This is a genomic window from Lysinibacillus sp. FW12, assembly GCF_050817245.1.
GTDB lineage: Bacteria > Bacillota > Bacilli > Bacillales_A > Planococcaceae > Lysinibacillus > Lysinibacillus irui.
Genome location: NZ_CP139094.1, coordinates 920,687 through 1,382,059, shown reverse-complemented (window position 1 = coordinate 1,382,059; position 461,373 = coordinate 920,687). Strand labels below are relative to the sequence as shown.

The window sequence follows — 461,373 nt, the reverse complement described above, 5'->3', positions numbered from 1 at the left end:
TTATATGCTCTGGTTTCTCATAGAAACGCCCAACAAATGTTAAAAATTCTTCTTCAGCATCTTGATAGATCGGGAAAATGGAGACATCACGTTCTATTAATTTACCTTGTCGGACAAAAAATACTTGTACACACATCCATCCTTTTTCAACAGCATAGCCAAATACATCACGGTTTGTTGTATCACTTGATACAATTTTTTGTTTTTGCATAACTGTATCAATGTGTGCAATTTGGTCTCGAAACTCCTTCGCACGTTCAAATTCCAAATTTTCAGCAGCTGCAAGCATTTTAGTTTCCAGCTCCTTTTTAACTGCCTCAACACCACCATTTAAAAACTTTGTCATATCCTCAATCATTTCTTGATAAGTTTGACCATCAATTTCCTTTACACAGGGAGCCAAGCATTGACCCATATGATAGTACAAACAAACTTTTGAAGGTAATTGTACACATTTGCGTAGCGGATATAATCGATCTAATAGCTTTTTCGTTTCACTTGCCGCATATGCATTAGGATAGGGACCAAAATATTTAGCCTTATCCTTTTTAACCTTTCGTGTTGTAATAAGACGCGGATGTTTTTCGTTGGTAATTTTTAAATATGGATATGTCTTATCATCCGTTAGCATGACATTGTATTTTGGATCATGTAATTTAATGAGATTCAGCTCTAAAATAAGTGCTTCAATATTGGATGATGTCACGATATACTCAAAATCTTCTATTTCACTTACAAGTCTTTGTGTTTTCCCCTCATGTGTACCTGTAAAGTAAGAACGCACACGATTTTTCAGTACTTTCGCTTTACCGACATAAATAATTGTCCCCTGTCGATCTTTCATCAAATAGCAGCCAGGCTGATCGGGTAAAATATCCAGTTTACGCTTAATTAAATCGTTCATTACCTACCTGCCCCCTAAGTAAAATTTCCTCTCCATATTATATAACGAAAAAAAGCCGAACACATCAATTGATGGCTCGGCTTTTATAAACTTCATTTATTACGCATGTTTTGCGATAAATGCTTCTAAAGCTTCTTTAGGTTGGAAGCCTACAGTTTTGTCAACTAATTCTCCATCTTTAAATAATAGTAAAGATGGGATAGACATAATTTGATACTCAGCTGCAGTACCTTGGTTATTGTCTACGTCAACTTTTACAATTTTAGCTGCACTACCAGCAGCGTCCATTTCTTCAAGAACTGGCCCAATCATTTTACAAGGTCCACACCAAGCAGCCCAAAAGTCTACTAGTACTAACCCTTCTTTAATATCGTTTTGGAACGTAGCATCCGTTGCATGTACAATTGCCATTTGAAATCCTCCTTAAGCTTACTATGATTGTAGTATAGCATGGATAAATTCACTTGAGCGAACAATCTGCCTACAATGTATTTTTTATGAAAAACGATGTCGAAAAACGTAAGATTGACTATTCATTTTCTTGATAACGGCCTTTCAATACATAGGATAATGTAATAAAGAGATAAATGCCTAACGTAATGCCTGTGATGATGATGGAAGTTATGAAAATAATCCCAATTAAAATGGCACTTAACGCAATTATAGCGATCCATGTTGTATAAGGGAACCATTTCACTTCATAGGCACTTGTATTTTCCGCTTGTTTTTTTCGTGATTTCAAATGGGCAATCGCAATAATTAACCAAATGAATAACACCGTATAACCAAGAGATCCCATTAAGAAATCAAAGGTCTTGCTCCCAGCATATAGAGATAAGATTACACCTAAATACATGGCCACTGTACACATTAAAATAGCATATACTGGCACTTTACGTTTAGATAAATAGCCAAAGATTTTAGGTACACGCCCGTCTACAGCTTGGGTATACAGCACACGAGATGAACCATAGAGTCCTGAATTCATGGAGGAAATAATGGCAAGTAAAACGACAGCGTTCATAATATGATCTGCACCAGGAATGCCGATCATTTTAAATACCATTACAAATGGACTTTCAGGTACCCCGTTTACATTATTCCAAGGTATTAAGCTGACAATAATAAAGAAAGGTAGCAGATAGAACGTAACAATACGTACTAGTGTACTGCGAACAGCTTTTGGTACAACTTTTTCTGGATTTTTCGTTTCTGCTAATGTAATCCCAATGATTTCGGTTCCCCCATAAGAATAAATAACCACCAACATGGCAGCAATTAAACCCATTGAACCATTAGGGAAAAACCCTCCGTGCTCCGTTAAATTAGAAAAACCTACAGCTGTATGATGTCCAAACGAAACTAGTAATAAGATAAGTCCCGCAATAATGAACACAATAATAACCGTTATTTTAATTAAGGCTAGCCAGTATTCGGTTTCAGCAAATATTTTTACGGACAATAAATTAATGGCTGTCACTAAAACTGAAACTGACAAGGCAAGTATCCAGATGGGGTATTCTGGCAACCAATATTGAATAAAAATTGCCGCAACGACAGACTCCGCTGCAATATTTAAAACCCACATTTTCCAATAGATCCAATCGAGGAAATAAGCTGGGTATTTTCCTAACACCGATTGAACTAAATCTCTAAACGTTCTGGCTTCTTTATTTCGAACGGCCATTTCTGCGAGGCCTTGCATAACAAATAATAAAATGATGCCCCCTAATAAATACGCAATGAGCACTGACGGCCCTGCCATATCGATAGCAGCACTACTACCTTTGAATAACCCTGCCCCAATTGCCCCACCTAGAGCCATCATTGTGATGTGACGTGAGGTCATTGTTCTTGTTAATTGTTGACTGTTTTTTTCCACTTTCTTACCTCCTAAAAATCAAAAAAGCATATCGTCTCTTCTTTCATAAAAGAAGAGACGATATGCCATTTAGCAAACCGCGGTACCACTCTAATTGGTTCTTTATAGAACCCAGCTTAAAACCTTGTAACGAAGGTTAATCGTCAAACAAATAGAATAATCAGATAATTCTATCTATCTTACCACTCCTAGGCAAGTTCAAAGCCTTATTGGACTGCGTTGCACCATCCCGCAGCTCTCTTCACCGAATAATGAGCTTTTACTACTCCTAATCTTTGCGTTTCAAATCATTAATGTATCAACCACTATAATAGCTATCGTTAATTATGTCAATATTTTATTTTGCAATAATTTTCAAACACTAATTATTTCTTTCGCCCATTATAAAAAGCAGGAAGGATCTTCCCTCCCTGCTTAACACTTTATGCGTTCACTTTTAATGCTTTAAATTCTTCAATTAGAAGCGGAATAACTTCAAACAAATCACCAACGATACCGTAATCCGCTACTTTGAAAATATTTGCTTCTGGATCTTTATTGATGGCAACAATTACTTTAGAATTTGACATTCCTGCTAAATGTTGAATGGCACCAGAAATACCCGCCGCAATATAAAGGTCAGGTGTAACTACCTTCCCTGTTTGACCGATTTGAAGTGAATAGTCACAGTACTCAGCGTCACATGCACCACGTGATGCTCCAACTGCACCGCCTAGTAAATCTGCTAGCTCTTTTAATGGCTCGAAACCTTCTTCAGACTTCACACCACGACCACCTGCAACAACAACTTTCGCTTCTGAAAGATCTACACCTTCTGAAGATTTACGAACTACTTCTTTAATTATTGTGCGTAGGTTTGTAATATCTACAGTGATAGCAGAAACATCGCCTGTTTTTCCTTCGACTTTTTCTAATGGTGTAATATTATTTGGACGAATGGAAGCTAAAACAACGCCCTCTTTAACTTTCACTTTTTCAAAAGCCTTACCAGAGTAAATTGGTCGGATGAATAGAACATCATCACCGGCACCCTCAATAGAAGTGACATCGGATACTAGACCTGCTTGTAATTTACTAGCGATTTTTGGAGATAAATCTTTACCATTTGCTGTATGCCCGAAGACAATGCCAGCTGGTTTTTCTTGCTCAATAACAGCTAATAATGCCTGACTATAACCATCAGATGTATATTGCTTTAAATGTGGGTGTTCCACTGTTACCACACGGTCAGCACCATATTCAAATAATGGACCTGTTAAACCTGCTACAGCATCCCCTAAAAGTACTCCAACAACCTCGCCACCATCTGCGATTTGTTTTGCAGCTGCAATTGCTTCAAAAGAAACATTACGTAAGCTTCCTTCACGAACTTCACTTAACACTAATACTTTTTTTGACATAGAATATTCCCTCCGTTACCCTTTAAGATTCGATTAACATCATCAAATAATTAAACAACTTTTGCTTCTGTGTGAAGTAGATTTACCAGTTCTTTTACTTGTGCAGAAAGGTCACCTTCAAGAACGCGGCCAGCTGCCTTTTGAGCTGGTAAGAAGATGTCTACTGTTTCAATCTTCACTTCTACATCATCTTCATCGATATCTAAATCATCTAACTCAAGTTCTGCAAGCGGTTTCTTTTTCGCTTTCATAATACCTGGTAATGATGGATAACGTGGCTCATTTAAACCTTGCTGAGCTGTTACTAATAATGGTAAAGAAGTTTCAATGACTTCTGAATCTCCTTCGATATCACGAACAATTTTCGCAGATGTTCCGTCAATTTCTAGTTTTGTAATCGTCGTTACATAATTAATATCCAGTAAATCTGCAACGCGTGGACCAACTTGACCAGAACCACCATCAATTGCAACATTTCCAGTTAAAATTAAATCCGCATCTTTATCTTTTAAGTATTCAGCTAAGAGATAAGCAGCAGCATTTTGGTCTAATTCATCTAAATCATCTTCAGTATTAATTAATACGGCTTCGTCAGCTCCCATAGCAAGCGCTGTACGTAATTGCTTCTCTGCATCTTCGCCACCAATAGTGACAACTGTTACTTTGCCACCAGCAGCATCACGCACTTGAATTGCCTCTTCAATGGCATATTCATCATAAGGGTTGATAATGAATTCCGCGCCATCCTCTTGGATTTTGCCACCCGACACAACGATTTTTTCTTCTGTATCAAACGTACGTTTAATTAATGCAAAAATATTCATATATCCATACCTCCTGGAACGTTTTTATAATTCTAAGTAAACTTATAAATATTATATATTTTCAGTTTCGATAACGCCGATAACATCTTTGTGCTATCGACATTTGGAAAATTATTTACCAGTAAACACAGGCTCACGCTTTTCAATGAATGCTTGAATTCCTTCTTTTGCATCCTCTGTCACGAATACTGTTCCAAAGGATTTCGCTTCTGCTTCAATGCCTTCATAGAACGATGCATGCTTTGCAAATTGCAATGTTTGAATAGCTGCCTTTAAAGCTATTGGGCTTTTCTTAGCAATATTCTTAGCAATCTTTAACGTTTCATCTAGTAGCGTTTCGTCTGAGAATGCACGGTTTGCTAAGCCCCATTGAACAGCTTCTGTACCTGAAATTGGCTCGCTTGTAAACATCATCTCCGCGGCCTTTGCTACCCCCACATAGCGTGGCAAGCGTTGAGTACCGCCAAATCCAGGAATAAGACCTAATTGTAATTCAGGTAAACCTAGCTTTGCAGATTCAGTGACGAATCGCATATGACAGCTCATTGCTAACTCAAGTCCGCCACCTAATGCTGCACCATGGATGGCCGCAATCACAGGCTTAGAGAATGATTCAACACGCTCAAATACTTGCTGTCCATTGCTAGCTAACTTCGTAAATTCTTCCCCAGATTCTACCCCAGTAAATTCTTTAATGTCTGCTCCCGCAGAGAAGAAACGGCCTTCACCATGAAGTACAAGGACTCTTACAGCATCATCGTGTTCTAAAGCATCTAGAACAGCGTTAACTTCTGCAATAATACCGCGAGATAAAGCGTTTGCTGGTGGACGTGCAATTGTAATCATTGCTACCCCATCTTCTACTTTCCAACTTAGAAATTCCATTTCTCCACATCCTTTTAAGCTTTAATGCCGTTCAGGATTAATGCCTGAACCTTTGGAACCTGTTCCATTAAATCATATCGATAGTCATTCATAACCCACGACGTAATAGTTTCATCAATTGTTCCAAAAACCATTTGTCGTGCCAAGCGTACATCCATCGTTTGATTGAACTCACCTGAAAGCATACCTTCGATTAAAATCTGATCGAGTAAGTGTAAATACTCACGTAGTACCGAATTAATTTTTAATCGTAAGTCTTTGTTAGATTGGCGTAGCTCTAATTGTGTGACGGTTGCTAGGTATCGATCTGTCGCTAGAACATTAAAATGATTTTCAATCATTCGTGAAAGTTTGTCTTTTGACGTACTTCCATTTTCTATTATATCTTGTAATGACTCTACAAAAACAGCCATTTTTTCATTAAAGACAGAAATTAATATATCTTCTTTATTTTTAAAATATAAATAGATTGTTCCATCGGCCACCCCTGCCTGTTTGGCGATTTTCGATACTTGCGCTTGGTGATACCCATTTTCCGCAATAACGATGACAGCTGCATCAATAATTTGCTTATATTTCGGCTTATCTCGTTTCACTTTTATATCACCACCTAAAAAACATGCGCACGTCTACATGATCCATATGACGTGTGAACCTAAAAAAATACGAAAATATGAATGGTCATTCATTCATATTTTCATATTATATTTTACAGCATTGCTTGTCAATACTTTCACACGTATTTATTTCGCTTCTTTATTCGCTAATTTTGTTTTTTCTTCTTCTACCAAAGTGCGACGCAAAATTTTCCCTACGGCTGTTTTTGGTAGCTCATCTCTAAATTCATAATAACGCGGAACCTTAAATGCCGCTAGATGTTGACGGCAATATTTATTTAATTCGTCCTCTGAAATCGAATATCCTTCTTTTAATACAATATAAGCTTTAACTGTTTCTCCTCGATATGGGTCAGGTATGCCAGCGACTACACATTCTTGAATTTCTTCGCGTTCGTACAACACTTCTTCCACTTCACGCGGGTAAATATTAAAGCCACCTGCTATAATCATATCTTTTTTACGGTCTACTACATAGAAAAAGCCCTGTTCATCCATATATCCAAGATCACCTGTTAAAAACCAGCCATCTACAAATGTTGCTGCAGTATCCTCTGGGCGGTTCCAGTAACCCTTCATCACTTGTGGTCCTTTAACAGCGATTTCACCTACTTCACCAACTGGTAGCACCTCTGTATCGCCTGTACGTAAGATGACAGCGTCTGTATTTGGCCAAGGTAAACCAATTGAACCAATTACTCGCTTCCCCCAAATTGGCGTAGCATGTGTTACAGGTGACGTTTCTGTTAAACCATAGCCCTCTACCAGTTTGCCACCAGTTACAGCTTCAAACTTCTCTTGCACCTCAATAGGCAATGAAGCAGAACCACTTAAGCATGCTTTAATAGACGATAAATCATAATTTGCAATGTCTGGATGATTGAGTAAACCAATGTATAAGGTTGGGGCACCAGGGAACAGCGTTGGTTTTTGTTTATCGATTGTTTTTAATGCTGTTTCTGCATCAAATTTTGGTAGGAGCACCATTTTATTTTGAGTAAATACCGATAACAGCATAACAGTCGTCATCCCATAGACGTGGAAGAATGGTAGAATGCCCATAATGGTTTCTTCCCCATGCACACATTTATACATCCATGCATCACACATTGTCGTATTGGCAATTAAATTTTTATGTGTTAGCATGACTCCTTTTGGAAAACCTGTTGTTCCACCTGTATATTGAAGCAGTGCTAGATCTTCTTCAAAATTAAATGAAATATTCTCAATCACCTTAATTGGTGCAGAGCGCATTATTTCTGAAAACAAGTGATTTTGCCCACTATGCTCAACCTTGACACTAAATCCATACTGCCTTTTTTGAATAAAAGGATAAACTAAATTTTTTGGAAACGGTAAATAATCTTTAATAGCTGTCACAATAACATTTTCGAGAGCCGTCTCCTTCATAATTTTCATCACGCGTGGATATAAAATATCCATGACTAAAATAACCTTTGCCCCAGAATCAGCCATTTGATATTGAAGCTCACGTTCAGTATAAAGTGGATTTGTTTGAACGACAACAGCACCTGCATACATGGCACCATAGTAAGCGATTACACTTTGTGGCGAATTAGGAAGCATAATAGCCACTCGATCACCTTTTTCCACACCAAGTGCTTGTAAATAGTTTGCAAATCTTAAAGCAGACTCATATAGCTCAGTGTACGTCAAATCCTTCCCCATAAAATGAATCGCAATTTTAGATGGATTCTTTTTATAGGCACGTGTCAAAAACTCTTGCACTGGAATTTCCTCAAACGTTAAAGACGATGGTACTTCTTCAGGATAATTTGCTAGCCATGGTTTTGCTGTCATACGTCCTCTCCCCTTTGTCCCAAACTTTGTCAATTCTTATATTTATTATAATGAAAAAGAAATACAGTTTCAAACAGAAAATAGAAAATAAATGCATTTTCGATTAATTATTATGCAATTTACAACATTAATATGACTGATATTTATTGGTGTTTGTACGGATACACCTTATGAATACTCATTCATTCTTCATTATTTCTGCTAAATAGCTACTCGCATATTCCTATATTATAAAAATAATCTTTTTCAATGTTCCGTTAGATGATTGAGAGAAAATTAATAGTTTTTAGTAGAAATTTATGTAGATTCATTCACAAAAAAACGCACCCTCCTAAGAGAATGCGTTGTTCTTTATACAGTCATCATATAGTAGACGCCCACTGCCAAAAATGCGATACAGACAATGATTAGTACCTTCGCTAATTTTTCCATGTCATGACACTCCTATGCAATACTTGCCCCAATAACAAACGATAGACCGACAGAAATGGTAAAGGAAATAAAACCTACTGAGCGATTATCATTGGCAATCTCTTGATCAACATTAAAACGAGGTGTCATAAATTCAAATAAGAAATACGCTACAATCAATAGTGTAAAGCCAAAAAGACCCCAGCCAATCATTTCACTCAATGTGCTATGGCGTGCAATGGAAAAGCGAAAGATATTGCAAATGCCAAGTATTTTACCACCAGTTGCAAGTGCCACAGCGACATTACCCTTTTTAATTTCTTCCCAATTCTTATATTTCGTAACGACTTCGAACAATGCCATCGAGACGACTAAACATAATACTACAACACTAAAATATCCTGCCGTTTCGATAATTGGATATCGCCAAAAGCCAGAATTCAGCATTTTTCTCCGTCCCCTTTTTAGCTTATTTCAATTCTACAACTGTGACGCCTAAGCCCCCCTCGCCGGCTTCACCAAAACGGAAGGATTTCACGCGTTTATGCTTTTTCAAATAGCTTTGAATACCTTGACGTAAAGCTCCTGTACCAACTCCATGAATAATAGAGACTCGACCATAATTAGCAAGCAACGCATCATCAATATACTTTTCCGTTCTCAAAATCGCGTCCTCATAGCGTTCACCACGTAAATCCAATTCTAATTTAACATGGCTATTTCGATTTTTCACACCAGCTGTTCGTAAAACAGGCTCTTTTTCAGGTTTAATATACTCCAAATCACTATCCGAGATTTTCATTTTTAAAATCCCCATTTGGACAACCCATTCGGTATCCGACACTTTTTCTAACAATGTACCTCGTTGTCCATAGCTTAACACCTTTACCTCGTCCCCGACAACTAAGTTTTGTGCACGGGCTTTAACTTGTGCAGCCTTTTTCAGCACTTTATTGTTATCAAGCGGTGTTGCTTCCTCCAAGCGTTTGCGGGCTTCAATCAATTCATGTTCCTTGACAACTTGGTCAGCATTTTTGCGCATTTCTCTCAGCTCAGCAATAATTGATTCTGCCTCTTTTTTCGCTTCATCAACAATTTTACGAGCTTTTTCCTTCGCTTTCTTATCTAGCGCCTCTTTACGCTCCTCATAGGCTTGTAATTTATCTTGAAGCTCTTTACGTAAAGTTTCAGATTCTACCAGCAATGCATGGGAACGCTCTGCATCATCTTCTGATTGGCGACGTGTTTCTTCTAATGAGGCAATCATCGATTCAACCTCATGTCGATCTGTCCCTGTAAAGCTCTTAGCTCGATCTATTATTGATTCTGGAAGACCAAGGCGACTGGATATTTCAAATGCATTAGAACGTCCAGGTACACCAATAAGTAGTCGATAGGTTGGGCTCAATGTTTCAATATCAAACTCTACACTAGCATTGGCAACACCTGGTCGATTATAGCCATATGCTTTTAGCTCTGGATAGTGGGTTGTTGCCATCACACGAGCTCCTCGTCCATGCACTTCATCTAAAATAGAGATAGCTAATGCTGCACCTTCCTGGGGATCAGTACCTGCTCCTAGCTCATCAAAAAGAACAAGTGATTCATGATCAAATTTCTTTAAAATATCTACAATATTGACCATATGAGAAGAGAACGTGGAAAGTGATTGCTCAATCGATTGCTCATCACCTATATCAGCAAACAGTTGCTTAAATACTGCAAGCTCCGACCCATCCAATGCTGGCACTGGTAATCCAGCCTGCGCCATTAATGTGCATAAGCCCACCGTTTTTAACGTCACCGTTTTACCGCCCGTATTAGGACCTGTAATAACAATGGCTGTAATCTCTTTGCCAAATTCGATATCATTTGGTACAGCCACATCGATTGGTAAAAGTGGATGGCGTGCACGCACTAATCGAATATAGCCATCCTGATTCATTTTAGGCATTGTACATTTATTGGCTTGTCCATATTTACCTTTTGCTAAAATGACATCGATATCACCTAAAACTTTCACTAGGTTAAATAAATCTGATGCTACTTCTTGTACCATTGCACTTAATGCTAGTAATATTCGCTCAATCTCTACCTGTTCCTTCATTTTTAAACGATGTATTTCATTATTCGCTTGTACGACAGAGTCAGGCTCAATAAATAATGTTTGACCGGAAGAAGATTGATCATGCACAATACCACCATAATGATGACGATATTCTTGTTTCACCGGAATAACAAAGCGATCATTACGAATGGTAACAAGTGTATCAGAAAGCATTTTCGCTGCATTACTTCCACGGATTAAACTTTCCAGCTTTGAACGGACTTTTCCTTCTTCAGCACGTAAAGATTGACGAATGGAGCGCAATGTTTGACTAGCTGAATCTACAACAGCCCCATTGTCATCAATACAATTGTTGATTTCATGCTGCAATCCTGTTAAGACAGGCATGGCTTCCTTCTTAGCGATGAAATGTGGAATCTCAATCACTTCATCAGCCTCTATATCTTCAATAAAATTACGTAAAATTCGACTTGCTCGAATCGTACTGGATATTTCCATTAGTTCTATTGCTGCAAGCATGCCTCCTATTTGTGCACGTCTTGCAGATGGGCGAACATCAAAAATCCCTCCCATTGGTACATTGCCCTTAACTCGTAAAATAGATAAACCTTCATCCATTTCTTCTAGTAATTGTACTACTTTATCAAAATCAGTTTGCGGCACAAGCTCCTCAATCGCAGATTTACCAATTGAAGAAGTACAGTATGAAGCCACTTGCTGACGTACTTTATCGTATTCTAGTGTTTTCAATGCGCGTTCTGCAATCACTGAGAACACCTCCTCAGTCTATTTATTTCGTCGTATGAACGCTTCAAACTGGTCACGCGTCCATGTATTCACAATCATATCTTTCGGTAGCCATGCTCTATTGGCATAGCGAACACCAATATCCATAAAACGTAAATGCGCAATATCATGGGCATCTGTATTAATGGCTATAGGAACACCTGCTGCTAAAGCCATTTCTAAATGTTCTACACATAAATCCAGACGGTACGGATTTGCATTTAACTCTAAAATTTTACCATATTCTTTCGCCCAAGCAATTAACTGTTTCATATCAGGATTATAACCATCACGATCTGCAATAATTCGACCAGTTGGGTGGGCAATCATATGGACATACGGATTTTGCATCGCTGTCAATAAACGTGCCATGATTTTATCCTGAGATTGAGTAAAACTAGAATGAATAGAGGCAATAACAAAATCCAGCTCTTTTAACACTTCATCATCGAAATCAAGGGATCCATCTGGCAATATATCCATCTCTGTCCCCTTAAACAAGTGAAAATCAGGATGGCACTCATTAAATGCCTCAATTTCGATACGTTGCTTCTCTAAGCGCTCTGGTGTTAAACCATTTGCTACTCTTAGAAATTGAGAATGATCTGTAATGACGCTATATTGATAGCCCCGTGCTCGTAGTGCCTCTCCCATTTCTGCCACAGAGTATGCACCATCAGACCATGTCGTATGCATGTGCAAGTCTGCTTGAATATCCTCTAGTCGAACTAATTGAGGAATCGTGTTGGGTTGATCAAATTCACCTTTTCCTGTACGAAGGCTCGGTGGAATCCAAGGTAGATCAAAATGGGCAAAAAATGCCTCTTCATCTTGAAACGTCAAGATAGTACCATCTTGCTGTTCAACCCCATATTCACTAATTTTTTCACCACGTGCTTTTGCAAGTTGGCGCATTCGCACATTATGATCCTTTGAACCTGTAAAATGATGCAGGGCAGTTGCATATTCATGATCCTTTACTAACCGGAAATCAACACTAACTGGCTCATCTAAATCTAAAATTACTGAAATTTTAGTATCGCCCGCTGCTACGACTTCCTGAATGGCCAATCCATTTAATAAATTGTCACGTACAGCCTCAACCGCTTCTGTCACAACAATAAAATCAATATCTTTACTTGTTTCTAGTGCTCGACGGAAGCTTCCAGCAACTGAAAAACGTTCCACTTCCTTCATACTACCTAGAAGCGCCTCAATTTGTAAAACCACAGGCTCAAGCTGCCATATTGGTAAGCGTTCAGAACGATTAGCAAAGTTGGCAAGTTCCTTTAAAATTTTCTCCTCGGTTTTTACAGCAAAGCCCGCTAATTCACGAACTTTTCCTTCTTCACACGCCTTTTTTAAGCTCTCTGCTGAATCAATACCAAGTTCTTGATGTAGTTTCGCAATCTTTTTGCCCCCTAAGCCAGGCAATTTTAACAATGGCAGTAACCCTTTTGGGACAATTTCTTCTAACTCTTTTAATAAACTTGATTCACCTGTTGCCATCAAGTCCTCAATAACAGCAGCCGTCCCCTTACCAATACCTTTAAGTTTTGTTACATCGTCCATTTCACTTAACGAACGCTCGTCCCCTTCAAGTGCTGCAGCTGCTTTTCGAAAGGCAGATACCTTGAATGGATTCTCTCCTTGTAATTCCATATATAAAGCAATTTTTTCGAGTGTACGAATAATTGTTTTTTTATTCATTGGTAATTCCTCCTATCGTAAAAACACTTCTCTCAAATCAGAGAGAAGTGCATAGTTTACTATTGCATATAAATATACCACCAGTTTTGGAACATCTTTGTAATAATCGGAGTATGCTCCAACATAAGACCACTTAACAATGATTTCGACATTAAATTTTGAATAACCTCAATCGGTAATAAGGCGCACACGTATAGCAAAATAAACATAATTAAATAGTTTTCAATCATGCCAAGTAACGCACCAAGCCAACGATTGACTGTATTGAGCACAGGTAAGTACGCAATAAAATCAAATATCGATGCCACAATTTGCAACGTAATTTTCACTGCAAAGAAAATAACAGCAAAGGCGATTACACGATAAAAGGTACGGTCTAAATCTAGGCTATCAATGACGACACTAAGGCTACCTGTATCAGTAACGCCTGGATATGGAACCCAAAATACAAATTTTTGTGCTAATGGCTTATAATAAATATACGCAACAATCAGTGCTACTACGAAACTGACAATGTGCATCATTTGTACAATGAAACCTCTTTTTGCACCGACGCCAATTCCAGCTAACAGTACCACTAATATGATTAAATCTAACATTCTCTTCAACCCTTTAATTTTTTCAATTCTTCTTCTAACTGCTCCATTCGTTCTTTTAATAGTAAATAATCATGTACTGTATTTACTGCTGTCAGAACAGCAAGTTTTGTGCTATCAAGTGAGGGATTATGTACGTTCATTTCGCGCATACGGTCATCAACAATCGAAGCAACAAGTCGCATATGGCCAATGGATTCAGAGCCGACCATTTTATACGTATGACCATATATTTCCACAGAAATTTTATTCTTTTCTTGTTTTTCCATAGTCGCACCCTCCTATAAATTGAATGCTCACGCGATTTTTTCGGTTTGCGAGCACCATCACACAAAAAAGCTATTTATTATCATACCATGAAAGGTATAAAATTGTGAACAATGAGGACAGAAAGGAACGATTAAATGTCAAATATTGTGTTATCCATTTCAACAAATATTCAAAAAGAGGTAATGGCTTACTATGCAACCTATTTTATTGAACGAAAAGCCCCAGGTGTTATTTTTGCTGCAAAACTACCAGATGCCACTATTACTATGTATAAATCTGGTAAATTAATGTTTCAAGGAGGAGGTGCTGAACGTGAGGCGGCTCGTTGGGGAACAGTTGAAAAAACAGCTACTCAACATTCCTCGTCTATTGGGGCAAAGGGGGATATTCTACCAGACAAATTCGCGACAATGTCTGTCTTAGGCTCTGATGAAACAGGCACAGGTGATTATTTTGGTCCCATCACCGTAGCGGCCGTTTATGTACCTACATCCAAAATCGAACTTATCAACGAGCTTGGCGTAAAAGATTCAAAAATGCTAACGGATGATTATATGCGAAAAATCGCACCCGATTTACGTGCAGCCTGTGTCCATAGCGTTCTTGTATTACGAAACGAAAAATATAACAGTCTACAAGCAAAAGGCTATTCACAAGGGAAAATGAAAGCTATGATGCACAACAAGGCTCTACAAAATACACTCACAAAGATGGCACCCGAAAAACCAGAATTTATTTTAATTGACCAGTTTGCTGAACGCGGAGTTTATTACAATTACCTAAAAAATGAACGTGAACTGGTACAAGAAAATGTCCTCTTTTCTACAAAAGCGGAGCAACTACATGTAGCTGTAGCCACAGCATCTATTCTAGCCCGCGCTGCATTTTTAAAGGAAATGGATCGCTTGAGTGAAATAGCCGGTCTCCCATTAATGAAAGGAGCCTCCAGCAAAGTAGATGTGCAAGCAGCACGAATCTGGCGTAATCAAGGCGAGGATTTCCTACGCTCCATCACAAAATGGCATTTTGCCAATACAGAAAAAGCACGGAAAATGGTGTAACGGAAACATTTAATGCCTACAACTGTGGAGTACTTTTATAGATGGCTTGCGGGGAATTATAGGGTTATGTAAATGTTGATTTCTATTCCGGGAAAATGCTTTTCGTCATTTTAAACATGCTACTGGCTTAGGGTATTTTTTTGAGGGTTTCCTACCTGATTGGAGCGCTTTGGGACCCTCTTTGAGAGATTTTTTACATGGTTGGAGCGCTTTTGGCTCCTTTTTGAGCGGCTATTTTCTTGGTTGGAGCGCTTTGACCTCCTTTTTGAGCGGTTTCTACCTGGTTCGAGCGCTTTAGTCACTCCTTTGAGCGGTTTTTTACCTGATTGGAGCGCTTCGGCCTCCTTTTCGAGCGGCTTTCTGCCTGATTGGAGCGCTTTGGGACCCTCTTTGAGCGTTTTTTTACAAACTGGAGCGCTTTTGGCCCCTTTTTGAGCATTTTTGCCTGGTTCGAGCGCTTCCAACCCCTTGGAGCGACCTGATTGGAGCGCTTTTGGCCCTTCCTTAATCAATCTTCTACCATAAAGGAGCATTTTCGTCCCCTTAAAGAACCCCCTCAAGCACTAATTAAAGCAATTAATCATAGAAGAATTTGATATTCCCTTCGTTTCGATGCACTTTCTTTCCGATAGCAACTAGTCATTAACATCCTTTTTATTGTATGACGATTGTTTAATCGTAAAAAATGCTGTGCTTGACTGTTAGTAATGCCTTTATTTATTAGCATCCCATAATCTTGTAGAGCACATTTATGGGCTTTTTTATTGCTATAAAGGCAACTTGAGCAAATCCATTTCATCTTTAACCATTGCATCTGTCCAATCTGACATTCTGGACAGATCACCCCTGTTTGAATGGCGTCTATCTCTATGCCATAGTAACGACAAAGCGGGAACAATTCATATGGCTTATGGTGCTGCACAAGTAATGCACTAATAGACTGAGAATCTATGGTTTTTGTCTTCAAAGAACGCTGTTGTAAATAACCTGTTACCTCCCTAGCCATCAACACTGGAAATAAACTATCCTCATATTCGATACGAGCATTGTTAAAAGGAAAAACAATGATACCATGGACAGGTACTTCAATTTGATTTTGATTGAAAAATTCTTTTAAATTGTACATATATTCCTCAAGCTGTACTTCAGGATGGTGAAATACACGCCGTTCTCCTGTCTCAAGAGTACGAATCATTTGACCGGGACGATTTTTTAATTCCACTTCTCCTTTAATATTTTTACTTTCAATAATGATTACCTCATATTTGGTTATCACTACAATATCTAGTTGCATCGGAAACGGCCGTTGAAGAGAAATATTATGTAAAACGTGAATACCCCTTACAAAAGATAATTTCTCCAGTTGTTTCATAATAAATTTTTCTCCATGCTCCCCTGCCTCAGCCTGTAGTAACTCTCTTGTTATTTGATCATATAGGGGATGCTTTGATGTAAGTCTTCGAGCTAAAGCCCGTAGACCTAATGTCATTTTTGCTTCTTCATATGGTTTGATAAACATAACATCACGCCCTTTTTTACACGACTATAGCAAGGAAAAATGGTCACGCCTAGACAATTTGATAAACTATTTATTTGATCAACTCTGGGGCTCCAAATTTGATTTTTTATGAATTTATGTGAATATCCAACTGTTTCTATAGTATGTTTTTAAAACTTGATCATCTTTTACTTACTTTCAATCATGTTGTTCCATCTTGCTCCTCGCCTTGGAGCGGTTTCATTCTCTTTTGGATCACCTTCACTTCAATTTGGAGCGGTTTCTTCCTCTTTTGGATCACCTTCTCTACAATTTGGAGCGGTTTCTTCCTCTTTTGGATCACCTTCACTTCAATTTGGAGCGGTTGCTTCTCCTTTTGGATCACTTTCTCCTCGCCTTGGAGCGGTTTCTTCCTCTTTTGGATCACCTTCACTTCAATTTGGAGCGGTTGCTTCTCCTTTTGGATCACTTTCTCCTCGCCTTGGAGCGGTTTCATCCTCTTTTGGATCACCTTCACTTCAATTTGGAGCGGTTGCTTCTCCTTTTGGATCACTTTCTCCTCGAATTGGAGCGGTTTCTTCCTCTTTTGGATCACCTTCACTTCAATTTGGAGCGGTTACTTCTCCTTTTGGATCACCTTCCATCCCTTGAGCGAATCATTGCCTTCGACAGTATTAATGTAAATCGAGACTTTTACAAAGACGTGTTTAAACCATTCTTCAAACAAAAAAGACTGCCTCGAAAGACAGTCTTTTGATAATAATTTTAGCGTACTTCTGTGCCTGGAATCGTCGCAATAGCTATTAACACTTTGTTATGTGCAGCTACTACTTCTTCGTCTGTTAAAGTATGTTCTGGATCGAAGTATGTGAGTGAGAAGGCAACAGATTTTTTACCTGGCTCCATTTTCTCTCCTTCGTAAACGTCAAATACGCGGATGTCTTTTAGTAATTTCACGCCTGCTGCATCAATAGCATTGATTACTTCACCTGCTGTTGTGTCACGGTCCATAATAAGAGCGATATCACGTGACATAGCTGGGAAACGAGGCACTGGTGTGTAAGCAAGTGGTGCTTCTTGTGTCGTTGCATGTAATAGAGCAACTAAGTTCATTTCCATGACATATGTGTCTTTTACACCCCATGCTTTTTGTTCTGCTGGGTGAAGTCCTCCAATAATGCCCACTTGTTCGCCATCTAATAAAATGCTAGCTGTACGTCCTGGGTGTAATCCATCTACTTGTGCCTTCACAAATGAAATGCGATTTTCTAAGCCTAGTTTTCCGATTACGCCCTCTACAATACCTTTCAGTACAAAGAAATCTACCGCTTTTTTCTCGCCTTGCCAAGCATGGTCTAACCATTTACCAGTTAGTACGGCTGCCACATGCTCTTCCTCATACGGTTGCCCCTCATTTGATTGACCAAGAAACACTGAACCAATTTCATATAAGGCCACACCTTCAGCTTGACGCGCTACATTGTACGCAGCCGCTTCAATTAAGTGCGGAATAAGACTTTGACGTAAGGTAGAACGCTCCTCACTCATTGGCATTAGTAAACGAGTTACTGGCTCGGCTTTCAAGGCAAAGCGTTGTGATAATGCATCAGATGTTAATGAATATGTTACAGCTTGATAAAGCCCTGCACCCTCCATGAAATGACGCACAACACGACGATTTGCTTGGTAAGATGTTAGATTGCCCACTTGTGTTGCACCCTCTGGTAACGTCATAGGGATTTCATCATACCCATAAAGACGGGCAATCTCTTCTACGATATCTTCTTCAATTTTAATGTCTTGGCGACGTGTTGGAGCATCAATAATTAATAAACCATTTGCTGCCTCTACACCAAATTTTAGACGCTCTAAAATTGAAAGCATATCTTCTAAAGAGATCTTCATTCCTAAACGCTCATTAATAAAATCTGGGGAAACAACAACTCGTGCTGGTGCTTTTTCTAATTCATCTACTACACATGTACCCTCTAATACTTCACCACCTGCTAATTCAGCTAGTAAAGCGGCAGCACGTTCAGCAGCAGGTAAAACACGGTTCGGGTCTACCCCTTTTTCAAAACGTGCAGATGCATCTGAACGTAGGCCAAGGTGACGAGACGTTTGGCGCACTGTTAAACCATCGAAATAAGCTGATTCAATGACTACAGTCGTTGTAGAATCCGTTACCTCTGAATTGGCACCACCCATTACACCCGCAATTGCGACAGGCTCTTTACCGTTCGTAATGACTAAATCTGAAGCTTTTAATGTGCGTTCTTGATCATCTAATGTTGTAATTTTTTCACCTTCTGTTGCTTTACGAACGACGATTTCGCCAGTTGCAAGGCTATCATAGTCAAAAGCATGCAGAGGTTGACCATATTCCATTAGTACATAGTTTGTTACATCTACGACATTATTGTGTGGGCGTACACCCGCAGCCATTAAGCGATTTTGTAGCCACATTGGTGATTCACCGATTTTTACGTTTTTCACTACTTTTGCTACATACATTGGGTTCGCTTGTAAATCTTCCACACGAAGCTTCAGGAAATCCTGTGCTTTTTCACTAGCTACTTGATACGCAATTTCTGGATATTTAATTTCCTCTGAAAGAATTGCGCCTACCTCATAAGCTACACCTAGCATAGAAAGAGCGTCTGAGCGATTCGGTGTTAGGCCTAACTCTAGTACTGTATCACGTAAGCCTAAAATTGCCAGTGCATCTGAACCTACTTCTGCATCCGCTGGCAGTACGTAGATCCCTTCTGAATAAGCCTTAGGGACAAGCTTCCCTTCGATCCCAAGCTCTTGTAATGAACAAATCATACCATTTGATTCATGGCCACGAAGTTTAGCTTTTTTAATTTTAATGCCACCTGGTAAATGTGCACCCGGGCGAGCAACAATTACTTTTTGACCAGCATCTACATTCGGAGCCCCGCAAATAATTTGTTGTGGCTCTTCTTCTCCTACATCTACTTGGCAAATATTTAATTTATCTGCTTCTGGATGTTTTTCTTTTGATACAACATAACCTACCACAATTTTATCCATAGCATTAGCTCGATCGATTACTGCGTCTACTTCGATACCAGAGCGTGTAATTTTTTCAGCTAATAGCTCAGGTGCCAAGTCCTGTGTACTAACATAATCTTTTAACCATTCTAATGATACTAACATGTTTTATCCCCCTTACGCTTCTGTTCGCTCGAATTGTGATAAGAAACGAGTGTCGCTTGTATAGAAATGACGAATATCATCGACACCATATTTCAACATCGCAATACGTTCGGCACCAATACCAAATGCAAAACCAGAAACTTTTTTCGGATCATAGCCAGCCATTTCTAAGACATTTGGATGAACCATACCTGCACCTAGAATCTCGATCCAGCCTGTGCTTTTACATACGTTACAACCTGCTCCACCACATTTGAAACAAGAAATATCCATTTCTACTGAAGGCTCAGTGAACGGGAAGAAGCTCGGACGAAGTCGAATTTCTCGGTCTGCACCGAACATTTTTTTCGCTAATGTATCGAGTGTTCCTTTTAGATCACTCATACGAATATTTTCGCCAATGACTAAACCTTCAATTTGCATAAATTGATGGGAGTGTGTTGCATCATCATTATCCCGACGAAACACTTTACCAGGACAAATGATACGAATAGCTTCTCCTTTTTTAGCTTCCATTGTACGAGCTTGTACTGGGGAAGTATGTGTACGAAGTAATATTTCCTCGGAAATATAGAACGAATCTTGCATATCACGAGCAGGATGTCCTTTTGGTAAATTCAGTGCCTCAAAGTTATAGTAGTCCTTTTCTACTTCTGGACCCTCAGCAATTTCATAACCCATTCCGATAAATAAATCTTCAATTTCTTCAACGACACGTGTCAAAGGATGACGATTGCCAACTTTGATTTCACGACCAGGTAAAGTAACATCAATCGACTCACTTGCCAATTTTTCAGCAATAGCCGCTTCTTCAAGTACAGCAACTTTTGACTCCAATACTGCTGTCACATTTTCACGAACATTGTTCACTAAAGCGCCCATTTTTGGTCGCTCTTCAGCTGATAATTTCCCCATCCCTTTTAATAAATCAGTGATCGGTCCTTTTTTTCCTAGATATGCAACACGCACTTCATTCAATTCTTTTAAATTTGCAGCTGTTTCAATTTTTGCAAGTGCTTCTTGCTCTAATTGTTTTAATTGCTCTTCCATGATAAAACCTCCTTAGAAAATACATGCCTGTTTTTTAACATAAAAAAACTCGCCCCTAAAAAGGGACGAGGACATATTCGCGGTACCACCCTAGTTATTGCAAGGTCAACTATCCTTACAATCACTTCATTGACATAACGACTTGATAAAGCCGGCATACCTTTACAGCATCAAGCTGGTCCCGGTTGCTGCTCGCGGGCTGAATTCAAAACTGCATTGGTACGGCGTTGGCTCTCAATCTCTGGCCTTACGCTCCCTGTCGTCCATTCACAATCTTTACTACTTCCCGGTCAAAGCATTTACTATTTAAACTTAATTTTAGCTTAGATTATACATGAATAAACTGTAGCAAATCAAGAGACAACCGCCTGAATCTCGCAATTATCTTTAAATTACTTCACAAAACCATATAAAACGATTCCCGTTGCTACTGCCACATTTAAAGATTCAGCCTGTCCAAAAATAGGAATAATCATATTTTGATCAGTCTTCGCCAGCAGTTGTGGCTGAATGCCGCTTCCTTCATTCCCCATAATAATCGCAAATGAACCCGTATGCTTGATATCACTATATGGTACTGCATCCTCATCCAATGCAGTTCCAAATACAGGTACACTTTGCTCCTGTAGCAAATCGATCCATTCAGCCAATTCTCCACGTACTACTGGGATATGGAAATGAGAGCCTTGTGCGGCACGTAGTGTTTTAGGATTGTAAATATCGGCACAACCCTTCCCTAAAACAACGGCATCTAATCCTGCCGCATCTGCTGTACGGAGCATTGTACCGATATTACCAGGATCTTGGACAGCATCTATTAATAAGACTTTGCGCCAAGTTGCCATCACTTCATCCTCTAATACCGGCTGTTTGCACACAGCAAAAACACCTTGTGATGTTTCAGTTTCAGCAAATTCCTTCGCTACCACTGCCGTTACCTCTACAATAGCGACATCATCAATCGGCCATAACATCGGTAAATCAATACCTTCACGTACAATAATTTGCAATACTTGCTCTTTATTTTTTAATGCTTCTTCAACAAGATGAAAGCCCTCTACTATGAATTCACCTGATCGTTCACGTTCTTTTCTAGTTGTCGCTAGCTTCTTCCAATATTTCACTAACGCATTTTGCGTAGATTCGATTCTTTTCATCGCTACTTCTTACCGCCTTTTTCCTATATAGTGACCATTATTATACCTTAGAAAATGGCTAATTTCATAGCCATGTGAAAAAACTGTTATTTTTCCAATCATCAAAAGACGCGCTTAGGCAACTGATAAGAAATAAACATGCTATACTTATACATATTTGAAAGTATTTGTTTAATTAAGGACGGGAGAATATAAATGAAACAAACAATCCATGTAGTCGGTGCAATTATCGAAAATGAGCAACAAGAAATTTTCTGTGCTTTAAGAAATCCAACGATGGTACTTGCAAACTATTGGGAGTTCCCTGGTGGGAAAATAGAACAAGGCGAAACTCCTAAACAAGCACTTTATCGCGAAATCCTTGAGGAATTTAACTGTATGATTCGAGTAGGTGAACAAGTAGCCGAAACCTTTCATGAATACGATCAATTTTTCGTTCACTTAGAAACTTATAAAGCTTCTATCATACAAGGCGTACCAGAAATACTTGAACATGCTGAAGCAAGATGGGTAGCTCGTAATCAGTTGCTTGACCTGCCATTTGCACCAGCAGATCTTCCATCTATCGAAAAATTATTAGCTGAAAAGTAAAACTCATTCCTTTATTTCATGAAAATGAGTGACTTGATTGGTCCATAATGTTTTGACCATATAATGCTTCGTTTGCTTTTTTCAATGTCACTTCTGTGATTCTTCGTTTCAATGCCTAAACCAAAGATAATACACTCTGTTCAATATAGCTATCTCGTTCGCTGGTAAAATCATAACTAATTCTTCACCACCGTAGCGAGCGACGATATCTTCTACAAAAGCTTGGTCTATTAACAGCTGCGCAAATTAAGAGTTATAACATCACATGGTTTGATCACAGACAAATCCATGTACAAAAATAATGGATTGATCCTCTTAACCGATTTTTTTCATCTTATTACGAACAACTATTTCTATTCTAATGACTAATCATGCAATCAAAAAGAGCAGCAATGCCTCTGCACCCTGCTCTACTAAATGTCTATAACCATTTTCTAATAGGTGGAATACTCTGTGGAAATTGAAATACATTTAACGGATCATATTTTGTTTTCACTTCTCGAAGCCTTCTAAAATTACGACCATAATAGGCTGTTGGCCAGTCCGGAATCAATAGATCTGGAAAATTAACATAATCACCAGCTGTATAAGGTGATAAAGCTCGCCGTAAGTTTTCTACCCATTTGATATTTGGTTCTTCTTCATTTGGATTTTCCCAGGAAGTATTATATTCTTGAGCAATTAATGCATCTCGATAGTAATATGCCGTGCGATTTGGTGCAATTTCACTGATTGCACCTCCTAAAGCTTGTTGCCAAATCGTTGTATTTAGATTGGGAGCATTGACTAAATAATCTTTCATTGTTTGAATCGCCTTATATGGAAAGGGTCTTTTAATAAATGATCCTGACCGTTTTCGAAGTGCTGGGAGATTGCCACTTGGTACATCAAAAAATTCTACTGCTTGGATATAAGGCACTTCCTTTATCCATATGCTTGTTGGCGAACCTGTTTTTCTTAGGGGGCGAAGTAATTTCTTTAATTCAGCTGCCGTTCCAATAAACTCCCCTTGTGCGACAATTTCTCCAATTTCCCTTGTCTTTAACTCAATTTGAGAGGTTAGACGTTTATCGGTATAGGGAGCCCATTTCTGCCATGCATCAAAAGCTACTTCAAAATCATCCCATCCCCAGGTAATAGAGAAGAGTGATACATCATGGATAGCATGTAACTTAAATGTCAATGCGGTTACAATGCCAAAGTTTCCACCCCCGCCACCACAACTTGCCCAAAAGAGCTCATTATTTTTTTGCTTATTTGCTTTGATTACCCGAACCCCCTCCTGTCCATCAGCGACCACCAATTCTATTTCTATGAGACTATCACAAGTTAAACCAAATGGACGTGATAGCATCCCAATTCCCCCGCCAAGGGATAAGCCGACCACCCCCACACTGCTTTCTGTGCCACCAGGAATGGTTACACCGTGCTCCCATAATGCACGATATACCTTACCCATATTGGCTCCAGCATCGATTTTAGCTGTCATTTCTGACCGATCAATTGATATAGAATTCATGTCGCTTACGTCAATGACAAGACCTTTATTTAATAATGAAAAATTTTCATAGCTATGCCGTCCACTTCTAATTCGAAAAGGCTCATTGTTTTCTCTAGCCCACTTCAATGCATTGACCACGTCTTTCGTTTCTTGACAAAACACAATGACACTCGGATATTTAGGGTTATTTAGATTATTGTTCGTCCTCGCTTTTTCATAATCAGAATCTTCAGGAGTAACGATTCTACCCGTGAGCTTTACCTTTTTCAACATCAAACCCCTTTCTCACAATGATACTTATCCTATGCAACTAATTTAGAAAGAATTTGCTTTTATACTAGACTCAACCTAACATTCTCTTTTTCATAATTGAAACATATGATGCACTAATATCATCGTGTTGGAGGTGTTCTATGCTTATTCATGTAGTGAGTGCTGGTGAAACACTGTGGCAAATTGCTAATCGTTATACTGTACCTGTTCAAACGCTCAGTCAATTAAATGCATTGACTACACCCGATCAATTAGCTATCGGACAATCACTGGTTATTCCTTCTCCTTATATAATTTATACCGTTCGAAGTGGAGATACGTTATGGTCAATCGCACATCAATTTAGCGTTCCTGTACAATCCATCGTGACAGCAAATCATCTAACAAATCCTGATAGGATAACACCTGGAACAAAATTATTGATTCCACCAATTATTCATAGCGTGCAGCCAGGAGAAACATTATGGCAAATAGCTCAGCGATACGGAACAACGATTCAAGCCATTGCGGCGGAAAATAATATTACTAATCCTAATATGCTATACATTGGTACTCATTTAATTATTCCAAGGAAGTTACCACTGATTGAAGTCAACGCTTATTCCTACCAACCTTCAGAAGAAGCAATTGACTCCATTAATGCAATTGGTCATTTACTAACTTATTTTAGTCCCTTTGCTTATATGATGAAGGAAGATGGTACGTTACAACCAATAAATGATGAAAAAATGATTATGGCTGCAAAAGCTAACAACATCATCCCTATGTTAACGCTCACTAATTTTACTTCTACAGAAGAGGGCTCAAATTTAGCACATGTCGTCTTATCCAATGCAGATCTGCAAAAAAAGGTGATGAATAATGTTTTACAAGTGATGCAAAATAAAGGTTATAAAGTCTTGAATATTGACTTTGAAAATGTTTTGCCAGCAGATCGTGAAAATTATAATGCATTCATTCAACTAGCAGCTGATACACTTCATCCAAAGGGTTATCTTGTGTCCACGGCTCTCGCACCCAAAACGAGTGCTACACAGGCTGGAACGTTATATGAAGCTCAGGATTACGAGGCACACGGTAGAATAGCAGATTTCGTAGTATTAATGACATATGAATGGGGATACCGCTTTGGCCCTCCTCAAGCCATTTCTCCTATTAATGAAATGCGAAGAGTGGTGGAATATGCTTTAACGGAAATGCCTGCTGATAAAATTTTATTGGGCTTTGAACTGTATGCAAGAGACTGGCTTTTACCACATGTCAAAGGGCAAGAAGCCGAAACATTCAGTCCACAGGAAGCATTGGATAGGGCCATCAAGTATGGGGCAACGATTCAATTTGATCCGATAGCACAATCTCCTTTTTATCGATATGTTGATGAGCAAGGAAGAAATCATGAGGTATGGTTTGAAGATGCAAGGAGTGCACAGGCTAAATTTGACATGGTTAAACAATATAATCTTCGTGGTATCAGTTATTGGGCATTAGGATTCCCATTCCCTCAAAATTGGGCTTTGTTGGATAATAATTTTTCCATCAAAAAATCTTAGTTCTACTTATTGTTCTCATAAAACAAAAATTGATGCGACTTTTCCACATGTGAATTAGCGTTTTACTCATTTTAATTACGGGATAAAAAATTCAGTTCAAAGCCATATTAAAAGATATCAACATGAAAGGAGCAACTCACATGGGAAGAGATAATAAACAAGGTCAAAGTAATAATAAAGGTTCATTACCTCAAACACCAAAAAACCAAAAGATAGCACCAAACAAGGTTAGTGAGGAATTTTCTCAAGAGTTCATGGAGCTGATTAACTCAGTTGCGCAAAATAAAAATAAGAAGAAAAAATAAGGGGGGCTTCCGTTGGATTATCAGCGTGCACAAGAAATTGTCGCCTCACCGCTAGAATATGAAGTGAGCTATAATGGCGTTTCCATCTGGATCGATAAACTCCATGACGATGAGAGAACAGCGACAGTTCACCTCCGCCGTTCATTAGAAGAGCGATCAGAAGTGGATATATCAGAATTAAAGGAAGAATATCTTGTTCACTAAAGATCAAAAACCTGCTTATTATTGGAAATAAGCAGGTCCTTTTTTATTTTAAATCATATAGTCCTCATTATATTGTAGCGGTGTTAAAACGTTTTCCACATGACGGTGTAGCTCGCTAAAGGTTTCTGAAATTTGCTGTGGAGAGATTGGCTTACTAAATAAGTAGCCTTGGATATAATCACAGCCACCTTCTATTAGAAAAGATAGTTGCTCCACTTCTTCAATGCCCTCCGCAACAACCTTCAAGCGTAAATGTTTAGCCATTGAAATAATCATGGATACAAGCGCTTCATCATTCGGATTATTTGGAACATTTCTTACAAAGGTGCGGTCGATTTTTAGACAATCAATTGGAAAATCCTTCAAATACGATAAGGATGAATAGCCTGTTCCAAAATCATCGACGGCAATTTGAATGCCAAGTGCCTTTAACTCATGTAAAAGCTGTGTCATTTGATCGATATTCATCGTCATACTTTCAGTAATTTCTAATTGAAGAAATTTAGGTTCTAAATTTGTACGTTGCAATATATGTTCTACCATTTCTACTAAATCTTGCTGGAACAATTGTCCAAGGGATAAATTCACTGCTACTTTCATCTGTGGTAGCCCTTGTCTCTCCCATGTTTTCGCTTGCATACAAGCAGTTTCTAAAATCCATTTACCTAATGGAATAATTAGGCCACATTCCTCAGCAATCGGAATAAATACATCAGGTGGAATAAAGCCACGAGTTGGATGACGCCAGCGAACTAATGCTTCAACAGATTCAACGGTCCCGGTTTTTAAATTAACCTGTGGTTGATAATCTAAATAAAATTCCTGATTTTCTAATGCATTATGTAAGTCCTGCTCTAACAGAATTCGATCTGCGATGCCCTTTGACATATACGGTTTATAAAAAAGAAACCTTTGAGGTATTTGTTTAGCCTCACGCATTGCTAGCTGTGCATGCATCAGTAGCTCTTCGCTAGTCCATTGATCCTCATAAAGAGCAATCCCCATATTTAGATTGCCATTTAACGAAAATAATTGTACCTGCAATGGATCTTTCATGGCACTTTTGAGATTTAAGCAAAATTGTAATAATTCTTCAATTGTTTTTACATGGTTAATATAAATAACAAATTGTCCCTCTTGTAATTTAGTAGCAAAATAATGGGGAGGTACAATTGTTTGTATACGCTTGGCGACAAGCTTCATCATTTTATTAGAATTGCTTATCCCTATCGATGAACGAATAGCTGCAAAACGGTCAATTTCTATGGCTATGATTGCTTTTTGCGTTTTATTATTATCGTGTAATTTGTCTTTTAATGTTTTTAGTAATAAATGTTCATTTGGCAACAGTGTAATATCATCATGATAAGCTTGAAACCGAAGTTCTTGTTGGGATTGTTCAAGATCCTTTTTTATTTTTAACAGTTGTTGAAACGGCTTTTCAACAGATGTATAAAAAATGGCTTTTAAGAAAAAGTAAAAAGCCAAAAATAGATAGATCAATGCAGAGAAATCCCAAATAGCATTTTGATCTTGACTAATTATAAAAAAGGCATCGCTAATTATTAAGGAGATAGCTGCACTAATTAGCAACATGGATTGCTTCGGTATTTTTTTTATGTACCTACTAATAATAACAATAGTTAAAATTTGAAAAATAATGGCCAATAAGTGTACGATATTATCGATAAGATCCAGCAACTGACCTGTCATGATGTCGGCCGTCATATACACCAGAAAAATACTTCCTATTACGAAAAGCAATGAACTTGCATATGAAAACTTTCGATAGTTGAGGGTCATTTGTTTTCGAGGATGTAAAATAAGAAATAAAAACCCAACTGAAAGGAACAAACGCAAGATTATATGTAAGGATTGATTTTGACTTGAAAACAAGCCTGCTAATTCTAGTAATGAAACGACAAAAAACATATTACCTATGTATAAAGTTTGATTTGATAATAAATGTGAAAATACTAAATAGGATTGGATGGCAATCGCCATTGTAAATGCAATAATTAATACTCGTATCACTAATTCTAAATTACTGTAGATGTCTCCTTGAAAAACATCGTATAGCTGATGACTGAAGCTTAATAATGGTATGACAAGTATTAGTGGCAATACTATAAACCAAACCTCTTTTTTCTCTACCCGATTAAACCATTTCTCCAATACAAACCCTCCATACCACTCTATAAACATTCACTAGGAAAATTTATCTATCTATATTGAATAATAAATTTAGACTTGTATATTTCTTTGACTTCTTACAAATCATAACACTTTTATCGGAATTTGTATGCACTTTAACAAAGTATGCTAATATTCATTTTATTTCAATATTAGCATACTTTTGATATTTTAGTGCTTTACTCTACTTGAAAAATTGGTTCTCTTAGCCTTTGAATGACTCTCATTCGTCTTTTTTTACTGACAGCGTTAGATAAACCTAGGATGTCAGCAATCTCTCGATCATTATAACCAGCTACATAATAAAGAAGGATTATATGTCTTTCTCCCTGCTCTAATTGGGTAAAAATACATTCAAGGTAGTCGGAACTTTTTTGACTCTCCCCTCTCTCGCGTTCACTAAGCATATAATGGAGTGTTTCATCCTCAACAACTGTTATTCGCTCTAAATAATTTTTTTCCTTAGATAATTCATTTAAAATCTCTCCTTTTATCGAAGAATATATATAAGCTGAAAATTGTCCTTTTGCTGGTTGTGCTTTTAGCCATGCTTTCCATACAGCAATAGAAGCAATTTGACGATAATAATCAAAATCCTTATAAATTTGAAGCTTAGTTATTATCGATGTAATCATTGGTTGCACAGCTTCTAATACTTCTTCGAACGTCTGAGTAGACGACAGTTTTTTGCTCTCAATGGTCATTTTCTTCTTTCCAATCGACTATGCACAGTCCTAATTCCTAGGTAATCCTATCTTAGTGCTGCTGATGATAGAAGGCGAATGGTCTTTTTCATCATTTCATAACTTAGAATGGCTCAAATTCTTTACATATTTATACATAATTACAGTATGTTATTGTAAAAATCTTATATTTTCTGTGGGATTTCATACATATTTAAACGAAGGTTGGACAAATTACTACTAAGGAGGCGAAATAGATGAATTTTCAAATAAGAGATGCCATTACAGCGAATGTCCATGGTCAATCTGCAGCTGAATTTAAAGATATTGTCGAAGATGCAATTAGCCGTGGAGAAGAGCATTTACTCCCAGGACTTGGGGTGTTTTTTGAAAAATGGTGGAAACAATCAAGTACATCTGAACAAGATGCATTCGTTCAAAAACTAGAAAAAGCATTTGCTAACTGATTTTTTATGAAGAGTGCATTCCAATTCCAATAAATGCATGATAAAGTTTTAGTTATCAGAAAATTTGGAGGGATTGGAATGACTATTGCTGTAGAATTAATTGTCAATCAACTCAAACAGGTCTTAGTAGAAGATCAAGTGTCAACCAACGAAACGGTACGACAGCTACATGGGAAGGATGAATCTCATCATGCGATGAGCCTACCTGATATCGTTGTTTTTCCCCGCTCCACAGCAGATGTCAGTGCCATCCTAAAAATTGCGCATGCACAATTTGTTCCTGTTGTACCATTCGGTGTTGGCTCTAGCTTGGAAGGCAATGCCATTCCCATTTCACATGGTATTTCTATTGATTTCTCTGAAATGAATGCTATTTTAGAAGTTCGACCAGATGACCTTCTTGTAAAAGTACAGCCTGGTGTCACACGCTCCCAATTAAATAAGGAGTTAAAAAAACATGGTCTTCAATTCACAGTAGATCCAGGTGCAGATGCCACACTGGGTGGTATGGCAGCAACTAATGCTAGTGGCACTACTGCTGTGCGCTACGGTGTCATGCGTGACCAAGTTCGTGATTTAGAAGTTGTACTTGCAGATGGCTCTGTTATCCATACTGGCAATTTGGCGGCAAAGTCCTCTTCTGGTTATCATCTAAACGGTTTATTTGTCGGCTCAGAAGGGACACTTGGCTGCTTTACTGAGTTAACTTTGAAAGTCTATGGTATACCGGAATTTGTAACTGCAGGGCGTGCGGTTTTTGACACAGTAGGAGATGCTGTCAGTGCCGTCACTGCTTTATTGCAGGCAGGTATTGCAATTGGACGAGTGGAATTGGTCGATGAAGCCTCTATTACACAAGCCAACATCTATAATGATACTTCCTTCAACGAAAAACCAACTTTATTTTTAGAATTTCACGGTAATGAAGCAGGTATGCATGCAGATATAGCATTTGCCACTGAAATTTTTGAGGACTTTCATTGTCTATCCGTTGAATTTGAACAAGATACTGCTGCTCGTAATAAACTTTGGGAGGCCCGTCATTCGTTAGCGTATGCGTATATTCATGCATACCCCGGGAAGAAGCTTATGTCAACGGATGTCTGTGTACCGATCTCTATGCTTGCAGAAACCATTTTATATGCACGTGAACAGCTTGATCATGTTGGACTTGCCGGTGGGATTGTAGGCCATGTAGGTGACGGTAATTTCCATGCTCTCTTAATGTTAAACCCAAATGACAAAGAGGAGCAGGCAAAAGCAGACCGCTTCAATGAACAGATCGTTCAATATGCTTTACTTCGAGGCGGTACATGCACAGGTGAACATGGCGTTGGCATTGGCAAAATGAAATATCAAGCCACTGAGCATGGTACCTCTTTAGCAGTCATGAAGAGTATAAAAGCAGCACTCGATCCACATAACATTATGAATCCAGGAAAGATTTTCAACCTATAACTAGCAATAACCCGCTGATTGTCGAATCATCAGCGGGTTGATTGTTTATTCATAGCAAAACGTCAATCTGATCTTTGTTCACAAGTAAAAAAGTAACCTAGCGTCTCCCAGGTTACTTTACTATGTAGCGATGTAGCCATCCATCTTGACAACAAACATCGCGCGCGGTATACATCCCTCTGTCTGCCTACCACAGTATGTTATTCACATGGATACCCTCTGTTGCCCAAGTGAACTCTCTTTATCGTACTTCTCAAACTCATAGGAATGTCCAAATTCTAAGCTAAAATCGATGCTAGCACTGCTTTTTGTGCATGTAATCTATTTTCAGCTTGTTCAAAAATATAAGAATTAGGCCCGTCAATAACAGAAGTCGCAACCTCTTCTTCACGATGTGCTGGTAAACAATGCAAGAACATATAATTCGATTTTGCATAGGCAACTAGTTCATCATTAATTTGATAGCCTGCAAAATCTTGTAATCGTTTTGCCGCCTCTTCCTCTTGACCCATTGATGTCCAAACATCCGCATAGACCACATCTGCATTTAATACAGCTTCTACAGGGTCATTTGTGATCATAATTGTACTGCCATTAGCCGCTGCAATTGCCTGTGCTTTTGCGATTACTTCTGCATCACATTCATAACCAACTGGCGTTGCCACTGCGACGTTCATCCCTACATGTGCTGAAGCAACAACAAGTGAGTGCGCTACATTGTTGCCATCTCCCACATAGGCAATTTTAAGCCCTTTTAAAATTCCTTTATTCTCTGCAATCGTTTCTAAATCCGCTAATGCTTGACAAGGGTGATAAATATCCGTTAATCCATTGATAACTGGAATGGCAGCATGCTCCGCCAACTCTTTGACCATTGCGTGAGAGTTTGCACGAATCATAATACCATCTAAATAACCTGATAATACATGGGCTGTATCATAAATTGATTCCCCACGACCAATCTGTAAATCGCGAGCATGCATAAACATACTTTTTCCACCTAATTGATTCATGCCAACTTCAAATGAAATACGTGTACGAGTTGAATGTTTTTCAAAAATCATGCCAAGTGTTTTACCTTCTAATAATCTTGGGCATTTCCCTTCTTTTGTAATCATTTTAAGCTGTGTCGCTAATTCAATAAGTTCTTGAACCTCTTGACTAGTATAGTCTAGCAAAGTTAGTAAATCCTTTCCTTTTAAACTAGACACTAACTTTAACTGGACTTCTTCGAGTAATTTCATAGCATTCGCTCCTTATATCGTTGCTGTTGAAATTAGTATAACATGCATAAATATAAAATCAACTGAATTTTTATAATTTATTTTAGTAATTATTCATTCGTCTTCAAATGTGACAAAAATTCGTACTTTTGAATAATTATGCATACAACATAAAAAAGATAGCTAGTTTAAACTAGCTACCCTTCATCTGCTTATTAGTCAAATGTAATTTTATTCACTGCTTCACGGTCTAATTTTTTAATGACTTCTACCATTAATTTAACAGCATTATCATAATCATCACGATGTAGGATACCTGCATGTGAATGGATGTAGCGTGTCGCAATACCGATGGATAGTGCTGGTACACCATTTGCTGTTACATGGATGGAGCCAGCATCTGTACCACCGCCAGCCATCGCTTCAAATTGATATGGAATATTGTGCTCATCTGCTACATCTAATACAAACTCACGTAAGCCACGGTGTGAAACCATTGATGCATCATACACAACGATTTGTGGGCCAGCACCCATTTTACTAGTTGATTCTTTTGCTGTAACTCCTGGAGTATCTCCCGCTACACCTACATCAACTGCAAAGCCAATATCTGGTTGAATTTTATGTGTTGCCGTTTTAGCACCACGAAGCCCAACTTCTTCTTGCACATTTCCTACAGAATAAAGAATATTTGGGTGCTTTTCATTTTGTAACGCTTTCATTACATCAATAGCAATAGCACAACCGATACGATTATCCCAAGCTTTTGCTAATAGATACTTGTCATTCTTCATGACGTTAAATTCAAAGTATGGTGTTACCATATCGCCAGGACGTACGCCCCATTCAAGTACTTCATCCTTAGAAGCAGCACCTACATCAATAAACATATCTTTAATGTCTACCACTTTATTACGCACATCTGCAGGTAAAATATGTGGTGGCTTTGAACCAATAACCCCAATCACTTCGTCACCTTTACGTGTAGTAATTGTTACACGCTGTGCAAGCATAACCTGGCTCCACCAGCCGCCTACTGTTTGGAATTTAATAAAGCCTTTGTCATCGATTTGCGTAACCATGAAACCTACTTCATCTAAATGTCCTGCTACGACAATTTTTGGACCGTTTTCATCGCCCACTTTTTTAGCAATTACACTACCTAAGTTATCTGTTTCTACAGTGTCTGCATATGGTGCAATGTATTTTTTCATGACCTCACGAGGTGCACGTTCATTACCTGCAATACCATTCGCATCTGTTAAATCTTTAAACATTTGTAATGTTGGATCTAGTTGTGTCATCCTTTGGCCTCCTACTTCTTGTATCTTCTTTATTATACTTCGTTTACCGAAATATTCCTAGCTTAATCGTCTGAAAATTGGTGTATTTCTTAATTTTAATAGCCTGAGCGCTGACGATTATAATTTTCTTGATTTTTTTCAATATAAGCACCAACAACATCCTCAAATGTAAATCCAAGATTATACGCTAGTAATCCATAGCATTGCCAAATGGTTAAATAGTGATCCTGAGTAGGTTGTTGAATAAATGTTAAAATAGCACTTTGTGTCTGTAAAAAAGTTTCCGTTAAATTTCTTTGCTCTTCAATTACTGGCCACTTTTCAATGGATGTATAGCCCTTTAATAAGCCAAGGGATAAGATAAAATGGATAGAATCAACATATTCCTCTAAAATGACTTCACGTGCTGATGGTCCTTTAGTACTCCAAAATTTAAAGCAGCGCGTTTCATTGGCAAGCTCAGCAAGCTCTACCATTAATGCCAAGCCCTTTTCTTGAAATACATCTTGTTGAATATTTTGTGTTTGCTCGATAAAATCATCAAGCTCTTTTTGCATAGTAAACAATTGTTGTAAATTCATTTTTTTCTCCTAAATTTCTAAAAAATATTTAAGTAAAAGTGAAACTATTTGACCTCTCTAATCGTATAGGAAAGAATAACCTTTCTTCAAGGGGGAAATTTAAACATGTTGCCGTTACTAATTCGACTTGCTGTAATAGCGCTTATTATCTATGTATTTTATAAAGCGATTCGTTATATAACCGATCCTAAACGCAAACTTGATGAAGCCTATGAAAAAGGCCAATATTATTTTTATGATGACGTTAAAAATGTCCGCAAAAATTTCTTTATTTCTTATAAGGGTGCTCTTTTTGAAGGTGAAAAATACCTGGGTACGACAGAAGATGCCTTCGAGGTTGTCACTATCTTCGTTGGTGCTCGAGATGCCGCAACGTTGCAAGGCTTCACCAAGAGCGACTTTGAATATTTACAGCAAGAAATTTTATTGAACTATCCAAGTGCTAAAATTAATTGGAAGCAGCCCATTGAACAGCTTATGCGGAACACATCCTCTTCATGAGGATGTGTTTTTCTTATTTTCGTTTAAACCCACAATTGTACAACAATAAATAGTTGAATGGCTGCTAGTAGTGGAAACCCAAATGCAAAACTATTGTGGCGTGTTTTGTGGCGGAATAAATACATACCAAGTACACCACCAACTGCCCCTCCTACAATAGCTAATGTAAACAAAGTGCGCTCTGCAATTCGCCATTCATGCTTTTTCGCACGAGATTTGTCCATACCCATTAAAATGAGCAGCACAATTGATAGTATACCCATATAAGCTAATAATGCTTGTCCCATTCTCTACTCCTTATCAAAAAACGTTATACTACTAATCTAACATAAAAAAGACTGATGGAAAAATCCATCAGTCTTTTTGGCACCTGTCGCTACGCTTTCGGTGCAGAAATAATAATTGACATTGTCAACTATTATTTAGCTACTGCTTTTTTTGCAGCGTCTGCTAATTGAGTGAATGCTGCAGCATCAGTTACAGCAAGGTCAGCTAACATTTTACGGTTAACTTCGATACCTGCAACTTTTAAACCGTGCATTAAACGGCTGTAAGAAAGACCATTCATGCGAGCAGCTGCGTTGATACGAGTGATCCATAATTTACGGAAATCACGTTTTTTCTGACGACGGTCACGGTATGCATATTGACCTGACTTCATTACTGCTTGGTTAGCAACTTTGTATAATGTATGTTTTGAACCATAGTAACCTTTAGCTAATTTTAATACTTTTTTACGACGTTTGCGCGTCACTGTTCCGCCTTTTACGCGTGGCATATGAATTACCTCCTGCTTTTCATTAAAAAATGAATGTTAGTATTTTTTTGTAGTCAATTATTTCATGTAAACAAGTAAAGATTTGATGCGTTTGAAGTCACCAGATGAAACGATGTTTGCTTTACGTAGGTGACGTTTTTGTTTCGTAGATTTGTTTGCGAATAAGTGACTTCCATAAGCACGGTCGTATTTTAATTTACCTGAACCCGTTTTTTTGAAACGTTTCGCAGCTCCACGGTGAGTTTTCATTTTTGGCATGTCGAATTCCTCCTAAACTGTTCGTCTAATATTATTTCTCGTTCTTTGGTTGAAGAACTAAGAACATGCTTCGGCCTTCCATCTTCGGTTTTTGTTCTACCGTTGATACTTCAGCACAAGCTTCAGCAAAACGATCTAACACACGTTGACCAATCTCTTTGTGTGTAATCGCACGACCTTTGAAACGTAGGCTACATTTTACTTTATCGCCTTTTTCAAGGAATTTAATCGCATTACGTAACTTCGTTTGGAAATCATGCTCATCGATAGTTGGGCTCAGACGAACCTCTTTCATTACGATGACCTTTTGATTTTTACGAATTTCACGGTCTTTCTTTTGCTGTTCAAACTTAAATTTACCATAGTCCATGATACGAGCGACTGGCGGCTTGGCTTGAGGGGCCACAAGGACAAGATCCAAGTTTACACGAGCGGCGATTTCTAGCGCTTCATTACGTGTCTTTACACCAAGCTGGTCACCATTGTGATCGATTAATCGAAGTTCACGTGCGCGAATGCCTTCGTTTACATACATGTCTTTGCTAATAGTAATCCACCTCCAAGTAGTTGTCGCGAATACATGGTTTGGGCAAAGCCTTGCCCGGTTGAACGGTACATCCTCTTGTCATGTCCATAAAAAAAGGACGGACATTTTTGAAGATGTCCGCCCGCTATATGTGCATGCGCAAGTTTACGCAAAACAATTCAACGTGTCATACCTGTTCACAGCCTTTAAAGCGTTGTATCAGGTGAGAAGCGGGCAGCCTCTACTTCAACCACAAACTTTGTATTCATTAACCTTAATTATATTAGCATGTATATGATAAGTTGTCAAATGTTTAATTTCTTATCTCTACCATATTGACCTAGAATGAAATATTTTATACAAAAGTAAGATTTATTTTATACAGAAACCCTCACTTATGCAAGCGAGGGTTTCTTGTAAATGCTTATTTAGTAATTTCAGCTTTAATCGTTGCTAGGAAATCTTCAAAGCTAATTGTTTCAGAATCTTTTGAGCCATAACGACGTACATTCACGCCATTTGCCTCAACCTCTTTATCCCCAATGACAAGCATATACGGAATTTTCTTCATTTGCGCTTCACGGATTTTATAGCCTAATTTCTCTTCACGGTCATCCATTTCTACACGTAAACCAGCTGCAGTTAATTGTTCTTCAATTTGTTTTGCATAGTCGAAGTGAGCTTCATTTGATACTGGAATGACTTCCACTTGTACTGGTGCTAACCATGTTGGGAATGCGCCTTTGTACTCTTCAATTAAGAAGGCAACAAAACGTTCCATTGTTGATACTACACCACGGTGAATAACGACTGGACGATGTGGTTTACCATCTTCTCCAACATAAGTTAGGTCAAATCGTTCAGGTAATAAGAAGTCTAATTGAACTGTTGATAAAGTTTCTTCTTTACCAATCGCTGTTTTTACTTGTACGTCAAGTTTTGGTCCATAGAAAGCAGCCTCACCTTCAGCTTCGAAGTAATCTAAGCCAAGCTCATCCATCGCTTCTTTTAACATGCTTTGTGCCTTTTCCCACATTGCATCATCATCAAAGTATTTTTCAGTATCCGCTGGGTCGCGATACGATAGACGGAATGAGTAATCATTTAAATCAAAATCTTTATAAACTTCTAAAATTAATTGTACAACTTTTTGGAACTCCGCCTTAATTTGGTCTGGACGAACAAAAATATGAGCATCGTTTAAAGTCATCCCACGTACACGTTGTAGGCCTGAAACTGCTCCTGACATTTCATAACGGTGCATTGTACCAAGCTCTGCAATACGTAATGGTAGGTTACGATAAGAATGCATGCTGTTTTTGTAAACCATCATATGGTGAGGACAGTTCATCGGACGCATAATTAATGTCTCGTTATCCATTTCCATTGGTGGGAAAATAGAATCTTGATAATGATCCCAGTGACCAGAAGTTTGATAAAGCTCTTTCGAACCTAATACTGGTGTATAAACATGCTTATACCCAAGTGATAATTCTTTATCCACGATATAGCGCTCAATAACACGACGAATTGTTGCACCATTTGGTAACCAAAGTGGTAAACCTTGCCCTACCTTTTGAGAAGTTGTGAACAGGTCTAATTCTTTCCCGATTTTACGGTGATCACGTTCTTTTGCTTCCTCTAACATTTGTAGGTGATGTTTTAATTCTTCTTTTTTGAAGAACGCTGTACCATAAATACGTTGAAGCATTTTATTATCAGAGTTTCCTCTCCAATAAGCACCCGCTAAAGATAAAAGCTTGAATTCACGAAGCTTACCTGTTGATGGTACGTGAATACCACGGCAAAGGTCGAAAAATTCTCCTTGATAATAAATAGACACTTGCTCATCAGCAGGAATAGCTTCTAGTAATTCTAATTTATATTCATCGCCAATTTCTTCATAGATTGCTTGAGCTTCCGCACGACTTACATTTTTGCGTTCTACTTCTAGGTTTTCAGCAATAATTTTTTTCATTTCTTTTTCAATTGCAGGTAGATCTTCAGCAGTAATTGGTGTTGGTGAGTCAATATCATAGTAGAAACCACCTTCAATAACTGGACCAATACCAAGCTTCACATCTGGGAATAGACGTTTGATAGCTTGCGCTGTTAAGTGAGCTGTTGAATGTCTTAAAATCTCAAGAGCTTCCTCATCATCCTGTGTAATGATTGCAATTGTTGCATCCTCTTCAATTGGTGTTTTTAAATCCACTAACACACCGTTAATTTTACCCGCATAAGCCTTTTTACGTAAGCCTGGGCTAATTGATAATGCTACGTCATCAGTTGATGTGCCTTTTGCAAATTCCTTTACAGCGCCATCTGGAAAAGTTAATTTAATCATTTCTGACATATTCTTTGCACTCCTTTAGTTGTGTTAAATTCATAATGATTGATGAGTGAATCCGGCAATCGTTCGAGTATTTCAGCTTAGCTAGAAATTAGGGCACCCTATTTGAGCAGGTCTCAAGTCTTTTGGAGCGGATTTCTCCTCCCTTGGAGCGGTGTGAACTACTTTTGGAGCGGTTCTCCCCCTTCTTGGAGCGGTTGCAACTCCTTTGCGAGCTGTGTGACCACTTTTTTGAGCGGTTCTCTCCTCTCTTGGACGAGGTCACCATCCTTGCGAGCGGAGTCTTCAACTTTTCGAACAGCTTCCTTCTCATTCTAGGGTATTCTTCATATGTGCTAGAAAACAAAAAAGCTCCGTCCCTACGAAAGGGACGAAGCGTATGCTCGTGGTTCCACCCTTCTTCCTTCCGACTTATCTAAAGTCAGACGAAGCTCAAGGCTAGCTAACGGGCTAGGGACCGGCGAAAGATTATCCCTTTCGCTGCTCAGTAGGTAGTAAATAATGTGCCGACACTAGGAAGTTTACAGCCGATGACTTCCCTCTCTATAAGCTGATACACAAAATTCATGTCCTCATCAATGCATGTTGATATTAAGTATATGAGTCAGTATACGCTCGATTGTCGAAAAATGCAACTACCAATGTTACATACGACGATTTTTACCTCGCATTTCAATCGGTATAGTCAAGGCTTTAATACGCTCCATAATTCGTCCTGCTTTTACAACTTCAATATCACCCTTTTGTGACTGTGCTAAATGGTGCTCCAATTCATCATAATTAAAATTAGACGTGATAAACGTTGGTAATTGCTCTGCCATACGATAGTGGAAAATGGTTCCTAAAATTTCATCTCGCGTCCACGCCGTCATAGTTTCTGCACCTAAATCATCCAACATTAGGACAGGAGCTTTTTTAATATAATCTATTTTCTCGTTTAATGTATTATCGCCTATAGCATTTTTCATTTCTCGTAAAAACTCTGGGACAAACACAACAACAGAGCGAATTTTAATCGATGCTAGCTCATTAGCTAAAGCACCAAGCACAAAAGATTTCCCAACACCAAATTTACCAAATAAGTAAAACCCTTTGGAGGGTAGTTGACCTGACTCTTTTGTCATTTTTACAAATTGAGCCGCTTTTTGTGCAATCGCGACGCGAGATTCATCATCAATACTTAGATCTTGAATGGTCGCTTGGAGCACATCTTTTGGCATGTGCATGCTTGCAATCATATTCGCAACATCTCGGCGTTCTTCTTCTCGTACCTTTTGCTCACAACGAACATAGTCCATTTCAATAGAATTCCTGACGATTCTTAATGTCGGGAGGAAGCCTTTTAAATAGTTGGTACAGTGTTCGGTATTATCGCAACCACAGCATTCTGTAGATTGACTAATAAATTCATGAAGCTTTGGTAAATTTCGTTCAATATTCTCGTAGTTTAATTCATCTGCATGTTGAGCTAGAAATTCCTGTACTTGTGGATGTTCTAAAATTTCACGTCGCATAGCTTCATAGCGTTCTTGAAACGACGGTACATTTATTGCTCGTTTTAATGGTCCATTTATAGGTTCGATTGTTGCTCACCTTCTTTGCTATTCACTTTTTCCTAGCATTTCCAATATTTTCTGACGTTCTTTTTCAAAGTCTATCGTGCTAGAAGCATCTTCCTCTTGTTTTTCATTACGTTTATAAAACCATTCGGGGACTTTTTCTTCACGCTGATTTCTTGAACGTCCTTTGACCTGTTGACTCGTTTTATTTGCAGTTTGTGGCTTGTTTTTCCAAGCAGTATATTTATCATGCTCTTGGCGTGCAAGCTCCATTGCTTCCTTTGCCGTTTGGACATTTTTACGTACCCAGTGATCAGCAATCGTTTCCACATATTTTTTAGGTAGTTTCATATCTGTCGTTAGCATAACGTATTCTAATAATGCATTGACTACCCCAATTGGCATGCCGTGCTGAACGATTAAATTTTCTGCAAGTTGAACAGACGTTTGTAATGGTTCTTTACCATTATTAATATCACGTAATACTTGAACAGGAGCTGTTGTCTCTAAATAATGTTGGAGCTCCTGATCCTTCGTTTTTTGCCCCACTTCTGCTACTGGTAGAGGTTCGTTTACTCTTGCTAGTTTTGGCGGTTCCTTTGAAACTGTTAATTTATAAAAATCGGCAGCAGCCTTGCGTAAACGTTCTTGGGAAATTCCTAAATCATCGTCCAAAGCAAGAATGACCACTTTTTGCATATCAAGGGCTGTTAAATGATATAAAAATGCCAGTTTCGCTATCGCTTCACGTACTTCTAATGTCAACAAATTGGAAGGTACCAATTGCTCTGACAAACCTGCTTGCAACAAATCAAAATCAAATTGCTCCAAATAAAAAGGATATACTTTTTGCTGTTTATCCTTTTGACTCGTATCCACTTGTAAATCGGATGGGATATTAGAATGAACAGGCTTAAAGACATCAATAAAGGCGCGAGACACATCCTTAAATTCTTTGTCCTTTACAGGTGACATAAAGCGCTGACGTAAGTTTCGATAGGCCTGCTCGCCGATTTTACTAAACAGAAACATCGACAACAACGGATCTTTCATAAAACTATCTGCATCAAGTGGGCGCTGTAGCTCATATAAAAAACTACGCTCACCCGCATTTTCTTTTTTCCATGTGCGTAGCAAACCGATTGCCTCCAGTGCAATACGGGCCTCAAACACTTTACCAATGGGCAAACCGAGCACATTCATTAAATAATAATGGGTCATTTGCTGTTTTGGCATTTGTTCAGCTTCAGCCCATAACGTTAAATAAAGGCTAATTGGCTCCGAGCCGGTTAATGGTTGATAAAACAATGTAACTAATTGACGCTCCTGTGTAGAAAATGCATGAGGTAGACGAATGTCGAAAGGATCGCCAGGCTGCAATTCCTTATATAAATGAATCAACGTCATTCATCCTCTCTGTTTTCTATGATTTTTTCTCCGTTTGACGTTGAATAATATCTTTAATTTCCTCAATAAAAACATTAATATCCTTAAACTGACGGTAAACCGAGGCAAATCGCACATAGGCTACCTCATCAATTTTAGCTAAGCGATCCATTACCATTTCACCGACGTCTTCTGAGCGTACTTCTGAATTGCCTATACGACGAAGATCTTTTTCAATAGATAGGACAAGTTCCTCCAGTACATCAAGCGCTACTGGGCGTTTCTCACAAGCACGAATAAGTCCACGAAGTACCTTCTCACGGCTAAACTCCTCTCGTGAACCTTCCTTTTTAACTACGACTAATGGTGTCTCTTCAATTTTTTCAAACGTTGTAAAACGGAAGCCACACGACTCACATTCACGACGTCTACGAATTTCTTTATTATCATCTACTGGCCTCGAATCCACAACACGCGTTCCGTTAAATTGGCAAGATGGACATCTCATATAATTACTCTCCTGATTTACAACAATTTAATATTTCTATTATAACAAATTTCCTACATGTAAGAAAAGTGCATTCATGTTTGTGAGCACATGATAAACCTAAAGCACCTAAAGTATAAGAAAATTATTCAAATTTAAGAGGTCTAGAAGGATTGCCATTGTAGCACAAATAACATAACACTTAACCATTTTCGGTATTCCTCTGCATAAAAAAAGCACATTGAAATCACTTAGATTTCAATGTGCTCACGATGAAATTTTTATGCGTTTACTGTTTCTAAAGCATTCGCTACTTTTTTCACAAGATCTACTACACGTGCAGAGTAGCCCCATTCATTGTCATACCATGCAAGTACTTTTACTTTACGGCTGCCTAATACCATTGTAGAAAGTCCATCAACCGTTGATGAGTAAGTAGTTGTGTTGTAATCAGAAGATACTAATGGTTCAACAGAGAAGTTCAAAATGCCCTTCATCGGACCTTCTGTTGCAGCTTTTACGAATGCAGCATTGACAGCATCAACTGTGACATCCGTATTTAAATCTACTACAAGATCTACTAAAGAAACGTTTGGTGTAGGAACACGCAATGCCATACCATGAATCTTACCTTCTAATTCAGGTAAAACTAATTTTAATGCTTTTGCAGCACCTGTAGATGTTGGAATAATGGATTGTGCGCATCCACGTGCACGACGTAAGTCTTTATGTGGATTGTCTAGGTTCTTTTGGTCATTTGTATAAGCATGAACTGTTGTCATTAAGCCATTCTCAATTCCAAATGTGTCATTCAATACTTTCGCTACTGGAGCTAAGCAGTTCGTTGTACAAGAAGCATTTGAAATAACATCATGTTTAGCAATATCAAGTTTGTCATCATTTACACCTAAAACAATTGTTACGTCCTCGTTTTTACCAGGTGCTGTTAAGATAACCTTTTTAGCGCCCGCTTCTAAGTGCATTGCTGCTTTGTCACGTTCATTAAATTTACCAGTAGCTTCAATAACGATATCTACACCCATTTTTGCCCAAGGTAATTTTAATGGATCACGTTCGCTAATAATTTGAACACGTTTACCGTTTACAACTAAAGCATCGCCTGCTGGTTCTACCGTACCTTCAAATGTTCCGTGATTTGTGTCATACTTAATCAAATGTGCTAACGTTTCAGCTGGGTAGCTCGCGTTAATTGCAACGATATTTAAATCCTGTTGTACGATCGCTTGGCGGAAAACCATACGTCCGATACGTCCGAAACCATTAATAGCAATTGATACTGTCATTTATAATATCCTCCTGTGAGTACATACTCAGATTAATTAATTATATACTTTATGGTGATTAGTATAACACAATTTTAAAAAAGATGAACATTATATATTCACAATATAAAAGTTCTTATTTTCTGAAAAATTAATCCTTATTATGTCGTTTCCCCATTAAAAAATGCGCAGCAAACATATTTTGCTACGCATCTTAATGAAACCATTAAATAACATTCCAATAACTGAGGATTTTCCTTAATTGTTCCTCTGTATTTTCTATATTCTCATTATTATAAATAACCGCATCTGCGCCTTTTTCTTTGACAGACATTGGTAGCTGTGAATGCATACGTGCTAAAGCATCTTCTTTTGATAAATTATTACGTTCCATTAAGCGTCGAAGCTGAACTTCTTCACTGACCGATACGACAATGATACGCTCCACAAAATGCTGAAGCTTACTCTCAAATAACAATGGTATATCCATCACAACATGCTGATACCCTGCCTCTAAATAAGCATCACGTTGACGTAGCATTTCTTTTCGGATGGCTGGATGCATAATATCATTTAAAATTTTGCGTTTGGCAGGCTCATGGAAAATAATATCCCCCAGCCTTGTTCGATTTAAATTGCCATCCTCAAGCAAAATAGCTTGTCCGAAGCTTTCAGCAATTAAAGCTAATGTCTCTGTTCCTGGTTCTACGACATCTCGTGCTACAATATCTGCATCAACAATCGGTAACCCTAGTTCGGTCATCATTTTTGCTACTGTACTTTTGCCGCTTGCAATACTTCCTGTTAGTCCGATAATCATCGTTAAATCCCCTTTAATGTTGACAATTTGGGCAATAAACAGAGGTACGTCCACCAATTGTCATTTGACTCGTTGCTGTTTCACATACTGGACATATCTTTTTCCCATACATTTTCAGCCGATTCTGCATACTCCCGGCTTCCCCATTAATGTTTCGATAATCAGAAATAGTTGAACCACCCGCTTCAATACTTTGGCATAGGACAGCAACAATTTCCTCAAATAAAGCTCTTTTACGTTTGTCACTAATGCGATTCATTTTCCGTGCAGGATGAACTTTCTGGGCAAACAATGCTTCAGTAGCATAAATATTGCCACAGCCCGAGATGACTTGCCCATCCATAATAACCTCTTTCACAGCTTTATTTTCATATTTTGGTAATTTAGATTGTGCTATAAAAAATTCACAAGCATGCTCATCGAATGGCTCTGGTGCCATCTTTGTTAGCGGCACATAATCTTCAATCTTTGCCAAAAATCGAAGTTCACCAAAGCGACGAATATCCGAATAAATTAAGTATCCCCCATCTGCCATTTTAAATGTTGCATGGATATGCTTTTGGAATTTTTCCTCATTGATTTCTTCTGGTTCATTCACAACAAACCATGCACCTGTCATGCCTAAATGACTGACAAGCACATATGGCACATCATCCTTCATCAAATGAAAGAATATATATTTCGCTCGTCGTTCAATTTTAGTTATTGTCATGTGCGACAAAGACAATTCAAATGCATCCGGCTCTGCTTGTTTAACGATGCATTGCTTACCCTCACTAAAAGAGAAACGTACCCTTTCAGATAGCTGTACTTGTTGAATTGTCCGTCCTTCAATTTTTGGCTTCAATGCCTGGACGACACCTTCCACCTCTGGTAATTCAGGCATTTGAATCCCTCCTTATTTTGCTTCGTACCATGTAGAGCCATGGTTGAAGTCTACTTTGAGCGGTACGGAAAGCCCAATGGCATTTTCCATTACCTCTGGTACAATTTTTTCTAGCAAAGCAATCTCCTCTTTTGGAGCTTCAAAAATTAATTCATCATGCACTTGTAGAAGTAGTTTTGCCTGCATCTTTTCTTTTTTCAAGCGAGCATCCATATCAATCATTGCTTTTTTAATAATATCAGCGGCACTACCTTGGATCGGTGTATTCATTGCCGTTCTCTCCGCAAAGCTTCTTAAATTAAAATTCGAGCTTGTAATGTCTGGTAAATAGCGACGTCTATTTAAAATGGTTGTGACATACCCATTAAATTTTGCATCTTGTACAATATCATCCATATATTGTTTAACCCCTGGGAAACTTGCGAAATATTTTTCAATAAATATCGCGGCTTCCTTACGCGTTATATCCAAGTTTTGTGATAGTCCATAATCACTGATGCCATAAACAATCCCAAAGTTAACAGCCTTCGCAGCACGCCTCATATTACTATCCACTTCATCCTCTGCTACATGGAATACATCCATAGCAGTTCGCGTATGAACATCCATGCCTTCGCGGAAAGCCTCTACAAGGTTTTTATCTTCTGACATATGTGCCAGCACGCGCAATTCAATTTGCGAATAATCGGCAGAAAATAAAATCCAATCCTCTTTTGAAGGGACAAATGCTTGACGGATTTTGCGTCCTTCTTCCAAACGGATAGGTATATTTTGTAAATTAGGATCTGTAGAACTTAGACGTCCTGTCGCAGTTAAAGCTTGCTGGAAGCGTGTATGCACCTTGCTATCCGATTCATGAATTTCCTTTAGTAAACCTTCGATATACGTGGATTGTAATTTACCAAGCTGTCGATACAATAGGATATGTTCGATGATCGCATGCTCCGACTGTAATTTTTCCAATACATCAGCCGCTGTAGAATAGCCTGTTTTGGTCTTTTTAATCACAGGTAGACCAAGCTTCTCAAATAAAATAACCCCTAATTGTTTAGGTGAATTAATATTAAACTTTTCTCCAGCCTCTGCATATATTTCTTGCTCAATCACTATTAGTTTGTCATTCAGCTCGTGCCCCATTTTTTCTAACGTAGCACGGTTAACTGTAATCCCTTCACTTTCCATCTCGCCCAAAATTCTTGCCAATGGTAATTCTAAGTTTTTATAAAGATCAAATTGTTCATTCTCTTTTAATAACGTTTCTAGCTTCGGCTGTAATGACCACACAGCAAAAGCTTTACGACAAACATGCTGAGCAAGTTGATCAATGTTTGGAATCGCACGCTTAGCTCCTTTGCCATAAACCGTCTCATTTGCTTGGACATCATAGTAGCCTAACTCCCTTGCTAGTGTGGCAACATCATCTCCACTTAGCCCAGGATTATTAATATATGAGGCTAAAAGCAAATCAAAGTCAACGCCTGCTAATTGAATACCTGCTCGCTTTAATGCCGCTTGAGCTGCCTTAGAATCAGACATATATTTTATTTTTGTTGCATCTTCTAACCAGCGACGAAGTTCATCTGATTTTGCTGCAATATCAAACGGGATATATTGTGTCTTAGTACCATCTGATAAAGCGATTCCTAATTGCTGACATGTATGATAATGCTCATTCTCAAGCTCAACATGTACAGCCATCACATCTTTTAAGTCTTCTGGTTTTACTTCTTGCACTAACTCATATTCAAATGGTGCTTGTTCTTCTTCTTGGACTGTAAAATCACTTTTTTCAATGAGTGATTTAAAGCCAAGCTCACGCCAAACACTCATTAATTCTTCTTCGTTTGGCCCGTTATAAACAAGATCAGCAAGTGAAATGGTAATTGGAGCATCTGTATAAATCGTTGCCAGCTTCTTACTCATGATGGCCTGCTCTTCATTAGCTACCAACTTTTCCTTCATTTTGGAGGCCTTCAACGTATCCATTGCCTCATAAAGTGCCTCAACGGAGCCATGCTCTTTTAATAATTTTACTGCTGTTTTTTCACCGACACCTGGTACTCCAGGAATATTATCTGAAGAATCTCCCATTAAGCCTTTCATATCAATAATTTGTAGTGGCGTTAAACCGTACTTTTCTTCAATAAAGGCTGGTGTATTTTTCTCAATTTCCGTAATGCCCTTTTTTGTAATATAGACCGTTACTTGCTCTGTCGCTAACTGAGTTAAATCACGGTCTCCCGATACAATAATCACATCCATATCCTGTGATGATGCCTCTTTAGCGAGCGTTCCTATAATATCATCCGCTTCATATAATTCTTGTTCATATTGCTTAATTCCATAGGCATCAATTAGCTTGCGTAAATAAGGGAATTGCTCTGATAATTCTGGTGGGGTTTTTTGTCGCCCACCTTTATATTCCGTAAACGTTTCATGGCGGAATGTTGTTTTTCCAGCATCAAAAGCGACTAATATTTTTGTTGGCTGTTCTTCCTCTAATATTCGTTGTAGCATTGTTGTAAAGCCGTACACAGCATTGGTATGAATGCCACTATCATTCGTTAACAATGGCAACGCAAAAAACGCGCGATACGCTAAACTATTACCGTCCAATAATAGTAATTTTTCTTTAGTCATGTTTTTATCCTCCTGCGTTGTCTTCTACTTAATTGTAAAACGAAAACGTATGTTTGAAAATGCTTCTCCTTTCTACTTTATCGGGAAAACAACCATTTTGCCAACAATAACAGCATATTTCAAATAAAAAAGCCGATGACAACGGAGGGCCTTATCCTAATGATCGCTTTTGATGCACTATCCAATTTTGCAGCTTTTTGCGATTAGTCAAGTTGCAAACATAAAAAAACTTCCATTCAAAGAATAAACTCCTTTAAATGAAAGTGATTAATTTATGCTTTTATTTTGACTGGACGATAAAAAATTTCCTCATAAATAACCGTTAAGATAAACGCATTCATAAACGCAAATACTAAAAACAAAGGCATTCCACCTAATTGTGGCTGTGTTAACTCTTGTCCAAATACCATAACAGTACTAATTTGAGTTAAAAAGAATATAAAGCCAATCCCCACTTGCCAAATTGGACGCTGAACTTTACGTTTCTCATACCAAAACAGTTTTTTAAAGAGATTTCTTACATCCTCTGCAATGACGATACTAACTAAAAAGATACTTACAAAAAATACGGGTATATGATAAACAGTTCTTGTCATCCATGAAAATTCTGATAGGCGGAAGAACAATGTCAATAACGATGCTATACTACAAGCAATTCCTAAATTTTGGAGCCATGTGCTAATTCTTAATTTCAAAGCTATTACCCCCAACTATTCTTTTTAAACATTATCATTCTATCAAATTATAGTTGGGAGGGGAATAAAAAATTATATATTTCTATTATTTTCATAAAATAACATTTCAAATTAAGTGATAATTATAATTTTCATAAAAAAGTCGTCTCGATAACAAACGAGACGACTTGATGTTATTTTATATAACCAGATAATATTTTTGCATATGGTGATGAGGCAGGTAAAATGATAACTGTATCCTCTCCCACTGTTTTCTTATAGGATTCCAGTGTGCGGTATAAAGAATAGAATTCAGGATCTTGGGAGAATGATTTATTGTAAATTTTTGCGGCTTCTGCCTCACCCTCTGCTTGAATTAAAGCAGCTTCTTTACTTGCTTTAGCAAGCATTTCTTGTACTTGTTGATCCGTTTGGGCCTCAATACGACGTTTCTGTGCATCTCCCTCTGACAAGTACTTTTGGGCAATTGATTCACGATCTGAAATCATATTCGTAAAAACAGATTGCTCATTTTCAGTAGGTAAATCAATGCGACGAATACGTACATCTACTACTTCAATACCATAGTTATCGTTGGAAAGAAGTTCATTAACACGTTGAGTTACTTGATCGTTTATGCTACCTCTCGAAGAATCTTCATCGTTTATAATTTCAGTGTAGTTAATTCGGCCAAGTTCAGAGCGAATTACAGAATATATAAACTCTTCCATACGAGATTCAACTTTTTCAATTGTACCTGCATTTGAAATTAATAACTTAGGATCCGTAATACGCCATACCGCATAATTGTCGATAATAATCCGCTTCTTATCCTTTGTATTAATCTCTTCCTCTGAAATCTCATATGTCATTTGGTTTTTTGGTAGCTTTGTGACACTTTGGATAAAAGGTATTTTCATATTTAAACCTGGTTCACGTTCAAACTTTACAACCTCTCCAAATTGTCGAACAACAGCATATTCTGATTCTTTCACAATATAAATATTAGATAGTAGAATAATTACAAGAGCAAACACTGCAGTTAAAGTTATAGCTAGGGAGATATATTTCTTTGGATTCATAGGGCCCTTTTTTGACATTTTCACTACATTGTCCCCTGAATCACCATCTGATGGAGCAGCTTTTTTACTTTTACCTGATAAAAAATTGAGGAATTTGTCAAGGTCCTTATTTTTTTGGTCCATTAATTACCGCTCCCCTCTTTTTTCTCTGTTTGTGCCTGCTGAGGCTGTAATGGCTGAAGTGGTAAATACTTCATTGTACTACCATCATCATTCATAATATAAATTTGTGCTTTCGGTAGAACATTTTCAAGCGTCTCTATAATTAATCGCTCTCGTGTAATTTGCTGATTGCCCTTATATTGCTCATACATTTTATTAAAGACTGCTACATCCCCTTGCGCTTGCTCGATACGAGCTGTTTTAGTTCCTTTTGCTTTCGACATAATAGCATCTCGTTCACCTTCAGCTTCACTAATGCGTTGGTTTTCATATTTTTCAGCTTCATTTATTTTTGTATTTTTCATTTCCCGTGCATCTGTTACAGCAGTAAATGCTGCACGGACATCTTTATTTGGTAATTCTACATCTTGCAATTTTACACCTAAAACACTTATCCCAATATCGTATTTTTCAATAAGTGAAACTAATAATTGACGAGTATTTGCTTCGATGTCAGCTTTACCTTCTGTTAACGCTGCATCGATAGAAGAACTTCCGATAATCGAACGAATGGCACTCGATGTCGCGCTATGTAATATTCTTTCTGGATCTTGTGAATTAAATAAAAACTTATTAGGCTCTGTAATTTTCCATTGAACAACAAGGTCTGTTAATACAATATTTTCATCCCCTGTAATCATTTTCGTTTCGGCATCGTATGCCTCTAATTCACCTGATTTATTTTGCTTATAACCGAACTGTAAACTAAATGTTTCTTTCGACAAAATTTCAACAGATTGGACTGGCCATGGCAATTTAAAATGGAGACCTGGATTAGTTATTGTATCATCAGCACGACCAAATGTAATGACAACGGCTTGTTCTGATTCATCCACAGTGTACCATGATGTAAAAACTGAAATAAGAGCTATAACTCCAACTATTCCAAGTCCAACCATCATTAGTGTCCTTTTCACACTCATGTCTGTTCCTCCCTTTTATTTATTACTACTGTTTACGGAAGACATTTAAAAAAAGTTTCAAAATATTTTCATATAATTTACGGAGGGGGTCTCCCTTACCAGAGCTCTCAATTTAAAATAAAAAATCCTGTCACCTTTTAAGGCAACAGGATGTTAATCACTAGATGTTCAAAAACTGGGAAAATGGTTGTAGATAAGACAATGCTAATTAATGCGGCAACGATCATTGCTAGACTGGCAAATGTTCCTTCTAGCTCTCCAAATTCAAATGCTTTAGATGTTCCAGTGCCATGGGCTCCCATTCCAAGCAGTAAGCCTTTAGAAGAGGGGCGATGAAAACGACATATTTTAATGAGGATAGGTGCTAATAAGCTCCCTAAAATACCCGTTGTCATAACGAAAACAGCTGTTAGAGTTGGAGAACCACCAATCATATTTGAAATGTCCATTGCAATCGGTGTCGTAACAGAACGAGGCACTAAACTATGCACTAATTCATCATTTAACCCTACCATTATAGCCATGATAAAGGAGGATACAATAGCAACCGCAGAACCAACGGCAATACTAATAAAAATTTCAAATGCATGTTTTTTCAATAAATTAACATTTTTATATATCGGGATTGCAAACGCTACGGTTGCAGGTCCTAATAAATTGGTTAAAACAGTGGCTCCTGTATTATAGGATTTATAAGGTATACCTGTCAGTAATAAAATACAAATAATCACTAAAGGTGTAATCAATATAGGTGATAGCCATTCCTTTTTATTTTTTTTATAGATCATTTTACTAATATAAAAAACAGTAATAGTCCCTAGTAAGCTGACAATAGTAATGAATAGATTCATATTGTATTACCCTTCTTTCGTTGCTCTAGCCATTGTGCCGTATAGCCTGTTACAAACATCACAACAATTGCACTTACAACAATAACTAGCACAACCTTCATTCCTTGCATACCGAATAAGGCTTGATAATCAATAACTCCGATAGCAGATGGAATAAAGAATAATAATAGTTCACTTAGTAATACCGCTGCGCCTAATTCAATCCATTCAAGCTTGATTATATGAAACTGTAAAAGTAAAAATAATAGAACAAGTCCTATTATGCTTCCTGGAATCGGCAAATGAAGTAGGCGTGCAATAGTATTTCCTATAAATAATAGGATATAAAGATAGCCGATCTGCACGATACTTTTGACGATTTTCATGATCATCCTTCTCTCATTTTTTTCTCTGCCTTCACAGTCAGAAAAACACGATTCAAATGAAAAGAAGACTGATTCACTGACTGTAAAAGCTATTGTTTAACAACATAATCGGCGTAAGATTCATGTTAAACTTTTATGCTACTATACTTTACACCTATTTACCTTCCCTGTAAAACAGAAAAAGAACCTAGCGTCTAAATTTAGACAGTAGATTCTTCCTGTGGGGAATAAAAGCAGTTATTAAAAACCTTTAACAGATTTTTTATGGTTATCGTCTTAACAATTATATAGGGGGTTTCTACTAACAAGTATAGTACCCAAATATGAATGGAACATGTTATTCATGTTAAGGAATTGTTAATTTTTCGGAATCATGACAATCATTTTCGTTCCTATTCCGACTTCACTTTCCACTTGAATACGACCATGATGAGCCTCTACAAGATGCTTTACAATCGCTAGCCCTAAGCCTGTACCACCTGAATTTCGACTTCTTGCACGGTCCACACGATAAAACCGCTCAAAAACGCGGGCGATTTCATGCTTTTCAATGCCAATTCCTTGGTCCTCTATTTCTATAATGCCATATGTTTCATTTTCCTTTAAACGGATGGAAACGGTTGTGTTTTCAGGAGAATATGTAATAGCATTAGTAATTAAATTCGTCACAATTTGAATAATACGATTGGCATCTCCCATCACTTGGACATCCCTTTCAATGTCCACTTGGAAACTCATATTTTTCTCATCTAAGCGTGGTGCTGTCAACTCTGCTCCACGGATTAAAACATCCTGTAAGCCCATTGGCATAATATTGACAGTAAAGCCATGTTGCTCAATCTTCGAAAGCTCTAATAAATCTTGAATGAGCATTTGAAGTCGATTACTTTCTTTATAAATGATCTCTAGGAAGGAGATCAGCATTTTTTCATCTTTATAGGCTCCATCCAGTAATGTTTCAGAAAAGCCCTTAATTGAAGTAATAGGTGTACGTAATTCATGCGAGACATTAGCAACAAAGTCTTTACGAATTTGCTCTAATCGAACAAGTTCCGTAATATCATGCATTACAATTACAACACCAAGCCATCTTCCATGGTCGCCAATGACAGGAGCCCCGTATACTTCTTTATTGTAAAGCTCCTGTTGTATTTCCATTTTAATTTGTTGTCGATAAGGCATTTCAGTTAAAAATACATGATCAATAAATTGCTCCAATGATTTCGGTAAGCCAATTGTACGAAAAACTTTGCCCTGTACTTCATCAAGCTGCATACCAAAGCGCTCTAGAAATACCCGATTGACTATAGAAATATTCCCCTCTCGCCCGATCATCATGAGAGAGCTTCCCATATTTTCAATTAAGGTTTTCAATCTTTCTTCTTCCACTTCTCGTATTGTCGTAATATCCTGCAGATTACGTGCCAAAATGTTTATAGAATGGCTAAGTGGTATCATACGTTCATGTTCATTTTCTTGAGCACGTGCACGATAATTCCCTTTTGCAAGCTCTAGTGCCGTCTCTGTGACGTTATCAATCGGTGCAGTGAAATTACGAATCATATAGCGACTTATAATGGCAATTAAAATCAAAGTGATCGTAAAAAGAATAGCCAGTACTATATAGAGTCGGGTACGCACATACGTTAGCACAGATTCCTCTTGACCTTTGCTCTGTACGGCATACAATGCTTCTTGATCTTCCTTGGATAATTTAATCTTGCGCTCATCTATTACTTGATCCATGGACGCTTGTATTTGTGCGTTTGTTTGTTCATGGTATTGCTTGATATAAACAGGAAAAAGCTGACCTATAACAATCATTAGGACAGCTAGTATCGTTCCAAGTAAAAGCATGAATGTCAAGAATAAGCGTTTGCTCATTGATTTCATGTCGTTTTCGGCTCCTCAAATTTATAGCCTAGACCCCTGATTGTTTTAATGAACATCGGCTTACGGCTATTTTCCTCGATTTTATCGCGAAGGTGGCTAATGTGTACATCCACTATTCGAGTATCGCCAGCAAAATCGTATTTCCATACAGCACTTAACAGCTGATCACGCGTTAGTACACGATTTTTATTTTCAAGTAAGTATATGAGTAGCTCAAATTCTTTCGGCGTAAATTCCAGTGCCTCGTCTTGCAAAAAGACTTCAAAACGCTCCGGAAACACACGTAATTGACCAAACTCATACATTTTCTCTTGTGGTTCATCCTTATCATCAGCCACAACGTTTTGTGTGAAACGTCTTAATACAGCCTTGACACGCGCCAATACTTCACGGGGACTAAAAGGCTTGGTCATATAATCATCTGCTCCTAGCTCAAGACCAAGAACTTTATCAAATTCGTCATCTTTAGCAGTTAACATAATAATAGGCGTATTCATACGTTGCTGTCTGATTTGCTTACATACCTCCATACCATCTAGCTTTGGAAGCATCAAATCTAAAAGAATTAAATTTGGCTGTAAGTCGATCGCTTTTTCAAGTCCTTCTTGACCATCAGCAGCCGTTTCGACAGCATAACCTGCCTGTTCTAAATTATATTTCAATAATGTTGCAATCGAAAATTCATCTTCAATAACTAAAATCGTTTTTGTCATGTATAATGCCTCCGTTAGTGATTTGAAACCCCCATTTCAAATCTCAAGACGTCTATAATGCAAGTGGTGGAGTCACTAGCAACATACCTTCAATCACAAGCTGCTTTTGCTCATTATAGGAGTGTACAGACACAGTAATTGTATTGTCGTATTTATTGACTGCCGTTACCTCTAATAGCGTATCAAACAATTCATAATGATAGAGAGGTCCTAAATATTTTAAATGTTGCTCAATAATTCGTGCACCCGGTCCAGGAATATACTTTGACACAGCTGATGTAATAATTCCATTTAACATAATTGTCGGCACAATTGGCTTCTGAAAAGGTGTCATTGCCGCGTAGTCATGTTGAATATAAAGCGGGTTACTATCGTTTGTAAGCCCTAAATACAGCAATAAATCCCTATCTTCAATTTTTTCAGTTATATGGATTTTCTCGCCAACTGTTATTTCATCGATTGAAAGACCAAGTTTACCATTTTTTTGAAGCAAAGATACGCCAACCCCTTTTCTATCATATTACATTCATAGTATCAATTTTATGCCAAAAGTACAATGAAAAGCAGAAGAACAATAGCCTAAACAATATTTGAATATAAAAAAACGAGCAGGAATCATTCCTACTCGTTTTCTATTTTTCGAGTGTATTGAACACACTCGCAAGAAATCTGGACACCTTATGACGAGTCATTATCAAATTACACTAAAATTTTCATCACTTGACGGACGGCATCTGCCGATTGGTCTAAAGCCGCCTTTTCTTTGTCTGTTAACTGAAGCTCAAAGATTTTTTCAATGCCATTGGCCCCTAATAATGTGGGAACACCTAAATATAAATCATGATAGCCATACTCGCCTTCTAAATAAGCAATGGAAGGAAGAATACGTTTCTGATCTTTTATAATTGCTTCTGCCATTTCGATCAGAGCCGCAGCTGGTGCATAATACGCTGAGCCGTTCCCAAGCAGGTTGACAATTTCAGCTCCACCGTTGCGCGTACGGTCAACAATCTCTTCTAAACGTTCTGCAGAGATTAACGTTTCTAATGGAATCCCACCTGCAAATGAATAACGAGTTAACGGTACCATTGTGTCACCATGCCCACCTAATACAAAGCCTGTAATGTCCTTTACGGAGATATTAAGTTCTTCCGCCACAAATGCACAGAAACGAGCCGTATCAAGAACACCCGATTGACCGATAACACGGTTTTTAGGGAAGCCTGTTTCTTTATATACTGTATACGTCATGGCATCAACTGGATTTGTCAGTACAAGAATTGTGGCATTTGGTGAATGCGTTGCAATCTCTTTTGAAACAGTTTTCATGACACCTTGATTGATTTGGACTAAATCATCACGACTCATGCCTGGTTTACGTGCAACACCAGCAGTAATGATGACTACATCAGAATTAGCCGTATCTGCATAATTAGATGTACCTTGTACAAAAGAATCAAAACCTTGTATTGGCGCTGCTTCCCACATATCTAAGGCCTTCCCCTTAGTTGGGTTTTCAGCTTGTGGAATATCCACTAAAACAACATCACCAAGTTCTTTCTGAGCTGCTAAAAATGCTGCAGTAGCGCCTGTAAAGCCGCCACCAATTACTGAGATTTTTTTACGTTTCAGAGACATTTGAATACGCTCCTTTAAAATTAGGTTATATATTTTAAAAGAGGGAGGAGATATACATCTCACTCCCTCGATTAAACAAGTTTATCGTAAATATTAAATTTAATTTACTTTCACCCTAATTATATCGGCAGAATAAAACATCCGCTTTAGCGATAATTCCTATTGTAGAATAGAAAATTATAGGTTTTTGATTAACTCATTCGCGAATTCTGAACATTTCACTTCTGTTGCTCCGTCCATTAAACGTGCGAAGTCATAAGTTACAACTTTAGAAGAAATTGTTTGCTCAACAGATTTAGTGATCATGTCAGCAGCTTCTTGCCATCCTAAGTGTTCAAGCATTAATACACCAGAAAGTAATACTGAAGATGGGTTTACTTTATCTAAGCCAGCATATTTTGGTGCTGTACCGTGAGTAGCTTCGAAGATCGCATGTCCAGTTACATAGTTAATGTTCGCACCTGGAGCGATACCAATACCACCAACTTGTGCAGCTAGTGCATCAGAAATATAGTCACCATTTAAGTTCATTGTAGCAACTACATCGAACTCAGTTGGACGAGTTAAGATTTGTTGTAAGAAGATATCAGCGATAGAATCTTTAACTAGGATTTTACCTGCTGCAAGTGCATCAGCTTGAGCTTTGTTTGCTGCTTCTTCACCTTGTTCAGCTTTAATTGCATCGTATTGGTTCCAAGTGAAAGTTTGATCAGCAAATTCTTTTTCTGCTAATTCATAACCCCATTTTTTGAATCCACCTTCAGTGAATTTCATGATGTTACCTTTATGAACTAAAGTAACAGATGGGCGTTTGTGTTTAATTGCATATTCGATAGCAGAACGTACTAAACGCTCAGTACCTTCTTTAGATACAGGTTTTACACCGATACCAGAAGTTTCTGGGAAGCGGATTTTGTTTACACCAAATTCAGTTTGTAGGAAGTTGATGATTTTTTGAGCTTGTTCTGAACCAGATTCGAATTCAATACCAGCATAGATGTCTTCTGTGTTTTCACGGAAGATAACCATATCAACGTCTTCTGGGCGTTTAACTGGAGAAGGCACTCCATCAAAGTGACGTACTGGACGTAAGCATACATATAGGTCAAGTTGTTGACGTAATGCTACGTTAAGAGAGCGGATACCACCACCGATTGGCGTAGTAAGAGGACCTTTGATTGCAATTAAGTATTCGTTAATTTTGTCTAAAGTTTCTTGTGGTAACCATTCACCAGTTTGGTTAAATGCTTTTTCACCAGCTAAAACTTCTAACCATTCGATTTTCTTTTCACCGTTATAAGCTTTTTCTACTGCTGCGTCGATTACGCGTGATGCTGCTGCCCAGATATCTGGACCAATTCCATCACCTTCGATGAAAGGAATTACTGGATTATTTGGTACATTAAGTACGCCATTTTCAACTACAATTTTGTTTGACATTCTGTTGCCTCCTAAATTCATAATCATAGGACTGTGTTAGTGATAACACAGTCCCAAACATTCTAGCATATTTTCCAAATTAGCGCTCGCTGATTGGAACATATTTTTGCATGCCTGGTCCAACATACTCAGCACGTGGACGGATTAGGCGGTTATTTGCATATTGCTCAAGGATGTGTGCCACCCAACCTGAAGTACGTGATACTGCGAAAATTGGTGTGAACAGGTCATGATCAATACCTAAAGAATCATACACTGACGCAGAGAAGAAATCTACGTTAGCAGGTAATTTCTTTTGTTCCACGATCATGTCATGGATTTTAACTGACATTTCATAAAGCTCTGGTTTACCAGTTAGTTCAGTTAATTTTTGAGACATTACACGTAAATGTGGTGCACGAGGGTCGCCTTTGCGATAAACGCGGTGACCGAAGCCCATGATTTTTTCTTTGTTGTCTAATTTATTTTGAATATAAGATTCAACATTTTCAAGTGAGCCGATTTCAGATAACATCTTCATAACTTGCTCATTTGCTCCACCATGAAGTGGTCCTTTTAATGCGCCGATTGCCGCAGTTACACCAGAATAAACATCTGATAATGTAGCTACACATACACGTGCTGTAAATGTAGATGCATTTAACTCATGGTCAGCATGTAATACTAATGCTTTATCAAATGCTTCAATTTCAACTGCTGCTGGCTCTTCACCTTTAAGCATGTATAAGAAGTTTGCAGCATATCCTAGTTCAGGTTTTGGTGCAACTGGCTCTAAGCCTTTACGAACACGTGCAAATGCAGTTACTACTGTAGCAATTTTAGCTTGAAGACGAATTGCTTTGCGGTAGTTTGCTTCTGGATCCATAACATCCGCTTCTTCATCGAATACACCAAGTAGAGATACTGCAGTACGTAGTGCAGCCATTGGATGTACAGTTGAAAGTGGGTATGTTTTGAATTGATCGATAATCGCTTGCGGAATTGACATGTTGTCTGCCAATTGTTGTTTTAATTCAGCTAGCTCGTCCTCTTTTGGTAAACGAGTATGCCATAACAAGTAAATTACCTCTTCGAATGACGCATTTTCTGCTAAATCATCAATGTTGTAACCAACATATGTAAGTGTGTCATCGATAATTGAACTGATTTTAGATTCCGCTGCTACGATACCTTCTAAACCTTTAGTTGCTGACATAAATTATCGCTCCCTCATATTTATATTTTGTTGCAAATGCGTTTTTTATCTTGCATTTGCGGATTTTGCTCATATGAACCATTAAGTAAATCGCTTACATTGCTATTATAATCATTTTTGACAGCTTTGTGAATGAAAATCCTCCAAATAAAGAAAAAGACGTCCGAACGACTATATATTTGTCCTAAAGAGGTTGTTTTGTATATTTTGACATTAATTTATCATTTAGTTTGGGGTGAATATGTAAAAATGAGGAATTTAAAGTATTTTTCATACGAAAGAACTACAAGTATTTTGCTTTTTATTTTTTATTTAGTGATACTTTGGTTTGTGTTACCTGTTTCTCTTGCTATTTTTTTATCATTTTCGACGTATCCTATTATAAAATTTCTGCATAAATATTGTAAGGTTGCCTATTGGATGGCAGCAATTATTGTGGAAGTATTAATATTAACTTGTATTTTTCTACTTGTCGTCATATCCATCAACAGTATTATTGTAATATTTCCTGAAATTAGAGAAACATTACTTAATTTCCCGCTTTTTAGTGAATATGAATCCATGTTTGTACAAGTTTTAAAGGAAAAATCACTGTCGATTTTTGATTCGATCATCGTCTACACAGCAGATCTTTTCCAATTATTGATGAAGCACGTCATTGAGGTATTTATCTTTTTAGTTGCTTATTATTTCGCTTTACTAGAAACACGTAAATCACGGTACTGGTTTTTCCGATATGTGCCCAAAAAATATCGTCAAGAATGGCAATCTCACTTCGCAAAAATGATGCAACTTTTTCATTACTTCTTATTTGTGGAGTTTCAATTATTCACAATTACTTTATTTATTCTTTGTGCTGGATTTATGATCCTTCAGTTTGAACAAGCCATCATTAAAGCTTTCATTGTAGCATTTGCAGATGTACTACCATTTTTCGGAATTGGTGTTTTCCTTGTACCAATGAGTATTTATTTTTATTTCAACGGCAATACATTTTTATGTGTAGCCATTTTACTATTATATTTATTTGTACAATTAACAAGGCAGCTAGCCGATTCAATGCTTTGGTCCAATACACTTCAACTACGTACGTTCCATACATTTTTCATCAGTGCTGCCTCTATTCTATTGTTTGGCTTTTATGGAATATTGCTTAGTCCTATCTTTTTATTCTTAGCCGTAAAGCTAAAGGAAAACTCTATCTTTGAACGATAATAAATTGACCTTTTTTCATTTTTTTACGCATCCAGTAATAGACAATTGGTTGGAACATTTTTCGTGAAAAAGGCATGAGAAGTAGTAATCCAACAAGATCTGTTAAAAACCCTGGTAGCGCTAAGAACAAACCACCACCAAATGTTAATAGTGTATCAACCAAAGCAGCTCCTGGTGCCTCTCCTCTGGCCATTGTATTTTTTACATTTTGAATAGAATTCATACCTTTATTTTTCATTACATATATTCCAATAACGCTTGTTGCAACAATCAGCATCAATGTACTAAATACACCAATATTTTGTCCAATGACTATTAATAACGCCAATTCGGCTAATGCGTAGACAACGACACCAAGAAAAATTTTTCGCATATTTTTCCCCTCTCTACTTGAAAAAGCAATACCTTTTATACGTTATTATAGCCCAATTAGTTTCATAAAAAAATGAATGCCCTCACTCAAATAGAAAACCTGCCGTAGTTAGTAAGAGAAAAATAGAAGTTTACGGTATAGAGTAAAAATAGAGAGTGTACAACCCTTAGAAAAAGCTCTAGTACAACAAATCGCACTAGAGCTTTTTGTTAACTGTTAAAGAACACTTGCATGTCCTTTGTAAATAACACCTGTTTCAGCGTCCATTGTAATTTCTTGGCCATGACGAATTAATGTTGTAGCTTCTTTAACGCCAACTATTACTGGAATACCAAGGCTTAGTCCAACCACTGCTGCGTGACTAGTTAGACCACCTTCTTCAGTAATCAAACCAATGCAATTCTCTAATGCAGGCATCATATCACGATCTGAACCAACTGTTACGAGAATGCATCCTTCCGTATCGTAGGCAAGTGCCTCAGCGGCATTTTTAGCAACAACCGTTTTACCTACGACAGATGCTTTTCCGATCCCTTGACCTCGAGCGAGTAAATCTCCAATAATGTGTACCTTCATTAAGTTAGTTGTACCCGCTTCACCTACTGGCACACCTGCTGTAATGACAACAGCGTCACCATGTGTAACGAAACCATGCTTCAAGCTTTCATCAACAGCTAGTTCTAAGATTTCATCTGTTGTTGACACTCGTTGACAAACAATTGGGTATACGCCCCATACTAATGTTAATGTATTGGCTGTATTTGTAGAGCCTGTTACGGCAACAATTTGCACACCTGGTCGATATTTTGCGATCATTCTTGCTGTATTACCACTTTCAGTTGGTGCTAATACGGCTTTCACACCTAAATTGATAGATGTATAAGCTACCGCTTGTGAAATAGCCTCTGTCATATTAGCCTCTTTTTCACGACTACGTGTTGATACAATAGAGCGATAATCTAATGAATTTTCTGTACGCTGAGCGATTTTATTCATCGTTTGTACAGATTCTACTGGATAAAGACCCGCAGCAGTTTCACCAGATAACATGATAGCATCTGTTCCATCAATAATTGCGTTCGCTACGTCACTTGCTTCTGCACGTGTTGGACGTGGGTTACGCTGCATTGAATCTAACATTTGTGTTGCGGTAATAACAGGTTTCCCTACTTGGTTACATTTCAAGATTAATTTCTTTTGTACAAGTGGTACTTCTTCCGCTGGAATTTCTACACCAAGATCTCCACGCGCAACCATTAATCCATCAGACACTAGGATAATTTCGTCGATATTATCGACACCCTCTTGGTTTTCAATTTTAGGGATAATTTGAATATGACTACCACCGTTTTGTTCAAGCAATTCACGAATCTCTAGAACATCCTTTGCACGACGAACAAATGAAGCTGCAATAAAATCAACGCCTTGCTCTATACCAAACAAAATATCTTGCGCGTCTTTTTCTGTTATACCTGGTAGCTGTACAGAAACACCTGGAACGTTAACACCTTTTTTATTTTTTAGAACCCCAGCATTCTCAACAATCGTATGAATTAATCCTTTTTCCATATCTGTTGCTAATACACGTAATTGAATAAGACCATCATCAAGTAAAATAATTGAATTTTGTTCAACATCTTCAATTAAGCGCTCATACGTGACAGAAAAGCTTGTCTCAGTACCTTCTACTTCAGTCATTGAAATATCAATCACTTGACCTGCTGTTAAATGAAGCTCTCCATTTTTCATATTATGTGTACGAATTTCAGGACCTTTAGTATCAAGTAAAATCCCTACTGGTTTATTTAACTTTTGTGCTACTTCACGAATTAACTGAATACGTCCCGCATGTTCCTCATGTGATCCGTGTGAAAAATTCAAGCGGGCTACATTCATACCTGCTTCGATTAATTTTTCTAAAGTTTCTGGTGACTCACTTGCAGGTCCAATTGTACATACGATTTTTGTTTTTCTCATTTTTGCCCACTCCGTTTTATAACAAATTATATTGATAGTTCTTTCATTAGTGTATAAAGGCTTACATCTGCCTCATGATTCTTTTCGAAAGCCTCTGGCATATCATAGTCAATAACTTGATGATTGCGAATGCCTACTGCTCGGCCAGCCTTACCTTCCATTAGTAACTCAACTGCATGTGCTCCAAATTGACTTGCCAAGACGCGATCTCGAGCTGTAGGTGAACCACCACGCTGAATGTGACCTAATACTGAAACGCGTGTTTCCTTTCCAGTTTTTTCTTTCAACAGCTTTGCTAGCTCACTTCCAGACATAACACCTTCTGCAACAATAATAATACTGTGCTTTTTACCACGTGCTGCTCCACGATCTAAGCGTGCTACAATCTCATCTAAATTATAATCTTCTTCAGGAATTAACACTGTTTCAGCGCCAGCAGCAAGACCTGCCCATAAGGCAATATCACCTGCATCACGGCCCATGACTTCTACAATGAAGGAATTTTCATGAGATGTAGCTGTGTCACGGATTTTATCAATGGATTCAACAACCGTATTGAGAGCCGTATCAAAGCCAATTGTATATTCCGTTCCTGGAATATCATTATCGATTGTCCCTGGCACACCCACAACAGGGAAGCCCTTTTTCACTAAATCCATAGCACCTCGATAAGACCCATCACCACCAATGACAACAAGTCCTTCAATACCAGCAGCTCGTAAATTTTCAATGCCCCGTTGCTGGACAGCATCTTCTTTAAATTCTGGGCATCTTGCAGAATTTAAATGTGTACCACCTCGCTGGATAATACCACCAACTGCACCTAAATCAAGGTCTTCCATATTCCCTTTTACTAAGCCTTCATAACCATGCTTAATTCCGACAACATCAACTCCATGAAATGCTGCCTTACGAACAACCGCGCGAATAGCTGCGTTCATTCCAGGCGCATCTCCACCACTTGTTAATACAGCAATTTTTTTCATTGTCGAACCTCCTGCAGTTACTATTATTATTCACATTAACATGAAAAAACAAACTATGTAAGGGTTCTGGGGATACAAAAACATAACTTTTACATAAAAAATGAAAAGAATGCGCTTTCACACACTCTTTCCATTCCAAAACATCCTAAATCTAACATTTTTTCAAGAAGTCTGGCGTTTATTTTGCGCTGCTATCTTCTTTCATCTTTATAGCTTTTTAATATGTTGAGATACAAATTCTGTCTCTTTACGAGCAAATTTATGCCCTTCGTTTTTTTATACACAATCAGATAAAACATTCATTTGTTCATCATAAACAAGATTACGCTTCTGTATATTGTCCAATTTTTTTAAATTTTTCATAGCGATCTTCAATTAATTGTTCTCCATTTAGAGAATTTAATGCATGAAGAGTCTCACTAATGCATTCTTTAATAGCGAGAGCCTGTTTTGCTACATTGCGATGTGCTCCACCAATAATTTCAGGAATAATACCATCAATTACACCAAGCTCTTTTAAATCAGGCGCTGTAATACGCATTGCTTCAGCTGCCTGCTTAGCAAGACTACCATCACGCCATAAAATAGATGCTGCACCTTCAGGAGAAATAACCGAATATGTTGAATTCTCTAGCATAAAGACACGATTTGCTACACCTAATGCTAGAGCACCACCACTTCCACCTTCACCAATAACGATACTAATAACCGGTACTGTTAAGCCTGCCATTTCAACAAGGTTTCTAGCAATCGCTTCACTTTGTCCTCTTTCTTCTGCAGCTTTACCAGGGTAAGCACCCTTTGTATCAATAAAACAAATAATTGGCCGTTTAAATTTTTCGGCTTGCTTCATCAAACGTAAAGCTTTTCGGTAGCCCTCTGGATGAGGCATACCAAAATTACGACGGATATTTTCCTTAGTAGATTTACCACGCTGATGTCCTATAATAGTTACAGGCTGCCCTTCAAAAGTGGCAATTCCACCAAGAATCGCAGCATCATCACCAAACGTACGGTCACCATGTAATTCAATAAAGTTTTCGCACATTGCTTCAATGTATTGTAACGTTGTAGGTCGCTCTGGATGTCTTGCAACTTGCACACGATCCCAAGGCTTCATATTTGCATAAATTGATTGCTCAAGCTGCGATAAGCGCGTTTCCAGCTTTTCAATTTCACCTGACATATCTACATCTGCTTCTGCAGCAATTGTTTTTAGTTCATCAATTTTCTCTCGTAATTGTACGACTGGTTCTTCAAATGCTAAATTTTTAGACATGTTGCACGCCGCCTTTCGTATGCATTTTTACAAGTAAGGAAACTTGTTTGCGTAAATCTTTGCGATGGAAGATTGCATCAAGCTGACCATGCTCTAATAAAAATTCTGCAGTTTGGAAATCGCTTGGCAGTTTTTCTCTTACAGTTTCTTCAATAACCCGACGTCCTGCAAAACCAATTAATGCTTGTGGCTCTGCAATATTTATATCACCAACGGAAGCAAAGCTTGCAGAAACTCCACCAGTTGTTGGATGCGTTAAAATAGAAATGAATAATAAACCTTGATCACTATGGCGTTTTAAGGCTACGCTCGTTTTCGCCATTTGCATTAATGATAGTACACCCTCTTGCATACGTGCCCCGCCACTAGCAGTAAAGATAATAAACGGCACACCTAGTTCTGTTGCTTTTTCCACAGCGCGTGTAATTTTTTCACCTACAACTGATCCCATTGAACCCATACGGAAATGTGAATCCATTATCGCTACGACAATTTCTTCTCCATCTAACGTACCGACTCCTGTTAGGACAGCCTCATTCAAGCCAGTTTTCTCTTGATCGGCAGAAATTTTTTCTACATACGCTGGGAAATTAAGGGGATTACTTGTTTGTAAATGATCATCCATAGATTCGAATGAACCTTCGTCTAAGAAATAGTCCACACGTTCTTGAGCAGTCATTTTGAAATGGTGACTACATTTTGTACATACTTTATGATTTTTTTCTAATTCCTTTGTTAGTTGAATGTGACGACATTCAGGACATTTCGTCATTAATCCTTCTGGAAATGAATTTTCTTGTCCGTCCTCTTTCTTTTTTCGATTACCACTAAATAAGCTGCGTATTGCCATGTTTGACTCCCCCTTTGTTGTTGTCTAAATGCTTTGTACAGTATTCATCCACTGCTCATAAGCTTTTAATGCTTCTTTTTCATAACCAAGCTGCATCGATTTCAACATTGTTTGAATGATTAATTTTTCATCTTCTGTTGAGTTTCGATCTAATCGGTCGCCATCATATGCTGCTAATTGAAACCAGATTTTTAATGAAAGACGATTACCTGACGTAATTAATAATTCTCTTAAAATATCTCGACAATTAACAGTTCCTTCAATTTCTAGTTTCACAAAAAAACTATCCCACACAGGTAGTGTGCGAAGAATCTCTGTACAACTTATTACGCGAATTGCTTCCATTTCATGAATTTGTCGCGTTAATTCGACATCCTTTTTGGATTTTTCATCTTCTAGTATAAACATCGACAGTATCTCTACTAACTGATGCTTATGTGTAGACGCAAGAAATGTTCCACCACCATGTCTCGTTTCTATTAGCCCCAGCAATTCTAAGCTTCGCAAAGCCTCTCTCACAGAGGATCGCCCGACACCTAGACGCTCTGATAGAACGCGCTCGGATGGTAACTTTTCACCTGCTTGTATTTTTTCCATTTTAATGAGTTGACGTAGTTGTTGGACGATTTCTAAAAACACTTTTTTTTGTTCGGTTTTTTGATCCATACGACTAACTCCCCTTATCAAAAAGTGGTCTGACCACTTTTAACGTTGTTTCTAGCTTACAAAATAACTGTTCAAAAGTAAAGAAAAAACTGCATAAAATTGAATGCAGTTTCTAATTTTTTGTTTTATTTCATACCTTTTTTGTCGTTTGCGCATGTTTTACTTTGATTTGCGGCTTACCAAAGCGTCTCTCGATTACACCTTCAACCCATAACATTTCGTCTTCCAATAAAAATTCCTGAACAACTTGAAAAACTTGCGGGAATAAGGTAATCGAAACAGTACCATATTCGTCCTGTAGATGAACAAAAGCCATTTGCTCACCTTTTTTTGTGCGGATTTTTTTCACTTCTTCAATTATACCAATGATTTTTACTAAAGTTCCATCACGCATCTGCTTCAGCTCTCGGCAAGTACAGGTAATATCATTCCAAAAATGCCTTTCTTGTGCTACAGGATGTGTTGAAATGTAAAAGCCTAAGCTTTCCTTCTCATGCATTAATTTTTCCTTTTGAGGCATTTCATCTGCCTGCATATATTTTGGTTTACCAAAGTTAAACGCCATTGCCGTTGCCATGTCGATATCTTCAGTCGGCCTTAACAGTTCAGCATGTTTTAAGGCGGCATCTATGGTATTGACTAGAATAGCACGGTCTTTGTCGAGGTAATCTAGCGCACCAGCAAAAATGAGTGATTCCATGACTTTCGGTTTAAAATGCTGTGCACTTAAGGCAACAGCTAAATCAAAAAGATTATTCAACGCCTCTGGATTTGATTGACGTAAAGCAGTCACTTTTTCTATCAAAGTATGCGGTACTCCCTTAATTCCTGATAAGCTATAGCGAATACCTTCATTTTCTACAGTAAAATATTTAGTACTGTTTTTTAATGAGGGTGGATAAAAAAGGATACCTTTATCTTTTGCCTCAAGGACAAAATGTTGAATCTTCTCTATATTTCCTGTTGCATTTGATAATAACGCTGCATAAAAGCTTAAAGGAAAATGAGCTTTTAAATAGGCCATTTGATAAGAAATTATACTATAGGCCACAGCATGACTTTTAGGGAACCCATAATCCGCAAAGCGAACAATGAGTTCGTATACTTCTTCTGCTACATGTTGATCAAATCCTTGCTTTAATGCGCCATTAACAAATGAAGCACGTTGCTCCTCTAAAACTTGACGATTTTTTTTACTTACTGCACGGCGTAGCAAATCTGCTTGTCCCATTGTAAAGCCCGCCAGAACAGATGCAATTTTTATAATTTGTTCTTGATAAACAATAACGCCAAATGTCTCTTGTAAGATAGGCTCTAATACAGGGTGGGGCATAACAACCATTTCTTTCCCAGCTTTTCGTCTAGCATAGACTGGGATAAAATCCATCGGACCTGGACGATAAAGTGCGTTTACCGCGACAATATCTGAAAAGCTCGAAGGTTGAATATCCCGTAAAGCTTGTTTCATTCCATCTGATTCTAATTGAAAGATACCTGATGTATCTCCACGTTGTAAAAGTTGAAACGTTGTTTCATCATGCATAGGGATGCGTTCAAATTCTATCCAAGGTCCTCCCGCTTTATAGATTGACCAACGTATTTGCTCTAAAATCGTAAGATTGCGCAAGCCTAAAAAGTCCATTTTAATGAGACCACACGCTTCAATATCCCCCATCGGCCATTGTGTACTATATATACCATCATGTCCTTCTTCAATAGGTACAGTGTTTACTAACGGAGATGGAGCGATGACAATACCCGCTGCATGTGTGGAGGAATTTCTCGGCAGTCCTTCTAATTTAAGTGCTACATCCAACCACTGCTGATGCTTTTCATTCTCCGCTAACCAGACTTGAAAGTCTTGTGATTCTGCCACAGCCCTTTGTAAAGTAATACCTGGCTTATTAGGAATCATTTTCGAGATTTTTTCTAACGTCTCGGCCTCAAAGCTAAAAACCCTCGCCACATCTCTAGCTACTGCTTTTGCAGACAATGTCCCAAATGTAATAATTTGCGCAACATTCGCTTTGCCATATTTTTGTGCAACATACTGAATAACCTGGTGCCTTTTACTATCGACAAAATCGATATCAATATCAGGTAAAGAGATTCTTTCAGGATTTAAAAATCGTTCAAATAATAAACCATAGGCTAGTGGATCTACTTGTGTTATGAATAGGCTATAGGCCACAAGCGAACCCGCGGAGGAACCACGACCAGGTCCAGTCAAAATACGATTTTCTTTCGCATAACGCATAAAGTCTGCAACAACTAAAAAATAGTCAGCAAAGCCCATTGAACAAATAACTTCCAGTTCATGTTGTAACCTTTCCTGATAGGCAGTCGGAATTGCCATTTGATTCAAGCGTTTTTCCAATCCTGAAAATGCTTCACTAACCAAGAAACTTTCAGCTGTTTCACCTACAGGCAAAGGATATTTAGGCATTTGCACAGGCATTTCAGGGATACTAGCTGTGCAACTAGCAAGCATGTTTACGCTAGACTCCAACCACTCTGGTCGATCAGCAAACCAATTTTGCCATTCATATGCCGTAGGAGCAAAATAGCCTTGTAAGTCAGCCGTTAACAATGTACCACCCAGTTTTTCTCCCGTATCAATCGCTCTAGCCACCTCATAAGCAAAGTGATCTTCTGGACGTAAAAAATAACAACTTTGAGTGGCAACAAGTGGAATTGTCTGTTCCTCGCACCAAACAACTATATCTCCTTCATTAGGTGCTTTTACCCCTCCAGGTCGTGCAATTCCCATATAAAAATGATGGTTAAATAGCTGGACAAAAGCAGTAATTATTGCCTGCCAGTCCGTTAAGTCCACAAAATCACTTGTAGAAAGCATGGCGATACATCCTGCTGCATATCCCTCAAGCCACTTCCATGGCAATACTTCATCATGTCTAATTGAAATAGCACTACTAATCTTTAAAAGATGCTGATAGCCTTCTTGAGTCTGTGCATACAGTACAACGGGTATACGATGATCCTGCCACTGTACGATAACCGAAAGCCCTATGACCGCATGGATATTTGCTTGCTGCAACGCTTTACAAAAAGGCAAAAGCCCGTACAACTTCGTATTTACGATTGCACAGGCCTGTGTTTTTTGCTCTTGTAAAAAAGGAATCAATTGTTCAAGCCGAATTGTGCTTTTCAATAAATCCGCGCTCGTATGCATCTTTGTATATACATGTGTCAAATGAATCCCTTCCTTTTCTCTCTTAATGATATGCTTTACAAATTTCTTGTAATCTTGAAATAACGGCGTCTGCCTCCTCCCATGAATAAGCAGTAGCTCCAGAGGCTAGCGGATGCCCACCCCCGTTAAATTCCTTCGCTAATGTATTAATAATTGGACCCTTTGAACGTAGTCGTACTCGAATTTGATCTTCTTCTTCAATGAACACTACCCATGAGCATATTCCTTTTACACTGCCCAGACAGCCTACTAGTAAAGAAGCCTCTGATGGAACTGTCTCATACTGTGCTAGCAAATCCTTTGACAGCTTCACATAGGCAGCTCCATGCTCATCCATTACAAAATTTTGATAAATATAGCCTTGTAAATTAAGTAGCTTCTGATCCATTTCATACATGCCATCAAAAATTTCATTTCGATTAAAATCATATGTAATCAAATCTGCAGCAACTTTAAATGTTTTAGAGGTTGTACTTGGGAATTGAAATCTGCCTGTATCCCCTACAATACCTGCAAATAGTAATCGTGCTGCGGCATCTGATAATTTCCAGTCTGCAACTACCTTACCTTCTTCATACAATTCATAAATCATTTCACTGCAAGAGCTTGCTGTTGTGTCAACCCATAAAAGATCACCATAAGCATCATCATTTGGATGATGATCAATTTTAATTACCATTTTCCCTTTGGTATAGCGCTGGTCGTCGACGCGCTCTGTATTGGCAGTGTCTGTCACGATGACTAAGGCATTTTCATAAACATCATCTGCTATTTGATCAGGCTGTGCCATAAATGATAAAGAAGCATCATGGTCTCCTACAGCATAAACCTTTTTCTCAGGATAATTTGCTAAAATAATCTCTTTTAATCCTTGTTGTGAGCCGTAAGCATCCGGATCTGGACGTACATGACGATGAATTATGATTGTTTCATTGGCCTTAATTGTGTCGATGATTTGTCTTTTCACCATAAATTCCTCCAAAATGATAGTAAGAACCGTTAGCATTTTTCCAAAATAATCGTTACAATAATGTCTAGTTATGCTAGGAGGTTTACTATGCTCAATTTAATATTTGTGTTCACGATAATCATATCATTTGTCTTCTATTTTTATTTTAAAACAAAACAGTTTCGTTCTCCATTACCGATTGCCAAGAATTGGTACAAGAGTAAAGCGAATATAGGCTTTGGTTCCTTCCTAGTGTTTTTTGGATTAAATCAAGCCTATCTATTCCCTACCTTGTATACATTTATTATTGTAGCAATTCTAGTCGTGCTCGGCATCTTTGTCATTTTAGAAAATACAAAAAAAGCACGCCATTATGGGCAATTTGTTGAAGAGGAATTTCGTATAAATCAATAATTATGTAACAAAGGGATGACCAAGCAATTGCTCTAGGCCATCCCTTTTTAATCGTTAACGTTCCAATAATTGGAACATCATCATTGCCTTACCGACAAGCATTTGTTGATTATACACTTCAAAATCCATTTTCACAAACTTACGACTCATATCTAATATTCGAGGCTTAACTGTAAGTGTACTTTCCATCTGTACGGGTTTAATGAAGTAAATCGTCATATTCTCGGCCACCGCATCTCCACGTTTGCGACGTTTTAATGCAAAAGAACCTACCTCAGCTAATAACGTTGTAAAAGCACCATATGAGATTGCTCCGTATTGATTGGTCATTTGTGGCGTGACTTTAAATTCGACAATAAGTTCTTCATCACCTAATACCTTCATTTCATTTTTCACTAAATCATCAATTGTTTCACCATGCTGCGGCTGTCTTTGTGCTAGTTGTAGTGCCTTTAGTACATCCTGACGACTAATGACACCTTGCAGAATATTATCATCATCCACAATAGGTAAGAGGTCAATCCCCTCCCAAATCATCCTATGCCCTGCAGAAGCAACACTCATTTTCATGGAGCCAGCAATCGGATTTTTCGTCATAACTTTTTCAATAAGCTCGTTTTCTTCACGTCCAATGACGTCTTTTACAGTAATCATCCCGACAAGTTTATTTTGATGAGTGACAACTGGAAATGCACCGTGTGTTGTACGTTCATTCAGCTTCTGGAAATGATGAATTGTTTCATCATTCTTTAACGCAGCCGTGTCAGTCATTGGTACATAAATGTCTTCGATAAACAAAATATCTTTTTTGATTAATTGGTCATAGATTGCTCGGTTAATCATCGTTGCAACTGTAAAGGTATCGTAACTTGTTGAAATAATTGGTAAATCTAATGAGTCTGCAAGCATCTTATTATCTTCTGTTGTATCAAAACCGCCAGTGATTAAAACCGCTGCACCTGCTCGTAGTGCATTTTCATGTGCTTTAATACGGTTCCCTACAATCAATAAGCTACCTGCATCTGTATAGCGCATCATGTCCTCTAGCTGCATTGCACCAATGACAAATTTCGTTAGCGTTTTATGTAGACCTGATTTTCCACCTAAAACTTGGCCATCGATAATATTGACAATTTCTGCAAAAGTCAAACGCTCAATATTTTCTTTCTTTTTTTCTCAATACGAATTGTTCCAACACGTTCTATCGAACTTACTAAGCGGCGATTTTCCGCTTCTTTTATGGCGCGGTAAGCAGTCCCTTCGCTCACTTGCATTTCCTTCGCAATTTGACGTACTGAAATTTTATCGCCCACGGGTAGTGATTCGATGTATTGTAAAATTTTCTCATGTTTTGTAGACAAAATATCACCTATTTCCTAAGCTTCAATTCTGCTCTTAGTGTACCATATTTTTTATAAAAATATTTAATATAAAGTGAGAAAAAGTTTAATATTGCCCATCATTTCAACTACCGTCGTGGTGTCAATTTATTAGTACAGCAACCTCAAGGATTAGAAACAGTTTACTTTTTCACCCGCTTTTAAAATCTGAACCTCAGAATTTTGCACTAAATCTGCAAAAATTTGTGGATCTTGCTCGATTGGTGGGAATGTATTGTAATGAATCGGTACAACTATTTTCGGCTTCAAGAATGAAACTGCACAAGCTGCATCCTCTGGTCCCATTGTAAAATTATCTCCAATTGGTAAGAAGGCAATATCGATTGGATGTCGTTCACCGATTAACTTCATATCTCCAAATAGGGCCGTATCGCCTGCATGATAGATTGTTAATCCTTCAATAAATAATAAAATCCCCGCTGGCATGCCCATATAAATAATTTCATTATTATCTGTTACATAAGATGATCCATGAAAGGCTTGTGTAAACTTCACTTTACCAAAGTCAAATTCTTTAGCACCCCCGATATGCATTGGGTGTACTTTAACACCTTGCCAAGATAGCCAATTCGCTAATTCATTTGGAGCAATGACTAACGCATCTTTTTTCTTCGCTAGTTCCACCGTGTCACCAACATGATCATTATGTCCATGTGTCAGTAAAATAATATCTGGTGTTTCCTCAGCAACGTTTAAATCTGTTTGTCCATTGCCATTAATGAAAGGGTCAATTAAAATTGTTTTCCCATTTGTTTGAATTTTGACAACTGAATGTCCATGATAACTGATTTCCATTTTTAAAATCCTCCCAGAATTATAAATTACAGTCCATCATTTTAATTCGCTACTCATGCGTATTTTCCCTTTTTTTGATATGCTTGTATAGAGAATAATCGTAGACTTCTCTAATAGACTTATACCCTGTTAGAGCACCATTATTCAGTACTAAGAAAGGCATCGACATTTTTTGTCGAAACCTTTTAACGTATCATTTCCCATGTAATAAAAGGAGGACATATTTATGTCAAAGGTTGAAGAAATCCAAAGTTATTTGCAGCAAAATCACATTGATGCAGCATTCGTAACAACACCTGACAATGTTTTTTACGTATCAGGCTTTAAAAGTAATCCACATGAAAGATTACTAGGGGTTATGATTTTTAAAAATGCTGAGCCTTTTCTAATTTGTCCACAAATGGAGATTCCAGATGCGAAGGCTGCAGGTTGGAATTACGAGGTTATTGGTCATCAAGATACAGAAAATTCGATGGACGTTCTTGCCCAAGCTATCACATCACGTCAAGTTAACCCAACTACGTTTGCCATTGAAAAAGCGCAACTAATCGTGGAACGTTTAGAAGCTTTACAACAATCATTCCCTCAAGCTAATTTTGTGCGCCTTGATGAAAAGATTAATGCCATGCGTGTAATCAAGGATGAAAGTGAATTAGAAAAATTACGTAAGGCTGCAGAATTAGCTGATTATGCAATTGAAGTTGGTTGCAAGGAAATCGCTGAAGGCAAAACAGAAATGGAAATTCTAACTGCGATTGAAAGTGCTATTCAAGATAAAGGGTGCAAAATGTCCTTTGAAACAATGGTATTAAGCGGTCCAAAAACTGCATCTCCACACGGGAAACCAGGAGCACGTAAAATTGAAAAAGGTGATATGGTACTATTTGACCTTGGGGTAATTTACGATGGCTATTGCTCAGATATTACGCGCACAGTTGCCTTCGGTGAACCTACTGAAGCACAAAAAGAAATTTATAATACTGTTTTAGCTGCCAACCAAAATGCAGTGGCAGCCGTCAAGCCTGGTATTCGTGCTATGGACTTAGATAAAATTGCTCGTGATACAATTACTGAAGCAGGTTATGGTGAATATTTCACACATCGCCTTGGGCATGGTCTCGGCATTTCTGTACACGAATTCCCATCCGTTACAGGCGCTAATGAAATGACAATGGAAGAGGGCATGGTCTTTACAATTGAGCCTGGCATTTATAAATCAGATGTAACAGGCGTACGTATCGAGGATGACGTTGTCGTAACAAAAGATGGCGTGGAGGTACTAACAAAGTTTCCGAAAGATTTAATCATTCTATAAGGAATACAAAAAAGGAAGCAACCTGTGTGCTTCCTTTTTCAATGATTTATTGAATTAATTCATCTACATTTACAAATGGCAGTCCTTGTGAATCTGCTACTGCTTTATACACAAGTTGTCCATCTAATGTATTGACACCTTTTTTAAGTGCCTCATTATCGAGACAAGCCTGCTTATAGCCTTTATTGGCAATTTGAAGTGCGTATGGAATAGTATTATTCGTTAAGGCAATAGTTGATGTACGAGGTACTGCACCTGGCATATTGGCTACTGCATAGTGTACTACACCATGTTTTACATATGTTGGATCATCATGCGTTGTCACACGATCAGATGTTGCAAAAATACCACCTTGATCAATCGCGATATCTACCACTACTGAACCAGCTTGCATTGACTGAATCATTTCTTCAGATACAAGCTTAGGTGCTTTTGCTCCTGGAATTAAAACTGCACCAATGACTAAATCTGAATTTTTCACTGATTCTGCAATATTATAAGGATTTGAGATTAGTGTTTGAACCTCGCGACCAAACAAATCTTCTAATTGGCGTAGGCGTTCTGGGCTTAAATCAATAACTGTCACATCTGCCCCCATACCAACAGCGATTTTTGCAGCATTTGTTCCTGCGATACCCCCACCAATTACTGTCACTTTACCGCGTTGTACACCTGATACGCCTCCAAGTAAAATACCTTTACCAGCATGGTTTCTTTCCAAGAACTGCGCACCGATTTGCGTAGCCATTTTACCAGCTACTTCACTCATTGGTGTTAACAAAGGTAATGAGCCATTTGCTAATTGCACAGTTTCATAGGCAATCCCTACAACCTTTTTATTTAAAAGTGCCTGAGTTAATTCAACCTCTGGCGCTAAGTGTAAATACGTGAATAAAATTTGACCTTCATAAAAATAATCATACTCTGAAGCAACAGGTTCTTTCACCTTCATGATCATTTCTTGTGACCATGCTTCTTTAGCTGTTTGAACGATATGAGCACCAGCTGCAATGTAATCAGCATCCGTAAAGCTTGATCCTAAACCTGCTCCTGTTTCAATGTACACCTCATGACCTGCATGTGTTAAAGTAACAACTCCCGCAGGTGTCATTGCTACACGATTTTCATTGTTTTTAATTTCCTTTGGAATACCAATCTTCATTGTTTCCTATCCCCTTCCATAACTTAAGAAATAAGCATCATATATGTAACTATGAATTGATGCACCCCTTGCAATTCCATATTACCAAACAAATGCAAAAAAAGCTTTAACTAAAGCAAATACAAATAAAATTTATAACATTTCCAAAATACAAAATATTTAAACGATGAATTGGTTGAAAAACATTATATTTAGATAGCAAATTAATGAAACGAAAGGAACGTTAAAGAAGGCTATAGCTAATGCAAATTTAACTAGCAAAAAGACGTTTACACGCTGTAAATAGTGGGAATTAAGTAAGTAAATTTATTTGACATTTCTTCATGAAATGCCTTCACTTTTTCATAATTTTATTCCGGAAAGTATTTCCTTTAGAAAATCATTTGGTATAATCAACATATACAAATCAGGGAGGTTTTTCAAATGGCTAATCATTATAAAAGCATTGTTGTTGCAGTAGACGGTTCAAAAGAAGCTGAATACGCATTTCGTAAATCAATTGATGTTGCAAAACGAAACGAAGGTGCTGTATTAAATCTAGTAAATGTAATCGACACTCGTTCATTCGCTGCTATTGAGGCATATGATCGTTCTATTGCGGAACGTGCTCAAGCATTTTCTGAAGAACTATTAAATGGTTACAAAAAGCAAGCTGAAGATGAAGGCTTAACAAATGTGAATCTTATCATTGAGTATGGCTCACCAAAAAATATCATTACAAAAGAACTTTCTAAAATTGTAGATGCAGATTTAATTATTTGTGGTGCAACTGGTTTAAATGCCGTTGAACGTTTCTTAATTGGCTCTGTATCTGAAGCCATTGTACGTTCAGCTAAATGTGACGTACTTGTTATCCGTACACCAGAAAACTAATTCGCAATACATAAAAAGGTATCCTTCTAAAGGATACCTTTTTACTTCTATTGGAATCGTCAGGCTTACTTGCCCTCTTTCCACATTTTCACTTTTTCAAAGAATAATGCCAGAGCCTGTTTATTCTGCATATTTGGTACTTTTGCTAGTAGGACTTCTTTTGGCGCTTTTAATTCTTTCGCTTGCTTTTGTAAAATCACAATGCTTTTTTCTAATGTTTTATTGGCAAACATAGAGTCAGGTAATTGAATGATCGCCTGAATCCAAGCATGCTTTTGAATATATTTGTGTAGTTGCTTAGACTGTTCCGAATCGAAAAGATGAGAGGGCGCAAGGAAAAATAAATAGCCACCATCTTTTGTATAATTCATCGATTGTTCAATAAATAAATGGTGTGCATAACTCATTCCCTCAGACGGACATAGTTCATAGTTGAGTGCCACTTCTTCATTTGGATAATAGCCTACAGGTAAATCACAAACAACTGCATCAACTGGGTTTACCAATAAATCCTCTAAGGCATCTTGACGGTATAAAGAAATAGGCTGCTCTGTTAAGTCAGCAGTGGCCGCAGCAAGGCGAATAAGTAGTTCGTCCACTTCAACACCAGTCGCTTCCACTTTGCCATCTAATAGATTCATGACCGTCAGTAGTAAATTACCTGTACCTACTGCTGGATCCATGATTGAAATCTTTTCATTTTCAAGACGCTCTACAAAAATTTGTTCCACAAAATAGCCAACGAGTAAACCTAATGTATCTGGTGTCATTTGATGATTTGGCTGCGAACCTTTACGCATTCCTTTTAAAATGGCGATTTGAATAGCTTTACGAATATCCTCTTTTGTCGCACCCTGTTGTGAAAAATCAACTTCACCATCGAGCCATGCTTCTAGACCATCTAGTAACCCCTCTAACAGTGTTATATTGTGTTCTTTTTCGATTTTTTCGGCATGCTCATTAAGCAAACCAAATAATTTCTCGATATTTTCCATAGATAACTTCCTTTCACACAGAAAAGAGCCGTGACAAAACACGTCACAGCCCATTTGTCTAGTATTATCTTAGCCTAAAAGCAGCTCATTATGCTAGTGCTTTAACAGCTGCAACGGCCGCTTCATAGTTTGGATGATCTGTAGCTTCAGGTACATACTCAACATATGTCACTTTATTATTTGCATCCACAACGAAAACTGCACGTGTCAGAAGACGTAATTCTTGAATGTACACGCCATATGCTTCACCAAATGAAAGGTCGCGGTGATCAGAAACAGTTTGAACTGCATCAATACCTGCTGCCCCACACCAACGCTTCTGAGCAAATGGAAGATCTACGGATACTGTATAAATGACTACATTATCGCCTAAATTAGCTGCTTCTTCATTGAAACGGCGTGTTTGCGCATCACATACACCAGTATCTAATGATGGTACAACACTAAATAAACGAATTTTTCCTTCTGAATCTTTTAATGTTACAGGTGATAGGTCATTCGCTAATACTGTAAAATCAGGAGCTTGATCGCCCACCTTTACTTCATTTCCTACTAGTGTTACAGGACCATTTTTAAATGTTACTTGTGCCATATAAACGCCTCCTAATCATCATATGTACATAATATTACTAAATGAAGGGAATTAATTGCAACTAAGTTAGCTTACTTTATTAGAATGTGCTATTTAATAGGAAAGACTGCCTCACTATTATTTCGAGACAGCCTCTTGCTTACTATTCATTTTTTTCTTCTAGCTTGGCTAGTTCAGGTTTTTCCTCTTGCACTTGATTTTCTATCATCTCTTCTTGATTCAAAGAAGCTATAGGTACGACATCCTTTTCAATAAAGACTTTTTCGTGTACCACGGTTGTATCTGCAAAATAATCATGTAAACCCTGGTTTTCTGGTAGAATGACGACCAAAATATAAAGTGGCATAAAAACATTATTAATAATGCGGCCAATCCAATCACGGAATAACACATCTGACCATGTTAGCTTATCATGTTTTAATGAAATAACACGTAATCCAAAAACCATTTTCCCTAATGTTTGCCCAAAGAACTTTGTCATTAGCACAAAATAGCTATAATAGAGAATTGCCGTGATGAGAGAAATCGGCGCATACCAAACGGTGTCTGATAAGGACCAATCCATTAGATAAAAGATAGGATTGAAGAGTATTCCACCTACAGCAGATATTATGAAACCATCTAATAAAAATGCCCAAAATCGAATCCAAAAGCCAGCGGTTTTTAACGCATAGTTTGTAGGCTTTGCCGATTTTTCTGAGGTGTTGATAAGAAAGCCATTTTCCATAGAGGGTGAGCCCTGCATAACAATTTCATTGTTTGTCATTGTACTTCCCCCTTAGTATTCCCCATATAAATACATCATTTTAGGCGCACTGTAGTCCGTCATAATTTTCATTAGCATCTTTTCTTCCGCAGAGGGACCAAATATGGAGCCTATTTTCATACCAACATACGATTGCCAGCCTCCCATATCATATGCATACTCAAATAATGCAGCATCTTCAAGGCCATAATCTGCTCTTAACGCTGCGATAGCTGCTTCTTCATCCCCAATTTCATCAATTAAGCCTGCCTCAAGCGCTTTTGTACCACCAAGAATACGACCATCTGCCACTTTCTTCACGTCTGCTTCAGACATATTACGACCTTGCTCTACTATGTCCACAAATTCTTCATATGTTTCATTAATCATATCTTGCATCATGGCACGTTCCTCTGCTGTCACTTCACGCATTGGACTTAGCATATCCTTATGTTCACCTGATTTAAACGTTTCAAATTTCACACCAACTTTTTCAGCTAATGCTTGGTAGTTAATAGATTGCATAATAACACCAATCGATCCTGTAATTGTATCACGATGCGCAAATATTTTATCTGCAGGTGCTGAAATATAATATCCACCTGATGCAGCCATAGAATCCATAGATACATAAATCGGAATTTGACGTTCTTCTTTAATTTTTAAGAGCTTTTTATAAATATCTGCTGATTCTTTGACGCCACCACCTGGTGAATTGACACTTAAAACAATGCCTTGTACTGAATCATCATACAAAATATTATCCAATTGCTCTAGGAAAAATTGATGATCATAGGCAACTGGTTGCCATAATGTACTTGAGCCGATATCTTGAATTGTTCCATCTACCTTTAAATAAGCGATCCGCTTATCAAAATTATCTCCTTCAATTACATTTTCATATACATCTAAATTATTTCCTGCCATTAAACTATCAAAATTACCTAGGAAATCTGCTTTAAATAGAGCAAAAATGGTGTTAATCCCCAATGAAAATAATAAAAGAACACCTGCGACTACTAAAGCAACCCACCTTTTAACATTCATGTCTTTCCGCCTCCTTAACACGTAATACGAATGACTAGCTTTTTTGTTTCATTTTTTTGCAATTATATGCAAAAAGATTTATACTATTTATTTCCTCATAATACCTTACCTAAAAAAACAAAAAAAATCAAAGTCCATTGCCATTCTTGAACTTTGATTTTCGACATTATTTCCTAGGAAATGATAATTAGTGTAGTTGTTTTGCTTCTTGCTGTCTTAATTCAACACGTCGAATTTTCCCCGAGGATGTTTTCGGTAGCTCTTCCACAAATTCAATAGCACGCGGATATTTATAAGGTGCTGTCAATAGTTTCACATGATCTTGAAGAGTTCGAATAAGTGCTTCATCACCATTTTCAGCATTTCGAAGTACAACAAAAGCTTTAACAATATTTCCCCGAACTTTATCTGGGCTCGCAATAACAGCCGCTTCCTTTACAGTTGGGTGCTTCATCAAAGCATCTTCTACCTCAAATGGCCCAATTGTGTAGCCAGAGGATATAATGACATCATCTCCACGACCCTCAAACCAAAAGTAACCATCTTGATCTTTATAAGCACGATCACCTGTAATATACCACTCTCCACGGAATTGTAAATTTGTTCGTTCCGGGTCATTTAAATATTTTTTAAACAGTGCGGGAGTGGTGCGATGAACAGCAATATCGCCAACTTCTCCAACAGCAACAGGGTTACCGAAATCGTCTATAATTTCAACCTTATTGCCAGGAGTTGGTTTTCCCATAGAACCAATTCTAGCTTCCATTCCAACCATTGTGCCAACAAGTAATGTGTTTTCCGTCTGACCGTAGCCATCTCGGACTTGCAAATCGAAAGTCTTCGAAAATACGTTAATGACCTCGCTATTCAAAGGCTCTCCTGCTGATACAGCTTGACGAAGTGCCGTTAAATCGAATTCATGTAAATGTTCTAGTGCTGCCATAAAACGATATTCTGTAGGTGTGCAACATAAAACATTTATTTTAAATTTTTCGAGTAACCTTAGATAGGTAGATGCATCAAATTTCCCCTTATATACAAATGCAGTAGCACCACTCCCTAATGTTGCTAGAAACGGACTCCAAATCCATTTTTGCCAACCTGGTGCTGCTGTCGCCCAAACAATATCATCTTCTTGCACACCTAACCAGTGTGGTGCTGTTGTTCGTAAATGTGCATAGCCCCAGCTATGAGTATGTACAGCTGCTTTTGGGTTTCCTGTTGTACCACTTGTATAAGCTAAGAATGCAGTATCTGTACTTTTTGTTGGAGAAGAACTTATGTAAGTTGTAGGTTGAATGCGCATTTTTTCTAAAAGTGGTTGCCAAGGTTCATGGGCCTTCCCTATAACAAATTGTTGCATTCCTTGTAAATTGTTCACCTGATCAAATTGATCAATATAAGGCTCGTAAGCAACAATTCCTTTAGCATTCGCATGCTTGATGCGATATTCAATGTCTTTAGTTCTTAGCATTTCTGAGCTCGGAATAATAGTTAATCCAGCTTTCAATGCTGCAATATATACAATATATGCTTCCACTGAACGAGGTACCATCACTAAAATCACATCACCTTTTGATAAACCTTGCATCGTGAATACGTGTGCAGCTTGATTTGCCCTTTCAAGTAAATATGCATATGTAATAAATTGTACATCCTTATTTTCCTCGTAAATAATTAATGCATTTTTTGTTGTATCTTGAGCATATTTTTCAATTTCATCTGTTATGTTATACCATTCTGGTGCAACTAAATCTTGTCTCTTCATGGCAAATGCCCCCTTTTGCTATGACACATTATAAAACTCTTTTTTCAGCATTTTCAATGGTTTGCGCTTAATTTTGGAAAAGTCATGACAACTATCATACTCTGCTATATGGCATCGGTCACATTTTGTCGATAGGTAAACTTGCTATTGAATACAATTGAAAAGTATGGTACATTTTGGTCAACTAAAAGCAAGATTGCAGGGGGACTCGTCAAGAGTTGAGAAGGTAAAACCTGACCCTTTGAACCTGTTAGTTAATACTGACGTAGGGAGCAATAAACATCTATTGATGAAAGGCTCTTTTTCGTGCATTTTTACACAAAAAGAGCCTTTTTTGCATGCTTACGTCCATCCATAAAGGAGGACTACGATGATATTTCAAACAATCCGTCAACAGCAACCACTGATTCATTGTATTACAAATTATGTGGTAGCAAATTTCCAAGCAAATGGTTTATTAGCAATAGGCGCTTCCCCGGTTATGGCCGATGATAGCCGTGAGGTAGAGGAAATGGTAGCACTCGCTCAAGCCTTGTTAATTAACATCGGTACACTCAATGATCGAACTAAAGAATCAATGTTGTTAGCAGGCAAAATGGCCAATAAACTTGGAATTCCAGTCATTTTAGATCCTGTCGGTGCTGGTGCCACTACTTATCGAAAAGAAACGGTACGATACTTGCTTGAGGAAGTACATTTTTCGGTCATTCGTTGTAATGTTGGGGAACTAGCAGCAATAGCCAATGTTGACTGGCAACAAAAAGGTGTCGATAGTGGGAATGGCTCCATTGCTTTAGAAGAAGAGGCGATTTTATTAGCCCAACATTATCAATGCATTGTTATCATAACAGGAGAACGAGATTTTATAACAGATGGTGTGGATAGCCAATGGATAAATGGCGGGAATATGCAAATGACCGAGGTAACAGGGACAGGCTGTTTACTTAGTGCTATTTGCGGTGCCGCCTATATTGCAGGCCATAATCCATACCGACAATTAGCGGACACATTAACTTACTATAAAAAAGCTGCGGTACTGGCGTCAGCGTTTACATCAGATATTGGTGATTTCCAAATAGCTTTACTAAATGCTCTTTATCGCCTATCGAAGGATGGTGAAGCTTCATGCATATTGTAACGACGATTGCAGGCTCAGATAGTGGTGGCGGTGCAGGCATACAGGCTGATTTAAAAACATTTCAGGAATTAGGGGTGTTTGGTACTTCAGTAATTACAGCTTTGACAGCACAAAATACAATGGGTGTGTCAGGAGTTTTCCCTATTGATCACTCCTTTGTTGAAAAACAATTTCAAGTTTTAATCGAAGATTTTTCAATTGCTGCAATTAAAACAGGGATGCTTTATTCCTCTGATATTATTAAAGCTATCGCACATATGATTCATAATCAAAACATCCCACTAATTGTTGATCCAGTAATGATTGCAAAGGGTGGAGAAAGCTTATTACTGCAAGAAGCTATTGAAGCAATGCGCTCTTCTCTACTACCACTTGCTACGATCGTTACCCCCAATATCCCTGAAGCAGAGGCTCTGACAGGGAGAAAAATACATGATGTTTCAGATATACGTGAAGTAGCTCAAGGTTTTTTTCAATTAGGTGTACATTGCGTCATTCTTAAAGGTGGCCATTTAGCAGATCCAAATTTTGCTATTGATTATGTATTTTTTCAAAACGGTAAATCTTTTTCTATGCAAACTCCACGTATCCAAACGTCCAATACCCATGGCACAGGTTGCACATTTTCAGCAGCAATCACTGCTTTTCTTGGTCAAGGTTTTGCGATGGATAAGGCAATTATCGAAGCTAAAAAATTTATTCAATTATCAATTTTACATGATTTATCTATTGGTCATGGTTGTGGACCAACAAATCATTTTGCTTATCAACTGCATAAGGATTCCTGTGAGGTGTTGATTTATGAAACGTGAGGATTTACAACTTTATTTTATTATGGGCACAAGCAATGTTAGTCATCAGAATCCCCTTCATGTACTAGAGAGAGCGTTGCAAGCTGGAATTACCATGTTTCAATTTCGAGAAAAAGGTTCCCATGCATTAACTGGATTTGCCTATGAACAATTTGCACGTCAATGTCAAAAACTATGTCAACAATATAACGTTCCTTTTATTGTCAATGATGATGTCGAACTTGCATTACGACTTGGTGCGGACGGTGTTCATATCGGACAAGATGATTTACATGTTAGCATAGCACGTAAAAAAATTGGTAATATGATTCTTGGTGTTTCTGTGCATTCCCAGGACGAACTAGAAACAGCCATTATCCATCAAGCAGATTATGTAGGTATTGGTCCGATTTTTGCAACAACTTCAAAACGGGATGCACAATCACCATGTGGTACAAATTTTTTGCAGCAAGCTCACAATTTCTATCCTGAATTACCAATTGTAGCGATTGGTGGAATTAACCCTACCAATGCATACGCCGTATTTCAAGCTGGGGCAGATGGTATTGCTGTTATTTCAGCTATCTGTGAAAGTATAGATATTAAGCATACAGTAAATACGTTAAGGTCTGTGACACGCATAAATGGTTGATTTTTAAACAAACTAAAACCAGTGCCTTTTTACGGTCACTGGTTTTAAGTTTATAAATGCTTAGTCAGCATTTATTGGTTGTTGTTTGGCATACCTTTTAATTGAGATTCTGCCATTTGTACAAGACGTTTAGTGATTTCACCACCAACGGAACCGTTGGCACGAGCTGAAGCTTCAGCTCCTAATTGAACACCAAATTCTTGTGCAATTTCGTATTTCATTTGATCAAGTGCTTGTTGTGCACCAGGCACTGCAAGCTGGTTTGAACTGCGGTTGTTGTTTGAAGCCATGTCTCTCACCTCCTTGTGAATATAGAATGTGCGATATTAGATTTTTAATACAAAAATTTTAGAGGTAAATTGTACCTCTAATGGCATAGATAAAATAACATAAAAAAGCCGTCTCAAAATTGACTTTGAAACGGCTGTAGATACCTTATAATAGATCTGCAAACTTATCTTGTTGCTGTTCTTCTTTTTTAGGGAAAATGTAGACCTCTCGATTTTTTACTGCTCGCTCGATGAGTTCATCAAAATCAGAGAAGCTTTCATAATGCTCTACCTTTTCAAGCTTTGGCTTTGTTTTTGGGCTGGCAGGTGTAAATATTGTACAGCAGTCTTCAAATGGCTGAATAGATGTTTCATATGTGCCAATTTTTTCTGCAATATCGATAATTTCTAATTTATCTGTTGAAATCAATGGTCGTAAAATAGGCGTATTCGTTACAGCATTGATAGCCGTCAAGCTTTCTAGCGTTTGACTTGCTACTTGTCCCAGACTTTCCCCTGTCACAATTGCAAGAGCTCCTATCTCTTCACGTACTTGATCAGCCACCTTTAACATCATACGACGTGTTGTTGTCATCGAAACATTAGAAGGTACTTTTTCTTTAATAAGTACTTGAATTTCAGTAAAAGGAATGACATGTAATCGAATACTAGCACCAAATTTCGTTAGTTCGTTTGCAAGTACCTTTACTTTCTCTAATGAGTTTTGACTTGTATATGGTGGACTAAAGAAGTGAATTGCTTCTAAACGTACGCCACGCTTCATCATTAAATAACCTGCGACAGGACTATCAATTCCACCAGATAGCATTAATAACGATTTTCCATTCGATCCTACAGGCATCCCACCCGCACCTTGAATGACCTGCGCCATCATATACGTTGCATCATGACGTACTTCTACGCGCAGCTCAATATCAGGCTGCTTTACTTTGACAGATAAATTTTGAAATTGTGGTAAAACATAGCCACCAATTTCACGTTGGATAGCATGCGATTCTAAAGGAAATGATTTATCAGTTCGTTTCACTTCTACCTTAAAAGTATGTTGCTCATCTTTAAATGTCTCCATTATTGTAATAGCAAGCTGCTTCATACTTTCCATATCTTTTTCACATGCAGCAACAGGGCTGAATGATTGAATACCAAAAATTTTAGGTAATCCAGTAATTAGCGTCTGCATTTGTTCTTCACTTTCAATAGCAATAAACATACGGTCACGTTCTGTACGAATATGAAGGTGTCCTAAATCCGCGAAAGCATGACGAATGTTCTCACGCAATCTACGGATAAAATCCATTTTATTACGACCTTTTGTTGAAAGCTCGCCATATCTAATTAGTATTTCTTTCCAAATCATTACATTATTTCTCCTTTAAGTTCCATTATTACTTCTGCTAATACTTGTTTCAATTGTTCTATATCTTCAACTGTGTTATGTGCTCCAAAACTAATACGAATGACACCCTTTTTATAATGCTCATCCAGGTGTAGAGCTTCTACCACATGACTTGTTTTCGTTTGCTTAGATGAACAAGCACTTGAGGTTGACACAATGATGCCACGTTTTTGCATGGCATTAATAATGACTTCCCCTTTTAAATCACGAACACTAAAAGATAAAATATGTGCAGCTCCCTGTGGAGTCGATAAAATATGCACCGCTTCGCCGTATCCTTCTAGCTGAGCACGAATTTCATTCTGCCATTGTCGGTATTTAGTAGCTCGATCTTTCATCGTCTCAACAGCTAATCGAGCCGCTTTTGCTAAAGCGACTGCTTGCGGAACAGCTACAGTTCCACTACGCAATCCAAATTCCTGACCTCCGCCAAGGGCATATGGCTGCCATTTTAATTTTTTACGGAACGCTAATACACCTGAGCCTTTAAAGCCGTGAATTTTATGTCCAGAGATGGAAATACAGTCTGGTCCTTCTTCTCCTTTGAAGGAAACCGCTAATTTTCCAAAGCTTTGAACTGCATCCACATGAAGGAATGCCCGACTCATTTCATGAATTATTTTAGCTGCTTCATAAATAGGTTGGACAGCACCCATTTCATTATTTACATGCATGATGCTAACTAGTATAGTATCTTTGCGAATTTTAGTACGTAGATCATCTAATGAAATGACACCATCTTGATTAACGTGAAGGTATTCAACATCATAACCCTCTTTTTCGAGTTGTTTAACTGTTTCCAAGACAGATGGATGTTCGATTTCAGTCGTTAAAATATGCTTTCCTATATGCGTATTACTATGTGCTATTCCAAAAATAGCTGCATTATTTGACTCTGTACCACCTGAAGTAAATAGCACATTTTTTGCCTCTGTTTGCAAAATATCTGCTACTTGCTCCCGCGCACGCATTAATAAATCATTTGATTCAACTCCCATGGCATGGATAGATGCTGGGTTGGCATAATACTGCTCATTCACAGTCATAAATGCCTGCATAACCTCTTTTAAAGGTTTTGTTGTAGCACTATTATCTAAATAAATTGTATTAACCATAATTTTTCACACACTTTCAAAACGTTGATTTAACGGTATTTATCATAACGCAATCTTTGGCGATTGACTACTAACTTTAACGATTCTTCCATTTTTAATTGGTACTTCACTCTTTTTTCAACATCGTGACAAAAGCTATGGGTGTGCAAAATTCCATATCTTTGACAAAACCGAATTTTTCATAAAGATGGATTGCTCGCTTATTAAATTCGGCAACAGTTAAACGAAGTGGGTGATGATGTTCTTGTTGGATGGTACTTAAAATAAACGCAAAAAATGCTGTACCATATCCTTGACCGGTTAGATTAGGATTCAAACCGATCCCTATATCTATACAATCTTCTATATATGCTTTAAACTCATGTCCTTTTGGAACTTGTGCCGCGGTACCAATACAATAGAAACCGATTATTTCCTCTAGCTCATTCACAATAGCATAGTACGGATTTTCAAGCATTTCTTGTAAGGATTCCTCAGTTAAGTCATTATTATAAAAATTGTATGGGGATTCATAATGCCAGTTTAAAATTTCAATTGCATACTTTTCATTCATTTCTTGTATTAACATTTTCAACCGTACCACACCTTTTCTCTATACTAAAAAGAAAGCTAGAAAGCTGTCTAAAAAGTAATCGCTATACTTTTTAGACAGCTCAAATGTTGAATTATTTTGACATAGTCTCTTCTGCTACCAATTCTTGAATACGTTTTAAAGCTCCTGGCTCCATTTCTTCCACAGCTGTTCCTGCATCTTCTAATGCTTTCGCATAACGGAATTGATGAAACGCCTCTTCCGCTTCTTTTAATCGCATATTTAATTTTGGATTTGTTGCACGATGTCGATTACCGTACTGAATGATGCGCTCAATTAGCATGACATTTTCTATTAATTCATGTGCCTTTACTTTAACTTCCTCTACACAAAGAGTTGCTGCGTTTAAATTATTATGAACTGTACCCATATTCAGTGGTACTTCTTGTAGGCTTTGCATGACAACATAGATGTGCTCTGCTGCCTCATCAAGACGTGCATCCATCTCCTCAGGAATTCCTGGGATATTAGCCTTGTTTAATAAACGATCTGTATCTTGTAAGATTTTCTTTAAGTTCTCAACTTGAGCACGGGCTTTATTTTCATCAATTCGAAGTTTCTTCATTGTATTCGATAGATGTTCTTGTTCCTCGTGAATTCGTTCAAGCTCTTCACTAATTTCGATTAATTCTTCCTGCAAACTTGAATAGGCCGATTTTTCCTCTCTCACACGCATAGCTAATAAATCGTAGCGACGTTGTAGTGCTTCTAATTGCTTTAATGCCGCTTTCGGAATTTCAGCATCTTTTTCGTTTAAATGATAGCTTTGCTGTACATATGTCGCTTCATCACTAACTAACTTTGTTGAAGAGATAACATTGGTGATTGAACTTAATAAACGATCGCAATTTTGATCAACATAATTTTTAGCAATAACCTCTTTTTCAAGTAAATCATAAAAGTGATCGATTTCTTCATTTATTTCTGTCACACGAGGTTTTACCACTGTTAGATTAAGATCCGCTAAATCATTTTTTAATGTATCAAACTCTTTTTCATACTTATTTAATGCATCTGTTAATTCTAGATGTTGTAGATAGTAGGATTGTTCTTCCATTTCACGTTGACCATTACGTAATTCTTGAACCGCTCCTGGAAGCTTAACTTGTAATTCAGTCAAAATGGTTGGAACATCATTAATAAATTCGAATGTTTGCTGTGATTCTTGATTTAAACTAATAACAATTTCTCGCGCTTGCAAGTAATTCCCTTCATTTGTCAGCACATCAAATTCTTCAAACTTTTCAACAAAAGCCTCAAGCTTTTTCTCAAGTGCAGGTAACGCTACACCAAATGAGTGTTGATGAGCAAGCAATGTCTTTCTTGCAGAGCGATAGTATTCCTTTAATTGTTCAATTTCAATTCGATTTTTTTCTTCGCTGCCAATTAATTCATTCAATTCTTCTAAAATATTATTTTTATCTTGGTCGCATTTTTCAATGTAATCCTCAATTTCACGTTCTATTAACGTCGCCTTTTTAAAGCGCAGTCGATTTATTTGATCCTCAGCATCAAATAGAAGTGAATCAATTTTAGTCATATGTACATCGATGACCTCATCCCACGTATTGCGCCATCGTTCAAACATTTCTTCCGTTTCACCGTTCATGTTTAAAGATTTTACTTTTGAAATTTCTTCATTTATAGGATTATGTTGAATTTGTAATTTTTCATTTTCAAGTTTTGCAATAATTGCAACGTGTTTTCTTCGCATCATAAACCCTACTATGGCTAAAATTAATAGTAGGATAATCGGAATGATGATATACTCCATCGTAAGCCTCCTATTCTACAATAAACGAATTGGCTAGTTGTATTTATTATATACTATGTTTTCGCCTTTTGTACTAAAATTTAAGTGTTTTTCAGAAAACTGTATTTTCGCTATTGTGAAATATATAAATAGCGTATCTATAGAGCTAAAGGAGTGGTAAATTATGAAACGTGATGGGCATATACATAGTCCTTTTTGTCCACATGGCAGTTCGGACACTTTCGTGCAATATATTGAAAAAGCAATTTCTCACCGATTCACAGATATAACATTTACAGAACACGCCCCATTACCCAACAATTTTGTCGATCCTACTCCGCAAAAAGATAGTGGGATGAAGCCAAATGATCTCATGCCATACATTGAGGAATTGCAGAGACTACAAAAACAATATGCACAAGATATTCGCATCCGAATTGGGCTAGAAGTTGATTATATCCCTGGCTTTGAACAAGAAACTCGTGAGTTCCTTAATACATATGGACATTTTTTAGATGATGCCATTTTATCAGTCCACTTTTTAAAATGGCAAGATTCCTTTGTATGTATCGACTTTTCTCCGGAATGCTTTATGGATTTTTCAAAAAAAGTTGGCTCTGTTGAACGGGTTTATGATTTATATTATGATACTGTCTTACAATCGATTATGGCTGACCTTGGCCCATTCAAGCCAAAACGGATTGGACATCCATCACTTATTCATAAATTCCAGCTGGCACATAACGAAAATATCGATGATGCTCCAAGAATCAAAGAAGTATTAGACAGCATGAAGTGTGAAGGCTATGAACTAGATGTAAATAGTGCAGGTTTAAGTAAACAATATTGTCAGGAACCTTATCCACCATTTGCCTTTATCAACTATAGTCAAGCTATTGGACTACCCTATGTATTTGGTTCGGATGCACATTGCGCCGAAGATTTACATCAACATCATAATGTTATATTACCAATATAAATAAATTTTAAACGAGGTGCTTATATGTTTACACAAATTAATTATGAAGGATCAATTACTGACCAATATCTTACATTATCAAAACAATTGGATGCACTACTAACTGGTGAAACTAATCAGATAGCCAATTTAAGTAATGCCTCTGCACTTTTAAATCAGTTTTTAACAAACATTAACTGGGTTGGCTTTTATGTGTTACAGGAAAATGAGCTTGTGCTTGGGCCATTCCAAGGTCTTCCTGCCTGTGTTAGAATTCCGATTGGTCGTGGGGTTTGTGGAACGGCTGTAGCAACAAGAGAAACAATCGTTGTTAAAGATGTCCATGATTTTCCTGGCCATATTGCCTGTGATGCGGCCTCACAATCAGAAATTGTAATACCACTGATCAAGCAAGGCGAAGTCATTGGTGTTCTTGATATTGATAGTCCTATCGTGAATCGTTTTTCAGCGGAAGACCGCGATGGCTTAGAGCAATTTGTCCAAACCCTACTTCTTCATCTATAAATATCAAAAATTACCCTGAAATGTTTTAAATTGTCATTTCAGGGTAAACTTTATTATAACCATTTACATTTTACTTTATCAACTTTATAGATTTGTTTGATAAGAACCATCATGAATGCAAAAGCGATTTTTTCCACTATTTTTCGCTTCATACAAGGCAGTATCAGCATGTAAGAAAACAGATTGGAATGCTGGTCGGTCTCGTTCATCCCATGTTATGAGACCCGCAGAAATAGTTACTTGAGGATCTGTGGCACTGGGGATGATCTCCACAATAGTTGATGCCAATTCTAAAGCTTCCTTCTCGTTAATATTAGGTACATAAACGGACATTTCTTCTCCGCCCCACCTTGCACAAATACCACGACTACCAATAGTTTCTCTCAATTGGACTGCAATCTGCACAAGAATTTTATCCCCCACCTGGTGACCATACGTATCATTGATGCGCTTGAAATTATCAATATCAATTAACAAAAACATACCTGACTGATCGTATTCAAGCGATTTTTCTACAAATTGATCAAGGTAACTTCTAGCATAAAGTTTCGTGAGGTGATCCAAATCGACCATTTCCTGAAGCTGTGTGCGTAAAATAGAGTTCGCAATGGCTAAAGATGAGTGGTGAATTAACGATTGCATTAATTTAAAACTGTCGAATGAAAAGAAATATGGCTCTTTATGTAAGACAATACTAAAACCATTAATCTTTTCTTCCATTAAAATAGGAATCGCCATAATTGATCGATACTCAATTTGACGAGGAGTTAAACGGCTGAAATCGGCTATAAACAACGGGTCATTCGTTTGAGTAAAATGTTTTTCAACATGTTTGATATACGTTCTACCCTCTTCCGAACTAAACAACGAGGTACTCGCACCTGTTACCTCAAATGTATCATTTTTTTTAAAAGCGAAACAAACTTCCATTGGTTGAAAAGATTTTAGTAATTGCTTTTGTAGGAATAATAACATTTCATGAATGTCAATCCTCATATTTAAACGATGTGAAGTTTCATTGATGAGTTGTAAGTCACTTACGAGGCGATGCGATTGATGATATAATTTTGCATTTTCAAGTGCATTCCCTGACGCCTGCGCGAGCATCCGTACAAAATCCTTTTCAGTCGTTGAAAATAGATACGTAGTGGGGGCACTTACTTGCAAAATACCATAGATGGCTTGCCTGCCTTTTATAGGTGCATTAAGCAATCGACAATTTAAATCACTCGCTAGCTCTGTCGTCAACTCTCCTGATACAAATGCTTCGATTGTAGCAGGCCTTTCTGATAAATAATCAAAAAGCTTAATATCGATAGTCGTGTGTCGGTCTTGATCATTCGATAAAATAAGCTCAACATTAAAATCCGGAAAATTATCCCTTATATTTTTTAAAACGTTTTCTAAAATTAAATCAATATCCATTGTTGAATGAAATAAATCAGTCATGTTATATAGTTTTCTATATTGATCTTCGTTTATTTTTACATCAAAATTATCTCTTATCATTTGAAGAACCTTTGAAAGTATTTCAATACATTCTTCACCGTATTCCGAGGTCATGAAGTCTGTCCAAGTCTCTGTCGCCTCGACAAGTAATACACCAATGGGATGTTTGCCCTCTACTTGAAAAAGCACCATATCTGTCATCTTTGAATAGGCCTGCCGTGCTTTTAATATATAAGGAATTTCCACTACTTTTTGTTGGTAAAAACTAGCTTCGATCATCAGCCATGACACAGCATTTAGCTTTGTTTCAATTGTTAATGAAGCCATCTCCTCAATAGGGATTAAAGAATTACCCTCAAAACTGAGAAAAGCAGCATTATCAATTTTCAAGTGCTTCTTTAGACACTGTTTTAATGAATAAAAATACCCATTATAACTAGTTTGTTCTTCATTCGAACTCACCCAAAAGCTCAAAACATCAGATTTTATATATTTTAGCATTTGTAAATGGTCTGTCATGAAATCACCTTTTCTATATAACGTCCAAATCAATTACTATTAACTTATAATATATTATACATAATTTGTGTCATTTTGACTATGTAATTCTCCCTTACTTTTACAATTTACATTACACAGCGCATCATTAACTATTTCCATTTCATTTAAAATCGTTAGTGAGGAATTTCCTACTATATTTTTTTGTTAGTAAAATTTTAAATGTTAATAATTGACGTCCTTGTCCTAAACAGTTACAATGGAGGTTGTGTAAAATAAACGCAGCAGTGGTATAAGCTTATGACTGTATTTTATTCCTCTATTTTCTTATGTACGACTACTTAGATTCTCAACAGTTGAAAATTAGATGGTGTATTGCGTAACCTAACGGCTGCATAGGCGAAAATACATGAAAATAAAATGCGCATAAGAATGGGTACTACTGGTTTTTGTTTTACAACAAAAAAACCAAATTTAAAGGAGGAGACAACAATATGTCTCGTTATACAGGTCCATCTTGGAAATTATCACGTCGTCTTGGTATCTCACTAAGCGGTACAGGTAAAGAAATCGAAAAACGCCCTTACGCACCAGGTCAACACGGTCCAAACCAACGTAAAAAATTATCAGAATACGGTTTACAACTTCAAGAGAAGCAAAAACTTCGTCATATGTATGGTATGAACGAACGTCAATTCCGTACTCTATTTGACCGCGCTGGTAAAATGAAAGGTGTTCACGGTGAAAACTTCATGATCCTTCTTGAAACTCGCCTTGACAACTTAGTTTACCGTTTAGGTTTAGCTCGTACTCGTCGTGGAGCTCGTCAATTAGTTAACCACGGTCACATCTTAGTAGATGGCAAACGCGTTGATATCCCATCATACAGCGTAAAACCAGGTCAAACGATTTCTCTTCGTGAAAAATCTCAAAACCTTGCTGTTGTTACAGAAGCAATCGAAGTAAACAACTTCGTACCTGACTACGTAACATTTGATGCTGACAAAAAAGAAGGTACATTCACTCGCCTTCCAGAGCGCTCTGAATTATCAGCTGAAATCAACGAAGCATTCATCGTAGAGTACTACTCTCGTTAATCTTTTTGATTTGTCAATCAACGATTTTATAAACCCCCGAAACGATTTGTTTCAGGGGTTTTTTCGTTATTTAATTAAAAGTTGTTTGTACACGACTGATAAACCAGCACTATTGTATTTTTCAGCTACCCATTCACCTTACTTTTGCACATTACTTCGCCTCAAAAAATCCATAACCCTTTTTATTGATCCATAATAGTTATAAAAGTTGATTGAGAAGTTCTTCTCATTAGTTGTTTTTTTCGTTTTATTCTCAGAAGCAGTCCAACTATTAGATAAAGGAATGTTGTTATGATCCCTGCTGTTGGGGAAACAAGAAATTTCTTCCCTTGCGCAACTTGGATATATCCTTAAAAATGAGTGGATTGACAAGTGCATCTTCTGTCGTATGCATAAGAACGATTGGCCAAATACTTTTCGTTAGTAGATAAATCTCTGTGTACATAACTGTCCAGAAAATCATCGTGACAATCCCTACTATCGCAAATAACCACCTGTTAACCGGAAGTACACTGATTATGAAGTGTCTCCCTTAGGTTGCCCTGGAATAAATCTGTCTACCAAAACACCCAGCCAACCACATACAAGCACGATTGCTATAAAAATAATTATGTTTTTTTAGCCCTCACTTACAATGGACCTTCTTTATGATGAAGAATTGAAAGTGTATGGGCCAAGGTGTTTGGATGCAGAGCAAGATGTTAGGCTATTCCTTGGAAAGAATACCAACATGTTAAAGCTAGTGCACCTAAATGACATATACTTAACCTCACCCATTCATCGAAAATGTTTTCACTGAAATATTATTCAGCAAAATTTCAATTAACTCTGTTAAAAACAATTATATTTTCACTATATAGCTGTATAAGCTTAAACAAATATTATTTTTCTCCAATTTGTAGTATCACCACAAAACGTGACAGCTTTATGTACTTTAAAATAGTATTACACCTTTCCAAAATAACATTTTCACTACCATTATAATAAAAACAAATATCAGTTATTTACTATTCTAACAACTCCTAAAATAGAACCGTTTTCCAAAAAATATATTTTATTTTTATAGTAAAATATTTATGAACCATATCAATTTCAATATTCTTATACAAAACACATCCAACATACTCTATAAACCAGTTAACTTTTTTGTAAAATAATAACATGAATAAAATTAACAATTTTAATAAAAATACGAGTTGAACTTTTACAAAAAATAGAATACGATGAATTCCGAAAGGTGGTACACCATCATTCAAGCAATAATAATTTTTAAAAAGGGGTTGGAAATATGTCAGACGTTCTAAAGCAATTTGTTATGCCGAAAACAAACTTATTTGGACCTGGAGCAATTCAAGAAGTTGGTAAACGCTTAAATGATTTAGAAGTGAAAAAGACATTAATCGTAACAGATGAGGGCTTGCACAAATTAGGTCTCTCTGAACAAATTGCAAATATCATTACAGCTGCTGGAATTGATGTAGCAATTTTCCCTAAAGCAGAACCAAATCCAACAGATCAAAACATTGAAGAGGGCGTTGCAGTGTATCATGCAGAAAGCTGTGATTCAATCGTTTCTCTTGGAGGAGGTAGCGCTCACGATGCAGCAAAAGGTATCGGACTTATTGCTTCGAATGGTGGACGCATTCACGATTATGAAGGCGTTGATCAATCACAAAATCCACTTGTGCCATTAATTGCGATTAATACAACTGCTGGTACTGCTAGTGAAATGACTCGTTTCACTATTATTACGGATACAGCAAGAAAAGTAAAAATGGCCATTGTTGATAAACATGTGACACCGTTACTTTCCATTAATGATCCTGAATTAATGATTGGTTTACCTCCTGCACTAACAGCAGCTACTGGGGTTGATGCACTAACACATGCTATTGAATCATTTGTTTCGACAAATGCAACCCCAATTACGGATGCTTGTGCAGAAAAGGTACTTCAACTTATCCCTGAATACCTTCCTCGTGCCTATGCAAATGGTGGCGACTTAGAAGCACGTGAGCAAATGGTTTATGCTCAATTTTTAGCTGGTATGGCCTTCAATAACGCTTCACTTGGGTATGTCCATGCAATTGCTCATCAGTTAGGCGGTTACTACAATCTACCTCATGGTGTATGTAATGCTATTTTATTGCCACATGTTTGCCGCTTCAATGTAACTGCACGTACTGAGCGATTTGCTCGTATTGCTGAGTTATTAGGTGAAAACGTGGATGGTTTAAGTAAACGTGATGCTGCTGAAAAAGCAATTACAGCCATCGAAAAACTATCAAAAGATTTAAATATTCCTAGCGGCTTCCGTGAATTAGGGGCAAAAGATGAAGATATTGAAATCTTGGCTAAAAATGCAATGTTAGATGTTTGTGCTGAGACAAATCCTCGTAAAGCAACATTAGAGGATATTAAACAAATCATCACAAATGCAATGGGGCCTGTAGCGAAAAAAGAGGAGTCCCTCGAAGCAATCGCACTTTCTTAATGAGGGAATCAAGGTGGAGAAACATTGTTTTCTCCACCTTTTTTTATGACTTTGGCATACATGATATTGTCTACACTAAAAACTCTCGTTATACTTTTCTTAAAAAGAATAGGAGACCGTTATGCGATTAATTTCAATTTGTCCTAGCAATACAGAGCTCGTCGCCTATTTAGGACTGACTGACCAGCTTGTTGGAGTGGATGATTTCTCCGATTGGCCATCAACTGTAAAAGATTTACCACAACTTGGCCCAGATTTATCAATTCATATGGACGCTTTAGAGGCATTAGCACCCGATCTTGTCCTTGCTTCCTTAAGTGTGCCTGGTATGGAAAAAAATATCGAGGAATTACAAAAAAGAAATATCCCTCATATTGTTTTTAATGCCAACTCATTAGAGGAAATCGCACAGGATCTACTGACCCTTGGGAGAGCCTGTGATGTAGAAAAACGCGCCAAAGTAATCATGGATGAATACTTACAGTCGATTAAAGAGATGCGCTCTATTGCACAAACGATTGCCAAGAAACCTAGCGTCTATTGGGAATGGTGGCCTAACCCTATTTTTACACCTGGAAAAATAAATTGGCTAACAGAAATTAGTGCAATTGCTGGAGGAGTCAATCTATTCCAAGATGTAGAGTTAGCCAGTGTTCAAACAAATTGGGCTGATATCATTAAGCGAAATCCCGACTACATTATGATGGCTTGGGTAGGTGTAGCTTTTGAACGGATACAACCAGCCATTTTATTAAAACGTCCACATGCCCAAGAGCTACATGCCATTCAAATGGAACGTCTTCATGTGATGGAAGAATGGCTTTATTGTCGCCCATCTCCTCGTCTTATTGAAGGAGCTATAAAGCTTGCTAAAATGCTACACCCTCAAGAATATGAGCATATAGAACATCCAAGTTTTTTATAGGAAGAAAAAACAACATCCCCTCTATTTACGGGTATGTTGTTTTAGACAATAAAATTATACGAATTTCACCATATGATATTTTTTCTTACCACGACGGACAATACTGAATGCATCCTCTAGACGATCCTTCGCCTCAAAAACGTACTCTAAATCAGTCACTTTTTCACCATTCACACTAATCGCACCATTCGATACGTCCTCACGTGCTTGACGTTTTGAAGATGAAATACCTGCCTCTACAAGAAGGTCCACAATATTTTTGTCCTCTTTCGCCATTTCAATAGAAGGAACATCTTTAAAAGCATCCTTCATTTCATCGGCCGATAGTGCTTTTAAATCTCCTGAGAATAAAGCTGCCGTAATACGGATGGCTTGTTCCAATGCCTCTTGACCATGAATTAAACGAGTCATTTCTTCGGCAAGTGCTTTTTGTGCCTTACGTAAATGTGGCTCTTCCTCTACTGAAACTGCTAAAGCTTCAATTTCTTCACGAGATAGGAATGTAAAGATTTTTAAGTATTTGATTACATCTGCATCCGCAGCATTGATCCAAAATTGGTAGAATTCATAAGGAGATGTTTTCTTGGCATCTAACCATACAGCACCACCTGCTGTTTTACCAAATTTTGTACCATCTGCTTTTGTTACTAAAGGAATCGTAATACCGAAGGCTTTTGTTTCTTCCTCATGTGTTTTACGAATAACCTCTAAACCTGTAGTAATATTCCCCCACTGGTCAGATCCACCTACTTGGATTCGGCAATTGTAGTGATTGTATAAATGGTTATAATCAATACCTTGAATTAACGTATACGCAAATTCTGTGAAAGAAATTCCTGTGTCAAGACGAGAAGCAATTGTATCTTTCGCTAACATGTAGTTCACGTTAATTAATTTTCCGTAATCACGTAAAAATTCAATTGTGTTGATATTGCCAATCCAATCACGATTGTTCACAAGCTGTGCACCATTGCCATCTTCCGCAAAATCAAAAATACGTTCTAATTGGCTTCTGATCCCTTGGACATTTTGATCGATTTGCTCAACTGTTTGTAATTGACGCTCTTCTGAACGGCCAGATGGGTCACCAATCATTCCTGTCGCACCACCAACAAGTAAAATTGGACGGTGACCAGCCTTTTGGAAGCGACGAAGTGTTAAAAGTGGCACAATATGGCCAATATGCATAGAGTCAGCAGTTGGATCTACACCACAATATAAAGATACAGATTGTTCATCTAACAGTTTTGCCATGCCTTCAGCATCTGTTTGTTGGTATAGTAAACCACGCCATTCTAAATCTTGTAATAATTCATTTGTCATGTTGATTCCTCCTAAAATGGTTGAAATTCATTACGTGCATGGACATTATTCGATAAAAAAAGTCCCTACACGCAAACAATTGCATGCAGGGACGTTAAGTTGCAAACTAACGCGGTACCACCCGGCTTGAAGATGTCATCCACCTTCCACTTCATTCAATCGCCTTTATCGCAGGCGCGCACGTCTAAGCTCCAAGTACGTAATTCGTCTCTACATTATGACCAGTTTTCACCAACCACTGGCTCTCTAAACAGGGAATATAAACACTACTGCAAACTCTTCCTCACTAGAAAACTATAAATATAATTCTATACGAATCTTTTTCATTGTCAATAACTATGTTCGCTCTAAAACAATATGTGCTATAATAAACAAGATTTTAGGAGGTCGATACATTGAAAGATTGGATTGAAAAAATCAATGCAAAGATCGATGAATTACTAGAACAAAAATGGATGAAGAAATTACGTATTTCAGGTAGTGTTACCTGGAACTTATTTTTACTATTTTTAGTCTTTGCATTGCTTGGCACTGTATTTGTCGGTTCAGTAGGAGCTGGTTATTTTGCTTCTCTTGTAAAAGAAGAGCCATTGCGCTCTAAAGAAGAATTACGAAATCAGATTTTTAGCTATGAAGAAACCAGTGAAATTTATTTTGCAAACGATATTTATATCGGGAAATTACGAACAGATTTAGATCGACGTGAAACCTCACTCAGCAATGTTGCCCCAGATGTAATTAACGCTGTTCTCGCAACAGAGGATGAGTATTTCCGTGAACATAACGGCATCGTACCAAAAGCTGTTATTCGTGGGTTATTACAGGATGTCACAAACTCTGCAACACAAACTGGTGGATCTACCCTTACTCAACAACTTATAAAAAACCAAGTATTAACAAATGAAGTATCCTATGAACGTAAAGCAAAAGAAATTTTACTTGCTATGCGCTTAGAACATTTTATGACGAAGGAAGAAATATTAGAGGCTTATTTAAATATTATTCCGTATGGTCGTAACTCTTCAGGACGAAATATCGCAGGTGTTGAAACAGCTGCTGAAGGAATTTTTGGAGTAAAAGCGAAAGAATTGTCACTTCCACAAGCTGCGTACATAGCTGGTATTCCACAGGCCCCATTTGCCTATACACCATTTACGAATACTGGGGAGCTAAAAAGTGAGGAAGCTTTAAAACCAGGTATTGATCGTATGAAAACAGTACTATATCGTATGAAAGAAGCTGGTTATATTGACGATGCACAGTACAAAGAAGCGTTAGACTATGATATCGCTGCAGATTTCCGCGGACCTGAAATGCGTGCCGAGGATCGATATCCATGGCTAACATATGAACTTGAAGCTCGTGCAAAAGAAATTATTGCTGAAAAACTAGCAAAAGAAGATGGGGTTGACCCAGAACGATTAAAGACAGAGAAAAAAATAAAGGATAAATATATGATTTTAGCCGATCGAGATGTTCGTTCGAAGGGATACCGTATTTATTCAACGATTAATAAAGATATGTATGATTCGATGCAAAAAGCAGCGAAGGACTTCCAGTACTATGGCCATACGTACACAGGTAAAGGGAAAGATCCTGTAACGGGTGAAGAAATTGATGTTGAGATGCCCGTTCAAGTTGGAAGTATTTTAATAGAAAACTCAACAGGTCGTATTTTAAGCTTTGTCGGTGGTCGAGATTTTAAAACAACTCAGCTAAACCACGCAACACAAGCTTATCGTTCTAACGGTTCAACGATGAAACCATTACTTGTTTATGGTCCAGCCATAGAATATGGGGTTATCGGTGCAGGTAGCCCATTAGTTGACGTGAAATTCTCTATAGGTAAATGGAGCCCAAGCAACTATATTACGAGTGATGAGCGAGGACTTATTCCTGCACGTGAGGCTTTAGCAGACTCTCAAAACATATCAGCGCTACGTTTATATAATGATATTATTAATAGACGCCCCGCTGAACTGTTAGTAAAAATGGGATTCACAAAATTACACCCAGATGACTTCACTAACCTAGCAACTGGTATTGGTGCTTTAAGTGAAGGGACTACTGTAGAAGAAAATACAAATGCTTTTGCAACTTTTGCAAATGGTGGTCAATTCGTTGACGCCTATATGATTGATCGAATCGAAGATCAAGAAGGAAATATTATTTACCAGCATGAAGTGGAACCAGTACAAGTATTTAGTCCAGAAACGTCTTATATCGTGACAGATATGATGCGTGATGTCCTAACTAAAGGAACTGGTACGATGGCACGTAATACATTAAAATTTTCTTCTGATTTCGCTGCAAAAACAGGGACATCTCAAGATTATAAAGATGTTTGGTTAGTTGGTTATAACCCAAATGTTTCTCTAGGTGTTTGGATGGGATACGATCAACCTCGTCCACTTAATGTATTTAATAACACGTATTTACAACCAAGTGTTCGTGTGAATAAACTATGGGGAACTTTAATGAATGCCGTTTATGATGCGGATCCTCAGTTAATTGATCCTCCTACAAGCTTTAAGGCACCTAAAAATGTTGTCACTGCTTCATTCTGTGGTATTTCAGGTATGGCTCCTTCTACGGCTTGTGCGAATGCGGGTCTTGTGCGTTCTGATTTATTTAATGCGAAAGTATTTTTACCATCACAACCAGATGATAGCTTAGCCTCTTCAAGTGTTGTGACGATTAAAGGAAAAACCTATAATGCTCTACCAAATACACCAGCAGAATTTGTTAAATCAGGTGGTGCAGGCATTAATCAAGCCTTTATTAAACGAATGTTAGGTAGACTTGGCGGAAACCCTGCTAGTCTTTTACCAAAAAATTCAACATTATCAAATTCATCGGTATCAGCAGTTGATTTCCCAGCGGATGGTAGTCCTCCAGCAGCGGTATCAGCTTCAGTAAATGGTTCTACTTTATCTTGGTCAGGGTCATCAAACGATGTTGTCGGTTATCGTATCTATAACGTTACGAACGGTGGTAACACACTTGTAACATCTGTGTTAGAGTCAACGCAAAGTATTACTGTTGCTAGTGGACAAGCTTATGTGGTGGTCGCTGTAGATATTACAGGATTAACATCACCACAATCTAATGTTGTTTCTACTGGAGGTAGTGAGGATAAACCTGACCCAGAGGAAAACAACGATCAAGAGCAAATACCACCAACAACGCCACCTACTAATGGCAATGGCTCCAACAACGGTAATGGGTCGGGTAATAACGGAAACGGTTCAAATAACGGCAATGGCTCCGGGAACAATGGTAATGGATCAACTAATGGCGATGGTTCTGACAACAATGGTAACGGCTCAAATAGCGGCAATGGTTCTGGTGGCGATGGTGGCTCAGGTCATCCTGGAGATGGCACAAACGGAGGAGACAGTGGCAATACGACTCCTACCGAAACATCAAAACGATAATCAAGTCGGCGTCTTGTTATTATGAGACAGGATTTTTGATAGCGTTCAGCTATTTCAACATAAACAGACTTATTACACTTCATTTTTGATTTGTAGTAAGTCTGTTTTTTTGTCATTATAAAGAGGACTACTATTTTAAAGGGGTGGAAGAAAATGAATATATTAGTTTTAGGCGGGACACGCTTTTTTGGTAAAAAGCTAGTGGAACTTTGTATTGAAAATGGTCATGATGTAACGATTTTAACACGCGGTCAAAGTGGTAATCCCTTTGGTCCCAATGTTAAGCAGTTAGTAGCAAATCGAAATGATCAGGAAGCTTTAGCACAAGTCTTATCTGATAAAAAGTGGGATATTGTCTATGATAATATTTGCTATTCTCCTAATGAAGCACAAGTAATTTGCGATTTATTGAAGGGAAAAACCCAAAAGCTCGTCTTTACATCTACTCTTTCAACCTATGAAATAGATGGCAAGATGAAGAAGGAAGAAGACTTCGATCCATATCATTATCAAATTCGCATGGGACACAAAGAGGAATTTTCTTATGGGGAAGGAAAACGACAAGCAGAGGCTGTTCTATTTAAAGAGGCTTCGTTCCCTGTTGTTGCCGTCCGCTTTCCAATTGTTATGGGTGAACATGATTATACGCGCCGTCTACATTTTCATATCGAACGTATTTTACAGAATCAACCGATCACATTACCGAACATTGATGCTAAGATGAGTTATATTACTGATGAGGAAGCCGCTGCATTTTTATATTTTGCTGGCGTTACCCCTATTGAAGGTCCGTACAATGCGACAGCATCTGGTACTATATCGCTCAAAGATTTAATAACGCTTATTGAAGAAGTGAGTGGTAAACATGCAAAAATATCGCTTGTTGGCGGTGATGAAACATCACGATCACCATATGGGGTACCTGCCGATTGGTATATGTCGAATGCAAAAGCAGAGACAGCAGGATTTACATTTAGCCAGCTTGAAGATTGGCTACCAAAACTGGTGATAACATTAGTAAAACAGCTCCAATAAACAATACAAAGAATCTGCTGTCATCTAGCAGATTCTTTGTCATTAGATTAATGTAAAATGGTCTTTAAAATAGCAACTGCTTTGTCAATCTCTTCCTTCGATACAGTTAATGGTGGTAGGAGACGAATGACATTCGGTCCCGCTCCGACTAACAAAAGCCCCTTCTCCTCTGCTGCTGCAATATAGGACGCTACCTCTATGTCACCACAACCAATTCCTAACAGTAGGCCCTGTCCTTGAATTGTATAGCTAGAAGGTAAATGAGCTTTTAGTTGTGCCACAAAATAGGCTGATGCTTCCTGTACCTGCTGAAGAAATACTGGCTCGAAAACATGATCTAAAACAGCCTGTGCTACATTCATTGCAAGAGGGTTTCCACCAAATGTTGTACCATGTGTTCCAGGACTAAATGTAGCATAAAACTCGGTAGTCCCTAACATGGCACCTACAGGGAAACCGCCTCCTAACCCTTTTGCCAATGTCATAATATGTGGCTTTAATATAGTTTGTTCATAGGCATAGCGAGTCCCTGTTCGCCCAATACCAGTTTGTACTTCATCAACAATTAGAAGTATTCCTTTGTCAGCGCAGGCTTTTGCAATAGCTGCAGCGAATTCTGCTGATACACAATTGACACCGCCTTCTCCTTGAATCATCTCTAGCATAATAGCAGCCACCGAATCATCAATGGCAGCTTCAAGTGCAGCCACATCATTGAATGGCAAAATCGTAAATTTTTCTACAAGTGGTCCAAAGCCATTATGTATTTTGCCTTGACCTGTTGCAGACATTGCTCCAAAGGTACGACCATGGAAGGATTTTTCGAACGTAACAATATGATGTTTTCCTGTATGTTTCCGTGCTAATTTGATGGCCGCTTCATTTGCCTCTGCCCCACTATTACAGAAAAAAGCATGAGCGAAGTGGGTATTGGCGATTAATTTTTGCGCTACCTTCTCCTGTCCAGGTATTTCAAAAAGGTTCGATATATGCCATAGCTTTTCACTTTGCTCTTGTAATGCCTGCACAATGGCCGGATGGGCATGACCAAGACTTGCTACAGCAATGCCACTTGTAAAATCTAAATATTGTTTGCCTGCAGAATCTTCAACAACGGTCCCCTGTCCTTTGACAATTTGTGCACGACGTTTACCGTAGTTCCCGAATAAAGCACTCATGTTATCATCTCCACTATCATTTGAAATAGTCTTCTTTTAACAACTATACTTCTGGTAATATTTTATTAGAACACTAGGAAGATTGAATTTTAATTGAAGCGACAATCGTTGTACCGATTAATGCTTCATCCACTATTTGTACAGATGGTATACCAGCGTGTAAACAGTCGATAGCTCCTTGTACTTTTGGAATCATCCCACCATATATATGGCCTTGTTCTATCCATTGGTCGATGAGAGAAGGTGTAGCGATTGTTTGATATTCATGATGAATACGAATACCACTCACATCCGTTACTAATAATAAACTATCTGCTCCTACTGCTAACGCTATGTCACTTGCTACTGTATCGCCATTAATATTAAGAGCCTGGCCTGAATCAGTAGCTCCTACACAAGCAATAACAGGCACAATTCCTATATCCAGAAAAGTTTCAAGTAAGGCTGCATTAACCGTTTTGATTGCTCCAACATAGCCATAAACATCTTGATCTAAAAAATCAGCGACCATTATCTGACCATCAAAGCCGTTTAATCCAACAGCTGCGATACCTGCATTTGTTAATTCATGAACTAAGGCTGGATTTACCTGACCTATTAGAGTTGATTGTACAACCTTCATTGCAGCCTCATTTGTGACGCGTATTCCATTTAATGAATGCGATGATATGCCTTGAGCAGTAAGTTCTCGGTTAATGGCTGGACCACCACCATGGGTAATAATAAGCTCTACTCCGCTTTCTCGAAGTTTTTTAAAGTTGTCAAAGAAAGCTTCATTTAACCCCTCCAGCGTACTGCCTCCAAGCTTGATCACCATACGTTTACGAGCGGTACGATGCATTGATTTGGACGTAGTCATACGTTAAGTCACATCCCCAAGCATGCCCCTTGCCGTCACCAACCCCAAGGGACACATAGATTTTTACTTCATGCATTTTTAATATTTGAATTAGCTCGTCTTCAGAAAAAGGAATAGGCTCTCCATTTTCAACCATTGTTGCACCACCGATTTGAATAGTAATTTTATCTGGGTCAACCGTTGCCCCACTATAACCAACCGCAGCAATAATACGTCCCCAGTTAGCATCACAGCCAAAGACAGCAGTTTTCACAAGTGGTGAACCGACAACAGTTTTAGCAATTTTACGTGCCTCCTCATCTGAAATGGCCCCAACAACTTCCACTTCAATAAGCTTCGTAGCTCCCTCTCCATCTTTTGCAATCATTTTTGCCAAATCTTCAGCTACTGTTTTCAATGTGTAATAGAAGTTTTGCCAATCTGGATGCTCTGGTGATAGAGGATTATTTTCTGCTAAGCCATTAGCTAATACAACCACTGTGTCGTTGGTTGATGTATCCCCATCAACTGTAATGGCGTTAAATGTTAAATTAGTAATAGTTGATAAAGCTGCTTGTAATACTTCAGATTCAATATTGGCATCTGTTGTAATAAAACCTAGCATTGTTGCCATATTTGGTTCAATCATACCTGAACCCTTTGCAACACCAGCAATAATGACCTCCTTACCATCTACAATGGTGCTATAGCACGTATTTTTCATAACAGTATCTGTCGTCAAAATAGCCTGAGCAAAGTCAATGGCACTTTCTAAATTGTCCTTTGGCTCTAATTGTTGGATGCCGTTAGCTACAGGCTCCAGTTTCAGCATTTCACCAATAACACCTGTAGAGCAAACTCCTACCAAGTTCGATGAAATCCCTAATTTTTCTGCAGCTAGCGCTTGCATCGTTTGAGCATCCTTTATACCTTGTTTTCCAGTACAAGCATTTGCGTTACCAGAATTAACAATCATCGCTTGCATTTTCTTCGTTGTATAAACAACTTCCTTTGTCACTTTTAATGGTGCTGCTTGAACAGCATTTGTGGTAAAAACACCTGCTACACTTGCTGGTACTTCACTTACTAACAGCGCTAAATCCTTTTTCTTATGCTTCAAACCACAGTGTAGTCCCGCCGCTTTAAAGCCTTTTGGTGAAACAATATTTTTACTGGATAATTTTTTCATTACAGTCGTTGAAGTAGTAACTGTCATCCTTCATTCCTCCTTAGAAATTAAGATTCTTCCTTGCTATTAAATAAAGAACGGTACGACATCTAATCCTGTCGTTTGCTGTAAATCAAATTGTACATTCATATTTTGGATTGCTTGCCCTGCTGCTCCTTTGACAAGATTATCGATGACACTGACGATGGTTGCCCGATTTGTACGAGCATCTACATTTACTAAAATATCGCAATAGTTCGATCCCTTTACGCGATTTGTTCCTAAACTATTAGCATCCGTCACAATTCGTACAAATGGATGTTTTTCATAGGCTGTCTTTAAACAAGCAATTAGCTGGGCCTCCGTAATACCAGGCATAACAGAAGCATAGGATGTTGCCAAAATTCCTCGTGTCATTGGAATTAAATGTGTATTAAAAGTAATGGTCGTATCGACATGAGCAAACATGGAAAGTGCCTGTTCTATTTCGGGTATATGCTGATGTGTATTAACTTTGTAAATAGAAAGGTTCTCATTCGCCTCACTGAAATGGGTCGTTTGTGACGGCTTATTACCGGCTCCTGAAATTCCACTCTTAGCATCAATGACTAAAAAGCTTGGATCAATTAATCGCTCTTTGATGAGTGGCAGTAAAGATAGTAATACGGCTGTAGGGTAACAACCCGGATTAGCAATAAGTGTTGCTTGCCGTATACGTTCTGTATTCCATTCGGTTAAACCATATACACTTTGCTGAACACTATTAGCTGGCGCAGCCTTTTTGCCATACCATGCTTCATAACTTGCTAAATCTTTTAATCTGAAATCGCCAGACAAATCTATTAATTTTGGTCCTTTGCCAACCAAAGGCGGTAAAAGCTCACTTGTCACGCCTGAGGGTGTACTAGTAAAGACAACATCAAATTTTTCTAACGCGTCATAAGCTATTTTTTTTAACGGTGTATCGACTATCGTAACAAGATGACCAAATTTTGAAGAAAAAAGAACTCCCTCTTCCGAAGAAGTAAATAATTCAATTCGATCAACAGCTGGATGATTATGTAAAAACCGAATAAGCTCTAACCCACCATATCCAGTTGCTCCCACAATACCTACTTTCAATGCACTCACCTCTGAAATAAGTTAAAAATAGTATACGATTGCATAAATATTAAGTCAACTGAATTTTTATTTATTTAGATGTTTTTTTCTTCTTAGGATATTTCAATTTTCTAAAGCTTTTGTAGCATTGTCAATTCATAAAAAAGAAGGCAAGAATCCTTTCGTCCATTAAATGAATTCTTGCCTTCCTTTTATGCAAATACTGTATAAATATCAATTATTGTCTTAGGACACCTCATTAGTCTTCCATTGTCGATAAGTCACCAGTTGGCAAATTTAACTCCCACGCTTTTAACACACGACGCATAATTTTCCCACTACGTGTTTTAGGCAATTTATCCTTAAATTCGATTTCTCGTGGGGCTGCATGAGCCGACAAACCTTTCTTCACAAATTCACGAATATCTTCAATCATTGCAGTAGAAGGCTCTACTCCTTCTCGTAAGGATACAAAGGCCTTAATGATTTCTCCACGTACTGGATCAGGTTTCCCGATCACACCTGCTTCGATGATATCTGGATGCTCAAGTAGTTTGCTTTCTACTTCAAATGGCCCAACACGCTCTCCAGCAGTCATGATAACATCATCCACTCGACCTTGGAACCAGAAGTAACCATCATCATCCATAAATGCAGAATCTCCAGATACATACCATTCTCCTTTTAAGAAATAAGATTCATAGCGTTCTGGATTACCCCAAATTTGGCGCATCATGGCTGGCCATCCCCGTCGAATAGCTAGATTTCCCATTGTAAAAGGTGGTACTTCATTGCCAGCGTCATCGACAATCGTTGCATGAATACCAGGAAGAGGTTTTCCCATTGAACCTGGCTTAATATCCATCGAAGGATAGTTGCAAATCATATGAGCTCCTGTCTCTGTCATCCACCATGTGTCATGTATACGATGTCCTAATTCCTCCATTCCCCAACGAATAACTTCAGGATTCAATGGTTCCCCAACTGATAATACATGGCGTAAAGAAGTAAGATCATACCTTTCAAGCAAGCCACTACCTGCACCCATCAGCATACGAAATGCAGTTGGTGCACTATACCATACTGTTACACTATAATCCTCAATGGCTTGATACCATGCCTGTGGAGAAAATCTTCCACCTACAATTAGCATCGTGACACCGTTTAACCAAGGACCAAAAATACCATAGGCTGTCCCTGTCACCCATCCAGGATCAGCTGTACACCAATAAATATCATCTTCACGTAAATCTAGTACCCATTGTGTTGATTGAAATTGTTGAATCATAGCATTATGGACATGCAATACACCCTTTGGTGCGCCAGTTGAGCCAGAGGTATAGTGAAGAATCATCCCATCTTCTCTGTCAACCCATACGATATCAAAAATGGCCGAAGCTTCTTTTAAATGTTTATTAAAGTCAAGAATTTGAGCTGATTCCTCTATTTCCTCACCGACTAAAAAGACATGCTCCAATTTAGGTAATTTGTCTAAAGGTACACGTTCAAGTAATGCTGGTGTAGTGACTAATACTTTCGCCTCACTATCTGCTAGCCGATCATATACAGCACCTTCCATAAAAGCTTCAAACAAAGGGCCTACAATAACACCCATTTTCAGCGCACCTAATATTGAAAAGTAAAGCTCAGGTGAACGTGGCATAAAAATAAATAAGCGATCACCTTTTTGCAAATTAGTAGCTGTTTTAAAAACATTTGCTGCCTTGTTTGTTAACCTTTTCATTTCATTAAAAGAATATGCTTCTTTTCGTTTACCATCATTAAAATAAAGCGCTACCTTATTTTTACGATGTGTTTCTGTATGGCGATCTATAGCCTCATACGCCATATTTACTAATCCTGTTTCGAACCAGTTAAATGCTTTTTCGGTGTTAGCCCAGTTGTGTGATTTTGCCACTTCCTCATAATTCATTAAATAATGCTGACCAGGTAAAGCCCTTAACTTCTCCTTCATTTTCATCCCCATGAAAACTACCCCTTTCTTTGCTTTTGCTTTTGACTATATTTCCAACAATCCCCCTGTTGAAATATAAAAAATTATGACAAAAGCAAAATGAATATGCAGCTATTGTTATATAACAGATTAACGTCATAATAATGATAAAATCCCTAATCACACTACTTTTATCTGTTAAATAACAGAAGCAATATAATTCTATTTTACACGAATTTCAATAGATTGTCTTAATATTTTCACTTTTCCAAAAATACAGGTATATTTTGCAAAAATAAGCGTTTTTCCGCAAGAAATCAGCTATAATGGAATTATTAAACTCAGGTGGTGTAATTATGGAACATAAAAAAACTTTTTTTTCTGTCACAAAGGAAACAAAGCATGGTACGGTGTATGTGGAAGGACCTGTACCTCCAGAAAAATTAGCTACATATTCATTCCATGAAGGCTTGGTTGCCTTCAGACCTCCAAAACAGCAGCAACAAGCCATCATAGAGATTGCAGGACTTCCAGAGGGCCGAATTATTATTATTCGAAACGAAGATATTATCGTAGGCTATGTTACCTATCTTTATCCTGATCCACTTGAACGATGGGCAGAAGATCGAATTGAAGACATGATTGAATTAGGCGCCATTGAAGTCATTCCAGACTATCGGGGTACTGGTGCAGGGAAGGCTTTGCTAGCCGTTTCATTTATGGGAGATGAAATGGAAGACTATCTTGTGATTACTACCGAGTATTATTGGCATTGGGACTTAAAAGGAACTGGTTTAAATGTTTGGGACTACCGCAAAATGATGGAGAAAATGATGAGCTCTGTCGGCTTCGAATATTTTGCCACGGATGATCCCGAAATTACATCACATCCAGCCAATTGCCTTATGGCACGTGAAGGGAAACGAGTGCCTCCTGAGACAATGGAAAGATTTGATAGGCTTCGTTTTAAAAATCGTTTCATGTATTAAAACCAACACAAAGGGGATGCGTATATGATCGTAGAAGAGATTATGAATGATGAGCCTTACACATTAGCTCCTACCAATACTGTACAAGAAGCATTAAAGCTAATGCGTGAAAAAAAAGTTCGTCATTTACCAGTTGTAGATGAGGAACGTCACGTATTAGGTGTGATTACGGAACGAGATATTAAAGAAGTCTTGCCATCATCTTTACAGGATGAGCCTAACTCTCCTGTTTTTAAGGCAAAAGTAGAGGACATTATGGTGAAGGACCCACTTATTGGTCATCCACTAGATTTTGTCGAAGAGGTTGCCCTTACATTTTATGAATCCAAAATAGGTTGTTTACCTATTGTTACTGGGGGAAAATTAGTAGGGATTGTGACGACAACCGATTTACTCTATACATATATAGAGCTAACTGGTGCTACGGAGCCCGGCTCAAAAATTGAGATTCGGGTATCCGATACACCAGGGGTTTTATTTGAAATTACAAAGATATTTCATCGACACCATGCCAATGTCCAAAGCGTCTTAGTTTATCCTGACTCTGAAAATACACAAAATAAAATTTTAAGTGTCCGAGTAAAAACACTGAATCCTTTAGCTATGATTGAAGAACTTCGTAAAGAAGGCTTTGATGTACTTTGGCCTAATTTACCAGGTGTTTCATTATAATGAAAAAGGCTGTATTCGTTTACTCGCCCGAACAACTCGGATATAAATTTTCAGATACCCACCCTTTTAATCATAAACGTTTGACGCTAACAATGGATTTATTAAAAAATATACATGCTCTCGATGATCTAGATATTGTACCTGCTCGTGTTGCAACAGATGAAGAGTTATTGCTAGCACATGATCCAAAATATATAGACATTGTAAAAAAAGCAGGACATGGTGAATTATCGGAAGCTCAATGTGAAAGCTATGGTATCGGCACGGAAGATACACCCATTTTTGAAAATATGCATGAAGCCAGTGCGCAGCTCGTTGGTGGAACGTTAACAGCAGTTGATTATGTAATGGAAGGGAAAGCTGGCCATGCCCTCAACCTTGGTGGAGGTTTACATCATGGCTTTCGTGGTCGAGCTTCCGGATTTTGTATTTACAACGATAGCACGGTAGCAATTCGCTATTTGCAGGAAAAGTATAATGCACGTGTACTTTATGTAGACACAGATGCTCATCATGGAGATGGTGTTCAATGGAGTTTTTATGAGGATCCCAATGTTTGTACTTTGTCTATTCACGAAACGGGTCGATACCTTTTCCCTGGAACAGGAAACATCACCGAGCGTGGCAATGGTCAGGGTTACGGGACCTCGTTTAATTTTCCCATGGATGCTTTTACAGAGGATGAAAGTTTCTTAGATATATATGAACAATCGATGCGAGAGATCTTTGAATTTTTTAAGCCTGATGTTGTCTTAACCCAAAATGGTGCTGATGCCCATTACTTTGATCCCTTAACCCATTTACATGGAACGATGAATATTTATCGTGAAATCCCAAAGCTTGCTCATCAATTAGCACATGAATATTGTGATGGAAAATGGATTGCTGTTGGTGGCGGTGGCTATGATATTTGGAGAGTAGTACCTCGAGCTTGGTCGATGCTATGGTTGGAAATGACTGACCAAAAATGTCCAACGGGGCCGCTCCCACAAGCATGGCTTGATCGCTGGCAGCCTGAAGCACCCGTACCTTTTATTCCAACGTGGGAGGACCCAATTCCTTTATATGAGCCCATCCCTCGAAAAGCTGAAATAGAAGAAAAGAATGCTCAAATGTTAGCCAAGGCGCTACATATTATTCGAAATGAAAAACGAGATTAACATTATTGCCTCACGATAAGCGTGAGGCTTTTTTATCTTAGTTCATTAGTTTTGTTTAATGCGTAGTTTCGACATTTTCATTGTTCTTTCTATCATAAAAAAACACGCAAACCTTGTAGGATTTACGTGTTCTCATTCTATTTGCTTTTGACAGATTGACGATGCTCAATACGATGCGGTAAAATGACTGCCTCATCCTCGACAGTCTCCTTGCTCATCAATTTAGTAAGCAAACGCATGGCAACAGCTCCAATATCGTAAAGTGGCAGCGCGACACTTGTTAACTGTGGACGAACCATTCGAGCTAGTTTCGAGTTCTCAAAACTAATCACTTCTATATCTTCTGGAACAATTTTACCAGCATCTTGCGCGCCATGAATTAAGCCGATTGCTAGCTCATCACTGCCTGCAAAATAAGCAGTTGGCGGATGTTCGAGTCCAGATAGGATGTCCCAAGCTTCTAAGCCCATGTCATAACTAGACTCTTCTGCGGCAATTAATGCCTCATCTATTGGTAAGCCAGCATCCTCTAATGCTTTCTTATAAGCTGCTAGCTTGAATTTTCCGTTAATTGTATAAGAGAGTGGTCCTGTCACGAAACCAATACGTGTATGTCCATTTTGAATAAGTAGAGAAATCGCTTCATATGCAGCTTGGAAGTAGTCAATATTCACCGTTGCGATTGTTTGTGATTCATCCACTGACCCTGCTAAAACAATTGGTACTGGAGAATGATCCATCGTTTGTTGCATTTTCTCTGTGACCTCATCACTCATCATCACAATACCATCTACCTGTTTCCCAAGCATAGTATCCAGAAGCTGTAGCTCTTTATCTTCATGTTGATCCGAGTTGGCTAAAATAATATTATATCGATACATCGTGGCAATATCCTCTACACCACGAGCCAGCTCGGCGTAAACATTGTTTGCAATATCTGGGATAATCACGCCAACTGTTGTTGTTTTCTTACTTGCTAGTCCTCGTGCTACTGCATTCGGACGGTATTCTAATCGTTCAATTACTTCTAATACTTTTTTTCGTGTTGCCGGTTTTACGTTTTGATTGCCATTGACTACACGAGAGACCGTTGCCATAGAAACATTTGCTTCTCTTGCAACATCATAAATTGTAACAGTCATCGTACGTGCCTCCCTTTTTCCTATTATAGCCTTATCATACGATAATTTTCATATTATTTTCAAGAAGAACTACGTAAAAACCAAGTACTAATAGTCCTATTCTAGACATTAATTTGTCACGATATAACAAACACCGCCTGCTAAAATAAGCAAGCGGTGTTCACCGTTAACAATTAAGCATGGATTTCATGATTTTTCATGAATTTTTGAAGTGTTTCATAGAATGCGTCAAATGTTGGAATGTCCATTTGTTGCTGTGAATCAGACAATGCAACAGATGGATCTGGATGCACTTCTGCCATAACACCATCAGCGCCAATCGCGATAGCTGCTTTTGCACATGGTAATAATAAATCACGACGACCTGTTGAGTGTGTAACATCTACGAATACTGGTAAATGCGTTTCTTGTTTTAAGATTGGCACGGCTGAAATATCTAGTGTATTACGCGTTGCTTTTTCATAAGTACGAATACCACGTTCACAAAGAATAATGTTTTCATTTCCTTTTGACATGATGTACTCCGCTGCATGTATAAATTCATCAATTGTGGCAGCTAAGCCTCGTTTTAATAGGACAGGCTTATTTGTCGCCCCTGCTGCTTTTAATAATTCAAAGTTTTGCATATTACGTGCACCGATTTGGATAACATCGATATAATCTAGTGCTTCCTCTAAATGACCTGGTGTTACTATTTCTGTAATAACACCTAAACCAAATTCCTCAGATACACGTTTTAAAATTTTAAGTCCTTCTAATCCAAGTCCTTGGAAGTCATATGGAGAAGTACGTGGTTTATAAGCACCACCACGAATTAACTTTTCTCCTTTTGCTTTAATAGAAGCTGCAACAGCTGCTACTTGCTCATATGACTCAACTGCACAAGGACCAAATACGAAAGATGGTTTCCCTTGTCCAATTAATTCACCATTGATATTAATAACTGTATCTTCTGATTTCTTTTTACGAGATACAAGTAGCTCTTTCTTCTTATCAGCTTCTAATTGTTTTAAAGCTGTTTTAAAGATTTGCTTAAATATATAGTCAACCGTCATTTGGTTTAACGGACCTTGATTGTGTTCTTTAATAAGATCAAGCATGTGTCTTTCACGTAATGGATCATAGCGATTCACACCTTGCTTTTCTTTAATTTTACCGATTTCATCAACTACAGCTGCACGTTCGTTAATTAGACGAAGAATTTCTAAGTTTAATCCGTCAATTTGACTTCGTAAGCTTTCTAAATCTTTTTGGCTCATGCTTTCTTGCTCCTCTCCTCATGACAGACACTTCCAGAACTCTGAAATGTATGTTACATTTTTAGATAATAGCATTATTATAATCAATGTTGTTCAGAATGTCACGCATTTTTAATTTAGCGCTTCAACTCGCTAAATTATTTTTCAAGTATGACGCGAAAGGAAGCGATTACATTGAGTTCTAAATTATTTGCACTTGATATTGGTACACGCTCAGTGGTCGGGATCATCCTACAAGAAGAAAATGACCATTTTCATGTGGAAGATATTTTAGTGAAAGAGCATAAAGAACGTGCCATGGTAGATGGTCAAATACATAATGTCATGTATGTGGCAGATTTAATTAATGAAATAAAAAGCGAACTTCAAGAGAAACACGGTCCACTCACAAAGGTAAGTGTTGCTGCAGCAGGTCGATCTTTAAAAACTGAGCAAGCTAGCGTGACCATCAATATACGTAATCGGCCTATTTTTACTGAAGAAGATATTAGTCGCCTAGAACTTCAGGCTGTCCAACAAGCGCAGCAACAACTTTTGCAACAGAAAGAGGATGCAAAAATTAGCCACTATTATTGTGTAGGCTATTCTGTTCTTTATTATCGTTTGGATGGCGAGGAAATAGGAAGCCTACTTGATCAACAAGGTGATGAGGCGCAAATTGAAGTGATTGCCACTTTCTTACCTCGGGTTGTAGTGGAGTCACTTATTGCAGCTCTTAAACGGGCTAATTTAGAGATGGAAGCATTAACACTAGAACCTATTGCTGCCATTAATGTGCTCATACCGCCAACGATGAGACGCTTAAACGTAGCACTTGTTGATATAGGGGCTGGAACATCTGATATAGCAATTACAGATAAAAGTACAGTTGTCGCCTATGGTATGGTCCCAACAGCTGGCGATGAAATAACAGAAGCTTTAAGCGACCATTACTTACTAGACTTTCCTATTGCCGAACAGGCTAAACGCCAGCTCCAAACAGCGGACGAGATATTGATTCAAGATATTCTAGGCTTTGATCAATCTTATCCAAAGGAAGAGGTATTATTAGCTATTGAACCAGCAGTGAAGCAGCTAGCTAAGTCCATCGGCGAAGAAATTTTACGCCTTAATAACCGTGTTGCTCCAAAAGCTGTAATGTTAGTTGGTGGTGGTAGCTTAACACCGAACCTAACAACTGAACTTGGCCATGTACTTGACCTACCAGCAAATCGAATAGCTGTTCGAGGTATTGATGCCATCCAAAACCTAACTAAGGAAGAACATATTAAAGCCTCACCAGAGTTAGTTACACCAATAGGGATTGCAATTGCTGCTAAAAAAATGCCTATTCAATACATGAGCCTAACCGTCAATAATCAAGTAGTTCGTCTTTTTGAATTAAAGGAAATGACTGTGGCAGATGCTTTTTTAGCAGCGAATATTCGTGCAAAACAATTGTACGGAAAGCCAGGTCATGGGTTATCTGTTAGCGTCAATGGACAGGACATTTTCATTCCAGGTGGTCATGGTCAACCAGCAGAAATACTTGTGAACGGACAACAGGCATCTACAAAAACATTGATTAAAACAGGCGATGCCATTCAACTAATCGAAGGGAAAGATGGGCTTCCAGCTACTGCAACAGTGAGGGAGCTTATTGATGATGCAGCGATAAAGACAATTACTATCCAAAATACTAAGTATGTGATTGAGCCCAAAATGACCCTCAATAATTCACCTGCATCACTTGATACTCAATTAAACGATCGTGATATAGTGTCTTTTGACATAGCTGAGACTATTGAAGATGTATTTAAAATCACAAATAATCAAGATTTTTTAAAGCAATTTGAATCCTACACAATTCAAGTTAACGGTCAGCCTTTATATTTACCGGAATTCTCCTCACAGCTTATGATTAATGGCAAATTAGCTAAATTGAGCTATGCTGTTCAAGATGGTGATATAATAAGCTTTCAACAACCAGCTTTACCAACTGTTCAACGTATAGCAGACCAAATGAATCTTTTGCTAGAGGATAAAATTATTATTCATTTCCAACAGGAAGTGTTAGAGCTTACTAAAACAGTACATGAAGCACTAGTCAATCAAAATATCGTATCGCCACTGTCTACCGTGCCGAATGGAGCTACTATTGTTTTTAAAGAAAAGGATCGTAGTCATTGGATTTATCAAGATGTCTTCCGCTTCTCCAATTGGCAGCTACCAAATACCTTTAAGGGAAATTTCACGATTTTACGAAATGGTCAACCAGCGAGCTTTGATACAGAAATATTCGGTGGCGATCAATTAGAAATTTTATTAGAAGCCTCACCCATCACATAAAAAAGGGATACGTTACACTATTATATGTAACGTATCCCTTTTAACTATGCATTATGCACGTACTTCTTCATTTTTATCTTCATTTTGTTCGTTTGTTTCTTTCGCTTGTGTTTCCTGACCAGGAATAAAATCCTCTAATGGTTCTTCACCTTCAAAGGAAACCGTACCATCATCAAACACAGTAGGTGCTTTTGCCGTTTTTAGTGTTTTTACTTTCTCCACTAATTGTGTAGATTGTTCTTGAAGTTGTTTAGAAAGTTGAACCGTTTTATCTTTTGCAGTTGTCGAGAAGTCTGCACTCTTATCTTTTAACTGAACAGCTTGTACAGCAACATCACTACGTAAATCTTTTCCTGATTTTGGAGCTAACAGTAGACCTGCTGCTGCCCCTACAATACCTCCAACTAATGCGCCAATCACAAAATCTTTCATGTTTACACGCTCCTCTTCATAAATCGAGTCTTGTGGATGATAAAGCTGTGGCAATGAACTTTCAAGCTGTTGTTCCTTTACTTCGTTAAAATTTGGCTTTTGAGTTGTCATGCACAATTCCTCCCCATCATATTGTCAAATTTGTCTAGACTGGTTGTCCATCTACTTTCACAGATGCATCTACAACTTATGTCTAAGACTTTATTTTTATTCAGTCAGAATGGAATACTCACTGAATAATTATCATTTTTTACGACCCCATTTTCTTTTTGGCTTTTCTTCTATTTGAACCGTTTCAAATGCATAGGCATCTTCAGAAACCGTTTCTTGCTCAATGATTTTGCGTTTTTTCCATTTATCTGCAATTCCCATCGCAACATTACTCCATTGAACAACTTGTGCAATTTTTTCTTCATTTTGTTCTACACTTTTAGAAACAGAAGAAGTGATTTGCTGTACAGAATTATTTAAACCATTAACGGAATCACCAATACCTTTAACAGCTTGTACAACTGAATTTAATTGTTCCGATTTATGTTGAATATCCTCTGCTAAGCTATTTGTTTTCGTTAATAAGGACGTTGTTTCACGTGTGATACCTTCCATTTGTCCTTCAATTCCTGATAGTGTTCCTGCTAAGCTGTTTAAAATAGCCTTAAGCGAAAATAATGTCATGCCCACGCTTATACATAAAATTAAAAATCCGATTGCTGCAATAATAGCTGCAATATACAAAATCACTTCCATAAGTTAACCTCCTGCTAGTAAATTGTCTTTACTATTACTTTCCCTATCTTCGACAAAAAAAACGGAATTCCTGCTCAAATTTGAGAAAAAACAGCTTAACCCCTACGGACTAAGCTGTTTCATTGTTTTTAAGCACGTTTTCAAAAGCATCTTGGAACTTGTGAACATCACCAGCGCCCATAAATAAAAATACTGCGCCTTTATGTTTTGTTAATATATCAATTCCCTCAGTGGTAATCACTGCACTGCCTTCGATAAGTGACGCTAAATCATGAATAGAGAGAGCACCTTGCGTTTCTCTCGCAGAGCCAAATATATCACATAAATAGGCTGTATCTGCAAGGCTCAAACTATCCGCAAAATCTTGTAAAAAAGCTTGTGTACGTGTAAATGTATGTGGTTGGAAAATTGCAACTAGCTCACGATCTGGGAACTTTTGTCGTGCTGATTGAATTGTAGCACGAATTTCCGTAGGATGGTGTGCATAATCGTCTATTAGAACATTATCCCCTATATCCGTTTCAGTAAAACGTCTCTTTACACCTTTATAAGTGTGTAAGCGCTCCTGGATTATATCAGGTGAGATGCCTTCATATTCACATAGCGTAATCACCGCTAGTGTATTTAAAACAGCATGATCTCCAAATAATGGGATAAAGAAAGTGCTATAAAATTCATTACGTACAAAAACATCAAATTTTGTACCTTCAGTTGTTTTTTCAACATTACGAGCTTCGAAATCATTTTCTGCACCGAATCCATAATAAACGACTGGCACTTTTGCTTGAATACGCTGAAGCTGTTCATCGTCACCACATGCTATGATCGCTTTTTTCACTTGTAAAGCTAATGATTGAAATGCAGAATAAACATCTTCTATATTAGCGAAGTAGTCTGGATGATCGAAGTCGATATTAGTCATCACAGCATAATCAGGATTATATGCTAAGAAGTGACGACGGTATTCACATGCTTCCATAACAAAAAAATCAGCATTTTTTTGACCTGCACCAGTACCATCACCAATTAAATAAGATGTTGGCTTATAACCACCTACTACATGTGCCATTAAACCAGTTGTAGATGTTTTACCATGTGCACCAGTGATAGCAATCGAAATGTAGTTACCAATATATTCACCTAAAAATTTATGGTAACGGATGATTTCTACACCGATTTCTCTGGCACGCACTAATTCAGGATGATCGTCAGGAAAAGCATTACCTGCAATCACTGTCATGCCTTCTTTAATATTATCAGCATTAAATGTAAAAATTGGAATATTACGTTCACGTAACGGCTGCTCCGTGAAGAAATATTTATCGACATCTGAGCCCTGTACTTGTTCACCAGCATCAAATAAGATTTGTGCAAGCGAACTCATGCCAGAACCTTTAATGCCTGTGAAATGAAAAACTGTCATTAATTAAACCCCCCGGGAATTTCAATATCCCATCTATCATCTATTAGGTGTATCGTATTATTTTACGAATGGTTAGGTATTAATACCTTCACAAGTGTTAAAAAATACGTACTATTCAACACATCTTGTCTATTATAGCACTTTTTATGCATAAGGATAGATGTGTAACTTTTCTAAAAAAACTAATTTCGACGTAAATTAGATAATCTAGACGAAAACAATGCAATTCTTATTCAAACATAGTAATTAAATCTTCTTCAGTAATGTAACTTTCACGTGGCTTACTGCCTCTAGCCTCCGACACAAAGCCATGTGATTCTAACATATCAATTAAACGAGCCGCACGATTATAGCCAATATGATACTTTCGTTGAATCAATGAGGTTGATGCGCCACCTTGCTCGTAGACAAAACGACAAACATCTTCAAACAGATCATCCTGTTCTGCGGACACCTCAGTTTTCTTTAATAACTCCTCTTGATCGAAAATGTAATCAGGCTCTCCTTGCTCACGAACATGCTCAATAATCGCTTCAATTTCATCATCTGTGACAAATGTGCCCTGTAACCGCACTGGCGCAGACATACCATTACCTAAATATAGCATATCGCCTCGCCCAAGTAATCTTTCTGCTCCCTGCCCATCCAAAATTGTACGAGAATCAATTTGTGAGGAAACGGCAAAGGCAATACGTGTTGGAATATTAGATTTAATTAACCCTGTAATAACATCAACAGAAGGTCTTTGCGTTGCAACAATTAAATGAATACCACATGCACGTGCCTTTTGAGCAATTCTACAAATAGCCTCCTCTACATCAGCTGGAGACATCATCATTAAATCAGCTAACTCATCAATAACAATTAAAATATATGGAAGCTTTAGGCTATGCTCGTTATTTTTATCAGCTATTGCATTGTAACGTGTAATATCACGTGCACCTGCATGAGCAAATAGCTGATAACGACGCTCCATCTCCTCCACTGCCCATTTTAGCGCAGCGGTCGCTGCCTTCACATCAGTAATGACAGGGCTAACTAAATGTGGAATATGATTAAATGGTGCCAGCTCTACCATTTTCGGATCAATTAGCATAAGCTTTAACTCATGTGGTGCAGCTTTATATAATAAACTAACCAAAATGGAATTAATACAAACGGATTTACCAGAACCTGTTGCACCAGCAATTAAGCCATGAGGCATTTTACGTAAATCTAGTGTGACTGGCTTTCCTGTTAAATCTAGACCTAACGCTGCTTCTAACGGTGAATCGGATTCAACGAAGGATGGACTATTGGTTACCTCTGATAATCGAACGGCTCGAGATACACGGTTTGGAATCTCAATACCAATCGAACTTTTTCCAGGGATTGGTGCTTGAATACGAATATCTTTTGCTGCTAAGGCTAGCTTTAAATCATCTGCTAAGTTGCGGATTTTACTAACCTTTGTACCATGGCTCACCGTTATTTCAAATTGAGTAACAGCTGGACCCTGCATAATCGATTCTATTTGCGCTGAAACTTGGAAATATGAAAGTGCCTCAACCAATGTATCCCCCTGCTGCTCCATCCAATCCGTATCCTGTGTTTTTTCCTCTGGCGGCTCTAAATATTCATCCGTAGGCTTTTGATAAACGTGAACAGGCTTTGCAGGTTTTTCAGTTTCTTGTACTACTTCCACTTCAACCATTTGTGCTTCTGGTGTTTCTTCCACTGCTTCTACTTCTAATTCATGTGCTTCTGGTGCTTCTTCTACTTCTAATACTAGAGCTTTTTCCTGCTTATCAACAGATTCTACTTGAGGATACTCTACAGTTTCTGAAATTACCTCAGTATCGGTAGTAGACTCTGTTTCTGGTTCAAGCTCAGAAGTTGCAGAAATTTCATCCATAGCGGCTTTTTCAATAGCAGTGCTATCTTGCGTTAATCCGCTTACCATTGTCGTGACAGGAGCCATTGTAATGACAGCTACGTTGTCTTCAGAACGGTATTGAGGAGTACCTTGCGTTTCGCTCTTTGCATATGAGTGAGATGGCACATCGTCTTGCATTGACCTATTCTCTGTCATGAGCTGATTAACATCCTCTTCGAATTGCTTTTCAAATGTATGATGCTTCTCGATGGCTACAACGCTGTCTGAGGATGGTGCCTCTTTCTCTTCAAGCTCCACATCCACTTGCTCATTTTCCACTACTTTCTGAATACTTTCGTCAGTAATGGGTTTTACCATTTTCAATTGCTGCTGGATTCTCCATTTTTCTTTATCCGTTTTTAACATGAGTACATTAAAAGGAATACGGCTTTTTTCTTCCTTTGTCTCAATAGATTGGTTATCAACAAGCAATTGTTCATCCTGCGAAGGCTGTACAACCGTTACCTCTCCTATATGGATTGTAGAATTTTCGATTTGAACTTGTTCAACAATCATTTCTTTGACATGAATTTCAGATTGGTCTGCCGATAGTTGTTGAACGGCTTGATCTTGCACATCTGTCTCTCTCACTTGATCTTCAAAAGACATGGCAAAAGATGATGTTTGAGGCACAGTTGCATTGGGTGATATACTTTCCTGCTCAGTGTTGGCCTCATCCACTACTTCATCGTCAAAACTTATTTGCTCAATTGCAGTAGGTAACTCCTTATGGTCAAACATTTCACGCTGCTCCGCTACAACGGTTTGATTTGTGTTAGCCGGCTCTTTTTCTTCTAGTATATTTTCATTAGCCTCATTTGTTGTCGTTTCTTTTAAAGCCTTCGTAACAGCTGGCATTTCGTCTACAGCTTTCGCCTCTTGCTTCTCGTAGTCTTCTTTTCTTTTATCTAATAATTCTTCTTTAATTGGACTTGGTTTTGCAAATCCATAGACTGGTGAAGGCACATCTGTTGGCACAAAGCGTTTACGGTTCTCAGGCAAACTACTCTCTACTATTTTTTGTTCTTTCCACTGATTGTTTTCTTTCAGTGGTGTTACTGGAGCGGGTTTAACATTCACTGCCTCTTGCTGAGCATCTCGAAATACTAAGCCTGCCCTTGATCGTTTCTCCTGTTCTACAGGCTGACTTTTCATCGTTGTTTTTCTGCCCGTACGTTTTGAGCGATTAGCTAATAAATCTCGAATCCCAGAGACCTCTACATCGTAAACACGGGAATCAACTATATGATTGTTTAAATGCTTAGGCAACGATAAATCTCCAATTTCTCTATCATCCTCGTAATCAAACATTTCTTTTTGTGGCGTGTAGGATATTTCTCTCTCATTATCGTCAATCAATGGGAAACGGAAAGTCTTTTGCTTCGCCATCTGTTCTTCGTGATGGGTATGTAATTGTTCTTGCTCTTCTCCGTAATCCTCATAATATTCATATTCGTATTCTTCGTCTTCTTTATTTATAAATTTACTAATTTGTTTTTTAAACCAGTTCACTTCGTTTCACTCATTTCTCTTACACTTCATTTATAGCATTGTCTAGTTTCTTACAATCAATAGCTCAATGTCTACATCAAAAAGCATACCATAAAAATGGTCTTGAAACTTGCATTTAGAGGCTCATTCTCAACAAAAAAATCGTTATGCTACTAGCATATTAGTAACATAACGATTTAGGGCATTTCACCTTGATGGAAGGAATAATATCACGATAAGACTTTTAAATTTTAGGTAATTCTTTTTGACATCAAGGGATTTTTATTTAGTTGGTGCTTCAAAAGCACTACCAACAATAGCATCCTCAGGTAATACTAAAATTCCTTTTTCAGAAGGAGCGTTAGGAATAGCTAATTCACGCGCTGAACATAGCATGCCATAAGACTCCACACCACGTAAATTACCTTCTTTAATAAGCATACCTGAAGGCATTACTGCGCCAATTTTCGCAACAACTACCTTTTGACCAGCTTCTACATTAGGAGCTCCACAAACAATTTGTAATGTCTCTTCTCCTACATTCACAGTACAGATACTTAATTTATCAGCATTAGGATGCTTGTCTTTTGTTTCCACATAACCAACAACAAATTTTGGAGAAAAATCAACATCCAGGTTGATATCAGCGCCATTTTTTTCGATTGCTGCTTCTAGTTGCTCTACTAATTCAGGTGTCACTTCCACTAAGCCTTTGGCGTCTGTTTGGACGTAGTGGCTTGCATTAAATAAGTTAAACGCTTTAATTTCACCTGTTTGCGCTTCTTTTAAAATAGCTATATCTCCAGCGCGCTCTACTACTGTTTTCACAATAGATTCCGTTGCCAGTTGAACTAGTAAGACATCTCCTACATGTTCTTTGTTGTAAAATACATTCATTGTTATTCTTGCTCCTTTTTCACTCTGTTTTTTGCTAAAATAAAGATTGGTTCTAGTTCCCCATCTTCATAAATAAAAGATAATGACGTGATCGGTACTGTACCGACAGCAAAGAAATGCATGGTCATCTGTGCTAATACATCATACCCTGTTTCATTGCGAATATCACCTATAATTAACACATCTTGGTGTGGCACTGACAATGTCATATCGCCTTCCACCTGTGCACGCATTTCTTTTAAAAAACTCTCATTTAAAATGCGGCTTGCATCATAGCCATCATTCACATTGATAAAGTAGAAAATATTACCTGCTACCTCATCTTTTTTATACGTAGTTGGTAATTGTTTCACTGAGAAACGTGCCATTTCCCGAATTTGCTCCACAGTTAATTGTAATGCTTCCAGCATGGATTCATCAATAAAACGGTAGGTTTTTCCTAAATCAAGCGCATAAAAAATGCGTGTTTCAGCTGTATGCTCTGTTGTAATAAATGCATGGCCTTCTTTTGAAGCTTGAGGATAAGAAGTGGCACGAATAACGGGATAAATATGTGTAGTCGTTTGAAAGCCCTGTTCTTTTTCTTGCTCCATTGCATTAAAAGTTTGCTCAATTGTATATACAACTTCCTTAATCGCCGCTTCTTGTTTATCGTTATATTTTGCTAAAATCCCAGGTAAAGAAAGCTCCATCCCTTTGTCAATCGTCTTATGATTCAATCGTAATTTATCGTACTTTTTATCAAAATGAAATTCATATTTTTCTTCATTTAATTGTTCTTTTAACAGCTCTACCAGTTGTTCTGACTTCAATTGCTTCATCCTTTTCACATCCTATGTTCAAAATGAAACGGCTCACATGTTTGTGAACCGTCTGTTCAATCTAATTTATTTACTTCATCTTAACTGAATGAACAATTTTCGTCATCTCACGCAAATTATTTTCAATATGTTTCGCTTGAGAAATCGTTGTCATCTTCACGCCACCACTACTAACGATGAGCTCCATTTCATTTTCATCATCGGTTTTTAGGACTGCTGTAAAGCCAAAACGACCGTCCTTATCATAAGTCGACTCTTCAATAATTTTGTCAGTTTCATTTTCTTTTAAAAGATTGTAATAAAGTTTACTATCTTGTGCTTCACGATTATTTATAAAAAGAATATAGCTTTCTTTTCCTTTTGAAATCACAATATTATACTCATCTGAACTGTCTTCAACTTTAAAGTTTGAGGGTAAATATAATTTAATATCTCCAATTTTCTCCGTATGTTCTTCTGGCTCTTCGGCAAAAACCGTCTCCGTTATTTGAAGCCCATTAGCAATTTGCTCATCGATCGACTGATTGCAACCAGCAAGCACCAGAAGTAAAAGCATCAGGCCAATAGTTCTTAGCCATTTAACCGACATGTCTCTCTTCCTTTCACTACGAACTTTTTTCTATTTTAAAAAAATTATTTAGAAGATGCAACCTTACAACACGCTGTTCACTAATCCCAATTAACTATTTTTGTGAAAATGTGAATAAATATTGTCCAACCAAAAGTGATACAATATGCTCAAACATCATTTGTCTACTCACTAAACCTTGCGTAAAAATACCTACAGCTCCCGCACCCTGTCGAATATCTCGACGTTTTGTATATTGCTCCATTATGGGTCCTAGTTCTCCCCCAGCTTTTATTTCCTGGGCAATTTCTTTTGGTAATATAATTTGTGCACCTGCGGCTGTGAAAACTGTCCCATCTGCAACTGCTAATGCTCCCCAGTTACAAACATACATATCATCGGCGATTTCCGTTACGCCACCTTCTAAGCCAAAAGCTAATTGCGCGCCTGATGTTACCATGGCATTTTTAGCACGATTCATTGCACCTAATCTCGTTTCTTCATTACTTATCGGTTGTTCTGATACTTCGGAAGCAGCTTTTACATATGTAAAAATGGCATCCTCAAAATATTTTCGAGCAATCACTTCAACTGCTTCAGTTTTCGCTTTATTAGTTGTTCCAATGGCTATATTCATGTAATCCCCACTTTCTTTCCATAGAAAAAGATGCCCTAAAAGGCATCTTTCTAACTTCTTATACATTAGCGCGAATTGTCTCTAATGTCGAACGATCTGCTTTTTTCACTAATTCAACAATTAATGCTTTTGCAGCTGCGTAGTCATCAATATGAATAATAGACGCTGATGTATGAATATAACGTGAACAAACTCCTATAACTGCACTTGGAATACCATCATTTGCTGTATGCACTCTACCTGCGTCTGTTCCTCCCTGTGATACGAAATACTGGTAAGGAATATGGTTAGATTCAGCCGTATCTAAAATAAATTCACGCATACCACGATGTGTGACCATCGTGCGGTCTAAAATACGAAGTAATGTACCTTTGCCAAGTTGTCCAAATTGATTTTTCTCTCCAGACATATCATTAGCTGGAGAAGCATCTAAAGCGAAGAATAAATCTGGTTTAATCATATTTGCTGATACTTGAGCACCACGTAATCCAACTTCCTCCATGACGTTTGCGCCTGAATATAGATGCGATCCTAGTTTTTCATTTTGTACTTCTTTCATTAATTCAATCGCTAGACCACAGCCGTAGCGATTATCCCAAGCTTTAGCCATAATTTTTTTCGGATTCGCCATTGGTGTAAATGGACAAATTGGAATGATGGATTGTCCTGGACGAACACCCATATTCATTGCATCTTCCTTGTTGTCAGCACCAACATCGATTAGCATATTTTTTATATCCATTGGCTTAGCACGTTCTGCATCTGTTAAAAGATGTGGTGGTATGGAAGACACAACACCAGGAATTGCACCATTCTTCGTAAATACTTCTACACGTTGTGCAAGCATAACCTGATTCCACCAGCCACCTAGTGTTTGGAAACGAATCATGCCATTATCTGTAATAGAAGTAACCATAAATGCTACTTCATCCATATGTCCAGCAACCAATATTTTTGGTGCGTCTGCAACATCACTGTGCTTGACACCAAAGATGCCCCCTAAATTGTCTTGAACGATTTCATCCGAGTACTTTTCTAACTCAGTGCGCATGAACTTACGTACAGCATGTTCATTACCCGGAGCGCCTGGTAACTCTGTTAAAGTTTTAAATAATTGTAATGTTTCCTCATTCATGATGACTCTCTCTCCCCACGAAGTAGAATATTCTTCCTTGCCTATTGTATCACATTTATTTCCGAATTCGAAATATTGATACATTTCCTAAAACAGCTAATGTGTGAACGTGCATTCACTCTATAGGCTATGCTAAAATAAGCTTATAGAAAAAGGAGGAAAGATGTATGAAATTACGTGATTTTTTAATTGGTGTTGCAACTGGCTTAGCTGCCGCAGTCATTATTAAAGAAGCTAGTGAAAAAGTTTCTCCGTTCGTACCTGCAGGACAAGTACTTGAAAACATAAAAAGAGAATTTAAAAAGGATGCGCCGATTGACGGTTCTTGGATTTTTATGAAAACAGAAGATTTCACAAACGGTATTATGACAATCCCAGTATACCGCGGAGGAATCTCTCGTATGCATGAAGGCGAAATGCAAACTTTCGAATTTGCTGCTGATGCACGCTCAGGTGTTGTAGTGGAATTAACTGAAGTTTAAACTTAATCCTTTGCACAATATAAGAAGCCATCTCATTGAATTGAGATGGCTTCCTTATTTTACTCGGATAAACCTTTATTATTAAAGTATTTTTTATACTTACGATAATAATTTAAGTTATTAAGCGTTAATTTCACCCAACGCTTTGTATTCATGTCCTTATTAAAGTAAAGGGAATTTGTATACTTGCCTTCACTAATTAGCTTCTTCGCTTCAAGTTTAAGCTTTTCGTTTGAAGCATATTTAAACAGCACACCCTTAGGAATAATCATCCACAAATGTTTGTCCTGCACATATGTGACATCTTGCTCGATATTTAACATATGATCATCGGCAACATACTTCATTAAATTATGACCACTTGCTGTTACATAGTAGCTAGAGCGACCATTTCGTAAATTAATTTCAAATAGTTTATATTGCTTGTCTCGGATATCATATTTCATATCGAAATTCGCAAAGCCCGTATAGCCTATATCTTCTAAGAAGAAACGTACTTGATCCATTAATTCTTTATCGTAGGTAGTTACAATGGCAGCATAGCTTCCGATACCTTCAGGAGAATGTTCTTCTAGAATAGGATTTCCTAAACACATTAGCTTGACTTTCCCGTCTTTCCCTACATAGGCATTTAACACACGCATATAAGAGTCATCACCAGGTATAAATTCCTGAATAATCATTGTATCCTGGTAAGTTGAGCTATAAATAGCTTTTAATATAGCCGTTTTTTCCGCTTCATCATACGCGACAAATACTTTTTTCTTACCCGGGAATTTACAAGCCCAATATTCCACAGAGTTTGATGCCTTTAAAATAATGGGATAAGAAAATGGTGGTGTAAAGTTTTCATAATTGTCAGCTGTTACTGTCGTAGTCCCCGGATACTTAAAATCATATCGATCACACATCTTATAGAAATTTTCTTTTAACAAAATTTCATCCATCAATGATTCATCGATGTAAGGAACTGTAAAATGTTCTTGCAATACTGGCTTATTTTTAATAATAAGCTTGGCATAATCGTCTCCACACGCTAAAAGTAATAGTTTTTTATCAGCATATTTTTTTGCGACTTCTGCAAGTGCAGGAGCAAAAACTTCCTGTTCATTTAAACGGTCTATTTCTTGAAATTGTAGAATATGACTATCTTGTGTGGCAGTTAAATGAGAACGTCCTAAAACAAGTGGTTTAATACCATATGCTTCATAAAACGAACGTGCCATACCATATGCATTCATATCTGATCCTAGTAAAACTGGTAAAAATGGTTGTTCAGTTGCCATGTTTATTTCAACTCTCTTTTGTATTTTTGTATCGTGTTAAGTGTATCATATTTTCTATCGTGGTCACGAACAAAAAAGCGAGGCATTGACATTTTATATGTCAAATACCTCTACTTTCCTTACTCTATTAAAATGTAATAACAGCTTGTCTACTACGCTCTAACTTATCCACTATTTCTTTGCCTGTTTCATCCCATTTAATCATACGGTAGTAAGCATCATGATAGAAAATAAAGCCATAATTATTTGCAAGCGCTTCTTTCATAAGTCGCTCTTTTGCAAATACACTTGTCATTGGATAATCGTCATAGGCTAAAACCCATAGAGGATTTTGGTGAGCATGTGTTGGCATAATATCAGCCATATGCAATAATACCTCGCCGTTTTGTGTTAGCTTAATAACGGCATGTCCCTCACTATGACCACCTGTATGAATCATTTCAATCCCAGGTGTTACTTCTAATGAACCTTCATAGGTTTCAACCAAGTGCTGTACTGGCTCCCAATTTTCTTTCCAATACGTATTTTTAGAGCGAATATTCGGGTTTCGCATTTCATCCCACTCAATTTTCGTCACAAAAATTTTGGCATTCGGAAAAGTTGGGACAAGGACATCTCCTTCCCACTGCGTTAAACCACCCGCATGATCAAAATGTAAATGGGTCATTAACACTACATCAATATCAGCGGTCGTTAACCCTAGCTCCTGCAAGCTATCCGCTAACGAGGATTCTTCTGTCACCCCGAAATTTCGCAACTGTTTTTCATTTAATTTTTTAAAGCCAACTCCTGTATCAATCAGGTAGTTTTTACCTTCATACTGGATGAGAATAGGCTCTGTTGGTAATTCAATTTGGTTTTTTTCATTGACTGGATATTTGCGAGACCAAAGTGGCTTTGGTACAACACCAAACATCGCACCACCATCAAGGCACGTAACACCCCCGTTAAGCCATGATAATGACATATTGTGAAACTGTAACTGATCCATCCATACTCCCCCTACAATTTAGTAATAAATTGCGATTCTAATCGATAAATCGGCTGCCCTTTCGCAGAAAACTTCTCTTCATATTCAGTCATCACGTTATCCTCTGGCATATTAGCATGTAAGTCGAGAGATACATACTTTAATAACATACCATATTCGGACATACTGATTAATGAATACTCGAACAGACCACGGTTATCCGTTTTAAAATGGATTTCCCCATTATCCACCAAAATCGACTCATATAATTTCAAAAAATCCCCATGCGTTAAACGTCTTTTAGCATGACGTGTTTTTGGCCAAGGATCTGAGAAATTCAGGTATACGCGTGATACATCGTTTTTATCAAAAAATTTATTTAAATCTGCGCCATTTACTTTTAGTAAGCGTAAATTCGCTGGAGATTTTGCCTCTAGCACTTTCTCTAATGCACAAACAATCACACTATCATAAAGCTCGATGCCAATATAGTTGATATTTGGATTTTGCAAAGCCATTCCTGTTACAAATTGACCTTTTCCAGAACCCACCTCGATATGGATTGGATTGTCGTTTCCGAAAACAGCTTGCCAGTTTCCTTTAAAGTCTTCAGGATTTGGAATAATCACCTCTGGATGATTTGTTATCATTTCCTCCGCCCAAGGCTTATTTCTTAATCTCAATGTTGTTCCTCATTTCTTTCTTATGAAATTATTGATTTTTTTATAGTATAACGTATTCCCCTATAATTCGCATGAAATTATTGTACGATGATATTTTAGCAATCTTTGTCAATCACCTGCCATGCATTTTGTTGCACAGTACAGCGAATAGTAGTTTCCTCGTTAACAACTCCAATATAATTGCCGTCCGTGTGACAATCAACCTGATCATCTCCAACGATAATATCAAAGTGTTGACCTTGTAAAAAAGTAATTTCCTTAAATTTTGTATGCTTTTCGAAAAACACAGTGACAAAAACAAGTAATAATTTAATACGTGAAATCCCATGGACAATTGTAATATCTACTAGGCCATCATCTGCTCTCGCAGCAGGGGTTATTTTCATACCTCCGCCAAAGTAAGGCTGATTACTCATTGCCACAAACCATGCCTGCTGGAATTGCCATTCCTGCTCATCTGCACGTACTATTACATCAAAACGATGAAAGCGGAATAATCCTCTTATAACAGCAACAGCATAAGAAAGTTTACCAAGTCCTATTTTATTGAGGAATAGCTTAAGTCGAGATGTATTGATTAATTTTGTAACATGAGCATCAAAGCCTATGCCTGCATTATTAACGAAGATTTCTTTTTGCTTATTTCCTAGGTGAATTATCCCTACATCCTTTATCGTACTTGCCTTTGCAGACTTAACATAATGCTCAATTTGGCTAGAATTATGAAAGACAGGGAAAAAACGTGCAAAATCATTGCCAGAACCAGCACGAACAACACCTATTATTATGTTTTTATTATGTACAACACCACTTACCACTTCATGGATTGTGCCATCACCACCTACTATGACAAGTAGCATAGGATCTCGCTGTTGCTGTGCCCATTTTTTGGCTATTTCTTGTCCATGTCCTTCGTACTCTGTAAAAGCCACTTGGTAGGTGATGGTTAGTTGCTGTTGAAGCCGTAGCCATACCTTTCTCCCTTTGCCATTTCCCGCGGACTCGTTGACAATAATTAAAATCTGCATACATCAATCCTCTGATGCTTGAGGTGCTTGCTGCCAAATATCTCGATTAAAGGAGGTCGTTTGGACAGTATTTAGAATCGTTTGTGCAGCTCTTATTTGCATATGTTTCATAGGTGATGAAACTTTTCTTAATTGTTCAATCCATTCCCCGTAATTTCGACGATCTACAAAGCGAACGCCAAATGGTGAACCAGGATAATCAAAATAACCATTACGAGTTAAAACAACCTTACGGATAGGCATATCAATATTATCTTGCTTAAATAACTGTGATAGTACTGACTCCATTCGTCCTAAATTAATGGTTGGATTTAGAACTTTAGAATCTTTCGTCCCTACTTTTTTGATCCAGAAGCGGTCACTGCCACCAACATAAACAGCTTGATTTTCAGCTTCTAACACCGTAATACAAATACATTCTGTTGGCGACATAAGTACTACATCTAGCTCAATAGGAGCTTTTCTTATTTGTAGAATCGGATAATAAAACAACAAGTAGTTATCTGGTAAAGTTTGCAATAACGTACGTAGTAAAGAGTCACGCATGAAACGAGGATCTACATATGATTTTTCACGTAATGTAGAGCTCGCCCATTTCATTTGAAAATGGAAAAACTGGTCAATAAACATTCGTTTCAGTTCATGAACAGATTGTGGTGCATACACAATTTTAGGTTCAAAAATGAGCGTCGTTTCTTCTTCTGGAATGGCATCTTCATCACTGACAAGCTCATCTGATATTTCTATCTGTTCAACATCTTCTGTTGTATCTTTTGGACGACCAGCAAAGATTTTTTTAAAGAGGGAAAATCTTTCCTTTTCCTCAAAAGCCTCCGTTTCAGCCTCATTGTCAATATGTTGCCACTCGCTAATATCCTCTCCCAATTCCCACTGACGCTTAATGCGCTCCCATTGGCTTTTCTTTAAGCGCACAAATTGTGTTGGATATCTCGCTAAATCAATTTGATAGCGTGAAATATAATCTTGTATCTTCACTAATTGTGCCATGTAAATGTCACTCCATTCTTACTCACCATATCTTTAGTTCTTTTCTACCTTGATTCAGAATTGTTTCTATTATTTTAAGGGGTATTTGTTTTCTATTTTTCAAACGCCCACTAAATCAAGGTTGTCGGTAATTCCCCACGATGCAGGTATAATAGCTTTCGATTACTTTTAATTGAAAAGAAGCAATTGTATACATTACATCGACACATGTTCTACGAAATTCAAACGGAAAATTATTCTTTACTATCCTTTTTATTTTACATGACGATACCCAACATTACATCCATAAAAAAAGAACTATCCTTATCGATAGTTCTCTTAAACGTTTTATTTTATTATTTATTTACAGAAATCGGTAATTTCGCCTCAAATGCTTGCTGTAGTTGACGAGTCCACTCACCTGGAACTCCCGCACCAATCTGGTTGCCATCAACATCAATAACAGGTGTAACTTCAGAAGATACGGAGGATACAATGATTTCATCCATAGTTAATAAATCTGCCTTTGTCATCGGTTCTTCAATAACAGGTATATTAATTTCCTCTGCACATTTTAAAATCACTTGGCGTGTAATTCCATTTAAAATAAAGTTATTTGCTGGATGTGTATAAAGCTTACCATCTTTAATACCATAAACATTGGCTGATGAGCATTCTGTGACAATATCACCACGGTGTAAAATCGCTTCATAGCAGCCCTTTTCAGCAGCCTCTTGTTTCGCTAATACTGCCCCTAGTAAGTTAAGAGATTTGATATCGCAACGTAACCAACGAATATCCTCTACAAAAGTGGCCTTTACCCCTTTTTCAAAGTTTTCATATGCACGCTCACCCGCTTTAACATTTCCAGTTAAAACAGCTGGAACACTTGCATCTGGGAACACATGATTACGTGAGTTTGCACCACGAGTGATCTGGAAATATACATGTCCTGTATCTAGATTATTTTTTTCAATTAGCTCATGTAGTAATTTGTGTAAAACGTCTTTTGTATAAGGAATAACAAGACGAATTTTTTCGGCGCTCGCATAGAAACGATCAATATGTTCTTGTGCTGTAAACATGTTTCCGTTATAAACTTTAATTACTTCATAAATTCCATCACCGAACTGATAGCCTCTGTCTTCTGGCGATACTGCAATCGATCCTTCTTCAACAATTTGATCATTCCATAATGAATATGCCATATTTCATTCATCCTTTTCGTCTTTGAGTTATTTTTTTCCTGCAAGTTCAACAATCGCTTCAGCATATATTGCCGCTGCTTTAACAAGGTTTTCAACCACAACAAACTCATCCGCACGATGCGCTACATCTGGCTCTCCTGGGAATAACATCCCGAATGCTACTCCTTTTTTCATCACACGTGCATATGTCCCACCACCTGTTGATAATAGAGGTGTTTCTGTATCACCTGTTTGACGTCTATAAATAGAAGCCAATGTTTGAATAAATGGATCATCTTCGCTAACATAATGTGGCTTTGAGTCGTCCTGAATATCTAGAGAAAACCCTTTTTCAACAGTTAAGCGTTGTGCAGTTGTTATTTTTTCATCAAATGGATAAGACACAGAATAGCGCATACTGATTACTAAACTGCCACCTTTATTGACATCATAGCTTACGATTCCTGGATTTAATGTTGTCTGACCCGACATTGCATCCTCAAATTGTAAATCAAGCTGATGCCCATAATGATCCTGATAAAAAACATCTGCGATAAAGTCGACAAATTGTTTACTTGCTTCTGTCGTCAATTCTTGCTGTAAAAATGTTGCAAGATAAACAGCTGCATTGACACCTTTTTCTGGCTCCATTGCATGTGCTGCTTTACCTTTGATAGTTATTATATAGCGAGAGTCCTCCATTAATAAAGAGCCTTCTAGCTGATTTTTGCTTAAAAATGTTTGAAAATTCTGTTCGAGTCGTGCTGAGACGTGCTGAAGTGTAGCTTTAGCAAAATCAGGTACCATATTTGGGCGCTTTCCAGCATTAAATAGTAGTAGCTGTTCTTTCATTGCATCACCCATTTTATTTTGAGAGAACACAAGCTCAGCAATGCCTTTTTCAGCATTAATGAGCGGGAAATCCGCATCTGGTGCAAAACCAATTGTCGGCATTTCTTCCTTTTTGAAATAGTGGTCGACACAGCGGAATCCTGTTTCTTCATCCGTACCAATAATCATTCGTACTCTTTTTTCTAAAGGAATACCTGCATCTTTCACAAGTTTCATGGCCATCCATGCCGCAATAGTAGGGCCTTTATCGTCAATCGCACCACGAGCATATAATTTACCATCTGCTACTGTGCCACTGAATGGAGGGTATGTCCAATCGGCTTCATCTCCGATCGGGACAACATCCACATGACATAATATACCTAATAGTTCCTCTCCTGTACCCATTTCAATATGTCCAGCATAATTATCAACATTTTTCGTTTGCAAACCTTCATTCTGACCTTTTGCTAGTAACCATTCAAGCGCTTGAAGTGGACCATCTCCAAAAGGTACTTCAGTAGTTATTGTATTCTCGTCGAGAATACTATTAATTCGCACAAGCTCCTGTAAATCTTGTATTAATTCATCTTGCCTTTCTTTTGCAGCCTGTAACCAATCCATACCATGTTCCTCCTTCAACGTATTAACATTATTCTACACCTTACAACATATATGACAATCAGCTTTCTGACAACTATTTTCAGTAACTTCTACTTACACTACCACATATAGCATGTTTTTCACGTATTCCCACAAAATACAGTATAAATTTTATGTTTAAAATGTAAATTTCTCTTGCATTCACTAGAAAATTAAGTAGTTTTTCTATATAATAAAGTTATCAGAATTATTGTTCTGAATATAAAATTAGAAAAGGGGATGTCTAAGGCAGCTACTTATTAGCCTAAGTGCACTCCGCACATATTGTCGTCCGCTAGTCTTTGCCAAGAGAATTAAGATGAAGGAGTGGTTCATTTAATGAAACCAACTACTGATCGAATGCTTAATCGTATTAAAGACGTGTACATGTTTATTTTAGACAAAGGAACCGTGTCTACACAGGATTTAGTCGAAGAGTTTAGTATCACTCCTCGCACCGTTCAAAGAGATTTGAACGTGTTAGCCTTTAACGATTTGGTGATGAGTCCAAGTCGAGGCAAATGGACAACGACGAAGAAAAAAGTAAAATTGACGTCTTAGTTTTACGTTTTGTACGTAAAGCATTTGTTTGGAAAAGAATGGCCTTTCGTCGGGGTCATTCTTTTTTGTCTTTAAAAGGTTAATAGATTTTTGTGAGTTGTTGAAGAGTGGAATTATTGGTTAAAGAATCTTATTTTCAATCCATTCGATTAGTTGTTTGAATTAGACACTTCACTTTATTATCTTTATAAAATGTTACCCACGTTCTTCATCAAAAGTATTTTGACTATTTACAGTTGCTTAACAATCCGTTAAACTCGAAACATTCTAAATGTTGAGAGGAGGATTTTAAATGAAATTTTCTACGTTGTTTCATCCATTAGTTTGGATTATTTTAGGTGGAACAATCTTCACTCGTATTGCAAGCTTTATGGCAATGCCCTTTTTAGCTATTTATCTACATAATGAAATTGAAGCCTCCCCTTTACAAATCGGGTTAACGATTGGTATTGCCCCGCTTATTTCCACTGTTGGTGGTTTTTTTGGTGGTTATTTAACAGACCGCTTCGGTAGAAAAAGTGTTATTCTCCTAACAATCGTCGTTTGGAGTCTTGTATTCTTTGGCTTCGCAACCGTTCATGCTGTTTGGCTTTTTGTACTATTCAATGCTTTGAATGGTCTTTGCCGTTCATTTTTTGAACCATCCACACAAGCATTAATGATTGATTTTACACCTGCTGATAAACGAAAAAGACTATTTTCATTACGTTACACAGCCATTAATATTGCCGCTGTCATTGGACCAATAATCGGTGTATACATTTCACAGCTCTCCAGTCCAAGCATCCCTTTTATGCTGACAGGTATTATGTATATTATTTACGCTGTATTTTTATTTTTCGTGTTAAATCGTTATCAAATGCAGCAACCAAAAGCTGTCGCTCAAACAAAAATTCTAAGTACATTCACAATCCTTTTAACAAATCGTGTCCTACTTAGCTTTATTTTTGGTGCGATCTTAATCAATATTGGATACTCCCAATTTGATTCTACATTACCGCAAATTATTGAACTAAAAATAGACGATGGTGCGAAGCTTTATTCTCTATTAATCTCACTCAATGCGGCAGTCGTCTTATTATTACAATTACCGATTAGTATTGTGTCAGAGCGTTTTTCATCATCCTCAACATTGTTAGTGGGAATCCTGTTCTTTGCACTTGGACTCTTTTTGTTCGGTTTCTCCAATAACTATACGCTTTATATTATCGCTATGATTATTTTTACCATTGGTGAAATATTTGCCTTCCCAACGATGAATGTCATGATTGATGAAATTGCGCCTGATACCCAAAAAGCTACTTATCTTGGCGCAGCACAATTTAAAAATTTAGGAGGCTTCATTGGTCCAATCATAGGTGGTTGGCTATTAACTCATTATATGAATGCTATGTTTGCTGTCATCGCCATTCTTGTATTATGTAGCTGTATCTTTTACAGATCAAAAACAACAACCCATTAACCTTTCGGTATAGCGACATTTGCTGAATTAAAACAAACGCTCCATTTCTTAAAAATAACCAATCTGGCTATCAATGAGAATGGAGCGTTTTTTTAAATTTTATAATGGTTGTCCGCAGCGACTTCTTGATAACTAGAATATTGATCTTTACCAGCATTTTTAGATTGATAGAGCGCCTTATCTGCCCTTTCAAATAAGCTCATTTCTGTATCTTCAGCAAAATAAAGGGAACCCCCCATACTCACAGATAAGACAGACCATTTTTCACTTGTCCGTCCCTCATATTGAACGGTTCTTATTTGAGTCAAAATACTCTCTGCAATTTGCTGCATATGTTGTTCTGTTGTATCGTACAAGACAATGGCAAATTCATCTCCACCGAATCTCACAACAAAACCGTTGTTTTTCACTACACGCTTTAAAATCAAGGCTGTTTCAATCAGGATATGATCCCCTTCTACATGCCCATATTGATCATTCACTTGCTTAAAATTATCTAAATCGATTAACAATAAACCTGGCACATTCATTTTTCTTTTTCTTAATAAATTGTCAATCTTCCGTATATAAGTAGCACGATTATAAACACCTGTTAACGGATCAAAGGTCGCCAAGTGGATTGTTTTAGATAAAATTTTATTAATAACTAATAACATAATAAAGGAAGTTAGTAAAGCAATGGTTAGTAAAATCCAAAATTGTTGTGTATTTTTTTGGAGTGCTTCAATTTTAGTAAAATTGACAAATTTTACATAAACCACTCTTTTTGAGGACTCTCCTCTCACTGTCTCTGCTTCATAAGGCAAAAAAAGATGTGTTTCTATATAACTATGATCTAAGGTTTGATATTCAACTGGCTCCATTTTTTTCTTGGCTAGCTCAAAATATTTTTGAAATTGTTCGGAATGATCTTGCACGTTGTTCCGCTTTGTTCTTGAATTATCAAAGAAAACTCCACCAGCGTTAATAGTTTGCACTTCTACTAAATCTTTATATTTAGCAATTAAGTAATCGGCGGTTTTCTCAAAATTAAAGGTTTGAAAGACCGGATCATTCAATAAATCGATACCTAGCTCCAGCAAATATTTTTTATCATGTGTTGCTAAATAGCCAAATTTTCGGTATTCCCCTGTCGTCGTTGAAATATCAATTCCATCTGAATAAAACTCACCGCTAGCGCGTCGCTCATCCAATAAAGCAGAGAAACGTTGACAGCAACGCGAAAAATCCAAGCCAATATCTTTTGCAAATGTCGAGTAAGTGACTTTGTTGGATTGATCTACTATGTAAATATCCATCCCATGTTTATTTTTCATTTCTTGTAAATCCCAAGTAGCAATATTAGGGTTTTCACGGTAATAATTTTTTAAATTTCTAAGTTCCTGCTCCATTTTCTCCGACATATTTTTATCAAAATAGAAATGAGCATTATCAATTGTTTGCATATCTGTCAGAATATGATTTTCAATTAACACTTTATTCATGGCTACTTGCTTTTCTATATCCGCCACTAGTATTTGTCTGTTTACATATGAAATGACAGCTACGAGTATAACTGCAAAAGCTATTAAAGATAGTAATAATTTAATACGCAGGTTCTTCATTTTTTTGTCCTCTACTTATTTACACTATCATATTTTGGAAACATTTAGAGAAATGATAAGTTCCATGACTATATCACCATAACTCATTTCATATTATACAGTTACTGTTCTTATACTGTATATAAAAATCCCCGATGCTATATTAGCATCGAGGAATTGGTTAATGATTGTTTTGTAAGCTCTCAAGCTCTTCTGATGTCAACTCGCGATATTCACCTAACGCTAGGTTATCATCTAATTTTAGATTCCCCATGGATAAACGCTTTAAGTACGTTACTCGTTTACCTACCGTCTCGAACATTCGCTTTACTTGATGAAATTTGCCTTCCTGTATCGTTAGCTCAATTTCTGATTGCTGCGCAGATTTTAAGATTACAAGCTTTCCTGGCTTTGTTATATAGCCATCATCTAATTCCACTCCATGAGCAAACTTCTCTGCATCCTCTTCCGTCACTACGCCATCAATCTGTGCGTAATAAACTTTTGGTACGTGTTTTTTCGGAGACAATAAGTTATGAGCTAAGATACCATCATTTGTTAATAACAGCAAACCCTCCGTATCTTTATCTAAACGGCCTACTGGGAATGGCTGAAAATGCTGGTGTAATGGTTCTAATAAATCAATAACTGTTTCATCTCTTAAATCTTCTGTGGCAGAAATAACACCAGGTGGTTTATTCATCATAAAATAGACAAACTCTGTGTACACGACGCGTTCTCCAAACACCGACACATTCTGCTGTTCAGGGTCTACGTGTAATGCTGCATCTTTCACATAAGCACCATCCACTGTGACAGCTTTTTGCTTTAATAGCTGCTTCACTTCCTTACGTGAACCGTACCCCATATTTGCTAGTAATTTATCTAAACGCATTGTACCACTCCTATTTTATACCCAGTTTACTCGTAATACGAGTCAATCGTTCACCCAATAGCTTTTGTGCTAAACCTAAACGGAGTGATAAAAAGCCATAGACAGCTGCACCGACTCCGGCACAAACAATAGAAAATAGTAATGCTGAGAATTTACTATCAACTGGCCCCATTAATAATTCCAATAATTTATGCACAATCAATACGCTAATGGCCATTGCCATTGTTAATAAAGCAATTAACATAACACGACGAACAACCATTTCTGATCGATAATTTAATGTTTTTCGTAACACAAGGATATTGATAATAATTGATACGCTATAACCAATAGCCGTTGCTACAATAGCACCATCTGCCTCCAGCCAGCGGATTAATGGGATATTTAATGCAAGCTTGACGAAAATCCCTGATAATAAGCTGAAAACAATCCACTTTTGAAAATCGATCCCTTGTAACAAGGCAGCAGTTACTTGGAATAAAGCAAATAAAATGGCAACCGGTGCATAATGAGCTAAAATGGTTGCACCCATTTCACTTTCCGAATAAAGCATAAAGTAAATTTCATTTGCTAATAGAGAAATCCCTACCACTGCTGGCAATGTAATAAAAATTAAAATTTGATAGGTTTTATCCATTGCATGACGTAGTGATAAATACTCGCCCTGAGTGTAATACTTAGTAATGGTCGGGACAAGCGCCATGGAAAACCCTGTTGCTAGCATAACGGGAATGATTACAACCTTATGTGTCATAAAGTTGATCATTGATAAATACGTATCAGTCACCTCAGCTAAACCAATCGATGTCATCGCTCCATTAAACGTGAGCATGTCGACTAATTGGAATAAAGGATTGGCTACCCCAACAAACACCATTGGTATGGAGTAGGTAATGACCTCTTTGTAAATATTAGACATAGGCAGCTGTGTGGACGTTACACTTTGACTACGTAGTAGATTGAATTCTGGCTGATACTTTTTCCAGTAATAATACAAAACACCTAATCCACCAATTGCTCCAATAAAGGCAGCAAATACAGCAAAGGAAATCGCTGTCTCTGGTTTACCTTTGAACACAATGACTACTAGGAAGGAACCACCCAGTAACACAACAATTCGCACAATTTGTTCTACTAATTGAGAAACTGCAGTAGGCTCCATTTTGTCATAGCCTTGGAAAAAGCCACGCCATAGACTCATAAATGGGACTACAATTAAAGCAAAGCTGACCCAACGTATGACTGAAGCAATTTGTTCGACTGTAAAGACCTGTTCCTCACTCTTAATGACCAGCCCTGCTATTGGCGTTGCAAGAAGAAAGAGTGCAATAAATGCCGCGAAGCCTGTCACCATCATAATGAGGATGCCTGATTTCATTAGCTTGCGACCTGATTGATAATCTCCCATTGCATTATACTTGGAAACGAACTTAGAAACCGCGATTGGCGCACCTGAAATGGCTATTGCCAACATGATAGAATAAGGGATATATGCATATTGATAAAGTGCGATGTTCTTCTCACCCACAATTGCATAAAACGGAAAAATATAAATTAATCCGAGGACCTTCGATAAAAACATCCCCATTGTTAATATCGCAGTACCTTTCATTAAATTGGACATCATACCCATCCATTCATTGTAAAATCAATATTAATATCGTAACACTTTAAAGGCTCTTATAAAACATTTTCCTTACTCATACACGACATGCAAACGCTGTCACCTTGTAAATGATTTAAGTAAACCAATTGTAATCTTACCACATTTATAGGAAATGAGACGCATAAAAACACCAAAAAGTTCATTCATAAAGAAACTTGATGAAAAAAGGCCTTAAAATAATCGGTGAGGATGTAGAAAATCCCCACCGATTTGAATATTTCTTTATACCATGTCCACGAAGAACTTTTTGTACCATACTAGGAATACATAAGCTGTCCAAATATAGCGACCACGATTTGCTTTTCCTTCATAGTGCTCATCTAAATAGCCTACTAATTGTTTTGTATCAAAGAATTCATTCGCAAAGTCAGTTGTAAACATTTCTTTTACCATGTTGTAATACTTTTCTTCACGTAACCAGTGACGAATTGGCACTGGGAATCCAAGTTTTGGACGTTTTGCCCATTCTTCTGGTAACTCTTGATGTGCAGCTTGACGTAACACATACTTTGTATCAATATCATTGACACGGTATCTAGATGGAATATCTTTCGCTAATTCCATAACTTCCTTATCTAAAAATGGTACACGTAATTCGATCGAATGTGCCATACTCATTTTATCTGCCTTTAATAAAATGTCACCTGGCATCCAAAGGTTTAGATCTAGGTACTGCATTTTTGTCACATCGTCATCACCAGGGACTTCATCATAAATACGTTTTGTAATCGATTTGACAGATGGGGCATTTTTATAAGCAGGCTTTAGAACATTGATGGCATCTACTTCATCCCAAACTACTGCTTCCCCAATAAAACGTTCTTCTACTGTTTGGGCACCTTTAATAAGGAAGTTCGTATATTGATTTTTCGGTAAAGCTTCTGCCATTCCGCGTAATGTTTTACGAAGACCTAATGGTAGTTTTTCGTATTTTTGCATTCTTCCTGAATTTTGATACCAAGCATAGCCACCAAAAATTTCATCAGCACCTTCACCTGATAGGACAACTGTTACATCTTTTGAAGCAAGCTCCGAAAGGAAGTAAAGTGGTACTGAAGATGGATTAGATTGTGGCTCGTCCATATGCCATTGAATTTTAGGAAGTGCTTCAAAGCACTCATCTGCCGTAATGTATCTACGTTCATTTTGAATATTTAACGTATCTGATAAATCTTTTGCAAGGTTTGTTTCATTGAACATATCTTCATAGTCAGCAAATCCAACTGAGAAGGATTTATCTGGGCGTAATAAAGACGTTATATAACTAGAGTCAATACCACCTGATAGGAATGAACCAACCTTTACATCACTAATTTTATGAGCCTCTACAGACTCTTTCACAGTGGAACGAATATCTTCAATATATTTTTCTATCGGTGCTTCTTTTGCATGGAATTTTTTATCCCAATATTGAACGATTTGCTTTTGACCATTTTGAATCAGCATATAGTGTGCTGGTGGTAATTTAAAGACACCTTTAAAGAATGTTTCATCCATAGATGAATACTGGAATGTTAAATACGGGCGTAATGCCTGTTTATTTAATTCTTTTATAAAAGAAGGATGTGGTAAAAACGATTTAATTTCAGAACCGAAAATAAATGTACCATCTGTTGTATGCTCAGAGTAGTACAATGGTTTAATACCAAAGCCATCACGAGCGATAAATTGTAAATCATTCTTTTTATCCCAAATACAGAAGGCAAACATCCCACGTAATTTTTTCACAAAATCTACGCCATATTCTACATAACCATAAATAATAACTTCACTATCTGATTGTGTTTTAAAAGTATGACCTTTTTCAATTAAATCTGCACGCAGCTCTTGGAAGTTAAAAATCTCTCCATTAAATACAAGCACGATATTGCCGTCTTCACTATATAATGGTTGATTCGCTACGTCTGATAAGTCAATAATACTTAATCGACGGAAACCTAACGTTACTTTATCGTCACTATGAATACCGCCGCTATCCGGTCCGCGGTGAATAATTGTATTCATCATATTTTCTATTGTTTGATGATGATCAATCACATTTGTTCCATTAATATACCCTATAAATCCGCACATTCTATTTTTCACCTCATAATTTAGTGCATAACCTTTACCATAATAGCACGAAAAGACATTCATTTCATGCTGACAATGCTAATAAAGGAAAACTTTCATCGTTATAATTGAATAACAAAGATTATTGTGTTTCATTCTACTATAAATAGTGTTCATCATGAAAGATGAGATAAAGAATTATAAAACACTTTTCTATTATTTTCAATGTCAAACAAGCCCCCTCTCTATATAGACTTCATGTATAATAGGAAAGATTCCTAAATTGAACAGAAAGTGAGTTTCTAACTATGTATGATGTAATCGTGATCGGTGGTGGCCCATCTGGTTTAATGGCGGCAATTGCTGCTGGAGAGCGTAAAAAGAAAGTTTTATTGTTAGAAAAAGGAGCGAAACTTGGCAAAAAATTAGCCATTTCTGGCGGTGGACGCTGTAATGTTACAAATCGTTTGCCTGTCGAAGAAATCGTAAAGCATATACCTGGTAATGGTCGTTTTCTCTATAGCCCGTTTACCGTTTATAATAATGAAGATATTATTACATTTTTTGAAGGGCTTGGTGTGGCACTGAAGGAAGAGGATCATGGCAGAATGTTCCCTGTGTCAAATCGTGCACAAGATGTTGTCGATGCGTTGATTAGGCAGCTTCAACATCTCCATGTCGAGGTTCGTTTACACACAGCCGTTAGTAAGCTTGTTATGGATGAGGAAAAAATTCTTGGTGTACGTCTTGCTGATGGCTCAGAAGTTCGTAGCCAAGCAGTCGTTGTGGCTGTTGGTGGTAAGGCTGTCCCACAAACAGGTTCAACAGGAGACGGCTATCCATGGGCAGAACGGGCTGGCCATACAATTACAACATTATTTCCAACTGAAGTCCCCGTTATTTCAAAAGAGGATTTTATACAAGCGCGTGAGCTTCAGGGGCTAGCATTACGTGATGTGGCTGTATCTGTGTTAAACAAAAAGGGTAAGGTGCTCGTTACACATCAAATGGATATGCTCTTCACCCATTTTGGCTTAAGTGGTCCTGCTGTTTTACGCTGTAGTCAATTTGTTGTCAAAGAATTAATGAAAACAGGCTATGAGCCAGTGACCATGCGTATACAAACACTAGTTGATTATAATGAGGAAACATGTTTGCAATATTTAAATAGGCTAATCAAGGAAGATCCAAAAAAGGCAGTGAAAAATGTTTGGAAGGGCATTGCCCCTGAACGTTGGCTATTATTTTTATGTGAACGAGCAAATATCGATGTCCAATTGACAGGTGCCGAATTATCCCAAGATAAAATCCGTCAGCTAGCACGTTTACTAGTGAACTTCACATTGACAGTGAACGGCACACAGTCACTTGATAAAGCCTTTGTTACAGGCGGTGGTGTCTCCGTAAAAGAAATCGAGCCGAAAACAATGGCTTCTAAGAAAAAAGAAGGATTGTTCTTCTGTGGGGAAATTCTTGATATTCATGGCTATACAGGAGGCTATAATATCACCTCCGCCCTCGTAACAGGACGTATTGCAGGAATGAATGCGGCTTTATAATAGAAGAAAAAGCGTGTCCGAGAAAAATGGACACGCCTTTTTTAGCTTTCACTAGACATATAAACTTCTTCAAACGGCTGGATAATAACAAAGCCCTCACCTGAAAACGCCATCTGGATAGATTCACCACTACCACGACCGATAAAGGTACGGAAGCTGATATCCGTTTTAAATTCAGGTGTTAGACTGCCTGACCAAGCAACAGTAGCATGTGGATCAGTATAGACAGTTTCACCTGGTTTCACTAATAACGTCAATGGTTCAAAATGTGTTGTAATCGCTACTTTTCCTGTACCTTGTAATGTTACATTAAATAAACCGCCTGACATGATGCCAGCCATTTTACGCATTAAACGGATATCCCAGTTGATGCTAGGTTCAAAGGCCAGTAAATCATTCCCATTTACACAAATACTGTCGTTTTTCAAATCAAAGACCGTTACTTTCTTTCCTTGGTCCGCTAAGTATAATCTGCCCTTTCCGCTAGCTTTCATTAATTGCGTTCCTTCACCTGTTAACGCCTTTTTAAACATCTTGCCAAGCCCATGCTCTAAAACACGCTCACGTTCAAATTTAATGTCTCCAGTATAGGAGATCATGGCGCCCATTTTCGACCATACTTCTCCGTTTAAATTAACCTCTAATACACGTTCCGTTTCCAATTCGAAATAATCATTTTCATTGTCATCCTGTTGTGTTTTATTAATAAATTCATCTAAAGAAAATTTCCCCATAATGAATCCCTCCCTAATTACCTTATATACGTTTTTCTTTGAGAAAAGATTCAAATTTTAACTGTTTGTTCCTTATCCCGTGTTTCGTTACAAATTTTCTCTTTTAATAACGAAATCACGTTATTTCCAGTAATGTTATTGACATCCTTTGTGGACTGTTATACATTAAACGAAGAAATAACGATTGTTATATAACACTCACTGCAAAAAAATACTATATAAGTGCCATGTGCGAAATGACACCTATATAGTAGTTCAAATTATTGTGTTGCAGAGACGTCTCCAACATCTTGTGCTGCTTTTAAAGCTGTTCGTTTACGTACATCTGCACGTAGTGTTATTGAAATAATTAACGAAGCAGCAATTAATCCAGCGAATACATAGAATACTGGAATATAGCTTCCATAAGCGTTTTTAATTGTACTTACTAACAACGGTCCAAAAATACCACCCAATGACCAAGTTGTTAATAAATAGCCATGGATAACACCTAATTGTTTTGTACCAAATAAATCACTTGCAAACGCAGGTAAATTTGAGAATCCACCACCGTAGCAACTAACCACTAAGAAGATAAGTGCTTGGAAAATTATCACGTTCGTTGTATGTGGTAAAACGATAAATGTAATTAATTGCGCTATAAAGAAAATAACGAATACGTTTGAACGACCGATATAATCCGATACAGCAGCCCAAATTAAACGGCCACCACCATTAAATAACCCCATGATTCCTACCATTGCTGCAGCACCTGCAACAGATAAACCGACAATTTCCTGTGCCATAGGCGAAGCTACAGATATCATCATAATTCCCGCTGTTACATTGACTAAGTGCATTGACCATAACATCCAGAAATGCTTTGTTTTGACAGCTTCACGTGCTGACATAACTGCTAAATCTTTTTTAACAACTTCTTTGCCATTATCGGCAGCTGCCTTCATATTAGCTGGCATATAACCAGGCTTAGGCGGCGCTATATATGAAGCCCCTAAAATCATTAACGTGAAATAACTTGCCCCTAAAATAAAGTATGTTGTAGAAATACCGACTGCCTCCATTAAGTTGGCTGCAACCGGTGCTGTAATTAGTGCCCCAGAACCAAATCCAAGTACGGCCATACCTGTTGCAAGGCCACGGCGATCTGGGAACCATTTTACAAGTGTTGATACAGGTGCAATGTAACCAATCCCCATACCTAATCCACTAAGTACACCATAAGTTAACCAATACATCACAACAGAATCCATTGAAATCGCTACACCAGCACCAGCTTGTCCTGCTCCAAATAAGACAGCTGCTACCATTGCCGATTTACGTGGCCCCATTTTTTCTACTAAGCTACCAAATAATGCTGCTGAAAAACCAGCAAGCCCCATCATAATAGTAAAGGCAACCGTTACCTTTGTTTCACTCCATCCCATTTCCGTGACAATCGGTAGCTTGTATACACTGTATGCATAGGCTCCACCGATGGAAAGGTGAATAGCGATTGCAGATAATGCAATTAACCATCTATTTTTATTCATAAATTCTCATTTCTCCCCTCTTTTGCTACCTGTGAAAATTCTATGAACGTCCATGTAAAACAATTTACCACTTAGAATTATTCAAATGCAAGTGGTTTTTTGAAAAAATATTATTTCTCCAAAAAGTATTTTGTTTTTTCATTATCGTTCTCCTGCATACAAACCTTACAGTCTCTAAGTAGAACGAGGATTATTCTACAAAAAATACGACACCATTTAGCTATTATTACTTTTCTACTCTATTATCAGAATAACCATAAATTATATTAAAATAATAAATTTTGTGTATATTATCACATTCACTAAGTGTATACGTCTTCTATCTCTAGTCATATTCTATTAACAAACATTTATATTCTTCTGCATATTAAATTAATATAATGTAGAAATTTTCAAAATAAAACAGAATTTTTTGGCCAAAACAAACGAAATTTACGCGCTTAAAAAAAGGATAGAAAATTCAAAAGGAGCTTGTTTTTTACTTAAACTTACAAAAATTATCTTTATAAACAATACATTGGATGTATATTTCGCAAAATATTATAAATACCTCCTTCATTTTATTATTCAAATATATATTTTCCTTACTGTAAATCTAATACTTCCCTCTACTAACTAGCATAAATTGCTTGTATTGACCTTAAATATTCTGTAATAAGACCAATTTTAAAATCATATTGTTTTTGTGCAAAAGTAAAAAAGCAGCTAAAAAGAAAACCAATATACTAGAAATCATTTCAGCATACTGGTTGGTAAAACACTCTATTCATTTGTTCTTCTTTTTAAAAACTGCAATATTTTTATTTCCTTATAGTAAATACATAATATAATTCCAATTAATATTAATAAGGATCCATACAGTTGAATGCTAGTGGGAAATTGTTTTAAGAATACAGCACTTAATAACATAGCTATCGCTGGTTCAAAATTCAATAAAAGTGAAGCATTCGTTGACCCTATCTCCTTCATTTTTTGATTCCACATTAAATTACTAATCCCATGAATAACAATCGCCGATAAAATTAACAGCAACCAATATGGAGTTGCAACATGCCAATTAGTCTGCGGTAAAATGGTAAAGGAAAAGGGTACAAGCACCAGTAGTCCAATTAAATTTGTATAAAAGGTAATCAACTGTGCAGAGATTTTTAGACTAAGGTGGTTCACAATAATTAGAAACAAGGCAAAGCTTAGCATTGTAATTAAACTTAGCACCTCACCCTTACCGATTGAAATCGAGATAAGTGCTCCTTTTGTAATTATGAGACCAACCCCTACAAAAGAAATGATTGCACCTAGCCAAAAAATGCCGTTCCGCGATTCATGATAAATCATTTTATTTAGTAATGATGTGACAATCGGTGCACAGGCTAAGATTAAAGCCGCGGTGATAGGAGAGGTGTGCTGAAGACTGGCATAAAAGCTATAGTGATTAATGGAGACACCTAGTATGCCTGCAATGACCAATAATACTAGATCATTGCGTGTAAATGCTGTTCGGTTAATTGTTTTCCAACTAATACATCCTAAAAACAGAACAATGACAATCAATCTAAAAATGGCGACTGTTATAGGAGCCCAATGGTCAATTAAAATAGAGCCAATTATAAAGTTACTGGCCCAAAAAAATACACAGCTAAATAAAATCATATAGATGGTGAGTTGTTTCATATCTAAATTGCACCTGCATTTAAAGAGACTTCTACATAAGTTATGGTAAAACTATTAAAAATCTACTTTCCTTTCTATTATTCACGTATCTATTACAACATAAGTATAGCAAACTAGAAAACTTCTAGTTTGCTATGTTAACTAAATAAGGGGGATTTAGTTGTTTGTACTAGTTGATAAATTTTCCTTTCGACATAACCACTCGATTAGATGGTTTGCGTGCAATAACTTCAGCACTTGATACTGCGTCAAAGAATACAAAACTTGCTTCGTCCTTCACATTCGGCCAAACCTTCTGGCCATTTGCATCCAATGGTGTCACACCATTTGTAATATATTTTAACGTTTGTCGAATAGAGCGTTCATCCAGTTTACGAGAAATATCTGCAAACGTCGTCGCTTTTTCTAAAATATCTCCTGAGCCATACGGACTCCAAGAATCATAAAATCCATCACAGCCAAAGTGGACATCAACTCCGTGCTCTGTCAGAAAATCAATCGGTGGGATTAAGCGTCTTAAATCGAATGGCACGGTTGACATAATTTTCACTTGTTGTTGTGCTAATCGTTCAGCAATTTTGTGCTGCTCCAGTAAAGATACATCACCAAGTGAAAAGGCATGACTAATCGCCGTTCTACCTTGATATTTTGCATCTTCAACGATATCGATCCATTTATCGATTGTATAATAGCCAACATGACCACCGTCATGAAGGTGAATATCAACATCTACATTAAATTCCTGTGCGATATCCATCACTTCATATAACGAAGGTTCTATTGAATTATCAATCCCTGCTGGATCAAGACCACCAATCATTGTCGCCCCATTACGTAAGGCTTCACGCAATAGTTTAGGGACATCATCTCTTAATAAGCCGTGCTGTGGAAAGGCAATAACTTCTGATGTCACAACATCTTTATAATCCTCCAATGCCGCTAGTACGCCCTCTAAATTTTTCAAGCCAATGTACGGATCGATATTAACATGTGTACGAATATGATTGGCGCCATTTTGAACGATTTTTTCAATCATTGCAGCCGCGCGTTGTTTACCTGTTGTAGCAAGAATGGATAACTCTTGTGCTTCACGCTCAAGTCGTTCCTTTAAATTCTTAACTGGTACACATGCTTTCCAAGGTAAAGATAAGTATGTTTTATCTAAGTGATTGTGCATCTCCTTAAAGGCAGGTAATAAAAGCTTCCCTTTCATATCTGTTACTTCATTTGGAGAATCGACTGCCTGCGTTGCTGGTATAATTTGCGAAATAAACCCATCTGTAATTTCAAGATTAAAAAGCTCCACTTTCGTACCAACTGTATCATTTTCTTTTATATATTCTCCTGTTTCAAGTAGAACATTTATAAGCCAATGCTTCATCTAAATTCTCCTTTCAACTCTCCTACATCCTGTAAGTGAATTATTTTGCCTTGTGAAATAACAGTAGTAATTGGGCATCTTCTCGCAATAACATGAGCAGTGCTAACACCATCTACTAACAACATATTAGCTTTATCACCAACTTGTGGCCAAACGCGCTCTCCAGCGTCATTCAATGGTGTAATCCCATCAGAAGCGTACTTCCATGCACGACTTAATGAATATTCATCTATAAAACGGAATCTCTCCGCCATTACATTTAATTTCATAATCGTATTGCCTGTACCGTATGGTGACCAATGATCCGTTAAACTATCATGTCCTACAGAAACCTTTACTCCATTGTTATAAAGATAAGGAATTGGTATGGTCGAACGATTCAAGTCTGTTGGGACAGTAGTTGTGACGTCTATTTGTACAGCAGCCATTGCTTGAACTAAATTTTCTAATCGTGACTGTTCTAAATCGGCAAGTGCCATCGCATGGCTAATTGTTACTTGACCTTCTTTTTTCGCCTGTTTCGTTAGTTCTATCAATTTATAAAATTCAAATTCACCTAATGTATTAGCTGTATGAATATGAATATCGATTCCTGCATGATAGTCTTGGGCAATACCCATCGTAGTTTGTAGGGATTTTTCAATATTACGGTCTACAATAGATGGATCAACACCCCCAACAAGCGTTGCGCCCATTGCCATTGCTTCACGGATCAGTCCTTCCACATTGGAGCGTAGTAAGCCGTGCTGTGGAAAGGCCACAATATCATAGGTAATTTGATCTTGATATTTTTCTAAAACCTGTTTTGTAATTTCGATATGCTTAGTTCCTATTTGTGGGTCAACATTACAATGTGAACGAATATAGGTATGTCCTTGTGAAATGAGCCACTTCACCATTTCCTCTGCTCGATAAGCAGCTGTTGGTAACTGCTTTGGTAACAGCGTTCTTTCTTCTTCAATACGAGTTAATATCCCTTTAGTAATGGGCCTTGGCGCCTGCCATTCTCCACCGAAGTACGTTTTATCGATATGAATATGCATTTCTCTGAATGAAGGAACTAGCAGTTGCTTTTGAGCATCCACTATTTCTACATCTCCAGCAACCACTATATTCTTATCAACTTGTTGAACATGCCCATCTTCGATTAGGACATCATAAATACCTGTACGAGTTGCAACAATGTGTTCATTTTCGCGCTCATATGCTTCTTCTAATCTCACATTTTTCAGCAATAGTTTACTCATAGTTTCCTCCCAATTGGTATTTTCCGTCTATTACCAAATTTGATTACTCTACAATTTCAACGCCACTGATCATCGTGTAGTTAGATGCGTCTAACCAGAAACCTTTTACAGCATTACTATAGACTGCTAAGTGCTCATAGTTACGAACTGGAATATACACCGCTTCATCTAACTCCATTTGCATTGCTTTTTTGTAGATTTCATTACGTGCCTCTTGATTTGATTCAGAACGTCCTTGTTCAATTAACTTGTCTACTTCTGGGTTTGAATAGTAGAAATGGTTTCCTGGTGCTCCCATAGAAGCTGTGTGGAATAGATTATATTGGTTATAATCAGCATCCCCAGTAGCATTACCCCAACCACTAATAAATAACTGATGCTGCTCTTTCGTGATTTCTGAAATAAATGCACCGTATTCCATTACTTGAATTTCAACGTCTAATCCAATACCTTTTAATTGGGATTGAATAACTTCAGCCATATTGATTCGCTCTTTACGATCACTTGTCAGCAATTTAACTTTTGTTCCCTCTTGAACACCAGCTTCTTTTAATAATTCTTTTGCTTTTACTACATCATAGTCATACGGCTTCGTTTCACTAGAATAACCAATGATTTTTGGACTCATTGCTGAATTCGCAAGTGTCCCAACATTATCGTAAATACCACTAATAATTGCTTCACGGTCAACTGCATAGCTAATAGCTTGACGAACTTTTACATCCGATAATAATGTGTCTTTCACATTGAAACCGATAAATTCTACAGCAAGACCTTCTGCACGGAATAGATTCATAGTTGATGAATTTTCAATACGGTCAATTTCTGTAACAGGAACTTGTTCTGCGATATGAGCTTCTCCACTTTCAATCATTGCTAAACGAGTAGAATCCTCTGGCACAACTTTAAATGTTACTTTATCTACTTTCGGTACAGTACCCCAGTAATCTTTATTTGTGTTTAATGTAATTTCTTGACCAGATTTCCAAGATTCAAATACAAATGGGCCTGTCCCTACCGGATGTGTTGCTAATTCGTCAGCCGCTTCCGCAATCGCTTTCGGACTCATCATACTACCTTCTTGGCTTGCTAAAATAGATAAAAGCGGTGCATATGGTTCTTTTAATTTCAATGTAACAACATACGTATCCTCTACTACTACTTCATTAATCATTGATAATTTATCACGCTGTGGTGAACCAGTTGCAGGATCTAAGATACGGTCGAAAGTAGCTTTTACAGCCTCTGCATTAAAATCTGCACCATCATGGAATTTAATGCCCTCATTCAATGTAAACGTCCAAGTGACATCGTCTTTTTGCTCCCACTCTTTTGCTAGTAATGGAACAATTTTACGATCTCTATCAAAAGCAACTAGCGTTTCATATACTTTGCCATGAATAATATTCGCTGAAGGAATATCTGTAATAAAATGAGGATCTAAGCTTGTAGCATCCGCTGCTCTTAATACAACTAATTCTCCTCCTACACTTTTCGATCCCTCTTTGGAATCTTCCGCACTATTATTATTAGCTGTAGAGCATGCTTGCAAAACAAGTACAGTAATAAGTGCCATGAATAAAAACAACTTCATTTTCTTCATAAACATTTCCTCCTTGTGTGATTTGTTACTTACATTTCGAATTATAAAGAAATAAAATTCACTTGTTTTTTAAAATTTTTACGTGTTTTTTAAATTTTCTGACTAATACTCCATAAAATATTTACATTCTTTACGCTTTTCACTAAATTGAAATCAAATCAAATAGAAAAGGAGTATTCGATATGGATAAAGTAACTACTATTGATCATTCTGTTTTAGTGAATGCACGCAAGGCAACTAGAAAAAAAAATCTTGTTTCTTTCCTAAACAAAATCAAAAAAAATAAAGCAGCTGTCGCTGGAGGCATCATCATTCTTCTTTATATATTGATGTTTCTCATCGGACCCATTCTAGCCCCTTATGATCCATACGATGTACAGTTAGGTCAAAAATTACAAGGACCAAGTTTAGACCACCTTATGGGAACTGACGATAAAGGTCGAGATATTTTAAGTCGAATTTTATATGGATCACGTTTATCCATCGGTGTTGGTATTTCAGCCGTTTTATTTGGCGGAACAATTGGAACATTTTTAGGGCTTATCGCTGGCTATTATGGTAAATGGGTTGATTCCATTATTAGTCGAATTTTAGATATTATGCTTGCCTTCCCAGGTATCCTACTTGCCTTAGCCATTGTCAGTGCATTAGGTGCAAGTCTTATTAACGTAACAATTGCTGTAGGATTTTTCTCCATTCCAATGTTTGCACGAATCGTACGTGGATCGACAATGGAAGTTAAAAAGTTGGAATATATCGATGCTGTGAAAACACTCGGAGCAAATGATATGACAATATTAATCAAGCATATTTTCCCGAATATTTTGTCACCAATTATTGTACAAGCATCTATGCGTTTAGCGACGGCGATTCTATCTGCAGCTGGTCTGTCCTTCTTAGGGCTGGGTGCACAGCCACCATCTCCTGAATGGGGTGCCATGCTTTCAAATGGTCGTGATTTCTTGTTTACCGCTCCTTATATGGCGCTATTCCCAGGTATTATGATTTCCATACTTGTATTAGGATTTAACCTATTTGGAGATGGTTTACGCGATGCGCTAGACCCAAGAATGAAAAATTAAAGGAGAGAAGATACATGACTTTATTTATCTTAAAACGTCTAGCTCAAATTATTCCCGTGACGCTTGGTGTTACACTTGTTGTTTTTCTTATTATGCAAATGATACCAGGTGACCCGGCTATTATTTTAGCAGGAGAAGGTGCTTCACAAGAAACTGTTGAAGAATTACGTGAAAATTTAGGGCTCAATAAACCATTAGCTGTTCAATACACTGATTACATTAAAAATCTTTTACAAGGAGATATGGGTCATTCATTAAAAAATAAACAACCAGTATTTGAGGAAATTACCGCCCGTTTACCGATTACAATCGAGCTAGCCTTTTACAGTATATTAATTACCATTATTTTAGGACTTATCGCTGGCATCATCTCAGCAATTCGTCCCTATTCTTTTATGGATGCTGGCCTTATGATTGTGGCCTTATTAGGGATCTCGCTACCAAGTTTCTGGCTAGGTATTTTATTAATGTATGTTTTCTCGGTACAGCTACATTGGCTTCCTGTTGCAGGCTGGGAAAGTGCTAAACATATTATTCTTCCTGCAGTCACTCTTGGTGCTGGTGGTGCAGCTATCGTTGCGCGTATGACTCGTTCTAGTATGTTAGACGTCGTGAATCAAGACTATATTCGAACGGCAAAAGCAAAAGGCTTAAAGGGTTACGTCATTATCCTAAAGCATGCCTTACGTAATGCTTTAATCCCAGTAATTACAGTAGTAGGTTTACAATTTGGTAGTTTACTTGGTGGAACTGTATTAGTAGAATCTGTTTTCGCTGTCAATGGATTAGGACGCATGATTGTTGATGCTATTCGTACACGTGACATACCTGTCGTTCAAGGTGGCGTTCTTGTTGCCTCATTAATATTTGTTTTTATTAATCTTTTCGTGGATATTTTATACCGATTCTTCAATAAACGAATGGATTTAAACTAGGGAGGGAAAAACAGATGAAACAAGAAACAGTGTTGGAAGTGAAAAATTTACAAACGTATTTTTATTCAAGTGAAGGGGTTGCCAAAGCTGTTGATGGCGTATCCTTTACACTGCAAAAAGGAGAAACACTCGGTATTGTTGGTGAATCTGGTTGTGGAAAATCCATGACTTCCCTGTCATTACTACGTTTAGTACCCTCACCACCTGGAAAAATCATCAATGGTGAGATTCTATTAAATAATACGGACATCTTAAAATTATCAGATGAAGAGTTACGCAAAATTCGAGGCAATAAAATATCAATGATTTTTCAAGAGCCTATGACGAGCTTAAACCCTGTTTTATCAGTAGGTGAGCAAATAGCTGAATCGATTCGATTGCACCAAGGCTTATCTCGTAAAGAAGCATGGCAAAAGGCTGTCGATATGATTCGTCTAGTAGGAATTCCTGCACCTGAAAAAAGAGCGAAGCAGGAGCCTTATCAATTAAGTGGTGGCATGCGACAACGTATTATGATTGCGATGGCCTTAGCCTGTACACCAGATGTGTTAATTGCAGACGAACCAACAACGGCACTAGATGTAACGATTCAAGCTCAAATTATTGATATTATTCAAAACCTACAAAAACAATTAGGAATGAGTATTATCTTCATTACGCATGACCTCGGAGTTGTAGCAGAAGTTTGTGATAAAATAGCGGTTATGTATGCGGGACAGGTTGTAGAAGAAGGCACAACTGAAAGCCTTTTTGAAAAACCATTACACCCTTATACGAATGGACTTATTCAATCCTTACCGAAGCTATATGAAGATCAAGAAGAACTTTCTACTATTCATGGAACTGTTCCAAGTCCATACAATTACCCAATTGGCTGTCGTTATGCAGAACGCTGCCCATTTGCTACAGATTTATGTCGTGACAAACAACCTGAACTTCTTACAGTCGAGCAAGGGAAAAAAGTTAGATGCTGGATGTACAGCAATGAATGGCAAGGAGAAACACTTATGAAGGAGATGACAGTATGACAACGGCACATCAAACACAACCACTATTACAAGTAAATGATTTAAAACAGCATTTTTTCTTAAAAAAAGAAAAGCTCTTCGGCCCACAACAGGTTGTTAAAGCTGTTGATGGTGTTTCCTTCGATATTATGCCTGGTGAAACACTCAGCATTGTAGGAGAATCTGGCTGTGGAAAATCAACGACTGGCCGTTCTATTTTAAGATTGGATGAGCCTACTTCAGGGGAAGTATTGTTATTCGGTAAAAACTTAGTGAATATGAGTAAAAAAGAGCTACGAGCTGCACGGAAAGACATACAAATTATTTTCCAGGATCCATATGCTTCTCTTAACCCACGAAGAACGATTCGAAAAATGTTAACGGAAGCTATGTCTATTCAAAAAATAGTACCACCTGAAAAGCAGGAAGCACGTATGTTGGAATTAATGTCCCTTGTAGGGTTACGTCCAGAATATTTAGAGCGTTATCCACATGAATTTTCAGGTGGTCAGCGCCAGCGTATTGGTATCGCGAGAGCCCTTGCTGTTAATCCTAAAATTATTATTTGTGATGAATCTGTTTCTGCCTTAGATGTTTCCATTCAAGCACAAATATTAAATTTACTGAAGCAGCTACAAAGAGATTTAGATTTAACATTTCTATTTATCTCACATGATTTAAGTGTTGTTCGCCATATTTCAGACCGTATTATGGTTATGTATCTTGGGAAGGTCGTGGAAATTGCTGATAAGCAGTCACTGTTCTCACAACCACATCATCCTTATACAAAAGCACTGTTTTCATCTATTCCAGTGATTGATAAGCAACATCGCAAGGAGCGTATTATTTTAAAAGGAGACCTACCGTCACCTCTTAACCCACCTACTGGCTGTAGCTTTCACACACGTTGTCCATTCGCAACAGATAAATGCAAAGCAGAAGTTCCAGCATTACGAGAAATCACGGCAACACATAAGGTAGCTTGCCATTTTGCAGAAAATTTAGTTTAATGTACTTTACACAAATAAAATAATTGGAGAGGTCATTATGTTACAACTAGAAACCTTCAACATATATATTCTCCTATGTGTAATTGCTCCAATTATTGGAGCTTTTCTGCTTACTTTTATATTTATTTTCGAAAAACAAATCGATAGCCTTGAGGAGGAAAAAAGAAATTTAGAGCTTAAGCAGGATTTACAAAGAGCGAATATTCTCCAGTTAAATCAGCAAATACAGCCGCATTTCTTTTTTAACGCATTAAATTCATTACTAAGCCTAGCCCGCATCAATCGAAAGGAGGATTTGGTTGCGGGCATTGAGGCCTTAGCAACGTTTTTTAAATTTAAATACAATAATCATGAGGTTTTAATTGCATTAAAAAACGAGGTACAATTTGTCGATAGTTATTTAAATATCCAACAGTTACGCTTTGGACATCGTTTGACGATTCATAAGCATGTGGATGATGAGGCCCTAACTGTCCCGATACCTCCATTTATTCTGCAGACCATTATTGAAAATGCATATAAACATAGCTTTGAAAAACATATAGGACCTGCGGAATTATCTATTACGATAAAAAAAATGGATAACATATTATTAATAGAAATTAAAAATACACAACCACTTGAAAAGATAGAACATACTACTGTGCTAGTAGAGGACGAATTGCAGCAAGGTTACGGTCTTGAAAATATTAGAAAACGACTTGAGCTTATTTATGGACTCGAAAATATTTTATTCTCGATCCAAAATAATGAACAGTTTTATACTGTGACAATCCATGTTCCCGCTTAGGCTTTCTATCAATTTGAATGTGAAAGGAGAATGACACCTTGAATATATTAATCGCAGATGATGAGCCGCTAGAATTAGAGCAAATGATTTATTTATTAAAACCTCATTTTCCTAATTGGACATTCCATACTGCTCAGGATGCCTCACAAGCTCTGCAATTAGCTAAAAAGCATCGTATGACCATCGCCTTTTTAGATATTCAAATGCCTGGGAAAGATGGAATCACTTTAAGTAAGGAACTAAAGGAGCTTTATGAAGTTGATATCATTATGGTAACTGCTTATCAGACCTTTGAATATGCCCAACAAGCATTGCGTATCGGGGTAAAGGATTATCTTACAAAACCAGTTATTGCTAGCGAATTAAATGCTATCGTGGAGAAATATAAAGTGTGGAGCTCTAACCATGATGCAATCCAAAGCGCACTTTCCTATATTCATGAAAACTATTATGAAAAACTGAGTTTAAATATAATTGCAGAAAAGATTCATTTGAACCCTAGCTATTTAAGCCGTAAATTTTTGGAGGAGCAGTCCGTCGGAATTAATGAGTATATAAACAATTATCGACTAGAAATGGCTGTGAAGAAAATAAATGATAATCTGGATGCAAGTATGTCTACAATTGCAGAGAGCTGTGGTTTTAATAGCCAACACTATTTTAGTGTCGCCTTTAAGAAAAAATATAACCAATCACCACGACAATATAAATCATCTAAAATAAGTAAAGGTAATTGATTGTATGCTAAAGAAAATTCCATTGCTCGTACCATTTGCAAGTTTAAGCACTGCGGCAGGTGTTATCATTCTTTTAGCTAGATGGATTCATGGGAACTTATTATTGTCCTCACCCTCAGCCCTTATTTCTTTTGGCTTTATGGCAGGTATTTGTTATACATTAGCAACGGCTATTTCGTTTATTGTACTCGGCTCATTGTTAAATAAGAGTGATTACACGCAACATCAACATACACAAAGTTTTTTACTTTTTACGATACAGCAAAAATTAAGTGGCATGAATTTAAAAGTGATACGGCTATTTTATCTTCTGACAGGCATTGAACTATGGCTAATTCAATTAATAAGCATCAGTGTATTATCTGAAATTATGTTAAATATCCCTGTGCCTATTACACTTTTTTTATTTTTAATTATCATGTTACTTCTTGATCGGATCATGTCAGTGAAAAGTATACTATGGCTCGAAATTTTATTTATTATTGCTCTTTTTTCTTTACTTATTTTTATTCCCATTTATTACTTCGTACAAAATGGCGCAAGTACTGTATATGAAGGAATTCGCTTATACCACCCGTATTTATTTTATTTTAAAAATAGTGAGATCCTACTCTTTTTTGTTATAATTCAACTAGCTGTTTTAGGACAAGTTCTCTTTGATAAATCGACTTGGTATTTAATTGCATTTATTAAGCCAAAAAAAGTGCGTCGTAGTCTACTTTCATCAGGTGTGATCTTAGCGTTATTAACACTGTCATTCACAGCCATCTTAATGATTGCTTTATATGGTGGCTCCTTTGGCCAGTTTCAAGTTCTGATTTTCACATTTTTATATGAAGTACAACCAGGCTTTCTAACTTTTGCCTTCCTTGTTATTGTTCTATTAGCTGTTGTAACGACCTTACTAGTAGACATGCGGGCAACGAAACGATTTTTTGTGAAGAAAAGACCTTACTACTTTTATTTGATTTGTCTAATGGTTATTATATTAATTTTTTTCTTATCTATTGATTTAACTATTTTAGGTGTTATCTATTCTTTCGCCTTCTTACACATTTCAATGCTACCGTTTATGTTAATTCTGTTATTTACTAATCGTAGCATTCATCAACATAGCTGGCTGGTTCTACTGCTTTCCATGATTATCGGATTAGGTGTAGGTCTAAACTTTAACATGCTATATGGATTAGCTGCTAGCTTTATGATTTCGTGTATCTATCAATTAATGCTACAAACTGAAACTAAAGAAAAAAAGCCTGAACACTAGATTTTTTCGGGTTCAGGCTTTTGTCTTCAATTAGCTGATATAAAAAATAAATAGGCTAAGTAATAGGAGACTGACAATAGCTAAACTGATAGAAAGATAATGTCTTTTTTCCTCTCGACCGTAGCAGTAGTCTATAAAAATGGAACTAAAAAGAATAACAGTTAAGTATCCTCCAATGATGACGGTATATAAAATCCACCCTTTTACCATAAATAAAATGAGCATGACGATATTCAAAGCTTTAAGAGTCCATACAGCACGTCGATGGCCTCTAGAAACATACCCCTTTGGAATGTTGAACCTTTTCCTCATTATTTTTTCGACAAGCATATGAATAGCTAGTAGAAGGACTAGAAAAACAACATAACCTTTCATTCCAAATTTAGCTTGATCTTTGAGAGTGAGGTTTTCATAAGCCTTTGTCAGTTCTCTATTATTAACTTTATAAAATGATTTATGGTCATGATCTTCTATTAGAATACTTTCCTCACCTATGAACATCTTCAACTTAATGATCTGGTCATTTTCAAACTGTGCCCAAACATCCTGTATGGTACGAAATAAAAATTGGTTCTCTTCATATTTCTGTGTTACTGTGGCCTGCTGTAATAGCTGCTGTAATAATTCCTTTTCGGGAATTTGTTTATATACTTTTTGGCCAATCGTCCACCCAGGTCTTCCCGCTAGAAAGGTCTCCTCATCTGAATTTGAAATCATCGTATATTTTTTTACTGTTTCTTGCTGTGCCATGGTAACAATTGAAGCTTGACGAGTTTGCTCCATCTGTCCTAATGGCCCCATCTCTACTAACAAAAGTAGTATGAGTATCGCACCTATAAAAATCAGTGGATATGACCAGCGTTTTGTTACCTTTTTTTCTTGCTGTACTCGCTGTAGAATATCCTGCTGTAATGATTGCGTAAATCGTGGTGCTTCGCCAAGTTCTTGATCCAACTTCTCTTTAAAAGTTGTCATCTACTAACACCTCCCACTCACTTTTCTCTAATCTTTCCTGTAACATTTTTCTTGCTCGGTGCAATCTAGTTTTAATCGTATTTTCTGTACATGCAAGAATATCTGCCATTTCCCTGATCTTTAATTCCTGATAATAATAAAGGATAGCTACCTCTCGATAAGTAATTGGTAACTCAAATAAAGCACACTTTAATGTTGATCGCTCATCCTTAACTACTAATTCCTTTTCCGGAGTACGTTTACTTGCACCCATATGTATTTTTTCCATCAATAGATGTCGTTTATTTTTCCAACTTCGTAGATAATCATGACTTTTATGTACGGTAATTTTGACTAAATACGTCTTTAGGGAGGATCTTTGTTCAAAACGATTCTGCTGACGATAATACGCGAAAAATACATCCTGAACAATTTCTTCAGCAATCGACCAGTCCTTTACATATAGATAAGCCACTCGTAAGCAATATTCACCGTGCTCTTCCATAATGGCTGCTAAATGCTCACTCACCCAAACACCTCCTATACACATTCACCCTATAGTCGTAATCCATTGCTTATTGGTTTCAAAAAAAGAAAATAACCGCTACGTTTTTACGATGGACATAATTTTTCAAAAACTCCACACAATAAAAAAGCATTGTAACAAGCATTTTTTTCATCGTTGATTTTAATGATTTTATTTGGAATATGTCGGTTATACACTGTATTTATCGTATTCGTATGCCAAGAAGCATACTTTTTTTCTTTTTTCTATTGAATAACTAGCAAAAAAACTGTTATAGTGAGATTGTTTGTCTGACGTCTGACTAATTAGATCTTAAGCTGTTCTTTTGAAATTGGAACATCATGGCAAAAAATATTATATATAAATATGGAGGAAATGATGAGGTACTTAATATCCTTGTGTGGATTGTTACTTGTTTTTGCATTAGCTTTTTTAATGAGTAAAAACAAAAAAGAAATAAAATATAAATATATAGTTATTATGTTAATCATCCAATTTTTATTGGCAGCTTTACTACTCAATACAACAGTTGGTTATGTTCTAATCAAAGGAATCACAAAAGTATTTGATCATTTATTATCATATGCCAATGCAGGTATATCATTTGTTTTTGGTGGTTTAGCAAATGAAGGAGAATCACCATTCTTTTTAACAGTATTATTACCGATTATCTTTATTTCAGTCTTGATCGGGATTTTACAACACTTTAGAATACTTCCCTTATTTATGAAATGGATAGGATTATTTTTAAGCAAAGTCAGTGGTATGGGAAAATTAGAGTCCTATAATGCCGTTGCTTCTGCTATGGTAGGACAATCCGAAGTATTCATAACGGTCAAAAAACAATTAGATAAGATTGCCCCTCATCGTATGTATACTTTATGTGCATCAGCTATGTCTACCGTTTCGATGTCAGTTGTTGGAGCCTACATGACAATGATTGAGCCTAAATATGTTGTAACGGCCATAGTCCTGAATCTATTTGGGGGCTTCATCATTGTTTCCATCATTAATCCTTATACTGTAGATGAAAAGGAAGATATCTTAACGATTGAAGATGAGCATAAGCAAGCCTTCTTCCAAATGATTGGAGAATATATTATGGATGGCTTTAAAGTAGCCATCATTGTTGGTGCCATGCTTATTGGTTTCGTAGCTTTAATGGATTTAATCAATTCACTATTTGATATGATTATCGGCATCTCTTTCCAAGAAATATTAGGCTATATCTTTGCACCAATCGCCTTCTTAATGGGGATCCCATGGAAAGATGCTGTTTCTGCTGGCGGCATTATGGCAACTAAATTAGTAACGAATGAATTCGTTGCCATGATCAATCTTGGTGACGTCTCAGCGTCCATGAGTGAACGTACACTGGGCATTATTTCTGTATTCCTTGTATCCTTTGCCAACTTTTCATCCATTGGTATTATTTCCGGGGCAGTGAAAGGGTTGAACGAAAGACAAGGTAATGTTGTTGCACGATTTGGCTTAAAGTTGTTGTACGGCGCTACACTTGTAAGTATCCTAACAGCTATTATTGTTGGATTGATTATTTAAACTGAATATGGGACTATTTTTGAACTGCACTCGACTCGGTTAGTTGGGTGCAGTTTTTCTGTATTGTATCTTCGTAATCGCTATGGGTTGCACATCAAAACAACGACATTTGCAAGATGTAGACAAGAAAGGATGAAAAGAAAGTTAGGTGCTAAGAATGACTGAATATGACCGCTTTTTCCAATTAAAAGGCGTTCATGCCCAACACTTATCAAATTAAAAAAGAACACTCATTTGTTTTAACTCTTAAACAGATGAGTGTTCTTTCAGTTTTTCATCGTTCTGAATAATAGACTGATTCAAGTAATTCTGCTCTTGAATGGGATCTATCCATTCCTTCACTTCAAAAAATTTAACGATGTTATTTAATGATAAAGCGCAGAATACAATAGCACTAAAAAACTAAGTAGAGTGAAACTAAATAGAATTATTAGAGGTAATTTCTCTTTACGTTCTTTGATTCGATTCATTCTAAGAAATAGTACAATACAAAGGGCAAGTGAAATACCAAAAAGAATAATAGGAACTATAGATAACAAAACTATTCTCCTTTTCTAATAATTAACATTGAGAACCTATCCAGAAAGGATCTGGATTTACTGTACCTGTCCATTTAAAAAATACAAAAGTGTTAAAAGAATTCCGTTAATCGTTATAAATGAGAAGGATGGACCGAACCTGAAGGATTTTTTAGTATTTCGTTATACTAATTTAAAAAGGACAAAACATATTAGTCATATTAAATATGTTTTGTCCTTTGATTTATTTTTTTATTTAGGTATTGATAACTATGTTTTAGTAATGCACATTTTAATTTATGTCTCTTTATTTAACGACAATATTGACAAGTTTGCCTGGAATAACGATGACTTTTACTAAGCTCTTTCCTGCCATATATTCTTGTACTTTTTCATCAGCCAATGCCACTTTTTCGATGTCCTCTTTTGAAGCATCTTTTGCTACGACGATTTTAGCACGTACTTTACCCGCAACTTGCACTGCTACTTCTACTTCATCATCCACAAGCTTAGCTTCATCATACGTTGGCCATTGCGCATAAGAAATTGTTCCTTCATTACCTAATAGCTGCCATAATTCTTCAGCAATATGTGGAGCGATTGGTGCTAGCATTTTAACAAAACCTTCCGCATAGGCTGTTGGGATCACATCAACTTTATAGCAATCGTTGATAAATACCATCATTTGTGAAATAGCTGTATTAAAGCGGATGCCTTCATAATCCTCTGTCACTTTTTTCACTGTTTGGTGATAAGCTTTTTCAAGTGTTTGATCGTTAGATACTTGAATTTTAGCAGAGATTGTTCCATCCTCTTCATTGACAAATAGACGCCAGATACGGTCTAAGAAGCGTCGTGCGCCGTCTAAGCCATTTGTAGACCATGCAACAGAAGCCTCAAGTGGTCCCATAAACATTTCATATAAACGTAATGTATCTGCCCCATGCGAATCGATGATTTCATCTGGGTTTACAACATTCCCTTTAGATTTAGACATTTTTTCATTACCTTCACCAAGAATCATACCTTGGTTAAATAATTTTTGGAACGGCTCTTTCGTATGAACAACACCTAAATCATATAACACTTTATGCCAGAAGCGAGCGTATAGTAAATGTAGTACAGCATGCTCAGCCCCACCAATATAAATATCAACTGGTAACCAGCGTTTTAGTAATTCTGGATCAGCAATCGCTTCTGTATTTGTAGGATCGATATAGCGTAAGAAGTACCAGCTAGAGCCTGCCCACTGTGGCATTGTATTTGTTTCACGACGGCCTTTTTTGCCTGTCTCTGGATCTACAACATTCACCCATTCTGCAATATTTGCCAATGGTGATTCACCAGTACCCGATGGACGGATATTATCTGTTTTCGGAAGCATTAATGGTAGTTCCTCTTCTGGAACAGGTGTGATCGTGCCATCTTCCCAATGAATCATTGGAATCGGTTCACCCCAGTAACGTTGACGAGAGAATAACCAGTCACGTAGACGATAAGAGATTTTCTTCTCCCCTACGCCTTTTTGCTCTAACCATTCGATTGCTTTCGCGATGCCATCTACTTTGTTTAAACCATTTAGGAAGTCCGAGTTAATATGTGGACCATCACCAGTAAATGCTTCTTTGCTGATGTCTCCGCCTTCAAGGACAGGAACAATGTCTAAGCCGAACGCTGTTGCAAATTCATAGTCTCGTTCATCATGGGCTGGAACCGCCATAATAGCACCTGTACCGTAAGACACTAGTACATAATCAGCAATCCAAATCGGAACTTTTTTACCGTTAATCGGATTCACTGCATAGGCTCCTGTAAATACACCTGTTTTCTCTTTCGCTAAATCTGTACGCTCAAGGTCAGATTTCATTTTGACCTTTTCTAAATAATCCTCGACAGCTTGGCGTTGTTCAGCAGTAGTAATCTGTTCTACTAATTTATGTTCAGGTGCAAGCACACAGTATGTAGCACCAAATAATGTATCAGGACGTGTTGTAAATACCGTGAAGTTTTGATCTGTACCATCAATATCAAATGTTACTTCTGCCCCTTCTGAACGACCAATCCAGTTACGTTGCATATCTTTAATAGACTCTGGCCAATCTACTTCCTCTAAGTCATCAATTAAACGGTCTGCATATGCCGTAATTTTTAGCATCCATTGTTTCATTGGTCGACGTTCTACTGGATGCCCTCCACGTTCTGATTTCCCATCAATTACCTCTTCATTCGCCAATACAGTACCAAGTGCTGGACACCAGTTCACAGCCACTTCATCGACATAAGCTAAACCTTTTTTATAAAGTTGGATAAAAATCCATTGTGTCCATTTATAATAGTTAGGGTCCGTTGTGTTAATTTCGCGATCCCAATCATAGCTAAAGCCTAGCTCTTGGATTTGACGCTTGAATGTCGCAATATTTTTTGCGGTAAACTCAGCTGGATCATTACCAGTATCAAGTGCATATTGCTCAGCTGGTAAACCAAATGCATCCCAGCCCATTGGGTGTAATACATTGTAGCCTTGCATACGTTTAAAGCGTGAAAGGATATCTGTAGCTGTATATCCTTCTGGATGGCCTACATGAAGTCCAGCACCAGATGGATATGGGAACATATCTAGGGCATAAAATTTAGGCTTCGCTGTTTCATTTTCAGTTTTAAATGTTTTATTATCAGCCCAATATTGCTGCCACTTTTTTTCAATTTGTTGATGATTAAAACTCATTCTTTTTCCTCCTTCGATGGATCATGTTGCTCTTCATCAGAATTGACAAAATATTTAAAAAATAAAAAAACTCGCCCCATTCTTAAAGAAGGGACGAGAGAATTTGTACTCCCGCGGTACCACCCAGATTAGTGATTACACTCGGCTCAAGCTTCCTTAACGCGGAAGAAACGACACACGATATTTCACGCGGGCAGACTCAGAAGGCGAGTTCAACTTGCTTTCTTACTAGCTTTCACCAACCGCTAGCTCTCTAAAAAGAACCACAAATCTACTATTCCTCATCACAGTCTTTACATGATATTGCATTTATTCTAATGGAAAGTATTGAAAAGCACAAGCCTTTGTTTACAGGTTACCCATTACTGAACAATTAATTCCTTTTTTTCCTTAGTTTTAGATAAATCCTTACATTCATGAAAAGCAAAATGCTGACATCCAATGCATTGATTTACATCCAAATAGCTAATAGCTTTTGTAATTGCTTCTCCTGTGTGCTGATAAAAATGTTGCGCGCCTATTTTATCGTAGATTCCATTGTGCTGCAGGGCTACCTTTAAATCACCTTGCACACCAGTTAACAAAATAGTACCACCTTGCGCTATAAAGTTATCCATGATATTGCTAAAATATGCTTCACCAGTTGAATCCATAAAGGGCACTTTCCCCATTCGTAAAATCAAAACTTTTGATTTCTGATGTAACGCGCTTTCAATCGTTTGTTCAAACATTTGTGCTGCACCAAAAAACAGTGGACCTTCAATTGTATACATGCTAATTTGCGGACAATCATGCTGCTTGTGAACGACATGTGCCTGCACCTTCTCCCCTTTGAGGGAATGATCGGGTAATACTTTTGTGACAACAAGCTTTTCACTCATCCGTTTCGCAAATAAAAGCACAGCCAAGACTAGCCCTACTTCGACTGCTAATGTAAGACTAGTAAAGACAGTTAATAAAAAGGTAATCAATAATACAAGTGAATCTCCAGATTTTAACTTCACAATATGCGAAAAATGGTGTCGTTCACTCATATTCCAAGCTACTACCATTAACACAGGAGCCATACTTGCTAACGGTATGTGTGACGCATATGGAGCTAATAACAATAATGTGACTAAGACAAACACACCATGGATGATACCTGACATAGGAGAAACTGCGCCTGTTTTAATATTGGTCGCTGTACGTGCAATCGCACCCGTGGCAGGTATACCTCCAAACAATGGCGTCACGATATTGGCAATCCCTTGCCCAATAAGTTCCCGGTTGCTGTTATGCTTACTATTTGTCATCCCGTCTGCAACGACAGCAGATAGCAGAGATTCTATGCCTCCTAGCATTGCAATGACAAACGCTGGACCAATAAGCTGTTGTAAGCGTTCCAACGTAATAGGAGGAAAAGCAAAATGAGGTAATGAATTAGGAATTTGACCATAGGCTGTTGCAATAGTGGCAACTTGTCCTGAAAAGAAGAACGTTGCCACAAGAGTTGAAACAACAATTCCAACTAATGCACCAGGAACTTTTGGAAAAAGTTTTGGTGTGATGATAATCGTTAGTAAACAAAGGATTGCCGTAAAGATACTATAAACATTCGTCGTACCTAGCTGCTTAACGATTTCTTGTATATTGTCCATAAAATATTCATGTCTTTCCATATTGGTTAGCCCTAAAAAATTGGCAATTTGACCTGTAAAAATAAGAACAGCTATACCTGCAGTAAAACCAACTGTTACAGGGCGAGGAATAAACTTAATTAAAGACCCCAGCTTAAAAATACCCATTAAGCAAAGCAGAACCCCTGCCATTAAACCGGCAAGTAATAAATCTTCATAGCCATAAGTAAGGACAATTCCTAATAATACCGGCACAAACGCTCCGGTGGGCCCACCAATTTGATATTTAGATCCACCAAAAAGCGAAATAAGGATACCAGCAATACAAGCGGTATAAATACCATACTCAGGTTTCACACCAGATGCAATGGCAAAGGACATGGCGAGTGGAATGGCGACAATCCCAACAATAATTCCAGACATTACATCCTTCTTTACATGATGAACTGAATACCCTTCAAAGCGTCCTGTAAACAGTGACTTCATAGATAAATCTTCCCTTCAAAATAATAAGCAAAGCATAATTTTTAAACATCATTGATTTACTTATTGTCTTCGTCACCTTCATTGCTCGTCATTTCTTCTAATCTTGAAATGGTATTAACTAAATGGTTATTAAAAATATCCTTTGCCACTCCGAGTAATTCACCAATCATTGGATCACTTAAAGAATAGTAAACTTTTTTACCTTCTTTCACCCCATAAACAATATTTTTAGCACGTAAAACACTTAATTGCTGTGAAACTGCCGAGCCCTCTTTTTCTAAACAATCTTGAATCTCGTTGACACTTTTCTGACCATCTACAAGGAGTTCAAGTATTCTAATACGTAACGGATGTGCTAATGCTTTAAAAAAATCCGCCTTAAACTGTTGTAAGCCCTCTTCCATAAAAAAACCTCCATATCACTACATATTCAAATATTTGAATATATATAATTGTAAGCCTGTTGACAATATTTTTCAATATCTCCTATAAAAAAGAGCAAAACCTAGTGTTATACACACTCGATTTTGCTCTCTTTTTATTTTGTTAGATTATTAATCTACAACTATATTGTTCTTTTTTAAAGGATAATCGTAAGTTAAACATGGGATAATAGCCAACAGCACAATGACCACTAAGGTTAACACTAGAGGGATCATCCCAAACTGATCCACCATTATCCCGCCGAATAATGGCCCAATCATCCGTCCCCCAGTCGCAGCACTATTAATTATGCCCTGATAAAACCCTTGTCGTCCTTTTGGTGCAAGTTGATTCGCAATGGTTGGCAATGCGGGGGTATAAAACATTTCGCCAAATGTTAAAACAAGCATCGCTGCACCGAACATTTTAAAATCACTTGCAAAGGCAATAATTCCAAAAGAAATGGCAATAAGCGTTACACCAAACACTAACTGACGTTTTAAATGATGCTCCCACCGTTTTACAAGAGGCGCAATAAGAGGTTGCCCCAAAACAATAAGTAGACCATTTATTGTCCAAAGTAAGCTGTATTGTTTTAACCCCAAGCCTAAATCTTGGGTATAAGACGAAATCGTTGCACTCCATTGAGAATATGCTAGCCAACATAAAACGGAGGACGCACTAATAATTAACAAAGCATAGAATGGTGCCTTGTTAACAATTCGTTTACTTTCACTAACGACACTCTTCGGTGCAATACTCCCTACCTCTAAACGCTTAAATGTAAATAGCGCAATGAAAAAGAATAAAATATACATCCCTAAATTTACTTTAAAAACATAGTCAAATTGATAATCTGCCACTATACCTGCAAGTGCAGGTCCTACAGCAACTCCAACATTCTGTGCCAAATAGATGGCATTAAAGGCTTTTCGTCCGCCCTCTGGCCATGCAGCACCAGCTAATGCAAACATACTTGGAAAAACGATGCCCCCACTAAAGCCGAGTATTGTTAAAAACCACACATAATGTGGCCAACCGTGCCAAATCGTTAAACCAATTAGTGAAGCAATCGTTAACAGAATGCCAAACATTATAGCCTTATAGCCACCAATTCTATCAAATAAGTAACCTCCTAGTAGGTTACCAAGTACCCCAGCAGCAGAATTGAGCATTAAGACAAAGCCAGCCATCGCAAGCGTTTTTCCTAAATAATCATGCATATAAATGGCATTTAAAGGCCATAAAAAAGAGTTGCCTGTTGTGTTAACAAGCATTCCAATTATTAAAAACCAAACACGTTTTGGCATATGATGACCTCCATTATTTCGCTTCTCTAAATAGCTAGTTTATGCTGAAACACTTAAAAGTACAAGGAAAATAATTTTACCCTTTTTACAAGTCTTCCACAATATTTTACTTAGGAATGATATTCCATCTTCTCTTTTTCGTTACAATTTAAAACTTCTATGTATGATTAAGCCCTTCTCCCATGACGGAACGAAAAGCACATGATAAAATAAAGAGTTAGAGGAGTGAAATAAATGACAGAAATGAATTTTCCTTTTCCTTCTGAGGGGAAAAGATACTATACATGGAATCGCTATTTACGTGATCAATTTGGTCATAAAGTGTTTAAAGTAGCGTTAGACGCAGGCTTTGATTGCCCCAATCGTGACGGCACAGTAGCCTTTGGTGGCTGTACATTTTGCAGTGCTGCTGGCTCTGGCGATTTTGCAGGCAATAAGGTCGATCCAATCGATGTCCAATTCGCCGAAATTCGAGATAAAATGCATCAAAAATGGAAAGACGGCAAATACATGGCCTACTTCCAAGCCTATACTAATACACATGCCCCATTGCCAGTTTTAAAGGAAAAGTTTGAAGCTGCTTTAGCGCAAGAAGGTGTAGTTGGTTTGTCCATTGCTACACGTCCGGACTGTTTACCAGATGATGTCGTAGAATACTTAGCTGAATTAAATGAGCGTACGTATTTATGGATTGAGCTTGGCCTTCAAACTGTTCATGAAAAAACTGCCAATCTTATTAACCGCGCCCATGATTATGCAACCTATGTAGAAGGTGTTGAAAAATTGCGCAAACATGGGATACGTGTTTGCTCACATATTATTAACGGCCTGCCTTTAGAGGACTATGACATGATGATGGAAACCGCACGAGAAGTGGCAAAGCTAGATGTCCAAGGTATTAAAATCCACTTACTTCACCTATTAAAAGGAACACCTATGGTAAAGCAATACGAAAAAGGGATGCTAGAATTTTTAGATCAGGATGTTTACACAAAGCTAGTAGCTGATCAATTAGAAATTTTACCACCTGACATGGTTATTCATCGCATTACAGGCGATGGACCGATTGATTTAATGATTGGGCCAATGTGGAGTGTCAATAAATGGGAAGTGTTGAATGGTATTGATGCCGAGCTTGAACGTCGTGGCAGTTGGCAAGGGAAGTTTTATAAGGCTGAGGTTACAAAATGAAATTACAACGTGTTTTACAGTATGCCCAGTGGCTATTAAAGGATAGTATAGCAGTGGGAGATACGGTGGTTGATGCGACGGCAGGAAATGGCCATGATACCCTCTTTTTAGCACAGCTAGTCGGAGATAAAGGACAAGTATATGCCTTTGATGTTCAAAAGGAGGCAGTGGATGCTACACTCCATCGTCTATTAGATCACGGTTTAGAGCACCGCGCTCTTGTATTAAACAAAGGACATGAGGAAGTATCAAACTTTGTACACAAGCCAGTAGCGGCAGCCATCTTTAATCTTGGCTATTTACCTGGTAGCAACCATGATATTATTACCCAACCAACTACTACAATACAGGCTATCGAGGATTTGCTAAAGCTTTTGAAAATTGGAGGGTTAATTGTCCTAGTCATTTATCATGGTCATCCTGGTGGAAAGGAAGAGCGAGATAGTGTTATTGACTATGTCAGTAAGCTTCCACAAAAATATGTACATGTCTTAAAATATGAATTCCTCAATCAGCAGAATGATCCACCATTTGTTATTGCGTTAGAGAAAATAAAAGAATATCCTATTTAATACGATCAGGTACAAGAAAAAAGGCGATTAATTAGTTTAATAGAAACTAGTTAATCGCCTTCCTCTTTAACTATTTATTTTTTCGTTTTTCATTATAGTCAATCCAGAAATCTGCACCTTTAATTCCTAGTTTACGAGGATCAAAGACAGGGTCTTTTCCTTCTTTTTTCTGTTTCTCATAATCTTTTAATGCAACAATTGCTGGCTTCATAATAATTAAAATGGCAAGTACGTTAATCCAAACCATGAGACCAAGGCCCACATCTCCCATTGCCCATGCTAGACCAGAAGTACGAACTGTACCATAGAATGCTGCAATTAAAATAGCAATTTTTGCTATCCAAATAAATACCTTTTCTGTGTTACCTCTAAATAAATAAGCGACATTTGTTTCAGCAATGTAGTAGTAAGCCATAATTGTTGTAAAGGCAAAGAAGAATAACGCAATAGCTACAAATGGAGCACCAAAGCCTGGTAATGATGAATCAACCGCATATTGTGTATACGCAGCACCCGCTTCAATACTTTTTGCAAATGTCATTTGTTCATCGCCAGCTAATCCACCATTATTAAATTCCCCAATATGGATAAATGGATCTGTTCCTTCCGCTGCCTTTTCATCTTGTACATTGTACATCCCTGTAAATAAAATCATAAATGCCGTAGCAGAACAAATTAATAAAGTATCAATGTACACAGAAGCTGCTTGAACAATCCCTTGCTTAGCTGGATGCGATACTTCGGCTGCTGCTGCAGGGTGAGCCCCTGTTCCTTGGCCAGCTTCATTGGAGTAAATTCCACGTTTAACACCCCAAGCAATGGCAGAACCAATAATACCTCCAAAAATCTCTTGAGCACCAAAGGCACTTGAGAAAATTAATGCAAATACTGAAGGTACTTCAGAGATATTCATAACAATAATGATAATAGCCATAATGATGTATGCTAATGCCATAAACGGTACAATGATTTGAGCTGCATTTGCAATGGATTTAACGCCCCCGATAATAATTGCGCCTAATAAAACGACAATAATAAGACCTGTGATCCAAGTATCCAAACCGAAAGCGTTTTCAACAGCACCTGCAATAGCATTTGACTGTACACCAGGCATTAAGATTAACATCGCAATCAAAGCAGCCACTGCAAAAATAACTGCAAACCATTTTTGGCCCATTCCTTTTTCTATGTAAAAGGCCGGTCCACCACGATATTCAGTATCTTTCTCTTCTTTATAGATTTGAGCTAATGTTGACTCTACATACGCGGTTGCCGCACCAATGAAAGCAATTGCCCACATCCAAAAGACAGCACCGGGTCCTCCCATTCCAATCGCTGTCGCAGTACCGGCAATATTACCTGTACCTACACGTCCTGATAGTGCTATCGACATGGCTTGGAAAGACGAAATTCCTTTATCCGATTTTTCCCCTTTAAACATTAAAACAAACATATCTTTAATATGCCTTACTTGTAGGAACCTTGTAATGATTGAGAAAAACAACCCAATCAATAAGATACCATAAATAAACCATGGTCCCCATAATATCCCATTTAACTTCTCCACAATTACATCCATTTTACCCCTCCAATTTAAAATACCTTACTTTAAGTCATTATAGTATTACACTTTTCTGAAAATTACAATATTATTTTTAAGTAACAATATTTAAGTAAGTAACCTAGTAAATGGAAGGGTATAAACCTATTTAATTATATAACCAATTCTTCTTAGCGCATTATTAATAAAATCTCGAATATACATAAAAATCTCTTCACGCTCTACTTCATGAAATAAATTATGATAACAATTTTCCCATTCTTTGAACTGAAACTCTGTGAATTCTTGTTGATGAAGCCAATTACGAGTTTGTCGAGTTTCAGTAATCTTATCTTTCTCAGCAGTCATGATGAGCATCGGCATATTCGGGAATTCACCTTTAGGTAGCAGCACTAAATTTTTCATCATTTGCTGCAGCTCCCGATACCATTTCACTGACACGACAGACATGAATGGTATATCATCTTTCATCTCTTCTCTACCTTCAACACTTCGCGTTAATTTTTCTAAATTAATATCGTGTGTCATTTTAACATTAGCTGTTAAAGCACTTAAACTCGTTAAAGCATTCGATAATTTACCTGGTAATAGCTTTAATTGCAACCAAGGTGATGTCAAAATAATGCCAGCACATTCATATTGCTTCTTTTGCATTGTATGGAGAATTAATGTTGCTCCAAGACCATGACCTATTAAAAAGGTTGGTAAATTATATGAAAAAGCATTTTCAATTAGATTTCTTGTATACTTATTGTACAATTTGAAGTCCTCATCATGGACACGAGCAAACCTTGCATTAATACCATGATTAGGTAAATCCCCCATGACTATGTGGAAGCCTTCCATTCTTAATTTCTCTATAAGCCATGCATACCAACGGTGATTTTCATAAGCACCATGAAGAATAGCAATCACAGCCTTTGCTTGTCCATCAGCTTCCCATTTCCACATTCACATAGTCCTCCTAAAAAATAATTACACTTTGATTATATCGAAATAAATGCCACATTTTAATTTTATATTTCCATAAAGTTGCGTATTTGATACGATAATACTACATTATAGAAAGAAAAGAGGCGATTTTCATGATTTATCCATTCAAAGATAAAACGCCAAAGATCGATCCGTCTGTTTTCATTGCTGATTATGCAACCGTTACGGGCGATGTAACAATTGGTGCTGAAACAACAATTTGGTTTAATACAGTCATTCGTGGGGATGTCTCACCAACAATTATTGGTAAACGTGTTAGCATCCAAGATCTTTGTTGCTTACATCAAAGCCCAAAATATCCACTTATTATTGAAGATGAGGTTACAGTCGGACACCAAGTCACTTTACATAGTTGTACAATTCGCAAAAATGCTTTAATTGGTATGGGCTCCATTATATTAGACGGTGCAGAAATTGGAGAGGGTGCATTTATTGGAGCAGGAAGCCTCGTACCTCCAGGTAAGGTCATTCCTCCGAATAGTTTAGCATTAGGTCGCCCAGCCAAAGTTGTCCGTGAATTAAATGCTGAAGACAAAGAGGATATGGAACGTATCGTACGTGAATACGTAGAAAAAGGTCAATATTATAAATCCCTTCAGAAGTAACCAATCATACACAAAAATTCAATACTAACGAAAAAAATCCCTCGCGTGGCCGTGACCATTTCTTGTTCACGAGCCAGTGCGAGGTTTTTTTGAAAAAATAAAAGGGGCAACATTGCCCCCTTGCATATTAGTACACTAGAATAACGTTCTAACGACTTCATTACTTTAGTTCAATAGTTTACAGATGTGCTTTTTCTCGAAGTGCATCAGCTTTATCGATTTGTTCCCATGGCACATTTAAGTCAGTGCGGCCAAAATGACCATATGCTGCAGTTTGTTTATAGATCGGACGGCGTAGATCCAGCATTTTAATTATACCTGCTGGGCGTAGATCAAATAGTTCACGAACCCATTCTACGATTTCACTTTCTTTCACTCTGCCTGTACCAAATGTATCGACAGCAATGGAAACAGGTTGTGCAACACCAATCGCATAGGCAAGTTGTACCTCAGCGCGGTCTGCTAATCCAGCTGCTACAATATTTTTCGCTACATAACGTGCTGCATAAGCTGCTGAACGGTCTACCTTTGTCGCATCCTTACCTGAGAATGCTCCACCACCATGACGCGCGTAACCACCGTATGTATCAACAATGATTTTACGTCCTGTTAACCCAGCATCTCCTTTTGGTCCACCGATTACAAAACGGCCAGTTGGGTTGATGAAATATTTCGTGTTAGCATCTAATAATTCACTTGGCACAACAGGTCCAATAACAAATTCTTTTAAATCTGCTTGAATTTGATCCAGTGTTGCCTCTTCATCATGCTGTGTTGAAATAACAATAGTATCCACACGTACTGGTACATTATTGTCATCATACTCAATCGTTACTTGAGTTTTACCATCAGGACGTAAATATGCTAATTCTCCTGATTTACGTACTTCTGTTAAACGACGTGCTAATTTGTGTGCTAAACTAATTGGTAGTGGCATTAACTCTGGTGTTTCATTACATGCGTAACCAAACATTAGACCTTGGTCACCAGCACCAATAGCTTCAATATCAGCATCTGTCATTGAGCCTTCACGCGCTTCTAATGCTTGGTCAACACCTTGTGCAATATCCGGTGATTGTTCACCAATAGCCACAAGCACGGCTAAGTTTTCAGCATCAAAGCCATATTTACCGCGTGTATAGCCTATTTCGGCTACAGTATCACGAACGATACCTTTAATATCTACATAAGTAGAAGTTGTAATTTCTCCTGCTACTAATACTAATCCTGTTGTTACAGTAGTTTCACACGCTACACGTGCATTTGGATCTTCTGCTAAAATAGCATCTAAAATGGCATCCGAGATTTGGTCACAAATTTTATCTGGATGTCCTTCTGTTACACTCTCTGATGTAAACAGTCGACGGTTTGTCATTTGGTTTTCCTCCTATTACTTTTACGAAAAGTAGTTGTGTATGAATACGGTACTCATTACCCATGTCAAGTCCGCTCCTAAGGATTGAACTCTCAAGCCGTTACTGCTGCTTTTAACACGAGGATTTCGAAAGATCCGTCATTATAATAAGGAAAGAACTACATATACTTACCTTTACATTCATTTTAAACAATAAAAAAATCCTTTACTCACGTTACTTTACATGAGGAAAGGAATAATGACTTCGTAACCTTTCACTCTTATCGTTCAAGGGATGTTCCCTTGCATCAGGTTGGCACCAACGCATGTCGTGAAATGATTCATGCAGGTTGCCGGGTTTCACAGGGCCTGACCCTCCACCAGCTCGGGATAAGAGTATCCGTTCAATTGTATGTTACTGAAAAGGTCGAACGTTGTCAAATATTTTCTGATGTATTACTGTATAGAAAGGAAGGAACTGATTAAACAAAAACTTTTCATACTTGGATGATGATGTAAATAGAAGCAAATTAATCCCTACAACATACCTAGCATCTTGTGGTAACATATGTGTGGCTCAATTTTTATGCCTAATTACAGTAGGATTGATTGGATTCTACTCGAAAAACATTATTTTTTGTCAGTTTATTGAAAAGTGATAAAAACTCTAAAATAATTTCTTAATTAGTATAGATTATTTAAGCAATTGTGTTATACTATTTTTGAAATTAAGAAAAAATCCCTCTAAATCAAGGGAATACTATAAAAAAGGATGGTATTTAATCGATGAATTCAGTAGAAATTGCAAACGAACTGAAGGAATTATTAAACGGCGGTAACATTAATGTTCAACTTTCAGTACCACAATTAGCAGAAAAAGCTACATCTCGTGGTGAAGCAATGTTAACAGTAGATGGCGCAGTTCGTGCAGAAACTGGCAAATACACTGGTCGTTCACCTAAAGATAAATATACGGTAGAAGAAGAAAGCACAAAAGATCAAATTGACTGGGGTAAAGTCAACCAACCTATTTCTTCTGAAGTGTTCGATAACCTATATGTAAAAGTAATAAAATATTTAAAAGAACGTGACGAGTTATTCGTATTCAAAGGCTTTGCAGGTGCTGACAAAGATTCTCAATTAAGCATTCAAGTGATTAATGAATACGCTTGGCACAATCTTTTTGCTCATCAATTATTTATCCGTCCAACTAAAGAAGAATTAGCTTCTCATGTTGCAGACTTCACAGTTATCTCTGCTCCTAACTTTAAAGCAGATCCTGCAGTTGATGGTACATCTTCTGAAACATTCATCATTGTATCACTTGAAAAGAAAATTATTTTAATTGGTGGTACTGAGTATGCTGGTGAAATGAAAAAATCTATTTTCGGTATCATGAACTACTTATTACCACAACAAGGAATCCTTTCAATGCACTGTTCAGCAAACGTTGGTGAAGCTGGCGATGTGGCATTATTCTTCGGTCTATCTGGTACTGGTAAAACGACTTTATCTGCTGACCCAGATCGTAAGCTTATCGGTGACGATGAACATGGCTGGTCTGATAATGGAGTGTTCAACATTGAGGGTGGTTGCTATGCAAAAACAATCAACCTTTCTGCTGAAAAAGAACCAGAAATCTACAATGCAATCCGCTTCGGTTCTGTTTTAGAAAACGTAGCTGTTGACCCAGAAACTCGTATTTGTGATTATGATGATGGTTCATTAACAGAAAACACACGTGTTGCTTATCCAATCCAATACATCGAAAATATTGTTGATCCATCTGTTGCAGGTCATCCAAAAACTATCATCTTCTTAACAGCTGATGCGTTTGGCGTATTACCTCCAATCAGTAAATTAACAAAAGAGCAAGCAATGTACCACTTCCTAAGCGGTTTCACTTCTAAACTTGCTGGAACTGAACGTGGTGTAACAGAACCAGAACCAGTATTCTCTACTTGCTTCGGTTCTCCATTCCTTCCACTTCCTGCAACAGTGTATGCAGAAATGTTAGGTCAAAAGATTGACGAGCACGGCGCACAAGTATTCCTAGTAAACACTGGTTGGACTGGTGGCGAATATGGTACAGGTAGCCGTATGAAGCTTTCTTACACACGCACAATGGTACGTGCAGCAATCGATGGCAAATTAACAAATGTAGAAACAACACAAGATGCTGTCTTTGGTTTACACATTCCAACAGCAGTTGAAGGTGTACCTTCTGAAGTGTTAAACCCTCGTGAAGCTTGGGCAGATAAAGCTGCTTATGATGAAAAAGCGGCTGAACTTGCAGGTCTATTCAATGAAAACTTTAAGAAATTCACAAACGTTTCTGAAGCTATCATTACACTTGGTGGCCCATTAAAATAAACTATATACAGAACAAAGGGAACGATTTCACTCGTTCTCTTTTTCTTTTTTCTTAATGATAATATAGGGAGTTACGTATGATTATTTTTAAGTTAACTACAATTGCATGATTACTAGTGTTAACTTGGAAAAAGGCATAACCTGATAAAAGTAATTTTGGTCAATTTCAGTTTTATTGACTCCTTTTTTCATTTCATACCTGTTATAGAATATCTGTACCTGAATAAAGGTAGAAAAAATCGATATTTAAAGTTTTTTAGCAAAATAAAACAATAAATAGAGTTTGAGCCCATCCTCTCTATAAATTAGATAGGATGGGCTTATTGTTTGTTCCTGTTAAAAAGAAGGACAAAGAAAAATACCTTTGCAGTATGATTGATTGGTGTGGAGCCTGCGTCACTCCTAGGGGATTAGCGTCACAGATAAGACCCTGGAGCGAACGAAGTGAGTGAAGCGGCTTATCGGACGCCCCCTGGAAAGGACGCCGGCGGAACGGAAATCAACCCCTCGCCTTGCCACTTTGAACAAGAAGCCTTCTTGTTCTCTCAAATTACATACTTCAATTTTCTTTGTTTCAATTATTGTTGTTTCATCCATTGGCAAAGAGCGCGGACGGTTTCTCGATTTTTAGCAGGTGGGTATTGATGGGCATAGTTAGGGTCATACCATGTTTCGTATGTTTTATTAGCCTCGTCTAAGAAAAAGGCCAATTGTCTAGCATGTTCGATATCAACATTTTCATCCCGATAGCCATGGATAATTAATACTGGAGCTGTTATTTGCTCAACTTCGAAAAGCGGTGTTCGTGCATCATAAGCTTCAGGTACACGATTCGGTGTTCCTCCAATCACCCGTTTCATCATTCTTCGCATATCTGTTCGCTCCCAATAAGTAGCTGTTGCATCAGAAACACCTGCCCATGTGACGACAGAGGTGATATCCTTTCTTAAAATAGCTGTCCAAAGAGCCATAATTCCCCCACGGGAAAAACCAAAAACATGTATATTATCATTGCAAAATTGTTTGAGAACATCTACAGCATAGACTGCATCGTAACGGTCTGCACCTGCAAATTCGTCACGACCTTCTCCACCACGATTTCCACGATAGTATGGAGCAAACACAATAAAGCCCTGAGCTGCAAATTGAGCAATACGTGATGGTCTTACCATTCCAATGCTTTGCATGCCCCCTCTTAAATATAAAAAGCCATCATATGTACCTTCTGCCTTTGGCTCTGCTAATAATCCTTTTATACGTAAACCCTGTGATAAATAAGTTATTTCAGTTAACCGTATGGCTGGATTTGGTGAAGGATAGGCTCGCTTTTCTACAATTTCACCATTGTTTGTCACGATGTTTCAACTCCTCCAGCATTTTTCTCATGCCCTCATCCTTCATATGAAAGCTTAAGTTAGGATGATGGATGAATTCTTCATCTGTTAACCAAAGCATGCCCGATGTTTCTAGATCAAATTCAATATGCTCTTGACCTGCAAATTGTGCAGTAAAAACTGTTTTACAAAATTTCACTTCATCGTGAACCGCATATTCTGCGAACCATTGCAGATTTTTCACATGGACACCCGTCTCCTCAAAAACTTCCCGAATAGCTGCCTCCTCTAAGGTTTCGCCCTCCTCTAATTTGCCCCCTGGCACCTCTACACCACGTCGTTTATGGATGGTACATAGCCATTTATTTTCATGCTTTAAAAAAACAAGGACATGCTTGGGCTCTACTTCAAATTCCCCTCTTGAAAAACTTAAATCGACTTGTAGGCCATGTAAATCTGTAAATGTTAGCATAGTTTCACCCTCACGTTCTTTCTTGATGAAAACAGAAGCAACACTCACTCATTGCTCCTATTTTATGGACAGAATCTCTCGTTGATTCCTTTTTATAATGGACACTAGATGTTAATTATTATCATCCTCTAGCTTATCTATGTTAACTATAGTGTAATCCAACAAAGACAAGCAACTCTAAATTACAGCAAGCAAAAAAGCGTGCTTCATACGAAGACACGCTTTCGCTTAGATTACTTGCTTCCCATCAAAATAAACAACAGGACTTTTTACAACACAATCAATATGAACATCTGCCGCATTTGCCCCACCAAATGGCACATTACTGCCAAATGCAATATGGATTGTTCCATACACCTTTTCATCCTCTAATACATTACCACATAGGATTGCACTTTTATTGGCTCCGATGCCAAACTCTGCGATTACTCTACCATTACCTTCGCCCAGTAGTTGCAGTAATTGTGGACCATCTGGGCCAATTGCCTCTTCTAAACGTCCATTCTTGATTTTTAATAATAATGGCTCCTTTAGAACACCAATATTAGCAATTGAACCATCCACTAAAATTTCGCCATTTGCAGATGTTTCGATTGGGGCAATATAGGATTCTCCTGAAGGGATATTCCCGTGCTCCCCTGCTTGACGAATGATACCTGTAGAGGGAATTCCTACACGTTTTTCTACACTGAAGGTCAACTCATGTCCACCTTTAACAATTCGAATATCGTTTGCCGCATCGAGTAGTTGGACATATTTTCCCACCAACTCTTCTATTTCCTGTGCATTTGCATGAAGTGCACCTTGCTCAAGCATCTCCAATGTAACACCTGGCATTGTCGCTACGCGTCCACCATGCTCACAGGCATTTTTACGTGCCGCTGTATGAGTTAAGGAATGTGAGGTAATACAAAGCGTAACATCAGCATTAGCCATAAGTGTCGATACTGCAATGATTGGCTCCTGACCAGATTTTTCTAGTAACGGCATGACCATAAACATTGTCTTAGCTGTAATCGTCAGCCCAGCTTCATAAAAAATTTTCGCAATGTCTTGCTTGTGAATATCCGTCAAAATCAATAATGTTTCTGATGATTGAACATTTAAATTACCTTTTAAGATAGTAAGTGCAATGTCATGTAAATGTTGCATAATAGGACTCCTTAATTAAAATTCAAATGATATCTCCGAATAATTCCTTCTATTTCATTTCTGGCCTCTGTTAAAGGGCCTAACACCTCTGGAACACGTTCCTCGGTAAAACGATAGATGGGTCCCGAAACAGTAATCGAGGCGACAACCTGTTCTTCACTATTGAATATTGGCATAGCGAGCGCCAAGACGTCGACAGAGTATTCACTATTACTTAGTGCATAACCACATGCACGTATTTTTTCAAGCTCTGCCCGTATTTCATTGGCATCTGTCATTGTATTATTTGTATAGGCTTTTAAGGGTTCGTCAATAACCTTTGCAATTTGCTCTTCATTTAGGAATGCAAGCATAGAGCGATAGGAGGCCCCTACGTAAAGCGGCGACCTACTCCCTCTTGAAACAGTAAATTTCACCTTATTTACAGGTTCTGCTTTTAGTAATGTTAACGCTTCCAGTCCATTCAAAACTGTAAAAATAGCAGTTTCACCAGTGACATCCTTTAATTGATCAAGAACTGGCATACATAGCTGATCTATGTTTAATGAATCATACATATTCATACCAATTTCCCATAATGCAATACCAAGTGAGTATTTTTTAGTTACGGGATCTTTCGTAATAAAGCCATTATTTTCAAAGGTTTCAAGAATGCGATATAAATTTGTATGATTCATATTCATCGCCATTGCTAACTCTCTTCCGCCCCATGTGGGCTTTTCCTTTGTAAACATTTTTAAAACTGCAATTGATAAATTTAACGTCTTTAGCATATCTCTCATCCTTCTGATCTATTTATCTGTACAAACGGCTGCAAATCTTTCGCTTAAGGGGGAATAATTGAAAGATTTAGCAGCCGTCAGCACCTGATATCACTTTATCAAAAGTAAGAGAGTAGCTAATCTCTTACTTTTGATATAGGAAATCAACAGCAGCAGTAATATATACTTTTGCACAGCGTACGATATCCTCAACACGCACTTTTTCATTATAACCATGAATACTTGGCAAATACGCTGGACCATATTGTAATACAGGAATGTCATATTGTCTGAAATGTCGAGCATCACTGCTTGCCCATTGCATCACACCATATGCCTCTTGACCTGTAACAAATGAAATATTGTCCACAATCGATTGACACACAGGATTTTCAGCTGGCGTATAATTCGCTACGCTTTTGAAGCCAAAACGTTGAATCGAATAATCGATAGCTAAACTATCTAGTTTATTCTTCAAAATTTCTGTTACTTGTTCTTGTGTAATACCAAAAGGTAAGCGACAATCAACCTGTACCTTACAATAATCTGGGATAACGTTGGACTTCGTACCTCCCTCAATTGTACCAATATTTACAGTAATTTTCTCTAAAACATCTTGATATTTCAATCGATCTTTCTCCACCTCACGCATGTATTTCTTTGATACTTCGATAAGTGGCTGTACTTCTTCAGGAATGGAAATGTCCATATCCCATAATGTACGAATCTCTTGAATAGCTCGAATGGCATCGACAATAGCATTTCGTCCAGCTAAAGGAGATAGACTTCCATGTCCTGGTTCCCCACGTACTTCTAATTCAAACCAGTAAGAGCCCTTTTGTCCGATTGTAGGATTCAACGGTGAAGACGGCTCTGCAATTAAACAGCCATCTCCTTTTACTAAACTTCGTTCTAACAACCAAGGAACACCATATTCTCCACCCGTTTCTTCATCTGGTACGATCGCCAACGTTAATTTGCCTGGTAATTCAATATCCATTTTCTTCAGTAGCTTTGTCGCAAAAATAATACCCGCTAAACCAGCTTTCATATCACTTGCACCACGACCAAGCATCCAGCCATCCTTTACCTCTCCTGAGAATGGATCGAAATCCCACTTCGATAAATCGCCCACAGGTACAACATCTGTATGACCACAATAAACAAGTTCTTTTCCTTCACCATTACCAATAGAGGCAACCAAGTTAAACATTTTATCTGCAGCTTCATATTTTTGGTACGTAATGCCCACTTCATGTAAATAATTTTCGATAAAGGCTGTTATTTCAGTCGTATCTCCTGGAGGGTTGACACTGGGAATTTGAATAAGTTTTGAACAAAATTCAATTAATTCATCTTGATGATTTTCGACTGCATCGAGTAATTGCATTTTCAGTGCTTGTAAATCATTCATGTGTGTGCACCTCATTTCCTTTCGTTTGTAAGTGACTCATACTACCATATAAATTTTTCATATGGGTAAATTGTTCTTCATCATAGAAGGAGCACTTCTTAGCACCGTATGTTTTTGCTACTTCCAAGACAAATCGCACAACACTTTCAACATCTGTAACATGTGTTGCACCTGTCGCACAGCCTGCCACGACAGATTCTGTAGTAATCGCCACACCAACAACAGGGCTGGATGTTGCAACAGCTGGTTGTAAAATACTATTAATATGATATAGACCATTTCCATAAGGTGTAATATCTTGCATCGTAATCGGCAGTACAACTGGTGAAATTCCTGCTGATTGCGTATAAGCATGTAAAAGATCATCACTAATTTTCAATATGTAACCTTCTTTGACTGTTGGTGTAATAGCAAACCCTTTATGGTTACACACTTGATTGCCTTTTGTTGTATCAATCGAGAGAATCGCATCCATCGTATCTTCTACTTCATTTTCGTTCATGACACTAATATCCACCGGTGAGTTCATAAATGGCACCGGCTCATGTGGTAAGGTTGGTGCTGTTGGACAAATATGCGTCGAGAAAATAACATCTCCTTCTAACTGATCACCCTTAAGGGCCATATCAATGGCTTTAGCTGCTCCTGCCATACATGCTAGAGCGCCATCTCCATCCGATACAAAGCCTGTCATTTCAGGGCGTGCTCCAATACCCCCTAAACGACCAATAATTCCTAATGTAGGTGCATTCCCACCTGAGGATTTACCATTCTTTCCTTTCACTAGAACGCGAACAAAATCTGTTGAGCCACTTTCACCTTGAATCGTTTTTACTTTGACATCTGCTTTTGAATCAATATCGTGTAAATACTCTTTAATTGTTTCTCCATTTACATTGATACTATCCATTACCTCGTATAATTCAATAACATGCTTCAATGACATAATTAGTCCGCTCCTTTTTCTATTAACTAAATTTTATTTATATCGATGATACTTCTTGCTGTATTGACTTGAATAAATGACATGATACTTGATGTGTCGCTGTCACTGTATCAAGTGTAGGTTGGACCTTTGCACATTTTTCTGTAGCAAAGCGACAACGCTTATGGAATGCACAGCCACTCGGAGGATTTACCGGACTCGGAACATCACCCGATAAAATAATCCGTTCCTTTGAATCGAAAGGATTTTCCTTAGGAATGGCTGATAACAGGGCTTGTGTATATGGATGTTGAGGGCTTTCATAAATTTCCTTGTATGTGCCAATTTCCACAATTTTACCTAAATACATAACTGCAATGCGATCACACATATAATTCACGACATTTAGATCATGTGAGATAAATATATAGGTTAAGCCGAAATCTCTCTGTAAATCTTTTAATAGATTGATAACCTGTGCTTGGACGGAAACATCTAACGCTGAAACAGGTTCATCACATACAACAATATCTGGATTGAGTGCAAGGGCACGAGCAATATTAATGCGTTGTCTTTGACCACCCGAAAATTCATGTGGATGACGTTTTGCATGGTATGCACTTAATCCCACTGTTTCAAGTAATTCAATGACACGCTTTTTGCGTGATGCTTCATCACCCATACCATGGATGACTAAAGGCTCTGCAATGAGATATTCAATTGTTTTACGAGGATCCAGTGATGCATAAGGATTTTGGAAAACCATTTGTATCGATTTTCGGGCAGAACGGATATCCTTTGTATTTAAACTAGCTAAATCTGTTCCCTTAAACTCCACGACTCCCTCCGTTGGTGAAATCAGCTGGTTGATTAAACGGGCAACCGTTGATTTACCACAACCCGACTCGCCAACAATCCCAAGTGTCTCTCCTTTATATAACTCAAAACTTACGCCATCTACTGCTTTCACAAATTGAGTCGATTTTTTAAAAGGAATTGAACTTTTAATTGGAAAGTGCTTTTTTAAATTACTTACCTTTAAAACAAGTTCATTGTGCTGTTGCATTAAAAATTCCCTCCTTCCTTGCGACAATTTGTTCTTTTGATTGTAAATGACAAGCCACAAAATGATTATCCTGCACTTCCACTAAGTCAGGAACAGTACTACGGCAAAGATCTGTTGCTAAAGGACACCGTGCTGAGAAATGGCAGCCGCTATGTGGCATAGTTAAATCTGGCGGACTACCAGGAATGGCTGGTAATCTTTGTTGACCTTGTGTGCCCATTGTAATTTGAGATTCTAATAATCCCCAAGTATAAGGATGTAACGGTTTTTCATAGAGTTGTCTTGTCGTTGTAGATTCCACAGTACGTCCTGCATACATGACATTTACTTTGTCACAAAGCTCCCAAACGACACCTAAATCATGCGTAATCATAATGATGGCTGTATCATGTTCTTGCTGTAATTTCTTCATCAAATCAAGAATTTGAGCCTGCACGGTTACATCTAGTGCAGTTGTTGGTTCATCGGCAATGAGTAGCTTTGGATTACAAGCAAGTGCAATAGCAATCATGACACGTTGACGCATTCCACCTGAAAATTCATGTGGATACATTTTCAAACGCTTTTCAGGTTCAGGAATGCCTACCATTTTCAACATATCTACAGCTTTGAAAGCAGCATCCTTTTTCGATATATTTTCATGTGCTTGGATGACCTCTATAATTTGATTGCCCACGGTTAGTACAGGATTCAAGCTTGTAATTGGATCTTGGAAAATCATCGACATTTCATTGCCCCGTACATTACGCATTTCTTTCTCAGAAATAGCCATTAAATCACGGCCATTGAATTGAATTTTTCCATTCGTTATCTTTCCTGGCGGAGATGGAATTAAACGCATAAGAGCAGTAGCAGTCACACTCTTTCCTGACCCTGACTCTCCCACAATACCTAATGTTTCCTTCTTATTTAATTGTAAATTAACTCCATTGACAGCTTTCATCGTAGAGCCGCTACTTTTAAATTCTACTGTTAAATTTTCTACATCTAGTAAACGTTCAGTCATGACTCCACCCCCTTCCATTAGACTTTCATTTTCGGATCTAATGCATCGCGCAATCCATCACCTAAAAGGTTAATACCAAGAACTGTTAGTAAAATACAAATACCTGAAAATGTTGCCATTTGGGGGTTTAATACTAAAAAGTCTTTACCATCCTTTAAAATACTGCCCCAGGAAGCGGTTGGTGGTTGAACCCCTAAACCTAAAAAGCTAAGGGCTGCCTCTGAAATAATAGCGCCTGCTGTACTCATCGTTCCGTAAACAATTAATGGTGCTAAACAATTCGGTAGTATATGACTAAAAATTACCCGTCTATGTGTAGCGCCTAAAGAATGAGTGACTTCGATAAATTCTTCCTCTTTAACGCTTAATACTTGGCCACGAACAAGCCTTGCGAACCCTGGGATATTAGCAATACCAATGGCAACAATAACATTGACAAGCCCTTGTCCTAATACCGTCATTAACGTAATCGCTAGTAAAATGAATGGAAATGCGAAAAGACCATCCATTGTGCGCATGATAATAGAATCAATACGACCACCAAAATATCCTGCAACTAAGCCTAATAACGTGCCAAACACAGCGCCAAATAACACTGCTGCAATGCCAACAATCATTGAAATTCGAGTACCATAAACTAACCGACTAAACAAATCACGACCATAGTTATCTGTTCCTAGTAAATGTCCTTCGGTATTCATAGGTAAAAATGATTTACCAACAAGCATTTCATTCGGTGGATGGGTAGCAATCAGAGGTGCAAAAATAGCAATAATGCCCATCAACGTTACAATAATTAAGCCAATTGATGCTAATTTATTTTTTAGCAACTTCCGCAACAATGTATTTCTTTTTCTCGTTTCATTGACGATTGCTTGAGTCATTATTATTTTTTCCCCCATCCGATTCTAAGTTGACCTTAGGATTTACAACTTTATAAAGCACATCGACGATTAAGTTTATAAGCACAAAGATAAACGCAATGAAAATGACAGTTCCTTGTACGACTACAAAATCACGTTTATCAATAGCGTCTACAATCAACCGCCCCATACCAGGCCAACTAAAAATAGTTTCTGTTAAAACCGCCCCACCAAGTAAATTTGAAATTTGCATACCTAGTACCGTTAAAATAGGTGTTAGCGCATTTTTAAATGCATGTTTCCCAATCACTAAATATTCTTTGATCCCTTTAGATCGAGCTGTTTTAATATAATCTTGTGAAATAACCTCTAGCATACTAGAACGTGTAATCCGTGCGAAGGTCGCCATTGGAATTGTTGCTAAAGCAAATGCTGGCAAGATTAAATGCTTCACATATGTCCAAAGACCATCACTGATATTCCCCATCCCAGTCGCAGGGAACCAACCAAGATTGACACTGAAAAATAAGACAAGCATAATCCCCAACCAAAAAATTGGCATAGATACACCTACTAATGACACAAGCATGACAATATAATCAATGATTGTATTTTGCTTTCTAGCCGCTAGGATGCCTGCTGGTATTCCGATGATGACGGCTATTAACAAAGCTGCTAATGCAAGTATGACTGTGTTAGGAAATCTTTCGATAATAAGCCCGATGACAGACTCACTATAAGAATAGGAATATCCTAAATTTAACTGCGCCAAGTCTCCTACATATGAAATAAATTGTGAAGGCATTGATTTATTTAAACCTAGCTCTTCTCTTAAATTTTCTACATCTTCCACACTGGCTTGTGGCCCAAGCATAACTGCAGCTGGATCGCCTGGAATCATTCGCGTAATAATAAAGACGATAATCCCTACTACTAGCAGTGTTGGAATAAGGTTCACTAACCTTTTTAAAATAAATGAGCCCATCTTATGCAAGACCTCCTTTTCATTATTAGAATCAGTGGTTCATATTGTGAATAACCAAATACTACACTACATAATAATTGTTTGTAAATATATTTTTTTCTGAATCTTTTTAATTTTGTATTTACTTTCTATTTACAAGTGTGCTAATTTTATTGTCGAACCTACCATTTTTGAATCAACGGTTCATATTGTGAAACATAAATTAAGGAGGCTAGCGTATATGAAGAAAATCAACGTAAAAAAATCTTTACTACTACTCTTTTTAACTTTAGTAATTGGTGTTTTAGCAGCTTGTGGTGGGAATACAGAGAAAAGTAATTCAGCAGATGAAAAGGATGGAGAAGTCACTGCAGGTGGCACATTAAATATTGGCCTTTCAGCCAATGCCAAAACATTTGACCCTATCAAATATACGGGGGTTTATGAATCGCAAGTTATGCGTCAAATGGGTGATACTTTAGTTGTTTATAACAAAGATTTATCTGATATCATTCCATCTTTAGCAACAGAATGGAAAGTTTCTGATGATATGTTAGTTTATACGTTCAAATTACGCGAAGGTGTGAAATTCCAAAAAGGTCAATACCAAGATGGACGTGACATGACAGCGGAAGACGTTAAATATTCATTAGAGCGCTCTGCCAAAGAATCCGCTATGAATCGTTTAAGTGGTGTGACGGAAGTTAAAGTGTTATCAGATTATGAAGTAGAAATTCACTTAGCGACACCGAATGCTGCACTCCTTGCTATGCTAACGGATGCAGGAAATATCGTTATTCCAAAAGAAGAGGTCGAAGGATGGGGCGATAACTTCTCTGAACACTTCATTGGTACTGGTCCATTCCAATTAAAAGAATGGAAAAAAGATCAAGAGGTAAAACTAGTTCGTCACGAAAATTATTGGGGTGATAAGCCGAATATCGATAACTTAACAATGAAGTTTATCTCAGATCAAAACATGATGACGAATGCATTACGTTCTGGTGATATTGATATTGCCATGGATGTTAAAGGCCAAAATCGTGAAATCATCAAGCAAGATAGCAATCTTGAACTTTTAACGAATCCTGGTCTATCTATTGTTTATCTTGATCTTAACAATAAGGTAGGTCCTACTGCTGACAAACGTGTTCGTGAAGCTATTTATATGGCAACGAATGTTGAGGAAATTATTTCTGGGGTTAACCAATGGGGTGGTGGAGATGTTTCTTACTTACCATTACCACCTGGTTCATGGGGGTATGATCAATCGTTAATTGATTTAGTACCAAAATATAATCCTGAAGAAGCTAAAAAATTATTAGCAGAGGCTGGCTATCCTGATGGCTTCAAAACAGAGATTTTTGTGTCAGAAGCACGTGTTCCTTACGCTACAATTTTCCAAAGTCAATTAAAGAAAAACCTAAACATTGATGTAGAAATTAAAGTGCTTGAATGGGGTACTTACAGTGATACTGTAGCAAAAGGAAATGCCCCAATGAACATTGGGGGCTGGACTTGGTATCCAGATCCTTATTTCTTCCTTTATCAGTTATATCACACAAATCAAATTGGAGCTTTAGGTAATGGTAAAGGCTATAGTAATCCAGAAGTAGATAAATTATTAGAACGCGCAGTATCAGAAACAGTTGTTCAAGAAGAAAGAGCAAAATTATACCAAGAAGCGTTAAAACTAATATTAGCAGATGTACCACGTATCGAATTAGAAGCCACTCAAACTGTTGCAGGTGTGAGTAAAAAAGTACAGGGCTTTGAGGTCTCTGCCGATAATTCCGTACAAATTGTGCATCCAAACGGTACGAACGTATCAATCGCAAAATAATTAAACTAGAAAAGTGGAGATCTTGTCTCCGCTTTTCTCTTCATAAGGAGAGATCTGATCGAATGACTCGATATATAAATGGACTTGTTTTTAACTCTGAGACTCGTAGCTTTGATAAACAGTCGTTTCAAGTACAGGGGCAATACTTCGAACAATCTTCTCGTACAACTGAAACAGAAATAGATTTAGATGGTTATTATATTACACCTGGCTTTATCGACAGTTGTTCACAAATTGGTTTAGCTGAAATAGGGATTCGCTGGGAGGGCGATGATAGTTATGAATTTGATTCCCATCTTCAATATTCTGTAGTTGATGGCATTTATCCATTTGATGCAGCATTCCAAAAGGCAGTCTCTCATGGAGTAACAGCATCGCACATTGTTCCCTCCCCTAAAAGCTTAATTGGTGCGAAAACAGCCATCATCCATCATACACATACAACGGTCGATGAAATGGTCCTGATAAAGGATGTTGCTTATTCCTTCTCCATCGGCCATCAGGCAAAAAGTACATTTTTTGCTGAAAAGAAAAAGCCATTAACTCGTATGGGAATTGCCAAAATAGTAAGGGAAACATTGCAACAAATTCAGCAGCAAGAGCCACGGATTAAAAAAATTGTTATTCGGGCCCATAAAGCAGTAGATATTGAATTTGTTGGACGACTTCAACAAGAATTTGGCACTATTTTCGATTTTCATATTATTCATGGTACTGAAGTTCCTTTACTTAAGGGGGAATCCTTTAATACGGTCATTGCGGGACCAACATTTCGCTATATTGAGCATAATGAGATGATGGCACTATCGCCAAAACTTTACCGCCATCTGTCCAATCAACATATTCCATTTGTTTTTTGTACGGATCACCCTGTTAGTAGTACATCCCACCTAACTTTAGAAGGTTGCCTAGCCGTAAGAGAAGGAATGACACGCCAGGATGTTCTGTATGCATTAACAACAGGGGCTGCTAATTTTCTAGGTATAGCCCATAAAACAGGCGCTATTTGTGATGGACTTCTAGCTGATTTTGTCATATGGGATAAGCATCCATTAAATTTAGACGCCCAAGTTGTCGCTACTTATATTAAAGGGACAAAAGTTTATGCACGGGAAGAAGGGTTGACAGAATGATTATTTATCACCATGCAAAAATTTTCACAGTCGATGAACAAAATAATATTTTTGAACAGTTATGGATTGAGGATGGGCGAATTGTTTATGTTGGTCCAGCGAAGGATACTCCTCCCGATGCTGAATTAATTGATCTACAAGGAGCATATGTCACTCCTGGATTAATTGACATTCATGCTCATGTCGGAACATGGGCAGAAGTAACCGAAGATATTAATGATGCCAATGAATATAGTGAGCCCTTTACACCACTTATGCATGCTTTAGATAGTGTAGATATTCGGCACTTTTCTTTTCAGCATGCGCTGGAAGGTGGCGTGACAACTGTGCAAACTGGGCCAGGCAGTGCTAATGTTATCGGAGGCATTTGGAGCATCCTTAAAACAGCAGGACCTACCCTCGCCTCCCGTGTTCTTATAGAGCGAAGTGGATTAAAAGGAGCATTAGGTGAAAATCCTAAAAATGTCTTTGGCAATCAATATAAAAGAAAGCCTATGACGCGAATGGCTATTGCCCAGCTTTTACGAGATGGTTTCCAACGTGCGAGTCGCTTGAATGAACAAGAACAAACGGATCAAATCAACCACAACACAGAGTTACGCCCATTTATTGAGGTGCTACAGGGTGACATGCCCCTTCGCATTCACTGCCACCGTGCAGATGACATTATGACAGCTATACGAATCGCCAAAGAATTTAATGTAAAGCTTCACTTAGAACATTGTACAGAAGGTCATCTTATTGTCGATGCAGTTAAGAAGAGTGGCTTTCATGCAACACTTGGTCCCTATATGCTAACGCCATCTAAATATGAAACACGCCATTCTACACCAGCAATTGCAGCTATTTTTAAAGAGCATAATATACCTTTTGCCATTATGACGGATCATCCGTTTGTACCGATTCAGTATTTAAAATATTGTGCAACAGAAGCCATTCGCTATGGTTTAGATGAAGAAACAGCCATTAAAAGTATTACGATAAATGCTGCTAAGCTTGTACAGCTTGATCACCGAATCGGTAGTCTGGAGGCAGGCAAGGATGCTGATTTTGTTGTTTGGTCACACCCTATTTTTGAAACAGAAGCAAAGGTTTTACAAACTTATGTAAATGGAAAAAAATATTACGAAGCGGAGTGAGCACGTTGAAACATTCAAACATTGCCGTTGTCACAATTGGTCAAGCCCCTCGCAAAGATATGGCTAAAGATATTCAGCAATTAAGAGAATCCGGTCTCCATGTTCAAGAATACGGTGTACTTGATTCACTCTCTTCCGATGAAATTGCTAGGCTATCACCAGCTATTAAAGACACAGATGTTTTAGTGACACTTCTAGCAAATGGTGAGCAAGTAAAGTTAAGTAAACAAAAGCTTATGCCCTATATTCAGCAATGCATTAGTAAGCTACACGAATTCACTTGGGTATTACTTATGTGTACTGGAGACTTTACGAATAAGCTTTCTTCTAACAATCTATTACTTCCTGATCGTATGATGACAAATTTAGTAAAAGGGTTACATACAGAATTAACACTTGGCTTAATAGGTCCTGAGCCTGAACAACAACATACTGTTGCTGACAAATGGCAAAAAGCACAGTTCAATGTAATGTTTTCAGCAAGCTCCCCCTACCACTTCAATGCTCGACATCTATTAGCAAAAGCACGACTATTAGAAGATAAGGGAGCCGATTTGCTTATTCTTGATTGTATGGGCTATTCTTCAACAATGAAAAATACTATTAAAGATCAACTTTCTATACCTATCATTGTGCCGAGAGAAGCGGTTTTTACCATATTAAAAGCCATTAGTTAAGATTGAAAGAGGTCACTGTCCATTCAGTGACCTTTTCCTTTTTATTTAAACACGCTTATTGAAATAAGGAAGCTGTTCCACGAAAGCCTTTGTATCATCATCCCCATATTCATGAACGAGTGCATAAATTTTCATTAATCGCTTATCTATTTCATCATTTTCTCTATCTAAGTGATACTGTATATACGGTAGCTGGGCACGCCATGCATTTGAAATTTCTAACAGCTGCATTTGCTGAAAGATTCTTTCAAAAACATCTAATGCTTGACGATCTACGTTCAGTTCAAAGTTCCACGGCCCTGCATATGGATTTGTATAATACGTTCGATTGGCAAGTGAAAAATATACGCGCTGACGATCCATCTCACGATTCACTCCTTTTTCCATAGTATGGAGAGAAAGGAGTCGTTTTATTCGCTTGAATGTCAAACTTCCTTCACAATTAAAAAGGCCCTATAATTTATAATAGGTATGATGAACAAAGAACGGAGTGAATACTATGAGTTTAACTACGCTCTTAATAATTGCAGTTATTATTGTTATTGTTATTACAATTGCGACGATTATTAGTGTCAACCGTGCTTATGCCTTTAAACATACAATCGATGAAAGGCCGAAGCAAAATCATCAAGAAGAGCCATAAACATAGCCTTTTTAATAATATAAACTTGGAGTGAAAGCAATGGGTGTACCTTTACCAATTATCATTATGATTGCCATGATGATGCTAATGTTTGGTCTTTCTGTCATTATTATTATGAAGAAAAAAAATAATATTTTTACGCAAACAATTGATCCAAAGCCTGAACAAATGACGTCTCAGCAAAAGGATGAACAACGATGAAATACCCCTTTATTTGGCTCATTCAGTTTTATCGAAAATTCATTTCACCGATGACGCCCCCTACTTGTCGTTTCCATCCTACATGCTCTTCTTATGGACTAGAAGCTTTTCAAAAGCATGGGGCAATAAAGGGCTTTATCTTAACTATTACCCGCGTATCCAAATGCCATCCGTTCCACCCTGGTGGCTTTGATCCTGTACCTGAAAAATGGCCTTCGAAAAAGAAATAACTTTCGAGGGGCATTTTTTTCTTGTACTTTTTTAAGGAGTAGGTTATTATAAGAACTGTTCTAAAAAACAAATCGTAATCATTACTATTTAAGAAAGGGATTTTCTTATATGAAAAAACTATATTTAGTATTGCTCGTTGCCGTTCTTGCTGTATTTACTGCAGCATGCGGAGACAAATCGACGACTTCCCAAAAGACTGAGGAAAAGGATACGTTAACAGTCTATACAACTGTCTATCCTTTAAGCTATTTTGCTCAACGTATTGGAGGCGATTATGTTGACGTCTCTTCTATTTATCCAGCCGGTGCAAACGAACATACATTTGAGCCTACACAAAAAGATATGATGAACTTAGCAGATGCCGATATCTTTTTCTATATTGGCTTAGGACTAGAGGGCTTTGTGGAAAATGCTAAAAAAACATTAGCAAATGAAGATGTCACAATGGTGGCAACTGCTGATAATGTTTCAGATGAAAAGTTAGCTGTAAGCACAGGCCATGTTCATGCCGAAGAAGAACATGAAGCAGACGTACACGACGACCATGATCACGCAGCTACAGAGGAGGAGCACGATCATGATGGACACGGACATGACGAGCATGAGCATGGTGACATCGATCCACATGTTTGGCTATCTCCTACAATTAGTCAAGATTTAGCACTTGCTATTAAAAATACACTAGTTGAAAAAATGCCTGCTCAGGAATCGACTTTTAATAAAAATTACGAAGCATTAGTAAAAGAGCTACAAGATTTAGATAATAATTTTAAAGCGATGACAAACAAAGCACAAAACAAAACATTCTTTGTATCACATGCTGCATTTGGCTATATTGCAGGTCAATATGGCTTAACACAGGTGCCGATTGCCGGCTTAAATTCACAAAATGAGCCATCGCAAAAAGAATTAACAAAGATTGTAGATAAAGCAAATGAATTGCATATACACTATATTTTATTTGAACAAAACGTATCTTCTAAATTAGCAGAGGTTATTCAAAAAGAAGTTGGCGCAGAATCTCTTGTACTGCATAATTTAAGCGTGCTAACAGCTGATGATGAAAAAAATAATGAAACGTATTTCACATTGATGCAAAAAAATATTCAAACATTAGAAAAAGCTTTGAACGATCAATAAATGAGTAAGGAGGTGCCCCGAAAATAGATGGGACACCTCCTTTATTATGACGTATTTTTCTTGTGGCATACGTTTTTCAGTACGATAGATAGACGTTAGCTTACTTGTTGATTTTAGCATCGTTTTACGTTTTGCTTTTGAATGATTTACTACACTCTCTACTACTACCTTTGGCCATTCATTAAAATCGTGCAGAACAACAGGGTTTTCCTCTGTTTGTTTTTGTGTCACAAGCATTGTAGGCTGTAATTGTGTTACTGCTTGCCTATTCTCTGCAATTATTGAAATCCCTGCATTTTGATTAAAGCTTTGTTGTAAAGGCATTGTCAAACTCTGTCTTTTCGTTTCTTTTTGTATATCTGTATATTTTTCACTAGTTGCTGCCGGGAAACGGGCGTAGTCCCAAGTATGGTCTTGTGATAATTGGCGATCCGACACTAAAAAATATTGATAGCGTACTTCACCCTTACGATCTGGCAATGGATCATCCCACGTCACATCAATATGATACCACTCATGATCAAGCTTCACTAGCACCCAAGCATGAAGCTGTTCACCCACTTTGCCTGGTACATATTGCACTTCAAACCCTAACATCTCCAGCATTCGATATAACACTAACGCATACGCCTGACAAACTCCCTTATTTTCTGTAAGCAAAGTGTAGGGCGAATATTGACTTCCTTCTGTTTCCTTAGAATATTCTGCTGTTAAAACAATAAAATCATGTGCAGCCTGTAATTTTTCTATGTCACTTAATCCATGCATAGGTGCAGTAATGGTTGATAAAGTTTGCTCAACAAAAGCTGCCTCTGTTTGTGAAATATGGTAGGTAAATGCAAATTCGATGACAATATTATTGTTATAACCATCGTATTTCCATTTAAAACTAGAAATATTAGTATAAATATAAGAGTTTTGAATCGCAGTTTTCGTAATTTCTGTTAGTTCATCTTTTATCTCGGATATGTCACCAGTATAGCGTATTGAGAATTCTGTAGAGAGCTGCATAACTTCTTTATTAATGAGAGATTGTAGAGTTTCAATTGAATGAGCAGTTGCTACATTATCTTCTTGATAGTTTGCAAATACTTGCACATGACTCATTTGTAGAACAAATAATATAATGACAACATTATATATATATTTCCTCATATGAGTCATTCTCCTTTACTAAATAGTTTATGCCTCTCTTTTTTTATTATGTTAATGAATGTTTAATTTCATGCTAAAAGTTTAAATGTTTTGCATGATGGATTAGCCGTTTCCAATTTTAAAAACAAAATAAAAAAGAAGCCTCCATACGAAGACTTCTTTTCATCTATTTTTATTGTAATAATTTCCTTCTCAGCAATTTATCCGCTCCATTTCGCGGTAGACTGTCTGTAAATATAATTTCTTTAGGCATCTTATATTTAGCAAGTTTTTGTAAGCAAAAGGCCTGTAGTTGCTCAACAGACACTGGCTCATTTAACACAAGGAACGCAATGGGAACCTGCCCCCATTGCTCATCATCTACCCCACATACACCCGCTTCTTTGACCGCAGGATGTGTTAGTAGTACATTTTCTATTTCTGCTGGATAAATATTCTCGCCCCCAGAAATAATTAAATCTGCCCTACGATCAATCACATACAAGTATCCATCTTCATCTAAACAACCGATATCTCCCGTATGAAGCCAGCCATCAATCGTGGCATTTTTATGTGCAAAACGGCCAATATAGCCAGGTGTGACATGAGGACCTCGAATACAAATTTCCCCCTCACCTTTATCATTAGGATCTGCAATTTTTATTTGATTAAAAAATAAAGGCTTGCCAGCAGAACCGATTTTTTGCATGGCGTCTTCACTCGCCAAAGTAGCCGTTTGTGAAGATGTCTCTGTCATCCCATAGGTTTGCGCAACGGCTAAATTTAGAGAATGTGCTCTCGCTAAATAATCGACAGGCACCGGCCCTCCTCCAGCTAACATTAGCTTAAAATGAGGTGAAGCTTTCACATTGCGCTGCTCTAACGTATGTAGGATTCGTTCCAACGTCACCGCGACAACCGACATATGGGTTACTTCTCCGTCTATAATGTTTTGTGATATCGCTTCTGCATCAAATTGATCATATAAATAGACCTGATTACCATATAAAAGTGAACGTACTAATATGGAAAACCCACTAATATGAAATAAAGGAACTGCACAAAGCCAAACATCTTGAGGCTGCAGTCCAATATTTAATACAGAGGCTGTTGCACTTGCCTGATGGTTCCCAACTGTTTGGCGAACTCCCTTTGGAAAGCCCGTTGTACCTGATGTATACATAATAGTAGTTGTTTGATCTAATGGCCATTCCTTTTCAATAGTTAACTCGCCTTCCCCCCCATTTTCAATCGATGAAAATAAGTAATGGGCTGTTTCAGGAGGCAACTTCTCTATATCTTCATCTGCGATTAACACTGTCACTGCCTCTGAATCTTCTAGTTGATAGGCCAGCTCTTCCGGCGATAGTCTACGATTAAGCATCACCATTTCACATTGTAAATGCATGCAGGCATACATCATCATGACCAGTTCAGGCTTACTTGGTCCCATAATTGCAATTCGATCACCCTGCTGAATACCGATCCCTACTAGTTGACGAGCACGTTTTATAGATAATTCATTTAATTCCTGAAAAGTCCAGCTTTGATTTTTATAAGCTAATGCCTTTCGTAACGGTGTTAAATATGCTCGCTGTAAAATCCAATTTGGATACATCTTCGTCACTCCAATCCCCTACATCTTAACGCTTAATCATCTATTTTGTCTATTTGCATGTCTGTTATTTTAGGGATGCTACTCGCTACTTTTATTGTAATGTCCTGCTCCTCTATCCTTCACTTTCCTAGTTCTATCCATCACTTTACGGGCTGTATCCACTACTTTATTAATTCTATCCGCTTCTTCTATCGTAACCCCTTGCTTCCAGGCATAGAAAAAGCTCGTATCTCTAAAGATACGAGCCTTAAACCCTTTAGAATCAAGGGAATCTTGGGAATTGACCGAAATCTGGTTGACGTTTTTCTTTGAAAGCGTCGCGACCTTCTTTTGCTTCATCTGTTGTGTAGTAAAGAAGTGTAGCGTCTCCAGCCATTTGTTGAAGACCTGCTAAGCCGTCTGTATCTGCATTCATCGCTGCTTTTAAGAAGCGTAGTGCAGTTGGTGACATTTGTAGCATTTCTTCACACCATTGAACTGTTTCATCTTCTAATTGCTCATAAGGAACAACTGTATTGACTAAGCCCATATCAAGTGCTTGTTGTGCATCGTATTGACGGCAAAGGTACCAAATTTCACGTGCCTTTTTATGTCCAATAATACGAGCAAGATAGCCTGAGCCATAACCAGCATCGAATGAACCTACTTTTGGTCCAGTTTGTCCAAAGCGAGCATTGTCAGCAGCAATTGTTAAGTCACAGACAACATGTAAAACGTGACCTCCACCAATTGCATAGCCTGCTACCATCGCTACTACAGGTTTTGGAATTACACGGATTAAACGTTGTAAATCAAGAACGTTTAGACGTGGAATTTCATCTTCTCCTACATAGCCACCATGACCGCGAACTTTTTGGTCTCCGCCAGAGCAGAAAGCATGTTCACCTTCACCTGTTAAAATAATTACACCGATATTTTTGTCATCGCGTGCTCGTGAAAATGCGTCAATCATTTCCATAACCGTTTTAGGACGGAATGCGTTACGCACTTCTGGACGGTTAATCGTAATTTTTGCGATTCCGTTATAGAACTCATACTTTATGTCTTCATAAGTATGTAATGTAGTCCATTGACGTGTCATTGAATAGCCTCCTATATCATTAAATTCGTCTCGTTACTAGCGAGGCGCTAACGTAATATTAGATTACGTTAAATACTCCTCTACTATTGTAGCAAACTCAGCGGGATTTTCCACATGAATTGCATGTCCAGCGTCATTTACCGTCATATGGCTAACAGTATTTAATAGCGCTTTCATTTCTAGTGCAATTTCACAGAATTTCCCATCCATTGAACCGGTAATTAGCAATACAGGGACTGCTAACTGCGCCAATCTATCCCAATTTGAAGGTTGAGCTCCTGTACCAATACCTCTCAAGCTGCCCGCTAGTCCCTCTTTCTTCTGTGAAAGTCTTTCTGCTCGAATGACCTGTCTTACACTTTGAGGTAGACGATGCTGTGTACTAAAAAGCGGTATGTTCTCCCATGCATTCACAAACGATTCCAAACCATTTGTTAGAATTTTTTGTGCCAGTGCTTCATCTAGCTCACAACGCTCCTTACGCTCTTCTTCTGTACGTAAGCCTGGAGAGGCGCTTTCTAAAATAAGCTGATGAATACGATCTGGATAAGCCAGGGCATATGATAGAGCAATTCTACCACCCATTGAGTATCCTAACAGTGTAAAGTTCTCTAGATGAAGCTGGCAAAATATTTCTTCTAAATCTTGTAATTGTTCCTCCATGGAGAAACGTTGACAGTGCTGTGGAATAGCCGTTTGTCCATGTCCAATTAAATCAATGGCAATGACGCGTACATTGGGTAGGGCCTGTGCTAGATTGTGCCATGTAGCCGTGCTTCCCGTAAATCCATGTAATGCAACGAGTGTATGGATCCCATTTTGATTCCATATCTCAATATGCGTTTCAAGACCACGAATCATTAAATTTGTCATGCTTTTAACTCCGTATTAATACGTTTCCATAGCTCACGATGGGCAGTGACATTCTCTGTTCGATCAGTAAATATTTCAATCAAACGTAAAGGACGTTTTTTGCTTGTAGAAAATTTCTCGGAAAGCTCGGCAATCGTTTCTACACGGATATAATCCATATCATACATATTGGCAATATCACGGAATTCAAGGGCAGTTGGTGTGCCAAATAAGTCCTCATAATGAGCTTCCACTGTTGACTGTGGTAAATAAGAAAAAATACCGCCACCATCATTATTCATGACAAGGATCGTTAAGTTACATTGCTGATATCTTGAAGCAATGAGACCATTGATATCATGTAAAAAGGCTAAATCACCAATTAGTAAGAAGGTTTCTCGGCCATTTCCTTGACTGAAGCCCATTGCCGTTGACACTACGCCATCAATCCCATTTGTACCACGATTTGCAAAAATACGCAGATCCTTCGGTGTAGCTAGTAAAAATGTATCGATATCACGCACTGGCATACTGCTGCTAACGAAAATATCACTACCATCAGGAATCATTTTCAGTAAACGACTGACCATGGCTCCCTCATCTTTTTCTACTTCTGAATATTGCTCGATATGCATAGAAGCAAGCTGATTCGCTTTTTGCCATTCAGCTAGGTAAGTCTCCTCAATAGCAGTTTTCGTAATAGCTAGTTGAGTCAGCCACTGATCGATATTGGCATGAATAAAATGCGTGGAAACGCCCGTAGCATCTCTAAACATTGGGTCTTCATCAATAATCACATAGGCATTTGGCTGTGATTTTGTGATGAATTGCATGATAAACTTCGAGACAGGCTGTGCCCCTAAGCGTATAACTGTATCTGGTTGCACCAGTGCTTTGAAGTCATCACTTTTCATAATGGCATCGTAGGTAGTCACAATATATGGTAAGCAATCCTCTGGTACGGATGCCCGCATATTCGATAAACTCTCAACAATTACTGGCCACTTTAGCTGACGCACAAACTCCCAAACGATGGCTAAATCCGTGCCAAGAGCTAGCTCACCTATAATAACAAAGCCTCTCTTCGTCGATTGTAAAATAGAGGAGAGCTCCTGTTGATCGGCAGTTGTTGGGATTAGCTGTCCCATACTGCTGTGCTTGAACGTCGCTGTTGGTAGTTCATTTCGAAAATCAATTAATAAAGGCTCTCGGAAAGGTACATTGATATGTACTGGACCAAAAGGCGCACTCGTTGCAATAGCTACAGCACGGGCAAGATGACGCTCAATAAAAGGTAATGTTGGATCAGCACCATCTGCTAACGGAAAATCAACACTCCATTTTACATGGGAACCATATAAATTAGGCTGATTGATGGCCTGTGGTGCGCCGACCTCTCGTAATTCATGAGGACGGTCAGCTGTTATGACAATCAGTGGAACACGTGCATAGCTTGCCTCCACAATTGCAGGAAAATAGTTTGCTGCAGCTGTACCTGATGTACATAATAGAACAACAGGCTTAGCTGTGGCCTTCGCTAGACCTAACGCAAAGAATGCAGCCGAGCGCTCATCTACTTGACGATACATTTTTACTTGATTTGTAGATGCAACAGCATAGGCAAGTGGTGTTGAACGTGATCCTGGACTGACTACCACATTTTCAACACCCGCTTGTACTAGCGATGCGACCATTTGATAAACATAATCTGTTAATATTTTCCGTTCACTCATGTAATTGTCCCCCTAGCGCGCGAAGCATTGGACGGAATTTTACTAATGTTTCTTCATATTCAGATTGTGGTTCTGAATCTGCTACAATCCCTCCGCCTGCATATAAATAAGCTTTATCGCCTAGTAATGCAGCCGAGCGGATCGCGACTGCAAATTCGCCATTACCCTCTGCGTCTAACCAACCAATTGGTGCTGCATACAAACCACGATTCATAGGCTCATATTTACGGATGGCTGCCAACGCTTCTTTACGTGGTACTCCCCCTAAAGCGGGTGTGGGATGTAAAGATTTTGTAAGCTGTAAGATTGTAGCATCCTCATTTAACTGACCTTCTACAGGTGTATATAGATGTTGGATGTCTCGTATTTTTAATAGGCGAGGTTTGTCAGGTACCGTCATGTTCACACAATTTTTGCGGAATGTGTCCGCAATCATATCCACAACATATTGATGTTCTCCACCGTTTTTTGGGTCATTTAGTAAACTTTGTCCATACGCTTCATCTTCTTCTGCTGTTTTTCCTCGTTTAATTGAGCCAGCAACACAAGACGAAAACGCACGGCCTTCTTCTACCTTAACAAGGCGTTCAGGCGAGGCTCCAAAAAATAATAGATCCTTATGCTCTAAACCAAATAGATAGCTTTCTGGCTGCTCATGAATTATTTGAGAAAGCACTTGAGGTGCAGATACAGATTCTTTAAATTGCAAGGCAAGTGAGCGAGCAATAACCACCTTATCTGCCTTCTTCTGCTTAATTAATGCTGTCACTTGGTCGATTGAGGCTAAATAGGGCTCCTTATATGGCTCAAAATAACTTGTAATTTCAGGTTTTGTATACGTTTTCACTTCTTTAACCTGCGCTGCGTGAATTAAATGATCTCGCTCTTTCCTTAGAGCTTCTAGCTTACTCTCCGCCTGCTGATCTTGTGTTAAAAGATGAATACTTACGTAAGCTTTATCATCACGGATTACAAGTTGAAACGTTGCTAGTGCAAAATAAGCCTCTGGGAAATCCGTCCATTCCCCATCGACATTATTTTGTGGATCAAATGTAAAACCACCAAATAAAATGGGCTGTAGCTCGCTTTGTCCCTTTTGACAGTTTTTCGTTAAGTTCTTCCACTCCGCTTCTACAGCATCAAAACGCTCATTTTTTGCATTGTTTTGAATGGTATGGGCATGTCCCAGCCCTACTAATGTCATTGTTTTTTCTCTATTTTGCCAATAAAATCGTTCACCTTTATAACGCTCCTCACCTGCCGCATAAAATGCAAGTGGAGATAAGCGACTTACTTCAATTGTTTCCATATAAAAATGAAGGCTTTGGCCCAAATAGTCCACTTCTACTTCTGTGGCTTGGTACCACTTCTGTTGCATGAAAATTACCTCCGTTGTTGCAATGTACATAATTAAAATGATGAATCAAACACATCATTTTTTGGTTGGCAACAGTGTCATTCTTACTGTTGCTAATACCCTATTTTTATTTTCAGTTCATAAATGCATGTTCTATTGTATCACTTTTTTTCATTTAACAGTATGTAATAAGCTGTGAACCTACCCATTTTCTCAATCTTCGTTTAAAATAGAAAGAGTCGACAACATTTGAAGGAGAGAAAGACCTTATGACCAAAGTCATTGAAGCTGATAGGGGTTTTAAAGTTTGGTGGCATTTAACGCGTCCACATACTTTAACCGCTTCATTCGTTCCAGTATTCCTAGGAACAGCAATTGCTCTAGCAATTGAACAAGAAACAATTGATTTTGGACTATTTTTTGCTATGCTCATTGCAAGTATGCTTATCCAAGCAGCAACGAATATGTTCAATGAATATTACGATTACAAATTAGGATTAGATAACGAGCATTCTGTTGGGATTGGCGGAACCATCGTCCGTCATGGAGTACAGCCAAAAACAATTATGATGATTGCACTAAGCTTTTATGCTATTGCCATGCTTCTTGGCATTTACATATGTGCCTCAACATCTTGGTGGTTAGCAGCTGTAGGCCTTGTTTGTATGCTTATTGGTTTCTTATATACAGGAGGACCATACCCAATAGCCTATTCCCCATTTGGAGAGATTGTCTCTGGAGCAGTAATGGGCATGGGAATTGTGTTAATTGCCTTCTATATTCAAACGCTTACAGTGACACTCGATGCTGTGTTGCTGTCTGTACCAAGTATGATTTTAGTCGGAGCCATTATGTTATCCAATAATATCCGTGATATTGTGGGTGATACAGAAGGTGGAAGAAAAACTTTAGCTATTTTAGTAGGACGTGATAATGCCATTTCTGTGTTATCTGGCTTTTTTATCGTCTCGTATTTATGGGTCATTGCCCTTGTAGCAGTTGATGGCATTACTTTTTGGGCATTAATTATCTTCCTGAGCATTCCGAAACCATTACGTGCCATTCAAATTTTCCGAGACAAAAAAGAAGCCAAAGAAGTGATGCCTGCGATGAAATATACAGCGCAAACCAATACTTTCTTCGGCTTCCTATTAGGAATCGGTTTATTAATTCATTATTTCTTTTATTAAAAGATGCGGCAGCCTTAACGGGTTGCTGCTTTTTTTACATAACGTCTGAAATTTTGACTTGCAATACCATGCACTTCCTCGTCTGAAAAACGTGCTCGTAATGCCTCTAATAAATTTTGCGCTTCTCCTGCATGTGCTAAGCCATTGACAGTCCGATCAATACCATCAAAATCTGAGCCTAGCCCTATATGCTCTACACCAACTAGCTTTGCTAAATGCTCCACATGATCGACTAGATGATCTAGTGTTGCATCTCGATTAATGAAGAGTGGAAAATAAACAACATGGATATGTCCCCCATGTTCTACAAGTGCCTTTGCCTGTGCATCTGTTAAATTACGTGGGTGGTCACAGAGTGCACGAGCATTACTATGACTTGCAATAATATGCTTCGCTAATGGCAACACATCCCAAAAGCTTTGTTCATTTAAATGGGAGACATCAATAATAATATCCCGTTTATTTAGTAATTGTATGACCTCTTTACCAAATGGCTTCAAACCAAGACTTGCATCCTGCTCAGCTCCATGTGCAACAGCATTCTCTTCATTCCATGTTAAGCCGACTAATTTTACGCCCGCATCGAGTACTGCTGTCAGCTTTGCTAGATCTTCTCCAATTGCACTACAGCCCTCTAAACTTAATATAGCTCCTATTTCATGTGGAGCTAAATGGTCTAACTGTGCCCAATCTGCAATATGCACCATGCCCTCTGTTTGTAATACATGGGTATGAAATACTTCGATTTGACGCATGACCTCAAGAAATTGAAGATTTTGTGGAATTTGCGGGTCTATAAAAATGGCGAACACTTGAGCCTCTACTTGCCCTAATTGCAATCTTTTTTGATTGGCATGTAAACGCACATCCTCAGCAAAATTTGCCGATTCAAGAGTAGTTAACTTTAAAAGCGCATCACAATGTAAATCAATAATCTTCATATCCTCACCTCTACAGTTATTATACTGCTTCCATGAGGAAAAACAGACTAAATTTTATCCTGTGGCGTATCGGAAGAGCCAAATTCCTCAAGCTCAATAAAATCATCTGACTTTGGCGTTGAAGAAAGAATATCTTCTTCCACTGGTCGTAAATTGTCTTCTTTCTTTTCCGCATGCTCCACACAGGTCAGAGCTTGCGGCATTGCCTCTAAACGACCAATTGGAAGCTCTTTACCACATACCGCACATTTGCCGTATGTGCCGTCAGCCATTGCTTGAAGGGCTTCTTTTATTTCCTCTGCATTATCACCGCGATGTTCATCAATAGCCATTTCTGTAAGTTGATCCGTTAAATCACTAGCATTATCAGCTGGATGATTATCATAATTCGATAGCTCTGTCGCTTGTGGTCGCTCCGATTCCTTTATTCGTTGTTCTATTGTTTGTAATTCTTGCTCTAGTTGTCTTTTAAATTTTTGCATAACTTGTTGATCCATAAAAATCCCCTCCTCATGCCTTCATATTTTCCTCATTTACGATTTCTAAAACATGTCAGCAATAAGGATGCTTTTATTTCCTCGTATAAGCTATAATCGCATCATGTAAAAATTGTGCTGCTCCCGTCGCACTTCGCTCATCATAGTAAGCAGTAAAACGTTCATCCGAGATATACATTTGAGCTAGCCCAGCATGTGCCTCTGTTGAATATTCCTTCCACGTAAAGCTCAGCCAGCGTTTATGCAACTCAGCTACTTCCATCGCCAAGTCACTTGTAGCATCACCAAGCTCCATTGCTTCTGCTAAACGCTCAAACATTTGCTGCTCTAACTGCTGCATTGCTTGATATTGTTGTTCTGTCATATTCATCAGCTTAGCATTCGAAGCATCCACTGTTTCATCTCCATATTTGGCGCGAATTTCTTGGCCATATTGCTTTTCATTATCCTCGATTAACTTTTCTTTAAAACCTTTAAATTTTTCTTCATTTGACATTGGTCGTTCCTCCTCAATGGATTGTATTGTTTTTTCTACTGTCTGCAAGATGGTTTCAAGCTGCTCCTTGCGTTGAAGCAAAGCAGCTCTATGTGTTTTTAGCGCCTCGGCATGTTGAAAGTTAGGCGCCTGAATAATGGCCTGAATCGTTGCTAGCTTCATATCCAATGCACGATAAAATAAAATCTGCTGTAGCATATCAATTTCATATTGGCCATAAAATCGATAGCCTGCCTCATTGGTTCTAGCTGGCTTCAGCAGCCCAATTTCATCATAATAGCGTAATGTTCTCGTACTAACTCCCGACATTTGGGCTAGCTCTTGAATTGTATATTCCATGTTGTCACCTCCCACTAATGCTACTGTAAACTTTGACGCAACGTTAAGGTCAATAGCAAAATGAAAATAAATTTTCTAAACCATATTCATCCTTTCAGTTCATATAATTCCATAAATACCTATAAAGCAATTTTTACTTGCCGATATGAATAGTAAATATTTCACAGGAGCGTGATAGGATGAAGTGTCCAAATTGTCAGCATGAGAATCTTTCAGACAGCAAATTTTGCTCTGATTGTGGCAGTAAACTTATGAATTCATCATTATTAAAACAAGGTATCCCAACATGGGCAATTATCGTATTATCGGTCTGCTTTCTTGCCATCGGTGGACTAGGCTATGCATATTGGGACTTTTTCACTGATAAAAAGAATCAAACTACTACTTACTCAGAAGTAAATGATAAGCAACAGGTAAATACACAGCAAGTTTCCTCTGAAGAACTCACAAAAAAACAAGAAGCTCATGCACAGCAGGTTGATCGTGTCACCCTAATAAAGGAAATTCAACAAAAGGTATTCACGGTCCTCAGTAACAATAGTCAAGGTTCTGGCTTCCTGTATAAAAAGGGTGGTTATGTTATTACAAATGCACATGTTGTTCAAGGAGAAGTGGATGTCACGCTTCGTAATGCCAATGGTCAAGAATCACCAGGAACGGTTATCGGTATATCAGACCGCTACGACATTGCTTTAATTCATGCACCTAGCTATCAAGACACACAACCGTTGGGAATTGAAACAACCGAATCACCTATTGGCTTAGAGGTTATTGCATTTGGTAGTCCACAAGGCTTTGAAAATTCAGCATCTATTGGCTATATAACAGGCAATAAACGGGACATGAAGCTTGAAAACTTTATTTATAAGCAAATTTATCAGGTAGATGCACAAATTGATAAGGGGAGTAGCGGTGGCCCATTGGTTGATGTCAATACAGGCAATGTCATAGGGATTAATTCTCTACTTTACACAACTGAAACAAGTACTAACTTTGCTTTCTCCATCCCTCTTTACGTTATGCTTGACCAATTTGAAGGATGGGTTGCTAAACCACTTTCTGCAAATGAGGTTCGTGCTGTTGCGAATGTTTATGAAAATAGTCAACAATCCACTATTGAAACAAAATCCACTAACGAAACAGATGCTTTGCTAGCAGGGCAATTCGTGCAAGCATTCCGTCTCTATTACGAGATGGCACTGAATGAAGGTGATTTTTATTGGATTATTGATATGCTTGCACCTGACAGTTCAGCTTATCAAGAACTAGAGAAATATATTAATGAAATTGCCTATCAAGGACATTACTTCTATTTTACTAATAATGAAGTGCTAGATGTACAATATTCAAATGGTCAATATTTCGTGGATATGAATGAAACATTTGATTTTTATGATGCACAAGGGAATTACCAATTCTATGATCGCTATAAAACCTATACAGTTATAACAGATGATTACGGTGCTTTTAAAATTTCTCACATTACCATTCACTAATAATTTCTTTGTCATTCGAAAACAAGGAAAAAAACAATCAATCGGAATGCTTTTAAAGTGTCTCAAAGGTTAGACACTTTTTCTTGCACTTACTACCTCAAATTTTCCCTTCATGATCAACTTCTTCGTCTATCATTTTTTATAAGAAATAAAAAAACTATACATTCATCTAATGCCGATGAATGTATAGTTTAATGATTAATTATTTAACAAAAATTTCTTCCACTTGATCTAGCATAATGTTGGCTGCTAAAATGCCTCCAGCAGTATTCCAAATAACATCATCTACTTTATGTGCATTGCCTTTTTGAACAGCCGTTAGGTTTTTCCAAAGTGGATCTTGTGTCCACTCCTGTTCAGTTGATAATGCTGAATCATCACCTGTTGGCATGTACGTGAAGTAGAAAATAACATCCCCATCCATTTGAGGAATTGCTTCTTTTCCTACTTCAATCGCTAAGTTACCTAATTTTGCATTATCTTTAAATAAATCTGCTTGTGCTGGCACACGTTTAAATCCTAAAGCATCAAAAATAACGCCTGAGAATGAATCTGTGTAATAGATACGAGATTTATCTGCCATAAAGCGTACAAATGAAACTTCTTGGTTTGTTTGTTCTCCAAGCTTTTCTTTCAGCGCTAGTAACTTATCTTCGTAGGCTTTTAGCACCTCTTGTCCCTTTGTTTCTTGATTTACTGCTTTTGCGTATAATTTAAAGTTCTCTTTCCAATCACCACGTAATGTGTCTGAAAACACAGTTGGCGCAATTTTGCTAAGCTTCGCATAATCTTTTTCTTGTCGTAATTTATTACCGATGATTAAATCTGGCTTTAAAGAAGCGATTTTTTCGATATTAATTTCATGTTCGATACCGACAACTTCCACACCGTCCATTTGATCCTTAATGTGATCATACCATGGATCGCCTGTCCAAGATTGTACTGCACCTACTGGTTTAATTCCTAGTGCTAATAATGCTTCTGTTCCTTCATTTGTTAAAACAACGATACGCTTTGGTGTATCTTTTACTTCAGTTGTACCCATTGCATGTTCGACACTGTATGCATTGCTTTCTTTTGATTTCTCATCTTTGGTAGTATCTTTAGAATCGCCACATGCTGCTAGCACAAAAATAGCCATAACAGCTAGCAAAACTAATAGTTTTTGAAATGCTTTTTGCACCTTTTCTTCCTCCATTGTATATGATAAAATGTTTAGGCATATTAGACGAGAATGAAAATCACTTTCATCTAAGATCGATATTAATCGTATTGTATGTATCTATTAATGTCAATCATTAATTTAGTAATTTTTTAGAAAAGAGTATAGTTCAATATGATATTAAAAAATAATTATTCCAAGATAATGGCTTTACTAGTAGGGGTTGTTCTCTTACTTCTTTGTATGGGGATTAGTATTGTTTACGGTTATGCGAATACTTCTATTCAAACGACCTATGAATCTTTTATACAATTTAACAATTCAAATGAGCATATTATTATTCAAAATGTTCGTATTCCAAGAGCACTTATAGCCAGCTGTGTTGGTGCTTCGTTAGCTATTACAGGCGTGCTTATGCAAACCTTAACAAAAAATCCATTAGCCTCTCCAGGAATCTTGGGTATCAATGCAGGTGCAGGCTTTGCTGTTGTCTTTGCCATGATTTTTTTCCATATTTCCAGCCTGCAATCTTTTGCATGGATCGCATTTCTAGGTGCAGCAATCGCTGCTTTATCCGTTTATTCGATTAGTTTTTCAGGTAGGGATGCTGTTACTCCCGTGAAAATCACTTTAGCAGGGGCTGCCATTAGTGCACTTTTTGCTTCATTTACACAAGGTTTACTCGCTACTAATGAAGCTGAACTCGATCAAGTATTGTTTTGGTTAGCTGGCTCTGTACAGGGTAGAAAACTTGAAATTCTACTTTCTGTTCTTCCTTATTTAGTAATCGGATGGATAGCAGCACTCATTATTTCTTCCAAAATGAATATTCTTGCTCTTGGAGATGATGTAGCAAGAGGATTAGGATTACGATTAGGGCTGATGAAAATCTTAGTAGGACTTATCGTTATTTTTTTAGCAGGTGGCGCTGTTGCGATTGCTGGTCCCATTGGTTTTATTGGCATTGTCGTTCCCCATTTTGCGCGAAAGTTTGTCGGCACTGATCATCGATGGCTTATTCCTATGGCTGCGTTACTTGGAGGGATTCTTTTATTGCTGGCTGATGTTGCGGCTCGTTATATTATTATGCCCCAAGAAGTTCCAGTAGGAGTTATGACGGCTATGATTGGCACACCATTCTTTATTTACCTTGCGCGAAAAGGTGGAAAAAATAAATGAAACATGTAAAAACAATTCGTTTACTTCAACAAAAATTTTCTTTTTTATTAGATGTACAAGCTGCAAAAAAATTAATGGTGATTAGTCTACTAGCAGTTGCTGTTTTCTTTTTTAGTGCATCATTTGGTGATTCTTTCATCAATCCATTAAAGGTTTTACAAGCTTTTCTTGGTTACGGGTCAGATTTTGATCAGCTAATCATTATTGATTTCCGAATGCCTCGGATTTTCATTGCTGCCTTTGCTGGAATGGCGTTAGCCGTAGCAGGTGCCATTTTACAAGGAATCGTAAAAAATCCACTTGCCTCACCTGATATTATCGGGATATCAGCTGGTGGTGGTGCAGCAGTTGTTGGATTCTTAGCTATTTTCAGTGATTCTAATCACTCTTTAACAGTTAGTATAGAATGGTTACCATTAGCAGGCTTTATAGGAGCTACTGTTGTCGGATGTATTGTCTATCTATTTGCTTGGAAAGATGGTGTCACACCAAATCGTCTTGTCTTAATCGGTATTAGCGTGTCAGCTTTTATGCAAGCTATTACTACCATGTTAATGATTATCGGGCCAATTTATCAAGCGAGTGAAGCGAATAAATGGATTACGGGTAGTGTCAAAAGTGCAGATTGGGATCAAGTACAAATCGTTGTACCATTGATCATCGTTCTACTACTTATTACATTCTTTATTACACGACAGTTAAATGTTCAAGAACTAGGTGATGATACAGCGTCAAGCCTTGGGCAATCTGTTCAAAAAACACGCCTTTACTTAATCCTATTATGTTCCAGTCTAGTAGCGAGTGCTATAGCATTTGCTGGCGCCATTGGGTTTGTAGGATTAATGGCACCTCATATTGCACGACGCATTGTTGGTTCATCATTCGGTGTACTTATTCCAGCATCTGCAGCAATCGGAGCATTGCTTGTGATGATAGCAGATATTATTGGTCGTACTGCTTTTAGCCCGTTAGAAGTACCCGCTGGTGTCTTTACCGCTGCCATTGGTGCTCCCTATTTTATCTATTTACTATTTAGAAATCCTAATAAATAAAGGAGTCTATACTACATGACTGAATCGTTATTAACCAAATCCCTTACATTAAGTTATGGTGATTCCAATATTATCGAAGATCTCAATTTATCTATCCCTTTGAATGAAATTACTGTATTAATTGGAGCGAATGGCTGTGGTAAATCCACACTCCTACGCTCCATCGCTCGATTATTAAAACCTAAAAAAGGTTCCGTTCTATTAGATGGAGAGGATATTTTTAAATTATCAACAAAGCAGGTGGCTAGAAATCTTTCGATTCTTCCCCAATCCCCTGTTGCACCAGAAGGCCTAACTGTCCTACAGCTTGTGAAGCAAGGTCGCTATCCTTACCAAAGCTGGCGTCAACAGTGGACGGAAAAGGATGAAGAAATCGTATTAAATGCCTTAAGAGCAACAGGCACAGAGCATTTACAAGATAGACCAGTGGATGAGCTATCAGGAGGACAACGTCAACGTGCTTGGATTGCTATGACGCTTGCTCAAGATACGGATATTATTCTTTTGGACGAGCCTACGACATACTTAGATTTAACTCATCAGATAGAAGTTTTAGATTTATTGTACGAGTTAAACCAACAGCAAAAGCGAACGATTATTATGGTATTACATGATATTAATCTCGCATGTCGCTATGCCGATCATATTATTACTGTCCGTGATCGTGGTGTCTATCGTCAAGGTAAACCAGAAGAAATTATGACAACTGATTTAGTTAGTCATGTGTTTGACCTTGATTGCCAAATGACGACAGATCCAATATTTGGTACACCTCTATGCATTCCATATGGAAAAGGACGTAGAATTTCATAGCTTCTTAGTAAAATTAAAAGCCTACACAGATTAAACTATCCTGTGTAGGCTTTAATTTATGGTAGCTATATTATAAATCTATGACTAAAATTAAAAAGTGCAGTAGATGAAATTCATCTACTGCACTTAGTATGACCCGTACGGGATTCGAACCCGTGTTACCGCCGTGAAAGGGCGGTGTCTTAACCACTTGACCAACGGGCCAATGGCGGAGAAGGAGGGATTTGAACCCTCGCGCCGGTTACCCGACCTACACCCTTAGCAGGGGCGCCTCTTCAGCCTCTTGAGTACTTCCCCAAATAAAAAATGGCTCCGAAGGCAGGACTCGAACCTGCGACAACCTGATTAACAGTCAGGTGCTACTACCAACTGAGCTACTTCGGAATAATGGTGGGCCTAAATGGACTCGAACCATCGACCTCACGCTTATCAGGCGTGCGCTCTAACCAGCTGAGCTATAGGCCCTTGGAGCGGGTGATGGGAATCGAACCCACGACATCAGCTTGGAAGGCTGAGGTTTTACCATTAAACTACACCCGCATAAATGGTGGGTCAGGACGGAATCGAACCGCCGACACTTAGAGCTTCAATCTAATGCTCTACCAACTGAGCTACTGACCCATTTCGTCCATGCTAAGCTTGCTCACTCTTTTGCTTCTCATGTTTTTCATTATAATAATGGCGGTCCCGACCGGGATCGAACCGGCGATCTCCTGCGTGACAGGCAGGCATGTTAACCGCTACACCACGGGACCTTTTGGTTGCGGGGGCCGGATTTGAACCAACGACCTTCGGGTTATGAGCCCGACGAGCTACCACTGCTCCACCCCGCGATAATGATATTCTGTTTCGAGTTTTTAAAGCACCATTTATAAAAATTTAAAACTGGAGGAGGTAGAGGGATTCGAACCCCCGCGCGGTGTTACCCGCCTGTCGGTTTTCAAGACCGATCCCTTCAGCCAGACTTGGGTATACCTCCGTTACACTATATAAATGGTGGACCTTGCAGGACTCGAACCTGCGACCGGACGGTTATGAGCCGTCTGCTCTAACCAACTGAGCTAAAGGTCCTTTAAGATGGCGGCAGAGGGGATCGAACCCCCGACCTTACGGGTATGAACCGTACGCTCTAGCCAGCTGAGCTACGCCGCCAGGATCTTTATACTGGTTATTTACTATGGTGGAGCCTAGCGGGATCGAACCGCTGACCTCCTGCGTGCAAGGCAGGCGCTCTCCCAGCTGAGCTAAGGCCCCATAATTTTAGGAAATGGTCGGGAAGACAGGATTCGAACCTGCGACCCCTTGGTCCCAAACCAAGTGCTCTACCAAGCTGAGCTACTTCCCGTTCGTTCTTTTGGCGCGCCCGACAGGAGTCGAACCCATAACCTTCTGATCCGTAGTCAGACGCTCTATCCAATTGAGCTACGGGCGCATAATAAATGGTGCCGAGGACCGGAATCGAACCGGTACGGTAGTCACCTACCGCAGGATTTTAAGTCCTGTGCGTCTGCCAGTTCCGCCACCCCGGCACATTTGGAGCGGAAGACGAGGTTCGAACTCGCGACCCCCACCTTGGCAAGGTGGTGTTCTACCACTGAACTACTTCCGCATGTGCATAAGTTTTTTTATCTGGCAATGAAAATAATGGTGCGGGTGAAGGGAGTCGAACCCCCACGCCTTGCGGCGCTAGATCCTAAGTCTAGTGCGTCTGCCAATTCCGCCACACCCGCTTATTATTATTTCAAAATGGTGAGCCATGAAGGACTCGAACCTTCGACCCTCTGATTAAAAGTCAGATGCTCTACCAACTGAGCTAATGGCTCGAAAAAATGGTGCCGGCTATAGGAATCGAACCCACGACCTACTGATTACAAGTCAGTTGCTCTACCTGCTGAGCTAAACCGGCATATGGTGGAGGATGACGGGCTCGAACCGCCGACCCCCTGCTTGTAAGGCAGGTGCTCTCCCAGCTGAGCTAATCCTCCTGGGTATTATGCCTAGCGACGTCCTACTCTCACAGGGGGAAGCCCCCAACTACCATCGGCGCTAAAGAGCTTAACTTCCGTGTTCGGTATGGGAACGGGTGTGACCTCTTTGCCATCATCACTAGACTATTTTATGTATCTTGTTTTGAAGTTGTTTACCTGTCCTTCAAGACAAGAATTATTGTATAACGTTTTTTAACATTGTGCAATACTTTTTTATAAAAAAAAGAAATTATTACTTTTTAAAGATATTTTTGTTAAGTAAGAGAAAATATTGCCCTGCAAAATATTATATCAATTGTTGTTTCAAAAGAAAACAATTATTTTTCTTGATATGTTTTATAGCCTAAAATCTATAATAAAACAAGTGAAGGCCTTATGATTTCCCTCACTTGTTATCTAATGAAATGGTTGAAAGCTCTATTGTTAATCTTGTAATTTCTTCAATTGTTGTCGAAGGGCCAAAAGAGATTCTAAAAAATTGACGTGCTGCTTCCAAAGAAAAACCCATCGATAAAATAGCCTTCGTTCCAGATTCACTATGAATATCACATGCGCTACCTGTAGAGATACAGATTCCCGACTCGTTCAGCTTTAAAAGAACATATTGGCCCTCTAATCTATCCATCATTACACCACAAATATTAGGTAATTGCTGCTTACATTCTATTAGCTTGCATGATTCAGGCAGTTTACTTTTTAAAACTCCTCTTAACATCACATAATGTTGTAATTCATATTGATAGTTTTCAATTGCAGCTGCAAAGGCCACAATTGCAGGCGTATCTAATGTACCTCCTCTTAAACCTCTCTCATGTGTCACACCTGGTGTTAATGCTTGCACGCGGATGGAGGGATTTAGATAAACCGCACCACACCCCTTTGGCCCACCTATTTTATGAGCCGAAATTGTAATAGCATCTATTCCTTTTGGTATAGCTAATTTTCCAAATGACTGAACACAATCAATATGACAGTAAACACCTGATTCTCCTGCCAGCTCTATTATTTTCTTCAGAGGCTGAATGGAGCCAATCTCTGAATTAACATGTTGAATGGTAATCAAAGCCGTGTCTAATCGTATTGTTTTTTGAAGTTCCTGCAAATCAATACAACCATCCTTCTTTAACGGCAATTTTGTCACTTCATACCCCATTTTCTCAAGTGTATTCAAAGCTGCGTGCACTGACGTATGCTCAGCTTGAGATGAAATAATATGCTTCCCTTTTTTAGAGGCTAGTGCTAATGACAAGATGGCCATAATATTTCCTTCTGTTCCGCTCCCAGTGAAAATAATACCATCGCTAGTTACGCCTAGAGCTTGCGCTACAACTTCTCTTGACTGTTGCACGAAATAATGCGCTTGTCCTCCTAGATCATGAAGACTTGAACTGTTTCCATAATAACGCTGCGCTACCCCTATATAGGCATCAAGAGCTTCCTTCATCATAGGTGACGTTGCAGCATAATCCATATAAATCATCATCTTCTTCCTCTCTAATTCATCGGGTCTTGTTTTCTTTTTTATTTTATGTAAAGATAGGTGTCAAGACAATTGTAAAGAAGGTATAACTATGGATGTAAAGACAGACGTCCTTATCATCGGCAGTGGTATTGCGGCACTTCAGGCTGCTTTACTACTCGAAGAACATTTTCAAATACAAATTGTTACAAAATCTTCTGTTTATATGAGTAGCTCTTATCGTGCACAAGGTGGTATAGCAGCCGTTACAAGCAAAGAAGATCATATCAAACATCATATTGCTGATACATTGAAAGCTGGAGAATATCATCATGAAAAAAGAAATGTGGAAACACTTATAGAAGACGGCACTAAAATTATGCAGAACTATTTAAAAACTGGTCTCCCAATTGATCGTCACCTCGATGGAAAACCTGTTCTAGGACTAGAGGGGGCACATAGTCATCATCGTATTTTACATGCAGGTGGAGATCGAACTGGTCAAATTTTCATAGATTATTTGCTTCATAAACTTTCACCCAAAACAAAGGTCAATTGTTATGAAATGGCTTATGAGCTTTTACTGAATACAGATGGTGATTGTATAGGTGTACTCACTAAAGGCGAAAAAGGGATTAAACGCTATTTGGCTCATCATGTTATTTTAGCCACAGGAGGTGCAGGTGCACTTTATTCAAGCACATCCAATTATTCAAACAATACAGGAGATGGTATTGCTTTAGCATTTCGTGCAGGCGCTGCGATCAGTGATATGGAATTTATGCAGTTTCATCCAAGTTTACTATGGTGTGAAAATAAGGCAAAAGGTTTAATCTCCGAAGCTGTACGAGGAGCAGGCGGTACCTTTGTAGATGCACAGTGTAAACCTATTATGAAAGGCTTACATCCACAAGGTGACTTAGCCCCTAGGCATATTACGGCACACGCACTATTTACTAAACGTGCTGCTGGGGAGGAAACGTTTATTGATATTGCCACCATCCAAAACTTTGATGCAAAATTCCCAGCAATTGCTCAGCTCTGCTATGACAATCAAGTTCATTTGCAAGATGGTTTAATCCCTGTGGCTCCAGGTAGTCATTTTTTAATGGGTGGTGTTATTGCTGATGACAACGGTAGAACTACTATCCCAAACTTATATGCAGTTGGTGAAGTGGCTTGTACAGGTGTCCATGGAGCGAACCGTTTAGCAAGTAATTCTCTATTGGAGGGCATTACATTTGGTCAAAAAATGGCGTATTTCATTATTCAACAAGGTTGTCATCAAAAAAATTTTTTACTTGACCAACCTCAATATGCTGATAAAAAACCACCTTTATTTAGCAAACAGCAATTACAGCAACGTATGATGCAGTTTGTAGGCATCGTTAGAAATATCGATGATTTACAGTACTTTGTTCAGCAACTCCCCTCTCTACAATCTCTTCTTCACACTAATCTAGAGGGTATGGAGCAAGCAGAATTGGAACTATTTATGATGCATGTTGTCGCAACACTGATGACACATGCGGCCATTATAAGAACTGAAACACGTGGTGCCCACATACGTACAGATAAATCCGAAATGGATGCACAATGGGCAAGCCGGTGGATTATTTTTTCGCAAGGACAATTGAAAGTGAGGAACTCATTGTATGAATATCATCAAACTCGAGGAAATGCTCAAACAGTTTTTTAATGAAGATTTAGGTGATGGGGATTTATCGAGTGAATTTATTTTTTCAGCCGAACAACAGGGATCTTTTTCGTTTTATGCTAAAGAAAAAGGAATTTTTTGCGGAGCTCTCATTATTGAGCATGGCTTTCTTCTACTAGATCGTTCTATGGAAATTTATCTTCATAAAAAGGATGGAGAGACAGTAGATGCAGGCGATATACTAGCCGTGATAAAAGGTCCCTTACAAAAATTGTTAATAGGCGAACGTGTCATCTTAAATCTTATTCAACGTATGTCTGCCATTGCAACAGCTACTCACCAAGCAGTCCAAGAAACGATAGGTACGCATGCGAAAATATGTGATACTCGTAAAACAATGCCTGGCATGCGTATGCTTGATAAATATGCAGTGAGAGTCGGTGGTGCTTTTAATCATCGAAATGGACTGTATGATGCCATCATGTTAAAAGATAATCATCTTGCCTTTGCAGGTAGTATAACAAAAGCTGTTCAGACCGCTAGAGAGAAAGTCGGTCATACCGTGAAAATTGAAGTAGAAATTGAAACAAAGGAACAGCTAGATGAAGCCATCATTGCTGGAGTAGATATCATTATGTTTGATAACCGCAGTCCAGAAGAAATTCGAGATTGGCTTCCTTCTGTCCCCCCTACTATTGCAACAGAAGCTTCAGGGGGTATCACACTGGATAATTTAAAGGCTTATGCACAGTCAGGTGTTCAGTGGATTTCACTTGGTTCATTAACCCATTCTGTCAAAGCTTTTGATATTAGTGCACTTGTTCAAATGAAAGGAGCTCATTCCCTTGTCCATCACTAGTTTATTACAACAGACGACACTACTTCCTGAGCATTATCGGACATTATCCGTAGAGGAAATGGAATCTCGTATTTTAGCAATAAAGAAAAAATTAGGCTCTAAACTTTTTATCCCAGGACACCATTATCAAAAAGATGAGGTTATTCAATTTGCTGATGCAACTGGTGATTCTCTACAACTAGCTCAATTATCTGCCGCTAATAAGGAGGCTGAACATATCGTATTTTGTGGTGTACATTTTATGGCAGAAACGGCAGACATGCTGACAATGAAACAGCAACATGTCTATTTACCAGATATGCGTGCAGGCTGTTCGATGGCTGATATGGCGAATATTTATCAAACAGAACAAGCATGGCCAATCCTTCAACAGCTCTTTGGCGATACGATTATTCCTCTAACTTATGTCAATTCAACCGCGGCCATTAAAGCCTTTACGGGACGACATGGTGGTGCCTGTGTTACATCATCGAATGCAAGGGAGCTTGTACAATGGGCATTTACACAAAAACAGCGTATTTTCTTTTTACCCGATCAACATTTAGGGAGAAATACCGCCTATGATTTAGGTATTCCCCTTGAAAATATGGCCGTTTGGAATCCTCATAAAAATATGCTCGAAACTAAGGAATCACTTGAAAACATCCAGGTTATTCTGTGGAAGGGTCATTGTTCTGTGCATGAGGGGTTTACAGTTCAACATACGGAAGTCATTCGCAAAGAACATCCCACAATGAGGATTATTGTTCATCCAGAATGTAGTCGTGAAGTTGTTGCAGCAGCTGATGATGCCGGCTCGACAAAATACATTATTGATACAATCAATCGAGCACCAAGCGGATCTGCATGGGCCATTGGAACAGAAATGAACCTTGTCAATCGTATCATTAAGCAACATCCAGATAAACATATTATTTCGCTAAATGAAAATTTTTGTCCTTGTCTAACTATGAACCGAATAGACCTTCCACATTTACTATGGAGTCTTGAAAGTATTGAACAGGGGCAACCTCATAACCGTATACAAGTAGATGAACATACTACCGCTGAAGCACTTAGCTCACTTGAAAGAATGCTTGTACGGGGGTAACAAGAAGAATTTTAAAAGCAGACATGTTGTTGTATCAATATTTCTGCTTTTTTTGTAAAGTTAAGGAGTTATGAAAAACGTCGTTCATTTTTTGATATGACTTATACTTTTTTGATTAAGGATGTTGGGAAATAAATGAAATCCATTTACTTGTAGAAATTGACATGGATTTATTTTCTATGATACTGTCGATTTGGAGGTGATAATCAATGGCTTTTCAATCGAAAAATATATTTATCAATTTACCAGTAAAAGATCTTAACAAATCAATCAACTTTTTTAAAGACTTAGGTTTTGAATTTAATCAACAATTTAGTGATGAAACAACAGCTTCAATGATTATTAGCGAAAATATCTTTGCATTAATAATGGTAGAAGAACGATTCAAAGGATTTACAAAGAAGGAGATTGCAGATACAGCTACTTCTGCAGAGGCGATATTATGTCTTTCCGCTGAAAACCGAGAACAAGTAGATCAATTAGTAAATAAAGCACTAGCCTCTGGTGGTAAACCTTACAGTGAACCACAAGATCACGGATTTATGTACGGCTGGGGATTCCAAGATGTAGATGGGCATATTTGGGAAGTAGTATATATGGATGAAAGCGCACTAAATAATGAGTAATTATATATCTATCTAAATATAAAAAAAACAGTAGCTGCAAATGCAGTTACTGTTTTTTAGTATGACCCGTACGGGATTCGAACCCGTGTTACCGCCGTGAAAGGGCGGTGTCTTAACCACTTGACCAACGGGCCAATGGCGGAGAAGGAGGGATTTGAACCCTCGCGCCGGTTACCCGACCTACACCCTTAGCAGGGGCGCCTCTTCAGCCTCTTGAGTACTTCCCCAAATAAAAAATGGCTCCGAAGGCAGGACTCGAACCTGCGACAACCTGATTAACAGTCAGGTGCTACTACCAACTGAGCTACTTCGGAATAATGGTGGGCCTAAATGGACTCGAACCATCGACCTCACGCTTATCAGGCGTGCGCTCTAACCAGCTGAGCTATAGGCCCTTGGAGCGGGTGATGGGAATCGAACCCACGACATCAGCTTGGAAGGCTGAGGTTTTACCATTAAACTACACCCGCATAAATGGTGGGTCAGGACGGAATCGAACCGCCGACACTTAGAGCTTCAATCTAATGCTCTACCAACTGAGCTACTGACCCATTTCGTCCATGCTAAGCTTGCTCACTCTTTTGCTTCTCATGTTTTTCATTATAATAATGGCGGTCCCGACCGGGATCGAACCGGCGATCTCCTGCGTGACAGGCAGGCATGTTAACCGCTACACCACGGGACCTTTTGGTTGCGGGGGCCGGATTTGAACCAACGACCTTCGGGTTATGAGCCCGACGAGCTACCACTGCTCCACCCCGCGATAATGATATTCTGTTTCGAGTTTTTAAAGCACCATTTATAAAAATTTAAAACTGGAGGAGGTAGAGGGATTCGAACCCCCGCGCGGTGTTACCCGCCTGTCGGTTTTCAAGACCGATCCCTTCAGCCAGACTTGGGTATACCTCCGTTACACTATATAAATGGTGGACCTTGCAGGACTCGAACCTGCGACCGGACGGTTATGAGCCGTCTGCTCTAACCAACTGAGCTAAAGGTCCTTTAAGATGGCGGCAGAGGGGATCGAACCCCCGACCTTACGGGTATGAACCGTACGCTCTAGCCAGCTGAGCTACGCCGCCAGGATCTTTATACTGGTTATTTACTATGGTGGAGCCTAGCGGGATCGAACCGCTGACCTCCTGCGTGCAAGGCAGGCGCTCTCCCAGCTGAGCTAAGGCCCCATAATTTTAGGAAATGGTCGGGAAGACAGGATTCGAACCTGCGACCCCTTGGTCCCAAACCAAGTGCTCTACCAAGCTGAGCTACTTCCCGTTCGTTCTTTTGGCGCGCCCGACAGGAGTCGAACCCATAACCTTCTGATCCGTAGTCAGACGCTCTATCCAATTGAGCTACGGGCGCATAATAAATGGTGCCGAGGACCGGAATCGAACCGGTACGGTAGTCACCTACCGCAGGATTTTAAGTCCTGTGCGTCTGCCAGTTCCGCCACCCCGGCACATTTGGAGCGGAAGACGAGGTTCGAACTCGCGACCCCCACCTTGGCAAGGTGGTGTTCTACCACTGAACTACTTCCGCATGTGCATAAGTTTTTTTATCTGGCAATGAAAATAATGGTGCGGGTGAAGGGAGTCGAACCCCCACGCCTTGCGGCGCTAGATCCTAAGTCTAGTGCGTCTGCCAATTCCGCCACACCCGCTTATTATTATTTCAAAATGGTGAGCCATGAAGGACTCGAACCTTCGACCCTCTGATTAAAAGTCAGATGCTCTACCAACTGAGCTAATGGCTCGAAAAAATGGTGCCGGCTATAGGAATCGAACCCACGACCTACTGATTACAAGTCAGTTGCTCTACCTGCTGAGCTAAACCGGCATATGGTGGAGGATGACGGGCTCGAACCGCCGACCCCCTGCTTGTAAGGCAGGTGCTCTCCCAGCTGAGCTAATCCTCCTGGGTATTATGCCTAGCGACGTCCTACTCTCACAGGGGGAAGCCCCCAACTACCATCGGCGCTAAAGAGCTTAACTTCCGTGTTCGGTATGGGAACGGGTGTGACCTCTTTGCCATCATCACTAGACTTGCACGTAGATGTGCTGTCTTCTGCATTACAATAAGGATATAGCATTCTTAGCAGAAGTTCCTATATGTTAAGCTTCAAAATACACTATGTATAAAAGCTCTTATGAAAGAGTTGTTCTTTCAAAACTGGATAAACGTACATTGACTGCTTCAAACAATTTGGTTAAGTCCTCGATCGATTAGTATTCGTCAGCTCCATGTGTCACCACACTTCCACCTCGAACCTATCTACCTCATCGTCTTTGAGGGATCTTACTTACTTGCGTAATGGGAAATCTCATCTTGAGGGGGGCTTCATGCTTAGATGCTTTCAGCACTTATCCCGTCCACACATAGCTACCCAGCGATGCCTTTGGCAAGACAACTGGTACACCAGCGGTGTGTCCATCCCGGTCCTCTCGTACTAAGGACAGCTCCTCTCAAATTTCCTACGCCCACGACGGATAGGGACCGAACTGTCTCACGACGTTCTGAACCCAGCTCGCGTACCGCTTTAATGGGCGAACAGCCCAACCCTTGGGACCGACTACAGCCCCAGGATGCGATGAGCCGACATCGAGGTGCCAAACCTCCCCGTCGATGTGGACTCTTGGGGGAGATAAGCCTGTTATCCCCGGGGTAGCTTTTATCCGTTGAGCGATGGCCCTTCCATGCGGAACCACCGGATCACTAAGCCCGTCTTTCGACCCTGCTCGACTTGTAGGTCTCGCAGTCAAGCTCCCTTGTGCCTTTACACTCTACGAATGATTTCCAACCATTCTGAGGGAACCTTTGGGCGCCTCCGTTACCTTTTAGGAGGCGACCGCCCCAGTCAAACTGTCCGCCTGACACTGTCTCCTGCCCCGCTAAGGGGCATGGGTTAGAATTTCAATACAACCAGGGTAGTATCCCACCGACGCCTCCTTCGAAGCTGGCGCTCCGAGATCTCTGGCTCCTACCTATCCTGTACAAGTTGTACCAAAATTCAATATCAGGCTACAGTAAAGCTCCACGGGGTCTTTCCGTCCTGTCGCGGGTAACCTGCATCTTCACAGGTACTATAATTTCACCGAGTCTCTCGTTGAGACAGTGCCCAGATCGTTACGCCTTTCGTGCGGGTCGGAACTTACCCGACAAGGAATTTCGCTACCTTAGGACCGTTATAGTTACGGCCGCCGTTTACTGGGGCTTCAATTCGCAGCTTCGCTTGCGCTAACCACTCCTCTTAACCTTCCAGCACCGGGCAGGCGTCAGCCCCTATACGTCACCTTACGGTTTTGCAGAGACCTGTGTTTTTGCTAAACAGTCGCCTGGGCCTATTCACTGCGGCTCTCATGCGCTTGCACGCTCAAGAGCACCCCTTCTCCCGAAGTTACGGGGTCATTTTGCCGAGTTCCTTAACGAGAGTTCTCTCGCACACCTTAGGATTCTCTCCTCGACTACCTGTGTCGGTTTGCGGTACGGGCACCTCTCACCTCGATAGAGGCTTTTCTTGGCAGTGTGAAATCAGGAACTTCGTCCATACGGACTCGCCATCACAGCTCAACGTTACAGTGTGCGGATTTGCCTACACACACGCCTTACTGCTTGGACGCGCATAACCAACAGCGCGCTTACCCTATCCTACTGCGTCCCCCCATTTCTCAAACGGTGAGGAGGTGGTACAGGAATATCAACCTGTTGTCCATCGCCTACGCCTGTCGGCCTCGGCTTAGGTCCCGACTAACCCTGAGCGGACGAGCCTTCCTCAGGAAACCTTAGTCATACGGTGGACGGGATTCTCACCCGTCTTTCGCTACTCATACCGGCATTCTCACTTCTAAGCGCTCCACCAGTCCTTCCGGTCTGACTTCAACGCACTTAGAACGCTCTCCTACCACTGACATCGTAGATGTCAATCCACAGCTTCGGTGAATCGTTTAGCCCCGATACATTTTCGGCGCAGCGTCACTCGACCAGTGAGCTATTACGCACTCTTTAAATGATGGCTGCTTCTAAGCCAACATCCTGGTTGTCTGTGCAACGCCACATCCTTTTCCACTTAACGATTACTTTGGGACCTTAGCTGGTGGTCTGGGCTGTTTCCCTTTTGACTACGGATCTTATCACTCGCAGTCTGACTCCCGTGTATAAATATCTGGCATTCGGAGTTTGTCTGAATTCGGTAAACCGGGATGGCCCCCTAGTCCAAACAGTGCTCTACCTCCAGTATTCTCATCACGAGGCTAGCCCTAAAGCTATTTCGGAGAGAACCAGCTATCTCCAAGTTCGATTGGAATTTCTCCGCTACCCACACCTCATCCCCGCACTTTTCAACGTGCGTGGGTTCGGGCCTCCAGTAAGTGTTACCTTACCTTCACCCTGGACATGGGTAGATCACCTGGTTTCGGGTCTACGACCACGTACTATTTCGCCCTATTCAGACTCGCTTTCGCTGCGGCTCCGCCTTCTAAAGCTTAACCTTGCACGTAATCGTAACTCGCCGGTTCATTCTACAAAAGGCACGCTATCACCCATTAACGGGCTCTAACTACTTGTAGGCACACGGTTTCAGGATCTCTTTCACTCCCCTTCCGGGGTGCTTTTCACCTTTCCCTCACGGTACTGGTTCACTATCGGTCACTAGGTAGTATTTAGCCTTGGGAGATGGTCCTCCCGGATTCCGACGGAATTTCACGTGTTCCGCCGTACTCAGGATCCACTCAGGAGAGAACGAACTTTCGACTACAGGGCTTTTACCTGCTCTGGCGGACCTTTCCAAGTCGCTTCATCTAACTCGCTCTTTTGTAACTCCGTATAGAGTGTCCTACAACCCCAAGAGGCAAGCCTCTTGGTTTGGGCTCTTCCCGTTTCGCTCGCCGCTACTCAGGGAATCGATTTTTCTTTCTCTTCCTCCAGGTACTTAGATGTTTCAGTTCCCTGGGTCTGCCTTCAAGACGCTATGTATTCACGTCAAGATACTACGCGATTAAACGTAGTGGGTTCCCCCATTCGGAAATCTCCGGATCAAAGCTCACTTACAGCTCCCCGAAGCATATCGGTGTTAGTGCCGTCCTTCTTCGGCTCCTAGTGCCAAGGCATTCGCCGTGCGCCCTTAATAACTTAACCTATAGCTTTCAATACACATCGCATTTCGTTGTCAGCTTCACTCGTTCAATCAGTCACGTACTGAAGTACGCTCCTTCATTCACTCGATTGCTTCCTAGAACTGCTTGTGTCTTGAAACCTTACTGATGTTATTAAGCCTATAAAAAACTTAAAAAATAAATGTGTTTGTTACAATTTCAATGTCGTTTTATCCAGTTTTCAAAGAACAAGTTTTGAAGTATTTCATTCGGAAGAATGAACCTTCAAAACTGAACGCAAAACGTAATCTTACAAACCCAAGGTTTGTATTCCGAAATAATCCTTAGAAAGGAGGTGATCCAGCCGCACCTTCCGATACGGCTACCTTGTTACGACTTCACCCCAATCATCTATCCCACCTTCGGCGGCTGGCTCCAAAAGGTTACCTCACCGACTTCGGGTGTTACAAACTCTCGTGGTGTGACGGGCGGTGTGTACAAGGCCCGGGAACGTATTCACCGCGGCATGCTGATCCGCGATTACTAGCGATTCCGGCTTCATGTAGGCGAGTTGCAGCCTACAATCCGAACTGAGAACGACTTTATCGGATTAGCTCCCTCTCGCGAGTTGGCAACCGTTTGTATCGTCCATTGTAGCACGTGTGTAGCCCAGGTCATAAGGGGCATGATGATTTGACGTCATCCCCACCTTCCTCCGGTTTGTCACCGGCAGTCACCTTAGAGTGCCCAACTAAATGATGGCAACTAAGATCAAGGGTTGCGCTCGTTGCGGGACTTAACCCAACATCTCACGACACGAGCTGACGACAACCATGCACCACCTGTCACCGTTGCCCCCGAAGGGGAAACTATATCTCTACAGTGGTCAACGGGATGTCAAGACCTGGTAAGGTTCTTCGCGTTGCTTCGAATTAAACCACATGCTCCACCGCTTGTGCGGGCCCCCGTCAATTCCTTTGAGTTTCAGTCTTGCGACCGTACTCCCCAGGCGGAGTGCTTAATGCGTTAGCTGCAGCACTAAGGGGCGGAAACCCCCTAACACTTAGCACTCATCGTTTACGGCGTGGACTACCAGGGTATCTAATCCTGTTTGCTCCCCACGCTTTCGCGCCTCAGCGTCAGTTACAGACCAGAAAGTCGCCTTCGCCACTGGTGTTCCTCCAAATCTCTACGCATTTCACCGCTACACTTGGAATTCCACTTTCCTCTTCTGCACTCAAGTCCCCCAGTTTCCAATGACCCTCCACGGTTGAGCCGTGGGCTTTCACATCAGACTTAAAGGACCGCCTGCGCGCGCTTTACGCCCAATAATTCCGGACAACGCTTGCCACCTACGTATTACCGCGGCTGCTGGCACGTAGTTAGCCGTGGCTTTCTAATAAGGTACCGTCAAGGTACAGCCAGTTACTACTGTACTTGTTCTTCCCTTACAACAGAGTTTTACGATCCGAAAACCTTCTTCACTCACGCGGCGTTGCTCCATCAGGCTTTCGCCCATTGTGGAAGATTCCCTACTGCTGCCTCCCGTAGGAGTCTGGGCCGTGTCTCAGTCCCAGTGTGGCCGATCACCCTCTCAGGTCGGCTACGCATCGTCGCCTTGGTGAGCCGTTACCTCACCAACTAGCTAATGCGCCGCGGGCCCATCCTATAGCGACAGCCGAAACCGTCTTTCAGTGTTCCACCATGAGGTGGAACAGATTATTCGGTATTAGCCCCGGTTTCCCGGAGTTATCCCAAACTATAAGGTAGGTTGCCCACGTGTTACTCACCCGTCCGCCGCTAACGTCAAAGGAGCAAGCTCCTTCTCTGTTCGCTCGACTTGCATGTATTAGGCACGCCGCCAGCGTTCGTCCTGAGCCAGGATCAAACTCTCCATAAAAGAAATTTGATTAGCTCAAATTGTTTTGCTGGCATCAATTTTGATGTCCAAAATTTTGTTTTGTTCACTAGCCGAAACTAGTTACTTAAAACTTTATTGATTACGTTTTGCTTGTTCAGTTTTCAAGGTTCATTTTGTTTAAGTCGTTTTAGCGACTTTACTATCATATCTCATTCTCAACGAGAAGTCAACAACTTTTTAAATTTCTTTTTTTCAAGTGTTCCTTCTTGTTAAGGACAAGTAATAATATATAATATATCATTTTTAAAATCAAGCATTTTTCATAAAAAATTTAAAAATCTTTTTTATATCAATTACAAACAATAGGATTCCTACTAATACAATTAACCCACCAAAGATTTGGGTAACGATTAAATACTCCTTAAATATCCACAATGCTAAAAGAGCTGCACCAACCGGCTCAAAGAGAATAGCTATTGAAACAACATTCGTACTTACGTATTTAATAGACCAATTAAATAAAGTATGACCAAATAAATTAGGTATTAACGCTAATAAGACAAACCATAACCAATCAGAAGAAGAATACGGTCCAAATGATTCTCCTTTAATTAGTACATAGATAAATAAAGTAATTGTACTCACTACATAAACAACCATTGTATAAGTCATTAACGATAATCTTTTGCGTACATCCTGTCCTAATAAAAAATAAGCTGTAGCAAGTGCACAAGCAATGAGCGCTAATATATCTCCGTAAAAAGCTGTCCCACTTACTTTAAAATCGCCCCAACTAATTAAAATACTTCCCGCAATAGCAATTGTTCCAGCAACGATTGTTTTCATCGTTATCTTTTCTTTAAAGAAAAAGTATGTCCCCACAAAGGCAAACAAAGGTTGTAGCGTTACCAGAACTGTTGAACTTGCGACAGAAGTATAGTTGAGTGACTCAAACCATAAAATAAAATGAAATGCTAAAAAGATTCCCGCGGCTGTAGAAAAAAGCCAATCACGCCTCTTTAATGTTGTAAGCTCCTTTGAATATCTCCCCAAAAACAATGGAAGCATTATTAAAACCGAAAATAGCATACGATAAAATGCTATAATGCCCGCTTCCGCTGATGCTAATTTCACGAAAATAGCGGACATAGATACTGAAATAACACCAATTACGATTGGAATGTACGGATGAATCTTCGGCTTCTCCATAAAATCACCTCCATCAATTTCGCTCTCCTATTTCTTACGAAAGAAAACAATTAAGTAACCCTCCCATTTAATGAGAGAGCATTCCATACTAATGCTTCATTTCAGAAATAATAGATTCTTGCTGTATCAAGATAAAAAATACTTATATTTCCTTCCTTTCATGTTGTACAATACAAAAAAGTAATGGCACATATAATAATGACAGCTTGCATATCTCTTAGCAATACGAAATATCAATGGAGGGTTGTGTATGGAAACATTATTGGAAAATATGATTACATATGAAGTTGGCATAAAATTAGTTATTGCAGCCACATTAAGTTTAGTAATCGGTATCGAAAGGGAATTAAAGAAGAAGCCAGTTGGATTAAAGACAAGTTTAGTGATCGCTACTTTCAGCTGCTTACTTACCATCATCTCCATTGAAACAGCCTACTCAACTCCTCCCAGAGAAGATATTAATATTACGATGGATCCGCTTCGTTTAGCTGCACAAATCGTTAGCGGGATTGGATTTCTTGGCGCAGGCGTCATTTTAAGACGAGGCAATGACAGCATTACAGGTTTAACAACCGCGGCCATGATATGGGGAGCTGCTGGTATCGGCATCGCCGTTGGAGCAGGATTTTATATGGATGCAACATTAGCTGTTGTGATTATTGTTTTCGGAATCGAAATTCTATCGCCTTTTCTCATGAAAATTGGTCCTAAACGCATTCGCATGCGAGAGATTTTATTAAAAGTGCAAATAGATGATGACAACAATACAGAATCGTTTCTATTATTTTTAAAGGACAACAACATCATCATCGAAAATATTCGCATTAAAGATGTACATTTAAAAAATAATAGTGTTTTACACGAGTTGGATTTACGTCTATCTTTAATTGTTTCTGATAATTTATTGTCATTTTATCGTTCATTACGAGAACTATCCTATATAGAAAAAATCGAAATGGAAATTTTAAATTAGTTGGAGGATTTTTTATGGCAGAACTATTTAAACTACTAAAGGATGGCAACAAACCCTCCCTTATGGCGGCATTTGTAAATGCCTTTTTAGGAATTATCAAAGGAGCCGCCTTTTTCTTTACAGGTAATGTAGCCATGTTTGCAGAAATGATGCACTCTCTTGGTGACGCAGCAAACCAATTTTTTGTATATATAGGTTCGGCCCTTTCAAAAAAGGCACCTACTAAAAAGTTCCCCGGGGGCTTCGGCCGTATTGTCAATTTGGTATGCCTATTCGCCGTTATTATAGTAGCTATACTTTCTTATGAAACAATAAAAGAAGGCTGGCATCATTTCATTCACCCTGCCGGTGAGTCTAGTGGGGTACTTATTGCACTTGGCGTATTGTTAATAGGGATTGTTTTAGAGGGCACAGTACTGGCTAAAGCAGCTGTAGAAGTACTACATGAAGCAGGACAAGAGAAAGCTGGAATCACATCTATTATTAAAGCATTTCCTTTCTTAAATCGCGCAAAGCCTGCAACTAAATTAGTCTTTATGGAAGATTTAGTCGCTACAAGCGGGAATATTTTAGCCTTTGCCGCTATCGTGATTGCTTATTTTACAGGTTGGGGCAGAATAGAAGGACTTGTTTCGATGATTATCGGGGCGATGATGTTCTATGTTGTCGGTAAGGTTTTCCTCGATAATGCACGCGGCGTCATTGGAGAAACAGATGAAGAGATGTTAAATCATATCGCTCACCTTGTAATGGATGATCCGAACATTAAAGACATTGTTCGTCTTGAGGTAATTAAAGAAGGGGAATTTTTACACGTTGAATTAGTTGCTGAAGCTGACCCCCATCTATCACTTGCTTTTTTAGATGATGTTCGCGATCATTTAACTGAGGTCATATTAAGTCAAAAAGGGGTATCCAAAGTAGCGATTTTATTCGATGAAGATGATGGAAAAACTAACTGGGTACATGTCGGAGAAAGACCAAACAACACTATATAATCATAAAAAAACAAATAGCCAATTGCCGTATTTCAGGCAGTTGGCTTTCTTTTATACTAATTTTAAATGGTTGCGTCCGTCATCACTATTCACTTCATTTAGATCTTCAGGGATATTCTCGTACCCCACAAAGACATGATTGGTAATCATAAAAGTGAGCAATCGATTACAAGCAATGGTCCTTCTTTTACCATTCTGTTGAATGACGATTTTCGAAAATTGTAATGTTGCTTGTCGATTCGCTAAAGCATATTCTTCTGCATTATAAATGTCTCTACCATCGACATGACAGCCTAACACAAAATTACCAGCGAATGAATCCTTTAAAACGTTTGGATGCATGGAATGATAATGTACTTCAGCAATGGAATCTTCCATATTCATCAATTGATGGGCTACCAAATAATGCTTCAAAGCACCTTTTAGGTCAATTGCTATAGCAGTATCTGCTAAAATTGTTCGATAATACACCGTAACAATTTCAGCATCCCCTAGATACGGCTTTACTTCTACAACAATTTCTCCTGAAGGACGAACAAATAATTGTACAATTGCTTTATTTACACCATCTGAAAAAATAATAGTCGTTTGCCCAAAACGTAAGCTTTTGAATAATATACTCTGATCAACAATGTATCCTGTAATAATTTTATCATTTTCAATTTGCAGTGATTTTGCTTCAATTCCCAATACTTCTACACAATTTTGCATTTTATAAACATGCTGCTGAAACGGTATCTCGATACAGCTTAATGTAACGATACGGTCCTCTAGCAATTGTTTCAACATTTGATCCCTCTCCTTTTTGTTTAATAGTGTAATTATTTTAATAAAGATGACTGAACAACTTCTGAACACCCCTACATTAATTGAGCAATTACGACAAAAAACTATCTTTCCCCTTCATTCACAGAAGGTTTCGTATAACAAAAATTTGATATTATAGACCAAAAGATACATTGAACAAAGTGACTTTTATCACTACAAAAATCCAAAAAGTATAATTACCTCCATTTTGTATCTATCCATTTCATTATACACCAAGGACTTTAGAAACATCTACGACATTATTCAACATAAATCGTTATTTTTTCTAAACCTTTCAACAAAAAAGTGTGAGACTATAATCACAGTCTCACACTCATACCTTATAAAGAATTTCGCAAAATTGTTCTGACATCTTCCTCATGCAATTTATTAAAGTTTCCAAATGGACCGTTCTGCATTGCATGCTCTACAATCTGTTCAAATTTCGAATCATCAATATGATAATCAGCCAAACGATCAGGTGCACCTAATGATGTCCAGAATGCAGATAAACGATCGATGCCTTCGTAAGCCACTTCTTCTGCTGTCTTGTTCGTTGCATCGACGCCAAATACACGTGTCGCTATACCGGCAAAACGCTCTGGATTGACTGGCACACTTAAGCGCATCCAATGTGGCTGAAGAATAGCTAAACCACCCGCATGTGGAATATCATAGACAGCCGAAACAGCATGTTCAATATTATGTGATGCCCAATCACCACGAGAACCAATCGATAAAAAGCCATTTAAGCCAATTGTTCCAGCTAATAGAATCGTTTCACGTAACTTAGTATTTTCTAAATCCTCTAGCAATTTTGGTGCAGTCGTAATGACTGTTCGTAATACCCCTTCACACATCTCATCAGTAATCGGGGTATTCGTTGTATTATGGAAATATTGTTCGAATACATGTGACATCATATCAACAATCCCATAAACAGTATGGTTTTTAGGTACAGTCACTGTATAGGCAGGATTGAGTATTGAAAATTTCGGGAACGCTGCTGGGCTACCCCAGCTTAATTTTTCCTCTGTAGCAGCATTGGTAATGACTGACCCCGAGTTCATTTCTGAGCCAGTAGCAGCAAGTGTTAATACTGTTCCTAATGGTAGGGCTTGCTCTACAACTACCTTACGTTTAACGATATCCCAAGCATCTCCATCATATTTTGCACCCGCAACGATTAATTTAGAACAATCGATAACAGAGCCGCCACCAACTGCCAGCACTAAGTCGATTCCTTCTGTTTTACAAATCTCAATACCACGTCTAGCTGTTTCTACACGTGGATTTGGTTCTACACCACTTAATTCAAAAATCGTTTTACCAGCCTGCTGTAATTTGTCCATGACAGCCTTGTACACACCGTTAGCCTTGATGCTTCCACCACCATAAACAACTAATACTTTTTTTCCATATAGCTCTAATTCTTTCGGCAGCTTTTCTAGCGCATCCTCACCAAAATGTAGCTTCACTGGGTTATAAAATGTAAATGAATCCATGTCATTCGCCCCTTTCTTCTTGGATTTTCTCATATTCCTGTTGAAGAAAGCAAAGATTACACTTTCGACATGTAATCATTATAAATTTTATGAATGTTCTCAGGGACAGGCATATTAATCTCCGCTAATTTTTCCTGAATGGCTTCGTAGCACTTCGTACAATCCTGTTTTTTATTTTGCGAGATTAAAAATTTTAACAAAAGAAACATATACTTTTCATTAAATTCATCTAGCTCTAGCAATTTTTGCAGGCAATTATATTTCAACAATGAATTAACAGAATTTGAATGGGCAATATATGTTTCAAGCACATGCATTACACCCTGCTTTAAACGAAGTCTCATTTGAATAGCCCATGAATATTCCTCTTCAGCTAAAAAATCACCTTCATAGCAATTCAATAGTTGCTGAATGGAATCTTCGTCATGCGCACTCTGTTCCAATAATTGGTTCAGATAATCAAAATCACTTTTAATTTCTACATTTAATTGATAGTGGTTATTAATTAATTGAATGGAATCTTGCATTCCATTTTCTTTTAGCAGTTTTCTTAATTGATAGATCGTCGTATGTAAATTACTTGTCGCCTTCTCAAAATCTAAATCTGGCCATAATTCCTCTATAATGACAACATTCATCATAGGCTTTTTTTGATGAAACCATAGATATAAAAACAGCTCGCGTGTCTTCCTAGTACGCCACTTAATGACCTCCTGCTTAGCATCGAGTAAATAAAAACTGCCTAAAGTATGCGCATATATAGAATTCTCATTACGAACGGGTTGTGCTTCTACTTGTAATTGCATTTTCTTCTGCGCTTTTACTAATGCATTGACCAGTCGTTTTTCATGGACAGGCTTTAATAAATAATCTGTTGCCTCTACTTCAAATGCATCCACAGCAAATTGTGCATGGGCCGTCACAAAAACTATTTGTAAGGATGGATGCTTTTCTAGCAATTGTTTAGCCACTTGCATACCATGCATATCAATCATTTCAATATCTAAAAAGACAAGATCAACTGACTCTTTTTCAAGAAAACGGAGGGCATCCGCTGCATTTGTAAATGCCCCCTTGATGTCAATCTGAAATTGCGTAAGCCGCTGTAGCATGATGCTTAAAACATCGATTGCCATTTTTTCATCATCAACAATAATTATGTTCATGCTCCACCACCCTCTGGTAATAAAACGACAATAGTGGTCCCTTTTCCTTCCTCGCTGTATAAACGTAAACTTGCATTTTTCATTAATTTGAATTTCTTTAACGGATTCATAAAGCCAATACGGGTACTTTCTTCATTTACCAGCTGATGAAGTTTTTCCTCAGGGATACCAACACCATTATCATAGATTTTAATGCGGACAAACTGCCCCTCACGCTGTACACTGATCTCTACTGTACCGCCCTCTTGTTTTTTAGAAATACCATGGAAAACAGCATTTTCAACTAATGGCTGAATAGATAATGCAGGAATCATTAAATGAATGGATTCATCAATATCATATTTAATCGTTAAACGATCACCAAAACGCATCTTTTCAATATATAAGTATGCTTTTACCAGCTCCATCTCTTCTTCAACAGAGACAAAGCTATTTCGATAATGGACATTAAGCTTGGCTCGGAAATACGTTGCCAAACAATAAAGTGCTTCACGAGTATTGTCCATATCCGTATAGCTCAAACCAATAATTGTATTAAGCGTGTTATACACAAAATGTGGCGTGACCTGTGAATACAAATAATTCATTTCTACTTCTATGGCATCTATTGAAGATTGACGAACAGCTAACAAAGATTCAATGCGAATAAATAATTCATCCATTGAAATAGGTTTTTGTAAGTAATCATTTGCACCAACTTTTAAAGATAATACTAAATCAGAGTGCTTCATGATTGCTGTTAAGATAATGATCGGCAATTCCAGCATATCATATTGTTTGCGTACTCGTTTACATAACTCATAACCAGACATCCCATTCATCATTAAATCTATTAACATACAATCTACTTTATTTGCTTTAATATAATCTACAGCATCAAAGCCATTATCAACAGCTATCACTGTATATCCTTTGACAGCTAATGCGTCAGCTAAAGCTTTTATATTGACATGATTGTCATCCACAACAAGTATTTTTTTATCATTTCCTTTATGAATAAGTGGTAAGTTAAGCTGGAGTACCTCAGTAGTTGTCTGTGTGACAATCGCAGGTGATTGCTCAATGCTAACATTTTCACCAGTTGCAAGTGGCATTGTAAACGTAAAGGTTGTCCCTTGTCCTAACGTACTTGTTACATGAATGTCACCATTTAATTTTTCTACAATATTTTTAGTAATACTTAATCCCAAACCGAGCCCTTCTTTTTTATGTTGATTATTTACTTGATAAAAGGCATTAAAGATACGATCTAAATCCTGTGCAGGAATGCCAACGCCTGTATCACTCACTTGGATCACCATATGCTCTTCATTGACATAAGCCGTCACTACGATTTCGCCATTTTCTGTGTATTTCATGGCATTATGCAGTAAATTATAGAGCACTTGCTTAAAGCGTAACTCGTCTGTCCATAGAGCTGGCAGCGCTAAATCAACTTCAGCATGTAAACGGACTTGACTATTCTTAGGCATCACACTAAGAATTTCTTCTACTACCTCAATGACAACAGAGATAGGGACTTGACGAGGAGAAACTCTTACTTCACCCGTCATTTGGTTGGATGAAAACAATAAATCCTCTACTAAATGTCCTAAACGCTGTGTGACATTATGGATCAAAATGACTTGCTCCTGTTGCGTCCGCTTCAACGGTCCCTGCCCACCTTCCATTAAGGTTTTTGATAAATTTAAAATACCATTAAGGGGGGTACGTAATTCATGGGATGTTTTTAGTAGAAATTCATCCTTCATTTGATTGTGTGCTAGCAATTCTCCTGATAAAGTTTGGATTTTCTCAAATGCTTGATTAGCCCGGTAATTTAATAATGAAGCAAAGCCGAATAAGATCAGTAAAAACAGCACAAATTCTGTATAATCAATCGGTATACCAAATATAAAATTAATAACAAGTAAAATCGTATAACAACAAATAGCTGAAATAACGATTAATACATAACGAACACCTTCAAGTCGATTTAACATCACTCGAATCAGAATCCAAACATTATAGAAAATAACGGGTAACGTTATACTGATATACGCTATTTTCCTCAGGAACACCTCTAAATCAGAAGACGCTCTTGCATTTTGAGTAATTGGATTGTAAAAACCGTAAAATACAAAAACAACACTGAGTAAGGCCACAAGCATATAAATAACTTTTCTCTTTTGTAATTGTGGGTACATCGTATAAATAAATAATGTTAAAGAAAGGAGCGCTATTGGAATCGAACCTAGCTGTAAACGCAATTGATCGATTGGTACTATATCAGAAAATAATAGGAAAAATACTTTTTGATTAATAAACGACATATAAAATCCTAATGAAATCGTAAATAGGCCAAAAAACAGTTCTTCTTTACGTCTACGATTCTGTATATAGGTAAAAGTATAAACGACCCCAATAACGATATGCCCAATGCTGATTAATGCATCTAAAAACACTTTCCAATTATAATGCTGTTGAATAACCTTCTTTTTGCCAAATTCAATAGGATAGACGATACCAGGCTGAAAATTATTGTAGTTCACAACATGAATAATGATGTCTAATTCTTTATTTTCACTATAGGCGTAGACAGTATATCTATCATCATTTTCAGAGCCATATTCGCTTAGCACTGTACTTACTTTTCCTTTAGCCCCTACCTCTACACCATTTAAAAAAACACGATTAGCCTGTCGAATTGATCGAATATATAACCCATAAAATCCATCTTTCGGAACCTCTACTTTGACGTGGTAGGTGCCAACCTCAATCCCTTCTTCATTTGGCTGTACATATTTCCCCCAATCAAAAGGAACATCAAGTGTAAGCCGTGTATTTTCATAGTTATCAAGCTTTTCCCATGAAGGAATTAAGACATTAGGATAAAAAGCCCATTCTCCTTCTAGCTTTATTGGTTTTTGTAATTGCTCCTCCTCTATTTTTACAACACCTTCATGTACCGTTTGAAGATGATTATTGGAGAAATAATGCCAATTGCTAAAGAAAAAGACCATAACAAACAGCATGATAATACTAACAATAAGTAGGATATTCTTTTTCATTATCACGCCTCCGTAGACGAGTAAATTCTTATGTATGTTAACATCATATTGCTTATGTTTTTTTCAATCAACTCCCTTAGAAATAGTATCACAGAATGCATGAACAAAATCTGAACAAGGAATCATTTTTCTAATTGATCAAAAAACACCCCGTTAAGGTTAGTAATATCCTTGACGGGGCATTCAACTTAGTTACTTAATATTATTTTAGTTCAGCAGAAATTGATACATTTTGTGCTTTTTCGTTTGCTGTAATAATTACGTCACTGTTTACAGCCGTAATAGTATAACCAAAAAATTCATCTGTAAATGCCTCAGCAATAGCAGTAGCAAGACTAGAATCAGTTGTTTCACTTGATAAAGTAATTACTTTTTCAACTGACATTCCATCTATAGTAATTGCGATAGTCTTATTGCGAGTATTTGTCCCTGCCAATGGTACAACATCAGATATTTTAAAAGATGCAATTTGCTCTGATCCTGGTGACGGTACTAAACTTGGCTGAATTACCTCAGCTTTATACGTAGTTCCTGGATAGCGTATGTTTCTTGTCAATGCTGGGTCTTTTCCACTTGCAACCTTTTCTGTTACAGTTACGATCGTATAAGGGTTTCCACCAAGTTCTAAAACTGTATCATATTTTTCAATTGCAGTCCCAGTTTCAATTTTCTTCAAGACCCCACCACTTACCTGAGCAACATATACATTATCTAGAGCAAATCCTTCTCCATTTGTAGTAAGGTTTATATCAACAGAAAATTTATAAATTCCTTGTTGAGTTACTGTTATAGGTTCAGCACCATTTTGTATAATATTCACATTCGAAACTTTAAATGCTTCTATTGCACTTGGCACAATTAAATCGACTATACTTTCAATAGTGTAATTATTGGCAGCATCTTTTAAGTCATTAACCTTTACAGTTACTGTACCAACTGCTGTTATGTCGTCTTGTAAAGTAATAGTTAGCTTCTTCTTATCTTCTGACCAAGTTCCCTGTTCCAAATTAATTTCTTGGTCACCAATTAATAATTGACTGAAAGTTACTGGTTCACTAAATGTCAGCTCAACACTTTCACCCATAGTAGCTTTTCCATCGGCATTGTCATCTATTAATATTGCCGAAGCGATTGTCGGAACTTTATTTTCCTTAATAGTTACTTGGAAGTCTTTCGTTTTCGTCATCCCATTATGTGTAAGTGTTGCTGTTAATGTCACTATATCATCTTCATCATCATTGCTGCTTCTAGTAACCGTACCGTCAGCATTGACTGTTGCTCCATCTACTGTATTAGCAGCCCATGAAACTGAAACGCCTTCTACATTAGTTGGTAAATTTAGAGCCTCTGTTACTTCCTTTAAGGATGGATTATCGGCTTTAATTAAGTTTTCATCAATTTTTGCCCATGCATTATTAAGTACAACTAAACCTTCAGGATCATACTCATATGGAGCTTTTATTTTTCCAGAAGCTGGATTATCTATATCAAATACAGTAGTATCCGAAACATTTAAATTTGAATAATTGACATTATTTCCGATCCCAAATCCATTGGCACTTGGAGCTTTGACACTAATTTTACTTGCGTCACTCATTGTTAAACTAGAGCCATCTCCTAAGTAAATCCCATATACGGTACCATTGTAAGTAGTCGCTTCCGCATTTATTGTACTATTAGCGATATTTAAAGAAGCACCTTTGCCCGTTTGAATAACCCTTGAAACTCCGTTTGCACCATTTGATAAGATTGTAGAATTAATAATATCTATAGAAGCACCTTCTACATCAGATCGTATTCCACATGCGTAATAAGCTGGATTATCAGATTTCGCAAAAACAGTCGAAACAGTTGAATCTTTTATTACTAGTTTTGCATTAGCATTTTTTAATAGTATCCCTGAAGCTCCATAACCGCCAGAGCCTATTGCATCCACTCTTACATGATCAAGTGTAACGTCTGCTGCTCCACTTAAATATAGTGGTCCGCGTTCTCCATCTTTTTGATCGCCTTTGTAACCACCTGTTACCGTTAAATTTTTCAATAAAACTTCATCTTGAGATGCTGTAACCGCCAATCCTGCATTAAATATTAATTTATCCTTACCGTCTATAGTAACCGGGTTAGCTAAAGTTGCTTTAGATACTGTTATAGTATCTGTTACAGAATCATCTACTGTAATTGTTTTTACCAAACCATTTTTCACAAGAATATGATTTATACTATTTGTTACTTCTGTATTGTCTTTTACACGTAAAACCGTTGACGTAGTAACCTTAAGAGTTTCCCCATCCGCAAAAATGATTTTTTGTGTATTACCGTTTTTTGTAACATTTACAGATTTAAGTGAGAATACACCTGATGCGATAGTACCTTGAGCGATATCTTCATCTGTATATGAAATTTCTAAACCTTCTACCGGTTCCCCATTCTGTGAGAAAGTAATTGAATCTTGAATTTTCCCAGCTGCTTCACTTACAACCTCATTGTTTTTCCAGATAAAGTCCCCTGTTAAATCATTTTGAACAATTTCATAAGCAAATGGCTCAAGTTGTAATTTAACTGAATTGGATATACTTTCACCACCATTTGCATCTTTTACAGAGCCTTCCACTAGGGATATTTCAGAGCCTACTTTATAGACATTAGGGCTAGTTGTGTCTCCACCGATTGTCATTGTTAGGCTTGTCCCATCTTCAGACCAAACAGCGTTGATTGGATATTGATCAGTTCCCATACCAAAGACAAAGTCTTTTCCAAAAAGATGCTCATCAATATTATGATCCTCTGTATTACCTGAATATTTGACAGGTTCACTAAATTTGAATGTAATTGTATCACCTGGTGAAGTATTTCCATCTTTATCGATATCATTTAAAGTTGCACTTACTAGGTATGGCTTTTTCGATTCTAAAACTGTAGTTTCGATGGAATTTTCTTTAGATGCATTTCCATTCGTTGCTGTAACATTTAACATAAGTTTATCATTTTTATTATCTGCATCATCTTGAGTTACATTACCTGTTGATAGGTCGATGTTTGCATTATGGTCGCCCACTTTTGTTGCTGACTTCCATTCAAAGCTTGTACCATTTGGTCCAACTGTAACTAAATCGAGTGGTGTTGATACCTGCTCTAAGCTTGGGTTATCTTTTTTTATAAGCGAAGGAAGCAATGCCGTATCAACTACTAACTTTAATTCATTTTCTGTTAACGGTTTACCTTTTTCAGCAATCGCTTTTTTCACGGCAGCTGTTACTTCTGTAATATTTTCCGGTGTTACACCTTTAATATCAACACCTTCAAATATTTTTATTGCATCCTCTGCACTTGGTGCTGGTGTTGCAGTAATTTTATCTTGCACTACCTCAAGAGGACGTTTAATCATATGTGTTATTTTACCATTAGCATCTACTGTAACGATAATTTGTGCTTCTTTTAAGGAAGGTGCATCTTCTTTAATTGAGATAATAGCTGTACCAGGACCTTTTGATGTGATAATGATTTCTCCATCTTTTAAGGTAGCTGTTGCAACATTATTATTACTTGATGTAACTGTTGTACCAATCATGCCTACAGCAAGTGGGTCTTTGTTGTCTGTATCCTCAACATTATTGGCTTTTAAAGTTTGGGATACAAATGGGTTCGTTGTGCCTCCATTATTTCCACCACCTGTTGAACCGCCTCCTGAAGATTCACCGCCAGTTGAAGGAGTTGGAGTTAATGGCGTAGTTGGGCGTTCAACTACCTCACTATTTGTTACATTTTTTATTGTTGCCGTTTCTCCTGCTGGGTACTTTACAGCTTCTTCAGGCTTGATATTTTCTGGCTTAATTAACGTATCAATTATAGTGTCTTTAGGGACAATTAATTGGCTTCCATATTGTTTTGTTTCCACAGATGGTAGCTGAGCTTTGTTTTCAAGCGTTACTTTTATTGGGGTATCAATTGTTAAATTGTTAGTTTCAAGCTGTCCTTTTACGACAACATCCTGATTGCCACTAAAATTGATGGAACTTATTTTACCAGCAATTTCAATATTAGATACATTGTTATCAACCTTAATAGTTGGTGAAGCATTATCTGTCAAGATCTTAGTTTTGTCACGATTTACAACAATCTCATCCACTGTTGTGTTTGCAAGCTTAATGACCGATTCTTGCTCACGTTTTGCTTCCCCTTCAATAATTAAGCGACCGTTTAACGCTAGCCCATTTAATTCAATTTGTTTTTGGTCACCTTTTTTAACCGTTATATCACCTGTGATATTTGCGTTTGCCAGTTTAATATAATCGCCAGCAATTGTTATATTTGCCTCGACTGTACCACCAGCCAAATCTAATGTCAGTGGATTTTCTGCTGTACCACCGTTTACTAATTCTAAATTACGAATTCCGATAATTTTTGTACCAATTTTGATAAAATCTAGATTCGCCTCATTTAATAAAGCTAAATTTCGTGCATGAAGTAATGGCTGTAACTCTTTTTTGATGTAATACACCTGACCACCAATTGTCATTTTGTTCCCATTTATAGAAGTAATCATTTTCTCATCTGGTCGGCGGTTATCACGATAATCCGTTGTTACCTCTGATCTGATTGTAAATGCTGCCATGTTCCCACGTGTTACTGTTGAATCTCCACCATATTTTGTAGCAGTTTGTCCAGTTGTGATACCTAAATCAAATAAAGTCTGAATATAAGGGGCAGCCCAATTATTTTCTGTTTGTGTATCTGAAAATGGTAAATTAATTTCTGTTGCAGGCTCTAAGCCATAGCCATTAACAATAATTTTCGCCATTTGATTTCGTGTAATCGGAGCATTTGGTTTGAAGGTTCCATCCTGAAATCCATCAATAACGCCTGCTTCTTTTAACGCTGCTATGTACGGGTATGCCCAATCACTCGTTGGAACATCCTTGAATGTATGATGAAATGATTTAGTAACATCTAGTCCTAAATTGAGTGCTAAAATTTTTGAGGCTTCTGCACGTGTTAAAAGTCCTCCTGGTTTGAATGAACCATCTTTGTAGCCACTAACAAAACCACGCTCAAATAATTCATTCACATATTCATAATAATCAGAGGATACTTTAACATCCGAAAAAATCTCCTCATTTTCGCTTGCTTTTGTATAGTCTGGTGCCACAACTGCAATGGCACTTGTTGCCATCGTTGTAGCTAGTGCAGTTTTAAATAGTTTGTCATATAATACATTGCTTTTCTTCATCTATTACTTCCTCCTCATTTATTTAAATTTCAATAATAAAATAACCTCACTAAGTCTAACAAATTTCATCTGAACAAAATCTGAACAAAAGTACTAATTAAAATAAAATACAAAGTACTTTCAACTCTAATAAAAAAACAGGCTAAGGATTTTCTCCCTAGCCTGCTTAAACTATTATTATTTTGAAAGCTGCTCTTTGCCTTCCTCATCAATAAAATACTTGTGAGAGTTAGCTGCTTCTTCGATTTCCTTGAAAGCCCAATGTGTGGCTTTAACATCTGGGAAGCTTGGTTCTGTCACGCCATGTAATGGACCGCGTTCAAACATGCGGTTCATCATTACAACAGCCTGTGCACGTGTTAACGCTGCATTTGGTGCAAAGCTTCCGTCCTCAAGACCGTTGATGATGCCTGAGGCGCGATTTGCTTCAATAATCCATTGTGCCCAATGGCCTTTTGTATCCTTGAACGTAATCGCTGCCCCTTCTTCTACAGAAAACTGTTTATAGTTGGCTACGACTGCTGCCATTTCAGCACGCGTGATGTTGCTATTTGCATGGAAGTTACCATTGTTATCACCATTCATAATGCCTTGTTCTTTAACAAAGGCAATCGCTCCTGCCGCACTATGATCTTTTGCTACATCTTTAAATGGTGCTTTATGGACTGCTTGTCCTTCTGTGTAGCCTAAAATACGAGCCATCATGATGGCTATCTGTGCACGTGTTACATTCTTATCAGGACCAAATGTGCCATTCGAGAATCCTTTAATATAAGCCTCGTGCTCACTTACCGCTGGTTGTTCAACCTCTTGCTTGTCAAATTGAATAATCGTAAATGTACTAAACTTTTCTACAGTAAAACGTAGACCAAGTTCACCCTTCGCCATTGTTACGACTTCAGGGAACACTACTTTTTTCTCGCCATCTGAGTGTTCAATGAATACAGCTAATTGATCATGGAATGCTTGACGCTCCGCTGCCGCTGTTGGTACATTCACACCTTTTAAAGGTAGTGTCACTTGAACAGGACGACTTGGCATATTCGTTTCAATTGTCATCGCACGTGCTACAACATGGACATCATCACTTTCTAGTGTTTCACGTACGACTTGCTCTGCTTTTGCACGTTCCTCAATCGCTTGACGCTCACTTTCTTTCTTCACTGGTACTAAACGGAAGTAGAAGTTGTCGTCAATGCCTTCCATTGAGCTATGCGGAATCGCAATATGACCATTTTCAGTAGAAATTTCTAATGATAAACCATTGTCACGTAACGTTTGGAGAGATTGTTTTGGTACTTCTACCGTTACTTGATCCACTTCATCATTCACATCAGGAATAACGATACGTGCAATGCTATTGCCAATTTGTTTCGCTTTTTCTACTGCTTCTAATGCTTGCGCTGATGTTAAGTTGACAAAGTCTGTTACACTACCATTCGCATGCTTCGTACGTTGAATTTCCACCGTTGTTTTTTCGAGTGGATTGTCACCATCAATTTCAAGTTCTACCTGAATTTTTGTTTTTGTTTCACTTGGTGTCGGTGTTACCGGTGGTGTTGGATCTGGCGTCCATGTACCTCCGCCACCTGAATTACCCCCACCTGTATAAGCTTCACGATATACTTTAATCGTGTAATGTCTCACATCACCGTTTCCATCTGCTACTGTAATCACAATTATATTTTCCCCTACTTGTAGTGGAATTTGTTCAAAGGTACCTAGTTGTCCATTGACCGTTGTTGTCACCGAAGCACCTGGAATAATTGGTGTTGCTAAGAACGTTAATTGTGATGTGGCATTATCAACGTTCATTGTATAATCTGTTACTTCTGATGAGAAGCTTGGATTTAGTGCACCTTGAGATGGTACTAATGAGCCTAGACCTGCTGTTATAAGGACTGGTTTTAAAGCTTTTTGAGCTACTGTTAAATTAGCTAATGCTTGATCCACTTCTTCTTGGGTAGCATCTGGATCATCTAACACATGTTGAGCTGCTGTTAATTTACTTTGGTAATTTGCCCATGTCTCTGGTGTGTAATCTGTTTCTAATAAACCTGTTGCTTCATCTACTTTTGATTGAAGCGGCTCTTTATTAACACCCGTTACTTTTTGTAGCGCTTCTTGAGCTACTGTTAAATCAGCTAATGCTTGATTCACTTCTTCTTGCGTTGCATTTGGATCATCTAATACATTTTGAGCTGCCGCTAATTGCTCTTGATAAGCTGCCCATGTTTCGGGTGTATAGTCTGAAGCTGTTAAACCTCCTGCTTCTTCTACTTTCGCTTGAAGTGGTGCTTTATTAACGCCAGATACTTTTTCTAATGCTTTGTAGGCTATTGTCAAATCTGCTAACGCTTGATCCACTTCTTCTTGGGTAGCATCTGGATCATCTAATACATTTTGAGCTGCTGTTAATTTACTTTGATAATTTGCCCAAGTCTCTGGTGTGTAATCTGTTTCTAATAAACCTGTTGCTTCATCTACTTTAGATTGAAGAGCTCTTTATTAACACCAGTTACTTTTTGTAGCGCTTCTTGAGCTATAGTTAAATCAGCTAATGCTTGATTCACTTCTTCTTGCGTTGCATTTGGATCATTTAATACATTTTGAGCTGCTGTTAATTGCTCTTGATAAGCTGCCCATGTTTCGGCTGTATAGTCTGAAGCTGTTAAACCTTCTGCTTCATTTATTTTCGCTTGAAGTAGCTCTTTATTAACGATTTGTACTTCAAAGTTACTTACGGACACACCACTTGTCCCTTTTAAGCTACCTTGAGTAGTATTATAGTCAATTTTTACTTCATTGCCTGTTACAACTGTATCAGCTGGTAATGTGATAATGAGTTTTTTCGCATCAGCTGGATCAACTGTAAAAATTGCATTTGTAATTGTATTACCACTAACTGTAATCGTAAAGCCTTCTCCAATAGTCAATTTAATATCTTTGTCAAACGTTAGGGTAATTTGATTGCCCCCTGCTTGTGCATGCTCGAGTGATGCACTTTCAATTGTTGGCACAGGTGCTGCGATCGTAAAGTATGCACCATTCGTAAATTTACTACTATCTAACGTTACTTTTCCATCTGTAAGCTGGTGGAATGAATCGCTAGTGTCAAATTGGTCGTCTGCACTAATAACTAAATAAAGCGGCCAATCTGTTGCACCTACTACTTTTTCTACTTGCAGCGTAATATCTGTATCTGACCAATTTGTTTTTTCTATTTTGTAGATACGTTTAGTATGTTGTAACTGCTCAGCTTCTTTAGATAATGGAGTAGCAAATGTTGCGTCTTGTCCGTTATCACTAAACATGAAAAATGATTTGTCGTTTGTGATTGTGTTAAGGTTTTCTGCATTCGTTGCTTGGATCTCATTTCCCAAAGAAATTGTAATATTCGCACCATTCACTTGAGATTTTGATTGTTTTTGATATAAAGCACCGTTATCATCGCGTCCAATACCTGTAATGTGGTTGCCATAATCTGTATTGTTAATAGCTTTCCACATTGTAGAACCATCGCTAGCAATATAATCAATTAAACTACCATCATCTTTCAATGTAATCCCATATTTTAATGCAAGGTAGCTATTTACCTTTTTACGCTCATTATCCTCAAGTTTACGGTTATAAACTATCGTTTCATTAATTATTCCATTAAATCGAGAATTATGACCTGCTCCAAAATAATAAGAATTACTACTTGTTATTGGGGAGGTGAAATTAGTTTCATTAGTGGTGGAATCATTAGATAATATTTTACCATTTAGTGAAAGTCCCCAGTCATTGGTTGCACTCCAAATATTCATTAGTGAACCGTTCTTTAAATCATGTTTGCCAATACTTACATCACGATGTTTTTTACTACCAAAATAGGTTCGAATCTGTTGACCATTATTCAGTCCATACTGAGATGATGCAGTATAACTTCCTCCCCATTCCCAAGGAAATCCAGAATAATTATCACTTTTTTGAACTGAAAAAATATCTCGTGCTGAGCTTTTAGTATCGAAATCTGCCCCTGATCGGCTATAATAGCCTTTTCCGGATGATATGTGGATACCTCCATTAAAATTTAATGCATTTGCTACTTTATCATTTTGAACAGTTCCTACAACTGACCAATTGCCTTCTGTGGCTAAATCTGTTAAAGAAGGGATTTGAATTTCGCCTTCCTTTATTCCTGCACTTTTTTCTACATCCACCCATGAAATTAAACCACTATTGACACCACCTGGACTACCCATAGTTACCACCGGGTCACCAGAATCTTCTGCTTGTGCTTTTTCCTGTATTCCTAAAAACGATACACTACTTGTAATTAAAGACAACGAGAGCACCGCAGAAAGGGAACGTAGCCAGCGTTTTTTCCTTGTCATTTCTTCATACCTCCGTCCTTCAAATATCCCTATAATTCTCCTTTTCTCCTTTCTATTCTTGTATTTTCAACACATTCTAATGTACTATATTATGTCTGAACAAAATCTGAACAAAAGGCTCATTATACTGGTTTTATCTAATCGTAATAGTTCATCTGTTCAGATTTTGTTTAGGCTGCATCTGTATAGTTAGGGTTACTTTAAGGAAAAGGGATTTTGCTATGGTTATGCTTATAATTGTCGTTTTTTGTTGTATCCTGTTGATCGGGGGAATCATTACGTTTAAATATCTTCAGGTACGGAGAGTTCGGCAGGAGAAAAAAATGATGTTAGAGCAGCGACTTGAACATCTTATTTATACGAATAAACATGAAAAAAACGAGCCATCCGATTAAGGAATGACTCGTTTTTCGATCTATTGCTTACACCCATCCACGGAAGCGAGAAGCTTCTGCAGTACGGCGAACACCTACCATGTAAGCTGCTAAGCGCATGTTGATGTTACGTGTTGTAGCTGTTGTATATACATTATCAAATGCTTCAACCATTTTTTTGTATAGACGTTCTTCCACTTCTTCTTCTGTCCAGTAATAACCTTGGTTATTTTGAACCCATTCAAAGTAAGAAACTGTCACACCACCAGCAGAGGCTAATACGTCTGGTACAAGTAAAATGCCACGCTCTGTTAAGATTTTAGTTGCTTCTGCAGTTGTTGGACCATTTGCTGCTTCTACTACGATATTGGCTTTAATATTGTGAGCATTGTCAGCAGTAATTTGGTTTTCAATTGCAGCTGGCACTAAAATATCACAATCAAGCTCTAATAATTCTTTGTTTGAAATTGTGTTTTCAAATAAAGTTGTTACTGTTCCGAAGCTATCACGACGATCTAATAAATAGTCGATATCTAAACCTTCAGGATCATGAAGTGCACCATAAGCATCTGAAATACCGATTACTTTTGCACCTAAATCATGCATGAATTTCGCAAGGAAGCTTCCTGCGTTACCAAATCCTTGAATAACAACGCGAGCACCTTTAATATCAATACCACGTTTTTTCGCTGCTTCTTCGATTACGATTGTAACACCTTGTGCAGTCGCACGGTCACGACCTTGAGAACCACCAAGTACTAGTGGCTTACCTGTGATAAAGCCTGGAGAGTTGAATTCATCCATGCGGCTATATTCATCCATCATCCATGCCATAATTTGTGCGTTTGTAAATACGTCTGGCGCAGGAATATCTTTTGTTGGTCCTACGATTTGACTTACTGCACGTACGTAGCCACGGCTTAAACGTTCGATTTCGCCCATAGACATTTGACGAGGGTCACAAATGACACCGCCTTTACCACCACCGTATGGTAGGTCGACAATACCACATTTCAATGTCATCCACATTGAAAGCGCTTTAACTTCCTCTTCAGATACTTGTGGGTGGAAACGAACCCCACCTTTTGTTGGTCCTACTGCATCATTATGTTGTGCACGGTAACCAGTAAACACTTTTGTTGTACCATCATCCATTTTCACTGGGATACGTACTTGGAGCATGCGAAGCGGTTCTTTTAGTAATTCATACATTGCTTCATCATAGCCAAGTTTATTTAGAGCATCTTGAATGACATCTTGTGTTGATGTGAAAAGATTTAAGTTTTCAGACATTATTAAATCGCCTCTTTGTTTTTTTTAATGATAGTTATCGGCATCATTGTAACATACTTCCGAATTAAAATGTGAACATTTTGTTAAAGTTTAAATACTTTTTCAATTTGTTCGATTGACCAATCTAAATCCTCTTGAGAAATCACTAGTGGTGGTGCAAAACGGATAACTGTATCATGTGTTTCTTTACATAATAAACCTAGTTCTTTTAGTTTTTCACAGTATGGACGAGCAGCCTCTGTTAATTCCATACCGATAAATAAACCACGACCGCGTACTTCTTTAATGACTGGGTTGTTAATTTCTCTTAATTTACCTTTGAAATATTCGCCAAGCTCATGAGAACGCTCTGCTAATTTTTCATCAAGTAAAACTTTAATAGATGCAATAGAAACTGCACATGCTAAAGGATTACCACCAAAAGTTGAACCGTGTGAGCCTGGGTTGAAGACACCTAAGATGCTACGGTTTGCAGCCACACAAGAAATTGGGAATACACCGCCACCTAGTGCTTTACCTAGGATGTACATATCTGGCTCTACTTCTTCCCAATCACAAGCAAACATTTTACCAGTACGTGCTAAACCAGCTTGAATTTCGTCTGCGATGAATAATACATTGTTTTCACGGCAAAGTTCACGAGCTGCTTTTAAGAAACCTTCTGGAGGAATAACGATACCAGCTTCACCTTGAATTGGTTCAATTAAAAATGCAGCAGTATTTGGTGTAATAGCCGCTTTTAATGCTTCAAGATTACCGTAATCTACTAGTTTAACGTTTGGTAACATTGGACCGAAGCCACGACGGTATTCTTCATCAGAAGATAAAGATACAGCTAGCATAGTACGACCATGGAAGTTACCATTACATGCGATAATTTCAGCTTTACCATCTTCTACGCCTTTTACATCATATGCCCAACGACGAGCTGCTTTAAACGCAGTCTCTACAGCTTCAGCACCTGTATTCATTGGTAATACCATTTCTTTATTTGTTAATTTACCTACTAGCTCATACCATTCACCTAGGTTTTCACTGTAAAATGCACGAGAAGTTAACGTTACTTTATCTGCTTGCTCTTTTAAAGCAGCGATAATTTTTGGGTGACGATGACCTTGGTTTACAGCTGAATAAGCAGATAACATATCTAAGTATTTGTTGCCCTCTGGATCTTTAACCCAAGCACCCTCAGCCTCTGAAATTACGATTGGCAGTGGATGATAGTTTGCTGCACCAAAATTTTGCGTTTGTTCAATAACTTGTTGACTTTTTGTCATATCCTGTTCTCTCCTAACTAAATCATAATAAAAACTCTATGGAAGAAAGGGACTATGTATCTCTATAAGTAGAATGATTAACCAATAATTCAAACGGTAAATTTGTTCACTTCTCCAAAGTAAACTACCATGTCATGTTACGGTTTTAGCCAGGGGTAGCATTACCTGGAGAAGTGTCCCAAATTCATTTGAAATGCCTCAATTTCTACTTATTTGAACCGCCCTAACGTCAATTTGAAAATTAAAGCATTTCTGAAGTTGTTTTAGCTTGCATATGCAGTTGTAGGTAGTCTGGACCACCAGCTTTTGAGTCTGTACCTGACATGTTAAAGCCACCAAATGGTTGGTAACCTACGATTGCACCTGTACAGCCACGGTTGAAGTAAAGATTTCCTACATGGAATTCTTCACGTGCTTTTTCTAAATTCATACGGTTCTTCGTGATAACTGCACCTGTTAAGCCGTATTCTGTGTCATTTGCGATGTCAATTGCTTGGTCAAAGTCTTTTGCTTTTGCAATCGCAACAACTGGTCCGAAGATTTCTTCTTTCATAATACGAGCTGAAGGATCAACGTCAGCGAATACTGTTGGTTGTACGAAGTAACCTACTGAATCGTCAGCTGTACCACCAGCTACTAGACGGCCTTCGCCTTTACCGATTTCAATGTACTCAGTAATTTTGTTGAAAGCGGCTTGGTCGATAACTGTTGCCATGAAGTTGCTGAAGTCTGTTGGGTCTCCAACTGTTAAAGCGTTTGTTAATTCAACCACGCGCTCTACTACTTGGTCATACACATCTTCTACGATGACTGCACGAGAACATGCTGAACATTTTTGACCTGAGAAACCAAATGCTGATTTCACGATCGATTGTGCAGCTAGCTCTAAATCCGCTTCTTTATCGACAACGATTGTATCTTTACCGCCCATTTCAGCGATAACACGTTTAATCCAAATTTGACCTTCATTTAACACAGAAGCACGTTGGTTAATACGTAAACCAACATCACGTGAACCTGTGAAGCTGATGAAGCGCGTTTTTGGATGATCGACTAAGTAGTCACCTACTTCAGCACCAGAACCTGGTACGAAGTTAACAGCTCCTGCTGGAAGACCAGCTTCTTCTAATACTTCGATAAATTTATATGCTATAACTGGAGTTGTTGACGCTGGTTTTAATAACACTGTGTTCCCTGTTACTAATGCAGCTACTGTTGTACCAGCCATGATTGCAAATGGGAAGTTCCAAGGAGAAATCACGATACCGATACCTAATGGAATGTAGTCATAACGGTTGTATTCACCTGGACGGCTTTCTACTGGGTGGCCATCTTTAATGCGTAGCATTTGGCGACCATAGTATTCCATGAAGTCGATAGCTTCTGCTGTATCTGCATCAGCCTCTGCCCAAGGCTTACCAGCTTCTTTTGTTAATAATGCAGAGAATTCATGTTTGCGACGACGGATAATCGCTGCTGCTTTGAAAAGAACGTCTGCACGAATAGCTGGATCAACTTTTTTCCAAGTCTTAAATGTTTCATCTGCTGCTTGCATCGCTTTTTCAGCTAAATCTTTGCTCGCTTTTGAAACGCGACCAATTACTGCTGTTTTCTTTGCAGGATTGTACGAAACGATTTTATCTTCAGTTGTAATGCGTTCGCCACCGATAATTAGTGGATAGTCTTGACCTAAGTAACCTTCAACTTTATTTAAAGCCTCTACATAAGCATTGTAGTTTGCCTCTTGTGAAAAATCTGTGAATGGTTCGTGTTTGTATGGAATCATACTTAATCCTCCCTTGTGAGATCTATTTGGGTATGCAAAAAACATTGACGCAAAATATCTTTGCGTATAAAATATTCTTACACTTATTATAATGCAAAATTTCGTTGCATATTTCAAGTAAAAAATTTTTGAGGTGCACTTTTTTATGAAAAATTCTGAACCTTTACTACCTTTTTATGAGTTTATTGCAACAAATGTATCCGTTGGTATTCATGCAGTAGACCTATCTGGTAAAACAATTATTTACAACACAAAAATGAAAGAAATTGAAGGGTTTCATTTTGATGAACTTGCAGATCGTTCGATTATTGAAATGTTTTCCTTCCGTCAACACGAAAGTACATTAATGCGTGTTTTACAAACAGGAAAAAAAGAAATCAATGTAAAACAATCCTATTGGAATAAAAATGGCCATGAAATTACAACAATCAATGATACTTTTCCACTTTTTGTTGAAGGTAAGCTGATTGGAGCAATCGAATTTGCTCGTGATATTACTTCTTTGGAAAAGCTTGTTTATCAACCCCTTCGTCGTTACGATGAACCCCTAACATTTGATATGATTAAAGCTGACTCTGAAGCAATGAAGCAGGTGATCGAGAACGCTAAAAAAGCTGCTGCCGTAAAATTACCTGTCTTATTAATTGGCGAATCGGGCACTGGGAAAGATTTAGTTGCTGAAGGTATTCACCATGCTGCTTCTCCGGATCCTGACGCCTTCGTAACACTCGTTAGTCGCCGCTCAGCTCAATCGGTTCTTGATAAATTACAACAGCTTTTAGAAGAAGATAAAGAGTATACCTTTTTCTTTGAACGCATAGATTTTCTGAGCTTAGACATTCAAGAGCAGCTGTTAGATATACTACAATCGCTTCCCCAGTCCAAATATATGCTGATTGGAAGTGTAGGTAGTGACCCTATTACATTGATTGCCGAGAAAAAGCTGTCAAAGTCTCTTTATTATTTCTTTGCAACAATGGCTATTACCATTCCTAATTTAACGGATCGAAAAGAAGATATTCTTCCATTTGTCGAAGATTATTTTAGTCGACATCGAGAACGATTTGCCTCACAAGTCACTGAACTTGCACCAGATGTACAAGAATTATTTTTACAATATGATTGGCCAGGTAATTTAAAGGAACTTGAGCTACTACTCGATGAAATTGTGTCCTTTATGACAACGGAGTCCACTGTTACTTCAGATTTATTGCCTTTACATTTCCGCTTCAAAGTACAACAGCAAGACACAAACAATCGAGAGCCCGAGTTCTTTATGTTTCATCAAAATCATAATGTCATGCCGCTTGATGCTTATTTGCGTGAAGCCGAATCATATTATGTGCAAAATGTCTTAAATTTATATGAGGGCAATATTACAAAGGCAGCAAATGCGCTTGGAATGAGCCGACAAAACCTACAATATCGAATTCGCAAACTAAAAAAACAATAGTAAAAAAACGAGGATACCTTCATTCGAAAGTATCCTCGTTTTCTTATTGACCGGATTGTTCAATCCAGTCCTGTAATTTATCTTTTAAGGAATTAAAACCATTTGCATCCGATTCATCTACACGGTCCTGCAATGATTTGCGTGGTGGTGCATCTTTTTTTCTTACTGTTGCTGGGCGATCCTGTAGCGCTCTCATCGATAAACTTATCTTTTCGGCCTCTTCATCGATTTCAAGTATCTTAACCTCTACTTCTTGCCCAACAGCTAAAAATTCACTAACGTCCTTCACAAAGCCGTATGTTATTTCCGAAATATGCACAAGGCCTTGCGTATTGTCATCTAATGCAACAAATGCACCGTATGGTTGAATACCTGTAACTTTTCCGGTCAACACGTCTCCTAATTCATATTTTTTTACCATAACCTTTGCCCACTTTCTATTTGTTTGCTACGTATATATCGCTTAAATTATAACATACGAGTAAAAACGGGGCAAAAAATCTCCTTACTCGGAAATGGCTGTAATGATGCAACGTTTTTCACCTTTTCCTGTAGTCACTGTACCTAACTGGAAGGTTACATGCTGACCAATTAGTTGAACTGATTCTGGCTTAACACCAGCTTTAATGGTTGTATGAGAGGCATCTGTTGCATAAAGAATTGTAAAATGTTCCATCCCATCAAATGGAGACACTTTACTTAAATCGACATCTTGAGATAGTAACTGCTTAGCTGTTTCTTGATCACCTTTACCTTGTGCATATAAGAATAGGCTTACAACGTTTATTGGGTTCAATGATTCTAGAATGCTATCATCTTTACTTGTTATATAGGCATTGTAAAGGGATTCAGTTTGATAAATCCATCGAAAATCAATGCGCAAACTTGTTGCACCATCTTCTGATTGTCTGTAGACATCATTACTTAAATGAGAAAGCTCTATCCCGATATCCTGTTTTGTTAGCTGATCTAATGTTTTGGATTTCCCACTTCCCTTAAATTCTTCAACGATGAATTGTGCGGTCAAGCGCATCGATTCTCCATACTTCCCATTTGCCGTATCCTTTAATAGCTTTATATGTTTGGGTGAGTATCTCATTTTGTCATCAATACCTTTTAATAATACAAGCCAGGCATTTTCGAACTCTTTGTTTAAATTTCGCAATAGGTTATCGAGTCCTGATGTTGATAGGTCATTTACTAATGTTCTTTCGTATAACTTTAAAATACGAGCAGATTCTTCTGCAGAAAATCGTAAATCCTCACCATTGAATAAAGAGCCCATAGCTAAATATTTAAAATAACCTAATACATCAGGATGAAGACGGTCAATAGATACTGGTGCATCCTTCATAAAAATGGGATTTGTTCTAAAACTATAGTTTTGTCCATCATAAGACAACTCAAAATATTGTTTTTTGGCCGTTGCAATTAACTGATTTAGCTCTTTAGGATAATCGTTCTTTTTTTGTGACAACATTGTATTATAGTGGGAAAGCTCATTTGTATAATATTGTAAAACGCCTTTCGTTGGGTAGTAATATTTGCTAAAGAAATATCTAGACTCGCCAAATGACATCGGTTTTTTGTTCTTCTCAATTCGCTCAATCATTTCTCGAGGTGTTTGCAAACTATCTAGTATTTCTTGCTCTAACTGCGTTAAATATTTTGAATCATAAGCCATTCTATTTAACACTATTTTTTTATTTTTAGCTTTATCATTGTATATATAGTCCGCCGTTTCAACAAACGAAAGTTTCTTAAAGTCATCCTCAGGTATATTCAACTCAATGCGTGTTTTTTCACGTTTCTCTTGATACTTCTTTTGTAAACTAGAGAACCACTCTTCATAGCTACTTTCAATCTTTTCTTCATCTGACTGAACGAATGCTGAAGGATACATATAAGACGAAATTAAAATACCTACCAAGAGCACACTGGCAATGCTAGCGATCCATACAGCCGTTTTTTGCCACTTTGCAGAAGGCTTTTGAGCCATATTGACGCTTTCTAAAGATTCTCTTGCGTAATCCTCGGCATCAATTTGCTGAAGAACTCGTTGTGGATCTAACTGTGATTCCATTCGCTCATAGGATTTATTCAGTAGTGCCATACGTTGCTCAAATTGCTTATCATCCATTTTCAACACTCCCCTCCTGCATTAACGCTGCCTTTAGCTTTTCTTTCGCACGTAATAATCGCACTTTGACCGTAGATAATGAAATATTTAAGACTTCAGCGATTTCTTCGTATTTTAATTCGTGGAAATAATACAAAACGAGAGGATAACGGTATTTTTCATCAAGAGCTTGAATAGCACTGTGTAGATGCCTGTCCTCTTCGAACAAAAGTACATTATCTTCTGCTGATGTATAGGCATTTTGTTGCTGAGCATGGAGTTTGTTCTCTTTTGCCTGCTGTCGTTGTTCCTTCCGATAATAATCACGTGTTGCATTTAAAGTGATTTTATAAAGCCACGTTGTAAATCGATCCTGTTTAAATTGATGTAAAAACCGATACAGTTTCACAAATACTTCCTGTGAAACATCAGCTAAATCGTTTGTATGTACACCACATTGAAAGGCAAACTTTTCAACGGTTCGTTGATGAATGCGGATAAGTTCAATATAAGCATCTTTATCCCCTTTCTGTGCCCTCACTATTAACTCAGCTTCCGTCAACATGATCCCTCCTTTTGTTAATGGAACGAAACTTCTCATCCAATTGTTACAAACTTTTACTCAAAAAGGAGTACCTTCCTAATAAGTTACCAGTCTAGTTCCTATCCACTGGGAATGAACAAATAGCCATCATCAATATTCTGATAATAGCTTGTGTTATGCGAATATTGAGGTAAAATAAAACTTTAGTATAAGGAGGATTTATTTTCGTGTCATCGAGAGATCAATTTACAACTAAAATTGGGTTTATATTAGCTGCTGCAGGAAGTGCAATTGGGCTAGGGGCCATTTGGAAATTTCCTTATATGGCAGGTACAAATGGCGGCAGTGTCTTTATTTTATTATTTATTTTATGTACATTCTTTATTGGCTTACCAGTGCTCATAGCAGAGTTTATGATTGGTCGACGAGGACAAAAAGATGCTGTTACATCATTTAAGGAACAAGCACCAGGAAAGCCTTGGTATTTAATTGGCTGGGGCGGTATGGTGATTGCGGGCCTTATTTTATCATTTTATAGTGTTGTTGGTGGATGGATTTTAAGCTACTTAGCACGCGCCATTTCGTTTAAGCTGACGAATGCTAGTTCAGACATCAACTACGCTGATTTATTTGGCACTATTATTTCCAGCCCAATTGAAGCAGTGCTTGTACAAGGACTATTTATGTTGCTAACAGTGGTCATTGTGTCAGCAGGTATTAAGGGTGGAATCGAAAAAGCAAGCACATGGATGATGCCTCTACTCTTCATTTTCTTTATTGTGTTAGTGATACGCTCCTTAACTTTAGATGGAGCAATGGAAGGCGTTAAATTTATGTTTGTACCTGATTGGTCTTACTTTAACGCTGAAACGTTTTTAATGGCATTAGGACAAGCATTCTTCTCACTAAGTGTAGGTATTGCTGTAATGATTACTTATGCCTCCTACTTGTCTAAAACCGAGAAGATTGGTAACTCTGCGATTAATGTTGCATCCATGAACATTATCATCTCTTTACTAGCGGGTCTTGTTATTTTCCCTGCAGTATTTGCGCTTGGCTATACGCCCGATCAAGGGCCGGGTCTCGTATTTATTATTTTGCCAGCTGTCTTCGAGCAGTTACCTCTTGGTGGTCTTTTCTTAACAATCTTCTTTATCCTATTACTTTTTGCTACAGTCACTTCTTCCATTTCCATGTTAGAAATAGTAGTGGCCATTGCGATTGGAGACAAACCTGAAAAGCGTAAAAAGATTGCTTGGATTGGCGGCATTATCATTTTCATCTTCGGTATTCCAAGTGCGCTATCATTTGGTATATTATCCGATATAAAAATTTTAGACCGCTCTATTTTTGACTTTGTTGATTTTATGACAAACAGCATAGGCATGCCTATTGGAGCCTTTTTAATTTCTATCTTTGCAGGTTATTATTATACAAAGGATATTTCGCGTAAGGAATTGGCTGCATCTAGCTTCATGTTTACTATTTGGTTCATGTTAATTCGTTACGTTTCCCCTATTGCTATATTCATTATTTTCATTCAGGGAATCCTACCTTTATTTAAATAAGAAGTGGCCTCAAATATGCAATAAAAAAGAGGTTGTCCCATGACAACCCCTTTTTTATAAGAAAAATGCAAAATATTTTAGATAATACATTTTGCTTCAAATTTAATCGCAATCAGTTTATAAGAAATGGCTACACAATCTTCAAACGGTATCCATTGTTCAAACGAATGCTCATATGTTTCTTGAATTACTTTTGCAAGAGTTGAAGGATCATCAATTCCTTGCAATGCCGCTACAACATCTGCTGTTTCCGTATCATAATGGTCTGGACCTAAGTGGAATGGATCCCACTCCTCTAGCAGATGGACAGCTGCTTGATTCATTTTTATATTTTCCAAAATACTCACCTATTATCCTTTGATCATACTCGTATGATACCATAGTAAATAAAAAAGAAAAGAGTGATTTGCTTGTCTATTTTTGATCAAACTATTAAACGTCGTTGTACAAATTCCGTAAAATGGGACGCAATGGAAAAAGTTTATGGCTTACATGATGCGTCTGATATCTTGCCAATGTGGGTAGCTGATATGGATTTTGCAGCTCCAGCAGCTGTTTCAAAGGCATTACAGCAACATGCAGAACAAACTGTTTTTGGTTATAGTTTTATTGGCGAAGATGCAATCCAGTCAATTGTAGACTGGCAAAATACTCGTCATGACTGGCATATTGACAAAGAGTCTATCGTATTCTGCAATGGTGTCGTCGCTGCTTTAGCCAATAGCATTGTAGCTTTCACTAACCCTGGCGACAAAGTACTCATCTCCTCACCGGTTTATCCACCATTCTTTAACATACCAAAAAGTAATGGTCGTGAAGTTATAAGCTGTCCATTAGTTGAAAAAGATGGTACCTATGTTTATGATTTTGAAGCGTTTGAACAAGCATTAGCGCAAAATGTGAAAGCCTACATATTATGTAATCCTCACAATCCAGGGGGTTATGTATGGGATGAAGCAACTTTAAAAGAAATTGTACGACTTTGCGCTAAATACGATGTCATCATTATTTCTGATGAAATTCATGCTGATTTAATGATCAATGGGGAAAAACATATACCTTTAGCAAAAATTGCAGGCGATGAAATTAATCGTGTTGTCACGTGTATGGCTCCCACTAAAACATTTAACTTAGCAGGAATTCAAGTTTCTTATATGATCGTGACAGATAAGAAAAAACGTTTACAACTAGAGGCAATTAATATGGCTAGTGGGCAAGGCTCACTGAATACGTTTGCCTCTGTAGCACTTCATGCCGCTTATACTGAGGGCTCAGCTTGGTTAGATGAACTACTCACATATATTTCTGCCAATATGGACTATGTAAAAGCCGAGTTAGAGCAGATTCCAGGCATTCGCGTGACAAAACCACAATCCACTTATTTAATTTGGATTGATTACAGAGAGCTAGCTCTTGAAGAAAAAGATCTTATGAATCGCTTATTAGAAGTAGGTAAGCTTGCTTTAGAACCAGGGACAAAATACGGTGAAGAAGGCCGAGGCTTCCTCCGTATGAATGTAGCTTGTTCATTTGAAACCGTACAAGATGGTGTAAAACGATTTAAAAAAGCTTTTGAACAATAATAAAGAAATAAAAGAATGGGATATCTCCACTTTGGTAGATATCCTTTTTATGTTTAAAATGATTATTTTGTGGAAAAGTATCTTATCAATTGGATGTAAAGAGAGGTGTTTTTCATGAGCTTGGCTCCATTAACGATTAAACGTGCATATATGACGTTCCTTTTTCCTTTTGCCTATTCCAGCAATAATCGTGAAAAGATTGGTGATGTACTATTACAAGAAGGCTTTTCCTTTTTCACGTTGAATAACACCACTCTTGAAGAAGCATTTTATGGTGATATAACGATTATCCATGAGGAGCTTGCTCAATTTTTCTATCCCTTTTTAGAGGATAAATTATTTCCAAACGAAATGGACAGTCCTGATTTTATCCGTTTTTCAAAAGCATTCTATATACAAGGTTCCTTACAACATCAAGAAAGTCGCAGCCATTATGACTACGAGGTGATGAGTATCGATGTGACACTATGTCCCTTTGGGAATGGTATTGTCACTGTACGGACAAGCATGACAGATACCCCAAATGATCTTAGTGATATTTTGAATTTTATTCACTATTTTAGAGTGTTAGAGGCTAAGTTGCGTGAGGAAAAGGGAGCCAGTCATCTTTTTTCATTTGGCCATTGTTCATCCACAAGTGAACTATTATTTAAGCATTTCATCCCCTATTTACGGCCTTTTCTACTGCACCAACAAGATCATAGCTACGAAGGCTTACCTTTTTTTGAGGATGAGCGCATGTTAGCATCTGCTTATTTAATAGCTGAGGAAGAAGCAGAAATTTTACCTGAGCATTTATTTCGATTAGGGCAAGTGGATGGTAGGACACCAGATGGCAAGCCTTTTATATCTAGCACGAATCCTCAATATATCTCTAATTATGTGCAAGAACACGCTCATACACGATGGGCACCTAACAGTTATATTATCACCTCATCACAGGCACAAATAACGATTACAAATAAGCCTTTTGATAAATGTACTCATAGTATTCAGGAATTTATGGGTACCCATTATTACAATCTGTTCATTCATTATTTTTATAAAATGATGCTCTTAAAGCTGTCCTATGAATATAGTGAAATAAAGTGGGGCAAAGATAAACAGGTTGTCAACGAATTAATCGAGCTCATCACAAAGTTTTCTGCTCGTTATTATTTTGAAGAAGTCATTGTTCGAACAGAAGGCAGAGAAATATCTCAAATGCTGCGAACGTATTTCCGTATAAACGAGCACTATGTGGAAACGAAAGAAACATTGAACAGCTTATACCGAACACAAGAAGATCAATCAGATAATCGCAGTAATAATTTACTGTTTATCTTAACTGTATTTACTGTTGTGTCGGGTATTTACGGTATGAACTTAGTCATTGAAGGTTGGAAGGATAGCAGTGATTTTGAGAGTATATGGAGCTATACACTGTTTGAATGGGTAGCCTTTATTACCGCATTAAGTGGGATTGGCTTATCCCTAATCCTTGTTTTTGTCACTGCCTTTAAAACGCTACAAAACATGGTTCGTCGGGCTAAAAGAAAAATGTAAATAAAAGAATCTGTCTCCAGTGGAGGCAGATTCTTTTTAATTAAATATTCTGTTGGTTGTTTGTACTTTTCTTCTCTGCTAAGATACGCGCTTCAATTTCCTTTGATTTCATTTCTTGCTTCTTTGAAATTTTTCGGAAAAGCGTAAACACGATGATACATAAAATAAGCATGATTAAAAATTCAAATGCCGCTGGAATATATCCTGATTTATCTTCAGGGAAATATAAAAATTGGTACATTAAATTTTGCATACTCTACACGTCCTTATAAGAATTATTCAAAGACTGTAATTGACTCAATTTTCACATCTTCTAATGGCTTATCACGGAAATCCTTTTCTACATCTGCAATTTTATCTACAATGTCCATACCTTCTACAACATGGCCGAATACTGTGTGTTTATGGTCTAACCAAGGTGTACCACCGTTTTGAGCGTAAGCTTCAATAATCTCTTCTGGGAAGCCTGCTCCTTGTAATTGACGAAGCATATCACTTGGAAGGTGCTTCATTTGTACAATAAAGAACTGAGAACCATTTGTGTTTGGACCTGCATTCGCCATTGATAGCGCACCACGAAGGTTAAATAATTGATCAGAGAACTCATCCTCGAAAGAATTACCCCAAATAGATTCTCCACCCATACCAGTACCAGTTGGGTCACCGCCTTGAATCATGAAATCTTGAATAACACGGTGGAAAATGATGCCGTTATAATAGCCTGATTTAGCATGCCCTAAAAAGTTCTCAACAGTTTTTGGTGCATGTTCCGGGAACAATTTAATTTTGATAGCACCTAATGTTGTGTTCATTTCTACAAGCACTTCGCCTGCTTGTACGTCTGTTGTTAATTGTGGAAACATGGAAGTCTCTCCTTTAGTGATAAATTTCAGTTTCAATGAAAAAGATGACATTTCATCCTTTCTGACCTCATTTTAGTCTAACATACTTCCTATTGGTTTTCTTCATCAAAGTATTGACGATTTTTGCACTTTTAACATTCATTCTCAAAATGCTGGAAATAGGTCCGACCGAGTATTTGGAATCAATCCAAAATATGTTATTCTGATGAAGGATTTATAGAAAGAGTGGAGGCACACATGAAAAAGGCTTTTGGTTTTTTTATTATACTTCTTTCCCTACCGGCTCTATGGTGGATTAGTACCAACATCCGAACAGAAATCAATACAGCACAAGCACATGAACAGCAGATTTCACAGGCTATTCATTTGCCTGAAGTACAAACACAGCTACCTGTCACACTGAAAGATCAAGACGGGCAAACATTTAGTGAGGAATATGTCGAATGGCGGCAGCCACTAACCTTACAAGAAATTCCACAAATTGCCCAGGAAATATTCATCACAAGTGAAGACGCTGATTTTTATGAGCATATCGGCTTTGATTTAAGTGCAATCATAAGAGCAGTTGTTGCGAATTCGAATAGCAACACCACTTCCCAGGGAGGTAGTACGATTACACAGCAACTCGTTCGAATGCGTTATTTATCTGATGAAAAAACATACGAACGGAAATTAACAGAGCTTTTCTATGCTTATGAATTAGAAAAAGAGTTTGATAAAGAAACGATTTTAACAATGTACCTGAATGAGTCTTATTTTAGCAATCAAGTGTATGGCATTGGTGGAGCAGCTACTTATTATTTTCAAAAGCCACTCCAAGAATTATCCATTGCTGAAATAGCCTTTATTGCAGCTATTCCAAATAACCCCTCACTTTATAACCCGTTAAAAAATTTCGATCAAACTAAAGCGAGGCAGGAACGATTATTAGATACACTTGCAATAAATGGGGCTATTACAAAAGAAGATGCAGCTACCTATAAGGCTGCACCGATTACATTGAATATTAAAGATAAAATTCAAAGTTATCCAATGTACAGTACCTATGTACTCCAAGAGTTAAAATGGTTAGTTGCAGAAAAGGAAGGTTACGCCGATCGACTGAGTAATACCGATAATGAGGAAGAAAAGAAAGCAATTAAGGCACAACTAGACAAACGACTGGATACCTTATTTCAAAATGGACTAATTATTAACACGGCTCTTGATCCAACTAAGCAGCTACACGATGAAGAAAAAATATCAGCCATTCTAGGAACAGGTGAATTGCAAGCAGCAGGTGCTGTCATAAATAATCAATCGAGAGAAATTGTTAGCCTGTATGCAGGAAAAAACTATGAAAAGTTTGATTATCATCGTGCATTCCAAGGAACCCGTCAGCCAGGCTCAGCCTTTAAGCCACTAGCCGTCTATGCTCCTTTTTTTGAAACGACAGCACATACACCCGATTCAATTGTGAATGGAGGTCGTTACTGTGTTGGCTCGTTTTGTCCGCAAAACTATGGGGGCTATACCTATGGAGATGTGTCTATTCGAACAGCCTTTCGACACAGCTATAATACATCTGCATTGCGTCTCTTTCAAACAGTTGGCGTGGAAACGGCCTTCCATTACTTAGACCGTTTTCACTTCCGCTCCATTGTAGAAAAGGATCATAATTTTGCCGCTTCTTTAGGGGGGCTTACCTATGGTGTGACAACACTAGAGCTGGCAGACGCATATACAAGCTTTATTGACGGATCTTATGCTCTAGCCCATAGCATACGGAAAGTCACTGCTTTAGATGGTACAGAACTTTATAGTTGGGATACACAGCGCGATCAAATCTGGTCTCCTAAAACCGTAAAATACATGCGGGAACTGCTTGCAGATGTTGTAGCAAACGGAACGGGACAGGGTGTCTATAGTAACAGCAGCTACGTTGGTGCAAAAACTGGAACAACGAATGACTATCGTGACTACTGGCTTGCTGGACTTAATGATGAATATACTGCAGCTGTATGGCTAGGGTATGATAAGCCTCAAACGATGCAAAAGTTAGAGGAATACAAAATCCATCATCAATTATTTAATGTTTTACTTGAGTAGAACTAAAAGGTAGCAGTCTTGAAGCGACTGCTACCCTTTTTAGTATGTGTATCTAATTTGCAAACGGCAAACTTGCCAAAATACCATTGTATAGTTTCAACACAACATAAATAACAAGTGTTAAAAGAATAGTCCACATAAAAAGCTCAAAGATTAATAGACCGATTGTGCTGCTCATTGACATGAATTGGCTCATTTTATAGATAAGGTAAATAAAGTATGTAAACACCGTAATCACAAAAATACCTATTAAAACATAAATAAATTGAATGGCAAATGCCGAACACATTGCACCTATAAATAAGATAATATAGCCGCTTCGAGCCTGACTAACAGTTGCTCCATCGTTGTCTTTAGAAAAGAACAGCATACCTAACTCATGAATCGTTTCCCCTACTAGTTTAAGTGCAGAAAATAACATAAAAAAAACAATGGCGAAAACGATAAGGAGAAATACACGTAATTCAAAATCAGATAAAAATTCCCGCATACCTGAATAAACGCCAATCGATTGAAAAATCTGTAAGGATTCGCCAACAGCATACATGCCAAATGTCAAACTAAACAATAAAATTGTAATTAATGGTAAATAACCATAGATATATGGATTCCTCATAAAAAATTTTTTTCCTCTATTTTTATTGATAACTTCCTATTTATAATATAACGAAAATTCTTCCACGACCGCAAGCTAAATCCCATTAGTGCATATGCATTCCCAATTAAAGTACGTTATAATTGATATACTTACCTGCATAAAGGAGGGTTTTTTTGTTACAAGTACTTTATATTTTCATTCCAATGCTTGCTGCAATATTAGTGCCATTATTATATAAACGCATGAAAAATATTCACACAGGCTGGTTTGTGCTTGCTGTACCTGCTACGCTTGCGGTTATTTATGCAACATATATTGCTCAAGTGTCTAAGGGGGAAGTATTCACTGCAGAGCTTCCTTGGATTCCATCGCTTGATATTTCCATCGTCTCGTATTTGGATGGACTAAGCTTATTATTTTCTTTACTCATTACTGGAATTGGCTCGTTAGTCGTACTTTACTCTATTTTTTACTTAGATAAACATAAAGAAAAATTACATAACTTTTATGTTTACTTACTGTTATTTATGTCAGCCATGCTTGGAGTAGTACAGTCAGATCATTTAATTTCATTATATTTCTTTTGGGAACTAACCTCTATTTCGTCATTTTTACTCATTGGCTATTGGTATACTCGTGATGCCTCTCGTTTTGGCGCACTCAAATCAATGATGATTACGGTTGGTGGCGGCTTAATGATGCTAGGTGGCTTCGTTCTTCTTTATTTAATGGGTGGGACCTATTCAATCCGAGAATTGATTGCCATGGCACCTAATTTAGTAGAACATCCTTTATTCACTTGGTCACTTATTCTATTGCTCTTAGGAGCATTTACAAAATCCGCACAATTCCCATTCTATATTTGGCTACCTGATGCAATGGAAGCGCCTACACCAGTTAGTGCCTATCTGCACTCTGCAACAATGGTAAAAGCAGGTATCTATTTAGTTGCACGATTTACACCGATTTTTGCAGCCTCAGAGCTATGGGTGTGGCTTGTTACGGGTATCGGTATCTTAACATTATTCTGGGGTTCCTTCTTTGCAGTGAAGCAAACGGATTTAAAAGGTATCCTTGCATTCTCTACAGTAAGTCAACTTGGTCTTATTATGTCGCTCTTAGGTGCAAGTGCAGTTGCCTTTCATTCTAGCGAATCCATAGATACGATAAAATTTGCGGCATTTGCTGCTATCTTCCACCTGATTAACCACGCTACATTTAAAGGTAGTCTATTCATGATTGCCGGTATTGTCGATCATGAAACAGGTACACGAGATATTCGTAAGCTTGGTGGGCTAATGAGTATTATGCCGATTAGTTTTACAGTTGCGGCAATAGGGAGCTTATCAATGGCTGGTCTTCCACCATTTAACGGCTTCCTAAGTAAAGAAATGTTTTTAACTGCTATGCTTGCACTTCAAAAGTTTGAATTTTTCGGCTTTGATACATGGGGTGCTTTATTCCCTATTATCGCTTGGATTGCTAGTATATTCACATTTATTTATAGCTTTTATTTTGTTTTCAAAACATTCAATGGAAATTATAAGCCTGAACAATTACCTCATAAGCCACATGAGGCGCCAATTGGGATGTTAATTTCCCCTATACTTTTAGCAGCTTTAGTTGTGACAATATTCTTTATTCCGAACTTTATCGGGAATACCTTTGTCAAGCCAGCTGTTCAAGCCATTCAACCATTTTTATATGATACACCTCAAGCGATTGATATACATGTAGAAGCTTGGCATGGCATTAACCCTGAGCTACTCATGACTATTGGAATTGTTATTATAGGTGTACTGTTATTTGTAGCCTTACCAAAATGGCAAGGAATGTATCAACGATTCCCACAAGCATTCACACTCAACAATGCTTACGACAAAATTATGCAGGGATTAGATACTGGATTAAACCGTCTATCACGACTATATATGACAGGCTCTATGCGTCATTACTTACTATATATGTTTAGTGGTATAGCTATTATTGTCATCGGCTCTCTTTTTGTGAAAGATGCCTTTAGTATTTCATTCGAAGAGACCTCACCAATCAAGCCATATGAAATTATCTTAATCTTGGTGTTATTGATTGGAACAGCTATTACTATACTGGCAAAATCTCGTTTAACAGCTATCATCGGTCTTGGTGCTGTTGGATATACAGTTGCATTATTCTTTGTCATTTTTAATGCGCCTGATTTAGCGCTAACACAGCTAGTTATTGAAACCATCTCTGTAGCACTATTTTTATTGGCGTTTTACCATCTACCTAAGCTTGGTAAACGCGAAGAGCGTATGAGATTTCAGTTAAATCGAGCTGTTGTTTCCATTGCAGTTGGTGTAATGGTGACGCTTGTTGCACTATCATCACATTCACAAAAACTTATTCCTTCCATCTCTAAGTACTATGAGGAAACCGTTTACTCAAAAGCTGGTGGTGGAAATATTGTCAACGTAATTTTAGTAGATTACCGTGGCTTCGATACATTATTTGAAATTACAGTGCTAGGCATTGCCGGTATGGCCATCTTAGCCATGATTAAGCTACGTATGAATAGAAAGGAGAAAACACATGAAAACAAATGATGTGATAATACAATTTACAGCTAAAATTGTATTTTTCATTATTTTCTTCTTCTCCATTCATATCTTTTTAGCTGGTCACTACACTCCTGGGGGAGGCTTTGTTGGGGGACTGTTAACTTCAAGCGCGATTGTTCTTTTGGTGTTAGCCTTTGATATTAATACAGTTCGTCATATTTTACCTATTAATTACACGTATCTAACAGCAATTGGCTTACTTTTAGCCCTTGCTACAGCGGCATTTCCCATGTTTGTAGGGAAACCGTTTTTCACTCATTTCTTTGATTATTTCGATTTACCGCTTCTAGGCAAACAGTCCTTACACACGGCTATGCTTTTTGATAGCGGTGTCTATTTGGTTGTTGTCGGCGTTACGATGACCATTATTCAAACGATTGGGGAGGATGAATAATGGAAATAATTATGGCCTTTGTGATCGGCTTTCTCTTTATGGCAGCTGTCTACTTACTATTATCGAAAAGCTTATTACGTATTATTATAGGCACGGGCCTGCTCAGTCATGGTGCCCATTTACTAATCTTAACAATGGGTGGTCTTGGTGGGGAAGCACCTCCCGTTTTAACTGAAGGATCTAAAACTTTTGCAGATCCATTACCTCAGGCACTCATTTTAACAGCTATTGTTATAAGCTTTGGGGTAACAGCTTTCTTCCTGGTACTTGCCTATCGTTCCTATCAGGAGCTAAATACAGATGATATTAGCTTAATGAGAGGAAGTGATGAGGATGAATAACTTCCTACTACTGCCCATTATCATCCCGTTTTTCTTTGGCATGATTTTAATGTTTGGGCAAAAAAATCTAACGTATCAACGATCATTTTCATTACTTGGAATTGGACTTGCTTTTATTTCAGCCATTTCCCTACTTTTTAAAGTGAAAAATGATGGTATTCAAAAAGTTACCTTCGGAGACTGGCCAGTTCCTTATGGGATTACTATGGTTTCTGATATGGTATCCGCGTTACTCGTCACAACGACATTGCTTATTGCATTTTTTGTTGTTTGGTATGGCTTTGGTTCCATTACTAAAGAGCGTGAACGCTTCTTTTATTATCCTGGTATTATGTTTATTTTAACTGGGGTAAACGGAGCCTTTACAACAGGCGATATTTTTAACCTGTTCGTTTTCTTTGAAGTATTGCTCATGTCTTCCTATTTACTGATCGTTCTAGGTGGAGAAAAGGGCCAACTGAAAGGCTCTATCAAGTATATTTTAATTAATGTTATTTCATCAGCCTTATTCGTTATTACCGTTGCCTTTTCATATTCGGTAGTAGGTACATTAAATATGGCGGATATTGCCGTCAAAATAGCTGATATCAATCAACCAGGGATTATTACAGTTATTGCTGTCCTATTTTTAATGGTATTTGGACTAAAAGCAGCTATTTTCCCACTCTATTTTTGGTTACCTACTTCGTATGCAGCAGCACCTATTCCGGTATTAACACTATTCGGTGCCCTGCTTACAAAGGTTGGTGTTTATGCTATTGCACGTACCTATACACTGTTCTTTGTACACGATTTATCCTATACGCATGATTTACTAATGGCATTAGCTATCGCTACTATTATTGCGGGTTGTATTGGGGCTTTAGCCTATTTTGATATCAAACTCATTATTATCTACAATATTGTCATTGCAGTCGGCGTCATTTTATTTGGAGTCTCCCAAATGAACGAGGTTTCATTAAAAGGGGCTATGTTCTATTTAATTCACGATATGCTTATTAAGGCCGCGCTCTTTATGTTAATTGGTATTATCATCTACATTACTGGTACATCCGATTTGCGTAAGATGGGTGGTCTCATGAAGAAATATCCTGCTCTTGGTTGGTGTTATTTAATTGCAGCCTTTGGTCTTGCTGGTATACCACCACTTAGCGGGTTTGTTGGAAAGTTGTTGATTGTACAAGGTGGCTTTGAGGCTGGAAGTATGTGGAGCAGTATTTTCATATTAGCCTCTTCACTACTCGTGCTATTGTCCGTGATCCGTATCTTCCTTTATGCCTTTTGGGGTGAGGAGAAAAACACACATGGCACTATTAACAAAGCAAACTATAAAATGCTGTTTATCCCTACGGCCCTTTTAGTGATTATTTCTGTAGCATACGGGGTTGGTTCCGAATGGATAACACCATTTATGGACGATGCTGCAAAACTATTACATGATCCATCTATCTATATAGATGCTGTAATGAAGGAGGACTAACACTATGGCATTTCAAATGATTTTAAACTTTGTCCTTGCCTTTGTATGGATGTTCCTTTCCTCTAATTACACAGCAGCCGGCTTTATTATTGGGTTTATAATGGGGATTATTTTACTGATCATCATGCGGAGATTTTTCAAGTCACGACTTTATGTCTACCGTTTATGGGCCCTTCTAAAATTAACTTTGCTGTTCTTTAAAGAATTAATATTAGCCAATGTGCAAGTTTTGAAAGTTGTGTTAAAACCTAAATTGGATATGCAACCAGCCTTTTTTGCATATCCTACTGTGCTAACACAGGACTGGGAGATCACTTTACTATCAAGTCTAATTACTTTAACGCCAGGAACAGTTGTCGTTCATGTTTCAGATGATGCGAAAACATTGTATGTACATGCCATTGATATTAGTGATGTAGATGAAGCAATTGCTTCCATACGAGATTCATTTGAGAAAGCAATTTTGGAGGTGAGTAAATCATGACAACATTTATTATTGCAGTCATTGTAGTGATTTGCTTATCGATGATTGCTGTCATATATCGAATGGTAAAAGGCCCTTCAGCATCTGACCGTGTTGTAGCTTTAGATTCCCTTGGTGTATCACTTATTTCCCTTATTGGCCTATTTTCAATCTTAGTGGAAACAAGCTTCTTCCTTGAGATTATTTTATTGCTAGCAATTTTATCGTTTATCGGTACAGTGGCCTTCTCTAAATTCATAGAGAAAGGAGATATCATTAAACGTGACAATTCTCGCTAATAGTTTAGTTATCTTTTTCATTACAGTTGGTGCACTGTTTATTGTCGTGACAGCGATTGGACTTATCCGCTTACCTGATTTGTATACGCGTGCCCATGCCGCTTCCAAAAGTGCCACACTCGGTGTTATGTGTGTACTAATCGGTGTATTCTTTCACTTTTGGCTGATTGAAGATCATTTCAATCCACGTATATTACTGGGGATACTATTCCTCTTCATTACTGGACCTGTTGGTGGACATATTATGACTCGTTCCTCCTATATTGCTGGTGTAAAGCCATGGAAAGGGACAGTACGTGATGAGCTAGGTCCTGAAATTGACAGAATGAAAAAGGAACAAAATGTGAAATAAATATAGAAAAAATCTGCTCGATGGTCCTCTCGAGCAGATTTTTTCGTTAAATATATCCCTTGGCTGTTAAAATATCGGTCAGCTGTTCAACGCATTCCTCTATGGAATATTGTTCTGTATCCAAAATAACTTCTGGATTTTCTGGTTCTTCATACGGTGCGCTAATTCCTGTAAAGTTAGCAATTTCCGCATTTCTTGCTTTTTTATACAGACCTTTTGGATCTCGTTTTTCACATATTTCTACCGAACACTTAACAAAAACCTCAAGAAATTCGCCATCTTCTACAAGCTCGCGTACCACTTGGCGATCCTCCCGATAAGGCGAAATAAAAGCTGTTAACACAATTTGACCGCCTTCTATAAATAGCTTAGAAACTTCTCCTATTCGGCGAATATTTTCCTTTCTGCCTGCCTCATCAAATCCTAAATCCTTATTCAAGCCATGACGGACATTATCACCATCCAACACGAAGGCTTGATTACCTCTTTCAAATAATCTCTGAGCAAAGGCATTTGCTACCGATGATTTTCCTGAAGCAGATAAGCCTGTAAACCATAATATAAAGCTATGATGCTTGTTTTTTGAACGGCGCTCCTCTTTCGTAATGGAGGCTTCATGCCAAACGATGTTTGAGCTCATTTAACTACCTCCTTTCGCATGCCTTTAATTAGGACGTCTACCACTTCTTTACGACTGAATGTGCTTGGAGGCACTTCTCCATTTCGTAGCATTTCACGTACTTTTGTTCCTGATAAAATCACATGAGCCGAACTATCGTGTGGACACGTTTTTGTCGTAGCCATTCCCTCGCATTGTTGACAATAAAAACTATGCTCAAATTTTAATGGGACGATGCCTAATTCATCTTCAGTAAATTGCTCAAAGATTTTTTGTGCATCATACGTACCATAATAATCACCTACACCTGCATGATCACGACCTACAATAAAATGAGTGCAGCCATAATTTTTTCTCACTAGTGCGTGAAAAATAGCCTCTCGTGGTCCTGCATAGCGCATAGCTGCTGGGAACACACCTAATTGAACACGATTTTCAGGATAATAGTTTTTCAATAAAACTTCATAGCTCTCCATTCGAATTGCAGCTGACACATCGTCCGATTTTGTTTCACCAACAAGAGGGTTTAGAAATAACCCATCAATCGTTTCAAGTGCTGCCTTCTGAATATATTCATGTGCTCTATGGACAGGATTACGAGTTTGGAAGCCGACAATCGTCTTCCATCCCTTTTCAGCAAATAATTGTCGTGTTTCCACTGGATCAAAGGAATATGTAGGAAACTTTCGAGCGATACGGTTGATTAATGTAATTTTTCCTCCAACATACATTGCAGGTCGGTCATGAAGCTTTTGAACTCCAGGATGGGCTAAATCCTCCGTACCATAAACGAGCAATGCCTCTTTTCGCTTATTCGGTTCATAAATATCTGCCACTTCAATAACCCCATAAATTACATCATTAAATACTAATGTAGCTTCATCACCAGGCTCTAGCGTTGCAGCTTTCTCTTTTGTAACAGGTAAAGTAATAGGAATACTCCATACTACTCCAGATGCTAAGCGGCTTTGTTCCACGACTGACTCATAGTCTTCCTGTGTTAGAAAGCCTTCAATTGGGCTATAGCCTCCTATCGCAATTAGCTCTAAATCACTCAATGAAATTGCATCCAGCTCTATCTTTTTGTGAATCGTTGTAATATCCTTTTCTGGATTAAATGCTTGCACAAGAAGACCACCATGTGGTTGTAAACTCATTAAAATCTCCTCCTAATTCTAGGGAATTACTAAGTTTTATATATTAACATATATTTATAGGAACTAATTTAAATGCCTTCCCCTGCATCATAGATAGATTGCTCCTCTTCACGCATTGTACGCATTAAACTAATGACTCCCAGTGTTCCAACAATAATACTGCCAATTAAAATAATGGCGTAGAGATCCTTCTCTAAAAATAGCTGTACTAGAAAATAAGAAATAGCTAACGAAAAGATGGGCGAAACAATCCAAATGCGAATAATTTTTTTCACAATATGCTGATGAAAAATTTGTTTCCCATTCTGTGCCATACCCATTCCAATAATGGATGAAGACGTTACTTGTGTTAATGGAACCGGAAGTCCAAATATTGAACTAATCCCTACAAGAAGTGCACCTGTACTAGATATTAAAATTCCTTCTGCTTTTTTAAAGCGCACAATTTTTTTGCCGTTTGTTTCAAGAACACGTTTGCCAAGTAGCATAGCGCCGATTGCGACAAAGGCCCCACCAAGGATAATACCTGTCGTAACGTCCATCATACCTGCACCAACAAGTGGTCCAACTGCATTTGCCACATTGTTCATGCCAGCCGAAAAAGCTTCAAAAAATCCAGCCAATACTAGAAGGATCGTTATAATCGGACGATCTTTTAGCTGTCCTCTACTTTGTAATTTATATAACAGCTTGCCAAATATAAGAGCTATAATAAAAGCTACAAGTGGTACAATAATCCAAAATGAGATGATAACAAGCAAAGAATTGACGAATAGCACTTTATAGGCAATACCAACCCCAACAACGGCACCTACCGTTACTTCACTTGTTGATAATGGTATGCCTAGAAGATTGGCAAAAAACAAAGAGCTTGTTGCTGAAATTAAAATAATGACAACAATTTTTACCGTTATATACTCCTGTGGCATAATGCCAGAGCTAATCGTTTTGACAACTTCTCCTCCGCCTAATATCGCTCCACTAAAAACGCCGACTGCGCATAACAGCAATGCTTGCCACGCTTTTTTGATGGCACCTGCACCATAAGCAACCCCCATAGAGGCTGCTGCTCCGCTAGCACCTATATTCATCGCAAAAAATAAACTAATCGCTATTGCAAAATATTCAAGCATGGCATAACTCCTTTACTCATGTAACCCGCACTCTGTTTTACCCAACCCTTGCCATCTGCCCGACCGTAAATCATCCATTGTAAATGCTGGCTTTGTACAATGCTCACAGCCAATACTTGGATAACCTTGATCATGCAAAGGATTGTATGGCAGATTGTGCTTAGAGACATAGCGCCAGACATCCTTCCAAGTCCAATGAATCAATGGACAAACTTTAATGGATGTAAATTTCTCGTCGCGATTAAGAAAATTTGTTTGTTGACGTGTTGGCGACTGTTCACGACGTAAGCCAGAAATCCAAGCCTTTTTCCCTGACAAAGCTTCATGTAAAGGCTTAATTTTACGAATGTCACAGCATTTATTTGGATTTGACTTCCATAGTTCATCGCCATATTGTGCAGCTTGTTGTTCAAGTGTAAGTGCAGGCTTTTTCATAACGATGTTTAATAGCGGATATCTTTCTTTAACTTTATTAATAGTTTCATATGTTTCTTTAAAATGAACATCTGTATCTAAAAAGACAATCGTCGCATCAGGCCTTACCTTTGAAATAAGATCAATGAGTACTATTCCCTCAATACCAAAGCTACATGCATAGACGATTTCATCCCCATATTCTTGAAAGCTCCACTTTAACACCTCCAGTGCTGCCTTATACGTTTCATCGATTTGAAAATCAATGGTTGGTTCTTGCCAATTTGCATATGTTAACATCGAATCCCCCTCATAGCGAAAAAAGGCGTTCTAACAACAGACACAGTAAAACAGGTCTTTGTTAAAACGCCTCTAGTTTGACTAGCCAGCTCTTTATTTAATGATTGTTCACTAGTAGTTGCTACCTCGTTCTTCAATCATTTTTCTTATTACCAAATATATACTAAAGTACACCTAGCAGTCAACTAGGTTTTTAAAATTTTTAAATAATCCCACTTTTTCAATTCTCCAGCTGCATATGATGAATGGAAAATTGAAAATAAAAAATCTTTTTATAATTCCTTGTTGACTAATAGGAAATATATGTTTAATGTATTACTAAAGCTTTGACACCAACAATAACATGCTGATCAGAGGATCTGAAGGCCATCTACCCATGAGGTGAATTCACTATGGGGGGTGGCCTTTTGCATTCTTTAGACAGAAAAGGAGCGAAATGATATGAAAAAAAGGAAATTTGTACTGCAATCAATAGCGCTAATATCTTTATTTGCTTTGGGCTTAACAGGCTGTGGGCGTGCTAGCTCAGACAAAGAAGCAAGTGACCAGGATGCAAAGAAATCTGTAGAACTACTAAATGTCTCCTATGATCCGACACGTGAGCTTTACGATGAATTCAACAAAGACTTTATTAAAAAATGGAAGGATGAAACAGGTCAAGATGTCACGATCAATCAATCTCATGGTGGATCTGGTAAACAGGGGCGGGCGGTGATTGATGGGCTTGAGGCTGACGTTGTCACACTTGCACTAGCTTACGATATTGATGAAATTGCTCAAACGCGCGATCTCTTGGATAAAGATTGGCAGACAGAGTTTGATCATAACTCTACTCCATATACATCAACCATTGTTTTTTTAGTACGTAAGGGTAATCCAAAAAACATTCAAGACTGGAATGACTTGATTAAAAAAGATGTGTCTGTCATTACACCGAACCCTAAAACTTCTGGTGGTGCACGTTGGAATTACTTAGCTGCTTGGGCTTATGCTGGGAAATTATATAACGATGATGAAACAAAAATAAAACAATTTATGAAATCACTATATAGCAATGTAGAGGTACTAGACTCCGGAGCTCGTGGTGCCACTACAACATTTGTAGAACGAAAAATCGGTGATGTCTTAATTGCATGGGAAAATGAGGCATACTTATCTCTAAATGAATTAGGTAAGGATGAATTTGAAATCGTTACACCTTCATTAAGTATTTTAGCTGAACCACCAGTTGCTATTGTCGACAAAATTGTTGATAAAAAAGGGACACGCGAAGTGGCTGAGGCTTACTTACAGCATTTATATAGCGATATCGGGCAAGAAATTGCTGCGAAAAACTATTATCGACCACGTAATGAAACGATTTTGGCGAAGTATAAAGAACAATTCCCACAGCTTGAACTTGTCTCAATAGATGATTTTGGTGGCTGGGCACAAGCACAAGCAACCCACTTTAAAGATGGTGGTACCTTTGATGAAATATACGTACCACAATAAGGAGCGTTTTAATGAGTAGTTTAATCCGTCTTAAAAAATCGCATCGCATTATTCCAGGCTTTCATCTATCACTCGGTTATACAATGCTTTATGTTAGTTTACTAGTGTTATTGCCACTTTCTATGATTTTTATTCATACCATGTCATTAAGCTGGACGGCGTTTATCGATATTATTACAGACCCTCGTGCTGTTGCTTCTTATAAAGTAAGCTTCAGCACAGCGTTAATTGCTGGTTTACTCAATGTTATTTTCGGCACAATTATCGCTTGGGTTCTTGTTCGTTACCAATTTCCCTTTAAACGAATCATCGATGGACTTGTCGATTTACCTTTTGCCTTACCAACTGCTGTCGCAGGCATTGCTTTAACGTCACTCTATGCACCAAATGGTTGGATCGGCCAATTTTTCAATTTTAAAATTGCCTTTACACCCCTTGGTATCATTATTGCCTTAACTTTTATCGGGCTACCCTTTGTTGTGCGAACAGTTCAGCCTGTATTACAAAATAGTAGTGCTGAGGTGGAAGAAGCTTCAGCAAGTCTTGGCGCAAATCGATTACAAACCTTCCGTAAAGTTATTTTGCCTGAGCTATTACCCGCCATATTAACTGGCTTTTCGTTAGCCTTTGCTCGGGCATTAGGTGAATATGGCTCTGTTGTTTTTATTGCTGGAAATATGCCGATGAAAACGGAAATTACGCCATTAATCATTATGACAAAGCTAGAGCAATATGATTATGCGGGTGCAACAGCAATAGCAGTTGTCATGCTTGTCACATCCTTTATTTTGTTATTCACCATCAACTTCATACAATGGCTAGCTAATCGTCGCTTTGTGCATTAGGAGGTACGTTATGGAACAATCAACTTTTATTCAACAGTCAAATAAAGCTGTCACAACGTCTGCTGCATTACAGGAGCCTCGTATTATTCGCTATACGTTAACTGGCATTGCCTTCGCTTTTTTAGCTTTATTTATTGTGCTGCCGTTAGTATCTATTTTTATTACTGCCTTTCAACAAGGAATAGATGTTTATCTAGCAGCTATTACACATCCAGATGCATTAGCAGCTATTAAACTTACTCTTATTGTTGTGGCGATTACGGTACCATTGAATGCTATTTTTGGTGTAATGGCTGCTTGGGCACTCACAAAATTTAATTTTAAAGGAAAAAATCTTTTACTTACCATTGTTGATCTACCTTTTGCAGTCTCGCCTGTTATCGCAGGTTTAGTGTTTATTCTTTTGTTTGGGTCTCAGGGACTATTTGGTGATTGGCTGTTCGCAAACAATATAAAAATTGTTTTTGCCCTCCCTGGTATTGTTCTCGCCACTATTTTCGTCACGTTGCCCTTTGTAGCACGTGAGTTAATCCCGCTCATGCAGACACAGGGAACCTCTGAGGAGGAAGCGTCTATTTCACTTGGTGCTAGTGGTTTTAAGACCTTTTGGTATGTCACATTACCGAATATTAAATGGGGACTGTTTTATGGGTTAATTTTATGTAATGCCCGTGCTATCGGAGAATTTGGTGCTGTCTCTGTTGTATCCGGTCATATTCGAGGTTTGACCAATACAATGCCACTTCATATTGAAATTCTTTATAATGAATATCAATTTTCAGCAGCCTTTGCTGTCGCATCTTTAATGAGTGTCATAGCAATCTTTACATTAGTAGTGAAAGACATGATTGCCTGGAAATCAAAATCTAGTTAAAAGGAGATCGTCACTATGAGTATACAAATTCAGAACGTATCCAAAAAATATGGTTCCTTCCAAGCATTAGAGGATGTATCAGTTCATATTCAATCTGGAGAGCTAGTAGCATTGCTTGGCCCTTCCGGTTCAGGAAAAACCTCTTTATTACGTGTCATTGCAGGGCTTGAAGCTACTGATGTTGGGGACATATTATTTGATGGGCAATCTATAACCAATCAACATCCAAAGGAACGCAACGTAGGCTTTGTGTTTCAACATTATGCACTTTTTCGTCATATGACGGTCTTTGATAATGTGGGTTATGGCCTAAAGGTTCGTCCAAGAAAAAACAGACCTTCAAAGGAAGAAATAACAAAAAAAGTAATGGAATTGTTGCAACTAGTTAAACTTGAAAATTTATCTGACCGGTATCCAACGCAGCTTTCCGGAGGGCAACGTCAACGTGTAGCACTAGCAAGAGCACTGGCTGTAGAGCCGAAAGTCCTTTTATTAGATGAACCATTCGGAGCCCTTGATGCAAAAGTACGCAAGGAGTTACGTCGCTGGCTACGGAAGCTGCATGATGAGTTTCATATTACAAGTATTTTTGTTACACATGACCAAGAGGAAGCACTTGATGTAGCTGATCGTATTGTGGTCATGAACAATGGCAAAATTGAGCAAATTGGCAGTCCAGATGAGGTATATACAAATCCTAAAAGTCCGTTTGTTTATGATTTTTTAGGCAATGTCAATCTTTTTAAAGGGCGCTTACATAATGGCAAGCTCTTGCATGGCGAAATTGCACTTGATGTACCTGATGCTTTAACACATACTGAAGACAACGCCATTGGCTATGTACGCCCGCATGATATTCATATTGAGAAAACAAGTATTCCAGGTACGGTTCCTGTTATAATCAGTCATATACATTTGTTAGGCCCTATTGTTCAGATGGAGCTACGCCGTGAGGATCTTGATGAGTTTTTAGAGGTAGAGTTATCTAAAGAGCAATTTCATCATCTCCAGCTTCATGTTGGCGATCAAGTATTTGTAAAGCCGAAACAATTGAAGGTGTTTATACCTGAGGATTACTCTATTTAAATAGAATTTTTGTGGCAGGTGGAACGGATATCCCCCTCACCCTACCCATCATCTTTTTCTAACAACATAAAACCATGTAGCAAAGAAAATGCTACATGGTTTTTAAGATTAGTGAAAATCTCTTCCATCATACACGGCTGTTACATACCCAGCGCGAATAACAAAGTCTCCAAAATGCTCGCCCTCTAAACGTTCCTTCGCAAAATGTAGAAGAATTGGGCGTAGCTCTGCTAAAATTTCCTCTTCGCCAATATTTTCACGATAGATTTTATTTAAGCGATTGCCTGTAAAGCTAGCACCTAGGTACATATTATATTTTCCTGGCCCTTTACCGATAAAGCCGATTTCTGCCATAGCTGCACGTGAGCATCCATTTGGACAACCAGACATACGAATGACGATCTCGGTTTCATTTAAGCCCGCTTCATTAATAATCTCATCGATTTTAGTAATTAGAGAGGGTAAATAGCGTTCTGCTTCAGCCATCGCTAAACCACATGTCGGTAAAGAAACACAGGCAATAGAATTGCGACGTAACGCTGAATAATGGGCCCCATCCGTTAGCTTGTATTGTTCAATAATCGTATTTATTTTGTCCTTGTTCTGTGGTGTTACATTACTAATCATTAAATTTTGGTTTGGTGTTAAACGAAAATCACCTGTGTGTACCTTAGCTATTTCTCGTAATCCAGTTAACAACTGATAATCCTCAAAATCTTTTAAACGACCATTTTGAATGAATAATGTATAATGCCAATTGCCATCAGACCCTTTAATCCAGCCAAATTCATCACCTGTACGCTCAAATGTATAGGGGCGAGCCGGCTGAATTTCCCAGCCTAGACGACGAGTTAATTCTTCTTGGAACCATTCAAGTCCTCTTGCATCAATCGTGTATTTAAAACGTGCATTTTTGCGAACAGAGCGATTTCCATAATCACGCTGGATCGTCAGTATTTTTTCTGCTGTTTCTAGCAATTTATCGGGTGTAATAAAGCCAATTACACGAGCAAGCTGTGGATAGGTATCATGATCACCATGTGTCATACCCATTCCTCCGCCAACAGCAATATTAAATCCGATAAGTTCGTTCTTTTCAACAATGGCAATAAGGCCGATATCCTGTGAAAAAACATCTACATCATTACTTGGTGGAATGGCAATTCCAATTTTAAATTTACGTGGTAAATATTGAGCTCCGTAAATCGGTTCAATTTCTTCATCCTGACTATCTACTACCTTTTCTCCATCCAACCATAATTCATGGTATGCACGCGTTCGAGGTAATAAATGCTCACTTAATTTAGCTGACCAATTATACACTTCCTCATGCAATGCAGATTGATTTGGATTCACATTACACATCACATTGCGGTTTACATCTCCACATGCTGCAAGAGAATCCAATAACACTTCATTGATTTCCTGCATATATTTTTTCACATTCCATTTTAAAATGCCGTGTACTTGAAATGCTTGACGTGTTGTTAATTTTAAGGAACCATTCCCATACTTTCTTGCCATTTCATCCATAACAAGCCATTGAGCCGGTGTAGCTGCTCCTCCAGGTGTTCGTACACGAACCATAAATTGATAGGCTGGTTCTAGCTTTTGACGTTGACGCTCATTGCGAAGATCTCGATCATCCTGTAAGTAACTGCCATGGAATTTCATTAGACGATTATCATCCTCAGGAATACCAGAGCTTAATGGATCATTCATCGATTGCTCAAGTGTTCCACGTAGGTAATTACTTTCGGTCTTAATACGTTCTACATCGCTTGGTTTCCCAGGCTGTGGAGGTAATACTATTTTTTCTGACATTCCTTATCGCTCCTTTAATCCATAACACTTCGGTGTTTTCTGAAACACCTAAGACCCCGCTTGCTAGCAAAGGTTCACTATAGGTTTTTTAACATGCACGAAATACTGTTAATAAACGTCCCGTTGGTAGCGTTTTTGCTGCTTTAATTCGTTCACAAAGGATTTTGCTTCTTCTGGTGTTTTCTGTCCTTGCTGCTCAATAATTTGATGAATGGTTGCATCGACATCAGCTGCCATTGATTTTTTATCCCCACATACATAAATGACTGCACCCTGCTGAAGCCATTCATAAAAACTTGCTGCATGTTCTTGCAATTTATGTTGAACATATACTTTTTTCTCGGTATCCCGTGAGAAGGCAACATGCATTTGGCTTAATGTGCCAGAATTAAGCCATCGTTGCCAATCCGTCTGGTAGAGGAAATCCGTGACAAAATGTTGATCACCAAAGATGAGCCAAGCTTTCCCCTCAATGCCTAACTCCTCTCGTTCTTCTAGAAAAGCACGATAAGGAGCAACACCTGTGCCCGCACCAATCATAATAATTGGTGTATCCTCATTTTCTGGTAATCTGAAGTTCGGGTTTTTATGAACATAAATTGGTAAAGTATCGCCGGGTTGAATGCGTTCTGATATACTACCAGAGCAAACACCAAGACGTTGTCTACCATTAGTCTCATAACTTACCTTACTAATCGTTAAATGAACCTCTTCACTATTGGCCTTTTGGCTACTAGCTATGGAATAAAGTCGTGCTGGAATTTTACGGAGCATCTCGACAAATTGCTGAGCACTCCAAGTAAAAGGTGCAAAATCCTCTACTACATCAAGTAAGTCTCTTCCCTCTGCATAGTCCTTCCAAGCATTAGGCTCTTCCAATAGCTTTAAAAACTCAGGATGTTTTGTATAGGCACTAACTTTTTCAAGTAACGGTTTAGATAACACGGTAATTTCTAACTTTTTCTGTAGAGCCTGCTTGATAGTGATTGCTTCATCCAAAACCGTCACCTCGGTTTCTGGATTAAACTCCAGTGCAGTCAATAATGCACTAACTAACTGTTCATCATTCTCCGGTTGAATCCCAATACTATCTCCAGGTTCAAAATGAAAATTAGCGCCCTCAATAGATAATTCAAGATGACGTGTTTCTTTATTAGAGCCGCGACCATTTAAATTAATATTTTCTAACACTTCAGCGTAAAATGGATTTTTTCTTGAATATGTAGAATCTCCTAGACCTTGGTTTTCATTGGTTTGTGTTGCTGTTACTGCTGTCGTCTGTTGCAGAAATTCCTTTTCTACGGCTAAGAACCATTGTGCAGCTGCGTCATCATAATCCACATCACAATCAGTTCGAGGAACAATTCTTTTTGCGCCTAATTTAGCAAATTGTTCATCAAAATCCTTACCAGTCTTACAGAAAAATTCATAGGAGCTATCCCCTAAAGCAAGAACTGAATAGTGTAAATGCTCTAGTTTTGGTGCACGCTTACTATGCAAAAATTCATAGAATTGAATCGCTTGATCTGGTGGATCTCCCTCTCCATGTGTACTGACAATCAGTAAGAGATTGGTGATCTTTTTTAAATTCGTTGCTTTAAATTTCCCTAGGGATGAAATTGTAACATCTACATTCTGGGCTTTTAAAGCTGACGCGTATTTTTCCGCTAATCCTTGACTATTGCCTGTTTGCGAGCCATATAAAATCGTCATTGTTTTTGTAATAGGTTCGACCGCTGGTAATGCATCTTCAACAAGCGCTTCAAGTGTTGCTTGTGGTGCACTTAAATAGCCGTTTAGCCATATTTTCTGTTCGATTGTTAATTTAGGAAGAAGCTCATTTAATAGCTTCACCTGCTCTTCATTAAATGGACTATTTATTACTTGCAATTTCAATCTTTGCCACCTCACGAATTATCATTTAATCCTCTTTCAAAGAAATTATCGAAGTCTTATTTTTTCCTTTTTTTCTATTTGAACCACGTAAGAGTTTTGAACAATCAATGTAATTGATCCGTGGTTCACTGTATTTAACATTTGGCGGACATTATCTAATGCTAGATTTACATTTTCTGCCCTTTTATCTACCATTACGAAACACCTTCCTCTTTAACTTGTAGTAATTCATCAATACGTTCCACTAACACCTTTTTTACATTGTCGTCATAGCCTAAGCTTTCACATAACATGATGTTCTTGCTGTCAAAGCCCTGTAATTGTTTGGTAATGCTTTGCCGTAATATACCTGTAAATAATAAATAGGGTACGATAAAGACTTGTTGTTGCTCCCCTTTTGCTTGTTGAAGCCAGTCTTCAAATGTTGGTCCCATCCCATATAAAAAGCATGTTTCCACTGAATGATAGTTATATTTAGTACGTAACCGCGCGGCAATTTTAGCTAAATCTCTTTTGACGCTTGGATCACTACTCCCACGCCCAATAAGTAAAACACGGGCATTGCGATTAGGTTGCTGTTTTTCTATAATCCTAGCTTGTAAGGTATCAATTAATCGTTCATGGATTCCAAGAGGCTCACCATAAGTGAATTTTACATAAGGATATTGTTTTTGAGCTTTCGCAATTTCTATCGGAATATCTTGCTTTGCGTGTTGGGCAGCCAGGAGCAGAATGGGCACCACAGCAATCGTTGTTGCACCCTTTCGTATACAGCTTTCAATTCCTTCAGCAATTGTTGGTGTTGCAAGCTCTAAAAAGCATATTTCCTGAATAGATACATGGACTGCTTGTTGAACTCCTTGAAGAAATGTTACGGCTTGCTCTACACCTGCCTTGACACGACTACCATGTGCAATATATAAAATAGCCTGCATAAATCCACATCCTTACCCAGTAATTTGGACTGGCTGTGGATGGTTACTCTCAAACCATTGAATGGTTTCTCTTAGTGTCACAACCTTCCCCACTAAAATGATGCTAGGGTTTTGAATATTTTCTAAACGGACATTTTCTTCAATTGTGGCTAAAGTACCCGTAACCGTTTTTTGCTTAGATGAAAAAGTGCCCCAATGAATAACGGCTACAGGTGTTTCTTCATCACGTCCATATTTGAGTAGCTGTTGACGGATGTATGGCAGATTACCAACCCCCATATAAATGGCAATCGTATCGATCCCTTTTGCAAGACTTTCCCAACGTATAGCGTCTTCCTTACCATCTTGCATATGCCCCGTAACCATGGCAAAACTTGAACCTAAATCTCGATGTGTCACAGGAATCCCTGCATAAGCTGGTGCTGCTATACCCGACGTAATACCAGGAACAATTTCAAATGGTATATCATGCTTAGCTAGTACCTCAGCCTCCTCAGCTCCTCTGCCAAAGACAAATGGGTCTCCTCCTTTTAATCGTGTTACGACATAGCCTTGCTGTGCGTAACTGACAAGTGTTTGATTGATATGCTCTTGAATCATGGCATGCTGTTGTGGTAATTTACCGCAAAAAATTAATCTAGCATCTTTCTTTGCGTAGGCTAATAGCTCTTTATTTATGAGTCTGTCATATAAAATGATGTCTGCACATTCAATACAACGTAATCCTTTGACCGTAATGAGGTCAACATCCCCAGGACCTGCACCTACGATATAAACTTTCCCCATTTATTTCACTCCTCTTCTGTACAAGACACATTGCTTTCGAAAAAAACAATTACTGAATCAAGATAAAGAAAAAAGGCCAATATTATTCCTTAGACACAAAAATGTCTATGAACAATAATAGCCTCTAGTTTGCTAGTCAGCCTCGTATTTAATTCTTAGTAATATAATAAGAATAATAAATAATTTAGTATATTCTGTCAACACCAAATTTGCTCCATGTTCAATCAATATAAAAAACCAGTCGCCGATTTTGTAACCGACAACTGGTTGATCTTTTATGTGCTTACCATGGTCTACGATATCTCGGACCTGGTCGAAAATATGGACCTGGCGGATATGGTCGATAGTTTGGATAATATGGATTGTAAGGATATTGATTAAATTGAGAGCCAAGGAAACTTCCTAAAAACCCACCAAAAAACGGTGCGCCAAATGGCCAAATAAGACCACCAAATCCTCCTCCTGGGTAACCTCCGAAATTGCGCATATGCTACCTCCCCTTTTTACTCTATCGTATGAAGGAAGACACATCTATCATATGTATAATGCCTAATCTATCGGGATTAGTACCTGTAATCATAAAAAATCAGCGGGAAAACTCCCGCTAATTGATATGGTCTATTATTTTTCTTCGCCTAGACGTTGAACAAAATTCGCAAGCGTACGAACCATAACACCTGTACCGCCTTTTGGTCCTAAATCATGAACAGCTACCGCATCAGATGTGCCAGCAATATCTAAGTGAATCCATGGTGTATCACCAACGAATTCTCCTACAAAGCCCCCACCGAAAATCATATGACCATCACGGCCAGGAGAGTTATTTAAATCAGCTACATCTGACTTACGAATTCGTTTTTTATCGTTCTCTGTTAAAGGCATGCGCCAAACAAATTCATCAGTCTCTTTTGCGGCTTCCATAAATGCTTCAAAGAATGCATCATCATTCGCAAGAGCACCTGTTTTATCCATACCTAATGCAGTAATGACGCCGCCTGTTAAAGTAGCAACATCGATAAGTGATGTAGCCCCTTGCTGTTTAGCATATGTAGTCGCATCTGCCAGAACTAAACGTCCTTCTGCATCCGTATTTAACACCTCAACTGTTTTTCCACTATACGTTGTAATGACATCATCTGGTTTAAATGCTGTATCAGAAACCATGTTGTCTGTAGAACCGATAACAGCTACGACGTTTTTATTTGGGCGCAGTTCACCGATAATGTTCATGGCACCAAGTACAGCAGCGGCACCGCCCATATCACCCTTCATACCAACCATCGAGTCTTTTGGTTTTAAAGAATAACCACCAGTATCATATGTTACACCCTTACCAACAAGGCCAATCGGATCTTCAAAATCTTCAGTCGCTTTATATTTTAAGGTAATTAATCGAGGTTCCTCATAAGAGCCTTGGTTAACACTCAAAATACCACCCATGCCTAGTTCCTCTAGTTGGGCTTTACCTAAAATCTCTACTTCAAAGTTGTATTTAACTGCAAGAGATTCTGCATAATTAGCTAAATCCGTTGCTGTTAGTAAGTTTGGCGGTAAATTAATTAAGCTACGAGCTTCATTGACAGCATCTGCATAAATGACACCTACTTCAAAGCTGGCTACTACCTCATCTAAATCCTCTGAGTTTGTTACTAGATGAACAGCATCGATTCGTTTATCTACTTCATTTGATGTTGTTTTGTAATGCGGAATCGAATAATAGCCAAGGCCAATTCCTTCACCCGCTAAAAATGCTACATCTGCTGCAGTAATTGAATCTGTTGTAAACGATTCAAGCCAAATGGAATATTCTTTTACTTTTAAAGCTTTTAATTCTTTTCCAACTAAGCCAAATGCAGCTCGAACATCCCCTTCTGTTAGGTTTTTACGCTCATCCAGTCCTACAAATAAAATACGCTTAAGGTTGGCATGTTCCTTCACAAATGGTAACTTTGTTAGTTTCTTTAATTCAGTTGACACATCTCCTGCACTAATCCACGCATCAAGTGCTTCACCATAAAATGATGAAAAGCTTGTCCAGTCCTGCATTTGTTCACGATGTTTTGTGACTCCCACCACTAATAGTTCAGTAGAAATCGTTTCAAATGTTTTTGCTTCTTTTACAATATGCATGTAAATTCCTCCATTCCATTACTATTATAACGAAGTTTCTGAAAAGCGCGTAATATTTGCCTATATCTTCTTTTAGAAAATAATGAATGTTATAATAAAAGCAATTATTTGTGAAGGTTGTGATGAATTTGAGTTTACTTCAAAATACCCCATTACTAATTGCCCTCTTTGCAGTACTCTTTGCACAGTTTGTCAAAATCCCCATCCATTTTTTAATGACTCGACAAGTAAAATGGAGTCTCTTTACTTCGACAGGTGGTATGCCAAGCTCTCACTCCGCTTCTGTCACTGGACTGGCAACCTCTATAGCTTATGAGACAGGCTTGGATTCCCCCATTTTTGCGGTAGCTGCCATGTTTTCAATTATCGTTATGTACGACGCAAGTGGTGTTCGATACCAGGCAGGGCAACATGCAGCTATCCTCAATCAGCTACGCAAGGATTTCCAAACATTACTACATGATTTAAAAAAATGGCCACAGATGGATGGACAGGAGAAAATGGAGGAATTGAAAACACTATTAGGTCATAAACGAAGTGAGGTATTTTTTGGGGCTCTCACAGGAATTTTTATCGCCATCATAACCTACGAGTTTTTCATATTGTAAACACTCTGACACAGCCTTTAAAAAGGAGCTGTGTTTTTTTCTATAAAAAAAGTATTCCTCCCTCGATTGAAAGAAGAATACTAACCACATTAGAACATTCGGTATCCACTTTTTCGTAAAAAAATCATCACAATGCCCGCCACAATCGAACCTGCAAAACCACCTGATAAAATAGCAATATCTACAAACTGAAGAGCTTGTAATTTATCGATTAACGCTGGAAATGCAGAGCCTGGCTTAAATATATAATCTAAGAAGCTGACTTCATCAACGATAAAGATGACAACAATTGGATACACAATCGCCATTAACCACGTCATACGTAACAGCATATTTAATAAGAATCCGATACCAAAGAACATGACGAAAAATAACAAAATAGAAATGATTAACTGTACTAATGAAACTGGACCATCCATATATGTATAACCTCCGTTTTCCTCTCATTAGTTTACATGATTACGACAACGCTTTCAATGAACATATCCTTGATTTCGCTTGTTCGACATATTTAGGAAAATCACTGATTTATCATCGTCTGTTAACTACGATTAACGTTCGCGGGTATTACTTCTCTTCCGCGGATTCACTTCTCTTCCGCGGGTATTCACTTCTCTTCCGCGGGCGTTCGCTTCTCTTCCGCGGGTATTCACTTCTCTTCCGCGGGTATTCACTTCTCTTCCGCGGGTGTTCGGTTCTCTTCCGCGGGTGTTCACTTCTCTTCCGCGGGTATTCACTTCTCTTCCGCGGGTGTTCACTTCTCTTCCGCGGGTGTTCACTCCTTTCCTTTTTAACTAAAAAAACTATTGAAGACAAATACTTATCTTCAATAGTTCTACTATTACTTTATGAAGTTGATTGGGTTAACAAAAACTTAGGTGATTTCCAAAGCTGGGCCCACTTTTTAATGGCTGTGATGACAATTAATAGACCGAGCATTAGCATAATAACCGATAAAATACCGTTTAACATATTGAAGCCTGCAGCTGCTGGATTCCAATATACATTTTTAATCATCCAGTAGCCGGCAACATTAACAGTGACGTATAAATAAGCCAATGGAATAAAGCATGTCAATGCATAGATTCGCTTATCAGCAACCTTTAATACCATCGTCACCCCACATACTAAACCAATGGCTGCCATTAACTGATTGGATACTCCGAACAATACCCAGATGGAGCTAATATCGCCTGAATACAATAAATACCCCCACATAAAGCAAGCAAGTGCACTAGCAAAAATTGTTCCTGGTACCCAATTAGTACGCTTTAATGGTTTATAGACATTTCCACCAAAGTCTTGTATTAAGTAACGAGCTACCCTCGTTCCTGCATCGATTGCCGTTAGAATGAAAACAGCCTCAAACATGATGACAAATTGATAGAAATAAGAAGATAAGTTCGCAAACCATGGAATCCCTGTAAAGATATCCGTCATCCCGACAGCAAGTGTTACAGCTCCGCCTGTGCGCCCTTCTAAGTCCATGCCAATACTTTGTGATAAGGCTTGTAAATGAACAGGCTCCATTCCTAATGTAGCAAACACAGCTGGTGCTGAATTAATCGCAAAATAATCTGCTGGATGAAGTGCCGTTGCAGCAATTAATGCCATTACACCTACTAAAGATTCTACTAACATAGCGCCAAAGCCTACAATACGTATATCTTCCCAACGGTCAATCATTTTAGGCGTTGTACCTGATCCTACAAAAGCATGGAAACCAGAAATGGCACCACAAGCAATTGTGATGGATACAAACGGCCAGACAGGACCTGCAATTACTGGACCACCACCATGAATAAACTCCGTAAATGGTGGGAATTGAATAGCAGGGTTAACGAAGAAGACACCAATAATTAACGCAATGAATACCCCAATTTTCATGAAACTACTTAAATAATCACGTGGAGCTAATAATAGCCACACAGGTAAAGCTGCAGCGAAAAATGCATAGATTGGTAGAATAATCGCTAATGTATCACGATCAAATGTTAAAAATTCACCAAAAGCTGTACCTTGAATAAGCGGTCCTACAAATACACCAATCATTAATAAAATAAAGCCAATAGTTGACGTAACAATTAAATTACCTGTTTTACGATAGGCAATCCCCACGAGCATGGCGATAGGAATAGTAATCCCTACTGCAAATGTTCCCCATGGGTTGCGTTCTAATGCACCTAGCACTACCATCGATAGGCCAGCCATTGTAATCGTAATAATAAATAGCATCGCAAGGCCTGTACAGAAGCCCGCAATAGGACCAAGCTCCTCCTTCATTACTTCCGATAATGATTTACCACCATGACGCATGGAAGCAAATAGCACAACTGCATCATGGACAGCCCCACCAATTACCGCTCCTATTAATAACCAGAGTAGTCCAGGTAAATATCCGAACTGTGCAGCCAAGATTGGTCCAACTAAAGGTCCTGCTGCGGCAATTGCTGCAAAATGATGCCCAAATGTTACCCATTTATTCGTCGGAACATAGTCCTTACCATCTTCCAAAGCGTGGGCGGGTGTGGGCGTATCATCTTTTATTTTGAGCACCTTCTTTGTAAAGAAAATGCCATACAAACGATAGCTGATCATTAAAATACAAATCGAGCCTATCACAATTGTAATCGCATTCATCTCAACACCCCTTTTACTTTTTTTCACATCATAGCAAAGGAATGTCCACATTATTCACAAAATTAATTGAAATGTCAGAAATCAATGTTGAAAGGTAGTATTCTATTGTTGAAATGCAACTATTTTGAGAGGTCGAAAATTTTTCGAACATCCTTCATATACAGCCTACTTACAGGAATTGAATGTCTGTTATGCAAGATTAAATTATATTTAGAATTGCTCCAAGGCTCCAGTTCCACAATATGCTCTAAATTGACTATAAACGCACGGTGGACACGCACAAAGCCTTTTAACGATAGCCTCTTTTCTAAGGCTGCTAATGACTCGGAAGCAAAAAATCTTCCTTGTTCTGTCACCACAACTGTTTTACTATCTTCAGATGTACAATATAAAATATCCTGTACTTTTATTAATAAAATTCGATCATTGATAAAAACTGTTAATTTATCAAGCTTATCCAACTGTGACCCCTTTATTTCTTCCAATGTTTTTACCTGAGCAGCTCGTTTTTTAGCTATTAACTTTTCTACAGCTATTTGTACCCGCTGTGCCTCAAAGGGTTTCAAAATATAATCAAATGCATTCACTTCAAATGCCTGTAATGCATAGTCATCATAGGCCGTAGCAAAAATAATTTCAGGTCTCTGTTCATTTAGCAAAAGCTGTCTGGCTAAATCAAGACCATTATTCATCCCTAATTCAATATCTAAAAATACACAATCTACCTCTTCAAGCTGTGATTCTTTGTAAAATTCCTCTAGATTTTCAGATTCACCACAAACATTGACTAAAGCTGTTTGCTCTAACAAATAACGTAGCTCAGCCCTTGCTAATGGTTCATCATCAACAATATATACATTCAATTTCGTCTACTCCCATCTAGTCGCCTTTAACGGCAGTTGAATCATAATTTTTGTTCCTACATCTAACGTACTTGTTATATGAAAATCAGCCTCAGAACCGTAAATTTCATGTATTCGCTGATAAATATTCCATAACGCCGTGCCTGTCCCATGTTCCGATTCCATAATACGTTTGCCCAGTTGTTTCACCTGTTCCTTCCTCATGCCACAGCCATTATCCTCGGTCAATAGCAATAGTTTGTCGTTCACGCGTTGTACTTTGACATAAATTTTGCCTTCCTTACGATTTTTAAAGGCATGGTAAATAGCATTTTCGACGAGTGGCTGTAAGGTAAATGGAGGGATTTGTACATCAAAGAGTGTTTCATCCATTATAAATTCAACTTCATAGCGATTTGGAAACCTTGTTTGCTCAATGGATAAATAAGCTTCAACATGATCAATTTCATTCTTCAATGGAATGAGCATTTGTCGTGCGCCCTGCAGATTGCTTCTAAAAAATGTACTAAGCTTGATTAATAAAGCTCGCGCCTCATCCGCATCTGTTCGAATTAAGCTTGATATAGTATTAAGGCTATTAAAGAAGAAATGGGGATGGACTTGTGCTTGTAACGCTTTAATTTCAGCATCCTTTAATAATTTCCGTTGTTGTTCACTTTCAGCATATTCAAGCTGTGAGGAGAATAGTCTACTTAAACCCTCCGCCAATTCCTTCTTTACCCCTGTCAAAGAATCTGCTTTAGTGAAATAAAGCTTCAAGCTTCCTACTGTTCGATGCTGCACCTTCAATGGTAGGACAATGGCAGCTCTTAATGGACACCCTTCATGTGGACATTGAATTTCCTGTTCAGATGTAGCCATTAAAATTTTGCCTTCCTCTAATACCCGTTTCGTCAAAGCCGTCATTATTTCACGATGTATTAAATGATGATCCTCACCAACTCCAACATGTGCTAACACGCCATTTTTGTCAGTAATAGCGACCGCATCTACTTTTATTTCTCTTTTAATAATTTCAGCAACCGTTTGGCACGATTCTTCATTTAAGCCTTTTCGAAAATGCTCAATGGTTTGTTGGGCAATAGAAAAAGCCTGATGTGTTTGTAATGCCTTCGTCCGCTCCTCTTCATCAATAAACGTTTTAATAATCATAAAAAACAAAAATATCCCAAAGGCATTCATTAAAATCATAGGCATCGCAATTAATGATACTAACTGCAAGGCCTGTTCAAATGGCTTCGCGACTACTAAAATCACCATCATCTGTATCGTTTCCGCGCAGATTCCAATGATGACAGCTTTCTTATAGGAGAAAGTTTGCCGTATTTTGAAACGTTTACTTAAACCACCTGTAATAAAACCAGCTAGAATCGTCGAAACACCACATGCTATTGCTGTAAAGCCCCCTAGTGTAATACGATGAATACCTGCAATAATACCTACACAAACACCAACAAGAGGTCCACCAAAAATACCCGCAATGGCGACACCGATTAATCTCGTATTGGCAATGGCCTCCTCTGCATTGATCGTACTATGTATCATCTGATTTAAAGGATGGATGGTACCACTTTCAATTTTAATCCCTGTATAACTACTGATAATACATAGGCTACTAAAGATGATAATAAGCCATATTTTTTCCTTCGTTCCTTGCTCCTGAAACAACTTCTCTCGAAACAGTCGCCACCTTGACATTAAAAAGGCAAACACAATGATCAGCCCGACTCGCTCTAACATAAATAAAAATAGCTCCATCATAGGTTCCCTCCTGAAGCCCTATCATTTTTTAAAGAACAATCGATAGGAAGTATAACCAAAAATATCCCCAGGATTAATTCCCTCGATCGCTTCTAATTGATGTTTTTCAAATTGATTGGATGCCATTTCCTTTAACATCACAGAGGTCGTTTCATCTTGTGCTAGTTCCTGTGGATACAACCATTTCGCTTCTAATATTTCTTTTTCCTGAATGGTAACCTGCTGTCGCGCATCTAGCATATGACAATAGAATATGGCCATATTATCACTAATATCATCACGGATAACACCTGTTCTAAATCCAATTAAGCCCGATACTTTACAATCGATTCCAGTTTCTTCTTTGATTTCACGAATGACCGCCTCATCTACTGTTTCACCCGCATTCACAAATCCCGCTGGCAAGGACCAACGCCCCTTCAGTCCACTATACGCCTTTTTAACAACTAACCATTGCCCATGCTCGTTAACTGTAACACCGGATACACCTAACCATATTTTCCCTCGATCTTTTCTCATAACCTTCACCTCTATCTCCCTATTATACCTGCTTGCTTTCAATGGAATGAAGCATTTATTCTGAATTTTACGGCTAATCCACATTAAAAAGGCCTCTTCCATTGAACATCAATGAAAGAAGCTTTTTTATTGTACATCGACTGCTATTTCATCAAAGAGAGACTCGCCGATGTAAACATGTAACTCCCATACCCCAGCTGACGGGAAATCCATTAAAGTAGGAAAATGTGTATCAGCACCATTGTTCGGACTTAACCCAATTTGATTAGAATAAGCCCAAACCTTCCCATTAGAATCTTTTAATATTTTATGTTCTTTTCCCTCTTCATCAATCCCTATAATCTTTAATGGGCCCTCTAGTTCTTCCTTCTTTCCCCAAAAGTGCCACATATACTTATTAGCTTTTCCATGTACAATCGGTTGAACCTCAGACTCTCCTTTCTTTCCTGAACCAATTAAAAAACCAAGCCTTCCTTCTTTTCCAATTAACACATATTCACCTTCAGTCCCATCGTCAAAAGTCACAGGTAGTTTAAAAGTTGGACTGACAGTCATACGCTCATCATCAGAGCATCCCATTAATAGAACAGTGAACAACAATCCCGCAAAAAGCCGCTTCATGCCTAACCTCCTTATTCAAAGTAAATTGGGTCTCTATTATTATTTAAACAAGTTATGAGTTCTCTTTTGAAATTTTCATTTTCAATAAGTATGAATGCTGTCTCCAAATCGAAAAAACCAACCTCTAAACTTTCATTACTTGTTTGACATGTACCACTAATCGGCATTCCGATCCACCACATATTACAGACATTACTCTTTACTTCCTGTGAAACGCCGCAAAATTTTATAATTTCAATATCTATTCCCGTTTCCTCTTTTACTTCTCTAATAACCGCTTCTTTAAACGTTTCATTCTTTTCTACACAACCACCCGGTAACTCCCACCCCCTAATCGGATCTTTCTTTAAAAGGATTTTATTCTGATGATCTACTACTACTGCACCTGAAGTAATTTTAAACAGTTGTATGATTCTCATCTCCTCTATTATTTAGCAAAAACATTCCCTCTATAATAAATTACCATATTCCTACCATTATATATGATACCTTGTTACAATTCACAATAGGTATTTTTACTTGCTATAGGAAGGAGATTATAATGATCATTAAAATGAATCATCTAAATATGAAAGACTTTAATAAATCCAACGAGGGTTTCATGGTCTCTGGTAGAATTATACCGACCTTAGAGAATAATGTTTGGAGCTATACAGAAGAAATATTTACTCAACCATACGTTAAGAAGTACGAAGATGATGAAATAGACATCAGTTATATTGAAGATGATATGAAAGCTGTATTTTTTTATTACGTGGACAACAACTGTGTTGGACAAATAAAGCTCTGTTCGAACTGGAATGGGTATGGACTTATTGAAGATATTGCTGTTAAGAGTGCTTATAGAAAAAATGGTGTTGGAACGGCATTAATCAATCAAGCAATGAAATGGGCTAAGGAAAACAATTTATGTGGACTGATGCTTGAAACACAAGATATTAATGTATCCGCTTGTTATTTTTATGCTAAAAATAATTTTGTTATTGGTGCCGTTGATACAATGCTTTATTCAAACTTTCCATCAGCCAATGAACTAGCAATTTTTTGGTATTATAAATTTTAGATATATTGTTGTTTTGAACAAAAGGACTTGTGTTTAACTAAACAAGGAGGGGCAGTTCATAGTAAAAAACGCTCCCCTCCGTTATTTCAATACGGAAGAAAGCGCAGGTTAGCATTCATATTCAAATATTCGTTAAACCAACGATCAACTCGTTGGTATCGTTACGTAAGCATGACATCCTATTGTCTGTTCAATGAATTACTCACAAACCTCAGGTGTACCTTCACGCTTTGCTGTTCTGAAAGACGTACCACAGCCACATGATGCAATGGCATTTGGATTATCGATTGTGAAGCCACCGCCCATTAGCGATTGTTTATAGTCAATTTTTGTTCCCATCAAAATCGGCGCATCTTCACGGGAAACAAGAATTGTTAAACCATGCTGTACATCTTCAAAATCATCTTCTTTTTTCTCTTGATCAAAATGCATGCCATAGGATAGCCCGCTACAGCCACCACCATTTACTACTACGCGTAAAAAAGAACCTTGCTCTTCATTATGCTCCATCATTTCATTAATATGAAAGCCAGCAGCTTGTGTAATTTCAATAACTTGCTTTGTACTTGTCATCCCAATCACCTTCCTTCTTACGTATTATCATATCAATTTTGACCATTGTATGACAAACATTCAGCTTCAAGTCGATTTTTAGTCATAATTCTAATATTCTTCACTTTATTAGTTCATTTTATTCATGTTTATAAAAACACCATTGGTATAATAGTTACAATGACTTCTATGCAGGGGGTAATATATATGGAGATTTCACCATATTATGAAAAACAAATTCAGTGTTTGAATTGTAAGAAAGAATTTCCAACGTTAAAAGTTCGCTCTAAGTTTATCAAGGTAGATCATACAGAAACAGATTTCCAGCCAATTTATTCAGATGATGTGAATGCGCTTTATTACAATGTCTTTGTTTGTGAGCATTGCGGCTTTTCCTTTACAGAAGACTTCACAAAATATTTTGCACCAGGTATCCAGGATGTCATACGCACACAAATTACGGAAAAATGGGTGCACCATGATTTCAAAGGTGAACGTACTGTATTTCAGGCGATTCAAGCTTATAAACTTGCCTTTCTCTGTGGCACAATTAAAAAGGAAAAAAATGTAGCAATTGCTGGATTAGCTTTACGACTTGCATGGCTTTATCGTTCTTTGAACAATAGTGGACAAGAGGAACGCTTTATGAAGTTAGCACGTGATCATTATATGGAATCTTACTCAACTGAAGATTATAGCTCCACACAAATGTCAGCTGTTCGTATTATGTATATGATTGCTGAACTATCTAGACGAATAGGGGATATTGAAAATGCCACACGCTTCCTTTCAAGAGTTATTGAAAAGCAAAGCTCAGGTGGCGAAGCAAAAATTATCGATATGGCGAAAGAACAATGGGCTATTATACGTAAGGAAAAAGAACATGCACGTCATGTGTAATAATTAAAAAAGTTCTAGCTGGCGATCAGCTAGAACTTTTATGATGACTTAGAATACTTGCTCTACTTCCACAATACCTGGTACTTCTTCTAATAAAGCACGTTCAATACCAGCTTTTAGCGTAATCGTAGAACTTGGGCAACTACCACAAGCACCTAATAAACGTAGTTTAACAACGCCATCCTCTACATCTACTAATTCACAGTCTCCACCGTCACGTAGTAAGAAGGGACGTAATTTATCTAATACCTCTTGAACTTGGTCATTAATTGTTGCTTCTGCCATTTATCTCGACTCCTTTCCTTATAATGATTATAATGTTAGCAACAGAAAAAATCCAATAATGAATCACAAGGAGAGTAAATACTATGCAACCCACGAAACCTATGATTGAAATTTATGGAACAGCTGTCATCTGTGCTAGCTGTGTCAATGCCCCATCTTCAAAGGATACATATGAGTGGCTACAAGCAGCCATCAATCGCAAATATCCAGATCAAGCATACGATATTCGCTATATCGATATTGAAGGTCCAATTGAGAATGACCGCGACCAAGAATATGCGACACGTATTCAAGAAGATGAGTTCTTCTACCCTCTTGTCCTTATTAATAATGAGGTTGTTGGAGAAGGCTATGTCCAGTTAAAGCCTGTATTTACAGCACTTGAAAACTTAGGCTTTGTTCCAGACGAAACGGTATAGCAAAGGCAAAGGGATTGTTTCAAAATGATTTTGAAACAATCCCTTTCAACTAATTAATCATTTTGACGTTTGTAATACCATAGTAATCCTGATTTCATCAAGCGAGCGATACGACCTGTTACTGTTGTATCAGCTAAATACACAAAGCCTTGTTTTTTACCAAGAGCTCCCATAAAGCCTTTTAATTTAATATCCGGCATTTTCTCTGGTAATTGCTCACCTTTCCAACGCATACGAAGTACTTTCACGATTTGCTCCGCTTGTTCCTCAGCCAATTGGGCTGTTGGTGGCAAATCTGATGCAGCACAATCCCCTACAACATAGACATGCTCATCATCAAGTACATTAAAGTATTGCGTTACAAGAGGTCGATCATGTTTATCCTTCTCAACATCTAGGTCACGAACGATTTTGACAGGTTGAACCCCAGCAGTCCATACGACAGCATCAAGTAAAATTTCATCATCATGATTGAAAATTTTACCTTCCTCCACTTTTGTAATATTAGAATTGGCAACGACATCTACATTATGTTTTACAAACCAATCCTTGACGTATTTACTTAGTTTTTCTGGAAAATCCTTTAGAATACGTTGACCACGGTCAAATAATTTTATTTTTAAATCTGAACGACTTTCACGTAGCTCACTTGCAAGCTCAATTCCACTTAAGCCTGCCCCTACAATTCCCACTGTAGATCCAGCCGGTAAACCACAAAGTGCTTGGAATGTAGCACGAGATTGTCCCATTGTTTGGATGCTGTATGTGTTCTCTGCAGCACCTGGTACACCATGATATTTATCTTCACAACCTAGACCAATGACTAAATCATCATATTCAATACGTTGTCCGTCTTCTAAAATGACTACTTTTTCCGCACGATTAATTTCAACGACTTCACCATATATAGCTGTTAAACGTTCATGTTCTGGGAAGCTTACACGAATTTCTTTATCTGTTGCAGTCCCTGCTGCTAATGCATAAAACTCAGTTTTTAAACTATGGAATGGGGCTCTATCTACTATAACTACCTCTCTGTCTAATGGCAGGTTATTTAATAGACGAAGCATGACACGCATATTGCCGTAGCCGCCACCTAAAAGTACTAATTTTCCCATAATAGTCTCCTTTTATGTCTCTTTTAATAATTGTTCACAAAGTATCCACAAACGAGTATAACTGATTGTGAGAAGTTTCACAATATCAGAATGAAATTTTGTGAAAGATTTCACAAAACAAACGAGAACTTGTTGATTTCGCACGTTTTTATACGTAATTACTAACGATTTTCCCTTTATCTGTTATAAAAAAACGTTCCTTTACCTTAAACTTAAATAATTGACGAAAATCGTAAAACCGAGTAGCATTACTTTGGTGAGGTGACATGGATGAATCCAATGGTTGAATTTTGTATTAGTAATTTAGCAAATGGCTCTCAAGCAACTTATGAAGTACTCGAACGCGACCCGAACATCGACGTTTTAGAATATGGCTGCCTCAGTTATTGTACAAAGTGCTCAGAATCTTTTTATGCCATTGTAAACGGTGAATTAGTCGAAGCTGATTCTCCCGATGCATTAACAAAAGCCATTTATCAGTTTATTGAAGAAAATCCATTATGGTAGTTTTTCTTAAATACCTATATGAATAAATTTGAACAAATAAAAAGGATGTTATGCTAAAAAAGCATAAACATCCTTTTATTACTTTAATACATCCATTACATATGTAGGTCGACTTTCTTTCTCTAGAACAACCTTGGTAGGCGTAACGCCAGTATTTACGTGGATGGTGTCACAGCCAAAATTAATGCCACACATAATATCCGTATCATAATTATCACCGATCATTACCATATCTTCTTTAGTAAAGCGATGCTCTATAGCGATCATTTCTAGCATGGCTGGTGATGGCTTACCTATGTAGATTGGTTCAACATCAGCAACCTCACCTACTAAGCGAGCAAAGGAACCATTACCGGGTAAGAAACCATATTCGGTTGGGAATTTAATATCTTGATTAGTAGCAACAAAAACGGCTCCCTTTTGGACAAAAATCGTAGCTCTAGCTAGCGCCATATAATCAAGCGTACGATCAATCCCCATAACAAATACATCCGGCTCATCCTCAACAGGCACAATATTTTCATTAAGTAATGCCTGTCGAATACCATCTGTACCCATCATGGCTACTTTTTTACCTGGAAAATTAAGTGCCACATACTTTGCTGTTACCAATGCACTTGAATAAATATGCTCTAATGGTGCCTTTATACCAATAGACAATAAAGCTTCTTGCAGTTGTTCTCGCGTCTTCGAAGAGTTATTTGTTACATAGAATGGCTCGATTCCTGCTTGCTGTAAACGATGAATAAAAGCAACCGCAGAAGGAATTCCTTCCTTCCCACGGTAGACAGTGCCATCTAAATCAAAACAATAGGCTTTATATTGTTTCATTGATGATCCTCTGGCAAAAATGCAGAAACTGGCCCTAATTCATTTGTTAAATAATTATGGACCGCTGGCGAGAATTGCTTAAGAGCTGATAAATTGTCTGTTAATACATTGATAACCTCTTGGATATCTACATCTATAAACTCGCGTACAAGCATTTTACGCAAGCCCACAACGGCTTTATATGGTGCTTCCATTTCAGCAGCTACAACTTTTTCATCGACTAAAATATCAATAATATCCTCGTAGCTTCCTGGATCGCGCATAATGAAACCGTCAATCATTAAATTTCCTACATCCATCATTGACTCCATAATGTTGTGTCCAATTCGCTCGATAGCTAATTTCTTTATATCATTTTGAAGCCAGTTATCCTCTGACTCCAAAATTGCTAATAGCCCATCTAAGTACTGTAAATTTTTTGTGATTTTATTACGATCTACAAAATACACAAGGAAAGCCCCCATTCAAATCATTAAAAGTTGATAGTCTTTTCTCTTCTATAGTACCATAACTATAGGATTGGAAGGAGATTAAAAGATGGAACGTTTTTTTTTATATGATGATGTCGAAGATACAAAAACACGCTTTGTTAGTTTTGCTGGGAAAAAGTTACGTTATGATTTAGCTATTTTACAATCAGGCCGCTTCTTTGGGAAAGTACTTGTCATGGATATCCAATTTGGTCGCTTTGCTATTATCGGCCCTGATGATGTAGAAGAACCAGGTTATTTAGAACATGTGTATAATCGCACAGAGGAAGAAACAGTCGAATTACGAGAATATTTACGTGAATTATTGAACTAACACCTTTTATAAACTGCCCCGTAAACGTTAGAAACAACTTTTAACGACTACGGGGTGTTTATATATGGCATAAAAAAATTTCGCAGCTCTAAGCTATTGCGAAATCTTTTTACTTATAGTCTTTTTACTTATAGCTATTTATTTAAAGTGGATGGATTATCTTTATTATGTGGCTTGTCTTTATTTTCATTATCATTTTGTTTTTTCGCTTGCTCATTTTGACCAATGACAGCTAAATCATCTACACTTAAATCAAAGCCAAACCCATATTCCTCTCGATCTAATGGCTTTTTATTACGTTTTTCCTTTGCCAATATGATCACCTCCAGTCATAAATTATCCTTTTTTTTATGATTTATACTTCTTTTTCATCATAATATTAAGCCGTTGCATCCTTAATAATCCATTGCGCAGCGCTAATTAAATCTGGAAAGACAGCATCAGCTAATGGGTCTTGTTCCCCTAGGAATACACCCTTTGTTCCCGCTCGTTTTCCTGCCATAATATCCGTATCGGTATCTCCTACCATATAGGATTTTGATAAATCAATATTATATTTCTTCCCTAGATCCACAATTAATTTACTATTGGGCTTTCGGCAAGCACAGCCAGACTTTGGCTTATGCGGACAATAAACGACTTCGTGGATGGTTGCTCCCTTTTTCTTTAACTCCTTCACCATATGCTCATGTATTTTTTGCAAGCCACTTTCCTTCATAAAACCTAAACCTACGCCACCTTGATTTGTCACGACAAAAACATAATCAAAATGCTTATTTAGCTTTTTTATCGCTTCAGGTACATGTGGCAAAAAATACAGATCCTTCGGCTTATTCACGAATTTTACACGATTCGTTAGTACTTCATTGATGACACCATCACGATCTAAAAATACGGCTCTTTTCATTTCAACACACCTTTGATAGCTGTTTTGAGCTTTAGTTTTCCCCAATTTTTCTAAAGATAACAAGAACAAAGAAAAAACCTGATGCCTAGCACATCAGGTTTTAGTAATTTATTCTGCTAATGATTCGTGATCTGTTGGCTTTGATAGCTCATTCGCATCCAATACTTCTGGTTTTTTCGTGACTTTACCAGTTTTCCGTAGGACAAAATAAGCACAGCCAAAATTACAATACTCATATAGGTAATCTTGCAACGTACTTATTTTCGTATCAAACGTTGATTTTTGATTTTTATCATCAAAAAAGCCCTTTAAACGTAATTGGTTATAGCCCCAATCGCCTACAATATAATCATATCTAGCTAAGATATCTGAGTACCTTTCCTGGAAAACATCCTCCTGAAAGGCTTCTCGATAGTCTTCTATTAGTTCATATTCTAATCCTTCAACTATGATCAAAGTGACACCACCCTTTTTGTTCAGCCTTGACGTTTAGAATTCTGCTTGTAATTGACGTTCTTTTGTTGCAGCATTTACTTGTTCGTCAGCATGGTAACTACTACGTACAAGTGGGCCAGCTTCACAATGTTTAAAGCCTTTTTCCATAGCGATCTTACGCAGTTTACCAAATTCTATTGGTGAATAATACTTTTTAACTGGAAGATGCTTTTTCGTTGGCTGTAAATATTGTCCAATCGTCATAATATCTACATTATTCGCACGTAAATCATCCATTACTTCTAAAATTTCTTCGTGTGTTTCACCTAATCCAATCATTAAAGATGATTTTGTTGGAATATCTGGCTGCATCTCTTTTGCCAAACGAAGGAACTCTAAAGAGCGTTCGTATTTTGCACGAGCACGTACTCTTGGTGTTAAGCGACGTACTGTTTCAATATTATGATTTAAAATATCTGGTTTCGCATCCATAAGCATTTGAAGGTTTTCCTTCACTCCACCTAAATCTGATGGTAATACCTCTACAGATGTGAATGGACTTTTACGGCGAATAGCACGAACTGTTTCTGCTAAAACCTGTGCACCGCCATCCTTTAAATCGTCACGCGCTACCATTGTAATAACCACGTGTTTTAGGTTCATAATAGCTACTGAATCTGCAACGCGCTCTGGTTCTGCTAAATCTAATTCATTAGGTAAGCCTGTTTTAACGGCACAGAAACGGCATGCACGTGTACATACAGATCCAAGAATCATCATAGTAGCAGTTCGTCTTTCTCCCCAACATTCATGGATATTTGGACAGCGAGCCTCTTCACAAACTGTATGCAGATTTTTTTCACGCATTAGCTTTTTAAGCCCTTTATATTCATCATTCGTGTTTAGTTTTATTTTTAGCCACTCTGGTTTTCTTAAATGTTCTTCTTTACTTGTAGGTTTACAAGATGTCATACGAATATCGCCCCTATCAAAAATATGCATTTTTTAATATTAACTATCTTCACTGTTGTCAATGTAACATATTAAATGAACTCCAACAACTATCACAACAAACATTTCTATTTAAATGGGACAGGTATTTCAATGGAAGGTTGAGGTGCATCACTGCTATTTGTATAAATGTTTGGAACAGGCCCTCTTGTTAAGCCCATTGCTACAGGGATATCCTGTGCAACGGTTGAAGATTTACTTGCAAATGGGACAATAATCTGGACATTTACTTCTAAATGAATGCCTACCTCCACATAGGCACTGTTAATCCCAAATTCTTGAATGGAGGATGTCACATTGCTATGAACGTTCCCAATTACGTGGAAGCGAATCGGGATTTTTGGTCCTAGATTTCCGAGCAAAGGGATATTAGCCGCCTGACCAAGTGGCACAAAGAAAACTATACCATCACCTTCTTGAATTCTGTTTATATCGTATTCAACATTCTCTAATTCAGGTAAATGGGATAATTCCCCTTGTTCAGCTTGCTCTAAATACATTTTGACAAGCTCTAATGTCTCCGCTCGAACACGATTAATAATTTCCGTATTAAATTTTGTCGTCATCATTTCAGACGTACCTGGAGGAATATCTTCAATGATATCATTTACATCTAATACATTGGAGGTACGCGAATTAATTGCTTTACTCACAACATATGATGCAATTTTATTGGTCTGTACTTCAGCGTATTGCAAATAGGTGGGCATGAGCCTTTCATTTAAAAAATAAATAAATAATATAAGGCAAGCAACCATACTAATAATTAAAATTGTTAATCGATTAAGACGCATTCCCCTTCTACTATATGAGCGTAATTTCATTCTTTTTCGAGGGAAAAACAAAAAAATCTCCTCCTGTTCCATAACGTATGAACAGGAGGAGCAATTTATTCTACTTTTGTAGGAACCACATAATCTGTCTCAACATTTTCGATTGTCACTCCAGGATAGTCCACTAAATTAATTTCATATGTAGCTGCGAGCAATTGATTTTGCTCCTCAAAAATACGAATCCACGGCAATGCTGCATCTAATGGATTTTGTCTAGAGACAATACCACGTCGTCCATCAGATAACTTTAAAATAACGCCATTAGGATAATGGACAACAGCTCGTTTTAAAGCTTTTACAATTCGTGCATCAAACAGAGTACCAGAGCCCGCTTCAACGATAGCTAGTCCTTGTGAGGGCAACATCTTTTCACGATAAACACGATTTGTAGTAACAGCATCAAATACATCAGCAACGCCAATAATCTTGGCAAATGGATGAATTTCAAAGTCTACAAGGCCTCTTGGATAGCCACTTCCATCAATGCGTTCATGATGTTGAAATGCACAGTGTGCCACAAGCAATGAGATGGAATGTAAATTGCGCAATAAATCAAAGCCATAACGAGCATGCATTTTCATTGCTTCAAACTCCTCATTTGAGAGGCGACCTGGCTTTGTTAAAATGTCTTTCGGTACCATTAGCTTACCAACATCGTGCAATAATGCACCAATCCCTATCAAGCGTAAATCCTCAGCTGAATAGCCAAGTTCTTTGGCAATCGCAATAGAATACAATGTCACTTGGAAGGAGTGTTGATAAAGATATTCATCAAATAAATAAGCATCTGTTAGTATCGTTAAAATTTCATCATTGCCTGTAACAGCCGAAAGTAGCTCATCTACAATGGAGACAATTGTTTTAGATTGCTGATCTAATATATAAGAGGCATTTACTTGATTTAAACCATCAATTGATTGGAATGAATCCTTAATAGTCGTAATGACTTTACTTCGCATAGCTGGTGGAACTGTCTCTTCTACTTCTATGCCATTAGAAATTTCATCGTCAATATATAAATAGTGTGTATTTAACTGTTGAAGTCTTTGAATAATACGGTCATTAATGACAACATCTTTCTTTAAAAGCGGATGACCTGCTTCATTCCAAATGGTTCTTCCTAATACCATTCCTTCTTTTAATACATCGATTGAAATTAATCGCATGACTTCTTCCCCAATCCATTCTTTAAGCTCTCTCTATTGCTTAAAGAATCTTTGACCATAATCTATCATAATGTTTCGTAAAAATTCAGGTAAAATATATTGTTTCTTTGCATATTTAAAACTTGGATAAAAATAACCAAATGTAAACAAATCTAATGTTACAAGTTTATAAATGTGATCTTGATCCGCCAACTTACCATTAATTAGTAATTGCCGATTTTCATTCATTGAAAAGCCATATGTTAGCATTTTGCCAAAAATAACGCCTCTAAAACCTAAGCCTTTTAATTCAATATAGGGCCACTCTTCATTTTTAGATTGCATATAAATTTCTTTCATTTCAGCAACGGATAATTCAATTATACATAAATTAATAGGATGCGGAAAAATACGATGCAAATCTAAGGCTGTTACCGTTCCTTTAGGCAGACCATCTAAAAATATCCCTGCATTGAATAATGCACAATCGGCACCGCTTTTTTCTAGAATAGCTTGGGCAAATAAATCAGATAGCTGTGAATAGTGGAACCATTCTTTGTTGTAGGATTTCGTCGTTGTAAAGACTGGAGTGTTTAGTATTCTATTCCCTTCATCCTCGAAAAACTGGACCCTTTCCTGTTCGTTTTGAACGATTGGCAAATCCTTATTATGAATTAAAGTATCCTTTTTTTCAACAATTTTCCTCATTTTTTTATCGTATTCAATGACAAGATGGCCTGTATATTGTCCAAATTTCCCTCCTCCTGTCAGTAATACACCATTAATGAGTTTGCCGGTTGGCAGGACATGATGTGTATGGGAGCCGAATATCACATCAATTTCTGGACATTCTTCGGCTAAAAGCTCATCCTCTGTAATACCTAAATGTGATAAGCACACAATAATGTCTACCTCTTTGCGGAGCTGATGAGCTAGTTGTAGTAGTGTACTGCGTGGCTCGTCCATTTGCCAATTTAATTCCTGATAATACACTTCAAACATAGCCGTGGCTGCTATTACACCCACCTTTGTACCTGCTTCGGTTGTTAACACAACATAGGGCTTCATCCACGCAGGATTTTTCCCCGTAGTTGAATAGACATTTGCGACCACGACATCAAAATTTGCATTATCATACAAATGAAAGAGCTCTTCGTGGGATAATGTAATACCTTCATTATTACCGATAGTCACCACATCGTACCCTGCATCATTTAGTAATTGTACATTACCTTTACCAACAGTTGCCTCTGTATAGATATTGGAGCGGTCTAAATGATCGCCAATATCAAATAAATAGCTTGTTTCCCCTATTTTTGCCAAACTGTTGCGCATCTCTTTCACAAAGCTTTGCATTCGTGGCCAATACTTAAAATGACTGTGCAAATCATTTGTGTGAAATATATGGATCTTTTCAAGCATTAAAGCCACCTCATTTCTTTAGCTACCATACTTAAGCCAATATGCCTTCAATGATGGATCGAATTCCTAATAATAATAAAATAATCCTTAGTGCAAGAACAAGCGTATCTGATTTAATTTTTTTATTTAATGCTGCGCCCAATTTTGCGCCAATATATGCTCCTGGAATAACAGGAATGGTATAAAGCCATGGAACATGTCCCAAAGCAATATGACTCGCAGAATTAACAATGGACGTTAAAAATACCATAAACATGGATGTCGCCACTGCAACATGTGGTGGAAATAAAAACAAAATAATCATGGCTGGTACAATCATCGAGCCTCCACCAATGCCAAACAACCCTGAGGCAAAGCCAATACCAAATGTTAATGTAATCGCAAACCAAATAGGATACCCATAGACAAAGGTTTGTCCTTCAGAGTCTGTAAATTCTTGTTGCATCCCGTTTTTTACAAACCACTTCACTGGCTTGAGCTTGTCACGGACAAGCAATATAATTGATAAAATAATCAATAGAATACCGAAATACAAATTAAAGGATGGTAATTCCAATCCTTTATTCACCCAAGCACCTAGAATGGTACCTGGAATGCTTCCAATAAAGAATATAAACCCGCTTTTATAGTCTACTGTTTTGGATTTCATATAGCTTAGCGTGGAGGCAAGTCCTGTGAAAATCATCATAACTACAGATAAACCGACTACTTTTTGTGGTGTAATATCTGGAATCATGCCAAGATTTAAACCAATGTATAACGTTGCTGGCACGAGCACAACGCCACCACCTAGCCCAACTAACGAGCCAATTAGACCAGCAAATAAAGCAATGACTACTAATAAAATAAACTCCATTATAGTTCCCCTTCAAATATGTTTAATTGTTTAGGTGCTAACCCGACATCTTTAATATTTAAAATGCTTTGTAGCTCCTTTGCGTTTTTCGCTGCATGATTACCTGAATTATTATTAAATAATACGAAGAGTTCATGGACCTCTGATTCGAGCTTTAGCATACTTTGTCCAAGCTGTTGCAATTCTTCTTTATTATAATCATATAAAAAGCGAACTTTACGCCAATTTTCTGCGTTTCCTGTGTTTCGCCATCCATGGATATTACGACCATGGATACGAATAAGTGCCTTATTGGCAGTTACTTCAGGGTAGAAGGGGACGGAACCTACACCAGCCTGTGGTTCATCACAAATCGTATGAATAAATTGATGTTCACGTAAAAAATTCATTGTCTGCTGAACAACATGATCTGCATACCATGTTTGATTGCGAAACTCTATCGCTACTTCAAAATCCTTAAGTTGCTGCCGAATATATAATAAATATTGAACATTTTTTGCCTGACAATCAAACCATGGTGGAAACTGAGCTAAAACCATTCCTAACTTTCCATAACGTTTAAATTCATGGGCACATTCGATAAAAGCGTTGAACATGTCATTTTTCGATTCAAAAGGAATATCTCCCCGCAAATGTCCGGTCATGCCTTGATAGGCCTTTACGACAAAGCGGAAATTTTCTGGTGTATCCTCACACCATTTACGAACATGCTCTTTAGATGGTATAGCATAAAAAGAAGTATCGACTTCAACTGTTAAAAAATGACCTGTATAATCGAATAATTTATCCTTTGAGGGAGTCACTCCACTATAAAGTGAAGGGTGATCACCCCATCCAGTTAAACCAACTACAATCATGTGACATCCTCCTCTATGTACATAATCATAGCACACAGCATGACACTACAAATAAACATCATGTAAAAAATATCGCTTTCTTTTGAACATTACAATGAAAAGGTTTGTCTCTTCTCGAGAATTTATACAAACGAAAAAGCATGAGATATATTACATTGTCCTCATGCCATTTGTTTTAACTGTCTAACAACATTTAAGTAGCTCTATTAGTATGTAGACTTGCAAGGCGAGCTATAAAAAAACCCTTGCCACAAATTTAATTGTGACAAGGGTTGGTTAGTAAATTAACCGATAGAACCTTCCATCTCGAACTTGATAAGACGGTTCATCTCTACTGCGTATTCCATTGGTAATTCTTTTGTAAATGGCTCAATGAAGCCCATTACGATCATTTCTGTCGCTTCTTCTTCAGAAATTCCGCGAGACATTAAGTAGAATAATTGCTCTTCAGATACTTTTGAAACTTTTGCTTCATGCTCTAAAGAAACATTATCATTAAAGATCTCATTGTATGGAATTGTATCAGAAGTAGATTGGTTATCCATGATCAGTGTATCACACTCGATGTTAGCACGTGCACCACTTGCTTTAGGACCGAAACGAACTTGTCCCATATACGTTACTTTACCACCTTGTTTTGCAATCGATTTAGAAACGATTGTTGAAGATGTATTTGGTGCCATATGGATCATTTTTGCGCCAGCATGTTGGTGCTGTCCTTTACCTGCTAATGCAATGGATAATGTCATACCACGAGCACCTTCACCCTTTAGGATACATGCTGGGTATTTCATTGTTAATTTAGAACCAATGTTACCATCAATCCATTCCATTGTACCGTTTTCTTCTACAACTGTACGTTTCGTTACAAGGTTGTAAACGTTGTTCGCCCAGTTTTGAATTGTTGTATAACGGCAATATGCATCTTTACGTACAACGATTTCTACAACCGCTGAGTGTAAAGAGTTTGTTGTGTAAACAGGAGCTGTACAACCTTCAACATAGTGTACGTGAGCGCCTTCATCTACAATAATAAGTGTACGTTCGAATTGACCCATATTTTCAGAGTTAATACGGAAGTAAGCTTGTAATGGAGTTTCGACTTTAACACCTGGTGGTACATAGATAAATGATCCACCTGACCATACAGCTGAATTTAATGCAGCAAATTTATTGTCAGTATAAGGAATAACTTTACCCCAATATTGTTTGAAAATATCTTCGTTTTCACGTAATGCTGAGTCTGTATCTTTGAACACAATTCCAAGATCCTCAAGGTCTTTTTTCATGTTATGATAAACTACCTCAGACTCGTATTGAGCAGATACACCAGCAAGATATTTTTGCTCTGCTTCTGGAATACCTAATTTATCAAAAGTAGCTTTGATTTCATCAGGTACTTCATCCCATGAGCGTTGTGTTGCTTCTGATGGTTTTACATAGTACGTAATTTCATCAAAATCTAAATCACCAAGATCGCCACCCCATTGTGGCATTGGTTTTGTATAAAAAGTTTCAAGTGCTTTTAAGCGGTACTCAAGCATCCACTCTGGCTCTTGTTTCATATTAGAAATTTCACGGACGATTTCTTCAGTCAAACCACGTTTTGAACGGAAAATTGATACGTCCTTGTCATGGAATCCGTATTTGTAATCGCCGATATCAGGCATTTTTTTAGCCATCGTTTCTCCTCCGTTCATTGAGCTGTATTTTTCTGTACAATCCTTGCCCTGAGTGAAAGTTTGTACTTTCACTCAGGCAACAAGGAAGTAAGTTTTATTTCACACCTTTTTCCATTGCTTTCCAAGCTAATGTCGCACATTTAATACGTGCAGGAAATTGTGATACACCTTGCAGTGCTTCAACATCCTCAAGGTCATATTTATCGCTGTACTCTTCGCCCATCATCATTTTAGAAAAAATATCTGAAAGCTCTATAGCTTCCTCTACTTTTTTCCCTTTGATAAGCTGTGTCATCATCGATGCAGAGGACATAGAAATTGAACAGCCTTCACCGTCAAATTTCGCATCCTCTACAACACCGTCTGTCACTTTCAATGTTAAGTGAATACGGTCGCCACAAGTCGGATTGTTCATATCAATCGTTACAGCATCCTCTTCTAAAGATCCTTTATTACGAGGATTTTTATAGTGATCCATAATAACTGAACGATATAGTTGATCTAAATTATTAAAAGACATCGCCAAAATACTCCTTCGCAGAACGTAACCCTGCGACTAAACGGTCAATATCCTCCTCTGTATTGTACAGATAGAAGCTTGCTCGTGCTGTCGCTACTTGCTGAAGACATTTCATTAGTGGCTGTGCACAATGATGTCCTGCACGAACAGCAATACCGTTCATGTCAAGCACCGTTGCCACATCATGTGGATGTACATCATCTAAGTTAAATGTCACAAGTCCACAACGCTTCATTGGGTCACGTGGGCCGAAAATTTTTAAACCGTCGATTGTTTCAAGCTGATCCATTGCATAGCCCGCAAGCTTATGCTCATGCTCCGCAATTTTATCTAGCCCAATATCAGTTAAGAAATCAATAGCGGCACCTAAACCTATTGCACCTGCAATAATAGGCGTTCCACCTTCAAATTTCCACGGTAATTCCTTCCACGTTGACTCATAAAGCCCAACAAAGTCAATCATTTCGCCACCAAACTCAATTGGCTCCATTTTTTCAAGGTGTTCCTTTTTACCATATAGTACACCTATTCCTGTTGGACCGCACATTTTATGCCCAGAGAAACCTAAGAAATCGACATCCAAATCTTGCACATCAATTTTCATATGTGGGGCAGCTTGAGCACCATCGGCAACCATAACCGCTCCATTAGCATGTGCAATTTGAGCAATTTCTTTAATGGGATTAATTGTTCCAAGTACGTTTGAGGCCATTGATACCGAAACGATTTTTGTGTTAGGTGTAATCGTCGCACGTACTTTTTCCAGACTAATCGTGCCATCTGCTTCTAGCTCAATATATTTCAATGTCGCATTTTTCTCTTTAGCTAGCTGTTGCCAAGGAATAATATTGGAGTGATGCTCCATTTGCGTAATGACAATTTCATCACCCTCGGCAACATTTGCACGTCCATAACTTGATGCTACTGTATTTAAAGCTGTTGTTGTACCACGTGTGAAAATAATTTCCTGTGTTGATTGAGCATTTATAAACTTTCGAACCTTTTCACGTGCACCCTCATATTTATCTGTAGCACGGTTTCCTAATGTATGCACACCACGATGTACATTAGAATTATCAAATTCATAATAAGCCTTAATGGCCTCAATCACTTGAACAGGTTTTTGAGACGTCGCTGCACTATCAAGATAAACAAGTCTATGCCCATTTACATCTTGATTCAAAATTGGGAAATAGCTTTTAATGTCTTTATTCATCATTAGCGAACTTTCCTTTCAATAACCTCCGTCAGTTGCTTTTGAACGCCTTCGATTGGTAATTGCGTAACAACTGGCGCAAGGAATCCATGGATAACAAGGCGCTCTGCTTCTGCTTTCGAGATACCACGACTCATTAAATAGTAAAGCTGTAATGGATCTACTCGACCAACAGACGCTGCGTGTCCTGCTGTTACATCATCTTCATCAATTAAGAGAATTGGGTTTGCATCCCCACGAGCTTTTTCTGATAGCATTAATACACGTGATTCTTGCTGTGCATCAGCTTTTGTCGCACCATGCTCGATATAGCCAATACCGTTAAAGATAGATTGTGCTGCATCCTTCATGACACCATGCTTTAGGATATGCCCGTTAGAGTTTTTACCCCAATGACGAACCTCTGTAGTGAAGTTAAGTTTTTGTTCTCCACGACCAACCACTACTGTTTTAGTATCTGCATGAGAACCGTCACCAATTAAATGCGTAATGTTTTCAGAAATCGTGTCTGAGTCATTCATTAAACCAAGAGCCCAGTCAACTTTAGCATCACGAGCTAAACGTGCACGACGATTTACGTATGTTGTATAGCCTTTTGCAAGGACATCTACCGCACCGTATGTTACTTGAGCATTATCTTGGACTACAACTTCCGCAATAATATTCGCTTGGCCTTTTGCCTCTTCCACTGTAGAAATATATGTTTCCACATATGTTACAGCAGAGTTTGCTTCTGCTACTACTAACACGTGGTTGTATAGTGAAGCTTCTGCATTATCGTTTAAGAAAACAACTTGAAGTGGTTGTTCAATAACTACATTTTTTGGTACGTATACAAACACACCACCATTAACAAGTGCAGTATGAAGTGCTGTTAACTTATGCTCATCCACTTTAACTGCTTCAGTCATAAAGTATTTTTGTACAAGCTCACCATGTTCACGAACTGCTGTAAAGATATCGGTAAAAATAACACCTTTATCTGCAAGCTCTTGTGATGTCTTAATGTAAGCTGGTGTATTATTACGTTGAATATATAGGTTTTCCTGTGCTTCAAGGTCAATTAAACCTTTTGCTTCTTCAGGTAAAGCGTCCAATGAAGGGAATGCCTCACTATGAACTGTAAATGTTGGGAAGTTCATGAAATCCCATTTTGTAATATTAGTTCTATCTGGTTTTGGCAAATCTAAACCAGTTACTTTGTCTAGTGCTGCCGCGCGAAGCTCTGTAAACCAAGTTGGTTCACCGTTTGCTTCTGAGAACGAGCGCACGTCCTGTACTGTTACAGGCAAGTTAAGTTCCACTGTCATGCTATTTCGTCCTCCCTCTTATGCTTCTTGTTCTTCTGTTTCTTCTTCGATACCTAATTCTTTTTTAATCCAGTCATAACCTTCTGCTTCTAAACGTTGTGCAAGTTCTGCACCACCAGATTTAACAACACGTCCTTGCATCATTACGTGTACATGGTCTGGAGTAATGTAGTTTAATAGACGTTGATAGTGCGTAATCATTAAGCAGCCAAAGCCTTCACCGCGCATTGCGTTGATACCCTTTGATACTACTTTAAGTGCATCGATATCAAGACCAGAGTCGATTTCGTCTAAAATAGCAAATGTTGGTTTAATCATCATTAATTGAAGAATCTCATTACGTTTTTTCTCACCGCCAGAGAAACCTTCATTTAAATAGCGTTGAGCCATATCTTCATTCATTTCTAGGAATTCCATATTTTTATCTAATTCACGGATAAATTTCATTAATGAAATTTCATCGCCTTCTTCACGACGTGCATTAATGGCTGAACGTAAGAAGTCAGCATTTGTTACACCTGCAATTTCAGATGGATATTGCATAGCTAGGAATAATCCCGCTTGAGCACGCTCGTCCACTTCCATTTCAAGTACATTTTCACCATCAAGCTCAACAGTACCTGAAGTTACTTCATATTTAGGATGACCCATAATAGCAGAAGCTAGTGTTGATTTACCAGTTCCGTTTGGTCCCATGATTGCGTGAATTTCATTTGTATTAATTGTAAGATTTACGCCTTTTAAAATCTCTTTCCCGTCGATAGCAACGTGAAGATCTTTAATTACTAAAGTTGACATGAAAATACCTCCATAGTGTTCAGTGAATGGGTCAACCATTCCTTAATTATCATCATTCTAATCTTAACTGAAAATCGTTCTCTATGCAAACCATTTCAATTACTTTCCTACTTCTTAAATAAAATCTTGAAAAATAAAGGCTTTGTAAGCATTTTCAGATTATTACTACTTGAACTAGATAATGAGAATGGACTTTCTTCATTTTCAATAAAATATCCCTAAATGAGAATCGATTTCATCTAGCTACATAGTGAAAACCTCTTGGAAAGTGCTAATTGTAGCGGTTTTGTGACAAATATGCATAAACAACATATCTATACTATAACCTATTTCATTAAAATGGAATCAATAAAAGAAGATATTTATATGATGTTTCTTTGAGACTTTACTATCCCAAACTATCCTACGAGATAGCATGCTACTTTAACTTTTATTTTGTCGTTACCAATCACTTTTCATCTTAAATAATATATAATTAAGGTAAAATCAATCTTATAATTAGATTAATAGAGGTGAATTATTAGTGGAGTTACGTCAATTACGCTATTTTGTAGAAGTTGCTGAACGTGAGCATATTTCAGAAGCCGCCGAGCATCTCCATGTAGCCCAATCTGCCATTAGTCGGCAAATCGCCAATCTTGAAGATGAGTTAGGTACTCCATTATTCGAGCGTGTTGGACGAAATGTTAAATTAACCCCTATAGGGAAGACGTTTCTAGAACATACCATAACAGCATTAAAGGCTATTGATTTTGCTGCCAAACAGGTGGAAGAATATCTTGATCCTGCTAAAGGCTCGATTAAAATTGGATTTCCAACAAGTTTGGCAAGCTATGTCCTTCCTACCGTTATATCAGCCTTTAAACGAGAATTTCCTGATTTACAATTCCAACTGCGACAAGGATCTTACCGATTTTTGATTGATGCTGTCAAAAATAGAGAATTAAATCTAGCCTTTCTGGGTCCTCTTCCCCCAAAGGACGAATCGATTCAATCCACAATCCTGTTTACTGAAAATATTGCTGCTCTTTTACCGGCCAATCACCCATTAGCTAAAAGAGAGAGTATCCAGCTTGCAGAGTTAAGAAATGATCTATTTGTATTATTTCCCGATGGCTATATTTTACATAAAGTCGCGATGGACGCTTGTCGAGCTGCTGGCTTCTTGCCAAATGTAATTTCTGAAGGGGAAGATTTAGATGCACTAAAAGGATTAGTGGCTGCTGGCATAGGTGTTAGCCTATTACCTGAAAGCTCCCTTTATGATTCTGCCGCTCGATTTACTGTCAAGGTTCCGATTGAATCTCCCACAATACCTAGAACAGTTGGTATTATCTCCCCTGTTAATCGAGAAATCGCACCATCAGAAGTCATATTTTTAGATTTTGTGAAAAACTTCTTTTCCCGCCTTTCCCAATTCCAATAAAAAAATCGCCTTTTGGGCGATTTTTTTATTATTCTGTTGATTGCTCAGCAATCCATTCTAGTGTTTTCTCTCCTAAGCCTCCTGCACGCCATAATACAACGTCATGATAGCTTTTCTTCTGTACGTAAGTAACCCATTTTTCTAGCGTTTCTTGATCAGCATACCAAACTTCATGGCTGACATTATTGTCATCTACATATGAAAAATAAATGGCTCCACTTGCTTGATCACGCTGCTTAGCTGCTTTTCTATCGGCTAGTAATTGTTCGGCCTCAAGCTCTGTTAAAGCGACTGTTTTGCCCTGAGCTACCCAATCGAAACCTCCAGTGGCAAAGGCGATAGCTAAATCTTGATTAGACTTCTTTATTTTTGTTACTAAATCATCTAGAAAAGAAAAAGTAGCTTTAGCACCTGGCCCACTGTGGTAACCATGAACATTATAGGCCATTACTGTATAGTGAGGTCCATCTGGCAATTTCACATCAAAAGGAAAGCGTGGTTCGAGTACAACATGCAATGTAACATCCTTTTTGGAAAGCTCTTGGTAAAGCTCTTCTAAAAATAGGATATAGTTTTGAAGGTCATCTTTAGCCACCTTTTCATAATCAATCTCAATGCCATTTACTTGATATTGTTCCACAACCCGCAAAATATTTCCAATATGCTTTTGCCTTGCTGAGGAATCCTGCAATAATCTATGCAAAAGCGTGCTATCCTTTTGAACAGATGGGGCATTCTCTGTTACATAATCATTGATGAGTGTTAGGATCACATGATGGGAATCATTAAATTGCTGCTTGGTCTTTTGCAACATATCTACGGCATTTTCTGTTAACAATAGTTCATCCTTGCTATTAAAATATGCGCCAAAAACACGTATATCTTGTAATCCAAGTTGAGAATTTTCCACATCTTTCATGGCGGATTTATTTTGCCATTCTGGTAACCAAATAGATAATCGGAGCTTCTCCTTATCGTTAAATTCTTCCTTTGCTTTAGCTGGCTGTTCTTTACTATTACTACAAGCTGTAATAAATAGTAGCGCAATACAAATAAATAACATAATGTTCTTCACTTGACTCTAATTTCACCCCGATTTAGAAGGTCTCGATAAAGAAATCAACGACATGATTAAATAACGCAGTGGATTTATACTTAACCTTCTCGAAATTCGTATATTGGTTCGTAAAAATAGTTTGATCGTTTTTATCTGTAATCAAAATATCTTCAATTAATGTATCGTAAATATCATCTGCATACTGTTCATGTGAAGTGTTCTTATTACTGTACAACGCACCAAATCCAATCTGTGCCCCTTGTAATTTCGGATTTATTTGAACGGTCTCGGATAATACATTATCTACATCTATTTCTATTTTATCCTTATTTATAGCAATGTTAAATACTCTTTTTTCCGTTAGGTTTCTTGGGTACTCTTCTTCATCTATACGTGACCCTTTTTGCGTATCATGGTAAGTGTAAACTGTTGCTTTATTAAATGCGTATTCTTCTTCATTCCACTTAATTTCATTTAAGGGAAAGCGTTCTTTTTCGACAATTCCCCCGCCTGGTAATTTTTCACTTATTACAATCTCATTATCGACTAGTGCAATTCGTAAATAACTATTTGTTTTTTCATCATAATTTACATAGAAAGCTTGTTGGCCAACCACATTCCCTTTAAACGCAAAATTCACATTATATTGATCTGGCAGTTGCTCCTTTAGAAGAATTCTGCCTTCACTTGATGGAGCTGAAGTTAAGGTGATCTCATTATTTTCATATTCTGCCGCACCATTTATCACTTCCCAGTGTTGAGCTACTTCCCGATCTCCTATTTTAAATTGTACGTTTTGTCTACTGGCCTGTCTGATCTTCATCATCACATGATTGGTTGACCAATATGGCGATACTTGTAATCGGCTTAAATTATAAAGATCTGCCTCTTTATCATTGTAGGCCCCTAATTCTCGATTAAAATGCATACGAAACTTGTCCTTAATTTCTTTGTTATTGACACTTTCCACGAGAGGATCCATATTGTTATAAAGTGAGTTTGCATGCATAATTGCGTAGGCTTTAGGGACTTCCCCCAGCTCTTCATGATAGATATCCTGCATTAAATTGTAGTCCTTCTTAATTCGAGCCTCCATCTCTTGTCGAGTTTCACTTGGTATCATATATTGATTACGAATAAAATCCATTAAATAGTGATTATAGTATTCTATTGTTGTTTTATTCGGTACGTTGTTTTCATCGATGACGCCTAAGGACTGTCCTTTATCATTAAAAATATTAATATAAGTTAACCTATATCCATTGGAGCCCATTTCCCAATAACCACTTTTTTCCATCAACTTTAAATCTTTAGGCTTTAAAAATTTATTATCGGTTGTATCCATTTTATTGGCATACGTAAACATCGTTGCCTTATAATTTAATTTTTCCATAATATTTTGAGCAAAAATACTAGAATCTGTACGACCATCTTCAAATGATAGATACAAAGCTTTTTCCGGCAATGGTTTATCATGCTGATAGAAGTCTAAAATATCCTTTTGAGTAATAGTTTGATACCCTTGTTTTTCTAACAAAGTTAATTGTTCTTCTAAATTCTTTTTAGACACATATTTAGGTGATTCATTTCTACTGACACCAAAATAGGAAAGGGCAATAAAACCCTCTTTATTATTTAATGGAACTGTTTCAGCTCCTCTTTTCTCTGTTAGAAAAACAGCTTTAATTAAAATGACAGCTAACAATACTACTATAATTAATTGAGCGATCGAACGAATGATTTTCCGACGATTTTTTTTAGCTGGCTGAAGCTCTACACTTTTTCCGTTCATTCCTTCTCACCCTTTTTTCTAATTTTCAACATCGAAAATCGGGATTTTCGTAATTTTTGCTTTTCCATTTTCTTTTCCTTCGCTAGAACATCCTGTGGTGTTTCCCTTGTCCCCCATGTAGATTTCCAAAAAGTCACCCAAGCAACTGGCATCTGCCATAGCAAAATAAATTCATAATAAAGGACAAAGATAAAACCAAATCCCCATAGTTTACTTTTTCTAAAGAATAGATGAGCCAAACTCATTAGCATGGCCATTAATAGTAAACCTATTAAAAACGTTGTAGGAAAAATACCATACATGACTGGTACATAAATTAAGTTATAAACAACGACAATCGGTGCTGCAATCGGCACAATTAAACCGATAATGAAGAAAAGGAACATAAACGGTTCTTTTTTCCACATAAATAAAAATGCGCGCAATGATTCTCGAAGCCAAGAACGTTTCCATCTCATTTGCTGGGATAGAAAAACTTTTGTGTCAGATGGAACAATTGTCGAACAAATGGCATTGTCCTGATAGCCTGTTCGATGTGTTTTTAAAATATAGTTCGTCATACTACGGTCATCACCAAAAGTTGCTGGCTGACCAAGAAATTTTTGATTAAGCCAAGCTGTTTCATTTTTTAAAATTAGCTCTTTTCGGTAACAGGCTAGTGGTCCTGATAAGCAAGTAACCGTATCAAACCATGATTCAGCTGCTTTCATGATACGGAAGGCAATATAATAACGAACCGTTTGTAATTTAGTTAGCGCATTCGTAAATTTATTTTCAACCTCTGTTCGACCAGCCACACCGCCCATTTTAGGATCTTGAAAAGGTTGTACTAAATTGCGGATTGCATGTGGCTCTAAAAAACTATCTGAATCCACAAAAACAACTAAATCATGCTTTGCTTGATGAACACCCGCAACTAACGCTTCCCTTTTCCCACCATTTTGCGGAAGCTTATAAAACTTTAATCGATCATTCGTCTTAAATCTTTCACCCTCCTGATGAATAAGGTTAATCATGTCGTTTGCCTTTTCCTCTGTACGATCCGTTGAACAATCATCAACAACGATTACTTCTAATTTATCCACTGGGTAATATTGATTGATACAACTAGAAATCGTGCGGTGAATCCACTCTTCCTCATTAAAGACTGGGATAATAATGGAGACACCTGGTTCAAACTTTGGATTGATCGGTACACTTTTATAAAAAATACCAAATAAATATCTACTTAATAGAAATGTTGCTGCAATAATACTATAAAGATATAAAAATTTATTAAACCTAAAGTAAATCACACTTTCTGCTCTCATTAACATGACAATAAGCGATACGACCAATAAAAATAAACTGGCCATAAAAATAGAAATGCCCCAACGTTTTTTTGTCATATATTCGTTTAAAGGCTGTAAAAATTCACAGGCAGCATAATAACGTAGTTCTCCATCCACTTCTTTTGTAAAATAACGGACAACCTTAGCCTTTAACTTCACTTTAGCTTCATAGCCCTCAGGCATTGCACCACCCGGTATAGTGAAATTCATTGTTAAAATTTCATCTATTAAAAATTGATGAGGTTGATTAGAGTAAACGAGGATACCCGTTACCGAAATATCCTCTGCATAAAGTTTTTCTACGCTCACTTGGCGTTTTGCCCTTTTAATATGAACCTCAAAATGAGTTTCGTAGCGTAAACTCAATTGTTGAAGTCGATAAATTTCATTCACATCCGTCGGATCAATTTCCTCTTTCTGATAGGATGCTCCACGACGATTCACAAGGCTCCTTACATTTTCGGGATCGGGAATATTTGAAAGAATCCTACGGTCAGAGCGTGGTATCGTTAAGATTTCTTTTTTTGTTTTCATTGTTCATTCACATCCCTATTTGAATCTTCTTCAATCCAAGTTGACATTTTGCTAAAGCTATAACCATCTTCTAGAAGTTTTTCAATGATGAGTGGAAGTGCTTCTACCGTGTTTGTCCCATCTAGGATATGCATAACAATGACCTTTCCGGGCGCAACTCTAGAAATCACCCGGTCGTAAATATCTTGTGCTGAGTAATCTAAATTCCAATCAAAAGAAGCGATATCATACATAGCAATCGTTTTGATTCCCGCAGCAGTAATGATTTTAGCTGTTCGTTCATCCATGATTCCTTGAGCTGGTCGGAAATAAAGAAGTGGCGGCTCTTGTAATGCATAGGTTAATGCCTGATGTGCCTTCACTAAATCCGCTTGTAAGTCTTCTGGTGTCATCTTTGTAACATCTAAATGGTAATAGGAGTGGCTTGCTACCTCATGTCCTTCCTCTACAATCATCTTCGCTAATTGCGGATTCTTCTCTACTCCACTTCCTATTAGGAAAAAAGTGCTTTTGATATTATATTTACGTAATACATCCAACACTTCTTTTACTCTTTTTTCATGTGCCCAATCATCAAAAGTGATAGCTATTTCCTTTTTGGTTGTCTCTTTTCGATAATATAATTTTGGCTGGACTTGCTCATAATTTAAATTGGGACTGACAGCATCATATCCAGCAATCTCTTCCACTGACTTTGTTAAATAACGTTCATCTAATAGATCACTTAAGGTAGTAATAGTATACTCGCGTTCTTTAGCTAATTGAGCTAATAATGGTATTGCATCAATAATGGCTGGATTAATGTATGTGTTGAGATGAATAATAGAGCCCCTATCAATATATTTACTGATATAATTAATCAGCTCCTGAGCACTTTGCATTTTTCTATCAAGTGGGTTAATAGATAATCCAATAACAGCTTTCATATCAAGCGCCTTAGCTGCTAAGCGCATATTATCGGTAACGTCGCCTGAACGACTACGAACAAATTTTGGTGTATAGCCTAAATGCTCTTCAAAAATTTGATTGGTTAACATAATTTCTTCATACGTTTGCTCATAATTCAAAGTCGATACATCTGGAAATGTTAATGTACCATTTTGCACCTCATGTCCTCTTTTTAAGATATCTTTCACAAGCTCTGGCTCCTGAGCAACACGCATTCCGTCCAGGAAAAAGGTAGCCTTCATATTGGATTCATCTAGTTTCGTTAATAGCAACTTCATCGTGTCGTTATCTGCTAAGCCATTAAATGTTAACGATACTTTCGGCACTACAATATTGGCATGACTGATTACATCACTTTTACTTCCATCAGATTTTTTAACCTCTATAGAAGAATCGATGGGATGAATCGTTTCTTGGGTCGCTGTCTGACATCCTGCTAAGAATAGTATGATGAGCAGACCACATAGTTTTAGTAGTTTCATTTCCTATGAATTCCCCTTATAATTTGTAATAATTTTTATTTTCGAACAAAAAATGGGTATTGCGTGTATCAAAAATTAAAGAAGCTTGTTGATCAATTAAAGAGTAATCAATAGTTGTATGATTCGTTAAAATTAATACTGCATCTGCTTGTTGGATTATTGGTGCTGTTAATGCAACCGTATCGAAATGCGATTGTTCGATAGAGAATGTTTGTATAAAAGGATCAATGATCGTTAATTGGCATTGTTTATCTAGTAGTTGTTGAATAACATGAAGTGCTGGCGATTCACGTGAATCATTTATGTTAGGCTTATAAGTGACACCAATGACAACAATATTGGCTCTATACAGCTCTTTATTTTGAATACGTAAGTAATTACTTAGTCTCTCGACTACAAAGTTGGGCATTGAGTCATTGATTTTATCAGCTGCTTCAATTAACGTTGCAGAGATACCATGTTGTTGCCCAGCCCATAGTAGATATTTGGGATCGACTGGAATACAATGTCCTCCCACTCCTGGCCCTGGTGTAAATGGCATAAAACCATACGGCTTTGTAGAAGCTGCATCAATAACTTCCCAAATATCAATGTTCATCTTATAGCAAATCTGACTTAACTCATTTACAAGGGCTATATTAATTTGGCGAAAAGTATTTTCAAGTAATTTCTCCATTTCAGCCACTCTAGGGCTTGTCACAGTACACACATGTGTATGAAGGACTGTTTCATAAAAAATTTTTGATAATTCTAGGCATGTGGCTGTTATTCCCCCAATGACTTTAGGTGTATTCGACACGGAAAAGGTGCTATTTCCTGGATCAACACGTTCTGGTGAATACGCTAAAAACAAATCTTGACCAATAGCAAAACCATATTTTTGTAAAATAGGCTGGACCATTTCTTCTGTTGTCCCAGGGTAAGTCGTACTTTCAAGAATAACTAGCGCACTCGCTTTAATATTTTGTCCGATAGCATGCGTTGCTTCCTCGATATATGAAATATTAGGTGTCCCATCAGCAGTAGTAGGTGTAGGTACACAAATAATCACAACGTCTACTTGTGAAAGCATAGAAAAATCTTTAGTTGCTTCAAATTGTTTACTTTCGATTGTTTGCTCTATATTTTCTCTCGGTAAATCAGCAATATAACTTTCACCATTTTGCAACTGTCTGATTTTTTCTTGATTCTTATCAAAGCCAATAACCTTAAATCCTTTTTGAGCCATTTCCACAGCAAACGGTAAACCTACATAGCCAAGTCCGATCACTCCAATTGTTGCTTTTTTTGTTTGAATTTTTTTCAATAAAGCTGTACTCAGTGATTTCGTTTCGATTGTCATTAAAATTACTCCTTTAATTAATCTGTTTTTCAATTTTTCGTTATTTTAACCGAGGAAAGTATTCCATAAAGTAATGGTTCAATTCCAGTCATTCTTTGTAAAAAGCCCCCTTCAACATTCAAACTTACATATGTCTCTTTAGTCGAAATAGATCAGTAGGATTACATATCATTCAAAATAAATTTATTAACGTTTATATAGTACTAATTGAAACTGAACAATTTCTAAACAATTACATCATCGGTATTAAAGACCTATCATTTAAATAAATACATCGTTTTTTCATTATAAAAATATCCATTTACAATACTTTTACATTAACCATTAACTGTAAAATAAAAATACTTTGTTTAGAAAACTTTTTCTTTCTACAATTCTAAAAATCCCCTTAATCGCCGGTTGTCCACCGACACTTAAGGGGATTGATAAATAATAAAAAACTAAGGGCAGAACAATCTACCCTTAGCTTCTTTAATATGCTTTAAATAATTTTTGTAAAATATAATAGGATTGTTTTAAGCGCTCTTCGTATTTTGGTACTTGCCATGTTTCCCATGTATAAGCAGACAGTGGTGGTAAAACACCATTAGTAGCTGCTGGCATAGATTGAACAACGTTGTTCTCTTTATCTACAAATAAAGCACCAATATAAATATTGTCTACTTTAACGGAAGCCTGATTACCATCTTTATAGAGGTCACCTATAAACTCACGTTGACTTGGATCTTTGGCTTGAATCAATAACCAAGGGATGCGAAGTTCTATAACATTATCTTCAGCCCAAGTATAATCAACTAGAGAATCATAGTCTTTCGCTTCTGGATTAGCATTTCCTTGATGTAATTTTCCTGTTTCATAAATACTAAAATCAGTCGTTCTATTTTGCTCAGGTAAAAATAGTTGTTTATTTAACACATAGTAAATAGGGGCGAACTTTCCACTATTTTTCATAGCATTAGCCATTCGAGGAGCAACTAAGTTTAAACGGTGGCCATATAAATAATCATAAAAATCGTAGTATTCATCAATAACAACCCGAGAATCACCATTTTTATTGAGCTCAACTATAAAATCAATACCATTTGAAAACGTCATATTTTTTATAGATGTAGCAGACGTATTTCCTTGATCTGGTACAACATCTAATAAAATGCGAGGGGAGGTTTGGGCTAACTCCTCACTTTTTAATTTAATGTACAAATAGCGCTCGTCATAGTCTACTGCAAAATCTGTTGGATTGTTTGGTGTAGTATCATATAGCTGTTTACCCATCCATTCCGTTGTCTCGCCATCTACTTTTACCTTCATTCTATCAAAGCTTAATAAACCAAACTGTTGCTCATTTGTTTGGGCATTGGACCAAAATGGTCGACGATTCGGATCATCATAATCCATCGTATTCCACGTTCGTTTAAACCACTCATCTTGCCATGTAAAAACAAGTCCTCCCATGAGCCCTTCATGCATAATATCCTCAAATAAATGTTGAAGTGTTTCTCCCTGTGCTTGTTCTGACATTTGCCCCTGATTCCAACCATATACATTATCATGTGTTTTACCACGTGATGCAGGGATACCAAATTCCGCAATAAGAACTGGCATATTATGAGCTTCATGGAGCTCTTTTAAATAACCTGCATAGCTATTTTTATTCCCTCGGAAATCGACATAATTTAAATAATCTTTATCAAAATTAAAGAAGTCAGGGTAGTAAGGATACACATGATAGGAAGCAAATTGTCCCGGTGCAGTCATCTCTCCTTTTGTATAAATAACATTTGGATTGACCCCTACTAAATCTTCATCCTCAGATGGCTCTGACGGATGTTCAAGAATGTCAGTTGTGACCCAGTTCGTAAAACTCATTGGACGTAGCCAGTTATATTTTTCCTTTTCATAAACTGACACAAGATCCATTTGTTCTGCTAGCCAATGCTCAAATGGAGAGGCATCCTTTGTTTCAAAAAAAGTACCGTTGTATTGACCAATATTTGCATGTTTTTCATTTGTTCCAACAACCATATGTGGATACCATTCGATTCCTAATACCCATCCTATAACATATTTTGATACGTCTACATCATACAAGCCAGATGCATGTCCTGGTTGAGGCTCCACATAGATATTTCCATGAATGACATCTACCATTCGTTTCATTTCTAATTGAAAATCTTCTAACGTATCTTTATCATAGGCGTCCAATGAATTTGATAAGCCCTCTTCATTAATCCAAACTCCATGTAAAACATATAATGGATTTTTTGGATGTTCTTCATTATATTTAGCAAGTGCTCTATAAAAGCCGGGTGGATGTAATGTATAGACTCGTATCGTATTAGCATTCATGTCTGCTATTTGTTTAAACCATAGATAATATTCCTCTTCAGTAATTGCTGCTTCTCCAGGAAAGGCACCAGGTTTCCCCATTCCGATATTGACACCCTTAAATACGATTGGTTCCCATTTGCCGTCTCTTCGCACTTCAAAAGATTGTCCCTGAATCCGTGCATTATAGTTTAATTTCTCATGATTCACAGTATCCTGAACCTCTTTGTTCTCAAATGAATCAAATATTTTATGCATTACCGGGATGTAAATGGACCAATAAAACGAACTGTCTGCATACTTCTCAGCATATTTATAGATTGTTGGTAACCCTTTTATCTTATAAATATTTGGTACCCTTGCGATATCATTAAAATCTCCCGCAAAATAATAACTAGATGTGTAGCGCTTATCTTGACCTACAATTGCTGCAAATTGTTCTGGAATACCATTAGCCTTTAACAGCTCTGTTCCCTTTTTCGTTAAATCCCATTTATAATTTGCAAGAGCATCTTCAGCATATTTAGGTGTAATAATATCAAACCAATAATCGTATTGCGCCCTTGCAGATGAATGAAAGAATTTTTTACCATTTTCAGTAAACTGTACTTGAATACCTGCAGATTTAACATGCTTGTCCAATTCAAGTACAAGTAGCTCTTCTGTTATTTCATTAAATAGTAAAAATCCTCCACCCTTATATGACCAATTATCGCCATGTTCATCGATAACCCATTGCGGTATTTCTAAATTTTTATGATAATCAAGCTCATCGAAATAACGCCCGATCCAGCCAGACCATGTGATTCCTAAATAATCCTGTAATTCTTTACGAACTTCCTCTGATGTTGGTGAAGCAAACGTGTTATACTCAGCAATTAACATGCTCTTCTTTTTGCTGGCTAAGCGTTCGACGATTGCCTGCCATTCTTTCTGTTCAAGTCCTCCAACAATTTTTTCAGAACGTTCACCTAAACGTTTTGTTTGTTGCAAATCATCTTTATAAACTCCGTACGTATCTGCCAAATAAATAACATCATAGTCACTATAATCATTTGGCAACTTCTTTTCTACAACACTTTTAGTTTCATCATTTGGTGCTGTTCCATAGTAATCGCGTTCTACGTCATAAGGTTCATTATTTAATCTATATTTATAATGGTTTAAAAACCAATTCACCCCTAAGTGCTCTCGGTAAGACTCATTCGGAACCGTTTTATCTATAACGGCTACATTTAGCTGTTTCTCATCTTCCAAGTACCACCATGCAATAGGGATTATCATGAGGCCTAGTACGACCATAATCCCTATATAGATTCGTTTCATACACTTTTCTCCTTTTCAGCAATGCCGACACGTTTCATATTACCCCATTCACTTTTTCTTAAGACAAAACGAACTAATCCCTCACAGCGCCAGAATAATGTTAGTGGGCGATACCAAAAAATTTCTGTAAACGCTAAAAGAATCATACGTAACAACTCTCGTTTTTTCGGATACGTATTCATACTCCACGATTCAAACAATACTGCCGCTATTGAAAAAATAACACCATAAATAACGAATAGTAGTAGCAGCATGAGCGCAACTTCATAATAAATTTTCCCTAAGAAAAAGGCTATGACAATATAAATATATCCACCTAACTCCACAAGAGGCCCTAGACATTCTACTAGCCAAAAATACGGGAACGAAAGAAATCCAATCATGCCATATCTAGGATTCAAAGTCATTTTTTTGTGCTTCCATAGACTTTCAAATAACCCTTGATGCCACCTTCTTCGTTGATTGCGCAGTACCCCTAATGTTTGAGGTGCTTCCGTCCAGCAAACTGGGTCGGGTACAAATTCAATACGTTTATTTTCTTTTTTTCTTTTATAAGTCGATGAATATTCACTACAAGTTCCATATCTTCGCCAATAATATTGGTTGAATATCCACCTGCTTCAACAGCCCATTTTTTAGAGAAAACACTAAATGCTCCTGAAATAATAAGGACTAAATTGAATTTACTTAAGGCTATTCTCCCCATTAAAAATGCCCGCAAGTATTCGATTACTTGCATGATTACTAAGTAATTACTAGGTAATTGAGTCTCATAAATTGAGCCAAACTGCATCTTTGCGCCATTTGCAATACGAATATTACCACCTGCTGCAATGACCTCACCATCAGATAAAATGATAGGCTTCATCACCCGCAGCAAGGATTTTTCATCTAAAATGGAATCCCCATCAATGGAGCAAAAATACGGATATTGAGAGACATTAATACCCACATTTAACGCATCAGCCTTACCACCATTTTCTTTATCAACTAAAATACAATTTTTATAGATTTCAGATTCATATATTTGCTTAATATCTTTTGTAGGGATGTTAGTTCGGACAATTTTGTTGATTGGCTTCATTTGAAAATGTTCGATGACCGTTTGAAGGGTTTGATCTGTAGACCCGTCGTTAATAATGATAATTTCAGTTTGAGGATAACGTAAATTCAATAATGAATAAACTGTATCTACAACCCCTACTTCTTCATTGTAAGCAGGAACAAGTAACGACACTGGTTTTGAATAAAAAGCATCTATATGTGCATCATCATACTCTGATAGATCGAGACGATAGCGTTTTCTTAAATCCAGCATAGCAATGATGAACATTGTACAATATGAAACGATAACGAACAGCATATAAAATAAAATAATGCCCCCAAAAAACATCATGCAATAGTCAATTATTTTCATTTACTTCCCCTCTTTTCTCGCTGCAATTTCCTGGGCCATTTCAATTGCATATTGGTCATTTGAGGATTCAATGAATTGCTGTAATTTAGCTATACCATGTCGATCTTCTACAATCGTCTTTGCCGCTTGAGAACGTACCCACCAATTCTCATCTTGAAGAAGTTGCTCTAAATAACTATAAGTGTAAGTAAGCGGTACATGCTTAAAAATTTTGGCAACCATTAACCTTGCTTCCCACATTTCTGAAGTCACAAAAGGGATAAAGGGATCCATCTCATCAATAATACCTATTTCATAAAGGCCTTTTAATGCTCTGATGTTTATTTCCGTCGTATCATGGTCTAATAATTTTTTTAACTCCTCCAAATACTCCATCTTTCTTTTTACAGCAGCAGTATCAATAACAGCAAATTGCATATTAGCTGGCAAGCTATTAAAATCATGGAAAAATTGAATAAATACATTATCATCTAATAATACAAACAGTCTTCTATATTCACTTTCAGCGTAATTTACATTGGAATTTTTTATTTTCTCCATAAATAAATCTGGTTGGAAAAGGGAGTATATTTTTAATAACTGGAAATGTTCTTCATCTGTAATGTTATTTTTTTCGAATTCTTGGCACTTCGTTAGCAATTGATCTATTTGTAAGTCTGCAATTCGATAAAGGGCATTCATTCGAATACTCCATCGTCTACTTGATAAATCTTTTTCGTAGAATGCTTTTAAATATTGATTGGAGAATTGTTTAATTTTTAGTTCCAACTGTTCATTCCTTATATTCTTTAAATAGGATGAAAAAATTCTTTCAATAGCTTCTACTTGTGCCCTTCCTCGAGGTACCAATACGATACTAAATAGTGCGTTATTGAATAAGTAATCATACCAAAGTTGAGAATAATTTTGTAAATAACGGTCACGAACTTTTTCAAAATAGCTTTCACGCTGTCGCTGAACAAGTAAATACAGTAAAAAGATAAAGAGCACAACTAGTAAGAAGGAAATTATTGCGAAAAGCGTAGAAATAGTCAGCTTGATCATAGCCAAAACCTCGCAAAAGTTCTTTTAATTTTGGCTTCGAGCAAACGTAAATTAAATGGTTTGACAATATATTCATCAACACCGCCTTCATAAGCATTAAGCGCTGCCCCTTCAGAATTGCGTTCTGACATCATATAAATAATAAATTTCTTTTCATTTGGCATATGTCGCAAGATATGCAATATTTCTAAGCCATTTTTTAGAGGTAAAATATCATTCATAAGAATTAGATGCATATGCCCTGATTTATAATCATCTGATTGTAAAAAGCTATAACCATCCTCATAAGCCTTTACATCCAGAGTAAAATGAGGGATATCTATTTGGTTAAGCGTTGACTCTAATACTTGTCTAAAAATAGCGTTCTGTTCAATAATACTAACTTTCACTAATTCTGTTGGTTGCTCACTATAATCTTTTACTTCTGCTATACTCCACGTTAATTGCTCATCCTCTGATAGCATTTGTTTATTTTTATTTAACAACTCTTCAAAGATAACGTTATTATTTCTTATTTCTGTTATAGAGGCCTTTAATGCAATATGTTGAAACTTCCGTTCTGCTTTTAGGATGGCAAATATTCGTTTTAAAAATGCTTTAGCTTCTACATCACTACTTTGTAAAAAAAAGATACCCCAATGATTTCCATCGGATAATTGAAAAAGCAAATCTGTCTTACGTATTTTCGATTGTAAAAATGAGGTAACTTGATCATTCGTGGTTTCATTTGGTTGTGTAGAATTAGCTCTTTTTAAAAAGACTGCTGTTATTGTAAGGCGTGATCTAATAACACTTTCCCGCCATATTTCAAAGTAGCGTTCTACTTCATGTTCTTGCATGATATCATGGGCGAATTTTATATCATTCATTAGAATCACTCCCTATTTGTTTTTCTATATTATTATTTTCTATCATTTATTTAATAAATTAACAACAGTATTATAGTAAAAAATATAACTAGACAATATCTGAACATACCTATACGTCATAAAAAGTACATAGTTGAGGATAATTAATCATCTGTACCCTTTCTTAGGAAAGTTGGGCTTCCCAATGACCGAGATGAAAAGCAACCGCCTCTCTTTTTTCAATAACACAAAAGGGTACATAAGTCATTAAACTTATGTACCCTTTTGAAGAATTTTCAATTCTTATTTTACCGGCACTACTGCACCTTTCCATTCTTCTAAGATGAAGTCTTGGATTTCTTTCGAAGTTAATACTTCTAATAATTTTTTAATTTCTGGTTTTGTTTCATCACCTTTACGTACAGCAATGATGTTTACATATGGAGATTCTTTGTCTTCAAGAGAAATAGCGTCTTCGATTGGGTTTAAGCCGTTATCAATAGCAAAGTTAGAGTTGATTAATACTGCATCACCTTCGTCATTTTCATACATTTGTACAAGCATTTCTGGTGCAGTATTCGCATCGAATTTAAAGTTTTTAGGATTTTCTTCAATATCCTTTAATTCAGCTGCTGTTTTATCAATACCCTCTTTTAGTTTAATTAAGCCTTTTGCTTCTAATAATGATAGCATACGACCATGGTCGGATACTGAATTAGAAAGTAAAATTGTTGCTCCTTCAGGAAGGTCCTCTAATGATTTATATTTTTTAGAGTAAATACCGATTGGTTCAATATGAACGCCACCTGCATTAACGAAATCATAGCCATTGTCTTTAATTTGTAACTCTAAGTAAGGAATATGCTGGAAATAGTTTGCATCAATTTCTTCTGACTCTAAATCTTGGTTTGGCAAAACATAATCTGTATATGTTTCGATTTCAAGATCAATACCTTCTTTTGCTAAAATCGGTTTTGCCTTTTCTAAAATAACAGCATGTGGTGTGTTAGAAGCACCTACTTTTAATGTTACGTTTTCTTTGCTATCTGATTGATCATCTGATGCTGAATTTGCATCTTCTTTTTTATCAGTACCACAAGCTGCTAAAGCTAGGACAAGTATTGATAAAAATAATCCTGCCAATAATTTCTTCATTTATGACACTCCCTTTTACTTTGTTTGAAATATGTTAGCGGTAAGAACCGGAATAACCTCTAATGTCTTTCTAGCGTTTATCGATTTTATCGGTAATGACATCACCAATCCATTGAATGATAAATACAACTACTAAGATCAAAATAGTTGCCATTAATGTCACATCTTGGCGATTTCGTTGGAAGCCATCAAGGAAAGCTAAATTTCCAAGACCACCTGCACCGATAATCCCTGCCATCGCAGTGTAACCAACAAGTGCTACAGCCGTTACGGTAATACCAGAAATCAGAGCTGGTAATGATTCAGGGATTAGGACTTTCCAAATAATTGTGGACGTTTTAGCCCCCATTGAACGAGCTGCTTCAATGACACCTTTATCAATTTCGCGTAATGCAATTAAAACCATACGAGCGTAAAATGGAGCTGCACCAATAATTAAGGCTGGTAAAGCCGCATTTGCTCCACGAATTGTCCCAAGTAAAAACTTCGTAAATGGAATTAATAAAATAATTAATACGATAAATGGAATGGAACGGAATATATTAACGAGTGACCCCGTTAAAAAGTTAACAATTTTATTAGCCCATAACTGATTAGGACTTGTTAAAAATAGCAAGATACCAATAACCAATCCAAGAATAAATGTGACAACTGTTGAAATAGCTGTCATATACAATGTTTCATACGTAGCTTGCCACATATTTTCCCAGTCTACGTTCGGAAAGAGATTAGTTAGCATTTGCGATCACCTCCGTTTGAACTTCGACTGTATTTAAATAATGTAGGGCATCAGCCACATTTTCCTTAGAACCATCAATTTGCACAATAAGTGTACCGTATGCTCCATTTTTCGTTTGCGAAATATTGCCATGAACAATGCTTACTTCCACATCGAATTTTTTAACAAGATGTGAAATGACGGGCTGTTCCGTTTTTTCACCAACAAAAATCAGCTTGACAAGTTGACCAGTTGGGTAGTTTGCTTTGATCTGTTCCACTGTATCCTTTGTTTCTTTTGTGTCGGTAATCTGGGCTACAAATTTCTTAGTAATAGCTGCTTGTGGTGCTTGGAAAACTTGCAACACCTCACCACGCTCTACAATTTCACCAGCCTCCATTACGGCTACACGATGACATATTTTACGGATAACGTGCATTTCATGGGTAATCAATACGATCGTTAACCCTAAACGTTCATTGATATCAACTAGTAAGTCAAGAATAGCATCTGTCGTTTCAGGATCCAGTGCAGATGTCGCCTCATCACATAGTAAAACTTCTGGATTATTAGCTAATGCTCGTGCAATCCCAACTCGCTGCTTTTGACCACCTGAAAGCTGTGATGGGTATGCCTTATCACGTCCTTCTAAACCTACAAGTGAGATTAACTCCTTCACACGGGCTTCTCGTTGAGCTTTGGGAACACCTGCAATTTCCAGAGGGAAAGCGATGTTTTCAGCAACTGTTCTAGACCAAAGTAAATTGAAATGCTGGAAGATCATACTTACCTTTTGTCTAGCAGCTCTTAACTTTTGCCCTTTAATGGATGAAAATTCTAGATTGTTTACTGTTACCGTTCCTGTTGTCGGTTTCTCTAATCCATTTAATAAACGAATCATGGTACTTTTACCGGCACCACTATAGCCGATGATGCCAAAGATTTCACCTTTATTTATAGTAAGGTTGACGTCTTTGACTGCCGTTAATTCGCCATTTGCTGTTTTGTATTTCTTCGTAATATTTTGAAGCTGAATCATAGCGAATACTCCTTTTCTTATATAAAAAAACCCCTTCACTCATAGACAAGTAGAAGGGGTCACGTATGATACGTTAAACCGTTCTCTCATCTTTCAAAGAAAAATCTTTGGGTGATTTGGCACCTTTTCACATGGTGATGGTTGCCGGGCTTCATAGGGCACTTCCCTCCGCCGCTCTTCATAAGAGTTCGATATATTTAATGTTTTAGTAATATATTTGATACTTTACCACGCTAGTAATGTTCAGTCAATTGATTTTTTTAACAATTCGTACAAAAAAGGTACAGATTGAAAAGCATAAATTTTATCTGTCACTTTCCCGCCATCAGTAACAAGTAAACATGGGACACTTTCAATTTGATGCTCATAAGCAATCTGCTCTAGAAAGTTGATATTTGCTTTGCCAATTTGAAGCTGTGGCAGCAATTGTTCAATAACTGACAGCATTTTTGATGCCACCGCACATGTTCCACACATCGGTGTATATAAATAAAATGCAGCTTTTTCACCCGACTGTATAGCCGCTTCCCACTGCTCTTTTGACCATTCTTCCATTGATTTCACGCAACCTTACAAAATATATTCATTATGGATTGAGAAATGAGCGCGCAATAAAATCATCGCTAACACTTTTCTTGGTGTTGTCTCTACTTCCTTATATGTTGGCATTGTACGTAAATGCTCAGCCTCTGGATAATGTCTGTCCATTAATGCACGTAGCTTATCGCCAGACGTATCTGCATCAAAAAAAGTGAAAAGCTCACAGCCCTCATAAGGATCGAGTAGCTCTTCTAATTGATGCACACCAATTGTACCATTCGTACAAAGTATTGTAACATTCTCATTTAAAATAGGCTCAATTTGTAGCTTATCTGAGCGTCCTTCTACGATCAAGCATTTTCCCTCGAACATTACGCCACCTCCAATTAGACATCCCCACTTATAAGTCATTATATAACAAAAAACGCCGGTAGTTTCCGACGTTTTTCGATTATAGCTTGTCTTATTCAGCGATCATTTCTTCGTATTGCTCTGCTGTCATAAGTTTTTCAACTTCAGATGCATCAGCAGGCTCAACAACGATCATCCATGCTTTTTCATATGGTGATTCATTAACGAATTCTGGGCTATCTTCTAAATCTGCATTGACTTCAACTACAGTACCTGAGATTGGTGCATATAATTCAGAAACAGTTTTAACTGATTCTACGCTACCGAATGGATCATCTGTTTTGATTTCGTCGCCAACCTGTGGAAGCTCAACGAAAACGATATCTCCTAATTCAGATTGTGCGAAGTGAGTAATACCAATACGTACTTTTCCATCTTCTACTTTTACCCATTCATGTTCTTCAGAGTATCGTAAGTCTTTAGGTGTGCTCATGCAATAAACCCCTCCATAAATATGTAATATATTCACTTTCAGTGTGCCATACTTCTCCTATAAAAACAAGATTCAATTACACCTCTAGGTAATTGAAAGCATATTTTTTCGAGTTCGCTTCAAAAATTAGAAACATCCATCGGAGACATTATTTTCATTCAGATCATGCCTTACACTTCCAAATAGAGGTAAGTCCTTTATCACGATCAAGACGGCTATTTCCAAGTTTGCTCAAAATCAGCTTCTTTAAACCCTAACGTTACTTTTTTTCCATCAGTCACGATAGGTCGTTTAATTAACATACCATCAGAAGCAAGTAGCTCAAGCTGTTCCTCTTCCGTCATATCAGCCAGCTTGTCCTTTAAACCAAGCTCACGATATTTCATACCAGATGTATTAAAAAACTTCTTTAAAGGCATTCCACTTGCCTGCCATAAAGCTGTTATTTCTTCCTTTGTAGGTGGTTGCTCTACAATGTGTACCTCTTCATAGGAAACTTCATGATCATTTAACCACTTTTGCGCTTTTTTACATGTTGTACATTTAGGGTAATGGATAAATTGAATAGTCATTAATATGCTCCTCTACTGTCTTTTTCTGTAGTATACCATCATAATTGTTTTGAATGGAGGAACTTCTCTCATTTTCATCAGTCTATCCATCTGTTTTGCTTTTTTATCCGTCACTTTTATGATTCTCTATTTTGCAATTTATTGGTATCGCAAAAACTAGCTACCCAAAAGAGGATAGCTAGTTTGCTACATTGATGATTAAACGATATATTTTTCTGCTTCGATTAATTTTACAGATGCTTCACGTTTTTTCGCAATTAAGTTGTATGGGTTATTGCGAGTTAGCTTACGAAGCGCAGATAATGTCATACGCGCTGCATCACCATCTGCTGAAGCAAGAATTGTATCTTTTGCTTCTTTTTCGATTTCTGCAAATGCTTCTTGGCAGAAGATTTGTGTATAAAGCAATTTTTGATGTGCTTTTTCAGCGCCATCACGAGCAATTGCTTTTTCTGTACGTAAAACAGCCGATTCCATCGCAAATAATTGGTTAGCGATATTCGCAATATTCACTAATACTTCCTGCTCCTGATCAAGCTTTGCACCAAAGCGTTGCGCTGCTAAACCTGCTGCTAATACAGCAATCTTCTTCGCATTTTTCACTAAATATTTTTCTTGAGCAAGTGGCTCTGTACCGATATCTTCTGGCATTAACATTAGAAGCTCTTGCTGTAAGTTTTGGGCAACCTGTAATAGTGGTAACTCACCTTTTAGCGCCTTTTTCATAAATGTGCCTGGTACAATCATGCGGTTAATTTCATTTGTACCTTCAAAAATTCGATTGATACGAGAATCACGATAAATACGCTCAACCTCGTATTCAGCCATAAAGCCATAGCCACCATGTAGCTGTACTGCTTCATCGGCAATGTAATCTAGTGTTTCTGAACCAAACACTTTTGCAATAGAGCATTCAATTGCGTATTCTGCGATAGCACCTGCAATCACTTTTCCTTGCTTTTGCTCTTCAAGGCTTAACTGACTTAAACGATCTTCAAACAGACCAACCGTACGATAATTTAAAGATTCCGATGCATACAGTTGAGAAGCCATTGTTGATAATTTCTCTTTAGTAAGATTGAAATCAGAAAGCTTTGTTTTAAATTGCTGACGTTGGTTTGTGTATTGAATTGCTAACTCTAATGCACGTTTAGAGCCACCAATTGTGCCCACACCCAGCTTATAACGACCAATATTTAAAATATTAAACGCAATTACATGCCCACGGCCAATTTCACCCAATAGATTTTCTACAGGTACTTCCGCATCTTCTAACACTAATGTACGAGTTGATGATGATTTAATCCCCATTTTCTTCTCTTCAGGGCCAACTGAAACGCCGTTGAATGCACGTTCTACGATGAATGCAGAGAATTTATCGCCATCAATTTTCGCGTAGACAACAAACACATCTGCAAAGCCTGCATTGGTAATCCATTGCTTTTCACCATTTAAAATATAATGTGTTCCTGCATCATTAAGCTTCGCAGTTGTTTTTGCTCCAAGGGCATCTGAACCCGAACCTGGTTCTGTTAATGCATAGGCTGCAATTAACTCCCCAGAGGCAAGCTTAGGTAAATATTTTTTCTTTTGATCTTCATTACCGAAAAGAACGATTGGTAATGAGCCAATCCCCACATGAGCGCCATGTGTAATAGAGAACCCACCTGCAACAGACATTTTCTCAGCAATTAAAGCAGAAGAAACTTTGTCTAATCCAAGCCCTTCGTATTCTTCTGGTACATCTGCTCCAAGTAAACCTAATTCGCCTGCACTTTTAAGAAGACGCACTGAATGCTCAAATTCGTGGTGCTCTAAGTTTTCAACTACTGGTAATACTTCATTTGCTACATATTCCTCTGTTGTTTTAGCAATCATTTTATGCTCATCAGTGAAATCTTCTGGTGTAAATACACGATCTAATTCCACATCTTCAATAAGAAATCCGCCGCCTTTAATGAAATCAGTTGTTTTTTCAGTCATGTTTAATTCCTCCCAATGTATCTATTTTGATTGTCTAATCCCCTAATAAGTGACACCTCAGCGCCATAAATTCATCGTCCCTATAAAGAGATAGCTGACGCTTCGATTGCACTCCAAAAACCATGTTTCTTGGCTTAACATATCTATAGAAAAGCTTGATGTATACAATGTTCGGAGGCAACCGTAAACAGTACACCTCAAGCTTATCTAGCAAATTATTAAAGAATTTCAAATACCCCAGCAGCGCCCATACCGCCACCAATACACATTGTTACTACGCCATATTTCTTACCTTGGCGCTTCAATTCATGAATAAGCTTAAGTGTTAAAATGGCTCCTGTTGCACCAAGCGGATGACCTAACGCAATGGCTCCACCATTTACATTGACTTTTTCTTGGTCGATCCCTAAATGACGTACGACCTGTAATGATTGAGAAGCAAATGCTTCATTGATTTCCCATAAATCTATATCCTCTATGGATAAACCTGCGATTTCTAACGCTTTTGGTACAGCAACAATTGGACCAATCCCCATTACTTCGGGCGGTACCCCTCCAACAGCAAAGCCTAAGAATTTTGCCATTGGCGTTAGCCCTTGCTTGACAGCTTCTTCACGGTCCATTACGAGTACAGCAGCAGCACCATCAGAAGTTTGAGAGGCATTACCAGCCGTTACACTACCTTTTACATGGAAAGCTGGACGTAGTTTTGCTAAACCTTCAACAGATGTACCTGGACGTACCCCTTCATCCATACTAAATGTGAATTTTTTCACTTGTGGTTTATTTTGATCATCTACATAATGCTGTTCCACTTCGATTGGTACAATTTCATCATTGAATTTACCTTCTTTAATGGCCTTTTCAGCAAGCTCATGTGAGCGAACAGCAAAAGCATCCTGGTCTTCTCGACTAACATTGTACTGGCGAGCCACTTCCTCAGCTGTATGGCCCATCCCCATATAATATTGTGGAGCCGTTTCAGCTAACGTTGGATTTAGGCGTGGTGTATTTCCCACCATTGGTACCATACTCATAGACTCTACACCACCAGCAAGAATCGCTTTGGAATGTCCGAGCATGATTCGTTCTGCCGCATAGGCAATCGCCTGTAAACCTGACGAACAAAATCGATTAATCGTTAGAGCAGGTGTTGTATCTGGTAACCCAGCAAGTGCACCAATACTACGTGCTACATTCATCCCCTGCTCCGCTTCTGGCATCGCACAGCCTAAGATTAAATCATCAATCGGTCCTTCATAGCCCGCTCTTTTCAATGTTTCTTTGACTACAACAGCACCAAAATCATCTGGTCTCACCGTTGCTAATGAACCTTTTTTTGCTTTTCCTATTGGAGTTCGTGCTCCTGCTACAATAACGGCTTCACGCATCCTATTAATCCCCCTTTGTTTCATGTGCAAGATTGATCTATTTCGTCAATTAATTACGAAGTGGTTTACCTTTTAACAGCATGTGTTGCATTCTTTGCTGTGAAAGTGGATCAGCAACAAGGCTTAGGAACGCCTCACGCTCTAAGTTTAATAAATACTGTTCATCAACTAATGTGCCGTATGGAACCTTACCACCTGCAATAACATAAGCTAATTTTTTAGCAATTTTCAAATCATGTTCACTAATAAAGCCTGACTCAAACATCCCTTGCGCACCGATGAGTAATGTACCGTAACCTGATGCACCGACAACAGGCACTTTTGTAGGTACAGGTGGTTGATAGCCTGCTTCATAAAGCGCTAAAGCCGCCTGCTTTGCATCATATAATTGATGATCTGGGTTAACGGAAATACCATCTGCAAAGTTTAAGAAGTTATTTTCACGTGCTTCTTCGCCAGAAGTTGATACCTTAGCCATCGCAATTGTTTCAAATACTTTATTAGCAATATGTTGATAGTCTACCTCTACGCCATTTGGCAAGCCCTTAAGGAATTTTTGATAAAGCGCTTTATTTCCGCCACCGCCAGGAATTAAACCAACGCCTACTTCCACTAAGCCCATATACGTTTCCATCGTTGCTTGGATATGTGCAGCTGGTAGACAAACCTCTGCTCCACCGCCTAATGTCATCGCAAAAGGTGCTGCCACAACTGGCTTACGGGAATATTTAATTTTTTGCATAGCATCTTGGAATGCCTTAATGACGAAATCTAGCTCGAAGATATTATCATCCTGTGCTTCTACTAAAATCATTCCTAGATTTGCGCCAACGCAGAAGTTTTTCCCTTGGTTACCGATAACTAGGCCCTTGTAGTTAGCCTCTACTTCATCTACTGCAAAGTTAATCATTTGGATAATATCTAAACCAATTGCATTCGATTGTGAATGGAATTCAAGTAATGCGATACCATCCCCTAAGTCTATTAAACTAGCACCTGTATTTGATTTAATGACACCATGCTTTTTCTTATAACGTTTTAAATTAATCTCTTTTTCATTAACTGGCACTTTCACATATTGTGACCCATTGTAATAAGCTAAATCGCCATCAATTTCAGAATAGAATGTCTCAAAACCATTTGCCAGCATCTCTTTAACAAATGCAGGTACATCACGACCTTCTGACTCCATTTTCGCTACAGAGTCTTTTACGCCAAGAGCATCCCAAATTTCAAATGGTCCTTGTTGCCAGCCGAAGCCCCATTTCATGGCATTGTCAATGGCTACGATATCATCCGCAATTTCACCATGTAGCTGAGCAGAATAAATTAATGTTGGTGCAAAAATCCCCCATAATAGCTCACCTGTACGATCCTTCGCATATGTTAATGCTTTGACTTTATTAGCTAAACCTCGCGTTTGTTTTGCCATTTCAATAGAAGGAGTTTTCAACTTTTTCACTGGGCTATAAGTTAAAGTTGTTGGATCAATCTCATGTATGTCCTTACCTTGTTTAAAGAAGAACCCTTGACCAGATTTAGCACCTAGCCAGCCATTCGCGACCATTTTCTGTAAAAACTCTGGTACAGCAAACACCTGCTGCTCCTCACCTGTTGTTTGATCGTAAACATTTTTAGCTACATGAATAAATGTATCTAATCCCACAACATCCAGTGTACGGAAAGTGGCAGATTTCGGACGACCAATAAGTGGACCTGTTACAGAGTCTACTTCACCAACAGAATAACCACCTTTTAACATTTCCTGTAAAGTTATAAGTAAACCATACGTTCCGATACGGTTCGCAATAAAGTTTGGAGTATCCTTTGCTAATACAACACCTTTCCCAAGCACATCTTCCCCAAACGTTTTCATGAAGCTAACTACTTCAGGCGCAGTTGTATTAGCAGGAATCACTTCTAATAGTTTTAAATAGCGAGGAGGATTGAAAAAGTGCGTTCCAAGGAAATGCCTTTTAAAGTCGTCTGAGCGTCCCTCTGCCATTGCGTTAATACTAATTCCTGATGTGTTTGAACTGATAATTGTTCCTGGTTTACGAACAGCATCAATTTTTTCATAGAGACTTTGTTTAATTGGTAAATTTTCAACTACAACTTCGATTATCCAATCTACATCTTTTAGTTTCCCTAGATCGTCTTCAAAGTTGCCAACCGTTAGTAGTGATAAATTTTTCTTAGAAGTAAGTGGTGCTGGCTTTTGCTTTAATAACTTTTGCAAAGCTCCGTTTACAATACGATTTCTTACAGCTGGATGCTCTAAAGAAAGACCCTTTGCCTCTTCCTCTTGCGTCAGTTCCTTCGGTGCAATATCTAATAGTAATGTTGGTATACCGATATTGGCTAAATGTGCTGCAATTCCAGAGCCCATCACCCCAGAACCTAGAACAGCTGCTTTTTTAATGTTGTAAGTCACAAGCAATTCCCCCTTATTCTCCCATTGAATGAATAGCCATTCATTTTTTGGCCAAAAAAATATCAAGTGTACCTTAGTGTTTTTTCCTCCTGTTGTTGGATGAAATTCATTCCAGGCAACTAAGCCCGACTAAGGCTTATCTTCGTTCTTAACTCACTTTTTAATGAATGAAGATAAAACTACTTTTCTGTTTTTAGTGTAGATTATTTTGTCTAATTTAGCAATCTTTTTTCAAGAATTATTTTTGCAATATACATCTTTTTCTGTTTTTTACGAGCTAAAAGCAGACAATAAGTAGCAATCAAAACGGCCAAACAGAAAACTTTCAGGTTAAGAGAAAAATGTGTAGAATGGAAAGCAAGGAGAGTGAATATATAATGAAAACAATTACTACAGCAGATCAATTTAATGAACTAATCGCGGGTGACCAAAAAGTACTAGTGAAATTTTACGCTGGCTGGTGCCCAGATTGCACACGAATGAACATGTTCATCGATCCAATCATTGAAGAGTACAACCAATATGACTGGTATGAGCTAAACCGTGATGAGCTTCCAGAAATTGCAGACAAATATGATGTAATGGGAATCCCAAGCTTATTAATTTTCCAAAACGGTGAAAAACTTGCACATTTACACAGTGCCAATGCAAAAACACCTCAGCAAGTAACAGAATTTTTATCTGCTCAACAATAAAGAGCAAAGAGCTGCATTTCATTTTTGAAATGCAGCTCTTTTTAAAAGGAGATTGTTATGCACAAACAATTAGTTTTACTCGGTACATCACAATATGATACATCGATTGCACCAAGCTATCGTTATTCTGCCTGTGGACCTACTACTATTCACGTTATGTTAAACTTTTTGAACAAATCAGCCCCTTCAATTAATGAGCTCTACAAGCTGCTCGGTGGCACAAAAATTGGCTTATTTAAATGGCGACTTATCCACAATCTCCGTCGACTATATCCAACTTGGGATATTCGAAATTGTTCATTAAAAGAAGCTTTACAGGAGATTGACGCCGGTCGCCCTGTTGCTATGCGTTTTGATCGTTACTTTAGCCTTCAATGGCGAGATAAAAAATCGGCCTTTGCCTATCATTGGGTACCGCTAATTGGCTATGACATAAAAAATGGCGAACTATCGTTAATTTTTCATGATAATGGTAGACCACATCATGAAAGTACTATTCGCCGAGCTTTCTATAAAGATAATGAGAAGGTGTTATCGTTTGTTAAAATTAAACCTCAATAGCGCTTATTTATAAAAAATAAAAAGCAGAGCATATTACTATACTCTGCGTTCATTGTTAAATAAGGGAATACAAGGAGCGTGCGTGCTTGGCGATTAGCGTGTAGCCACTCTCTTCTATTTCTTTAAAGATTTGTGGTTCATAGCTTGGTAACGCTAGACTTGCAAAATTGGCTTCAATTGGTACATTGGTTTGAATAGTTGCAAGCTCATGCGATAATTTTAGCATGTCCAAATTTTCCTGGATTTTTGTGCGTTGTCCTGGTTTTAATTCACCAAGTGATTCAAGAATCTTGTCAATTGAGCCATATGTTTGAATGAGCGTCAATGCTTGCTTCGGACCAATACCCTTGACACCTGGATAACCATCACTAGTATCTCCCATAAAGGCTTTCACCTGTGCAAACTGCGCTGGCTCTATACGATATTCTTCTTTAAAGCGTGTATGTGTATAAATATCGTACTCTGTGTAGCCCTTTTTCGTAAAGGCAATTTCTGTAGAAGGTCTTAAAAGCTGAAGCAAATCTTTATCCCCACTAATAACCGTAATATCGGCCTCATCCTGCCATTTAGTAATCATGGAACCGATTAAATCATCTGCTTCCATACCCTTCACACCGAAATTTTGCCAGCCAATTTGCTGCGATAATTTTTTCGCCACATCAAATTGAGGTAGCATTTCCTCGGGTGGCGCTGGGCGATTTGCTTTATAGCCATCAAATAAATCATTGCGGAATGTATGTGCCCCCATATCCCAGCAAACTGCCATATGCGTTGGCTTCATAATTGATTGTGCTGTTAAAACATGACGTACAAATCCTTGGGCCCCATTCGTCGGCGTCCCATCTGCCAAGCGAATAAAATGCCCCATTGCAGCAGAGGCAAAAAATGAACGGAATAACAGTGCCATACCGTCAACAATCAATAGTTTTGGTTTTGTTGTCATATAATTTCCTCTCTATTACAAATACAAAGTTTGTATAAAATAAAATGTTTCCTATTTTACATTATAACAAACTTTCACTAATCAGCATTGTCAATACACGGAAATACCATTACTTTACGGCGTAACCTTCCCTTTTTTTGAAATACGATTACGGTGATCAAGTTGAATGCCTGTTAACCACTGTAAAAATGCTGTTACCCCAATTTTAACGGTTTCCGGACGTAGCATTCCTTCCTTAGGATCAGCATAAACAAAATCAATATGACGAACTCCTTCATTTTCTCCAATCAGCTTGAGAATATCAAATAATTCGTAGGCCGTTAAGCCACCTGGTGTTGCTGCAGGAACGTCACGAGCAAACATAATATCTAGAGCATCTAAATCTACTGAAACATAAATACGATCTACTTCATACATCAGCTGACGAAGCATTTCACGAATTGTGAGCTGTATACCATCTCGTCGCATTTGCTTTAACGTAATCATATGAATCCCTTGCTCTCTTGCGTAATGAATCATTTCAGGTGAATTGAAAAAGCCATGCAAACCGACATTATACACATGTTTCCCCTCAACAACTCCTGCTGCCATTAACTGATGAATGGGAGAATCTTGTGCTAAACCAACCTCTTCTTGATTCCTTGCATCTAAGTGTGTATCAATCTGAATAATGCCAATCCGATCTTGCGGAAAAGCATTTTTTATACCTCTTAAGGAACAGGCAGTAACCGCATGATCTCCTCCAATCAAACAAGTAAAGCTTTTTTGAAAAGCAATACTTAAATTTTCCGCTGCTGCTTCGATGGCAGATTCAGAAAGCATACGATCTTGTTCATGAATCGCCACATCTCCTATATCCACGACTGACAGCGCACGTAAATTAACCTGTTCATCTAAATTATATGATTGAAAACTAGGCCACACTTTACGAAATTCAGTTGGATATTGCGCTTTTGTTGATCCTCCACTGGCATACGATAAAAGCGCACCATAAATTACAATATCCACATCATTTGGATTCGGATTAGCTTGCTGCTTTATCCATTGATGCATTGCTGATCCATTTTCTTGCTTCCACTGGCATTCCGGTTGAATAAACATTATTCTCTACCACCCTTCATATCTTTTCCATCCAAGTTAAATTGACCTACATAAATTTTTACTTTCCGCAAAATGTCCTACCATAAAATTTCTACTATTATAGTACCATTCGTACATTCATTTTCGTCATTGTTTTACTTTTTTCCTCTTTTCTTTTGAAATTTCTCAATTAGACAACAAAAAAGCAAACTAGAAACCAATCTAGTTTGCTTTCAATAACGAAAGGGTGATTTTCATATTGTGAGTTGGTCTTATATCTTTCATTTAAAGTGAGGAGCACCATAGTTAGGAGCGCTTTGCCCAGATTTTGGAGCGGTTATCTCCTCTTTTGGAGCGGTTTGCCCACACTTTCGAACGGGTATCACAACCTTTGGAGCGCTTTGCTCACACTTTCGAGCGGGTATCACAACCTTTAGAGCGCCTTGCTCACACTTTCGAGCGGGTATCACATCCTTTGGAGCGCCTTGTCCACACTTTGGAGCGGTTACCCCCTCTTTTGGAGCGCTTTGCCCTCACTTTCGAGCGGTTACCTCCTCTTTTGGAGCGCCTTGCCCTCACTTTCGAGCGGTTACCTCCTCTTTTGGAGCGCTTTGCCCTCACTTTAAGCGGTTACCACCTCTTTTGGAGCGCCTTGCCCTCACTTTGAGCGGTTATCTCCTCTTTTGGAGCGCCTTGCTCACACTTTCGAGCGGGTATCACAACCTACCTTTGGAGCGCCTTGCTCACACCTTCGAGCGGTTACCTTCTCTTTTGGAGCGCCTTGCTCACACCTTCAAGCGGTTACCTTCTCTTTTGGAGCGCCTTGCTCACACTTTCGAGCAGTTATCCTCTCTTTTGGAGCGCCTTGCTCACACTTTTGAGCGGTTATCTCCTCTTTTGGAGCGCTTTGTCCTCACCTTCGAGCGGTTATCTCCTCTTTTGGAGCGCCTTGCCCTCACTTTCGAGCGGGTATCACAACCTTTGGAGCGCTTTGCCCTTACTTTCGAGCGGTTACCTTCTCTTTTGGAGCACCTTGTCCACACTTTCGTGCGGTTACCCCCTCTTTTGGAGCGCCTTGCCCTCACTTTCGAGCGGTTACCCCCTCTTTTGGAGCGCCTTGCCCTCACTTTCGAGCGGTTACCTCCTCTTTTGGAGCACCTTGTCCACACTTTCGAGCGGTTACCTTCTCTTTTGGAGCACCTTGTCCACACTTTCGAACGGTTACCTTCTCTTTTGGAGCGCCTTGCCCACACTTTGGAGCGGTTACCTCATCAAAACTATTTCTGCTGTTTAAAGTGGCTTTGGCATAGCTCAGCAACTTCATGCATGGAATAACTTTGAAAATTGTATTGGCTGCGCAACTCTTGATAATAGCGTAATAGCTCTTCCAGCATCGCTAAATTTTTATCAATGTGCTTGCCAAAGTTATGAGGGTGCCACCATAAATGATAAAATGCTTGCGCCTTTGCAGCTTCGAGCATACTTTCCTTAATACGTTTTACTTTTAACCCTTCGAATACACGCAATGGACCACAATAAGGCCTTAAAAAGGCACTTGACCGAATATTAATGAGCTGCGCCTCTTGCATTTCTGCTAGAGTTGCCATATGGTGTCCGGTTAGATTCCAATAGCTATCTAGCCATTTCTTTGCTCCGAAAAGTCTGCCCTTCTTCGTAAACTTTTGAGCTTGATACAATGTATGGTTTTCAGTTCCTCTGTAGCAAATATAGCCAGCTTCTGAACACGCTGATAAATAGTCTTTGTTTATTTGGTTACGTGGAAAGACAATGGATTTCATCGGAGCGATATATCCTTCACTAATTGTTTTTGTAGCATGTAAATCGGCACGAAAAACTGCCTCTGTTTGCCCCTTTTCCAAGCAATAGAAATGGGAGAAGGTATGACTTCCTATTTCCTGATGTGGTGTACGTTTAATATCCTCGATTAAAGATTTACCAAAATGTAAAAGATCCTCTTGTTCATTTTCGCCTACTTTTGCTAGCTGTGTATGTGCAGCAAAGCGCATATTTTCATATTTCACAGGGATACCTCGTAAATAATGAGCCATTTCTGCCTTTGATTCTGCAAACAATAATCCGACTGTAGCCCAAGTCGCATGAATGTCATATTGCTCAAATAACGTTAGTATTCTGGGCAAGGCTTTACGTACACCATATAGGTTTTTATTGTATTGTCCATATCGAAAAACGTCATGGACACCCCAATTTAGCTCAAAATCTAATGAAATAACGAGACCCCCACCATTCATGTTGCTACTTCCTCCATTTTTGTACACCTAATAGCAGTGCACGTATTTTTGATTGGGTGATGTAGCCTGAGTAGACATGGACAATTTGGCCACCAAAGCTTAGTTTAAAGGCTCGTACATTATGACTATTTGTTAATTCACCCATATCATATAAAACAAAACCTTGCTCCTTTAAGTGGAGTAGATTATGCCAGATTAAAAAACGATTGGCATAACGGATCGGTCGTTTTAAATGTGAAGGCATAGCTGATGCATGACAAGTAGCCTCGTAAAAAGACATCGCTCTTTTCTCATGAACAATATCTAATCGATAGCACAGTGTTTGTCCACAAATACTCTGGATCTCGGATAATAATAATGCACCCTGTTCATTTAGGAGCATGAGTGTTTCCATTTGTGACTTGCCAATTGCTTCAAGCTTTTTTCTTTTGGCAAACTGATTGTAGAATTGCTGGAAGGCTCGCAAGTTGTCCATCGAGGGCTCTTTGTACAAAATAACTTGATAAAATTCTTTTTGGGCCCGTCGAAGGATTTTACGATTCCCTTCTGAAAGTGCTAAATATAACGAAAGCTCATGCTCTTGCAAATGAATGTGAACCGTTTCGCTTTTTACAAGCTTTCTGCTAGGTACAAGTGAATGTGTATAGCCTACAACTTTCATTGAGTTTCGAACATTTGCTGGCTTTTCTAGAAGATAAAAATGCTGCATTGCGATATTCCATCGCTTACTTTTAATGGACAGAATGAACATCGCCCCCACTCTCCGTATATTTTTCTACACGATTTCGCTCAAAGCGAGCGAATTTAAAATGTTTCATTCGAGAAATAGGTTTATAGCCTAGCTGTACTAAGCGCTTACGCTTACGCCATTGCCAAAAGCTTGCCGTTACCCATAGTGTTTGTGCCGGTTTTATTTTTCGAAAATAAGCTGTAATAATATCGATTTGTTTGAAAACATCATAGGCTAAAAAATAGGTCTGCTTCGGTAACGGTTCTATAATCCGCAATGAATCGACTCGCCAATTTGTGGCATGTAACGCAAAGGCTGGTTTATTCGTTTCTGCAAAGGAGTCTTTATAAATCGTATATCCCTTATAAAAGAGGGCAATGACTTCCTCCTGATCAAGCTGCATCGCTTCCTGAATCGACATTTCTTCAAATAAGTTACCAACAGGCTGCTGTGGCGATACATCCTCTGAGGGAGTTAATTCATACAGCTCCACTTGTTTCATACGAACAAATTTTTCTACGAATTGTTGTCCATATTCTAGCCAATCTTTTAGCTTTCCATACTTTACTAAAAAACGTAACTGGCCTAGTGAATTACGCTTCCAGTCCACAATTCGCTGATTACTTTTTACGTATTCCTTAAGTCGTTGCTTTAATGATAAAAATCCTGTCAGTAAATTTGTACGTTTCGAACCACTGCTGGCAAGCATATGCCTTGTAAAATCAATGCTAGAGCGCCAGTCAAATTTATAAGGCTCATAGCCAATACTCATATCAAATAGGCGATAATTGGCTGCGAACGTTCGCTGAATGGTTTCCTGATTGACGATACGTCCAGCACCAAATAAATTAAATGTTGGCTCATGTGCAAGAGCGTAAGTTACATAACGCCCCCGACAGCAAAGTCCATATGTGAAACCAATCCACTGATTTTCAAAGACAAGTGCATCGACCTCCACCTGTAAGGCCTCTCCCTTTAGCATTGTTAAACGTTCAAAAAAGTCTCTTTTCTTGCCCTTTGTAAATTCACTTGTATCAAGCTTTTTTGCCCAACGACGATTAAATAATCGAAACATTTGCCAAAGCTCGTCCTGCGATGGAGCACGTCTTTCTAATGAGCCTAAATTTCGTAGCTTTCGTTCGCGTCGATCGACACCATGCATTTTTCGTCGTTGATTGAAATGATGTTGAAAATCTACTTCTGAAAATGCTAGATACGGTGTCACTACACGGAATATGCTTGTACGTAATTGTCTTTCAACAAAATATTGCTCCAAGATTTTAGTAGATGCTTTACTTTCTAATAAGCCATGGAGAGAAAAAACAACGTGTCGATATTTTTTAATCAGCTCATCAAATATAAAGGTCGCTGCTTGGAGTAACCACTGTTGTTTAGCGACTATCCCGGTATAGTTAGCAATCTGTTTACCTGCAAATGTATACACCCTTATTCCCCATCGAATAGACACCGTAAAGGGGAAAAAGGCGATGATTGTCCCCTCATGTTCAATGGCATAAAGCTCTACACGTTCTTTACGTCCAACAATTTGCCACCAATTATAAAACCAAGCAAATTCTATAAATGGGTTATCATTGTCCTCTGCTTCTAAAATGGCATCCCAAATTTCCTTGTACCACATAAGCTCATCATCAGTTCTAATGCGAATTAATTGCAATTTAATCCCCTTTCTTCGCTAGTTCTGAAACAGCTTGCTGATAGACCATTATTGTTTTTTGATACATAGGGGTAAACGTGAAATACTGCAAATAACGGCATTCACTTACATTCCCCATTTGTTGCCTTAAATCGGCATCTATTATTAGTTGGTGTAGCCTCTGCTTTAATAATTCAAAATTATCTCGTTCTACTAAAAATCCATTACCATGATCTTCTACAAGCTCTTTTACACCACCTACATTTGTTGCAATAATAGGGAGACCTACACGCATCGCTTCAATAATAGAAATCGGCAAGCCTTCCCAATCTGACAACAAGACAAAAATGTGGCTTTTCTCAAGATAAGAATGGACATCTAATTGATTGCCTAAAAATGTTATACGTGCTGTTAAACCAGACTGTTCAACAAGTTTTTCTAAGTCAGAACGTAGTGAACCATCTCCAATTAGTTGAAGATGCCATGGAATATGCGTCAGCTCCGCCAAAGCCTTGAGTAAGATATCCTGCCTTTTTGGCACTTCAAAACGAGCAACCATAACAATGATTGGCTGCTCCAAAAATGTTCTTTCAGTTGTTGTCCTTTTCTCTATTAGATCAATGCCATTATGAATTGTCAGTAATTTATGTGCAGGAGCCACCTCCTTCATTAGTGCTAATTCTCGATCGTATTCGGATACCGTAATAATTTTTGTAGTAAATAGCTGAACAGATTTTTCCATCCGATGGTATAGCAGCTTTTTCTTTTGTGGAACACCTTCTGTAAAACTCCAGCTATGTGCTGTAAAGATAGTTGGAATTCCTAGTAAACTACCAACTATACGACCTATGATACCTGCCTTGGATGAATGGGTGGCTACTACATCTGGTTGTATTCGTTTAAAGACAGCTCTTAATTGCCAGAATGATCGAAAGTCTTTCGCTAAATGAATCGCTCGTTGTAAGGAAGGTATATTGATGACGGGAATTTGCAGTTCTTGCAAGCTCCACAGTGATGGCTGATAGGAGCCCGTTACAACTGTCACCTCATGTCCATCTTGTTGTAATTGGATAGAAAGTGCCTCCACATGTTTTTGAGCACCTCCGACCTTATCCATTCTTGTAATAAGCTGAACTATTTTCAGTACTGCCACTCCTTATTTTTTAATAAGCACCCGTTCTTGCTACGATGACATAAATAGTCTTCAACATAATTTGAATATCCATCCAAAAGGAGAAATTTTCAACATATTCAATGTCATACGAGATTTTTTGTCCATGTGATATATTCGATCTACCATTTATTTGAGCAAGCCCCGTCAATCCTGGCTTTACCTCCAGTCGCCGAGCTTGTAAAGAGTTATAAGCATTTGTAATCGTTGGAACTTCCGGGCGTGGACCTACAATGCTCATATCACCCTTTAGCACATTTAAAAGTTGTGGGATTTCATCAATACTTAGCTTTCGAAGGATAGCGCCCACTTTTGTGATACGTGTATCTTGATTCGTTTTAAAGTAATAATCATCAGGGATACCATTAGCACAAATAGTCGGCATATTTACTGGAACTGCCTGAATACACATTGTTCGTAGCTTCCAAATCACAAAGCGGTGATGATCGAGGCCAGTTCGTATTTGTTTGAAGAAAATGGGGCGACCCGTTGTCATGAGTAAAATGAGAAAGACTATTAGCATAAGAGGAATCGTTATAAAAAGTAAAATTAAAGCCCCAATAATATCAACTATTCTTTTGCCGTACTGACCATAGAATGTGAGATTCTGAGCTGTCTGAACGTGCAATACATCATCCTTTGCATTTTTTTAGCACTTAACACTATATATTCATTTTGTACATTTCTAGAACTAGTATAGAAAAAGTGCTCCCTTTAAGAAAAAAAGAGTTATGTCAGCGTCATATGCTGAATAACTCTTTTTGCCGTATTATATGCTTGCTTCTAAAATTTGAACATCACATTCAATCAAAACATTCCCCTTCACCGCTTTACTTATCATACAAGTCTGTTCCGCCTTGTGTGCTAAGCGCTCTATTCTTTTTGCAAGATGTTCCGATAGCTCTTGGACAACAATCGTTGGTTTATGGACAATTTTTTCATAAGTAAAAACGCCATTTTCTACGCTTACAAACCCATGAGCCTGCATGGATAAAGACATCACATCTATTTCCGATCTTTCAAGCAGAGCAGCTAAGGTGATTAAATAACAGGTTGCCGCTGCACCTAAAAGCATTTCATCTGGATTTGTACCAATCCCTGGACCATTCATTTCCTGAGGAATAGATATTTGCGTTTGTAAATTGCTTGATGTTATGTTCCCTGTCCCATTTCTTCCATCCGCCCAAGTTAAATCCATTGTAAATTTATGCTGAACCATCGTTTATATCCTCCTTTATTTTTGGCTAAGAAAAATGCGAAATATTTATCGTAAGGCAAGCAAGGCGTAGCTTAAAGCCTTTGCTTTCTTTAACTCTACCACATTTTCAACGTGATGCTTGAAATCAAAAATTGCGTTGAGTACTTCGAACAGCCACCAGTAACTTCAAGTGCAGTTTGAATCCCTAGCAAAACATTCAACCTCACTGTGTTTCGAAAGAACCATTGCCATAGCTCCACTATTAGGGGTGATTTCCTTTATCGTACAAAATCAACCATTATTTTACGAAAAACAATGTGATAATTTTTATGGTAGAATAGAATAAATAATTCTTTAGGAGATTTTCAAAATGATTTTAACAAAGCAAGAAGCAATACAAGCATTAAAAAAGAACAAGTTCATCGGTTTTACGATTACAACAGGAAATATTATTATGAAAAAGATTAATAAAACCGATTATAATATTTTTGTCTTTGAAGAAGGGAAAGAAAAACCTTTACGTTATGTTGGTTCTATTATGAACGTAATGGCGACAATGAGTGATAAAGCCTCAAATAAAGACTTTTTCATTGTTGAACAGTTACCATCAGAAAATAGTGCTGTAGAAGCTCAAACTACTGAACATGAGGCAACAACAGAAGAAAAAGTAACACCTGTTAAGGAAAAAGAAGAAACTGTTGCTGAAGAAAAAGAAGATATTGTTGTTGAAGAAAATGAGGAAAGCCGTGCTATCGCTGGCTATGAAGGATTATATGAAATGACGACAAGTGGTCGAATTATTACGGTCCGTGAAAACCGTGCGTTAGCTCGTTGTAATGATGAGTACGGCTTCCATATTGCACGCTTGACGAAGGATGGCAAAGCAACTAGTCATAATGTTTTTGAACTTTGGAAACAAACATTCCCAGAACTAGAGCAAACTCATTTTAAAGGTGCTTTAAAAGCAAAATATGGTACAGGCTGTAAGCTAATCGATAAACCTGGTATCCACTTTTAATCATGAAACACCCTCAGCTTTTTTGCTGAGGGTGTTGTCGTTTAGAATTGATATATTTTTCGCCATTTGAACAATTGTAAGATACTGATTTTCTCCACTTTACGGAAACCCGCTTGTACCAACTTTCGCCTTCTTTTTCTATCAAACCACGGGGCAATCGTACAAACGGCTCTTCCTTCTCTCTGGACATCAGCAATGATATCAACGAGTTGCTGACTGTCATACTCTCTTATATACGACATATTATCTGCTAGCTCATAGGAATAGTTAGCAGCTTCTTCAGATGCTATTTTATCATGCCTCTTATATATAATTTGATCACCATTTCCCAAAAGTCGATAGCCCCTATAGAAACTTGAAACATAGTTTGCTCGCTCATGCATCTCCGTAATATCCTTCATTGATACTTCTTGAAAGTTCACTTGCCCGAAAGCATATTTTTGTTCTGCTATATAAACATCTAAAATATGTACTGCTAAAAATCGTTGTATTATCCTAACTGAAGCTCTTAACCAATCTTTTATTTTCGCGTGCTTCACAAAATATCGTAGTTCTCCTAAACGGTCCCGCTTCCATTTCACGAGCTGATGATTATTCGTTAACTGACCTTTTAAGCGATCTCGTAAGACCATCCAGGATCGAAGTACACGCTCTTTTGTTCCTTTCGTACTCATAACAAATTTTCTTGTAAAATCAATATGGGTATACCATTCAAACTTGTATGGCTCATAGCCACTTCCTAGATCATAATAACGATAGCCTACATCATGTGCTTTTAACATATTTTCTTTTTCAATAATGCGGCCTGGGCCAAATAGATTGAAGTCAGGCTCATGTCCCATTGCCAGACAAAAATTACGCTCTCTACAGCAAAGGTCAATCGTAAACGCAATCCACCGGCCTTCAAATTGCAGGCTGTCCACCTCTACTCGCAATGCCTTATCGGAGACCTTGGCCAATCGCTCGTAGAACAATCGAGTCTGATTTTCTGTAAAACCACTTTTATCAATTTTCTTTTGCCACCTTCTCGTAAATAACGTAAACATGTCTTGTAAATGATGGTGATTTGCTTCTTGAAATGCTACATGACCAAGTAACTTTAATTTATTTTCCCGGCGCTTCAAACTTTTGAATTTTTTTCGATGCTTCTGCAAAAAATTATCAAGTGTGATTGATTGAAAATCTATATAAGGCGTGACAGTCCGAAAAATGGAATGTGGCATCTGATATTCTATTGCAAATTTTTCTAATTCTTGAGAGGTATTTTTACTTTCTAACAATCCATGTAACACCATTAAATAACGCCTGTATTTTTTTGAAAGCTCCTTCAGCATAAAGTCAATGGAACGTTCAAGCCAATTCTTTTCAGCGACTACTTCCATATAAGTCGCAAACCCTTGTCCCAAAAAGCCAAAATGATGCACCTTACCAAACCGTACTGTATGCACTAACGGAAAAAAGGCAACTGCTACTCCTTGATATTCGACTACATAAATCTCAACATTGTCATGAGTCCCTAATGTTGTCCACCAAGTTGAGACCCACTCGTACTCAATAAAAGGATTATCATTGTGCTCTCTTTCGAGTATTGTTGACCAAGTACTTCGATAGGGCTCTAATGCTTCAATAGTCGTGATAAGTTTATACGTAAGCAATTTACTATATCGCTCCTTTTTTCCATTATCATCGCCATACATGTTGTAGCCACTATATTCTTAGCAAAAAAATATTAGAACATTTCATCCACATGAAAGCCCTTCCTTATCACAGTCATAGGAAGGGCTTAGTCAACTTTATATTTTTACAAGTGGTACTTCTTCTTTTTTTACGGTGTTAGCCATATGTGTAGTCGCCACAAAGCTTAATGTCATACCAGGCCCAATCGTAGCACCCGGTCCAGGATACGTTTCTCCCATGATCGACGCTGAACAATTACCTGAAGCATATAATCCTTCGATTGGTTCGCCATCTGCCTTAATAACCCGAGCATGTTCATCCACTACCAAGCCTCCCTTTGTGCCAATATCGCCTGGATATATACGTAATGCATAGAAAGGAGCTTTTTTGATCTCTGCTAAATTTGGATTTGGCAATGTTGGGTCCCCATAGTAATTATCATAGGCACTATCACCACGATAAAAATCATCATCATGACCATTTCGGGCAAAGTCATTAAAACGATTTACTGTCTCTATTAGACTTTCAGGCAGCACATCCATTTTTCTAGCAAGTTCTTCAATGGACTCTGCACTTTTCACGATGCCATGATCAAACCAGCTTTTTGGGAAGGCTTGTCCTGGGAACAGACCTGTAAAAATATAACGGCTTTTAGCAGAGGCATCAATGACTATCCATGAAGGAACAGCCTGTTGCGTGGTCTTTTGATGCTCGTACATGGTATCTACAAATTCATGATAAGGAGCCGCTTCGTTCACAAAACGCTGTCCTGCGCTATCTACAACAATCATATTTGGTACGCCCCTGTCCGCTACTAGGAAGAAGGGTTGTCCTTGTGGATCAATAACAGAAGGCGCTCCCCACACTTTATCCATTAAATCTAATGTAGCGCCAATTTTTACACCTGGTTCTATAACGTCACCTGTTTGTCCCTCTGGTGAAGAAGTCCATGCAGCGTTCGTTGGGCTTGGTAAATATTGTTCTCGAAGTGCTTGGTTGTGTGAAAAGCCGCCTGATGAAAGAACAACACCTTTCTTTGCCTCAATTCGCAGCTCTTGTCCATCTCGTTCCACAATGATCCCCATCACTCGACCCTTATCCATCATAAAATCTTTAAAGGCCGTTGATAGCCAAAGCTCACCATTTGCCTCCGCTAGCGATAGTCGTAAACGTGCTACTAAAGCTTCACCTAACGCAACTGGCTCACTTTTTGTCACCTTTGATTTTACTAGGCGCATGCCTAATTTCAGTGCAGTTGTTTTACCTTTTAACGTCCGTGTTATCATATTAACTTTATGAAACTCATAGCTATTCATTGTAAAGCCCTTAGTTGATAGAGTTGCTCGACGCATAGTATGCGCTAAAGAGCCCATTTTCGTTAAATCGAAAATTAGTGGTTCAATGGAACGTCCCTGAGACAAGCCCCCTGGTTTTTCTGGATAGTAGTCCGAGTAACCTTTTGCATATTGGAAACGCATATGCTTAGTTTTATTGTATAAAAATCGCAACATTTCTGGGCCTCTTGTAATATAGGCCTCCTTTAAAGCTTCAGGCACTCGATCACCAACTGTTGAATCTAAATATTGGCGTGCAAGTTCATGTGTATCTGGAACACCTGCACCTTTAATAACATGATTATTCGGAATCCATAAGGCACCGCCTGAAATAGCAGAAGCACCACCATAGCGATCCGTTTTTTCAATTACTAATGATTTCAAACCTTGTAACTTTGCTGTTAAACCTGCTGTCAATCCCGCAGCTCCAGAGCCTACTACAACTACATCATAACTTGCATCCCATTTCATTCAACCATTCCTCCCTTAATGAGCTAAATCGATGAATCTGGTCTTCCTATTAGAAAGTATAGAATTAAACTAATATTCAGTCAATTTTTCCATCCCAACATTACACACAAAAAAAGGAGCGTCGACGCTCCCTTTAAGGTTTTAAAATCACTTTAATACAGTTATCTTCACGGTTACTAAATAGTTGATAGGCTTTACTTGCTTCCTCTAATGGTAGCTTATGTGTAATTATGTCAGTCGGATCAAACTTTCCTGCAGTGATTAAATCAAATAATTTTGGCATGAGATGAATAACAGGTGCCTGGCCCATTTTTAGAGATATATTACGTTCAAACAGATGTCCTAATGGAAATTGATTGTACTTAGCGCCATAAACACCTGTAATTTGGATTGTGCCAAATTTGCGTACTGCATCCATTGCAATTCGCAGTGGGCTTAATGTTCCTCCCTGTACTTTCATTTTTTGTCCGATAGCTTCTAAAGGTGTTTTTTTCCCATCCATACCAACGCAATCAATGACAACATCTGCTCCACCTTTCGTTATTTCACGAATATAAAAAGCCACTTCATCGTAATCGTCTAAATTAATAATTTCAACATTGTTCATTTTTTTCGCGTGGGCTAAGCGATAGCTAATATAATCAACAGCAATTACTCGCTTTGCACCCTTCATCCATGCAAATTTCTGTGTCAATAAGCCCACTGGTCCACAACCTAACACCACCACTGTATCGCCCTTTTTAACTCCCGCATTTTCCACACTCCAATAGGCAGTTGGTACAATGTCCGATAAAAATAAAAGTGCTTCATCCTCTAGCTCACAAGAGTCAGGAATGACAAAGGGCATAAAATTGCCATAGGGAACATGTAAAAATTCAGCTTGTCCACCAGGATAATTACCATAACGCTGGGTAAAGCCTACGTACCCTCCTGAATCTACTCCAAGATTGTCATTGGAATGATCACATTGACTTTCCATAGCATTGTTACAATAAAAGCAATCTCCGCACGATACATTAAAAGGTAGGATTACACGGTCCCCCTTTTTCACCTTGGTCACATCTGACCCCACTTCTTCTACAATGCCCATTGGCTCATGTCCAATCACATAATCTTTATACGTAGGAATAGCTCCCTGGTAAATATGCAAATCTGAACCACAAATGGCTGTCGAGGTAATACGGACAATGATATCATCCTTCTTTTTAATAGCTGGGTCCTCTACATTTTTAACTTGAATGTCTTTAATCCCTTGATATGTTACTGCCTTCATGTCAACATCTCCCTTTTACAAATTATCAAGCATCGATTCTGACACTATTCTCTCCTTCTCTACCCGACAGTATGCACAACAAACTTCCTTTATAGATTGTATACAGCCAAGTGGACAGAAAGCATAATCGTTTCTAGTTAGCATATATTTGGTAAAACAGCTTTTAGTTTAAGATAGGGCGGAGGAATTTACAGGTGAGTGCAATGATTCTTGGTGGATTTCTATTTTTTAGTGTGAGCATAGGAGGCGCGATTGCCTGGATTTTCTCTAAGCTATTTCAGCATACAACGCAAGGGCTATCTTTATTATGCGGGGGTTTTTTAGTCGGCTTACTGGTGCTAGATATCATCCCTTCTTCCTTTCAAATCTATCAGTCTTTCGGAGTCATTCTTGGTATTTTTATTGGTTACTTCATCTTTCAGTTATTAGATACCCTATTTCATGCTTCCCATGCACAAAATCCCTCAGTCTCTCTATTAACACTAGCTATGATTATCCATACTATTCCTATTAGTCTCACCGTCGGCAATTTACTAGGAAACGCTGCATTAAGTATTTCGCTCACTGCGTCCATCATTCTTCATCATGTGCCAGAAGGTTTTGCTCTATCGACTGCACTCATTTCACAGGGTGAAAGGCTTTGGAGACTTTTTATTTATTTCTTTTTCTTCTCTATTTTCTTTAGTCTTTTCATTTGGCTTGGACAATATTGGGCCTTAACCGAAAAGGCACAGGGCATTTTAATGGGGATTTCCATTGGATTGATTGCGACGGCCAGTATTTCTGAATTCATTTTGCATCAAATCCAAAAAGTCTCCTTCCGATCATTTTTTATGTATCTTTTCTTAGGCTATTTTCTCAGCTATATTTTCCATATTCTCGTTGAATAAAAAGGGGTGTCTCTATGGATATGAGACACCCCCTTTCCTATTAAGCTTCTTCACTCAATAGCAATAAAGTCATTGTTAAAATTTTTGAAACCTCTGCACGAGTTAGATTGCCTTTTGGATTAAATTTGCCATTCGTGCCATTTAATATTCCTAAATGCTGCAATAGACCAATAGCTTCTACTGTTTCTTTACGCATTTGGTTTTTATCTGTAAATGTGTTGTTTTTACTTACTTGAGATAGGTCAACTTCCATTGCTGTTAAGTACCTAGCAGTGATATAGGCCATTTCTTCGCGTGTAACAGGCTTTTTCGGCTGGAATTTGTCGCCGTCGAAAATATCTATTAAACCATATTCTTCAAGTATAGCTACTTCCTTTGCACCCCAGAAACCATTCAGATCCGTATAAGAAGCAGGACCCTCATAATCTTCATTCACATTTAAGCCAGAGGCACGGAAAATAATAGCTGCCAGTTCTCCACGAGTCACTTGACCATTTGGATTAAACGAAGTTGCCGTTGTGCCATTAATAATGTCTGTTTGATAGAGCAACTGGATATAGCTCTCAGCCCAATGCCCAATAGCATCCTTGAAATAACCACCTGGTTTTAACTCAACATCTGCACGACCAAAAACCATGATCATCCCATTTAAATCTTCAGCACTAACCGCTTCCCATTTACCAGCAGTATAGATTTCACTCTTGAAGCCATTTCCAGTTTGTGTGATTTTTATTTGGATGGCATTCCCGAATATTTTCTTAAATTCCTCATAGTTTTCCTTAAATTCTTTTTCTCCCTCAGGATAAAGATTTGTACCATCTTTGTAGGATTGAAGAATCGCCTCTAACGAAACCTTTACCGTAATACTATTTTTTGTTGTAACAATCGTTACCTCATTATTTTCAAAGCCTATTTTAGATAGCAGCAACATTTTATAAACATCTTGATAAGACATGGCTTGTAATTGATTAGTGGCTGCAACAGCTTGCTTTGGATGGATGATACTTGCCACATCCACAGCTTCCTGTGCATATGCCTGCCCGCCAAATCCTCCTGTAAAACATGCAATACTTAGTGCTCCAGCTAACATTATTTTTTTCACTGTTCTTCCCCCTTAGATTCATAAAATCAGTGTACTAAAACAACAGTTTGTAAATCTATAATAAAATGTAAATTATGCAAGAATTATATAAAAGACCTATTTTTCACATATTAGCATTTTACTACTTCAATTTTTCAATTCGGAAGGAGTCCAACAAAGAAATACGATAATTTTTTATTGCTATAAGAGAAATTCACTCAATTTATAATAAAACATGTCGCTTTACATGATACAAATGTAACCTAAATTTATGAGTAGGTATAAAGTAGAGGAATGCCCTTTATTTAGTAAATAAGTACTTGCATACGCAAAGCAGCTCTTAACAGTATTGATATGGTCAGATATTGACTTAACAATTACGTTATATTTCTCTATTAATGGGTACATACTTGAAAAGGAACATCATTAAAAATTTTATATCTATATAATATCAGGGGCTATCATTTGATTTTTATTCGAGGGTAGAAGTAGTATGGAATTGTAACAAAGGAATATCTACATATCCCAACTATTATATTAATGTAACAATTTCGAAGGAGGAATTTCGATGAATTATCAAAACATTACGGTTGCAGGTAGTGGTGTATTAGGAAGTCAAATTGCTTATCAGTCTGCGTTCAAAGGGTTTAATGTAACAGTTTACGACATTAACGATGAGGCTCTAACAAATGCACAGGACCGAATCACAAAATTAAAACCATTGTATCAACAAGACTTAGGTGCAACTCAAGAAGAAGTGGATGCTGCCTATGCACGTCTTACTTTCAATAGTGACTTGGCTCAAGCCGTTGCCAATGCTGATCTTGTTATTGAAGCCATTCCTGAAGTTGTTAGCATCAAAACAGAATTTTACACAAATCTTGGTAAAGTAGCGCCAGCAAAAACAATCTTTGCGACAAACTCATCTACTTTATTACCAAGCCAATTTGCCGAAGCTACTGGCCGTCCTGAGAAATTTTTAGCGCTTCACTTTGCTAATACGATTTGGAAAAACAATACAGCTGAAATTATGAAACACCCAGGTACAGATATGAAGGTGTTTGATGAGATTGTTGAATTTGCACGTGCAATCGGTATGGTACCACTGCCATTATATAAAGAACAACCTGGCTATATTTTAAACTCATTGCTTGTGCCATTTTTAGATGCAGCTGAATCTTTACTTGTAAAAGAAGTGGCTGATCCAGAAACAATTGATAAAACATGGATGATTGGTACAGGCGCTCCACTTGGACCATTTGCTATCCTAGACATCGTTGGCATTAACACTGCTTATAACATTGTGGAAGCGAAAGCAACTGCTACTGGTGATGACAACATGAAAAAATTGGCAAACCTCTTAAAAACAGAGTATATCGAAAAAGGCAAACTTGGCCGTGCAACAGGTGAAGGCTTCTACACATATCCAAACCCAAGCTTTGCAAAACCAGATTTTCTAAAAGGCTAATAATTCGAAAGAGCAACTGTCCCAAAAGGATCATTGCTCTTTTTCCTTTTAGTTTATATAAAAAAATCCCAAAAACTAGGTGTATCATTAAATTCTTGCGTTGCCAGCTTTTCAATAATTTTTAATTTGATCTCCTGTTCCAAGTCCTCTCTTTCCTGATAGCTTGTTTGGTGAAGACATTGCTTAATTTTTGGTGTAAAGTTCTCGATGATCATTAACGTTTCCTCATTGTAGTTGTTTTCCATTCCTAGTTCACCTCTTTTCTAAGCATGTGATGAAGTTTATTTAATGCCTTTCGATGAAGATTGGATATATTCTGAGGTGTTGTTTGTAAGCTTTCAGCAATAACTTTTATAGGACTGTCTTTTACATAAATCATTTCTAAAATTTGAAGCTGCTTGTCTGTTAACTTTCTTAATGCTTTAAAAAGCTCTTCATTTTCAACCGTATCTAATAGCCCTTCTTCAATCCTTTCATCTTCCCCTGCACTGTCAAACTCTGATATGCCGTTGTCTACAATTAATAAGTAACGGTTTTGCAATCTTCTCCTTTTTTTATCAAAATCCAAGCTAAAATAATAAATTAAACTGCTGACATATTTTATTTTTCGAACCCTTATATAGTGTGATTGAAAAGTTTCATCAACCATTTTCATATTACAATCGGTTGGATATAAGATAGCATTTTGAACCAAATATAAATTTTTAGCATCAGCCAAAAAACTACTGATAATTGGATTTTTAACCTGCTCCATATTCCTGCGAAAAAACTCTTCTATTTTTTGATGCTCATTACACATTTTCATCACTCCTATAGATCCGCCTTCTTTGATAAATAAAGTGAATATCATATATCTATTATAAACCAAAAACAGAACAAATGTTCTGAAAAATATTTATTCATATTGATTTTATAAAGAGGCATTTCACTTTTTGTTGTAAGGCACAACATTAACGAAGGAGGAAGATGTCATGATAACACTCGAAACGATTCAAATATGGGTAAGCCTAATTGGAAATTCTGGTTTCCCTATTGCCATCACAGTCTATCTATTCATCCGCTTTGAAGGGAAAATAGATAAATTAGAAGCTGTCATCACGGCGTTATCTGAAGATATAAAATCTCTTACTGATAAAAAAGGAAGATAAGCAACATAATTACCGGCTTGCTACGGTAAGTTATGTAATGGAAGTAATTTTTCGCAAGTCAACCTGCCAAATAATTTAGGTTATAGATCTAATTCTATCTGGGGGGGCTTTTATTTTTAAATGGATATTTCATAATGAATTTCTTTACATCTGCTATCCTTTTTTGATAATAGCCTACAAAATAAATGGAGTATAAAGTTAATGCTCCCCTTTCAACAGTGTTATCATTAAAACAGGAGAGGAGATTCTTGTTAGCCTATAAGAGAATAATTATAATCCATTTACTTATTATGTTTTCTAGTATTTTTATTAGTTTTCAGATAAAAAGTATATTGATGGGATTATTGATATTTTTGTTGGTTTATTCTTCTCTATTTTGGATGTTTATTGGATTACCATATGGACTTCAAACAAAGTCAAAGTTTTTTGAGATGTATTGGAATTGGTTAATAAAAGGCGGGAGAATTGGTCCGAAAGGCTAAAGATTTGTTCATAAAGATTGCTAAATAATATAAACAGATATTTCATTTTGTAGGTCAATTTAACCTACCTCAAAATGTTAGACTATCACTAGCATTCCAGGGTAGGTTTTTTCTTTATAGTGAGCCAACGCGTAAAAAGCAAACATCAGCATCTTTCCTTTTAGCATATTTTTCCTATTTTTTGTTCTTAGTACTTTTCATTACCATAAGAGCTGTTGGAGTTGAGACCTTAGGTATTTAGCTAAAACTTATTAATTGAAAGGATTTGAATACGGAGATGGATATTCTAATTCCAATTGGGATAGGTTTTTTCGCTAATATGTTAGTATTTGGAATAACCATGTTTGTTATAAAAGATAAAAGAAAAGCTACAAAGCTAACACTTGTTGTCTTCGGAATCATTGTTCTTCTGTCATTGATCATCGGTAGTTGGTCAGGAATGGGCTTATTTGTTATAAGCTTAGGTATGCTACTCTTATCTATCTGTTTATTTGTATTTATTTTTATTGAGCGTAGCTTCATAAACAAGGACCTATAGAAATTGCCTTTGAAGAGTAATTCCTTCAAAGGCATCTTTTTATTTGACGGTAGCACCCTTTTTAAAGAGTACTGCCGTGTGACTTAACCGTGCATTTGCATACCATATATGTAAGAACAAATAGTTAGATGGGGGGAATTTTATGGATCTTATAGTGACCATTTTTCTCATGCTAGATATTCCCTATAATTACTTTCACGATTCATTCCCCATTATGATTGAATACTTGGGGATTCTTGGATTTTGGCTAGCACTCCCATTATCGGTCATTGTTATCTTGCTAAGTATATGGTTACTTATAAAGAAAGTGGGCATTGTTAGCTCTTTACTTATTCTTTTTACGACAGCCATTCTTTTATATTTTGCATTATTTTCTTTGTTCCTTTGATACTCACCATAATAAATTGAAGCCTTTGAATGTGCATACTTCAAAGGCTTTTTCTTTCTTAGAAAAACAGTACCATATAATCCTCATCAAAATATTGCTGTCCTATTTTTAAGGCGTTTCGCTCTGTTCCAAAAACGCGAAAGCCTAACGATGTGTATAATCCTTTTGCTGATTCATTGGAAGAAACAACTGTTAAATTAATCTGCTCGACATCTACTAATGTCTTTGCTTGATTGATCACTTCTACCATTAGTTGCTTTCCTATGCCCAATCCCCGTTTTTTGGGAGAAACATAGACAGCAAAAATGCTCGCTTTATGCTTGAGCTTCACTTTATTTGCTTGCACTAATGTCGCTACTCCAAGCAAATCCCCCTGATTAAATGCCCCAAATGTAAATGTTCCCTGCCCTTCGAGTCTACTGGCAAACGACTCAAGCGATATATCCTTTTCTTCCTCAAAGCTAGAGCCAAATGCCTCTGGATTCGTTTGTAGTCCTTCCAATCTCAATTCTCGATAAACTTCGGCATCTGCTGCTGTTAAAAGCCTAATATTCATTCTTTTCCCTCCCAAAATACTTTTCATTTTTATCGACCATAATGAAGAGCATTTAATGTACATTGTTAAAAAATTCCATAAAGTGGGAATGAGGTGAATGGAATCTAACAATATAGCCAAATATTTTTAAACATTACAGGAGCAACGAACCTTACCTACAATCTACTCATTTACTATCACAGGAAGAACTATGGCGAGTAACACATGAGGGAAAAGGTCCATTGGTGAACTCTTTTATCACCTCCATTAGATTCTGAAAAGCTACATACAGCAATTGCCCACTATTAATCTTATTCAAGTGATTCAGTTGTTGGTTATTCATGAAAGGCATCACTTTACCATCATCCAAGAAATGGCTGTATAAAAAGATAGCAGGTCTTTGTTGGTTACTTTCCTCAAAGGCTTTTTTATATGTAGTTCATCTTATCAATGTTATATTTCCTTCGAAAATTGATAATATATCAATTATTGATACGAATGTCTTTTTTCAATGAAAAGGATAGTTATACATTTAAACACCTTAATATAATTGATATATCTTTCATTTTCATTAAAACCCTCAAACCAATATACATACACTAAACAGAAAAATACGACATTATTCAGCAAATCATGACGCATAATATTGACACAGTGTCATTTTTAAATTAGTATATGCTTATATTCACAAGATTTATAGCAATGACAGAAAGAAGTTGATCTATGAAAGGTATTATCTACACAAAGGGGCTGAAAAAATGGTTAAAAACAATCACAGTATGGAAGACATTATGGAGCGTGAGAAAGGTTTAAATAAGGGGTTAAAAACGAAGCAAATCACGATGATTGCCATAGGAGGTGCGATTGGAACTGGGTTATTTCTTGGCAGTAGTTTAGCAATTGGTCTCGCTGGTCCAAGTGTTATTCTTAGTTACGCTGTAGGAGCTTTGATCGCACTATTATTAATGGGTTGTCTTGCTGAAATGACGGTTGCACATCCTACAACTGGTTCATTCGGTGCTTATGCTGAAAAATATGTAAATTCATGGTCCGGCTTTGCTATTCGATATTCTTATTGGTTTGCATTAATTTGCTCAATTGGTACAGAGGTCACAGCGGTTGCACTTTATATGCGCTACTGGTTCCCAAGTGTACCAAATGCTGTGTGGATTATATTGTTTGCTGCTATACTGCTTTATGTAAACGCTACCACAGTAAAATTATTCGGTGCTGTAGAATATTGGTTCTCGGTTGTTAAAATCGTCGCGATTGTCGGCTTTATTATTTTAGCTACGGTTGTTATTTTTGGAGCAGATAGCTCCTCCAACATTGGTATACAAAACTATTTTAATGATGGAGGCTTTTTCCCACATGGCTTCTGGGGTATGTGGATGGGGATTTTTATCTCATTATTTAGTTACTTAAGTATTGAAATGATTGCAGTAAGTGCTGGGGAGGCTGAGGATCCAAGGAAAGCTGTCCCAATAGCATTAAAATCAGCAGTAATACGTCTAATTTTATTCTATATTGTCACGCTTATCCTGATGCTCATGATTGTTCCTTGGGGAATGGCTGGTGCAGACAAAAGTCCATTCGTTAAAGTAATGGAGATTTTGAATATTCCTGGTGCGGCATCCGTCATGAACTTTGTTGTCCTAATTGCGGCGCTTTCGGCTATGAATAGCCAGCTTTACATTTCAACTCGCATGATGTTCTCACTTTCAAGAGGTGGCTTTGCGCCAAAGAAATTAGGTGAGCTCAACAAAAGACAAGTACCCACGAAGGCATTGTTTGCATCTATTATCGGTATTGTCATTGCGACAGTATTCTCTATTTTTAAGCCAGAATCAGCTTTATCGCTTATGATTTCAATATCAAGCTTTGGTGCAATGTTTGCATGGTTTATGATTTTTATCACCCATTTATTTTTCCGTAAAAAATACAAGGCAAAAGATGGAGAAAAACTGCCAGTACGTATGATTGGTTATCCTTATTTAACAATCCTAGGTGCCGTTTTATTAGCTTCAGTTGTATTATCAACATGGTTTTCTCCTGACTTTAAGGCAACATTACTTGTTGGTTTCCCATGGCTACTCTTCATTTCCATCTGTTATTTTGTTTGGAAAAAAGTAAATGAAGCGAGGAATCGCGTCATTAAAAATGAGCTTGAGGAAGAACATATCATTTAACACAGTTGCTTTACCGTCGACATAGATAAGATACCTCCAAGACAGATAGGGATAAGCTGCCATCTTGGAGGTATTTTTCTGAATTTATTCCTCATTAAAAGCCTGAGTCCCTAACTACCGAACTCAGGCTGTTTAATATTATTAAATCCTTCACTTTTAGAGTGCTATAATACAAGCTGACCTTTTAGAAGGTCCTCTGCACTTTCATATGGTAGATGTAATGCTTCAGCAACCTTACTCATCGCAATCTTACCTTGATAAACATTCAAGCCTTTTCGTAATGCTTCGTTTTGTAATAGTGCTTCCTTATAACCATTTGCTGCAATTTGTAGCGCATACGGCAATGTCACATTTGTTAAAGCCATGGACGATGTTTTTGGCACCGCACCTGGCATATTACCTACTGCATAATGCACAACACCATGCTTTTCGTATGTTGGATGATCGTGTGTTGTCACATGGTCTGCTGTTTCCACAATTCCACCTTGGTCAATAGCTACGTCTACGATAACAGAGGCTGGCTGCATATCCTTAACCATGTCCTCCGTGACGAGTCGTGGCGCTTTAGCACCAGGAATAAGTACTGCACCAATAACCAAGTCAGCTGTTTTGAGTTGTTCTGCAATATTAAAGCTATTCGATATTAACGTTTGAATACTATCACCGAAAATCTCTTCAAGCTGGCGTAGGCGTGCCGGATTAACATCTAGAATGGTTACGTTTGCACCTAACCCTACAGCAATTTTTGCTGCACTATAGCCTACAACTCCACCACCTATAATGGTTACATTGCCCTTTGCTACACCTGGCACGCCACTTAGTAATATGCCTTTACCGCCATTTGTTTTTTCTAAATAATGTGCACCGATTTGCGCAGCCATTCGTCCAGCAACTTCTGACATTGGAGCAAGTAGCGGCAGGCTACCATCTGCAAGTTGGACCGTTTCATAGGCAATGGCCACCACTCCCTTTTCTAATAACGCCTTCGTTAATGCTTCATCGGCTGCTAGATGTAAGTAAGTAAATAATATTTGCCCCTTGTAAAAATAATCGTATTCCGAAGCGATCGGTTCTTTTACTTTCATGACCATTTCTGCAGCCCATGCATCCTTCGCTGTTGGAACAATTGTTGCACCGGACTCCATATATTGCTTATCTGTAAAATTTGAACCAAGACCTGCGTTCGATTCAATTAGCACTGTATGTCCCTCAGCAATTAAAACACTAGCACTTGCAGGCGTTAACGCGACACGATTCTCCATTACTTTTATTTCCTTAGGTACACCAATAATCATCTAATTCCCACCTTTTTTGTTATGCTACGATTTCACGTTCGTTTTTGAATTGCTCATACAACTTTTCATCCATAATGGTCTTTAAAATTTGCACAACTTCATAAACTTCCTCAAATGAGTTGTACAGTGCCACAGGTGCAATACGAATGCCATTTGGTGCTCTAAAATCAGGAACAACTCCCTTCGCCTTCAATGCCTTACAAATACGAGCTGAATCTGAATGTGTAAGATAGACATGACCACCGCGCAAGTCATTGTTCACTGGGCAATTTAATGCAAAGTCGTAATCACCTAAATAATAATTGTATAGTTGAATAAAATACTCTGTTAGCTGCATGGATTTCTCACGAATGCGTGTAATTCCTGCTTCATTAAAAAGTTCCAGTGCACCTAGTAGTGGTGCTAGGCTTAATAAATGTGGTGTCCCCATTTGGTAGGCACTTACATTTTGGGCTTGTATAAGGCTTGTTTCCATATCAAATTGCTTCGCTTTATCGGAACTGAACCAGCCTGCCAATCCAGGCTTTGTACCAAAATGCTTCTCATGTACAAACAACCCAGCAACTGCACCAGGTCCTCCATTTAGATGTTTATAGTTACACCAGAAGGCAAAGTCTACATCCCAATCATGAAGGGAATGCTCTACAGAACCAACTGAGTGGCAAAGATCAAAGCCTATTAAAATACCACGTTGATGCGCCTCTTTTGTTAACGCTTTCATATCTAGAATTTGACCGCTTCTATATAACACGCCAGGTAGTACAATCAAAGCTACATCTTCTGTCATTGCTGCAACAATATCCTCATGCGTATAATAGTGCCCGTCCTGACTACGTATATATTGAATATGCTCCTCGATATTTTCGTAGTGTAAACCTAGCTGGCTTTGTACAGCATATAAATCTGTTGGAAAGTTTAATTCGTCAATAACAATTTTTGTTTTCTTGCCTGTTGGCTTATAAAACGTTGCAATCATTTGATGCAAGTTAACAGTAGTAGAGCCAGTTGCAATGACTTCCTCTGGTTTCGCACCTACGATCTTTGAAAGCTGAGCACCTACCTGCTCTGATAAAAAGAACCAAGGATGCTCCCCTTGTGTCCATCCATCAATGCCATGCTGCTTCCAAGAATCCAAAAGCTTCAACAAGCTAGCCTCTGCTCTCTTTGATAACAGTCCTAATGAATTCCCATCAAAATAAATTGTGCCTGGTTGAAGATAAAACTGTTCTCTAAATTCTTTTAAATCATCATTTTTGTCTAAAAAAGCTGCGTATTCTCTTGTAGGATTAAATTCCATTATAAACACCTCACTTTTGAAATGATGGTAGCATTGCAATCTATTAACCATCTTATACTCATCTTATCAAAAAGTGACACAGTGTCAATATTTTTAAAAGAAGAATTTTTAAGTTTAAAATCTAATTTTCATCACATTAAACAGAAAAACCTCCAACAAGGGAGGTTAATCTGTATAGAGGCCTTTAATATAAAAGTGTACAATTAATTCTACGTTTTCCTCGATCGAAACATTTTTATCTTGCAAGCAACGCCAAAGGAAGTTCTCATTTATGTGATACCACATATGCGCTACATCTTTAGCATTTAAATGAGGTAAGGCAATATTATTATGTTGTACATATAAAATATCCTTCTCAATATGATCAATAAAATGTTGCTGGACAAGAGACCATTTGTGACGAATTTCCTCTGACACACCAATCGCCTCTTGCACTAGCCTCATCAATTTCTCATTTTCAATACCTTGTTTATTGAACGCTTTTACCTGATATGTAATTTGCTCCCTCGCCTCTTCCTTTGATTTTGGAACAAAACTTAGCTTCGCAATACTGTACATTTTTTCAAGAAGCGAATCTATTATTTCTATTAACAGGGCATCCTTATTAGAAAAATAAACGTATGCTGTGCCATGGCCTACACCAGCTTCTTTAATAATTTGCTTCATTGTTGCTTTCTGAAAGCCCAGTTCAAAAAAAACCTTTTTCCCCGCCTCAATTAATGTCTTGCGTGTTTCATGAGCACGGTCTTGCTTTATCTGACTACGATTCTTCATAATACACCAACTTCCACTTTCTCTATGCCTTTATTATACAAAAGATACACTACTATTCCGATGTCATTAATGTACGATCAAATGACTACAATCACTAAAGGAGCATTCGTAAAAACTGTTCAAAATGCACGCCTGCCTCGGGTGGAACTTGCTCCTTCGATGTTGCTTCAATGGCAGCGGCTAAAAATGTCTCCGCTAGCTTCATGGACTCCACTAAATCTTGCCCACGCATCATGCCACCCATTATGATGGATGCGAATAGATCCCCTGTGCCTGAATAGCTTTGACCGTTGTAGTTGCGAATACTATGAAAAGACCGCTTCGCATCGACATACATATTCCCAACATAACGCTTGTCCGCATCTGCTACTGGTGGATTCAAGCCAGTAATAATGACATTGGCTCCAGTTTCCTGCTGTAGATGTTGACCTGCTTCTTCTAGGGCATGAATATAGTCTAAATCATTTTGATAGCTCAGTAGCTTTTCATATGGCAAGCCCGTAAGCAAGCAGCATTCCGTAACATTAGGGGTAATAATGTCCGCACACTTCACTATTTCTTTCATCCGATCAAGTAATTCTCCTGTAAACATTTTATAGACTTCGCCATGATCGCCCATTACTGGATCAACAAGCAATGTCGTCTTATCGGAGTGAAACACATCTAAAAATCGAAAGATATTATCTATTTGCTCCTTTCCTGTGACAAAGCCCGTGTGAATACCGTCAAAGGTAGCCCCTAGCTTGCTCCATTCGTCTACGAAGAAATCCATCTTTGACGTTAAATCTTCACAATAAAAGGTCGAATACCCAGTTTGCGCCGTTAAAATAGCTGTTGGTAGCGGCACAGCTTGCACACCCATCACAGATAGCACTGGCATCGCAGCTGTTAATGAGCATTTCCCAAAGGAAGACATATCCTGAATGACAGCAACTTTTTTCATCATACATTCCACCTTACTAATCCTGCTTATACTCATCTCATCGTATCATAATTAGAAGAATGCGAAAATAACCTCAATCTGACCCCTATTTTTTTTATAAAATTGACACTTTCACAACAGTCAGTCCTTTGTTAAAGTAAAAATCATCAAAATATTCATCATAGTGAGGAAGAGACAAATGCAAAATATACAAAGGCCATCATCCTATACAAAATCACGCACCAAAACATTTGATTTAGTTATTACAGCGATTTTAGCAGCACTTGTTTTCGTTGCTACAATGTTTATCAATCTAAAGCTACCGTTTGGTCAAGGTGGGCTTATTCACTTAGGGACATCTATGCTTTTTATTTCTGCCATTTTATTTGGGCCTAAAAAAGGAGCTCTTGCTGGAGCAATTGGAATGGGCTTATTCGATATCGTAGGGGGCTGGTTAATTTGGGCACCTACTACTATTATTTCTCGTGCATTACAGGGCTTCATCGTTGGTAAAATTGCTTGGTCAAAAGGTCATAAAGGCGACAATATTGGATTCAACATTTTAGGTGCAGTAGTATCAATGCCTGTGATGATTGCTGTGTACTATATTGGGCAGGCCATTATGTTTAATAGCTGGGTTGCACCATTGGCATCCATTCCAGGAGACGTCATTCAAAACATCGTTGGTTTAATTATTGCCATCCCTGTTTGTGTAGTGCTAAAAAAAACACCCTATTTCAAAAGAAATTTTTAAATTGAAACACGCCATCTTGCTGTTTAGCCCTCAGCTTAGATAGCGTGTTTTTATATTTTGTCAGTATGCCAAACAAATGATTTTACAGATAAAGTGAAACTAGCCTAGTTCTTTTTCATACTATAAGGTGGAGGTGTAAAAATGCCAAGAGTAAAATATCGCGATGCAGACGTTGCTTTAATGGCTAGGATGATGAGAGCTGAGGCTGAGGGTGAAGGAAAACAAGGCATGTTATACGTTGGCAATGTCATTGTAAATCGTGCAGTAGCAACATGTTTAGATTTCAACGATGTCAGAACCATCGAGCAAGTGATTTACCAGGTACAAGGAGGAAACTTTTCGTTTGAAGCCGTTCAAAAAGGTAATATGTTTTACCAAAGAGCAAGAGAATCTGAAAAAAGATTGGCGAAACAGAACCTAGACTACTGGCGAGACCATCCAGCAAAATACGCACTCTGGTACTTCAATCCATATGCTCCATGTCCCCCAACATGGTACGGCCAACCGTTTACTGGTCAATTTAAGAACCATTGTTTCTACGAGCCCGCACCAGGAACTTGTGAGAGTGTTTATACGGGGTAAGAGATTACTTGAACTACGTTAAAAAGTATTTTCATCGCGATTCCGTACCTGTAAGCTTTTCAAAGTGTTGAATTAAAAAAAGCTGAAGGAATAGTGGTTCCTTCAGCCTTTTACTACTGCTTATTTTTTAATCTTTACATATTTGCTATAAACATAGCCCGTTTTATCTTGATAAGCTATTTTATACCAGCCTTGCACTTCACCTAAAATGGCAATTTCAGTATTCTTTGAAATTGTTCCAATTACTTTTCCTGAGTTTGATGGCTTTGAACGTACATTTAAGTGATAGGCCGTAACAATGCCTTTAGGTGTTTCTGGTTGAGTAACAACAGGCTTTGATTTGTCTGGAGCTGGCTTACTTGGATTCACAGGCTTTTCTCCCGGCTTATCTTGTTCTTGTTCAGCCTTAGGATTATTCATTGCTTTTACCAACTTCTGATAAAATTCGCCTGTCGTTTTAACCCCAGCAAATTGGCTTTCATCAACATTTGATTTTGTTGCTAGCTCTTTTATTTCTTCTTTTGTAATCACATCTTTTACATTAATAGATGCGATATTTGTATATTTTCCATCTTCTGTTGTAGGGATAGCTAAAATGTCTTTATTGATTAATTCAACAACAGCAGCACGAGCGGGCGATTTCGTATCAACTCCAATGATTTTCCAATTATTTTGGATCACTGGCTCATACACACCGTTCATCTCTTCTTTTAAATATCGAATGGCTAGATTACGGATAGTACCTCCTGTTTCTCCATAGGCACTTTCTTCTTTAGAGGACCAGATCATATTGAACTTACGCCCTTCAAGTGCTTGACCTTTTGATACAAGAAAATCCATTCGATAAGAGTTCATACCAAGCTTTAAATTGTCTTCCATCTTAATTGGCGTACCGTCTAATTTGCGTAGATTTTTGATTCTGTTACCTGGCTGCTCCGTTAAATCGATGTCATATTTTACATTTCCGAAATAATCATTCGTACTATATTTAGAGGAACGACGAGTTTTATCAAAACTAATCGTCACATCTCCATCTCGTGTGCTATTAAAATAGCCAACTGCCCATTCCATATAATCTTTTAAATCTTTGCCCGTCACTTCATAAACAGATACTTCTCCACCAGCAAATTGATAATTATAGGCGATATCCTTTTTCTTAATAGGGCCTACATCCAATGAAGCTTTATCATTATCAATTTGATGCGCTACTACATCTGCCTTACTATAATGTAGCATGACCTCATGGAAAAAGTCTGATAAAGGTGTTTCTTGAATGTGTACAGTTGGTATGCCTTTAATTTCATTTTTAGGGACAAGATTTGTTCCTTTAAGTTGTGCTACTTCGATATTAGCATCTTTACGTGCAAACTCATGGTATGGCTTCAACGTTTCTTCTAGTTCTTTATCAGATTCAACGAATGTTCCATCTTCTTTCTTTACTGGAATAGTCGAAGCATCTTTTTCTTTTAGCTCTAATTGTTCGCCTTGGCGAGTAAATGTTAAATCAATACGTGAAATATGTGTGCCATATTTATTTGGCTCAGTTATAAAAACGCCGTTCACATCTTCTTTATTAATTAGAACATGATTATGCCCTGCAAAAATAGCTGCAAGCTCTGGAATAGCATTAGCCATTTCCTTTACGCCTGTCCCAGGAACACCATTTTCATTTTCTAGCCCCATATGCATCAGGCCAATCATAACATCTACTTTACCTTCTAATTCCTTAACGACCTTTTTAGTCTCTTCTATTGGGTTTTTGATCACTAATCCATCTAAATGATTTGTGCCCTTCTCATACTCTGTAATTAACGGTGTTACCATGCCAATAACGCCGATCTTAACACCTTCACGCTCAATAATTGTATAAGCGGGTAAATAACGTTCTCCATTTTCTTTATAAACGTTCCCAGCAAGTCTTGCTCCATTAAATTGGCTAGAAACTTTATCTAAGACATCCAAACCAAAATTGAACTCATGATTACCATATGTCCAAGCTTCATAGCCCATTTCATTGACTGCGACCATCATTGGGGATTGTGGCTGATCATTGAATAATTCTGCAGAATTATCCTGTATTAAATCTCCATTTTCCAATAAGATAGTATTCGGATTTTCATGACGAATATCTTTAATAATAGTATATAACTGCGTTAAACTTCCTGTGAGATTTGGTCCATCCACCGCATAATCCCAAGGCATAGAGCGGCCATGAATATCTGACGTAGCGAGGAGTGTAATATGTATATCTTTATCTTCCTCTTGTGCATTGACAGGCGTTGGCGTAACGACAATTCCTGTTGCCAGAATCAATACTGCCATACTTAGTATAGATATAACTTGTTTCAATCGATTCATTTCCTAGTTTTCTCCCTTTTAATTCTGAATTTTAAGATTCCTAACCAGTGTAGCATGTATGGTGATGCCTAACCAGGTAAAATCTATCATAAAAGTAATATCATTTCATAGTTTTAACAGATTTTAGCGTGAGTAAGAGGAAAAAAGCTATAGTACAGGGATATTGAATAAGAGTTCAATACCCCTAATCAGACTTATATCTCATAGAATCCACTAGCCATTGTCAATCTGCGCTCTCTCTCGCTTTTCTTTTAATAACAGTACGCCCATCAAGCCGATCACGGAGAATAGGACTGGCGAAACGAAGCCATAGTAATATCCATCACTTACATTGCCTGTGGCTGCTTGAAAATAATCTAAAATATAACCAAAAATAATTGGTAGCAATGCTGCACTTAGAAAGCCCCCTGTATTCGCAAAACCAGAAACGATACCAGATTCAGTAATAGGGAACGTTTGACGAACAGCCGCAAAGGTTAAGGCACTGGCGCCATAGCCAAAGCCAATAATAAAGAACAGTACGATGAGCCCCCAAAATGACGGATACCCTTTTACTATAAGAAAGGAAAACCAACTTAATAAAACCGTAATTTGAATAGCAATATAAGGCCTTTTAATTGTTCCTAGCCAGCCGGCAACCCAACTCATTAAAGGAGCTCCTATCAGCGCCCCGATTAGGCCAATCATAATTAGCTGACTAGCCTCTGAACGTGTCATCTCATACATGTCGATGCCGTACGGTACTGCCCACGAACTAATAAAACCAACATAGCCTCCAACAACTCCAAAATGACAAAAAAATAAGGCCCATGCTTGCCTACTTGAAAATATTCTTCTTATTAATATAGAAGTTTTTTCACGAGGTACTTCCTCAGTGATCACTGCTGGTTTCTCTGGAATGATACGTTTGGTATTTTTCACAAGCACAAAATAAAGAAGCCCACCACATAACAATAATAATAAGCCCGTTGAAAAAAATGTGATACGCCAACCAAATAAAAGAATCAATGTAGCAAAAGGAACTGTCGCTAACAAGAAACCTAAACTCCCTGTCATACCTGCAAAGCCGATTAAGCGAACAAACTCCTTTTTATGAAACCATTGTGCCAAAATAAGCACCATATTCACCCATATGGTCGCGTCCCCTACCCCTGTTAACATTCTAGAAAAAAACAGCACAAACTCATGTGTACCTAAGCTGTAAAGAATTGTTCCTAATCCTGTAAGTGTAGCACCAAAGATGAGAAAAAAATTCGGTCCAAAGCGATCCGCTAAAATCCCCATAGGAATCTGCAAACTTGTATACACAAAAAATTGGATACTCGTTAATAGCCCGATAGTGGAGGCTGTTACACTAAAATCCCTCATCAATTGGTCTGTAATTAACCCTGGAGCAGTTCGTTGACTTGCCATTAACAAATAGGTAAACAATACAGCAACAAACACAATCCACCTGTACCTATGATGTTGTTTGCCCAATAATCACTACTCCTATTAGCTTTTATTTTATATATATGTAATTTTGATTGTAGGGAAGACCTGCTTTTCAAGAATAAAACGCACCTAATCGATACTAGGTGCGTTTATCCCTATCTTATACGGCGGGCTGAGGCTGTTCACTGACATGTACTGCCGGTTTACGATCTTTCCAAGGCATTGCTTCCTCTAGTTGTCTACCTAGCTGTAATAGCGTCAGTTCATCTGCAAATTTACTTGTAAATTGTAGACCGATTGGTAGGCCAGATTTACTTTCGGCTAAAGGCAATGATAAGGAAGGCTGACCAGTAGCATTGAATAAGTTTGTAAATGGCGCATACGTAAAAATTTGCTCCGTCCATTCAACAGCTGAAATGCTAGGATTATTGGCATTTAATTCACCAATTTTAGCAGGCAATGTACCGATTGTTGGGCTCAATAAGATGTCGTAGTCTTCAAAGAAGCCCGCTACTTGACGTGAAACAACTGCATTAGTATGAATAGCTTCTAATAAATCAGCTGCCTTTAACTGTCCACCATATTCATAGCATTTCCAAATGGCTGCTTCAATATTTTCGGGAGAAACTGCTTTACCCGTCCCCGCTGCAGCACCTTGAATCATTTGATAAATATTCGCTGTCCAAATAGCAACCGTCGCCTTTGTAAATGACGCTTGCTCATATTTCGGACGAGCCTCAACTACTTCGTGTCCTAGGTCCTTTAACACTTGAACTGTTTTATGAACAGCCTCTATGCATTCAGGATCTACAAATGCTCCAGAGTTTGTTTCAGTTGTCCATGCAATTTTTAAAGGGCGTACTTTTTCATGGATTAGCTGTCCATATGGTGCATGTGTTACTTCTAATTTGGAGTAGCTTCCTAAATCAGGACCCGCTACTTGATCCAGTAGCACTGCTGTATCGCGAATTGTACGAGTCACAGCGAACTCGATTGCAATACCATTTAAAGGCTCGCTATTGAATGGACCAGCTGGAACTCTTCCTCGTGTAGGCTTTAATCCAACTAACCCACTACAGGAAGCGGGAATACGAATAGAACCACCACCATCATTCGCATGGGCAATTGGTACAATACCACTCGCAACAGCTGCTGCCGACCCACCACTTGAACCACCTGGACTATGCTGTAAATTCCACGGATTACGCGTTGCACCATAAATAACTGCTTCAGTAGCTGCATTATAGCCAAACTCAGGTGTAGTCGTAGTACCTGCTAAAATCAAACCAGCCTTTCTAAAGCGCGCCATTAATTCACTATCAACAGGCATAACTGTATTTTCCCCTATACGACTCCCCATACTATGCGGGACACCCTCTGCATGTAACACAAGCTCTTTAATTAAAAACGGAACACCTGCAAACGGAGCGTTTTCATCAACCTTCTCAATGGCTTTATCAGCCTGCTCTTCTAACACACTAACTACCGCATTAATAGATGGGTTTACTTTCTTTATCCCTTCTAACGCTAGCTTTTTTAGCTCCTGTGGTGTTACTTCCTTTGATTTAACTAGATCGGCTAACCCCAAGCCATCATATGATGCATACTCTTGTAAATTCATATCATCACCTCGTATAGTAGTAATCTTACAACTATAATGTACTGAATATTCTAAGTATTTAACATTACCCGAAAGGATAATTCTCCTCAAAGTAGAATATAAAAGCATAAGAGAGAAACGAGGTGTTTTCATGTTTTACGAAAATGATGTAGAAAACATTCTTAAAGCTAGCTATCATATTTCAAATATGAATGTTAAACAAAGTAATGAAGGCTTTAAAAGAGAACTGTTGCAAACGTTAAGTCAGCATCTCGACTATCACCATATGCTTTTTTGGGAACTATCAAATAACGAATTAAGTGCCCCAGTGCTTTTTAATATAGAAGGTCATACGATTAATGATTACTTACAAAGCTATAAACACCTTGATCCATTACACCCTCAAAATATAAATTCACAGCATTCTATTCACCTAATGACCAAGAATGAAATTATGTGCCCACAAAAACAAACACACTATAAAGAAGTCTTTTTAAAAGAAAATCGCTATGAAGATGAAATGGCCATGTATTTAAAGGTAAACAATAAACCCGTAGCAGTTATCGGCTTTTTAAGAAAATTGGGCGAGAAGCTATTTAATGAAAAAGATATGTTAAAGCTAGTATATTTGAAAAGAAATATCGAAAACATGTACTCCCTACATCACTATTCACAGCCCTCTATCTTATTTGAAATGACAGAACGAGAACGGGACGTGTTGAATTTTGTTTTCAAAGGTTTAAAAAATGGAGAAATCGCCCAGCAATTATTTGTCAGCGAAAACACCATCAAAAAACATCTTCAAAACCTCTACAGAAAATTTCAAGTAACCAATCGTACCCAGCTGCTTGCCAAGTGTTTGAAGTATATTGACCATGTTTAATAGGTTCCTTCATAGAATTCAAAGGTAGTGTAAATTGGTTCAATTATGCTTCTACGCCTTCATATTTGATTTTATTATCCTAACGAACGATTGATTTAACAGCTTCCAATTTTTCCACGGTAGAAAAAACTGCATCACCAATTGGTAGAGTGTGTCTAACAATTAGTGTGCAGTTCTGATTTTGACTCTATCTATAGGGGAGAAGGTCCCACCCCATATCCTATTTCTTAATTACTTTGCACTTTATAAACTTTACTATCAAGCTGTCTATTTATTGCCTGCTGTAAAAATCGTGTGGCGGTAAACAATTTTCCTTCATCAATATTCGTTTGCACGCCTAAACGGTGCAGGAAATTCACTAAATCATTCGTTGACACATTGCCGCTTGCACCAGGAGCATAGGGGCACCCTCCTAAACCTCCAATAGCACTGTCGTATTTTGTAATGCCCAGCTCAAGTGCTGCAAATATATTTGCTAAAGCACGGCCATACGTATCATGAAAATGAAGGGCAAACAAATCACTATCGTATTGAGTGAGTAACTCTGATAAAATAGCCTTTACTTGTACAGGATCCGCTACCCCAATTGTATCGCCGAGTGAAATTTCAGAAACGCCCATTGCTAGATAGGCATCAATGATTTCCTTCACTGTTTGAAGCTTTACTTCATCACCAAACGGACTGCCAAATACAGTTGAAATATAACCTCTTAACGATATACCTTCACGATTTGCTACTTCGGCTACGGCTTTTAAGTTCTGCAAAGATTGATTAATTGAAGCGTTTACATTACTTTGATTATGCTCCTCAGAAGCAGAAATAAATAACGCAATTTCATCAACCTTTTGTTGGATGGCTCCTTCTATCCCTTTCAAATTAGGCACAAGAGCTGTATACGTTATGTTTTCATGACGTGTGATTTGCTCGAATACTTCATGATGATCGGCTAAAGCCGGTATCCACTTGGGACTAACAAAAGAGGATACTTCGATATGGCGGACACCTGTTTCACTTATTAAGTTAATCCATTGCACCTTCAAATCAGTTGGAATAAAAATTTTCTCATTTTGTAAGCCGTCACGCGGACCTACTTCTCTAATCTCCACTGCTTTTGGTAAGTTCATCAAGATACACTTCCTTTAATTAAATGCCGAACAGCTGTAGCATAATCCAGCTTGATGCGTAGAATACCATGAATTGCACACCGGCCCCTACACCTAAAATACGATTTAATAAACCACCAACAGTTGCCACTGTAAATGTTAACACTACTCCTAGCAATTGTGCCTCGTTATAGGCAAGCAAAAATGCTAATCCGATGAACATTGCTACGATTGCTTCCTGGCTAATATATTTCAATACTAATACAGATGCTTTACGTGCATAATTCATCGCAAATGGATAGGCAATTAAAGCAGCTACACTTATACCAATTAACCCAAAAATAAAAAAGTCCCAAGAAGACATTAATGTGTGTAAGTTGTTTACTGGATCTACTGTAAAAATTGGTGGTGCATTAAATAAAGGTGACGCTGGTCCAAGTGCTACTGGGCTTAACGGAATACCGAATGCAATTAATGGAATAATCGCTTCAGCAATATAAGTCGATTCCGTTACACCATTCATGACAGTAAGACTCGTTGTTGATTTTTTATAGGCACCTTTTGTACGAGAGCCTACAATTTCTCCCATCAATGACGTCATCCCTACAGGACTAAAAACAAATGTAAGGGAGGAAAGAAACGTTGTAATGCTCGTAAAAATGGTCTGCCTTTTCGATAAAATTTTAAATGGATTCGGGAAATAGCCTTTCCATGATTTCGTTTCGGGAGCAAGATTATATTGATTTGGCTTACTGCGAGCTAGATCATTTTTAGCAACAGAAGAAGCCGCCATTAAAATATTACAAAACATCGGTCCAATCGCAATTCCTAAAAAGAATGTGATACTTAAATGTTTATCAAGCATCGCAAAGCTAACGCTATCTAAAGCTTTTATGAAAAATGCAAATGGAATAATAATTAAAATACTTGCCCATTTTCCCTTTGAAAAGAATGCGATTAAAATAGCGGCAAGTGTAAAAATAATGCCTGATGAGGATTTAAAGAAATCGGCAAATTGACCTAAAAACTGACCTAAAAGCACAGCTGTTGGTAGGGCGATAAATGCACCGATGACGCCGCCGGAAATCATTTTACGTAGTGCGACGTGCGGCATCCCTAAACGGCGTAATGTATTGGCATGGTCGATTAACGGTACAGCTGTTGTATCACCAGGAATACCTAATAACGCAGTTGGTACAGCATGTGTTAAGTGCTTTGCTAACACCCCCGCCATGAAAAAGGCGAATACTCCTTCAGGAGGCGCTCCTAGCAAAATAACTAACAATGTAATTGGTACCATAATTGCTGTTTCATCTGTACCCGAAATAAGTCCAATTATAGTAAAGATAGCTGCACCAAGAAGTGCAAATAAAAGAGCTATTAAATAAATACTCATTTTTTATCCGCTCCTTTCAAGCCTTGTAAGCTAGAAAGAATACCAAAATCCTCAAGCTCTTTTTTTGTCACTGGATCTTCCTCGATTAAACGTATTTCCTCGTCTATATCAATTTGTAAATCCTCAAATGCTTCCTTTAAAGAATGACTAGATGCTTCATCTTCTACTAAAATACGCTTTGGTTTAAAAAGAATCGTATTAATAGCAACAACAATCAGAATTCCCGTGATTCCTGTTAACAGTGAATAAGAGTTAATCATTTGAGGGTCTGCAAACTTCGGAAAAACCCACTGGCCAAACTGATAGCCTAAAAAGCTTGCAGCAACGCTTAAAATAATTGAAATAATTAATTGATTTCCAGAAACCGTGTCTCCTAAAATTTCAATAAACTTCTTTTCCTCTACCTTTTTTTGCTCATTGTATGGAGTATTCGCCATGTATTATTCACCTCGCAGAGAGTTTGTAATCTCTAAAACACGATCATAACGGAAATCCTTCTCTTCTACCGCCTGCTGCACAACACGATCAATAATATCGCCTGTTGCCCCAGCCATTACAGCCAAGTTTTTCGCATGTAGACGCATATGACCAGATTGAATACCCTCTGCTGAAAGTGCTCGTAAGCTTGCTAGATTTTCTACTAATCCTACTGCGGCAATGTAGCTGGCTAGCTCCTCTGCAGATTGCACATCCATAATTTTTAGTGCTGCTTTTGCAACAGGATGAGTTTTCGTAGCCCCTCCAACAATACCAACAGCTAATGGCAATTCCAATGTTCCAACAAGATTGCCTGCTTTATTCAGCTCCCACGTTGTTAAAGAACGATATCTACCAGAACGAGCAGCATAGGCATGAGCACCAGCCTCAACAGCACGTGTATCATTACCCGATGCTAATACCGCAGCTGTAATACCATTCATAACCCCTTTATTATGTGTGGCAGCCCGATACGGGTCAGCATCTGCAAATTCGTAAGCACTTACAATATTTTTCGCAATCTCTATCCCCCCGAGCATTTCTGTCGAGAATTCTCCACGCGCACGGACAATACGCTTATCTGCTAAATTTGAAATAATTCGTAGCACTACTCGTCCATTTGTAATCCGCTCAATTAATGGTGACACAGATTCTGCCATCGTATTGACAGCATTTGCCCCCATTGCATCCTTCGTATCTACGATTAAATGGACGACAACCATTGTTTCTTTTGCTGTGTCGATTAAATGTACTTCTATATCCTTCACTCCACCGCCTAACTTCACTAACGTTGGATCTTTTTCATTACAATGCTCGATGATCTCATTTTTATGTTCAAAAATTTTCGCCCTTGCTGCATGAGGGTCCTCAATATTTAATACCTGAATCTGTCCTCGCATAACTGTCCCCGAGCTGGAAGTAAAAATACCACCTAACTCATATGCTGCTCGTGCCGCATTACTAGCCGCAGCGATTACTGACGGCTCTTCCGTAGCCATCGGAATAAATACCTCTTTGCCATTTACCTTAAAGTTGGCCGCTACCCCTAGAGGCACTGAAATATGTCCAATAACATTTTCAACCATTGCATCTGCAAGCTCTAATGAAATTCCACTTTTTAAAGCTTCAACTTCCTCGTTGGTTAAATTTGATTTTTCAGCGATTAACTTAATTCGCTCGTCTACTGAAAGTAAATAAAATCCTTTAATACGTGAAGTCATCCCCATACCCCCAAAAATAAAAAAGTGTAATATAATTCAACTTAGTTGAATAACATTACACCAATTGTAAATTGTCTGAATAGTATTGTAAACAAGAAAATTGTATTTTCGATAATATTTACGTTTAAAGAAATGATTTAATCCTCAACATAAATTGTTAATACCTTTGAGTTTTCAGCAGAATTGTTAATAAAGATATGCTCCTTTTTCCCAGAAAAATACGCAGAGTCACCCTCTTCTAGATGGTAAAATTTATGATCGTATTTCAAGACGATGCTACCAGAAATGACATAAATAAATTCATCATTATCGTGTGTATAAGGAGCTAAATTTTCCGCCCCATTATGTACAGTAACAATAGAAGGATTGATATTGCTCATATAGCTCTTATTCGCTAACAGCTCATATTGATAGCCAAGTTCATTCGTCTCAACAGTCTCATGGCGTTCTTTTTTCGAAACAATCGAAATGCCATCAAATTGATCCTGAATAACAAACCAGGCCATTGGCACATCAAATATTTCCGCAATCTTGGACAATGTCACCAGACTCGGTGTCGCTTTACCATTTTCTATTTTTGAAATATGACTTTTCGTTAAATTAATCTGCGAAGCTAAATCATCCTGAGACATTTTATTTTTCTTCCGCATCTGCTTTATTTTTACTCCAACTTCTAGTAAGTTCATCTATTCCAGTCCCCTCGATCATTTCGGTTTTTACAATAACTATACTATATTTTTAAATGATGGATAGAAAAATACGGGAGTATAAACCCCATCATTTTCGTCTGTGTTATCAGTTTTATCCCAATATGAGAGTTAAGATGCTGATAATGCTAATTGTCTAATATGTATTGACACCCTTTCTACATAAAAAGATCAGACACTCACTTTTATATGTGTGCCAGATCTTTAGAATTTTGTCTCAGTTAGTTATTATAAAGATTATATAGAATTTAGTTTTAATCTAAATATTAATTTACGGAATTGCTGAAACAACTTTATTTGCATTTCTGCCTTTTGCTTTTTATTCATGGTTGGTTAAAAACCCTCATTTTAGACAGCTTCTTGTAAATTGACTAAGTTCTTGTTATTGTTATTGTTACTGCAAAGCTTGAGATACAAAATTGAACATATTTGAATTCATCTTTGGTCCACCATTCATAGTGTTCCCATCGATTTTCTGTGCGAGGAAAATCGAGGGTAGGAAACGAAATGGGACTCGCATTACAGGCCGTGAATTTAAGAAAGTTCACAGCCAGTAGCTAAGGGCTATCTAGAGACAACATAAAAAATAGAGAAATCCGAATTTGAATTCATTCAAATTCGGATTTCTCACTAATTGAGGCTGGTTTTGTCCCAACCACGTTTTCATTCAAATTATTGATCTGTTTGTTCTTGCTTCTTTTTCAAATACTCCGCACGTATTTTCTCAAGTTGCTGCTTTTTATCAAATTTGGCTGGCTTGTTTTTTTCATGATACTTTGCCACAGCCACCTTACCTTTAGTATCCAATTGATATTTTCCCACTTTGGTTCACCTACTTTTCCTGCCTTTAAAAGAAATCTATTCAACAAGTATAGTATACCTTATTTTGCTGATGTAAACCTTTTTCCTATATTGGTGAACTGCTTAACTTTAAATTCAGTAAAAGCTTAGTAAATAATTCATAACCAAAATATTTAAAATACCTGTTTAAAGCACATATTTCAGATGATGATATCTTTATCCTTATTTACCGCTACAATATTACTCATCTTTATGTATGGAGACGGCGGGTCTTGAAACGAAAATTAATAAAAGTGCTAAAAAAACAGCTTTTTCAAGAAGTTTTCGGCACCAGTTTTAATACCTGACCCACAGTTTGACCCAAAAATAGAAAAGAGATAATTTTTCGCTTACGGAGGCAATTATTTCTATATCTACCATAAAGGATTCAATTCAATATTATTTTACACTTATATATGCAATAACTTATTATCAAATAGTTTGAAAGTTAATGTTAAGTAGTCTTTCTTTTTGGTAACTTTCCCTCAAGTACGTTGTCATACTAGATAATTGTAGACTATCTCTAACTAATAGTGTGTTCTGGTCTATTTAAGTAATATAAAACCTCATAAAAGCCATCACTTAATCCAACAAAATATTATATCAAATCTCCACGATACATGCCAATATTGCTAATAGCTCTGGCTTCAAATAGATTATCATTAATCTTTGCCACAAATAAGTAATCAAGACGTGAGTGAAATTCAGTGGGAATATGTTGTTTATTAAATCCAATAGAGTATGTTCAAATATTCTATCACTACTATGTGCCTCATTATATTAAAATCTTTTTTCCCAATCAGTAAGATTTAATCTGGATACTCCACTCCTATGATCTTAAACCTTTACTCTACGCATTTTAGTTTGTATTAGCCATAATTAAAATTGAACCTCTCAAACTAACATACTTAGATACCTCCTATTAACTTATTTTCACAAGTATCAAAAAATCCAATTTTTTATTGAATTGGCTAAGCCTTCTGAACTTTATTAGAATAGCAACGGTTTATATAGAGATAGAATCCAATTTCACCTGTGCAATAGTGTAACTTTGAACCTATTGAAGATAACTAAGGCAAGGGAAAATAAGATTAAATTATAAACTTCTTAATTATAAGATTTTTAATTACTTTTTTTATTCACTATCGAATATATATAATAATGGATAATGTATGAAAATGCCCCAATTAAAAATACCATTAAAATAAATTGATCACTGTTAATGATCGCTTCAGCTATACTTCTTTTTTCATCTTCCGACACGGTTTCTTTTTTCTCTCCAACATACATTGTATCAGTAAATACATAAACTGTTACTAGAGCAATTAAAATGTTTATAGTTGCTGATAAACTACCTTTTTTCTTCTCTACTAATTCTAAGACGGCCTGCTTTCTCTTTTTAATGATTATATCAATACCTCTTTCAGATAAATTCGTAAATATTATTGTTAGTAATATTGAAACAACCATTCCTATGTTGAATAAATTTCTTTCTAAATCTATTGGTGAATTATAAAAAAATAATATTATTAGTGCCCCAAAATAAATGATACTAATAAACACTACATATTCTAAATTTCTTTTTGCTACAACTGTATCCTTACTATTCTTTTTAAATAGAACAATAAATGACATTAATCCTATAATAGATAAAATAGCTAATAGCATAACTTTAAAATTATCTGCTGAAATTAATTGTATAGTTAAAAAGACAACCAGTATAATCCACATTGAATTTACTATATACTTAAATAAATTTATTAAAGATATTAAAAAAATATCAATATCACTATATCCCTTTATAATAGAAGTCGAGTATTCAATAAACCCCAGTAATAAGTTAGTACATGCACATATAATAACCAATGTTAAAATAGTATATGTAACCTCTCCAAAAAAAGGTATTAGAAAATCATATATTTCTGCAAAATTATAACTTCCTAACGTTATAAAAAAGACTAACATTAAAATAGTGGCTATTGAGAATATTAGTTTTAAATATTCTTTATCTAATTTCGATATTTTCTCCATAAAATTACCTCTTAATTTAATATGATTCTGTCATTTTGATTTAAAATATATCATCATATTAGACAAATATAGTATTTAATTATCTTATTCTTTAAGGAAAAAGCGCACCGCCAAATGCTACTTTATATCTAACAATTGGCGATGCACTACATGTGTAGGCTATATTTTGCAATACAAGAAGTTATTGAGTTTACAAAATCCAGACAATAATTTTCATTTCTTTGGGTCCCTTTACTTCTGTCTTACTCTTTCATGTATAGATATATTTCTTCCTCTTATCATAAAGACTTTATAGTAAATAGAAGTTTTTTTAACTTACTTTGTTATATCCTGGACAATCATTTTCATCTCTTCAATTGCTTCTAAAATATGTTTTTTGAAATGATGATTTTCTTTCCCAGGAGTCAAATCCATTGGACGTACAAAATATTCATCCACATCCCTTCTCCGCTCTTTGTCAACTTTATAAGGAAAAATTGGCCATACCTCTGCAACAGGACGGAAGCGGTTCAGTATCCTACTCATTGCTCTCCCTTTTAAAAACCAAGGACTGCGACACGCTGTGGTATATGCATCAAGTTGCTTCATAGTCTTAGTTTGTTTACTCGTCTTAATCAATTGTTTATTCCATATGGAAGATAAAGGGCGATATTTAAAGTCTAACAGCAAACTTCCAATGTGGCCATGTTCATCATAAACATCAATTCGACAATCTGGCAATCGATGATGAGAACTTGTGTATAAAGGATTCTCAATGCCGGTATCCTCTGCAGAAGAAGGTAATTCTTCCTCGTATATGACCCGAACACGAAGTGTTCCATCCGTTAACTCCACATAAGAACCTTTTCGCAATTCGGGAACAGTGATTCCGTTTTCAACATCAGCTATATCGAACAACCAACCTTTTGTTGCTGAAAAACCCATTTCTTCTGATAAGAACACCCTAATGACCTGGATAAATCCCCAGATTTCATATAAATAGTCAGTTCTCTTCCAGTGATATGTATAAATCGGATCTAAGGTCACAGAGGTATTGTCTTTTTTTAGATTTCGATATACTTGATATAGGATTCGATATCTACTATCTGCAGAAATGGCCATTGGTATTTCTTGTAGAAATGTTTTCGGAAAATTTTGTACCCAGGGTGCATGTAACCATCGGCTCCATGCACTTCGAAACTGATTTGCATCTCGTTTCATCTCTTGAATCTGGTTCGACACCTTCTCCTTAATCCTGATACGTCCCTCTGCCTTTTTCCCCCAACGACGTAGCTCTTTCATTTCCCTATTGAGTACATCCTCATATGAAAGTAAAAATTGATAAAGCGTTTGGGTTGTAGTTGCTAAGGTTTGTACGATATGCAACATCCAACGGTTTTCTGGCAAATTGTAGCTAATAACCGACTTGGCCTCTTTAATAACGTCTTTCTTGTCCGGATGCTGTGAACGAAATTTGATAGTTTCTTCACCAATATGTTTCGCTAAAGCATCAGGGACAATTTCATAGTCTTTCACAATCTGGTAACGGGGCGCTTTTTGAATCTCCTCAATCGCATTTAACAAACGTGACTTTTCATTCCTGAGCAACAACCATTGCCTCATATAAGTAATTGGAATGGGTACATCTTCTTCACTCGTGAGATTTAAGTTTTTTCGGACCAAATCTTGCGCCAATCCTTGCAGTGTGTCCTCAATCTCTTTGCGCATGGTTTCCCACTGCTCTTCAGTGACTTGTTTTGGCTTTACTCGTAACAACGTATAATAAAGTTTATCTTCTATTTCCACCTTCACTTGATAAAATCCCGGTATCAATGGGTAATATGTATATCCATTTTGCTCACCATTTGCAAACAAGATTTGCTCAGTTGGCGAAGAAGGAAGATATACATCTCCTAAATTATCAGACTCTACTTGACTCTCTGGCAACATATCTAATCCATCCATATAAAACTTAGCTGAAGATGAACATATAAATAGCACAGATAAATCTACATTTTCTGTAACTTCCACAATTTTATCTTCAGGAATAGAAAATATCGATTCCTTGTTGTCTACAAACACTGACACTTTCTTTTCTTTTCGGTATTCCTTGGAAGGAGAATGAATAAATACTAAGCTACATGGTGTATCCATTTAGTTTTAACTCCCTTGCTTTACTAATAACATTGGTACGAGCCAAAATAAAATCTGATACCTGACTATACTTTTCAAACAAGTGAAACAATTTACTCTCAGAGACAGTATCCTCTCCTTCTATGTAGACTCCTACCAAACCTTTGAGCATCTCTTCAGGACCACGAACCTTAGTTAACACTCGTTGTAATATTTGAAAATCAACAGCCTCTCCTCTAATAAAAGGGCATGATACAGGCATATTTTTTATATATCGATCGATTTGTCTAACGACGCGAGGGCCGATCCCCATTTTTAAACTGGTTTCTTGCAACAAACGATGTAAGTCCCATAAAAAAGACAGCTCTTCTTTTGTTAATTGAACTGAACGAAGATGTTTATCTCTATATGAAGCATATTCACTAGCACTTGTGCTTCCTTTTTCGTTTGGCTTACTTTCCTTCTTTTCTTCAATCTCTAAAAGTTGATGATAAGGAAGCACCTCTAACTCAATTACATTCGCCCTGTCTAGTACCTTATCACTAAATTGGTGAGTTGTTTCATCGATATTTACAGTTCCAACAAACATCACATTTTCGCGAATCGAAATAAACGGCTTGTATTGTTCATTATTATAAAAACGATGCTGCAAGTCTTCATTGTATAACTTTAAGACTCTATTATCTGTTTCTAGCAATGATAAAAACTGCGCAAAATAATGCTCTACCCTAGCTAAGTTCATCTCGTCAAAACATACAATAAATAATTGGTCTTTTTCACTTTCAGCACGGATAAGTGTATTTACCAACCCAGAGTCCCCTGGTCGGTAGACATTATGTAAAGTATCTGGATACCCAATTAAATCAGTATCATCTGTCCAAGAAGGACGAACTGGTATAAAGTTAACTTGGGAGGTGGGCAATCGTAAGGCCTTCGCATATGCATGAACGAGTTGTGATTTTCCAGTTCCACTCATACCTGCCAAAATTACAAGTGACTGAGTTTTCATAGCAATATGAAAATTATACAAATCCCTTTCAGAATAAAATAGTCCTAGCTCTTTCGTTTTTGCTATAAACTCTTGTAAAAACTCTTCTTCTTTATTATTATCTTCAACTGCTTCCTTTACCACAAATGCTTGTGATACTTTATCCTCTTCCATCTGCTGATAGACAGGAGATGATTTCGATAATTCCTGTAATACTTCTTCATTTAAATAATCTGGGAAAAACCAAACTGCTCCTCCCTCCCAATCATATACTTGCTGTAGGAATTTCTGATCACAATTTAACTCTTTTAGTTTACCTTTTTCAATAAACCGGAATCCCCCATGAGCTACTGTATGAGATTCAAATTCTCCGTAAATCTTGATGCTTCCCTTTTTATCTTTCCATACTAAAAAAGATGGAGTGTCTTCTTCATGTTTAGAAATATCAGGGTTATCTCCGATATAATTACGTTCCAATAACCTAGACTTAAACTCTTCTTCGTCAATTCCATCTTCTTCTTCGAATACTGGTATCGGAATTAAAGAAACATCTCGTGTAAAAGACTCTTTCTTTCCAATAAGATATACATTGGTTGCTACATGAAATTCACGAAAGTTACTCGATATTTTTAGTTGTGGTTGAAATACCAAGAGTGATTCTTTTAAAAATTCTTTTATACGCTCTGTACGTTCATAATCATTCAGGGTTAAATCATCCTCAAATCCCCACTTTTCTAGTTCTTCAGCATAGCAGGTAATATGACGTACATTTCTTGGAAAATCGTTTGGTTCATAGGAAATGATTTTTAAGTAAAATTGAAGAGTATTATTTTGGTTAACAAATACACTTCTTCCTTCGACTACTTCATGTTCTTCAGCAAGTACACTTACTAATTTAGCTTCCCACTTTCTGTTTCGCATACTCCTCACGGCCCTTCTCAATTTCTTGTTTCAATTGTTGAAATGTTTCAATCTTTTTGATGGATATATTTGTTTGTCTTTGAACATTCTTAAGGAGTTGTGGATCTAATTTATAAGTAAGTCCCCAAATCTCTTGACTGTCAGTAAAGTCGACTTTATCTAGTTCTTTTCGTTCCACAATTTTCACGTCAAAAGGACAATTGAGAAATATGGAACTGTTATGAGGATTTCCCAGTAAATAGATTTTTCTCATAGTCTTTCTATCTTTCTCATTCTCCAGTTTATTTTCTTGGTTCAACAAATTAGAGTAACATTGTATTTTTTCATTTTGTATAGTCTCTATTTGGAGAAGTAGTGCTACTTTTTCTTTTTCCCAATTCTCTTTTGCTACATGGTAAGATAATTTTTCACTTTGGTATTCTTGTTGTAGTTGATTATACTCGGTTTTAAGAAGTTGATATTCTTTTTTCTCCTCCTTTTCCTTTTCTTTTTTCTCATCCTGGTAAGCTTTATATTCCGATTGTAACTGTTCAAAATCATCTTGTAAGATTTTTAATTTTCGCTCTAATTTCTTTTGAATTTTCTCCCATTTCCCTCCCTCTTTTGACGACGCCTCAAGTTCTTCCTTAAAAGACTCTTTTTTTTCATTATCTTTCTTAACAGAAGTAAGCCATGTCTCCATAACAGTCTTACGTTCCTCTTCCATCTTTTGCAACCCTTCTTCACCATGCTCTCTCTTCCAACAATCGAAAAGAGTGATAGCTTTGTCTTCTTCTTTTCCTGAAAGTAATTTTAATAGTATAAGTGAAGGTGGAATATTTTTAATTGATTCCAATTCTTTGTCTGACATATTTAAAAAATCATATGCTTCATCTAGCTCTCCACTTAGTGAAATAGAGCTATTTGCCATTCGTTGTATATATTTTGGTTTCAATAGTTGCATAATCATTATATGCTTAGGTGGTAATTTACTACCTTTTCGAAAACCTGGAATTACAACCTGAACCGTATTCACTATTTCACTTATCTGTTGGTCTTCCTGTTGATTTAGAACCCATTTCCAAATCTCTTTTAACACGTTTATCTCCCTCATTTTCGTTTTTCCTTTTTATGAATTTGTTCCTTTAATAAGGTCAAGTGACCATTATTATAGTACTAATGGTATTCTAATTATACCAAAATTTTCTTATAAATAGTTCATGATTAATAATTAATGGAATAAATCAAAAATAGTAAAGCTATATTTCAATCCCATACTTGGGTTGAAACCTTTTTTATTAAAGGACTAAATACACTATCCCATTCTATAAGTTTAGTGACAATTTGGTCGAGGCCATAATCCCATGTTGAAGAATCAAGTGTACACTCTTTAATATTGATTTGAATTCTACTAGATTTTTTTCCTCCATTTTTCTCCACATGATTTCCCCTCCAAAATCTTTTTCAATTTCTTCATGAAATCCATAGAGATAATCAAAAATCTTTTTATTTAAATCAGTTTTAGATTTATCTATAACTAGTAGTATAGAAGAACTAACTTTTCTGATAACAATTTGGTAGTATATCCCACCAACACCAGTTCCGGCATTTAACCAATTATCATCTGTTGGGTTCACATTTCTATAGATGTTTGTTTTTTCATTTAATTTCTCTAATAATTCCCCCCAGAATCTACGTCTTTTTTGATGCCTTTCTGCAATTTGTTTTTTCTCGTTTCCTAGATTTTTTACTTCTTGACTAGGACCTACTACTTTTGTAAATAATGGCGAAACTGTTGTTGTATTTATCTTTAAAACCTCAATCTTATATAAATACCAACTGCAATCAACTGGAGTAACTTCATTCAACCATTCAAAAACTTCAATGTGTTCTACCCTTGGTTCAGGACTAATCCAAATTATGGTTTTTGCAGCAGTACAAACGGCGTAAGTAAGTACTTGTCCTAAATGAGTATGATCAGTCTTTTCAAGTTGGTTCTCAATAATCGCACTATCTCCCTGATCATCTTCACAAAAAATATCTACACTAAAAGATCCAATTTTTTTTTCAGTCTCAATAACATTTAAAGTAACATCTAGTTTTTCATTTAAAAAGTCTATATTTTCAGCTAGCCATTTAGTAAAATTTCTCGGCTCACTCTTCCATATTTCTCTTGCGTTAATTAACTCTAGCTTTTTAATATCCATAATTCAAACTCCTCTACTTCTTCAGCCTGATTTAAATAGTTTTACAAATATATAAAAAATTCTATTCAACATTTTATATTTTCTTTATTGGAAATTTCTTACCTATAAACACTTTTTGTAAAGCATTTTCTTCTAATATAACTTGAAATAAAAAATAATCTTTATACTCTAATAAAAAGCAGATTTCCCTGCTATTATAAATATATTAGTACTTATTTTTTATTTTTATGTCTCTTACTTAACAATCCTCGGAGCATCCCTTCTGTGATGATAACAATCTTATTTAAACAATTGCACAAATATGGCAACCTACCAATATTCTCATTTACTATTTATCCAATAATCCATCCACAATTTTCATCAATCTTAAGCAATATTAACAATCCCATAAGTTGTAAAACTTATTTCACATATACCGATTAATCTAATTTTATTAAGTTAGCCTGACTTCCAGCAGTCTTTGCGAGAGGAGCAAAAAAGACCGTTGATTTTTTGCTCTGTATTAATTATTACAACGATTTATATAGAGAGAAAATCCAATTTCAGATTGTGCTGTTGCCAACCTTTGATTTGGTCTGGATTGAATAGCTGTTGCTAAATTCCAGTTAAACATCAAATGTCTCAATATTACCTTGGGGACAAACATAAACGGTGATAATACACCTAAAACTACAAGAAGCTAACACTCCAGGGCAAGAGTGAATAAATTATCGCCTATTGTAAATGAGTCTACTAGAAACAAGTAGGTTTACCGTTAACTATGGTCTTTGAAAATTTTATGTCTGCGGACATTGACCTTGCTTTTCTAATCTCTCGATAGAAACTGGCAGAATAGCTGGCATAAGCAAGCTGCACCCGCTAATAAGCGTTAAGCATACGAGCTTAAAGTTGTGCAAAGTAGTACTTAACAACATTTTATGAGGATACAAACCATAAATATGTTTATATAGCTCCATATAGACAGAACACTATAAGAGTTAGAAAGTCTTGTGATTACGAACTTTCGTAAGTACTTTTTATATAAATCTCATAAAGATATTAGAAATTATATATAGGTGTAGTCTGCTCTTTCTTAAAATCGTAATAAAATATACCAGAAAGGATTGTTTATGATTGGAAATAGAGGATGGATTAAAACAGAATTTGAACTACGAAATGCTGTAGAAAAAAATGATGATTTAAGTAATAAAGGTGCGTACTTAAATTTAATGTCTCAGTTAAATAAAATAGCCCGGCATAAGCGTTCATAAATCCTTACCACAGTATTATAGCCATATGGATTTATTTTGCCGCTTCTTGGCAGATAACTTTAATTTGAAAACGCTGGCTAATATTCAAAATAAACATCTCGTGGAATATGTTATTGAACGTCAAAGTGAAGGAAAATCAGCTTCCACAATTAAAAATGATTTAGCTGCTATACGATATTTTCACGATCAAATCCCACAAACACGCTATGTACTAAGTAGTAACCAAGTATTAAGTGAAACATATATCAATTTTAATTTGGAGAGAAGATGTTTTGGTCGAATTGATCGTCGCCCCACAGATTTGGAATATCGAGCATTAATAAACCTTGCTAAGCAAACTAGAAATCCAGAAATGGGCTTAATAATTATTCTAGGGAGGGAAATGGGTTTACGTATTCATGAAGTGGTTAGATTGAACCGTTCTGATGTAGAAAGAGCGTTCAGAGAGAACGTTTTAACGGTTAAGGGAAAAGGTGGCCTTATTCGAAAAGTACCACTTAATGACGTAGCCATCACAACTTTAGAGTCTGCTATACAAAACATCTCGCGTGGTCAAAAAATCTTTGTTCCGCCTAGTCAAAAGGCACATCAAGTAATTCAACGTGTTCAAGACTTCATTAAAAATAACCGGCATAAAATCATTGATCAATTGAATTCCCGTCCAAAAGGGATTGAAATAACTATGCACAGCTTCAGGCACGCTTATGCAAAAGAGCAGTATGACTCTTTTATTTTACAAGGTTACTCAGAAGATGCTGCTCGTTTAGAAGTTGCACAACTAATAGGACACAATCGACAAGATGTGACAAAAATTTATTTAGCTGAAAAATAGTTCATCTCTAGAAATATATTTTTTGGTGGCTATAATATTCAAAATATGTTGGGAGATGATTCCATGGATAATGAAGTGAAATCAACAGAGGTTTTAGAATTAGAGCAAAAAGTAATGTTACTTGAAAGAAAGTTACAGTCAGAAGTAAAAAGACTTAGGGAAGCAGTTGGAGCATGGAGACGTAAAATTGAAGGAAGAGGGTTACGTAAAGACTCTATTAGAGAAGGTTTCAATGCTGAAAGAGGAACACATTATAAAGTATTTGTCTTAGATTTACCTGGGGATTTAGAGATTGAGTTTGTGTTAGATATTATTAAAAATGAAATGTTAGAAGACTTATATCCCTTTACTTTTCGAAAGGTTGATTTTTCACGCCGCTATAAAGGTTGGTTAATGGAAGTAGAAAGAACTTTAAATAAAGAAATGCAACTAGAAACAGATTTTTTAATGAAATACTATAGTCAAAATTAAAAACCCTTTTTCCATAAAATCAAAACAGAATAATACAAAACACAAAGAAAGGTTATTCCATCTCTTTATGTTTTGTATTATTTAGGTATAAGCCTTTCCATCTTTAAACCCTAAATATAACTCTCTATTAATCCTGATATCTCTAAGTAGATTTTAAATTCAATATAAAAGTATTTATAAACTCTCTATTTCTTTCAGTAAACTCCATTTTCTTAGTAGTTTCTCTCTCAATTTCTTTATATAGTAGAAAAAGTTCTTTTTCTAAATTACTTTTACGTTCTTGTTCAACAATAATTTCGTTTTTTAAATCTTGGATTTGTTTACTTAAATTTGATGTACATTCACTGTCTCTTACATCCAAAGGACTGTTATTTAATAACCTTTTAAATAAGCCTTTCTTTGTTTGCTTTATAAAAGCTTTATCTTCATGAAATTTCAAACAAAAGTCATTTTTCAACAACAAAATATTAAAATCACCTTCAAGATAAAGTAACTTTCTCAAACATATATTTATCTCGTCGTTTATCCCAAAAGCTTTCTTATGCAATATATATAAGGACTGCTCTATTCTAAAAATATCTTCCTGATTTTCATTCCAAGACAATATTAGTTTTTCAATTATCCTGATTTTTTTATTTAATACTTGGACTTCATCACTGGCTTGCATATTCCCTTTTTCAAACTTAAAAAGGAAGCCAATATTTTGATCCAGTCTTTTTATTGCATTCTTTATTAATTTAATTTCTTTTTGATAACTATCAACGTTTTCATATAACAATAGCTTAACATTATTCAAATTTTTACCTTGCCTCTTTAAAAACTGCTGCACTAAATACAATTTATAAATACTTATATAATTAAACTTATAATTTCTCCCCTCTCTTACATTCTCAAGATACTCAAATTTACAAAGGTTTGAAACATAATAGCGGAAACTACTAACGTTCATATTAAGCATTGTAGAGACTTCTAAAGAAGTATAAAGCCTTTTAGCATTTAAAGTTTTAATAAACTCAGGAAAAAGCACCTCTTCCTTATAACCATACTTTGTTAGCGCATTATAGATTTTATCTTCTAAAAATAATGATTTATATTTCTCAATTTCTATGTTGTCATTATTCAATTACGTCACCTCTTGTATACAAGGATTTCCAAATTGAATTTACAAGTTACAAAAAAAGCAGTTTTTTAGAAGATTTTACTTACCAAAAAACTGCACCTTAAATGCCATTTAAAAAGTTATATTTGTTATAGTCCCTTTTCCACGAATATATATTTCACTATTCTTAGCTTCTTTAATTGCTTTATTTACTATTGATTCATATTGTGTAGTAGGTACACCCTCATATTCTAACTTTATCCCCACGTAAGGAACGCGATAGCCTCTTGCTTCGACTAATGTCCCTAGTACTTTTAACAATTCAGATGTAATATCTTCATGTGCAAAATTTCGTGTAGCTTCTTCATCCCCTAAACTCTCTACAATTTTGTATACATCCATTGTGAGTTGACCTTTAAAAAGTGCTTTCATCGTTTATCGATCCCCCTGATATTTTTTCTCTGAGTACAATCCCATCTAAAAAGCCTTGCTTGTATATATCTTGAAATAATAAGTGCTGATAATTAAGAATTGATATCTGTATCGACTCAGAAATCTCTTTAACTTCTATTTCACTTATGCCTGAAAGAGTTTTGGATAATTTCTGTTTAACATCTTTAACCATTTCATTTTGGTGATTCCTAAAAACTTTATTATGATAAAGCACATCAATCCTTTCATCTATTAATAAAATAAGTGCCGATTCAAAGTTTCCGATAACGTTCAACCCCATTCATTACTTATTATGTATATTTACGTTTTAAGTATAATTTATTTTCTATTGATTGTAAAATACAATAACTGTACGATTAATTAAACGATACAAGTGGAGTTGAAATAACATAAATGAATAACTTGCAAATAGGACAGTTAATACGTTCATTACGCAAAGAAAATAATTTAAGTATGAGTGATCTTGCTCAAAAATTAGATATTTCTCAAGCATCTATTTCACGAATAGAAAGCGGCATTCAGGAAGCGAATTATACACTGTTAGGTGAAATTTGCGAGCAATTTGGACTAACGCTTAGCTCATTCTTTTTATTACTGGAAAACAAAGTTGATACAACTATTAAGATTCCACAAGATAAATTTCTACAAAGTGAAAATATAGATGATGAATTATTTAATATCATCAAAAATTTATCAGAGGAACAAAAAAAGGGATTATATGTACTATTACTTCCCTATATCAGATAAATTTCCATAAGAAAAACCTTAGTTTCTCGTATCCAAACGAAAACTAAGGTTTTTTAGATTGCCTTTTAAATGTTTTATAAATTTATATCTCATTGTATTTAGTATTTTTTCCAGCAAACTTTTCAATAGGATATTTTTGATTATTTTTTTGAAGTTTATTATTTATTATTTTTACTAAGTCCAAATCCGTTTCATTCGCAAACAATATCGCATAAATCAAAACATCCGCTAGCTCCTCCTTCATCTTATCTAAATTCTTTTCAACTGCTTCCTCACTCGTTTTCCATTGAAATAGCTCTAATAATTCACTTGCTTCTAGTGATAAGGAGAGTGCTAAATCCTTAGGATTATGAAATTGCTGCCAGTTACGTTGGTCTCGGAATTGCAAAATACTTTCACATAGTTGTTCTAACTCACTCATACTATTCACCTGCTTTTTGATATTCTAGAAGTTTATTGCGCAACGATTCATCACTTGAATAAATGTACAGACCCTTAATTCCACGCTTCATCAAGATATTGATTGAGTTTAGGACGATTTTTTCCTTTGCCTCATTTACATTTTCAATACCGTCCATACCTGTATATGCACCTTTGTCCATATACTTACTTGTATCAATGATGATTTCATCTTTAGTAGCGTCATATTGAACAGATGGCCCAAGTACGACACCAACATAATTTAAATCAAAGCCTTGTATTGTATAAATTGATCCAGCCTCGTTAACGGTTTCTGCTTTTTCTGCCCATGTATATTTCGTACTTGTTGTATTCCATGGCAGTTGGTATTCACCATTGGATTCTTTCACGTAGTAGGTCCCACCATCTTTTTTATGTATGTAATCAAACGTTGATACAACACGACTTAAACCGTGCTGAGTATTTTGGGATTTAATTTCATCATGCATGTCTTTCAAAGATTCAAATACTTTAAATTCATAGTTTTTATCTTTAGGAAGCGGCAATAATTTTTTTCGCTTGAATTCGTTTATCCAATTGATTACATCATCATTTGCTTGCATGCGGAATTGGTTTGTTAATTGGTATTCTTCATGAAAAGTACTTAATTTCTTAAGCCCTTCTAATGTTGCTGCTCCCCATAGACTCTTCAGTTTTAACACTTGATCTTGATCATAGATAATGACAACTACCTTTGCTAGCTTCAAAAACTCCTCTAAATGATTATTGCCGTGGAAGCCATTATAAGTATCTGGCTTTGTTAGCAATAAATGTGCTTCATCAACGAAAATGATATCAGCCCTTTTTCCCTCTTTTTGCAACATATTAATCAGAGACGTAGGTTTTGCAAAGTTTTTCCCTTTTAAATGTTTCACTTGTTTTGCTATATTTTTATATGTTTTAAACATTTCCTCATGGTTCACAGCTAAATAATTTTCTGTACGATATAAATTTGAAGATGCTTCTTCTACTCGTTCTTGAATCGTATTGAAAATAGAACTTAACACAACGCTTTTTCCAACGCCCGCTTCACCTTCAATGATTAATAGACTTCCATATTCACTTGTGTTTTGAGTCACTCGTTTCTCACAAAAATCGAGTACTTTATCTTTTAATTCAAGTTGTTCTAAAGATAAATCTTTGAAGGGAGATAATTTAAAAATATCCTTGTTTTCAATTACATGTAACTCATTGTCAACAAGCTTTTGTTCATATAGTTTTTGCCAAAGTTCTTTAAATAGTTGCTGATCGTAATAAGGTTTATTGTAGTAGTTATGAGTAAAATCGTTAGCCGTCTTACTTTTATTTTGAAGCGTATATTTTTCATCTCCAAGGAAGTAGTTAATCAGCTTTGTCTCTAGATGAAAGGTTGCTGATCGATTAAAGTGTTCGTGCTTAATCAAATTTACTTGTTGAATATTTTTACGTGCTTTTAAATGAGCTTTCATACGATTTTTAAAATAAACCGTTTCACCTATATAAGCTTCTTTATTGCCATTCAAAACATAAATAACTGGATAATTTAAATACTGCTCTTTGTTGTTGATTTGATTGATGCTTTCTTGTATAAAAGGCCATGATAGTATTTCGATAGCTGTCATTTCTTTTCTCCTTATCACAATACTACGTATATATAATTTAACTAGTCATAATTTATGTTACTATTTTATCATAATTATCCCTTTTTACTTGTAATAAACTTCTGATCAAATAGAAGCTAATATTTTATCACCAATTACTACTAGGGGTTAACTTAGCGTACCTTACAGGTACATAAACACCCTATTCTCTATCTGCTGCTTTAAATCCTTCAGCTATTACCTTCAATTACTAGAACCCTCTATAATGGTCTGCAAATCGCAATGGTGGGGATACATCACCTATCACACTTTTTTATTTATGTGTAAAACCTGCAAAACACCATTTGATGGGGAAAAGTTAATTTCCGTGTTTTACGATTTGTTAATGAAAAAATACTTAGAATTTGATGGATAAATCATTTGCTGTTTATTTCTTTTCAAAAAACGATATAATACTAGTAAAGAAAGGCAAACGGAGGGATTTTTATGACAAGATTTTCAAAATCGGTAGAAGCCCGTATGAAAGACCCAGAGCGAAATCTGAATTTTTCAAAGACCGTGCAACCTAACGAAAAACTCATTAAGAAAAATGAAGCTGCCTATAACCAGGCAAAAGAAAATTTTTATTTTGCACAAGACAAATAAAATAAATTCATTCCTTACCCTCTAAATAGGTAAGGGTTTTTTTATTTCAGAAATAATATTAATCTAGAAGTTAGTCTAACATTTACAAGAAAGTATATCTAGATCTACACAAGAGCCCTATCTTGTTGTTCGTGCTGTAAAATTTCACTATCAATTCTTCTTAATTATGTTGATATTGTTCGGATAATAAATCATTTCAAATATAAGAAGTAAGCAAGAGCATATCCAATAATCTAAGCTCAGTAGAATCTAATTTCTTCATATTTTTTAAAGACACTACTTCAATGTTACCCCTAGAGAAAAGCACTTTTTTATGGGGAATCAGGGTGAATATATAAATTAATTCCATAAAGTAATATAATGTAAAATAATGATTATTATTCAGGAGCTTTAAACGCTATAAACATATATATGAGGTGACTTAAGAAAAATGTTTATTAATAAGAAGAAATTCAACAATGCTGTTATAAAAATTAAAAATCTTGAAGGGAATATTCAAGAATTAAACACTGAAAAAGAAATATTAGAATCTAAAATTATTGATAAAACTACTGAAAATGAGGGTTTATTAAATAAAATTGAGGAATTAAATTTACTAAATGAAACTATTACGAAAAATTTAGATATTGCAAATAACAAAATATACGAATTAAATCAATTAGTACAGGGCTTAGCCTTAGAGCTGAAAGGTTTGAACCTTAAAAGAAATATATATGAAACATTTAATAACGAATTAGAGATTCATAATAAAAATAAAATTAATTTAATTAACGAGATAAAGTTAATAGAAGAAAAGTATAAAATTACAGCAGAAAATGAATTTTCTGAAATAGAAAAAGAAAAAATTTTGTTAAAAGAAACTTTGGAAAATGAGATAGAAGGATATCAATTAAAAATACTGAATTTGAAAAAAGCTACTAATGAATGTGCAAAAGTTGAAACGAAACTTGAGAAACTAAAAGAAGAATTAAATGAAGTTGAGGAAGTATTAATAAAATCTAAAGAAGAGTACAAACTTCAAGAAGTTGGATACTATAAAAATGTATTTCCATTTACCACTACATTACAATATAAAGATGAATTAGAAATAAATAACGTAAAACAAAAAGAAATGATACTAAATAAAACAGCAGTATATTCTGGAACGAAATGGCATGTGAATGGGAGTGTAAGGGCTGGTAGAGCATTAACGAAACAAAATATAAAATTTATGCTTAGAGCATTTAATTCTGAATGTGATAATGCTATTAAGTCTTTGAGGTTTTCAAATTATGAAGTTATATTAAAAACCATTAATAAAGCCTTTAGACAGATAAATTTTTTAAATAGTAAATCAGATTTAAAATTAACAGATGAATTTCTTAAATTAAAAATAGAAGAACTACGTTTAGTTTATGAATTAATGATTTTTAAAGAAAAAGAAAAAGAAAAATTAAGACAATTAAAGCAAGAAGAACGTGAACGTAAGCAATTAGAAAAAGAAATAAAGCTGAAATTAAACGAATTAGACACTCATGAAAACAAAATGAATGATTTGTTAGAAGAAAAATTAAAAGCATATGCAAATACGAAAGATGCAAATGGAGATTTGCTAAGAGAAATTAAAGAGATAGAAGAAAATATTGCACTTGTAATGAAAAAAAGAGAGGAAATATACCAACGTCATCAAATTGGTAAATCCGGATATGTATATATCATTTCAAATGTAGGCTCGTTTGGCAAAAATATATATAAAATTGGTATGACAAGAAGATTAGAACCTTTAGAACGTATAAGGGAGTTAAGCGGTGCTTCAGTTCCTTTTCCATTCGATATTCATGCAATGATTCTTACCGATGATGCTCCAAGATTAGAAAGCCAATTACACGCTGCCTTTAAGAACAGTAGGATTAATTTAGTAAATAGAAGGAAAGAATATTTTAATGTAACACTACTTGAAATTAGAGAAGCGATAATTAAATATCATGGTCAAGAAGTGGTTTTTGATGAAAACAGTACGAATGAGCAATATGTATTAACAAATAATTTTAGATTAAATGGTATTGAAGATAATATATTCACAAATTATTAGAAGAATTAGGGATGTGATGTATATTAATATTCAATCCGAAACTTTCCTATTTGTAATAGGAGCTTTATTAATCACATTAAGGATTATTTTAGATAAGAAAACAATTATTAATGTACTTAAACAATCGGGCGCAATTGTGAAAGAACACAGGTAGAAACTGAAACTGAAATTTAAAACTATTGGAGAAGAATCATTTTCAGGAGTTATTTCCTAGTTGTAAGGTATTTTTGATCCAAGTTTATTTCAAAGCAAAATCAGGGAGTTTATTCATATCCTATTAATGTAAATTTAAATACATATCACAAATAAAATAATTTTTCATTAGAAAAACCTTAGTTTCTGCATTAAACAGTAAACTAAGGTTTTTGTATACGACTATTAAAACTGATAGATGAATCTAAATTCAGTATTACTACACCGCCTCTAAAATATTAGTATTTCATCAGTTAGGTTTTGTTTCATTTTTTAAAATTAAAAAGGAAATGCGTCTCATAAATATGACCCCCTAATTCAAACTTTTTGCGCAATAGGAGGTCATTTGATAAATATTCAGTTCTGTTAAAACTAGGTTTTGTAAATCTTAGCATACTGTCTTTAATTTTTCAACTTCTATCAAAAGAAATAAAAGAAGAAATAAATAAAAATTACTCTTAAAAAATTAAAATCTGGCGGGTATATTGTTTAGACAAAAAGCAAAGGAGCCAACAAAATGACAGAACAAGAATTTAAACAATATCTAGAAGAGTTGAAAAATGAAATTATTACAGCTATTACTAAGCAAATATCCAAACCTGAGAAACAGTTACTAACTATTAGAGAAGCGGCTGAATATTTAGGAGTTTCGTATAACACCTTTCAAAAATTTAAATGTGAAGGGCTAAAAGTATTTGAAATCGATGGTACTAAACGAATCTATAAACACGAATTAGATAAATTTATAGAAAAAAATAGCTACTAGCAAACGGAGGAGTTATTATGGCAAAAATAAAAGCAATTAAATCATATAAGTTAGTATCAGGGGAAACAAGATATAAATTCAAGATTTATCTAGGAACCACTTCTACCGGTAAACGAATTGAAACTACTCGACGTGGTTTTAAAACAATAACAGCTGCAACAAATGAATATTTACGACTTAAAATAAAATTTAAAGAAGGTTATCGCCCTGAAAAAAAGACATTTAGTGATATTTATAATGAATGGTTATCAATTTATCGAAAATCCGTTAAGCCTTCGACCTATCATAAAACAAAACAACTTTTTCATGATCATATCCTGCCTTGTTTAGGTCACATTAAAATTCAAACTATTACTTACAAACATTGCGAGAACGAAGCATTCATTTGGTATGATCAATTAAAAAAACACAAAACAGTCGAACATTATGCAGCCCAAGTATTTGAGTACGCGATTAATTTAGGCATTATTGAACGTAATCCTATGAAGGCTGTAACGACGCCCCTTAAAAATCAAATACAATCCACAAAAGACTACTATAATCGTGAAGAGCTAATAGCATTTTTAGAAGCCGCTAAAAATGAAGATATTAAAAAATATGCTTACTTACGGCTACTGTGCTACACAGGTATTAGGCGCGGAGAAGCTTTTGCCTTACATTGGGGTGACATCCATTTTGATAAAAATGAAATTACTATTAACAAAGCTGTTACCTATGATGAAAATGGGAAACTATTGATTTCCACCACTAAAACATCTGATTATAGATTATTAAAGATCGATGATCGCACACTTGAAATTTTAAATGAGTGGAAATCAATTCAATCCGTTTTGCAATATAATTTAAGTACAGATAGCCTTGTATTTTCTGATAAGAAAAATAATATTACTTATCCATCTAAGGCTTGGGACTGGTGCAATAATATCCAAGAAAAATATAAACTCAGAAAGATTTCACCTCATGATTTAAGACGGACACATGCCACAATGTATTACATAAGTGGTGCAACACATTACGAAATAAAGAAAAGGTTGGGTCATAGCTTTAAGGACATTACATCAGATGTTTATATTGTAGAAACAGAGGAAATCAAAGCCAGTGCATTTGAGAATTTTATTAAATATATGAACTATTAGAACAAGCTTCATTTTTGCTTATTCTTTTTATATACAATCGATATTTTTAAGTCTCACATTGATATAAATAGCTAAAGCCCCCATAAGAATTGGGGGCTAATTCTATCGTTATTTATAATATTGTTCCATTTGACTTAATGGTAGATGAATTCCATAAGTTTTTAGTTCACTTTCTTTAAGTATGTATAAAGAATTTAAAAGCTTTTTCTTTTCATTAAATTTAGAATGATGTATTTTTCGATGGCAGTTCGGACATAGAGAAACTATATTTCCTGGAACATCTAAACTATAATCAAATTCACTCTCTTTACTAATTGGAACTAAATGATGTGCTTCAACAAAATTATGCCCAGTTACTTCTGAAATAAATGTTTCATGTGTAGGATCAACCTCACATTTATACCCCGCCTTTACTATTGCTTCTTTTGCAACAGAGGCATCTCTTGAATATACTTTTCCACTTTTATTTTTCTTCCCCCTTTTTTCTTGAGGAACCCTAGGGGTAATTGAAGGCTCAACAACTTCAATATCTTGTTGGAACTGTACATCCTCTACTTCTTCTAGCTGTAGATAATAGTCTAAAACGTCATCGACTTCCTTGTTTCTATTTATTAAAAAGAGGTTTTCATACTCTTTTAACATTTCTAAAAGATCTTCCTTTAATATTTCATCATCTGGTAAATTCAAAAGATCATATTTTTTTCCTATAATATGTGATGCCTCATAGTTTAATGCATTATCTGTACTACTACCAAGATCTATTGGACTTCTATTAAATCTTGGGTTATATTTAATCGTCTCCGCTATATTATTAGCAAGTTTCATCATTTTTTGTCTAGGTTTTTTCCCCGAATACTTATTCTTAATATATGTAGTTCCTAAATTTAAAGATAAATAAACACGTTCCATATCTTTACTAAAGAGATAAACAACATAGTAACCTTTAGTTGCTGAAACGGTTACTTCCTTATTAAAAATAGATATCCATGGTGTAAAGGTCCACCCACCTTGTCCAACCGAACCCTCAACTTTATAGTCAAATTGTTGTTTAGATAAAATAGCAGTAATTTTCTGGGGCATATCCTCACTAATATATTTTGCTTCAGCATATGACCGATTATATTGTTTTTTAGTTACATCTAAATATGTATTTGCAATTTCCATCAATAAGCCTTTCAAAGTACCAACTCCCTATAATTACTTACTTTAAATATACCATCTCACAAATATACATAAGTAGATTCATTTAAGTTAGTTCAAAAATATGAAAGAACTTAATAGTTATCATGTAAAACATTCCAAAAGGTTGTAGATTAAATATATTTACTCATCAATAAACTTTAGTTTGTTTTCAAACAATTTGCATAATATGATTAGTATGGAAGGTACTACTCTATCTTACACTCAGTCTCGTTAGCAACGTATTATAAAATTGTCAACTTCACTTTAAGACAACTTTAACTGATATAATGCCTTCGACGATTCTGGCGGAGGTCTTAGCTATGTATGTGGTGGTGGAGAAACAAATCCTGGTTATATTTTAGCGCATAATTTGGAGGTTATTAACAATGAAAAAGAATAACGTTTACAAAGTAATAATTGCAATTTTATCATCTATTATAGTGATGGGTATCATAGCTATATGGTATCTAGTATCAACCGATAGTTTTCTTAAAAAGAACAAACAAGAAAATTTGAGTTCAGAAGGTGAAATTGCAGAGGTGGTAGAAACCGAAGAGGTAGAAGCGGTTGAGGTGATCCACAAGCCCGCTACTGATAAATCTTGTCTGTCACCTGAAAACACAATTGCTTTAGACGAAATGTATTCGAATTACCTAGAGTTTAAACGTGTGGCACTTAATGAGGATGGATCACTAAATTTCGATAACGCAATTGGCGCTTACAACGGCATCACTCAGAACTTAGCTACATCAGTCCTTATGACCCGCACAACAGCTTACGACAAAGAGGTATACAAAGTGGTGAACGAATGGGCTGAGGACGCTTCTAACGTCTCAGATGACATGCTAGGATTCATTCAAGGTACGGTGGAGCTAAATGACTTTAATTTAAATATCTTCAGAGCTTCATTTGATGATCTTGATAACTTCTACGGAAATAAACAGAAATGGGAGAATTGTCAATGATTATGTATGTCGTGAAGGGAGTACCTTCTAAATGATTATATGTGGGGATAGAAGGTCGGAGAATTATTCCCTGTCTACGGTGAAGCGGTATGGTATCGCAGCACATAATTAAGGATAGAAGAAATCAAAGCTAATTTTTGAAAATCATATTTAATATACGAACTATTAAAACAAGCTCTTTTTTAGGCTTGTTTTTTTATTTTTCTACAAATCTAATTTGTCTTTAAACGCTATAAATAATATGATAAATATGTAAGGTACTACTCACCTTACACTCTGTCTCCGTAAGCAGAACAGAGGAGGAATTACTTTGGCGAGAAATCCCCAAATCAAAGAGTACACATTAAAAGATGGCGAAAAGCGTTTTATGTTTAAGTTTTACCTTGGTACAGATTCATTAACTGGAAAGCCTTTAACTACTACTCGACGTGGCTTTAAATCACGTAAAGAGGCGCAAGATGCTATGAATCAGTTACAGCTTGAGGTATACAGTGGCACATATAAAAAACAACAATATGAAACGTATCAAGATATGTATAACATGTGGGTTGAGCAGTACGAAAACGGCGTTGAAGAAAGTACATTTGTAAAAACTATCGGTATTTTTAAAAATCACATATTACCTGCTATGGGTACTTATAAAGTTGACAAGATTGATATTGCAACTTGCCAAAAGCATGTAAATCAGTGGGCTAAGAAGCTAAAGCGGTTTCGCATGGTTAAGTCCTATGCTGCAAAAGTTCTCGATTATGCGATTAAACATGGCTATATTGATAAAAATCCTTTTACATTGGTTGAGATGCCTAAAAAGCGCAAGCAAATCGTTTTAGATGAGGCAGAATTTGAAAACTTTTACGAACGAGAACAATTAATAAAACTGCTTCAATGCTTTGAACAGCAAGATAATCTAATTGTTTATACAATATTTCATGTATTAAGCTATTCAGGTATGCGAAAAGGCGAGGTATTAGCACTGACGTGGAATGATATCAACTTTGAACGAAGTGAAATTCGAATTAACAAAGCGATTTCACGCGGCAAGGATTGTCAATTGTACCTAAAGACAACTAAAAATGGTGTAGTGCGAACAATTAAAATGGATGAAACGTCAATGTCTTTACTATTAAAATGGAAGTTTCAGCAAAGTAAGATTTATTTAGAAAAAGGCATTAATACATCTAATAAAAAACAACTCGTATTTAGCAATAAACATAACCGCTTCATCCAACCTGTTCAAACGCAAAAGTGGCTCCATAAAGTAATTGATAAATACAAGCTTCAGCCTATTACTACACATGGTTTACGACATACCCATTGCTCATTATTATTTGAAGCGGGTGCAAGTATTAAAGAAGTACAGGAAAGGCTAGGACATACAGATGTTAAAACGACAATGGACATTTATACGCATGTAACCAAGAAAACCAAAGCTAGCACAATCGAAAAGTTTGATGCATACATCAATTCACGCTAATTCTTTGACCCAATTTTGACCTAGTTTGACCCCAAAAATGACCCAAAACCGTTTGATATCAGTTGAAATTTTTTGAAATAAAAAAAGCGCCAAACCCTTGATATATCAAGGAATTTGACACTTTTTGAAACTATATTGTTTCCAATGTATGGAGACGGCGGGAGTCGAACCCGCGTCCAGAAACTCCAATACTTCAGCTTCTACGCGTGTAGTTTGCCTATTTACGATTCACGTAACATTATGCCGACAAACAGGCGTCCTGTACGCTAACCTGGAAATCTCTTGCCGATGACTCAGGTGGCACCATCGACCGTATCCCACTAAAGTTGGGCCCTACGTTCTCTACATGGGCGATAGAGAGGCAGAGCGCTTAAGAGCTTACGCTGCGAAAGCTAAGTTTTGTTGTTTGCCAGTTATTATATAACTGTCGTTGATGACGGAGCCGAGCCCTCCGACGCGCGACCAAAGCTTGAACCATCCCTGTCGAATCCGTAACGTCCCCGGATATAATCCGGTTATAAACCGTTCGGACAACGCTGCATAATGCAGGTTGTAAATGAACATCGTATGAGTAGATGCTCACTGGCATGTAGTACTATTATAAGATAAAGAGCTTAAAATATCAAGTAGAGACACTGAATAAGCTAGATCACCAACTAAAACATTCTTATTAGAAGCCAAGGAAATGCTGAACAACTCTACTTTTCTAACACTCTAGTTTATCGCGATTTTTTTTCCTTTGAAGAAGTCTTTCCTCTAAATTGCTTGTGCCGATTATAACGCCTGAAATAATAATTAAACTACCGATAAATTGCTGAAGTGTAATGACTTCATGTAAAAATAAGGCCGCTCCAATTAATGCGAATACGGTATTGAAATTCACAAAAATAGCGGATTCCGCTGCACCAATGTGTTTTATACATAAATTATATAGTGTATGTCCGATCGAAGTAGCTAAAATAGCGGACATGAAAAATACGAGCCATATGAACGGACTGAAGGATAAAAATGCCCCGTAGCTTCGGAAGCTTGTAGCGAATGTGAAAATTAATAAGATGGATGAGCCAATAAGTAGCATCCAGCCTGTCATCAGCATCGGAGAGATGACTTCAGTGGCACGACGAATTGCGATAAAGCTAAATGCCTGCAAAAAGAATGACATAAACACGAGAAAATCACCTAGCTGTAGATTGGTCAGCTCAGTAATGTCGTCTACCACTGCGAATAGCACGCCAACTCCACCGAGTGCAAAGCCAATTAATTTAGATTTTGTCATAACCGTGTCTTTGAATAGTACGGCAATGAGAGCCGTGAAAAGTGGACTTAAGCCACTAATAATGGCCGTTTTCATGGCTGTTGTTTGAACGATGCCATATGCTAAAAAGACGTGGTGACAAATGACGCCAAAAAAACAACCAATTAATATGTACTTAAATGGCATTCCTTTTACATAAAGCGGTTGCTTCGTTAGCTTTAAAATAATAAAAATCGTAATAGCCGCAAGAAAAATACGGGCCGTTTGTATCGTTAATGGATCGCCGTTGGAGACAATTACTTTCAGCCATGTAACATTCATTCCCCAAAGAAACATAACGAAAACTAAAATGGAATAAACCTTTGCATTTGCCAAGTTATCACCTCCTGTTTTATTCGAGCGCATGATAAGAAGTCTCATTATCTTCTACGTTCTATAGGGCAACAGACTAACATCCGCAGCAAGACCCAAATTGAAATTCTGCCTCAATAAAGGAACATTTATAAAAAGTCTAGTAGACTATTCATAAGAAAGTAGGCTGTCAGGAAAGACAAATCGCCTTCCAAACAGCCTACCATACTTCATACCCTTCGTTAAGCAGTTCTCACCTTTTGATAAATGTATGTTCCATTTTTAATTTCTTCAAGCTGTACGAGGTCACCGATTTGTACACTCTCTTGAATGCGTACTGTTAGCTTGGCTGTCGAATCCCTTAGCTGTACTAGTGCCACGGTATACGGTGCCAAATGGGCGAACTCTTCTGGTGCAATGTGAATGACCGTAAAGCTATACACGGTTCCCTTATCTGGGACTTCTCGTTCGTTTTTGATTTCTTGGCGGCAGGTGCTGCAATATACTTTTTTCGTTACTGATTCCACACCACAGCATTCATAAACCTTCATCTGCTACACCCTTTCTAATATGTGGACAACCGAATAAGAACCAGTGCCACCTAAATTTTGTGCAAGTGCTAATCGTGGTCGTTTTTCTAGCTGGTTTGGTGCATGTCCGCGTAATTGCAGTACTAATTGGTAAAACTGCGCCACACCTGTTGCGCCAATAGGATGTCCTCTCGATAAAAGACCTCCGCTTGTATTAACAGGCTTTTCTCCGTTCACGCGCGTATTCCCTTGCTCAATAGCTAGCCAGCCTTCTAATTTCGGGAAAAAACCGAGCTCTTCTATGGCGAGCATTTCAGTCATCGAGAAGCAATCGTGAATTTCCACAACATCTATATCCTCAGGACCAACCCCTGCTTTTTCATAGGCTTGCTGACCTGATATACGAATCGCTGGTAATGATAATAAATCGATGGCATCCTGCATCATCGTTGGTCCTGAAGCCTGTGCAGATGCTACTATTTTAATATCCGATGGCTTACGAGATAACACAACTGCTGCTGCTCCATCCGTAATGGGTGAACAATCGAATAAGCCAAGTGGATCTGTAATCATGCGTGCGTTCATTATTTCTTCGAGTGTTGCTGGTTTTTGGAATTGGGCTAGTGGATTTTGTAATGCATTTTCACGGTTTTTTAATGCTAATTTTGCTAAATGGGATTTATTTGCACCTGTCTCATGAAAGTAGCGGTTGGCTACTACGCCAAAAAATCCTGGGAAGGTTAGACCCGCATAACGTTCGTTTGTCGTCTGATCCATTGCAGAGTTAATAAATTGTGTTACAGTGGCGGTTGGCGCATGCTTCATTTTTTCTACACCGACAACTAAAACGCTTTCATATTCGCCACTTAAAATACCTAAAATACCTTGTCGTAACGCAATACCACCTGATGCACAGGCGCCCTCTAATTTAGCTGTAGGAATAGGACCGAGCCCCAAGTCATTTGCTACAATCGCGCCTAGAATCTCTTGATTGACTAAGCTACCTCCCATGTAGTTGCCAACAAAAACCGCATCAATTTTTAAGTCTCTTGCCTCATCTAGTGCCTCCCGACTAGCAGTGAGCATTAAATCCTTCAATGAAGCATTTTCATTGTTACCGAACTTCGTCATGCTTACACTATGAACATATACGGTCATTGTGTCACCTCCATATGCATTTTTACTAGCTCGCGTTTTAAAATCTTTCCGTAGGAGCTTTTTGGTAGGGACTCTACTACGAAAATTTCCTTTGGCTTTTTAAAGCTTGCTAAATGTTGCTGGCAAAGCTCGATTAAGGCATCCTTCTCAATTTCTCCACGCCCGTTTGGCACGACATATGCGACAATGGATTCGCCCCATTTGTCATCTGGAATACCAATTACACATGTTTCCTTGACGAATTCATGCTTGTTTAACACTTCCTCTACTTCTCGAGGATAGATATTAACGCCACCTGAAATAATGACCTCCTTCTTGCGGTCAACGATATATAGGTAGCCATGCTCATCTAGTTTGCCTAAATCGCCTGTATGAAGCCAGCCGTCACGCAATGTTTCTGCTGTCGCCTTTTCGTTATTCCAATAGCCTTGCATAATAAGCGGACCCTTTGCTGTAATTTCACCTATTTCTCCTACTGGACATTCATTGCCCTCAGCATCCACGATTTTCACATCAACAAATGGTCCAACTCTACCACATGAATCAAGTCTAGATGGTAAATCCTCGCGTGGCATCATAGAAATGCACATCGGCCCTTCTACTTGACCATAGGTTTCTACAAATTTTGTCCCTACTTTATCTAGTGCCTCTTGTAACTTTGCAGTAGCAATGGGTGAACCTGCCATATTAATCGATTTAATGGTACGAAGCTTCTGTGGGTTGAACTGCTCGTGCTGAATCATTAGGTTGACCATCGTTGGTACTAGGAAAATGATTGAAATACGGTCCCTCTCTAATAAATGAACAAATTGCTCTGGCTCAAATTTATCGTAGACAACTTGTGTTAAGCCATAGAGCCATGCCACGTGACTTAAAAAGTTTGCCCCGTGTGTGAGTGGTGCAACGTGACCGAGCATATCTTTATAATCAACCTCACACGCCATTGCTAATGACAGAGCTCCACTGACCATATTGCGATGTGATAGCATAACGCCCTTCGGATTACCTGTCGTTCCAGAAGTATACATAATGGCCATTGTATCATTCTCATCTACTTCATTTTCATGGGACTGGCCTTTAAATTGTTTCACTACTTGCTCATACGGTTCTCCACAATTAAGAATTGGAAAATCAATTTGCAGCGGATCAATTAATGATTTTTCACCAATAATCAGACTCATACCTGAATCCTTCACCTGATAATCATGCTCTTTCGGATGCAAGCGGTAATTCAGCGGTACTTTAATAAGACCATATAAAGAAACAGCTACATCTAGCTCTATATGCTCTAATCGATTGGACATTAAGATACCTACGCGCTCTCCCTTTTGTAAGTTCAGGCTTTTAAAATATGCTGTTAGTGCATAGGCACGTTCCATTAATTCAGCATAGGAAATCGCACGGTTTTTGAATTTAACTGCTATTTTATCTGGATACGCTCGAGCTGATTTCAGTGCTAGTTGGCCAATTGTACTCATTTATCTTTCCCCCCTATTCATCAAAATGAAAAATTAGAACCCCAAATTGGTCATCCTTTCGTCTTTTCGGGATGGCCTCTTTTAATGGATAGAGTATAAATTCGACTGTGATGGCGATTTCATTTTCTCCTTCAAGAAAATGACCGCCAGAAAAGTGTTGATCACAATCGACAAAAGATCCATGGAAATGAATATCTAAATCATTCGTCTCCATATCTATCCCAATAAAGCCTAAACCTGAAATAAGTTCGACCGGAGATGTTGTTTGCCGTTTTGGTGAATAAACGATGGTCCCTTGCTTTTCACCTCGCTGAACTTGAACATAGGTCGCCTGCTTTAAGGACCCCATGCATTGAAATTGCCCGCCTCTGACACCAAAGTGATTGCAAACCTCTTTCATCCCTGTAAATAAATCCGTTCCTGCTTTCAATCTGCCGATAATTCTATCTGTAGGTCGGTCATACAAAGCTTGCCACCGAGAATTATCCAATACTAATCCCTCCATCTACCTTTAACACCTGAGCAGTCGCATAGCTAGCCTCCCTAGATGCAAAGTATAAGACAGCACTTGCAATATCATCAGGTGTACCAATACGCTTAATAACCTGCTGATCTAAATTGTATGGAACCCCCGTTGTAATAGCTGTTAAGGTTGCTCCTGGTGCAACGGAGTTACAAGTAATATTGAAAGGTCCCAGCTCCTTTGCTACCCATTTCGTTAGGGCAATTACCCCGCCTTTCGATGCTGCATACGCTGGGCCAGAGCGACCTGTACCATCCTCACCAGATGTAACACCTCCGTTTATGCCCGATACTGAGCTAATATTAATAATGCGACCATATTGTGCATCCTTCATATGTGGGTATACACATGCCTGTGTAAACATAAATGTTGCCTTTAAGTTCGTATCCAGATCACGTGACCAGTCCTCAAATGTCATCGTTTCAATATTTTTGCGACTACATGTACCAGCATTGTTCACCAAAATATGAATCTCTCCATATTTTTCTACTGTTCGGTTGACTGTTGCTTTGACAAATTCCGAATCGCGAATATCCCCCAAACACTCTAAATAGCTATCATGTGCTAGTTTTTCAATTGTTGCCTCACATGAATTTAAGTCAACTAATACAACATGTGCCCCTTGCTTTGAAAGCTGAACTGCAACTGCCTGTCCAATACCACTTGCCGCTCCTGTAACAATCGCTACATCATCTTTTAATGTCATAATCATTTCCCCTTTGCTACTTAATATTTAATAAATCTGGTAAAAATGTTGATAGAGAAGGTATATACGTTACAAGTAATAAGACGATAATCGAAGCAACAATAAACGGCACGACCCCTTTTGAAATTTGAATAATATTAGTCTTTGACATACTTGCGGCAACATATAAATTTAACCCGACAGGTGGTGTAAATAAGCCGATTGCTAAGTTAATCGTCATGAACACGCCAAATACAGCCGGATCTACATCGAGCATTAACATAATCGGAAGTAATATCGGAACGAAAATATAAAATGCTGAAATGGCATCAATAAATGCACCTGCAATTAATAAAATAATGTTGACTAGTAGTAAAATAATGATTTTATTATCTGTTAAACCTAAAACCGTATTTGAAATAGTTGAGGCAATTTGCTCTGTTGTGACAATGTAGGCAAAGACAGAGGCTGCACTTACGATAATCATTACAACAGCTGTTTGTAACGCCGATTCAATAAAAATACGGTACATCATTTTTATGTAGCCTTTTCGGTGAATGAACAGTCCTACAACTAATCCATATACAACAGCAATTACTGCCGCTTCTGTTGGTGTGAAAAAGCCACCATAAATTCCACCTAAAATAATGACAGGAATCATTAATCCAGGAAGTGCTTTAATAAATGCTTCCCACCGTTCTTTTCCTGTACTTTTTTTCATAGCTGCTTCTACAGAGTCATTAAAAATACCCTTTTGAATATCACGTTTGCGGACATACATCCCAGCGATAAATAAACCGATCCCTACTAAAATACCTGGTATAACCCCAGCCATAAAAAGTCGATTAATCGTAATAGGGATTTGATCGCCTGCTACGACTGCAAAAATAATGAAGGCGATCGATGGGGGAATAATAATGCCAATTGCACCAGCACTCGCCACCAATCCTCCAGCAGTTTCTTTGCGGTAGCCGTTTTTCACCATTGCCGGAATTAAAATACCTCCAATTGCGGCAACTGTTGCGGGGCCAGACCCTGAAATAGCAGCAAAGAAAATCGCGACTAATACAGTTACAAGTACAATGCCACCTTTTCGATGCCCTACTAATGTTTGTGCAAAGTCAATTAAACGCTTGGAGATTCCAATATGGTCCATAATGACACCCGCTAAAATAAAGAATGGAATCGCTAATAGCGTAAACTTAGCTACACTTGTATACATAATATCCGTTAATGCTTCAAATCCTGATAGCCCTTGTGATGTAAATAGGACTACCATTGAAGCTACTGCTAAGGACGCAGCAATGGGAACCCTTAAAAATACGAGCACGATAAAGGAGCCAAAAAGTAATAATGCTGTCATACTAGCTCATCCCCTTTCGCTCCATTCTCTTCATTACTTACCGCTTTATATTCTTCGACCATCGCTTGAACTGTACGAATTAAACATAGTAATGCACCTAATGGTAAGGCAGAAGATAAAATCCACTGAGGCATGCCTAAGGCCGGTGTCGTTTGATTAATCTGCATTTGGAACAATACCATATCCATTCCGTAATAAAGCAATACTGCAAACAATACACCACTTGCTAAAGATGAAATAATTACAATCGCCTTTTTTGTCAGCTTATTCCCTTTATCGAACAACAAGGTAAAACCAAGGTGAGCGTATCTACGCACACCTAAGGCTGTACCAACAAATGTCAGTAATACTAACAAATTAACTGTGATTTCCTCTGTAAACGAAAGGGATAAATTGACTACATTGCGAGAAACAATGTTTACAAATGTAATTAATGTAATCGCTGCAAATGTAACGCTTAATACAATCTCTTCAAAGTAGTCTAAGAACTTCATATGTTTCCCCCCTATGGCGTAAACGCTTTCAGTAAATCTTCTCCCCAAATATCTGTATATTTATCATATACAGGCTGAACGACTTTTTTAAACGCCTCCAATTCCTCTTCTGTTGGCGTATAGACATTCATTCCTTTAGATTTTAAATCTTCAATTTGTGACGCTTCTTTTTCACGTGCTATTTTTACTTGATAAGCAGCTGCTTCTTTCCCTAAACGATCGAATAATTCACGGTCTGTATCGCTTAAAGAATCGTATAGCTTTTTATTCATACCTAACACTAATGGGTCATAGGAATAGTTCCATAATGTTAAATAATCTTGAACTTCCTCTAGCTTTGACGAAGCAATTACATCAATAGGGTTTTCTTGACCATCAATTGTTCCTTGCTGTAACGCTGTAAACACTTCTGAGAATGTCATGGTTGAAGGATCTGTTCCTAATGAACGATATAAATCTGTGTACATCGTAATTCCAGGTATACGAATCTTTAATCCATTTAAGTCTTCTGGTAGTTTAATTTCACGCTTACTGTTCGTTATTTGACGGAAGCCATTTTCACCATATCCTAAAGCCTGTACACCCTTTTCAGCTAAAAGTTCTTTAAGCTTTTCTCCACCTTCCCCGTTAAACACTTTATCTACCTCAGAATGATCCTTAAGTAAAAAAGGTGCACTTGCCACACCAAAGCGTTGATCTAAAATCGAATAAATAATAGTAGAGTTAAAAGTTAAATCGATTGATCCTTTTGCTAAGCCTTCAACAGCCTTTCCTGAATCTCCACCAGATAATTGCTCATTCGTGAACACTTCAATTTTAATGCGACCATCTGTTTCTTTGTCCATATCATCTGCCAGTTTTTTGGCTGCCTCATACCATGTGGATGAATCTGATACAGTGACTGACATTTTTAATTTATAGGACTTTTCCTTCCCTTCAGCATCAGCACTCTCTCCACTGCCACCACCACAGGCAGCTAATATTGCTGAAACGATTAAGAGCATTGCAAGAAGTAGATTTCTCCCTTTTAAAAATTTCCTCATAAAATATCCCCCTACTCTTTTTATGTTAGACTTAATAATTATTTTATAATTCCGAAAAATCTAAATATATATTCTTTGAGGATAAAAAATTATAAAATAATTGATCGATTTTTGTCTCTAACATATAAAAACCACACAAAAAGCAGCATATTAAAGTATTTAATGACAAGTTTCTCTCCTAAAACTTAAACACTCTTTCTTTTTCGAAACAGTAAAATAGCAATCATTAATTCCAATTTATTTTCATTATTATTAATATCAATATTTAAAAGCTTTTCTATTTTTTTTAGTCGATATTTTAAAGTGTTTTTATGGATATGAAGCGCATCGGCAATTTCCTGTAAACCTCCTTTGCTTTTTAGCCACATTTCTAGATTGTATATTAATTCCTCCTCCTCTATTAAAGAGCCAATGGTTCTGCAGATGAAATTGCCAACCTTTTGTTCATCGAGATCAGATAATAGTAGCTCTAATTTCAAATCCTCCTCAAACACAATCTGTCTATTTTCAACAGCAACCGTTAACGCAATACTTGCTTCATTGTAGGATTCATTTAGTGCAAAAAAGGAATGTGAATTGCCAACACCTATAAATATTTCGTCATCATAGAGCTTTATCAGTTTACGGTTAAATGAATGCAGCGTTTGCTCTAAATGAACACGAGTGACTTTTGGTACAAGCAAAACGAGCTTATCGAAGCTCCATTGAAAAATATGTAGTTGAGGATGGATTATTTGAATTGCACGCAAATAATCCATCCCCTTTTCATCAATTCTCCTATTCAATTGAATAATAATCACTCGATCATAAAGATCCGTTTCAATATTTAGCATTTCAGCTCGTTGCTCTAGTAGTAATTGATTTACCTGTCCATTTAATAAATCTAGTAGGAAAAGCTCAAACATTTTTGTCTCTCGTTCTTTTTTACGGTGCATTAAAAAATCTTCAACAAAAAACTGTGTAATTTTCTGGACAAGCTTCCCATATTTTTCGATTTCAAATGGTTGTCCAGTAACACCAATTACTCCAATTGGTGTATCCTCAATCACTAATGGCATGACGAGGCCCTCCCGCACACCCTTTAATTGTGCTGAAAGCTCCTTCGTCATATGCATAACTTCTTTGTTTTTCATCGCTATTAATGCACCTTCATGAAATTGATTCATCCTCGACATGTCTGTGCTGGCGATAATAAATCCGTTATGATCGATTACAACGACATGTTGATCAATTAGTTCTCCAAGCTCCCTAACAATCTTTGTTCCAATAATTTGTAAATCAAACATTGTGCCACCTCCATAGAGACTAATATACTGATTATACTGAAAATTTAGTATATTTTAGATATTTTACTATAGTTTTCTATGCTCTTGTAGATAAAATCAACAATATGTGCGGCTTGCATGCTTGCTTCTAGCTTTTCTTTATTGATACCAGATTGCATTTGCAGCAAGCAACCTGGATTGGCTGTGACAATCACTGTAGGCTGTAGCGCCTTAATCGTAGCCATTTTGGTAGTTAAAATATTACCTGCTGACGCAGGCTGCAATAAATTATATATTCCTGCTGAACCACAGCATGTATTGGCATTTGACAGCTCTTTAAAGTGCACATTCGGTAGGGCCTGTAAAATCATTCTTGGCTCATTGAAGACTTTATTAACATTGCGTAAATGGCAGGAATCCTGATAGGTTACAAGAGTCTTGTTTTCTTGCTGTGGCAAGGTTGCTAAATAATCCAGTAGCCCAGCTTTGACAAGCAGGCTTGAAATATCAATTGTCTTCTCTGAAAATCGAACTGCTTTTTCACGATAGCGTTCATCACTATGTAAGTGCTTTTCATATTCCTTTAAGAAAGCACCACAACCACCTGCATTATTAACAATATAGGTATAATCATCTGAATCAAATAACTCTACATTACGAATTAAGTTTTGCTTACCACGCTTTAGCTCACCACTATGCCCATGGAGAGCCCCGCAGCAACTTTGATTATCTGGAATAACGACATCAACACCAAGCATTTGTAGCAAGGACACCGTTTTTTCATTTGTTTCCTTATAAAGTGTATCCATTAGACAGCCTGTAAAAAAGGCCACCTTCATCGAAGCCGCTTTTACCTTCTTTAATGGCTGTACCTTTTTAGCTACGGGTGGTAAAGATGCCTCCATTGTTTTTAAATGCTTTGGGAATAAATTTAAAAAGCCAATTTTCCGTACAGCTTTTTGTAAACCTGTTTTTTGATAAAGATGCACTAGACTAACTGCATGCTCCATATTTTTTTGCTTGACGAAAAGATGATTGAAAACAATTTTTCTTGTCGTTTTTTCTACGAAGGTTGACTGCTTCACCTCTTGTACGGCTTCACGGGTTTGCTCGATTAAAGCACCATACTGTACACCAGCTGGACATGCCGGCTCACATGCGCGACATCCTAAACATAAATCGAATGATTGTTCTACAGATGCATCGAAAGGTACAATCCCGTCACGTACTGCCTTCATTAAGGCAATGCGTCCACGTGGTGATTGTGCTTCATCCTGCTCCATGTGAAGATATGTCGGACAGCTTGGCAAACAGAAGCCGCATCTCATACAGTCTAGCAATAGATTTTCATCGACATGTGTCTGGAAGGATTGCTGCATTTGCTGTTGTACGTTAGTTACCACCATGTACCACCACTCTTTTCTTCGTTTCTTTAGCAAAGACTTTACCAGGATTCATAATATGGTTAGGATCGAAAGTTTGCTTAATGTTTTTCATTACATTGATACCGATAGGACCAATTTTCCATTCTAAATAAGGTGCTTTCATTTCACCTACACCGTGCTCCCCTGTAATCGTGCCACCTAGTGACAGTGCTGCCTCAAAAATTTCCGAAAATGCCGCTTCTACACGATGCATCTCCTCTTCATCTCGCAAGTCTGTTAAACATGTAGGATGCAAATTTCCATCCCCTGCATGACCAAATGTGGCAATATTGACATTGTACTTTTCGGATATATCATTAATTCTCATCACCATTTTGGCCAGCTCTGATCGTGGTACTGTGGCATCCTCTAAAATAACTGTCGGTTTTAATTTTGCTAATGCTGATAATGCGACACGTCTTGCTGTTTTAATTTGCTCCGCTTCCTGTGCATCTTTTGCAATTTGCGTAAAGAGAGCTCCATTTTCTTCAGCGATTCGTACCATTTCTTTGACATCTTGTTCTACTTGATGCATTTCACCATCCTGCTCAAGTAATAGCATTGCTTCTACATCTGTTGAGAGTCCTATTTTCATATATTGCTCGACGGCGCTAATTGTTTTTTTATCAAGAAATTCTAGCGTTACGGGAATGATTTTATTGGCAATAATGCTGGAGACTGTTCTCGCAGCATCCTCTAAGGATTCAAAGTATGCGATGCTCGTCATTTTATATTGTGGCAACGGAATAAGCTTTAAAGTAATCGCTGTTACGACACCCAATGTTCCCTCTGCTCCAACAAATAATGATGTGAGGTCATAGCCCGCTACGTCCTTTGCTAGTTTGCCACCTGTTTCTAAAATATCCCCGTTTGGTAAAACAACTTGTAGACCTTTGACATAATCCTTTGTTACACCATATTTTAAGCCACGCAAGCCACCTGAGTTTTCACTAACATTGCCACCAATCGTAGAAATTCTCATGGAGCTTGGATCAGGAGGGTAAAATAAACCATGTGCTTCGACGAATGTACAAAGATTCTCAGATATAATGCCAGGCTGGACTGTAATCGTTAAATTTTCCTTATCGAAATTTAAAATTTGATCCATTCTATTAAATAAAATCACTACGCCCCCATCGTAAGGCACCGTTCCTGCTGCAAGATTTGTTCCAGAACCTCGTGGAATAATTGACATTTTATATTCATTACATACTTTAATTACCTCAGCAATTTCCTCTGCATTCCCTGGTGAAATGACAAGATCAGGTAAGCGCTGAAAATTTGCCGTTGCATCATAGGAATATGCTAAAAGCTGTGCAGTTGAGCTTTTAATGTATTTTTCACCAACAATGTGCGTAATTTTTTCGATAACTGTTTTATTCATAAGACTCACCTCGAAATTTAAATATGTAGTTACTACAATTTTAATTGTTGGAATTTTCTAAACATATGTCTTAGAAGATAAAAAAGGGGATTATATTTTAATTTTTTTGTGTTATAGGACCAAAAAAGAAGCTGTTGGATAGATCCAAACAGCTTCTAACAAATTTGCTTCAATATAGAAAAAAACAGATGAGAAAGTTCGACACTTGCCTGCTTTCTCATCTGCTTTGTTAACGCTGACGTTCCTTAAAGACACGTTCCATTTCGCGTTTGGCTTCTTTTTTGCGCATGTCGTTACGCTTGTCGTAGTCTTTTTTCCCTTTGCCGACGCCGATGAGGAGCTTGGCGTAGCCGTCCTTGATGTACATTTTTAGTGGGACGATTGTGTAGCCGTCACGTTTTACAGCACCGACTAGCTCGCCGATTTGCTTTTTGTGGAGCAACAGCTTACGGGTACGTAGTGGATCGTGGTTAAAGCGGTTGCCTTGTTCGAATGCGCTCACGTGCATATTATTGATCCATGCTTCGCCATTACGGACACGAACAAAGGAGTCTTTAAGTTGGACTTTGCCTGCACGGATAGATTTAATTTCTGTGCCTGTTAGTACCATGCCTGCTTCAATTGTCTCTTCGATGAAGTAGTCATGGCCTGCTTTTTTGTTTTGTGCTAATACTTTACCAGTACCTTTTGCCATATTTTCACCCTCTACTTAAAAGGTTGAGCTTGAGCGAAAGCATCCACAACAAGGATACTTTCGCTCATGCTTATTTACGTTTTGATTTTTTCTTTTTACCTTTTTTAGCAATGCCTTCATAGAACTTTTGCTTTTGTTTCACGCGTTTTTTAGGTCCAGGGCTTGAGTCATCTTTGCGGCGTCCACGTGGATCACGGTCGCTTTCACGGCGTTCACCTTGTTTGCTGCTTTGACTTCCTCTTTCTTCCTCTTGGCGACGGCCTCTTCGACTACCACCACGACTGCCTCGTTCCTCATCACTGCGTGTACTTCTGCGACTGCTGCCACCTTTGTTATCACTGTAATTTTTTCGTGCATGGATTACAGTAGGTGCTGCTTTGCGTGTTCGTCCATATGAAGTTACCATTCCAACGATTTCAAAGTCAATCGATGACTCCTCAATAATGACATTAGCCACACGAACGGTCACCTCATCACCAATACGGAATTGGCGATTCGTTCGTTCACCGATCATAATCATTTGACGATCATCGAAGCGGTAGTAATCATCTGTCATATTGCTAATATGGACAAGTCCTTCAATCGTGTTTGGTAGCTCCACAAAAATACCGAAGTTTGTAATCGATGAAACAATTCCTTCGAATTCTTCGCCAATTTTGTCGGACATATATTGTGCTTTTTTCAGAGCGTCTGTATCACGTTCTGCATCAACAGCACGGCGTTCGCGTTCAGATGTGTGATCAGCAATTTCATCCATTGCAATACTCCACTGGGCAATCGTTTCTCTAGATGTATCCTTATTAATTATATACGTACGAATTAAACGGTGTACGATTAAATCAGGATAACGGCGAATTGGTGATGTGAAGTGTGTATAGAAATCCGTTGATAAACCAAAGTGACCAAGGCTTTCTGGATAATATTTTGCCTGCTGCATCGAGCGTAATAGCATCGTTGAAATAACAGGCTCCTCTGGCATCCCTTCAATTGCTTTCAATACATCCTGCAACGCTTTTGGATGGACGGTATTACCCGTACCTTTAATTAAAATACCGAAATTCGTGACAAATTCAAAGAAGCGTTGAAGCTTTTCAGGCTTTGGATCTTCGTGAATACGGTATAGGAACGGTACATTCATCCAGTGGAAGTGCTCCGCTACGGTTTCATTGGCAGCTAGCATGAAATCTTCAATTAATTTCTCGGCTACTGTACGTTCACGTAATTCAATATCTACAGGCCATCCTTCTTCATTTACAATAACTTTAGATTCTTTAAAGTCGAAGTCTATGGCTCCTCGCATTTCACGTTTACGACGTAAAATATTGGAGAGCTCTGCCATGTTTTTAAACATTGGAACAAGTGGCTCATAGCGTTTAATTAGCGCCTCATCCTGCTCCTCTAAAATCTTGTAAACGTCCCTATACGTCATACGTTCCGTCGTTTTAATCACACTTTGGAAAATTTCATGTGAAATCACATTACCATTCGCATCAATGATCATTTCACAGGATAGCGTTAAACGGTCAACCTGTGGATTTAAAGAACAAATACCATTCGATAATCGATGTGGAATCATCGGTATAACACGGTCTGTTAAATAAACACTTGTCGCACGGTCGTAAGCTTCAAGGTCAATAACCGAGCCTTGCGTTACATAATAACTTACGTCTGCAATATGTACGCCAAGCTTGTAAGTACCATCGACATTTTTCGTTACGGTAACCGCATCATCCAAGTCCTTTGCATCTGCACCATCAATCGTCACAATTGTTTCATGTCGTAAATCACGGCGACCTTCTAAATCAGCCTCTGTAATTTCATCTGGTACACGTTGTGCTGCAGTGATGACTTCATCTGGGAATTCAGGTGGAATGTCATGCTTATATAAAATCGATAAAATATCCACACCCGGATCATTTTTATGGCCTAAAATTTTTGTAATATAGCCGGTTGCCGATTTTAAATCCTCAGGCCATGTCGCAACCTCAACAACAACCTTATGTCCATCGACAGCTCCTAATGTATCCCCTTTAGCAATAAAGATATCCATTGGTAGCTTTTTATCGTCTAGGACAACAAAGCCGAAGCCTCGATTTGCTTGGAATGTCCCAACAAAGCTTGTTTGACCACGTTCAACGACCTTTGTTACAGTACCTTCGCGACGATCTCCGAATGATTCCTTTAAAACACGAATTAAAACGATGTCTCCATTAATGGCACCATTAATTTCATGTGGTGGAATGAACACATCGTCCATGCCCTCAATATCAGGCGTTACAAAGCCGAAGCCCTTCGCATGCCCAATAAATTTACCTCTTAGTAAATTCATACGCTCTGGTAGGCCATAACGATTGGAGCGTGAACGAACAACTAAGCCTTGTCCTTCCATGCGGACTAATGTTTTTACAAGCTCCTTAAATTCCTCCGCATCCTCAAAGCCGAATTCTTCCTCGATTTCACCAACAGTTAATGGTTTATAATCATCTTGACCGAAGAAATCGAGTAAACGACTTTGTAGTGTATCTTTTTGGTCTTTCATACATATTCCCTCCTTCATGAGAAAATCCTATTTATAATTTATTGTGCCCAATTTAGGCTTTCTAAAAAGCGATAAATGTCTTCATGTAATTGATCTTTTTCTTGATCTAGTGTAATAACATGTTTTGAGTTTTCATACCACTTGATGTGCTTTTCAAGTGACTCAGTTTGATTATATATAATGTTGGCAGATTCTGTCTCTATTACCTCATCATTTGTAGCTTGAACGACAAAAATTGGCGCATAAATCATGTCTATTTCTTGTCGCGTACGTGCAATAAATTCACGTAGCTCCTGTAGTGACGGCATGCCCTTTTCAGCAATGAGCGAAACTTCTGCTTCAATTTGGTCATCCTGTTTCCCTTGGAATTTCTTATATTCTCTAGCGTATTTCAAAACACCCTCAAACATAACGTCTGTTGTACGCATTGTCATGGGTGCACACATTGTGACAATTCCTTTTACAGGATTATTTAATGCAACGTTTAATGCCATAACACCACCTAATGAGAGGCCTGCAACAGCAATTTCCTGATAGCCAGCATCCTGTAACTGTTTGTAGGCGGCTACGACATCCTGCCACCAGTCTGCTGGACCTGTTGTGACCAGTTCCTCCGGCTCCACACCGTGGCCTTTATAGTGAGGTGCTAAAGTAGTATACCCTTTTTTCTCTAAAAATCTACCAAGCATACGCACGTCTGCAGAGCTGCCTGTAAAGCCATGTAATAGTAAAACGGCACGTGGTCCTGCTTGAAAGAAAAATGGCTGTGATAATGATTTGTTCATTGTAAGCACTCCTTCATCTAAACACTCATTTCTACTATACCCATTATAGTCATCTCCATAATGCTAAGCGATTGATAATTTGGTTAGTAGGTTACAGAGAGATTCTTCCATTAAGTTATGATAAAAGAAAACGCCCAACCAATTAGGTTAGGCGATATATCTTCAACTATTAGATTTTTGTAATAGCGATTGCTAGAATAAAGAATAGTATAGCTAACACAATTGTTGCACGGTGAAGGATTAAATCCATACCACGTGCTTTTTGCTTTCCAAATAGTTGCTCAGCTCCACCCGAGATGGCACCTGATAAGCCTGCACTTTTACTAGATTGAAGTAATACCACAACGATTAACGCTAATGATACGATAACTAATGAAACTAATACTACTGTATGCATTCACTGCACCTCCCGAACTTTGAAACATCACAACAGACTATATTATAACAAAAAAAGGTTGCCATGACAAACTTAGCTTTAAGTTTAACAGTTTTTTTCCGCTTCATCCCCCTCTACTTGTCGACTTTTGCTACTATTAGTGGATATCGCCAACCCTCTAATTAGATTATAATGGAAGAAATGAAATTTTCTCGGAGGAAAGAACTTGAATAAAAAAATAATAACTCTTCTTTTATTATGCTGTATGATTCCCTTTCTTACAGCATGCTCAAAAGCTATAGACCTGCTGCTTGAAGAAGAGGATGACACAACTACGACGTTAGCAGAAGAAACAAAAAATGATGTGAAGCAGCCAGAGAGTAAAGCATTATCCCCCTCTTTTTCGCCTACAGACTTATTCTCAACATCTTTATTTAAAGATGATCCCGCATTATTACAATTTACCAAAAGAGTCGAGAAGCAAGTGGCAACATTTGAACAGCGCTTTCAAGTCCCTTATACAGGAAAGCTAGATTTTGAGGATTTTGAGGTTCAACTAAATGATTTAAATAGCTTGCTTACCTTTGTGGACCCCTATACAGCCGGTTATTTTCTTGACTATGAATGGACGGCTTGGGAAATCGATGATGGCTATTTAGTTGAATTGTCGATTGATTATTTAACAGATGTCAGGAAGGAGCAAAAGGTTGATCACTTTGTAGAAGCCTTTGCTGACAAGCATATTACGAAGGAAATGACAGATTTCGAACGAGCTAAAATCATTAATGATTACGTGGTGCAACTAGCCACGTATACAGAAGAAGGCTCGACGGAAGGACAGACGGTTTTTGAATTGATTAGTGAAAAAACTGCTGTATGCCAGGCCTATGCCTTACTTGCTTACCGTTTATTAGTAGCATCAGGTCTTGATGCAAAATATGTATACGGCTATAGCGAGGATCAACTACATGCGTGGAATTTAGTTAGTGTCGAAGACCAGTGGTATCATCTTGATACAACTTGGAACGATGTTGACTCTGATGAACCCTATGCGATTTCTTACGAGTATTTTTTAGTCAATGATCAAAAGCTTAGCCAGGATCATTTATGGGTAGCGGAAAACTATTTTGCTGCTACTAGTAATGACTATGACTTTATGCATGATATGTGGTATGCCAATACAGTTGCTAATGTGATTTATTATAATAGCATAAAAGATAATATGGTTTATTCCTATAATTTAGCGACCAATGAACATAAAAAGATAACCGAAACAGCTTGTTATTATTTAGCGACTTATCATGACTCCATCTATTGCAGTGATTATGACAACGCTGGTTATTTAACAAAAATTAAAGTCGAGGACGGCTCTGAAGAAATACTAGTGGAAGATGAAGTCCTTAATTTAACGATCCAAGATGGTATTTTATATTACGAAACGATCGACGGCTCACAGCATCAACAAATACTTCAATAAAATCTGTGTGATGTTCACACAGATTTTTTTCTTCCTCTCCTGCCCCTCCATTTACAGTATTACCATATTTTATTAACAAATTTTTAACGCTAGCTTTACACCCTTCCTTTACACTTACAGTTGAATTCACCTAAAGGAGGAAAATCATGAAATACGCAAAAAAATGGACTTCATTTTTTTTAGCAAGTGCAGTAACTTTATCCGCAGTTAGTATTCCACAGCAAGAGGCACAAGCAGCTGAAGTAAAGAAACCGACAAATGTCATTATGCTTGTGATGGATGGAAGCAGTAATAATGCTGTAACCCTTTCTCGATGGTATAAAGGTGAAAGCTTAGCAATGGATGAAATTTTATCAGGTGCGATGCGCACGTATTCTGCTGAATCAGCCATTACCGATTCTGCGCCCGCTGCTACTGCTTTAGCAACCGGCCATAAATCGAACGATAAATATATAGGTGTGCTTCCATCGGTGATTAATTCACCTGGTTTAGCACAAATTGCTCAAGAGGATGCTTTCAAACCTGTAGCGAATGTGCTCGAAGGAGCTAAACAACAGGGGAAGGCTACCGGATTAATTTCTACATCTGAAATTCAACATGCTACTCCAGCTGGTTTTTCAGCACATGTTAATAATAGAAGTCAATATGGGGATATTGCTGAACAGCAAGTCTATCAAAATATTGATGTTGTTTTAGGTGGAGGGCTAGAATCGTTGTCACCTGGCACATCTAAAAATGCCCGTAAGGATGGCGAGGATTTACTAAATGTACTGAAAGAAAAAAATTACGATCTCGTTCAAACTCGTGATGAGCTAGTGAATAGTCAGTCCTCTAAAATTTGGGGAAGCTTTGCACCAAGCGCACTTGCCTATGATTTAGATCGTGCTAAAACGAGAGCATCTGAGCCTACACTGGCTGAAATGACTAATAAAGCGATTAATACGCTAAAAAAGGATGAGGACGGCTTCTTCCTTTTTGTTGAAGGGAGTAAGGTTGACTGGGCGGCACATGCCAACGATACAATTGGTATTATTAGCGATATCTTATCGTTTGATGATGCAGTAAAAGAAGCAGTTGATTTTGCAAAGGAAGATGGCAACACATTAGTAATTGCTGTAACAGACCATGGAAATAGCGGAATTACGATGGGGAACGCCAACACAACGAGCACCTATTCAAGCATTCCTGTCTCTGCTTATATTGATCCATTGAAAAAAGCTTCGATGACTGTTGAAGGTGCACTAAGCCAATTAAAAGAAGATCGCTCTAATTTAGTAGAGGTGGCTGCCCTTTATGGATTAGATCAGTTAACAGAGGATGAACTAACGACATTGAAATCTGCAAAAGACTTAGGCAGTGAGATGGTTAAGATGTTAGCAAATCGCGCGAACATTGGCTATACAACAGGTGGTCATACAGGGGAAGATGTGTTTTTATATTCATTCGGACCTTCTAAATTGACAGGGCTAGTTGAAAATACGGATCTAGCTCATACGATGGCACAATTTATGGGCTTTGACTTAAATACACTAACAAATGATTTATATGTCCCTGCAACAAAAGCATTTACGGATAAAGGCTATACGACAAAAATCGATTTATCGGATAAAGAAAACCCAATATTTATTGCTCAAAAAGCAGATGTAACTGTGAAAATTCCAGTCAATAAAAACTCAATGATTTATGAGGAAACATCCACAAATACTGCAAAAACACATACATTTGATACAATTAACGTCTATAATGGCTCTGAATTCTATGTATCTAAAAAACTGATCAATGCAGTGAAATAAAAACAAAGGCGCGAACATGTTGAGATTATTCTCTTATGTTCGCGCTTCTTTTACATAAAAACAACCACCATAATTGTCCAAACTAAACATCTTCCCCCGGAACCTTAAATTTACCTTAATTTTATCTTATGATTTACTGAATTCACCTTAATTCAGCAACATTTTTCTCCACATTCCGTCAAATCAGTGTTAAAAACATAAGGTAAGGATTTTTAACTAATAAATTACTATTTTTTGAAAGTTTAATCCTATACTTTTTTTCATTGGAGGTGGACAAATGCAATCCATCAAAAATAACGAACATCTGCGCTTTATTGGCATGACGCTATTTTATTTGATCGTTTTGGTACTGCTGTTTCTTATACATGGCTTTCATGATATGAACGCTGGACCATTTATATATACGGAATTTTAATAAAAGGAGTTTTAATCATGTTAAGTATTTTAGCAGCTATTGAACGTGTGGCCATCCAGCAGCCACAAAAAACTGCTTATCAAACGCACAATGCCTCCTTAACATATGGTGAGCTTTGGCACTTATCGGATTGTATGGCCGATTATATCTCGAAGCTTCATTTACAGAGGCAGCAGCCGATTGTCGTTTATGGACATATGTCCCCGCTACAAATTGTTGCCTTTCTAGGTGCTGTCAAGGCTGGACACCCTTACGTACCCGTTGATTCGTCAACCCCTTCTGAAAGAATACAACTTATTTTAGAAGCCTCTGGAGCAGGATTACTATGCACAACAGAGCCATTACACATGCTGACGAACATTCCCGTTGCAGCGGTGAGTGATATCTTAGAGAACTCCTCCTCTGAAGTATCTTTACCCTCCACAGCATGGGTGAAGAACGAGGAAATCTATTATATTATTTACACTTCTGGATCAACTGGTCAGCCAAAGGGCGTTCAAATAACCGCTACTAATTTAGCACATTTCGTTTCTTGGATGCAGGAACACTTCCCTTTACAGCAAGACGGAGTATTTTTAAATCAGGCGCCTTTTTCCTTTGACTTATCTGTCATGGACCTTTATCCAGCACTTGTTGGAGGACATACGCTATATGCCATTACACAACAAGAAATTGCGAACCCGAGAGCGTTATTTGATTCATTAGCTTCGTCCAATACTCGTGTTTGGACGTCGACACCATCCTTTGTCAAAATGTGCTTAATGAACAAAGAGTGGAATCAACAGCTCATGCCAGCATTAGATACATTTTTATTCTGTGGCGAGGTCCTGCCCATCGCAGTTAGTAAGGAGTTAATGGAGCGTTTTCCACAGGCAACTATTTATAATTTATATGGTCCAACGGAAACGACTGTTGCGGTTTCCTATGTAAAGGTAACGGAAGAATTGATAGCTCGCTTTGAGCAATTGCCTATTGCTCCACTAACGGAGACAAACATTTCTTTATTAGAGGATGGAGAAATTGCTATTTCAGGTCCGACAGTTAGTGCAGGGTATTTGGGGGCACCGGAATTAACAGCAAAAGCCTTTCCGACAGTAGCTGGCAATCGCATCTATCGTACTGGAGATGTTGGCTATGAGCGAGATGGATATGTATTCTTTTCTGGTCGCAAGGATTTCCAAGTGAAGCTACATGGCTATCGTTTAGAAATCGAGGAAATCGAAAAGCAGATAAGTAACCTTCCACCGGTTTCAAGCTGCGTGGTTGTACCTGTTTATAAAGAGAAGGAAATTACTGCTCTAAATGCCCATCTTGTTTTGCGTGAGCCATTAAAGGACTCTGCCTTCAAAATGACAAAACAGTTGAAAGCACTTTTATCGGAGTACTTACCTGCCTATATGATTCCGAAAACGTTTAAATATATGGACGCTTTACCGCTTAACGCAAATGGTAAGGTGGATCGTAAAGGATTGGCGGTTATGGAAACAGTATGACGCCTTATGGAAATATAGCATTCTTTCTGATTATCGGACTATTATTACTACCAACCATCATACTCGGCTTACGTGGCAGATCATCGAAACACTATAATCTATTTGTCTCGTTGATTGTCTTAGCCCTTATTTTTGGTAGCTCATTGAACGGTAGCATTTCGCTCGTATTGTTTACAGTTTTTCAAGTAGTCCTTATTGTTGGCTACCAACGCTATCGACTCCAGCAAAATAGTGGTATGGTCTTTGTTATCGCTGTGGTATTGTCGATTTTACCACTTGTACTTGTGAAGGTACTGCCTATTCTAGGGTTACACCATTTATTTGGCTTCCTTGGTGTGTCTTACATTACCTTCAAAGCTGTGCAAATGATTTTAGAAACCCGAGATGGCTTAATGAAAGAGAACATTTCTGTTGTAGAGCTTGCCTATTTTTTACTGTTCTTTCCTACAGTATCTTCAGGTCCTATTGATCGTTGGCGACGCTTTACAAAGGATTATCATTCGGTACCATCCGCGGAAGACTATCAAAAGCTGTTATTAAGTGGGATTAACTATATCTTTGTAGGCTTTTTATATAAATTTATTTTGGCCTACTTAATTTACAACTACACCCTTATCTACCTGCCAAATCATACGTATAACTATTTAACGCCCTTCCAGGGACAATTAGCGTATATGTATATGTATAGCTTTTATTTATTCTTTGATTTTGCTGGCTATAGTGCATTTGCTGTTGGTGTTAGCCGAATAATGGGGATTCAAACACCCATTAACTTTAACCGACCATTCGCCAGCCGCAATATTAAAGACTTTTGGAATCGTTGGCATATGAGTCTTTCCTTCTGGTTTAGAGATTATGTCTATATGCGATTCGTGCTTTGGATGACGAAGAAAAAATGGCTGAAAAATAAATTCGCCATTTCCTATATTGGTTTCTTTTTACTATTCTTTTTAATGGGCATTTGGCATGGCCTAGAATGGCACTTTGTAGTCTACGGACTCTATCATGCCCTATTAATAGTAAGCTTTGATAAGTTTGAACGCTGGAATAAAAAGCATAAGCGTTGGCCTAAAAATAAGTGGACACATGCCATTGGCGTATTCATCACTTTTAATGCCGTGTGCTTTGGCTTCTATATTTTTTCTGGCAAATTATTTTAACCAAGGGCTAAAAAAGCCTGTTCAATAAAGGAGAATTATTAATGGATCAACAACAAGTTTTAGAAATGCTAGTCGAGTTATGTGAAGATGAAATTATTGTAGAGAACCCAGATATTGATTTATTCGAAGAAGGGCTACTAGACTCTTTCGGAACGATTAATCTATTAGTAGAAATTGAAAATCGATTTAATATTTCTGTGCCAATTACTGATTTTAATCGTGAAGAATGGAACACGCCTAATCGCATTGCAGGGAAATTAGCTGAAAGACAATGATCAAGAAAGGCTTTTTATCTTTATGTATTGCCTTCGCTCTATTTACTGGCTTTATCTTCTTTCCCAATGCGTGGATCAAGGCATGGATATCGGATGAGGATGTAGAGCAGGCCAAAACAAATATGTCTCCGCTTGTATTCCAAGGTACGTATTTACAGGAGCGCATGCTGCAGGAGCCTAATTCCATGCCTTTATATGGCTCCTCAGAATTAAATCGTTTTGATCCCTTCCATCCATATAATTATGCACGAGCAACAGAGGCGCCTTATTCGACCTTTATGGTTGGTCGTGGGGGCATGCAGTCCATTACTCATTTTTTAAATTTTGCTGCCCAAGAGAAAAATTTAAAGGATAAAAAAGTAGTCTTTATTATCTCTCCACAATGGTTTACAGCAAAAGGTATGGGGGAATTTCATTTTTCACCGAATTACTCTATGCTGCAAGCCTATGATTTAGCTTTTAATGATGAAATGGATGCTAATCTTCGCAAACGTGCCATGGAGCGCCTATTAGAATTTGATACTGTTAAGCGTGATCGTCTTTTAAAGACTATGTATCAATATCAAATGTCAAACGGTAAGAAAAATCCGATTACTGGTAGCATGGCCATGATAGCAGGGCGTTTTCATAAGGAATTGCTAGAAAAGAAGGATTTATATTATTCGCTATTCCCACGAAAAGGTCATAAATTAAAAAGTAATGATACCCTTATTGCCAACCAAACCTTTGACCAACAAGTGCAGGCTGCTGAAGCATATGGCAAAAAACGTGTATCAAATGATTATATGATTGAGAATCGTGCCTATCAGCGACTTGTGAATGCTAATTTCTCCAAGTTTAAAGGAATGCGCAAGCAAGAGGATTATACGAAATCTCCAGAGTATGAGGATTTTCAGCTTGTGATCGATGTTTTAAAGGATGCTGGTGCTAAGCCATTATTCGTGTCCATTCCGGTCAATGGCTATTGGTATGATTATAATGGCTATCCAGAGGAACGTCGTCACCAGTACTACGATAAGATGGCTCAAGTCTTAAAAGATGCAGATGTTAGCTATGTTGATTTTACAGACCATGAATATGATCCTTATTTTATAATGGATACCATTCATATTGCCTGGAAGGGCTGGGTCTATCTTGATCGTGAAATGGACCACCATTGGGCACAGTCAAAATAAACACGAAGGACAGTCTAAAAATAATAGACTGTCCTTTTCCTTATCGCAATATCCCTTTGACGTAGAGTGCCATTTGGTCACTGACATCGCTTAGTTTTTCAATAGCCTCGCTAAATTGTTGTACAAGTTCCGCCTGTTCGTTAGAAGCGGCTTCAATTTGCTCCATGCTTTCCATAAGAGATTGAACATTACTCGTAATGGTTTTCAGGGAGGTTTCAATTTGTTCTGTTGCAGTAGCAGTCTCACTAGAAAGCTTTCGTACTTCCTGAGCTACTATATTAAATCCTGCCCCGTACTGCCCAGCACGTGCGGCTTCAATAGAGGCATTTAACCCTAGTAAATTGGTCTGTCTGGAAATCGTTTTAATAAAATCTGTTACCTCATTTGAACGAGAAGAATTTTCGAGAGCATGTCGAGATTTCTCTGTAATGGTTTCACTCGTTGCTGACAATTCTTCGGAATGGGCGGCGATAGTATGTATTTTTAGTTGTAGCTCTTGAATAACAGCTTGTAGGCTGTCCATAAAGCCCTCAACTTTTTCTTGAGCATCTAATGGAAACAGTAAGCTTAATACAGCTACCACTTTGCCCTGTTCACGCACAGGATAAAGCTCACTATTCATCGGAATCCCAAAATACTCTTTCGGAATGCTACGCTTTAATATTTCCCCTCTTGCAACACGACGAAAATCCGGTGAATCCTCCGCTAATGAACCGATTTGTAAGTTCGTTTGAACCCTCGTTCCCTCCAAAACAAAAAGCGTTTCCCTTTCTTCTGCACTTGTAATGGTTATCGCAATTTCTTTGTTAAAGATTTCATGAAAAATCGGTAAAGTCTCTTCTAATGATTGTATAATCCCCATAACCCTACCCCCTCTATTTTTCTTTATTATACTTGACTGCTTGGGGTATACATACTTCTTTTTCAAAACATAATAAAATAGCGCTCATCGCTGAGCGCCTTCGAATGTTTCACTATGATTGTCAGGTTTATTTCCGCTGAAATATTCTTTTATATAATATCCTTCTTCCTCTGGAGTCGACAAACGACTTGCTTTTCCTGGGGCATCTTCATTTCCGTTTTGTTGCATTTTCCAAATTTTATTATGGTCGTCAACGGCGTTTGAAAAATCACCCTTCGACCATCTTTCCAATATTGGAATGTAAAGGTCGTTATGTTCATAATCGTTCATTTTACATACAGCCAATAATCGGTCAATTTTTTCTTGTGTTATTTGCTCATGACCCCTTTGAGCTCCAGATTGCACCTTCTGGTGGGACATGCTGTGAATGGCTTCGTTCACTTTGTCTTCTATTAAGTTGTCAGGATAAAGTATCTCTTCTTTCGTTTTACTTTCAAGAATTTCTCCGTCACTTTCAACAACAATTGTTTTTGCTATTGCTTCTTCAAGAACAGGTTTCTCCACTTGTTCGGTGAATTGAGTGTAACCAAAAATTCCTCCAAAAATGCCCAATACTCCAATGATAACGATAGTCACCTTTGTTTTTCTTTTCATGTTATTACCCCTCAATAATTTTGTATCATTATGTAATTATGTAATTGGTCTATATTATATAATTAGGTTAATAATAACAGAAGATTGAGACAAGGTTCAACAGGTGTTCTCTAAAACGGAGAGTACCTATATAACTGTATGTAATATTGTTACATACAGTTAGTCCTAGCAACTGGGAGTACCAACACAAGAATGCGGACGTTGAATGTAACCAATACAACTTTGTATGCCTTAAAATCGTGATGTGTCTTATAAACACGTCAGGTATCTGCTCGTATTACTGTTCACAGTAGGTACTTAACTGTGAATTTTTTTCACAGATGGAATATCTAACTCGGACAATGTCTCCGAATTGAACTACGACAAATTGTTGTAGTTGGAATGGGTGAACTGAGACACTTTGTCTGAGTTCATTCCCAAGGTTCATGCAGCGAACATTCAAATTCTAATCGCCCCACCCATTTTCTTCTTTAATTCTTCATACAACTTAGCATGTTCTGCATTTCGTATTTCTGCTTGGTTTAATCATTTCTTCCGTTTCAGGGTCTTTCGGGAATGCTATAAATATGAAATAAACAAACATACCAATAATCATGGCAAACACACATAATGCTATTGTCACCGTTTGGATGACATTATTTTTGATAACTTTTAGCACAATTGCTTTCATTAGAAATAATCTCGAAACAGTAACGCTTCTTCTTTCGATAATGGTCCAATTCTAGGTGCGAGAACCCAATGAATCATATTATTAACTTCACTATTGAGGCGTTTTCTTCGGTTATCTGATAAAGAATTGAGCCACGCATGATGTTCGTAATCCTTTACCCATTTGTCGTACTTTTCGTCAGACATATTGTCTGTTCAAATAGGTTTTTTAAATGAAAAGGTATCGTTTATAACGAGGTATTCTTGTGCACTTGTAAGGACGATTTGCTTTGAGGCACCCTCTTGCTCCCTCAAGTTTGCCCTTAATCTTCCTCAATGGGCAATTAATTGTTCATCCATCCGATCTACACACTCCCTACATAATTAGTAATTTCATTCAGCATATTGTCGTAACAAGAAACGATTGAGCGTGTCTTTGCAGATGCAAAGGAAAAGCATGGTATGCGATCGACAACCTTAAGAGGTCTTAAAAAATTGTCCATGCAGGCGATGCTTACTTATGCTACCATGAATTTAAAAAGACTGGCTACTTGGACATGGCAACCAGCAATTTTCAAACAATTCTTCTGTAGTGTATCCCACAATAATCGCCTCCTTCTTTATACTAATAATGTAAGTTTTACCGAGATTTAATTATGTTGAATAAATTTTTTTACATGAACTGTAGAAACGTCTTCAATTTCATTCACCTCATGAAACTCGTTCAGATATTGAATGAAGTGAGTTGTATGGTATTTATAAGTTTCTGTTGTTCTGATTGAATAATTTTGTAATTCGAATGTAAATTCTTTCAACAAATCTTTAATAAGCACGAAAAAACCTCCAATCTACAAGTGTTTATCACACTTATAAATCAGAGGTTGAAACAATACAGTTGTATTGTTAAATTCACCTAAATGTACAACATAGTTCAAGTTGAATCCAAAGCATTTTCTCTTAAATCAATTACTTATTTTAAGTTATAGAAGGAATTTAAACCAAGATACTCTGCTGTTGAACCAAGTTGATCTTCAATGCGAAGAAGTTGGTTGTATTTTGCTACACGGTCTGTACGTGATGGAGCACCTGTTTTAATTTGACCAGCATTTGTTGCAACAGCGATATCAGCAATTGTTGCGTCTTCTGATTCACCAGAACGGTGAGAGATAACTGCTGTGTAGCCTGCACGTTTCGCCATTTCGATCGCTTCAAATGTTTCTGTTAGCGTACCGATTTGGTTTACTTTGATAAGGATGGCATTGCCTACACCTTGCTCAATACCAGCTGCTAATTTTTTCGTATTCGTTACAAATAGGTCATCACCTACTAATTGTACACGACTACCGATACGATCTGTTAATAGCTTGTGTCCAGCCCAGTCATTTTCGTCTAAGCCGTCTTCAATTGAGATGATTGGGTATTTGTTTGTTAACTCCTCGTACCAATCAACCATTTCTTCTGATGTTTTCACAACGCCTTCACCATCTAAGTGGTATTTACCGTCTTCTTTATTGAATAGCTCAGATGATGCTACGTCCATCGCAAGTTTAACTTCTTCGCCTGCTTTGTAGCCAGCTTTTTCAATTGCTTCTAAGATGACAGTGATTGCTTCTTCGTTAGAGCCAAGGTTTGGTGCAAAACCACCTTCATCCCCTACTGCTGTATTATAACCTTTTGCTTTTAGAACAGCTTTTAAGCTATGGAAAATTTCAGCACCAATGCGTAATGCATGGCGGAAAGATTCCGCTCCAACAGGCATAACCATAAATTCTTGGATGTCTACATTGTTATCTGCGTGAGCGCCACCGTTTAAAATGTTCATCATAGGTACTGGTAATTGTTTAGAATTAAACCCACCAAGATATTGATAAAGAGGTACATCTAAATAATCTGCCGCAGCATGTGCAACTGCCATAGACACACCAAGAATTGCGTTGGCACCTAGCTTGCCCTTATTTTCTGTGCCATCTAGCTCGATTAAAGCTTTATCAATGACAACTTGGTCAAGAACTGAATAGTTACCTTCTAATTCTTCTGCAATAATTGTGTTTACATTTTCAACTGCTTTTAATACACCTTTGCCTAGGTAACGTGATTTGTCACCATCGCGTAATTCTACCGCTTCGTATTCACCTGTTGATGCACCTGATGGTACGATTGCGCGTCCAAATGCACCTGATTCTGTAAATACTTCAACCTCTACTGTTGGGTTGCCACGTGAGTCTAAAACTTCGCGCGCATAAACTTGTGTAATAAATGGCATAATTAATTCTCCTCTTTTTCAATTAATGATTTTCCTGTCATTTCAGTAGGTTGTGACACCTCTAATAATTCTAACATGGTTGGCGCTAAATCGGCTAAAATGCCACCATTTCTTAACACTAAATTTGGTTTTGTCACAATTACAGGAACAGGATTGGTTGTATGAGCCGTCATTGGCTCACCTGCTAAATTCAGTACTTCATCAGAGTTACCATGGTCAGCTGTAATAATAGCTGCGCCGCCTTTGGCAAGGAGTGCATCTACTACTTTCCCTAAACATTCATCTACTGCCTCAATGGCTTTAATAGTTGGCTCAAGCATTCCACTATGACCAACCATATCAGGGTTAGCAAAATTAAGAATAATGCCATCAAATCGATCAGCCTCAATCTCTGCAAGCAAGGCTTCTGTCACCTCATAGGCAGACATTTCAGGTTTTAAATCATATGTTGCAACCTTTGGTGATGCAATCAAAATACGTTCTTCACCTGGGAATTTTTCCTCACGGCCACCACTCATAAAGAATGTAACATGTGGATATTTTTCCGTTTCAGCAATACGTAATTGTGTTTTACCATTCGTTGAAAGTACTTCACCAATCGTATTTTTTAGGTTGTCGTTTTCATAAGCAACCTGTGCGTTCACTTCATCACTATAGTGTGTGAAGGACACAAATTTTAAATTTTTTGGATGGTTTGCAGATACCGCAAATCCATCAAATGTTTCATTTGTAAACACTGTGGATAGCTGGATGGCACGATCAGGACGGAAGTTAAAGAAAATAACTGCATCATTATCACGAATCGTTGCTACTGGCTCACCATGCTCTTGAATACTAAATGGAATGACAAATTCATCTGTCACTTCACGTTCATAGGATGCTGCCACACCACTTTTTGCACTTTCTGCTGCTTGGCCAACACCATCTACCAATACATTATACGTAAGTGCAACACGATCCCAACGTTTGTCACGATCCATGGCGTAGTAACGTCCATGGATAGAAGCAAATTGACCAATACCCATTTCTGTCATCTGTTTTTCTGTTTCTTCGATATAGTCTAAGGCTGTTGTAGGACCAACATCTCGACCATCTAAGAAGCCATGTACATAAACGTCCTCTAACCCTTGTTGTTTAGCCAGCTTTAATAACGCAAACATGTGCTCATAATGACTATGCACACCGCCATCTGACAGTAAGCCCATCACATGTAGCTTTGACTGATGTGCTTTTACATGTGCCACTGCATCTATAAATGCTTGATTTGTAAAGAAGTCCCCTTCACGAATGGACTTATTTAAACGTGTTAAGCTTTGATAAACAATACGTCCAGCACCGATATTTAAGTGACCTACCTCGGAATTACCCATCTGACCCTCTGGTAATCCAACTGCCTCTCCCGCTGCTGTTAATGTCGCGTGGGGGAATTGGCTCCAATATCGATCAAAATTAGGCTTGTTAGCCTGTGCTACTGCATTCCCAAATGTTTCATCACGAAATGCAAAGCCATCTAAAATAATTAATGCTACTGGCTTTTTAGGCATTTGCTGCCGCCTCCAATAATGTTAAATAAGATTCTGGTTGTAAGCTTGCTCCACCAACTAAAGCACCATCAATATGTTCTTTTGCTAAAAGCTCCTGAATGTTGTCAGGCTTCACACTGCCACCATATTGAATGCGAACAGCATTCGCCGTTTCAGCATCATACAGCTCTTCGATAACTGCTCGAATGGCTCCACATACTTGATTTGCATCATCTGCAGTAGCAGTTTTACCAGTTCCAATCGCCCAAATCGGTTCATAGGCAATGACCATATGCTCTACTTGCTGTGCTTCAAACCCAGCCAGTGCCGCTTTAATCTGACCTGCCACCTTTTGTTCTGTTGTGCCAGCTTCACGTTCTTCTAGTGTTTCACCACAGCAAATAATTGGTACGATGCTATGTGCGAGTGCCGCTGCTACCTTCTTATTAATAGCGTCATCTGTTTCATTGTAGTATTCACGACGTTCTGAATGTCCTAAAATGACATAATCTACTTCTACACTTGCAAGCTGTGCTGGGCTAATTTCACCAGTAAAGGCCCCTTCATTTTCATAGTGCATTGTTTGAGCGCCAATCGCTAATTCTGATTCGCTTGCAACCTGCACAAGTGTAGGTAGGTAAAGAGCTGGTGCGCAAACAACAGCATCTACTTTCTCATTAGAAGGGAGTTTATCCTGCACTGCATCTACAAACTGAATAGCTTCCTCAAATGTTTTAAACATTTTCCAGTTACCTGCAATAATTGGTTTACGCATCATCATGCCTCCGATATGTTTAGTTCGCTTATTTATCGTTTAGTGCTACAATTCCTGGAAGCTCTTTGCCTTCCATTAATTCTAGGGAAGCACCGCCACCTGTAGAAATGTGATCCATTTTGTCCGCCACTTCAAACTTTTCAACAGCAGCTGCTGAATCACCACCACCGATCACTGTATAGCCTGTTGTTGCCGCCATTGCATCGGCAACTGTTTTTGTACCGTTTGCAAATTTATCCATTTCGAAGACACCCATTGGACCATTCCAAATGATTAATTTAGAGTTTTTAATCACTTCTGCATAGTGAGCAGCCGTTTTTGGTCCAATATCTAGACCCATCCAATCAGCTGGAATAGCGTCTACATCAACGATTTGTGTTTCTGCATCTTGTGAGAATTCATTGGCAACGACAGCGTCGATTGGCATATGTAATTGCACGCCTTTTGCTTTTGCTTTTTCAATGAAAGATTTAGCTAGCTCGATTTTATCTTCTTCTAACAAAGATTTACCGATATCGTGCCCTTGTGCCTTGATAAATGTAAATGATAAACCACCACCGATAATTAAGTGATCTACTTTTTCTAATAGGCTTTCAATTACGCCAATTTTATCTTTTACTTTAGCACCACCGATAATTGCAGTAAATGGATGCTCAGGGTTAGATAAAGCTTTTCCTAATACATCTAATTCCTTTTGCATAAGGAAACCAGAGACAGCTGGAATATGCTTAGCAATCCCTTCTGTAGAAGCATGTGCACGGTGAGCTGCACCGAAAGCATCATTGACATAAATATCCGCTAGCTGAGCAAATTGCTGTGCTAATGCTGGATCATTTTTCTCTTCCCCTGCATGGAAGCGAACATTTTCAAGAAGAAGAATGTCTCCATCCTGCATGTTTGCAACGGCTTCTTCCACCGCTTGCCCAATAGATTCGTCAAGCTTCGTAACAGGCTTGCCCATTAATTCAGCTAAGCGAATACCAACAGCTGTTAAACGCATGTCTTCTTTTACATCACCCTTTGGACGACCTAAGTGAGAAGCTAAAATAACTTTAGCACCTTGCTCTACTAAATACTCTATTGTAGGAATAGCTGCACGAATACGTGTTTCGTCGGTAATGGCACCATCTGCCATTGGAACATTAAAATCTACACGTACAAAAACGCGTTTACCCTTTACATCAATATCTTTCATTGTCTTCTTATTTAACATGAAGAAACTCCCTTCAAAGTTTGTTTTAGTTTTACATCCTTGTGTTTTACCCATCTTGGCTCCACACCATGCTTACTAAATTGAAAAGGCATGTTGGTACTTTTTCGATCATCATCTACGAGCATTGAATTCTTCAACTTTTGATAATGAACCCTAATACTTGTTTTTATAGTAGCAAAAGTTACTTACTATGTCTTGCAATTCACCATGTATCAATTACTCCTCAGCCATAATTGCGTCGAGATTTTTTTGAGCTTGCTCGGACAGCTCCTCTTCAAAATCTGTGACATCCGCTGGGGCCATTATCTTGATTTTAGTCGGTGTTTGGACACCCACTGAATCGAAGTGAACCATTTGCACATTCATTTCACCATCTATAGAGGTGGCTGCTTTCTGCTGAATCAAGATAAAAAAGGGAGTAAGGGTAAAATCCCTTACTCCCATTACCCTTGTATATTATATCTATTGGATATTATAAAGGCTATACTTTTTGTGCATAAAAAGCCGTAATATGTCACACTTTTTACTCAAAATGTCGAAATATGATACTTATTTATGGTTTAATCCTTGTTCAGCAATGTATAAAGCTAAGTCCATTAAGCGAGTAGAGTAACCAATTTCGTTATCGTACCAAGCTAGTACTTTCACCATTTTATTTTCTAAAACCATTGTTGAAAGACCATCTACTGTAGATGAATGATGGTTACCATTATAATCAATAGAAACTAATGGTAGCTCATTGTAGCCTAAAATGCCTTTTAATTCATTTTCAGAAGCTTCTTTTAATACTTCGTTAATCGATTCTCTTGTTACATCTGCTTTTAGTTCTACAACTAAGTCCACACAAGATACGTTAGGTGTTGGCACACGCATAGAGAAGCCATCTAACTTACCTTTTAATTGTGGTAATACTTTTGAAACAGCTACTGCTGCACCAGTTGTTGTTGGAATCATAGACACCGCACCAGCACGTGCACGACGTGGATCAGAGTGTGGGAAGTCAAGGATACGTTGGTCATTTGTATAAGAGTGAATTGTTGTCATCATACCGCGTTCAATACCAAATTTCTCATCTAACACTTTAGCTACTGGTGCAAGACAGTTTGTTGTACAAGAAGCATTGGAGATCACATCATCAGTTGCTGGGTTATAGTCCTCATGGTTTACACCCATAACAAATGTAGGCATTGCCCCTTTAGCTGGTGCAGATAGAATAGCTTTTTTAGCACCTGCTTCAATGTGCTTTCCTACTTCCTCCATTGAACGGAATCGTCCTGTACATTCAAGAACTACGTCTACACCTAATTCGCCCCATGGTAATTGTGCTGGATCTTTTTCAGCATATACTTTTACGCGTCGACCATTTACTACGAAAGAATCTTCATCTGCATTGACTTCAGCATCATAGATACCGTGTACTGAATCATATTTCAATAAGTGTGCAAGCTGACCAGCATCTGTTAAGTCATTGACAGCCACTACTTCGAATTCATCATGCTTCATTGCCTCACGAAATACTAAACGTCCAATACGTCCAAATCCATTAATCGCTAATTTTAATGCCATTGTTAATTCCTCCAATAATGTGTATTGTCTGTCCCTAATAGTAGGAACATTAAATTTGTTTTATGCTCATTCAAAAAGTGTTCCAACACTTTTTGAGATCGAGTGACATGTTTGATATGATCCCCATCATCGATGGTTATTTTCTAAATTAGCAGCAATTGCTTTTGCAGCTGCTTCATCTGTTATAAAGATTGTTTGCTTTGGCGCCACTTTAAAATAAGAAAGCATGGCATTGACTTTTTGTTTTCCTGCAGCCACTGCAATGACTTGCTGACTGTTTTGAACCTGCTCAAGTTGAATACCAATCGTGCGGATACGATGCACGATTTCTCCTTCAGCATTAAAGTAATAGCCAAATGCCTCACTGACAGCGCCTTTTTCCTCTAAAATTCGCAAATCCTCAGGAGATGAATTACGACGAATGGCCATTTCCTCTGCTGAGCCGATCCCATGAATGACACAATCTGCTTGATCATAAAATGCCATCATTTCTGTTACCATCGGCTCTGTCAACATCGCTTGATAAGCCTGCTCACTTAAATGCTCTGGTAAGAATAAAGTGCGGTACTGTGTTTCCATTTGCATAGCAAAGGTTGCAACAAGTGTATTGGCCTGCATTTGCATTTCATGTCCAATTCCTCCCCGTGCAGCAACAAAAGTTATCTTCTTTTGAAGATCCACAGGATGCAAAAATTGTGCAAGAGAGGCAACGGATTTCCCACCAGTGACAGCTACTATTTGCCCATCAAAAGCTGAGGACATAAATTGAAGTGCTGCTTCTTTGCCAAGCAAGGATAGGATTGTATCGTCTTCATTATAGTCACCAGGAACAACGACAACACGATGGATACCGAAATGTTGTTCGAGCTTTTTAGCAAGCTGAGTTAAACCAGACCATTCATAAACAATAGCTCTTAGTTTCTCAATAACAATTTCTCCATCTTCTGTACATACCATACCCGACTTTTGCGAATCTATTAACCCTTGTTCACGTAAAATATCTGTTTCTTTACGAATTTCTCTTTCTGTCATTTTCAATGAATCAGCAAGTGTGCGTCGTCCGATTGGCTGCATAAGTTGAACGGCTTGCAAAATTCGATACCTTGATTGCAGAAGCGGATACATTTCAGGAAGTAGCCTTTGCTGCGCCTCTGGAACAGTTAACATATTTATCTACTCCCTTATCAATAGTTGTGGGTTATTTTTCATCCCACTATATTATTTTGTGTCCCACTTATGATTTTATTATAATATGCATTTTTTTAAAGCGCAAGTAATTGTCTAGTTTTGGATGAAAAAAAGTCCCATAGCCAATAAAAACGGCTACGAGACTTTGGGGAACTTATTTTGTGAAAGATAAAATTGCGTTTTTCTTAAATCCTTCTAAAGCTTTTGTTGCTTCATTTTTATTTGTAAATTCAAAAATTCGAACATCCTTTTTCTCAAAAACTGTAATAACCCACATTGTAAAATCTCCCTTCACATCATCCATTTTTGTAATATAACAACCACTAAAACCTGTGATACATTTGATTAACTGTTTTATAACAACTTCTTACTTGATACCTATTCTACTCCGATTTTTATGAAAAGAAAGTCTAATGTGAAGGTCTTCACAAACTGTTCAATTTCAAAACGCTTTCATTGAACAATTTGTGAATTGTGTGAATTACAGCTAACATTCTAGTCATTTTTACCGTTAATAACTCTTTATATGTTTGGTAACTTAACTGCCTAATTGCTCCATTAACGTGGCATAATCTAAATGACCATACTGGATGACAACACCATCTTTTTCAACTACGGGAATCATTAGCATATATTTTTCATGTATGAAATCATCCTGTTCAATATCGATCATATCAATTTCGAATGGAACATCTTCCTGAACAAGCTTTAATGTTTGCAACCCCTCTACACATAATGGACAATTGGCTCGACTAAAAAATTTTACAATCATGAATAGCACCTCCCACTCTATTATAAACAAAAGTGTGATAAAGAAATGCTTCTATTCATTGATGGCTTTTGATGGAACAGGTTTAGATTCTTTTTGCTTAACCGTCGTATTTTTGCCCACAATGACTGAAAGTACGACAATCATTGCTACAACGACTGTAAATGATGTGATAGATTCATTTAAAAAAAGAGTTGCAAAAAGGATCATTAAAAATGGCTGTACATATTGAATTTGACTCACTCTTGCAATGCCTCCCATAGCCATTCCGCCATACCAAGCAACATATGCTAAAAACTGGCTGACAACGGCTAAGTAGAACAGGCTAAGCCATGCTGTGGCAGGGGCCTGTAGCATATCTGCTGTAAAGCTTAAAAAAACTGGAATGATAAAAAAAGGACCTGCTATTAGAATGGCCCATGCAATAACTTGCCAACTACCTAGTTCCTTGGATAATTGTCCTCCTTCCGCATAGCTAAGACCTAGTATTAGCACTGCCGCTAATAGGGCTAAATCCGCCATATGTAATTGCCCTAAGCCTAGATAGCTAGCATAGATGATGACTGCTATCGCCCCAATGACACTTGATAGCCAAAATTTTAATGAGGGTCGTTCACCTGCTCGAAAGATGGCAAAACCTGCAGTTGCTAAAGGTAATAATGCTAATTCTACTGCGCCATGAGATACAGGCAAACTGGTCATCGCCCAAGAAGTAAGCAACGGAAATCCTAACACCGCTCCAAAGGAGACAATCATTAAGCTCTTAAATTGCCTTGCAGAAGGTAGCCTTTCTTTTCTTACAAGCAACACAATGGCTACAATAATCCCAGCGATTACTGCTCTCCCCAACCCAACGATTGTAGTACCAAAATACGGTACCGCTATACTTGTTGCAGGTAATGTTAAACTAAAGCAAATTACTCCAACAACACCTAACAACAAGCCTATTTTTTCCTTTCTTTTATCCGGCATAATTCTCATCCTTCCATTTTTCTCCCTATCTGTCCCTGGTATAATCAATAGTAAGAGGTACTACATCAAAAATAAACAGAATTTTCTAGCAACTGTCCTGGTACAGATAAGGGGGGAAACGAATTGGAGGCTAAATATTTGGGGATTATCGAGGACATAAAAGATAAGATGGCAAACGGCTTACTCACTACAGGTAGTAAGCTCCCTTCTGTTCGACAATTAGCTGAGCAATTTTCCTGTAGTAAAAATACAGTAATCAGAGCGTACAATGAGCTGGAAAAGGAACATTTTATTTTTTCCATTCCAAAAAGCGGTTACTATGTTGTGAATAAATTAGAGCAGCCAACCACATCACAATATGTCGTTGATTTTTTGTCTGCAGGTCCAGACAAAACGATTATGCCTTATATTGAATTTCAGCATTGTATCAATCAAGCCATCGATATCTATAAGGAAGAATTATTTAGTTATAGTGACCAACAAGGCCTTTACTCTCTTCGTGTTCAAATAACGAAGTATTTACAAAGCTTGCAGGTCTTTACCGATCCTGATCGCTTATTTATCGTTTCAGGCTCTCAGCAAGCCTTACATTTATTAGTGTCCATGCCATTTCCGAATGGCAAAAGTAATATATTAATTGAACAGCCTACCTATTTCGGTTTTATAGAATCTGTTCACCTACATCAGGCTACTACCTTTGGGATTGATTTGACGATGGAGGGTATTGATTTAGAGCGACTCGAATATATTTTTCGCAATAATGATATCAAGTTTTTCTATATAGTGCCGAGATTCCAAAATCCTCTCGGTCATAGCTATACAAATGCTGAAAAAAGAAAAATTGTAGAACTAGCAGAAAAATATGATGTTTATATTGTGGAGGATGATTTTTTAGGAGATTTGGATCCAGACTCTAAATCGGATCCATTGTTCGCTTATAATCCTTCTGGCAGAATTATTTATATAAAAGCTTTTCAAAGGTGTTTCTCCCTGGCCTCAGAGTTGCTACTGTCGTACTCCCAACTATAATGATGAATCATTTCTTGCGTTATAAATTAAGTGCAGATTTCAATAGCGCTGTTCTCTCACAGGGTGCCTTAGATATTTATTTAAAAAGTGGTATGTTTAATAGCCATATTAAAACGATAAAAGCACTTTATGTAGGAAAAATGAAGGCTTTACAGGAGGCTTGCGAATCATTACTTCCAAGTCATACTAACTTCACGAAACCTGTATCAGGCTTTTATCTGTCAATCGTTCTTCCTGACAATGTGAGTGCTAAGCAGACAGTGCACCTATTAAAAAATAAAAATATTTTCATGGATGATGCTTCTAGAATGTTTTTACCAGAATTTAAAAGGGATAATCTGATTCGTTTAAGTATCTCTCAAGTGGATGAGCAATTCATTCATCACGGCATTGAGGAACTAGCTCAATGTATTTCTTCATTAGAACGTAAGAAGCCTTACCCAAATACCATTCACCTACTATAATCAACAAAAGGCATCGAGTGCGAGCAAGCTACACATCAATGCCTTTCGTTTTTCATGTTATTTTAAGTGACTGTCGAAGAATTTCACCATAGCATTATAGAATTCAATTCTATTTTCTTCATTCGCGAAGCCATGTCCTTCATTATCCTTAAGCATATACTCTACGTCGACACCTCTAGCACGTAAAGCTTCTACAATTTGATCAGATTCTGCTTTATTGACACGTGGATCATTTGCGCCTTGAGCGACAAATAAAGGTGTTTTAATTTTATCCGCATGGAAGATAGGTGAAACAGCTGTTAATAATTCTTTGTCTTTTTCTGGGTGACCTACTCGTTCATAAAACATGTCACGCATAGTTTCCCAGTATGGCGGGATGGTATTTAATAATGTGAAAATGTTAGAAACGCCTACATAGTCAACCGCTGCAGCATATAAATCAGGTGTATACGTAATACCAGCTAGTGTTGCATAACCACCAAAGGATGCACCATAAATACCAATGCGTTCTGGATCTGCAATACCTTGATCAATAGCCCATTGTACGCCATCTGTAATATCATCTTGAATTTTTAGACCCCATTGCTTATTACCAGCTTGAAGGAACTCCTTCCCATAGCCAGTTGACGAACGGAAATTCACTTGTAGTACTGCATAGCCACGGTTTGCTAATAATTGTACTTCTGGGTTAAAGCCCCACATATCACGAGCCCATGGTCCACCGTGTGGATTCACGATAAGAGGGAGATTTTTTGCCTCTTTATTTTTCGGCAAAGTTAAATAACCGTTAATTATTAAGCCGTCTCGACTCTTATATGAAATTGGATGCATTTCAGCAAGCTCCTCTGGGTTTAACCAAGGGCTTAGAGTGGCCAATTCTTTTAATTCGTCCGTAGTGGAATCATAATAATAATATTGCCCATAAACGGTATCACTAGAAACACTAACAATAAATTTTGTCATCTCTTTATTGTAATCATTAATACCTAATTCACTTTCAGGCACACCAAGTTTGTTTTGGATTTTACGGAATAATTTTTCAAAATCCTCGTCAAAGAATTGATAATTTGTTTTATCCGTAATATATGCACCATATAACAATTTATCTTGATCTGCATTATATAGTATACCTGAGACGTCTACTTCATCATTTGACATGATAACTTCTTCTTTACCTTTTAAATCATATTTTACTACTTCTACCTTATCCCGACCTTTATTCGATGTTGCGTAAATGTATTGATTGTCTTTCGAGAAAGCTACTGGCATTACTTCATCTCCAGCCTCAACTTCAATAAATGGTCTAAATTCATCCTTTTCAGAATCTCGATAAAGAATTGTGCCTGCCACACCGTCTGAAGCAACGGCAACGCGCACATTACCGTTTCTATCTGCTAACCAGCTTGTAATATTGCCAGGGTTTTTTGCAACATGAGTCGTTTCCCCTGTTTTTACATTGAGCTTGTACACATCAAAAACAGTGGCATCCTCTTTATTCATCATGATCAATATTTCATCTTTCACACCCTGTAGACCACTTAAAATTCCAACTGTTACGTTTGGATACGGAGTTAAATCTTTTTCCTCTGACCCATTAAATGTTGTAGAATAAATATGGAAGTTTTCATCTCCTCCTTTATCCTTTAAATAAAGTAAAGTATCATCTTTCCAGAAAAAACCTGCAATATCACGATCTTTTGAGCTTGAGACACGTATCGGCTCACTATCATCATTCATTTTTTTCACGAACACATTAGAACGACTCTCCCATGCAGAGGCAAACGTAATGTAATTTCCATCTGGTGAAAGTTCATAACCGAAATTCCCAGGATTTTTCATGAAATCCTCTACAGAAATTTCCTTTACTCCTTCATTATTAGAACCATTCTTTATCTGATTTGCATTGTTTAAAATTTTTACTGCATCTTGTTTCGAAATAAATTCAGTACTTACCACACCATTAAATAAACCAAGTTTATTCGCCTTTTCTAAATACTCAGCAAGTGATGCTTCTTTCTCTTCTTTATTTATAGCTCTTACTAAAATACGAGCAACCTCATCACGTTTTATCATCGAACTTAAATCTGTTAACTCTCCAGCCTTTACCCATTGCCCAATAATCTGTTGGCGCATTGGTTCTGATCCGTGCTGGAATGTTAAAGCTGTTACAGCTAAATTCAAAAATTCCTGTGCTGAAATGCGTTCCTCCTGTGCTACCACGACACTGTTCGTTTCATCTGCAGCACGTACTTCTTGTAGTGTTGTAGGAATGACCACAGATGTTGTTAATATTATCGCTAATGATGCAGATAAAAATCTTTTTTTCAAAATGATTCCTCCTTATATCAGTTTACGTTATACCGATTGTCGATATACCCAAATTATACCAATAATGTAATTAATGTCAATGAAAAGGTCACTAAATATATCCATAAGGAAAGCGAACTAATATGATTAGTTCGCTAATACAGACAGATTAGAATTTTCTGCTTGCTCCTCCTCCTGCAGAAGATCCTCCACCAAAGCCTCCGAAGCCTCCACCACTCGATCGACCTCCACCAAAGCTTCCTGGAAAACCACCAAAGCCCCCAGCTCTTGGACCACCACCGCCTTTTGAAAAGAACGAATAAATGATGAGGACTACAATTATGATTAAGATGATTAACCAAACAGGCATATCTTCACCCTCGTTAGCTCCTACAGGTACTTCACCATTCCAATTATACTCTTCCGCAACAGTGCGAAATACTTCAGCATATGTAGCTTGGAAGGCTTGATCAATGTTTCCCTCACTCGCAGATGGGTAAAATGCATGATCTAAAATACGTCCTAGCTTACCATCTGGTAATGGTCCCTCTAGTCCCTGACCAACAGCTATTACCACATCATTATTGCCTTCACCCTGACCAAAAGTGGCTAGTATTAGGACACCATTATTTTTTTCTTTGTCACCTATTCCCCATGAGCGAATCATTTTGGTTGCATACATCTTTGGCTCCTGCCCGCTGAGACTATCCACTGTGACAACCATAATCTCAGCACCTGTGCCTTGATCTAACTGCTCTGAATAATGATTTAATTGTTCTTTGACATTTGCAGATAAAACATTGGCAAAATCATGGATATACGTATTTTTCATTGGTGATGGCATAGCTGCTTTCGTCATATTCGTACAAAAAAGAAGCACCGAGCAAACGATGATAATCTGTACAATATAACGTTTCATTAGTGTGTACCTGATGATTGACTAAAATCGATTGATGGCGCCTTGTCAGCCCCTGCGGCCGCTTTAAAGTATTCTTTTTGCTCGAATCCAAACATCCCTGCAACTAAATTACCCGGGAAACGTTTAACATGCTTATTAAATTGCTGTACCTCATTGTTATAATCCTCGCGTGCTACAGCTAGACGATTTTCTGTGCCTGCTAATTCATCCATTAACTGACGGAAATTTGCATCAGCCTTTAAATTGGGGTAATTTTCCACTACCACAAGTAATCTGCTTAGTGCGCCAGTTAAAGCATCATTTGCCACAGCTTGCTCCTGCGGTGAATTAGCACTCCCCATTTGCGCACGTGCTTCCGTTATACTTGTTATGACTTCTTGTTCATGATTGGCATAACCTTTTACAGATTCTACTAAATTGGGGATTAAATCAAAACGGCGTTGGAGCTGATTCTCAACTTGAGCCCATTTTGAATCAACATTTTCTTCTGCTGACACCAGGCTATTATATTTAGGAATGAATAATAAAGCGATTACCACAAAAATAATAACAATGACAGCAATAGGTCCGAACGATTTTTTCAAATTTTAATGCCTCCTCAACTTCCTTTTCCTTCTGTCATTAGTCTACATTTTTGCTTTTACATTTATACCGTATGAAATGGAATGGACTCGACATACTAAATACTGCAACAAAATATCTTTGAGGAGGCGTTTTTTTTGTCACAATCGTTTTATAACGAATCATCAAATCAAACAAATTTCAATCAACAACATAGCCTAAATCATGGTGGCCATGAAATGATGGACATACATGAAACGATCGGCGAAATTATTGCTGGTATGAACCAAGCCATTATTTTACGCCCACATGTAAAGGATCCAGAGCTACTAAGCATTTTGGATCGCCAATATAACTTCACTCTAGGTATGTACAATACAATTGTGGAGTCCTTTAAAACTGGTCATGATCCATCTGTGCCAACAGGGCGTTATCAAATGGAGACAGGTAATGACTTTAAATACGGCTTAAATGCTGGTCAACCTAAAAAGCCAATGCAAAATGCCAATGAAATTAATGATGAAGCCATTTCTGGTTTCTTACTTGGTGCTCAAAAAGGGGCAGCTAAATGTATGACTACTGCGGCGATGGAGACAACAAACCCTGTTGTTCGTCGTGTTGTTGCTGATAGTATTCCAAACTGCATCGAAATGGCATACGAATTATCGATCTACCAAAATATGCATGGCTATTATCAGGTGCCTCAGTACTCTGAACAGGATATGCAAACGATGCTTAATGCATACGACACAACATCTAATCCCCTTCATTAAAAAACAGTCCATGGTGTAATTTCTCACCATGGACTGTCTTTTTAATTATAGAACTTTCCCTAAAAATGCCTTCGTACGTTCGTTTTGCGGATTGCCGAACAATTCATCCGGAGAGCCTTCTTCTACGATAAAGCCTCCATCCATAAAGACAACTCGATCGCCCACTTCACGAGCAAACCCCATTTCATGGGTAACAACAACCATTGTCATCCCTTCAGCAGCTAGATTTTTCATTACATCTAGCACCTCTTTTACCATTTCTGGATCGAGTGCGGAAGTAGGCTCGTCAAATAGAATGGCTTTGGGCTTCATTGCTAAGGCACGTGCAATGGCTACACGCTGCTGCTGACCACCTGAAAGCTGCTCAGGATAATTATAAGCCTTGCTGTCGAGTCCAACCTTTTTCAATAGCTCATGTCCAAGTGCTTCAGCATCTGGACGACTCATTTTACGAATTTGCATAGGTGCCATCGTTACATTATCGAGAACTGTCATATGAGGGAATAAGTTAAATTGTTGAAACACCATGCCAACTTCAGCTCGAATCTCATTGATATTCGTTTTAGGATCATTTATTTTTACGTTTTCAATATAAATAGCACCATCTGTCACTTCTTCAAGCATATTGATGCAGCGTAAAAATGTACTTTTCCCTGAACCAGATGGTCCAATGACGCAGACAACCTGTTTCTCTTGAATTTCATAATCGATTCCTTTTAATACTTCAAGCTTGCCAAAATATTTGTGTAGGTTCTCAATTTTTATCATCTTGCTTCCCGCCCTTCTGCTTTACGAGGGACATAACTATTGCTAAAACGTTTCTCGATAAATGCGACAATCTTCGTTACACCATATGTTAAAACTAAGTATAGTAATGCAGCAACGATGTACGGTTCCCAGAAGCGGAAACTTGCACCTGCTACTACTTTACTAGCATATAAAATATCTGGTGCTGCAATAACTGTTACTAATGATGAATCTTTTAATAATGCAATGAATTCATTCCCTAACGGTGGAATCATGCGTCTAAATGCTTGCGGTAAAATGACCTTTCGCATCGCCTGGTTATGCGTTAAACCAAGAGAACGAGCTGCCTCCATTTGCCCTTTTGCAATACTTTGAATACCTGCACGGAAGATTTCCGCATTGTAAGCTGCACAGTTTAAAATTAGTGCTGTAATACCTGAAACCATATAGCCTAAAGAATGACCAAAGATTGTTGGAATCACTGCTAAGTGTATTAACAAAATTTGCACAAGCATTGGTGTTCCACGGAATAAATCGATATATAGTTTAGATGGCCAATAAATCCATTTTTTACTCGATAATTTTCCTAGGCCCAAAAATAGACCTAATAGAATACCTCCAAAATAACCACTAAGTGTCAAAATAAGTGTTACGCCAATACCTCGTATAAACATATCTCGGTAGTTCCAGACAATGTCCCAGCGTAGGTCAAAGATGTCCATCCGAAAACCCCATTCCCCTTTAAAGTTACGAAAATTAAATGAGCCGCCAGCACAGTAGCTGTGCTAGTGGCATCACCCTACTCATTTATTACTGAAAATCCGTACCTGTAATTTCTTTTAATTTTCCGTTTTCTTTAATCTTTTTAAGACCTTCATTCAATTTATCTAATAGCTCTTTATTCCCCTTTTGAACCATAAAGCCATAGTATTCTTTTTCGAATGCATCATCTTCAATTACTTTTAGTTTTTGATCTGGATGAGCTTTAATATATTCATAAACTACTGCATTATCTCCAATAGCTGCATCAACGTTTCCATTTAACATCTCTTGAATAGCGATTGGCTGACTTTCAAAAGCCATAATATTTGTACTTGCTTCACCTTGTAACTTTTTCGCTGCCATATGACCAGTAGCATTAATTTGAACGGATACCTTTTTATCTTTTAGTTCTTCTAATGACTTAATCTTTGAATCTTCTTTCACAACGATTAGTAATTGAGATTCATAGTATGGTTCTGTAAAATCAAATGATTCTTTACGCTCTTCCGTGATTGTGATCCCAGAAGCACCGATATCTGTTTCGCCATTTTTAATTGTTTGGAAAACAGGCTCCCAACCAATATTATTCCATTCAACCTCAAAATCCATTTCATCCGCAATAGCTTGTAAAATATCGACATCAATCCCTACAATTTTCCCTGAATCGTCAACAGATTCAAATGGTGCAAAAGTAGCCTCTGTACCTACTTTATATACTTTCTTCCCATCTCCGCCATCTTCTGAAGGTGTACTACCTGAGGATGCATCATCTTTTGTTCCGCAACCTGCAAGTGCTAATGTTAAAGCTGCTATCATCATCAATAACATCCATCCTGTTTTTTTCATTGTTTTTCCCCCTGTTTCGATAATATTCCGAAATGCGTATTATTTTTCGCAATTCGGAAATGTTAGACTATTAGGTCAATTATATTAACATTATAGTAATTAGACAACAACTTTTCACATAAAACTAAATATTTTTTCATATAAATTTATATTAAATGCATATAATTAGATAAAATATGTATAAATAACAAGAAATCAAACCTAAAACTAATATATATACAATATAAACGATGCCAATTTTCGATAAATTTTGGCAAAAAAAAGAATCCCCTCAGAAAGGATTCTTTTTTTGACTATGACTAGTCCACGTACAGTATGTTCACTAAAAAATAATTTGGAGTTGTTGCTTTTTTGAAGGTTTGAAAGGAACAAATAGGGGAATAATGCCAACTAGGACAGTATTCCCTTACTTTTTCCTCTCTATCTCCACTAAGCAGGCTGCTAAACTACTTATTAGGAGACGAGCTATAACAAGTATATCTATAATCAGTAAAATGGCGCCCTCGGAGGGAATCGAACCCCCAGTGCAAGAACCGGAATCTTACGTGTTATCCATTACACCACGAGGGCAAAAGCACAAAAAAAAAGTACTCACTCTAGGCTTACGAAAAGCATGATGTAGATAATCCTCATTTTTGAAGCATACCTGCAAAATAGTGTCCTGTACTTTAAACTTATAACCTTAACTATTATACAAACGTATCTCACAAAATACAACCATAGAATGCAAAAACAATATATTTTTTTTAATTTCACTTTAGCAGGGTTAATATTTGACCTTCCCTGACTATAATGTGTATGATAAGGATACAGCTGAAATAACAATGGAAATTTCAGCAAAGGTATTCGAATTTAGTTTTTTAAGGAGGATTTAACATGAATTTAATTCCTACAGTTATTGAACAAACAAGTCGTGGTGAACGTGCATACGATATTTACTCACGTCTGCTTAAAGACCGTATTATCCTTTTAGGAAGTGCTATTGATGACAATGTAGCTAACTCTATTGTCGCACAGCTTCTTTTCCTACAAGCAGAAGATCCAGATAAAGATATCTCTCTTTACATCAATTCACCAGGTGGATCAATTACGGCTGGTATGGCTATCTACGACACAATGCAAATTATTAAGCCACAGGTTCAAACAATTTGTATTGGTATGGCTGCGTCAATGGGAGCATTCTTACTTGCTGCTGGGGAACCTGGTAAACGTTTTGCATTACCAAATGCAGAAGTCATGATTCACCAACCACTAGGTGGTGCACAAGGTCAAGCGACGGAAATTGAAATTGCTGCTAAACGTATTTTATTCTTACGTGAAAAATTAAACGGCATTTTATCTGAACGCACTGGTCAACCACTTGAAGTCATTGCAAGAGACACAGATCGTGATAACTTCATGACTGCTGAGCGAGCTAAAGAATACGGTTTAATCGACCATATTATGCATCGTAGCGATAATAAATAAAAAACAGAAGGCATCACAGATTTGCTCTGTGATGCCTTTATTGTGTTGAAAAATAAATTTTTTTGTGAAAGGTGATAATGTTCTCCCTACTCATTTTAAGCGTTACTCCTAGAGGATCAACGTCACAAATGAGATAAGGAGCGAACGTACCCTCTGGGGAAAGGACGCGGGCGGAACGGAACATTTATTCAACAACATGAAGGCACCACAGAATTGCTCTGTGGTGCCTTTATGTTCGATAATATTACAAATGTTTAATCTTCTTTTTCGATAAGTGTTGCCAATGCTGTAACCGCTTGCTCGGCATCGTTGCCTTCACTGCTTAAAGTAACTTCGGTACCTTTAGCGACAGCTAGACTCATGACACCCATAATGGATTTCGCATTTACTTTTTTCTCATCTTTTTCTAGAAAGATATCAGCACTAAAACGATTTGCTTCTTGCACAAATAGTGCTGCTTGTCTAGCTTGTAGTCCTAATTTTAATTTGACCTGGACTCTTCTCTCAATCATTCTCAAAACTCCCCTTCACTACCGTTCATCTATTAGTTTTATCTTACCTTACTTACTAGCAAAAGAACAATAAGCGATTACGCATGACATTCATACCTGAAAAGTATGAAAACTTAACCACCTATTTTTTCACCGCGTCTTAATGCTTCCGCAATTTCGTCAATTTTTCTTAATCGATGGTTAACGCCTGATTTACTAACCGTTCCACTGGAAACCATTTCACCAAGCTCTTTTAACGTAACATCTTGGTATTCTACACGTAGACGTGCTATTTCACGAAGCTTCTCTGGCAGTTGATCAAGGCCAATCGAATTTTCAATAAATCGAATATTCTCCACTTGCCGTAATGCTGCACCTATGGTCTTATTTAAATTGGCTGTTTCACAGTTTACAATACGGTTGACACTATTGCGCATATCTCGCAATATCCGAACATCTTCAAACTTCATCATAGCCTGGTGGGCACCAACAATATTAAGGAAATCTGAAATTTTTTCTGCTTCCTTTAAATACGTCACAAAACCTTTTTTCCGTTCAATTGTTTTAGCATTGAGCTCAAATTCATTCATTAAATCCATTAATGCTTCACCATGCTCTTTATATAAAGAATATATCTCTAAATGATAGGCTGATGTTTCTGGATTATTGACAGAACCTCCTGCTAAAAATGCACCTCTTAAATACGCTCTTTTTTGTCCACTCTTTTTTATGAGCTCTCTTGAGATTGTATGATTAAATTGAAAGTCGTCTGAGATGATTTCTAAATCAATTAACAGCTCACGTGCACCTTCTCTTACACGGCATATATACACATTATTTTTTTTAAGTCGCATTTTCTTGCGAACTAGTAATTCCACATTGTATGGATATAACTTTTTCATAATCGTATATAATCTTCTAGCTATTGCAGCGTTTTCAGTTTGCACGTCTAAGCTTAGTTGTTTATTTGCAAAGGATAATGAACCATTCATACGAATTAGGGCAGAAACTTCTGCTTTCATACAATGATTGTCCGCTTCTATTTGCGTCAGTTCTTTTTTTGTTTCAGAAGCAAAAGACATATCACGCCCCCCTTTCAATCATATTTCTATGTATATGTTATCTTACCATATACAATAAACGTATTATGTTTCTATAATCGGTCTATTTACCTTTTGATGGTAAATATCAGCGTAATCTACTAGCCATTCTGCAACATTTGCAGCATTATGTCGAACAGTTCCATCCTGCCTAATAGTCGCAATGTCACGTTTAATTACCTCTAAACCCATACTTTCAAGCTTTGCCACATCAAATGTTACTGGTTCAGCTCTTTCTTCTTTATACAGTTCTTTTACTGGAATTGGGAGTTCTTCATCATTTACTAAAATCGAATCAATAAAATCGTTGCCAACATGCTTATGTATGGCTGCTACATGATCGCCTGCTGTATAAGAAATGGTTTCACCTTTTTGCGTCATTAAATTACAAACATATATTTTTCTTCCTTTTGCTTTCACTACAGCTTCACCAATCTCCTTCACAAGCAAATTGGGAATGATACTTGTATACAAGCTTCCAGGACCGATTAAAATATAGTCTGCACGATGTATGGCACGAATAGCTTCTGGTAACGGTTGCACATTTTCAGGTACTAAAAAAACGCGATTAATGCGCTTTGTTGCTGTTGGTATTTTGGATTCTCCTTCGATAATTGAACCATCCTCTAGCACAGCATGTAGGTTTATTTTTTTATTTGCAGCTGGTATAACGCGACCATGAACTTTTAAAACCTTTCCCATTTCACTTATAGCATGGCTGAAATCGCCTGTAATATCAGTAAGAGCTGTAAGCATTAAGTTTCCCAAAGAATGTCCTCGTAAATCCTCTGATGCTGAAAAACGGTACTGAAACATTTGCTCAACAAGTGGCTCAATATCTGATAATGCTGCAATGACATTGCGAACATCACCAGGTGGTGGAATATCGTAGTCATCACGTAAACGGCCAGAAGAACCACCATCATCTGCCACTGTTACAATAGCAGTAATATCAAATGGATGATGCTTAAGCCCGCGCAGTAACGTAGAAAGTCCTGTGCCACCACCTATTACCACAAGCTTTGTTTGCTTTTTCCCCATTCACTCATTCCTTTCTACGATTAATATCACGATGCGTAATAACCGTATTTTCCTTGCCTGCAAAATAGGCACCAAAAAATTCTGCTAACGTCACTGAGCGATGCTGCCCCCCAGTACAACCGAAAGCAATGACAAGTTGAGATTTACCTTCTTGTCGATAAAGAGGAATCATAAAGTCTAATAAATCCGTTAGTTTTTGGATGAGTATTTGTGTATCTTCCAAAGCTAAAACATAAGAGGATACCTCTGTTTGAAGACCCGTTTTAGGACGCAGTTCCTCCACATAATATGGATTTTTAAGAAAACGCACATCGAATACTAAATCAGCATCAATGGGCATACCATGCTTAAAGCCAAAGGACATGATGTTAACAGTAAAAATAGTATCTGCATCACTAGCAAATTCTTTGACAATTCTTTCGCGCAGTTGCTTTGGCTTCATGTTAGATGTGTTATAAACGAAATTAGCACGGCCTTTTACTTCAGATAAGAGTGCACGTTCATGTTTGATTCCATCTAATGGTAAACCATTTACTGCTAATGGATGGGCACGCCTTGTTTCTTTATAGCGTCTGACTAATGTGGCATCGTCTGCATCTAAAAATAAAATACGAGCTACAATATCGCCTTCTTTTAGTATATGGTCTAATGCGCCAATTAGAGCATCAAAAAAATCGCCACCACGCATATCCATTACCGCCGCGATACGCGTACTATTTTTACCAGAATCTCTTAGCAGAGTTAAAAAAGTTGTAAGTAACGCAGGTGGTAAATTATCAATACAGTAATACCCTAAATCCTCAAAGCTTTGAATAGCCACGGTCTTTCCAGCTCCAGACATTCCTGTAATAATAACCAATTCATGTGTACTTTGTTGGCTTTCAACCACCACTGTCATGCAACTCCTTTATTGTTCTTTTGATATTTGTATTTTCTGATGAAGTAATTCAAAATTCGTTGTATAGTCAAACGTGCCATATTGAATACCTGTTTGTGAAACGGCAAATTGTAAATTAGTTCGATCTCCTTCAGCCATTGGCAAATGTGCTAAATCCTCAACTGGGTGCCATGCAAGCTTGCCTTCTCTCGTTTCTTCAAATGGTATACCTTCTACATCCTTTGCAACAAATGTATAGAGCATCCATTCGTCCACAACATCATTGTTTTCTTTAATGATCATTGTATAAACACCCTTTAAATGAACATTCAAAGGTGTAACATTTGTCTCTTCTTGAAACTCACGGACAGCAGCCTCAAAGATAGACTCACCGCTCTCCATTTTGCCTCCTGGAGCAACATACCAACCTCGTCTTGGTTTCTGAAGTAATAATACTTTACCGTCTTTTACGGCAATTAAATTTGCAATTCTTTGCATAGGCACACCTCTAATCACTTTTGCATTCTACTCTCCATTATAGCAAGACCTTGCAAGATTTGTCCTCATTTACAACTCTCTAGCAAAGACAATTAACAATTTAGTTTTATTCAAGCATTGTGAATTATTTGTGGGCATAACTTACGCTTTTTATAAATTAAATATCCTTACTGGAATGATCGTCATTCCGCTAGATGACGCTTAAGAGGTGTTCTCTTCATTTAGTAAAACAATGTAAATAACATCATGATCAATACAAATAAAAAAGTAGGTTGCTCCCACCTATTGAGGCGGAAACAACCTACTAACAAAATAAAAGGGGGATTGCTAATTACATGTTTAATCATACACCTTTTATATGTCATTCAAGTTACAGCAATATTAAAACCACATTAAAATTGTATTTTTTTCCTTAAAAGCCATGTTAGGCATTAATTTTTTCTAATAGTTCTTCTACATAATGCTGTACAGCTTGTGCAGCAATACTACCATCACCTGTTGCTGTGACAATTTGACGAAGTGATTTTTCACGAACATCCCCAGCAGCAAAAATACCTGGGATTGTTGTTTCCATATTGTCATTTGTCAAAATATAACCAGCATCATTTAAAATACCTAATGATTCAAATGGTTTAGTTAAAGGTAACATTCCAATGTATACAAAGACACCATCTGTTGCAAATTCAGATTCTGTACCATCAACAGTTGATTGTAGTGTTACACTACCAACTTTACCATTAGCCTCATTAATTTCTTTTACAGTTGCATTCCAAATGAAATCAATTTTGTCGTTAGCAAAAGCGCGATCTTGCAGAATTTTTTGAGCACGTAATTTATCGCGACGGTGGACAATTGTGACTTTATCAGCAAAGCGAGTCAGATAAACACCCTCTTCAACAGCTGAATCTCCTCCACCTACAACGACTAGATTTTTTTGTTTAAAGAATGCACCATCACATACTGCACAGTAGCTGACGCCACGGCCGCCAAGTTCTTTTTCACCTGGCACACCCATTTTTTTATACTCTGCTCCTGTTGTAATGATAATGGCACGTGTTTTATATTCTTTTGCACCTGATTTAATGGTTTTATATTCTTCACCATCAATGATTTCTGTTACATCACCGTAGGCATATTCAGCACCAAATTTTTTAGCGTGCTCAAACATTTTTGTAGAAAGCTCTGGCCCTAAAATTGTATCAAAACCTGGGTAATTTTCTACTTCTTCTGTGTTTGCCATTTGCCCACCAGGAATACCACGTTCAATCATTAATGTTGATAAATTTGCACGAGATGTATAGACAGCAGCAGTCATCCCTGCAGGACCTGCACCAATGATTACTACATCATAAATTTTTTCTTCCGACATAAATACTTCCCCCTAAACAAAATACTTTTTATCTTCATTAAGTGTAACGTCACCTATTGAAGAAGATAAAGCCCTTGGCGGATAGGACGGTTATAAAACGCAATGTCGCCAAGGAATATTGGTGATAACGTTAGTATGTTCATCGTATGTGAAAGTATAAAGTTATTCAACTATGTTGCTCACACGCTAATTATGACTATCAGGTAAAAATGTTAAGATTTCATCAATATACTTCGTTAAAGTGGAAACAGAAACCCCATATTGTTGAGCTATTTCTTTTTTTGTTACTTTGAGCATCTGTGAAGATTTAAACAAATAGTCATTTGCTCCCGCAATCGCTGCAGGATTAGTAAAACGATAATTTTGTACTAAAGCTTGTTCACAAAGTACAAACCACATCTGAAACATTGGAACAATCAGTGATGATAGCTTTCCATACTGTTCTAATAAAATTTCTGACACATGGACTGCACGTAAAAAGCTTGCTTCTACTTTATTTTTCTTATCAAATTCATGACCCAGTGCGTAAGCCAAAAATAACTTCTCGAATGAGCCTAATTGTTCAATATTGACCCATTTCGGATGGGCGATAATTTCTTGCTTATGGGCAGTTCCTTTCAATAAAAACAACCCAAAAATACGTTCACTTGTATAAGAACTTTCTAATTTTTCAACAATAAAATCACGATCATGCTCCAAGGCATCCAGAGCAAATTCATTCTCCTGTTGGCGCCATGGCTCAAAGCCTTCTTTGTCTGGATCTAGCTCTAGAAGCTGATCCCAAGCACTTTTCGAAATCTCCACATGATCTGAGAAATATGCAGCATGGGATAACCAAAAGTAAAAACCTGCATCTCCAACATAGCCTCTCTTTTGCATACTGCGTAACCACTTATAGGCTAATTCGTATTGCCCTATTAAGGCTAATGTCGCTCCAAGCTTATAACGATGCTCCCATGTATAAGGCTGAATTTTAACAAGCACATTTAATAGCGCTTGTAAGTCTTCTTCATTCTTTTCATAATACGCAATCACCGTTAAATTACATAGCGCATGTAAGTTGCCCTTATTTTCACGTAGCACTGTATGTAAGAGATCTTTTGCTTGTTCTTCTTCTCCAACATAAAAATAAGCGAGCGCTAAATTATTATAGGCAGACCAAAATGCTGGGCGATCTTCAATTAAATCTTCTAAAATATTAATAGCTTCTGGGAAATCTCCCTTTTCCATACAACGACGAGCCTGCTCCTGGCGATATAAATCCTCACCTGAGCCTTCAAGTTCTTCTAAATCGTCCTGCTCAAAAGCGACGAATTCTAATATTTCTGCTGCCTCATCCGCATAAGCACCTTCTGGCTCTAACTTTAAGTATTCTTCCGCAAAGCGTTTAGCATCATGCATTATGCCTACACACCCAGATACCTCTGCCATATAAAATATGATTTCAGGATTATCTGGATCAATTTGATAAGCATGACGAAGCAGATCATACGCTTCCTCAAAACGTTGACCCTCTAACTCTACTATGGCTAGCTGCAAGTTAATCATTGGATCATCAGGACTTAAATCTACCGCACGCTGTAAATATTTATAAGCCTTATTCATTTGACCACTGTTCATAGCTTGAATTGATTTTTTATAATAATAGTCGCCTGTTGGAATGAACGACACTATATTCGATTGAGTCTCATTTTGACGTTTCTTTTCCAATATATTTCCTCCGAAACAAGAAATAAGGAACGTATTTTACGTTCCTTTACACAGTAATCTCTATTATACCATACAATCAATAATATGCTGTTATTTCTCCTCGTGACGTTTTTCCAACACATGTAGTACATCATAAATACTTACCTTTTGTTCTTGCAGTAAAACGAGAAGGTGATACAGCAGATCAGCTGCCTCCCATTTTACTTCCTCAGCATCTCGATTTTTAGCCCCTATGACAACCTCCGTCGCTTCTTCTCCAACCTTTTTACAGATTTTATCAATACCCTTATCAAATAAATATGTAGTATATGCTCCCTCTGGCATTTCCTGCTCACGCTTTTCAATCACACGTGCAAGTTTAGAGATGATGTCCACGGAGCCGACCTTATCATATTGTTGAATAACCTCCGTAAAGCAAGAAGTTGTACCGTTATGACAGGCTGGTCCAGCTGGTAGAACTTCCACCACTAAGGCATCTTGATCACAGTCTGCTTTTATGGATACTACTTGTTGCGTATGACCACTTGTAGCCCCTTTATGCCAAAGCTCTTGGCGCGAACGAGAATAAAACCAAGTTTCTCCTGATTGAATTGTTTTAGCCAATGACTCTTGATTCATATAAGCTACCGTTAGCACTTCTTTTGTATTGGCATCTTGTACAACAGCTGTAACAAGACCTCGCTCATCGAATTGGATGTTCTCTATCATCTTATTGCCACTCCTTTTTCACGTAGGTATTCTTTTACTTGTGCTACGCTTGTTTCCTTGTAATGGAAGATCGAAGCTGCCAGTGCAGCATCTGCATCTACCTCTTGTGCTAATACTTCGTAAAAATGCTCGGCATGTCCTGCTCCACCACTAGCAATAACCGGGACTGTTACTGCCTCTCGTACCGCTTTTGTTAAAGCTAAATCAAAACCGGACTTTTCTCCATCTTGATTCATGCTTGTTAATAAAATTTCACCTGCTCCTAAACTTACAGCTTCCTTTGCCCAATCAATAGCCGACCAAGCTGTTTTGTTACGCCCACCATGTGTATAAACCATCCACGTGCCGTCCACTTCACTATAGCGAGCATCAATTGCTACTACGATACATTGTGCACCAAAGAAATCGGAGCCTTCTTGGATAAGGGCTGGTCGCTCCAAAGCAGAAGTATTGATTGATACTTTATCAGCACCCGCACGTAAAATACGTTTCATATCATCCAATGTACGAATACCACCACCTACTGTAAAAGGAATGGCAAGTGTAGCAGCTGTTTGACGAACAACGTCTACCATCGTTTGGCGACCTTCATGTGAAGCAGAAATATCTAGAAAGACAAGCTCATCTGCCCCTTGTTCATCATAGAACTGCGCAAGCTCTACTGGATCACCTGCATCACGAATAGATTCAAATTGTATGCCCTTTACAACCCGACCTTCCTTCACATCAAGACATGGGATAATACGTTTCGTTAGCATACTTTCACACCTTTCAGCCATTGCTCTAATAAATAAATACCTAGTTCCCCTGACTTTTCAGGGTGAAATTGCATGCCTGTCACGGAACCATTTGTCACAATACCTGGCACTTTCATGCCATAATAATCTGCATAGGCAACAAGCTCTGATTCGTCTATATTTTTTGCATAATAGGAATGAACAAAATAAACATGCTTCGCTGCTATTTCATTGTTCAACCATGCCGGCTGATTCGTTAATATCAGCTCATTCCACCCCATATGTGGCACCCGGTATAGCTGGTCTTCTGTCATACCGGTAAAGCGGGTAATACACCCTTTAAAAAATCCTAACCCTTTTGTTGGCGTTACTTCATCACTTTGCTCAAATAATAATTGCATGCCTAGACAAATTCCCAATAAGGGGCGATTTTCGCTATACGCCTTTTGTAAATAACAATCTAGCTTTGTTTCTGCTAATCGCTTTCTAGCATCAGGGAATGCGCCAACTCCTGGTAATAAAAGCGCATCTGTCGTATCTAGCATCTTTTCATCAGCAGACACAACAACCTCACAACCTAGTCGCTTTAATGCCTGTTCTACACTAAATAAATTACCCATACCATAATCAATCACGCCTATTTTCACGTTAACAGCCCCTTAGTCGATGGTACACCTTTAACACGTGGATCAATTTCTACTGCAGCATCAATAGCACGTGCTAGTGCTTTGAAAATTGCCTCAATAATATGATGTGTATTGTTTCCATAAGGTACTATGACGTGAACATTCATACGTGCTTCTAGCGCAAATTTCCATAAAAATTCATGCACTAACTCTGTATCAAACGTCCCTACTTTTTCTTTTAATGGTGGCACTCGATACTCTAAATGTGGTCGATTGGAGCAATCTACTACAACCTGTGCTAGTGCGTCATCCATCGGCACAAATGCTGTACCATAGCGTTTAATACCTTTTTTATCACCAAGTGCTTCACGAATAGCTTGGCCTAAGACAATACCAAGATCTTCTGTTGTATGATGATCGTCGATGTAAGTATCACCATTCGCTTGGATGGTTCCATTAAATAGTCCATGCTTGATAAATAAATCTAACATATGGTCCATAAATCCAACACCTGTTTGAATAGTTGCTTGGCCTTCACCATCTAAATCAATTGCTACTGTAATTTGCGTTTCATTTGTGGTACGTTCTACTTTTGCATATCGTTTCTTTTCTACCATTGTCCTATTCCTTCTCCCATCCGCGTGATTCCACTGCACGCGCATGACCCTCTAAGCCTTCCATACGCGCTAGACGTGCAATTTTCGGTGCATTTTCTTCCCATGTTTTTCCGCTATAATAAACAATACTTGATTTTTTCACAAAATCATCAACACTTAAGCCACTTGCAAAACGAGCCGTGCTATTGGTTGGTAGCACATGATTTGTCCCTGCAAAGTAATCTCCAACAGGCTCTGAGCTGTATCGTCCAATAAATATACCACCCGCATGTCTTACTTGCTCAGCAATAACTTCTGCATTTTCTGTAAGAATTTCTAAATGCT

The 461,373-nt window shown here is 37.6% G+C and carries 406 protein-coding genes, 41 tRNA genes, 4 rRNA genes, 1 other RNA gene, 6 pseudogenes, 3 riboswitches and 3 other annotated features (2 of these 464 only partly in view); of the genes and pseudogenes, 115 read left to right on the top strand and 343 right to left on the bottom strand.

The annotated features are described in order from the left end of the window. From uvrC to zapA, 13 genes are all read right to left on the bottom strand, one after another. Positions 1 to 904 carry the 5' portion of an excinuclease ABC subunit UvrC gene (gene uvrC, locus SJW71_RS07015; protein ID WP_312507433.1) on the bottom strand. 887 nt of this gene lie to the left of the window's left edge, so 904 of the gene's 1,791 nt are visible here — the first part of the coding sequence; it begins with the start codon at positions 902 to 904; the stop codon falls past the left edge of the window. 99 nt (positions 905 to 1,003) lie between these two features. After that, a complete protein-coding gene (trxA, locus tag SJW71_RS07010; RefSeq protein ID WP_274794019.1) occupies positions 1,004 to 1,315 on the bottom strand; it encodes a thioredoxin in 312 nt (103 codons plus the stop codon). A gap of 118 nt (positions 1,316 to 1,433) precedes the next feature. Next, complete coding sequence (locus tag SJW71_RS07005; protein ID WP_431812195.1) at positions 1,434 to 2,753, bottom strand: amino acid permease; 1,320 nt, start codon at positions 2,751 to 2,753, stop codon at positions 1,434 to 1,436. An 83-nt stretch (positions 2,754 to 2,836) separates the two neighbouring features. Then, positions 2,837 to 3,071, bottom strand: a binding site (T-box leader). Positions 3,072 to 3,208: 137 nt separating this feature from the next. Further along, positions 3,209 to 4,186 (bottom strand): electron transfer flavoprotein subunit alpha/FixB family protein, encoded by a 978-nt coding sequence (locus SJW71_RS07000; protein WP_274794021.1) that lies wholly within the window; start codon positions 4,184 to 4,186, stop codon positions 3,209 to 3,211. A gap of 50 nt (positions 4,187 to 4,236) precedes the next feature. Continuing rightward, positions 4,237 to 5,010 (bottom strand): electron transfer flavoprotein subunit beta/FixA family protein, encoded by a 774-nt coding sequence (locus SJW71_RS06995; RefSeq protein WP_274794022.1) that lies wholly within the window; start codon positions 5,008 to 5,010, stop codon positions 4,237 to 4,239. A 111-nt stretch (positions 5,011 to 5,121) separates the two neighbouring features. Beyond that, a complete protein-coding gene (locus tag SJW71_RS06990) occupies positions 5,122 to 5,895 on the bottom strand; it encodes an enoyl-CoA hydratase (RefSeq protein ID WP_274794023.1) in 774 nt (257 codons plus the stop codon). Positions 5,896 to 5,909: 14 nt separating this feature from the next. Beyond that, a complete protein-coding gene (locus tag SJW71_RS06985) occupies positions 5,910 to 6,491 on the bottom strand; it encodes a TetR/AcrR family transcriptional regulator (protein WP_274794024.1) in 582 nt (193 codons plus the stop codon). A 147-nt stretch (positions 6,492 to 6,638) separates the two neighbouring features. Beyond that, a complete protein-coding gene (locus tag SJW71_RS06980) occupies positions 6,639 to 8,333 on the bottom strand; it encodes an AMP-binding protein (RefSeq protein ID WP_274794025.1) in 1,695 nt (564 codons plus the stop codon). A gap of 444 nt (positions 8,334 to 8,777) precedes the next feature. Further along, entirely contained in the window at positions 8,778 to 9,191 is a 414-nt protein-coding gene (locus tag SJW71_RS06975) for a DUF350 domain-containing protein (RefSeq protein WP_008179180.1), read from the bottom strand. A gap of 22 nt (positions 9,192 to 9,213) precedes the next feature. Beyond that, a complete protein-coding gene (locus SJW71_RS06970; RefSeq protein ID WP_312507432.1) occupies positions 9,214 to 11,580 on the bottom strand; it encodes an endonuclease MutS2 in 2,367 nt (788 codons plus the stop codon). Between the two features lie 18 nt (positions 11,581 to 11,598). Further along, entirely contained in the window at positions 11,599 to 13,308 is a 1,710-nt protein-coding gene (gene polX / locus SJW71_RS06965; protein ID WP_274794027.1) for a DNA polymerase/3'-5' exonuclease PolX, read from the bottom strand. A 59-nt stretch (positions 13,309 to 13,367) separates the two neighbouring features. After that, positions 13,368 to 13,907: a CvpA family protein gene (locus SJW71_RS06960; RefSeq protein WP_274794029.1), complete on the bottom strand. Its 540-nt coding sequence runs from the start codon at positions 13,905 to 13,907 to the stop codon at positions 13,368 to 13,370. A 5-nt stretch (positions 13,908 to 13,912) separates the two neighbouring features. Continuing rightward, on the bottom strand, positions 13,913 to 14,173 hold the full coding sequence (zapA, locus tag SJW71_RS06955; protein WP_016991554.1) for a cell division protein ZapA: 261 nt from the start codon (positions 14,171 to 14,173) through the stop codon (positions 13,913 to 13,915). Positions 14,174 to 14,308: 135 nt separating this feature from the next. On the opposite strand from zapA, the gene rnhC reads away from it, so the two are divergent. Continuing rightward, a complete protein-coding gene (gene rnhC / locus SJW71_RS06950; protein ID WP_312507431.1) occupies positions 14,309 to 15,235 on the top strand; it encodes a ribonuclease HIII in 927 nt (308 codons plus the stop codon). A 580-nt stretch (positions 15,236 to 15,815) separates the two neighbouring features. Here the strand turns inward: rnhC and SJW71_RS06945 are convergent. The 5 genes from SJW71_RS06945 to SJW71_RS06925 all read right to left on the bottom strand — a co-directional run bounded on the left by SJW71_RS06945 (position 15,816) and on the right by SJW71_RS06925 (position 22,123). Continuing rightward, positions 15,816 to 16,754 carry a nuclease-related domain-containing protein gene (locus SJW71_RS06945; protein ID WP_431811889.1) on the bottom strand — a complete coding sequence of 313 codons (939 nt, stop codon included), beginning with the start codon at positions 16,752 to 16,754 and terminating at the stop codon, positions 15,816 to 15,818. 181 nt (positions 16,755 to 16,935) lie between these two features. After that, positions 16,936 to 17,286, bottom strand: coding sequence for a hypothetical protein (locus tag SJW71_RS06940; RefSeq protein ID WP_431811888.1), 351 nt, complete (start codon positions 17,284 to 17,286; stop codon positions 16,936 to 16,938). Between the two features lie 212 nt (positions 17,287 to 17,498). Continuing rightward, positions 17,499 to 19,916 carry a phenylalanine--tRNA ligase subunit beta gene (gene pheT, locus SJW71_RS06935; RefSeq protein ID WP_431811887.1) on the bottom strand — a complete coding sequence of 806 codons (2,418 nt, stop codon included), beginning with the start codon at positions 19,914 to 19,916 and terminating at the stop codon, positions 17,499 to 17,501. A gap of 12 nt (positions 19,917 to 19,928) precedes the next feature. Continuing rightward, on the bottom strand, positions 19,929 to 20,966 hold the full coding sequence (pheS, locus tag SJW71_RS06930; RefSeq protein ID WP_274794035.1) for a phenylalanine--tRNA ligase subunit alpha: 1,038 nt from the start codon (positions 20,964 to 20,966) through the stop codon (positions 19,929 to 19,931). A gap of 392 nt (positions 20,967 to 21,358) precedes the next feature. Further along, a complete protein-coding gene (locus tag SJW71_RS06925) occupies positions 21,359 to 22,123 on the bottom strand; it encodes a TrmH family RNA methyltransferase (protein WP_407133996.1) in 765 nt (254 codons plus the stop codon). 195 nt (positions 22,124 to 22,318) lie between these two features. Between SJW71_RS06925 and SJW71_RS06920 the strand changes: the two genes are divergently transcribed. Next, complete coding sequence (locus SJW71_RS06920) at positions 22,319 to 22,714, top strand: (deoxy)nucleoside triphosphate pyrophosphohydrolase (protein ID WP_322606049.1); 396 nt, start codon at positions 22,319 to 22,321, stop codon at positions 22,712 to 22,714. 274 nt (positions 22,715 to 22,988) lie between these two features. Here SJW71_RS06920 and SJW71_RS06915 read toward each other — a convergent pair. Further along, positions 22,989 to 23,042: pseudogene (locus SJW71_RS06915) on the bottom strand (hypothetical protein); the annotation flags it as partial. A gap of 93 nt (positions 23,043 to 23,135) precedes the next feature. Further along, the gene (locus SJW71_RS06910; protein WP_322606048.1) at positions 23,136 to 24,485 is read right to left on the bottom strand and encodes an FAD-binding oxidoreductase; all 1,350 of its coding nucleotides are present in this window, start codon (positions 24,483 to 24,485) and stop codon (positions 23,136 to 23,138) included. Positions 24,486 to 24,628: 143 nt separating this feature from the next. Between SJW71_RS06910 and SJW71_RS06905 the strand changes: the two genes are divergently transcribed. The 3 genes from SJW71_RS06905 to SJW71_RS06895 all read left to right on the top strand — a co-directional run bounded on the left by SJW71_RS06905 (position 24,629) and on the right by SJW71_RS06895 (position 26,547). Continuing rightward, a complete protein-coding gene (locus SJW71_RS06905; protein ID WP_312507426.1) occupies positions 24,629 to 26,038 on the top strand; it encodes a LysM peptidoglycan-binding domain-containing protein in 1,410 nt (469 codons plus the stop codon). Between the two features lie 140 nt (positions 26,039 to 26,178). Then, entirely contained in the window at positions 26,179 to 26,343 is a 165-nt protein-coding gene (locus tag SJW71_RS06900; RefSeq protein WP_274794040.1) for a YfhD family protein, read from the top strand. A 12-nt stretch (positions 26,344 to 26,355) separates the two neighbouring features. After that, a complete protein-coding gene (locus SJW71_RS06895; protein ID WP_274794041.1) occupies positions 26,356 to 26,547 on the top strand; it encodes an H-type small acid-soluble spore protein in 192 nt (63 codons plus the stop codon). A gap of 48 nt (positions 26,548 to 26,595) precedes the next feature. Here SJW71_RS06895 and SJW71_RS06890 read toward each other — a convergent pair whose 3' ends face one another. Next, positions 26,596 to 28,722: a putative bifunctional diguanylate cyclase/phosphodiesterase gene (locus SJW71_RS06890; protein WP_431811886.1), complete on the bottom strand. Its 2,127-nt coding sequence runs from the start codon at positions 28,720 to 28,722 to the stop codon at positions 26,596 to 26,598. A 197-nt stretch (positions 28,723 to 28,919) separates the two neighbouring features. Continuing rightward, positions 28,920 to 29,444, bottom strand: coding sequence for a sigma-70 family RNA polymerase sigma factor (locus SJW71_RS06885; protein ID WP_322606045.1), 525 nt, complete (start codon positions 29,442 to 29,444; stop codon positions 28,920 to 28,922). A 236-nt stretch (positions 29,445 to 29,680) separates the two neighbouring features. On the opposite strand from SJW71_RS06885, the gene sspI reads away from it, so the two are divergent. Together sspI and SJW71_RS06875 are read left to right on the top strand one after the other, a co-directional pair. Further along, positions 29,681 to 29,890 (top strand): small acid-soluble spore protein SspI, encoded by a 210-nt coding sequence (sspI, locus tag SJW71_RS06880; protein ID WP_274794045.1) that lies wholly within the window; start codon positions 29,681 to 29,683, stop codon positions 29,888 to 29,890. Positions 29,891 to 29,968: 78 nt separating this feature from the next. Then, positions 29,969 to 31,348, top strand: a complete 1,380-nt coding sequence (locus tag SJW71_RS06875) for an FAD-binding oxidoreductase (RefSeq protein ID WP_312507422.1) — start codon at positions 29,969 to 29,971, stop codon at positions 31,346 to 31,348. A 278-nt stretch (positions 31,349 to 31,626) separates the two neighbouring features. On the opposite strand, the gene argF is transcribed toward SJW71_RS06875, so the two are convergent. The 3 genes from argF to SJW71_RS06860 all read right to left on the bottom strand — a co-directional run bounded on the left by argF (position 31,627) and on the right by SJW71_RS06860 (position 34,456). Then, entirely contained in the window at positions 31,627 to 32,592 is a 966-nt protein-coding gene (gene argF / locus SJW71_RS06870; protein ID WP_274794047.1) for an ornithine carbamoyltransferase, read from the bottom strand. A 194-nt stretch (positions 32,593 to 32,786) separates the two neighbouring features. Next, positions 32,787 to 33,875 (bottom strand): M42 family metallopeptidase, encoded by a 1,089-nt coding sequence (locus tag SJW71_RS06865; protein ID WP_274794048.1) that lies wholly within the window; start codon positions 33,873 to 33,875, stop codon positions 32,787 to 32,789. Positions 33,876 to 33,970: 95 nt separating this feature from the next. Beyond that, positions 33,971 to 34,456 (bottom strand): dUTP diphosphatase, encoded by a 486-nt coding sequence (locus tag SJW71_RS06860; RefSeq protein WP_274794049.1) that lies wholly within the window; start codon positions 34,454 to 34,456, stop codon positions 33,971 to 33,973. Between the two features lie 105 nt (positions 34,457 to 34,561). Between SJW71_RS06860 and SJW71_RS06855 the strand changes: the two genes are divergently transcribed. Further along, positions 34,562 to 34,957: a sigma-w pathway protein ysdB gene (locus SJW71_RS06855; RefSeq protein ID WP_274794050.1), complete on the top strand. Its 396-nt coding sequence runs from the start codon at positions 34,562 to 34,564 to the stop codon at positions 34,955 to 34,957. A gap of 23 nt (positions 34,958 to 34,980) precedes the next feature. Here the strand turns inward: SJW71_RS06855 and SJW71_RS06850 are convergent, their stop codons facing one another. From SJW71_RS06850 to citZ, 23 genes are all read right to left on the bottom strand, one after another. Further along, positions 34,981 to 35,244, bottom strand: a complete 264-nt coding sequence (locus tag SJW71_RS06850; protein WP_274794051.1) for a DUF1294 domain-containing protein — start codon at positions 35,242 to 35,244, stop codon at positions 34,981 to 34,983. A 131-nt stretch (positions 35,245 to 35,375) separates the two neighbouring features. Beyond that, complete coding sequence (gene rplT / locus SJW71_RS06845) at positions 35,376 to 35,735, bottom strand: 50S ribosomal protein L20 (RefSeq protein ID WP_004226314.1); 360 nt, start codon at positions 35,733 to 35,735, stop codon at positions 35,376 to 35,378. 57 nt (positions 35,736 to 35,792) lie between these two features. Next, positions 35,793 to 35,993: a 50S ribosomal protein L35 gene (rpmI, locus tag SJW71_RS06840; protein ID WP_004226312.1), complete on the bottom strand. Its 201-nt coding sequence runs from the start codon at positions 35,991 to 35,993 to the stop codon at positions 35,793 to 35,795. 31 nt (positions 35,994 to 36,024) lie between these two features. Beyond that, positions 36,025 to 36,528 carry a translation initiation factor IF-3 gene (gene infC / locus SJW71_RS06835; protein ID WP_016994853.1) on the bottom strand — a complete coding sequence of 168 codons (504 nt, stop codon included), beginning with the start codon at positions 36,526 to 36,528 and terminating at the stop codon, positions 36,025 to 36,027. 415 nt (positions 36,529 to 36,943) lie between these two features. Beyond that, positions 36,944 to 38,875 carry a threonine--tRNA ligase gene (gene thrS / locus SJW71_RS06830; RefSeq protein WP_274794052.1) on the bottom strand — a complete coding sequence of 644 codons (1,932 nt, stop codon included), beginning with the start codon at positions 38,873 to 38,875 and terminating at the stop codon, positions 36,944 to 36,946. Positions 38,876 to 39,516: 641 nt separating this feature from the next. After that, positions 39,517 to 40,446 carry a primosomal protein DnaI gene (gene dnaI / locus SJW71_RS06825; protein WP_274797364.1) on the bottom strand — a complete coding sequence of 310 codons (930 nt, stop codon included), beginning with the start codon at positions 40,444 to 40,446 and terminating at the stop codon, positions 39,517 to 39,519. A 27-nt stretch (positions 40,447 to 40,473) separates the two neighbouring features. Further along, on the bottom strand, positions 40,474 to 41,838 hold the full coding sequence (locus SJW71_RS06820; RefSeq protein ID WP_274794053.1) for a replication initiation and membrane attachment family protein: 1,365 nt from the start codon (positions 41,836 to 41,838) through the stop codon (positions 40,474 to 40,476). A gap of 16 nt (positions 41,839 to 41,854) precedes the next feature. Further along, entirely contained in the window at positions 41,855 to 42,325 is a 471-nt protein-coding gene (nrdR, locus tag SJW71_RS06815) for a transcriptional regulator NrdR (RefSeq protein WP_004226277.1), read from the bottom strand. Positions 42,326 to 42,585: 260 nt separating this feature from the next. Further along, complete coding sequence (locus SJW71_RS06810; RefSeq protein WP_274794054.1) at positions 42,586 to 43,608, bottom strand: glyceraldehyde-3-phosphate dehydrogenase; 1,023 nt, start codon at positions 43,606 to 43,608, stop codon at positions 42,586 to 42,588. A gap of 205 nt (positions 43,609 to 43,813) precedes the next feature. Then, complete coding sequence (gene coaE, locus SJW71_RS06805; RefSeq protein WP_274794055.1) at positions 43,814 to 44,407, bottom strand: dephospho-CoA kinase; 594 nt, start codon at positions 44,405 to 44,407, stop codon at positions 43,814 to 43,816. Between the two features lie 13 nt (positions 44,408 to 44,420). Then, a complete protein-coding gene (mutM, locus tag SJW71_RS06800; RefSeq protein ID WP_431811885.1) occupies positions 44,421 to 45,293 on the bottom strand; it encodes a bifunctional DNA-formamidopyrimidine glycosylase/DNA-(apurinic or apyrimidinic site) lyase in 873 nt (290 codons plus the stop codon). A gap of 12 nt (positions 45,294 to 45,305) precedes the next feature. Next, a complete protein-coding gene (polA, locus tag SJW71_RS06795) occupies positions 45,306 to 47,933 on the bottom strand; it encodes a DNA polymerase I (RefSeq protein WP_322606040.1) in 2,628 nt (875 codons plus the stop codon). Between the two features lie 272 nt (positions 47,934 to 48,205). Continuing rightward, a complete protein-coding gene (locus SJW71_RS06790) occupies positions 48,206 to 48,628 on the bottom strand; it encodes a DNA polymerase I (RefSeq protein WP_274794058.1) in 423 nt (140 codons plus the stop codon). A 173-nt stretch (positions 48,629 to 48,801) separates the two neighbouring features. After that, positions 48,802 to 49,812 carry a protease modulator HflC gene (gene hflC, locus SJW71_RS06785; protein ID WP_431811884.1) on the bottom strand — a complete coding sequence of 337 codons (1,011 nt, stop codon included), beginning with the start codon at positions 49,810 to 49,812 and terminating at the stop codon, positions 48,802 to 48,804. Beyond that, entirely contained in the window at positions 49,812 to 50,774 is a 963-nt protein-coding gene (gene hflK / locus SJW71_RS06780; RefSeq protein WP_312506598.1) for an FtsH protease activity modulator HflK, read from the bottom strand. Before hflK ends, hflC begins: the two co-directional genes overlap by 1 nt. Positions 50,775 to 50,911: 137 nt before the next feature. Then, positions 50,912 to 51,625: an LrgB family protein gene (locus SJW71_RS06775; RefSeq protein WP_431811883.1), complete on the bottom strand. Its 714-nt coding sequence runs from the start codon at positions 51,623 to 51,625 to the stop codon at positions 50,912 to 50,914. Then, positions 51,622 to 51,993 (bottom strand): CidA/LrgA family holin-like protein, encoded by a 372-nt coding sequence (locus SJW71_RS06770; protein ID WP_274797365.1) that lies wholly within the window; start codon positions 51,991 to 51,993, stop codon positions 51,622 to 51,624. The genes SJW71_RS06775 and SJW71_RS06770 overlap by 4 nt, the downstream gene beginning before the upstream one ends. 354 nt (positions 51,994 to 52,347) lie before the next feature. Next, positions 52,348 to 53,883: a two-component system histidine kinase PnpS gene (gene pnpS / locus SJW71_RS06765; protein ID WP_274794062.1), complete on the bottom strand. Its 1,536-nt coding sequence runs from the start codon at positions 53,881 to 53,883 to the stop codon at positions 52,348 to 52,350. After that, positions 53,880 to 54,596 (bottom strand): response regulator transcription factor, encoded by a 717-nt coding sequence (locus SJW71_RS06760; RefSeq protein ID WP_274794063.1) that lies wholly within the window; start codon positions 54,594 to 54,596, stop codon positions 53,880 to 53,882. Before SJW71_RS06760 ends, pnpS begins: the two co-directional genes overlap by 4 nt. Before the next feature lie 52 nt (positions 54,597 to 54,648). Then, complete coding sequence (locus tag SJW71_RS06755; protein ID WP_274794064.1) at positions 54,649 to 55,089, bottom strand: MaoC/PaaZ C-terminal domain-containing protein; 441 nt, start codon at positions 55,087 to 55,089, stop codon at positions 54,649 to 54,651. A gap of 206 nt (positions 55,090 to 55,295) precedes the next feature. Further along, on the bottom strand, positions 55,296 to 56,234 hold the full coding sequence (gene mdh / locus SJW71_RS06750) for a malate dehydrogenase (RefSeq protein WP_312506600.1): 939 nt from the start codon (positions 56,232 to 56,234) through the stop codon (positions 55,296 to 55,298). 177 nt (positions 56,235 to 56,411) lie between these two features. Further along, entirely contained in the window at positions 56,412 to 57,674 is a 1,263-nt protein-coding gene (icd, locus tag SJW71_RS06745; protein ID WP_274794066.1) for an NADP-dependent isocitrate dehydrogenase, read from the bottom strand. Between the two features lie 79 nt (positions 57,675 to 57,753). Beyond that, positions 57,754 to 58,869, bottom strand: a complete 1,116-nt coding sequence (gene citZ / locus SJW71_RS06740; RefSeq protein WP_274794067.1) for a citrate synthase — start codon at positions 58,867 to 58,869, stop codon at positions 57,754 to 57,756. Positions 58,870 to 59,118: 249 nt separating this feature from the next. On the opposite strand from citZ, the gene SJW71_RS06735 reads away from it, so the two are divergent. Continuing rightward, on the top strand, positions 59,119 to 60,084 hold the full coding sequence (locus SJW71_RS06735) for an AI-2E family transporter (protein ID WP_274797366.1): 966 nt from the start codon (positions 59,119 to 59,121) through the stop codon (positions 60,082 to 60,084). Here SJW71_RS06735 and SJW71_RS06730 read toward each other — a convergent pair. The 8 genes from SJW71_RS06730 to SJW71_RS06695 form a co-directional block, all read right to left on the bottom strand. After that, positions 60,068 to 60,457, bottom strand: a complete 390-nt coding sequence (locus tag SJW71_RS06730; protein ID WP_274794068.1) for an FxsA family protein — start codon at positions 60,455 to 60,457, stop codon at positions 60,068 to 60,070. The genes SJW71_RS06735 and SJW71_RS06730 overlap by 17 nt on opposite strands. A gap of 216 nt (positions 60,458 to 60,673) precedes the next feature. Then, a complete protein-coding gene (pyk, locus tag SJW71_RS06725) occupies positions 60,674 to 62,434 on the bottom strand; it encodes a pyruvate kinase (protein WP_274794069.1) in 1,761 nt (586 codons plus the stop codon). 26 nt (positions 62,435 to 62,460) lie between these two features. After that, positions 62,461 to 63,420 carry a 6-phosphofructokinase gene (gene pfkA / locus SJW71_RS06720; RefSeq protein WP_312506602.1) on the bottom strand — a complete coding sequence of 320 codons (960 nt, stop codon included), beginning with the start codon at positions 63,418 to 63,420 and terminating at the stop codon, positions 62,461 to 62,463. Positions 63,421 to 63,742: 322 nt separating this feature from the next. Beyond that, positions 63,743 to 64,699, bottom strand: a complete 957-nt coding sequence (locus SJW71_RS06715) for an acetyl-CoA carboxylase carboxyltransferase subunit alpha (protein ID WP_274794071.1) — start codon at positions 64,697 to 64,699, stop codon at positions 63,743 to 63,745. Continuing rightward, positions 64,692 to 65,549 (bottom strand): acetyl-CoA carboxylase, carboxyltransferase subunit beta, encoded by an 858-nt coding sequence (gene accD / locus SJW71_RS06710; protein ID WP_274794072.1) that lies wholly within the window; start codon positions 65,547 to 65,549, stop codon positions 64,692 to 64,694. Before accD ends, SJW71_RS06715 begins: the two co-directional genes overlap by 8 nt. A gap of 24 nt (positions 65,550 to 65,573) precedes the next feature. Next, positions 65,574 to 66,215, bottom strand: coding sequence for a FadR/GntR family transcriptional regulator (locus SJW71_RS06705; RefSeq protein WP_274794073.1), 642 nt, complete (start codon positions 66,213 to 66,215; stop codon positions 65,574 to 65,576). 130 nt (positions 66,216 to 66,345) lie between these two features. Further along, positions 66,346 to 69,429 carry a DNA polymerase III subunit alpha gene (gene dnaE / locus SJW71_RS06700; RefSeq protein ID WP_431811882.1) on the bottom strand — a complete coding sequence of 1,028 codons (3,084 nt, stop codon included), beginning with the start codon at positions 69,427 to 69,429 and terminating at the stop codon, positions 66,346 to 66,348. Between the two features lie 22 nt (positions 69,430 to 69,451). After that, a complete protein-coding gene (locus SJW71_RS06695; protein WP_274797367.1) occupies positions 69,452 to 70,396 on the bottom strand; it encodes a DHH family phosphoesterase in 945 nt (314 codons plus the stop codon). Positions 70,397 to 70,486: 90 nt separating this feature from the next. On the opposite strand from SJW71_RS06695, the gene SJW71_RS06690 reads away from it, so the two are divergent. After that, the gene (locus SJW71_RS06690) at positions 70,487 to 70,792 is read left to right on the top strand and encodes a YtpI family protein (protein ID WP_274794075.1); all 306 of its coding nucleotides are present in this window, start codon (positions 70,487 to 70,489) and stop codon (positions 70,790 to 70,792) included. 54 nt (positions 70,793 to 70,846) lie between these two features. Here the strand turns inward: SJW71_RS06690 and SJW71_RS06685 are convergent. Continuing rightward, positions 70,847 to 72,153 (bottom strand): annotated as a pseudogene (locus SJW71_RS06685) (DRTGG domain-containing protein). Between the two features lie 150 nt (positions 72,154 to 72,303). Then, positions 72,304 to 72,987 carry a metal-dependent hydrolase gene (locus SJW71_RS06680; protein WP_274794077.1) on the bottom strand — a complete coding sequence of 228 codons (684 nt, stop codon included), beginning with the start codon at positions 72,985 to 72,987 and terminating at the stop codon, positions 72,304 to 72,306. A 226-nt stretch (positions 72,988 to 73,213) separates the two neighbouring features. Here SJW71_RS06680 and SJW71_RS06675 point away from each other — a divergent pair, with 226 nt between their 5' ends. Then, positions 73,214 to 74,302, top strand: a complete 1,089-nt coding sequence (locus SJW71_RS06675; RefSeq protein ID WP_274794078.1) for a M24 family metallopeptidase — start codon at positions 73,214 to 73,216, stop codon at positions 74,300 to 74,302. 46 nt (positions 74,303 to 74,348) lie between these two features. Here SJW71_RS06675 and ald (SJW71_RS06670) read toward each other — a convergent pair whose 3' ends face one another. Then, positions 74,349 to 75,464: an alanine dehydrogenase gene (gene ald / locus SJW71_RS06670; RefSeq protein ID WP_274794079.1), complete on the bottom strand. Its 1,116-nt coding sequence runs from the start codon at positions 75,462 to 75,464 to the stop codon at positions 74,349 to 74,351. A gap of 423 nt (positions 75,465 to 75,887) precedes the next feature. On the opposite strand from ald (SJW71_RS06670), the gene SJW71_RS06665 reads away from it, so the two are divergent. Beyond that, positions 75,888 to 76,337, top strand: coding sequence for a universal stress protein (locus SJW71_RS06665; RefSeq protein ID WP_274794080.1), 450 nt, complete (start codon positions 75,888 to 75,890; stop codon positions 76,335 to 76,337). 65 nt (positions 76,338 to 76,402) lie between these two features. Here the strand turns inward: SJW71_RS06665 and SJW71_RS06660 are convergent, their stop codons facing one another. The 5 genes from SJW71_RS06660 to mbcS form a co-directional block, all read right to left on the bottom strand. Next, positions 76,403 to 77,332 carry a class I SAM-dependent methyltransferase gene (locus tag SJW71_RS06660; RefSeq protein ID WP_274794081.1) on the bottom strand — a complete coding sequence of 310 codons (930 nt, stop codon included), beginning with the start codon at positions 77,330 to 77,332 and terminating at the stop codon, positions 76,403 to 76,405. A gap of 88 nt (positions 77,333 to 77,420) precedes the next feature. Next, positions 77,421 to 77,924 (bottom strand): thiol peroxidase, encoded by a 504-nt coding sequence (gene tpx, locus SJW71_RS06655; protein ID WP_274794082.1) that lies wholly within the window; start codon positions 77,922 to 77,924, stop codon positions 77,421 to 77,423. A 142-nt stretch (positions 77,925 to 78,066) separates the two neighbouring features. Further along, positions 78,067 to 78,690: an RDD family protein gene (locus SJW71_RS06650; protein WP_274794083.1), complete on the bottom strand. Its 624-nt coding sequence runs from the start codon at positions 78,688 to 78,690 to the stop codon at positions 78,067 to 78,069. 12 nt (positions 78,691 to 78,702) lie between these two features. After that, on the bottom strand, positions 78,703 to 79,716 hold the full coding sequence (gene sppA / locus SJW71_RS06645) for a signal peptide peptidase SppA (protein ID WP_274794084.1): 1,014 nt from the start codon (positions 79,714 to 79,716) through the stop codon (positions 78,703 to 78,705). 187 nt (positions 79,717 to 79,903) lie between these two features. Next, positions 79,904 to 81,484 carry an acyl-CoA synthetase MbcS gene (gene mbcS / locus SJW71_RS06640; RefSeq protein ID WP_431811881.1) on the bottom strand — a complete coding sequence of 527 codons (1,581 nt, stop codon included), beginning with the start codon at positions 81,482 to 81,484 and terminating at the stop codon, positions 79,904 to 79,906. A gap of 190 nt (positions 81,485 to 81,674) precedes the next feature. Beyond that, positions 81,675 to 81,773, top strand: a riboswitch (TPP riboswitch). Between the two features lie 81 nt (positions 81,774 to 81,854). Between mbcS and thiM the strand changes: the two genes are divergently transcribed. From thiM to thiE, 3 genes are read left to right on the top strand one after another with little or no spacing between them, the layout of a single operon-like run. Further along, on the top strand, positions 81,855 to 82,622 hold the full coding sequence (thiM, locus tag SJW71_RS06635) for a hydroxyethylthiazole kinase (RefSeq protein ID WP_312506607.1): 768 nt from the start codon (positions 81,855 to 81,857) through the stop codon (positions 82,620 to 82,622). Next, the gene (gene thiD, locus SJW71_RS06630; protein ID WP_431811880.1) at positions 82,610 to 83,434 is read left to right on the top strand and encodes a bifunctional hydroxymethylpyrimidine kinase/phosphomethylpyrimidine kinase; all 825 of its coding nucleotides are present in this window, start codon (positions 82,610 to 82,612) and stop codon (positions 83,432 to 83,434) included. The genes thiM and thiD overlap by 13 nt, the downstream gene beginning before the upstream one ends. Beyond that, positions 83,424 to 84,065: a thiamine phosphate synthase gene (thiE, locus tag SJW71_RS06625; RefSeq protein WP_274794088.1), complete on the top strand. Its 642-nt coding sequence runs from the start codon at positions 83,424 to 83,426 to the stop codon at positions 84,063 to 84,065. The genes thiD and thiE overlap by 11 nt, the downstream gene beginning before the upstream one ends. A 71-nt stretch (positions 84,066 to 84,136) precedes the next feature. On the opposite strand, the gene SJW71_RS06620 is transcribed toward thiE, so the two are convergent. The 5 genes from SJW71_RS06620 to ezrA all read right to left on the bottom strand — a co-directional run bounded on the left by SJW71_RS06620 (position 84,137) and on the right by ezrA (position 89,232). After that, positions 84,137 to 84,355: an alpha/beta-type small acid-soluble spore protein gene (locus tag SJW71_RS06620; RefSeq protein ID WP_274794089.1), complete on the bottom strand. Its 219-nt coding sequence runs from the start codon at positions 84,353 to 84,355 to the stop codon at positions 84,137 to 84,139. A gap of 145 nt (positions 84,356 to 84,500) precedes the next feature. Further along, the gene (thiI, locus tag SJW71_RS06615) at positions 84,501 to 85,712 is read right to left on the bottom strand and encodes a tRNA uracil 4-sulfurtransferase ThiI (protein WP_274794090.1); all 1,212 of its coding nucleotides are present in this window, start codon (positions 85,710 to 85,712) and stop codon (positions 84,501 to 84,503) included. After that, positions 85,712 to 86,866: a cysteine desulfurase family protein gene (locus SJW71_RS06610; protein ID WP_274794091.1), complete on the bottom strand. Its 1,155-nt coding sequence runs from the start codon at positions 86,864 to 86,866 to the stop codon at positions 85,712 to 85,714. The genes thiI and SJW71_RS06610 overlap by 1 nt, the downstream gene beginning before the upstream one ends. A gap of 106 nt (positions 86,867 to 86,972) precedes the next feature. Next, the gene (locus tag SJW71_RS06605) at positions 86,973 to 87,434 is read right to left on the bottom strand and encodes a GNAT family N-acetyltransferase (protein WP_312506649.1); all 462 of its coding nucleotides are present in this window, start codon (positions 87,432 to 87,434) and stop codon (positions 86,973 to 86,975) included. 97 nt (positions 87,435 to 87,531) lie between these two features. Then, complete coding sequence (gene ezrA, locus SJW71_RS06600) at positions 87,532 to 89,232, bottom strand: septation ring formation regulator EzrA (RefSeq protein WP_274794093.1); 1,701 nt, start codon at positions 89,230 to 89,232, stop codon at positions 87,532 to 87,534. A 163-nt stretch (positions 89,233 to 89,395) separates the two neighbouring features. Here ezrA and hisJ point away from each other — a divergent pair, with 163 nt between their 5' ends. Together hisJ and SJW71_RS06590 are read left to right on the top strand one after the other, a co-directional pair. After that, the gene (gene hisJ / locus SJW71_RS06595; RefSeq protein WP_274794094.1) at positions 89,396 to 90,190 is read left to right on the top strand and encodes a histidinol-phosphatase HisJ; all 795 of its coding nucleotides are present in this window, start codon (positions 89,396 to 89,398) and stop codon (positions 90,188 to 90,190) included. Between the two features lie 24 nt (positions 90,191 to 90,214). Then, the gene (locus tag SJW71_RS06590; RefSeq protein ID WP_274794095.1) at positions 90,215 to 90,694 is read left to right on the top strand and encodes a GAF domain-containing protein; all 480 of its coding nucleotides are present in this window, start codon (positions 90,215 to 90,217) and stop codon (positions 90,692 to 90,694) included. Positions 90,695 to 90,778: 84 nt separating this feature from the next. Here the strand turns inward: SJW71_RS06590 and SJW71_RS06585 are convergent, their stop codons facing one another. Continuing rightward, complete coding sequence (locus tag SJW71_RS06585; protein ID WP_274794096.1) at positions 90,779 to 92,662, bottom strand: sensor domain-containing diguanylate cyclase; 1,884 nt, start codon at positions 92,660 to 92,662, stop codon at positions 90,779 to 90,781. Between the two features lie 473 nt (positions 92,663 to 93,135). Here SJW71_RS06585 and rpsD point away from each other — a divergent pair, with 473 nt between their 5' ends. Further along, positions 93,136 to 93,738 (top strand): 30S ribosomal protein S4, encoded by a 603-nt coding sequence (rpsD, locus tag SJW71_RS06580; protein WP_274794097.1) that lies wholly within the window; start codon positions 93,136 to 93,138, stop codon positions 93,736 to 93,738. 289 nt (positions 93,739 to 94,027) lie between these two features. Here rpsD and SJW71_RS06575 read toward each other — a convergent pair whose 3' ends face one another. After that, positions 94,028 to 94,201 carry a hypothetical protein gene (locus SJW71_RS06575; protein ID WP_274794098.1) on the bottom strand — a complete coding sequence of 58 codons (174 nt, stop codon included), beginning with the start codon at positions 94,199 to 94,201 and terminating at the stop codon, positions 94,028 to 94,030. An 825-nt stretch (positions 94,202 to 95,026) separates the two neighbouring features. Here SJW71_RS06575 and SJW71_RS06570 point away from each other — a divergent pair. Together SJW71_RS06570 and SJW71_RS06565 are read left to right on the top strand one after the other, a co-directional pair. Then, the gene (locus SJW71_RS06570) at positions 95,027 to 96,232 is read left to right on the top strand and encodes an iron-containing alcohol dehydrogenase (protein WP_274794099.1); all 1,206 of its coding nucleotides are present in this window, start codon (positions 95,027 to 95,029) and stop codon (positions 96,230 to 96,232) included. Positions 96,233 to 96,353: 121 nt separating this feature from the next. Further along, on the top strand, positions 96,354 to 97,157 hold the full coding sequence (locus SJW71_RS06565; RefSeq protein ID WP_322611805.1) for a cobalamin-binding protein: 804 nt from the start codon (positions 96,354 to 96,356) through the stop codon (positions 97,155 to 97,157). A gap of 54 nt (positions 97,158 to 97,211) precedes the next feature. Here the strand turns inward: SJW71_RS06565 and tyrS are convergent, their stop codons facing one another. Further along, complete coding sequence (tyrS, locus tag SJW71_RS06560; RefSeq protein WP_274794101.1) at positions 97,212 to 98,480, bottom strand: tyrosine--tRNA ligase; 1,269 nt, start codon at positions 98,478 to 98,480, stop codon at positions 97,212 to 97,214. A gap of 84 nt (positions 98,481 to 98,564) precedes the next feature. Continuing rightward, positions 98,565 to 98,773 (bottom strand) — a binding site (T-box leader). Between the two features lie 102 nt (positions 98,774 to 98,875). Here tyrS and SJW71_RS06555 point away from each other — a divergent pair. Both SJW71_RS06555 and SJW71_RS06550 read left to right on the top strand, forming a co-directional pair. Continuing rightward, positions 98,876 to 101,917, top strand: a complete 3,042-nt coding sequence (locus SJW71_RS06555; protein ID WP_431811879.1) for a transglycosylase domain-containing protein — start codon at positions 98,876 to 98,878, stop codon at positions 101,915 to 101,917. 153 nt (positions 101,918 to 102,070) lie between these two features. Continuing rightward, positions 102,071 to 102,952, top strand: a complete 882-nt coding sequence (locus SJW71_RS06550) for an NAD-dependent epimerase/dehydratase family protein (RefSeq protein WP_322611802.1) — start codon at positions 102,071 to 102,073, stop codon at positions 102,950 to 102,952. A gap of 47 nt (positions 102,953 to 102,999) precedes the next feature. Here the strand turns inward: SJW71_RS06550 and SJW71_RS06545 are convergent, their stop codons facing one another. From SJW71_RS06545 to acsA, 5 genes are all read right to left on the bottom strand, one after another. Beyond that, complete coding sequence (locus SJW71_RS06545; RefSeq protein ID WP_312506612.1) at positions 103,000 to 104,130, bottom strand: acetylornithine transaminase; 1,131 nt, start codon at positions 104,128 to 104,130, stop codon at positions 103,000 to 103,002. 73 nt (positions 104,131 to 104,203) lie between these two features. Next, complete coding sequence (gene argB / locus SJW71_RS06540) at positions 104,204 to 104,989, bottom strand: acetylglutamate kinase (protein ID WP_274794105.1); 786 nt, start codon at positions 104,987 to 104,989, stop codon at positions 104,204 to 104,206. Continuing rightward, positions 104,952 to 106,184: a bifunctional glutamate N-acetyltransferase/amino-acid acetyltransferase ArgJ gene (gene argJ / locus SJW71_RS06535; RefSeq protein WP_322606028.1), complete on the bottom strand. Its 1,233-nt coding sequence runs from the start codon at positions 106,182 to 106,184 to the stop codon at positions 104,952 to 104,954. The genes argB and argJ overlap by 38 nt, the downstream gene beginning before the upstream one ends. A gap of 39 nt (positions 106,185 to 106,223) precedes the next feature. After that, positions 106,224 to 107,258, bottom strand: coding sequence for an N-acetyl-gamma-glutamyl-phosphate reductase (gene argC / locus SJW71_RS06530; RefSeq protein ID WP_431811878.1), 1,035 nt, complete (start codon positions 107,256 to 107,258; stop codon positions 106,224 to 106,226). Between the two features lie 238 nt (positions 107,259 to 107,496). Then, on the bottom strand, positions 107,497 to 109,224 hold the full coding sequence (acsA, locus tag SJW71_RS06525; RefSeq protein ID WP_396631754.1) for an acetate--CoA ligase: 1,728 nt from the start codon (positions 109,222 to 109,224) through the stop codon (positions 107,497 to 107,499). Between the two features lie 323 nt (positions 109,225 to 109,547). Between acsA and SJW71_RS06520 the strand changes: the two genes are divergently transcribed. The 3 genes from SJW71_RS06520 to SJW71_RS06510 are packed head-to-tail and all read left to right on the top strand — an operon-like array spanning position 109,548 to position 112,012. Continuing rightward, a complete protein-coding gene (locus SJW71_RS06520; protein ID WP_274794108.1) occupies positions 109,548 to 110,180 on the top strand; it encodes a GNAT family N-acetyltransferase in 633 nt (210 codons plus the stop codon). A 24-nt stretch (positions 110,181 to 110,204) separates the two neighbouring features. Then, the gene (locus tag SJW71_RS06515; RefSeq protein ID WP_274794109.1) at positions 110,205 to 110,852 is read left to right on the top strand and encodes an acetoin utilization AcuB family protein; all 648 of its coding nucleotides are present in this window, start codon (positions 110,205 to 110,207) and stop codon (positions 110,850 to 110,852) included. Further along, on the top strand, positions 110,852 to 112,012 hold the full coding sequence (locus tag SJW71_RS06510) for an acetoin utilization protein AcuC (RefSeq protein WP_274794110.1): 1,161 nt from the start codon (positions 110,852 to 110,854) through the stop codon (positions 112,010 to 112,012). The genes SJW71_RS06515 and SJW71_RS06510 overlap by 1 nt, the downstream gene beginning before the upstream one ends. Before the next feature lie 137 nt (positions 112,013 to 112,149). Here the strand turns inward: SJW71_RS06510 and ccpA are convergent, their stop codons facing one another. Together ccpA and SJW71_RS06500 are read right to left on the bottom strand one after the other, a co-directional pair. Then, the gene (ccpA, locus tag SJW71_RS06505; RefSeq protein WP_274794111.1) at positions 112,150 to 113,154 is read right to left on the bottom strand and encodes a catabolite control protein A; all 1,005 of its coding nucleotides are present in this window, start codon (positions 113,152 to 113,154) and stop codon (positions 112,150 to 112,152) included. Positions 113,155 to 113,327: 173 nt separating this feature from the next. Next, entirely contained in the window at positions 113,328 to 114,413 is a 1,086-nt protein-coding gene (locus SJW71_RS06500; protein ID WP_274794112.1) for a bifunctional 3-deoxy-7-phosphoheptulonate synthase/chorismate mutase, read from the bottom strand. Between the two features lie 174 nt (positions 114,414 to 114,587). Between SJW71_RS06500 and pilM the strand changes: the two genes are divergently transcribed. Continuing rightward, positions 114,588 to 116,741 (top strand): pilus assembly protein PilM, encoded by a 2,154-nt coding sequence (gene pilM / locus SJW71_RS06495; protein ID WP_431811877.1) that lies wholly within the window; start codon positions 114,588 to 114,590, stop codon positions 116,739 to 116,741. A 51-nt stretch (positions 116,742 to 116,792) separates the two neighbouring features. Here pilM and SJW71_RS06490 read toward each other — a convergent pair whose 3' ends face one another. The 9 genes from SJW71_RS06490 to SJW71_RS06450 all read right to left on the bottom strand — a co-directional run bounded on the left by SJW71_RS06490 (position 116,793) and on the right by SJW71_RS06450 (position 126,807). Continuing rightward, positions 116,793 to 117,284, bottom strand: coding sequence for a YtxH domain-containing protein (locus SJW71_RS06490; protein WP_274794114.1), 492 nt, complete (start codon positions 117,282 to 117,284; stop codon positions 116,793 to 116,795). Positions 117,285 to 117,416: 132 nt separating this feature from the next. Next, positions 117,417 to 117,920, bottom strand: coding sequence for a DUF948 domain-containing protein (locus tag SJW71_RS06485; protein ID WP_274794115.1), 504 nt, complete (start codon positions 117,918 to 117,920; stop codon positions 117,417 to 117,419). A 109-nt stretch (positions 117,921 to 118,029) separates the two neighbouring features. After that, the gene (murC, locus tag SJW71_RS06480; RefSeq protein WP_274794116.1) at positions 118,030 to 119,343 is read right to left on the bottom strand and encodes a UDP-N-acetylmuramate--L-alanine ligase; all 1,314 of its coding nucleotides are present in this window, start codon (positions 119,341 to 119,343) and stop codon (positions 118,030 to 118,032) included. A 229-nt stretch (positions 119,344 to 119,572) separates the two neighbouring features. Then, entirely contained in the window at positions 119,573 to 122,770 is a 3,198-nt protein-coding gene (locus tag SJW71_RS06475; RefSeq protein WP_431811876.1) for a DNA translocase FtsK, read from the bottom strand. Positions 122,771 to 123,031: 261 nt separating this feature from the next. Then, positions 123,032 to 123,646: a YtpR family tRNA-binding protein gene (gene ytpR / locus SJW71_RS06470; protein WP_341386696.1), complete on the bottom strand. Its 615-nt coding sequence runs from the start codon at positions 123,644 to 123,646 to the stop codon at positions 123,032 to 123,034. Positions 123,647 to 123,648: 2 nt separating this feature from the next. Then, on the bottom strand, positions 123,649 to 124,467 hold the full coding sequence (locus SJW71_RS06465) for a DUF1444 domain-containing protein (protein ID WP_274794119.1): 819 nt from the start codon (positions 124,465 to 124,467) through the stop codon (positions 123,649 to 123,651). A 70-nt stretch (positions 124,468 to 124,537) separates the two neighbouring features. Beyond that, a complete protein-coding gene (locus tag SJW71_RS06460) occupies positions 124,538 to 125,056 on the bottom strand; it encodes a hypothetical protein (RefSeq protein WP_312506618.1) in 519 nt (172 codons plus the stop codon). 94 nt (positions 125,057 to 125,150) lie between these two features. Further along, complete coding sequence (locus SJW71_RS06455; protein ID WP_431811875.1) at positions 125,151 to 125,672, bottom strand: DUF84 family protein; 522 nt, start codon at positions 125,670 to 125,672, stop codon at positions 125,151 to 125,153. Between the two features lie 58 nt (positions 125,673 to 125,730). Next, positions 125,731 to 126,807, bottom strand: a complete 1,077-nt coding sequence (locus tag SJW71_RS06450; protein ID WP_431811874.1) for a M42 family metallopeptidase — start codon at positions 126,805 to 126,807, stop codon at positions 125,731 to 125,733. 167 nt (positions 126,808 to 126,974) lie between these two features. Here SJW71_RS06450 and SJW71_RS06445 point away from each other — a divergent pair, with 167 nt between their 5' ends. Beyond that, positions 126,975 to 127,289, top strand: a complete 315-nt coding sequence (locus SJW71_RS06445; protein ID WP_274794123.1) for a hypothetical protein — start codon at positions 126,975 to 126,977, stop codon at positions 127,287 to 127,289. 59 nt (positions 127,290 to 127,348) lie between these two features. On the opposite strand, the gene SJW71_RS06440 is transcribed toward SJW71_RS06445, so the two are convergent. The 7 genes from SJW71_RS06440 to pepV form a co-directional block, all read right to left on the bottom strand. Next, positions 127,349 to 128,575, bottom strand: a complete 1,227-nt coding sequence (locus SJW71_RS06440; protein WP_274794124.1) for an ATP-grasp domain-containing protein — start codon at positions 128,573 to 128,575, stop codon at positions 127,349 to 127,351. Positions 128,576 to 128,702: 127 nt separating this feature from the next. Continuing rightward, complete coding sequence (locus tag SJW71_RS06435) at positions 128,703 to 129,566, bottom strand: YtnP family quorum-quenching lactonase (protein ID WP_274794125.1); 864 nt, start codon at positions 129,564 to 129,566, stop codon at positions 128,703 to 128,705. Between the two features lie 11 nt (positions 129,567 to 129,577). Further along, entirely contained in the window at positions 129,578 to 130,228 is a 651-nt protein-coding gene (gene trmB / locus SJW71_RS06430; protein ID WP_274794126.1) for a tRNA (guanosine(46)-N7)-methyltransferase TrmB, read from the bottom strand. A 95-nt stretch (positions 130,229 to 130,323) separates the two neighbouring features. Continuing rightward, on the bottom strand, positions 130,324 to 131,256 hold the full coding sequence (locus SJW71_RS06425; protein WP_322606024.1) for a diacylglycerol/lipid kinase family protein: 933 nt from the start codon (positions 131,254 to 131,256) through the stop codon (positions 130,324 to 130,326). A 3-nt stretch (positions 131,257 to 131,259) separates the two neighbouring features. Further along, the gene (locus SJW71_RS06420) at positions 131,260 to 132,264 is read right to left on the bottom strand and encodes a nuclease-related domain-containing protein (RefSeq protein ID WP_274794128.1); all 1,005 of its coding nucleotides are present in this window, start codon (positions 132,262 to 132,264) and stop codon (positions 131,260 to 131,262) included. A 335-nt stretch (positions 132,265 to 132,599) separates the two neighbouring features. Then, positions 132,600 to 133,451, bottom strand: a complete 852-nt coding sequence (gene dat / locus SJW71_RS06415) for a D-amino-acid transaminase (protein ID WP_431811873.1) — start codon at positions 133,449 to 133,451, stop codon at positions 132,600 to 132,602. 27 nt (positions 133,452 to 133,478) lie between these two features. Continuing rightward, complete coding sequence (gene pepV, locus SJW71_RS06410; RefSeq protein ID WP_312506621.1) at positions 133,479 to 134,885, bottom strand: dipeptidase PepV; 1,407 nt, start codon at positions 134,883 to 134,885, stop codon at positions 133,479 to 133,481. A gap of 357 nt (positions 134,886 to 135,242) precedes the next feature. Here pepV and SJW71_RS06405 point away from each other — a divergent pair, with 357 nt between their 5' ends. Both SJW71_RS06405 and SJW71_RS06400 read left to right on the top strand, forming a co-directional pair. Next, positions 135,243 to 135,464 carry a DeoR family transcriptional regulator gene (locus SJW71_RS06405; protein ID WP_049667439.1) on the top strand — a complete coding sequence of 74 codons (222 nt, stop codon included), beginning with the start codon at positions 135,243 to 135,245 and terminating at the stop codon, positions 135,462 to 135,464. A gap of 292 nt (positions 135,465 to 135,756) precedes the next feature. Beyond that, on the top strand, positions 135,757 to 136,926 hold the full coding sequence (locus SJW71_RS06400) for an MDR family MFS transporter (RefSeq protein ID WP_274794131.1): 1,170 nt from the start codon (positions 135,757 to 135,759) through the stop codon (positions 136,924 to 136,926). Between the two features lie 92 nt (positions 136,927 to 137,018). On the opposite strand, the gene SJW71_RS06395 is transcribed toward SJW71_RS06400, so the two are convergent. From SJW71_RS06395 to asnB, 4 genes are all read right to left on the bottom strand, one after another. Further along, positions 137,019 to 138,530, bottom strand: a complete 1,512-nt coding sequence (locus SJW71_RS06395) for a diguanylate cyclase domain-containing protein (protein WP_431811872.1) — start codon at positions 138,528 to 138,530, stop codon at positions 137,019 to 137,021. A 160-nt stretch (positions 138,531 to 138,690) separates the two neighbouring features. Then, entirely contained in the window at positions 138,691 to 139,404 is a 714-nt protein-coding gene (locus tag SJW71_RS06390; protein ID WP_274794133.1) for a pseudouridine synthase, read from the bottom strand. Positions 139,405 to 139,414: 10 nt separating this feature from the next. After that, entirely contained in the window at positions 139,415 to 141,028 is a 1,614-nt protein-coding gene (locus SJW71_RS06385) for a putative polysaccharide biosynthesis protein (protein ID WP_274794134.1), read from the bottom strand. Positions 141,029 to 141,292: 264 nt separating this feature from the next. Beyond that, complete coding sequence (gene asnB / locus SJW71_RS06380; RefSeq protein ID WP_274794135.1) at positions 141,293 to 143,143, bottom strand: asparagine synthase (glutamine-hydrolyzing); 1,851 nt, start codon at positions 143,141 to 143,143, stop codon at positions 141,293 to 141,295. Positions 143,144 to 143,430: 287 nt separating this feature from the next. On the opposite strand from asnB, the gene SJW71_RS06375 reads away from it, so the two are divergent. Beyond that, positions 143,431 to 144,681 (top strand): NAD(P)/FAD-dependent oxidoreductase, encoded by a 1,251-nt coding sequence (locus SJW71_RS06375; RefSeq protein WP_274794136.1) that lies wholly within the window; start codon positions 143,431 to 143,433, stop codon positions 144,679 to 144,681. Positions 144,682 to 144,722: 41 nt separating this feature from the next. Here SJW71_RS06375 and SJW71_RS06370 read toward each other — a convergent pair whose 3' ends face one another. The 6 genes from SJW71_RS06370 to SJW71_RS06345 all read right to left on the bottom strand — a co-directional run bounded on the left by SJW71_RS06370 (position 144,723) and on the right by SJW71_RS06345 (position 152,846). Next, on the bottom strand, positions 144,723 to 145,415 hold the full coding sequence (locus SJW71_RS06370) for an AIM24 family protein (RefSeq protein WP_274794137.1): 693 nt from the start codon (positions 145,413 to 145,415) through the stop codon (positions 144,723 to 144,725). 260 nt (positions 145,416 to 145,675) lie between these two features. Continuing rightward, positions 145,676 to 146,944: an L-lactate MFS transporter gene (locus SJW71_RS06365; RefSeq protein ID WP_274794138.1), complete on the bottom strand. Its 1,269-nt coding sequence runs from the start codon at positions 146,942 to 146,944 to the stop codon at positions 145,676 to 145,678. 762 nt (positions 146,945 to 147,706) lie between these two features. Beyond that, the gene (locus SJW71_RS06360; protein ID WP_431811871.1) at positions 147,707 to 148,615 is read right to left on the bottom strand and encodes a DMT family transporter; all 909 of its coding nucleotides are present in this window, start codon (positions 148,613 to 148,615) and stop codon (positions 147,707 to 147,709) included. 169 nt (positions 148,616 to 148,784) lie between these two features. Continuing rightward, positions 148,785 to 149,996 (bottom strand): amidohydrolase, encoded by a 1,212-nt coding sequence (locus tag SJW71_RS06355; RefSeq protein WP_431811870.1) that lies wholly within the window; start codon positions 149,994 to 149,996, stop codon positions 148,785 to 148,787. Continuing rightward, complete coding sequence (locus SJW71_RS06350; RefSeq protein WP_274794141.1) at positions 149,993 to 151,243, bottom strand: amidohydrolase family protein; 1,251 nt, start codon at positions 151,241 to 151,243, stop codon at positions 149,993 to 149,995. The genes SJW71_RS06355 and SJW71_RS06350 overlap by 4 nt, the downstream gene beginning before the upstream one ends. Positions 151,244 to 151,286: 43 nt before the next feature. Further along, entirely contained in the window at positions 151,287 to 152,846 is a 1,560-nt protein-coding gene (locus SJW71_RS06345) for a glutathione ABC transporter substrate-binding protein (RefSeq protein WP_274794142.1), read from the bottom strand. 182 nt (positions 152,847 to 153,028) lie between these two features. Here SJW71_RS06345 and SJW71_RS06340 point away from each other — a divergent pair, with 182 nt between their 5' ends. The 7 genes from SJW71_RS06340 to SJW71_RS06310 are packed head-to-tail and all read left to right on the top strand — an operon-like array spanning position 153,029 to position 159,674. Continuing rightward, positions 153,029 to 153,928 carry an ABC transporter permease gene (locus SJW71_RS06340; protein ID WP_274794143.1) on the top strand — a complete coding sequence of 300 codons (900 nt, stop codon included), beginning with the start codon at positions 153,029 to 153,031 and terminating at the stop codon, positions 153,926 to 153,928. Between the two features lie 14 nt (positions 153,929 to 153,942). Beyond that, complete coding sequence (gene nikB / locus SJW71_RS06335) at positions 153,943 to 154,863, top strand: nickel ABC transporter permease (protein WP_274794144.1); 921 nt, start codon at positions 153,943 to 153,945, stop codon at positions 154,861 to 154,863. A gap of 14 nt (positions 154,864 to 154,877) precedes the next feature. Continuing rightward, the gene (locus SJW71_RS06330; protein WP_274794145.1) at positions 154,878 to 155,891 is read left to right on the top strand and encodes an ABC transporter ATP-binding protein; all 1,014 of its coding nucleotides are present in this window, start codon (positions 154,878 to 154,880) and stop codon (positions 155,889 to 155,891) included. Next, entirely contained in the window at positions 155,888 to 156,880 is a 993-nt protein-coding gene (locus tag SJW71_RS06325; RefSeq protein ID WP_274794146.1) for an ABC transporter ATP-binding protein, read from the top strand. Before SJW71_RS06330 ends, SJW71_RS06325 begins: the two co-directional genes overlap by 4 nt. 37 nt (positions 156,881 to 156,917) lie before the next feature. Next, entirely contained in the window at positions 156,918 to 157,670 is a 753-nt protein-coding gene (locus SJW71_RS06320) for a sensor histidine kinase (protein WP_431811869.1), read from the top strand. A 38-nt stretch (positions 157,671 to 157,708) separates the two neighbouring features. Then, complete coding sequence (locus SJW71_RS06315) at positions 157,709 to 158,407, top strand: response regulator transcription factor (protein WP_274794148.1); 699 nt, start codon at positions 157,709 to 157,711, stop codon at positions 158,405 to 158,407. Positions 158,408 to 158,411: 4 nt separating this feature from the next. Beyond that, the gene (locus tag SJW71_RS06310; RefSeq protein ID WP_274794149.1) at positions 158,412 to 159,674 is read left to right on the top strand and encodes a permease; all 1,263 of its coding nucleotides are present in this window, start codon (positions 158,412 to 158,414) and stop codon (positions 159,672 to 159,674) included. Between the two features lie 30 nt (positions 159,675 to 159,704). Here SJW71_RS06310 and SJW71_RS06305 read toward each other — a convergent pair whose 3' ends face one another. Both SJW71_RS06305 and SJW71_RS06300 read right to left on the bottom strand, forming a co-directional pair. Beyond that, positions 159,705 to 160,649: a DUF4181 domain-containing protein gene (locus SJW71_RS06305; RefSeq protein ID WP_431811868.1), complete on the bottom strand. Its 945-nt coding sequence runs from the start codon at positions 160,647 to 160,649 to the stop codon at positions 159,705 to 159,707. Then, on the bottom strand, positions 160,636 to 161,157 hold the full coding sequence (locus SJW71_RS06300; protein ID WP_312506628.1) for a sigma-70 family RNA polymerase sigma factor: 522 nt from the start codon (positions 161,155 to 161,157) through the stop codon (positions 160,636 to 160,638). The genes SJW71_RS06305 and SJW71_RS06300 overlap by 14 nt, the downstream gene beginning before the upstream one ends. Before the next feature lie 375 nt (positions 161,158 to 161,532). On the opposite strand from SJW71_RS06300, the gene SJW71_RS06295 reads away from it, so the two are divergent. Further along, complete coding sequence (locus SJW71_RS06295; protein WP_274797369.1) at positions 161,533 to 162,714, top strand: NupC/NupG family nucleoside CNT transporter; 1,182 nt, start codon at positions 161,533 to 161,535, stop codon at positions 162,712 to 162,714. Between the two features lie 825 nt (positions 162,715 to 163,539). On the opposite strand, the gene leuS is transcribed toward SJW71_RS06295, so the two are convergent. The 4 genes from leuS to SJW71_RS06275 form a co-directional block, all read right to left on the bottom strand. Further along, positions 163,540 to 165,957 (bottom strand): leucine--tRNA ligase, encoded by a 2,418-nt coding sequence (gene leuS / locus SJW71_RS06290; RefSeq protein ID WP_312506629.1) that lies wholly within the window; start codon positions 165,955 to 165,957, stop codon positions 163,540 to 163,542. Between the two features lie 86 nt (positions 165,958 to 166,043). Beyond that, positions 166,044 to 166,254 (bottom strand) — a binding site (T-box leader). 65 nt (positions 166,255 to 166,319) lie between these two features. Continuing rightward, complete coding sequence (locus SJW71_RS06285; RefSeq protein WP_431811867.1) at positions 166,320 to 168,062, bottom strand: SulP family inorganic anion transporter; 1,743 nt, start codon at positions 168,060 to 168,062, stop codon at positions 166,320 to 166,322. Positions 168,063 to 168,118: 56 nt separating this feature from the next. Further along, a complete protein-coding gene (locus SJW71_RS06280; RefSeq protein ID WP_274794154.1) occupies positions 168,119 to 168,466 on the bottom strand; it encodes an ArsR/SmtB family transcription factor in 348 nt (115 codons plus the stop codon). A 150-nt stretch (positions 168,467 to 168,616) separates the two neighbouring features. Further along, positions 168,617 to 169,795, bottom strand: a complete 1,179-nt coding sequence (locus SJW71_RS06275; RefSeq protein ID WP_274794155.1) for an MDR family MFS transporter — start codon at positions 169,793 to 169,795, stop codon at positions 168,617 to 168,619. Positions 169,796 to 170,029: 234 nt separating this feature from the next. Between SJW71_RS06275 and SJW71_RS06270 the strand changes: the two genes are divergently transcribed. Both SJW71_RS06270 and SJW71_RS06265 read left to right on the top strand, forming a co-directional pair. Continuing rightward, positions 170,030 to 170,986 carry a TIGR01212 family radical SAM protein gene (locus SJW71_RS06270; RefSeq protein ID WP_274794156.1) on the top strand — a complete coding sequence of 319 codons (957 nt, stop codon included), beginning with the start codon at positions 170,030 to 170,032 and terminating at the stop codon, positions 170,984 to 170,986. Continuing rightward, positions 170,983 to 171,558: a tRNA (mnm(5)s(2)U34)-methyltransferase gene (locus tag SJW71_RS06265; protein WP_274794157.1), complete on the top strand. Its 576-nt coding sequence runs from the start codon at positions 170,983 to 170,985 to the stop codon at positions 171,556 to 171,558. The genes SJW71_RS06270 and SJW71_RS06265 overlap by 4 nt, the downstream gene beginning before the upstream one ends. 70 nt (positions 171,559 to 171,628) lie before the next feature. Here SJW71_RS06265 and SJW71_RS06260 read toward each other — a convergent pair whose 3' ends face one another. Together SJW71_RS06260 and SJW71_RS06255 are read right to left on the bottom strand one after the other, a co-directional pair. Next, positions 171,629 to 173,137 carry an alanine/glycine:cation symporter family protein gene (locus tag SJW71_RS06260; protein WP_274794158.1) on the bottom strand — a complete coding sequence of 503 codons (1,509 nt, stop codon included), beginning with the start codon at positions 173,135 to 173,137 and terminating at the stop codon, positions 171,629 to 171,631. A gap of 126 nt (positions 173,138 to 173,263) precedes the next feature. After that, complete coding sequence (locus SJW71_RS06255) at positions 173,264 to 174,070, bottom strand: alpha/beta hydrolase (protein WP_274794159.1); 807 nt, start codon at positions 174,068 to 174,070, stop codon at positions 173,264 to 173,266. A 134-nt stretch (positions 174,071 to 174,204) separates the two neighbouring features. On the opposite strand from SJW71_RS06255, the gene SJW71_RS06250 reads away from it, so the two are divergent. Then, complete coding sequence (locus SJW71_RS06250; RefSeq protein ID WP_274794160.1) at positions 174,205 to 174,717, top strand: gamma carbonic anhydrase; 513 nt, start codon at positions 174,205 to 174,207, stop codon at positions 174,715 to 174,717. Between the two features lie 178 nt (positions 174,718 to 174,895). Here SJW71_RS06250 and metK read toward each other — a convergent pair whose 3' ends face one another. Next, entirely contained in the window at positions 174,896 to 176,092 is a 1,197-nt protein-coding gene (gene metK, locus SJW71_RS06245; protein ID WP_274794161.1) for a methionine adenosyltransferase, read from the bottom strand. 257 nt (positions 176,093 to 176,349) lie between these two features. Further along, positions 176,350 to 176,468, bottom strand: a riboswitch (SAM riboswitch). A gap of 389 nt (positions 176,469 to 176,857) precedes the next feature. Here metK and pckA point away from each other — a divergent pair. Further along, positions 176,858 to 178,444 carry a phosphoenolpyruvate carboxykinase (ATP) gene (pckA, locus tag SJW71_RS06240; RefSeq protein WP_274794162.1) on the top strand — a complete coding sequence of 529 codons (1,587 nt, stop codon included), beginning with the start codon at positions 176,858 to 176,860 and terminating at the stop codon, positions 178,442 to 178,444. A 578-nt stretch (positions 178,445 to 179,022) separates the two neighbouring features. Here pckA and SJW71_RS06235 read toward each other — a convergent pair. The 10 genes from SJW71_RS06235 to SJW71_RS06190 form a co-directional block, all read right to left on the bottom strand. Further along, positions 179,023 to 179,799, bottom strand: coding sequence for an alpha/beta hydrolase family protein (locus SJW71_RS06235; RefSeq protein ID WP_274794163.1), 777 nt, complete (start codon positions 179,797 to 179,799; stop codon positions 179,023 to 179,025). Beyond that, positions 179,783 to 180,250, bottom strand: a complete 468-nt coding sequence (locus tag SJW71_RS06230) for an NUDIX domain-containing protein (protein WP_274797370.1) — start codon at positions 180,248 to 180,250, stop codon at positions 179,783 to 179,785. The genes SJW71_RS06235 and SJW71_RS06230 overlap by 17 nt, the downstream gene beginning before the upstream one ends. 228 nt (positions 180,251 to 180,478) lie before the next feature. After that, entirely contained in the window at positions 180,479 to 181,402 is a 924-nt protein-coding gene (locus tag SJW71_RS06225; protein ID WP_274794164.1) for an aminopeptidase, read from the bottom strand. Between the two features lie 11 nt (positions 181,403 to 181,413). Beyond that, positions 181,414 to 182,175 (bottom strand): IclR family transcriptional regulator, encoded by a 762-nt coding sequence (locus SJW71_RS06220; RefSeq protein WP_274794165.1) that lies wholly within the window; start codon positions 182,173 to 182,175, stop codon positions 181,414 to 181,416. Positions 182,176 to 182,308: 133 nt separating this feature from the next. Continuing rightward, entirely contained in the window at positions 182,309 to 183,577 is a 1,269-nt protein-coding gene (locus SJW71_RS06215) for a M20 family metallopeptidase (RefSeq protein WP_274794166.1), read from the bottom strand. After that, a complete protein-coding gene (locus tag SJW71_RS06210; protein WP_274794167.1) occupies positions 183,570 to 184,523 on the bottom strand; it encodes a DUF1177 domain-containing protein in 954 nt (317 codons plus the stop codon). Before SJW71_RS06210 ends, SJW71_RS06215 begins: the two co-directional genes overlap by 8 nt. A 37-nt stretch (positions 184,524 to 184,560) precedes the next feature. Next, on the bottom strand, positions 184,561 to 185,568 hold the full coding sequence (locus tag SJW71_RS06205) for an ABC transporter ATP-binding protein (RefSeq protein WP_274794168.1): 1,008 nt from the start codon (positions 185,566 to 185,568) through the stop codon (positions 184,561 to 184,563). Then, positions 185,552 to 186,574 (bottom strand): ABC transporter ATP-binding protein, encoded by a 1,023-nt coding sequence (locus tag SJW71_RS06200; protein ID WP_274794169.1) that lies wholly within the window; start codon positions 186,572 to 186,574, stop codon positions 185,552 to 185,554. Before SJW71_RS06200 ends, SJW71_RS06205 begins: the two co-directional genes overlap by 17 nt. 17 nt (positions 186,575 to 186,591) lie before the next feature. Next, on the bottom strand, positions 186,592 to 187,458 hold the full coding sequence (locus SJW71_RS06195; protein ID WP_274794170.1) for an ABC transporter permease: 867 nt from the start codon (positions 187,456 to 187,458) through the stop codon (positions 186,592 to 186,594). Next, on the bottom strand, positions 187,436 to 188,422 hold the full coding sequence (locus tag SJW71_RS06190) for an ABC transporter permease (protein WP_431811866.1): 987 nt from the start codon (positions 188,420 to 188,422) through the stop codon (positions 187,436 to 187,438). Before SJW71_RS06190 ends, SJW71_RS06195 begins: the two co-directional genes overlap by 23 nt. Positions 188,423 to 188,642: 220 nt before the next feature. Here SJW71_RS06190 and SJW71_RS06185 point away from each other — a divergent pair, with 220 nt between their 5' ends. The 4 genes from SJW71_RS06185 (at position 188,643) to SJW71_RS06170 (ending at position 193,193) form a co-directional block, all read left to right on the top strand. After that, complete coding sequence (locus SJW71_RS06185; RefSeq protein WP_431811865.1) at positions 188,643 to 190,244, top strand: ABC transporter substrate-binding protein; 1,602 nt, start codon at positions 188,643 to 188,645, stop codon at positions 190,242 to 190,244. Between the two features lie 62 nt (positions 190,245 to 190,306). After that, a complete protein-coding gene (locus SJW71_RS06180) occupies positions 190,307 to 191,377 on the top strand; it encodes an amidohydrolase family protein (RefSeq protein ID WP_431811864.1) in 1,071 nt (356 codons plus the stop codon). Then, entirely contained in the window at positions 191,374 to 192,516 is a 1,143-nt protein-coding gene (locus SJW71_RS06175; protein WP_322606004.1) for an amidohydrolase, read from the top strand. Before SJW71_RS06180 ends, SJW71_RS06175 begins: the two co-directional genes overlap by 4 nt. A gap of 5 nt (positions 192,517 to 192,521) precedes the next feature. Then, on the top strand, positions 192,522 to 193,193 hold the full coding sequence (locus SJW71_RS06170) for an AroM family protein (RefSeq protein WP_431811863.1): 672 nt from the start codon (positions 192,522 to 192,524) through the stop codon (positions 193,191 to 193,193). A 45-nt stretch (positions 193,194 to 193,238) separates the two neighbouring features. Here SJW71_RS06170 and SJW71_RS06165 read toward each other — a convergent pair whose 3' ends face one another. Continuing rightward, positions 193,239 to 193,556 (bottom strand): hypothetical protein, encoded by a 318-nt coding sequence (locus SJW71_RS06165; protein ID WP_016992524.1) that lies wholly within the window; start codon positions 193,554 to 193,556, stop codon positions 193,239 to 193,241. A gap of 136 nt (positions 193,557 to 193,692) precedes the next feature. Between SJW71_RS06165 and ytzI the strand changes: the two genes are divergently transcribed. The 4 genes from ytzI to SJW71_RS06145 all read left to right on the top strand — a co-directional run bounded on the left by ytzI (position 193,693) and on the right by SJW71_RS06145 (position 195,408). Then, positions 193,693 to 193,836, top strand: a complete 144-nt coding sequence (gene ytzI / locus SJW71_RS06160) for a YtzI protein (protein WP_274794176.1) — start codon at positions 193,693 to 193,695, stop codon at positions 193,834 to 193,836. Positions 193,837 to 193,875: 39 nt separating this feature from the next. After that, positions 193,876 to 194,037, top strand: coding sequence for a hypothetical protein (locus SJW71_RS06155; RefSeq protein WP_274794177.1), 162 nt, complete (start codon positions 193,876 to 193,878; stop codon positions 194,035 to 194,037). Further along, positions 194,034 to 194,267, top strand: coding sequence for a membrane protein insertion efficiency factor YidD (gene yidD / locus SJW71_RS06150; protein WP_274794178.1), 234 nt, complete (start codon positions 194,034 to 194,036; stop codon positions 194,265 to 194,267). The genes SJW71_RS06155 and yidD overlap by 4 nt, the downstream gene beginning before the upstream one ends. Before the next feature lie 109 nt (positions 194,268 to 194,376). Next, positions 194,377 to 195,408, top strand: a complete 1,032-nt coding sequence (locus SJW71_RS06145) for a metal ABC transporter solute-binding protein, Zn/Mn family (protein WP_431811862.1) — start codon at positions 194,377 to 194,379, stop codon at positions 195,406 to 195,408. Here the strand turns inward: SJW71_RS06145 and SJW71_RS06140 are convergent. The 6 genes from SJW71_RS06140 to SJW71_RS06115 form a co-directional block, all read right to left on the bottom strand. After that, a complete protein-coding gene (locus SJW71_RS06140) occupies positions 195,382 to 196,563 on the bottom strand; it encodes a transglutaminase domain-containing protein (protein ID WP_341386712.1) in 1,182 nt (393 codons plus the stop codon). The two genes, SJW71_RS06145 and SJW71_RS06140, sit on opposite strands and share 27 nt — an antisense overlap. 172 nt (positions 196,564 to 196,735) lie before the next feature. Next, positions 196,736 to 198,160, bottom strand: a complete 1,425-nt coding sequence (locus tag SJW71_RS06135; RefSeq protein ID WP_431811861.1) for an o-succinylbenzoate--CoA ligase — start codon at positions 198,158 to 198,160, stop codon at positions 196,736 to 196,738. A gap of 262 nt (positions 198,161 to 198,422) precedes the next feature. Then, positions 198,423 to 199,241 (bottom strand): 1,4-dihydroxy-2-naphthoyl-CoA synthase, encoded by an 819-nt coding sequence (gene menB / locus SJW71_RS06130; RefSeq protein ID WP_274794182.1) that lies wholly within the window; start codon positions 199,239 to 199,241, stop codon positions 198,423 to 198,425. 63 nt (positions 199,242 to 199,304) lie between these two features. Beyond that, on the bottom strand, positions 199,305 to 200,114 hold the full coding sequence (gene menH, locus SJW71_RS06125; RefSeq protein ID WP_274794183.1) for a 2-succinyl-6-hydroxy-2,4-cyclohexadiene-1-carboxylate synthase: 810 nt from the start codon (positions 200,112 to 200,114) through the stop codon (positions 199,305 to 199,307). Further along, positions 200,111 to 201,826, bottom strand: a complete 1,716-nt coding sequence (menD, locus tag SJW71_RS06120) for a 2-succinyl-5-enolpyruvyl-6-hydroxy-3-cyclohexene-1-carboxylic-acid synthase (protein ID WP_407133897.1) — start codon at positions 201,824 to 201,826, stop codon at positions 200,111 to 200,113. The genes menH and menD overlap by 4 nt, the downstream gene beginning before the upstream one ends. Then, a complete protein-coding gene (locus tag SJW71_RS06115; RefSeq protein WP_274794185.1) occupies positions 201,819 to 203,204 on the bottom strand; it encodes an isochorismate synthase in 1,386 nt (461 codons plus the stop codon). The genes menD and SJW71_RS06115 overlap by 8 nt, the downstream gene beginning before the upstream one ends. Before the next feature lie 248 nt (positions 203,205 to 203,452). On the opposite strand from SJW71_RS06115, the gene SJW71_RS06110 reads away from it, so the two are divergent. Further along, entirely contained in the window at positions 203,453 to 204,373 is a 921-nt protein-coding gene (locus SJW71_RS06110) for a 1,4-dihydroxy-2-naphthoate polyprenyltransferase (protein ID WP_312506644.1), read from the top strand. 14 nt (positions 204,374 to 204,387) lie between these two features. Here SJW71_RS06110 and SJW71_RS06105 read toward each other — a convergent pair whose 3' ends face one another. The 3 genes from SJW71_RS06105 to SJW71_RS06095 all read right to left on the bottom strand — a co-directional run bounded on the left by SJW71_RS06105 (position 204,388) and on the right by SJW71_RS06095 (position 206,646). Beyond that, positions 204,388 to 205,314 carry a dipeptidase gene (locus SJW71_RS06105; protein ID WP_429978598.1) on the bottom strand — a complete coding sequence of 309 codons (927 nt, stop codon included), beginning with the start codon at positions 205,312 to 205,314 and terminating at the stop codon, positions 204,388 to 204,390. 47 nt (positions 205,315 to 205,361) lie between these two features. After that, entirely contained in the window at positions 205,362 to 205,811 is a 450-nt protein-coding gene (locus SJW71_RS06100) for a TraR/DksA C4-type zinc finger protein (protein WP_274794188.1), read from the bottom strand. 73 nt (positions 205,812 to 205,884) lie between these two features. Beyond that, on the bottom strand, positions 205,885 to 206,646 hold the full coding sequence (locus tag SJW71_RS06095; RefSeq protein WP_274794189.1) for a MerR family transcriptional regulator: 762 nt from the start codon (positions 206,644 to 206,646) through the stop codon (positions 205,885 to 205,887). A gap of 179 nt (positions 206,647 to 206,825) precedes the next feature. On the opposite strand from SJW71_RS06095, the gene SJW71_RS06090 reads away from it, so the two are divergent. Then, a complete protein-coding gene (locus tag SJW71_RS06090) occupies positions 206,826 to 208,142 on the top strand; it encodes a trypsin-like peptidase domain-containing protein (protein ID WP_431811860.1) in 1,317 nt (438 codons plus the stop codon). Positions 208,143 to 208,344: 202 nt separating this feature from the next. Here the strand turns inward: SJW71_RS06090 and SJW71_RS06085 are convergent, their stop codons facing one another. Continuing rightward, on the bottom strand, positions 208,345 to 209,340 hold the full coding sequence (locus tag SJW71_RS06085) for an ABC transporter substrate-binding protein (RefSeq protein ID WP_274794191.1): 996 nt from the start codon (positions 209,338 to 209,340) through the stop codon (positions 208,345 to 208,347). Between the two features lie 138 nt (positions 209,341 to 209,478). On the opposite strand from SJW71_RS06085, the gene SJW71_RS06080 reads away from it, so the two are divergent. Genes SJW71_RS06080 through SJW71_RS06070 form a run of 3 tightly spaced genes read left to right on the top strand, consistent with a single transcriptional unit; the run spans position 209,479 to position 212,348 of the window. After that, complete coding sequence (locus SJW71_RS06080) at positions 209,479 to 210,483, top strand: FecCD family ABC transporter permease (RefSeq protein WP_431811859.1); 1,005 nt, start codon at positions 209,479 to 209,481, stop codon at positions 210,481 to 210,483. After that, complete coding sequence (locus SJW71_RS06075) at positions 210,480 to 211,535, top strand: FecCD family ABC transporter permease (RefSeq protein ID WP_274794193.1); 1,056 nt, start codon at positions 210,480 to 210,482, stop codon at positions 211,533 to 211,535. The genes SJW71_RS06080 and SJW71_RS06075 overlap by 4 nt, the downstream gene beginning before the upstream one ends. A 15-nt stretch (positions 211,536 to 211,550) precedes the next feature. Further along, the gene (locus SJW71_RS06070; RefSeq protein ID WP_274794194.1) at positions 211,551 to 212,348 is read left to right on the top strand and encodes an ABC transporter ATP-binding protein; all 798 of its coding nucleotides are present in this window, start codon (positions 211,551 to 211,553) and stop codon (positions 212,346 to 212,348) included. A 132-nt stretch (positions 212,349 to 212,480) separates the two neighbouring features. Here SJW71_RS06070 and SJW71_RS06065 read toward each other — a convergent pair. The 22 genes from SJW71_RS06065 to SJW71_RS05960 form a co-directional block, all read right to left on the bottom strand. Further along, positions 212,481 to 212,552, bottom strand: a tRNA-Glu gene (locus tag SJW71_RS06065). A 2-nt stretch (positions 212,553 to 212,554) separates the two neighbouring features. After that, positions 212,555 to 212,645 (bottom strand) — tRNA-Ser (locus tag SJW71_RS06060). Positions 212,646 to 212,655: 10 nt separating this feature from the next. After that, a tRNA-Asn gene (locus SJW71_RS06055) sits at positions 212,656 to 212,732 on the bottom strand. A 4-nt stretch (positions 212,733 to 212,736) separates the two neighbouring features. Then, positions 212,737 to 212,813: transfer RNA gene (locus SJW71_RS06050), tRNA-Ile, on the bottom strand. Position 212,814: 1 nt separating this feature from the next. Continuing rightward, positions 212,815 to 212,888: transfer RNA gene (locus tag SJW71_RS06045), tRNA-Gly, on the bottom strand. Between the two features lie 5 nt (positions 212,889 to 212,893). After that, positions 212,894 to 212,969: transfer RNA gene (locus tag SJW71_RS06040), tRNA-Phe, on the bottom strand. Positions 212,970 to 213,027: 58 nt separating this feature from the next. After that, a tRNA-Asp gene (locus SJW71_RS06035) sits at positions 213,028 to 213,103 on the bottom strand. A gap of 3 nt (positions 213,104 to 213,106) precedes the next feature. Beyond that, positions 213,107 to 213,181: transfer RNA gene (locus tag SJW71_RS06030), tRNA-Met, on the bottom strand. A 53-nt stretch (positions 213,182 to 213,234) separates the two neighbouring features. Then, positions 213,235 to 213,327: transfer RNA gene (locus SJW71_RS06025), tRNA-Ser, on the bottom strand. Between the two features lie 15 nt (positions 213,328 to 213,342). Then, a tRNA-Ile gene (locus SJW71_RS06020) sits at positions 213,343 to 213,419 on the bottom strand. 7 nt (positions 213,420 to 213,426) lie between these two features. Continuing rightward, a tRNA-Met gene (locus SJW71_RS06015) sits at positions 213,427 to 213,500 on the bottom strand. Positions 213,501 to 213,526: 26 nt separating this feature from the next. Then, positions 213,527 to 213,602, bottom strand: a tRNA-Ala gene (locus tag SJW71_RS06010). Between the two features lie 14 nt (positions 213,603 to 213,616). After that, a tRNA-Pro gene (locus tag SJW71_RS06005) sits at positions 213,617 to 213,693 on the bottom strand. 10 nt (positions 213,694 to 213,703) lie between these two features. Next, a tRNA-Arg gene (locus SJW71_RS06000) sits at positions 213,704 to 213,780 on the bottom strand. Between the two features lie 8 nt (positions 213,781 to 213,788). Continuing rightward, positions 213,789 to 213,877: transfer RNA gene (locus SJW71_RS05995), tRNA-Leu, on the bottom strand. Between the two features lie 5 nt (positions 213,878 to 213,882). Continuing rightward, positions 213,883 to 213,957: transfer RNA gene (locus SJW71_RS05990), tRNA-Gly, on the bottom strand. Positions 213,958 to 213,993: 36 nt separating this feature from the next. After that, positions 213,994 to 214,078 (bottom strand) — tRNA-Leu (locus SJW71_RS05985). A gap of 17 nt (positions 214,079 to 214,095) precedes the next feature. Continuing rightward, positions 214,096 to 214,171, bottom strand: a tRNA-Lys gene (locus SJW71_RS05980). Positions 214,172 to 214,178: 7 nt separating this feature from the next. Next, positions 214,179 to 214,254 (bottom strand) — tRNA-Thr (locus SJW71_RS05975). A gap of 3 nt (positions 214,255 to 214,257) precedes the next feature. Next, positions 214,258 to 214,333: transfer RNA gene (locus SJW71_RS05970), tRNA-Val, on the bottom strand. A gap of 10 nt (positions 214,334 to 214,343) precedes the next feature. Further along, positions 214,344 to 214,459, bottom strand: a 5S ribosomal RNA gene (rrf, locus tag SJW71_RS05965). Positions 214,460 to 214,721: 262 nt separating this feature from the next. Then, positions 214,722 to 215,816, bottom strand: a complete 1,095-nt coding sequence (locus SJW71_RS05960) for a cysteine desulfurase family protein (protein ID WP_431812194.1) — start codon at positions 215,814 to 215,816, stop codon at positions 214,722 to 214,724. 91 nt (positions 215,817 to 215,907) lie between these two features. Here SJW71_RS05960 and nadB point away from each other — a divergent pair, with 91 nt between their 5' ends. From nadB to SJW71_RS05940, 4 genes are all read left to right on the top strand, one after another. Then, positions 215,908 to 217,494: an L-aspartate oxidase gene (gene nadB, locus SJW71_RS05955; RefSeq protein ID WP_431811858.1), complete on the top strand. Its 1,587-nt coding sequence runs from the start codon at positions 215,908 to 215,910 to the stop codon at positions 217,492 to 217,494. Next, the gene (gene nadC, locus SJW71_RS05950; protein ID WP_274794196.1) at positions 217,451 to 218,311 is read left to right on the top strand and encodes a carboxylating nicotinate-nucleotide diphosphorylase; all 861 of its coding nucleotides are present in this window, start codon (positions 217,451 to 217,453) and stop codon (positions 218,309 to 218,311) included. Before nadB ends, nadC begins: the two co-directional genes overlap by 44 nt. After that, the gene (gene nadA, locus SJW71_RS05945) at positions 218,298 to 219,401 is read left to right on the top strand and encodes a quinolinate synthase NadA (protein ID WP_274794197.1); all 1,104 of its coding nucleotides are present in this window, start codon (positions 218,298 to 218,300) and stop codon (positions 219,399 to 219,401) included. Before nadC ends, nadA begins: the two co-directional genes overlap by 14 nt. Before the next feature lie 209 nt (positions 219,402 to 219,610). Beyond that, positions 219,611 to 220,027, top strand: a complete 417-nt coding sequence (locus SJW71_RS05940) for a VOC family protein (protein WP_312507672.1) — start codon at positions 219,611 to 219,613, stop codon at positions 220,025 to 220,027. 62 nt (positions 220,028 to 220,089) lie between these two features. Here SJW71_RS05940 and SJW71_RS05935 read toward each other — a convergent pair. The 24 genes from SJW71_RS05935 to SJW71_RS05820 form a co-directional block, all read right to left on the bottom strand. Further along, positions 220,090 to 220,161, bottom strand: a tRNA-Glu gene (locus SJW71_RS05935). Between the two features lie 2 nt (positions 220,162 to 220,163). Next, positions 220,164 to 220,254: transfer RNA gene (locus tag SJW71_RS05930), tRNA-Ser, on the bottom strand. 10 nt (positions 220,255 to 220,264) lie between these two features. Next, a tRNA-Asn gene (locus SJW71_RS05925) sits at positions 220,265 to 220,341 on the bottom strand. A gap of 4 nt (positions 220,342 to 220,345) precedes the next feature. Further along, positions 220,346 to 220,422 (bottom strand) — tRNA-Ile (locus SJW71_RS05920). A 1-nt stretch (position 220,423) separates the two neighbouring features. Continuing rightward, positions 220,424 to 220,497, bottom strand: a tRNA-Gly gene (locus tag SJW71_RS05915). 5 nt (positions 220,498 to 220,502) lie between these two features. After that, positions 220,503 to 220,578, bottom strand: a tRNA-Phe gene (locus tag SJW71_RS05910). 58 nt (positions 220,579 to 220,636) lie between these two features. Continuing rightward, positions 220,637 to 220,712, bottom strand: a tRNA-Asp gene (locus tag SJW71_RS05905). 3 nt (positions 220,713 to 220,715) lie between these two features. Continuing rightward, positions 220,716 to 220,790, bottom strand: a tRNA-Met gene (locus SJW71_RS05900). 53 nt (positions 220,791 to 220,843) lie between these two features. Further along, positions 220,844 to 220,936 (bottom strand) — tRNA-Ser (locus tag SJW71_RS05895). 15 nt (positions 220,937 to 220,951) lie between these two features. Beyond that, positions 220,952 to 221,028, bottom strand: a tRNA-Ile gene (locus tag SJW71_RS05890). Between the two features lie 7 nt (positions 221,029 to 221,035). Then, positions 221,036 to 221,109: transfer RNA gene (locus SJW71_RS05885), tRNA-Met, on the bottom strand. A 26-nt stretch (positions 221,110 to 221,135) separates the two neighbouring features. After that, positions 221,136 to 221,211: transfer RNA gene (locus SJW71_RS05880), tRNA-Ala, on the bottom strand. 14 nt (positions 221,212 to 221,225) lie between these two features. Then, a tRNA-Pro gene (locus SJW71_RS05875) sits at positions 221,226 to 221,302 on the bottom strand. A gap of 10 nt (positions 221,303 to 221,312) precedes the next feature. Beyond that, positions 221,313 to 221,389 (bottom strand) — tRNA-Arg (locus SJW71_RS05870). 8 nt (positions 221,390 to 221,397) lie between these two features. Then, positions 221,398 to 221,486, bottom strand: a tRNA-Leu gene (locus SJW71_RS05865). Positions 221,487 to 221,491: 5 nt separating this feature from the next. Beyond that, positions 221,492 to 221,566, bottom strand: a tRNA-Gly gene (locus SJW71_RS05860). Positions 221,567 to 221,602: 36 nt separating this feature from the next. Next, a tRNA-Leu gene (locus tag SJW71_RS05855) sits at positions 221,603 to 221,687 on the bottom strand. A 17-nt stretch (positions 221,688 to 221,704) separates the two neighbouring features. Continuing rightward, positions 221,705 to 221,780: transfer RNA gene (locus SJW71_RS05850), tRNA-Lys, on the bottom strand. Between the two features lie 7 nt (positions 221,781 to 221,787). Then, a tRNA-Thr gene (locus SJW71_RS05845) sits at positions 221,788 to 221,863 on the bottom strand. Positions 221,864 to 221,866: 3 nt separating this feature from the next. Then, positions 221,867 to 221,942: transfer RNA gene (locus tag SJW71_RS05840), tRNA-Val, on the bottom strand. 10 nt (positions 221,943 to 221,952) lie between these two features. Beyond that, positions 221,953 to 222,068, bottom strand: a 5S ribosomal RNA gene (rrf, locus tag SJW71_RS05835). Between the two features lie 161 nt (positions 222,069 to 222,229). After that, positions 222,230 to 225,157: ribosomal RNA gene (locus SJW71_RS05830) — 23S ribosomal RNA — on the bottom strand. A 305-nt stretch (positions 225,158 to 225,462) separates the two neighbouring features. Beyond that, a 16S ribosomal RNA gene (locus tag SJW71_RS05825) occupies positions 225,463 to 227,014 on the bottom strand. Together the 16S, 23S and 5S rRNA genes with 20 tRNA genes alongside form the textbook arrangement of a ribosomal RNA operon. A gap of 270 nt (positions 227,015 to 227,284) precedes the next feature. After that, entirely contained in the window at positions 227,285 to 228,184 is a 900-nt protein-coding gene (locus SJW71_RS05820) for a DMT family transporter (RefSeq protein WP_322612048.1), read from the bottom strand. Between the two features lie 250 nt (positions 228,185 to 228,434). On the opposite strand from SJW71_RS05820, the gene SJW71_RS05815 reads away from it, so the two are divergent. Both SJW71_RS05815 and SJW71_RS05810 read left to right on the top strand, forming a co-directional pair. Continuing rightward, the gene (locus SJW71_RS05815) at positions 228,435 to 229,157 is read left to right on the top strand and encodes an MgtC/SapB family protein (RefSeq protein ID WP_274794200.1); all 723 of its coding nucleotides are present in this window, start codon (positions 228,435 to 228,437) and stop codon (positions 229,155 to 229,157) included. Between the two features lie 14 nt (positions 229,158 to 229,171). After that, a complete protein-coding gene (locus tag SJW71_RS05810; RefSeq protein ID WP_274794201.1) occupies positions 229,172 to 230,155 on the top strand; it encodes a cation diffusion facilitator family transporter in 984 nt (327 codons plus the stop codon). Positions 230,156 to 230,206: 51 nt separating this feature from the next. Here SJW71_RS05810 and SJW71_RS05805 read toward each other — a convergent pair whose 3' ends face one another. From SJW71_RS05805 to pruA, 11 genes and pseudogenes are all read right to left on the bottom strand, one after another. Further along, entirely contained in the window at positions 230,207 to 230,944 is a 738-nt protein-coding gene (locus tag SJW71_RS05805) for a hypothetical protein (RefSeq protein ID WP_431811857.1), read from the bottom strand. Between the two features lie 359 nt (positions 230,945 to 231,303). Further along, positions 231,304 to 232,467 (bottom strand): iron-containing alcohol dehydrogenase, encoded by a 1,164-nt coding sequence (locus SJW71_RS05800; protein ID WP_274794203.1) that lies wholly within the window; start codon positions 232,465 to 232,467, stop codon positions 231,304 to 231,306. Positions 232,468 to 232,523: 56 nt separating this feature from the next. After that, positions 232,524 to 233,633: a response regulator gene (locus SJW71_RS05795; protein WP_312505795.1), complete on the bottom strand. Its 1,110-nt coding sequence runs from the start codon at positions 233,631 to 233,633 to the stop codon at positions 232,524 to 232,526. Continuing rightward, positions 233,630 to 236,683, bottom strand: a complete 3,054-nt coding sequence (locus SJW71_RS05790; RefSeq protein WP_431811856.1) for an ATP-binding protein — start codon at positions 236,681 to 236,683, stop codon at positions 233,630 to 233,632. Before SJW71_RS05790 ends, SJW71_RS05795 begins: the two co-directional genes overlap by 4 nt. Before the next feature lie 202 nt (positions 236,684 to 236,885). Beyond that, positions 236,886 to 241,913, bottom strand: coding sequence for an S-layer homology domain-containing protein (locus SJW71_RS05785; RefSeq protein WP_431811855.1), 5,028 nt, complete (start codon positions 241,911 to 241,913; stop codon positions 236,886 to 236,888). 177 nt (positions 241,914 to 242,090) lie between these two features. After that, on the bottom strand, positions 242,091 to 244,280 hold the full coding sequence (locus SJW71_RS05780; protein ID WP_431811854.1) for an S-layer homology domain-containing protein: 2,190 nt from the start codon (positions 244,278 to 244,280) through the stop codon (positions 242,091 to 242,093). Between the two features lie 15 nt (positions 244,281 to 244,295). Beyond that, a pseudogene (locus tag SJW71_RS05775) lies at positions 244,296 to 244,355 on the bottom strand (hypothetical protein); the annotation flags it as partial. A gap of 41 nt (positions 244,356 to 244,396) precedes the next feature. Then, entirely contained in the window at positions 244,397 to 246,292 is a 1,896-nt protein-coding gene (locus tag SJW71_RS05770) for a hypothetical protein (protein ID WP_431811853.1), read from the bottom strand. A 422-nt stretch (positions 246,293 to 246,714) separates the two neighbouring features. Next, positions 246,715 to 247,959, bottom strand: a complete 1,245-nt coding sequence (locus SJW71_RS05765) for a Glu/Leu/Phe/Val family dehydrogenase (RefSeq protein ID WP_036119847.1) — start codon at positions 247,957 to 247,959, stop codon at positions 246,715 to 246,717. Positions 247,960 to 248,042: 83 nt separating this feature from the next. Further along, entirely contained in the window at positions 248,043 to 249,236 is a 1,194-nt protein-coding gene (locus SJW71_RS05760) for an ornithine--oxo-acid transaminase (protein ID WP_274794208.1), read from the bottom strand. A 241-nt stretch (positions 249,237 to 249,477) separates the two neighbouring features. Beyond that, the gene (gene pruA, locus SJW71_RS05755) at positions 249,478 to 251,022 is read right to left on the bottom strand and encodes an L-glutamate gamma-semialdehyde dehydrogenase (RefSeq protein ID WP_431811852.1); all 1,545 of its coding nucleotides are present in this window, start codon (positions 251,020 to 251,022) and stop codon (positions 249,478 to 249,480) included. Positions 251,023 to 251,167: 145 nt separating this feature from the next. Between pruA and SJW71_RS05750 the strand changes: the two genes are divergently transcribed. Beyond that, positions 251,168 to 252,475 (top strand): sigma 54-interacting transcriptional regulator, encoded by a 1,308-nt coding sequence (locus SJW71_RS05750; RefSeq protein ID WP_312505803.1) that lies wholly within the window; start codon positions 251,168 to 251,170, stop codon positions 252,473 to 252,475. A 43-nt stretch (positions 252,476 to 252,518) separates the two neighbouring features. Here the strand turns inward: SJW71_RS05750 and yugI are convergent, their stop codons facing one another. The 3 genes from yugI to SJW71_RS05735 all read right to left on the bottom strand — a co-directional run bounded on the left by yugI (position 252,519) and on the right by SJW71_RS05735 (position 255,156). Beyond that, positions 252,519 to 252,896, bottom strand: a complete 378-nt coding sequence (gene yugI / locus SJW71_RS05745; RefSeq protein ID WP_004228409.1) for a S1 domain-containing post-transcriptional regulator GSP13 — start codon at positions 252,894 to 252,896, stop codon at positions 252,519 to 252,521. Positions 252,897 to 252,980: 84 nt separating this feature from the next. Next, positions 252,981 to 254,615 carry a hypothetical protein gene (locus tag SJW71_RS05740; protein ID WP_431811851.1) on the bottom strand — a complete coding sequence of 545 codons (1,635 nt, stop codon included), beginning with the start codon at positions 254,613 to 254,615 and terminating at the stop codon, positions 252,981 to 252,983. Next, positions 254,608 to 255,156 (bottom strand): RNA polymerase sigma factor, encoded by a 549-nt coding sequence (locus SJW71_RS05735; RefSeq protein WP_431812193.1) that lies wholly within the window; start codon positions 255,154 to 255,156, stop codon positions 254,608 to 254,610. The genes SJW71_RS05740 and SJW71_RS05735 overlap by 8 nt, the downstream gene beginning before the upstream one ends. Before the next feature lie 209 nt (positions 255,157 to 255,365). On the opposite strand from SJW71_RS05735, the gene SJW71_RS05730 reads away from it, so the two are divergent. Further along, positions 255,366 to 256,706, top strand: a complete 1,341-nt coding sequence (locus SJW71_RS05730; protein WP_341386724.1) for a sodium-dependent transporter — start codon at positions 255,366 to 255,368, stop codon at positions 256,704 to 256,706. Positions 256,707 to 256,783: 77 nt separating this feature from the next. Here the strand turns inward: SJW71_RS05730 and SJW71_RS05725 are convergent, their stop codons facing one another. After that, positions 256,784 to 257,044, bottom strand: coding sequence for a DUF1871 family protein (locus tag SJW71_RS05725; protein WP_004228396.1), 261 nt, complete (start codon positions 257,042 to 257,044; stop codon positions 256,784 to 256,786). A gap of 72 nt (positions 257,045 to 257,116) precedes the next feature. Here SJW71_RS05725 and SJW71_RS05720 point away from each other — a divergent pair, with 72 nt between their 5' ends. Together SJW71_RS05720 and SJW71_RS05715 are read left to right on the top strand one after the other, a co-directional pair. Continuing rightward, entirely contained in the window at positions 257,117 to 258,289 is a 1,173-nt protein-coding gene (locus SJW71_RS05720; protein WP_407135209.1) for a MalY/PatB family protein, read from the top strand. Positions 258,290 to 258,403: 114 nt separating this feature from the next. After that, the gene (locus SJW71_RS05715; protein ID WP_429978593.1) at positions 258,404 to 259,834 is read left to right on the top strand and encodes a hypothetical protein; all 1,431 of its coding nucleotides are present in this window, start codon (positions 258,404 to 258,406) and stop codon (positions 259,832 to 259,834) included. Between the two features lie 40 nt (positions 259,835 to 259,874). Here SJW71_RS05715 and SJW71_RS05710 read toward each other — a convergent pair whose 3' ends face one another. Next, positions 259,875 to 260,087, bottom strand: a complete 213-nt coding sequence (locus SJW71_RS05710; RefSeq protein ID WP_274794215.1) for a hypothetical protein — start codon at positions 260,085 to 260,087, stop codon at positions 259,875 to 259,877. 22 nt (positions 260,088 to 260,109) lie between these two features. Then, positions 260,110 to 260,697 carry a peptidylprolyl isomerase gene (locus SJW71_RS05705; protein WP_274794217.1) on the bottom strand — a complete coding sequence of 196 codons (588 nt, stop codon included), beginning with the start codon at positions 260,695 to 260,697 and terminating at the stop codon, positions 260,110 to 260,112. 237 nt (positions 260,698 to 260,934) lie between these two features. Between SJW71_RS05705 and SJW71_RS05700 the strand changes: the two genes are divergently transcribed. Then, positions 260,935 to 262,785, top strand: coding sequence for a transglycosylase domain-containing protein (locus SJW71_RS05700; protein ID WP_341386725.1), 1,851 nt, complete (start codon positions 260,935 to 260,937; stop codon positions 262,783 to 262,785). Between the two features lie 52 nt (positions 262,786 to 262,837). Here the strand turns inward: SJW71_RS05700 and SJW71_RS05695 are convergent, their stop codons facing one another. Next, entirely contained in the window at positions 262,838 to 263,401 is a 564-nt protein-coding gene (locus SJW71_RS05695; RefSeq protein WP_274794219.1) for a DUF5366 family protein, read from the bottom strand. 155 nt (positions 263,402 to 263,556) lie between these two features. Between SJW71_RS05695 and SJW71_RS05690 the strand changes: the two genes are divergently transcribed. Genes SJW71_RS05690 through mnhG form a run of 7 tightly spaced genes read left to right on the top strand, consistent with a single transcriptional unit; the run spans position 263,557 to position 269,312 of the window. After that, positions 263,557 to 265,968 (top strand): Na+/H+ antiporter subunit A, encoded by a 2,412-nt coding sequence (locus tag SJW71_RS05690; RefSeq protein WP_429978592.1) that lies wholly within the window; start codon positions 263,557 to 263,559, stop codon positions 265,966 to 265,968. Continuing rightward, positions 265,955 to 266,377: a Na(+)/H(+) antiporter subunit B gene (locus tag SJW71_RS05685; RefSeq protein WP_274794221.1), complete on the top strand. Its 423-nt coding sequence runs from the start codon at positions 265,955 to 265,957 to the stop codon at positions 266,375 to 266,377. Before SJW71_RS05690 ends, SJW71_RS05685 begins: the two co-directional genes overlap by 14 nt. Then, positions 266,377 to 266,718, top strand: coding sequence for a Na(+)/H(+) antiporter subunit C (locus SJW71_RS05680; protein WP_274794222.1), 342 nt, complete (start codon positions 266,377 to 266,379; stop codon positions 266,716 to 266,718). Before SJW71_RS05685 ends, SJW71_RS05680 begins: the two co-directional genes overlap by 1 nt. Beyond that, entirely contained in the window at positions 266,711 to 268,198 is a 1,488-nt protein-coding gene (locus tag SJW71_RS05675) for a Na+/H+ antiporter subunit D (protein ID WP_431811850.1), read from the top strand. Before SJW71_RS05680 ends, SJW71_RS05675 begins: the two co-directional genes overlap by 8 nt. 4 nt (positions 268,199 to 268,202) lie before the next feature. Further along, positions 268,203 to 268,682: a Na+/H+ antiporter subunit E gene (locus tag SJW71_RS05670; protein WP_274794224.1), complete on the top strand. Its 480-nt coding sequence runs from the start codon at positions 268,203 to 268,205 to the stop codon at positions 268,680 to 268,682. Beyond that, positions 268,679 to 268,960 carry a Na(+)/H(+) antiporter subunit F1 gene (locus tag SJW71_RS05665; RefSeq protein WP_054610630.1) on the top strand — a complete coding sequence of 94 codons (282 nt, stop codon included), beginning with the start codon at positions 268,679 to 268,681 and terminating at the stop codon, positions 268,958 to 268,960. Before SJW71_RS05670 ends, SJW71_RS05665 begins: the two co-directional genes overlap by 4 nt. Then, entirely contained in the window at positions 268,944 to 269,312 is a 369-nt protein-coding gene (gene mnhG, locus SJW71_RS05660; RefSeq protein WP_274794225.1) for a monovalent cation/H(+) antiporter subunit G, read from the top strand. The genes SJW71_RS05665 and mnhG overlap by 17 nt, the downstream gene beginning before the upstream one ends. A 46-nt stretch (positions 269,313 to 269,358) precedes the next feature. Here the strand turns inward: mnhG and cysC are convergent, their stop codons facing one another. From cysC to SJW71_RS05640, 4 genes are all read right to left on the bottom strand, one after another. Beyond that, complete coding sequence (gene cysC, locus SJW71_RS05655; RefSeq protein ID WP_312505819.1) at positions 269,359 to 269,952, bottom strand: adenylyl-sulfate kinase; 594 nt, start codon at positions 269,950 to 269,952, stop codon at positions 269,359 to 269,361. Continuing rightward, a complete protein-coding gene (gene sat / locus SJW71_RS05650; protein ID WP_341386728.1) occupies positions 269,949 to 271,088 on the bottom strand; it encodes a sulfate adenylyltransferase in 1,140 nt (379 codons plus the stop codon). Before sat ends, cysC begins: the two co-directional genes overlap by 4 nt. Positions 271,089 to 271,156: 68 nt before the next feature. Then, positions 271,157 to 272,221, bottom strand: coding sequence for an inorganic phosphate transporter (locus tag SJW71_RS05645; RefSeq protein ID WP_431811849.1), 1,065 nt, complete (start codon positions 272,219 to 272,221; stop codon positions 271,157 to 271,159). 12 nt (positions 272,222 to 272,233) lie between these two features. Next, on the bottom strand, positions 272,234 to 272,935 hold the full coding sequence (locus SJW71_RS05640; RefSeq protein ID WP_431811848.1) for a phosphoadenylyl-sulfate reductase: 702 nt from the start codon (positions 272,933 to 272,935) through the stop codon (positions 272,234 to 272,236). A 441-nt stretch (positions 272,936 to 273,376) separates the two neighbouring features. Here SJW71_RS05640 and SJW71_RS05635 point away from each other — a divergent pair, with 441 nt between their 5' ends. Genes SJW71_RS05635 through SJW71_RS05620 form a run of 4 tightly spaced genes read left to right on the top strand, consistent with a single transcriptional unit; the run spans position 273,377 to position 277,234 of the window. Next, on the top strand, positions 273,377 to 274,429 hold the full coding sequence (locus SJW71_RS05635) for a sulfate ABC transporter substrate-binding protein (protein ID WP_274794230.1): 1,053 nt from the start codon (positions 273,377 to 273,379) through the stop codon (positions 274,427 to 274,429). An 11-nt stretch (positions 274,430 to 274,440) separates the two neighbouring features. Next, positions 274,441 to 275,274 carry a sulfate ABC transporter permease subunit CysT gene (cysT, locus tag SJW71_RS05630; RefSeq protein WP_341386730.1) on the top strand — a complete coding sequence of 278 codons (834 nt, stop codon included), beginning with the start codon at positions 274,441 to 274,443 and terminating at the stop codon, positions 275,272 to 275,274. A gap of 10 nt (positions 275,275 to 275,284) precedes the next feature. Further along, positions 275,285 to 276,148: a sulfate ABC transporter permease subunit CysW gene (gene cysW / locus SJW71_RS05625; RefSeq protein WP_431811847.1), complete on the top strand. Its 864-nt coding sequence runs from the start codon at positions 275,285 to 275,287 to the stop codon at positions 276,146 to 276,148. 15 nt (positions 276,149 to 276,163) lie between these two features. Beyond that, the gene (locus tag SJW71_RS05620; protein ID WP_274794233.1) at positions 276,164 to 277,234 is read left to right on the top strand and encodes a sulfate/molybdate ABC transporter ATP-binding protein; all 1,071 of its coding nucleotides are present in this window, start codon (positions 276,164 to 276,166) and stop codon (positions 277,232 to 277,234) included. 108 nt (positions 277,235 to 277,342) lie between these two features. Here the strand turns inward: SJW71_RS05620 and cysI are convergent, their stop codons facing one another. The 7 genes from cysI to SJW71_RS05585 all read right to left on the bottom strand — a co-directional run bounded on the left by cysI (position 277,343) and on the right by SJW71_RS05585 (position 284,805). After that, on the bottom strand, positions 277,343 to 279,058 hold the full coding sequence (cysI, locus tag SJW71_RS05615) for an assimilatory sulfite reductase (NADPH) hemoprotein subunit (protein ID WP_312505830.1): 1,716 nt from the start codon (positions 279,056 to 279,058) through the stop codon (positions 277,343 to 277,345). A gap of 108 nt (positions 279,059 to 279,166) precedes the next feature. Beyond that, positions 279,167 to 280,954, bottom strand: a complete 1,788-nt coding sequence (locus SJW71_RS05610) for an assimilatory sulfite reductase (NADPH) flavoprotein subunit (protein WP_431811846.1) — start codon at positions 280,952 to 280,954, stop codon at positions 279,167 to 279,169. A gap of 45 nt (positions 280,955 to 280,999) precedes the next feature. Then, entirely contained in the window at positions 281,000 to 281,149 is a 150-nt protein-coding gene (locus tag SJW71_RS05605) for a YezD family protein (protein ID WP_274794236.1), read from the bottom strand. Then, positions 281,149 to 281,889, bottom strand: coding sequence for a sirohydrochlorin chelatase (locus SJW71_RS05600; protein ID WP_312505833.1), 741 nt, complete (start codon positions 281,887 to 281,889; stop codon positions 281,149 to 281,151). Before SJW71_RS05600 ends, SJW71_RS05605 begins: the two co-directional genes overlap by 1 nt. Positions 281,890 to 281,901: 12 nt before the next feature. Then, on the bottom strand, positions 281,902 to 282,675 hold the full coding sequence (gene cobA / locus SJW71_RS05595; protein ID WP_274794239.1) for a uroporphyrinogen-III C-methyltransferase: 774 nt from the start codon (positions 282,673 to 282,675) through the stop codon (positions 281,902 to 281,904). Positions 282,676 to 282,958: 283 nt separating this feature from the next. Next, a complete protein-coding gene (locus SJW71_RS05590) occupies positions 282,959 to 283,162 on the bottom strand; it encodes a uroporphyrin-III methyltransferase (protein WP_274794240.1) in 204 nt (67 codons plus the stop codon). 134 nt (positions 283,163 to 283,296) lie between these two features. Next, positions 283,297 to 284,805, bottom strand: coding sequence for a leucyl aminopeptidase (locus SJW71_RS05585; RefSeq protein ID WP_322612065.1), 1,509 nt, complete (start codon positions 284,803 to 284,805; stop codon positions 283,297 to 283,299). Positions 284,806 to 284,927: 122 nt separating this feature from the next. Between SJW71_RS05585 and SJW71_RS05580 the strand changes: the two genes are divergently transcribed. Next, on the top strand, positions 284,928 to 285,413 hold the full coding sequence (locus tag SJW71_RS05580) for a divergent PAP2 family protein (RefSeq protein WP_274794242.1): 486 nt from the start codon (positions 284,928 to 284,930) through the stop codon (positions 285,411 to 285,413). Positions 285,414 to 285,502: 89 nt separating this feature from the next. Here SJW71_RS05580 and SJW71_RS05575 read toward each other — a convergent pair whose 3' ends face one another. From SJW71_RS05575 to SJW71_RS05545, 7 genes are all read right to left on the bottom strand, one after another. After that, on the bottom strand, positions 285,503 to 285,832 hold the full coding sequence (locus tag SJW71_RS05575) for a YuiB family protein (RefSeq protein WP_025116669.1): 330 nt from the start codon (positions 285,830 to 285,832) through the stop codon (positions 285,503 to 285,505). A 427-nt stretch (positions 285,833 to 286,259) separates the two neighbouring features. Beyond that, complete coding sequence (locus SJW71_RS05570) at positions 286,260 to 288,053, bottom strand: carbon starvation CstA family protein (RefSeq protein ID WP_274794243.1); 1,794 nt, start codon at positions 288,051 to 288,053, stop codon at positions 286,260 to 286,262. A gap of 119 nt (positions 288,054 to 288,172) precedes the next feature. Then, entirely contained in the window at positions 288,173 to 288,916 is a 744-nt protein-coding gene (locus SJW71_RS05565; protein WP_322605518.1) for a LytR/AlgR family response regulator transcription factor, read from the bottom strand. Between the two features lie 6 nt (positions 288,917 to 288,922). After that, entirely contained in the window at positions 288,923 to 290,674 is a 1,752-nt protein-coding gene (locus SJW71_RS05560; protein ID WP_431812192.1) for a LytS/YhcK type 5TM receptor domain-containing protein, read from the bottom strand. A 24-nt stretch (positions 290,675 to 290,698) separates the two neighbouring features. Beyond that, positions 290,699 to 291,196 carry an NUDIX hydrolase gene (locus tag SJW71_RS05555; RefSeq protein ID WP_274794246.1) on the bottom strand — a complete coding sequence of 166 codons (498 nt, stop codon included), beginning with the start codon at positions 291,194 to 291,196 and terminating at the stop codon, positions 290,699 to 290,701. 126 nt (positions 291,197 to 291,322) lie between these two features. Beyond that, the gene (locus SJW71_RS05550; protein ID WP_274794247.1) at positions 291,323 to 291,817 is read right to left on the bottom strand and encodes a DUF4871 domain-containing protein; all 495 of its coding nucleotides are present in this window, start codon (positions 291,815 to 291,817) and stop codon (positions 291,323 to 291,325) included. An 11-nt stretch (positions 291,818 to 291,828) separates the two neighbouring features. Continuing rightward, positions 291,829 to 292,236 carry an NUDIX hydrolase gene (locus SJW71_RS05545; RefSeq protein ID WP_322611037.1) on the bottom strand — a complete coding sequence of 136 codons (408 nt, stop codon included), beginning with the start codon at positions 292,234 to 292,236 and terminating at the stop codon, positions 291,829 to 291,831. A 122-nt stretch (positions 292,237 to 292,358) separates the two neighbouring features. On the opposite strand from SJW71_RS05545, the gene SJW71_RS05540 reads away from it, so the two are divergent. Continuing rightward, a complete protein-coding gene (locus SJW71_RS05540; RefSeq protein WP_312505848.1) occupies positions 292,359 to 292,880 on the top strand; it encodes a GNAT family N-acetyltransferase in 522 nt (173 codons plus the stop codon). Positions 292,881 to 293,078: 198 nt separating this feature from the next. Here SJW71_RS05540 and SJW71_RS05535 read toward each other — a convergent pair whose 3' ends face one another. Beyond that, on the bottom strand, positions 293,079 to 293,453 hold the full coding sequence (locus SJW71_RS05535) for a HesB/IscA family protein (protein WP_322611039.1): 375 nt from the start codon (positions 293,451 to 293,453) through the stop codon (positions 293,079 to 293,081). Positions 293,454 to 293,639: 186 nt separating this feature from the next. Here SJW71_RS05535 and SJW71_RS05530 point away from each other — a divergent pair, with 186 nt between their 5' ends. Continuing rightward, on the top strand, positions 293,640 to 294,332 hold the full coding sequence (locus tag SJW71_RS05530) for a DUF2225 domain-containing protein (protein ID WP_312505852.1): 693 nt from the start codon (positions 293,640 to 293,642) through the stop codon (positions 294,330 to 294,332). A gap of 48 nt (positions 294,333 to 294,380) precedes the next feature. Here SJW71_RS05530 and SJW71_RS05525 read toward each other — a convergent pair whose 3' ends face one another. Beyond that, on the bottom strand, positions 294,381 to 294,617 hold the full coding sequence (locus SJW71_RS05525) for a NifU family protein (protein ID WP_004228295.1): 237 nt from the start codon (positions 294,615 to 294,617) through the stop codon (positions 294,381 to 294,383). A gap of 83 nt (positions 294,618 to 294,700) precedes the next feature. Here SJW71_RS05525 and SJW71_RS05520 point away from each other — a divergent pair, with 83 nt between their 5' ends. After that, on the top strand, positions 294,701 to 295,036 hold the full coding sequence (locus SJW71_RS05520; RefSeq protein WP_274794252.1) for a YuzD family protein: 336 nt from the start codon (positions 294,701 to 294,703) through the stop codon (positions 295,034 to 295,036). A gap of 53 nt (positions 295,037 to 295,089) precedes the next feature. Here the strand turns inward: SJW71_RS05520 and SJW71_RS05515 are convergent, their stop codons facing one another. After that, positions 295,090 to 296,154 carry an NAD(P)/FAD-dependent oxidoreductase gene (locus SJW71_RS05515; RefSeq protein WP_322611040.1) on the bottom strand — a complete coding sequence of 355 codons (1,065 nt, stop codon included), beginning with the start codon at positions 296,152 to 296,154 and terminating at the stop codon, positions 295,090 to 295,092. Between the two features lie 270 nt (positions 296,155 to 296,424). Here SJW71_RS05515 and SJW71_RS05510 point away from each other — a divergent pair, with 270 nt between their 5' ends. Continuing rightward, positions 296,425 to 296,661: a YuzB family protein gene (locus SJW71_RS05510; RefSeq protein WP_036119739.1), complete on the top strand. Its 237-nt coding sequence runs from the start codon at positions 296,425 to 296,427 to the stop codon at positions 296,659 to 296,661. A 78-nt stretch (positions 296,662 to 296,739) separates the two neighbouring features. Here SJW71_RS05510 and SJW71_RS05505 read toward each other — a convergent pair whose 3' ends face one another. Together SJW71_RS05505 and SJW71_RS05500 are read right to left on the bottom strand one after the other, a co-directional pair. Next, positions 296,740 to 297,492, bottom strand: a complete 753-nt coding sequence (locus SJW71_RS05505; protein WP_274794254.1) for a TIGR01457 family HAD-type hydrolase — start codon at positions 297,490 to 297,492, stop codon at positions 296,740 to 296,742. After that, entirely contained in the window at positions 297,489 to 297,941 is a 453-nt protein-coding gene (locus tag SJW71_RS05500) for a DUF86 domain-containing protein (protein ID WP_312505856.1), read from the bottom strand. The genes SJW71_RS05505 and SJW71_RS05500 overlap by 4 nt, the downstream gene beginning before the upstream one ends. Before the next feature lie 88 nt (positions 297,942 to 298,029). Here SJW71_RS05500 and SJW71_RS05495 point away from each other — a divergent pair, with 88 nt between their 5' ends. After that, positions 298,030 to 298,296, top strand: a complete 267-nt coding sequence (locus tag SJW71_RS05495; protein WP_274794256.1) for a DUF3055 domain-containing protein — start codon at positions 298,030 to 298,032, stop codon at positions 298,294 to 298,296. A gap of 134 nt (positions 298,297 to 298,430) precedes the next feature. Here SJW71_RS05495 and SJW71_RS05490 read toward each other — a convergent pair whose 3' ends face one another. The 14 genes from SJW71_RS05490 to sufC all read right to left on the bottom strand — a co-directional run bounded on the left by SJW71_RS05490 (position 298,431) and on the right by sufC (position 311,288). Then, the gene (locus SJW71_RS05490; RefSeq protein ID WP_274794257.1) at positions 298,431 to 298,610 is read right to left on the bottom strand and encodes a hypothetical protein; all 180 of its coding nucleotides are present in this window, start codon (positions 298,608 to 298,610) and stop codon (positions 298,431 to 298,433) included. Positions 298,611 to 298,675: 65 nt separating this feature from the next. Then, positions 298,676 to 299,248, bottom strand: a complete 573-nt coding sequence (locus SJW71_RS05485; protein ID WP_341386949.1) for a D-glycero-alpha-D-manno-heptose-1,7-bisphosphate 7-phosphatase — start codon at positions 299,246 to 299,248, stop codon at positions 298,676 to 298,678. 63 nt (positions 299,249 to 299,311) lie between these two features. Then, positions 299,312 to 299,659, bottom strand: coding sequence for a YutD family protein (locus SJW71_RS05480; protein ID WP_274794259.1), 348 nt, complete (start codon positions 299,657 to 299,659; stop codon positions 299,312 to 299,314). A gap of 33 nt (positions 299,660 to 299,692) precedes the next feature. Further along, positions 299,693 to 300,610 (bottom strand): lipoyl synthase, encoded by a 918-nt coding sequence (gene lipA, locus SJW71_RS05475; protein WP_274794260.1) that lies wholly within the window; start codon positions 300,608 to 300,610, stop codon positions 299,693 to 299,695. Positions 300,611 to 300,717: 107 nt separating this feature from the next. Then, a complete protein-coding gene (gene yunB / locus SJW71_RS05470) occupies positions 300,718 to 301,515 on the bottom strand; it encodes a sporulation protein YunB (protein WP_322605514.1) in 798 nt (265 codons plus the stop codon). 23 nt (positions 301,516 to 301,538) lie between these two features. Further along, on the bottom strand, positions 301,539 to 302,648 hold the full coding sequence (locus SJW71_RS05465) for an HD-GYP domain-containing protein (RefSeq protein WP_274794262.1): 1,110 nt from the start codon (positions 302,646 to 302,648) through the stop codon (positions 301,539 to 301,541). Positions 302,649 to 302,681: 33 nt separating this feature from the next. Next, positions 302,682 to 304,049 carry a bifunctional metallophosphatase/5'-nucleotidase gene (locus SJW71_RS05460; protein ID WP_431811845.1) on the bottom strand — a complete coding sequence of 456 codons (1,368 nt, stop codon included), beginning with the start codon at positions 304,047 to 304,049 and terminating at the stop codon, positions 302,682 to 302,684. A gap of 31 nt (positions 304,050 to 304,080) precedes the next feature. Next, positions 304,081 to 304,905 carry a sulfite exporter TauE/SafE family protein gene (locus tag SJW71_RS05455; RefSeq protein WP_341386743.1) on the bottom strand — a complete coding sequence of 275 codons (825 nt, stop codon included), beginning with the start codon at positions 304,903 to 304,905 and terminating at the stop codon, positions 304,081 to 304,083. Next, on the bottom strand, positions 304,905 to 305,762 hold the full coding sequence (locus tag SJW71_RS05450; protein WP_431811844.1) for a DUF72 domain-containing protein: 858 nt from the start codon (positions 305,760 to 305,762) through the stop codon (positions 304,905 to 304,907). The genes SJW71_RS05455 and SJW71_RS05450 overlap by 1 nt, the downstream gene beginning before the upstream one ends. 284 nt (positions 305,763 to 306,046) lie before the next feature. Then, positions 306,047 to 307,444 carry a Fe-S cluster assembly protein SufB gene (gene sufB, locus SJW71_RS05445; RefSeq protein WP_274794266.1) on the bottom strand — a complete coding sequence of 466 codons (1,398 nt, stop codon included), beginning with the start codon at positions 307,442 to 307,444 and terminating at the stop codon, positions 306,047 to 306,049. A 94-nt stretch (positions 307,445 to 307,538) separates the two neighbouring features. After that, on the bottom strand, positions 307,539 to 307,964 hold the full coding sequence (sufU, locus tag SJW71_RS05440) for a Fe-S cluster assembly sulfur transfer protein SufU (protein WP_036078619.1): 426 nt from the start codon (positions 307,962 to 307,964) through the stop codon (positions 307,539 to 307,541). After that, positions 307,954 to 309,183 carry a cysteine desulfurase gene (locus SJW71_RS05435; protein WP_274794268.1) on the bottom strand — a complete coding sequence of 410 codons (1,230 nt, stop codon included), beginning with the start codon at positions 309,181 to 309,183 and terminating at the stop codon, positions 307,954 to 307,956. Before SJW71_RS05435 ends, sufU begins: the two co-directional genes overlap by 11 nt. Beyond that, on the bottom strand, positions 309,183 to 310,490 hold the full coding sequence (gene sufD, locus SJW71_RS05430) for a Fe-S cluster assembly protein SufD (protein ID WP_274794269.1): 1,308 nt from the start codon (positions 310,488 to 310,490) through the stop codon (positions 309,183 to 309,185). Before sufD ends, SJW71_RS05435 begins: the two co-directional genes overlap by 1 nt. 18 nt (positions 310,491 to 310,508) lie before the next feature. After that, complete coding sequence (sufC, locus tag SJW71_RS05425; protein WP_396631737.1) at positions 310,509 to 311,288, bottom strand: Fe-S cluster assembly ATPase SufC; 780 nt, start codon at positions 311,286 to 311,288, stop codon at positions 310,509 to 310,511. A gap of 523 nt (positions 311,289 to 311,811) precedes the next feature. On the opposite strand from sufC, the gene SJW71_RS05420 reads away from it, so the two are divergent. Further along, positions 311,812 to 312,714 carry a LysR family transcriptional regulator gene (locus SJW71_RS05420; protein ID WP_274794270.1) on the top strand — a complete coding sequence of 301 codons (903 nt, stop codon included), beginning with the start codon at positions 311,812 to 311,814 and terminating at the stop codon, positions 312,712 to 312,714. Between the two features lie 28 nt (positions 312,715 to 312,742). On the opposite strand, the gene SJW71_RS05415 is transcribed toward SJW71_RS05420, so the two are convergent. The 19 genes and pseudogenes from SJW71_RS05415 to SJW71_RS05325 form a co-directional block, all read right to left on the bottom strand. Continuing rightward, a complete protein-coding gene (locus SJW71_RS05415; RefSeq protein ID WP_429978585.1) occupies positions 312,743 to 313,789 on the bottom strand; it encodes a glycosyl hydrolase family 18 protein in 1,047 nt (348 codons plus the stop codon). A gap of 22 nt (positions 313,790 to 313,811) precedes the next feature. After that, positions 313,812 to 315,563: a polysaccharide deacetylase family protein gene (locus SJW71_RS05410; RefSeq protein WP_312505870.1), complete on the bottom strand. Its 1,752-nt coding sequence runs from the start codon at positions 315,561 to 315,563 to the stop codon at positions 313,812 to 313,814. After that, positions 315,560 to 317,428, bottom strand: coding sequence for a glycosyltransferase family 2 protein (locus SJW71_RS05405; protein WP_312505871.1), 1,869 nt, complete (start codon positions 317,426 to 317,428; stop codon positions 315,560 to 315,562). Before SJW71_RS05405 ends, SJW71_RS05410 begins: the two co-directional genes overlap by 4 nt. Next, positions 317,425 to 318,858: a polysaccharide deacetylase family protein gene (locus SJW71_RS05400; RefSeq protein ID WP_274794274.1), complete on the bottom strand. Its 1,434-nt coding sequence runs from the start codon at positions 318,856 to 318,858 to the stop codon at positions 317,425 to 317,427. The genes SJW71_RS05405 and SJW71_RS05400 overlap by 4 nt, the downstream gene beginning before the upstream one ends. Before the next feature lie 16 nt (positions 318,859 to 318,874). Continuing rightward, positions 318,875 to 320,200: a nucleotide sugar dehydrogenase gene (locus tag SJW71_RS05395; protein ID WP_431811843.1), complete on the bottom strand. Its 1,326-nt coding sequence runs from the start codon at positions 320,198 to 320,200 to the stop codon at positions 318,875 to 318,877. Between the two features lie 471 nt (positions 320,201 to 320,671). After that, entirely contained in the window at positions 320,672 to 323,851 is a 3,180-nt protein-coding gene (locus SJW71_RS05390; RefSeq protein WP_431811842.1) for a hypothetical protein, read from the bottom strand. Next, positions 323,848 to 325,268 (bottom strand): annotated as a pseudogene (locus tag SJW71_RS05385) (glycosyltransferase family 2 protein). The gene SJW71_RS05390 and the pseudogene SJW71_RS05385 overlap by 4 nt, the downstream one beginning before the upstream one ends. After that, entirely contained in the window at positions 325,269 to 326,312 is a 1,044-nt protein-coding gene (locus SJW71_RS05380; RefSeq protein WP_274794278.1) for a HEAT repeat domain-containing protein, read from the bottom strand. Further along, on the bottom strand, positions 326,309 to 327,181 hold the full coding sequence (locus tag SJW71_RS05375) for a response regulator (protein ID WP_322611050.1): 873 nt from the start codon (positions 327,179 to 327,181) through the stop codon (positions 326,309 to 326,311). The genes SJW71_RS05380 and SJW71_RS05375 overlap by 4 nt, the downstream gene beginning before the upstream one ends. Before the next feature lie 282 nt (positions 327,182 to 327,463). Then, positions 327,464 to 328,315, bottom strand: a complete 852-nt coding sequence (locus tag SJW71_RS05370) for a MetQ/NlpA family ABC transporter substrate-binding protein (protein ID WP_274794280.1) — start codon at positions 328,313 to 328,315, stop codon at positions 327,464 to 327,466. A gap of 70 nt (positions 328,316 to 328,385) precedes the next feature. Continuing rightward, the gene (locus tag SJW71_RS05365; protein ID WP_312505881.1) at positions 328,386 to 329,054 is read right to left on the bottom strand and encodes a methionine ABC transporter permease; all 669 of its coding nucleotides are present in this window, start codon (positions 329,052 to 329,054) and stop codon (positions 328,386 to 328,388) included. Beyond that, positions 329,044 to 330,072, bottom strand: a complete 1,029-nt coding sequence (locus tag SJW71_RS05360; RefSeq protein WP_274794282.1) for a methionine ABC transporter ATP-binding protein — start codon at positions 330,070 to 330,072, stop codon at positions 329,044 to 329,046. The genes SJW71_RS05365 and SJW71_RS05360 overlap by 11 nt, the downstream gene beginning before the upstream one ends. Before the next feature lie 83 nt (positions 330,073 to 330,155). Continuing rightward, positions 330,156 to 330,259, bottom strand: a riboswitch (SAM riboswitch). 56 nt (positions 330,260 to 330,315) lie between these two features. Then, positions 330,316 to 330,627, bottom strand: coding sequence for a thioredoxin family protein (locus SJW71_RS05355; protein WP_274794283.1), 312 nt, complete (start codon positions 330,625 to 330,627; stop codon positions 330,316 to 330,318). 15 nt (positions 330,628 to 330,642) lie between these two features. Continuing rightward, positions 330,643 to 330,984: a hypothetical protein gene (locus SJW71_RS05350; protein ID WP_004228229.1), complete on the bottom strand. Its 342-nt coding sequence runs from the start codon at positions 330,982 to 330,984 to the stop codon at positions 330,643 to 330,645. A gap of 91 nt (positions 330,985 to 331,075) precedes the next feature. Beyond that, on the bottom strand, positions 331,076 to 331,456 hold the full coding sequence (gene gcvH / locus SJW71_RS05345; protein ID WP_004228227.1) for a glycine cleavage system protein GcvH: 381 nt from the start codon (positions 331,454 to 331,456) through the stop codon (positions 331,076 to 331,078). A gap of 215 nt (positions 331,457 to 331,671) precedes the next feature. Further along, positions 331,672 to 332,028, bottom strand: coding sequence for an arsenate reductase family protein (locus SJW71_RS05340; RefSeq protein ID WP_274794284.1), 357 nt, complete (start codon positions 332,026 to 332,028; stop codon positions 331,672 to 331,674). Between the two features lie 198 nt (positions 332,029 to 332,226). Then, entirely contained in the window at positions 332,227 to 334,011 is a 1,785-nt protein-coding gene (locus tag SJW71_RS05335) for an acyl-CoA dehydrogenase family protein (RefSeq protein WP_274794285.1), read from the bottom strand. A gap of 218 nt (positions 334,012 to 334,229) precedes the next feature. After that, entirely contained in the window at positions 334,230 to 335,402 is a 1,173-nt protein-coding gene (locus SJW71_RS05330; protein ID WP_274794286.1) for an acetyl-CoA C-acetyltransferase, read from the bottom strand. 49 nt (positions 335,403 to 335,451) lie between these two features. Continuing rightward, entirely contained in the window at positions 335,452 to 337,836 is a 2,385-nt protein-coding gene (locus SJW71_RS05325; protein WP_274794287.1) for a 3-hydroxyacyl-CoA dehydrogenase/enoyl-CoA hydratase family protein, read from the bottom strand. Between the two features lie 350 nt (positions 337,837 to 338,186). Between SJW71_RS05325 and SJW71_RS05320 the strand changes: the two genes are divergently transcribed. Further along, entirely contained in the window at positions 338,187 to 338,531 is a 345-nt protein-coding gene (locus SJW71_RS05320) for a thioredoxin family protein (RefSeq protein ID WP_407135159.1), read from the top strand. Positions 338,532 to 338,588: 57 nt separating this feature from the next. Continuing rightward, on the top strand, positions 338,589 to 339,092 hold the full coding sequence (locus tag SJW71_RS05315; protein ID WP_431811841.1) for a C39 family peptidase: 504 nt from the start codon (positions 338,589 to 338,591) through the stop codon (positions 339,090 to 339,092). 55 nt (positions 339,093 to 339,147) lie between these two features. On the opposite strand, the gene SJW71_RS05310 is transcribed toward SJW71_RS05315, so the two are convergent. The 8 genes from SJW71_RS05310 to SJW71_RS05275 all read right to left on the bottom strand — a co-directional run bounded on the left by SJW71_RS05310 (position 339,148) and on the right by SJW71_RS05275 (position 348,159). Then, the gene (locus SJW71_RS05310) at positions 339,148 to 340,035 is read right to left on the bottom strand and encodes a 5'-3' exonuclease (protein WP_431811840.1); all 888 of its coding nucleotides are present in this window, start codon (positions 340,033 to 340,035) and stop codon (positions 339,148 to 339,150) included. A 114-nt stretch (positions 340,036 to 340,149) separates the two neighbouring features. Continuing rightward, positions 340,150 to 341,136 carry an agmatinase family protein gene (locus SJW71_RS05305; RefSeq protein WP_274794291.1) on the bottom strand — a complete coding sequence of 329 codons (987 nt, stop codon included), beginning with the start codon at positions 341,134 to 341,136 and terminating at the stop codon, positions 340,150 to 340,152. A gap of 1,256 nt (positions 341,137 to 342,392) precedes the next feature. Then, positions 342,393 to 343,385: a polysaccharide deacetylase family protein gene (locus SJW71_RS05300; RefSeq protein WP_431811839.1), complete on the bottom strand. Its 993-nt coding sequence runs from the start codon at positions 343,383 to 343,385 to the stop codon at positions 342,393 to 342,395. A 4-nt stretch (positions 343,386 to 343,389) separates the two neighbouring features. Continuing rightward, a complete protein-coding gene (locus SJW71_RS05295) occupies positions 343,390 to 344,136 on the bottom strand; it encodes a hypothetical protein (RefSeq protein ID WP_274794294.1) in 747 nt (248 codons plus the stop codon). Further along, entirely contained in the window at positions 344,117 to 345,790 is a 1,674-nt protein-coding gene (locus SJW71_RS05290; RefSeq protein WP_274794295.1) for a GNAT family N-acetyltransferase, read from the bottom strand. The genes SJW71_RS05295 and SJW71_RS05290 overlap by 20 nt, the downstream gene beginning before the upstream one ends. A 1-nt stretch (position 345,791) precedes the next feature. Further along, positions 345,792 to 346,922: a glycosyltransferase family 4 protein gene (locus SJW71_RS05285; protein ID WP_322611054.1), complete on the bottom strand. Its 1,131-nt coding sequence runs from the start codon at positions 346,920 to 346,922 to the stop codon at positions 345,792 to 345,794. 10 nt (positions 346,923 to 346,932) lie between these two features. Further along, positions 346,933 to 347,568, bottom strand: a complete 636-nt coding sequence (locus tag SJW71_RS05280; protein ID WP_322611055.1) for a sugar transferase — start codon at positions 347,566 to 347,568, stop codon at positions 346,933 to 346,935. Positions 347,569 to 347,709: 141 nt separating this feature from the next. Further along, positions 347,710 to 348,159 carry an SACOL1771 family peroxiredoxin gene (locus SJW71_RS05275; RefSeq protein WP_274794298.1) on the bottom strand — a complete coding sequence of 150 codons (450 nt, stop codon included), beginning with the start codon at positions 348,157 to 348,159 and terminating at the stop codon, positions 347,710 to 347,712. A 349-nt stretch (positions 348,160 to 348,508) separates the two neighbouring features. Between SJW71_RS05275 and SJW71_RS05270 the strand changes: the two genes are divergently transcribed. Beyond that, complete coding sequence (locus SJW71_RS05270; protein WP_322611056.1) at positions 348,509 to 349,156, top strand: 3-ketosteroid-delta-1-dehydrogenase; 648 nt, start codon at positions 348,509 to 348,511, stop codon at positions 349,154 to 349,156. Between the two features lie 41 nt (positions 349,157 to 349,197). On the opposite strand, the gene SJW71_RS05265 is transcribed toward SJW71_RS05270, so the two are convergent. The 3 genes from SJW71_RS05265 to SJW71_RS05255 form a co-directional block, all read right to left on the bottom strand. Next, complete coding sequence (locus SJW71_RS05265) at positions 349,198 to 350,853, bottom strand: GNAT family N-acetyltransferase (RefSeq protein ID WP_431811838.1); 1,656 nt, start codon at positions 350,851 to 350,853, stop codon at positions 349,198 to 349,200. Between the two features lie 96 nt (positions 350,854 to 350,949). Next, the gene (locus SJW71_RS05260; RefSeq protein WP_312505902.1) at positions 350,950 to 352,638 is read right to left on the bottom strand and encodes an FAD-binding protein; all 1,689 of its coding nucleotides are present in this window, start codon (positions 352,636 to 352,638) and stop codon (positions 350,950 to 350,952) included. A gap of 133 nt (positions 352,639 to 352,771) precedes the next feature. Further along, a complete protein-coding gene (locus tag SJW71_RS05255) occupies positions 352,772 to 353,911 on the bottom strand; it encodes a zinc-dependent alcohol dehydrogenase (protein WP_322605879.1) in 1,140 nt (379 codons plus the stop codon). 203 nt (positions 353,912 to 354,114) lie between these two features. On the opposite strand from SJW71_RS05255, the gene SJW71_RS05250 reads away from it, so the two are divergent. After that, a complete protein-coding gene (locus SJW71_RS05250) occupies positions 354,115 to 354,801 on the top strand; it encodes a ZIP family metal transporter (RefSeq protein ID WP_407135226.1) in 687 nt (228 codons plus the stop codon). 40 nt (positions 354,802 to 354,841) lie between these two features. Here the strand turns inward: SJW71_RS05250 and SJW71_RS05245 are convergent, their stop codons facing one another. Next, positions 354,842 to 355,903, bottom strand: a complete 1,062-nt coding sequence (locus tag SJW71_RS05245) for an S-layer homology domain-containing protein (RefSeq protein ID WP_274794303.1) — start codon at positions 355,901 to 355,903, stop codon at positions 354,842 to 354,844. 547 nt (positions 355,904 to 356,450) lie between these two features. Between SJW71_RS05245 and SJW71_RS05240 the strand changes: the two genes are divergently transcribed. Continuing rightward, positions 356,451 to 357,350 carry a 3-hydroxyacyl-CoA dehydrogenase gene (locus SJW71_RS05240; RefSeq protein ID WP_431811837.1) on the top strand — a complete coding sequence of 300 codons (900 nt, stop codon included), beginning with the start codon at positions 356,451 to 356,453 and terminating at the stop codon, positions 357,348 to 357,350. Positions 357,351 to 357,403: 53 nt separating this feature from the next. Here the strand turns inward: SJW71_RS05240 and SJW71_RS05235 are convergent, their stop codons facing one another. After that, a complete protein-coding gene (locus tag SJW71_RS05235) occupies positions 357,404 to 357,595 on the bottom strand; it encodes a hypothetical protein (RefSeq protein ID WP_322611068.1) in 192 nt (63 codons plus the stop codon). A gap of 2 nt (positions 357,596 to 357,597) precedes the next feature. After that, positions 357,598 to 358,149: a sigma-70 family RNA polymerase sigma factor gene (locus SJW71_RS05230; protein WP_431811836.1), complete on the bottom strand. Its 552-nt coding sequence runs from the start codon at positions 358,147 to 358,149 to the stop codon at positions 357,598 to 357,600. Between the two features lie 172 nt (positions 358,150 to 358,321). Here SJW71_RS05230 and SJW71_RS05225 point away from each other — a divergent pair, with 172 nt between their 5' ends. Next, positions 358,322 to 358,498: a YvrJ family protein gene (locus tag SJW71_RS05225; RefSeq protein WP_429978572.1), complete on the top strand. Its 177-nt coding sequence runs from the start codon at positions 358,322 to 358,324 to the stop codon at positions 358,496 to 358,498. Positions 358,499 to 359,660: 1,162 nt separating this feature from the next. Continuing rightward, positions 359,661 to 359,906 carry a hypothetical protein gene (locus SJW71_RS05220; RefSeq protein WP_312505918.1) on the top strand — a complete coding sequence of 82 codons (246 nt, stop codon included), beginning with the start codon at positions 359,661 to 359,663 and terminating at the stop codon, positions 359,904 to 359,906. A gap of 58 nt (positions 359,907 to 359,964) precedes the next feature. Here SJW71_RS05220 and SJW71_RS05215 read toward each other — a convergent pair whose 3' ends face one another. After that, the gene (locus tag SJW71_RS05215; RefSeq protein ID WP_322611071.1) at positions 359,965 to 360,462 is read right to left on the bottom strand and encodes a GNAT family N-acetyltransferase; all 498 of its coding nucleotides are present in this window, start codon (positions 360,460 to 360,462) and stop codon (positions 359,965 to 359,967) included. 737 nt (positions 360,463 to 361,199) lie between these two features. Here SJW71_RS05215 and SJW71_RS05210 point away from each other — a divergent pair. Further along, positions 361,200 to 362,630, top strand: coding sequence for an amino acid permease (locus SJW71_RS05210; RefSeq protein WP_274794322.1), 1,431 nt, complete (start codon positions 361,200 to 361,202; stop codon positions 362,628 to 362,630). 164 nt (positions 362,631 to 362,794) lie between these two features. Here SJW71_RS05210 and ald (SJW71_RS05205) read toward each other — a convergent pair whose 3' ends face one another. The 4 genes from ald (SJW71_RS05205) to SJW71_RS05190 form a co-directional block, all read right to left on the bottom strand. Beyond that, positions 362,795 to 363,925, bottom strand: a complete 1,131-nt coding sequence (gene ald / locus SJW71_RS05205) for an alanine dehydrogenase (RefSeq protein ID WP_431811835.1) — start codon at positions 363,923 to 363,925, stop codon at positions 362,795 to 362,797. A gap of 19 nt (positions 363,926 to 363,944) precedes the next feature. Next, complete coding sequence (kynU, locus tag SJW71_RS05200) at positions 363,945 to 365,231, bottom strand: kynureninase (RefSeq protein ID WP_322605914.1); 1,287 nt, start codon at positions 365,229 to 365,231, stop codon at positions 363,945 to 363,947. A gap of 156 nt (positions 365,232 to 365,387) precedes the next feature. After that, complete coding sequence (locus SJW71_RS05195; protein WP_322605875.1) at positions 365,388 to 365,996, bottom strand: TetR/AcrR family transcriptional regulator; 609 nt, start codon at positions 365,994 to 365,996, stop codon at positions 365,388 to 365,390. A gap of 94 nt (positions 365,997 to 366,090) precedes the next feature. After that, positions 366,091 to 366,939, bottom strand: a complete 849-nt coding sequence (locus SJW71_RS05190) for a pyridoxamine kinase (RefSeq protein WP_322605874.1) — start codon at positions 366,937 to 366,939, stop codon at positions 366,091 to 366,093. Positions 366,940 to 367,117: 178 nt separating this feature from the next. On the opposite strand from SJW71_RS05190, the gene SJW71_RS05185 reads away from it, so the two are divergent. Both SJW71_RS05185 and SJW71_RS05180 read left to right on the top strand, forming a co-directional pair. After that, the gene (locus SJW71_RS05185; protein ID WP_274794325.1) at positions 367,118 to 367,672 is read left to right on the top strand and encodes an ECF transporter S component; all 555 of its coding nucleotides are present in this window, start codon (positions 367,118 to 367,120) and stop codon (positions 367,670 to 367,672) included. Positions 367,673 to 367,813: 141 nt separating this feature from the next. Then, on the top strand, positions 367,814 to 368,254 hold the full coding sequence (locus SJW71_RS05180) for a cell wall hydrolase (RefSeq protein WP_274794326.1): 441 nt from the start codon (positions 367,814 to 367,816) through the stop codon (positions 368,252 to 368,254). Between the two features lie 120 nt (positions 368,255 to 368,374). Here the strand turns inward: SJW71_RS05180 and SJW71_RS05175 are convergent, their stop codons facing one another. The 3 genes from SJW71_RS05175 to SJW71_RS05165 form a co-directional block, all read right to left on the bottom strand. Further along, positions 368,375 to 370,612, bottom strand: a complete 2,238-nt coding sequence (locus tag SJW71_RS05175; protein ID WP_431811834.1) for a 5'-nucleotidase C-terminal domain-containing protein — start codon at positions 370,610 to 370,612, stop codon at positions 368,375 to 368,377. A 213-nt stretch (positions 370,613 to 370,825) separates the two neighbouring features. After that, positions 370,826 to 372,091 carry an MFS transporter gene (locus SJW71_RS05170; protein WP_431811833.1) on the bottom strand — a complete coding sequence of 422 codons (1,266 nt, stop codon included), beginning with the start codon at positions 372,089 to 372,091 and terminating at the stop codon, positions 370,826 to 370,828. Positions 372,092 to 372,206: 115 nt separating this feature from the next. Then, positions 372,207 to 373,667: an amidase gene (locus SJW71_RS05165; protein ID WP_431811832.1), complete on the bottom strand. Its 1,461-nt coding sequence runs from the start codon at positions 373,665 to 373,667 to the stop codon at positions 372,207 to 372,209. 130 nt (positions 373,668 to 373,797) lie between these two features. On the opposite strand from SJW71_RS05165, the gene SJW71_RS05160 reads away from it, so the two are divergent. After that, a complete protein-coding gene (locus SJW71_RS05160) occupies positions 373,798 to 374,529 on the top strand; it encodes a response regulator transcription factor (protein ID WP_431811831.1) in 732 nt (243 codons plus the stop codon). A gap of 227 nt (positions 374,530 to 374,756) precedes the next feature. Here SJW71_RS05160 and SJW71_RS05155 read toward each other — a convergent pair whose 3' ends face one another. The 11 genes from SJW71_RS05155 to SJW71_RS05105 all read right to left on the bottom strand — a co-directional run bounded on the left by SJW71_RS05155 (position 374,757) and on the right by SJW71_RS05105 (position 388,510). Then, on the bottom strand, positions 374,757 to 375,653 hold the full coding sequence (locus SJW71_RS05155) for a hydroxymethylglutaryl-CoA lyase (RefSeq protein WP_431811830.1): 897 nt from the start codon (positions 375,651 to 375,653) through the stop codon (positions 374,757 to 374,759). Positions 375,654 to 375,672: 19 nt separating this feature from the next. Continuing rightward, a complete protein-coding gene (locus tag SJW71_RS05150) occupies positions 375,673 to 377,028 on the bottom strand; it encodes a tripartite tricarboxylate transporter permease (RefSeq protein WP_016995237.1) in 1,356 nt (451 codons plus the stop codon). Further along, positions 377,025 to 377,465, bottom strand: a complete 441-nt coding sequence (locus SJW71_RS05145) for a hypothetical protein (RefSeq protein WP_274794332.1) — start codon at positions 377,463 to 377,465, stop codon at positions 377,025 to 377,027. The genes SJW71_RS05150 and SJW71_RS05145 overlap by 4 nt, the downstream gene beginning before the upstream one ends. A gap of 3 nt (positions 377,466 to 377,468) precedes the next feature. After that, positions 377,469 to 378,725, bottom strand: a complete 1,257-nt coding sequence (locus SJW71_RS05140; RefSeq protein WP_431811829.1) for a hydroxymethylglutaryl-CoA reductase, degradative — start codon at positions 378,723 to 378,725, stop codon at positions 377,469 to 377,471. A 137-nt stretch (positions 378,726 to 378,862) separates the two neighbouring features. Then, positions 378,863 to 379,411: a helix-turn-helix domain-containing protein gene (locus tag SJW71_RS05135; RefSeq protein ID WP_004228161.1), complete on the bottom strand. Its 549-nt coding sequence runs from the start codon at positions 379,409 to 379,411 to the stop codon at positions 378,863 to 378,865. Between the two features lie 693 nt (positions 379,412 to 380,104). Then, positions 380,105 to 380,254, bottom strand: coding sequence for a hypothetical protein (locus tag SJW71_RS05130; RefSeq protein ID WP_004228154.1), 150 nt, complete (start codon positions 380,252 to 380,254; stop codon positions 380,105 to 380,107). A 1,140-nt stretch (positions 380,255 to 381,394) separates the two neighbouring features. Beyond that, on the bottom strand, positions 381,395 to 382,303 hold the full coding sequence (locus SJW71_RS05125) for a hypothetical protein (RefSeq protein WP_431811828.1): 909 nt from the start codon (positions 382,301 to 382,303) through the stop codon (positions 381,395 to 381,397). Positions 382,304 to 382,618: 315 nt separating this feature from the next. After that, entirely contained in the window at positions 382,619 to 384,436 is a 1,818-nt protein-coding gene (locus tag SJW71_RS05120; protein WP_431811827.1) for a DUF2357 domain-containing protein, read from the bottom strand. Beyond that, the gene (locus tag SJW71_RS05115) at positions 384,420 to 386,324 is read right to left on the bottom strand and encodes an McrB family protein (RefSeq protein WP_269897731.1); all 1,905 of its coding nucleotides are present in this window, start codon (positions 386,322 to 386,324) and stop codon (positions 384,420 to 384,422) included. Before SJW71_RS05115 ends, SJW71_RS05120 begins: the two co-directional genes overlap by 17 nt. Next, positions 386,299 to 387,402 (bottom strand): hypothetical protein, encoded by a 1,104-nt coding sequence (locus SJW71_RS05110; protein WP_431811826.1) that lies wholly within the window; start codon positions 387,400 to 387,402, stop codon positions 386,299 to 386,301. The genes SJW71_RS05115 and SJW71_RS05110 overlap by 26 nt, the downstream gene beginning before the upstream one ends. Before the next feature lie 226 nt (positions 387,403 to 387,628). Next, positions 387,629 to 388,510, bottom strand: coding sequence for a DUF4268 domain-containing protein (locus SJW71_RS05105; protein WP_431811825.1), 882 nt, complete (start codon positions 388,508 to 388,510; stop codon positions 387,629 to 387,631). Between the two features lie 1,236 nt (positions 388,511 to 389,746). Between SJW71_RS05105 and SJW71_RS05100 the strand changes: the two genes are divergently transcribed. Next, positions 389,747 to 390,592: a tyrosine-type recombinase/integrase gene (locus tag SJW71_RS05100; protein WP_431812191.1), complete on the top strand. Its 846-nt coding sequence runs from the start codon at positions 389,747 to 389,749 to the stop codon at positions 390,590 to 390,592. Between the two features lie 63 nt (positions 390,593 to 390,655). Continuing rightward, positions 390,656 to 391,063 carry a hypothetical protein gene (locus SJW71_RS05095; protein ID WP_431811824.1) on the top strand — a complete coding sequence of 136 codons (408 nt, stop codon included), beginning with the start codon at positions 390,656 to 390,658 and terminating at the stop codon, positions 391,061 to 391,063. A gap of 142 nt (positions 391,064 to 391,205) precedes the next feature. Here SJW71_RS05095 and SJW71_RS05090 read toward each other — a convergent pair whose 3' ends face one another. The 3 genes from SJW71_RS05090 to SJW71_RS05080 all read right to left on the bottom strand — a co-directional run bounded on the left by SJW71_RS05090 (position 391,206) and on the right by SJW71_RS05080 (position 392,895). Then, positions 391,206 to 392,186, bottom strand: coding sequence for a hypothetical protein (locus SJW71_RS05090; protein ID WP_431811823.1), 981 nt, complete (start codon positions 392,184 to 392,186; stop codon positions 391,206 to 391,208). Positions 392,187 to 392,294: 108 nt separating this feature from the next. Continuing rightward, complete coding sequence (locus tag SJW71_RS05085) at positions 392,295 to 392,594, bottom strand: hypothetical protein (RefSeq protein ID WP_431811822.1); 300 nt, start codon at positions 392,592 to 392,594, stop codon at positions 392,295 to 392,297. Further along, positions 392,578 to 392,895: a hypothetical protein gene (locus SJW71_RS05080; protein WP_259956429.1), complete on the bottom strand. Its 318-nt coding sequence runs from the start codon at positions 392,893 to 392,895 to the stop codon at positions 392,578 to 392,580. The genes SJW71_RS05085 and SJW71_RS05080 overlap by 17 nt, the downstream gene beginning before the upstream one ends. A 113-nt stretch (positions 392,896 to 393,008) precedes the next feature. Here SJW71_RS05080 and SJW71_RS05075 point away from each other — a divergent pair, with 113 nt between their 5' ends. Further along, positions 393,009 to 393,362 (top strand): helix-turn-helix domain-containing protein, encoded by a 354-nt coding sequence (locus SJW71_RS05075; protein ID WP_342530652.1) that lies wholly within the window; start codon positions 393,009 to 393,011, stop codon positions 393,360 to 393,362. An 82-nt stretch (positions 393,363 to 393,444) separates the two neighbouring features. Here SJW71_RS05075 and SJW71_RS05070 read toward each other — a convergent pair whose 3' ends face one another. Further along, positions 393,445 to 393,783: a nucleotide pyrophosphohydrolase gene (locus SJW71_RS05070; protein ID WP_431811821.1), complete on the bottom strand. Its 339-nt coding sequence runs from the start codon at positions 393,781 to 393,783 to the stop codon at positions 393,445 to 393,447. 1 nt (position 393,784) lies between these two features. Next, positions 393,785 to 395,422 (bottom strand): DNA/RNA helicase domain-containing protein, encoded by a 1,638-nt coding sequence (locus SJW71_RS05065; protein WP_431811820.1) that lies wholly within the window; start codon positions 395,420 to 395,422, stop codon positions 393,785 to 393,787. Positions 395,423 to 395,887: 465 nt separating this feature from the next. Between SJW71_RS05065 and SJW71_RS05060 the strand changes: the two genes are divergently transcribed. The 4 genes from SJW71_RS05060 to SJW71_RS05045 all read left to right on the top strand — a co-directional run bounded on the left by SJW71_RS05060 (position 395,888) and on the right by SJW71_RS05045 (position 400,211). Further along, complete coding sequence (locus SJW71_RS05060; RefSeq protein ID WP_431811819.1) at positions 395,888 to 396,046, top strand: hypothetical protein; 159 nt, start codon at positions 395,888 to 395,890, stop codon at positions 396,044 to 396,046. Positions 396,047 to 396,476: 430 nt separating this feature from the next. After that, on the top strand, positions 396,477 to 398,117 hold the full coding sequence (locus tag SJW71_RS05055) for a DUF4041 domain-containing protein (RefSeq protein WP_431811818.1): 1,641 nt from the start codon (positions 396,477 to 396,479) through the stop codon (positions 398,115 to 398,117). 709 nt (positions 398,118 to 398,826) lie between these two features. Further along, positions 398,827 to 399,075, top strand: a complete 249-nt coding sequence (locus SJW71_RS05050; protein ID WP_054610750.1) for a helix-turn-helix domain-containing protein — start codon at positions 398,827 to 398,829, stop codon at positions 399,073 to 399,075. Positions 399,076 to 399,092: 17 nt separating this feature from the next. Further along, the gene (locus SJW71_RS05045; protein ID WP_431811817.1) at positions 399,093 to 400,211 is read left to right on the top strand and encodes a tyrosine-type recombinase/integrase; all 1,119 of its coding nucleotides are present in this window, start codon (positions 399,093 to 399,095) and stop codon (positions 400,209 to 400,211) included. A gap of 108 nt (positions 400,212 to 400,319) precedes the next feature. Here SJW71_RS05045 and SJW71_RS05040 read toward each other — a convergent pair whose 3' ends face one another. After that, complete coding sequence (locus SJW71_RS05040; RefSeq protein ID WP_431811816.1) at positions 400,320 to 401,390, bottom strand: MrcB family domain-containing protein; 1,071 nt, start codon at positions 401,388 to 401,390, stop codon at positions 400,320 to 400,322. 389 nt (positions 401,391 to 401,779) lie between these two features. Here SJW71_RS05040 and SJW71_RS05035 point away from each other — a divergent pair, with 389 nt between their 5' ends. After that, positions 401,780 to 402,358, top strand: coding sequence for a hypothetical protein (locus SJW71_RS05035; RefSeq protein ID WP_431811815.1), 579 nt, complete (start codon positions 401,780 to 401,782; stop codon positions 402,356 to 402,358). A gap of 310 nt (positions 402,359 to 402,668) precedes the next feature. Further along, positions 402,669 to 403,832: a tyrosine-type recombinase/integrase gene (locus SJW71_RS05030; protein ID WP_431811814.1), complete on the top strand. Its 1,164-nt coding sequence runs from the start codon at positions 402,669 to 402,671 to the stop codon at positions 403,830 to 403,832. 146 nt (positions 403,833 to 403,978) lie between these two features. Here SJW71_RS05030 and ssrA read toward each other — a convergent pair. From ssrA to secG, 17 genes are all read right to left on the bottom strand, one after another. Continuing rightward, positions 403,979 to 404,334: a transfer-messenger RNA gene (gene ssrA / locus SJW71_RS05025) on the bottom strand. 204 nt (positions 404,335 to 404,538) lie between these two features. Beyond that, positions 404,539 to 405,462, bottom strand: a complete 924-nt coding sequence (locus SJW71_RS05020) for a DMT family transporter (protein ID WP_274794345.1) — start codon at positions 405,460 to 405,462, stop codon at positions 404,539 to 404,541. A gap of 218 nt (positions 405,463 to 405,680) precedes the next feature. Then, positions 405,681 to 405,989 carry a Zn-ribbon domain-containing OB-fold protein gene (locus SJW71_RS05015; protein WP_431811813.1) on the bottom strand — a complete coding sequence of 103 codons (309 nt, stop codon included), beginning with the start codon at positions 405,987 to 405,989 and terminating at the stop codon, positions 405,681 to 405,683. Between the two features lie 3 nt (positions 405,990 to 405,992). After that, positions 405,993 to 407,126, bottom strand: coding sequence for a thiolase C-terminal domain-containing protein (locus SJW71_RS05010; protein WP_431811812.1), 1,134 nt, complete (start codon positions 407,124 to 407,126; stop codon positions 405,993 to 405,995). Next, positions 407,123 to 408,604, bottom strand: a complete 1,482-nt coding sequence (locus SJW71_RS05005; RefSeq protein WP_431811811.1) for a class I adenylate-forming enzyme family protein — start codon at positions 408,602 to 408,604, stop codon at positions 407,123 to 407,125. Before SJW71_RS05005 ends, SJW71_RS05010 begins: the two co-directional genes overlap by 4 nt. Positions 408,605 to 408,617: 13 nt before the next feature. Next, a complete protein-coding gene (locus SJW71_RS05000) occupies positions 408,618 to 409,094 on the bottom strand; it encodes a PCC domain-containing protein (protein ID WP_274794350.1) in 477 nt (158 codons plus the stop codon). Next, positions 409,087 to 409,833 carry an SDR family NAD(P)-dependent oxidoreductase gene (locus SJW71_RS04995; protein ID WP_322605844.1) on the bottom strand — a complete coding sequence of 249 codons (747 nt, stop codon included), beginning with the start codon at positions 409,831 to 409,833 and terminating at the stop codon, positions 409,087 to 409,089. The genes SJW71_RS05000 and SJW71_RS04995 overlap by 8 nt, the downstream gene beginning before the upstream one ends. Before the next feature lie 16 nt (positions 409,834 to 409,849). Beyond that, positions 409,850 to 411,175 carry a TRAP transporter large permease gene (locus tag SJW71_RS04990; protein WP_274794352.1) on the bottom strand — a complete coding sequence of 442 codons (1,326 nt, stop codon included), beginning with the start codon at positions 411,173 to 411,175 and terminating at the stop codon, positions 409,850 to 409,852. Next, entirely contained in the window at positions 411,172 to 411,669 is a 498-nt protein-coding gene (locus tag SJW71_RS04985) for a TRAP transporter small permease (protein WP_407135070.1), read from the bottom strand. The genes SJW71_RS04990 and SJW71_RS04985 overlap by 4 nt, the downstream gene beginning before the upstream one ends. 11 nt (positions 411,670 to 411,680) lie before the next feature. Then, positions 411,681 to 412,712, bottom strand: a complete 1,032-nt coding sequence (locus SJW71_RS04980) for a DctP family TRAP transporter solute-binding subunit (protein WP_407135068.1) — start codon at positions 412,710 to 412,712, stop codon at positions 411,681 to 411,683. A gap of 185 nt (positions 412,713 to 412,897) precedes the next feature. Beyond that, the gene (locus tag SJW71_RS04975; RefSeq protein ID WP_431811810.1) at positions 412,898 to 413,998 is read right to left on the bottom strand and encodes a CdaR family transcriptional regulator; all 1,101 of its coding nucleotides are present in this window, start codon (positions 413,996 to 413,998) and stop codon (positions 412,898 to 412,900) included. A 44-nt stretch (positions 413,999 to 414,042) separates the two neighbouring features. Then, a complete protein-coding gene (locus SJW71_RS04970; protein ID WP_431811809.1) occupies positions 414,043 to 415,383 on the bottom strand; it encodes a (Fe-S)-binding protein in 1,341 nt (446 codons plus the stop codon). Continuing rightward, positions 415,370 to 416,785 carry an FAD-binding oxidoreductase gene (locus tag SJW71_RS04965; protein ID WP_431811808.1) on the bottom strand — a complete coding sequence of 472 codons (1,416 nt, stop codon included), beginning with the start codon at positions 416,783 to 416,785 and terminating at the stop codon, positions 415,370 to 415,372. Before SJW71_RS04965 ends, SJW71_RS04970 begins: the two co-directional genes overlap by 14 nt. Before the next feature lie 229 nt (positions 416,786 to 417,014). After that, positions 417,015 to 417,479, bottom strand: a complete 465-nt coding sequence (smpB, locus tag SJW71_RS04960; protein WP_274794358.1) for an SsrA-binding protein SmpB — start codon at positions 417,477 to 417,479, stop codon at positions 417,015 to 417,017. A gap of 70 nt (positions 417,480 to 417,549) precedes the next feature. After that, positions 417,550 to 420,018, bottom strand: coding sequence for a ribonuclease R (gene rnr, locus SJW71_RS04955; protein WP_431811807.1), 2,469 nt, complete (start codon positions 420,016 to 420,018; stop codon positions 417,550 to 417,552). Positions 420,019 to 420,056: 38 nt separating this feature from the next. Then, positions 420,057 to 420,803 carry an alpha/beta hydrolase gene (locus SJW71_RS04950; RefSeq protein WP_274794360.1) on the bottom strand — a complete coding sequence of 249 codons (747 nt, stop codon included), beginning with the start codon at positions 420,801 to 420,803 and terminating at the stop codon, positions 420,057 to 420,059. 169 nt (positions 420,804 to 420,972) lie between these two features. Continuing rightward, positions 420,973 to 421,200 carry a preprotein translocase subunit SecG gene (secG, locus tag SJW71_RS04945; RefSeq protein WP_008173196.1) on the bottom strand — a complete coding sequence of 76 codons (228 nt, stop codon included), beginning with the start codon at positions 421,198 to 421,200 and terminating at the stop codon, positions 420,973 to 420,975. A 205-nt stretch (positions 421,201 to 421,405) separates the two neighbouring features. Between secG and SJW71_RS04940 the strand changes: the two genes are divergently transcribed. The 7 genes from SJW71_RS04940 (at position 421,406) to dltD (ending at position 428,967) form a co-directional block, all read left to right on the top strand. Further along, on the top strand, positions 421,406 to 422,656 hold the full coding sequence (locus tag SJW71_RS04940; protein WP_312505986.1) for a transglutaminase domain-containing protein: 1,251 nt from the start codon (positions 421,406 to 421,408) through the stop codon (positions 422,654 to 422,656). 146 nt (positions 422,657 to 422,802) lie between these two features. Continuing rightward, entirely contained in the window at positions 422,803 to 424,449 is a 1,647-nt protein-coding gene (locus SJW71_RS04935) for an alkaline phosphatase (RefSeq protein ID WP_431811806.1), read from the top strand. A 277-nt stretch (positions 424,450 to 424,726) separates the two neighbouring features. Continuing rightward, complete coding sequence (locus SJW71_RS04930; protein ID WP_274794363.1) at positions 424,727 to 424,864, top strand: teichoic acid D-Ala incorporation-associated protein DltX; 138 nt, start codon at positions 424,727 to 424,729, stop codon at positions 424,862 to 424,864. Positions 424,865 to 424,881: 17 nt separating this feature from the next. Then, complete coding sequence (gene dltA, locus SJW71_RS04925; RefSeq protein WP_274794364.1) at positions 424,882 to 426,357, top strand: D-alanine--poly(phosphoribitol) ligase subunit DltA; 1,476 nt, start codon at positions 424,882 to 424,884, stop codon at positions 426,355 to 426,357. Next, positions 426,354 to 427,517 (top strand): D-alanyl-lipoteichoic acid biosynthesis protein DltB, encoded by a 1,164-nt coding sequence (gene dltB, locus SJW71_RS04920; RefSeq protein ID WP_431811805.1) that lies wholly within the window; start codon positions 426,354 to 426,356, stop codon positions 427,515 to 427,517. Before dltA ends, dltB begins: the two co-directional genes overlap by 4 nt. A gap of 41 nt (positions 427,518 to 427,558) precedes the next feature. Then, a complete protein-coding gene (gene dltC / locus SJW71_RS04915) occupies positions 427,559 to 427,792 on the top strand; it encodes a D-alanine--poly(phosphoribitol) ligase subunit 2 (protein WP_016994756.1) in 234 nt (77 codons plus the stop codon). After that, complete coding sequence (dltD, locus tag SJW71_RS04910; protein ID WP_431811804.1) at positions 427,789 to 428,967, top strand: D-alanyl-lipoteichoic acid biosynthesis protein DltD; 1,179 nt, start codon at positions 427,789 to 427,791, stop codon at positions 428,965 to 428,967. Before dltC ends, dltD begins: the two co-directional genes overlap by 4 nt. A 40-nt stretch (positions 428,968 to 429,007) precedes the next feature. Here dltD and SJW71_RS04905 read toward each other — a convergent pair whose 3' ends face one another. The 3 genes from SJW71_RS04905 to SJW71_RS04895 all read right to left on the bottom strand — a co-directional run bounded on the left by SJW71_RS04905 (position 429,008) and on the right by SJW71_RS04895 (position 431,153). Next, positions 429,008 to 429,829 carry a methyl-accepting chemotaxis protein gene (locus SJW71_RS04905; RefSeq protein WP_431811803.1) on the bottom strand — a complete coding sequence of 274 codons (822 nt, stop codon included), beginning with the start codon at positions 429,827 to 429,829 and terminating at the stop codon, positions 429,008 to 429,010. A gap of 84 nt (positions 429,830 to 429,913) precedes the next feature. Further along, entirely contained in the window at positions 429,914 to 430,483 is a 570-nt protein-coding gene (locus tag SJW71_RS04900) for a DUF6241 domain-containing protein (protein ID WP_431811802.1), read from the bottom strand. Positions 430,484 to 430,970: 487 nt separating this feature from the next. Then, positions 430,971 to 431,153: a hypothetical protein gene (locus tag SJW71_RS04895; RefSeq protein ID WP_431811801.1), complete on the bottom strand. Its 183-nt coding sequence runs from the start codon at positions 431,151 to 431,153 to the stop codon at positions 430,971 to 430,973. A 392-nt stretch (positions 431,154 to 431,545) separates the two neighbouring features. On the opposite strand from SJW71_RS04895, the pseudogene SJW71_RS04890 reads away from it, so the two are divergent. Beyond that, positions 431,546 to 431,785, top strand: a pseudogene (locus tag SJW71_RS04890) (transposase); the annotation flags it as partial. 316 nt (positions 431,786 to 432,101) lie between these two features. On the opposite strand, the gene eno reads toward SJW71_RS04890, so the two are convergent. The 10 genes from eno to SJW71_RS04840 all read right to left on the bottom strand — a co-directional run bounded on the left by eno (position 432,102) and on the right by SJW71_RS04840 (position 441,400). Then, on the bottom strand, positions 432,102 to 433,394 hold the full coding sequence (eno, locus tag SJW71_RS04885) for a phosphopyruvate hydratase (protein ID WP_431811800.1): 1,293 nt from the start codon (positions 433,392 to 433,394) through the stop codon (positions 432,102 to 432,104). A gap of 2 nt (positions 433,395 to 433,396) precedes the next feature. After that, a complete protein-coding gene (gene gpmI, locus SJW71_RS04880) occupies positions 433,397 to 434,938 on the bottom strand; it encodes a 2,3-bisphosphoglycerate-independent phosphoglycerate mutase (protein ID WP_431811799.1) in 1,542 nt (513 codons plus the stop codon). Beyond that, a complete protein-coding gene (tpiA, locus tag SJW71_RS04875; protein ID WP_313471691.1) occupies positions 434,931 to 435,692 on the bottom strand; it encodes a triose-phosphate isomerase in 762 nt (253 codons plus the stop codon). The genes gpmI and tpiA overlap by 8 nt, the downstream gene beginning before the upstream one ends. 28 nt (positions 435,693 to 435,720) lie before the next feature. Further along, positions 435,721 to 436,905: a phosphoglycerate kinase gene (locus SJW71_RS04870; protein ID WP_312506000.1), complete on the bottom strand. Its 1,185-nt coding sequence runs from the start codon at positions 436,903 to 436,905 to the stop codon at positions 435,721 to 435,723. Between the two features lie 216 nt (positions 436,906 to 437,121). Beyond that, entirely contained in the window at positions 437,122 to 437,271 is a 150-nt protein-coding gene (locus SJW71_RS04865; protein WP_431811798.1) for a hypothetical protein, read from the bottom strand. A gap of 183 nt (positions 437,272 to 437,454) precedes the next feature. Next, positions 437,455 to 438,471, bottom strand: a complete 1,017-nt coding sequence (gene gap / locus SJW71_RS04860; protein ID WP_312506004.1) for a type I glyceraldehyde-3-phosphate dehydrogenase — start codon at positions 438,469 to 438,471, stop codon at positions 437,455 to 437,457. Positions 438,472 to 438,597: 126 nt separating this feature from the next. After that, entirely contained in the window at positions 438,598 to 439,638 is a 1,041-nt protein-coding gene (locus SJW71_RS04855) for a sugar-binding transcriptional regulator (RefSeq protein ID WP_274794374.1), read from the bottom strand. Positions 439,639 to 439,813: 175 nt separating this feature from the next. After that, positions 439,814 to 439,936, bottom strand: coding sequence for a hypothetical protein (locus tag SJW71_RS04850; protein ID WP_255250346.1), 123 nt, complete (start codon positions 439,934 to 439,936; stop codon positions 439,814 to 439,816). A 261-nt stretch (positions 439,937 to 440,197) separates the two neighbouring features. Then, positions 440,198 to 440,431, bottom strand: coding sequence for a glutaredoxin family protein (locus SJW71_RS04845; protein WP_274794375.1), 234 nt, complete (start codon positions 440,429 to 440,431; stop codon positions 440,198 to 440,200). Positions 440,432 to 440,482: 51 nt separating this feature from the next. Further along, positions 440,483 to 441,400 carry a DMT family transporter gene (locus SJW71_RS04840; protein WP_312506009.1) on the bottom strand — a complete coding sequence of 306 codons (918 nt, stop codon included), beginning with the start codon at positions 441,398 to 441,400 and terminating at the stop codon, positions 440,483 to 440,485. A 123-nt stretch (positions 441,401 to 441,523) separates the two neighbouring features. On the opposite strand from SJW71_RS04840, the pseudogene SJW71_RS04835 reads away from it, so the two are divergent. Continuing rightward, positions 441,524 to 442,893: pseudogene (locus SJW71_RS04835) on the top strand (PLP-dependent aminotransferase family protein). Positions 442,894 to 442,950: 57 nt separating this feature from the next. On the opposite strand, the gene SJW71_RS04830 reads toward SJW71_RS04835, so the two are convergent. The 3 genes from SJW71_RS04830 to SJW71_RS04820 all read right to left on the bottom strand — a co-directional run bounded on the left by SJW71_RS04830 (position 442,951) and on the right by SJW71_RS04820 (position 446,703). Continuing rightward, on the bottom strand, positions 442,951 to 445,221 hold the full coding sequence (locus tag SJW71_RS04830) for a S9 family peptidase (RefSeq protein WP_274794377.1): 2,271 nt from the start codon (positions 445,219 to 445,221) through the stop codon (positions 442,951 to 442,953). Positions 445,222 to 445,369: 148 nt separating this feature from the next. Beyond that, positions 445,370 to 446,119: a TPM domain-containing protein gene (locus SJW71_RS04825; RefSeq protein WP_313469926.1), complete on the bottom strand. Its 750-nt coding sequence runs from the start codon at positions 446,117 to 446,119 to the stop codon at positions 445,370 to 445,372. Further along, positions 446,119 to 446,703, bottom strand: a complete 585-nt coding sequence (locus tag SJW71_RS04820) for a LemA family protein (protein ID WP_274794379.1) — start codon at positions 446,701 to 446,703, stop codon at positions 446,119 to 446,121. Before SJW71_RS04820 ends, SJW71_RS04825 begins: the two co-directional genes overlap by 1 nt. 135 nt (positions 446,704 to 446,838) lie before the next feature. Here SJW71_RS04820 and SJW71_RS04815 point away from each other — a divergent pair, with 135 nt between their 5' ends. Continuing rightward, positions 446,839 to 447,453 (top strand): spore coat protein, encoded by a 615-nt coding sequence (locus SJW71_RS04815; RefSeq protein ID WP_313469928.1) that lies wholly within the window; start codon positions 446,839 to 446,841, stop codon positions 447,451 to 447,453. A gap of 45 nt (positions 447,454 to 447,498) precedes the next feature. Here SJW71_RS04815 and SJW71_RS04810 read toward each other — a convergent pair whose 3' ends face one another. The 4 genes from SJW71_RS04810 to SJW71_RS04795 form a co-directional block, all read right to left on the bottom strand. Beyond that, a complete protein-coding gene (locus SJW71_RS04810; protein ID WP_274794381.1) occupies positions 447,499 to 448,221 on the bottom strand; it encodes an amino acid ABC transporter ATP-binding protein in 723 nt (240 codons plus the stop codon). Beyond that, positions 448,218 to 448,922, bottom strand: a complete 705-nt coding sequence (locus tag SJW71_RS04805; protein ID WP_274794382.1) for an amino acid ABC transporter permease — start codon at positions 448,920 to 448,922, stop codon at positions 448,218 to 448,220. Before SJW71_RS04805 ends, SJW71_RS04810 begins: the two co-directional genes overlap by 4 nt. Before the next feature lie 88 nt (positions 448,923 to 449,010). Then, positions 449,011 to 449,808, bottom strand: a complete 798-nt coding sequence (locus SJW71_RS04800) for a basic amino acid ABC transporter substrate-binding protein (protein WP_274794383.1) — start codon at positions 449,806 to 449,808, stop codon at positions 449,011 to 449,013. A gap of 495 nt (positions 449,809 to 450,303) precedes the next feature. Continuing rightward, positions 450,304 to 450,378, bottom strand: a tRNA-Arg gene (locus tag SJW71_RS04795). Between the two features lie 306 nt (positions 450,379 to 450,684). Here SJW71_RS04795 and clpP point away from each other — a divergent pair. Further along, positions 450,685 to 451,275, top strand: coding sequence for an ATP-dependent Clp endopeptidase proteolytic subunit ClpP (clpP, locus tag SJW71_RS04790; protein WP_004228025.1), 591 nt, complete (start codon positions 450,685 to 450,687; stop codon positions 451,273 to 451,275). Positions 451,276 to 451,529: 254 nt separating this feature from the next. Here the strand turns inward: clpP and SJW71_RS04785 are convergent, their stop codons facing one another. From SJW71_RS04785 to hisD, 12 genes are all read right to left on the bottom strand, one after another. After that, complete coding sequence (locus SJW71_RS04785) at positions 451,530 to 451,787, bottom strand: HPr family phosphocarrier protein (protein WP_274794385.1); 258 nt, start codon at positions 451,785 to 451,787, stop codon at positions 451,530 to 451,532. Between the two features lie 113 nt (positions 451,788 to 451,900). Continuing rightward, positions 451,901 to 452,848, bottom strand: a complete 948-nt coding sequence (whiA, locus tag SJW71_RS04780) for a DNA-binding protein WhiA (RefSeq protein WP_274794386.1) — start codon at positions 452,846 to 452,848, stop codon at positions 451,901 to 451,903. Between the two features lie 63 nt (positions 452,849 to 452,911). Next, the gene (locus SJW71_RS04775; protein WP_274794387.1) at positions 452,912 to 453,907 is read right to left on the bottom strand and encodes a gluconeogenesis factor YvcK family protein; all 996 of its coding nucleotides are present in this window, start codon (positions 453,905 to 453,907) and stop codon (positions 452,912 to 452,914) included. A gap of 4 nt (positions 453,908 to 453,911) precedes the next feature. Continuing rightward, positions 453,912 to 454,805, bottom strand: coding sequence for an RNase adapter RapZ (gene rapZ / locus SJW71_RS04770; RefSeq protein WP_274794388.1), 894 nt, complete (start codon positions 454,803 to 454,805; stop codon positions 453,912 to 453,914). A gap of 9 nt (positions 454,806 to 454,814) precedes the next feature. Continuing rightward, positions 454,815 to 455,282 (bottom strand): NUDIX hydrolase, encoded by a 468-nt coding sequence (locus tag SJW71_RS04765; RefSeq protein ID WP_274794389.1) that lies wholly within the window; start codon positions 455,280 to 455,282, stop codon positions 454,815 to 454,817. A 424-nt stretch (positions 455,283 to 455,706) separates the two neighbouring features. Then, a complete protein-coding gene (gene trxB, locus SJW71_RS04760; RefSeq protein WP_274794390.1) occupies positions 455,707 to 456,651 on the bottom strand; it encodes a thioredoxin-disulfide reductase in 945 nt (314 codons plus the stop codon). Between the two features lie 186 nt (positions 456,652 to 456,837). Further along, entirely contained in the window at positions 456,838 to 458,361 is a 1,524-nt protein-coding gene (locus SJW71_RS04755) for a tetratricopeptide repeat protein (protein ID WP_431811797.1), read from the bottom strand. 90 nt (positions 458,362 to 458,451) lie between these two features. Next, entirely contained in the window at positions 458,452 to 459,069 is a 618-nt protein-coding gene (gene hisIE / locus SJW71_RS04750) for a bifunctional phosphoribosyl-AMP cyclohydrolase/phosphoribosyl-ATP diphosphatase HisIE (protein WP_274794392.1), read from the bottom strand. After that, the gene (gene hisF / locus SJW71_RS04745) at positions 459,066 to 459,827 is read right to left on the bottom strand and encodes an imidazole glycerol phosphate synthase subunit HisF (protein ID WP_429978532.1); all 762 of its coding nucleotides are present in this window, start codon (positions 459,825 to 459,827) and stop codon (positions 459,066 to 459,068) included. The genes hisIE and hisF overlap by 4 nt, the downstream gene beginning before the upstream one ends. Continuing rightward, complete coding sequence (gene hisH, locus SJW71_RS04740; protein WP_431811796.1) at positions 459,821 to 460,453, bottom strand: imidazole glycerol phosphate synthase subunit HisH; 633 nt, start codon at positions 460,451 to 460,453, stop codon at positions 459,821 to 459,823. The genes hisF and hisH overlap by 7 nt, the downstream gene beginning before the upstream one ends. Continuing rightward, positions 460,450 to 461,049 carry an imidazoleglycerol-phosphate dehydratase HisB gene (gene hisB / locus SJW71_RS04735; protein ID WP_274794395.1) on the bottom strand — a complete coding sequence of 200 codons (600 nt, stop codon included), beginning with the start codon at positions 461,047 to 461,049 and terminating at the stop codon, positions 460,450 to 460,452. The genes hisH and hisB overlap by 4 nt, the downstream gene beginning before the upstream one ends. Positions 461,050 to 461,053: 4 nt before the next feature. After that, positions 461,054 to 461,373: the 3' end of a histidinol dehydrogenase gene (hisD, locus tag SJW71_RS04730; RefSeq protein WP_341386826.1), read on the bottom strand. Its footprint extends 955 nt past the window's final position; 320 of the gene's 1,275 nt are visible here — the last part of the coding sequence; its start codon lies off the right edge, out of view — the gene reads right to left on this strand; it ends in the stop codon at positions 461,054 to 461,056.

Bases quoted from the DNA above. Each gene is read 5' to 3' on its own strand.
- SJW71_RS05675 (WP_431811850.1), top strand. From the start codon at position 266,711: ATGAATAACTTCCTACTACTGCCCATTATCATCCCGTTTTTCTTTGGC.
- SJW71_RS06115 (WP_274794185.1), bottom strand. From the start codon at position 203,204: ATGCAACAGAAGTGGTACCAAGCCACAGAAGTAGAAGTGGACTATTTG.
- SJW71_RS06875 (WP_312507422.1), top strand. From the start codon at position 29,969: ATGACTATTGCTGTAGAATTAATTGTCAATCAACTCAAACAGGTCTTA.
- yugI (WP_004228409.1), bottom strand. From the start codon at position 252,896: ATGGTAAAAAAATATGAATTAGGAGACGTGTTGACCGGAAAAGTTACA.
- cobA (WP_274794239.1), bottom strand. From the start codon at position 282,675: ATGGGGAAAGTTTATATCGTAGGTGCAGGTCCTGGGGATGTTGACCTC.
- SJW71_RS06200 (WP_274794169.1), bottom strand. From the start codon at position 186,574: ATGACTGAACGTTTACTAGATGTAGAAAATTTAACAGTAGAATTTAAA.
- SJW71_RS06215 (WP_274794166.1), bottom strand. From the start codon at position 183,577: ATGAATGATTTACAAGCACTGAAAATGCAATTACTCGATGCAGTCGAA.
- yunB (WP_322605514.1), bottom strand. From the start codon at position 301,515: ATGGAACAGGAGGAGATTTTTTTGTTTTTCCCTCGAAAAAGAATGAAA.
- SJW71_RS05310 (WP_431811840.1), bottom strand. From the start codon at position 340,035: ATGACAACAAAACCAAAACTATTGATTGTTGACGGTATGGCACTGTTA.
- gcvH (WP_004228227.1), bottom strand. From the start codon at position 331,456: ATGAGCACACCTAAAGACTTACGATACTCTGAAGAACATGAATGGGTA.
- SJW71_RS05380 (WP_274794278.1), bottom strand. From the start codon at position 326,312: ATGATCAAGCTGACTATTTCTACGCTTTTCGCAATAATTTCCTTCTTA.
- SJW71_RS05190 (WP_322605874.1), bottom strand. From the start codon at position 366,939: ATGAAAAAAGTTGCTGTCATTCAGGATATGTCTTCCTTTGGGAAATGC.
- SJW71_RS05125 (WP_431811828.1), bottom strand. From the start codon at position 382,303: ATGGAGAAAATATCGAAATTAGATAAAGAATATTTAAAACTAATATTC.
- SJW71_RS06455 (WP_431811875.1), bottom strand. From the start codon at position 125,672: ATGAATATAGCCATTGGAACAACTAATAAAGCGAAAACTGAAGCAGTT.
- ald (WP_274794079.1), bottom strand. From the start codon at position 75,464: ATGAAGATTGGTATTCCAAAGGAAATTAAAAACAATGAAAATCGTGTA.
- SJW71_RS06610 (WP_274794091.1), bottom strand. From the start codon at position 86,866: ATGGTTAATACAATTTATTTAGATAATAGTGCTACAACAAAACCTTTA.
- SJW71_RS05605 (WP_274794236.1), bottom strand. From the start codon at position 281,149: ATGGTAGATAAAAGGGCAGAAAATGTAAATCTAGCATTAGATAATGTC.
- SJW71_RS06550 (WP_322611802.1), top strand. From the start codon at position 102,071: ATGAATATATTAGTTTTAGGCGGGACACGCTTTTTTGGTAAAAAGCTA.
- dltC (WP_016994756.1), top strand. From the start codon at position 427,559: ATGGATCAACAACAAGTTTTAGAAATGCTAGTCGAGTTATGTGAAGAT.
- rpsD (WP_274794097.1), top strand. From the start codon at position 93,136: ATGTCTCGTTATACAGGTCCATCTTGGAAATTATCACGTCGTCTTGGT.
- SJW71_RS06435 (WP_274794125.1), bottom strand. From the start codon at position 129,566: ATGGATCAGTTACAGTTTCACAATATGTCATTATCATGGCTTAACGGG.
- SJW71_RS06395 (WP_431811872.1), bottom strand. From the start codon at position 138,530: ATGAAGAACCTGCGTATTAAATTATTACTATCTTTAATAGCTTTTGCA.
- SJW71_RS06195 (WP_274794170.1), bottom strand. From the start codon at position 187,458: ATGACTCAAGCAATCGTCAATGAAACGAGAAAAAGAAATACATTGTTG.
- SJW71_RS04810 (WP_274794381.1), bottom strand. From the start codon at position 448,221: ATGATAAAAATTGAGAACCTACACAAATATTTTGGCAAGCTTGAAGTA.
- SJW71_RS05075 (WP_342530652.1), top strand. From the start codon at position 393,009: ATGAATAACTTGCAAATAGGACAGTTAATACGTTCATTACGCAAAGAA.
- SJW71_RS05270 (WP_322611056.1), top strand. From the start codon at position 348,509: ATGATTTTAACAAAGCAAGAAGCAATACAAGCATTAAAAAAGAACAAG.
- SJW71_RS06320 (WP_431811869.1), top strand. From the start codon at position 156,918: ATGTTACAACTAGAAACCTTCAACATATATATTCTCCTATGTGTAATT.
- hisJ (WP_274794094.1), top strand. From the start codon at position 89,396: ATGAAACGTGATGGGCATATACATAGTCCTTTTTGTCCACATGGCAGT.
- SJW71_RS05120 (WP_431811827.1), bottom strand. From the start codon at position 384,436: ATGGATACACCATGTAGCTTAGTATTTATTCATTCTCCTTCCAAGGAA.
- SJW71_RS06905 (WP_312507426.1), top strand. From the start codon at position 24,629: ATGCTTATTCATGTAGTGAGTGCTGGTGAAACACTGTGGCAAATTGCT.
- SJW71_RS06135 (WP_431811861.1), bottom strand. From the start codon at position 198,160: ATGTATCCAAATTGGATTTTACAGCGAGCATATTTAACACCGTTACGA.
- thiD (WP_431811880.1), top strand. From the start codon at position 82,610: ATGCATATTGTAACGACGATTGCAGGCTCAGATAGTGGTGGCGGTGCA.
- SJW71_RS06360 (WP_431811871.1), bottom strand. From the start codon at position 148,615: ATGAAACAACTCACCATCTATATGATTTTATTTAGCTGTGTATTTTTT.
- SJW71_RS04980 (WP_407135068.1), bottom strand. From the start codon at position 412,712: ATGAGGAAATTTTTAAAAGGGAGAAATCTACTTCTTGCAATGCTCTTA.
- leuS (WP_312506629.1), bottom strand. From the start codon at position 165,957: ATGAGTTTTAATCATCAACAAATTGAAAAAAAGTGGCAGCAATATTGG.
- SJW71_RS05315 (WP_431811841.1), top strand. From the start codon at position 338,589: ATGCACAAACAATTAGTTTTACTCGGTACATCACAATATGATACATCG.
- hisF (WP_429978532.1), bottom strand. From the start codon at position 459,827: ATGCTAACGAAACGTATTATCCCATGTCTTGATGTGAAGGAAGGTCGG.
- SJW71_RS05740 (WP_431811851.1), bottom strand. From the start codon at position 254,615: ATGGATGATAAGCAATTTGAGCAACGTATGGCACTACTGAATAAATCC.
- SJW71_RS05620 (WP_274794233.1), top strand. From the start codon at position 276,164: ATGAGTATACAAATTCAGAACGTATCCAAAAAATATGGTTCCTTCCAA.
- SJW71_RS05215 (WP_322611071.1), bottom strand. From the start codon at position 360,462: ATGAATATTAGGCTTTTAACAGCAGCAGATGCCGAAGTTTATCGAGAA.
- SJW71_RS06355 (WP_431811870.1), bottom strand. From the start codon at position 149,996: ATGAAGCATTGGCTTATAAATGTTCTACTTGAAACAGGAGAATATATA.
- SJW71_RS06255 (WP_274794159.1), bottom strand. From the start codon at position 174,070: ATGTGGAAATGGGAAGCTGATGGACAAGCAAAGGCTGTGATTGCTATT.
- SJW71_RS06775 (WP_431811883.1), bottom strand. From the start codon at position 51,625: ATGAATCTATTCATTACTATTGTCAGCTTACTAGGGACTATTACTGTT.
- ytzI (WP_274794176.1), top strand. From the start codon at position 193,693: ATGAGTTTAACTACGCTCTTAATAATTGCAGTTATTATTGTTATTGTT.
- SJW71_RS06165 (WP_016992524.1), bottom strand. From the start codon at position 193,556: ATGGATCGTCAGCGCGTATATTTTTCACTTGCCAATCGAACGTATTAT.
- SJW71_RS05400 (WP_274794274.1), bottom strand. From the start codon at position 318,858: ATGAAACTACTAAAACTATGTGGTCTGCTCATCATACTATTCTTAGCA.
- clpP (WP_004228025.1), top strand. From the start codon at position 450,685: ATGAATTTAATTCCTACAGTTATTGAACAAACAAGTCGTGGTGAACGT.
- SJW71_RS05235 (WP_322611068.1), bottom strand. From the start codon at position 357,595: ATGGAAAACAACTACAATGAGGAAACGTTAATGATCATCGAGAACTTT.
- pckA (WP_274794162.1), top strand. From the start codon at position 176,858: ATGAATTCAGTAGAAATTGCAAACGAACTGAAGGAATTATTAAACGGC.
- SJW71_RS05135 (WP_004228161.1), bottom strand. From the start codon at position 379,411: ATGAACTTACTAGAAGTTGGAGTAAAAATAAAGCAGATGCGGAAGAAA.
- SJW71_RS06180 (WP_431811864.1), top strand. From the start codon at position 190,307: ATGACTCGATATATAAATGGACTTGTTTTTAACTCTGAGACTCGTAGC.
- SJW71_RS06080 (WP_431811859.1), top strand. From the start codon at position 209,479: ATGATATTAAAAAATAATTATTCCAAGATAATGGCTTTACTAGTAGGG.
- SJW71_RS05580 (WP_274794242.1), top strand. From the start codon at position 284,928: ATGAATTTGAGTTTACTTCAAAATACCCCATTACTAATTGCCCTCTTT.
- SJW71_RS05395 (WP_431811843.1), bottom strand. From the start codon at position 320,200: ATGACAATCGAAACGAAATCACTGAGTACAGCTTTATTGAAAAAAATT.
- SJW71_RS05065 (WP_431811820.1), bottom strand. From the start codon at position 395,422: ATGACAGCTATCGAAATACTATCATGGCCTTTTATACAAGAAAGCATC.
- SJW71_RS05495 (WP_274794256.1), top strand. From the start codon at position 298,030: ATGGAACGTTTTTTTTTATATGATGATGTCGAAGATACAAAAACACGC.
- SJW71_RS05145 (WP_274794332.1), bottom strand. From the start codon at position 377,465: ATGGCGAATACTCCATACAATGAGCAAAAAAAGGTAGAGGAAAAGAAG.
- SJW71_RS06820 (WP_274794053.1), bottom strand. From the start codon at position 41,838: ATGACGTTGATTCATTTATATAAGGAATTGCAGCCTGGCGATCCTTTC.
- SJW71_RS06810 (WP_274794054.1), bottom strand. From the start codon at position 43,608: ATGACAGTATCAATTGCTATTAATGGTTTCGGACGTATCGGACGTATG.
- polX (WP_274794027.1), bottom strand. From the start codon at position 13,308: ATGAATAAAAAAACAATTATTCGTACACTCGAAAAAATTGCTTTATAT.
- SJW71_RS05435 (WP_274794268.1), bottom strand. From the start codon at position 309,183: ATGATGAATAAAGACATTAAAAGCTATTTCCCAATTTTGAATCAAGAT.
- smpB (WP_274794358.1), bottom strand. From the start codon at position 417,479: ATGGCAAAAGGTACTGGTAAAGTATTAGCACAAAACAAAAAAGCAGGC.
- SJW71_RS05540 (WP_312505848.1), top strand. From the start codon at position 292,359: ATGATCATTAAAATGAATCATCTAAATATGAAAGACTTTAATAAATCC.
- SJW71_RS05590 (WP_274794240.1), bottom strand. From the start codon at position 283,162: ATGCGCAATTTCGGAGGTTACCCAGGAGGAGGATTTGGTGGTCTTATT.
- thiM (WP_312506607.1), top strand. From the start codon at position 81,855: ATGATATTTCAAACAATCCGTCAACAGCAACCACTGATTCATTGTATT.
- SJW71_RS05535 (WP_322611039.1), bottom strand. From the start codon at position 293,453: ATGACAAGTACAAAGCAAGTTATTGAAATTACACAAGCTGCTGGCTTT.
- SJW71_RS05015 (WP_431811813.1), bottom strand. From the start codon at position 405,989: ATGAAGGTTTATGAATGCTGTGGTGTGGAATCAGTAACGAAAAAAGTA.
- SJW71_RS06325 (WP_274794146.1), top strand. From the start codon at position 155,888: ATGACAACGGCACATCAAACACAACCACTATTACAAGTAAATGATTTA.
- tyrS (WP_274794101.1), bottom strand. From the start codon at position 98,480: ATGACAAATGAATTATTACAAGATTTAGAATGGCGTGGTTTACTATAC.
- SJW71_RS05600 (WP_312505833.1), bottom strand. From the start codon at position 281,889: ATGCAGGCTATTTTATATATTGCACATGGTAGTCGTGTCAAGGCAGGT.
- SJW71_RS06305 (WP_431811868.1), bottom strand. From the start codon at position 160,649: ATGACAACTTTTAAAGAGAAGTTGGATCAAGAACTTGGCGAAGCACCA.
- SJW71_RS05645 (WP_431811849.1), bottom strand. From the start codon at position 272,221: ATGCTTGAATATTTTGCAATAGCGATTAGTTTATTTTTTGCGATGAAT.
- SJW71_RS05180 (WP_274794326.1), top strand. From the start codon at position 367,814: ATGCCAAGAGTAAAATATCGCGATGCAGACGTTGCTTTAATGGCTAGG.
- sufU (WP_036078619.1), bottom strand. From the start codon at position 307,964: ATGTCTTTTAATAATTTAGATCAACTATATCGTTCAGTTATTATGGAT.
- SJW71_RS05055 (WP_431811818.1), top strand. From the start codon at position 396,477: ATGTTTATTAATAAGAAGAAATTCAACAATGCTGTTATAAAAATTAAA.
- SJW71_RS06265 (WP_274794157.1), top strand. From the start codon at position 170,983: ATGAAATTACAACGTGTTTTACAGTATGCCCAGTGGCTATTAAAGGAT.
- SJW71_RS06585 (WP_274794096.1), bottom strand. From the start codon at position 92,662: ATGACAGACCATTTACAAATGCTAAAATATATAAAATCTGATGTTTTG.
- SJW71_RS06690 (WP_274794075.1), top strand. From the start codon at position 70,487: ATGCTCAATTTAATATTTGTGTTCACGATAATCATATCATTTGTCTTC.
- SJW71_RS06490 (WP_274794114.1), bottom strand. From the start codon at position 117,284: ATGACAACTCAAAAGCCAAATTTTAACGAAGTAAAGGAACAACAGCTT.
- SJW71_RS06590 (WP_274794095.1), top strand. From the start codon at position 90,215: ATGTTTACACAAATTAATTATGAAGGATCAATTACTGACCAATATCTT.
- SJW71_RS06545 (WP_312506612.1), bottom strand. From the start codon at position 104,130: ATGAGTGCTTTATTCGGGAACTACGGTAAACGTCGTGCACAAATTGTC.
- SJW71_RS04865 (WP_431811798.1), bottom strand. From the start codon at position 437,271: ATGAATGTGCAAATGGTTCACTTCGATTCAGTGGGTGTCCAAACACCG.
- ytpR (WP_341386696.1), bottom strand. From the start codon at position 123,646: ATGAATGTATTTTACAACAAAGAACATGTAGGAGATGTCTTACTAGTT.
- accD (WP_274794072.1), bottom strand. From the start codon at position 65,549: ATGGCAATACGCAGCTTATTTAGTGGTAATCGAAAAAAGAAAGAGGAC.
- nadC (WP_274794196.1), top strand. From the start codon at position 217,451: ATGAATATCATCAAACTCGAGGAAATGCTCAAACAGTTTTTTAATGAA.
- SJW71_RS06205 (WP_274794168.1), bottom strand. From the start codon at position 185,568: ATGCAACAGCACAATGAACTTGTTTTAAAGGTAAGTAATTTAAAAAAG.
- trxB (WP_274794390.1), bottom strand. From the start codon at position 456,651: ATGTCGGAAGAAAAAATTTATGATGTAGTAATCATTGGTGCAGGTCCT.
- SJW71_RS07000 (WP_274794021.1), bottom strand. From the start codon at position 4,186: ATGTCAAAAAAAGTATTAGTGTTAAGTGAAGTTCGTGAAGGAAGCTTA.
- SJW71_RS05665 (WP_054610630.1), top strand. From the start codon at position 268,679: ATGACAACATTTATTATTGCAGTCATTGTAGTGATTTGCTTATCGATG.
- SJW71_RS04985 (WP_407135070.1), bottom strand. From the start codon at position 411,669: ATGAAGTTCTTAGACTACTTTGAAGAGATTGTATTAAGCGTTACATTT.
- icd (WP_274794066.1), bottom strand. From the start codon at position 57,674: ATGTCAAACAAAATTGTAGTTGAAAATGGCGTACTTAATGTACCAAAT.
- SJW71_RS05405 (WP_312505871.1), bottom strand. From the start codon at position 317,428: ATGAAAACAAAAAAAGAAATCTTAACGATACCACGCTCTGACCGTAGG.
- SJW71_RS06515 (WP_274794109.1), top strand. From the start codon at position 110,205: ATGATCGTAGAAGAGATTATGAATGATGAGCCTTACACATTAGCTCCT.
- SJW71_RS05390 (WP_431811842.1), bottom strand. From the start codon at position 323,851: ATGAAACGAATCTATATAGGGATTATGGTCGTACTAGGCCTCATGATA.
- SJW71_RS06620 (WP_274794089.1), bottom strand. From the start codon at position 84,355: ATGGCTTCAAACAACAACCGCAGTTCAAACCAGCTTGCAGTGCCTGGT.
- SJW71_RS06090 (WP_431811860.1), top strand. From the start codon at position 206,826: ATGAAGTGTCCAAATTGTCAGCATGAGAATCTTTCAGACAGCAAATTT.
- SJW71_RS05240 (WP_431811837.1), top strand. From the start codon at position 356,451: ATGAATTATCAAAACATTACGGTTGCAGGTAGTGGTGTATTAGGAAGT.
- SJW71_RS05795 (WP_312505795.1), bottom strand. From the start codon at position 233,633: ATGAACATAATTATTGTTGATGATGAAAAAATGGCAATCGATGTTTTA.
- SJW71_RS06085 (WP_274794191.1), bottom strand. From the start codon at position 209,340: ATGGAGGAAGAAAAGGTGCAAAAAGCATTTCAAAAACTATTAGTTTTG.
- SJW71_RS05505 (WP_274794254.1), bottom strand. From the start codon at position 297,492: ATGAAACAATATAAAGCCTATTGTTTTGATTTAGATGGCACTGTCTAC.
- SJW71_RS05220 (WP_312505918.1), top strand. From the start codon at position 359,661: ATGGATCTTATAGTGACCATTTTTCTCATGCTAGATATTCCCTATAAT.
- SJW71_RS05685 (WP_274794221.1), top strand. From the start codon at position 265,955: ATGAAAACAAATGATGTGATAATACAATTTACAGCTAAAATTGTATTT.
- SJW71_RS04905 (WP_431811803.1), bottom strand. From the start codon at position 429,829: ATGGGGATTATACAATCATTAGAAGAGACTTTACCGATTTTTCATGAA.
- pheS (WP_274794035.1), bottom strand. From the start codon at position 20,966: ATGGAAGAGCAATTAAAACAATTAGAGCAAGAAGCACTTGCAAAAATT.
- SJW71_RS05715 (WP_429978593.1), top strand. From the start codon at position 258,404: ATGAGCTTGGCTCCATTAACGATTAAACGTGCATATATGACGTTCCTT.
- SJW71_RS06730 (WP_274794068.1), bottom strand. From the start codon at position 60,457: ATGCGAAAAATTTTTCTTGGTGTCGTTGTCTACGCATTAGCCGAATTG.
- mdh (WP_312506600.1), bottom strand. From the start codon at position 56,234: ATGTCTCTGAAACGTAAAAAAATCTCAGTAATTGGTGGCGGCTTTACA.
- SJW71_RS05525 (WP_004228295.1), bottom strand. From the start codon at position 294,617: ATGGCAGAAGCAACAATTAATGACCAAGTTCAAGAGGTATTAGATAAA.
- SJW71_RS05770 (WP_431811853.1), bottom strand. From the start codon at position 246,292: ATGACAAGGAAAAAACGCTGGCTACGTTCCCTTTCTGCGGTGCTCTCG.
- SJW71_RS06275 (WP_274794155.1), bottom strand. From the start codon at position 169,795: ATGCCAAAACGTGTTTGGTTTTTAATAATTGGAATGCTTGTTAACACA.
- SJW71_RS06855 (WP_274794050.1), top strand. From the start codon at position 34,562: ATGTTGCCGTTACTAATTCGACTTGCTGTAATAGCGCTTATTATCTAT.
- SJW71_RS06340 (WP_274794143.1), top strand. From the start codon at position 153,029: ATGGATAAAGTAACTACTATTGATCATTCTGTTTTAGTGAATGCACGC.
- SJW71_RS05450 (WP_431811844.1), bottom strand. From the start codon at position 305,762: ATGATTGTAGTTGGTTTAACTGGATGGGGTGATCACCCTTCACTTTAT.
- SJW71_RS05250 (WP_407135226.1), top strand. From the start codon at position 354,115: ATGATTCTTGGTGGATTTCTATTTTTTAGTGTGAGCATAGGAGGCGCG.
- SJW71_RS05060 (WP_431811819.1), top strand. From the start codon at position 395,888: ATGACAAGATTTTCAAAATCGGTAGAAGCCCGTATGAAAGACCCAGAG.
- SJW71_RS05960 (WP_431812194.1), bottom strand. From the start codon at position 215,816: ATGATTTATATGGATTATGCTGCAACGTCACCTATGATGAAGGAAGCT.
- SJW71_RS06570 (WP_274794099.1), top strand. From the start codon at position 95,027: ATGTCAGACGTTCTAAAGCAATTTGTTATGCCGAAAACAAACTTATTT.
- whiA (WP_274794386.1), bottom strand. From the start codon at position 452,848: ATGTCTTTTGCTTCTGAAACAAAAAAAGAACTGACGCAAATAGAAGCG.
- SJW71_RS04950 (WP_274794360.1), bottom strand. From the start codon at position 420,803: ATGAACAAATCATTATCACAGCCATTTTTCTTTCAAGCAGGACCACGT.
- gpmI (WP_431811799.1), bottom strand. From the start codon at position 434,938: ATGCCTAAAAAGCCAGTAGCATTAATTATTTTAGATGGCTTTGCATTT.
- SJW71_RS04800 (WP_274794383.1), bottom strand. From the start codon at position 449,808: ATGAAAAAAACAGGATGGATGTTATTGATGATGATAGCAGCTTTAACA.
- SJW71_RS06070 (WP_274794194.1), top strand. From the start codon at position 211,551: ATGACTGAATCGTTATTAACCAAATCCCTTACATTAAGTTATGGTGAT.
- hflC (WP_431811884.1), bottom strand. From the start codon at position 49,812: ATGGACCAAAAAAATAAGGACCTTGACAAATTCCTCAATTTTTTATCA.
- SJW71_RS05375 (WP_322611050.1), bottom strand. From the start codon at position 327,181: ATGAATGATATAAAATTCGCCCATGATATCATGCAAGAACATGAAGTA.
- SJW71_RS05010 (WP_431811812.1), bottom strand. From the start codon at position 407,126: ATGACCGTATATGTTCATAGTGTAAGCATGACGAAGTTCGGTAACAAT.
- SJW71_RS06365 (WP_274794138.1), bottom strand. From the start codon at position 146,944: ATGAATAAAAATAGATGGTTAATTGCATTATCTGCAATCGCTATTCAC.
- SJW71_RS05275 (WP_274794298.1), bottom strand. From the start codon at position 348,159: ATGGTTCAGCATAAATTTACAATGGATTTAACTTGGGCGGATGGAAGA.
- SJW71_RS05045 (WP_431811817.1), top strand. From the start codon at position 399,093: ATGGCAAAAATAAAAGCAATTAAATCATATAAGTTAGTATCAGGGGAA.
- SJW71_RS05350 (WP_004228229.1), bottom strand. From the start codon at position 330,984: ATGTTCGAGGGAAAATGCTTGATCGTAGAAGGACGCTCAGATAAGCTA.
- pruA (WP_431811852.1), bottom strand. From the start codon at position 251,022: ATGATTCCATACAAACACGAACCATTCACAGATTTTTCACAAGAGGCA.
- SJW71_RS05355 (WP_274794283.1), bottom strand. From the start codon at position 330,627: ATGGAAGAATGGTCAAAAGAGCAGTGGGAAGCGGCTATACAGTCGGGT.
- SJW71_RS06110 (WP_312506644.1), top strand. From the start codon at position 203,453: ATGACCAAAGTCATTGAAGCTGATAGGGGTTTTAAAGTTTGGTGGCAT.
- SJW71_RS05710 (WP_274794215.1), bottom strand. From the start codon at position 260,087: ATGCAAAATTTAATGTACCAATTTTTATATTTCCCTGAAGATAAATCA.
- SJW71_RS05305 (WP_274794291.1), bottom strand. From the start codon at position 341,136: ATGTTTATTCAACCGGAATGCCAGTGGAAGCAAGAAAATGGATCAGCA.
- SJW71_RS06390 (WP_274794133.1), bottom strand. From the start codon at position 139,404: ATGCGTTTAGATAAATTACTAGCAAATATGGGGTACGGTTCACGTAAG.
- citZ (WP_274794067.1), bottom strand. From the start codon at position 58,869: ATGTCAGCAACTAAAGGTTTAGAAGGTATCGTAGCAGCGGAATCTAAA.
- SJW71_RS05555 (WP_274794246.1), bottom strand. From the start codon at position 291,196: ATGAGAAAAGATCGAGGGAAAATATGGTTAGGTGTATCCGGTGTTACA.
- SJW71_RS06105 (WP_429978598.1), bottom strand. From the start codon at position 205,314: ATGAAGATTATTGATTTACATTGTGATGCGCTTTTAAAGTTAACTACT.
- SJW71_RS04970 (WP_431811809.1), bottom strand. From the start codon at position 415,383: ATGGTGGTAACTAACGTACAACAGCAAATGCAGCAATCCTTCCAGACA.
- SJW71_RS06460 (WP_312506618.1), bottom strand. From the start codon at position 125,056: ATGTCGGTTAAATGGCTAAGAACTATTGGCCTGATGCTTTTACTTCTG.
- sufB (WP_274794266.1), bottom strand. From the start codon at position 307,444: ATGGCTAAAAAAATGCCTGATATCGGCGATTACAAATACGGATTCCAT.
- thiI (WP_274794090.1), bottom strand. From the start codon at position 85,712: ATGATTTGGAAAGAAATACTAATTAGATATGGCGAGCTTTCAACAAAA.
- SJW71_RS06760 (WP_274794063.1), bottom strand. From the start codon at position 54,596: ATGACAAAAACGATTTTAGTTATTGAAGATGAATTTTCGATTGCAACA.
- pyk (WP_274794069.1), bottom strand. From the start codon at position 62,434: ATGAGAAAAACAAAAATCGTATGTACAATTGGACCTGCAAGTGAGTCA.
- menD (WP_407133897.1), bottom strand. From the start codon at position 201,826: ATGAGTGAACGGAAAATATTAACAGATTATGTTTATCAAATGGTCGCA.
- SJW71_RS06375 (WP_274794136.1), top strand. From the start codon at position 143,431: ATGTATGATGTAATCGTGATCGGTGGTGGCCCATCTGGTTTAATGGCG.
- SJW71_RS06440 (WP_274794124.1), bottom strand. From the start codon at position 128,575: ATGGCAACTGAACAACCATTTTTACCAGTTTTACTAGGATCAGATATG.
- SJW71_RS06735 (WP_274797366.1), top strand. From the start codon at position 59,119: ATGAGGAATTTAAAGTATTTTTCATACGAAAGAACTACAAGTATTTTG.
- SJW71_RS06565 (WP_322611805.1), top strand. From the start codon at position 96,354: ATGCGATTAATTTCAATTTGTCCTAGCAATACAGAGCTCGTCGCCTAT.
- SJW71_RS05750 (WP_312505803.1), top strand. From the start codon at position 251,168: ATGAAAAATTCTGAACCTTTACTACCTTTTTATGAGTTTATTGCAACA.
- coaE (WP_274794055.1), bottom strand. From the start codon at position 44,407: ATGATTATCGGACTAACAGGAAGTATTGCAAGCGGCAAAAGTACAGTA.
- SJW71_RS04935 (WP_431811806.1), top strand. From the start codon at position 422,803: ATGAAATACGCAAAAAAATGGACTTCATTTTTTTTAGCAAGTGCAGTA.
- ezrA (WP_274794093.1), bottom strand. From the start codon at position 89,232: ATGGAGTATATCATCATTCCGATTATCCTACTATTAATTTTAGCCATA.
- SJW71_RS06960 (WP_274794029.1), bottom strand. From the start codon at position 13,907: ATGTTAGATTTAATCATATTAGTGGTACTGTTAGCTGGAATTGGCGTC.
- SJW71_RS06185 (WP_431811865.1), top strand. From the start codon at position 188,643: ATGAAGAAAATCAACGTAAAAAAATCTTTACTACTACTCTTTTTAACT.
- SJW71_RS05455 (WP_341386743.1), bottom strand. From the start codon at position 304,905: ATGGAGTTTATTTTATTAGTAGTCATTGCTTTATTTGCTGGTCTAATT.
- SJW71_RS06715 (WP_274794071.1), bottom strand. From the start codon at position 64,699: ATGTCTAAAAATTTAGCATTTGAAGAACCAGTCGTACAATTACGAGAG.
- SJW71_RS06140 (WP_341386712.1), bottom strand. From the start codon at position 196,563: ATGAGGAAATATATATATAATGTTGTCATTATATTATTTGTTCTACAA.
- trxA (WP_274794019.1), bottom strand. From the start codon at position 1,315: ATGGCAATTGTACATGCAACGGATGCTACGTTCCAAAACGATATTAAA.
- SJW71_RS06660 (WP_274794081.1), bottom strand. From the start codon at position 77,332: ATGGAAAATATCGAGAAATTATTTGGTTTGCTTAATGAGCATGCCGAA.
- SJW71_RS04995 (WP_322605844.1), bottom strand. From the start codon at position 409,833: ATGACATTAAAAGATGATGTAGCGATTGTTACAGGAGCGGCAAGTGGT.
- SJW71_RS05080 (WP_259956429.1), bottom strand. From the start codon at position 392,895: ATGGGGTTGAACGTTATCGGAAACTTTGAATCGGCACTTATTTTATTA.
- dltD (WP_431811804.1), top strand. From the start codon at position 427,789: ATGATCAAGAAAGGCTTTTTATCTTTATGTATTGCCTTCGCTCTATTT.
- SJW71_RS06650 (WP_274794083.1), bottom strand. From the start codon at position 78,690: ATGACAAACAATGAAATTGTTATGCAGGGCTCACCCTCTATGGAAAAT.
- SJW71_RS04845 (WP_274794375.1), bottom strand. From the start codon at position 440,431: ATGATTGTAAAATTTTTTAGTCGAGCCAATTGTCCATTATGTGTAGAG.
- SJW71_RS06075 (WP_274794193.1), top strand. From the start codon at position 210,480: ATGAAACATGTAAAAACAATTCGTTTACTTCAACAAAAATTTTCTTTT.
- SJW71_RS05005 (WP_431811811.1), bottom strand. From the start codon at position 408,604: ATGAGTACAATTGGCCAACTAGCACTGAAATCAGCTCGAGCGTATCCA.
- SJW71_RS05520 (WP_274794252.1), top strand. From the start codon at position 294,701: ATGCAACCCACGAAACCTATGATTGAAATTTATGGAACAGCTGTCATC.
- sufC (WP_396631737.1), bottom strand. From the start codon at position 311,288: ATGTCAACTTTAGTAATTAAAGATCTTCACGTTGCTATCGACGGGAAA.
- thrS (WP_274794052.1), bottom strand. From the start codon at position 38,875: ATGTCAGAAATGATTAAATTAACTTTTCCAGATGGCGCTGTAAAGGAA.
- SJW71_RS06445 (WP_274794123.1), top strand. From the start codon at position 126,975: ATGAAATTACGTGATTTTTTAATTGGTGTTGCAACTGGCTTAGCTGCC.
- SJW71_RS06400 (WP_274794131.1), top strand. From the start codon at position 135,757: ATGAAATTTTCTACGTTGTTTCATCCATTAGTTTGGATTATTTTAGGT.
- infC (WP_016994853.1), bottom strand. From the start codon at position 36,528: ATGTATGTAAACGAAGGCATTCGCGCACGTGAACTTCGATTAATCGAT.
- SJW71_RS04895 (WP_431811801.1), bottom strand. From the start codon at position 431,153: ATGAAAGCAATTGTGCTAAAAGTTATCAAAAATAATGTCATCCAAACG.
- eno (WP_431811800.1), bottom strand. From the start codon at position 433,394: ATGCCATTTATTACACAAGTTTATGCGCGCGAAGTTTTAGACTCACGT.
- SJW71_RS05265 (WP_431811838.1), bottom strand. From the start codon at position 350,853: ATGTATGGCGATGATAATGGAAAAAAGGAGCGATATAGTAAATTGCTT.
- SJW71_RS06675 (WP_274794078.1), top strand. From the start codon at position 73,214: ATGTCAAAGGTTGAAGAAATCCAAAGTTATTTGCAGCAAAATCACATT.
- SJW71_RS05295 (WP_274794294.1), bottom strand. From the start codon at position 344,136: ATGTTCATTCTGTCCATTAAAAGTAAGCGATGGAATATCGCAATGCAG.
- SJW71_RS04850 (WP_255250346.1), bottom strand. From the start codon at position 439,936: ATGTGGGTTATTACAGTTTTTGAGAAAAAGGATGTTCGAATTTTTGAA.
- SJW71_RS05560 (WP_431812192.1), bottom strand. From the start codon at position 290,674: ATGGAGCTATTTTTATTTATGTTAGAGCGAGTCGGGCTGATCATTGTG.
- SJW71_RS05335 (WP_274794285.1), bottom strand. From the start codon at position 334,011: ATGACTGAAAAAACAACTGATTTCATTAAAGGCGGCGGATTTCTTATT.
- sufD (WP_274794269.1), bottom strand. From the start codon at position 310,490: ATGACAGTGGAACTTAACTTGCCTGTAACAGTACAGGACGTGCGCTCG.
- SJW71_RS04855 (WP_274794374.1), bottom strand. From the start codon at position 439,638: ATGTTAACTGTTCCAGAGGCGCAGCAAAGGCTACTTCCTGAAATGTAT.
- SJW71_RS05085 (WP_431811822.1), bottom strand. From the start codon at position 392,594: ATGAAAGCACTTTTTAAAGGTCAACTCACAATGGATGTATACAAAATT.
- mutM (WP_431811885.1), bottom strand. From the start codon at position 45,293: ATGCCTGAATTACCAGAGGTGGAAGGTGTCGTCCAGGCATTGAAGCCA.
- metK (WP_274794161.1), bottom strand. From the start codon at position 176,092: ATGACAAACCGTCGACTGTTTACATCAGAGAGTGTAACAGAAGGACAT.
- SJW71_RS06520 (WP_274794108.1), top strand. From the start codon at position 109,548: ATGGAACATAAAAAAACTTTTTTTTCTGTCACAAAGGAAACAAAGCAT.
- SJW71_RS06500 (WP_274794112.1), bottom strand. From the start codon at position 114,413: ATGAGCCAAAAAGATTTAGAAAGCTTACGAAGTCAAATTGACGGATTA.
- SJW71_RS06095 (WP_274794189.1), bottom strand. From the start codon at position 206,646: ATGGAATATACAATTCAAGAGCTAGCCCAAATGTCGGGAGTTAGTACG.
- SJW71_RS06250 (WP_274794160.1), top strand. From the start codon at position 174,205: ATGATTTATCCATTCAAAGATAAAACGCCAAAGATCGATCCGTCTGTT.
- SJW71_RS04975 (WP_431811810.1), bottom strand. From the start codon at position 413,998: ATGTTTGATTTACAAATTATTGGAACAAAGATTGTTAGGGAGCTTGGA.
- SJW71_RS05765 (WP_036119847.1), bottom strand. From the start codon at position 247,959: ATGTCTGAAAACTTAAATCTTTTCACATCAACACAAGATGTCATTCAA.
- SJW71_RS05465 (WP_274794262.1), bottom strand. From the start codon at position 302,648: ATGCGATTAATTTCAATCGATGTATTAAAAGAAGGAATGGTATTAGGA.
- SJW71_RS06190 (WP_431811866.1), bottom strand. From the start codon at position 188,422: ATGGGCTCATTTATTTTAAAAAGGTTAGTGAACCTTATTCCAACACTG.
- tpx (WP_274794082.1), bottom strand. From the start codon at position 77,924: ATGGCACAAGTAACATTTAAAAATGGTCCTGTAACACTAGTAGGAAAT.
- asnB (WP_274794135.1), bottom strand. From the start codon at position 143,143: ATGTGCGGATTTATAGGGTATATTAATGGAACAAATGTGATTGATCAT.
- SJW71_RS06920 (WP_322606049.1), top strand. From the start codon at position 22,319: ATGAAACAAACAATCCATGTAGTCGGTGCAATTATCGAAAATGAGCAA.
- SJW71_RS05585 (WP_322612065.1), bottom strand. From the start codon at position 284,805: ATGCATATTGTAAAAGAAGCAAAAACATTTGAAACGATTTCTACTGAA.
- SJW71_RS05570 (WP_274794243.1), bottom strand. From the start codon at position 288,053: ATGAATGCGATTACAATTGTGATAGGCTCGATTTGTATTTTAATGATC.
- argF (WP_274794047.1), bottom strand. From the start codon at position 32,592: ATGAAATTACTCGAAGAAGTCCAGTTAAAGTTAGTGTCTAGTTTAAAA.
- SJW71_RS05365 (WP_312505881.1), bottom strand. From the start codon at position 329,054: ATGCTAACTAATCTCTTTCCGAACGTAGACTGGGAAAATATGTGGCAA.
- sspI (WP_274794045.1), top strand. From the start codon at position 29,681: ATGAATTTTCAAATAAGAGATGCCATTACAGCGAATGTCCATGGTCAA.
- sppA (WP_274794084.1), bottom strand. From the start codon at position 79,716: ATGAATGTTAAAAGGTGGGTTGCTTTAGTAGTCGCAGGTGTTCTTTTA.
- SJW71_RS05150 (WP_016995237.1), bottom strand. From the start codon at position 377,028: ATGAGTATTTATTTAATAGCTCTTTTATTTGCACTTCTTGGTGCAGCT.
- SJW71_RS05360 (WP_274794282.1), bottom strand. From the start codon at position 330,072: ATGATTCAGCTTCAAAATATTACGAAGAAATACAAAACAGCAAATGGC.
- SJW71_RS05175 (WP_431811834.1), bottom strand. From the start codon at position 370,612: ATGAATCGATTGAAACAAGTTATATCTATACTAAGTATGGCAGTATTG.
- SJW71_RS06485 (WP_274794115.1), bottom strand. From the start codon at position 117,920: ATGGAAGTGATTTTGTATATTGCAGCTATTATTGCAGCAATCGGATTT.
- SJW71_RS06980 (WP_274794025.1), bottom strand. From the start codon at position 8,333: ATGACAGCAAAACCATGGCTAGCAAATTATCCTGAAGAAGTACCATCG.
- SJW71_RS06575 (WP_274794098.1), bottom strand. From the start codon at position 94,201: ATGATTTTCTGGACAGTTATGTACACAGAGATTTATCTACTAACGAAA.
- SJW71_RS05210 (WP_274794322.1), top strand. From the start codon at position 361,200: ATGGTTAAAAACAATCACAGTATGGAAGACATTATGGAGCGTGAGAAA.
- pfkA (WP_312506602.1), bottom strand. From the start codon at position 63,420: ATGAAAAAAATTGCTGTATTAACAAGTGGTGGAGATGCGCCTGGAATG.
- SJW71_RS06370 (WP_274794137.1), bottom strand. From the start codon at position 145,415: ATGGGGAAATTTTCTTTAGATGAATTTATTAATAAAACACAACAGGAT.
- SJW71_RS04965 (WP_431811808.1), bottom strand. From the start codon at position 416,785: ATGAATAAAACAGTTATCGAAAAAATTACGCACATTGTTGGTGAAAAA.
- SJW71_RS06850 (WP_274794051.1), bottom strand. From the start codon at position 35,244: ATGGGACAAGCATTATTAGCTTATATGGGTATACTATCAATTGTGCTG.
- SJW71_RS05340 (WP_274794284.1), bottom strand. From the start codon at position 332,028: ATGACTATTCAATTTATCCATTACCCTAAATGTACAACATGTAAAAAA.
- SJW71_RS06270 (WP_274794156.1), top strand. From the start codon at position 170,030: ATGACAGAAATGAATTTTCCTTTTCCTTCTGAGGGGAAAAGATACTAT.
- SJW71_RS06405 (WP_049667439.1), top strand. From the start codon at position 135,243: ATGAAACCAACTACTGATCGAATGCTTAATCGTATTAAAGACGTGTAC.
- ald (WP_431811835.1), bottom strand. From the start codon at position 363,925: ATGATTATTGGTGTACCTAAGGAAATAAAAGTAATGGAGAATCGTGTC.
- SJW71_RS05940 (WP_312507672.1), top strand. From the start codon at position 219,611: ATGGCTTTTCAATCGAAAAATATATTTATCAATTTACCAGTAAAAGAT.
- SJW71_RS05070 (WP_431811821.1), bottom strand. From the start codon at position 393,783: ATGAGTGAGTTAGAACAACTATGTGAAAGTATTTTGCAATTCCGAGAC.
- SJW71_RS06210 (WP_274794167.1), bottom strand. From the start codon at position 184,523: ATGTCATTGAAGCATGTTATTGAATTATACGAGGTAATGGATAGTATC.
- SJW71_RS06260 (WP_274794158.1), bottom strand. From the start codon at position 173,137: ATGGATGTAATTGTGGAGAAGTTAAATGGGATATTATGGGGACCATGG.
- yidD (WP_274794178.1), top strand. From the start codon at position 194,034: ATGAAATACCCCTTTATTTGGCTCATTCAGTTTTATCGAAAATTCATT.
- SJW71_RS05680 (WP_274794222.1), top strand. From the start codon at position 266,377: ATGGAAATAATTATGGCCTTTGTGATCGGCTTTCTCTTTATGGCAGCT.
- cysI (WP_312505830.1), bottom strand. From the start codon at position 279,058: ATGTCAGAAAAAATAGTATTACCTCCACAGCCTGGGAAACCAAGCGAT.
- acsA (WP_396631754.1), bottom strand. From the start codon at position 109,224: ATGGGGATGAAAATGAAGGAGAAGTTAAGGGCTTTACCTGGTCAGCAT.
- hflK (WP_312506598.1), bottom strand. From the start codon at position 50,774: ATGAGTGTGAAAAGGACACTAATGATGGTTGGACTTGGAATAGTTGGA.
- SJW71_RS06680 (WP_274794077.1), bottom strand. From the start codon at position 72,987: ATGGAAATCAGTTATCATGGACATTCAGTTGTCAAAATTCAAACAAAT.
- nikB (WP_274794144.1), top strand. From the start codon at position 153,943: ATGACTTTATTTATCTTAAAACGTCTAGCTCAAATTATTCCCGTGACG.
- mbcS (WP_431811881.1), bottom strand. From the start codon at position 81,484: ATGAAGAGACAAGATTTAGTTGCACCAGAATGGTATAACATAACAGAT.
- SJW71_RS06885 (WP_322606045.1), bottom strand. From the start codon at position 29,444: ATGACCATTGAGAGCAAAAAACTGTCGTCTACTCAGACGTTCGAAGAA.
- SJW71_RS05300 (WP_431811839.1), bottom strand. From the start codon at position 343,385: ATGAATGGTGGGGGTCTCGTTATTTCATTAGATTTTGAGCTAAATTGG.
- SJW71_RS05160 (WP_431811831.1), top strand. From the start codon at position 373,798: ATGTTTTACGAAAATGATGTAGAAAACATTCTTAAAGCTAGCTATCAT.
- SJW71_RS05460 (WP_431811845.1), bottom strand. From the start codon at position 304,049: ATGCTTGAAAAGATCCATATATTTCACACAAATGATTTGCACAGTCAT.
- SJW71_RS06510 (WP_274794110.1), top strand. From the start codon at position 110,852: ATGAAAAAGGCTGTATTCGTTTACTCGCCCGAACAACTCGGATATAAA.
- SJW71_RS06310 (WP_274794149.1), top strand. From the start codon at position 158,412: ATGCTAAAGAAAATTCCATTGCTCGTACCATTTGCAAGTTTAAGCACT.
- SJW71_RS04840 (WP_312506009.1), bottom strand. From the start codon at position 441,400: ATGCCGGATAAAAGAAAGGAAAAAATAGGCTTGTTGTTAGGTGTTGTT.
- menB (WP_274794182.1), bottom strand. From the start codon at position 199,241: ATGACACGTCAATGGACTACATTACATACTTATGAAGACATAAAGTAT.
- SJW71_RS06945 (WP_431811889.1), bottom strand. From the start codon at position 16,754: ATGTTTATCAAACCATATGAAGAAGCAAAAATGACATTAGGTCTACGG.
- SJW71_RS06330 (WP_274794145.1), top strand. From the start codon at position 154,878: ATGAAACAAGAAACAGTGTTGGAAGTGAAAAATTTACAAACGTATTTT.
- cysC (WP_312505819.1), bottom strand. From the start codon at position 269,952: ATGAGCTCAAACATCGTTTGGCATGAAGCCTCCATTACGAAAGAGGAG.
- lipA (WP_274794260.1), bottom strand. From the start codon at position 300,610: ATGACATCTTGTAAACCTACAAGTAAAGAAGAACATTTAAGAAAACCA.
- SJW71_RS05515 (WP_322611040.1), bottom strand. From the start codon at position 296,154: ATGGGAAAATTAGTACTTTTAGGTGGCGGCTACGGCAATATGCGTGTC.
- rapZ (WP_274794388.1), bottom strand. From the start codon at position 454,805: ATGACAGTGGTGGTTGAAAGCCAACAAAGTACACATGAATTGGTTATT.
- dat (WP_431811873.1), bottom strand. From the start codon at position 133,451: ATGGCATATTCATTATGGAATGATCAAATTGTTGAAGAAGGATCGATT.
- SJW71_RS05575 (WP_025116669.1), bottom strand. From the start codon at position 285,832: ATGGATGGTCCAGTTTCATTAGTACAGTTAATCATTTCTATTTTGTTA.
- SJW71_RS05815 (WP_274794200.1), top strand. From the start codon at position 228,435: ATGGAAACATTATTGGAAAATATGATTACATATGAAGTTGGCATAAAA.
- SJW71_RS06860 (WP_274794049.1), bottom strand. From the start codon at position 34,456: ATGAATTTACAACAATTGTTTACTATGCAAAAAGAGCTTGATGATTTT.
- SJW71_RS06425 (WP_322606024.1), bottom strand. From the start codon at position 131,256: ATGCAGATTTTAATTATTGTCAACGAGTCCGCGGGAAATGGCAAAGGG.
- secG (WP_008173196.1), bottom strand. From the start codon at position 421,200: ATGCATACAGTAGTATTAGTTTCATTAGTTATCGTATCATTAGCGTTA.
- SJW71_RS04825 (WP_313469926.1), bottom strand. From the start codon at position 446,119: ATGAAACGTTATATTGTACAGATTATCATCGTTTGCTCGGTGCTTCTT.
- SJW71_RS05255 (WP_322605879.1), bottom strand. From the start codon at position 353,911: ATGAAGGCAGTAACATATCAAGGGATTAAAGACATTCAAGTTAAAAAT.
- SJW71_RS04785 (WP_274794385.1), bottom strand. From the start codon at position 451,787: ATGATTGAGAGAAGAGTCCAGGTCAAATTAAAATTAGGACTACAAGCT.
- SJW71_RS06345 (WP_274794142.1), bottom strand. From the start codon at position 152,846: ATGAAGAAAATGAAGTTGTTTTTATTCATGGCACTTATTACTGTACTT.
- tpiA (WP_313471691.1), bottom strand. From the start codon at position 435,692: ATGCGTAAACCAATTATTGCAGGTAACTGGAAAATGTTTAAAACATTT.
- SJW71_RS06385 (WP_274794134.1), bottom strand. From the start codon at position 141,028: ATGTCCAATTTAATGAAAGGTACTGCGATATTAACAATGGGGATGTTT.
- SJW71_RS06285 (WP_431811867.1), bottom strand. From the start codon at position 168,062: ATGAAGTCACTGTTTACAGGACGCTTTGAAGGGTATTCAGTTCATCAT.
- murC (WP_274794116.1), bottom strand. From the start codon at position 119,343: ATGACAGTTTTTCATTTCACAGGCATTAAAGGTTCTGGCATGAGTTCG.
- argB (WP_274794105.1), bottom strand. From the start codon at position 104,989: ATGACTACGTCCAAATCAATGCATCGTACCGCTCGTAAACGTATGGTG.
- SJW71_RS05760 (WP_274794208.1), bottom strand. From the start codon at position 249,236: ATGACAAAAAGTCAACAAGTTATTGAACAAACGCAAAATTTTGGTGCA.
- SJW71_RS04900 (WP_431811802.1), bottom strand. From the start codon at position 430,483: ATGAAAAGAAAAACAAAGGTGACTATCGTTATCATTGGAGTATTGGGC.
- SJW71_RS04930 (WP_274794363.1), top strand. From the start codon at position 424,727: ATGCAATCCATCAAAAATAACGAACATCTGCGCTTTATTGGCATGACG.
- SJW71_RS06420 (WP_274794128.1), bottom strand. From the start codon at position 132,264: ATGGCACAATTAGTGAAGATACAAGATTATATTTCACGCTATCAAATT.
- pheT (WP_431811887.1), bottom strand. From the start codon at position 19,916: ATGTTAGTATCATTAGAATGGTTAAAAGATTATGTTAGTACACAGGAC.
- nrdR (WP_004226277.1), bottom strand. From the start codon at position 42,325: ATGAGATGTCCATCTTGCCAATTTAACGGAACGCGTGTTGTGGATTCG.
- SJW71_RS05550 (WP_274794247.1), bottom strand. From the start codon at position 291,817: ATGAAGCGGCTTTTTGCGGGATTGTTGTTCACTGTTCTATTAATGGGA.
- SJW71_RS05095 (WP_431811824.1), top strand. From the start codon at position 390,656: ATGGATAATGAAGTGAAATCAACAGAGGTTTTAGAATTAGAGCAAAAA.
- SJW71_RS05230 (WP_431811836.1), bottom strand. From the start codon at position 358,149: ATGTGTAATGAGCATCAAAAAATAGAAGAGTTTTTTCGCAGGAATATG.
- cysW (WP_431811847.1), top strand. From the start codon at position 275,285: ATGGAACAATCAACTTTTATTCAACAGTCAAATAAAGCTGTCACAACG.
- nadB (WP_431811858.1), top strand. From the start codon at position 215,908: ATGGATGTAAAGACAGACGTCCTTATCATCGGCAGTGGTATTGCGGCA.
- SJW71_RS07005 (WP_431812195.1), bottom strand. From the start codon at position 2,753: ATGACCTCACGTCACATCACAATGATGGCTCTAGGTGGGGCAATTGGG.
- SJW71_RS04870 (WP_312506000.1), bottom strand. From the start codon at position 436,905: ATGTTAAATAAGAAGACAATGAAAGATATTGATGTAAAGGGTAAACGC.
- SJW71_RS05510 (WP_036119739.1), top strand. From the start codon at position 296,425: ATGAATCCAATGGTTGAATTTTGTATTAGTAATTTAGCAAATGGCTCT.
- gap (WP_312506004.1), bottom strand. From the start codon at position 438,471: ATGGCATTAAAATTAGCGATTAATGGATTTGGACGTATTGGACGTTTA.
- thiE (WP_274794088.1), top strand. From the start codon at position 83,424: ATGAAACGTGAGGATTTACAACTTTATTTTATTATGGGCACAAGCAAT.
- rnhC (WP_312507431.1), top strand. From the start codon at position 14,309: ATGTCAAATATTGTGTTATCCATTTCAACAAATATTCAAAAAGAGGTA.
- SJW71_RS06465 (WP_274794119.1), bottom strand. From the start codon at position 124,467: ATGAAGCAATTGAAGTCAGAACAACTGGTAGAGCTGTTAAAAGAACAA.
- SJW71_RS05545 (WP_322611037.1), bottom strand. From the start codon at position 292,236: ATGAGAATCATACAACTGTTTAAAATTACTTCAGGTGCAGTAGTAGTA.
- rplT (WP_004226314.1), bottom strand. From the start codon at position 35,735: ATGCCACGCGTAAAAGGCGGAACAGTGACGCGCAAACGTCGTAAAAAA.
- SJW71_RS04990 (WP_274794352.1), bottom strand. From the start codon at position 411,175: ATGACAGCATTATTACTTTTTGGCTCCTTTATCGTGCTCGTATTTTTA.
- rnr (WP_431811807.1), bottom strand. From the start codon at position 420,018: ATGAAAGACCAAAAAGATACACTACAAAGTCGTTTACTCGATTTCTTC.
- SJW71_RS05105 (WP_431811825.1), bottom strand. From the start codon at position 388,510: ATGGATATTAAAAAGCTAGAGTTAATTAACGCAAGAGAAATATGGAAG.
- SJW71_RS06990 (WP_274794023.1), bottom strand. From the start codon at position 5,895: ATGGAATTTCTAAGTTGGAAAGTAGAAGATGGGGTAGCAATGATTACA.
- ccpA (WP_274794111.1), bottom strand. From the start codon at position 113,154: ATGACTGTTACAATTTATGATGTTGCAAGAGAAGCAAATGTTTCTATG.
- SJW71_RS06665 (WP_274794080.1), top strand. From the start codon at position 75,888: ATGGCTAATCATTATAAAAGCATTGTTGTTGCAGTAGACGGTTCAAAA.
- SJW71_RS06145 (WP_431811862.1), top strand. From the start codon at position 194,377: ATGAAAAAACTATATTTAGTATTGCTCGTTGCCGTTCTTGCTGTATTT.
- SJW71_RS06705 (WP_274794073.1), bottom strand. From the start codon at position 66,215: ATGGATCAAAAAACCGAACAAAAAAAAGTGTTTTTAGAAATCGTCCAA.
- dltA (WP_274794364.1), top strand. From the start codon at position 424,882: ATGTTAAGTATTTTAGCAGCTATTGAACGTGTGGCCATCCAGCAGCCA.
- SJW71_RS06220 (WP_274794165.1), bottom strand. From the start codon at position 182,175: ATGCTAAAGACGTTAAATTTATCAATTGCAGTTTTAAAAATGTTTACA.
- SJW71_RS06995 (WP_274794022.1), bottom strand. From the start codon at position 5,010: ATGAATATTTTTGCATTAATTAAACGTACGTTTGATACAGAAGAAAAA.
- SJW71_RS06925 (WP_407133996.1), bottom strand. From the start codon at position 22,123: ATGAAAAGAATCGAATCTACGCAAAATGCGTTAGTGAAATATTGGAAG.
- SJW71_RS05165 (WP_431811832.1), bottom strand. From the start codon at position 373,667: ATGAATTTACAAGAGTATGCATCATATGATGGCTTGGGGTTAGCCGAT.
- SJW71_RS04775 (WP_274794387.1), bottom strand. From the start codon at position 453,907: ATGGGGAAAAAGCAAACAAAGCTTGTGGTAATAGGTGGTGGCACAGGA.
- SJW71_RS05635 (WP_274794230.1), top strand. From the start codon at position 273,377: ATGAAAAAAAGGAAATTTGTACTGCAATCAATAGCGCTAATATCTTTA.
- SJW71_RS05410 (WP_312505870.1), bottom strand. From the start codon at position 315,563: ATGAACGGAAAAAGTGTAGAGCTTCAGCCAGCTAAAAAAAATCGTCGG.
- SJW71_RS05185 (WP_274794325.1), top strand. From the start codon at position 367,118: ATGCAAAATATACAAAGGCCATCATCCTATACAAAATCACGCACCAAA.
- rpmI (WP_004226312.1), bottom strand. From the start codon at position 35,993: ATGCCAAAAATGAAAACTCACCGTGGAGCTGCGAAACGTTTCAAAAAA.
- sat (WP_341386728.1), bottom strand. From the start codon at position 271,088: ATGAGTTTACAACCACATGGTGGTCTTCTTGTGCAAGCATTTAATCCA.
- SJW71_RS05370 (WP_274794280.1), bottom strand. From the start codon at position 328,315: ATGAAGAAATTATTGGCAGGATTATTTTTATCAATACTTGTCCTAGCT.
- SJW71_RS06605 (WP_312506649.1), bottom strand. From the start codon at position 87,434: ATGTTAATACAAGAAATGAATGAAAAGTATGCAATTGAAATTTTAAAC.
- SJW71_RS05050 (WP_054610750.1), top strand. From the start codon at position 398,827: ATGACAGAACAAGAATTTAAACAATATCTAGAAGAGTTGAAAAATGAA.
- SJW71_RS06900 (WP_274794040.1), top strand. From the start codon at position 26,179: ATGGGAAGAGATAATAAACAAGGTCAAAGTAATAATAAAGGTTCATTA.
- SJW71_RS05700 (WP_341386725.1), top strand. From the start codon at position 260,935: ATGAAAAAGGCTTTTGGTTTTTTTATTATACTTCTTTCCCTACCGGCT.
- SJW71_RS06295 (WP_274797369.1), top strand. From the start codon at position 161,533: ATGAGGTACTTAATATCCTTGTGTGGATTGTTACTTGTTTTTGCATTA.
- SJW71_RS05330 (WP_274794286.1), bottom strand. From the start codon at position 335,402: ATGCGTGAAGCCGTTATTGTAGCAGGAGCACGAACTCCAATAGGAAAA.
- zapA (WP_016991554.1), bottom strand. From the start codon at position 14,173: ATGGAAAAACAAGAAAAGAATAAAATTTCTGTGGAAATATATGGTCAT.
- pnpS (WP_274794062.1), bottom strand. From the start codon at position 53,883: ATGAAATCAATGAGCAAACGCTTATTCTTGACATTCATGCTTTTACTT.
- SJW71_RS05140 (WP_431811829.1), bottom strand. From the start codon at position 378,725: ATGACTTCACGTATTAAAGGATTTTATTTACTTTCAGTAGACGAGCGA.
- hisB (WP_274794395.1), bottom strand. From the start codon at position 461,049: ATGGTAGAAAAGAAACGATATGCAAAAGTAGAACGTACCACAAATGAA.
- SJW71_RS06225 (WP_274794164.1), bottom strand. From the start codon at position 181,402: ATGCAACATTTACATGACATTGCACTTACTATCTTAAAAGGTAATTTA.
- hisIE (WP_274794392.1), bottom strand. From the start codon at position 459,069: ATGATAGAGAACATCCAATTCGATGAGCGAGGTCTTGTTACAGCTGTT.
- SJW71_RS05530 (WP_312505852.1), top strand. From the start codon at position 293,640: ATGGAGATTTCACCATATTATGAAAAACAAATTCAGTGTTTGAATTGT.
- polA (WP_322606040.1), bottom strand. From the start codon at position 47,933: ATGACTAAAGAAAAATTACTATTATTGGACGGTAATAGTTTAGCGTAT.
- SJW71_RS06975 (WP_008179180.1), bottom strand. From the start codon at position 9,191: ATGCTGAATTCTGGCTTTTGGCGATATCCAATTATCGAAACGGCAGGA.
- SJW71_RS06280 (WP_274794154.1), bottom strand. From the start codon at position 168,466: ATGGAAGAGGGCTTACAACAGTTTAAGGCGGATTTTTTTAAAGCATTA.
- SJW71_RS05035 (WP_431811815.1), top strand. From the start codon at position 401,780: ATGAAAAAGAATAACGTTTACAAAGTAATAATTGCAATTTTATCATCT.
- SJW71_RS05640 (WP_431811848.1), bottom strand. From the start codon at position 272,935: ATGTTAACATATGCAAATTGGCAAGAACCAACCATTGATTTTCAAATC.
- pepV (WP_312506621.1), bottom strand. From the start codon at position 134,885: ATGGATTGGTTACAGGCTGCAAAAGAAAGGCAAGATGAATTAATACAA.
- SJW71_RS04805 (WP_274794382.1), bottom strand. From the start codon at position 448,922: ATGGACATCTTTGACCTACGCTGGGACATTGTCTGGAACTACCGAGAT.
- SJW71_RS06230 (WP_274797370.1), bottom strand. From the start codon at position 180,250: ATGCTAACATTTACAGATTTACATGGCCTACAAGTCGATTTAAGTTTT.
- SJW71_RS05785 (WP_431811855.1), bottom strand. From the start codon at position 241,913: ATGAAGAAAAGCAATGTATTATATGACAAACTATTTAAAACTGCACTA.
- SJW71_RS04765 (WP_274794389.1), bottom strand. From the start codon at position 455,282: ATGCAAAGAATTGCAAATTTAATTGCCGTAAAAGACGGTAAAGTATTA.
- SJW71_RS06350 (WP_274794141.1), bottom strand. From the start codon at position 151,243: ATGAGTAAACTATTGCTGAAAAATGTGAGATTAGAAGAAGCATATGAG.
- SJW71_RS05155 (WP_431811830.1), bottom strand. From the start codon at position 375,653: ATGAACTTACCAAAAGCAGTGGAGATTAGAGAAGTAGGTCCGCGTGAC.
- SJW71_RS05805 (WP_431811857.1), bottom strand. From the start codon at position 230,944: ATGTTGAAACAATTGCTAGAGGACCGTATCGTTACATTAAGCTGTATC.
- SJW71_RS05790 (WP_431811856.1), bottom strand. From the start codon at position 236,683: ATGAAAAAGAATATCCTACTTATTGTTAGTATTATCATGCTGTTTGTT.
- SJW71_RS05320 (WP_407135159.1), top strand. From the start codon at position 338,187: ATGGAAAGCAAGGAGAGTGAATATATAATGAAAACAATTACTACAGCA.
- SJW71_RS05195 (WP_322605875.1), bottom strand. From the start codon at position 365,996: ATGAAGAATCGTAGTCAGATAAAGCAAGACCGTGCTCATGAAACACGC.
- dltB (WP_431811805.1), top strand. From the start codon at position 426,354: ATGACGCCTTATGGAAATATAGCATTCTTTCTGATTATCGGACTATTA.
- argJ (WP_322606028.1), bottom strand. From the start codon at position 106,184: ATGACAGTTACTACTTCAACGACTGTAATGAAAAAATTATCCAGTAAA.
- SJW71_RS05225 (WP_429978572.1), top strand. From the start codon at position 358,322: ATGATAACACTCGAAACGATTCAAATATGGGTAAGCCTAATTGGAAAT.
- SJW71_RS05705 (WP_274794217.1), bottom strand. From the start codon at position 260,697: ATGTTTCCACAATTAACAACAGACGTACAAGCAGGCGAAGTGCTTGTA.
- SJW71_RS05800 (WP_274794203.1), bottom strand. From the start codon at position 232,467: ATGGATTCATTTACATTTTATAACCCAGTGAAGCTACATTTTGGTGAG.
- cysT (WP_341386730.1), top strand. From the start codon at position 274,441: ATGAGTAGTTTAATCCGTCTTAAAAAATCGCATCGCATTATTCCAGGC.
- SJW71_RS05820 (WP_322612048.1), bottom strand. From the start codon at position 228,184: ATGGAGAAGCCGAAGATTCATCCGTACATTCCAATCGTAATTGGTGTT.
- SJW71_RS06865 (WP_274794048.1), bottom strand. From the start codon at position 33,875: ATGACACAACTAGATCCAACATTACAAATGTTTAAAGATTTAACAGAT.
- SJW71_RS05260 (WP_312505902.1), bottom strand. From the start codon at position 352,638: ATGAAATGGGATGCAAGTTATGATGTAGTTGTAGTAGGCTCTGGAGCT.
- SJW71_RS05695 (WP_274794219.1), bottom strand. From the start codon at position 263,401: ATGAGGAATCCATATATCTATGGTTATTTACCATTAATTACAATTTTA.
- SJW71_RS05115 (WP_269897731.1), bottom strand. From the start codon at position 386,324: ATGCGAAACAGAAAGTGGGAAGCTAAATTAGTAAGTGTACTTGCTGAA.
- SJW71_RS05810 (WP_274794201.1), top strand. From the start codon at position 229,172: ATGGCAGAACTATTTAAACTACTAAAGGATGGCAACAAACCCTCCCTT.
- SJW71_RS06100 (WP_274794188.1), bottom strand. From the start codon at position 205,811: ATGGATCAACAAGTTATGCAAAAATTTAAAAGACAACTAGAGCAAGAA.
- SJW71_RS06155 (WP_274794177.1), top strand. From the start codon at position 193,876: ATGGGTGTACCTTTACCAATTATCATTATGATTGCCATGATGATGCTA.
- SJW71_RS06175 (WP_322606004.1), top strand. From the start codon at position 191,374: ATGATTATTTATCACCATGCAAAAATTTTCACAGTCGATGAACAAAAT.
- SJW71_RS06450 (WP_431811874.1), bottom strand. From the start codon at position 126,807: ATGAATGAGGAAACATTACAATTATTTAAAACTTTAACAGAGTTACCA.
- SJW71_RS05670 (WP_274794224.1), top strand. From the start codon at position 268,203: ATGGCATTTCAAATGATTTTAAACTTTGTCCTTGCCTTTGTATGGATG.
- menH (WP_274794183.1), bottom strand. From the start codon at position 200,114: ATGACAAATTTAATGATTCGTGGTCTTGAAACGCATATTGAGATATGG.